This is a genomic window from Enterobacter sp. KB-280D8 (assembly GCF_041399405.1).
Classification (GTDB): domain Bacteria; phylum Pseudomonadota; class Gammaproteobacteria; order Enterobacterales; family Enterobacteriaceae; genus Enterobacter; species Enterobacter cloacae_N.
Genome location: NZ_JBGKEC010000003.1, coordinates 1 through 458,777 on the forward strand (window position 1 = coordinate 1; position 458,777 = coordinate 458,777).

Here is a 458,777-nt window from a genome sequence, read left to right on the forward strand (position 1 = left end):
CGACATCTTGCGAAAATGGCCTCTAATTAAATCAAAGACCTGCGCACATGATGATGATGACCCTGGATCCGAAAAACTAGCCGTTTCCCGCGAGCGCGCCGCCCCGTGGCAGACGCCTCCTTCGGGAGGACCCATAAGATAATACAGACCCGACCACCGTTTTGAATTCACTGCTAAACGACTCTAGTCGACTCTAGTTTGATTTGAGTATGCAATGCGCATAAAAAAGCCCCGCATAAGCGAGGCTGGAATCATACAGGTGAGATTAAGACTGGATATTCCAAATCATTGCATTACCGTTATGATTTTCAATGATTTTTGCCAGTGGTGCTCCACCAAAAGAATGCATATAGCTGTGATGTATAGTCAAAACCAAATCTTGAAGCACTTGATCACTTTCAAGTTCGGTAACATTCAACCCAATTTTCTGCGCCTTATCAAAATGAATATGACGCGAGTGGGTATAGGTTGTGTGATGGTTGTTTAACTCTGAACAAACATGTGTTGCTTTTGATTCTGCCTCAGGATCACCATCAAACATGCCTGTCATAAGCCAATGCTTAACAATCTCATTTGCCCATTTGATTGCTTTCTCACACTCGCCGATGATCGTCGGGTTTAGCTTTTGAAGAATGAACTGCCACATCTGAACAGCTGCGGGATTTTGGAAAATTTCCGTCTGCGCACGATTCCATTCTTCAATGATGGCATGGGTAGAGAAACCGTTGAACTGAGGATCAATTGGGCCAATGTTGGACTGTTTACCCATGATGATTTCATTGGCACAACATGCAAGCATAGTTCCGCAGGACATTGAAATCATAGGAACAATTGCTCTGATGTTAGTTCCAAACTTCGACCTTAAGTAATGCCCGATTGATTCCAAAGCGGCAATATCACCACCTGGAGTATGAAGTATCAAATCCAACCCTTTTGATACATCTAAACCATTGATGGCTGTCATCAACCCGTTCTTATCATCATCAGTCATTTGAGTAAGATGGCGTACTTCTGCACCACCATGCTGTAACCACCCTGAGTAATATGTGATTACATTTCTTCCAGTATGATTCGAAAGTTGAGATAAGTATTTACGGCGAACCTCATCCATAGGACTTTTATGGGCGAGAGCCGTTATCTCGCCCAGTACGTCGCTCCAATTAGGCATAAATTAGTACGTGTAAAGTTGATGACTTGGAGTTTGGTTTTGCTTCGATTGTGTAGCGGTACCTTGTGAGTACCAAACACCTGTGTTTCCACTCGTACTAGTTTGCTGTGCCATTACGCGAGAAGCGAAGTTGTTAACAGTTTCACCATTCAACATTTCTGCCGGCTTGATATTGTAAACATCGTAGAACTCAGCTGGGGTCATAATGATAGCTCCTTTTATAGCGCTACATATAGTGCCTGTGCCAAGTGTGACATACTATATGTGCCATTGTTGTCATATTTAAATGTGCAAAAAGCCTCAAAAGAGGCTTGAAAAAGATGCAAAAATACTATCTATGACGTGACTATAGCTACTTACCCACAGTTTATACAAGCCAAAAATGCTAAATTCAGATAATCCTATTCGCTGAAAAACTACACAAAAGCTACGTTCATCTTGTCATTAGATAACGTCAGTAACTTTCCCTGGATCTAAGCCTTTGGTGAAAAAGCTAATTGCATGATTAAGCGCTGTAATGGAGCAGTTGAGATTGTTGAATGAGAATCACGCTAACAATGTCATCGGACATTATTCATTTTCGTAACTTCTCAATCTCTCGTATACCCGACAATTTAATGTTGCCCTGCTCAATAACAGCCAGCAGCGGCTTAATCCACAAAACAGCCTGGCAGTATGTCATTGAGCTGGCGGCAGCGGCACGATCATCGGCTGCGTCAGGTCTGTTGGTATCGATGTGCATGGCGCTGGCACGTAAACGGTGCGCGTATTCGAGCAGCCCACCAGCAATGTCAGCAGGAACAGGCAGATCACAGGTTTTTTCACGGCGGAGAATCTCCCGGTATTCGATTACGGTTTCTTCGGTGCTGCTGTTAATCAGGGAGTTAAGCCTGTTGGCATGTTCGGCAACCTGATTGAACCGATTGAAGTTGAGTGCTTGTGAGACGATCACCTGCCCCTGCAAAGAGTTGTCACTTCGCAGGACGTCGTTTTCGCTCTGAAGGCTGCTGGCGTCTGAGCAACTCTTAACGAGAGCGACTGACAGGCCAGCTATAACGAGTACGCCGATAAGACCCGGATTTATTTTCATTGGTCCAGCCCCCAGCAGGCCAGCGCACTTTCCTGATCGCGCCGCTCGACCTGCCCGTAACAGCCATTCTTCTGGCCTTTAGTCAGGCGGCAATCACGTCCGCCGTCCTTAATCCACCAGCGGATTGCCTCGCATGCACCGATGCGGTCACCTGCGTTGATGCGCTTATAGAAGGTCGATGGGAAGCATTTACCGGGGCCGATGTTATACGGGCAGAAGGATGCGATACCCACCTTCTGTGCCTCTGTCAGAGGCACTTTGATATTGCGATCAACCCAGGCTAATGCCTTATCGCGTTCAATAGCGTTAACCTTCCAGCATTGTTCCTCAGTAGCCGTCATGCCTTTAACAACACGTCTGCCATCGATAACGGTCACGCCGTGACATAAAGACCAGACCCCACCCGGATCAACAACGGCCACCAGCGCATTGCCTTCTTTCTCGCTGATGAATTGGTCGAAAATGAGTGGAGCAGATGCCCCTGACGCGATTAGCGCCAGCACTGCTGCGCTGAGCTTTGCTTTGTTCGACATCATTCACCCCGCGCAGCTTTGCGGCGATCCGCTTTGATTTGAAAGTACAGACTCGTTAACCACGTCAGCAAACCAAACATGAGGCTACCGAGCACACCAATGGCCGCCCATTGAGATGGGGAGACTTTATCGAGGAGCTGAAGCAACCAGTATCCGGTCCCCCCTCCCGATGCGCCGTATGCAATACCCGTCGTGATTTTTTCCATTCGATACATGCTCTCACCTCGCTACGTTGCGGGTGTCCAGTTGAGGTAATAAAAAGGGCCGCGATAGCGACCCAAGCTTTTATTCCCCTGCCAGCTGCCTTACCTCACTTACCGTCTGGTTGAAACGTTCCTCTTCCAGTTCCACGCCGATAGCCTGGCGGCCCAGTTCAATGGCTGCTTTAACAGTTGATCCCGAGCCCATAAAGAAATCAGCTACCACATCGCCGGGCCTACTGCTGGCGTTGATGATTTGCCGCAACATATCAGCGGGCTTTTCGCACGGGTGTTTGCCTGGATAGAACTGGACGGGTTTATGTGTCCAGACGTCTGTATAGGGCACGGCTACTGTCACAGAGAAATGCCGCCGAAGAGATTTGTACTCTTCCAGCAGATCAAGGTATTTCCGGTTCAACGAATGCCATGTGGCCACCAGCTGGTGATGCGGTGCTTTGAGTTCAGAGGCGCGGTGCTTCTCAATGGCGATCTGAGTGAACAATTCCTGCAGCTTTTCGTAATCCTGCTCGTTCGGTAGTTGCCACTGACTGGCACCGAACCAGTGAGACGCCATATTTTTCTTTCCGGTGGCATCAGCTATTTGCCTGGACGTGACCCCCAGTTCGGCTCGTGCATCCCGAAAGTAGGTGATTAACGGACCCATGACGTGCTGTTTGACCTCGTTGCTTTTCTCAGCAAATCCGTCGCTTTTCGGCTTATATGGCCCCTGATAATGCTCAGCGAAAAGGATGCGTTCCGTCGCGGGGAAGTAAGAGCGCAGGCTTTCTTTATTACACCCGTTCCAGCGCCCTGATGGCTTCGCCCAGATAATGTGGTTCATGACGTTGAAGCGTTCACGCATCATGATCTCAATATCGGATGCGAGTCGGTGACCTGAAAACAAATACAGGCTGCCGGCAGGCTTAAGCACTCGCCAGAACTGGGCAAGACACATATCAAGCCAGCGAAGATAGTCGGCGTCACCGTTCCACTGATTATCCCAGCCGTTCGGCTTCACCTTAAAATAAGGCGGATCCGTAACAATAAGGTCGATGGTGTTATCTGGGAGGGTTGCGAGGTATTGCAGGCAGTCAGCGTTGATAAGCTCAACACTGTTTATATTTACAGTATTTTTCATAGATCCGTAAGCGTAACTCTGATAGGCTCACTATGCTTTTGCGCTAAAGCAGTGGGCCTTGGTTAGCTTGTGACCTGAAAGCATGAGCTAATGGCTGGTTGGGTGCTACAACACCCACCAGCCGCCCATTTTCACAGCAGAAACCCCCAATCACTGGGGCGCGAGATCCGGAAGGCCGCTTGTAAGCACCCTGTAGAAACGAAAAAACCCCGCCGTGGCGAGGTTTTCAAAATTTGTATGGAGTTAACTACTTGTTAACGTTAAACGCTAGCAAGAGATATTAGCAATATGCAAGCTTTCTGCCATCATCTGGTGTCAGTTTGATAACAACTCCAGGATTCTTACGTTCTAACATCTGAGTTTGGCTCCAAGTAATACCAAAAGATTCCATTGGAGAGGCGTTACCAGCAAAGAGTTCGGCAACGACTTTAGCTGCTTCGATCTCGATCTGCTCATGATGTTTCATTGAAGTCCCCTTAATGCAGCACTAGGCTGTGATTGCTTCTTTTGAAGCATGTAGCTAACTAAGTTAGTTACTTTAAAACGTGTAAAGTAAAGCGTAGTACATTTTGATGTGCTTTGCGTTGGCTCAGATTGCATCAACTAGATGTGGTTTTCAATACTTTTATGATAAACCGAGTCAATTTAAGAACACTACTCACATTACGTACTCTGTAAAGTGTTCCTAAGAACCATCGCACACCCACCTCGTTCATAATCTGCAATGTACTCAAAACCACTTTCAGTATAGTACCTCATTGCACCATCAACTGGACTGACTAGAGCTATGGTATCAATAGTTTCGCCTTGATGATTGAGGAATTGTGCGTAAGCAGCAAAACAATCCAAAACGATACCAAGCATTTGATGATCTAAATCTTCATGCGCATCGTTACGCTTTTCCATCCAGCAAACATGTACTGCGTTTTTCGGTTTGTAGTAGCATCCAAATGCAAATCCAATTGGCTCACCACGATAGTACACAACAAGCTTAATCGGGTGTTCTTCCATCATATCGATAAACACTCGCGATTTTAGCCCCGGATCCCAACGCAATTTGTTGTTGGTTTTGAGGAATTCCATATCTTTCAGGATCAGCTCATCTGCATATACGAGTTCCAGCGACTTATGCGGAAAGCGTCCTTTCAAGTGTTCTGCAACATTTTTAAATACTGCTGTTTGGAAGGCTTGGAACATCATGTCGATCCAGACGAGACGAAAACCTAAATGTTACCTATTTGGCAACTAGTATTTCAATGCCATATGAAGAAAATCCGAAAAAAACCCGCAGACTGGCGGGTTTATATACGTTTGGCAACTTATCAAATTAGCTTCAAATATCGCTCATTTTGTTGCATTTTGCAAGCCTAATTGAGGTAGTTAGTGAAAGTTACTTCACATTTCCGCCACTTTCAGTTCTTGGAACTCTTCGTACCGTGACAAAATTTCGCTTAGTGCCTGACTGTCCATTTCAGCAAACAACGCTTTAAAGGCCGCCCAGTGCCCTGAATACACTCTGAGCCAGGTGGAACGCTCAACGCTGACCATGCGCGCCAGAGCTGCACCAGCATACTCCTGATAGGTATCGTTATTACGAGAGGCAGCAACTTCTTGCGCCGCCAGCCAGACAAGCCCTATCAGTTTCTTAGTGACGCGGTCCTGGATTTTTTTGCTGCTATGCTGACGCTGAAACTCTTCCCACACGTGCTGGCACATTAAAGTCTGGTACCGGAAAGTAAGGTCATAGCCATAGCAGTACCGCACCCAAGCCTGCAAATGCTCACCCAGACCATTGACCGAACGACGCCATGCTGAACAAGCGAACTCCGTATCTTTAATAGGCGGTAAAGGTAGACGACGGCTCCTTGTCTCAAGAACATAAAGTGGAGTGGCCAGCGTTTTTACAACCTTAGACCCACAGCCTTCCCCACCCTCCATGACGATTTCAGGATGGTGCCGGGGGTATTTGTTCTTATCTGCTGGTGGATGCTCACTGAACGCCTGCAGCTGTCCTTTTGTCGATCCTGATAAATCCGCCAGCGCGCGGCGCAGTTCAATCCTCGTAAATTCCAGTTCTTGTAAATTCATTATGATCAGCGCTCCATACAATTACGCTTTTGTTATTACGCCGATCGCCAGCGCTTGATTCATAAACCGGAATAGCAGCTCCAGCTGGGTACCGTGTTTTTTCTCGAACGCTGCAACATCAGCATGTAAATTGTCGTGACACTCTCTGCACAGAGGGATCACGAACAAATCGTGGGCTTTAGTGGCGGTACCGCCCATGCCGTGACCAATGACATGGTGTGGATCATCCGCTGGCCGCCGGCAACCTTCACAGGGCTGGGTTTTAACCCACCGGGTATAGTCTTCATTCACCCACCTGCGGTGTTTTGGGCGCAACATGAATGATTCAGGGGATTCAGGATCTGCATGCAGAGCCAGAACCTTTGGCTGGTCATAGGCCACTTCCTGATTTGCTCCATGCTTTAATTTCACAGCCGTGACTGCAGGGGTGGCCTTCTTCTGCAAAATGCTTTTTGCAGGGGGCATCGGCACAATGTCACTTTCTCGATATACGGATAAAAACGGCTCATCCGGTAAGCGAAGCGCATGCTGGGCCATCCTTTCCGTGATTGCATCAGCAATGCCTGAATAAACGGCCCACCAGCACAATTCACCGAGGGATAGTTCACGCTCGTTGTTGTAGCCAAGCGAAGACAGGATGGAACTGATCAGCCAGTTAATGAGATTACGCCGGGCCAGTTCTGCCAGCGCCGCAGTGGTTTGCTCGCGCAGCTTGTTATCGCAATGCCAACAGAGCAACATTGATCCAGGGGGATGTCTCATCGTTACCAGCTCATGATGGTGATAATCAGTGTGCGGGTACTGGCATTTCTTCACGTTACGCTCTAACCAGTATTCCAACGCGGTCAAACCGCCTGCTGCACGGATAACTCTCTCGTCGGTGAAGAATTCCTCGACCGACTTATCTTCTGCCAGCGGCTGCCTGGCATCAGGGACGAGCCCCGACGGAAGCCCAGCCATACTTTTTGGCTGAGGCTCCACCAGCACACGCCCCTGTTGAAACAAAGACATCAGTTCGCTACCCGGCTTTAAAACCACAAGCCCCAGGCGCGGTACAGTCTCGGCTGTAAACAGTCCTCTCACGCGGCATGCCCCTTAGCGATGTGTGCCGTCCACAGACCGCCGATCCACTCGATGCCTTTGGGTGTAAAGCGTGCCTGGCTAAAGGCGTAGTTTGTTTCGCTCGAAGTGCCTGTTTTCACTTCAAACCGCCCGGCAGCAATGTGCTGGTGCCGCGGTGTCAGCACTCCACTGAGCCGGTACAAAATACCGCTCTCAATGAGGAACAAGCGGAAATCGGTCTCTTTGGCCTGCAACAGCTTTGCCACCTGGCGGAAAGACATTGAGCCTTTAGCAGTACAATACCGATCGACAAACTCAACTTTCGGCGCGGCAGCGGCTAACTGCTGGCTGAGTTGTTCTTTCTGCTCGGCCAGATCCGCGGCGAGACGTAATGCCTCCGGCAATGTTTGCGGGACACTTACGGCCTGACTGTTCTCCAGCTCTTGCCAGCGATCGACAACAGCGGCGGTAAATTCTGGCGACAGCCTGGCGACGATCACCAGAGAATCACGTTTGTTGAACCAATACTCCTCGTAGGTTTGCCCGTTTTGCGGGTGTGTGTAGGGGGTGTGCGCCAACGGCGCGGTTAAAATACCAGCAGATGCAAGGCGCTCAGCTGAGCGCTTCACATCACCATGTTTGCTCTGCACCAGCCTGGCAATTTCACGGCTGGACATTGTCACAACACCCTTTGCGGTTAACTGATTCATGCTATTTCTCCATATCAGGCGGCTGCACCCGCCGGTTCGTAAATGCTGATCGTTATTTCAACCTTTCCTTTCGGCACCACTGGCCCCCACTCCACCAGCATGCGCTTTACCTGGCTGTCGTCCTCCCACACGCCAGCATGTGTCAGCGCGTCAAACAGCGCTTTGTTGTAATTATCCAGATCCCGACGGCGCATATCCGGAGGGAACAGGGTGATTTCTACCGCGGCTGATGCGGTAGTTGGTTTCGGTAAACGGCGCAGCTGCTCAATGATTGCGGCGCATGCTGCACTTTGATATTTGCGGCCTTCAGCACTGATTAAGTGGCGACCGGCCAGCGGCCCCTTATTAGGGGCACGCCAGTAGGTGTTAACACTCGGAGGAAAAGGAAGCACCAGTTTCACGCCACCTCCTGCTGGTTGTCAGAACAGAACTCAGGAAGATTTGCCTCAACCAGCGCGCGGGCGAACGGCGGTGGAACTGCATTACCGCAGCGGGCTACCTGCTTGTCTTTGGCGTAACGGTTACCGCGGTAGTCCTGATCGATAACGTAGCCATCAGGGAAGCCCTGCGCCTTATAAAGCTCATGCGGTTGCAGCATGCGCATTCCGATATCGACGATCTGGTACTTAACCCCCTCGATCGTCACCAGCCATTCATCCTCGCTTTCACCGCAGTAGGTTTCGAGGAATGTCCGGACCTCGCCAACGTGCTGGCCACCAGCGGTAATCGTCGGCATAGGAGTATCCATCGTCTGACCGTCGCGGCAGGTTCCGCGCAGCTTCACCAGGTGCGACGCAACTACCGCATGGTGATCAACAGTGGTAACGGAATGCGCGGGTTCATCCAGACCAACACCTGGGCCCGTGTAATTCCCACCATAGTGCTTCGCCAGAAACGCACTCACCGTTGCAAACTTATTACCACCAGCAGTGACCGTGCCGAGCGGGTTATTCAGTTGAAGAACACGCGGTTCTTGCCCTGGGCGTTCGCCGTACCCCATCTGGATCAGTGTTGGAGTTACCAGCTGCGACTTACCGCCACCACCTGCAGTAATCGTCGCGCTCGGTTCGTCAGCCCTGTGCCCAACACTGGCACCAAACTGGCGGGCGATGACCGGCGCAACCACGCACGCGCGGGACTGCTTGAGGATTGTATGAGCGGGTTTATCCAGCGGGCGCGGCTTTGCCTGGTACTCACTGCCGCCATTGCCAGCCAGGAACGGTGTCAGGGCGGCCTCAACTACGCCAAGCGCATGCCCATTCCCGCCCGGGCGCGCCGACGTACCAGCGGTGACAGTTGGAACCGGCTCGGTCACTGGCTGCCCGGTGGCCCCGGTGCGGAATTTAGTAAGATGCGGTACCGCCAGCGCGTAGCCATGCTTTTTAGTGATGGTCTGCAATGGCTCTAACAACGATTGCCCGCGGAAACAGTCATAACCTCCTTTCGTCGTGGTGTGGTTACACTTCACGATGAAAGGTGATGCGCTTTCGATAACAAAGCGCTGGATGCCGCGCGCGATACGTTTGAGCGTATTTTCCGCCAGCGGCTTTTTGCGGTCGAAGATGGAACGGGCCGGGATGTTCCAGTCAATGCACTCCGCCGCGGTACGCCATGGCGCCAGCTTGCCGCTTTGTACTTCCAGTGATTTTGGATCCCCATGAGTCGCCTCAGGCCAATGAATCTTTCGGCCGTCACAGCGCATGACCATGAAGAAACGCTTTCTGATCGTCGGCGCGCCGTAGTCACAAGCGCGCAGCTCACGATAATCGACCTCATAGCCAAGCCCGGCGATCAGCTGTTGCGCCTGCTGGCCGTGCGGCTCAATGGCAAGAAATTCACAAACCTCAGCCAGTGCTGGGTGATTCCCCGCGATACCAGTCGACAGCATGCCGACAAATGCCTCGAATGTTTCACCAGCACGCTCAGGATCCGGGCGTAATTCTTCATCCAGCAGCGGGCCCCATGTCTTAAATTCTTCGACGTTCTCCAGCATCATGACTCGGGGACGTACTGCCAGCGCCCAGCGCAGGACAATCCACGCCAGCCCGCGAATCTCTTTCTTAACTGGCTTAGCGCCCTTCGCTTTGGAAAAGTGGCGGCAGTCAGGGCTAAACCAGGCCAGGCCGACAGGTTTACCGCTGGTGGCTGCGATGGGGTCAACGTCAAACACCGACTCGCAATAATGCAGCGTGTCCGGGTGATTCGTCTTATGCATCGCAATAGCGTTTTCGTCGTGGTTGATAGCGATATCCACGCTACGCCCGATTGCCAGTTCAATGCCGGTACTCGCGCCGCCACCACCGGCAAAGTTATCAACGATAATTTCACGCATTGACGGCCCCCTGCATGCTGTTAACCAGACCACCAGCCACGCTAATTATTTCACTGGTAGGCACGCGCTCCAGCCAGAGTTGGTTGATGTTGGCCTTCAACTTGTTCTGTTGGCTCACCCCCAGAGAATCCGCCCCCTCGACCTGGTTGAATACCAGACCAACTTCCAGCGGCCAGATGCGTGACTCTGCATCAGGCGTTGCAATGGGAGCAGGCATTACTTTTTCCGGCACCGACGGAAGGGCCATTTTTGCCGCGGCAAATTGAGCCAATGACAATGCTGCACGCCCTTTTTCTTCCAGTTCGGTGCGATTGATATAGCTGAAGCTTTCACCACGCCAGGTTTTGTCGAAGACAGCGATTGCCCCGGCAAAAAATGCGCTGGTGGGTTGCTGCTTCTCGTCAGCGGGAACAAACCAAACAGGAAGATCGAACCCAATACGGCCACGAATAAACATGATGTGATCGGCATCTTCCGGCCACCATGTTTCACTTGTGGCTGACTTCACGAGGTATATGTAACGACCACCTTTATCACGCATCGCCATTGTGTGATTCATGATGTGGGTCATGCCAGTGATGGCCTGCTTTTCATGGTACTGAGAACGGCTGTATGGAGGGTTAGCAAACGCGGCGCCACCGAGCTCTGCCAGACGTTCTGACCAGTCCTGCGTCAGCGCGTTATCTTCGGCGGTATACCATGCAGGGCATTTAGCATTGCTATCATCTGCAAACAGATCCAGAACCATCGGGCCAAATATCGAATTAATGCCCCAAAACAGAAGATCTGGAGTGCGCCACTGATCACCAACCTCTTTCAATTCATGCGCTGGTTTTGAACGGAGTTCAGCCAGTGCGCGGCAGTATTTATTTTCCGTCATCCTCTGAACCCCTTTGGAATCTTGGTATCAACCGGGCCGAACTTCATCGGATCGTGTTTCTTTTCACCCCAGCTTTCACGCGGTGGACGCCCCTTCTTGTCCCAACGGATCCCGCTTTGCAGATAACCCTCAAACTTTTTCGGGCCAAATAGCGTTTCAGGGCGCATGTACTGGTACTGCACGTCATTGCCGTTCCAGTGCTCATGCTTAAGATCGATCACCAGCTGTAAGTCGCTAACGGTGTAACCTTCACGCAAACGAGCACGGATGTTTTCCAGAGAAGTTTTTGATTTTTGGTATCGTGAGCCGCTAACCAGGTTCAGATGATTTAGAACCAGGATGGCGTTATCGGTGATCATCACTTCAGGGTCTGGTTGCGGCGCAACCGGACAAGAAGGTTTTTTAACTGATGGATCAGTAGTTGTATTTACTGACGGATCCCCCCCAGATTCTGACGGGTGAAAACCGCCTTTTTCATCGTTTTTTGATGCCTCAGATTTTGACGCGTCGGTTTTTGAGGCATCAGATTTTGATGCGTCAGAATCTGACAGGTGAGAAAAGGCAGCAGCCTGCAATTTCGCAACATTGAGCTGGTAAACGTTCGATGCATTGCGGTTGCCTTTACGGCGCTGCTGGCGGGTTAACCACCCGTCTTTTTCCAGTTGAGATATGGCTGTGCGTACAGTGCTCTCACCGGCACCAATCTGGCGGGCGATGGTAGCGATGGAAGGCCAGCTAACCCCTTCATCACTGCTGAAGTCTGCCAGACGCGCCATGATGGCAACGCTGGACAGCTTCATGCCAGAAGCGGCACAAGCGTCCCAAACGTAACCCGTTAATTTAGTGCTCATGGTCGTCCTTTAACTCTGTAAACTTGCGCTTGAATTGTTCGAGCGGGCTGAAACATTCGTGGTTATAACCATCCCGCAGGTAGATAACTCGTTGAGTCTCTGGCTCCCACCTGATAACCCGAACGGGGATCCCTCTGTGGTCTTTGAACCTTCGGTTAACTTCGCGCATAAGCGTTTCGCCTTCCTGTAGTAAACCCCCACAATTGCGACCGCCCGACTGTGGTTACATGGCACCCAGCGGTTTGCTATTCTGCGTTCATACCGAAACAACGGAGCGCCCGGTACCGGGATCATCCTGAGTTGCGGCAAACGGTTAAAAGCCGTTAAACTGGTCATGCGGATTACTTCTCCATACAAGATTTGTCTGCCACGACGCCCGGAGCTGCACACTCGCGGGCGTCACTCTTTTCCGGCGCACAAAACACACGGAAAAGCAGCGTCAAATGTTCCTGCCACTTAGCCATCACCTGATAGCTGTTCTCTTCGATCTGGGCGCGTTCCTGAGCATCAATAACGCCGTCAGCGGTAGCTTTACGAACGTACTGTGAATGCCTGCCGATCCACTCAACTGACTCCATGAGACGCTGGTTGATATCGCCGTTCTCAATCTCTTCAACATCAGCCAATGGCACAAAAACACCGTTCGAGTGACGCGCAATAGCGTTCGCTATGTGGTTTGAACCACCAGCACGTTGAAGCACCATCGCCCAACCGAGCGGGAAGATCTGATCGCCATCGGTACGCAGCCGGTTAAACAGCGCGTTCTCGGTCACACCCAACCACTCAGCAGCTTCTGAATATCCGCCAGGCAGCTCGGTGATAGTTTTTTTGATTGCGGCCACCAGCCAGGCTGGCTGCTTATCTACTTTCCATTCAGGTTCTATACCCACGGCTAGGTCCTCCCTTCTGTGGTTATTTCTGATCGTTAGGCGATGTATTCTTGCCATAACGTTCTGGGTTGAATTCCAGTTCACCAGCAGTTCGATACGCAGCTTCAGCAGCTCGTCCTTTAGGGATTAAGCGTCCGGGGCGATTACGCCACTGGTAAACGGCCTCACTGGTGATGCCAAAAAATTCGGCAACTTTCTCAGTGCTGCCGAAATGTTGTTCAATCTCGTCGGTTGTCATGAAGCCCCCTTAGCTAAGTTTGGTTAGATATTAATAACCAATCTAACTTTGGTCAATAAAAACTAAGATTACTTAGTCTTTTTTAAATTTGGTGCTTTCATGGAAACGGTTGGTCAGCGCATTAAAGCCCTACGCAGGGTTACAAAAACCTCTCAAAAAGAACTGGGTAAGTTCTGTGGGGTTAGTGACGTAGCGGTGGGTTATTGGGAAAAGGATGTGAATATCCCAAACGGAGAATCGCTGGTTAAGCTGGCTAAATTCTTCAATACATCAATAGATTACATTCTTTACGGCACTGAATTTGAAGGTACCCTCATAACTAAAATGAGGCGTGTGCCCGTGATTTCCTGGGTTCAAGCTGGGCAGTTTACGGAATGTAAGGCCGCTGAGTTATTCAGTGATGTTGATAAATGGGTTGAAACATCACTACGCATTGGGGATAGCTCGTTCGCTTTAGAGGTCAAAGGGGATTCAATGACCAATCCAAATGGCCTCCCAACAATCCCTGAAGGGGCAACCGTTATTGTTGATCCAGATGCCGAACCCCTTCATGGCAAGATTGTTGTTGCGCGTATTGATGGCACTAACGAAGCGACTGTTAAAAAACTGGTCATTGATGGCCCACAAAAATTTTTAGTCCCACTAAATCCTCGCTATCCCAACATCCCGATCAATGGTAACTGCCTCATTATTGGCGTAGTTAAAGGCGTTCAGTACGAACTCTAACCCCTTCCCGCTCTTCCTCTAAGCATCAAGCTAAGTTTAGTTTGATGTTTTCACTTGACCAACAAACTAAGTTAAGTTAGATTTTTTTTGTCGGCACCAAACCACCGCGCCTGATGTGGTTAAAAGCAGGCCAAAGCAATAAGACGTGTTCCCTGTTCTGGCTGCTCACTTTCCCCTTGAGGGTGACAGCCAGCTTTTTAAGGGCACAACGTGAAAGCGCACTCCTTCTCTCTTTCACTGCGGGGGCAGGTTTGTTACCGAAGTAGTGCGCTTCCAGTTGTGGTAATGCGGCTCTGCGCACGTGACGAGGCCAACAAGTTTTAATTTCAACTTTTGAAATGAATACGTTTCCTGAGGTGTAGCGTCGCCGGTTCTGGCCGGTCCGGCAGGTGGAGGCACCACCGCCACAACAAAATCATTGCTGTGTGTAGTCTTTGCCCATCACATCGGTGGGCACCTTTTTTACACAAGAGACAAGGGCATCACCGGGCGACGGGCTCATTCCCCAATCCACCCGGGCGCTATGGAAATGGACCTCCTACCCATAGCCGAAGCGCAGGTGCCCTTTTCTGTTGTGTATGGAGAAGTTCCACTGGCGGTGGCAGCCGCCTCACAGAGGGTTAAACCATGAGTAATGACCGCATGACCGTAGTGCCCGATTTCCTGGGCGAACTGGATGCCGGCGTGTTCATGAACAAGATCGCGGCAGCTTTAAACACTACCGCGCTTGGCGTTCTGAACAACGGAACCAAAGGCAAAGTAGTCCTCACCTTTGATATTGAGCGTATGGGTAACTCCGTCGAAGAGAAGCGCGTCAAGATCAAGCACAAGCTGAACTACGTCACCCCAACCCCGCGCGGTAAAGCCTCCGAAGAAGACACCACCGAAACACCAATGTGGGTTAACAAAGGCGGCAAGCTGACCATCCTGCAGGAAGATCAGGGGCAGCTGTTCGGGATCAATGGCGGTGTTGACGGAAAGCTTAAAGCGGCACAGTGATCCGCAGCAGACAAATCACTGACATCCGATTGACCACATATTAAGGAAATTTTATGTCCCAGATTTTAGACGGCAATGCCCTGCAGCAGGTGAAAGACCTGGTTCTTACCGGTTACCACCTGGATGCAGCAAAAGCTACGGCATGCCCGACTGCACTGCTTCCTGAAGGTGTTAACGTTGAAAGCCTCGAGCGTTTCGAACTGGAGCGTTTTCGCTTCCGTGGCGCCATGACCACAACCAGTATTCCTGATTTTGTGCGTTACGCAGCAGGCTACGCCAACGAAGCCGAACCAGCGCGCTGCTTTATCGATGCTGACAACATGACCGCACGCTCTGTCTTCAACATCGGTACGTTGGCTAACCCTGGCCATGCTGACAACGTCGCCTCTATCACCCTCAAAAAGACAGCACCATTCCGAGCCTTGCTTCAGGTAAACGGCAATCGTCTGGGCCAGAAAGAAATTGCTGAATGGCTGGAGGACTGGGCCGACTTTCTGACCGCATTTGATGCCGACGGGAATGTGTTGTCCATCGCGCAGGCAGCTGGTGCCGTTCGTCGCATCAATATCAAACAAGTCTCAGAAGCAGCTCATGAAGACGAAGATTTTGGCGGCAGAAAGTCCCTGATGCAGAGTATTGAAGCCAGCAGTAAAGACGTCATGCCTGTAGCCTTTGAGTTCAAATGCGTCCCATATGAAGGCCTGGACGAACGCCGCTTTAGCCTGCGCAACAGCCTGCTTAAAAGCGGGGAACCGGTTTTTGTACTCCGCATCGTTCAACTGGAAGCCCAGGAAGAAGCTATCGCCAACGAGTTCCGTGACCTGCTGATCGAGAAGTTCACCGACAAGCCGGTTGAAACCTTTATCGGTAACTTTAAAGCGTAATTTCTCTGCATTAAATCCCCGGCGCAGCGGGGATTTATTGAAGCGTAATTCCCTTTATTAATCGCCAATGGCGAGGGATTCGTACAACCCAAAACTGGCGCAGGTGCAGCTGCCAAATATGGAGAAGAAAATACGATGAGTTATATCCAGACACTTTCAGGTAAGAAATTCGATTACCTCAATTCAACCACTGACGACGTAGAGATCGAGGATATTGCGACCGCACTTTCCCACATCTGCCGCTTCAGTGGTCATCTGCCGGAATTTTACAGCGTGGCCCAGCACTCGGTACTGTGCAGCCAAATTGTGCCGCCAGAGTTTGCCTTTGAAGCCCTGATGCATGACGCTGCTGAAGCCTTTTGCCAGGACATCCCTGCCCCCCTGAAAGCATTGCTTCCAGATTACCGTCGCATTGAAGAGCGGGTAGAACAGCTGATCCGGGCCAAATTCAGCATCACCCCTGATATGTCAGCGGTAGTGAAATACGCCGATCTGGTGATGCTTGCCACGGAACGCCGCGATCTGGATATCGACGACGGCTCACTCTGGCCTTGCCTCGAAGGTATTCCGGCCAGCGACATTATCCAGATCGTTCCTCTTCGCCCTGGCCAGGCATATGGCTTGTTCATTAACCGTTTCAATGAGCTTACGGAATCACGCGCATGCCTCGCATGAAGATAAAAGAACTGGTAGCCGCAGCCCATGCTGCGGCGGGGAAACTGCCACCAGCAGAAGCCTCTCTGATGCGTGAGGTAGCCACTCGCCTGGACGTTACATTTGCCGCCTTGACGGAATCGATGGACCAGCGAATGAGCCTTGACGCCGAAATTAACCATCTTCGTCAGGAGTCCGTCCAATGACCACAAACAAATATGCGACTCTGCGCGGCACAATCGCCAGAGCCAAACGCCACGACTGTCAGAAAGTCGTGATGCGTGTGACGTTAGCAGAAGAACTTCTCGGGCAGTTGTCAAAAGCAGAGGAGCGGATCGCGGAGCTGGAAGCAATATTGGCATGTGATAGGTGCGGGACAATTTGTTCTCGTCCTGACGGGGCTCATTATTGCCACCTTAGCGACAACACCGACTCGCGCTACAGCCCCCCAGTGAATCAAAAGCCAAGAATTAACAATGGAGAAAGCAATTGAACGACTTAATGATTGACCTCGAATCGATGGGAAAAAAGCCAAACGCGCCGATCGTGTCAATTGGCGCCGTCTTTTTTAACCCTCATACAGGTGAACTTGGCCAAGAATTCTATACGGCCGTCTCGCTTGAAAGCGCAATGGATCAGGGTGCGGTACCGGACGGAGATACTATTCTTTGGTGGCTCAAACAAAGCTCGGAAGCGCGCTCAGCTATTTGTGTTGATGATGCGCTGCCTATCACTAATGCACTGTCGGAACTGAGCCATTTCATTCACCGGCACGCAGATAATCCAAAATACATGAAGGTCTGGGGTAACGGTGCCACCTTTGACAATGTGATTCTGCGGGGAGCTTACGAACGCGCCGGCCGCATTTGCCCTTGGGCCTTTTGGAACGATCACGATGTGCGCACTATTGTTACGCTCGGTCGCAGTGTCGGTTTCGATCCGAAGCGTGACATGCCTTTTATTGGCGATGTGCACAATGCCCTAGCTGATGCGCGACACCAGGCAAAATATGTGTCAGCAATTTGGCAGAAACTGATCCCTACCACCAGCGACAAATATTAATTACTCGGGTGCAGCCGGGTTAATGGAGAAGTATATGCTGAGCCTCGATTGTGTTCCCATCTCAACTTATTGCAAAGAGACTGGCGAAACCCCAGATGCGATCAATAAGCGTGTACAGCGCGGCGTTTGGCGTGAAGGGGTGCAGGTGCTTAAGGTTGAAGGCGTTAAGGAGAGATGGATAGATCTTAGTGAGGTTGCAAAATGGGCACGAAAGAATCGCCTAAACTCCCACGCGGTGTAACCATCAGGAAGCACAGCAGTGGGGAAACCATCAATATAACGTTCACATACAAGGGAGTGAAATGCAGAGAACCCCTTTCAAATCTAGAAGTGAACAACAAAAACCTTAAATATGCCGAGCGTACGCTCGGCGAAATCCACAACAAAATCGAGCGTGGAACATTTATCTACGCTGAGTATTTCCCTCGTTCGGTGAGGTTAAAAATTTTCGGTAATGCTGCGACCGGGAAAACAGTGAAAATGTATCTCGATGAATACTTGAAGATCTGCGAAACGAGGAATCTTTCCCCCTCCACCATTGGCGGGTATAAAAAATGCCGTAGCGCGCTGTCTGAACTTCACATTTTCCCTGCCAGTGAGTTAACGCCAGCAGCATTAAAAACATGGATACAGAATCAGAAAACAACATTGAAGACGATACGTAACCAGTTATCGTTTCTACGCTCCTCACTTGATGAAGCTGTTACTGATGGGGTGTTGCAAATCAACCCAGTTTCACTGGTCACGGCATCACGGTACCAAAGCAATAAGAGCGATGCAGAAAGTCGCTACATTGTCGATCCGCTATCACCAGCTGAGGTGAGCGCGCTGTTAACATCAACAGGCAATAAACAGTGGGAGAATCTATTCAGGTTTGCAATCCAGACAGGGTTGCGTAGTTCCGAACTGTGTGCGCTCCGCTGGAGAGATATTGATTTTGTTGGGAAGACAGCGCATGTACAGAGCGCCAGCGTGTCAGGCGTGACGAAGGGGACCAAAACAAAGGCTGGAACGCGCAAGGTAGAATTAACTGATGAGGCGATGATCGCCCTCAACGATCAAAAGCCCTTCAGCTTCATGAAGGACGGTTGTGTCTTTGAGGATCCGAAGACAAATAAACCATGGGCAAGCGCGGATGCCATCAGGAAAAAAGCTTGGGTGCCAACGCTAAGGAAAGCCGGTATCAGGTATCGCAACCCCTATCAAACCCGGCACACTTTCGCTACACGGCTGATCAGTCGTGGTGTAAACCTTTTCTGGTTAGCGGCTCAGATGGGTCACAAAGGCCCAGAAATGCTATTCCGTCACTACGGACGTTATCTCAAGGAATACGACAATAACACAACAAATATTCAATTGAAAAAAGGTTGATCTTGGCAAATAATCCCTTCTTTTTAGAAAAGAAGGGATATCAAAATGGCAGATCCAGCTTGGGTGGGAGTAGGAGGGCTTGTTGCTAGCACATTATCCGCCTTCGCAGCTTATTTAGCGATACGACAAAATATTATCCAACGGAGAATAGCAAATAAGGTTCAAATAACATTAAAAGGTGTCGAGGTTAACCTAGCGAGAAGAAACATAAAAAAATTTATTGACCTTACAAATGATAGTAGTGAGTTCACCATGAATCCACCACTCATTAACATTGGGTTAGGGCCAGCGTTAAAATTTGAATACTCTTGGAACTTTGATTACTTCAAACATTTTAAGAAGATCGGATTGGAATTCGTAAGTGATGAAATAAACTTGAGCACAAAAAAGTATTTAGACTATATCCATTCAAATAGCTACGCATTTCAATATTCAAAGGAAATTAACTCAGAACTCATACATTTGTTAGGAAATGGTAAAACTGCTTGGTTTAGCCATGCCAATAAATATAAAGATGTAGATTACATTTTGCCATGGTCAGTTAGCAGCAAAGAGACATATTTAACATTACCAAATATAATCCCAATGCTTTTGGCATATTATCTTTCGGAGCACTCAAAGTCTCCGATTGGAATGTACTTACCCATTGTGGGCCCCACTTTAACATTAAGTTATGAAGATATCACTGGTGTAAAAAGAAAGGAGGTGTTTACCTCCAGTTTTGTATGTACCAGAACTAGCCAAAAAAACGATACTATTGAAGCCGGATTCAGGTTAACTTTTTCACCAAGTCTCAGTAGAACAGCGCAACGAATTCAAAGAGTACGTAAAAGCTACGCAGAATTCATGGATGAACATGATCACAATAAAAACAAGTAGTTAGGAAACTTTTGACGCGGGTTCAACTCCCGCCAGCTCCACCATTTGCTCTTCCGGATACGTCCGGGAAAATCCTGAAAGCCCGTATGGCACAAGCCATGCGGGCTTTTTTTGTGTCTGTCGTTGTCCGAGAACATCCGGCTAAATCCAGATAAAATTGGTACACGTTTAGGTACACGCTATACTGTGGTCCATTAAACGTGTACCAATTATGGAAGGGATCCAGACATGGCGCGCATTACACGCCCCCTAACTAATAACGAAATCCTCAAAGCGAAACCCCGCGAAAAAGACTTCACACTGCATGATGGTGATGGCCTGTTCTTACTCGTCAAAACCTCCGGTAAAAAACTTTGGCGCTTCCGTTATCAACGACCGGGAAGCAGCAGCCGCACAAATCTGAGTCTCGGCTCATACCCTGCCCTTACACTCGCAGCAGCTCGTCAGATACGCGACCAGCACTTAACCACACTCGCGCAAGGCATGGATCCACTACAGCAACAGGAACAAGCTTCAGAACAACGCCAGATTGAGTTAGATAGCATTTTTTCAACCGTGGCTGCTAACTGGTTCCAGATAAAAAGCAGAAGTGTCACAGAGGATTATGCAAAGGATATTTGGCGTTCTTTGGATAAGGACGTGCTCCCGGCAATCGGTGCGATACCCGTACAGGAGATAAAGGCCAGAACAATTGTTGAAGCACTTGAGCCAATCAAAGCACGAGGGGCACTGGAGACAGTTCGCCGCCTGGTACAACGTATTAACGAAATCATGATTTACGCAGTCAACACTGGCCTGATAGATGCGAATCCGGCATCTGGGGTTGGAAGGGCATTTGAGAAACCCAAAAAGCAAAACATGCCGACGCTTCGGCCAGAAGAATTGCCGAAACTTATGCGCTCTTTAGTGATGTCGAATCTCTCTGTTTCGACTCGTTGTCTTATTGAATGGCAGCTCTTGACCCTCGTTCGTCCATCGGAAGCATCTGGCGCTCGATGGACAGAGATCGATCTCGATGCAAAGCTCTGGGTAATTCCTGCAGAGCGGATGAAGGCTAAGCGTGAGCACATTGTTCCTTTATCACCACAAGCATTAGAAATTTTGGATGTGATGAGCCCTATTAGCGCACATCGGGAACATGTTTTCCCAAGCAGGAATAACCCAAAGCAACCAATGAATAGCCAAACTGCAAATGCTGCTCTGAAAAGAATTGGATTTGGTAATCAGTTAGTTGCCCATGGATTACGTTCAATTGCTAGTACCGCAATGAACGAAGCAGGGTTGTATTCAGATGTGATTGAAGCAGCCCTAGCACATAGCGACAAAAATGAAGTCCGAAGAGCATATAATCGTTCAACCTACTTGAAACATCGTGTAAAACTTATGGATTGGTGGGGTAGTTTTGTACAAACCCATAAATAATTGAACAATAATTTCCCAAGGAATATATATGAATAATGATATTAAGCAAGCGTTGTTAGAAGGAAGAATTATGCTTCTTTTAGGAGCAGGTTCCTCGTTCGGCTCATTAACACAAGCGAGTAAACAAGTTCCTCTCGGCGAAGAACTAGCAAAAATATTAGCAGAGCAAGCGCAACTCCCATATTCAGGAGAAACATTATCTCGAGTATACTCTGCTTGCAGGCCGATTTTAGGAGAGAGAATACATACCATTTTAGATAACTACTTTAGGAATTGCACCCCATCTAAAGAATATAACACCCTATCAAAATTTGTTTTTGCAAGAATTTACACCCTTAATATCGATGATGCTTTTGAAAAAGCCCTAGAACGAAATTCAAAGCAGCATTTGTACATAAGGTCTCGTGATGAAAAAGTATCTCCACCCGATCAATTGTTTCAGAAACTAGACTATATAAAATTAAATGGTGATGTAAAAAAACCTAATGAAGGATATATTTTTTCACCACAAGAGTACGGAGCTGCATCAGCAAAGCCACCATTATGGTATAAAGAGTTAGGTAGTGACTTCTTCAATTATAAATTTTTATTTATCGGTTCTAAATTAGACGAACCCCTTTTCTACCATCAAATCGAACGATATAGAGGAGCTACAAAGAGCGAAGAACAAAGAAGCTACGTAATCACGCCTTCCGCTTCCCCGATTGATATTGCAAGTTTAAAATCATCCAATATAGAACATATTTCAGCCACTTTTTCAGATTTTGTTTCCTGGCTTGAAAGTGAGCTCCCCACCCCTTTAACGCCGATGCAAACTCTAAAACGAAGCAGGCCGGAATACAATGTTTCGGCAGATGATGACGAAGAAAAATATATGCGCATTTTCAAGGAAGTAATACCTGTAAATCGCGCCTGCCTTCAAATCATGAATGAAAGAGACAGTGGAAACCCCATAAGAAACTTCTTTAAAGGTTTCAAACCAACGTGGAAAGACATTATTGACAAAGTACCAGCCGAACTTGAAAACACCAGAATTATTTACGAGGAAATATATTCATTACTTAAAGATCAAGAGTGTTCAAACATCAATCTTTACTGTATTTTTGGTTCCGCTGGCTCAGGAAAAACCACTATAGCAAAACAAATTGCACTCAAAATATCCGAGCATAACACCCCTGTTTATTATGTAGAAAACATCAATGCCAACTTAAAGGATTTAATTAAAGAACTAGAAAAAAAAAGCTCCCAAAAATACTTGGTATTTATTGAAAGAATAGCAGACTCAGCTCAGATTATTGGTGAGATACTTACTGAACAAAAACTAATGAAAGGTATTTTTGTTGGCACAGAGAGCAAGCAAATTTGGTCATATAGAGCCAAAGAATATTTTGAATCTTCACGATATAAAACAAAAGACATATCTTTAATAAACAGAAGCGATGCAAGAAAAATACTAACCAAAATAAAATTGTATGGTAACTGGACTCGATTAGAAAGAATGACTCCTAGTGAAAGAATTAAGGAATTAGTTACCAACTCAAGGAAGCAGTTGCTTATAGGTCTAATGGAAACAACATTGGGCGAAGGTTTTTATCAAATCATTAGAAGAGATTTTCAAAATATCCCTACAGAATCACATAAAGCCTTGCTTGCATTAAGCGGCATTGCTAGTTACCAAAGAACAAACGCACACGAGACAACGCTAACTAGAGCGCTTCAGCATCTAAACCTAAATGCAAATGTAAGCGAACTTGTTAGGCAAATGGATGGCATCTTATTTTATAAAAATGGAAATATAGAAACTAGGCATTATGCATATATTGAAAAAATATTCGATCAATTTCTCGACACCCAATATATCCATGATATTCTTGAAGCATACATAACGTCCTTTACAGTGTATGAATACCCAATAGTTAAACATGTTGTAAAATCTGAAGCTGCCATTTACAAATCATTAGTGAACTCCAAGAACTTAAGAAAACTATTAAAAGGAGATAAAGAAAAAACGTTATCGTTATATAATAAATTTGAAAAAGATCTCGAAAACGAAGGGTTATACTTGATGCAATATGGAATCGCACTTCGAGATTTCGGGATGTATCCAGAAGCCTATGATAAATTAAAAACAGCAAATGAAGCTTACCCTAACTCACCTCAAATTGAACATGCTTTTGCGCAACTAAAAATAATCATTGCATTACAGAGCGAGAGTAGTACTGAAGCATTTAGACTATTTGGGGAGGCTGAGGAAATTTTATCTCGACTAGATGGAGGTAAAGTTAAGGTTATCGATGGATATCCATTAGTTGCTCTTTCAGAAGGACACATAGCCATTGCTAGGAAGTTTTTAAGTGAAGCCGAAGCTCAAAAGCTCGCGGCTTATTACCATGATAAAATAAAAAAAATGTACAACAATGATTATTCAGGTGATACTCGCATCGAAGAAACAAGTGAAATGTTATTCAAATACGCTACAACAGGTATCTTAACCAAAGGTTTAGAAGTACAAATAGCCGAAAGAGAATTTAAATAAGCCCTCCCCCCCCCTTCCCCATTGGGAGAAGGGGGGGAGTATTGAAATAATTTTATTATCGTGCCTGTTTCGGTGCTGAACGTTCTCCCCATCACACCAGCCAGCTTCATGGGCGGTTTACATATAGGTGTATGGGGGGCAGGTTTATGCTTCCTCGAATGAATAAGGTGAATGATTAGCAGGAACTGTAGTGCATCAAAAGTCATCCCTCGGTATCTAAAATTACCGATTTCCTTCACCTCAGATGGGTTTTCTCCCCCCCTCACCAGAACGCGAAAATAAATAAACACTTTACCGCTTGCGCGCAATGCTCTCCCCGCCCCGCCTGCCTGCTTAAGGGGGCGCTTTTAATGCAGGTGCATGATTGGTCTCAGGGCACGCCAGTGCTGGCGCTGGCGGGGGATTCAGTGTCGGTAAAACGCATGCAAAACCATGCACCTTATGCATGCATGGCTTTTTTACGGAAAAATGGCGGGATTTTCGAGGATTTTTGAAAGGACTACTGCGCAGCCAGTTCTGCTGTTTGTAGCCCGGAACTTTACGTCTTTACTGATGCCCTCGATTGCACGGGATAGTCAACACTTAAACAGGCCTGCGAATGTTAAGCTCATATACAACACAGGGAACATCGTAATGCTGCTCAATTGCTTTGAAAGTCATACCTAACCTCTGCATCACACGCTGCGAGGGGATATTTTCAGGATCGGCAACCGCAACCAGATAAGTTGCGCCTATCCGTTCCACCGCGTAATCAATGATCGCTTTGGCTGCCTCTGTTGCGTAGCCTTTGCCATTGTGTTCCGGGACGAGACGCCAGCCAATCTCTAATGGTGCGCCATCCACATTTGCCAGGTGCTGGAGGCAAGCAGCGCCAACGATCGCGCCAGAGGTCTTCTCTTTGATTGCCCACCATGAGAAATTGTACTTATCCCAACGAGCCTGGACTCTTCTGATACCTTCCCAGGTTTCTTCAGGCGTTTTTACGATACCCCCGGTAATATAACGCATCACACCGGAATCACTATCCATTACCCTTAAGCCTTCATAATGAGAGTCATTATAGGGTTCAAGCTTTAAACGGGGCGTTTCTAACTCCATCTGCGATTCCTTTTACTTGAAGGTATTACATTCGAAGAACTTATCCCAATAACTCAACATAACACAATGTAAGAAACGTCTGCTTAAGGCACTCCGCCGAAATTTTCCTTTTCCCGAACATCGGAGCCTGGCTTTAGCATCGATTACAGTAACTAAACCGAGATGTCCATAACGGGATTTTGAGATTGGCTGCAACAGTAATGATGCTTTTGCTCCGGCCGCGTAAGCGACCGGAAATATGGATTTAACCTCTCTCAGAATACGCGTTCAGCATGGCAAGAACCGCCCAACGCGCCTCATCGTCTGCAATATTTTCTGGCAGAACATCAGCTCGAAGATTGATATAAGCGTCAACAGCCTTCCTGATAGCCATACTGACGGAGTTACGATCGTGCGTCGCCAGCGTGGAAGTCAGCAGGCCATCAGTATCTATGCCGTGGAATTCAATACGGCGAACCCCACGTTGCGGAAGATTTGCGCGACGGTACAGCATAGGTCCCAACACCTGCTCCCGGAAGAATGACAGCATACCAATCGCTTCGAAGAGCTCGCCCCTTCCCAGTTTAACCACTGCATAATGAAGCCAGATCCAGGCTCGGGACTCAAACCACTCCGGTGCCATGTCAGGCCAGTGAGCACTAAACTTTGCCAGCTGTCGCTCCAGAGCAGTGTTATCACGGGTAAATAACACTGCTGGCTCCTCAACACGTTGAGTGAGCATTTCCAGAGTGACAAATTTCAGATCGACGTGAAGGAGTTCGGGGCCATACAGGCATATAAGCAGGCGAGGCTCTCCGACATGTTCCCCGGTGAAAGCATGGAGCAGATGGCCTAATGTTCCGGCAAGCAACCGACGCTGTGCCATAACTTCGTCATAGTAGAGAGGTTCCACGACAACGACAAAATCGAGATCGGAGTATTTATCAAACCCGCCATGAACAATCGAACCGCCAGCGAGAAGGGAGTGAATACGCGAATCAGCCTGAAATTTAAGCTTGAGTTGCTCTGCAAAACTTCTGTGTAAATCGGGTAACGTACTAGGCATACTTTTTCCTGTTCACAAAAAATACAAAGCATTACAGAATATCGTGCTGTTCATATACAGGCCAGATATTTTCAATGTGGGCTCCCACAGCGGCTTAACAAGGCAGTACCGTAACGTATGGCTGCGTTGAATTATGCAGAGGACTACACCTTCTCAAGGGAATGCGCTCCATCCCTTTGACCAATATCAACGACGCCTCCCCCTCCCCTTATGCAGAATAAAAAAACACCACCCAGCGCTACGGATTAGCCGCCCCAACCCGGAAGGAACCCCACAATGTACAGACCCATAACCGTCATTCTCTTCATTCTCCTGACCCTCGCCGCCCTTGCTGAAATAGGCTTTTTATCCTTTGGATAATCCTCAGGCGAACTCACCCTCATTAAGGCACATTGATCTCATTACAGTTTTTTCCTAAAGCCACCCCGCTTCGTCTGTGCCATGCTGAATCACGCTCATAACCGATAACGTTAAATGAGGATATTATGAAAAAAACAATTATCGCATTATCTGCCGTTCTGCTGGCTTCCCCAGTTTTTGCTGCGACCACACATGCAACTGACGATACCGTCGCTGCGGCGAACGCAAACGCCAACGAAGCGAAGCAAAAGCTGCACGAAGCGCAGAACAAAGGTGAAGAGCTGAAGCTGAAACAGCAGCATGCTGCGGAAGGTAAGAGCGAAAGCTTTGGCAGCAAAGTCAGCGAAGATTCCCAGAAAGCCTGGCATAAAACCAAAGAAGGCACCGAGAAAGGGTGGGATGCCACTAAAGAAGGCGCTGAGAAAGGCTGGAACAAAACCAAAGAAGGTGCCAGCGAGCTGGAAAAGAAAGTCACTGAGTAATCGACACACTCATCTCAGGGCCGCGTTAGCGGCCTTTTTATTGCTTCGAACAGAGAGTATTAATGCAAACGTCCGACTGCCCATCCCCGTGTCCATATTTTTTCGACATCAGTATCAGGCTAATGAATGAACCGCATTGAAAATAAAGCAGGTTATTATATTTTCGCTCGCAGTAGCAGAATTCCCACACCCTATAAGAATATATTTTAAATTCTAATTAATATAATATATCCTACATCAAAAATGTTACCCTAACTTAAACACAAATTAAGCAAATTTAAATAATAACATTTTCAATTACATTCAAAAACGTCACTACCAATTATTGAATTACACCTAAAGCACAAATAAAACACACAAACTAAAAATAAAAAAACCAATAAAAACAATCCAATAAGAAAATAAACACATAATCCACATCAATTAATTAATGCCCTCTTTACGACTTACCCCTTTATTTACGAAAGCTTAATTTGCACATTCACCGTTTTCTGGCTATATCATTTTTATATCCTCAAAACCAATTCCTCTATTAATTACAGGGTTTTATAAGGCGAAAATACGCATAGCAAACATTCTGTCTGATAAGTAATTACATTCGCTCTGATGTTGCCACTCTGAATCCTGGCGGGCATCGTTCGCTCTAAAAAAGACGGTGAGTGCTGTTTAATAAACAGTAACTCCGCCGGGGGCGCCCTTTACCTTCTCCAGAGATGGCTCGTCTTGCTCGTCGTTCACGATAACTCTGCTGGAGTAATACCTAAATGAGCCAAATCTCTGTTATATCAAAACTCACTGGCGTGGAAACGACTACGGAAGGCACACAGGTTACGCTGAGCCATTCCTCTATCGTTGAGCTTCATGTAGAGCGAGCCGATGTCTCCCACTTCGCGCGAAGTGGTAACGATCTGGTGGTGACCCTGCACTCAGGGGAAGTGATCACCCTTAAAAACTTCTACGTCACCGACGCGCAAGGCGTGAGCCAGCTGGTGCTCCAGGAGAGTGACGGTGCGCTATGGTGGATTGAAGATCCAACCGGAGCCGCCACGTACGAATCCATCGCCTCTACGGACGCGTTGCTGGCCGCATCCGGAAGCGATGCCGGTGGAGCCGCCATCTGGCCATGGGCACTGGGCGGCATTGTTGCAGCTGGCGGTATCGCGGCGGCAGCAAGCACCGGCGGTGGCGGAGGGGGAGACGACGACGATGGAGGTAACAGCAGCCCTACCCCCGGCTCGCCGGTCGATCCAACCAACCCGGATACAACACCGCCGAACGCGCCATCCAGCCTTCAGTTCTCGTCGGACGGTAAAAGCGTCACCGGTACCGCCGAGCCCGGCAGTACTATCACGCTGAAAGACGCGAACGGCAACGTCATTGGCACCGGGCAAACCGGCAGTGACGGCAACTTTACCGTGTCTCTCGGCACTCCGCTGACCAACGGCGAACAGGTGACCGCCACCGCGACGGATGCAGCCGGAAATACCAGCCAGGGCACAACGATTACGGCGCCGGATCTCACCGCACCCGATGCCCCGACCATCGGCAGCGTGACGGATGATGTCGCCCCACTAACGGGGTCGGTCACAAACGGCGGCAGCACCAACGATCCACGCCCGCAGCTCAGCGGCACCGCGGAGGCGGGCTCCACCGTGACCATCTATGACGGCGGAGTCGCGATTGGCACGGCGCTCGTCGCCAGCAACGGCACCTGGACATTTACCCCGTCAGCTGACCTGACTGAAAGCACCCACCAGATTACCGTGCGGGCAACCGACGCCGCCGGCAACCTCGGACCGGCCTCACCGGTATTTACCCTCACCGTTGATTTTACCCCGCCGACCACGCCTACCGCGATTGTGCTGACCGACGACACGGGTGCGATCAGAGGAACCATAACCGCTGGCACGCCTACCGACGCTTCAAAGCCGATCCTGGCGGGAACGGGCGAGCCCGGTGGAACAATCACTATCTACGATAACGGTGTGGCGATTGGAACCACGACGGTACTGCCGAACGGCACCTGGAGCGTCACGCCGAGCGGCCCGCTCCCGGACGGAACGCACACGATAACCGTCGTTGAAACCGATGCAGCCGGAAACCAGAGTGCGGCCTCGGAGCCTATCATCTTCACCGTGGACACCACGCCGCCGCTGGCCCCCGGTGACCTCGTCGTTTCGAATGATGGCGGCACCATCACCGGCACCGCGGAACCTGGCAGCACGGTAACCATCCGTGAAGGCGACGCTATCCTTGGCACCCCGGTGGCCGACAGCGAGGGCAACTTTAGCCTGACGCTGACCCCGCCTAAGCTCAACGGCGAAATCCTGACCGCAGACGCCACCGACGCTGCGGGCAACACGGGGCCAGCAACCTCCGCAGCGGCGCCGGATGTCACCCCACCGCAGGCGCCGGTTATCGTGTCGGTAATTGACGACGTACTGAACACAACCGGACCCGTGGAGCAGAATGGGCTGACCAACGACCGGGCGCCGACCCTGAACGGCACGGGCGAACCCGGTTCGACCATCACGATTTTCAACGGCAGCGATATCATCGGCACGGTGGACGTCCCCTCATCCGGCCTGTGGAGCTTTACGCCGCCCTCACCGCTGGCCGATGGTACGTACGTACTGACGGCAACCGCAACAGATGCCGCCGGTAACCCGAGCGGACAATCGAACGCGTGGACCATTATCGTCGACGGGACTGCGCCAGCCGCTCCGGTCATTACGCAGGTGGTTGACGATGTTCCCGAACGTACCGGCTCGCTCGACCTCAATGAGACCACCAATGATTCAACCCCGACGCTCAGCGGTACCGCCGCAGCAAATGCCACGGTGACCATTCGTGTGGACGGGGTTGATATTGGTACGACCGTCGCCGATGGCCTCGGCGCGTGGAGCTTTACTCCGGACATCCCCATCGCCGAGGGTCCCCATACCCTGACCGCCGTCGCGACCGACGCGGCAGGCAACATTAGCGATGTTTCCAACAGCTGGGGCATCACCATTGACAGCGTGGCCCCGGATGCGCCGGTCATTACCCAGGTAGTGGATGATGTGCCAGAGCGCCTCGGCGCGCTCAATCCTGGCGACAGCACCAACGACACCACGCCGACGATCAACGGCACCGCTGAGCCGGGCTCAACCGTCACCATTCGCCAGGACGGCGTCGATCTCATCACAGTCCCGGTCGACAGCAACGGCTCGTGGTCCTTTACCCCCGCCACGCCGCTTGGCAACGGCACGTATACCTTTACCGCCGTCACCACCGACGGAGCGGGTAATACCAGCCCGGCGTCAGGCGGCTTTACCCTGACCGTCGATACCACGCCGCCAGCGGCGGCTACTATCGCCACCGTTACCGATGACGTCGGCGGTGTTAACGGGCCGCTCACCAGCGGCGACACCACCGACGACACCCAGCCGCAGCTGCAGGGCACCGCGCCGGCAGATACGGTAATCACCGTCTATGACGGCACCACCCTGCTCGGCACCGCGACCCTCGACGGCAGCGGCGGCTGGAGCTTTATCCCCGTTATCCCGCTTACCGACGGCCCGCACACGCTGACGGTGCATGCCACGGATGCCGCGGGCAATACCACCATCTCAACGCCGTTTGAACTGACGGTGGATACCGTCGCGCCTGCCACGCCGAATATCCCGGCAATCACCGTCAATCCTGACGGCACAGAAACGCCGCTGAACCCGGGAGAAACCACCCGCGACACCACGCCGACCCTGAGCGGTTCCGGCAACCCGGGCGATACCGTGACGATCTACAACGGCGGCGTTAAGCTTGATGATGTGCTCGTGGACGGCACCGGCAACTGGACCTGGACGCCAGCCACCCCGCTGCCTAACGGCACCTATGACATTACCCTGACCGTCACCAACATGGACGGCACGGGCAACGAAAGCGCCCCGTCCCAGCCGGTCACCATCACCATTGACACCGATGCGCCAGTCGCACCTGCAGCACCGGTGATTACCGACAGCGTCAGCCAGATAACCGGCCCCGTTCCCGATGGTGGAACCACCAACGATCCGCGTCCGGTCCTCAGCGGCACCGGTACGGCGAACGATGTTATTAACATTACTGACACCGTCAACGGCACTCCGACCGTCGTGGGCACCGTCACGGTAGACAGCAACGGCAACTGGAGCTGGCGTCCTGACAGTAATATTGGGGAAGGTACCCACGTCTACACCGCCACCGCCACCGATGAGGCGGGCAACGTCTCTGACGCTTCGCCGGCGATTACGATTAACGTGGATACCGTTGCACCGGATGTCCCGGTATTTGACGCCGTCGGGGGCCAGCCGAATGGTGGCATTATCACCGATGCGACGCCAACCGTCGGAGGAACCGGCACGACTGGCGACACGGTCATCGTCTACAACAACGGCGTTGAGTTGGGCCGTGTCGAGGTCGTTAACGGAGAATGGAGCTTTGTGCTGCCAACACAAGCGGATGGCCTGCTGAACATCACCGTTGCGGGCGTAGACGCGGCGGGTAACGTCAGCGCGCCGAGCCCGGTCATTAGCGTCACGCTCGATACCGTTGCGCCTGAGATCCCCGTCATTAGCGCCGTCGATAACAGCCTGCTGTCCAACAACGTGCTTTATACGAACGACGGCACGCCGACCCTTACCGGCACCGGTGAACCGGGCACCACAGTTATCGTCTCCGTAGACGGCACGCCATCTGCCGTGCCGGTTACCGTGCAGCCGGATGGCACCTGGAGCTGGACTGCTGACGCGACGCTGGCGGAGGGTCCGCATACCTTCACCGTCTCCTCCAGCGATCCGGCGGGTAACCTCTCAGGCAGTTCAGCGCCGCTGAGCGTGACGGTCGATACCGTCGCCCCGGCCGATCCCGGCAACATGAGCCTGCCTGAGACAGGCACACCGCTGACCGGTACCGGCGAAGAGGGAAGTACCATTACCGTTAAGGACAGTGGTGGCACGATCATTGGTACCGGCGTTGTCGGCAGCGACGGCAGCTTCTCCATTGCGCTGAGCCCGGCGCAGCTGGATCCAACCACGCTGACCGTGACCGCCACGGACGCCGCAGGCAATCCAAGCGCCGATGTGCCTTTTATCGTCACCGACTCGCAGCTTGAGCTGCCGCAGGTGCCCGTCATCACGGCAATCGTCGATGACGTGGACCCGGTCACCGGCGATGTGAAAGGCAAAACCACCAACGACACCACGCCTACGCTTACCGGTACGGCCGAAGCGGGCAGCGTGATTACCATCTACCAGGACGGTAGCACGACGCCATTGACAACGGTGACCGCCGACGGCAGCGGCAACTGGAGCTATACGCCAGCCGCGCTTGGCGAAGGGCTGCACACCTTCGAGGTGACCGCGACCCTCAACGGTGCCACCAGCGGCCGCTCTCCGGCGGCCAGCGTGACCATCGATCTTACCGCCCCGGGTACGCCAACCATTGGCTCGGTCATTGACGACGTGGGTCCTGTCACCGGTCCGCTGACCAACGGCCAGACCACCAACGACAGCCAGCCGACCCTCACCGGCACCGGCGCGGTGGGTGATACCATCTCCATCTACAACAACGGCGTGCTGCTGGACAGCGTGGTGGTCGGTAATACCGGCACCTGGAGCTACACCACGCCCGCTCTGCCAGAAGGCAGTAATGTTCTGACCATCCGCGAGACCGATCCGGCGGGAAATCAGAGCGGTCCTTCGGCGGACTTCACCCTCGTGGTGGATACCCTTTCCACTACGCCGGTCATCACCAGCGTAACGGATAATGTGGGCAATGATGCCACCCCGATAGTCAGCGGCAGCGAAACGAACGACGCCACGCCAACTCTTACAGGGACCGCGGACGCGAACAGCGTGGTGACCATTTTCGATGGCGCTACCCAGATTGGCGTGGTTACGGCGGATGGCACCGGCGCGTGGAGCTTTACGCCAGAGACCGCACTCGTCGAAGGCTCGCACAGCTTCACCGTCCTGGCGACCGACCCGCAGGGCAACGTCAGCGAAGCCTCAGCCCCATGGAGCGTGGTGGTTGACCTCACGGCGCCGACGGTTCCAACGCTGGATACGGTGAGTGATAACGTCCCTGGCGGCGTCACGGGCAACCTCACCAGCGGGCAGGCAACCAACGACAACACCCCAACGATTAGCGGCACCGGACAGGCAGGCAGCACTATCCACATCCTGAATAACGGTACGCAGATTGGTACGGCGACCGTCGACGGAACCGGTAACTGGTCCTTCACCCCGACCGCGCCGCTGGACGACGGCAGCTACTCCCTGCGCGCGTACGCAACGGATGCCGCGGGCAACGCCTCGGCTAACTCGTCGGTCTTCGCCTTCACCGTCGATACCGCAGGCCCCGGTGTGCCGCTGGTGACCAGCGTGATTGACGATGTCGCACCGACCACGGGAACGCTCACGTCGGGTAACAGCACCAACGACGCGCGTCCGACCTTCAACGGCACGGCCGACGTAGGTTCTACAGTGCACGTGATTGTTGATGGCAACGAAATTGGCACCGCCGTGGTCAATGCCCAGGGCAGCTGGACCTTCACACCGGGTACCGATCTGCCCGACGGACCGCATGCCATCACCTTCAATGCCACCGACGCGGCGGGCAACGCGGGTACGGCAACGGCACCGTTTAACCTGACGGTGGATACGGGCGTGCCGTCTGCGCCGGTCATTTCAGCCGCAGCAGATAACGTGGGCAGTATTCAAACCCCGCTTACTTCCGGGCAGAGCACCGACGACACCACGCCAACGCTGAGCGGCACCGCGACGGCCAACGCCACGGTCACTGTCTATGAAAACGGTCAGCCGGTCGGCACCGCACTGGCAGACGGTACCGGCGCATGGAGCTTTACGCCGTCCGCACCGCTGGCCGCTGGCAGCCACACCTGGACCGCCACGGTGACCGATGCCGCCGGGAACGTTAGCCCCGCCTCGCCGGGCTTCACGCTGGTTGTCGATACCACGGTACCCACCGCGCCGGTTATCGGCCAGGCGATTGACGATGTGGGGACCATTACCGGTCCAATCACATCCGGGCAGACGACCGACGACACCGTACCGCGGCTGGTTGGTACCAGCGAACCATTTGCCACCGTGAATATCTATGAGGGAACCACGCTGGTCGGAACGGGCACCGCAGACGGCAGCGGCAGCTGGAGTATCTTACTCAATACCACGCTGACAGAAGGTGCGCACAGCTTCACCGCGCAGGCCACGGATGCCGCAGGCAACACCAGCGCGTCGTCAGCCAGCTTCAGCCTGACGATTGATACCACGCCGCCAGCGCTGCCGGTGCTCACCAGCATCCTCGATGATGTCGGCAATGCGGCAACGCCGATAGCAGACGGTGGAACAACCAACGACGCGCAGCCAACCCTCAGCGGTACGGCAGAAGCGGGTTCTACGGTGAAAATCTTCGATAACGGCGTGCAGATTGGCAGCGTAACGGCCACCGGCGGGGCATGGAGCTTTACGCCTTCCCCGGCGCTGGGCAACGGCTCGCATAATTTGACCTTTACCACCACCGATGCCGCAGGCAACGCCAGCGCGCCAACCGCCGGGTATACCATTAACGTTGATACCCTTGCTCCGGCCGCGCCGGTCATTAGCTCGGTAGTTGATGATGTGGGCAGCGTCATCGGACCGGTAACCGGCACCACTCCGACCAACGATACGCGCCCAACGCTGAGCGGGACTGCCGAAGCGAACGCGACGGTGCGGATCTACGATGGCATCACGCTGGTGGGCACCGTCACCGCCGATACCAACGGCAACTGGACGCTGCCAGAAACCACCACGCTGACGCAAGGCACCCATAACTTCACCGCCACGGCCACCGATGCCGCAGGCAATACCAGCCCGGCATCGGCCGTGACGACGGTGATCGTCGATCTTACCGCCCCAACGGCCCCGACAGGGACCTTTAACGCCGACGGTAGCGTATTAACCGGGAATGCTGAAGCAGGCAGTACCGTCACGATCCGTCTCCCGGACGGTTCAACGGTAACGACCACAGCGGGCAGCAACGGCACGTACAGCTACACCTTCGTTAACAAGCAGACAGAAGGCCAGACGCTGCAAATCACCGCCACCGACGCGGCGGGCAACGTCTCGCAGCCCGGCTCGGCGCTCGCGCCGGTGGTGCCGCTCTCCGCCAGCAATAACGTCGAAGAGCTGGAGCTCAGCACCACGGCCACCGTCACCAACAGCCAGTACAGCGACTACGGCTTCCTGCTGGTTGGCGCCGTGGGCAACGTCCTGACGCTGCTCGGTAATGACTCCGCTCAGGTGAACTTCACCGTGGGCAGCGGCGGCAGCGCGGACATCGTCGTGAACGCCAACGCCACGGGGGCCGTGCTCTCTCTGCTCAACACCCTTGAGCTGGTGGTACAGCGCTTTGACACCGTTAACAACACCTGGACTACCGTAGTCGATACCGGACAGCCGCAGTTTGCCGACCTGCTGACCCTGGGGGCCACAGGCGTTTCGCTGAACCTGACCGGGCTGGCGGACGGCAACTACCGCGTGCTGAGCTATAACACCAACCTGCTGGCAACCGGCTCCTACACCAGCCTTGACGTGGCGGTGAAAGAGACCGGGCCGGGCACCGTTACGGGCGATACCAGCCTCGGCGGTAACGTGATCACCGACGTTGACCCAACCGCAGGCAGCGACAACGCTCCGGCAGGGGCAACGGTCACGGCCGTCACTAACGCCCAGGGTGTCACCACCAGCGTCACTGCCGACGGCACGGTGATCCAGGGTCAGTACGGTACGCTGACCATTAACCGCGACGGCAGTTACACCTACGATCTGACCAACACCAGCGCATCGGTGATTGGCCGGACGGAGAGCTTCAGCTACACCATCACCCATAACGGCGTCAGCGCGTCGGCGAACCTGGTGCTGTCGCTGGGCAGCGGTACCGCCACCAGCGGTATTGTCGCGGTTGACGATACGAACTCGCTGACCTTCGATACCACCGTCAACGCGATTGACAACGGTACGTCGTCCCAGGGCGGCTTTACCCTGGTGGGGATCAATCTCGGCAACACGCTGGGGCTGAACCTGCTGGACGATATGACCAACCCCATCATCTATAACGTGGAGGAAGGCACTACCCGCACCATGACCATCCAGGCTTCCGTTGGCGGCGTGGCCCTGGCATCGGTGTTCGACCTGTACATCTACAAGTTCAACAACGCGACGCAGACCTTTGAGCAGATGCGCGTTGAACCAGGCTGGCTGCGCGCGCCGCTGCTGGGCGGCACCTCGCCTCAGCTGACGCTGCAGCTGCCGGCCGGTGAGTACCTGTTCCTGCTGAATACGGCTGCGGGGATCACCGCCCTGACGGCCTACACGCTGGACGTGCTGCAGGATCATGTCTACAGCGTGGCGAGCGTCAGCGCGAGCACTACCGGGGACGTTCTGTCGGATGATATTGCGCCAGTCGGCACGCTGGTGACGGAGGTTAACGGCGTAGCGGTGAACAGCAGCGGTCTGACGAACATTACCGGCGAGTACGGTACGCTGAGCATCAACGCGGCCGGGGAGTACACATACACCCTGAATAGCGGCGTCGGCGTTGACCACATCAGCACCCCGGATACCTTCGTCTACACCATTACCGCGCCGGACGGCACGAAAGACACGGCTTCGCTCAACATCACCCCAACCGCGCAGCCGATGGATGCGGTGAATGATGTCAGCACCGCGATGGACGTGACGTCGGTACACCATACCGCCGCGTACTCGGATACAACCGTCGGGTCGGCGAGCTGGAACGCCGCGCTGCTCACTTCAACCCAGGGCTCCGGCTCAGGCACCTTCGTGGTGGATGCCAATACCGCGCTGCACAACGTGGTGCTGTCGTTTAACGTCGCCTCGTTGCTGACGCTGACAGGGTTGACGGTTGACTGGACGCTGACCAACGGCGCCACCACCGTCAGAACCGGCTCGTTCAACGGCGGGCTGCTGCTGGGCGGCACGGCAACGGTCAACCTGACGGGTCTCGACCTGGAGGCGGGGACCTACACCCTGAGCTATACCGGCAGAATGGGGCCGCTGGGAGTAGGAAATATCACCATCACCCCAAACGTCACCGGCACCAGCTACTCGCTGTCGCAGTTCGACGCCACGGGCACCCACACCGTTGACGGCAATATTTTCGACGGCACCGGTTCCGCAGGGACGATGGACCAGCTGCACTCGGTGGATACCCGCGTGAGCATTACCGGCTACGACGGCGTTACCACTACGCTGGATCCCTACACCGGCAGCACGCTGTCGAGCATCACGGGTCACTACGGCACGCTGGCGATTGCCGCAGACGGCAGTTACACCTATACGCTCAACCCGGGGATATCGCTCTCTACCATTACCACGAAGGAGGTCTTTAACTACACCCTGACCGATGCCAACGGCACCACGGACACCGCGTCACTGACCATCGACATGGCGCCGAAATTTATCAGTTCGGAGCATAACGATGTGATTAGCGGTACGGCCTACGGCGACACGCTGATTTATCAGGTGCTGAACAGCACGGCGGGCAACGCGACGGGGGGCAACATCACCAGCGCCGGCGGCGACCACTGGACGAACTTCTCCCTGGCACAGGGAGACAAGATCGACATTGGCGACCTGCTGGTGGGCTGGGACGGTAATACCGCCTCGCTGGGGAGTTATATCAATGTCACGCAAAGCGGTAGCAACACTGTGATCTCCATCGACCGTGACGGCGCAGGGAGCACCTACACTAATACTGCACTCGTTACGCTTGATAACGTCCAGACCACGTACGACGAGCTTGTGAACCAGCAACACATCATTACCTGATAGCACCTGCACGAGATGACCCGGGCGCGCACAGCGCCCGGGCATAAATAATAAAGCTGTACTTTTTTATTAGGGACAAGACATGGGAATAAAGATGCCTTACTGGTGGCTCTCGTGCTGCCTGATATCTGTACCCGCCATCGCGGCAAACCCGGCGGCAACCATCAATACCGGACAACTCCGCGAAACGCAGGAACTCCCCTCACTGAATGGCCGCGTCGCCCCGGTGGCAGGCAAAGCCGCTCCCGGTTCACTACAGCTTGGCGAAGCCGTTAATCGCGCCGTCACCTGGCATCCGGCAATCGCTGAAGCCGTGGGCAAACTTTACGAGCAGAACGAAGAGGTCGACGTCGCCAAATCGAAATACTATCCGCAGATTAACGCCGGCATGGACAACGGGTATTCCCACGACGGCGATCAGAACGGCTTTACGCCGTCGCTGGTGCTCTCTCTTTCGCAAATGCTCTACGACTTCGGCAAAGTGGCCAGCCAGGTGCGGGCCGAAAACGCCGGAGTCGCCCAGCAGCAGGCCAACGTGCTGGTCAGCATCGACACCATCGCTCACGATACCGCCATCGCCATGGTGCAGGTGCAAACTCTGCAGCAGATGGTCGACACCGCCAAAGAGCAGCTCGACGCCCTCTCCTCAATCGGCAAGCTGACCCGCCTGCGTAACGACGAAGGGGCCACCTCGCTCTCTGACGTGGTGCAGACCGACGCGCGCATTGAAGGGGCACGCGCCCAGCTGATGCAGTATCAGGCCAGCCTCGACAGCGCCCGCGCCACGCTGATGAGCTTTCTCGGCTGGAACAGCCTGAACGATATCAGCAATGATTTTCCACAGAAGCTGGCCCGCAGCTGCGATATCGCCGAGCCGGACGATCGCCTGGTGCCTGCGGTCCTCGCCGCCTGGGCACAGGCGAACGTCGCGCAGGCTAACCTCGACTACGCCGACGCGCAGATGACGCCAACCGTCTCGCTGGAGCCGGAGGTTCGTCATTACCTGAACGATCGCTACGCGGGTAACGAAACGCGGGATCGCACCCAGTATTCCGCCTGGGTGAAAGTCCAGATGCCGCTCTATCAGGGCGGCGGGCTCACCGCCCGACGTAACGCCGCCGGACACGCGGTGGAGGCGGCGCAGTCGACCATTCAGCGTACGCGCCTCGATGTGCGCCAGAAGCTGCTGGAGGCCCGCAGTCAGGTGATGAGCCTGCAAAGCACGCTGCAAATTCAGGGCCGCCAGGAGGCGCTCAGCGCCCGCACCCGCGAGCTCTATCAGCAACAGTATCTCGATCTCGGCTCGCGCCCCCTGCTGGACGTGCTTAACGCCGAGCAGGAGGTCTATCAGGCACGCTTTACCCAGCAGCAGACCCTCGGTCAGCTGCACCAGCTGCAGCTCAACTGCCTCTATAACACCGGGCAACTGCGTCATGCGTTCGATCTTGATAACCGCACCATCCAGACCGTGGAGATCCAGCCATGAAGCAACGCGACATCCCTCAGGGGGAAACGATGACGGATGAGGCGCTGGCGCAGTGGGCGCAGGCGTTTGGCTTTGTTGCCACGCGCTACCGCGTCGCCTGTTCGCCCGGCGCGCTGATCGCAGGCGCACCGTGGCTGAAAGGCAAACCGATGGTGCCCGCGCTGACTCAGCTTGCCCGTGAAGCCGGGCTAACGTTCCAGCTGCTAACGGCCGATCAGCAGTCGATCAACAGCTGGCGTCTGCCGGTGGTGGTGGCGCTGAGCGACGGAAAAATCGGCGTGATCGAGAATTTCGACGGTGAGGACACGCTTGAGGTCAGCTTTTTCGACGACAAGACGTACACCAACCGCCTGTCGATGAGCGCGATGTTACCCGCCATCCGCCACGTTATCGCCCTGCGTCCGCTGGCGGCGCTGAAGGACAGCCGCGTGGACGCCTACATCTCAAAATACCGCCCGGACTGGCTCTACCGGCTGGTGATGCGCGACCTGCGCCCCTACAGTTGGGTGATGCTGGCGGCGCTGTTCATCAACGTGCTCTCCCTCTCCGGCATTGTCTTTTCCATGCAGGTGTATGACCGGGTGATCCCCGCCCAGTCCTACCCGACGCTCTACGTGCTGACCATCGGAGTGCTGATCGCCACCCTGTTTGGCTTTGTGCTGCGCGTCGCGCGCGGGCACATTATGGATCTGCTGGGCAAGCGATCGGATCTGCGCGTCTCGGATCGCGTGTTTGGTCACGCCCTGCGGCTGCGCCACAGCGCCATTCCGCGCTCCACCGGCAGCTTTATCTCCCAGCTGCGCGAGCTGGAGCAGATCCGCGAGATGGTCACCTCCTCCACCATCTCGACGATTGTCGATCTGCCCTTCTTCTTCCTGTTTGTGGTAGTGCTGGCGATCATCGCGCCGCAGCTGGCGTGGATCGCCCCGGTGGCGGCTGTGATCATGGTCCTGCCCGGCCTGCTGCTGCAAAAGAAGCTGGCGGAGCTGGCGAAGCAGTCGGCCCATGAATCGACCCTGCGCAACGCGGTGCTGGTGGAGAGCGTGCAGGGGCTGGAGGACATCAAGCTGATGCAGGCGGAGAACCGCTTTTTGCAGCAGTGGAACAGCTATATCCAGATTACCGCGGAATCCGGGCTGCGCACCCGCGAGCTGACGCAGAACCTGATCAGCTGGGGAATGACCGTCCAGAGCCTGGTCTACGCCGCCGTGATCGTGGTCGGCGCGCCGATGGTGATCGACGGCACCTTAACCACCGGTTCGGTGGTGGCCGCCTCAATGCTGGCCTCGCGGATGATCGCGCCGATGGCGACGCTGTGTGGGGTGCTGGCACGCTGGCAGCAGGTAAAGGCCGCCAAAGAGGGGCTGGACAGCATTATGCAGCTGCCGACCGAGAACCAGCGCGAAGAGACGCCGATCCGCCAGGACGTGCTGCGCGGACACTATCTCTTCGAGCAGGCGCAGTTCCGCTACCACCCGGAAGATCCGCGCATGGCGCTGCGCATTAACCGCCTGGAGATCAGGCCGGGCGAGAAAGTCGCGATCCTCGGGCGCAACGGCGCGGGCAAATCCACCCTGCTGCAGGCGATGGCGGGCGGAATGGATCTGGCGGGCGGCGAACTGCGGCTCGACAACCTCAGCCTGCCGCATCTCGACGTGGCGGACGTGCGGCGCAACGTCGGCTTTATGACCCAGAACGCGCGGCTGTTTTACGGCACCCTGCGCGAGAACATCACCCTCGGCATGCCGCGCGCCACCGACGAAGAGATTTTCGAGGTGCTGGAGATGTGCGGTGCGGCCAGCTTTGTGCTGAAGCTGCCGAAGGGGCTGGACTACCCGATTATGGAGAACGGCGTGGGGCTGTCCGGCGGGCAGCGGCAGTCGATTCTGCTGGCGCGGATGCTGCTGCGCGATCCGAATATCGTGCTGATGGACGAGCCGACCGCCTCCCTTGATGAGCACACCGAGCGGGAATTTATCCAGCGCCTGGGAGCATGGCTCGGCAACCGGACGCTGGTCGTCGCCACCCACCGCGTGCCGGTGCTGGAGCTGGTGGAGCGCGTGGTCGTGCTGAAAGATGGGATGCTGGTCATGGACGCGCCAAAGGCACAGGCGCTGAATAACAGCCGCATGCAGCAACAGCAGCAGGCAGCAACCGGACGGGAGTGGAAAAATGAAAATCAGTCAGCGTGACGTGGCCGCGATGGACGATCTGGACAATGCGCTCGACTCCGAAAGCGGCTATTCCGGCGCGCGGCGGATCGTGATCTTCTCGCTGCTGATGTTTGTGGCGCTGGGCGTCTGGGCGTGGTTTGGGATGCTGGATGAAGTCTCAACGGGAACCGGAAAAGTGATCCCCAGCTCGCGCGAGCAGGTGTTGCAGTCGCTGGATGGGGGGATCCTCACCGAGCTGAACGTTCACGAGGGCGATCAGGTGCAGGCCGGACAGGTGCTGGCGCGGCTGGATCCGACGCGTTCCGAATCGAACGTCGGCGAAAGCGCGGCGCGCTACCGTGCGTCGCTGGCCTCCAGCGCCCGTCTGTACGCCGAGGTAAACGATCTGCCGCTGAAGTTCCCGCCTTCGCTGGAGAAATGGACCGAACTGACCGCCGCCGAAACGCGGCTCTACAACTCGCGCCGCGCGCAGCTGGAGGACACGCAGCGTGAACTGCGTTCAGCGTTAGATCTCGCAAACAAAGAGCTGGCGATCACCCAGCGGCTGGTAAAAACCGGCGCCGCCAGCCACGTGGAAGTGCTGCGCCTGCAGCGGCAGAAAAGCGACCTGGAGCTGAAGCTCACCGACGTGCGTTCCCAGTATTACGTTCAGGCGCGCGAGGCGTTATCCAAGGCCAACGCGGAGGTGGATATGGTCTCGGCGATCCTGAAAGGCCGCGAGGATTCCGTCACCCGCCTGACGGTAAAATCCCCGGTGCGCGGGATCGTGAAAAACATTAAAGTCACCACCATCGGCGGGGTGATCCCGCCCAACGGCGAGCTGATGGAGATTGTGCCGGTAGACGATCACCTGCTGATTGAAACCCGGCTCTCGCCGCGCGATATCGCCTTTATCCACCCGAACCAGGAAGCGCTGGTGAAGATCACCGCCTACGATTACGCCATCTACGGCGGGCTGCACGGGGTGGTGGAGACCATTTCGCCGGACACCATCCAGGACGAGGCCAAGCCGGAGGTGTTCTATTACCGCGTATTTATCCGCACCAGCCAGGATTACCTGGTGAATAAGGCGGGTAGGCACTTCTCAATCGTGCCGGGGATGATTGCGACGGTGGACATTAAGACCGGGGAGAAAACGGTGCTGGATTATCTGATCAAGCCGTTTAATCGGGCGAAAGAGGCGCTGAGGGAGCGGTGATGAAACGCCTTACATCATTTTCTGAAGCCGCCTCGCAGGATTCAACTTCTTCTGGGTAGCCTGCTTTTTATTAGGGTTAATCGGGCGTATGTTCCTTCCACGCCAGCAAAATCTGGCGTCGGGATTGGCATCCCGGTTAAACTTAATGGCGGCGTGAGCTCTTGTTGCGCCGTGCGTCTGGCTACATTTCAATGGTGGGCTGGACGGGGGCGTCGCAAGACGCGCCGGTGTCCATTAAGGCCGGTAATGCCAACTCCGTTCAGTCCTGCCACCCGGGAAATTGGCATTTCTCTGGCAGGGTCTTAATCACTTAATGGAAACTGTCATATGACCACCAGTAACGCACTTTTCACGACCCCCTTCGGCCACAATACCGACTTCACTGAACTTGCCGACAACTGCCAACGCTATTGCGAAGCATTGGTGGAAGAGACCGATCCTGCAAGAAAAATAGCGCTCTGCGGTCGTCTTGCATCGACCCTCGCCCTGCTTCGCCCGATGCTGCTGGAGCCGCTCCCTGAGCACTTACAGGAACGTCTTACCGTCAATGTGTTCCCCGAATGTGGACCTGCATTCAACGCTGAATCCGATCAGCTCTGTCGCTACTGCGAGGAAATTACGCAACTGTTGATGGGGGGCACGCTCGCCCCTGAATCCGCTCGTGTGATGGGAGATTTACTCTTTGAACTGACGGGATATTTTGCTGACCAGCTAAAAGCCCCGCGCTGGCTGAGAACAGAGGCTGGCGTCGCGTTGCTGGGTTGACATGGTTTTCTCCCTCTCCCTGTGGGAGAGGGTCGGGGTGAGGGCATCAAACCGCACTCATTTTATATTTATAAACAGGACGTTAATTATGAATAACCAGGAAAAACTACGCATCTCAACCACACCAGGCGAAGTATTGAATTCTGGCTGAATCTGCAGCAAAACGCAGAAAACCAAGGAGCGAGAATCAAGCACCTCTAACATAATCATCCCCCCAATCTGCTAAAGTAGCCCAAACTCATTTTTCAGGAAGAAATCATGCGCCAACGAACCATTGTCTGCCCCATCATCCAGAACGACGGTGCCTATCTGCTGTGCAAAATGGCCAACGATCGCGGCGTGTTCCCCGGCCAGTGGGCTCTCTCCGGCGGCGGAATGGAGCCGGGCGAAACCATGGAACAGGCGTTGCGCCGTGAGATCCGCGAAGAGCTGGGCGAAGCGCTGGAGATCGCTTCGATCACGCCATGGGCTTTTCGCGATGACATCAGAGTGAAAACCTACGCCGATGGCACCACTGAGGAGATTTACATGATCTATTTGATCTTCGACTGCATCAGTGCCAACCGGGCAGTCACGTTTAATGAAGAGTTTCAGGAGATCGCCTGGGTTAATCCGGAATCGTTAAAAGAGCTTGATCTCAACGAAGCCACGCGCATTACCTTCGCCCAAAAGGGCCTTCTTTAATTGCCCACTGCCCCGGCGTTTTACCGGTCCATGCTCTGAAAACCTCAATAAATGCGCTGACGCTGCTGTAGCCGCATGACAGCGCAATCCATCCCACCGGCTTCCCCGCCGCCAGCCACTCCATTGCCTGCATGACGCGCGCCAGCTGCCGCCAGTTGACAAAGTTCATTCCCGTCTGGGCGCTAAACCGACGGTTAAACGTACGTACGCTCATCCCGGCATGGCTGGCATGACTCTCGACCGTCTGATTATCATCGACAAACTGCAGCAAGCGGCTGACCACGTTCTTCAGACGCGGATCCGTCGGCACGGGCAGAGAAAAGTGAACCTGGGGCGTCATGGCAAGCTCATCCAGCAGTAAAGTCAGCTTTCGCGGATCGTACTCGCTCCCTGCACCACATACACGGGAAAACAGTGCATGGGTGAGATCGTCCGGCTCGAACAGCGCGGGAGCATCGGGAAGCATTGCACAGCAAGCAGGGTCAAGATAGATAGCGCAGCCTTCAATCGCGCTTTCAGAGAAGGCGGCGTGCTGTTGGCCCGGCGGGATCCAGCCGATATGTTGTGCCGGCACGACCGAGCGCGCCTGCTGCGTCTCAATGACCAGCAGCCCCGTTGCAATGCGCCACAACTGGCCGGAGCCATGGCTGTGCCACGGCGTTCGGTACCCGCCGGGATGAAGGAGCGCTTCAATACTGATCATACCATTTTGACCGAAAATCGTTATTCATCGACGTATTACAGAAACTGCGTCTTCAGCTGTCAAGGATAATGTTGATTCAACCACTTAAGGAGCCTGCATGAGCATTATCACATCCCTGGTAGCCCACCCTGACAACACCGCGCAGCGCAAGGAAATGGCTAGCCTGTTAACCAACTTATTCAAAGGCGATGTCGATCCGGCAGAGCTTTTTACGCCCGATTACCAGCAATTTACGGATGGTCACGCGCTTGATTATCAGGGTTTTGTGCAGCACCTGAACCACGTTCGATCGCAGATCCGCGAGATAGCATTCAGGGTAGAGGAGTTCGCCTGTCACGATGGTCTTTTGGCAGACCGGCACTGGGTTACCGTGACGTATCCGGATGGTCGGCAGGCAGAGATTGAGGTGTATATGTTTGCCGCACTGCGAGAAGGAAAAATTTGTCGTATCCATGAGGTCACGCTGGTGATTGGCGCAGAGGCATCAGACCGCGCACTCGCCCACGCCACGCAATAAGCTCACCCTAAACGCGAACGGCGCATAACAGCCTCTGCCGTTATGCGCCTCCTCTTACAGCGAGATCTTCAGGCGTCGAACCGCTTCTTTCAGCTGCTCATCCGTTGGGGTGACGAATGACATACGCAGCGTTGTCTGGTCCGGTTCGTTGCAGTAGAAGAACTCACCCGGTACAAAAACCACACCGTTGCTCAAGGTTTTTTCCAGCCATTTCGTCGTATTCATGCCGTTGTTCATTTTCGCCCACAGGAACATGCCGCCTTTAGGCTTGTGGAACGACATCACATCGCCCAGCTCGGCTTCCAGTTCCGTTGCAAACGTCTGGTATTTCTGGCGATAGGCCTCGCGGATCATTTTAATCTGGTTCGCCAGACGCCCGGTTTTCAGGTACTCGTAGGTCATCAGCTGCGACAGCGTGCTGGTGTGCAGATCGGTGGTTTGCTTCAGGTTCACCACCGCGCGCTTCAGCCACTCCGGTACCAGCACCCAGCCCACGCGGGTGCCCGGCGCGAGGATTTTGGAGAAGGTAGAGGTGTACACCACGTTATCTTCATTGCCGATATCTTTCGCATGGGCAATCAGCGGGCGGAAAACGTCGTCGGTGTAATTAATTTCGCTGTACGGATCGTCTTCGATAATCACGAAATCATAGCGCTTCGAGAGTTCCACCAGCTGTTTGCGACGCGCTTCAGAAAGCGTTACGCCTCCAGGGTTACCAAAAGTTGGAACGATATAAACCGCCTTGATGGTTTTCTTTGCCACCAGTGCTTCAAGCTCATCGACCTTCATGCCGTCGCCGTCGGTACCGACGGATTCAAAACTGGCCTGCGCCAGGCCAAAGACCTGCAGCGCGGCGAGATAGGTTGGACGTTCAACGACAACCGTATCGCCAGGATTGATCAATGCACGCGCCAGCACGTCCAGAGATTGTTGAGAGCCGGAAGTAATGACCACGTCATCGGCCTTACAGGCGATGCCGCGCCCTTCGCAGATGCGTTTAATTTCTTCGCGCAGCCCCGGTACGCCTTCCGTCAGGCCATACTGGAACGCCTCGCCAAAATTCTGCGACAACACGGCATCGGCGGCGATTTTAAGCCCTTCGCGATCGAAGAGGTCCGGGTTGGGAATACCGCCGCCCAGCGAAATCACGCCCGCCATTTTGCTATGTTTTAATAATTCACGGATGGCGGATGATTGCAGGCCCTGCGCGCTGCTGGCGAGTTTGTTTGCAGACATTCTTTGATCACCTTCTTTTTTTATATTGTGCCCAATCTTAGCAGAATATGAGCAATAAATTCCGTTAGCTTAGGGAGGGGGCGTAAATCCTGACGCCACAGTAAATGCACCGGCCTCGGCGCGGGCGTGAACGGCTCCAGCACCCGTATCAGCCTGCCGCTTGCCAGCTCTTCCGCCACCAGCACCTCCGGTTGCAGCAGCAGCCCCGCCCCGGCTCGCGCCGCCATGCGTAACCCGTAGCCGTCGTTACACCGTAAGACGGCATCCCGCTTCCAGCGCACCTCCCCTTCCACGCCCGGCAGCCGCCACTCGTTGCGCGCGGTCCACACCGTGTGCGACAGACAAAGATGATCCACCAGATCGGCAGGCGTCTGCGGCGTGCCGTGATGCGCTAAATAGTCCGGCGCGGCACAGATCACCATGTTGTAGGGGCACAGGTATTTCGCCACCAGATCGTCATTGCGGATGTCGCCAATGCGGATGGCCAGATCGCCCCCCTCCTCTACCAGATCGACCATTCGATTGGTGAGATCCAGTTCGATGCGCACCTCCGGGTAGCGCTGCAAAAATGTGGCGGTCAAAGGCGCGACAACGCAGCCGCCAAACGACGTGGGTGCCGTGACGCGCAGGGTTCCGGCGGGTGTGGCGCGCAGCCGCTCAACCGCGCTTTCGGCAATCGAGACCTGCTCCAGCACCCGCCTGGCCTCTTCGAAATAAACGCGTCCGGCGTCGGTCAGACTCTGGCGACGGGTATTGCGCTCCAGCAGCCGCGTACCAAGCTGCGATTCCAGCAGCGCAATATACTTTCCCACCATGACCGCCGACATCTCCAGCCGGGACGCCGCGCCGGTAAAACTGCCGCTTTCCACTACCGCAATGAACGTCTCCATCCCGCGAAGCTTATCCATATTCCGAACCTCTGGTTAGTAATCATCTAACTTTAGCCCAGTTTATCTGACTTTTTATTTATTAAAGAATGAAGGCTCACAACATAAGGAGTCTGCTATGAAAATCGTCATTATTGGTGCCAGCGGTACTGTCGGGCGTGCCGTAACCGAAGAATTAAGCCGTCGTCACGAGGTCATCCGCGTCGGTCGCACGCAGGGCGACTATCAGGTGGATATCACCTCGCAGGCGAGCGTCCAGGCACTGTTTGAGAAAATCGGCCCGGTGGATGCGATTGTCTCCGCCAGCGGTGGTCTCTACTTCGGCCCCCTCGCGACCATGAAAGACAGCGACTTCAACCAGGGCCTGCAGGATAAGCTACTGGGGCAGGTGCGTCTGGCGCTGACCGGCCAGCATTATTTGAACGAAGGCGGCTCGATTACGCTGATAAGCGGGATTGTGGCGCACGAGCCGATTGCGCAGGGCGTGAATGCCACCACGGTGAACGCGGCGCTGGAAGGGTTTGTCCGCGCCGCAGCCTGCGAACTGCCGCGCGGGATCCGCATCAACCTGATTAGCCCAACGGTACTGACGGAGTCAGCCGAAGCGTATGACGGGTTCTTCCCCGGCTTTGAAAGCGTTCCCGCCGCGACCGTGGCGCAGGCCTACCGCCGCAGCGTGGAAGGGGTGCAGAGCGGGCGGGTGTATAAAGTCGGTTATTGATCCTTACGGGCGGCGATCAGCACCAGCATCGGGCGCTCCGCCTCTTCGGCCAATGCAGGCCAGGCGTCAATCTGCGCCTGCGTTGGCCCCCACTCATTAACTTCGCTTATCGTTAACCCCGCTTTGATCAGTGCGTTAAGCGTGGTGCCCAGCGTGCGGTGGTATTTAATCACCCCGTCCGCCAGCCAGTTGCTGACGCGCTGGCTCTCGTCCTGATAGCGGTTCACCCCCCAGAACCGCTCGCCGCGGTCGTCGGTCAGCCAGCCCTGACGGGTAGCGCAGGTGTATATCGGGTGCTCCATCGAAAAGACCAGGCTACCGCCGGGTTTGAGCGCGCGCTGAACGTTGGCGAATAGCGTGTCCAGCTCCGGCAGGTAGTGCAGCGCCAGCGAGCTGTAGACCAGATCGAGGCTATTCGCTTTCAGCGACAGAGATTCCAGATCGCTACGCTGATAGTGAATCCGGTTGTCATCAGTCAGTTCAGCCGCGCGGGCGAGCATTTTTTCTGAAATATCAACACCCGTGACGTCAGACGCGCCCAGCTCGCGTGCTGCGCGACAGAACCATCCGTAGCCGCAGCCGAGATCGACAACCGATTTACCGGTTAAATCTGGCAGCATTGCCTTGAGCGCGGGCCACTCCGGCGCGCCGTCCAGGCCCTGAACCGAGCGCGGAAGCTGGGCATAGCCTTCAAAAAATGCCGGGTTGTCGTAGATGTTTTGTGCCATGGCAGATCCCTCTTTAAGAATGTGACTCCCAGTATAAAGCTTTGCCTGCGGCCTGATGCCCTCACCCCAACCCTCTCCCACAGGGAGAGGGAGAAATGCACGTCAACCCACCGTGCCCCAGACCAGATCCCCCTTGTGGAACGTCGCGGTGCGCGGCGAAATGCGCGCCACCGCTTCAGCGGAGCAGGAGGCATCCACCAGCACAAAGCTGGCGTCGTCCTGCGATTTTGGCCACACCCGTTCGCCTTTGTCGTTCAGCGGCAGCACGTCGCCGGTGGCGATACCGAGCGCGCGGGAGAGCGTCTGCTCGTTCGGGCGAATGTAGAGCTGGGCGTAGAGATTCGCCTTCTCCAGCATGTCACCCAGGCCGTACGGCGACCAGTGGTCGATTACGCTGTCGGTGCCCGTCATCACGAACACACCCTTGTCGCGCAGCTGCTTCAGCGGCATGTGCAGGGTGCCAATCGGCACGGTGGAGGCGATGGTCACCTGCTGCGCTGCCATGCGGGTGGCAATCTCATCCACCTGCTGCTCGTTGAGCATCGCCAGCGCGAAGGCGTGGCTGATGGTCAGCTTGCCCTTCAGCTCCGGCGTTTTCTCCACGGTTTCCACCATATAGTTCACCGCCGCCACGCCCGCCGGGCTGGTTTCATGCAGGTGAATATCCACCCCTTTGTCGTAGTCCAGCGCAATCTGGAACATCAGATCGAGGGATTTCTCCATGGCACCGTCAACGTTCGTCGGGTCCAGCCCACCCACGTAGTGCGCCCCGGCCTGCATCGCCTCGCGCATCAGTTTTTCAGAGTTGGAGAGCAGCAGGCCGTGCTGCGGGAAGGCGACGATTTCGCAGTCAAAGCCGGGTTTACGGCGCGATAAGACCGCCTGTAAATTTTCCAGATTTTTCAGGCCGGAGACCGGCTCAATGTTGCAGTGACTGCGGGCGATAGTGGAGCCTTTCGACTGGATAAGGTCGATAAGCGCCTCCGCGCGTTCCTGGGTATAGGGCTGCAGTTCCGGCAGCAGCTTTTGCTCAAGGCGGATCATGTCCTGAATCGTGGTGCCTGCAGGGCGGTTCAGGGAGCGCCACGGGCCGCCGTAGAAGGTTTTATCCAGGTGAATGTGCATGTCGCGCATTGCCGGAAGCATCAGCTTTTTACCCGCATCGTAGCGCGGCAGGGTCGCGTCGGCGTGGCTGCCGTTGTCGCGCAGGGCGACAATCTTCCCGTCTTTGATCTCCAGCGTTTTCAGCTCGGTGCGGGTGCTCGTCGCCACGCTGCCGTCGAAATTAAACCCGGCTTCGAGCAGCACGTTGTCCAGATAGTAATGCTTCGCGGTGATGTTCATCGGCTTGCCCGTCTCGCAGGTTGGTTTTGCAGAGTCGGCAGCATACGCGACGGAGCCGGTTGCGCCAAACAGCGCGCAGGCGGTGACCATTTTGCCGCTCTGGCTGATAAACTCGCGGCGGCTTTTGTTTTCACTCATCTTATCTTCCTTCATTAACGATATGGGTGCCGGTTTCTCCGCGAAGCGCCGCGGGCAGGCGGTCCGGCGAGGTGATGATCACCCGCCTGCCGCCGTGGCTTAAAAATTCCAGCGAGGCGACGATTTTGGGTAGCATGCTGCCCGCCGGGAAGTGGCCTTCTTCCATATAACGCGTCATCTGCTCCACGTTTACAGCGTCCAGCGCCTGCTGGTTCGGCTTGCCGAAGTTGACGCACACTTTCTCGACGCCGGTGGTGATCACCAGCACGTCGGCGCGGATCTCGCGGGCCAGCAGCGCGGTGGAGAGATCTTTATCAATCACCGCGTCGACGCTCTGATAATCGCCCTGCTCACTGCGAACAACGGGGATCCCCCCGCCGCCAGCGCCGATCACCACAAAGCCTTTTTGCGTCAGCGTCTTGATAGCGTCGGCCTCAACAATGCGCAGCGGCTGTGGAGAGGCCACCACGCGACGATAGCCCCGGCCCGAATCCTCAACAAAGTGCCATTCCGGGTGCGCCTGCTGCAGCTCGTCGCGCTGCGCCTCGCTGAAGAACGCGCCGATCGGTTTCGTCGGGTGCGTAAAGCCGGGATCGTTTTTATCCACCTCCACCTGGGTGACGACCGTGACCGCCTTTTGCTCCCCGCGCGCGGCCAGGCGGTTGTTAAGCGCCTGCTGGATCAGGTATCCAATGCCGCCCTGGGTGTCCGCTACGCAGTTTGCCAGCGGCGTCAGGGGAAGCCCCTCCCGCTCGTGGGCAATCTCAGCGCGGCGCAGATCCAGCCCCACCTGGGGGCCGTTACCGTGGGTAAGCACGATGTCATAGTCGGAGGCCAGCATTTCGAGCACGGAGTCTGCCACCGCTTTAACCGCCTGCGCCTGATGTTCAACCGACTGGCTGGCGTTGTCTTTGATAATGCTGTTGCCGCCAATGGCGACGACCATAAGCTCTTTCATTTTGTTTCCTTTAGAAGGTGCGTTCTGGTGCCCTCACCCCGGCCCTCTCCCACAGGGAGAGGGGGATTAACAGAGATATCCAGCACATGCTTCACCACAAACATGCCGCCCATCATCAGGTAGGCCGTGACGAACATCAGCGAACTGCCTTCGGCAAAGCCCACGACCGGAGCGTGGATCACCCCGAACAGCGCCAGCAACGCCCCACCCGCCGCAGCCACGGCACCGCGCAGCGGTTTGTTAATGATGGCGAAAATGGCGATACAGCCCCACAGCATGCTGGCGAGCGGCGCGCCGTTGCCGAGATGCACCAGGCCCTCGTAGTAAATCCCCTTGCTGTGCAGCACATCGGTGCCGATTTTCGCCGCGCTGGTGCCTGCCGCACCCATCACGCTGTTCATCATGGTCAGCGCCCAGTTGGCGATCCACGGGAACAGACAGATAAAGATCACCGGCACCTCCACTTTGGGCGTTTCCCTCACCACCTGGTTGGCGGTGACGACGCCGATAAACACCAGAATCGGCACGATGGCGGTCATCGGAATGATGGCGAGCATAAACGCCCCCAGTCCGAACAGAGGTACGATGAACATGGTCACCCCGGAGGCGAGCGTGTAGCCGATGCTGGCGCCCATCGCTTTCCAGCCAGGGTGGCCGACATAGACCGTCACCGGGAACGGGTTGCCCATCAGGCAGCCGAGCATCGACGCCAGGCCGTTCGCCAGCATCACCTTGCGGGTAGGGTATTCATCCCCCGCCGCATGGGCGCTTTCGATGTTCTCCAGGTCAAAGATATAGTTCGCCAGCCCCAGCGGCACGGCGGATGCAAGATACGGCAGCGCGTGCGGCAGCCCCTGCATAAAGCTGTCCACGTGCACCTCCGGCGGGTTAAAGCCGAAGGAGGACATGGACGCTTTGATCGCTTCCGGGCTTTGCAGGCCGGAGATCCACGCTAATGCCGTACCGGCAATCAGCAACAGCAGACCTGTCGGGATTTTGGCGAAAATCGGCTTTTTACCGAACCAGTTGATGAAGATCAGCAGCAGAACGATGAACGACACGGTAGGCGCTTCGAACGCCTGCAGCATCGGGTTCATCGCCAGCAGCAGCAGTCCCAGTCCGGACAGGCACGACAGCAGCACGGTGCGCGGGATCATCTTGCGGATGGTCTCCCCAAGGAACGAGCCGCCCGCGAGGATCATCGCTTCCACGAAGCACCACACCAGGCCGATCTGGATTGCGAAATCTGCATCGCCCGTTTGCTGATAAACCGGCATCAGTACGAGGAAGGTGACGGTAAAAATCGACGGCGCGCTCGGGCCAGACGGCAGCGCTGTGACGTCCGTACGCCCGGTGGCGCGCGCCATCTGCAGGCCAAACCAGGCGTAGCAAATACTCGCCACCAGCACCGCCAGCCCGAAGGCCGGCGCGATGCGTCCATAAACAATCTCCTTCGGGATGCCGACGACAAAAATGAGCAACCCCATCATGGTCAGCAAATTGGTCAGGTTGTTGGTCATCAACCCGAAATAAGCCGCCCAGTCACCTCTTTTCCACTCCAGTTTCATGTTTTTCATGGATGCTTGCCTTATAAAAAGTAGCGATCGCGGAAGGTCAACAGCGCCTTTTCAAAACAGCTAAACGGCGGGTGAACGATGCCCGCCCCAATCATGCCGATGCCCGCGTCCTTATGGGCAATGGCGGTATTAATGACCGGCAAAATGCCGCTGCCCGCGACTCTGGTGATGTCGATGGCGGTCGGGATACCCATAAACGAGAGCAGCGGAATGGTGACGTTCGGGTTTTCGCCGAGGGTGATCTCGCGCATCTGGCGGGAGAAGTCGATGGCTTCCTCCACCGTGCCGCCCACCAGCGCAACGATGGCCGGGGCCGTCGCCATCGCAAAGCCGCCGATGCCGTAGGTTTCGGTGATGGCGCTGTCGCCGATGTCCAGCCCGGAGTCTTCCGGCTTATAGCCCGCAAACATCGGGCCAATCACCTGCTGCGCCGGGCCGGTGAACCACTGCCCCGGCAGGCCGGAGACGCGCAGGCCGAACTCGTAGCCGTTGCGCGCCATGGTGGTGACGACGGTGCTGTACTCAATGCCGTGGGCGGCGTCCAGCGCGGCTTTACACATCGCCATCCACGTTGGGCCGGAGAAGTAGTCGCTGCTGGCGACAAACTCGAACACCTCGCGCTGCTGCTCCACCGGATAGCCCGCCTGAATCAGCCCCGGGGTCAGCGCCTGGATCAGCAGCGTAGTGCCCGCGTTGTTGCGGTTGTGGCACTCGTCGCCCATATGCAGCGCCTGGGCCAGCATCAGGCGCAGGTCGATTTCGCCGACGATCTTCATCGCGTCGCGCAGCATCGGGCCGAGCACGTCGCGCATCCAGTTCAGACGGTCAATCACGCTCTGGTCGTTGGCGCCCATGCGCAGGATCTTCGCCATCTGCTCGCTGAGGTTGGTGAACGCGCGGTTGCCGTAGGTTTTGTTCTCAACGATGTGCATAAACATTGATGCGGAGGTGACGCCCGCCATCGAGCCCACGCAGTCGTGCTCGTGGCACGGCGAGAAGGTGATGTCGCCTGAAGCGGCGAGCCTTGCGGCATCCTCCAGATCCGTCGCCAGCCCTTCAAACACCAGCGCCCCGGTGACTGCGCCCTTCATCGCCCCGCACATGTTTTCCCATGCGACAGGCGGACCGGCGTGCAGAATGGTGGTGCGGGTCATGCCCGGCACAACGTTAATGGCCTGCCCGAAACCCACCAGCACCGGATGGGACTGAATAATGCGCTCAAGAGCGATTTTATTCGCGGCGGCGATCTTCTCCGCCAGCGGTTTTTCCGCCAGCTGGTCGAGCGCCTCCACCACCTGCATATTGCCCTGCCCCGGCGGCGTCCAGTCCAGTTGAGCGACGGGGACGTGCTGTTTTTTGAGATCGTTGCTGAACATCGCAATGCCGACGTTGATGACGTTCAGCGGCTGGTTGAATAAGGTCGTCATTATGCTTTCTCCCCTTTGCAGACAAATTCGCGAGCCAATAATCCGGTATTGGTGCTGCTGCTGGCCCAGATGACGCCTGCATCGGTCAGCAGCTGGCACTGCTGCGCCAGCGACTGCGGATCCTGGTCGGTGCCGAGCACGTAGCCGAGGATCTCCAGCGGACGGTTATCGGCCTTCGCGATCGACTGCGCCTCCTTGATGGCGTCGATCATCACGCCGACCGGATCCTCGTGCGCGCCAAAGCCGAGCACGAAGTCCATTACGATGACGCCCACCTCCGGATCGCGCGCCTCCTGCAGCAGGCGGCTGATGCGGTTGGTCGGGTCGATCATCGGGTGCGGCTTGCCGTTGGTGAAATCGTCGTCGCCAAAGTCGAGGAAGGTGTGGGCCTGGCTGACGCTGATGTCTTTCAGGCGCTTAGCCGGATCCGGCTGGATGTTGCTATAAACGTCGTCGAATTTCGCAAGCGCCGCAAACATCGCCTCATCGCACAGGGTGCCGCCGCAGAACAGGCCGCGAATGTATTTCTGCTGCGGGGTCAGACGGGCGCGCACCTCTTCAATCAGCGGCCAGTTGAGCGGGTGTAAATCCAGGGACTCTTTTTTAATGCCGGTGAGCAGTACCGCCTTCAGCGCCGCCTCTTTGGTGCCGCGGGCAAACTGCAGGCCGTCTTCATCGGCGGGCGGTTCGCTGCGGCCAAGGAAGCACACGATGACAGGCTTGCGGCATGCCCGCGCGCGCGCCAGCACTTTCTCCGCCACCGCAGGTGCGGGCGGCTTGGAGATGAGCGCAATGACCCGGGTGCCCTCGTCGGCTTCGAGCATGTCGATGGCGTCGAGCATCATCAGGCCGCCGATTTTCTCGCTGAGATCGCGCCCGCCGGTGCCGATCAGCTGCGACACGCCGCCGCCGAATTCATGAATGCGCACACTCAGCTCCTGGCTACCGGTACCGGAGGCACCGACGATGCCAATCGGCCCGCGGCGTACCGCGTTGGCGAAGCACAGCCCCGCGCCGTTGATAATGGCGGTGCCGCAGTCCGGCCCCATCATCAGCAGCCCTTTCTGATGCGCCAGCTGCTTCAGCGCCAGCTCGTCGTCGAGGGATACGTTATCGGAAAAGAGCATGACGTTAAGATCGTTTTCCAGCGCCTGGCGCGCTTCGCGGGCGGCGAAGGTGCCGTTAACGGAAATCACCGCAAGGTTGCTGTCCGGGCGATGGGTTTTGGCGCTGGCAATCGTCGCGTAGCGTGCTTCATGGGTGCCTCCGCTCTCTTTACGCGTGAATAACGCCTCAATAGCGGCCAGGGTTTCATCATTCGCCGCGGCGCCTTTAATCACGATCATCAGGTCGCCGTTTTTGGCGTCGGCTAATTCCGGCGTTAACAGCCCGAGGTTTTTTAATACGCCTTTGTTCATTTCCGTCGCCATGGCCACAAACGCCTGCTCGACGCCCGGTAATTTATTGGCGTTGGTGGAAACGGACATCAGTGAAACCGAATCAAAATACGTGTTCTTTTTTATAACGATTTTGGTTGGCATTGTTTTCTCCTGAATACGGATAAAAGGGGGCCGCCGTCGTGCAGAATGCACGTCGGTAAAAATGCTTTTTTGAATTAACGGCCAGCCTGAAGTGGCCGGCCGAATGCGTTATGCGCCTGCCGCCAGCAGCAGGTCGGCTATTGCATCAAAGCCTTTTTCCCGCGCCAGTTCGAGCGGGGTTTTGCCGTATTTATCGGTCATGTGCGGGTTCGCGCCGTGATCCAGCAGCAGCTTCACAATCTCCTGCTGCTTTGCGCCGCCGTCGTTCAACACAATGGCTTCCAGCAGCGGCGTCCAGCCGACAAAATTGGTGTGGTTGACGTTAATATCGGTTTTTGCCAGCAGCTCGCGCACGATTTCAACGTGGCCTTTTTCACTGGCAGGGGTAATGCCCACGCCGCCGAAGCGCGTCAGGCGGTCAAGATCCGGATTCGCCGGAAGGACAATGCGCAGCAGGGTTAAATCATTGGTCAGGCAGCTTATCAGGAAGGGGTTAAAACAGGTCTGATCCTGTTTATCAATATCCGCGCCGGCAGCAATTAAATATTCCACACAGGCGTAATGCTTTTTCAGGCTGGCAATAATAATAGCGGTTCTTTTCTGGCGGTTGGTGGCGTTAATATCCACGCCGTTATCCAGGCAGGCTTTTAGCGCGTCGATGTTGCCCTCTTCTGCCGCCAGCAGAAATTCCGTAACGAGTGCGTTTGCAGACATATTCAGTCTCCCAATGTTTCACTTTTGATGACCTGAGAATAGCAACAGCCTGGTCACAAAAGAATCCGCTTAAAAATGATTTATCGACACGCAATTCATTATTGAGTTAAATTCAACAGTCAGGCTAAAACGTGCGTCTGTGCAACCTTTTTCTTATGGCTTACCGCTTTTTATCGCCTCAGACAGCATTATCCTTATGGCTGTAAAAGCCTTGCATGACGCGGCTCCGCATAAATAGTCAGAACTGTGACCCACTTCAAATGTGATGTAACGGCGCTGTTAAAATATGTTCAAAACTGATGGCTGAGGATGCTGTGATATGAATTCCATCTTTACCGAAGAGAATCTGCTGGCCTTCACCACCGCGGCACGCTTCGGCAGCTTCAGCAAAGCCGCCGCCGAGCTGGGCGTGACGACCTCCGCCATCAGCTACACCATCAAACGCATGGAGACCGGGCTGGACGTGGTGCTGTTTGTGCGCAATACGCGCAGCATCGAGCTGACCGAATCCGGGTTTTACTTTTACCGTAAGGCCACTGACCTGCTGAACGATTTTCACGCCATCAAGCGCGGGATAGATACCATCTCTCAGGGCATTGAGGCGCGGGTGCGTATCTGCATTAATCAGCTCTTGTATACGCCGCGCCATACCGCGCAGCTGCTGCAGGTGCTGAAAAAGCAGTTTCCCACCTGTCAGATCACCGTCACCACCGAGGTGTACAACGGCGTCTGGGATTCCATCATCAACAACCAGGCCAACATCGCCATCGGCGCACCGGACACCCTGCTGGACGGAGGCGGGATTGATTACACCGAAATTGGCGCCATCCGCTGGGTGTTTGCCATCGCGCCGGAACATCCCCTCGCCTTTGTTCCCGAACCAATAGCGGAGAGCCAGCTGCGTCTGTATCCCAACATCATGGTGGAAGATACCGCGCATACCATCAACAAAAAGGTCGGCTGGCTGCTGCACGGCCAGGAGGCGATTCTGGTGCCGGATTTCAACACCAAGTGCCAGTGTCAGATTCTGGGGGAAGGGATTGGCTTTTTGCCGGAATACATGGCAAGAGAGGCGGTGGAAGATGGGCTGCTCATCACGCGGCGCATTAATAACCCGCGTCAGGATTCGCGCATGCTGCTCGCCACGCAGCATGCAGCGACCGGCCAGGTGACGCGCTGGATCAAACAGCAGTTTGGCCCGGAGGGCGTATTGACCGGCATCTACAGTGACTTACTGTGGCGCACTTAGTTTTTCGTTTGTACCCAAAACGCGTGGATAAGACCCGGGAAGTAGCCCAGAAGGGTCAGAAGGATGTTCAGAATAAACGCCCAGCCCAGTCCCTTGCCAAGCAGCACGCCCAGCGGCGGGAGAATAATCGTAAAAACAACGCGCCAAAAACCCATAATCACTCCGTGCAAGCTAACCAATTGAAAATTAAAAAGAGACACTCTCTAAGCATAGCCAGTTTACGGGTTACCGCCATTCGTCTCTCGCGCTTTTACCTGCCTTTACCCTCTTTACACTGGCTTAAGCCCTTCCTTAAATGTTCTACTACTCAGAAATTGACCGTAAGGAAACACCATGTCTCTTTCTCTTATTTCGCCTCAGCAGGCAAACGCGCTTGTTAAAGAAGGCGCAAAACTGGTTGATATTCGCGATCCCGACGAGTATGCCCGCGAGCATATTCTGGCAGCGCACTCCATACCGCTGGATTCTTTACCCGGCGGGCTTAATGCATCCCCTGGTGAAACGGTGATTTTTCACTGTCAGTCCGGGGCACGGACATCAAACAATGCTGCGCGACTTGCGCAGGCAGCGTCTCCGGCTCAGGCCTTCGTGGTTGAGGGGGGCATTCAGGGCTGGAAGCAGGCCGGGCTGCTGACCGTTGAAGATAAATCCCAGCCGCTTCCGCTGATGCGGCAGGTACAAATTGCCGCCGGACTGCTGATCCTCTGCGGCGTGGTGCTGGGCTATAGCGTCTCCAGCGGCTTTTTCCTGCTGAGCGGTTTTGTCGGCGCCGGGCTGCTTTTCGCCGGTGTGACGGGCTTTTGCGGCATGGCGCGGCTGCTGAAGATAATGCCGTGGAACCGTCGTACCCCATAAGCAGTAATCAATGAATTACGCTGTACCCGGTGCCGGACGTGGACTAAGGTGAAGATCGCTAAAACGATGAGGAGGTTATATGTTTTCTGTCGGTGATTATGTGCAACCGCTTAAAGGCGGCCCGAAACTGAAGGTGCTCGAAGTGAACGGTGAAAGCGTTGTAGCGGTACAGGCCAGCAATGAACAAGGTGAAAAATATACGCTGAAAGCGGCCGAGCTGGCGCCGTATACCGAGGAAGGTGATTTCGGCGTCTGCTGAACAGACAACCGGGCGGCATGTTCCGCCCGGTCCACGTATTAGATCAGAAAATCATCCAGTGATTTACCCTCTGCCAGCGCGCTGGCAATAGGCTTCGGCGTGCGGCCCTGGCCGGTCCACGTTTTCTCTTCACCGTTCTGGTCAATAAAGCGATATTTCGCTTCACGCGGTTTACGCTTTTTAGCCGGTTTACCCGCCTGCGCCAGTTCTGAACCCAGCAGATCGGAGGGGGAAATACCATCGGCTTTCATCAGCTCAAGCAGGGCATTAATTTTTTCCTGCTGCTCGGCACGCTGCTGCTCTAATTCTGCCAGCTCGCTGCGTTTCTCTTCAGTAACGACCCTGACCTTTTCCAGCATTTCCTCAAGAACGTCCAGGGATAATTCACGCGCCATCGCGCGCAGGGTTCGGATATTATTAAGATTCTGTAACGTCAAAGACATATTATTTGAAAACCTTTTCTTTGGGGTAAATAGATAAATCGCCGACAGAATAATTCATTTGAGTTGAAATATCTACCCAAAGGACCGTATGGGCATAATTGTAAATATAACTAAATCACGCTGTTAATATTAGAACAGGATGCAGTCAGGGCAGAGGCGAATCTAATCACTGCATCCATATAAATGGTCAACTTTAATCCGAATCACAGCATATTGCGCCGCTACCATAACGGTGATGTTCACCCGCGCCAGAAGTAAAGCTAACTCATTGATTGAATTATAAAAATTATCAAACGAGATAGATTATAACGAACAGAGTAAAAATCACACAATTTTAGAGAATTTTGTGGACAAAAGGTGATTAAATAAAAATTAATCACTAGTTGTTAGTTCAAAGTCAGAGATATACTCTATACACCTCAAGCAAACCAACCTAAAGCACTAACCGCTGCAGGAAAATCGTTTCCACCATGTTCTTCTCAAGGAGTTCAGACATGTTCTCGCCGCAATCTCGCCTGCGCCACGCGGTGGCGGATACTTTCGCGATGGTTGTTTACTGTTCCGTCGTGAACATGCTGATCGAAATATTCCTCTCCGGAATGACCTTCGAGCAGTCACTTTCTTCTCGCCTGGTGGCGATCCCGGTCAATATTATTATCGCATGGCCTTACGGGCTATACCGCGATGCCGTCATGCGCTTCTCGCGTCGTATCAGCCCGGCGGGCTGGATGAAAAACCTTGCCGACGTACTGGCGTACGTCACGTTCCAGTCTCCGGTCTACGTGGCTATTTTGCTGACGGTGGGCGCGGACTGGCACCAGATCGCCGCAGCGGTCAGTTCGAATATCGTGGTATCAATGCTGATGGGTGCGGTATACGGCTATTTTCTCGACTACTGCCGCCGTCTGTTCAAAGTCAGCCAGTACAGCCAGGTAAAAGCGTAATGTGAAGCGACTGGCGAATGCCAGTCGCAGATTTACTGTACGTCGCCAAACAGTCCCTTAAGAAACCGCTCCAGCGCCATACGCGAGCTGAAACCGTGCGGAATACCATAATGCTCATGCCGTTCACCGCCTAAATAGAGCGGAAATTGCTGATAATGATCGCAGGTTTTAATATCCGAGGCAGGTTCAGCAAATGACAGACTTCTGTCTTTCAGCGTCGGGTGAATAATGAGTGCGGTACGTCCCATCCTGGCTTCACGATTAACATACACATAATTCTCGCCTCGGCGATATCCATACGCTTTTGGCGTCACCTCATCCATGGTGAATCCCTCTTTTTCAAGAACGCGTGCCACCTCGTCAGGTCGTAAATACATATCTTTTCCTCGTTATCTTTTCCTGCCCGGCAACCTTACAGTATTCAGCATTAGCAGGGCTTTCAGAATAGTCCATAAACTGCCGGATAACGCGTGATGCGCTTCAGATATTAAATTTCTGAACTAAACTCATCAGGAACACAAAATTACGGAGGATCGTATGTTTAACAGACCGAACCGAAACGATATTAACGACGACGCTCAGGATATTCGTAATGATGTCAGCCAATTAGCGGACACGCTGGAAGAGGTGCTGAAGTCCTGGGGTACTGACGCGAAGGACGAAGCGGATGCCGCAAAACGTAAGGCTCAGTCTCTGCTCCGTGAAACCCGCGCCCGCATGAACGGACGTTCACGCGCCACACAGGCGGCCTGCGATATGGCAAGCTGCGCTACGACCTTCGTACGTGAAAAACCACTTTGTACGCTGGGAACCGTCGCGGCGGTCGGCATCTTTGTCGGTGCCCTGCTCAGCCTGCGTAAGTAAGTCTGACTTATCCGCCCCGGTAGCCTGTGGTGCCGGGGCTTTTCCTTGACTTCACACCCGAAAAACCCGTACAGCCAGCCCTGCCCCGCTGTGCTCATCATCAGGGCAACATCAATCTGAATTTCCCATATCTTGTATGGTTGAATCTTATCTCAACTACATCTAGTATTCCCTTTAGAAAGACACACACTACCTGACGCGTTAACTCGCGCCCTTTTCTCATTCTAAATGGAAATGCGAATCATGAGCATTATTATTTACACTCGTAATGACTGTGTTCAGTGCCACGCCACCAAACGGGCGATGGAGAGCCGCGGCGTGGCGTTTGAGATGGTTAATATCGACCAGCAGCCCGAGGCCGCCGATACCCTGCGCGCGCAGGGATTTCGTCAGCTTCCGGTGGTGGTTGCCGGTGACACCAGCTGGTCTGGCTTTCGCCCGGACATGATTAACCGCCTGAGCGCTCAGGCCACGCGTGCATGAGCAGGCTGGTCTACTTTTCCAGCAGCTCGGAAAACACGCTCCGCTTTATTGAGCGCCTTGGGCTGCCTGCGGTGCGTATTCCGCTCAACGAGCGGGAGCGTATTCAGGTAGACGAACCTTACATTCTGGTGGTGCCCAGCTATGGCGGGGGCGGTACGGCGGGAGCTGTGCCTCGCCAGGTGATCCGCTTTCTGAACGATCCTCATAACCGGGAGCTGATTCGGGGCGTGATCGCGGCAGGCAATCGTAATTTCGGCGATGCGTATGGCCGCGCCGGGGATGTCATCTCTCAAAAATGCGGCGTGCCGTATCTCTATCGTTTCGAGCTGATGGGGACACAGCAGGACGTAGAAAACGTGCGTAAAGGAGTGAACGAATTTTGGCAACGACAACCGCAGAACGGGTAATTCAGGCAACGCCGGACTACCACGCATTAAACGCTATGCTTAACCTCTATGACCGGGAGGGGCGCATTCAGTTTGGCAAAGATCGCGAGGCGGTAGAAGCCTTTTTCGCCGCCCACGTCCGTCCGAACAGCGTCGCTTTTGGCAGCCAGCAGGAACGTCTCGACTATCTGGTTAACGAAGGTTATTACGAGGAGCGCGTGCTGGCCCGCTATAACCGCGCTTTCGTGGTGAAGCTGTTTGAGCGCGCCCATGCCAGCGGTTTTCGTTTCCAGACCTTCCTCGGCGCGTGGAAGTATTACACCAGCTACACCCTGAAAACCTTCGACGGCAAACGCTACCTGGAAAGCTTTGAAGATCGCACCGTGATGGTGGCGCTGACGCTGGCCCAGGGCGACGAAGCGCTGGCCGAAAGGCTGATGGAGGAGATCCTCTCCGGCCGCTTCCAGCCCGCCACGCCGACGTTTCTCAACTGCGGTAAAGCCCAGCGCGGCGAGCTGGTCTCCTGCTTCCTCCTGCGCATCGAGGACAATATGGAGTCGATTGGTCGCGCGGTGAACTCGGCGCTGCAGCTTTCCAAACGCGGCGGCGGCGTGGCGTTTCTGCTCTCGAACCTGCGTGAAGCGGGTGCGCCGATCAAGCGCATCGAAAACCAGTCCTCCGGGGTAATCCCGGTGATGAAGATGCTGGAAGACGCGTTCTCCTATGCCAACCAGCTTGGCGCGCGTCAGGGCGCGGGGGCGGTTTACCTGCATGCGCATCACCCGGACATTCTGCGTTTTCTCGATACCAAACGCGAAAACGCCGACGAAAAAATCCGCATCAAAACCCTGTCGCTCGGCGTGGTGATCCCGGATATTACTTTTAAACTGGCTAAAGAGAATGCCGAGATGGCGCTCTTCTCGCCCTATGATATTGAGCGTATTTACGGCAAAGCGTTTGGCGACGTGGCCATCAGCGAGCTGTACGACGAGCTGGTGGCCGACGAGCGCATTCGTAAAAAATACATCAACGCCCGCGATTTCTTCCAGACGCTGGCCGAAATTCAGTTTGAGTCCGGTTATCCGTACATCATGTTCGAGGACACGGTGAACCGTGCCAACCCGATCGCCGGGCGTATCAACATGAGCAACCTGTGCTCGGAGATCTTGCAGGTCAACAGCGCGTCAGCCTACGACGAGAACCTGGACTATGCGGAAATCGGCAAAGATATCTCCTGCAACCTCGGGTCGCTCAATATTGCTCACACCATGGATTCGCCGGATTTTGGCCGCACGGTGGAGACCGCCATTCGCGGGCTGACGGCGGTCTCAGACATGAGCCACATTCGCAGCGTGCCCTCCATCGAGGCGGGTAACGCCGCATCGCATGCCATTGGCCTGGGGCAGATGAACCTGCACGGTTATCTGGCGCGGGAAGGTATCGCCTACGGCAGTCCGGAAGGGCTGGATTTCACCAACCTCTATTTCTACACCGTCACCTGGCACGCGCTGCACACCTCGATGATGCTGGCGCGCGAGCGCAGCCAGCGGTTCGCAGGCTTTGAGCAGTCGCGCTATGCCAGCGGGGCGTATTTCAGCCAGTATCTGGAAGGCGACTGGCAGCCAAAAACCGAAAAAGTGCGCGAACTGTTCGCCCGCGCGGGGATTACCCTGCCGACGCGAGAGATGTGGCAGCAGCTGCGTGACGACGTGATGCGCTACGGCATCTACAACCAGAACCTGCAGGCCGTGCCGCCAACCGGTTCGATTTCCTACATCAACCACGCCACGTCGAGCATTCACCCGATCGTGTCGAAAATTGAAATTCGTAAGGAAGGCAAAACCGGGCGCGTTTACTACCCCGCCCCGTTTATGACCAACGAGAACCTGGCGCTTTACCAGGATGCGTATGAGATCGGCCCGGAAAAAATCATCGATACCTACGCCGAAGCGACAAAGCACGTGGATCAGGGGCTGTCGCTGACGCTCTTCTTCCCGGACACCGCCACCACGCGGGATATCAACAGAGCGCAGATCTACGCCTGGAAGAAAGGCATCAAAACGCTCTACTACATTCGCCTGCGCCAGCTTGCGCTGGAAGGTACCGAAATCGAAGGCTGCGTGTCCTGCGCGCTGTAAGGAGAAAGGATGAAACTGTCACGCGTGAGTGCCGTTAACTGGAATAAAATCCAGGATGATAAAGACCTGGAGGTGTGGAACCGCCTGACCAGCAACTTCTGGCTGCCGGAAAAGGTGCCGCTCTCAAACGATATTCCGGCCTGGCAGACGCTGAGCCACGCCGAGCAGCAGCTGACGATCCGCGTCTTTACCGGCCTGACGCTGCTGGACACCATCCAGAATACTGTGGGTGCCCCCGCATTGATGAGCGACGCGCTGACGCCGCACGAAGAGGCGGTGATGTCGAACATCAGCTTTATGGAAGCGGTACATGCCCGCTCCTACAGCTCGATTTTCTCCACGCTGTGCCAGACCAAAGACGTGGACGCGGCCTACGCCTGGAGTGAAGAGAGCGAGTCGTTGCAGCGAAAGGCGGAGCTGGTGCTGAAATATTACCGCGCCGACGAGCCGCTGAAGAAGAAGATCGCCAGCGTGTTCCTGGAATCCTTCCTCTTCTATTCCGGCTTCTGGCTGCCCATGTACTGGTCGAGCCGGGGCAAGCTCACCAACACCGCCGATTTGATTCGGCTCATCATTCGTGACGAGGCGGTTCACGGGTATTACATCGGCTATAAATACCAGAAAGGGCTGGAGAAAGTCAGTCCGGAGAAACGCGAGGAGCTCAAAGGTTTTGCGCTCGATTTGCTGATGGATCTGTACGACAACGAACTGAGCTATACCGAAGAATTGTACGCCGGAACGGGCTGGGAAGAGGACGTAAAAGCGTTTCTCTGCTACAACGCGAACAAAGCGCTGATGAACCTTGGTTACGACGCGCTGTTCCCGCCGGAGATGGCGGAGGTGAACCCGGCGATCCTGGCGGCGCTGTCGCCGAATGCCGATGAAAACCACGATTTCTTCTCGGGATCCGGCTCATCGTATGTGATGGGCAAGGCGGTGGAAACCGAGGATGAAGACTGGGATTTTTAATGAACGCTAACGTTCGTTAATTTAATATAAACCCAACAATTCTCTCTCTAATATTTACAAAACATCTAAACTGTAATTTCCCCGTCATATTCGCCTGAATCACACCGATTCAGGCGAAATTTCCTGATGCCGCAGCAAAAAAATGAGAAAAATTCAAACCGCCCTCAGCCCTTTATTCATGGGAAATTCAGCCGCTTCGCTTACCTGAAAATTCACGTCATAAGCAAACCCAGGGTTGTCTCAGATTCTGAGTATGTTAGGGTTATGCCCGTTAACAATTTACCATGGTAATCATATCGACATAAACAAATAACAGGACACTCTCTATTGCATGGCAATTAAATTAGAAGTGAAAAATCTTAATAAAGTATTTGGCGAGCACCCGCAGCGCGCATTCAAATATATTGAGAAAGGCCTTTCGAAAGAGCAAATTCTGGAAAAAACCGGGCTATCGCTTGGCGTTAAAGACGCCAGTCTGGCCATTGAAGAAGGCGAGATTTTTGTCATCATGGGGTTATCCGGTTCGGGTAAATCCACTATGGTTCGCCTTCTCAATCGCCTGATTGAACCCACCCGCGGGCAGGTGCTGATTGACGGCGTGGATATCGCCAGAATATCAGACGCCGAGCTTCGCGAGGTGCGCAGAAAGAAGATCGCAATGGTGTTTCAGTCATTCGCGCTGATGCCGCACATGACGGTGCTGGATAATACCGCCTTTGGCATGGAATTAGCCGGCACGCCCGCTCAGGAACGTCAGGAAAAAGCCCTTGATGCCCTGCGTCAGGTGGGGCTTGAGAATTATGCTCACGCGTATCCGGATGAACTTTCCGGCGGTATGCGTCAGCGCGTGGGATTAGCCCGCGCGTTGGCCATTAATCCAGACATATTATTAATGGATGAAGCCTTCTCAGCCCTCGATCCGTTAATTCGCACCGAGATGCAGGATGAGCTGGTAAAATTACAGGCCAGACATCAGCGAACTATTGTCTTTATTTCCCACGATTTAGACGAAGCCATGCGTATTGGCGACCGAATTGCCATTATGCAAAACGGAGAGGTGGTGCAGGTCGGCACGCCGGATGAAATTCTGAATAATCCGGCGAATGATTACGTGCGAACCTTCTTCCGCGGCGTGGATATTAGCCAGGTATTTAGCGCTAAAGATATTGCGCGCCGAACGCCGAACGGCATTATCCGTAAAACGCCAGGCTTCGGCCCGCGCTCCGCCCTTAAGCTGCTGCAGGACGAAGACCGTGAATACGGGTATCTGGTTGAACGCGGCAATAAATTTGTCGGCATTGTCTCCATCGACTCTCTGAAAACCGCGCTTAGCGAAAATCAGGGGATCGATGCGGCGTTAATTGACGCTCCGCTTGCCGTGGACGCCGAAACGCCGCTCAGCGAGTTGCTCTCTCACGTGGGCCAGGCGCCGTGCGCCGTGCCGGTCGTGGGTGAGGAACAACAGTACGTCGGCATCATCTCCAAACGGATGCTGCTGCAGGCTTTAGATCGCGAGGGGGCAAACAATGACCGATCAAACTAACCCGTGGGGCACCACAGAGGCAGCGGACAGCGCTGCGCAATCCGCCGACGCATGGGGCTCCACGCCTGCACCTGCCGACGGTGGCGGCGCGGCGGACTGGCTGAACAGCGCGCCCGCGCCTGCGCCAGAACACTTCAACATCATGGATCCGTTCCATAAAACCCTGATCCCGCTGGACAGCTGGGTTACGGAGGGGATCGACTGGGTGGTCACGCACTTCCGTCCGGTGTTCCAGGGGATCCGCGTCCCGGTGGACTACATCCTGAACGGCTTCCAGCAGCTGATGCTGGGCATGCCTGCGCCGGTGGCCATTATCCTGTTCTCCCTGATTGCCTGGCAGTTCGGCAGCGCGGGGATGGGCATCGCCACGCTGATTTCGCTGATTGCCATTGGCGCGATTGGCGCGTGGTCGCAGGCAATGATCACGCTGGCGCTGGTGCTGACCGCCCTGCTCTTCTGCATCGTCATCGGGCTACCGATGGGGATCTGGCTGGCGCGCAGCCCGCGGGCCGCGAAGATTATTCGTCCGCTGCTGGATGCAATGCAGACCACGCCGGCCTTCGTCTATCTGGTGCCTATCGTGATGCTGTTCGGCATCGGTAACGTGCCGGGCGTGGTGGTGACCATTATCTTCGCCCTGCCGCCGATTATTCGTCTGACCATCCTGGGGATTAACCAGGTACCTGCGGATCTGATTGAGGCCTCGCGCTCGTTTGGTGCCAGCCCGCGCCAGATGCTGTTTAAGGTTCAGCTCCCGCTGGCGATGCCGACCATCATGGCAGGCGTTAACCAGACGCTGATGCTGGCCCTGTCGATGGTGGTGATCGCCTCGATGATCGCCGTTGGCGGACTGGGCCAGATGGTGCTGCGCGGCATTGGCCGTCTCGACATGGGGCTGGCCACCGTTGGCGGCGTCGGGATTGTGATCCTCGCCATTATTCTCGATCGCCTGACTCAGGCCGTCGGTCGTGATTCACGCAGTCGCGGCAACCGTCGCTGGTATACCACCGGCCCCGTCGGGTTACTGACCCGCCCATTTACAAAATAAGGAACAACGATGCGACAGAGCGTACTTTTTGCTACAGCGTTTGCCACCCTTGTCTCCACCAGCGCGTTTGCGGCTGACCTGCCGGGTAAAGGCATTACCGTGCAGCCGGTGCAGAGCACCATTTCGGAAGAGAGCTTCCAGACCCTGATCGTCAGCCGCGCGCTGGAGAAGCTGGGCTATACGGTCAACACGCCGAGCGAAGTGGATTACAACGTGGGCTACACCTCGATTGCCTCCGGTGACGCCACCTTTACCGCGGTGAACTGGCAGCCGCTGCACGACGACATGTATGCTGCCGCCGGTGGCGACAAGAAATTCTATCGCGAAGGGACCTTCGTGACGGGTGCGGCGCAGGGTTATCTGATCGACAAGAAAACCGCCGATAAGTATCACATCACCAATATTGAACAGCTGAAAGATCCGAAGATCGCCAGACTGTTCGACACCAACGGTGACGGCAAGGCCGACATGATGGGTTGCTCGCCGGGCTGGGGCTGTGAGGCGGTGATTAACCACCAGAACAAAGCGTTCGATCTGGCGAAAACCGTCGACGTGAGCCACGGCAACTATTCAGCGATGATGGCCGACACCATTGCCCGCTTTAAAGAGGGGAAACCGGTGATCTACTACACCTGGACACCGTACTGGGTGAGCGACGTGCTGAAGCCGGGTAAAGACGTGGTGTGGCTGCAGGTACCGTTCTCCTCCCTGCCGGGCGAGCAGAAAGATATCGACACCAAACTGCCGAACGGCATGAACTACGGCTTCCCGGTGAACACCATGCATATCGTGGCTAATAAAGCCTGGGCGGAGAAAAACCCGGCGGCGGCGAAGCTGTTCTCGGTGATGAAGCTGCCGCTGGCGGACATCAACGCCCAGAATGCGATGATGCACGCGGGCAAATCCTCTGAGGCGGATGTGAAAGGCCACGTGGACGGCTGGATCAAAGCTCACCAGCAGCAGTTTGACGGCTGGGTGAAAGAGGCGCTTGAAGCGCAGAAGTAAAAACAACACCCCTCACCCTAACCCTCTCCCCGAAGGGGAGAGGGGACTTTATACACCCTCTCCCCATCGGGGAGAGGGCCGGGGTGAGGGGCTCAAACCGCACCCAACCCAAACCGCACAAACACACACATAACAATCCCCCAACATTCACAATCATTGGTTATTATAGTTTCCGGAAAAATAATCACTTAACTAATGATTTCTGAAACCCATGACAAAAACATCTCAGGGGCTTAGTCCCGCACTCATCCTTTTAATGTCCGTGGCAACGGGTCTGGCAGTCGCCAGCAACTATTACGCGCAGCCTCTGCTCGATACTATCGCCCGCGCGTTTGACCTTTCCGCCAGCTCGGCAGGCTTTATCGTCACCGCCGCACAGCTTGGCTACGCCGCCGGGCTGCTGTTCCTGGTGCCGCTCGGTGATATGTTTGAACGCCGGATGCTGATTGTTTCGATGACGCTTCTGGCAGCAGGCGGCATGTTGATCACCGCCAGCAGCCAGTCGCTGACGATGATGATCGTCGGCACCGCGCTAACGGGACTGTTTTCCGTCGTCGCGCAAATTCTGGTGCCCCTCGCGGCAACCCTCGCCTCCCCGGAAAAACGCGGCAAGGTAGTGGGCACTATCATGAGCGGCCTGCTGCTCGGGATCCTGCTGGCGCGTACCGTTGCCGGGCTGCTGGCAAGCCTCGGCGGCTGGCGCACCGTTTACTGGGTGGCGAGCGTATTGATGGTGGTGATGGCGCTGGCGCTGTGGCGCGGGCTACCGAAGGTGAAGCAGGAGAACCACCTGAATTACCCGCAGCTTCTGGCCTCCGTGTTTAGCCTGTTCACGCAGGATAAACTGCTGCGCACCCGCGCTCTGCTGGGGTGTCTAACCTTCGCTAACTTCAGCATTCTCTGGACGTCGATGGCATTTCTGCTCGCCGCACCGCCGTTTAACTATTCAGAAGGGGTGATTGGTCTGTTCGGCCTGGCCGGTGCCGCCGGTGCATTGGGCGCGCGCCCGGCAGGCGGGCTGGCCGACAAAGGCAAATCGCATATCACCACGACCGCCGGACTGGTTTTGCTCCTGCTCTCCTGGGCGGCTATCTGGTATGGACACGTCTCGGTGCTGGCGCTGATCGTCGGTATTCTGGTGCTGGATCTCACCGTACAGGGTGTGCATATCACCAACCAGACCGTGATTTACCGCGTGAAGCCCGAGGCGCGTAACCGCCTCACGGCCGGATACATGACCAGCTACTTCATTGGTGGGGCAGCAGGTTCGTTAATTTCAGCGTCGGCATGGCAGCACGCCGGCTGGTCAGGTGTGTGCGGAATTGGCGCAATCGTCGCCGCGCTTAACCTTGTTGTGTGGTGGCGCGGCTACCATCGTCAGGAAGCAATTCACTAAGTTTTACATTGCTTTGGGCCTCTTAGGGTGTAAAGGGGCCCGGCAGTCTGTTAATGTAAACGTAATCATTTATCCCAGAAATTTTAATGTGGGTGACATATCTACAATTGGCATGAATAGTTCAGACCCCCGTCCTCACATCCTCTCTTCAGCGGGTTCATACCCTACGCTTTCTGTGCTCACCGGGTCACGGACTTACCCGGCGCTTTCTGATGGTGGCATTCATTTGGCGGATATAACCGCACAAATAATCCATTTACATTATTTGTCACCATCGTTACTATATCGGCTGTAATTAATGAGGTTATGCCCAAAATGGATAGTTCGTTTACGCCCATTGAACAAATGCTTAAATTCCGCGCCAGTCGTCATGAGGACTTCCCGTATCAGGAGATCCTGCTGACCCGCCTGTGCATGCACATGCAGGGTAAACTGCTGGAAAATCGTAATAAAATGCTGAAAGCTCAAGGGATTAACGAGACGTTGTTTATGGCGTTGATTACGCTGGAGTCTCAGGAAAACCACAGTATTCAGCCTTCTGAGCTGAGCTGCGCGCTGGGATCGTCCCGTACCAATGCGACCCGTATTGCTGATGAGCTGGAAAAGCGCGGCTGGATTGAGCGCCGTGAAAGCGATAACGATCGCCGCTGCCTGCATCTGCAATTGACCGATAAAGGTCACCAGTTCCTGCGTGAGGTGCTGCCACCTCAGCACAATTGCCTGCACAAACTCTGGTCTGCCCTCAGCACCGCCGAGCGCGACCAGCTTGAGCACATCACTCGCAAGCTGCTCACCCGTCTGGACCAGATGGATGAAGAAGGCGCAGTTCTTGAGGCGCTGCGCTAACGCGACGACACGCTCAACAATCCAGATTTATAAAAGAAAACCGACAGGCCAGCACGTCACACTGCTGGCCTTTCTGACAACAGGTCGGCTCAGCCGATGTGAAAATAAGAAGATCGTGGAGAACAACAATGAGCGCAAATGCGGAGAGCACTACCCCGCAGCAACCGGCCAACAAGAAAGGCAAACGTAAAAGTGCCCTTCTTCTGTTGACCTTGCTCTTTATTATTATTGCCGTGGCATATGGGATCTATTGGTTTTTAGTATTGCGTCATGCAGAAGAGACTGACGACGCATACGTGGCAGGGAACCAGGTACAGATTATGGCGCAGGTGTCGGGCAGCGTGACGAAAGTCTGGGCTGACAATACCGACTTTGTGCAAAAAGGCGATGTGTTGGTGACCCTCGATCCAACCGATGCCCAGCAGGCCTTTGAGAAAGCCCAGACCGCGCTGGCCTCCAGCGTCCGTCAGACCCGCCAGCTGATGATCAACAGTAAGCAGCTGCAGGCCAACATCGACGTGCAGAAAACCGCGCTGGCGCAGGCGCAGAGCGACCTGAACCGCCGCGTTCCGCTCGGCACCGCCAACCTGATTGGCCGTGAAGAGCTGCAGCACGCGCGCGACGCGGTTGCCAGCGCTCAGGCACAGCTTGACGTGGCCATTCAGCAGTACAACGCCAACCAGGCGATGGTGCTCGGCACCAGCCTGGAAAACCAGCCCGCCGTGCAGCAGGCAGCGACCGAAGTGCGCAACGCGTGGCTTGCCCTGCAGCGTACTAAAATCGTCAGCCCGATGACCGGTTACGTCTCCCGCCGTTCCGTCCAGCCAGGAGCGCAGATTAGCCCAACCACGCCGCTGATGGCGGTCGTGCCGGCGGACAACCTGTGGGTAGACGCTAACTTTAAAGAGACGCAGCTTGCCCATATGCGTATCGGCCAGACCGCGACGGTCGTCAGCGACATCTACGGCGATGACGTGAAGTACACCGGGAAAGTGGTTGGCCTGGATATGGGGACCGGCAGCGCCTTCTCCCTGCTGCCTGCGCAGAACGCCACCGGTAACTGGATCAAAGTGGTTCAGCGTCTGCCCGTGCGTATCGAACTGGATGCCAAACAGCTGGCGGATCACCCGCTGCGTATCGGCCTCTCAACGCTTGTGACGGTCGATACCGCCAACCGCGACGGTCAAATCCTCGCAAGCCAGGTGCGAAGCACGCCGGCTTATGAAAGTAACGCCCGTGAAATTAGCCTCGATCCGGTCAACAAGCTGATCGATGACATCGTGAAGGCAAACGCCGGTTAATCCGAAGGTGAGCGTTATGCAACAGCAAAAGCCGCAAAAACCGCTGGAAGGCGCGCAGCTGGTCATTATGACCATCGCGCTGTCGCTGGCGACATTCATGCAGGTGCTGGACTCCACCATCGCAAACGTGGCGATCCCAACGATCGCCGGTAACCTTGGCTCGTCGCTGAGCCAGGGGACCTGGGTCATTACCTCGTTTGGGGTGGCAAACGCCATCTCCATTCCGATCACCGGCTGGCTGGCGAAGCGCGTCGGTGAGGTGAAGCTGTTCCTCTGGTCGACAATCCTGTTCGTGCTGGCCTCCTGGGCGTGCGGCATGTCCAGCAGCCTGACGATGCTGATCTTCTTCCGCGTCATTCAGGGGATTGTCGCCGGGCCGCTGATCCCGCTGTCCCAGAGTTTGCTGCTGAACAACTATCCGCCTGCCAAACGCTCCATCGCGCTGGCGCTGTGGTCGATGACCGTGATTGTCGCGCCGATTTGCGGGCCTATCCTCGGCGGCTATATCAGCGATAACTACCACTGGGGCTGGATCTTCTTCATCAACGTGCCCATCGGTGCGCTGGTGGTGCTGATGACGCTGCAGTCTCTGCGCGGTCGCGAAACGCGGACCGAACAGCGGCGCATTGACGGCATCGGGCTGGCGCTGCTGGTTGTCGGCATCGGTAGCCTGCAGATCATGCTCGACCGCGGTAAAGAGCTGGACTGGTTTGCCTCTACGGAAATCATCGTGCTGACGGTGGTCGCCGTGGTCGCCATTAGCTTCCTGATTGTCTGGGAGCTGACGGACGATAACCCGATAGTCGATCTCTCGCTCTTCAAATCGCGAAACTTCACCATCGGCTGTCTGTGTATCAGCCTCGCCTATATGCTCTACTTCGGCGCGATTGTTCTGCTGCCGCAGCTACTGCAGGAGGTGTACGGTTATACCGCGACCTGGGCGGGGCTGGCGTCTGCACCTGTCGGGTTAATACCGGTTCTGCTGTCGCCGATTATTGGCCGCTTTGCCCATAAGCTCGATATGCGCAGGCTGGTGACGTTCAGCTTCATTATGTACGCCGTGTGCTTCTACTGGCGCGCGTATACGTTCGAACCGGGAATGGACTTTGGCGCTTCCGCGTGGCCGCAGTTCATTCAGGGCTTTGCCGTGGCGTGCTTCTTTATGCCGCTGACCACCATTACGCTCTCCGGCTTGCCGCCCGAGCGCATGGCGGCGGCATCGAGCCTGTCGAACTTCACCCGTACGCTGGCGGGCTCTATCGGGACGTCGATCACCACCACGCTGTGGACCAACCGTGAATCGATGCACCATGCCCAGCTGACCGAAGCGGTGAACCCGTTCAACCCTAACGCTCAGCAGATGTACAGCCAGCTAGAGGGGATGGGGATGACGGAGCAGCAGGCCTCCGGCTGGATTGCCCAGCAGATCACTAACCAGGGGCTGATTATCTCGGCGAACGAGATTTTCTGGATATCGGCGGGGATCTTCATCGTCCTGCTGGGGCTGGTGTGGTTTGCTAAACCGCCGTTTGGCGCCGGTAGCGGCGGCGGTGGCGCGCACTAATTCGCGTTGTCCAGAACGCGACAGCGATTGTCAGTTTCGATAAAGCAGCGCTCCTGAAATCAATTCACGATAGTGAAAAGACAACAGGAGCGCATCATGCTGAACACACCCGCCGACAAATACCAACCCTATCCCACCGTTTCATTGCCCGACCGTCGCTGGCCGGAGCAACGCATCACTCGCGCGCCGCGCTGGCTCTCGACCGACTTACGCGACGGCAACCAGGCGCTTGCCGAGCCGATGGACAGCGCGCGCAAGCTGCAGTTCTGGGACCTGCTGCTGGGCTGCGGGTTTAAAGAAATAGAGGTGGCCTTCCCGTCCGCCTCGCAGACCGACTTCAACTTTGTGCGCCAGCTGATCGAAGAGAACCGCATCCCGGATGACGTCACGATTCAGGTGTTAACTCAGGCGCGGGAAGATCTCATTCATCGCACTTTCGAATCCCTGCGTGGCGCGAAGCAGGCGACCATCCACCTGTATAACGCCACCGCCCCGCTGTTCCGCCGCCTGGTATTCGGCATGGAGAAAGCGCAGATCGTCGAGCTGGCCACGCGCGCCACGCGCCTTATCCGCCAGCTGTGCGAAGAGAACCCGGATACCTGCTGGCAGTACGAGTACTCCCCGGAAACCTTCTGCTTTACCGAGCCGGAGTTTGCGCTGGAGATTTGTGAAGCCGTGGCGGAGATCTGGCAGCCGTGCGATGCACGTCCGATGATTATCAACTTACCCGCCACCGTCGAGGTCAGCACGCCAAACGTCTATGCCGACCAAATTGAGTATTTCTGTCGCCACTTCAGCCGCCGCCGCGACGTCTGCATTAGCGTGCATCCGCATAACGACCGAGGTACCGGCGTTGCCAGCGCCGAGCTGGCCGTAATGGCGGGCGCGGACCGCGTGGAGGGCTGCCTGTTCGGCAACGGTGAACGCACGGGTAACGTCTGTCTGGTGACGCTGGCGATGAACCTCTACAGCCAGGGCATTAGCCCGAATCTGGATTTCAGCGACATGAACCGGGTGGTGGAAACCGTGGAAACCTGCAATCAGCTGCCGGTGCACCCGCGCCATCCGTGGGCAGGACGGCTGGCCTATACTGCTTTCTCCGGCTCGCACCAGGATGCCATCAAGAAAGGCTTTGATGCCCGCAGGCCTGGCGATCGCTGGGAGATGCCCTATCTGCCCGTCGATCCACAGGATATCGGCTGCACCTACGAAGCGGTGATCCGCGTGAACAGCCAGTCAGGAAAAAGCGGCAGCGCGTGGCTTATCGAGCAAAATCATGGGCTGAAACTGCCCCGCGCCCTGCAGCAGGATTTCAGCCAGCACGTGCAGCAGGAAACCGACCGCCACGGAAAAGAGATGACGCAGAACGCGCTTTGGCAGCTGTTCCGCACCCGCTACGGGCTGGTGACCACGCCGCAGTTTGCGCTGCAATCCTACCGCAGTGACGGCCAGCAGGATGGCCAGCTGCGGCTGACGGCAAGCGTCGTCACGCAGAGGGGAACCCGTCAGCTGGAGGGTCAGGGTAACGGGCTGCTCTCCGCTGCCGCTCAGGGTTTAAGCCGCTGGGTCAACGCGCCGTTTGTGATTAAGGATTATCACGAGCATACGCTGGGTGAACGCAGCGACAGCCGCTCGGTGGCCTATATTCGCTGCCTGTTCCAGGACGGCACCAGCAGCTGGGGCGTGGGCATTGACAGCGACGTGGCGCGCGCGTCGCTTCAGGCTCTGTTTAACGCGGTTAGTCGTTCTTAAAGTAATCGCTGGGTGAAAGGCCCATCACCCGGCGGAACATTGCCGTAAAGGCGCTGTGGCTGCCGTACCCCAGATCCAGCGCCACGCGTAATACCGGCTGGCCCTGCGCCAGCCGCACTAAGGCTTCCAGCAGACGCGCCCTTCTCAACCACTCGCCGTAGCTTAATCCCGTCTGCTGCTGAAAATGGCGGTTCAGGGTACGCTCGCTCATGCCGAGCAGGCTCGCGCTCTGTTGACCGCTCCAGCTTTCACCTGGTGACTGACGGACCTGCCGACACAGCTGGCGTAACGCCTCACTTTCCGGCTCCGGCAGGTGAAACGGCAGCACCGGCATAGTGCGAATTTCATCCAGAATGAGCTCATAGACGCGCTCATCCCGGCTTCCCGGTGAGTACGATTCAGGTAAAGTAAGGGAGACGAGGATAAGCTCGCGCAACAGCGGCGCGATCTGCACGATCTGGCAGGTGGCCGGGAGATCGGCCCGCGCCAGCGGATCGACAAACAGCGTTCGCGCTGCAACGTTGCCGGTGATGCGAAGCGAGTGCTGTGTTCCCGCCGGTAGCCAGACGCCGCGCCCGGGAGGAACAACCCAACAACCTGATGCCGTATCGACCCGCACGACGCCCGTCAGGCTGTGCAGCAGCTGTGCGCAGTCGTGCTCGTGCCACGGCTCGCTGTCGCCATGAACGTAATCATGGGCAAACGGAACGAGGGGACGATGGGTAAAGGAGAACGTAGAGGTTGTGGTCATGGGGTTAAACCACCCTCACCCTACCCTCTCCCGGTGGGAGAGGGAAAAGGTGCACTAGATGTGCAGCTCCTGCAGTTTTTCTTTTGGCAGGGCCAGCTCTTCGTTGCTGTTCACGCGAACGTCACGCTCGATGATGTGACGGGCGATGTCCTGCGCTTCTTCCAGAGAGTGCATCTGGTAAGTTCCGCACTGGTAAACGTTCAGCTCAGGGATCTGGTTCTGCTCTTTCACCTTCAGCACGTCTTCCATGGCCGCTTTCCACGCATTGGCGACGCGTTTCTCTTCCGGCTGACCAATCAGGCTCATGTAAAAGCCGGTACGGCAGCCCATCGGAGAAATGTCGATGATCTCAACGCCGTTGCCGTTCAGGTGGTCACGCATGAAACCGGCGAACAGGTGTTCCAGAGTGTGAATGCCTTTCTCCGGCATCACTTCTTTATTCGGCACGCAGAAGCGCAGATCGAAGACGGTGATCGTGTCGCCGTGCGGGGTATGCATGGTCTTCGCCACGCGGACTGCAGGTGCTTCCATACGGGTATGGTCGACAGTAAAGCTATCTAATAACGGCATACGTCACCTCCGATAGTGATTTTTTTTAAAATAAACTGAACTCTTCTACAGAACGCGCGTCTGAGTATATGAAAGACGCGCATTTGTTATCATCATCCCTGAATTCAGAGATGTATATTTTGGCCACAGCGATGTGGCCTTTTTCTTTTCTGCTTAAGCCTGCTTCGCCAGAAACGCCTCAAACGACTCGGTATCCGCCGCTTCAACCTCTTTCTGACGCACAACGGACGCCTCGCGCTCCGCGACAAAATCCGCTTCGCTCAGCACTTCTAACGGCTCCTGCATCAGCATCTCACGGTACTCCGCTGAGAGTGAACGCCCCGTGCCGCCAATGCCCTGATCAATCATAGAACGCAGAATGCGCGCAGAGAACGTCAGTTCCGGATTATCAAAACTTTCCACCAGCTGGTCGCAGATCTGTTGATAAGCGTCGCCGCCATCGATGCTGTCCATTGTCCGGGCAACACGCTTCAGGTCGTGGAACAGATCTTTACCCACCTTAGCCAGCGGGAACTGCGCCGTTTCGCAGCCAATGCCTAACGTCAGGCCAGGCTTGCGCCCTTCCAGAATCACGCGGTTCCAGTTCGTGCGCGTACAAAGCAATTCGTCTGAACTCATTTCCGGCGCATCCGCCAGCGCGCACCAGACCATAAACAGATCCAGGAAGCGAACCTGCTGCTCGTCAACGCCAATCGGTGAGAACGGGTTGATGTCCAGCGAGCGCACTTCAATGTATTCAATGCCGCCGCGCTGCAGCGCATCCGACGGCGTTTCTCCGCTGCGCGTCACGCGCTTCGGACGAATTGGCGCATACAGTTCGTTTTCAATCTGCAATACGTTACTGTTGATTTGCAGGCGCTTTCCGTCTTTTTCGAGGCCGATTTTCGCGTACTCTTCCGACGGGGTTTTGATCGCCCGCTTCAATCCTGCCACATATTCGTGCAATTCGTTAAACGTAATACCGAGATTGCTTTGCGATTTATTGGTATAGCCCAGATCGCTCATGCGCAGAGAAGTCGCGTACGGGAGATAGTACATTCCGCACTCCGTCTTTTCGAACGGCAGCGTGGTCGGTTTCCCCTGCAGGAACGATGAGCAAATGGCGGGCGACGCGCCAAACAGATACGGAATCACCCAGCCGAAACGGTAATAGTTGCGGATCAGACGGAAATAACCGGCGGAGATCGCTTCTTTATCCGTTTCTCCCCCCTTCGCCTGCCAGAACGCCATCGGCAAAGAGAAATTGTAGTGCACGCCAGAGATAGTCTGCATGAGTGCGCCGTAGCGATTTTTCAGACCTTCGCGATAGAGCGTTTTCAGCCGGCCAATGTTTGACGTGCCGTACTGCGCCAGCTCAATCTCCTGGCCCTGCTCGATATAGCACGGCATGCTGAGCGGCCACATGCGCTCATCGCCAAGATTGCGCGCGGTGTAGCGATGGATATCGCGCAGGATCGTCAGCATATGATCGATATCGCCGTCCACCGGCGTAATGAACTCCAGCAGCGCTTCAGCGAAATCGGTTGTGATCCATTTATGTGTCAGCGCCGAGCCTAACGCCTTCGGGTGACCCGTCGTCGCTAAGCTACCGTCCGCGTTAACGCGCAGCGTTTCACGCTCAAGACCACGCTGAATACCCTTCAGAGCCTGAGGGTGGTTTTCCAGCCAGGCCAGCGCCTGAGATACGTCCGGGATCAATTTGACCTCCCGCCTGTCAAAGTAATGTTACTCAGCATAATTGTAATGGTTGACGATTGAAGGTCGCGTATTCATTCCACCAATTAGTGCCACCACGTCATACCCTGTAGTGTTGCCCACGCCACGAGAACATAGCGCAACGCCTTGCCAAGGCACAAAAAAAAGAGCACTGGTCCCCAGGAGATGCGCATCCATCCCGCCAGCAGACACAGTAAATCGCCTATTACAGGCATCCAGCTTAATAACAGCGTGGCAGCGCCATAGCGTTTTAGCCAGCCGACTGCCTTTTCCTGCCAGCGCGACTTTTCGCGCAGCGGAAAGAAACGCCCAAGAATAACGTTAGTCAGCCCTCCAAGGCTATTACCCATTGTTGCTATTAATACAAGCAGCCAGGGCTGACTGACGCCGGACAACAGCATCGCCACCAGCACCACTTCCGAATTTCCCGGTAACAGCGTGGCGCTTAGAAAACTGCTGGCGAATAATGAGGCAAGTGACAGCGCGTCACTCACAGCAAGCGCACATCCACCGCATCCATTCCGGCATCACGCGCGGCCTGAATACCGAAATCGGCATCTTCAAACACGACGCATTTTGCCGCCGGTACGCCCATTAATTCTGCGCAGAGCAGAAAGGTGTCCGGTGCGGGCTTGTGATTTTTAACATGATCGGCGGCAACCACGGCAGAAAAATAGTGGCGCAGGCCAAGATGGTTGAGCAACGCTTCTGCTATCGCGCTCTCGCTGCCCGTACCGACAGACATCGGGCGACGCCCGTGCCACTCTTTTACCACATCAATCAGTGGCAGAGGGCGTACGGTATCTAAAAGCATGGCTTTTACCGCATCGGTTTTTTCACGCGCGAGAAGGTGTGGGTCGAGATCGGCCTGATTCAGTTCAATCACGGCCTGCGCAATACGCCAGGTAGGGGATCCGTTGAGGGCAATCATCGCCTGAAGGTCGAAACGCATGCCGTAGCGGCCAAGGACCTCGGTCCAGGCTTGACGATGCGTGGGTTCGGTATCCAGGATGGTGCCATCCATGTCGAAGATCAAACCGTCATACTGTGCGTACATCGTGCTCTCGCTAAACGATTAACAAAGCATTACTTTATCGTAAAAGGTGGTTTTTGTCGCTGATTGCGAAATGATAACAACGAGAGTGATTAAGAACTAAACATCGAAGGGAAAGGCAGAAGAGATGGTGCATCCGGGAGGATTACTCGGCTGCGCCTCGCCCTGCGGGCCGTTGCTGAAGCAACGTTATCCTCCCTGGTGCTCGCGATTAACTCGCAGACCTTGAAAAAACAGCATTGCTGTTATCCAGGAGAATATGGTGCATCCGGGAGGATTCGAACCTCCGACCGCTCGGTTCGTAGCCGAGTACTCTATCCAGCTGAGCTACGGATGCATCGGGAAATGCTTTTAGAAACAGTAAATGGTGCATCCGGGAGGATTACTCGGCTGCGCCTCGCCCTGCAGGCCGTTGCTGAAGCAACGTTATCCTCCCTGGTACTCGCGATTAACTCGCAGACCTTGAAACAACAGCGTGGCTATTATCTCGGAGAATATGGTGCATCCGGGAGGATTCGAACCTCCGACCGCTCGGTTCGTAGCCGAGTACTCTATCCAGCTGAGCTACGGATGCATCAGGGTACTGCTTTCAGAAATAGTAAATGGTGCATCCGGGAGGATTCGAACCTCCGACCGCTCGGTTCGTAGCCGAGTACTCTATCCAGCTGAGCTACGGATGCATCGGGATTTACTACTGTACTGCTCGATATTCATATCACTTCTAAAGCAATATGAAGTAATAGATGGTGCATCCGGGAGGATTCGAACCTCCGACCGCTCGGTTCGTAGCCGAGTACTCTATCCAGCTGAGCTACGGATGCAAAATGGCGGTGAGGCGGGGATTCGAACCCCGGATGCAGCTTTTGACCGCATACTCCCTTAGCAGGGGAGCGCCTTCAGCCTCTCGGCCACCTCACCACACAACGCCTCTTTCGAGTGCTTCGAGTTACTCGTTAAGAGCTTCTCGTCGCTGCGTGGCGCATATATTACTTTCTGGGACTTATAAGTCAAACAATTTTCCAAAAGCTTTTATCGTTTGCACAAATCACACGCAATTCGCATGTAAAAGCCGCAAAGAGGGTGTTTTATAAGCGGATTTTGCAGGCAACGCCACAGAAAACATCTGACGTAATGGCGGTGTTGAGACGAGTTAAGGGCAACGTAGTGGTTAAAAAGAGAGCGATTGAAATTAAACGGTAACTTTAAGCAGGAAAAATAGCGGGAGGGTTGCGTCTCGCCCGACAGCGAGACGCGACAATATCAGTAACTGGACTGCTGGGATTTTTCAGCCTGGATACGCTGGTAGATCTCTTCACGGTGGACAGATACTTCTTTAGGAGCGTTAACACCAATACGTACCTGGTTACCCTTTACCCCTAAAACTGTCACGGTGACCTCATCCCCAATCATGAGGGTCTCACCAACTCGACGAGTCAGAATCAGCATTCTTTGCTCCTTGAAAGATTAAAAGAGTCGGGTCTCTTGTATCCCGGCATTATCCATCATATAACGCCAAAAAGTAAGCGATGACAAACACGTAAAGTGTAAGCAGTCACGGCATCACATTCTGTTAAACGTAAGTTTAGCCGATATACACAAACTCAACCTGACTTTATCGTTATCGATAGCACAGTGAACAAGACGCCATAACGTTACCGCTATGGCGTCTGATTGTGCTTTGTAGTTATTACAATTTCGCGCTCACCCAGCTTTCAACGCTGGCTAATGCTGCAGGAAGTGCCGCCGCATCCGTACCACCGGCTTGCGCCATGTCCGGACGACCGCCACCCTTACCGCCCACCTGCTGGGCGACCATACCAATCAGTTCCCCTGCTTTAACGCGGTCGGTCACATCCTTAGAGACGCCCGCAATCAGAGAAACCTTACCTTCTGCCACCGTCGCCAGCACGATAACCGTTGAACCAAGCTGGTTCTTCAGATCGTCGACCATAGTACGCAGCATCTTAGGCTCCACGCCCGCCAGATCGCTGACCAGCAGTTTGACGCCCTTAATGTCTACCGCTTTGCTGGAGAGGTTTGCACTCTCCTGCGCCGCAGCCTGTTCTTTCAGCTGCTGAAGTTCTTTTTCCAGCTGACGGGTACGATCCAGCGCAACGCGCACTTTCTCGCTCAGGTTCTGGCTATCGCCTTTCAGCAGCTGCGCGATGTCGTGCAGCTGATCGCTCTGCGCATGCAGGCTGGCGATTGCGCCTTCACCGGTTACCGCTTCAATACGACGCACACCTGCCGCCGTACCGGATTCGGAAACAATGCGGAACAGGCCGATGTCACCGGTGCGCGAGGCGTGAGTACCGCCGCACAGCTCGGTAGAGAAGTCACCCATGCTCAGCACGCGAACGCGCTCGTCATATTTCTCGCCAAACAGCGCCATCGCACCTTTTTTCTTCGCGTCCTCAAGATCCATGATGTGGGTCTCGATTGGCAGGTTACGACGGATCTGCGCGTTCACCAGGTCTTCCACCGCGCGGATTTCAGACGGTTTCATCGCTTCAAAATGCGAGAAGTCGAAACGCAGCACCTTGTCGTTAACCAGAGAACCTTTCTGTGCAACGTGGGTGCCCAGCACGTCGCGCAGAGCAGCGTGCATCAGGTGGGTTGCAGAGTGGTTCAGGCGAATACGCGCGCGGCGTGCTTCATCAACGTTAGCCTGTACGCCCTCGCCCACTTTCAGAGAACCGGAAACCAGTTTGCCCTGGTGACCAATCGCCTGACCGTATTTCTGGGTGTCGCTTACGCTGAAGCTAAAGCCGTTGCCTTTCAGTTCGCCTTTATCGCCAACCTGGCCACCGGATTCCGCATAGAACGGGGTTTTGTCCAGAATGACGACGGCTTCCTGGCCCGCGCTGATGCTGTCTACGGCTTTACCGTCAACAAACAGGGCGGTCACTTTGCCGGTCAGTTCCAGCGCTTCATAACCTTTAAATTCCGACGCGCTATCAACGCGGATCATCGCGTTGTAGTCTGCACCGAAACCGCTGGATTCACGCGCACGGCGACGCTGCTCTTCCATCGCGGCTTCAAAGCCTGCTTCATCAACCTTGATGTTGCGCTCGCGGCAAACGTCCGCCGTCAGGTCAACCGGGAAGCCGTAGGTATCGTACAGGCGGAAAGCGGTTTCGCCGTCCAGCGTGTCGCCCTTAAGCTTCGCCAGCTCTTCGTCCAGCAGCGCCAGGCCGCGCTCCAGCGTACGGGCAAACTGCTCTTCTTCGGTTTTCAGAACCTGCTCAACCTGCGCCTGCTGGCGTTTCAGCTCGTCACCGGCTGAACCCATCACGCCAATCAGCGGCCCAACGAGTTTGTAGAAGAAGGTGTCCTTCGCGCCCAGCATGTTGCCGTGACGGATCGCACGACGAATGATGCGACGCAGCACGTAGCCACGGTTTTCATTCGACGGAATAACGCCGTCAGCAATCAGGAACGCACAGGAACGAATATGGTCTGCGATAACGCGCAGCGATTTGTTGTTCAGATCGGTCGCGCCGGTCACTTCTGCAACGGCTTTGATCAGGGTGCTGAACAGGTCAATCTCGTAGTTGGAGTTAACGTGCTGCAGAACCGCGGCGATACGCTCCAGGCCCATACCGGTATCAACGGACGGCTTCGGCAGCGGCTCCATGGTGCCGTCAGCCTGACGGTTGAACTGCATGAAGACGATGTTCCAGATCTCAATATAGCGATCGCCGTCTTCTTCCGGGCTACCTGGAGGGCCGCCCCAGATGTGGTCGCCATGATCGTAGAAGATCTCGGTGCACGGACCGCAAGGACCGGTATCACCCATCTGCCAGAAGTTATCAGACGCATATGGCGCGCCTTTGTTATCACCGATGCGAATAATACGCTCGCGCGGGATACCGACCTCTTTTTCCCAGATTTCGAACGCTTCGTCATCGGTTTCATAGACGGTAACCCACAGACGCTCTTTCGGCAGGTTGAACCAGTTTTCACCGGTTAACAGTTCCCACGCATATTGAATGGCATCGTGTTTGAAGTAGTCGCCGAAGCTGAAGTTACCCAGCATTTCGAAGAAGGTGTGGTGACGCGCGGTGTAACCGACGTTTTCCAGGTCGTTGTGTTTACCGCCCGCACGCACGCAACGCTGTGAGGTTGTAGCGCGGGAATAATTACGCTTGTCGAGACCAAGGAACACATCCTTGAACTGGTTCATCCCGGCGTTGGTAAACAGCAGAGTCGGATCGTTGTTCGGTACCAGGGAGCTGCTGGCAACAACCTGGTGTCCCTTACTATGGAAAAAATCGAGAAACGCCTGACGGATCTCAGCGGTGCTCTTGCTCATAATTATCCTGAAATCAAGCTAACGAAATGTCGTAGCCAGCCTGTATCGGTAAACCGTTGGACAGACCAGCTACTGGAAAAAGTGGGAATAAGATAAGTTTTCTTTAGTGGGAAGTAAAATCCCGCATGCGTTCAATCGGCAAAATTACGCCAGATATCCTGAATATCTTCCATCAGAAAGCCGCGGTAGAGCAAAAAGCGCTGGATTTTGACTTTTTCTGAAAATTCACGCGGCAGCGGTTCGCCGTATTTACGAATAGCCTGCTCTTTTGCCAGCTCGCACCAGTCGGTGTCGCTTTCGCGCATCGCTTTTTCGATGGACTCCCTGGCTACCCCTTTCTGGTTCAGCTCCTGCCGGATGCGCGCGGGCCCATACCCTTTACGGCCGCGGCTGGCGAGAAAGCGCGAGGCAAAGCGGTCATCGTCCAGGTAATGATGCTCATAGCACCAGGCCACCACGCGGTCGTAGTCTTCCGCAGTGGCATCAATCTCTTCCGGCCCGTTTTTGCTCATGACGGGCGCTGACAGCTTCCGCCGCAGCTCCTGCTCACTGTGGTCGCGCACGGCGAGAATGCGTACCGCACGGTCCAGCAAGCGCGCGTAGGCGGGTCGGCGTGATGTCGGTTCACTCATAAAAAACCTGCAGATTCAGAAATGCAAAAAGGGCCGCGTCAGCAGCCCTTCATCTTTATACGAGAGACTTAAAAGTCTTCGTTGGTTTCTTCAGCATCCGCAGCATCCACCACGAAATCAGGTTTGGAGTCCTGGTTGTTCAACAGAAGCTCACGCACCTTCTTCTCAATCTCTTTCGCCGCAGCCGGGTTCTCTTTCAGCCAGGAGATAGCATTCGCTTTACCCTGACCAATCTTGTCACCGTTGTAGCTGTACCAGGCGCCCGCTTTTTCAATCAGCTTCTCTTTCACGCCCAGGTCAACCAGCTCGCCGAGGAAGTTGATACCTTCGCCGTAGAGGATCTGGAACTCAGCCTGTTTGAACGGTGCGGCGATTTTGTTCTTCACAACCTTCACGCGGGTTTCGCTACCCACCACGTTCTCGCCCTCTTTCACCGCGCCGATACGGCGGATATCCAGACGGACAGAGGCGTAGAATTTCAGCGCGTTACCACCGGTGGTGGTTTCCGGGTTACCGAACATCACACCAATTTTCATACGGATCTGGTTGATGAAGATCAGCAGCGTATTGGACTGCTTCAGGTTACCGGCCAGCTTACGCATCGCCTGGCTCATCATACGTGCCGCGAGGCCCATGTGAGAGTCACCGATTTCACCTTCGATTTCCGCTTTTGGCGTCAGCGCCGCAACGGAGTCGACGATGATCACATCAACCGCACCAGAGCGCGCCAGCGCGTCACAAATTTCCAGCGCCTGCTCGCCGGTATCCGGCTGGGAACACAGCAGGTTGTCGATATCAACGCCCAGCTTACGGGCATAGACCGGGTCCAGCGCGTGCTCGGCATCGATAAACGCACAGGTTTTACCTTCACGCTGCGCCGCTGCAACAACCTGCAGGGTCAGAGTCGTTTTACCTGAGGATTCCGGACCGTAGATTTCTACGATACGCCCCATCGGCAAACCGCCCGCGCCCAGTGCGATATCCAGAGAAAGCGAACCGGTGGAGATAGTTTCCACATCCATGGAACGGTCTTCACCCAGGCGCATGATGGAGCCTTTACCGAATTGCTTTTCGATCTGGCCCAGTGCTGCCGCCAACGCTTTCTGTTTGTTTTCGTCGATAGCCATTATTACTCCTGTCATGCCGGGAGAAGCAACTGCGCTTCACCATGGACTTCTGTTCTGTTGGTGCAATTATACTGTATAGTCATACAGTATCAAGTGTTTTGTAGAAATTGTTGCCAGAGCGTTTTTAACGCATACACGGTTGCCTGACGACGCACGCTTTCACGATCGCCGCTGAAGCACTCCCGGCGGGTGATCCCTTCCCCTTTGGACGTGGCAAACCCGAACCAGACGGTGCCGACAGGCTTCACGTCGCTGCCGCCGTCGGGCCCCGCGATACCGCTGATGGAAACGGCGTAATCTGCCCGCGCCTCTTTCAGCGCGCCAATGGCCATTTCAATGACAACCGGTTCACTGACCGCGCCATGCTGTTCCAGCGTGGCTTCGCGCACGCCAATCATCTGCGCCTTAGCTTCGTTACTGTAGGTCACAAAGCCGCGTTCAAACCAGGCGGAACTGCCGGCGATATCGGTAATCGCTTTCGCCACCCAGCCGCCGGTGCAGGATTCTGCGGTGGTAATTGTCGCGCCACGCTGCTTCAGTGCAAGGCCAACGATCTCGCTAAGCTGCATCAATTCATGGTCAGTCATTCTTGCTCCAGGCTTGAGAAAAACGTGCAGCACAAGATAGCACTTTCTCGTCAGATATGGGGATGCGCTTCAGGTTTTACGAGGGGGCTTCAGAAAAAAGCCGGTGCGGGCGCACCGGCTACAGAAATGTTATTTCATGCTGTTCGCAATCGTATCGACATTATGACGAAACGCCTTAACGTAGGAGTCTGCCACCCCACCCTTGGCCGACAGCGCTTCCGGGTAAAGTTCGCCGCCCGGCTGTGCGCCCGTCGCCGACGCAATCTGCTTCACCAGACGCGGATCGAGCTGGTTTTCCATAAACCACGTTTTCACGCCGTCGGCTTTAATCTGATTGATAATCTCCGCAACCTGCGCCGCGCTGGCCTCGCTCTCGGAAGAGAGTCCTTGAGGTGCCATGAAGGTTACGCCGTAAGCGCGGCCAAAATAGCCGAACGCGTCATGGCTGGTCAGCACTTTACGCTTTTCCTGCGGGATCTGGCTAAAGCGTGTTTTAGCCCAGCCGTCCAGCTGAGTCAGTTGCGCAATGTACGGCTTCCCTGAAGCCTCCAGCGCCGCTTTGCCTTCCGGATCGGCTTTCACCAGCCCGTTCAGAATATTTTGTGCATACAGCGCACCGTTCGCCGCGCTGTTCCAGGCGTGCGGATCGGTCACGGTCTTTCCATCTTCCTCAAGCGTGTGGGTTTTCACTCCGGTTGAGGCGACGACCAGCTGCCCTTTGAACCCGGAGGCTTTAACCAGACGGTCGAGCCAGCCTTCCAGCCCCAGGCCGTTGACCACTACTACGTCAGCCTTGCTCAGCGCCGCGCTGTCTTTTGGTGACGGTTCAAAGGTATGCGGATCGCCGTCCGGCCCGACCAGCGTCGTCACGTTCACGCGATCTCCCCCCACCTCCTGCGTGATATCCCCCAGTATCGAAAAGCTGGTGACCACATTCAGCGTTTTCGCCATTACGCTATGCGACATCATCCCCAGCGCAAGCGCCATGATTAATCCTGTACGTTTCATCGTTTCCCCTTACGTTAAAAAAGCGCCCGCAGACTGCCAGCAAGCCTGCTTTGCGTGCCAAATAAAATGGAAATAAAGAACAGCGCGCTGGCAGTCAGCACAATGGACGGCCCCGCGGGCAAACTTGCCGCCCAGGAGAGGCTCAGCCCCAGCCACGCGCAGAAAATACCGCTGATACCGGCCATCAGGAGTAATCCGGGTAAGGTGCGTACCCAACAGCGCGCCGCCACCGCCGGGAGCATCATCAGCCCGACGGCCATCAGCGTGCCAAGCACCTGAAAACCGGCCACCAGGTTAAGCACCAGCAGCGCCAGAAACAGGCCGTGCAACAGCCCGGGCAGCCAGCGGGTATTCACCTGCAGCCAGGCGGTATCAAACGCCTCCGTCACCAGCCCGCGGTAAAAAAGGGCCAGCGTGATAAGGGTGAAGATGCACACGCCGGTCACAAACAGCGCGGCGTCATTGTCCACGGCGAGGATGGAGCCAAACAGCAGATGCAGCAGATCGACATTCGAGCCGCGCAGCGAAACGAGCGTGACGCCCAGCGCCAGTGAACCCAGGTAAAATCCGGCAAAGCTGGCATCTTCTTTCAGCGGCGTGCGGCGGCTGACCAGCCCGGCCACCAGCGCAACGGCAATTCCGGCGATAAACCCGCCGACGGTCATCGCCATTAGTGACATCCCGCTGAGCAAATACCCCACGGCGACGCCGGGCAAAATGGCGTGAGAAAGCGCATCGCCCATCAGGCTCATCCGACGCAGTTGAAGAAACACGCCGAGCGCGGTGGTACTGATAGAAAGCGCCAGGCAAACCACCAGCGCGCGACGCATAAAGCCGTACTCAATAAACGGCTGGAAGAATGTGTGCCAGATCATGCCACCCTCACCCGCTCGGTTTTCCACTGGGGAATATCAGCATCCAGCCGCAGCGTCTGCGGGAAGTGGCGCGCCACGCGCTCGCTGTCGTGCAGCACCGCGAGCAGGGTTTGCCCCTGCATATACATCTCCAGCATCAGATCCATCAGCACGTTGCAGGTTGCTTCATCGACCCCGGTAAAAGGCTCGTCCAGCATTACCAGCGGCGCCTGCTGCACTAATACGCGGGCAAACAGCATGCGCTGAAACTGGCCGCCGGAGAGTTCATCGATAGTGGATAACGCCATTGACTCCAGCCCCACGCGCTCAAGTGCGCCACTAATACGCAGGCGCGCTTCACGACGAAAACCGGCAAAAAGCGAAATTCCGGGCCAGCAGCCCATGCTTACTACGTCCTGCACGGTCAGCGGAAACTGCGCCTCCAGCGCGTGACGCTGTGCCAGCCAGCCGATTACCGGTCGTCTACCCTGCCAGCGAAATCTGCCGCTGACGGGCGGAATAAATCCGGCGAGCGTTTTCAGCAGCGTGGATTTCCCGCAGCCGTTAGCGCCGATAATGGCGGTCATGCTGCCGCGTTCAATCACACCCGAAAGCGGACGCGTGACGGGCTGGCGGTCATAGCCCGCAACCAGTTCGTTCATCACAATCATGGCAGCGCCACCGCCCAGCGCACGGCCAGGCCGAGCAACACAATAAGTCCCAGCGCCAGCAAAAGCCGAACCGGCGCAGAAAGAGAAAAAAGGGAGGTTGACATCTCGACACCCAATTAAATGTTATAACATAACAATAATGAAAGACGGCAGAGATGTAAACGGCGGGTTTGAAACGGGAGTGTGGCGAAATGTTTCTGCAGGAAATAGGGGCACGCGGGTGCCCTCACCACAGCCCTCTCCCTCAAGGGAGAGAGGGAATAAAGCGACTTACTGACTAAACGGTGACGCCGCAGGAACGCGCGCCTGAGACACCGCCAGCCCCAGCTGCCACACCGCCATTGCATAGTGGGTGCTGTGGTTATAGCGGGTGATGGTGTAGAAGTTCGGCATACCGTACCAGTACTGGTACCCGGTTCCCACATCCAGACGCAGCAGGCTCACCTGGTCAACGTTGCCCAGCGGCTGGGTTGGCGTTAAGCCTGCCGCCGTTAGCTGCGCTACGCTGTATTTTGTTTTAAAGCCATTTTCCAGACCAAACGCCTCGCCGTTCGCCTGCACGGCCACCTGGCCGCCCGGCGTCCAGCCGTGCGCTTTGAAGTAGTTCGCCACGCTGCCGATGGCATCCACCGGATCCCACAGGTTAATGTGGCCGTCTCCGTTAAAGTCGACGGCATACTGCTTATAGGAGGACGGCATAAACTGGCCGTAGCCCATCGCGCCGGCAAACGACCCTTTCAAATCGAGCGGATCGTCCTGCTCGTTGCGCGCCATCAGCAGGAAGGTTTCCAGCTCGGAAGAGAAGTATTCGGCGCGGCGCGGGTAGTTAAAGGAGAGCGTCGCCAGCGCGTCAAGGATGCGGGTTTTGCCCATCACGCGGCCCCAGCGGGTCTCCACGCCGATAATCCCGACGATGATTTCCGGCGGCACGCCGTAGACCTGCCACGCGCGGTTGAGCGCATCTTCATACTGGTTCCAGAATGCCACGCCGTTTTGCACGTTGTCCGGGGTAATAAACTGTTTGCGGTAGCGCAGCCATGCGCCATTTGGCCCGCTCGGCACCTGGGCGGACGGTGCCTGCCTGTCCATCAGGCGCAGCACGTAGTCCAGACGCTTGGCCTGAGACAAAATTTCATGCAACTGCTGGCGGTCGAAACCGTGTTTGCTCACCATTTTATCGATGAACTGCTCGGCCGCCGGGTTATTCGCGAAGTCGCCTCCCATCTGCATCATATTGTGCTGCGGCTCCAGCAGGAATCCCCCGGAAGGCGCGCCCGCCGTTTGCTGAACGGCTTCGGTCTTAGGTTTGCTGCTACAGGCAGACAGCAGGATAAGCGCAGGCAACAGCGCTGCATAACGACGCTTGAACATGAGACATCCATTTAACGGGTTCGATAAGAACCCAGTATGGTAAAGCATCCGCAACACCTCAAGGAAGCGGTACGCACCTCTCCCACGCAAATCCGCGCTTTTTTCCACCGAAAATCATTCACCCCATCAATTAACTTTCAAAATAATCCATTTTTCTTTCATTGTGAGATCTAATTAACACTTTAAAATCTTTCAAAGTGATTATTATTAGCCACAGTAATACAAAACAAAAAAGCCCCACAGGAGAGAAGAATGATAGAGACCATCACCCACGGCGCCGAGTGGTTCATCGGGCTGTTTCAGAAAGGCGGAGAAGTGTTCACCGGCATGGTGACCGGGATCCTGCCTCTGCTGATCAGCCTGCTGGTGATCATGAACGCGCTGATCAACTTTATCGGCCAGCAGCGCATTGAACGCTTTGCCCAGCGCTGCGCCGGTAATCCGCTGTCCCGTTACCTGGTATTGCCATTCATCGGTACCTTTGTTTTCTGCAACCCAATGACCTTGAGCCTCGGCCGCTTTATGCCAGAGAAGTACAAGCCGAGCTACTACGCCGCAGCCTCCTACAGCTGCCACTCGATGAACGGCCTGTTCCCGCACATTAACCCCGGCGAGCTGTTTGTCTATCTCGGGATCGCCAGCGGTCTCACCACCCTTGGCCTTCCGCTTGGACCGCTGGCGGTGAGCTACCTGCTGGTCGGCCTGGTCACCAACTTCTTCCGCGGCTGGGTGACCGACCTCACCACCGCCATTTTCGAGAAAAAAATGGGCATCCAGCTTGAACAGAAGGTCCATCTTTCAGGAGCCACAGCATGAACCGGATCCGCATTGAGAAAGGTACGGGCGGCTGGGGCGGCCCGCTGGAGTTCGACGCTACCGAAGGCAAAAAGATCGTCTACATCACCGCAGGGACGCGCCCGGCAATCGTCGACAGGCTGCGCGAGCTGACCGGCTGGGAAGCGGTCGACGGCTTCAAGGAAGGCGAACCGCCGGAAGCGGACATCGGCGTGGCGGTGATTGACTGCGGCGGCACGCTGCGCTGCGGTATCTATCCGAAGCGCCGCATTCCGACGGTGAATATTCACTCCACCGGAAAATCCGGCCCGCTGGCACAGTACATCCTTGAGGACATTTATGTCTCAGGCGTAAAGGAGGACAACATCACTGTGGTGAATGGCAGTCCTGCGCCGCAAAAAGCGGCCCCGCGGGAGTACGACACCAGCAAGAAAATCACCGAGCAGAGCGACGGCCTGCTGGCAAAGGTCGGGATGGGGATGGGCTCCGCCGTGGCGGTGCTGTTCCAGTCCGGGCGCGACACCATCGACACGGTACTGAAAACGATTCTGCCGTTTATGGCGTTCGTCTCGGCGCTGATCGGCATCATCATGGCGTCCGGCCTGGGCGACTGGATTGCCCACGGCCTCGCCCCGCTCGCCAGCCACCCGCTTGGGCTGGTGACGCTGGCACTGATCTGCTCCTTCCCGCTGCTGTCGCCGTTCCTCGGCCCGGGCGCGGTGATTGCCCAGGTCATCGGCGTGCTGATTGGCGTACAGATTGGTCTGGGGAACATCCCTCCGCACCTCGCCCTGCCCGCTCTGTTTGCCATTAACGCCCAGGCGGCGTGCGACTTTATCCCCGTTGGGCTGTCGCTGGCCGAAGCGCGCCAGGACACCGTGCGCGTGGGTGTGCCGTCCGTGCTGGTCAGCCGCTTCCTGACGGGCGCGCCGACGGTGCTGATTGCCTGGTTTGTCTCCGGCTTTATTTATCAATAAGAGGTTCCTGCGATGACCGTCATTTACCAGACCACCATTACCCGCATCGGCCAGAGCGCAGCGGACGCGCTGAGCGACCAGATGCTAATCACCTTCCGCGAAGGCGCGCCTGCGGATATCGAAGAGTTTTGCTTTATCCACTGCCACGGCGAGCTGAAGGGCGAGCTGAAGGCAGGAAGCCAGCTGGAGCTGGGCGAGGCGCGCTATGCCGTGACCGCCGTCGGCGACGTGGCCGAGCAAAACCTGCGCGAGCTGGGCCACATCACCCTGCGTTTCGACGGCCAGCCGCAGGCCGAGTATCCCGGCACGGTGCACGTAGCGGGCCCGGTTCCGCAGGCTGTCACCCCAGGCTGCACGTTAAAATTTGTTGCGTAATTAAGGAGAATCACATGAGTCAGGTTGCCGTTGTCATTGGTGGAGGACAAACCTTAGGCGAGTTCCTCTGCCGTGGGCTTGCCGCAGAGGGTTACCGCGTGGCGGTAGTGGACATTCAGAGTGAAAAAGCCGCCCGCGTGGCGGACGCCATCAACACCGAATTTGGCGAAGGGGTGGCATACGGCTTTGGTGCCGACGCCACCAGCGAGCAGAGCGTGATGGCGCTGGCCCGCGGCGTGGACGAGATTTTTGGGCGCACCGACCTGCTGGTCTACAGCGCGGGGATTGCGAAAGCGGCCTTTATCAGCGATTTCGAACTGGGGGATTTTGACCGTTCGCTGCAGGTGAATCTGGTGGGCTATTTCCTCTGCGCCCGCGAGTTTTCCCGTCTGATGATCCGCGACGGCATTCAGGGGCGCATCATTCAGATCAACTCCAAATCCGGGAAAGTGGGCAGCAAGCACAACTCCGGCTACAGCGCGGCGAAGTTTGGCGGCGTGGGGCTGACGCAGTCTCTGGCGCTGGATTTGGCCGAGTATGGCATTACCGTTCACTCGCTGATGCTGGGGAACCTGCTGAAATCGCCGATGTTCCAGTCCCTGCTGCCGCAGTATGCCACCAAGCTCGGCATCAAAGCTGAGGAAGTGGAGCAGTACTACATCGATAAAGTGCCGCTGAAGCGCGGGTGCGATTATCAGGACGTGCTGAATATGCTGCTGTTTTACGCCAGCCCGAAAGCCTCGTACTGCACCGGGCAGTCGATTAACGTGACCGGTGGGCAGGTGATGTTCTGAGTTCATTCCCCGGTGGCGCTGCGCTTACCGGGGCTACAATCCCCGTAGGCCGGGTAAGGCGCAGCCGCCACCCGGCAATTAAGGAGCCGATATGGTCACCGCACTCATTACCGTCGCCGCCCTCGCCTGGATCTGCCAGATGGCGTTTGGCGGCTGGCAAATCCATCAATTTAACCGCGCGTTTGACGCCCTGTGCCAGAAAGGCCGCGTCGGCGTCGGGCGTTCCGGTGGACGTTTCAAGCCGCGGGTCGTCGTCGCTGTTGCGCTGGATGAAAACAATAAGGTGTGCGATTCCCTGATCATGCGCGGCATGACGGTCTTTGCCCGACCGGCCAAAATCCAGGCAATCAACGGCATTTTGCTGCAGGAATTACGGCCTGATGTGATCTTTCCCCATGATCCACTCTGTCAGAATGCACTATCATTAGCGCTTAATCTGAAACATGGATAATTTCGTTGTGAAAGCTATAGACTTGCGAAATTATCATTTCGCAACCTAAGGAACGAAGCGCCTATGAAACCTCGTCAGCGGCAGGCGGCCATTCTTGAGCATCTGCAAAAGCAGGGAAAATGCTCGGTAGAGGACCTCGCCCACTACTTTGACACCACCGGCACGACGATACGCAAGGACCTGGTATTGCTCGAAAACTCTGGCGCCGTCATTCGAACCTACGGCGGCGTGGTGCTTAATAAAGACGAAGCCGACCCGCCTATCGATCACAAAACGCTGATCAATACCCACCAGAAAGCGCTGATTGCCGAAGCCGCCGTAAAATTTATCCACGATGGCGATTCCATCATCCTCGACGCCGGCAGCACCGTCCTGCAGATGATCCCCCTGCTCAGCCGCTTTAACAACATCACGGTGATGACCAACAGCCTGCACATCGTTAACGCCCTGTCGGAGTTCGACAGCGAGCAGACCATCCTGATGCCCGGCGGTACCTTCCGCAAAAAATCGGCATCGTTTCACGGTCAGCTGGCAGAGAACGCCTTCGACCACTTCAGCTTCGATAAACTGTTTATGGGCACCGACGGCATCGACCTGAACGCGGGCGTCACGACGTTTAACGAGGTCTTCAGCGTCAGCAAAGCGATGTGCAACGCCGCGCGGGAAGTGATTTTGATGGCAGACTCGTCGAAGTTTGGCCGCAAAAGCCCCAACATTGTCTGTAGCCTTGAAAGCGTTGATAAGCTGATTACCGACGCGGGTATCGATCCGGCGTTCAAAAAAGCGCTGGAAGAAAAAGGCATCGACGTGATCGTAACCGGAGAGAGAGATGAGTGATTTTCTGTTAGAAACGGGCCGCCAGACGCTAATGCTGGAGCTGCAGGAAGCCAGCCGCCTGCCGGAACGTCTGGGCGAGGATTTCGTCCGCGCCGCCAACACCATTATCCACTGCGAAGGCAAAGTGATCGTGGCGGGCATCGGTAAATCCGGCCATATCGGCAAAAAGATTGCCGCGACGCTCGCCAGCACCGGCACCCCGGCGTTCTTCGTGCATCCGGCAGAGGCGCTGCACGGCGATCTGGGGATGATTGAGAGCCGCGACGTGATGCTGTTTATCTCCTACTCCGGCTCGGCCAAGGAGCTGGATCTCATCATCCCTCGCCTGCAGGAAAAATCGGTCGCCCTGCTGGCGATGACCGGGAAACCCCGCTCGCCGCTGGCGCTGGCCGCCAAGGCGACGCTGGACATTTCCGTTGAGCGTGAAGCCTGTCCGATGCACCTTGCCCCGACCTCCAGCACCGTTAACACCCTGATGATGGGCGACGCGCTGGCGATGGCGGTGATGCAGGCGCGCGGCTTTAACGAAGAAGATTTTGCCCGCTCGCATCCGGCAGGCGCGCTCGGCGCTCGCCTGCTCAATAAAGTTCACCACCTGATGCGCACCGACGATGCCATTCCGCAGGTCAAACTCGATACCAGCGTGATGGACGCGATGCTGGAACTCAGCCGCACCGGGTTGGGGCTGGTGGCGGTGTGCGATGACAGCGGCAACGTGAAGGGCGTGTTCACCGACGGCGACCTGCGCCGCTGGCTGGTGGGCGGCGGCAGGCTGGAAACGAACGTGTCGGACGCCATGACCAAAGGCGGGCTAACGCTGAACGCCGACAGCCGCGCCATTGAAGCCAAAGAGGTGCTGATGAAGCGCAAAATCACCGCCGCACCGGTGGTGGACGAGCACGGCAGGCTGTGCGGCGCCATCAACCTGCAGGACTTCTACCAGGCCGGGATAATCTAACCCTTCAGCCCGAGACGCTTCGCCAGCCGGTGCAGGTTGGCGACGTCCATCTCCAGCGCACGGGCGCACGCCGCCCAGCTGCGGTTGTTCTGCTCCAGCGCGCGGGTAATCATCTGACGCTGAAATGCTTCCGTCGCCTCGCGCAGGTTCTCGTTCACGCTCTCAGGCGTTGCAGGCTTCACGGACGGCGTATTTTCATCCTGCAGCGCAAAATGGCGCGCATGAATAACCACTTCATCCCCCGAGCGCGTCGCCCGCGCCAGCACTACCGCGCGGTGAATCGCATGCTCCAGCTCGCGCACGTTGCCCGGCCAGCCGTAGCTCAGCAGATGCGATCTCGCCCCCGGACTCAGCACCACGCGGGAAAGCCCCATCCTGAGGCGGCACTGCTCGCAGAAAAAGCCCGCCAGCAGCACCACGTCGTCCCCGCGCTCGCGCAGCGGCGGCACGGACAGCGGGAACACGCTCAGGCGGTGGAACAGGTCGGCGCGGAAATTACCCGCCAGCACCGCTTCACGCAGATCCCGGTTAGTCGCTGCCAACACGCGCACGTCCACTCTGTGACTGCGGTCATCCCCCACGCGCTGGATGTCGCCGTACTGCAATACGCGCAGCAGCTTGGCCTGCAGCGACAGGGAGAGCTCGCCGATTTCATCCAGAAACAGCGTGCCGTTATCGGCCATTTCGAACTTGCCGCTGCGGTTGCTGATCGCCCCGGTAAACGCCCCTTTGACGTGACCAAACAGCTCGCTCTCCGCCACGCTTTCCGGCAGCGCGGCGCAGTTGAGGTACACCAGCGGGTTGGCCGCCCGCGGCGAGGCTTCGTGAATGGCTTTCGCCACCAGCTCCTTACCGGTGCCGGTCTCCCCGAAGATCAGCACGTTCAGATCGGACGCGGCGACAATCTCAATCTCTTTTTTGAGCTGCGCCATGCCGGGCGAAAGACCGATCATCTCCGTGTGCGTGACCTGCTCAAACGCCGCCGGGCTGCCGGGAAGAATATTCTGGCTCTCCAGCTGCTCTATCAACAGCGCATTATTCAGCGCCCCGGCGGCCAGCGCCGCAATCAGGCGCAGCGCTTCGTCGCTGAAGGTGTCGAACTGGTCCGGCGACATGCCGTCGAGCGTCAGCGCGCCAATCAGGTTTTGCCCGGCAAACAGCGGCAGGCCGATACAGGCGTGCACCTTCAGGCTCTCCTGTCCGGGGATCAGGCCGTCGTACGGGTCGGGCAGATCGCTGTCCGCCGGGAAACGCACCACGTCACCCGCGCGGGCGATGGTCTCCAGCCGCGGATGGCCTTCAAGGGTAAAGCGCCGTCCGAGCACGTCCTGCGCCAGCCCGTCGATAGCCAGCGGAATAAACTGTCTTCCCTCGTAGCGCAGCAGCGCCGAGGCGTCACACGCCAGCACCTGGCGCAGCGTGGAGATCAGCCGTTGAAAACGGTCCTGATGGCCGATACCGGTTTGCAGTTCAATGGCAATCTTCGCCAGCACATCTACAGAAAAGCTCATGTCAGCCTCACAGTCATTTTGACAATACATAGTGTCATATTGACAGCTTTCTTGATAGTCATAATGACTATCCTTTACGGACAATACATTTATAAACCCAATATTATCAATCAATTAAATAGTTGGCACGCACCTTGATATAGGTACAGCATCTTATTTGAAACGCTGTATTACGCTGAGGTTGCTATGTCTATTCTGGTTAAAAATAACATTCATTGGGTGGGTCAACGTGACTGGGAAGTGCGCGATTTCCACGGGACGGAATACAAAACGCTGCGCGGCAGCAGCTACAACAGCTATCTCATTCGCGAAGGTAAAAACGTGCTGATCGATACCGTCGATCACAAGTTCAGCCGCGAGTTCGTGCAGAACCTGCGCAGCGAAATCGATCTGAACGCCATCGACTACATCATCATCAACCATGCGGAAGAGGATCACGCCGGGGCCCTGACCGAACTGATGTCCTGCATCCCGGACACCCCAATCTACTGCACCACCAACGCCATCGACTCGATCAACGGCCACCATCACCATCCGGAGTGGAACTTCCACACCGTGAAAACCGGCGACGCGCTGGATATCGGCAACGGCAAGCAGCTGATCTTTGTGGAAACCCCGATGCTGCACTGGCCGGACAGCATGATGACCTACATGACCGGCGACGCGGTGCTGTTCAGCAACGACGCCTTCGGCCAGCACTACTGCGACGAGCGCCTGTTCAACGACGAAGTGGACCAAACCGAGCTGTTCGAACAGTGCCAGCGTTACTACGCCAACATCCTGACCCCGTTCAGCCGCCTGGTGACGCCGAAAATCACCGAGATCCTCGGCTTCAACCTGCCGGTGGAGATGATTGCCACCTCCCACGGCGTGGTGTGGCGTGAAAACCCAACCCAGATTGTGGAGCTATACCTGAAATGGGCGGCGGATTATCAGGAAGACCGCATTACGATTTTCTACGACACCATGTCCAACAACACCCGCATGATGGCGGACGCCATTGCCCAGGGCATCAACGAAGTGGACCCGAACGTGGCGGTGAAAATCTTCAACGTGGCGCGCAGCGATAAGAACGAGGTATTGACCAACGTCTTCCGCTCTAAGGGCGTGCTGGTGGGCACCTCCACCATGAATAACGTGATGATGCCGAAAATTGCCGGCCTGGTGGAAGAGATGACCGGTCTGCGCTTTCGCAACAAACGCGCCAGCGCCTTTGGTTCACACGGCTGGAGCGGCGGCGCGGTAGACCGTCTCTCCACCCGTTTACAGGATGCCGGTTTTGAGATGTCCCTGAGCCTGAAGGCAAAATGGCGTCCTGATCTCGACGCGCTGGAAATCTGCCGCCAGCACGGTCGCGACATTGCCCGTCAGTGGGCGCTCGCACCGCTTCCTGATGCCGATGCAACACCCGCCGAACAGCCGCAAACCTGTGACGTTGCCGCCAGCGCCGATCTCGGCCCACGCATGCAGTGCAGCGTCTGCCAGTGGGTTTACGATCCTGAGCTGGGCGAGCCGCTACAGGATGTCTCCCCGGGCACGCCGTGGAGCGAGGTGCCGGACAACTTCCTCTGCCCGGAATGTTCCCTCGGCAAAGACGTCTTTGACGAACTGGCAGCGGAGGCAAAATGAGCAACGGCATCGTTATCATCGGCTCGGGCTTTGCCGCCCGCCAGCTGGTGAAAAATATCCGCAAGCAGGACGCTCACGTGCCGCTGACGGTGATTGCCGCTGACAGCATGGACGAGTACAACAAGCCTGATTTAAGCCACGTCATCAGCCAGAATCAGCGCGCCGAAGACCTCACCCGCCAGACGGCGGGGGAGTTCGCGGAGCAGTTTAACCTGCGTCTGTTTCCGTACACCTGGGTCACCGACATCGACGCCGACGCCCACGTGGTGAAAGCGAAAGAGAAAACCTGGCAGTACGACAGGCTGGTGCTGGCGACCGGGGCATCAGCCTTTGTGCCGCCGGTTGAGGGCCGCGAGCTGATGATTACCCTCAACAGCCAGCAGGAGTACCAGGCCAGCGAAACCCTGCTCCGCGATGCGCAACGGGTGATGATTGTCGGCGGCGGGCTGATCGGCACCGAGCTGGCGATGGATTTCTGCCGCGCGGGGAAATCCGTCACCATGGTTGACCACGCGGCCAGTATTCTGTCGGCGCTGATGCCCGCAGAAGTAAGCAGTCGCTTACAGCATCGTCTGACCGATATGGGCGTCCATCTGCTGCTGAAATCGCAGCTGCAGAGCCTGAGCAAAACCGAAGGCGGTATTCGCGCCACGCTCGACCGCAGCCGCAGCGTAGAAGTGGATGCGGTGGTTGCCGCGACAGGGCTGCGCCCGGAAACCGCGCTGGCGCATCGCGCAGGGGCTGAGATAAACCGCGGCGTGAAGGTAGACTGCTACCTGCAAACCACGCGGCCGGACATTTATGCCCTGGGCGACTGTGCGGAAATTAACGGTGAAGTGCTGCCCTTTTTGCAGCCGATTCAGTTAAGCGCAATGTGTCTGGCGAAAAATCTGCTCGGCGGAAGCGCGCCGCTGAAATTGCCCGCCATGCTGGTAAAAGTAAAAACGCCGGAATTACCGCTGCATCTCGCAGGTGAAACGCAGCGTCAGGATCTGAACTGGCAAATTACCCTCGAACCGCAGGGAATGGTCGCGCGAGGTGCGGACAGCGAGGGTCAGATACGCGCCTTTGTCGTCAGTGAAGAGCGGATGAAGGAGGCGTTCACACTGCTAAAATCGCTACCTGCTTAACCCTCGCAATGCCTGCTGGCGCTCCGCTTACCCGGCCTACTCAACCCCAAAACGGTAAACCTTGTAGGCCCGCGCAAGCGTAGCGCCGCCGGGCAAAAACAGGGCTGGGTTGTTCAGGAACGCACCACCAGCGCGTCGTAGCCGCGCCAGCGGTAGTTGACCATGGAGATCAGCCAGCAGGCGACAAACAGCCCGACCACCACAAACCCGGCGTTGCCCAGGTTGTCGTTTACCGCGCCGATCAGATCCCAGACGCCGCCGCTGAGGGCAAATTTGTCCATCAGCAGGCCCAGCGCTTCCAGCCCGCCGATAAACAGCGCCACCACCACGGAGGTGCCGGTGATGGTCATGTTGTAGTAGAGCTTGCGCTGCGGTTTATCAAACGCCCAGCCATAAGCGCCGACCATCAGCAGATTATCGAGAGTATCCACCAGCGCCATGCCGCTGGCGAAGAGCGCCGGGAAGATCATGATTGACCATACCGACATGCCGCTAGAGGCGCTGGCGGCAGAGATCCCCAGCACGCCGATCTCGGTGGCCGTGTCAAAGCCAAGGCCAAACAGGAAACCGACCAGGTACATCTGCCAGCTTTTATTCACCAGGCGGAAGGTTTTGCCAAACAGCCAGTTCATGACGCCGCCCTGGGCAGGCAGCGTGATGTCTCCCTGCACCGGCTGGCCTTTTTTCAGCGCCTGAAAACTGCGCCATACCCCGCGAAGGATCACCATATTCACCAGCGCCATCGCCAGCAGGAAGGTGGCGGACACCGCGGTGCCAATCAGGCTCCCGGTCTCGTGGAACCATGCCATGTTTTTCTGAAACGCCGTGGCGGTGGCGGCGATGGCGATGGAGGCCAGCACCACAATGGTGGAGTGACCCAGCGAGAACCACGCCCCCACCCCGGACGGACGCTTGCCCTGCTGCATCATCTTACGCGTCACGGTATCAATGGCCGCGATGTGGTCGGCGTCCACGGCGTGACGCAGCCCGTAGCACCACGCCAGCAGGCTGGCCGCCATCAGCGCCGTGCTGCCGCTGAAGGTGTGCCATGCCCATCCCCAGGCCAGCAGGTTTGCCATTACCAGAGCCAGCAGCAGAAGCGCGGCGCGAGGTTCGTTGCGTAACAGTCGTAACATTTTAAATCCTTTTTGAACATGACCGGGCAGCGGCGACCACCGCCTGCCCGAAGGAGATCGCTCCGTCACCTGCGGGCAGGCGCGAAGGAAAAAGAAGCGTAAAGTCAGAAAGATAGTGACGCAGGCGCGCGCGCAGCAGACGGTTGTGCAACACGCCGCCGCTGAGGCAGATTGTCGACAGCGACAGGCGTCGGGCATGGCACGCGGCGAGCTGCGCCAGCCCTTTTGCCAGCGCGTCGTGAAAGGCCCACGCGCGCTCGCGGGGCTCCGCCTGCCAGCTCAGCCACTGCCGCCAGAACAGCGCGAGGTTATCCACTTCCAGCGTCACCGGATGATCAACCCCCGCGCACTGCGATGCCAGCGCCTCCAGCCGACAGGCCGCTTCGCCTTCGTAGCGCTGCGCGTCGATGCCCAGCGCGCAGGCGACGGCGTCAAACAGACGACCGCAGGAAGACGCCCGCGGCGCGTTGATGCCGCGCGACACAGCCGTTGCCAGCAGTGGCCAGTTTTGACGCTGGACTGTCCGCGTTTCCGGGTACTGTTGCCAGTCCGGGACAAACGCCAGACAGTGGGCAAGCAAATTTCGCCACGGCTGCGTCGCCGCCAGATCGCCCCCCGGCAGCGCAACGGCAGGCAGGCCGCCGAGCCGTTCGCAGTCGAGATAGTTGACCCGCAGGCACTCGCCGCCCCACAGCGCGCCATTCTCACCCATGCCGATCCCGTCCAGCGTCAGGGCGATAACGTCTCCGCCGTCGAGCGGCCAGCCGTTCTCCGCCAGACACGCCGCCGCATGGGCGTGATGATGCAGCACGGTTTCGACGGGCAGCGCCTGCTCCTGCGCCCACCGTCGGGCGCGGTACGCCGGATGGGCATCGCACACCGCGCGCTCCGGCTGAAAGGCATAGATGTCCTGCATCGTCGAGAGCGCGCTGTGCCACTGCGCCTCGACGCCCTCGTCGCTGAGATCGCCAAAGTGCTGACTCAGTACCGCCTGGTTCCCGCGCACCAGGCAGAAGGTGTTTTTCATCTCTGCACCGGTGCACAGCATGGCGGGGATATCCTCAAAACCCGCGGGCAACGTGACGGCGTCCGGCACAAAGCCGCGCGCGCGACGCAGGATAGCGCCATCCCGATCCATCACCGAATCATCCATGCGTTGAAGGATGTCGCGGTTATGCAGCAGGAAGCCGTCCGCGATGCCGCTGAGTTCCTCCAGCGCCTGCTGGTTAGTGACGGCAGGCGGTCTGCCGCTGAGGTTGCCGGAGGTCATCACCAGCGGGCGCCGGCACTCCATCATCAGAAGATGCTGGAGCGGGTTCGCGGGCAGCATCACGCCAACGCAGTCGAGCCCCGGTGCAATTTCCTCGGGAAACGCGGGAAGCGAGGCTTTTGGCGTGAGCACAATCGGTGCGGCGGGCAAGCGTAGCAGCGCCTGTATCGTCTCAGGCAGGTCGTTCGCATCCGGGATCATCACCGCCAGCGGCTTCGTCGGGCGCTGCTTGCGCATCCGCAGTTTCAGTATCGCCTGCGGATCCAGCGCGTCGCAGACGAGGTGGAAACCGCCCAGCCCTTTAACCGCGACAATGCCGCCGCCTTTCAGCATCGCCACCGCCGCGCGTAAAGCCGATTCGCGGGCAGCAACGGCATCTCCGGCCTGCCATTCCAGCTGCGGCCCGCAGTCCGGGCAGGCCACCGGCTGGGCGTGGAAACGCCGGTCAGCCGGGTTGCGGTACTCGGTTTCGCACGGCGCGCACAGCGGAAATGCGGCCATCGACGTGGCCGGACGGTCGTAGGGCATCGCGCGGATAATAGTAAACCGCGGCCCGCAGTGGGTGCAGTTGATAAACGGGTAACGGTAGCGGCGCTCGCCAGGGTCGCGCATTTCAGCCAGACACGCCGGACAGGTGGCGGCATCCGGCACGATTTGCGTGTCCATCACTCCGCGCTCGCTCTGGCGGATGGTAAATTCCGTCGGCACGCCAGACCAGCTGTAGGGCTGCGTATCAACCTCGTCGATACGCGCCAGCGGTGGGCAGTCCTGGCGCAGCCTCGCGGTAAAGTCCCCCCCATTACCCGCGAGGCGCACCAGAACACCCTCTCCGTCGTTGCAGACATCGCCCACAAGCTTCAGCCGGTGCGCCAGCTGCCAGACGAAGGGCCGAAACCCCACGCCCTGCACCTTGCCCCGCACCCGAAGCTGTACGCCGTTAACGCTCATTGCGGCTTAAAACCGCAGCGATGACGATGTGTCGAACGCCGCGCGACGGCGCTTTTCGGCGCTCATCTGCTCAAGCTTATCGCGATCCACGCAGACCAGCGCGTGCGTCGGGCAGGCTTCCATACAGGCCGGGCCGGCTTCACGGTGATAGCAAAGGTCGCATTTATTGGCTTCGGCCTTCTCTGCCCGCACGCTCAGCCCCATACCGCTGTTGCGCACCACCGGACGAACCACCACCTCCATCGCGCCATACGGGCAGGCGACAACGCAGGTTTTGCAGCCGATACAGCGCTCCTGCATCACGTGCACAAAGCCCTTCTCGCGCTTAATCGCCCCGTTCGGGCAGACGTTGGCGCACGGTGCGTCTTCGCACTGGCGACAGATGGCGGCGGTGGAAATATTCACGCCTTTAATGACGTGGATGCGCGGCAGGAAGGTATCAGGAGTGAGAGAGGCGCAGTCCTGCTCCGCCTGATGGGAAACCACGCACGCCACTTCACAGGTACGGCAACCAATGCACTTACTGGCATCGGCCATAATAAAACGGTTCATCTGCTTCTCCGGCATAACTGTTATGCGCGAAGCTATTCATAAACCGTGCCAACATTTAACTTATTGATTTTAAGATAAATGTAAAACAAATTTTCTGTCATCGTCATTAGTGACGATGACAGATGTCGACGTCAGCGGTACGGGCCATCAATGACGGAGTCGCGCAGGACAAGCTCGCCGGAGAAGGTTTGCTGATATTTAAACTCCCCGCCGTCGAGCATGAAGATCAGGCGGCTGATGGTCTCCTGAATCATCTCCGTCACCGGAATACGCACGCTGGAGAGCGATGGCACGATATAGGGCGCGATGGCCACGTCGTCAAAACCGATGACGGATACCGCGTCCGGCGTAGCGACGCCGCTGTCGTGCAGCTGCTTGATGGCGCCGATCGCCATATCGTCATTGCTCGCCACCAGCGCGGTAAAGCGTTCCCCGCGAGCAAGCAGTTCAGAAACCGCCGCCGCGCCGCTGGTGGGGTTCCACTTCCCCTGCGCAATCAGCCCCTCGCGCAGCGGAATAGCGTGCTGCGCCAGCGCATCCCTGTAACCGGAAAGACGCTCGACCCCGGTGGGGGAATCCATCGAGCCGGTGATAAACGCAATCTCCCGGTGCCCTTTTGCAATCAGCTGCGACACCGCGTCCTGACACGAGGCTTTATGATCGGACCAGACGCTGTGGCTGCTGTTTTTCCGCAGGCGGCGGTTGAGCACCATAATCGGCTGCTCGCACTTCTCAACGAGCTCGTCCAGCTCTTCCACGTTCAGAAAACGCGGATAGATAATCACCGCATCGCAGCGCATATCCAGCAGATACTGGATCGCCTCGCGCTCTTCTTCGGCGCTGTGCTTGCCGTCGGCGAGGATCAGCTGCCGCCCTTTTTCTTCCGTCATCCGCGCGGCGTGAAACAGCAGTTCGCTAAAGTAGACGCCGTGATAAAGGGTGTTCGTCACCACCAGCCCCAGGGTCTGGGTGCGTTTGGTCGCCAGGTTGCGCGCCAGCAAATTCGGGCGATAGCCGCTCTCTTCAATGGCCTGAAACACCCGGTCTTTGGTCTCCTGGCTAACGTAGCCGTTGCCCGACAACACCCGGGAAACCGTCGCTTTCGAAACGCCTGCCCGCTTCGCCACTTCCAGCATCGTGGTCATACTGTTCTTCCATCCGAAACTCATGCGGGCAGTGTACTGCACCGCGGAAAAATTGTCGCAGCGGCAACATCACGCTTTCGGCATCTCATTGCGATCTGAATCACGAAAAAGAAAAATGTTCAAAAAGCGATCTTGTTTCATCAAAAGAAACTCATGATGATTATGTGGAACCGGTTTCCTACATTTCACACAACGATAACAGGATCACATCCGATGGCCAAAAATTACGCTGCGCTGGCGAACGACGTTATCAGCGCGCTGGGCGGCAAAGAGAACATCGTCGCCGTCACCCACTGCATGACGCGACTGCGTTTCGTTCTGAAAGACGAAACCCTCACCGACGTTGCGCGCCTGAAAAGCATCAGCGGCGTGCTCGGCGTGGTACGCAATGACAACCAGTGTCAGGTCATTATTGGCAACACCGTTTCACAGGCGTATCGCGAAGTGGTGAGTCTGTTGCCAACCAGCCTGCAGCCTGCCGTACCGGAAGGTCCGCAGAAACTGACCTTACGCCGCATTGGTGCCGGGATCCTCGACGCACTGATCGGCACCATGTCCCCGCTGATCCCGGCGATCATCGGCGGTTCGATGGTCAAGCTGCTGGCGATGATCCTTGAGATGACCGGCGTGCTGCCAAAAGGCGCGCCGACGCTCACCATTCTGACCGTCATCGGCGACGGCGCGTTCTTCTTCCTGCCGCTGATGGTAGCGGCCTCGGCGGCGGTGAAGTTCAAAACCAATATGTCGCTGGCGATCGCCATCGCGGGCGTGCTGGTGCACCCGAGCTTTATCGAGCTGATGGCGAAAGCCGCGCAGGGCGAACACGTTGAGTTCGCCTTTATTCCGGTGACAGCGGTGAAATACACCTACACCGTCATCCCGGCACTGGTGATGACCTGGTGCCTGTCGTATATCGAACGCTGGGTAGATCGCATTACCCCGGCGGTAACCAAAAACTTCCTGAAGCCGATGCTGATCGTGCTGATTGCCGCCCCGCTCGCCATCGTGCTGATTGGCCCGCTCGGGATCTGGATCGGTAGCGCCATCTCCGCGCTGGTCTACACCATTCACGGCTATCTGGGCTGGCTCTCCGTCGCTATCATGGGCGCGCTCTGGCCGCTGCTGGTGATGACCGGGATGCACCGCGTGTTTACGCCGACCATCATTCAGACCATCGCCGAAACGGGCAAGGAAGGGATGGTCATGCCGTCGGAAATCGGCGCTAACCTGTCGCTCGGCGGCTCGTCGCTGGCGGTGGCCTGGAAAACCAAAAACCCGGAGCTGCGCCAGACGGCGCTGGCGGCAGCGGCCTCCGCCATTATGGCGGGGATCTCTGAACCGGCGCTGTACGGCGTGGCGGTGCGTCTGAAACGTCCGCTGATTGCGAGCCTGATCAGCGGCTTTATCTGCGGGGCGGTCGCCGGCATGGCCGGTCTCGCCAGCCACTCGATGGCGGCGCCGGGGCTGTTCACCAGCGTGCAGTTCTTCGACCCGTCTAACCCGATGACCATCGTCTGGGTGTTTGGCGTCATGGGGCTGGCGGTGGTGCTGTCGTTTGTTCTGACCCTGCTTTTAGGGTTTGAGGATATCCCGGTCGAAGACGAAGCTGAAAAAGCGCGCGCCCTGCAGACCGCACCGGTTCAGAACAACGCAGCAAAAGCATAAATTGAAAGCGAGGTAAGAATGTCTGTTTTTCCACAAGGATTTTTATGGGGCGGCGCGCTTGCCGCCAACCAGAGTGAAGGTGCTTACCGTGAGGGCGGCAAAGGACTGACAACGGTCGATATGATCCCCCACGGCGCGCATCGTCTGGCGGTGAAGATCGGTCAGGAAAAGCGTTTTTCGCTGCGTGACGACGAATTCTACCCGAGCCACGAGGCGATTGATTTTTACCATCGCTATAAAGAAGACATCGCCCTGATGGCGGAGATGGGCTTTACGGTGTTCCGCACCTCGATTGCCTGGAGCCGCCTCTACCCGAACGGCGACGAGCCGCTGCCGAACAAAGAGGGTATTGCCTTCTACCGCGCGGTGTTCGAGGAGTGCAAAAAGTACAACATTGAGCCGCTGGTCACCCTGTGCCACTTCGACGTGCCGATGCACCTGGTGACGGAGTACGGCTCGTGGCGCAACCGTAAGATGGTCGATTTCTTCGCCCGCTACGCCCGCACCTGCTTTGAAGAATTTAACGGGCTGGTGAAATACTGGCTGACCTTCAACGAAATCAACATCATGCTGCACAGCCCGTTCTCTGGCGCGGGGCTGGTGTTTGAGGAAGGTGAAAACGAAGACCAGGTGAAATACCAGGCCGCGCACCATGAGCTGGTGGCAAGCGCGCTGGCGACCAAAATAGCCCACGAGGTGAACCCGGAAAACCAGGTCGGCTGCATGCTGGCGGGCGGGAACTTCTACCCCTACTCCTGCAAGCCGGAAGACGTGTGGATGGCGCTGGAGAAAGACCGCGAGAACCTGTTCTTTATCGACGTGCAGGCGCGCGGCAGCTATCCGGCCTATTCTGCCCGCGTGTTCCGCGAGAAAGGCGTGGTGATTGTGAAAGATCCCGGCGACGATCTACTTCTGAAAAACACCGTCGATTTTGTCTCATTCAGCTACTACGCCTCGCGCTGCGCGTCGGCGGACATGAACGCGGGCAACACCAGCGCGGCGAACATCGTGAAGTCCCTGCGCAACCCGCATATTCAGGTGAGTGAATGGGGCTGGGGCATCGACCCGCTCGGCCTGCGCATTACCATGAACATGATGTACGACCGCTACCAGAAGCCGCTGTTCCTGGTTGAAAACGGCCTCGGGGCGAAGGACGTCATTGATGAAAACGGCGAGATCAACGACGACTACCGCATCAGCTATCTGCGCGAGCATATCCGCGCGATGGGCGACGCGATTGAGGACGGCGTGCCGCTGATGGGCTACACCACCTGGGGCTGCATCGACCTGGTGTCTGCCTCAACGGGCGAGATGAGCAAGCGCTACGGGTTTGTGTACGTTGACCGCGATGACGCCGGGAACGGCACGCTGGATCGCAAGCGCAAGAAATCGTTCTGGTGGTATAAGAAGGTGATTGCGAGTAACGGGGGGGATCTGGAGTAGACTGTCCTTACCCCTCACCCTAACCCTCTCCCCATAGGGGAGAGGGGACAAAACACACCCTCTCCCCTATGGGGAGAGGGCCGGGGTGAGGGGTTCAAATCCACCCTTTCCAGCCCACCCGGCAAGCCGTGAATAGACCACTTCCACCGCCTCTTTCACCGGCGGCGTCATCGGGTAATAAAATCCGACAATGTCCGGCTGGATCCCCAAAAACAGCACCTCGCCCACGTCGTCTTTAATCTGATCGACCAGGTAGTTCAGCGGCATATTGTGCGTCGTCATCATAAACATCTCGGCGATGTCGTCCGGGTCAATCAGGCGGATCTCGCCGGGGTTGAGCCCCATATCGGTGGCATCGACGATTAACAGTCTCTCCGGACGCAGCTCGCGTATGGCGACCACGTCATTTTCCGGCGCGCTGCCGCCGTCAATCACTACCCAGCTGCCCTGCGGGTTCGCGGCGCACATTTCTGCCAGCAGCGGACCCGCGCCGTCGTCGCCCATCATACTGTTGCCGACACACAGTAAAACGTCAGTCACGTAATCTCCTCACCATCAGGTAGATGGCGCTCTCCTGATGAATATCGTGCAGCATGCCGAGCAACGTGGTGCTCCACGCCTGCTGCGCCGGGGTTTGCCTGCAGAGCGCCGCGTCAAAGGCGTTGGCGAGCATCGCAATGTGGTTGGCGTCGATGACTATCTCGCCGTACTTCGGCACGCCCTCCATCTTGCGACGCGCCGTACTGCCCTCCTCCAGCGTGGCGATCCACGCCAGGTACTCGGGCCACGGGCAGCTCAGCGCCGCCTCCAGGCAGTCAATCACCCCGAGGTGATGCCCAATCGCCAGGCTGTAATAGACCACCTGCTGCGCCGCATCCGGCGTGGCATCGTTCTCATCAATAAACTTACGGCTCAGCTGGCTGAACACCACCGTTTCACTCATCGGATACGCGCCTCATCCACGATGCTGTTCAGATTCGCCACAATCTCATTAAGACGCGGATCGTTCTCGGCCTCCAGCCAGCGCGCCACCTGATGGTCGCCCTGGCTCAGCAGGCGCAGATAATCGTCGGCAATCTGACGCCCGTAGCGGTAGCCCGCCAGCCTGCGCGCCGTGCGGTCAACCTTCACCCGCAGCGGCTGCACCATGTCCGGGTGCAGAATGGCGGCAGGCTGGTTGTCCAGCTCGCCCGGCTCGCGGGCGTGGATTTTCTGCTCCAGCAGGCCGAGCGCCATGGCAAAGCCGTACAGCGTCGCGGCGGGCGTCGGCGGGCAGCCTGGAATGTAGACGTCCACCGGCACGATTTTATCTGTGCCGCCCCAGACGCAGTAAAGGTCGTGGAAGATGCCCCCGCTGTTGCCGCAGGCGCCGTACGAGATGCAGATTTTCGGGTCCGGTGCGGACTGCCAGGCGCGCAGCGCGGGCGAGCGCATCGCGCGGGTGACGGCGCCGGTAAACAGCAGGATGTCCGCATGACGCGGGGACGGCACGACTTTGATACCGAAGCGCTCGGCGTCAAACAGCGGCGACAGGGTAGCGAAGATCTCGATCTCGCAGCCGTTGCAGCCGCCGCAGTCCACGCGGTAAACGTAGGCCGAGCGTTTGATTTTTTTCAGCAGCGACGCCTTCATGCTGGCGATGGATTCGTCCACCGTCATCGGCACCGGAAGGCCGTTAGCGTCGCGCGGGCCCAGTAGGTTTTCCATCAGCTGGCCTCTCTCATGTGGCGGGTGATATCAATGCGGTCGGACGGCAGCAGACACTTCTGACGCTTGCACGCCGGGCAGGTTTCGAAGCTTTCACGGTGATGCTCCGCGCGGGCGTCGCCGTTGTGCTGCAGCAGCGCGATGGCGTAGTCGATCTCTTTTTGCACGGCGAACGGGCGCTGGCAGACGCGGCAGTTGCACAGGTCAAAGCGCGACTGCTGCAGAAAATCCTCTTTCTTCCACACCGCCAGCTCGTATTCCTGCGACAGGCGAATGGCGACCGTCGGGCAGACCTCCTCGCAGCGGCCGCAGAAAATGCAGCGCCCGAGGTTGAACTGCCAGGCCAGCTCGCCGGTTTTGAGATCCGTTTCCACCGTTAAGGCGTTCGACGGGCAGGCGTTGACGCAGGCCGCGCAGCCGATGCACTGCTGCGGATTGTGCTCCGGCTTGCCGCGAAAGTTTTTGTCCACCGGCATCGGCTCCAGCGGATAGCTGCTGGTCTGCACGCCGGTTTTGATGACTTTTTTGATAAAGGTAAACATGGCGAGTCCTTATTTCAGCGGCGAGTTCTTACGCTCGATGCTGTAGCGCTCAAGCTCTTTGTACGGCACCACCTGGCTTTTCTTCTTACGCACGTCCACGACGGTCATGCGGTCGGTGCAGGAGTAGCACGGGTCGAGGCTGCCGATGATCAGCGGCGCATCGGAAACCGTGTTGCCGCGCAGCATATAGCGCAGGGTTGGCCAGTTGGCGTAGGTGGCCGCGCGGCAGCGCCAGCGGTACAGCTTCTGGTTGTCGCCGGTCATGCTCCAGTGAATGTCGTCCCCGCGCGGTGCTTCGGCAAAGCCAAGGGCGAAGCGATTCGGGATGTAGGTGAAGCCCTCCACCATCAGCGGGCCGCCCGGCAGGTTATCGAGGCCGAAGTCGATCATATTCAGAGCAGTGAACACCTCGTTGATGCGCACCTTAAGGCGCGAGATGACGTCGCAGCCCTGCTCGCTGTGCACGGTCATCGGCAGCAGGCCGTAGCCGACAAACGGGTGATCGGCGCGGGTGTCGCGGGCATGGCCGCTGGCGCGTACCATCGGGCCTACGTTACTGAAGTCGCGGGCGATTTCCGGGTCAAGGCGGCCGATGCCGACGGTGCGCTGCTCGATGTTTGGCGTGCTGAGCAGCATATCCACCAGCTCCTGCACATCGCGGCGCATCTGCTGGGCCAGCTGGCGGGTCTGGATCATATCGTCCTTCAGCAGGTCGCGGCGGATCCCGCCGATCAGGTTCAGACCGTAGGTTTTACGCGCCCCGGTGAGGATCTCCGCCATCTTCATCGACGCCTCGCGCACGCGGAAGAACTGCATAAACCCGGAGTCAAAGCCAACGAAGTGGCAGGCCAGGCCGAGGTTAAGCAGGTGCGAGTGCAGGCGTTCCACCTCCAGCAGAATGGCGCGGATCATCTGCGCGCGTTCCGGCACCACGATCCCCATGCCGTTTTCCACCGATGTGGTATAGGCAGTGCTGTGGGCAAAGCCGCAGATGCCGCACACGCGGTCAGAGAGGAACGTCACTTCGTTATAGCCCATGCGGGTTTCCGCCAGCTTTTCCATGCCGCGATGGACGTAGAACAGGCGGTAGTCGGCGTCGATGATGTTCTCGCCGTCGACGAACAGGCGGAAGTGGCCCGGTTCGTCGGAGGTGACGTGCAGCGGGCCGATCGGCACCACGTTGTTCTTCTTGCTGCCGAGCTCGTTGATGAACTCGTAGGTTTCGCTGTCGGTGGTCGGCGCCGGGCGCTGGCGGTAGTCCATGCTGTCTTTGCGCAGCGGGTAGAGTTCGTCCGGCCAGTCGTCCGGCAGCACCAGGCGGCGCTCGTCCGGCAGGCCGACCGGCACCAGGCCGTACATGTCGCGCACCTCGCGTTCGCCCCAGACGGCGGCAGGCACGCGCGGCGTGACGGACGGGTATTCCGGCTTATTCGGGTCGACTTCAACGCGCACGGTGATCCAGCACTTCTCGCCCTGCTCCATCGACATCACGTAGTACACCGCGTAGTTGCCGCACAGCTGGCGTTCGTCGTTACCGAACAGCACCGACAGCCAGCCGCCCTGACGGTAGTAAAGAAACTCCACCACTTCCGGCAGGTAGTTCACCTTCACGGTGACGGTTACCTGGTCTTTGGTTTGCCAGGACTCCTCCAGCACCACGCCGGGGAAAGCCTGATGCAACGCGGCGAGATACTGCTGACCTTTCTTTTCTTCAGACATAAAAATTCTCTTTAATCACGCCACCAGCAAGGAGACGAACGCTAAAAATGCAAAACCAAAACCGGCCCAGGTGATGCGTGACGTTTCGACAAAACGCAGGCGCGCCATGCTGTTTTCAAACAGGGCAATCACCAGCACGCCGACCAGCAGCTTGAGGGCGGCAATCACGACGGCCAGCACCAGACCACCCACGGTGAAGTGCGTCATTTGTCCCCACGGGAAGAAGACGCCGACAAACATCTGCAGCACCACCAGTTGCTTGAGGCTGATGCCCCACTTCAGCACCGCGAAGCCATAGCCGCTATACTCGGTAAGCGGACCTTCCTGCAGCTCCTGCTCGGCTTCCGCCAGATCGAATGGCAGTTTGCCCATCTCAATAAACGTGGCGAACGCGCAGGCACAGAGCGCCAGCACCAGCGGAATGGAGCGGGCCACCGGCCAGTGATAAACGGTGTCGGTGATAAAGCTGATATGGGTGGAACCGGCCACCTGCGCGGCGACCCACAGCCCCAGCAGCAGGATCGGCTCCACCAGCACGCCGAGCATCGCCTCGCGGCTGGCGCCAATGCCGGTAAACGGGCTTCCGGTGTCCAGGCCCGCAATCGCAAAGAAGAAACGGGCAATGGCGAAGAGGTAAATCAGCGTGATTAGATCGCCGAGCGCCGGCAGCGGCGACGCCACCGTCACCACCGGCAGAGCGGTGGCGATGGTCAGCATCACGCCAACCATCACGAACGGCGTCAGGCGGAAGACCCAGCCTGCGGCGTCCGGGGCCACGCTCTGACGAGAAAGCAGCTTGAAGAGATCGCGGTACTCCTGGAGCACCCCAGGCCCTCGGCGGTTGTGCATTCGGGCGCGCGCCACGCGCGTGATGCCCGACAGCAGCGGCGCGGCGGCGAACAGCACCAGCGCCTGAAGAATTGCCAGTAACAGACTCATGTCAGGCTCCTCGTGAAATCACAATAACCACCAGCACCGCCAGCTCGATGACCGCCAGACGGCGGAACAGCGCGGGTGCGGCAGCGCTCTGCCAGCCCGGTACCCAGCCCACCGGGTTCAGCCAGCGGCGCAGCTTCAGCACGGCGGCGAAGTTTTCCTTCACCGGCATGGCGAAACCGTGGGCGGTGATGACCATCGACTGCTCGTGTTCGTAGCCGCAGGCCCACGCCGCGCCGCGCGAGCGGGAGGCGAGTCGGTCGCGTTTAAAGAACAGCATCAGCACGAATGGCAGCAGCGGTGCGGCAACCAGCAGCAGCGCCATCATCGGCTGGGATACAACGGTATGCGCCGTGGTCAGCGGCAGCGGAACGGCGTTGCGCAGCAGCGGCAGTAGCCACGGCGCGGCAACCCCGCCCGCAATGCAGCACAGCGCCAGCGCAACCACGCTGGCACACATCAGTACCGGTGCGCAGCAGGCGTTTTCCGCTTCGCGGGTGCGCGGCGCGCCGAGGAAGGTCACGCCGTAAACCTTCGCCATGCACATCACCGCCAGCGCCCCGGTAATCGCCAGCCCGACCGCCAGTAGCGGGCCTAACAGGCGCGCAATAAAGAGATCGCTCTGACCGAGCGCGAAGAAGGACTGGTAGATCACCCACTCCCCGGCAAAGCCGTTCAGCGGCGGCAGCGCAGCCATCGCCATCAGCCCCACCAGCATGGCGAGTGAAATGACGGGCATCTTTTTGCCAATGCCGCCGAGCTTTTCGATATCCCGATGGCCGGTGCGGAACCAGACGCTACCCGCCCCGAGGAAGAGGGTGCTTTTAAACAGGCTGTGGTTGACGAGGTGATACAGGCCTCCGATAAACCCGGCAGCAATCAGCGCCGGCTGGTTAAGCGCCAGCCCGGCGACGCCCGCGCCCATACCGAGCAGGATGATGCCGATGTTTTCAAGGGTGTGGTACGCCAGCAGGCGCTGAATGTTGTGCTCCATCAGGGCGTACAACCCGCCAACGAACGCGGTGACCATGCCCGCAATCAGCAGCACCACGCCCCACCACAGCGGCGGCTGACCGCCGGTCAGCGTGAGGGTCAGAATACCGAACAGCCCCACCTTCATCACCACGGAGGAGAACAGCGCGGCAGCCGGCGCAGGGGCATTCGCATGCGCCTGCGGCACCCAGCCGTGCAGCGGGATAATCCCGGCCAACAGGCCAAAGCCGACTACGCCAAGCAGCCAGACGTCGTTGCCCAGCGTCTGGCCGTTAAGCGCGGAAAAGTCCAGGGTGCCGAAACGCTGCCACACCAACCAGCAGGCCAGCGCCAGCAGCAGCGTCCCGAGGCGACCGAGCGCAAACCACAGCTTGCCGGAGGCGCTGCAGCCCGTCAGGAACACGCCGCACAGGGCCATGATCTCCGCCATCACCACCAGCGCGCCGAGGTTGCTGGCGATAACCGTGCAGACCGCCGTGGCCATCAGCAGGTTCACCAGCAGGCCGTTGGCTTTGACCTGCTGATGACGGTGCCAGTCAATATTGAACAGGCTGATAAACAGCCCGCACAGGCCAAAGGTCACCAGCCAGATGGCGTTTAGCGGTGTAATCGCCACGGTGTGGCGAATCAGCGGCATAAGTGTTTCCACGGATTGCCCGCCGAGCAGAACCACGCCGCCAGCGGCCAGCGTCATCAGGCTGCCGACCGCCCCGCCGATACCGGCTATCCAGCCGCTCAGGGTTTTATGGAAAGAGAACACCAGCGCCAGCACGGCGGCAGCGGCAAAGTACGCCACGGCGCTGTTAATCATAAATATCGCGTTCATTTCGCCCCCTCGTTAAGCGACTGCAGAAGCGAAAGATCTCCGACGTCGGTATTAATGGTCAGCTCGCGCTTGCGCCTGCTGGTGCGGGCGATGTCGCGGATGTTGACCAGGATCAGCGCTTTGGTCGGGCAGGTCCGCACGCAGGCCGGGCCCTGTTCGTCAAAGCTGCACAGGTCGCACTTCACGGCGATAGCGCGGATGCCGGGCACCCAGTCCAGCAGCGTGCTCACCTTCGCCGGAGCGGGTGGCGCAGGCAGCGCTTTCGGGGTATTGGCGTTCGCCGGGATATGGAGCGGGCGGCTGCCGGAGAATTCAATGGCGCCGAACGGGCAGGCGATGCCGCACAGCTTGCAGCTGACGCACAGGCTTTCGTTCAGCTGGACCGCGCCATCGACGCGGGTGATGGCGTTAACCGGGCACACGCCCGCACACGGGGCATCTTCACAGTGGTGGCAGAGCTGCGGGGCAGACTCTTTTTCATTACGCATGACGCGCAGGCGCGGCATGGACTGCAGCCCGTGCAGGCGGTGCATTTCCGAGCACGCCGCCTCACAGGTTCGACAGCCAATACAGACCGTCGAGTCAGCAATTACAAAACGGTTCACCGGGCAATCCTCAGGTGATGGTCATTTTTGACGACGAAAAACTGTCTCATCGACACTTTTCGACACACGGTTATCAGGCAGGGTTAGCGGGAATCTTTCCCGCGACCAGCTGTTTCAGGTCGACCGGCAAGTCGTGTTCAACCGCGGCGTAGAGACCGTTGTAAACCGGCGCGATTTTCTCCAGATAGTGCTCAAGCACCTGCTGGCGATCGCGGTTGCTGACGTAGCCGTCGACCATGCCGTCGGCCATCAGCTGGGCCTGCGCAATACACTGTTTTTCACCCTCTTTGTTCTCGACGTAGTACTCGATGGTGTGGCTGTTAAAGCTGTCTGCCAGGGTGACAAAAACCGTGAAATGGCCGAAGAGGACAAATCGCATATCGCCCTGCGCCGCGCAGCTCATCGCGTGATGCAGACGCGCTTTTGACAGGGTGATCCCCTGAACCAGAGAGTTGCAGTAGAGGTGCCACTGATCCTGAAGCTGCTGGTGGCGCTGCGCGATGTAATCCGCTTTTTCGCTGATTTCCCAAATAGTCATAAAAGGTATCCGGTTAATGGAGATAGCGGCTGTTAAGCAGATTCCGTGCCAGTTTTTAATTAATTGATTCATATTGCTTTTATCAAAAAAGTCACTGTCAACGCTGCGATGTCGACGTGTCATTTCGACAGCGTTGACATCGTCACGCCTTAACGCAAATCAAGCTGGCACCGTTATTGCATTCAATGGCGCAATTCATTGAGGAGGCGTCATGCACGAAATCACCCTCTGCCAGCGGGCTCTGGAACTTATCGAACAGCAGGCAGTGCAAAACCGCGCGAAACGCGTCACCGGCGTCTGGCTGAAGATCGGGGCATTTTCCTGCGTCGAGACCAGCGCCCTGACCTTCTGCTTTGAGCTGGTGTGCCGCGGCACGCTGGCGGAAGGCTGCGCGCTGCATATTGAAGAGCAGCAGGCGGAGTGCTGGTGCGAGCAGTGCCAGCAGTACGTCACCCTGCTGTCATCGAAGGTTCAGCGCTGCCCGCAGTGCCAGAGCGCCGGGCTGCGCATCGTGGCGGATGACGGCATGCAGATCCAACGTCTCGAAATCGAGAAGGAGTAAAGTATGTGTAGTACCTGCGGTTGCGCCGAAGGCAACCTGTATATAGAAGGGGATGAACACCGCCCCCACTCCGCGTTTCGCTCTGCGCCCTTTTCCCCCGCCCCGCGTCCTGCGGCGGCCCTGACCGGCATAACCTTTGCACCGCAACGCTCCGGCGCGGGTGACCTGCATTACGGCCACGGCGAAGCGGGCACCCACGCGCCGGGCATGAGCCAGCGCCAGATGCTGGAGGTGGAGCTCGACGTGCTGGATAAAAATAACCAGATCGCCGCCCGCAACCGCGCGCGCTTTGCCGCGCGCAGGCAGTTGGTGCTGAACCTGGTCTCCAGCCCCGGTTCCGGAAAAACCACCCTGCTTACCGAAACCCTGAAGTGTCTGAATGAACGCGTCTCTTGCGCGGTGATCGAAGGCGACCAGCAAACCGTTAACGATGCGGCGCGCATTCGTGAAACCGGCACGCCCGCGATCCAGGTCAACACCGGTAAAGGCTGCCACCTGGACGCGCAGATGATTGCCGACGCCGCGCCGCGCCTGCCGCTGGCAGATAACGGAATCCTGTTTATTGAAAACGTCGGCAACCTGGTGTGCCCGGCGAGCTTCGATCTGGGTGAACGACACAAGGTGGCGGTGCTTTCGGTGACCGAAGGCGAAGACAAGCCGCTGAAATACCCCCACATGTTCGCCGCCGCCTCCCTCATGCTGCTGAACAAAGTCGACCTGCTGCCGTACCTGAATTTTGACGTTGATAAGTGCATGGCGTATGCCCGCGAGGTGAACCCGGACATTCACATCCTGCTGGTTTCCGCCACGCGCGGCGACGGGATGGACGCCTGGCTGGACTGGCTGGAGAGCGAACGATGTGCATAGGCGTACCGGGACAAATTCACGCCATCGACGGCAATCAGGCCAAAGTCGAGGTTTGCGGCATCCTGCGCGACGTCGACCTGACGCTGGTGGGCAGCACCGATGAGACGGGCGCGTCGCGCCTCGGCCAGTGGGTGCTGGTCCACGTAGGCTTTGCGATGAGCGTGATTAACGAAGCAGAAGCCCGCGACACGCTCGACGCGCTGCAAAACATGTTCGACGTGGAACCGGACGTCGGCGCGCTGCTGTACGGCGAGGAAAGGTAATCATGCGTTACGTTGATGAATACCGCGCGCCGGAACAGGTGATGCAGCTTATCGGGCATCTGAAAACGCGCGCGGCGCTGCTGGACTACACGAAAGAAAAGCCGCTGCGGATCATGGAGGTGTGCGGCGGACATACGCACGCCATCTTCAAATTTGGCCTCGACCAGCTGCTGCCGGAGAACATCGAGTTTATTCACGGCCCCGGCTGCCCGGTGTGCGTGCTGCCGATGGGGCGCATCGACAGCTGCATTGAAATTGCCGGCCAGCCCGACGTTACTTTCTGCACCTTTGGCGACGCGATGCGCGTGCCGGGGAAAAACGGCTCGCTGCTGCAGGCGAAAGCGCGCGGGGCGGACGTGCGGATCGTTTACTCACCGATGGATGCCCTGACGCTGGCGATGGATAACCCTGAGCGCAAGGTCGTCTTTTTCGGGCTGGGTTTTGAGACCACCATGCCCGCTACGGCCATCACGCTGCAGCAGGCGAAAGCGCGCGGTGTTGGTAACTTTTTCTTTTTCTGCCAGCACATTACGCTCATTCCCACGCTGCGCAGCCTGCTGGAAGAGCCGGACAACGGCATCGACGCGTTTCTGGCACCGGGCCACGTCAGCATGGTGATTGGCACAGACGCCTACGGTTTTATCGCTGAACAGTACAATCGTCCGTTAGTGGTCGCTGGTTTCGAACCGCTTGATCTACTGCAAGGTGTGACCATGCTGGTTGAGCAGAAAATAGCGGCCCTGAGCGCGGTGGAAAATCAGTATCGCCGCGTGGTGCCCGATGCGGGAAATGAACGGGCGCAGCAGGCGATAGCCGACGTGTTTAGCGTTGAGGGCGACAGCGAGTGGCGCGGGCTGGGGCTGATTGCCGAATCCGGCGTGCGCCTGACGCCTGCCTATCGCGCATTCGATGCCGAAGCGCACTTCCACCCACAGCCACAGCAGGTGTGCGACGATCCCCGCGCCCGCTGCGGCGAGGTGCTTACCGGCAAATGCAAACCTCATCACTGTCCGTTATTTGGCAACACCTGTAACCCGCAAACCGCGTTTGGCGCGCTGATGGTCTCCTCCGAAGGAGCCTGCGCCGCGTGGTATCAGTATCGCAACCAGGAGTGTGAAGCATGAACACGGTGGAAATGGCGCACGGAAGTGGTGGACAGGCGATGCAGCAGCTGATTAACCGGCTGTTCATGGAAGCCTTCAATAACCCCTGGCTTGCCGAGCAGGAGGATCAGGCGCGCATTGACCTCGCGACCCTCACCGCCCACGGTGACCGGCTGGCGTTCTCTACCGACAGCTACGTGATTGACCCACTGTTCTTCCCGGGCGGCGATATCGGCAAGCTCGCCGTCTGCGGCACCGCCAACGACGTAGCCGTCAGCGGCGCCATTCCGCGCTACCTCTCCTGCGGGTTTATTCTTGAAGAAGGGTTACCGATGGAGACGCTCACGGCGGTGGTGAACAGCATGGCGCACACCGCGCGCGAGGCGGGGATCGCTATCGTCACCGGGGACACCAAAGTGGTCCAGCGCGGTGCGGCCGATAAGCTCTTCATCAACACCGCCGGCATGGGGGCGATCCCCGCAGACGTTCACTGGGGCGCGCAGCGGCTTAGCGTCGGCGACGTGCTGATCGTGACCGGCACGCTGGGCTGCCACGGGGCGACTATCCTTAACCTGCGCGAAGGATTAGGTCTGGACGGCGAGCTTCGCAGCGACTGCGCGGTACTCACCCCGCTGATTCAGACGCTGCGCGCCATTCCCGGCGTGAAGGCCTTGCGCGATGCCACCCGTGGAGGGGTGAATGCCGTCGTCCACGAGTTCGCCGCAAGCTGCGGGTGCGGAATTGAACTCACCGAGCGCAGCCTGCCGGTTAAGCCTGCCGTACGCGGGCTGTGCGAGCTATTGGGGCTCGACCCGCTAAATTTTGCTAACGAAGGCAAGCTGGCGATCGGCGTGGAGCGCCAGGCTGCTGAGGCGGTGCTTGAGCAGCTACGTGCGCATCCCTTAGGGAAAGACGCGGCCATCATCGGCGACGTGGTTGAGCGCAAAGGGGTGCGCCTGGCCGGGCTTTATGGCGTGAAGCGCACGCTGGACCTGCCGCACGCTGAGCCGCTACCCCGAATTTGCTAGAGCCGCGCCATAAGCGGTCAGCACTGAATCTCTCTTTTTTGCCAGTTTCTATTGGAAAGCAATAATGCCGTATACACCGATGAGCGATCTTGGACAGCAGGGCCTGTTTGACATTACGCGCACACTTTTACAACAGCCCGATCTCGGCGCGCTGAGCGATGCCCTGACGCGGCTGGTCAGGCAATCAGCGCTGGCGGACAGCGCGGCGATTGTGCTCTGGCATAGCGGAACGCACCGCGCGAGCTACTACTCAACGCGCGATAATGGCAAAGCGTTTGAGTACGAGGACGAGACGTATCTGGCGCATGGCCCGGTGCGCCGTATTCTCTCCCGGCCTGAAGTGCTGCACTGCAATTTTGAAGAGTTTCGGATGGCGTGGCCGCGGCTGGCAGAGAGCAATCTTTATCAGCCTTTCGGTCATTACGGCATGTTGCCGCTGGCGGCGGAGGGCCATATTTTTGGCGGCTGCGAGTTTATCCGCAATACCGACCAGCCCTGGAGCGAGGCGGAGTACGAGCGTCTGCATACCTTTACCCAGATCGTGGCCGTCGTCGCGGAGCAGATCCAAAGCCGCGTCACCAATAACGTGGATTACGACCTGCTGAGCCGCGAGCGCGACAACTTTCGTATTCTGGTCGCCATCACCAACGCCGTGCTGTCGCGTCTCGATATGGATGAGCTGGTCAGCGAAGTCTCGAAGGAGATCCACCACTATTTCAAAATCGACGCTATCAGCATCGCGCTGCGCGGGAACCGCAAAGGCAAGCTGAACATCTATTCCACCCACTACCTCGATGAGGCTAACCCGGCGCACGAGCAGAGCGAGGTGGACGAAGCGGGCACCCTTTCTGAGCGGGTGTTTAAAAGCAAGGAGATCCTGCTCCTTAACCTTAGCGAACAGGACCCGGTGGCGCCGTACGAGCGGATGCTGTTTAACACCTGGGGCAACAAAATTCAGACTCTGTGCCTGCTGCCGCTGATGTCCGGCAGCACCATGCTTGGGGTGCTCAAACTGGCGCAGTGCGATGAGGCCGTGTTTACCACCGCCAACCTGAAGCTGCTGCGCCAGATCGCCGAGCGTATTTCTATCGCGCTGGATAACGCCCTCGCCTATCAGGAGATCCACCGCCTGAAAGAGCGGCTGGTGGACGAGAATCTGGCCCTGACCGAGCAGCTCAACAACGTGGACAGCGAGTTTGGCGAAATCATCGGGCGCAGCGACGCCATGTACAGCGTCCTCAAGCAGGTGGAAATGGTGGCACAGAGCGACAGCACGGTGCTGATCCTCGGCGAAACCGGTACCGGTAAAGAGCTGATTGCCCGCGCCATCCATAACCTGAGCAACCGCAACAGCCGACGCATGGTGAAGATGAACTGCGCGGCGATGCCAGCGGGTCTGCTGGAAAGCGACCTCTTCGGCCACGAGCGCGGCGCGTTTACCGGGGCCAGCAGCCAGCGCCTGGGGCGTTTCGAGCTGGCGGATAAAAGCTCGCTTTTCCTCGACGAAGTGGGCGATATGCCGCTGGAGCTACAGCCCAAGCTGCTGCGCGTTTTGCAGGAGCAGGAGTTTGAGCGTCTCGGCAGCAACAAGCTTATCCAGACCGATGTGCGCCTGATTGCCGCCACCAACCGCGATCTGAAAAAAATGGTCGCCGACCGCGAATTCAGAAGCGACCTTTACTATCGCCTGAACGTCTTTCCGATCTGCCTGCCGCCGCTGCGCGAACGCCCGGAAGATATCCCCCTTCTGGTCAAGGCCTTTACCGCGAAAATCGCGCGCCGGATGGGGCGAAACATCGACAGCATTCCCGCCGAGACGCTGCGCACCCTCTCATCGATGGAGTGGCCGGGCAACGTGCGTGAACTGGAAAACGTCATTGAGCGCGCGGTGCTGCTGACGCGCGGGAACGTGCTGCAGCTCTCCCTGCCTGAGATTGCCCTTCCTGACGTGACCGTACCCGCCGCCGAGGTAGCGAAAGAGGGAGAAGATGAATATCAGCTCATTCTGCGCGTGCTGAAAGAGACCAACGGCGTGGTGGCCGGGCCGAAAGGGGCGGCCCAGCGGCTGGGGTTAAAACGCACCACCCTGCTGTCGCGCATGAAGCGTCTCGGGATTGATAAAGAGAGTCTCATTTAAGGCTTTATTCCGGCGGTGTTTTTCTGACACCGCCTTTTGTTACCCTGCGCAATTGTCCCTCATTGACACAAAATCGTTTCCTCTGTATAAAATTCCGCCTTAATAATGCGTTTCATTTGCATCAAAAATAATTTTAATGAAGGGTAGCATTTCATGAAGAAGGTCATCTGCGCGTTAGGCCTGGCGATTGCGTCGGTCAGTTCTGCTCTGGCAACCACATATCCTCTGACGATTGAAAACTGTGGCTACAAAGAGACATTCGCTAAAGCGCCGGAACGCGTTGTGGCCCTGGGCCAGAACACCGTGGAAATTTTGCTCCTGCTGGGCCTTGAAGATAAGGTGAAGGCCAGCGCCTTCTGGCCGACAAAAGTGCTGCCGCAGCTGGCGGAACAGAATGCCAAAATCAAAACCCTGACGGTTGAAATTCCTACCCTTGAATCCATCCTTTCGCAAAATCCCGATTTTGTTCCTGCCCAGTTGCCACTGCTGCTCGGGCCGGAAAGTAAGGTCGCAAAACGTGAAGATCTGGCCACCGTCGGTGTGAACAGCTATTTATCACCAGGCATGTGCGCCACCAAAAAGGCCGCAGGCGATATGTACGGCAGCCGCCAGAAGCTATGGGATATGACCTATCTCTATAAAGAGATTGAGGATTTCGCCAAAATCTTTAACGTTGAAGATCGCGGCCAGGCCGTCATTGCCGATTTCAAAAAACGCGAGGCCGACCTGCGTCAGGAATTTGGTAAAAACAAAAAAGATCTCTCGTTTGTCTTCTGGTTCTCAAGCGCCTCGCCTTCGGCGGATGCCTATGTCGGCGGGAAAAACAGCGCCTCCGGTTTTATTGCCAACGTGCTGGGCGGCCATAACGCCATTACTGCTGAGACCGAATGGCCAACCGTCGGCTGGGAAAGCATTATTGCCGCTAATCCGGATGTGATTGTGGTCTCCAGCCTGGACCGCAACCGCTGGGCGCTGGATAACGCGGAAGAGAAAATCAAATTCCTGAAAAGCGATCCCGCCGTCAGCCAGCTGGACGCCGTGAAGAAAGGCCATATCGTGGTGATGGACGGTCAGGCGATGAACCCGACGATTCGTACGATTTACGGTGCTGAACAGGTGGGCGAACAGCTCAGAAAGCTGGGGCTGAACTGATGACAGTTGCCGTACTTCAGGCCCGCCAGGGCCTGATCCTGACCACTTCTGCTCTTCTTGCTGTTATCCTGCTGTTTCTGGTGATTGCCCTTGGCGTCAGCGTCGGCGAGCTGTCGATTCCGCTGTCCAATGTCTTTTATGCTATCGGTAATAAGCTGGGGCTGACCGACGTTCCGCTCAACCGCATCTATGAGAGTGTTATCTGGGACTTCCGCCTGAGCCGCGCGCTGGTGGCGGCGTGCTGCGGGGCCGGTTTAGCCATCTGCGGCGCCGTGCTGCAAAGCCTGCTGAAAAACGCGCTGGCAGAACCTTACGTGCTCGGCGTGTCGGCGGGTGCTTCAACCGGGGCGGTGTCGGTCGTCGTTCTGGGCATCGGCACCGGCGCGGTATCGCTCTCTGCGGGCGCGTTTGCCGGGGCGTTCGCCGCCTTTGCGTTTGTCGCATTTCTGACGAACGGCGCGCGCGGGGGGAATGAACGTACCATTCTGGCAGGGGTTGCGGCCTCTCAGCTGTTCAACGCCATTACCGCCTATACCATCAGCACCTCCGCCAGCGCCCAGCAGGCGCGCGACGTGATGTTCTGGCTACTGGGCAGCTTTAGCGGCGTGCGATGGCCGGAATTCCAGCTGGCGCTGGTTGTCGTGCTGGCGGGCCTTGCCGTCTGCCTCTACTATTCCCGGGCGCTGGACGCCTTTACCTTTGGTGATGACGCCGCGGCCTCTTTAGGTATTGCCGTCCCGTGGGTTCGCCTGACGCTCTTTACCACTACCGCGCTAATTACCGCGACGATTGTCAGCATGGCGGGTTCAATCGGCTTTGTGGGGCTGGTGGTACCGCACGTTATGCGTTTCCTGTTCGGGCCGCTGCACCGCACGCTGCTGATTGCCAGCGCGCTGGCCGGGGCGATCCTGATGGTGCTGGCCGACATCGCCTCGCGGATGCTGATTGCGCCGCAAAGCCTCCCCGTCGGCGTAGTCACCGCGCTGGTGGGCGTGCCTTTCTTTGCCGTGATTATCTACCGTTCAAGGAATAAGTGATGAGTATCTGCGCTGAAAATATTACCTGGAAGGTCGGCAAAAAAGTTATCGTCAATGACGTCTCGCTGAAGGTTTCCCGGGGCGAAACCGTGGGTCTCCTTGGCCCTAACGGCTGCGGCAAATCGTCTCTTTTGCGTATCCTGGCTGGCCTGCGTCGCCCGGATGCGGGCAGCGTGACCCTGGACGGGCAGGACATTTCCCGCATCGCCAAAAAGCAGCTTGCCCGCCGGGTGGCGTTCGTTGAGCAGCACGGGATGACCGACGCCAATATGCGCGTGCGCGACGTGGTGAAACTCGGGCGTATTCCGCACCACTCCGCTTTTTCGAACTGGAGCGCGCAAGATGACGACACCGTCACCGCGGCTCTGCAGCGTGTCGATATGCTGGACCGCAGCGAGCAGGGCTGGCTGAGCCTCTCCGGCGGCGAGCGCCAGCGCGTACATATTGCCCGCGCGCTGGCCCAGACCCCAACGGAAATCCTGCTGGATGAACCGACCAACCACCTGGACATCCATCATCAGATGCAGCTGATGCAGCTGATCAGCGAATTATCTGTTACCAGCATTGTCGCCATCCACGATCTCAACCACGCCTCAATGTTCTGCGACTCGCTGATTGTGATGCAGAAAGGGCAAATTGTGGCGACCGGAACACCGCAGGACATTTTATCCGAGTCGTTGCTCTGGGAGGTCTTCAGAGTCAAAACCAAAATTGAGATCTCGCCGTTCCATGGCAAAAAGCACATCCACTTTATCGTGTAGGGACGAGTGATCGACAATGTCCCTTCGCCCCGCCACCACGCTCTGGCCGCCCGTTTTACTGGGTAGTCAGTTTGTTTTTAACATTGGGTTTTACGCCGTCGTTCCCTTCCTGGCGATATTTCTGCGCGACGACATGCTGCTCTCCGGCGGGCTTATCGGGCTGATCCTGGGCCTGCGCACGTTCTCGCAACAGGGGATGTTTATCGTTGGCGGGGCACTCTCGGACCGGTTTGGCGCGAAAGGGGTTATCCTCAGCGGCTGTATAGTTCGTGTTTCGGGCTATCTGCTACTGGCCTTCGGGGGATCGCTGTGGCCGATAATTCTGGGCGCGTGTCTGACGGGCGTCGGTGGCGCGTTATTTTCTCCCTCAATTGAGGCTCTGCTGGCAAAAGCGGGCACACACAGTGAGGCGAAAGGCAAACGAAGCCGCGCGGAGTGGTTTGCGCTCTTTGCCGTCTGCGGAGAGCTCGGCGCGGTACTAGGCCCGGTTGCTGGCGCCCTGCTAACGGGGCTTGGCTTCCGCCAGGTGGCGCTGGCGGGTGCAGGCGTCTTTATCATTGCGTTACTGGTGCTTTACTTCTGTCTGCCTGCTGCTGGACACCGTTCACAGAAGATTAAAATAGTGCCCTGGTGGACGACGTTCCGCCAGCCGCGCTTTGTCGCCTTTATCATTGCGTACAGCTCCTGGCTGTTAAGCTACAACCAGCTCTATCTGGCGCTGCCGGTAGAGATCCAGCGCTCCGGCGGTAACGAGAAAGATCTCGGCCCGCTTTTTATGCTGGCCTCCGTTCTGATCATTACCTTACAGCTGCCGCTGGCGCGTTTCGCCCGTCGCGTGGGCGCGGTGAACATTCTGCCGGTGGGCTTTTTGCTGCTTTCCGCCGCCTTCGCGAGCGTGGCAATGTTCGCGGCAACAGTACCGCCTGAAGGCTGGCTGCGGCTTCTGCCCTCGGTCTCGTTTGTCACGCTGCTGACGCTGGGACAGATGCTGCTGGTGCCGTCGGCAAAAGATCTCATTCCGCGGTTCGCCGAGGAATCAACGCTGGGCGCGCACTACGGCGCACTCTCCACCGCCGGAGGCATTGCGGTACTGGCCGGAAACCTGTTGTTTGGCAGCCTGCTGGATCGCGCGCTGGTGCCTTCAACGCAGGCAATGTATCCCTGGCTGCTGCTGGCGCTCTTTCCACTCTGCAGCGCGCTGGCCATGAATGTGATTTGCCGCCCGCTACGAAGCTGAACGGCTTATTTTTTCGGACGATACTTTTCCGGCAGTTCCGGCACCGGACGACGGTCATCCATCAGATGACGGACGGTCAGAATGGGGTGTCGCCATAACATACGCGGGCCTGCCCAGCGCATAATCTGCTTCATCTCTTCACGTCTGGCAGGCTGGTAGCAGTGCACCGGGCATTGTTTACAGGCGGGCTTTTCTTCACCAAAAACACACTTATCCAGGCGCTTATCGGCATACGCGTTGAGCGCCCGATAATGCCCCGCTTCCTGAGAAGCCTGTGGACACTGCTTTTCGTACAACGCGATCATTTTCGCGATGGTCTCTTTTTCACGTGATATGCGTTTACCGGTCATAGCGACTTACCGAACAATAAGATGCATCAATAGTACACTTTTACACGCTGAATTTCAGGTGTTGCATTCCGTTTTCTGAAGCCTGATTCCACTATTACCCCTGCGCCCGCTAAAAATCACTGGTATTTTATACAGGCATCAGGAATGACCGTTGTCCGTATAGTCTGGAGACCCTATGAAAGAGATCGCGATCGGCAAACCCTACCGCCATTTAAAAGTGGGATATTTCAGAAAACGTCACGAGGATCGAAAAACGAAGATTCCAAAGCGGTACAGCGTGCATGCGGCGCTGAGCTTAAAAGGCGACTGGCTTGAAAAAGCGGGCTTTACCACCAACTCCCGGGTCAGGGTGGGCGTAGAGCATGGAAAAATTGTCATCGAATTAATGTCGGAAGGCACCTCGTAAAGCTGCCACATTTTTCTGCGCCGGACCTTTTTTTCATGCGACAATAGAAGGAACAAACGGCCACTGAGCCGCTCAAAACGTTTTATTTTCAAAGAAATGGACATCATAACTCCATGAGCACAATCGACAATTTCGACGCACATACGCCAATGATGCAGCAGTATCTGAAGCTGAAGGCACAGCATCCGGAAATCCTGCTGTTTTACCGTATGGGCGATTTTTACGAGCTGTTTTATGACGATGCTAAGCGTGCATCGCAGCTGCTCGACATCTCGCTGACCAAACGTGGCGCATCGGCAGGCGAGCCCATTCCGATGGCCGGCATCCCGCACCATGCGGTTGAAAACTATCTGGCCAAGCTGGTGAATCAGGGCGAGTCCGTCGCTATTTGCGAGCAGATCGGCGACCCGGCAACCTCGAAAGGCCCGGTTGAGCGCAAAGTCGTACGCATCGTCACGCCAGGCACCATCAGTGATGAAGCCCTGCTTCAGGAGCGCCAGGATAACCTGCTGGCAGCGCTGTGGCAGGATGGCAAAGGGTTTGGCTATGCCACGCTGGACATCAGCTCCGGGCGTTTTCGCCTGAGTGAGCCGGCCGATCGTGAAACGATGGCTGCCGAACTGCAGCGCACCAACCCGGCAGAGCTGCTCTACGCCGAAGACTTCGCCGAAATGGCGCTGATTGAAGGCCGTCGCGGATTGCGCCGCCGCCCGCTGTGGGAATTCGAAATTGATACCGCCCGCCAGCAGCTGAACCTGCAGTTTGGCACCCGCGATCTGATTGGCTTTGGCGTGGAAAACGCTCCGCGCGGGCTGTGTGCCGCAGGTTGCCTCCTGCAGTACGTGAAAGACACCCAGCGCACCGCCCTGCCGCATATCCGTTCTATCACCATGGAGCGCCAGCAGGACAGCATCATCATGGATGCCGCCACGCGCCGTAACCTTGAGATCACCCAGAACCTGGCGGGTGGCGTTGAAAACACGCTCGCGTCGGTGCTCGACAGCACGGTGACGCCAATGGGCAGCCGCATGCTGAAACGCTGGCTGCATATGCCGATTCGCGATACCGATACGCTGGTTTGCCGCCAGCAGACGATTGCTGCGTTGCAGGATCGCTATACCGAACTGCAGCCTGTCCTGCGTCAGGTAGGCGATCTGGAACGTATTCTTGCCCGTCTGGCATTGCGCACCGCGCGCCCGCGCGACCTCGCGCGGATGCGGCATGCTTTCCAGCAGCTGCCGGAGCTGCGTGCTCAGCTGAGCGACGTTGACAGCGCGCCGGTACAGAAACTCCGTGCAACCATGGGCGAATTTACCGAGCTTCGCGAACTGCTGGAGCTCGCCATTATCGATGCGCCTCCGGTTCTGGTGCGCGATGGCGGCGTGATTGCTCCAGGCTACAACGAAGAGCTGGACGAATGGCGCGCGCTGGCCGACGGCGCGACGGACTATCTCGATAAGCTGGAAATCCGCGAACGCGAGCGTCTTGGGCTCGACACACTGAAAGTGGGATATAACGCGGTACACGGTTACTACATTCAGATCAGCCGCGGGCAAAGCCACCTGGCGCCGATTCACTACGTCCGTCGCCAGACGTTGAAAAACGCCGAACGCTACATCATTCCCGAGCTGAAAGAGTACGAGGACAAAGTGCTCACCTCGAAAGGTAAAGCCCTGGCGCTGGAAAAACAGCTGTATGACGAGCTGTTTGACATGCTGATGCCGCACCTGGCCGACCTGCAGCTGAGCGCCAGCGCGCTGGCGGAGCTGGACGTGCTGGTGAACCTGGCAGAACGCGCGGAAACGCTGAACTATACCTGCCCAACCTTTACCTACAAGCCTGGCATTCGCATCACTGAAGGCCGTCACCCGGTAGTTGAGCAGGTGCTGAACGAACCGTTCATTGCCAACCCGCTGAGCCTGTCGCCACAAAGAAGAATGCTGATCATTACCGGCCCGAACATGGGCGGTAAAAGTACCTACATGCGCCAGACGGCGCTGATTGCTTTGCTCGCGTATATCGGCAGCTACGTCCCGGCGCAAAAAGTGGAGATTGGCCCCATCGACCGTATCTTCACCCGCGTTGGGGCAGCGGACGATCTGGCGAGCGGTCGCTCAACCTTTATGGTCGAGATGACCGAAACGGCTAACATTCTGCATAACGCGACGGAGCACAGCCTGGTGCTGATGGATGAGGTAGGACGCGGAACCTCAACCTATGACGGCCTGTCGCTGGCCTGGGCCTGTGCTGAAAGCCTCGCAAATAAAATCAAGGCCATGACGCTGTTCGCCACCCACTACTTCGAACTGACGCAGCTGCCGGAGAAAATGGAAGGCGTGGCTAACGTTCATCTTGATGCACTTGAGCACGGCGACACCATCGCCTTTATGCACACGGTGCAGGATGGCGCGGCGAGCAAGAGCTATGGCCTTGCCGTCGCGGCGCTGGCAGGGGTACCAAAAGAGGTGATCAAGCGCGCTCGCCAGAAGCTGCGTGAGCTGGAAAGCCTGTCGCCGAATGCGGCAGCGACGCAGATCGATGGCACCCAGATGTCGCTGTTGGCGCCAGCGGAAGAAACGTCGCCTGCAGTGGAAGCGCTGGAGAACCTCGACCCGGATTCACTGACGCCGCGTCAGGCGCTGGAGTGGATTTATCGGTTGAAGAGTCTGGTTTAGTTTTCTGCGGTCTGTTTTGTCGGGTGGCGGCTTCGCCTTACCCGACCTACAAAACCCGTAGGCCCGGTAAGCGCAGCGCCACCGGGCTTTTTTTACAACAGCGGCGGGATCGTCGGCACCTGCGGTGCTTCATCAATATCCTTCTGCGTCATGCGGAACGCTTCCGGGTAATGCTCGCGGCTGGTACGACGCAGCGGTTCGGTATCGCGCCAGGTATAAAGACAATGCTGGCACTGGTAAACGGTCCAGACCCCTTTCACCGGTGACGTCGCCATCACTTCAATATGCTCATCGGCACAACGTGGACAAATCATCTTTTCCTCCTTATTGGCGTGCTGCCAGCATCGCGGTCAGTTTTTCAGCCCAGGCTTTAGTTTCAGGCAGATCCTGTACCGGCTGGCTGTAGTGGCCACGGGTGTCCGGTGCAACAGGCGTGGTGGCATCAATAATCAGTTTGTCGGTAATGCCCGCCGGGCTGGAGCCTGGGTCGAGTTCAAGCACCGACATGTTCGGCAGCTGCACCAGATCCCCTGCCGGATTGACCTTCGATGAGAGCGCCCACATCACCTGCGGGAGGTTGAACGGATCGACATCCTCATCCACCATAATCACCATCTTCACGTAGCCCAGACCGTGCGGCGTGGTCATGGCGCGTAAACCGACCGCGCGGGCAAAACCACCGTAGCGTTTTTTGGTGGAGATAATTGCCAGCAGACCGTGGGTGTACATCGCGTTCACCGCCTGCACTTCCGGGAATTCCGCCTTCAGCTGCTGATAAAGCGGCACGCAGGTGGCTGGTCCCATCAGATAGTCAATCTCGGTCCACGGCATGCCGAGGTAAAGGGATTCGAAGATCGGTTTGGTGCGGTAAGAAACTTTGTCGATACGGACCACCGTCATATTACGGCCACCGGAATAGTGTCCGGTAAACTCGCCGAACGGCCCTTCGATTTCACGTTTGCGGCCTTCAATCACCCCTTCCAGGATCACTTCAGACCCCCACGGCACGTCGAAGCCGGTCAGCGGCGCGGTGGCAATCGGGTACGGGCTTTCGCGCAGCGCGCCGGCCATTTCATACTCAGACTGATCGTATTTCAGCGGCGTGGCGCCCATCAGGGTGATGATCGGGTCGTTGCCGAGAGTAATCGCGATCGGCAGATCTTGCCCGCGCTCTTCCGCTTTGTGCAGATGGAGGGCGATATCATGCATCGGTACCGGCTGCAGGCCGAGCTTGCGCTTGCCCTTGACCTCCATGCGGTAGATCCCGACGTTCTGCTTGCCGAAATGGTCCGGGTCGAGCGGATCGCGCGAGACAACGCACGCTTTATCGAGATAAAAACCGCCGTCACCGTCGTTCAGGCGAAACAGCGGCAGGATATCGAACAGGTTAATGTCTTCACCGTCGACGGTATTTTGCGCCCAGGCCGGGTTAGCACGGCGCTCCGGCGTAACGGGGAATTTGTCCCAGCGGCGAATAAACTCGTCGATCTGTTTTTTTACCGGGGTATTCGCTGGCAGCCCCATTGATATGGCGTGGTTCTGCCACGAGCCGATGGTGTTCATCACCACGCGGGCATCGGTAAAGCCACGAATATTGTCGAACCACAGCGCGGGCGCGCCGTCGCCAATACGGCCTGTGGCGTTGGCTGCCGCCGCCAGATCCGGCTCCGCATTCACCTCTTCCTCAATTTTCAGCAGTTGCCCTTGCTCATCGAGCGCCTGCAGGAAGCTTCTCAAATCATCAAATGCCATCTTTGTTCTCCTGTGAAAAATGTTTCGCCTCCCGCAACCCGTTCCATCGGCGCGCCTTTTTGTGCTCCAGACCAAACTGGTCGAGCACACGGGTCACGATATGCTGGGTGATGTCATCGGCGGTTTGCGGATGGTTGTAATACGCAGGCATGGGCGGCACCATCGCCACGCCCATGCGGGAAAGCGCCAGCATGTTCTCCAGATGAATGGTGCTGAGCGGCGTTTCGCGGGGAACGAGCACCAGCTTACGCCCCTCTTTCAGCACCACATCTGCCGCACGGCCCACCAGCCCTTCGGCGTAGCCCGCGCGGATCCCCGCCAGCGTTTTCATGCTGCAGGGAATGACGATCATGCCGTCGGTGCGAAACGAGCCGGAGGAGATGGTGGCGGCCTGGTCAGCCGGGCTGTGAACAACGTCAGCCAACGCAGCAACGTCCTGCACGCTGTAAGGCGTTTCCAGCTCAATGGTTGTTTTTGCCCACTTCGACATGACCAGATGGGTCTCCACCTCCGGCATTTCCCTCAGCGCCTGCAGCAGCGCCACGCCCAGCGGAGCCCCCGTTGCTCCTGTCATTCCCACGATCAATCTCATTCATCACCTCAATCAATTTGTTCGTATGCGAACATTGTAGATAAACTACTCCCGGATCGCTCTACTGACAAGATTGTTCGCACACGATCACACTAAATGCTAAAAAATCCCGCGTTATCATCCCGGGCTTTAGCGGCTATCATAGGGGGTGATTTTTTCTGTCGGAGTGTTCATGGAACTAAGACAAGAGGCGTTCCACCTGTTACGTCAGCTTTTTCAACAGCATACCGCTAAGTGGCAACATGCCCTGCCGGAACTGACCAAGCCGCAGTATGCGGTTATGCGCTCCATTGCCGAGCACCCGGGCATTGAGCAGGTGGCATTGACCGAAGTGGCGGTCAGCACGAAGGCGACTCTGGCGGAGATGCTCAGCCGAATGGAGGCGCGCGGGCTGGTCAAACGCGAGCACGATCCCGCAGATAAGCGCCGCCGGTTTGTCTTCCTGACGCCGGAAGGCGAAGCCCTGCTTGCAAACTGCCAGCCGGTCGGCAACGAGGTGGATGAGGCGTTTTTAGGGCGTCTTAATAAGGCCGAACGGGAGCAGTTCTCTGCGCTCATCAAAAAGATGATGCACGATTAATTGACGCTGGTGCGCATAAAATCGATAAAGGTGCGCACTTTCGCGGGCACATGCCGGGCATCGGGATAAACCGCGTAGATGCCCTGCCGCGTAAAGGTATAGCCCGGTAAAACCGGGACCAGTTTTCCCGCATCAAGCGCATCGCGCACCAGCCATTCAGGCAGTAACGCCACGCCACTTCCCGCGAGCGCAAAGGCCATAAGCGCCTGAGCACTGTCGGCAAACAGGCGCGGCGCTTTTTTTATCTCCAGCATTTCAGGCGTACCGCTGGCATCTTTCACCTGCCAGCGCAGCGGCGAAGCTAAGCGCTCGTGAATAATCCAGTCGGCGTGCGCCAGCTGCTCAAGCGATTCAACCGGATGATTAACCCGCCACTCGGGCGTCGCGACGGGCAGGATAGAAAAATGTGAAATCAATGCGGCGTGGTAGCGTGAATCGGTAAGCGTTCCCAACCGGATAGCCACGTCAAAGCGCTCTGAGATAAGGTCAGCATGGAGTGAAGACGAAACATGACGCACGCGAAGCTCCGGGTGCATCTGGCTGAACCTGGCCAGCAACGGTACCACGACCCGTGAACCGTACTCAGGCGTGGTGGTGATCCGCAATTCACCCGTGAGTCCCGCATGATTCGCGCGAACATCATCCTGCAGCCGTTCTGCGTCCTTCAAAAGCGCCACGCTGCGCTGATGAAAAAGCGCTCCCGCCTCGGTTAACGTCAGGCGGCGGGTGGAGCGCAGCAGCAGCGTAACCCCCAGCTCGGCTTCGAGCTGGCGAATATTGAAGCTGACCACGGCTTTTGTCAGCCCCAGCGCATCGGCTGCGGCAGTAAAGCTGCCGGTATCGGCCACCGCAACAAACATCTGCGTCCGCTGTAGGTTAATCATCCTCACGCCTTTTACTGTCAAAATTTTTTTGACAGTATATCGCGCTTTGTCAGGTTTATCCGTACTTCCGGGGCCGATACGATACGCCTCCTCACGGGAGGATCCACCATGACGTATCGCAGTAAAGTCGCCGCCGTCTATCTGCTGGGCTTTTTTCTTGATTTGATCAACATGTTTATTGCCAGCGTCGCCTTTCCGGCGATGGCGCATGCCCTTAACGCCACGCCTTCAGCGCTTGCCTGGGTGAGTAACGGGTACATTGCCGGCCTGACGCTGGCGATCCCGTTCAGCAGCATGCTCACGCGCCGCGTCGGACCAAAGCGCGTCATCCTGCTCTCGCTTTTTCTGTTCAGCGCGGCTTCTGCTGCGGCAGGCTTGTCTGCAACGCTGGAAAGTCTGATTGCCTGGCGCGTGCTGCAGGGCGTGGGCGGAGGCTTACTCATCCCCGTCGGACAGGCGCTGACCTGGCAACAGTTTCAGCCTCACGAGCGTGCCAGACTCTCCTCGGCGGTGATGCTGGTGGCGCTGCTTGCTCCCGCCTGTTCCCCTGCGCTCGGAGGCGTGCTGGTAGAGGCAGTGAGCTGGCGCTGGATATTTTTCGCCACGCTCCCGGTGGCCATCGTGACCTTTGTGCTGGCCTGCCTGTGGCTTAAACACGAAATACCCGCGATGAAAGCGGCCAGACTGCTCAACCTGCGGTTGCTCGCGGACCCGCTTTTGCGTTTTTCCATGCTTGTCTATTTATGCGTGCCCGGCATGTTTATTGGGGTGAACGTTACGGGCATGTTTTATCTTCAGCACGAGGCGAACATGAGCCCAGCCGCAGCGGGAATGCTCATGCTGCCCTGGTCCGTGGCATCGTTTATCGCCATCACGGCGACGGGACGCTATTTTAACCGTATCGGCCCCCAGCCGCTGATTGTCATCGGCTGCCTGCTGCAGGCGACGGGTATCCTGCTTTTGATTCACGTCAGCCCGGCTACGCTGCTTCCTGTCGTTGCGTTTACACTGATGGGCGCGGGGGGAAGCCTGTGCAGCAGTACAGCTCAGAGCAGCGCTTTTCTGACGATGCGCCGGGAAGAGATGCCGGATGCCAGCGCGCTGTGGAATCTCAATCGTCAGTTGAGCTTTTTTGCCGGCGCCCTCCTGCTGGCAGAGGCCCTGAGTCTGGCGCAGAGTTATCTGGCACCGCTCGCCGCCTGGCACGGGATGTTTATTTTTGCCGCAGGCATGACCTTGCTGCCTGTACTGTACGTTTTTCGTCTTAACAATACGCTGCTGCTGACCCAGCTGCGACAGGAGAATTTATGACGCCTTTCGAACACGAGATTATCGACCTCCACATTGCGCTTGAAGACTGGTTAGGCAAAGGTGAAGGCGATTCCGACGCCCTGCTCGCCCGCTTTCGTCCAGATTTTCTGATGATCCCGCCGGGCGGCGTCCATGTCGACTATGACGGCCTTGTGGGCTTTCTGCACAGTCAGCGCGGAAGCCGTCCCGGACTGAAGATCGTTATTGATGAATTAACGACGCGACAGGCGTGGCCCCACGGCGCGGTGCTGCACTACCGGGAGACGCAAACCCGGCCAGACCTGCCCGTCAACGTGCGCTGGTCGACCGCGCTGCTCAGTCAGGAAGGCGACAAAATAACGTGGCGTCTGCTGCACGAAACGGCGGCACAGCCGTAACACAAAAGAAAAAGGCCCGTCTCACGACGGGCCTTTTTTGACGAAAGGTTGCTTATTCGCGGAACAGCGCTTCGATATTCAGACCTTGCCCCTGCAGGATTTCACGCAGGCGGCGCAGACCTTCTACCTGAATCTGACGAACACGTTCACGGGTCAGGCCAATTTCGCGGCCGACGTCTTCCAGTGTCGCAGCTTCATACCCCAGTAAACCGAAACGACGTGCCAGCACTTCACGCTGTTTGGCGTTCAGTTCGAACAGCCATTTGACGATGCTCTGCTTCATGTCATCGTCCTGCGTGGTGTCTTCCGGACCGTTGTCTTTTTCATCGGCCAGGATGTCCAGCAGCGCTTTTTCGGAGTCGCCACCCAGAGGGGTGTCAACGGAGGTAATGCGCTCGTTGAGACGCAGCATACGGCTTACGTCATCAACTGGTTTGTCGAGTTGTTCGGCAATTTCTTCTGCGCTTGGCTCGTGGTCCAGTTTATGGGACAACTCGCGCGCGGTACGCAGATAGACGTTCAACTCTTTGACGATGTGGATCGGCAGACGGATCGTACGGGTCTGGTTCATAATAGCCCGTTCAATAGTCTGACGAATCCACCAGGTCGCGTAGGTTGAGAAACGGAACCCGCGTTCCGGGTCAAACTTCTCAACTGCGCGGATGAGACCTAAGTTGCCCTCTTCAATCAGATCCAGCAGAGCCAGACCACGATTGCCGTAACGGCGGGCAATTTTCACGACCAGTCGCAGGTTACTTTCAATCATGCGACGACGCGAGGCAACATCACCACGCAAAGCACGACGTGCGAAATAGACTTCTTCTTCGGCCGTTAGCAGTGGGGAGTAACCAATCTCCCCAAGGTAAAGCTGAGTCGCGTCCAGTACACGCTGTGTGGCGCCCTGCGATAACAGCTCTTCTTCAGCCAAATCGTTATCACTGGGTTCCTCTTCTACTAAGGCTTTTTCGTCAAAAGCCTCTGCTCCGTTCTCATCAAATTCCGCGTCTTCATTTAAATCATGAACTTTCAGCGTATTCTGACTCATAAGGTGGCTCCTACCCGTGATCCCTGAACGAGACACCCTGGCTGGCATGCCCCGTCAATTTATCGCTGCGGCAAATACTGCAGCGGGTTTACGGATTTCCCCTTGTAACGAATTTCAAAATGCAAGCGTGTAGAACTGGTTCCGGTGCTACCCATGGTAGCGATTTTTTGCCCCGCCTTAACTTCTTGTTGTTCCCGGACCAGCATTGTGTCGTTATGGGCGTAGGCACTCAGGTAATCATCATTATGTTTGATGATAATAAGATTACCGTAACCGCGCAGAGCGTTACCGGCATACACAACGCGTCCGTCTGCGGTCGCGATGATAGCCTGTCCTTTACTGCCTGCGATATCGATCCCTTTGTTTCCACCCTCAGAGGTTGCGAAGTTCTCGATAATCTTGCCGTCGGTTGGCCAGCGCCATGCGGTGATGGACGAACTGGCATTCTGACTGCTTGCAGTCGGTTCAGTAGAGCTAACCACAGGTGCCGTGGTCGGTGCTGTGACAACAGTCGCAGTCCCTTTATTATTCGGCAACATTTTGTTAGCAGTCTGATCACCTGAATCCTCAGAATACGTAATTACAGGTTGTGAAGCAACCACCGTGGTGGATTTTTGTGCAGGCTTAACGCTGTTATTTTGAGCCGTCACATCGGCCGCTGAAACCGTATTGCCAGGCGTCAGAGGCGTACCCGTTGCGTTGCCCACCTGGAGCGTTTGGCCAACTTCCAGAGCATACGGGGCCTGGACGTTATTGCGCTGCGCGAGGTCACGGAAATCGTTCCCGGTGATCCAGGCAATATAGAACAGCGTATCGCCGCGCTTCACGGTATAGGTGCTGCCGCCGGTATAGCTGCCTTTCGGAATGTTCCCATACTGGCGGTTATAGACTATGCGGCCATTTTGGGTCTGAACAGGCTGTTCAACTGGCTGAATCTGCGTTGGCTGTGTAACAGGATGTTGCACAGGCTGAATTTGTGGTGTTTGCTGCGGCGCAGCAGTGCCCATTTTAGGCGGAGGCGTGATCAACATTCCGCTGGACGTGTTACCAGAGCCGCTGTTTCCCCCGACGGAACTGACGGGCGCAGGCGCGTTATTAGAACTTGTACAGCCTGCCAGCCAGAGCGAAACCAGTGATAATGCCGCAACACGGCTGATGGTGAATTTAGGGCTTCCCGCGCTCATTTATCCCCCAGGAATGTGTTAACTACCAGTGACTTAAAATTTACCGTGATGACACGAATCTTTCGCGCCACACCATACGCTGAATTTGCCTTAATAACCCTGGATAAATCTGAGTCTCAGGCCAACTCCCCCTTTACCAGAGGCACAAAGCGCACGGCTTCCACGGTGTCGATAATAAACTCGCCGCCGCGCCGACGAACGCGCTTCAACAGCTGCTGCTCGTCCCCGACGGGCAGAACAAGAATGCCCCCCTCATCCAGCTGCGACAAGAGCGCAGCGGGAATTTCAGGCGGAGCCGCCGTCACGATGATAGCGTCAAACGGGGCGCGAGCCTGCCAACCCTGCCATCCATCACCGTGTCGTGTCGAAACATTATGTAAATCAAGTTGTTTCAGGCGACGACGCGCCTGCCATTGCAAACCTTTGATCCGCTCTACGGAACAGACATGGTGTACCAGATGCGCCAGGATGGCGGTCTGATACCCCGACCCGGTGCCAATCTCCAGCACGCGTGAGTCGGGCGTGAGCTCCAGCAGCTCCGTCATCCGCGCCACCATATAAGGCTGCGAAATCGTCTGGCCTTGCCCGATGGGCAGCGCCACGTTTTCCCACGCTTTGTGTTCAAACGCCTCGTCTACAAATTTCTCACGCGGGACCTGAGCGAGCGCCTCAAGCACGTGCTCGTCGCGGATCCCCTGTGCGCGAAGTTGTTCCAGAAGAGTTTGTACACGTTTGCTTACCATTGCGCGTTCACTCCTGCGCGATCCAGCCAGCCCGACACCACATCATGCGCGCTATACGCGGTTAAATCTACGTGCAGCGGGGTAACCGAGACGTAGCCTTCATCCACGGCGGCAAAATCGGTGTCCGGACCCGCATCGCACTTATCGCCAGGAGGCCCTATCCAGTAAAGCGTGTTGCCGCGAGGATCCTGCTGCGGGATCACCTGATCGGCCGGGTGTCGGCTTCCGCATCGCGTAACGCGAATGCCTTTAATTTCATTGAGAGGAAGATCCGGCACGTTGATGTTGAGAATACGTCCGGTACGCAGCGGTTCGCGGCCGAGCGCCCGCAGGATCGAGCAGGTCACTGCGGCGGCGGTATCGTAGTGCGTGTGGCCGTTTAACGAGACCGCCAGCGCCGGGAACCCCAGATGGCGCCCCTCCATTGCCGCCGCTACCGTTCCGGAGTAAATCACGTCATCGCCAAGGTTCGGCCCGGCGTTGATGCCGGAGACGACGATATCCGGACGCGGCCGCATCAGCGCGTTCACGCCCAGAAAGACGCAGTCGGTTGGCGTGCCCATCTGCACGGCAATATCGCCATTTTCAAAGGTAAAGGTGCGAAGCGACGACTCCAGCGTCAGCGAGTTAGACGCTCCACTGCGGTTACGATCGGGAGCCACAACCTGCACATCCGCAAATTCACGGAGGTGCTTCGCCAGGGTCTGAATGCCCGGCGCGTGGATCCCGTCATCGTTACTCAGCAATATTCGCATAATCACCCGAGGTGTTGATAAGTTCCCTGACAACACTGGTGGCAAAGCTACCTGCCGGCAGCCAGAAGCGTAACTCGACGGTTACGTCATCCCACCAGTTCCAGCTTAACTGCTGCGGATAGAGCAGCATCGCGCGGCGTGCTGCTTCGACTTTTTCCCGCACCAGCAAGGATTGTAATTCTGGCGCATCCGCCACCGCCGACTGCTCTGCGCTCAGCGCATCGCCCTGGGGGCCCCAGTCGCCTGAGCCCGGCAAAGCTGCGGTAATCATCAGCGCTTTGGCATCCACGCGCGCCTGGACATCGGCCATTTCTTCGGCCGTTGCAACAAACCAGCTTCCGCGTCCCGCTAATTGTAGCGCATCGCCAACAACAACTTGATTCGCGTCCGGTTTTTTCAGCCTTTCGCTCACAATCTGATTAAACAACGCGCTGCGGGCCGCCGACAACCAAAAACTGCGTTTATTCCTGTCGCGCACCGGTGCATCGCTTTGCGCCCAGCGCAGCGCGCCCTGCAGGTTGCTGCCGCCAATGCCAAAGCGCTGCGCGCCAAAGTAGTTCGGTACGCCGCGGTCATTAATGGCATTCAGGCGTTTTTCAACGTCTTCACGGTCAGACACTTCGCGCAGCACCAGCGTAAACGCGTTGCCTTTCAACGCTCCCAGGCGCAGCTTGCGCTTGTGGCGGGCGTACTCCAGCACCTTACAGCCTTCAAGCTCAAATTTGCTTAAATCAGGCATCGTATTGCCGGGAACGCGCGCGCAGAGCCACTGCTCGGTGACGGCATGTTTATCTTTCTGCCCGGCAAAGCTCACTTCGCGGGCATGAATTTTGAGGAATTTTGCCAGCGCGTCGGCCACAAAGCGGGTATTGCAGCCATTTTTCAGAATACGCACCAGGATATGTTCGCCTTCGCCATCCGGCTCAAAGCCCAGATCCTCCACCACGAGGAAATCCTCCGGGCTGGCTTTCAGCACACCGTTCCCCTGCGGCTTACCGTGCAGGTACGTCAGGTTATCGAAGTCCGTCATTTTGTTGCCTTCACCAGCAGCGCCACGGCTTCACAGGCGATCCCTTCGCCACGACCGGTAAAGCCCAGTTTCTCCGTGGTGGTAGCTTTGACGTTGACGTCGTCCATATGGCAGCCCAGATCTTCGGCGATGAACACGCGCATCTGCGGAATGTGCGGCAGCATTTTCGGGGCCTGGGCAATAATCGTCACGTCGACGTTGCCGAGGGTGTAACCCTTGGCCTGAATGCGGCGCCACGCTTCGCGCAATAGTTCGCGGCTGTCTGCTCCTTTAAAGGCCGGATCGGTGTCCGGGAACAGCTTGCCGATATCGCCGAGCGCGGCAGCGCCGAGCAGCGCGTCGGTCAGCGCATGCAGCGCCACGTCGCCATCAGAATGCGCCAGCAGCCCTTTTTCGTAAGGAATACGTACGCCGCCAATGATAATTGGGCCAACGCCTCCAAAGGCGTGTACATCAAAACCGTGTCCAATTCGCATTATGCCTTCTCCTGATGGGTCGAACGGGTAAGATAAAATTCCGCGAGCTGTAAATCTTCCGGGCGCGTCACTTTTATATTATCAGCGCGTCCTTCAACAAGCGTTGGGTGAAAACCGCAATACTCCAGCGCGGAGGCTTCGTCCGTGATGGTCGCACCTTCGTTAAGCGCACGCGTTAAGCAGTCGTGGAGCAGTTCGCGGGGGAAAAATTGCGGCGTCAGCGCGTGCCATAAGTCGACGCGCTCAACGGTGTGGGCGATTGCATGCATGCCCGGCTCGGCGCGCTTCATGGTGTCGCGCACCGGCGCGGCCAGAATGCCGCCCACTTTGCTGGTTTCGCTCAGCGCCAGCAGGCGTGCCAGATCGTCCTGATGGAGACACGGACGCGCCGCGTCATGCACCAGTACCCACTGCGCGTTTCCGGCAGCCTGAATGCCTGCCAGCACGGAATCGGCGCGCTCGGCACCGCCATCGACAACGGTAATCTGTGGGTGGTTTGCCAGCGGCAGCTGCGCAAAACGCGCATCGCCGGAACTGATGGCGATGACCACGTGCGTCACCCGCGGGTGCGCCAGCAGCGCCGCCACGGCGTGCTCGAGGATCGTTTTATCGCCAATTGAGAGGTACTGCTTGGGACATTCTGTCTGCATGCGCCGGCCAAAACCTGCGGCCGGCACCACGGCACATACGTCCGAAAAAGTTGCTGCCATGTCGTAATCCTGGGCCTGATTATCGATTGTTTTGTGCTGAGCCCTGATTGCGTTTAGACGCATCCGGAACCAGACGATAAAAGGTTTCGCCCGGCTTAGTCATACTGAGTTCATTGCGCGCGCGTTCCTCAATCGCCTCTTGTCCGCCATTGAGGTCATCAATTTCAGCAAAGAGTTGATCGTTACGCGCCTTAAGTTTGGCGTTTGTTGCCTGCTGAGCCGCGACGTCATCGCTCACCCGGCTGTAGTCGTGCAGTCCGTTTTTACCGAACCACAGCGAATATTGCAGCCAGATTAGCAAAGCCAGCAACAGCAGCGTTAGTTTACCCATCCTGCCCCCTGAAAAAACGGCATCATCATCCCATAACTTTCCGTTCGACTCTACTGCGGGGTTTTAATTATGTCGCAAGTTAGCCCATCAGCCATAAAAACAGCAGACCAAAGATGACGACAACGGTGGCAATCGTGATAACCGCACTATACAGGAGCTTGCCGTTGAAAAGGGAGTGCAGCGCAACCCCAACAACGACCGCAACGGGCATCAGCGCCAGGAAGAAGGGCCAGGTGTAGAGAAAAAAGAAAAGGGTGTTACCCCCGTAGATCAAAAACGGGATACCCAGCGCCAGTAACCACGACGCAAAGCCGACTATCGCCCCAGGGAAGGACCAGGTCGTCTCGTCATCGGTGGTTAACGGTTCCGACCCGGTGGTGATAATGTAGTTTTCACTGTTGCGCATAGCTAATCCTGTGACCGTGACTCATCGTTCGGGAAGACAGCTCCCGAACGATACCGCCTCAGGATCTGATAATATCGTCCCGTCTGAGCAGGTCTAATAATTGGCTTACTAAATTTGTTACCAATTGTTGACCCTTCAGATGAATCTCAGGCGATTCAGGCGCTTCGTAAACCGAGTCAATTCCGGTGAAGTTTCGCAGCTCGCCGGCACGCGCTTTTTTATACAGCCCTTTCGGATCGCGCGCTTCACAGATCTCCAGCGGCGTATCGACAAACACTTCAATAAAGCGATCCTGGCCCACGCGCTCGCGCACCATCTGGCGTTCGGCGCGGTGCGGTGAGATAAACGCCGTCAGCACCACCAGCCCGGCGTCCGCCATCAGGCTGGCAACCTCCCCCACCCGGCGAATGTTCTCTTTACGGTCGTCGTCGCTGAACCCCAAATCGCTGCACAGGCCGTGACGCACGTTGTCGCCATCCAGCAGGTAGGTACTCACTCCCTGCTGATGCAGCGCCTCTTCCAGCGCGCCCGCTACCGTGGATTTACCGGAGCCAGACAGCCCGGTAAACCACAGCACAACCCCACGGTGGCCGTGGAGCTGTTCGCGCTGGGCGACGGTGACCGGATGAGGATGCCAGACGACGTTCTCATCATGGGCGGCCATTACTTACCTCCCAGCAGATCGCGGGCGCCCCAGTGTGGGAAGTGCTTACGTACCAGCGCGTTAAGTTCCAGTTCGAAGGCGCTGAATTCAGAGGCCGCGGTCGCCTGCTCGTTTGGCTCACGCACCATCCCCGCGCCGACGGTAACGTTCGTCAGACGGTCGATAAAGATCAGCCCGCCGGTTACCGGGTTCTGCTGATACGGATCCAGCACCAGCGGCTCGTCGAAGGTCAGATCCACCAGGCCAATACCGTTCAGCGGCAGCTCGCTCACGTCACGGTGGGTCAGGTTGTTGATGTCCACCTGGAACTGAATGCCGTCCACGCGGGCGCGGGTTTTCTTGCCCGCAATTTTGATGTCGTAGCTCAGGCCTGCTGTCAGCGGCTGTTCGGCCATCCACACCACGTCCACGGACGCACCCTGCACCGCCGCCAGCATCTCCTGCGCGTCGACCAGCAGGTCGCCGCGGCTGATGTCAATTTCGTCTTTCAGCACCAGCGTGACCGCTTCCCCTGCCCCGGCTTCCTGCAGGTCACCGTCGAACGTCACGATGCGAGCGATTGCCGACTCCACGCCGGATGGCAGCACCTTGACGCGCTGCCCCACCTTCACGGCGCCGGAGGCGATAGTGCCTGAGAAGCCGCGGAAATCGAGGTTAGGACGGTTAACGTACTGCACCGGGAAGCGCATCGGCTGGGTGTCGACCACGCGCTGGATCTCAACGGTCTCCAGCACTTCCAGCAGCGTCGGGCCGCTGTACCACGGCATGTTCGCGCTCTGTGAGGCGACGTTATCGCCTTCCAGCGCCGAAAGCGGCACAAAGCGAATATCCAGGTTGCCCGGCAGCTGTTCGGCAAAGGTCAGGTAGCTCTGGCGGATCTCCTCGAATTTCTCTTCGCTGAAGTTCACCAGATCCATCTTGTTGACCGCCACCACCAGATGTTTGATCCCCAGCAGCGTCGAGATAAAGCTGTGGCGGCGGGTCTGATCCAGCACGCCTTTACGCGCGTCCATCAGCAGAATCGCCAGATCGCAGGTAGAGGCGCCGGTCGCCATGTTACGGGTGTACTGCTCGTGCCCTGGCGTGTCGGCAATAATAAATTTGCGCTTTTCGGTCGAGAAGTAGCGGTAGGCCACGTCAATGGTGATGCCCTGCTCGCGCTCCGCCTGCAGGCCGTCCACCAGCAGCGCCAGGTCGAGTTTTTCGCCCTGGGTACCGTGACGCTTGCTGTCGTTATGCAGGGAAGAGAGCTGATCTTCATAAATCTGGCGCGTATCGTGCAGCAGGCGGCCAATCAGGGTACTTTTCCCGTCATCCACGCTGCCGCAGGTCAGAAAACGCAGCAGGCTTTTGTGCTGTTGCGCGTGCAGATACGCTTCGACGCCGCCTTCGTTGGCAATTTGTTGAGCAATAGTGGTGTTCATGGCGGCTCCTTAGAAATAACCCTGACGTTTCTTCAGCTCCATGGAGCCGGCCTGGTCGCGGTCAATCACGCGCCCCTGTCGCTCGCTGGTGGTGGACACCAGCATCTCTTCGATGATCTCCGGCAGCGTCTGCGCGTTGGATTCCACCGCGCCGGTCAGCGGCCAGCAGCCGAGGGTACGGAAACGCACCATCTGTTTTTTGATCACTTCACCCGGCTGCAGGTCGATGCGATCGTCGTCGATCATCATCAGCATGCCGTCGCGCTCCAGCACCGGGCGCTCGGCGGCCAGATAAAGTGGCACGATCTCAATATTTTCCAGATAGATGTACTGCCAGATATCCAGCTCGGTCCAGTTGGAGAGCGGGAAGACGCGAATGCTTTCGCCCTTGTTGATCTGGCCGTTGTAGTTGTGCCACAGCTCCGGGCGCTGGTTTTTCGGGTCCCAGCGGTGGAAGCGATCGCGGAAGGAGTAGATACGCTCTTTGGCGCGGGATTTCTCTTCATCACGGCGCGCGCCGCCGAAAGCCGCGTCGAAACCGTATTTGTTCAGCGCCTGCTTCAGCCCTTCGGTTTTCATGATATCGGTGTGCTTGGCGCTACCGTGCACGAACGGGTTAATGCCCATCGCCACCCCTTCCGGATTTTTATGCACCAGCAGCTCGCAGCCGTAGGCTTTCGCGGTACGGTCGCGGAATTCATACATTTCGCGGAATTTCCAGCCGGTATCCACGTGCAGCAGCGGGAACGGCAGCGTGCCCGGATAAAACGCTTTACGCGCCAGATGCAGCATGACGCTGGAATCTTTACCGATGGAGTACATCATCACCGGGTTAGAAAACTCGGCGGCCACTTCGCGGATAATATGGATACTTTCCGCTTCAAGCTGCCGCAGGTGAGTAAGTCGTTTTTGGTCCATAACCGTTCCTTAAGCCAAATTTACAACAGAAGAACCAAAGCCTTCTGCATCGGTTGTGTGTTGGAACCAGGCGAGCGTGCTGTGCAGCTGCACCACTTCACCTACCACGATCAGGGCAGGCATCGGGGCATCTTTCGCCAGGGTTGCAAGGTCTTGTAATGTGCCGATAGCGACATGCTGATCGACGCGCGTACCGCGAGAGATCACGGCTACCGGCGTCGTCGCCTCGCGACCGTGCTGAATAAGCTGCTCGCTGATGTCTGCGGCCTTCATCGTGCCCATGTATATCGCCAGCGTCTGGCGGCTCTGGGCGAGATGCGACCAGTCGAACGGCGTGCTGTCGGCCTTGTAGTGGCCGGTAACAAAGGTGACGCTTTGTGCGTAATCGCGATGGGTCAGCGGAATACCGGCGTAGGCCGTAACGGCTGACGCCGCCGTGATGCCGGGCACCACCTGGAACGGCACGCCCGCTTCGGCTGCCGCCTGCAGCTCTTCGCCGCCGCGACCGAAAATAAACGGGTCGCCCCCTTTCAGGCGCACCACGGTTTTGCCCGCTTTCGCGGCGGCAATCAGCATCTGGTTGGTATCGTGCTGCGGCACGGAGTGCTCGCCCGCCCGCTTGCCGACGCAGATTTGCTCTGCGTCGCGCCGGATCAGCTCGCGCACGCCGTCGGTGACCAGATGGTCGTAAAACACCACGTCCGCGTCCTGCAAAACCTGCAGGCCGCGCAGTGTTAGCAGCCCGGCATCGCCCGGCCCGGCCCCCACCAGAACGATCTCCCCGCCCGTACTGCCGGGGTTATCCAGTTCGTCTTCGAGAATTTTCTGCGCCGCCGTTTCATTTCCCGCCTGCATCAGGCTGGCAAAGCGGCCGCGAAACACGCGCTCCCAGAAGCGACGGCGTTCCGTCACGCTGGTCAGACGGTTTTTTAAATGGTTGCGCCAGTAGCTGGCTTTCTCCGCCATGCGTCCGAGGCTGGTCGGCAGCAGCGCTTCGATTTTTTCCCGCAGCACGCGCGCCAGCACCGGCGCGGTGCCGCCGGAGGAGATCGCCACCAGCAGCGGCGAACGGTCAACAATCGACGGGAAGATAAACGAGCATAAAGGCTGGTCGTCCACCACGTTCACCAGACGGTGACGGGCCTGGGCGGCTTCAGAGACACGCCGGTTCAGTTCCCGATTTTCAGTTGCCGCAATCACCAGCACCACGCTGTCGAGTTGTGACTCGTCGAAATCCGCCTCTTCAACGACACGCACCTGTGCCCCTGCACGCTGCAGAAACGCGATTTTGCGATCGGCAATTTCACCCGTGCCGACAACCAGTACCGGTCGGTCTTTTAAGGCGGCAAAAAGGGGCAGATAGTCCACAGGCAACAACTCACTAACAACGAGGAATAGAGGGACTATAGGGGGCGGCTTAGATCGAATGAAATTACGAATTGGAATGAGTAGTTACTCAATGGAATAACGACGTGAAAAAGCAAATACCAAAAAGTGCTTAACTCGCGACATTTCGGGCATTTAAGAGCAATTCAAATTGTGTATGGACGATCACAGTTTCATACTATGCACGTTATTATTTTGCTCTGTTTTTAAGGACTCACTATGTTTTCCGCAACGCGCCACCGTATTGCTGCCCTGGCGCTCGGCGTTTGCTTTATCCTTCCGGCTCAGGCAAAAAATCAACCTTATGGTGAAATCGCCACTATGCAGGCGCGGCATATTGCGACGGTTTTCCCTGGCCGCATGACCGGTTCACCCGCGGAGATGCTCTCCGCCGACTATATTCGCCAGCAGTTTGCACAGATGGGCTACCAGAGTGATATTCGCTCGTTTCACAGCCGCTACATCTATACCTCACGCAATAAAACGCAGAACTGGCATAACGTGACCGGCAGTACGGTGATTGCAGCGCACGAAGGAAAGGCGGCTGAGCAGATCATTATCATGGCTCACCTGGATACCTACGCGCCAATGAGCGACGCCGATATTGATAATAACCTTGGGGGACTGACGCTGCAGGGCATGGACGACAACGCAGCGGGTCTCGGCGTGATGCTTGAACTGGCTGAACGCCTTAAGAATATCCCGACGAAATACGGTATTCGCTTTGTGGCGACCAGCGGCGAAGAAGAAGGGAAGCTCGGCGCTGAGAATCTCCTTAAACGGATGAGCGCCGAGGAGAAGAAAAATACGCTGCTGGTGATTAACCTCGATAACCTGATCGTGGGCGATAAGCTCTATTTTAATAGCGGACAGAGCACGCCGAGCAGCGTGCGTAAACTCACCCGCGACCGCGCGCTGGCGCTTGCCCGTACGCATGGCGTCTATGCCGCGACAAACCCAGGCGGTAACCCGGATTATCCAAAAGGCACTGGCTGTTGTAATGACGGAGAAGTGTTTGATAAGGCAGGCATTCCGGTGCTGTACGTCGAGGCGACGAACTGGGCGCTGGGCAAAAAAGATGGCTACCAGCAGCGCGCTAAATCGAAAGCGTTCCCGGACGGGACCAGCTGGCATAATGTGCAACTGGATAACCAGCAGCACATAGACAGTGCCCTGCCGCAGCGGATTGAACACCGCAGCCGCGACGTGGTGAAGGTGATGCTGCCGCTGGTGAAGGAGCTGGCGAAAGCGGGGAAAGCCTAGCGCGTTATTTTCCCCCCTCACCCTAACCCTCTCCCCATAGGGGAGAGGGGATCGCACGGAGCCGTCTTTTCCCCCTCGCCCCTTTGGGGAGAGGGCAGGGGTGAGGGGTGAGGGGTAGTATCTTTACCCTTCGTGCAGCCCGCACTCGCGCTTCAGCCCGAAGAATCGCGTCTCTTCTTCCGCCATTCCCGGTTCCCATTTGCGCGTGGTGTGGGTGTCGCCCACCGACAGGTAGCCCTGGTCCCACAGCGGATGGTACTTCAGCCCGTGTTTTTGCAGATACTGATACACCGTCCGGTTATCCCAGTCGATAATCGGCAGCACTTTGAACACGCCGCGTTGAACCGCCAGCACCGGTAGCGTGGCGCGGCTTCCCGACTGCTCGCGGCGCAGGCCGGCAAACCAGGTCTGCGCGTTTAGCTCTTTCAGCGCCCGGTTCATCGGCTCAACTTTGTTGATCTCATTGTATTTTTCAATGCCCTCAACGCCCTGCTCCCACAGTTTGCCGTAGCGCGCCTCCTGCCAGGCCGCGCTTTCCGTGGCGCGGTAGACTTTGAGGTTCAGCCTGAGCTTGTCCGTCAGCTCGTCAATAAACTGATAGGTTTCCGGGAACAGGTAGCCGGTATCGGTGAGGATCACCGGAATGTCCGGACGGATCTGATTCACCAGATGCAGGCTGACTGCCGCCTGAATACCAAAGCTCGACGAGAGCACATAGTCTCCCGGCAGGTTTTCCAGCGCCCACGCCACGCGCCCTTCGGCATCCAGCGTTTCAAGGTGGGCGTTAGTTTCTGAAAGCTGAAGAATGCGTTCGACTTTTGGCAGTTCATTCAGGGCATTTAGATCGAGTACGGACATAATTACCTCTCGTGGTTACTCCCAGAAATCCCTTGCGGGATCGAGCACCGGGCGAATGATGCCCGCACGCACCGTAAAGTCGCCGAAGCCTTCACCCGCTTCGCGCTCTTTCGCCCAGCGCCCGACAAGCTCGTCGATGGAATCAAGAATTTCCGTCTCGGTGATGTTCTCGCGGAACATGCGCGGAATGCGCGTGCCGATACGGTTACCGCCCAGGTGCAGGTTATAGCGGCCCGGCGCTTTGCCTACCAGCCCCAGTTCGGCCAGCATCGCTCGACCGCAGCCGTTCGGGCAGCCCGTCACGCGCATAACAATATGCTCGTCCGGAATACCGTGTTTTTCCAGAATCGCTTCCACTTTATCGGTGAATGACGGCAGGAAACGTTCCGCTTCGGCCATCGCCAGCGGGCAGGTCGGGAACGACACGCAGGCCATCGAGTTTTCACGCTGCGGTTTGACCGCATCCATCAACCCGTGATCGCGCGCCAGCTTCTCGATCTTCGCCTTCTGGCTCTCCGGCACGCCGGCAACGATCAGGTTCTGGTTAGCGGTAATGCGGAACTCGCCTTTGTGGATCTTCGCAATTTCCAGCAGACCGGTTTTCAGCGGACGGCCCGGATAATCCAGAATACGGCCGTTTTCAATAAACAGCGTCAGGTGCCATTTATTGTCGATCCCTTTCACCCAGCCGATGCGATCGCCGCGACCGGTGAATTCGTAAGGGCGGATCGGCTCAAATTTTATCCCCGCGCGACGCTCCACTTCCTCTTTGAACGTCTCCACGCCCACGCGCTCCAGGGTGTATTTGGTTTTCGCGTTTTTACGATCGGTACGGTTGCCCCAGTCGCGCTGGGTGGTCACCACCGCTTCTGCCACGGCCAGCGTGTGCTCCAGCGGCAGGAAACCGAACTCGCTTGCGGTGCGGGCGTAGGTTTTCTTGTTACCGTGCTCAATAGACAGGCCGCCGCCCACCAGCAGGTTAAAGCCAATCAGCTTGCCGTTTTCGGCAATCGCCACGAAGTTCATGTCGTTGGCGTGCAGATCGATATCGTTCTGCGGAGGGATCACCACGGTAGTTTTAAACTTACGCGGCAGGTAGGTCTGACCGAGGATCGGTTCTTCGTCGGTGGTGGCGACTTTCTCCTGATCGAGCCAGATCTCCGCGTAGGCGCGGGTGCGCGGCAGGAGGTGCTCGGAGATCTTCTTCGCCCACTCATACGCTTCGGCGTGCAGCTCGGACTCGTACGGGTTCGAGGTGCAGAGCACGTTACGGTTCATGTCGTTGGCGGTCGCCAGCGCGTCCAGCCCGACGGAGTGGAGCATCTGGTGAACCGGCTTGACGTTCTTCTTCAGAATGCCGTGGAACTGGAAGGTCTGACGGTTGGTCAGGCGGATGCTGCCATAAATTGTATTTTCACCGGCAAACTTGTCGATCGCCTGCCACTGTTTGGTGGTGATCACCCCGCCCGGCAGGCGGCAGCGCAGCAGCATGGCGTGGCGAGGCTCCAGCTTCTGTTCAGCGCGCTCGGCGCGGATATCGCGGTCGTCCTGCTGATACATGCCGTGGAAGCGGATCAACAGGAAGTTGTCGCCTTTGAAGCCGCCGGTGAGACCGTCATTCAGATCTTCAGCAATGGTGCCGCGCAGATAGTTGCTTTCCAGCTTCATGCGCTCGGCGTCTGTCAGTTTACCTTCGACCACCAGTGGCCCTGGATGTTTTTCGCTCATTAGTAGACATCTCGCTGATAACGGCGCTCAACGCGCAGCTCACTTAAAAATTCATCCGCCGCTTCGGCATCCATACCGCCGAACTCGGCAATCACTTCCAGCAGTACCTGCTCAACGTCTTTCGCCATGCGATTGGCGTCGCCGCAGACATAAATGTGGGCACCGTCATTGATCCAGCGCCACAGCTCTGCGCCCTGTTCGCGCAGTTTGTCTTGTACGTATATTTTTTCTTTCTGGTCGCGGGACCAGGCCAGGTCAATGCGGGTCAGTACGCCTTCTTTGACGTAGCGCTGCCACTCAACCTGGTAGAGGAAATCTTCGGTAAAGTGCGGGTTGCCGAAGAACAGCCAGTTTTTGCCCGGCGCTTCGTCTGCAGCACGCTGCTGCATGAAGGCGCGGAACGGCGCAATGCCGGTGCCCGGTCCAATCATGATGACCGGGGTCTCAGGGTTCGCCGGCAGGCGGAAGTTGTCGTTGTGCTCGATAAAGACGCGCACTTCGCCCTCTTCTTCCACGCGATCGGCCAGGAAGCTCGACGCGCCACCCGCGCGAGCGCGGCCTTCGATGTCGTATCGCACCACGCCGACGGTAACGTGAACTTCGCTTTCCACTTCCGCCTGGGAAGAGGCAATGGAGTACAGGCGCGGGGTCAGCGGACGCAGCAGGCCGATCAGCGCGTCGGCATCCAGCTGTGCCGGAGAGAAACGCACCATATCGACAATCGGCGTCGTAGCGGCGTAATGCTGCAGCTTCGCCTTATCGCCCACCAGCGGCAGCAGCGATTCGCTGCGCGTTAAGGTGGCGTAATTTTCAACGATATTCGGGGTGTTTACCGTCAGCTCGAAATGCCACTGCAGCGCCTCGGAGAGCGGCAGCGTTTTGCCCTCCACGGTGACAGGCTCATCACCCTTCAGCCACAGCAGCTCGACCAGCTCTTTCACCAGCGCCGGATCGTTCTGATACCAGACGCCCAGCGCATCCCCAGGCTGATAGCGCAGGCCGGAGTCGCCAAGATCGATTTCAATATGGCGCACGTCTTTTTCCGAGTCGCGACCGGTAATTTTCTGGTTCACCGACAGGCTCGCCGTCAGCGGCGCCTCTTTGGTGTAGGGGCTGGTGTGGATCTCATTGACGGTGCCCGCAGCGGTTACGGCAGCCTGCGCCGGGGTCTCTTTCGGGACGCGGGCTTTCAGCACCTCAACGATGCGCGCGCGCCATTCGGCGGCGGCCGTCTGGTATTCCACATCCGCGTCCACGCGGTCCAGCAGGCGCTCCGCGCCCAGCTCCGCCAGCTTGCTGTCGAAGTCTTTACCGGACTGGCAGAAGAATTCATAGGAGGTATCGCCCAGGCCAAATACGGCAAACGCCGTGCCATCCAGCTTCGGCGCTTTTTTCGAGAACAGGAACTTATGCAGCGCCACCGCTTCTTCAGCAGGTTCACCTTCACCCTGCGTAGAAGCCACCACCACCAGCAGTTTTTCTGACGCGATTTGCTTGAATTTATAATCCCCGGCGTTGACCAGGTTCACGTTCAGTTTGGCGGCCAGCAGGTCGTCACGCAGCGCTTCGGCCACGCGGCGTGCGTTGCCCGTTTGCGAGGCGCTGATCAGCGTAATGGCCGGAATTTCCACGGCCGTTGCCGGTGCGCCCGCCACAGCGCCAGGCTGCTGGTTGAGCATTCCCCAGAAATAACCGGAGACCCAGGCAAGCTGAGTGGGAGAAAAATCAGAGGTGGCAGCCTGAAGGCGCGCCAGTTGCTCCGGGTTCAGGGGAAGCAAGTTTGAAGGTGGGGCCTGTGTTGTCATGCGTCGTTATGTTCCAGTAGCCAAGCGGACTTTAAGCGAATAAATCCAAACTGAAGATAAGGTTAACGGCGTGGATAATAACAATTAAAGAAGGGATGGAAATAATAAATAACCAAATGGACTAACCTGTTTTAGTTATCGTTCTTAACGATAAAAACGATTAAATAACCTATTGAAATGCAATAATAAAAATAGATAAAGCCCCTGAATGTGAGGCAGGTGTCGTTCAGAGCCGTTTTAGTTAATGCTAAAAATTGTGCTTTCCGGTACTATGCGGCGGTTTTTTCCGCATTACTGAGAGCGATCATGTCCACCACACTGTTTAAAGATTTCACCTTCGAAGCCGCCCACCACCTTCCGCATGTGCCTGAAGGGCATAAATGCGGCCGCCTGCACGGGCATTCGTTCATGGTGCGTCTTGAGATCACCGGTGAAGTTGATCCGCATACCGGTTGGATCATGGACTTTGCCGAGCTGAAAGCCGCGTTTAAGCCGACCTACGATCGTCTGGATCACTACTACCTGAATGAAATTCCGGGTCTTGAAAACCCAACCAGCGAAGTGCTGGCAAAATGGATTTGGGATCAGATGAAGCCGCTGGTACCGCTGCTGAGCGCGGTGATGATCAAAGAGACCTGCACGGCAGGCTGCGTGTATCGCGGAGAGTAAAAAAAAGCCCGGCAAACCGGGCTTTTTTTTAGGCAATATTCAGGTACTTGTGCGTCTGCATCGACAGGCGCCAGTTGCGCGCAATGCAGGTTTCAATGCACAGGCGCGTCGCATCCTCTTTCTGGCTGATCGGCTGCAGGGCAATCACCCGCTGCTTCTCATCCGTCAGCGTTGCCAGCAGTTCATCCAGCGCTTCGATATCACGCACGCGCCCTACCGGGTGCTTGATTTCATCCGCGCGCTCCAGCGCCTGAGACAGCACGTCATATCCGCCGCGCATATTCACTTTTGGCGATACCGTCACCCAGGTGGTGTGCGAGCAGCGCACTTCATGGGTGCCGCTGGTCTCGATCTGGCAGCTGTAGCCGTTCTTTTCGAGCAGCTCGGTCAGCGGCGTCAGATCGTGGATGCAGGGTTCACCGCCGGTGATCACGACGTGGCGCGCCGTCCAGCCCTGACGACCAATAATGGCCAGCAGATCCTCTGGACTGCCCGCGCCCCACTTATCGCTCTCTTTTGTTTTCGCCAGAATGCTAAACAGCGACACTTCCCGATCTGCGAGCTTATCCCACGTATGTTTGGTATCACACCAGGCACAGCCAACCGGGCATCCCTGTAAACGAATGAAAATAGCGGGAACGCCGGTAAAGTAACCCTCGCCTTGCAGGGTCTGGAACATCTCGTTAATCGGGTACTGCATAGTCATCTCAGTAAAGGGGATAAACGATAAGTATCGCAGATCCCCGCCGGATGGTCATGCTCCATCGGTGCTTTGCGCGCTAATCGCCGCCATAAAGCGCGCGGTGATTTGCTGTGGACGGGTAATCGCCCCGCCGACAACGACCGTATGCGCACCCAGCGCCAGGCATCTGGCCGCGCGTTCAGGCGTATCCACATTGCCTTCGGCAATCACCGGAACCGTCACGACAGCCAGCACGGCCTTCAGGAACGCGCAGTCGTTCTCCGGAAGCGAATGGCCCGCCGTTTCCGCCGTATAGCCATAAAGCGTGGTGCCGACGCAGTCAAAGCCAAGCGCCTGCGCCGTCACGGCCTCGTCTACCGTGGAAATATCCGCCATCAGCAGTACCGAGGGATAAAGCGAGCGGATGCGCGTGACCAGCGTTTCCAGGGATTCCCCACCGGGACGCTCCCGCGCCGTCGCATCAAGCGCAATGATTTCCGGAGAGACGGCCATGAGCTCATCCACCTCTTTCATCGTGGCGGTGATGAACACCTCACTATCTGAATAATCCCGTTTGATGATGCCGATAACCGGTAAGGACACCTGCTGCTTAATGGCTTCGATATCCACCACGCTGTTGGCGCGAATGGCGGCGGCCCCGCCTTGTGCCGCCGCCAGCGCCATCCGCGACATGATAAACGGGCTGTGCAGCGGTTCATTTTCCAGCGCCTGACAGGAGACGACCAGTTTTCCCTTCAGGTTATCCAGTACAGTTTTCATTACGATAAGATCTCTTCCACTTCGTTTTTGATAATCGTGACGTGCGGGCCATAAATGACCTGCACGCCGTTACCGCGCACGATGACGCCGCGCGCGCCGGTGGCTTTCAGCGCCGCGTCATTCACTTTGCTGCCGTCTTTCACCGTGACGCGAAGACGCGTGGCGCAGCAGTCCACCTCTTCGAGATTGTCTTTTCCGCCTAACCCGGCGATCACCGCAACGGCGCGCTCGCTCTGCGATAAGGCCACTTCATTGGCCATCGCCTCCCTTTCCCGACCCGGCGTGGCAAAATCAAAGCGGTTAATCAGATAGCGGAAAGTGAAGTAGTAGAGGAAGAACCAGGGCACGCCGACCAGCGGAACGAACATCCAGTTGGTTTTGGCCTCCCCCTGCAGGATGCCGAACAGCACGAAGTCGATAAAACCGCCGGAGAAGGTTTGCCCGATGGTGATGTGCAGCATGTGTGCGAGCATGAACGCCAGCCCGTCAAACAGCGCGTGAATGACGTAGAGCACCGGGGCAATAAACAGGAAGGAGAACTCGATGGGCTCGGTTATTCCCGTCAGAAACGAGGTTAACGCCGCGGAGAGCAGCAGCCCGGCAACGCGCTTTTTATTCTCCGGTTTAGCCGTGTGGTACATCGCCAGACAGGCGCCGAGCAGGCCAAACATCATCGTAATAAAGCGCCCGGACATGAAGCGTGACGTGCCTTCGTAAAACTGACGCGTCGTGGGATCGGCCAGCTGGGCGAAGAAGATCCGCTGCGTGCCCTCCACCAGGTGACCGTTGACAATCTCGCTGCCGCCGAGCGCGGTGGTCCAGAACGGCAGATAGAAGATGTGGTGCAGACCAAACGGGCCCAGCATGCGTAAAATGAAGCCGTACAGCAGGGTGCCCAGATAACCGGTGGCATCCACCAGCCCACCCAGACCAAAAATCAGCTTCTGGAAGTGCGGCCAGACCACGGTCATGAGCGCACCGACGAGTATCGCCGCCAGCGAGCTGATAATAGGGACAAAGCGCGAGCCGCCAAAAAAGCCCAGGAACTGCGGAAGCGCTATCTTGTTAAAACGGTGGTGCAGCGCGCAGGTCACGAGACCAATCACCACGCCGCCAAACACGCCGGTTTCCAGCGTCTGAATGCCCAGCGTCATGCCCTGCCCGACGGCACCGGGGTTTTCGTGCGCCAGTTTGCCGGTGAGGATCAGCAGCGCGTTGATGGTGGCATTCATCACCAGAAACGCGAGTAGCGCCGCCAGCCCCGCCGTGCCCTTATCGCTTTTTGCCAGACCGACGGCCACCCCAACGGCAAACAGCACCGAGAGGTTCGCAAACACAATTGAACCGGCACTGCTCATGATGGTGAAAATGGCCTGAAGCCAGCTCACATCTAAAAATGGATAGGCCGCCAGCGTATTGGGGTTCGATAACGCCCCGCCGATACCGAGCAGCAGACCCGCCGCGGGCAACACGGCGATAGGCAACATAAAGGATTTGCCAAAGCGCTGCGCTTTTTCAAACCATCCCCCCGACGAAGCGCCACTGAATATTTGCATCATTTTTTCATCCCCCCGTTAAAAGATGAAAATTTTTATCACATTAATATTTAATAATGAAAATTATCATCAAAAACCAGGAGGCCGATCATACTTTTTTAAAATGACTGGCATCTTTCCCCCGCTTTCCGCCACACTAGTCGCAGTGAAACACATTAAGGACGTGGCATGTCGGACCATGAAAATCTGCTGCTGAAGCTCCGCCAGGAAGCTTCCGGGTACAGCCCAACGCAGCAAAAACTCGGCGAGTTTGTCCTGAGCGACCCTGCCCGGGTGCTCTACCTGACCATCACCGAGCTGGCGCGCGAGAGCCACACCAGCGAGGCCAGCGTGACGCGTCTTTGCCGGACGCTGGGCTGCAAGGGGTATAACGAATTTAAAATGGCGCTGGCGCTGGATATTCAGCAGGGCCAGCCCGCGCATCAGGCGGGGGATGAGATTGACAGCGTGGTGGATGAGTCGGTTCAGGCTCTGCAGGATACCGCGAGACTCCTCGACCGCTCGCTACTTGAAAAGGCCGCACTGGCGCTGCACCAGGCGCAATCCGTGCAGATTTATGGCGTCGCGGCCAGCGCGATCCTCGGGGAGTACCTGCATTACAAGCTATTAAGGCTGGGTAAACCTGCACAGCTGTTTAGCGATATGCACCGCGCAGCCATGAATGCGACAACGCTTTCGGCAGAGACGCTGGTGGTGGCGATCTCCAGTTCCGGTTCAACGCGAGATTTGCTTCACGTGGTGAAACTTGCCCGCAAGCGAGGCGTGAAAGTTCTTGCGCTCAGCAACACGCCCCGCAGCCCGCTGGCGTCTCTTAGCGATATGCAGCTGGTGGCCGCCAAGCCAGAAGGCCCCCTTAGCGCAGGTGCGCTCAATGCCAAGGTTGGGGTGATGCTGCTGATCGAATTGCTGACGACATCCATGATTGCGCTGGATGGTCATTACGCTGACGTTAGCCAGCAAACGGCCAGCGCCACGCTTCCTCTTCTGCTCTGAAAACCATTCGCAGGCTTAATAAATAGCCTGCGTTTTATTTTTCCGAATTTCACTTAAGCAAGGCTCAATTCATTTATTTGATAAACGTTTGGTGTAACAAAATATTTTATTTATTACATTTTGAATTACACTCATCGCGCCACCACCCTCGATAAAATCAATTTAAAATCATATGGTTGAAATATAAATATTAATAAATTGAATTTTTCCGCTCTCCGCACTGTCCAATATTTTCCCCTGATTTCCTTTCCTTAAAATAAGCTTAAGACGCTCTCGATTCCTGCGTTTTATTATTTAAATGCCGTTTACTTTTGCGCGCCTACAATCCGCCTCATCAATCATAATGAGACGGTATTAATGAAGATGTTATTGATTACAGGCGTGACCGGTTTTCTGGGCGGGGCAGTACTTGAAAAAATCCTGACCAGCGATCAATCCGTAAAACTCCTTTTGCTTGCCCGCGCCGACGATCCGCAGAGCGGGCTGGCGCGCGTGCAGGAGAACATGCGTAAGTTTAACGTTCCTGAGAAGAAGCTGGCCTCCCTGAGCGTGGATAATATCCTTATTGGTGACCTCAGCCACCCGGAAGCCTTTCTGAACGATCCCCGACTGGACCAGGTTACGCATGTCGTTAACTGTGCGGCAGTTGCGTCATTTGGGAATAACCCGCTGATCTGGAAGGTGAACGTCGAAGGTACCCTTGCGCTGGCGCGCCGCATGGAGCAGGTCGCAGGGCTGCAGCGTTTCCTGCACGTAGGCACCGCAATGTCATGCACGCCGGAGCAGGATTCGCTGGTCGCCGAAAGTGCGGAATTCAGAGAAAATGCTGAGCACCTGGTGGAATACACGTATTCGAAGTCAACCATCGAACAGCTGATGCGCCAGAAGTGCCCGAATCTGCCGCTGCTCATCGCTCGTCCGTCCATCGTCGTCGGCCATACCCGCCACGGCTGCACGCCGTCGAGCAGCATCTTCTGGGTCTTTAGCATGGGCCTGATGCTGCAGAAGTTTATGTGCTCGATGGAAGACCGGATCGACGTTGTCCCGGTGGATTATTGCGCCGACGCGATGTTAATGCTGCTCAACAGCAACGCGCGTCCGGGAGAAGTGGTACACATTTCTGCCGGGGAAGAGAATAGCGTTCGCTTTGCGGATATCGATCGGGCGATGGCGCAGGCACTGGAGAAAGCGCCTGTTGGCGATAAGTACGCGCAGGTCAGCTACGAAACGCTGGTCAAAATGCGCCGTGAGCTGAAAACAATTTTTGGCCCATGCAACGAACGTCTGATGCTGAGAGCCATGCGTTTATACGGTGCCTTTGCGACGCTGAACGTGCGCTTCAGCAACGATAAACTGCTCAGCATGGGGATGCCAAAGCCACCCCGGTTTACGGATTATATTGCCCGCTGCGTGCAAACCACCCGGGGGCTAACCATTCCGGAGCAGATGGCGGTCGATTTTAAATAGCCAAAAAAAATGCCAGTCATTCGACTGGCATTTTCATTTTAAGGCTTAAGCAATTATGCCTGGCCTTTGATCTCTTTACGACCGTTGTAAGGCGCTTTTTCACCCAGCGCTTCTTCGATACGAATCAGCTGGTTGTATTTAGCAACACGGTCAGAACGGCTCATAGAACCGGTTTTGATCTGGCCAGCAGCGGTACCCACAGCCAGGTCAGCAATGGTCGCGTCTTCAGTTTCGCCAGAACGGTGAGAGATAACAGCGGTGTAGCCAGCGTCTTTCGCCATTTTGATCGCAGCCAGCGTTTCGGTCAGAGAACCGATCTGGTTGAATTTGATCAGGATGGAGTTAACGATGCCTTTCTCGATGCCTTCTTTCAGGATCTTGGTGTTGGTTACGAACAGATCGTCACCAACCAGCTGGATTTTGTCGCCCAGTACTTTGGTCTGGTATGCGAAACCATCCCAGTCAGACTCGTCCAGACCGTCTTCGATAGAAACGATTGGGTACTGTTTGGTCAGGTCTTCCAGGAAGTGAGTGAACTCTTCGGAGGTGAACGCTTTGTTGCCTTCGCCAGCCAGAACGTATTTACCGTCTTTGTAGAATTCAGATGCTGCACAGTCCATCGCCAGGGTAATGTCTTTGCCCAACTCGTAGCCTGCTGCTTTAACCGCTTCAGCGATGACAGCCAGTGCTTCTGCGTTAGAACCCAGGTTTGGCGCGTAGCCACCTTCGTCACCAACAGCAGTGTTCATACCTTTAGCTTTCAGAACTTTCGCCAGGTTGTGGAACACTTCAGAACCCATACGAACCGCTTCTTTCAGGGTTTTCGCGCCAACTGGCTGAATCATGAATTCCTGAATATCAACGTTGTTGTCTGCGTGCTCACCACCGTTGATGATGTTCATCATTGGTACAGGCATAGAGTATTTGCCTGGGGTGCCGTTCAGTTCAGCGATGTGCTCGAACAGTGGCATACCTTTAGCAGCGGCTGCTGCTTTGGCGTTCGCCAGGGAAACGGCCAGGATTGCGTTCGCACCAAAGTTAGATTTGTTTTCAGTACCGTCCAGATCGATCATGATCTTGTCGATGCCAGCCTGATCTTTGGCATCTTTGCCAACGATAGCCTGAGCAATAGGACCGTTAACAGCGCCAACCGCTTTCAGTACGCCTTTGCCCATGAAACGGGATTTGTCGCCATCACGCAGTTCCAGCGCTTCGCGGGAACCTGTAGAAGCACCTGATGGAGCAGCTGCCATACCGACGAAACCACCTTCCAGATGAACTTCGGCTTCAACGGTCGGGTTACCACGGGAGTCGATGATTTCACGACCGATGACTTTAACGATTTTGGACATTAGATTTTCCTCAGTACAAGTTAAACTAAAACTCCAGACAAACAACGCGTACCGTTGGTACGCGTTGCCGTTCTAACTTTTTTTACTTCGCCTGACGCTTCTGGTACTCGTTGGCGGCTTTCACGAAGCCTGCAAACAGCGGATGTCCATCACGCGGCGTTGAAGTAAATTCCGGGTGGAACTGGCAGGCGACAAACCACGGATGGTTTGGCACCTCGATGATCTCGACTAACTGATCATCCCCGGAGCGACCCGCAACACGCAGGCCCGCGGCTTCAATTTGTTTCAACAACATGTTGTTGACTTCATAGCGGTGACGATGGCGCTCGGTGATGACCGGCTCGCCGTACAGCTTGCGAACCACGCTATCGTCGGACAGCTGGCAGGCCTGTGCACCAAGACGCATAGTGCCACCCAGATCGCTCTTCTCGGTACGGACTTCAACGTTACCGTCTTCGTCACGCCATTCCGTAATCAGCGCCACTACAGGGTACTTACAGTCTGGCACAAATTCCGTAGAGTTCGCGTTTTCCATTCCCGCTACGTTGCGCGCAAATTCGATCAGCGCAACCTGCATACCCAGGCAGATGCCGAGGTATGGAATATTGTTTTCACGCGCATAGCGTGCAGTGGCGATCTTGCCTTCAACACCACGGTAGCCGAAGCCGCCAGGGATGAGGATAGCATCCAGATCTTTCAGAATTTCAACGCCACGTGTTTCAACATCCTGCGAATCAATCAGCTTGATGTTCACGGAGACGCGGTTCTTCAGACCACCGTGTTTCAGCGCTTCGATTACGGACTTATAGGCGTCCGGCAGTTCGATGTACTTGCCGACCATACCGATAGTCACTTCGCCCGCCGGGTTAGCTTCTTCGTAAATAACCTGTTCCCATTCAGACAGGTTAGCTTCCGGACAGTTCAAGCTGAATCGTTTACAAATATAATCGTCCAGACCCTGTGATTTCAACAGGCCCGGGATTTTATAAATGGAATCGACATCTTTCATTGAAATAACGGCTTTTTCAGGCACGTTACAGAACAATGCAATTTTCGCACGTTCGTTCGCCGGGATTGCGCGATCGGAACGGCAAACCAGGATGTCAGGCTGAATACCGATGGAGAGCAGCTCTTTAACGGAGTGCTGAGTCGGTTTGGTTTTCACTTCACCTGCTGCCGCCATGTAAGGCACCAGCGTCAGGTGCATGAACAGCGCGTGTTCACGACCAATGTCTACCGCCAGCTGACGAATCGCTTCGAGGAATGGCAGGGATTCGATATCACCCACGGTGCCGCCGATTTCAACCAGCACAACGTCATGCCCTTCGCCACCGGCAAGGACACGCTCTTTGATTGCGTTAGTGATGTGTGGGATAACCTGCACGGTCGCGCCCAGGTAGTCACCGCGGCGCTCTTTACGCAGAACGTCAGAGTAGATGCGGCCAGTCGTAAAGTTGTTACGACGGGTCATTTTGGTACGAATGAAACGCTCGTAGTGGCCAAGATCCAGATCGGTTTCAGCGCCGTCTTCAGTAACGAACACTTCCCCGTGTTGGGTTGGGCTCATGGTGCCAGGATCGACGTTGATGTACGGATCCAGTTTCATCATGGTCACATTGAGGCCACGGGCTTCAAGAATGGCTGCGAGGGAGGCTGCGGCAATGCCTTTACCCAGAGAGGATACGACCCCGCCGGTCACAAAAATATAGTTCGTTGTCATGCTGAACCTGAGAAGTTAGGGTGAAACGATGGAATAACCAGGACGGGAAAGTAGTATACCCGAACACGGCGAGCGCCACAAACTTTCATTCTCCGTCTCCATTCCAGGCCATGACAAACATAAGGAGTGAGAAAATAGCCCCTTTTGGGTAAATGTTTTTGACGCAAATCAAGCGCTTGTCATTTAAAAAATCACACAAATTGCGCTTGATCGCAAAATTCCGTTAGAGATCAGATTCCTGGCGTTTTACTTCCTGCCAGACTTCTTCCATAGCGTCGAGGTCAATTCCGGTCATTTCCAGGCCGCGCGAGGCCACAATCCGCTCTACTTCACGAAAGCGTCGTTCGAATTTTAGGTTGGCTTTTTGCAGGGCGGTTTCCGCTTTTACCCCTAAATGGCGAGAAAGGTTGACTGTCGCGAACAGCAGGTCGCCCATCTCTTCCTCCAGCTTTGCTTCATCCACCACCGCCTGCTGCGCTTCGTGCATCACTTCGTCGATCTCTTCATGCACTTTACCCAGCACCGGTCCCAGTGAATCCCAGTCAAAACCCACGGCCGAGCAGCGTTTCTGAATTTTGTGGGCGCGCATCAGCGCGGGCAGGCTCAGCGGGATGTCGTCCAGCGCAGAGTGCTGGGACTTTTCAGCGCGCTCGGCGCTTTTTATCTGCTCCCAGCGGGCCAGCACCTCTGCGCTGTTTCCTGCGGTGGCATCGCCAAAGATATGCGGGTGGCGGCGCTCCAGCTTGTCGCTGATAGCGGCGCAGATATCCTCAAAGTTAAAGCGCCCTTCCTCCTGCGCCATCTGGGCGTAGAAGACCACCTGGAACAGCAGGTCGCCGAGTTCACCGCGCAGGTCATCAAAGTCCTCGCGGGAAATGGCGTCCAGCACCTCATAGGTCTCTTCGAGGGTATAGGGCGCGATGGTGGCGAAAGTCTGCTCTTTGTCCCATGGACAGCCGTTTTCCGGGTCGCGCAGGCGTTTCATGATGCCAAGCAGGCGGTCGATTTGAGTCATGATTATGTCCTGATAAAAAAATGCCGGGTGGCGGCTTACGCCTTACCCGGCCTACAAAAGAGGGAAATCTTAACCGCCGTGCAGACGACGCGCGTCAATCACATCCGGCACCTGGTTCAGCTTGCCCAGCACGCGGCCGAGCACCTGCAGGTTGTAGATTTCGATGGTCATATCGATGGTGGCAAGCTGCTCGCGAGTATCGCTGCGGCTGGCAACGCCCAGCACGTTGACCTTCTCGTTGGCGAGAATGGTGGTGATATCGCGCAGCAGGCCGCTGCGGTCGTTGGCGGTAACGCGCACCACCAGCGAGTAACCGGCGGAGTAGCTCTCACCCCAGACCGCCTCCACGATGCGCTCCGGCGCATGGGACTGCAGCTCCGCAAGCTGGTCGCAGTCGGAGCGGTGGATAGAGATCCCGCGCCCCTGAGTGATAAAGCCGACGATGTCGTCACCCGGAATCGGCTGGCAGCAGCGGGCGATGTGGTGCATCAGGTTGCCCACGCCCTCAACCACCACGCGGCCGTTGTCTTTGCTGCGCTGCTGCGGGGCATAGGTTTTCTGCTGCAGCTGCTTCAGCGCCGCCGCGTCCTGTTCCTCCGCGCTAGGCTTGTTGAACTGCGCCTGCAGGAAGTTGACCATCTGATTAAGACGGATATCACCGCCGCCAATCGCCGCCAGCAGCTCGTCCAGCTCGTTGAAGTTGTAGCGCGGCAGCAGGAACTTTTCCGCCTCTTTCAGGCTGATCCCGATATGCTCCAGCTCGTCGTCGAGGATCTGGCGACCGGCAAGAATGTTTTTGTCACGATCCTGCTTGCGGAACCAGGCGTGGATTTTAGAGCGCCCGCGGCTGGTAGTGACGTAGCCCAGGTTCGGGTTAAGCCAGTCGCGGCTCGGGTTAGGCTGCTTCTGGGTGATGATTTCAATCTGGTCGCCCATCTGCAGCTGGTAGGTAAACGGTACGATACGTCCGCCGATCTTCGCCCCGATGCAGCGGTGCCCCACGTCGCTGTGGATATGGTAAGCAAAATCGAGCGGCGTAGAGCCGGCCGGCAGGTCGACAACGTCCCCTTTCGGGGTAAAGACGTAGACGCGGTCATCAAAGACCTGGCTACGCACCTCATCGAGCATCTCGCCGGAGTCGGCCATCTCTTCTTGCCACGCAATCAGCTTGCGCAGCCAGGCAATGCGGTCTTCATGGCCAGAACGCGCTCCGCCCGAGGTACCTTCTTTATATTTCCAGTGCGCGGCAACGCCCAGCTCGGCGTCTTCATGCATCTGTTTGGTGCGGATCTGAATCTCGACCGTTTTGCCGCCGGGGCCAAGCACCACGGTATGAATGGACTGATAGCCGTTTGGTTTGGGGTTCGCGACGTAGTCATCGAACTCATCCGGCAGATGGCGGAAGTGAGTATGTACTATACCCAGCGCGGCGTAGCAGTCCTGCAGACGCTCCGCCACGATACGCACGGCGCGCACGTCAAACAGCTCGTCAAAGGCGAGGTGTTTCTTCTGCATTTTGCGCCAGATGCTGTAGATATGCTTAGGTCGACCGTAAACTTCGGCACGCACATTCTCTTCTTTCATCGCCTGGCGCAGGCCGCCGACAAATTCCTCGATATAGTGCTCGCGGTCGATACGGCGCTCGTGCAGAAGTTTAGCAATGCGCTTATATTCTGCCGGATGCAGGTAGCGGAAGCAGTAATCTTCCAGCTCCCATTTCAGCTGACCAATCCCTAAGCGGTTCGCCAGCGGGGCATAAATGTTCGTACACTCTTTTGCGGCCAGCACGCGCTCGTCTTCCGGCGCATCTTTGACCTCGCGCAGGTGGGCAATACGCTCGGCCAGCTTGATGACCACGCAGCGGAAATCATCCACCATGGCAAGCAGCATCCGGCGGACGTTATCAACCTGCTCAGAGGAGACGGAGTCGGTATGCGCGGCTTTAAGCTGGCGGATAGCCGCCATATCGCGCACGCCGTGGATCAGCGCAACGACGGATTTCCCGACGCTGTCGCGCAGCACGTCTTCGCTGACCACGTCCGCATCCGCGAGAGGGAACAGCAGTGCGGCCTGCAGGGTTTCGATGTCCATGTTCAGCATGGACAAGATTTCCACCATCTCCACGCCGCGCCATAAGAGAAGATCGGCATCCGGGTGTCCCTGCGTGGTGCGTAGACAGTAGGCCCAGGTTTCGGTTAAGCGTTCACACGACTGCTGGCTGGAAATTCCCAGACTTGCGATCCATTTTTGTGGGTCAAACTCCCCAGCTTTATTGAGATGTGCACTTCTTACCGCAACCATTGTCCTCTCCTTTAGGGACCAGGGCCTGTCGAAGTCGACAAGCCAAACAAATTAGATGTGCTCGAACAACACCATCGATTCCAGATGTCCAGTGTGCGGGAACATGTCCAGCATTGCCAGACGCTGAATCTGGTAACCCGCGCTGAGTAACGCCTCACTGTCCCGGGCAAGCGTTGCCGGGTTACAGGAAACATAGACCACACGCTTCGGCGCGAGTTTAATAATATGTGCCATCACGCCCGGGGCACCGGCACGTGCCGGGTCGAGCAGGATTTTGTCAAAGCCCTGCTGTGCCCACGGCTGTTGGGTGACATCGTCCTCAAGATTTTGATGAAAGAATGTCACATTTTGCAAGCCGTTCTGCCGCGCGTTCTCCTGCCCTTTCGCCACCAGCGCCTCAACGCCTTCCACGCCGACGACGCTTGCCGCTCTGCGCGCCAACGGCAGAGTAAAGTTACCCATGCCGCAGAACAGATCGAGCACCCGGTCAGTGGGCTGTACGTCAAGCCATGCCAGGGCGTTCGCCACCATCTGCTGGTTTACGCCGTCGTTGACCTGAATGAAATCCCGCGGGCTGAACGTTAAGCGTAGCCCGTCTGACGCATACCAGGGAGCTTCACCTGTTACCTGTTCAAGTATCTCGCTTTGCGGCGCGAGGAAAAGCGCAAGCTCATGAGAATGCGAAAAGCGTTCCAGTTTTTCGCGATCTTTTTTCGACAGTGCCGCGGTGTGGCGCAGCACCATCAGCGGGCCATTGTTCGCCAGCACCAGTTCAACGTGGCCCAGTGAACGCACCCCGTCGAGCGATGCAAGACAGCGGTGCACGTCAGGAAGCAATGCCTCAAGATGGGGCGCCAGAATGGGGCACTGCTTCACGTCAACGATATCGCTGGAGGCCGCTTTGCGAAAACCCATCTCCAGCCGCGCCGTTTTAGGCTGATAGCTCAGGCTAAGACGCGCGCGGCGGCGATAGCCCCAGGGCTCATCGGCGATAATTTCGTTAACGTCGTGCTTCAGCAGACGCGCCAGGGCCTGGCTTTTACTTTTTTGCTGTAATTCTGTGCTCGCATGCTGTTGCTGGCAGCCGCCGCACACGCCAAAATGGGGGCAGCGGGGCGCCACGCGCTGCGGGCTATCGTTGAGGCGACGCTTCACCTGTCCGCGTGCGTACTGGCGTTTATCTTCCGTCAGCGTAATTTCTGCTCGTTCTGTTGGCAGCAAACCTGTTATAAACAGAGTCTTACCGTTGTGACGAGCCACTCCCTGACCAAACGGATCAAGATCCGTGGCTTCAACAGTAATGATTTGACGCGTCGTCACGCGTCGCTTTGCAGAGTAGAATTGCGCCATCGCCGAGATTTTTCTCACATAAACATAATTATTTTAATTGTCCCATAACGGAACGCCATGACCAACTACAGCCTGCGCGCGCGCATGATGATTTTGATCCTCGCCCCCACCGTTCTCATCGGTTTGCTGCTGAGTATCTTCTTTGTCGTGCACCGCTATAACGATTTGCAGCGACAGCTGGAGGATGCAGGCGCCAGCATTATCGAACCGCTCGCCGTCTCAAGCGAGTACGGGATGAACCTGCAAAACCGCGAATCCATTGGTCAGTTAATCAGTGTGCTCCACCGGCGCCACTCGGACATTGTTCGCGCCATTTCCGTCTACGACGAACATAACCGCCTGTTTGTCACCTCGAATTTTCATCTCGATCCGGCAACGCTGAAGATCCCGGACGGTACGCCCTTCCCGCGCCATCTCACCGTGTTGCGCCGTGGCGATATCATGATTCTGCGCACGCCGATCGTGTCGGAAAGCTATTCCCCCGATGAGTCTGCGCAATCCGATGCTAAATCCAGCAATAACATGCTGGGATATGTAGCGCTGGAGCTGGATCTGAAGTCGGTACGGCTGCAGCAGTACAAAGAAATTTTTATCTCTGGCGTGATGATGCTGTTCTGCATTGGTATTGCGCTGATCTTCGGCTGGCGTCTGATGCGCGACGTAACAGGCCCCATCCGTAATATGGTTAACACCGTTGACCGCATCCGCCGGGGACAGCTCGACAGCCGCGTGGAAGGATTTATGCTGGGCGAGCTGGATATGCTGAAAAACGGCATTAACTCGATGGCGATGTCGCTGGCGGCCTATCATGAAGAGATGCAGCATAACGTTGACCAGGCGACCTCTGACCTGCGCGAAACGCTGGAGCAGATGGAGATCCAGAACGTTGAGCTGGATCTGGCGAAAAAGCGCGCTCAGGAAGCGGCGCGTATTAAGTCTGAGTTCCTGGCCAATATGTCGCACGAGCTGCGCACGCCGCTCAATGGCGTGATCGGCTTTACCCGCCTGACGCTAAAAAGCGAGCTTAATCCGACTCAGCGCGATCACCTGCACACCATTGAACGTTCGGCCAATAACCTGCTGGCGATCATTAACGACGTGCTGGACTTCTCCAAGCTGGAGGCGGGCAAACTGATTCTGGAAAGTATCCCGTTCCCGCTGCGTAGTACGCTCGATGAAGTGGTGACGCTGCTCGCGCACTCCTCGCACGACAAGGGCCTTGAGCTAACGCTCAATATTAAAAACGACGTGCCGGACAACGTCATTGGCGATCCGCTGCGCCTGCAGCAGGTCATTACCAATCTTGTCGGGAATGCCATTAAATTCACCGAAAGCGGCAACATCGACATCCTGGTAGAAAAACGCGCGATCAGTAATAACAAGGTACAGATTGAGGTTCAAATCCGCGATACCGGCATCGGCATTCCGGAGCGGGATCAGTCGCGTCTGTTCCAGGCCTTCCGCCAGGCAGATGCCAGCATTTCCCGCCGCCATGGCGGTACCGGGCTTGGGCTGGTGATCACGCAGAGGCTGGTGAACGAGATGGGCGGAGATATCTCTTTCCATAGCCAGCCAAACCGCGGCTCAACCTTCTGGTTCCACATTAACCTGGACCTCAATCCAAACGTGCTGACCGACGGCCCGGTGACGGACTGTCTGAAAGGGAAGCGTCTGGCCTACGTCGAGCCTAACGCGGCGGCGGCGCAGTGCGCGCTGGATATCTTAAGCACCACGCCGCTGGAGGTGGTTTACAGTCCAACCTTCTCAGCCCTTGCCGTTGATCATTACGACATTCTGCTGATGGGGATCCCGGTGACTTTCACCGGCGAGCTGACCATGCAGCAGGAGCGGCTGGCGAAAGCCGCGTCGATGACAGACTATCTGCTGCTGGCACTGCCCTGCCACGCCCAGATAAATGCGGAAGAGTTGAAAAACGACGGGGCGGCCGCATGCCTGCTTAAGCCGCTCACCGCGACTCGCCTGCTGCCCGCGCTCACGGAGTATTGCCGTCTTAGCCAGCACGCTCTGCCGTTGATTAACGATGAGCAAAAACTGCCCATGAGCGTGATGGCGGTGGATGATAATCCGGCAAACCTGAAGCTAATTGGCGTATTGCTGGAAGACCAGGTTCAGCACGTTGAGCTGTGTACCAGCGGCGCGCAGGCGGTTGAACTGGCTAAACAGATGCAGTTCGATTTGATTCTGATGGATATTCAGATGCCGGGCATGGATGGCATTCGGGCCTGTGAGCTGATCCACCAGCTCCCGCACCAGCAGCAAACGCCAGTGATTGCGGTCACCGCGCATGCGATGGCCGGTCAGAAAGAGAAGCTGCTGAGTGCCGGGATGAATGATTACCTGGCGAAACCTATCGACGAAGAGAAGCTTCATAACCTGCTGTTACGCTATAAGCCGGGTCATATTGGCGGGACGTACACGGTTTCCAGCGAACCGGTTGAAATCAGCGTCAACCAGAACGCGACCTTTGACTGGCAGCTTGCCCTGCGCCAGGCAGCAGGGAAACCCGATTTAGCGCGAGAGATGCTGCAAATGCTGGTCGCGTTTCTGCCGGAGATTCGGAACAAGGTTGAAGAACAGCTGGTGGGCGAGAACCCGGAAGAACTGCTGGAAGCGATCCACAAGCTGCACGGCAGCTGCGGCTACAGCGGCGTACCGCGACTGAAAAACCTCTGCCAGTTGCTGGAGCAGCAGCTGCGCGCGGGTACGCCGGAATCGGAGCTTGAACCGGAGTTCCTGGAGCTGCTGGATGAAATGGATAACGTGACGCGGGAAGCGATGAAGGTATTGGGGAGCTGAGGCGGGTGCGGTCTGATTTTCCCCTCACCCCGGCCCTCTCCCCAAAGGGCCGAGGGTCTATAACGTCCCCTCTCCCCTTTGGGGAGAGGGTTAGGGTGAGAGGGTGAACTACATCCCCTGCCCCACTTTCAGCACCGCCGCGATATTCCTTGCGGCCATCTGTACATTCGCGCTGGCATTTTCCAGCGCGTCCTCCAGCGAGCAGATGGTATAGAGCACGCTAAACACCGCGTCTAAGCCGTGATCGTGTACCACGCCAACGTCCGCCGTCAGGCTGCCCGCAATGCCGATAACGGGCTTATTAAAGCGTTTCGCCACTTTCGCCACCCCCACCGGCACCTTGCCGTGGATCGTCTGGCTGTCGATGCGGCCTTCCCCGGTGATCACCAGATCCGCATCGGCCACCTGGTCGGCCAGGTGTAGCGCATCGGTTACAATCTCAATGCCCTGGCGCAACTGTGCGCCACAAAAAGCGTACAGCGCCGCGCCCATGCCACCCGCCGCGCCGCCACCGGCAAGGTTGAGCACATCAATATCCAGGTCCCGGGCAATAACTCTCGCATAGTGCGCAAGCGCGTTGTCCAGGGTGACGATCATCTCGGGCGTGGCGCCCTTTTGCGGGCCAAACACTGCTGACGCGCCATCCTTACCGGTGAGCGGATTCGTCACATCGCAGGCGACTTCTATCCGGCACTCCGCCAGACGCTTGTCGAGGCCGCTCAGGTCAATACGCGCGAGTCTACCCAGCTCGCACCCGCCCTGCCCCAGCGGCTGTTCATTATCGTCCAGCAGCTTCGCCCCCAGCGCCTGCACCATCCCGGCGCCGCCGTCATTGGTGGCGCTGCCGCCGATACCGATGATGATATGCTTAACGCCCGCATCCAGCGCGTGGCGGATAAGTTCACCCGTACCCCAGGAGGTCGTTTTCAGAGGGTCACGCAGTGAAGGTACCACCAGTTCCAGACCGCTTGCCGCCGCCATTTCAATAAAGGCGCTCTGCTCGTCACCGGATATCCCATAAAACCCTTCCACTCGCTCGCCCAGCGGACCGGTCACCGGAACGTGCACAATGCGTCCCTGCGTTGCTGCGATCATCGCCTCAACTGTGCCTTCACCGCCGTCAGCGACCGGCAGTTTGACGTAAACCGCCTCAGGGAAAATCTCGCGAAAACCGCGCTCGATTGCTGTCGCAACCTCAAGCGCACTCAAACTTTCCTTATACGAGTCCGGTGCGATAACAATTTTCATAAGCCATCCTTACGCATAGTCGTTACGTTAAGCATACACCACGTAGAGAACCGCCCATGGGAGCGGTCCCAATGCGTTTATCGTACCATGCACGGACGTTTATTGTCGAATGTCCAGTCAGGGATCAGGTACTGCATCGCCATCGCGTCGTCGCGCGCGCCCAGACCATGTTTTTGATACAGCTCGTGAGCTTTCATCACCTGGTCCATATCCAGCTCCACGCCAAGACCTGGAGTTGACGGTACCTGCACCATGCCACCTTTAATCTCAAACGGCTCTTTGGTCAGGCGCTGGTTACCCTCCTGCCAGATCCAGTGCGTGTCAATCGCGGTAATGGTGCCCGGCGCGGCGGCAGCAACGTGGGTGAACATCGCCAGCGACACGTCAAAGTGATTGTTGGAGTGTGAACCCCAGGTCAGGCCAAACTCATGGCACATCTGCGCTACGCGAACCGAGCCCTGCATCGTCCAGAAGTGCGGGTCTGCCAGCGGGATATCCACCGATTGCAGAGAGAGCGTATGCCCCATCTGACGCCAGTCGGTGGCGATCATATTGGTCGCAGTCGGCAGCCCCGTGGCGCGACGGAATTCCGCCATGACTTCGCGGCCCGAGAAGCCTTGCTCAGCCCCGCACGGATCTTCCGCATACGCCAGCACGCCTTTCAGCTGTTTGCCAATATTGATCGCTTCATCAAGCGACCACGCACCGTTCGGATCGAGCGTCACGCGCGCCTGCGGGAAACGTTTTGCCAGCGCGGTAATGGCTTCCGCCTCCTCTTCCCCGGCCAGCACGCCGCCTTTCAGTTTGAAATCATTAAAACCATATTTTTCATACGCAGCTTCCGCAAGGCGCACTACCGCATCCGGGGTCATCGCTTCTTCGTGACGTACGCGGTACCAGTCGCATCGTTCGTCCGGCTGGCTCTGGTACGGCAGCGGCGTCAGCTTGCGGTCGCCGACAAAGAAGAGATAGCCGAGCATCTCCACTTCACTGCGCTGCTGGCCCTCGCCCAGCAGCGAGGCAACGTTAACGCCCAGGTGCTGGCCCAGCAGATCCAGCATCGCGGCTTCAATGCCGGTCACCACATGGATAGTGGTGCGCAAATCGAAGGTTTGCAGGCCGCGGCCACCGGCATCGCGATCGGCAAAGGTGTTGCGCACGGTGTTGAGGACATTTTTGTACTCACCCAGCGTTTTTCCCACCACCAGCGGAATGGCATCTTCCAGCGTTTTACGGATCTTCTCCCCGCCCGGAATTTCACCCACGCCAGTATGGCCGGCATTGTCCTTGATAATGACAATATTGCGGGTAAAAAACGGCGCATGCGCCCCGCTCAGGTTCATCAACATGCTGTCATGACCCGCGACCGGAATGATTTGCATGGAAGTGACGACAGGGGTAGTAAAAGTACTCATCGTGTAATCCTTTTATCAGTGACGTCCAAAAACAGGGCGCTTACGGTCAAATGTCCAGCCGGGAATAAGATACTGCATCGGACCCGCGTCGTTACGCGCGCCGCCCGGTAGCTTTTTATACGCCTCGTGGGCTTTATGGACCCGATCCCAGTCAAGCTCCACGCCCAGTCCGGGCGCATCGGGTACAGCAATTTTACCGTTTTTGATTTCCAGCGGATTTTTCGTCAGGCGGGCTTCGCCTTCCTGCCAAATCCAGTGGGTATCGATGGCTGTCGGGTTCCCCGGCGCCGCCGCGCCAACGTGGGTAAACATCGCCAGCGAAATATCAAAGTGATTGTTCGAGTGGCAACCCCAGGTCAGACCCCAGTCGTCGCACAGCTGCGCCACGCGCACCGCTCCTGAAAGCGTCCAGAAGTGCGGGTCCGCCAGCGGGATGTCGACGGCGTTCAGCATTACCGCATGGCCCATTTCGCGCCAGTTGGTGGCGATCATATTGGTCGCGACCGGCAGGCCGGTGGCACGACGAAACTCAGCCATCACCTCGCGGCCAGAAAAGCCCTGCTCAGCGCCGCACGGGTCTTCAGCGTAGGTCAGGACCTCCCTCAGCCCTTTGCACAGGCTAATCGCTTCATCCAGCAGCCATGCGCCGTTCGGGTCAACGGTGATGCGCGCCGCCGGGAAGCGTTTTTTCAGCGCCCGTGCCGTTTCAATCTCCTGTTCGCCGGGCAGTACGCCGCCCTTCAGCTTGAAATCCTTAAAACCGTAGCGATCCTGCGCCGCCTCGGCGAGGCGGACCACCGCCTCGCTGGAGAGCGCTTCCTGGTGGCGCAGCTGATACCAGTCGTGGTCGCCCGGTGAGCGGGCCAGATAGGGGAGATCGGTTTTATTGCGATCGCCAACGTAGAACAGATAGCCTAGCACGGTGACCGCATCACGCTGTTTGCCCGGCCCCAGCAGCTCGCAGACCGGAACGTTAAGGGCTTTACCGAGTAAATCCAGCAGCGCCGCTTCCAGGGCGGCCACCGCATTGACGCGCAGCTCGAACGTCCATGCGCCCTTGCCAAAGGTATCAAAGTCCGCCGACTGGTTACCCTTATGCACTCGCTGAACCACCTTGTTCAGGCGGGCGACCTCCTGGCCCACCACCTGCGGAATGGCATCGACCAACGTCTGGTAAATCACCTCTCCGCCAGGGGCCTCGCCCACGCCGGTATTCCCTGCGCTGTCTTTTAGCACGACGATATTCCGGGTAAACCAGGCGTTGTGCGCGCCACCAATATTGAGCAGCATGCTGTCCTGACCGGCCACCGGTATGACCTTCATTTCGGTCACGGTTGGGCTCGATTGCGTTGTCATCAGCCGCGCTCCCCAACAGGTTTAAGTTCGACGCGTTTGATATCGCCTACCAGCACGAGGTAGCTCAGAACCGCCACCAGAGCATGCACGCCGACGTAGATCAGCGCGCCGTTGAAAGACCCCGTGGTGCCGACGATGTAGCCGATAGCGATTGGCGTGACAATCCCGGAAACGTTGCCGAACATATTGAACAGGCCGCCGCTCAGGCCGCTAATCTCTTTTGGCGCAGTATCCGCCATCACCGCCCAGCCCAGCGCGCCAATGCCTTTGCCGAAGAAGGCCATCGCCATAAAGCCGATAATCATCCACTCGGCGCTGACGTAGTTACAGAACACCATGGTCATGGAGAGCAGCATGCCGAGCACGATCGGCGTTTTCCGCGCGATATTCAGCGACCCCGTACGGCGCATCAGCCAGTCGGAAATTACCCCGCCAAGCACGCCGCCGATGAAGCCGCAGATTGCCGGGACCGAGGCGACAAACCCCGCCTTCAGGATCGACATGCCGCGCGCCTGCACCAGGTAAACCGGGAACCAGGTGATAAAGAAGTAGGTTAAGGCGTTGATACAGTACTGGCCGAGATAGATACCAATCATCATGCGCGAGCCGACGAGCTGTTTGATCTGCGCCCATTTCTGGCTGAACGGGACTTTTGCTTTCTCGGATTTCTGATCCATATTGATCAGCGCCCCGCCCTCGGCAATGTACTCCAGCTCTTTTTTGTTCACGCCAGGATGCTGGTTGGGTTCGTGGATCACTTTCAGCCAGATAAAGCTGATGACGATCCCAAGCCCGCCCATGAAGAAGAAAACGTGCGACCAGCCCACCTCATGCGTCAACCAGCCCATAATGGGCGCAAAGATCACCGTCGCGAAATACTGGGCGGAGTTAAAAATTGCCACCGCCGTTCCCCTCTCCTGCGCCGGGAACCAGGCCGCGACAATGCGGCTGTTGCCCGGGAAGGAAGGTGCTTCCGCCAGGCCCACCAGGAAGCGCAGCGTAAAGAGCGCCACGATAATGCCGAAGCCGCTGAAGATATCGACGAAACCCTGCAAAAGGGTAAAAGCAGACCAGATAAAAATGGACCAGAAATAGACGCGTTTAGAGCCAAAGCGGTCCAGCAGCCAGCCGCCAGGAATTTGGCCGATTACGTAGGCCCATGAGAATGCAGAGAAAACGTAACCCATGCCCACCGGATCAAGGCCGATGTCTTTTGCCATTTCCGAGCCGGCAATCGACAGCGTGGCGCGGTCACCATAGTTAAAGGACGTGACGATAAACAGCATCACCACTATCCAGTAGCGGGCATTGGTGCGCTTTTCAGCGCTGCTCGCTGCGTGGCTTAATGTACTCATTGTTGCACTCCTGAAACATAGCTTTCGCCTGTTCATTCTGTACAGCACCGGTAGGGTAATCAGAATGAGATTAGTTTTGTCGTTTTAGTTCGGCCTGAAGCCGTTTTATCGTGACCGGAAAAGTATATGAAGGAGTGACGCGTCCTCTCACCGTGCAAAAACACAGTATTAAAGGGCATGAGAGAGGTTGTTTATGGCATAAGCCCAGGTGAGTGGAAGGTGGTTCACGGAATTGTCGTTTGGTGTGGAGTGTATTGCCGGGTGGCGGCTACGCCTTACCCGGCTTACGAAACTATTTAAGGAGCGTTGCCCAGTGTTCAACCCACGGGTTCGACACGCTTTCGGGTTCAGGATGCTCACCGGCATCGATCAGCAGCATCTCGCCGACGCGCTTAGCGCTCTGTTCCTGAAGAAGCGCATCGAACTGCTTACCGCCGCCGCAGAAGTTGGCGTAGGAGCTATCACCCAGGGCAATGATGCCGTAGTGAACGTCAGGCTGGTAGCCAAGCTGGTCTTTAATACCCTGGAAAAGCGGCACGATGCTGTCCGGCAGATCGCCCTGCCCGGTGGTGGAGGTCACCACCAGAATGTATTTATCTTTATACTTTTCCCAGTCCGCCAGCTCTGGATCTTCATAGACTGTGGCTTTATGGCCCCGGCTTGTCAAAATCGCCTCAGCCTCTTCCGCTACCAGCAGCGAGTTGCCGTACATCGTGCCGACAAAAATGCCTACTTCAGCCATGCTTTGCTCCCATGATTATTGCGCTTACCGTTCATCCTGAACGTTGCCTGATACAAACTCAACCCTTTCATTTTCGGGGAGTTGCCCCCGCCAGCCAAACTGTGACAGCGCCTGCATCCAGACGTCGTCCAGCCCCGCACGGATGATCAATGGTTCGCCGGTAAACGGGTGAGTCAGGCTAAGCTCGCTGGCGTGCAGCATTAAACGATTACAGCCAAAATGCTCTGCCGCGCTGCGGTTCTGGCGCAGATCGCCGTGCTTGCTATCGCCAATTATCGGGTGGCGCAGGTGCGCAAGGTGGCGACGAAGCTGGTGCTTGCGTCCGGTTTTGGGCAAAAGCTCAACCAGGCTGTAGCGTGTGGTGGGAAACTTGCTTGTTGCCACCGGCATTTCCGCGATCGCCATGCCGCGATAATCCGTCACTGCAGGCTGCGGACCTTTGTCATCCCGGGAAAATTTATCGGCGATTTTGTCCAGCTCCTCCACCAGCGGATAGTCGAGCGTGGCGGATTCGGTCAGCCAGCCACGGACGATCGCATGGTAGCGCTTCTGGATCTGATGCTGCTCGAACTGCTGTGCCAACAGGCGGCCCGCCTCGCTGGAAAGCCCCATCAGCAGCACGCCGGAAGTGGGCCTGTCGAGACGATGGGCGGTAAAAACATGCTGACCAATCTGGTCGCGCACGGTCTGCATCACCACCACTTTCTCGTCGCGATCGAGCCAGCTGCGGTGCACCAGCCAGCCAGACGGTTTGTTCACCGCTACCAGCCATTCATCCTGATAGAGGATTTCCAGCGTCATGCCTCATCACCGGCAAACAGGGCGTCCAGTTTTTCCAGCTCAATCAGCATGACAGCCCGAGCAGGGTGCGTCGCCTCAAGCGCCATTTCATAATAGGGAGAAACAGCAAACGCCTGCGGCAGCGGGTGGCCGCCTTCCAGCAGCGCGTGCATTCTCGGAATTAATACCCACTGGAGCCACTCGAACGGGGCCAGCGTATCCAGGCAGAATGGCTGGGTACTGGCGAACGCTTCCGGCTGCGGCGCAGTCTCCTGCCACAGCTGATGTTGGCGCAAAAGGGCTTCGATGGCGTGCAATTGAGCACGAACGCTATCGTGTTGCGTCATAGTAACCTCAACTGAAAAAGTGAACGGCGCGCAGCATAGCATTGCGGAAGACAGAAATAAAAAAGGGAGCACTGTAAAAACAGTGCTCCCGGTTCGTTTCGCAGCATTCCAGCTACAATTCGTGCTCCCTGCTCTTCCGTGACAACTTTTCCTGATGCCCGAAGGCCTGGTCATCCTTATACCTTTCGCATCCTGCCCGCATCTTCCCGACGCGCTTGTTTCATCCTGAAACGTCCTGGCCTTCCTGACCCACCGACCATCCTGTTCGGTTCTCGTTCTCCTTCCTGGAGGTGTCCCTTACGCGTCCTGCGTTATCCCTTTGCTTCATACTGAAGCCTTCCTGCAGCGCCATCCTGACGTGTCCTGAGTAAGAAACGCCATCATCCTGATGTTCGTTTCTCGTGTCGGCGTCCTGTCGACGGAGATAGAATCCGCTATTCCGCTTCGTCTTACAACCCACCCTTGCAGCACTGTAAGACGTAAGAAATCCCTAAAAAAGATGCGATGAACAACTAATTCTTTGAAAAACAGAGTGATATTATTCTGAATTAAATAAGGCAATACTGAACGATCCAGCGATCTCTCACAAACCTTGTAAGAGATCTCTCACACGCGCCGTAGCATCATGGATTACAGAAGTGGCTCAAGCTGGGTAAGGAAATCCGCAAGAGAGGGGGCGAGAGTTTCGCGATTGCGGGTACCGATGGTCTCTTTAATCACTTCCCCGGACAGGTTGCAGACGGATATCACATCCAGTTCGCTGTCCAGCGTGGCAATAAAGAGCGTCGGAGAAAGCTTAAGGCGTTTTTGCGTGACCAGATGACCAATCAGGTTTTCCTGAACACGCTGCAGATCGTCTTCGCTCCAGGTCTGCAACAGCGTCACCGTCAAATCACCAAAGCGCGCGGGCATATCCCCTGCAAACTGCGTGGCATAAAACGCATGAACCGCTGGTTGTACCACAAGGTCCATAGCCCGTTCAACCGCATTTACATTTTGCTCAGCGGTATTGGGCTTCGGCTGCCAGATCACGTTGTCATCCTGCGAAGAGATAATGCACGGCGACGGCACGCCATATAAATCAGCGCTTTGCGGCCATGTTCCGTGCTTTTCATGCCATGCATCGCAATAGCGGGTCGTGAAGGTAGTAAGGGCATTTGCGGTTTCGATGTCCACCGATTTCTCTCTTCTTGTAAGACAGGATAAACTCTGCCCATAAGTGTACCTGTAAAGTGGCTATGAAACATGTCTTACGAAAATCATCAGGCGTTAACCGGCTTAACGCTGGGTAAATCGACCGATTACCGCGATACCTACGATGCAGGCCTGCTGCAGGGTGTGCCGCGCAGCCTGAACCGCGATCCCCTTGGACTGCATGCGGACGCATTGCCGTTTGTCGGCGGCGATATCTGGACGCTGTACGAACTCTCGTGGCTTAACGCGCGCGGTCTGCCTCAGGTGGCGGTCGGCCACGTTGAGCTGGATTACGCCAGCCAGAACCTGGTGGAATCCAAAAGCTTTAAGCTCTATCTCAACAGCTTTAACCAGACCAAATTTAACAGCTGGGATGATGTTCAGCAGACGCTGGAACGCGATTTAACCGCCTGCGCACAGGGAAAGGTGAGCGTGTCACTGTACCGCCTGCACGAGCTGGAGGGGCAGCCGATTGCCCACTTCCACGGGACCTGCATCGACGAGCAGGACATCGAGGTGGAGAATTATGATTTCAGCGCCGATTACCTCGAAAACGCGGCGAGCGGAAAAGTGGTTGAAGAGACGCTGGTCAGCCATCTGCTGAAGTCTAACTGCCTGATTACCCACCAGCCGGACTGGGGCTCGGTGCAGATCCAGTACCGCGGGCCGAAAATTGACCGGGAAAAGCTGCTGCGCTATCTGGTGTCGTTCCGCAATCACAACGAATTCCACGAGCAGTGCGTGGAGCGCATTTTTAACGATATTCAGCGTTTCTGCCAGCCGGAAAAGCTGAGCGTCTACGCGCGCTATACCCGCCGTGGCGGGCTGGACATTAACCCGTGGCGCACCAACACCGATTTTGTGCCGGCAACGGGTCGGCTGGTACGTCAATAATATAAATATTTTCACAATATGCGGGCGGTATTCCGCCGAAGTGTTGTGAAACGTCACGCGCCAGGGCTATTGTAATCAAAGGGAATGACGATAATCGTCCCATAAGGAGCTCACTTGATTACACATATTAGCCCGCTTGGCTCAATGGATATGTTGTCGCAGCTGGAAGTGGACATGCTTAAACGCACGGCCAGCAGCGATCTTTATCAACTGTTTCGTAACTGTTCACTTGCCGTACTGAACTCCGGAAGCCTGACAGATAACAGTAAAGAACTGCTGTCCCGCTTCGAAAGCTTTGATATTAACGTGCTGCGCCGCGAGCGCGGCGTGAAGCTTGAAGTCATCAACCCGCCGGAAGAGGCCTTTGTCGACGGGCGTATCATTCGTTCCCTTCAGGCTAACCTGTTTGCGGTGCTGCGCGATATCCTGTTTGTTAACGGGCAGATCCACAACGCAGGCCGCTTCCAGCATCTCGACCTGGAAAGCTCGGTCCATATCACCAACCTGGTGTTCTCTATTCTGCGCAACGCCCGCGCCCTGCACGTTGGCGAAGCACCGAACATGGTCGTCTGCTGGGGCGGCCACTCGATTAACGAAACCGAATATCTCTATGCCCGCCGGGTCGGAACGCAGCTTGGCCTGCGCGAGCTGAATATCTGTACCGGCTGTGGTCCGGGTGCGATGGAAGCACCAATGAAAGGTGCAGCGGTGGGTCATGCGCAGCAGCGTTACAAAGAAGGACGGTTTATCGGCATGACTGAGCCGTCAATCATTGCCGCCGAGCCGCCGAACCCGCTGGTCAATGAGCTGATTATCATGCCGGATATCGAGAAGCGCCTTGAGGCGTTTGTCCGTATCGCTCACGGGATTATCATCTTCCCGGGCGGCGTGGGAACGGCGGAAGAGCTGCTCTATCTGCTGGGGATTCTGATGAACCCGGCCAACAAAGATCAGGTTCTGCCGCTGATCCTGACCGGGCCAAAAGAGAGCGCCGACTACTTCCGCGTGCTGGACGAGTTTATCGTGCATACGCTGGGCGAAGCCGCGCGTCGCCACTATCGCATCATCATTGATGACGCGGCGGAAGTGGCGCGTCAGATGAAAAAAGCGATGCCGCTGGTGAAAGAGAATCGTCGTGATACCGGTGATGCGTACAGCTTTAACTGGTCAATCCGTATTGCACCAGACCTTCAGATCCCGTTCGAGCCTACCCATGAAAATATGGCGAACCTGAAACTCTATCCGGACCAGCCGGTGGAAGTGCTGGCCGCCGACCTGCGTCGCGCCTTCTCCGGGATTGTGGCGGGGAACGTGAAGGAGATGGGCATCCGCGCGATTGAGCAGTATGGTCCGTACAAGATCCACGGCGACCCGGAGATGATGCGCCGTATGGATGACATGCTGCAGGGCTTTGTGGCTCAACACCGTATGAAGTTGCCGGGTTCAGCCTACATTCCGTGCTACGAAATCTGCACGTAACGCTCAGCGTCTTCTTCGTAAAGCCGGGGCCCCCTGTAGCGGGTCCCGGCTTTTTTTATTACCGAATCAATTCATAGGTTTCACGTATAGCTTTAACAAACTTACGGTGAACGCAAACGATTACCTTCATTTAACAACCGTAATTTATCAGCCTTAATCCAAATTACCTGCCAGAAAATCCTATAAAGACATTTCTTTACAGCGAAAGACACCTATCTCGCGGGCCGCTCTTTTAGCTTACATGTCGTTGGTGGTAGCCTTCGCGCGCGTAAATTCTCTTTGATGTTTTTTTAACAGATAAATGGTCTAAAGATGCCCACATCATAAGTGGATTATTGCATTTGGGATCGCGATCACTGATAGATTCATAACGAGAATGTATCTTTCCGCCCGCCAATAGTTACGGGCGAAAATTATTAAAAAACCGTCACTGAACGAATTTCATATTACCGTCAGGCACTTTTTCATCGGATTTGACTAAAAACCTGACAATTTGCTTCCTCCAGGAGATACAGATGGAAACCACTCAAACCAGCACCGTTGCTTCGATTGAATCCCGAAGTGGTTGGCGCAAAACGGATACCATGTGGATGCTTGGCCTTTACGGCACGGCAATCGGCGCTGGTGTACTGTTCCTTCCTATCAACGCAGGCGTCGGCGGTCTGATTCCGCTGATCATTATGGCCATCATCGCCTTCCCGATGACCTACTTCGCACACCGCGGTCTGACCCGCTTCGTGCTGTCCGGTAAAAACCCGGGCGAAGACATCACCGAAGTGGTTGAAGAACACTTTGGCGTTGGCGCAGGTAAACTGATTACGCTGCTCTACTTCTTCGCGATTTACCCAATCCTGCTGGTTTACAGCGTGGCGATCACCAACACCGTTGAAAGCTTCATGACGCACCAGCTGCACATGACGCCGCCACCGCGCGCGATTCTGTCTCTGATCCTGATCGTGGGTATGATGACCATCGTGCGCTTCGGCGAGCAGATGATTGTTAAGGCCATGAGCGTGCTGGTCTTCCCGTTTGTGGCTGCGCTGATGCTGCTGGCCTGCTACCTGATCCCACAGTGGAACGGTGCAGCGCTGGAAACCCTGTCCCTGAGCAGCGCGTCTGCGACCGGTAACGGCCTGCTGATGACCCTGTGGCTGGCGATCCCGGTAATGGTCTTCTCCTTCAACCACTCCCCAATCATCTCCTCTTTCGCCGTGGCGAAACGCGAAGAGTACGGTAATGGTGCAGAGAAGAAGTGCTCCAGCATCCTGGCCCGCGCTCACGTGATGATGGTGCTGACCGTTATGTTCTTCGTCTTCAGCTGCGTACTGAGCCTCTCCCCGGCGGACTTGGCGGCAGCGAAAGAGCAGAACATCTCTATTCTGTCTTACCTGGCAAACCACTTTAACGCACCGCTGATTGCGTGGATGGCACCGATCATCGCGATGATCGCCATCACCAAATCCTTCCTGGGCCACTACCTGGGCGCACGTGAAGGCTTCAACGGTATGGTGATTAAATCTCTGCGCGGTAAAGGCAAGAGCATTGAAATCAACAAGCTGAACAAAATCACTGCACTGTTCATGCTGCTCACCACCTGGGCGGTAGCAACGCTGAACCCAAGCATCCTGGGCATGATTGAAACCCTGGGTGGCCCGGTTATCGCGATGATTCTGTTCCTGATGCCGATGTACGCGATTCAGAAAGTGCCTGCCATGCGCAAGTACAGCGGCCAGGTCAGCAACGTGTTTGTGGTTATCATGGGCCTTATCGCTATCTCTGCGATCTTCTACTCCCTGTACACCATGTTCTGATGAACGCCCGCGCCGCCTTCGGGCGGCGCACTCCTCCCCCTCTGACTGAAAGCAATGGACGCATCATGATTAGCGTATTCGATATTTTCAAAATCGGTATTGGTCCTTCCAGCTCTCACACCGTCGGACCAATGAAAGCCGGTAAGCAGTTCACGGATGACTTGATTGCACGCGGCATTCTGCACGACATCACCCGCGTGGTTGTCGATGTGTACGGCTCGCTTTCCCTGACCGGGAAAGGCCACCATACCGATATCGCCATTATCATGGGCCTGGCGGGAAATCTGCCGGATACCGTTGATATTGACGCGATCCCTGGCTTCATCCAGGACGTGAACACCCACGGTCGTTTGCTGCTGGCAAACGGTGAGCATGAGGTTGAATTCCCGGTTGACCACTGCATGAATTTCCATGCGGACAACCTGTCGCTGCACGAAAACGGCATGCGCATTACCGCGCTGGCCGGCGACAAAGCGGTTTACAGCCAGACGTATTACTCTATCGGCGGTGGCTTTATCGTCGACGAAGACCACTTTGGTCAAACCAGTACCTCTTCTGTTGAGGTGCCGTATCCGTACAAAACCGCGGCGGACCTCCAGCGCCACTGCCAGGAGACGGGTCTTTCCCTCTCCGGTCTGATGATGAAAAACGAGCTGGCCCTTCACAGCAAAGAGGAGCTGGAACAGCACTTCGCTAGCGTCTGGGAAGTGATGCGCGGCGGCATTGAGCGCGGGATCACCACCGAAGGCGTTCTGCCGGGCAAGCTTCGCGTACCGCGTCGTGCGGCGGCGCTGCGCCGTATGCTGGTGAGCACCGACAAAACGACAACGGACCCGATGGCCGTCGTCGACTGGATCAACATGTTCGCGCTGGCGGTGAACGAAGAGAACGCCGCAGGGGGCCGCGTGGTCACTGCGCCAACCAACGGTGCCTGCGGTATCGTTCCGGCCGTGCTGGCGTACTACGATAAGTTTATCCGTGAAGTGAACGCCAACTCGCTGGCGCGCTACCTGCTGGTCGCCAGCGCGATTGGTTCGCTGTATAAAATGAACGCCTCCATTTCCGGTGCGGAAGTCGGCTGTCAGGGTGAAGTCGGCGTGGCGTGCTCCATGGCGGCGGCAGGTCTGGCGGAGCTGTTGGGCGCAAGCCCGGCGCAGGTGTGCATCGCTGCGGAAATCGGCATGGAACATAACCTGGGGCTAACCTGCGATCCGGTTGCCGGACAGGTACAGGTGCCGTGCATCGAGCGAAACGCGATCGCCTCCGTCAAGGCGGTGAACGCGGCGCGTATGGCGCTGCGCCGCACCAGCGAACCGCGCGTATGTCTCGATAAAGTTATCGAAACCATGTACGAAACCGGTAAAGATATGAATGCCAAATACCGCGAAACCTCTCGCGGCGGCCTGGCGATGAAGATCGTGACCTGCGATTAAGCCTCTCCGGAAGCCTCGTTTTGCGAGGCTTCTTCCTGTTTTTCCTCACGCTATTCGTTTCATCCTGCCGACAGTGATACCCTTTACCCATTAGATTTAAGGGAGAATATCTGTGGCTGTTCATTTGCTTATCGTCGACGCGCTCAATCTGATTCGCCGGATCCATGCGGTACAAGGCACGCCCTGCAAGGACACCTGCCTGCACGCGCTGGAGCAGCTCATTCGCCACAGCGAACCGACGCATGTCGTGGCCGTGTTTGATGACGAAGCGCGCAACAGCGGCTGGCGACATCAGCGCCTGCCCGACTACAAGGCCGGACGCGCGCCGATGCCGGACGATCTGCATGCCGAAATGCCCGCCTTGCGTGCCGCCTTTGAGCAGCGCGGCGTCCCCTGCTGGGGCGCACACGGCAATGAAGCTGACGACCTGGCCGCGACGCTTGCGGTAAAGGTGGCCAGCGCAGGACACCAGGCGACGATCGTTTCAACCGACAAAGGCTACTGCCAGCTCCTTTCACCCACGATCCGCATTCGCGATTATTTCCAGAAACGCTGGCTCGATGCCCCCTTCATTGCCAGCGAGTTTGGCGTTTCGCCAGAGCAATTGCCTGACTACTGGGGGCTGGCGGGGATAAGCAGCTCAAAGGTGCCGGGGGTTGCAGGCATAGGGCCGAAGAGCGCCGCCCAGTTGCTGACGGACTTTCAGAGTCTGGAAGGAATTTACTCTCGTCTGGATGACGTGCCGGAAAAATGGCGCAAGAAGCTGGAAGCGCATAAAGAGATGGCGTTTATCTGCCGGGATGTAGCGACGTTACGAACGGATTTACAGCTGGACGGGAATTTGCAGCAGTTAAGGTTAGAGCGGTAATAGCCGCCCCCCCTCACCCCGGCCCTCTCCCCAAAGGGGCGAGGGTGAAAAGACAGCACCGAGCAATCCCCTCTCCCCTCCGGGGAGAGGGTTAGGGTGAGGGGAAACATTGAATTATCGCTCGTCGCGACGTCCGCCTACAGCCGCCCACCAGCGACGAATGTGTACCGTCACCTCTTCACGGTCGTGGTACAACTGACGCGCCTGGATCTCCACGTTAATACCGTGCTCATCCAGCTGTGCCTGAATATAGGCCAGGTTCTGGGATACCTCCTCGTAGCGCTTTTTCATCGGCAGCTTGAGGTTGAAAATGGTCTCACGGCACCAGCCGTTCACCAGCCAGGAGGCCATCAGCGCGGCCACTTTCGCCGGCTTCTCCACCATGTCGCACACCATCCACGAGATGTTGTTGCGGGTTGGGCGATAGCGGAAACCGTCCTCACGCAGCCAGGTGACCTGTCCGGTATCCATCAGGCTTTGCGCCATTGGGCCGTTATCCACAGACGACACCCACATGTTGCGTTTCACCAGCTGATAGGTCCAGCCGCCCGGGCACGCGCCAAGGTCGACGGCATACATGCCGTTAGCCAGACGCTCGTCCCACTCATCTGCCGGGATAAAGACGTGAAACGCCTCTTCCAGCTTCAGGGTTGAACGGCTCGGCGCATCTGCCGGGAACTTCAGACGCGGGATGCCCATAAAGAATGGCGAATTGTTATTGGTGTACGAATAGCCCGCATAGCAGCAGCCCGGTGCGATAAAGAAGATATGCACCACCGGACGCTTCGGCGTTTCGTAGTTCGTCAGTATGCCCGCGTCACGCAGCGCAGCGCGCAGCGGCACGGTGAACTTACGGCAAAACTTCATCAGCTCTTTGCTTTCGTTGGTATCGGCAACCTCAACGCGCAGGTCGCCGCCCTTCTCCACCACGCCCTGCAGCATGCCCACAATCGGCGTGATGCGATCTTCCGGCGGAAGGTCTTTCAGCAGCTCACCCGCGACGAACATCTGGCGGGCGAAGATCAGCGAGCTGAACGGCAGCTCCCGCGCCAGCTTGTCGGCGTCTTCAGGCTGATAACATTCGAATACCACATAACCCGCATTCTCTTTGACGCGGGCAAAACCGAAGACTTCACGCTTCGCCGCTTTATCGGTAATTTCCGCGGCGCACTCTTTCTCAAACCCCGGGCGACAATATAAAACAACCTTATTCATGAACAACGCCCTTGCGTTTCAGACGGATAGCTCCGATAAACATTAATACCCATCCCGCCAGGAAGCTGACGCCGCCGACAGGTGTAACAAACGCCCAGAGGCGCAAATGCGAGAGTGCCAGGCAGTAAAGGCTGCCGCTGAACAGCACGGTACCCAGCGCCATAAATACGCTACTCCAGTAAAACCAGATGCTGATCCGGCGCTGCATCGCCACCGCCAGCCCAAAAATAGCCAGCGTATGGAACGCCTGGTATTCAAGGCCGGTCTGGATCCAGCCCATCTCGACGGCGCCCAAAGACTTGCTCAATACGTGCGCCCCAAAGGCGCCCAGTGCAACAAAAATAAAGCCACTCACCGCGGCAAAAATCAGCATGAATCGGCTGGTCATGTTTAAGTCCTGAATTGATGCGTGCCCGGCACACAAACGTTATTGTTCATACCTGAAGCGGAATTTTTCTTGCTCGCTTGCCGCTTTCGCCAGTATCCACTGCCGGAAGGCGGCTATTTTACCCAGTTCTGCCTGACTGTCATGACAAACCAGATAAAACGCATTCTTACTGACCAGTACATCATTAAAAGGGCAAACCAGACGGCCTGCCTCAATTTCGGACTGCGCCATGACGTTATTCGCCAACGCCACGCCCTGTCCGTGAATGGCAGCCTGTAGCACCATCGCACTGTGGCTAAAAATGGGGCCCTGCTGCACGTTTATATGACTAAGACCTAATTGACGGGTATAAGTTTGCCAGTCGCGGCGAGAGGCATCATGTAAAAGCGTATGCTGCGCAAGGTCAGCGGGTGTTTTCAGCGCCTTGTCGCCCGTTAAAAGCAGAGGCGAACAGACCGGCAGCAGATATTCTGCGTATAATTTCTCTACACGCAAGCCCGGCCAGTTACCGCGACCATAAAAAATGGCGACATCCACATCATCGGCCAGCTTGTCTTCCTGACGATCCACCGCCTGGATTCGAACGTCGATCCCCGGATAAGCTGAGTTAAAGCTTGAGAGCCTTGGCACCAGCCACTGAATGGCAAAACTGGGCAATAAACTAACAGTCAGGGCACCTTTTGCACTGCGGGCCTGCAGCTTACGTGTGGCTTCCGTTAGCTGGGAAAAAATCTCTTTTATATCCTGAAAATAGCTCTGCCCCTCTTCGGTCAACAGCAATGAACGATTGCGTCGGCGGAACAGCTTAAGGCCCAGGAAATCCTCCAGAGACTTGATTTGGTGACTTACTGCGGCCTGTGTCACAAAAAGCTCATCTGCCGCACGGGTGAAGCTCAGGTGACGTGCTGCTGCATCAAAAACCCGTAATGCGTTAAGGGGTGGCAATCGCTTTGACATGGTTATCTGGCTTAGATGTTAACGGAATTTAACAAACAGGAAACAACGTTTAACCTATTAGTTTTTTTTATCTGAGCCATTATAATTTGTCCGTTGAGGAACTACCAGCAAATACCTATAGTGGCGGCACTTCCTGAGCCGGAACGAAGAGCTTTTTTCGGAATGCGTGTTCTGAAGGGCTTTTGGCTTACGGTTGTGATGTTGTGTTGTTGTGTTTGCAATTGGTCTGCGATTCAGACCACGGTAGCAACGCTACCAATTTTTCACTTCCTGTACATTTACCCTGTCTGTCCATAGTGATTAATGTAGCACCGCCAATTTGCGGTGCTTTTTTTTCGCCTGCGATCGGTGGTTAGTGCTCGATCTCTTTCATCTCTTTCACGTCCGTGCGGTTGATCTGCTGCTTGTTCCCGTTAGCATCTTTATACGAAATCATCCCGGTATCGTTATCAGTAGTCGGTTTCCCTTCCGAAACGATAGAACGACCATCGTTGGTGTGCATCACGTAATTGTTACCGGAACAGGCGCTCAGGGCAAAAGTAAACGCACAGGCAGAAATGATGGCAGCTGTCTTATTCATGATTATTCTCCTTTAGCAATTAATGCTATTCAAACCTCGATTTATAACAGGCTAAAACATCCGCCTAACACTATTTAGCATAACCTGCTTTTTTGAGGTCGTAAGGATAAGCAGACAATTCTGATAGATATCAACCTCCTTGCTCTGCCGCTGAAATTGCGCGACGATCTCTCTATCGACACGAGGAATTCCATGAACGCTTTCAGTCCTGCGCAGTTTCGCGCACAGTTTCCGGCGCTGGCCGATGCCGGTATTTACCTTGATAGCGCCGCCACGGCCCTGAAGCCTCAGGCGGTGATCGAGGCCACGCAGCAGTTCTATAGCCTGAGCGCCGGCAACGTACATCGCAGCCAGTTTGCCGAAGCGCAGCGACTGACCGCGCGCTACGAAGCCGCACGGGACCAGGTCGCTCGCCTGCTCAATGCCGAAAGCGGGAAAAATATCGTCTGGACGCGCGGCACGACCGAAGCCATCAATATGGTGGCCCAGTGCTATGCCCGCCCGCTGCTTCAGTCGGGCGATGAGATCATCGTCAGCGAGGCGGAACACCACGCTAACCTGGTGCCGTGGCTGATGGTGGCGGAGCAAACGGGGGCGCGCGTTGTAAAGCTCCCGTTGGGTGCAGACTTGCTGCCAGAGGTGGCCCGTCTCCCCGAGCTGATTACCCCCCGCAGCCGTATCCTGGCGCTGGGGCAGATGTCCAACGTTACCGGTGGCTGTCCGGATCTGGCTCGCGCCATTGAGATTGCCCATGCCAGCGGCGTGGTGGTGATGGTCGACGGCGCTCAGGGCGTGGTCCATTTCCCTGCTGATGTGCAGGCGCTGGATATCGACTTCTATGCCTTCTCAGGACATAAGCTCTACGGGCCAACCGGGATTGGCGCGCTGTACGGTAAGCCGGAACTGCTGGCAAAAATGACGCCGTGGCTCGGTGGCGGCAAAATGATTACCGAAGTGTCGTTCGATGGCTTCAAAACGCAGGATGTCCCCTATCGTCTGGAAGCCGGTACGCCGAACGTGGCGGGCGTCATTGGCTTAAGCGCGGCGCTGGAGTGGCTGGCTGAAACAGACATTGTACAGGCTGAAAGCTGGAGCCGGGGCCTTGCCACTCTTGCCGAAGAAGAGTTGAAAAAACGCCCGGGTTTCCGCTCGTTCCGCGTTCAGGACTCCAGCCTGCTCGCCTTTGATTTTGCTGGCGTGCATCATAGCGACATGGTGACGCTGCTGGCCGGGTACGGCATTGCCCTGCGCGCCGGACAACACTGCGCCCAGCCGCTGCTGGCGGCGCTCGGTGTTACCGGTACGCTGCGCGCCTCGTTTGCGCCATATAACACTCAAAGCGATGTCGACGCGCTGGTTGCCGCCGTTGACCGCGCCCTTGAAATACTGGTGGATTAATGACTAGCGCTGCTTTAGCCGGACATCCGTTTGGCACGGTCATCACAGAAGAGACCTTAAAACAGACCTTCGCCCCGCTCCAGCAGTGGGAAGATAAATATCGACAGCTGATCCTGCTGGGTAAACAGCTCCCTGCCCTTTCAGACGATCTCAAAGCGCAGGCGAAAGAGATCGCAGGCTGTGAAAACCGCGTCTGGCTGGGCGTGAGCGTATCCGGTGAGAAGCTGCATTTCTTTGGCGACAGCGAAGGACGCATCGTACGCGGGCTGCTGGCGGTCTTGTTAACCGCCATAGAGGGGAAAAGCGCGGCGGAATTGTTAACGCATTCACCGCTGGCGCTGTTCGACGAGCTGGGGCTGCGCGCGCAGCTGAGCGCCTCGCGCGGTCAGGGTCTAATCGCGCTCAGCGATGCAGTGCTGGACGCAGCCCGTCAGGCTCAGGCCTGACGTTCCGCCTTCGCCATCATCTTCTTCAGTGCGTGAGAGACCGCCACAAAGCCAAAGGAGGCGGTTACCATGGTGGCCGCCCCAAAGCCTGAAGCGCAGTCCATGCGTTTTGGCCCTTCCGCCGTGCTTTTCATCGCACAGACTGAACCATCCGCCTGCGGGTAGACCAGCGCTTCGGTGGAGAATACGCAGTCGACGCCCAGCTTGCCCTTGCTGTTCTTCACCACGTTGAAGTCGCTCTTCAGGCGTTCACGCAGCTTGGCTGCCAGCGGATCCTGAATAGTTTTCGCCAGGTCGGCCACCTGAATCTGCGTGGGATCGATTTGCCCACCCGCGCCGCCCGTCGTGACCAGCGGCACCTTGTAACGACGGCAGTAAGCGATCAGCGCTGCTTTTGGCCGCACGCTGTCGATAGCGTCAATCACGTAGCTGTAGCCTTTGCTCATATACTCCGCGACGTTATCTGCCGTCACAAAGTCGTCAATCACCGTCACGCGGCACTCCGGGTTGATCAAACGGATGCGCTCCGCCATCACCTCGGACTTCGCCAGGCCGACGTTATCGCGCAGGGCGTGGATTTGGCGGTTAGTGTTGGTCACACAAACGTCATCCATATCAATCAGCGTGATCGCGCCAATCCCGGTTCTCGCCAGCGCTTCCGCCGCCCAGGAACCGACACCGCCAATACCCACAACGCAGACGTGCGCATCCGCAAACAGCTGCAGGGCTTTTTCACCATAGAGACGTGCCGTGCCGCCAAAACGCTGGCGCCAGGCATCGCTGATTACCACAGACATAAAACCTCAGATGTAAAAAGGGTGAGGTTATCCTCACCCTGAACAATAATCCGTATTGCGCTCAGAATACCACAATCAGCCGCTGAATACGTTTCCGGTGCCCGGCGCCGCCTTCAGCACCCATACGCGTCCGTAGTGGTTATACCAGCCCGCGCGATGGCCTGCGTCAGGGCCAATGCCCTGATAGATATCAAAGTGCTGGCCCTTAATCGCTCCGCCCACATCCAGGGCTACCATCAGACGCAGCTCATACTTGCCGTTGAACTTGCCGTTGTTGTCGAGCAGAGGGACTTCCGCCAGCAGCGTGGTACCCGCAGGAATGATAGAACGATCCGATGCCACCGAGGCACGGCCAATCAGCGGTACCGCGCTGGCGCCTTTCACCGGGGCAAAGTTTTGCGGTTTAAAGAAGACGAACGACGGGTTCTGCTCAAGAAGCTCACGCACCTCGGCTTCACTGTGCTTTTCGCCCCACTCGCGGATCGCCTGCATCGACATATCTTCTTTCTTCACTTCGCCGCGGTCGATGAGGACCTTACCGATGCTGCGGTAGGCATGGCCATTTTTCCCGGCATAGCTGAAAAAGTTGAGCGGCGAACCGTCGCCAAAATCAATGTAGCCGCTGCCCTGCACGTCCATGATGAAGTTATCCATCAGGGAGTTACTGTAGGCCAGGACGTAGTTTTCACTCAGCGCACCGGCGTAGATTTCGGCGCGGGACGGCAGACGGCCGCGTTTTGGCGGCATACGGTAGATAGGGTACTGGAACTCGCCCTGGCGCGTGTGTCGCGCCTGAATCACGGGCGTGTAGTAGCCAGTGAACTGGACGTTGCCGTAGTTATCCGCCCCTTCCATCTGCCAGGCATCAATACCAAACTGGCGCATGTTGCGCGTATCGCCGCCCGCCTTCAGCCAGTCCTGTACCGCGCTATAAACATTGTTCTGTGAGCTATACAGACGCGGCGACGCGTTGCGGATCTGGTAGACCTGCTCGGAGAAATCACCGGCGTTGATCGGCGCGCCAACGGCGTCAGGCTGATTAACTAAAGAGAAAGGCTGGGATAACTTCCCGTCTTTATACTGCTGACCGCGATCGGTCGGTTTGGAAGAACAGGCCGCAAGAATCGCTACCATTGCGCCCGCCATTAGATACTTCGCCCAACGTCCTTTCATTATATCTCGTCTTTAAGTTGCCCATTTCCGCGTGATGAAGATAACAAACCGACAAAGCGAATGAAATGCGATCGCATGCCCTTTGGCAAATTCTGAGCAAAAAATAGTCCAAATGACGCAATGCCGTTCAATTTACATACAAAGTTAATGATTTATGTGAAAAAGGGGTTGCATCACAAACCTATCCGAGTATAGTGCGCTTCCACGGACGCGGGGTGGAGCAGCCTGGTAGCTCGTCGGGCTCATAACCCGAAGGTCGTCGGTTCAAATCCGGCCCCCGCAACCAATTAAAATTTGATGAAGTATAAGCAGTACGGTGACGCGGGGTGGAGCAGCCTGGTAGCTCGTCGGGCTCATAACCCGAAGGTCGTCGGTTCAAATCCGGCCCCCGCAACCAATCAAATTTTAGAAAAGATAAGAAGTACGGTGCCGCGGGGTGGAGCAGCCTGGTAGCTCGTCGGGCTCATAACCCGAAGGTCGTCGGTTCAAATCCGGCCCCCGCAACCAACACTTCTGAAAACAATAAACACCCTTAAGGGTGTTTTTTTGTTTCTGCCGTTTGTGACTTTGCCGGGCGTTTGCCCGGCTAAAAGATCTATCCGCGTCGCGCCAGCGTCGCCCCGTCTGAGAAATACGCCCGTATCCCTGCCAGAATCGACTCCGCCACCTCCTGCTGGAACTTTGCTGTCTTGAGCTTACGCTCCTCCTCGACGTTACTGATAAACGCGGTTTCCACCAGAATGGACGGGATATCCGGTGCCTTCAGCACCGCGAACCCGGCCTGCTCAACGCTGTTTTTGTGCAGCTTATTGATATTCCCCAGCTTGCCCAGCACCGCTTTACCAAACTTCAGGCTGTCGTTAATGGTCAGGGACTGCACCATGTCGAACATGGTGTGGTCGACGTAGCGGTCGCCGCTTTTGCTCACGCCACCGATCAGGTCCGAGGCGTTCTGGGTATCCGCAAGATATCTTGCTGCGGTACTGGTCGCGCCTTTAGTTGAGAGCGCAAACACCGACGAGCCGCTCGGCTGGCGGCTGGTAAAGGCGTCCGCATGGATCGAGACGAACAAATCGGCCCGCTGCTTCTGCGCTTTCGCCACCCTAACCTTCAGCGGAATAAAGACATCCTCATTGCGCGTCATGTAGGCGCGCATATTGCCCTCTTTATCAATTAACGCCTTCAGCCGACGGGCAATTTGCAGCACCACGTCTTTTTCACGCGTATGGTATTTCCCCACCGCACCGGAGTCTTCGCCGCCGTGGCCGGGATCGAGCATGATCACAATCGGACGATCACGCCCTGCTTTCCCCGGCTGCGGGCCGCTTTGGGCAGGGGGGACCTGACGCTGAAGATCGCCTTTGTTGTAGTCCTCCAGCAGGGCGAGAAGCGGATCCTGAATATCCGTCGCATTCGCCGGGTAGAGATCCATCACCAGGCGCTCTTTAAACGTCGCAACGGGCGCCAGGGCAAACAGCTGCGGCTTAACGTTCTGCTTCAGTTCAAACACCATGCGCACGGTTTGCGGATCAAACTGCCCGACGCGCGCCGATTTAATAAACGGATCGTCACCGCGGATCTGCGCCGCCATGCCTTTCAGCACGGAGTTGAGGTTAACGCCTTCGAGATCCACCACCACACGTTCCGGGTTGCTGAGGGCAAATTGCTTATATTTCAGCACGCGATTGGATTCAACCGTCACGCGCGTATAGGTCGACGACGGCCAGACGCGCACCGCAACCACCTGACTCGTGGCGGCAAGACCGACCTGGCTGACGCTAAGCAACCACATTGCCCCGGCCCCTTTTAATAAACGGCGGCGGCTTATTGCTGAATTGGATCCCGACATGCTTCTCCCGAGCAAGAAAACAAACTGATATACAAAAGTGCAGATTGACCGAAAACTTTAACGAATGACGCATAAACTGTCATCTATAAAAGGGTAAACAATCATACGCTAACGCACGGATTACTTATTAATTTTTGTTGGTCGCAGAAAATTTGCACTTGCACCCGCGACCACAATCGAATAAAAATACAGAAATTACGAATAAACATTCATTAAGGGTTGTGCCATGGTGAAGGAACGTAGAACCGAACTGGTCCAGGGATTCCGCCATTCTGTTCCCTATATCAACGCCCATCGGGGAAAAACGTTTGTCATCATGCTTGGCGGCGAAGCCATTGAGCATGAAAATTTTTCCAGCATCGTCAATGACATCGGCCTGCTGCACAGCCTCGGGATCCGCCTGGTGGTGGTCTATGGCGCGCGCCCGCAGATCGATGCCAACCTGGCTGCTCACCACCACGAGCCGATTTACCACAAACACACCCGCGTCACGGATGCTAAAACCCTTGAGCTGGTGAAACAGGCGGCGGGGCTGCTGCAGCTTGATATCACCGCTCGCCTGTCGATGAGCCTGAACAACACGCCGCTACAGGGCGCGCATATCAACGTCGTGAGCGGCAACTTCATCATCGCTCAGCCGCTCGGCGTGGACGATGGCGTGGATTACTGCCACAGCGGCCGTATTCGTCGTATTGATGAAGAGGCCATTCACCGTCAGCTGGACAGTGGTGCCATCGTGCTGATGGGGCCGGTGGCCGTTTCCGTAACTGGCGAAAGCTTTAACCTGACGTCCGAAGAGATTGCCACCCAGCTGGCGATCAAGCTGAAGGCGGAAAAAATGATTGGGTTTTGCTCTTCCCAGGGCGTCGTAAACGATGAAGGGGTGATTGTGCCGGAACTCTTCCCTAACGAAGCCCAGGCCCGCGTGGAAGCGCTGGAAGCCGAAGGGGATTACCACTCCGGCACCGTCCGCTTCCTCCGTGGCGCCGTGAAGGCCTGCCGCAGCGGCGTGCGCCGTAGCCACCTGATCAGCTATCAGGAAGACGGCGCCCTGCTGCAGGAGCTGTTCTCCCGCGACGGTATTGGCACCCAGATTGTAATGGAGAGTGCGGAGCAAATTCGCCGCGCCACCATCAACGATATCGGCGGCATTCTGGAGCTGATCCGCCCGCTGGAACAGCAGGGTATCCTGGTTCGTCGCTCCCGTGAGCAGCTGGAGATGGAGATCGACAAATTCACTATTATCCAGCGCGATAACCTGACCATCGCCTGCGCCGCGCTCTACCCGTTCCCGGAAGAGAAGATCGGAGAAATGGCCTGCGTGGCGGTGCACCCGGATTACCGCAGCTCTTCACGCGGTGAAATGCTGCTTGAGCGCGTGGCGGCACAGGCGCGTCAGATGGGGCTGAGCAAGCTGTTCGTCCTGACGACGCGCAGCATTCACTGGTTCCAGGAGCGCGGGTTCACGCCGGTGGATATTGATTCCCTGCCGGAAACGAAGAAAGAGATGTACAACTATCAGCGCCGTTCAAAAGTGCTGATGGCTGACCTGGGATGATACGACGCCCTCACCGTCCGGCGAGGGCTTTCGTTCAGAGGGACTCAAATATCGCGCTCAGCCCACTTCGGCGTTCCGTCCGGGTAGCGATCGCCTGCACCAGCACCCGTTCATCGGTATACAGCGACAGACGCTGACGCGCGCGCGTAATGGCGGTATAGATCAGCTCGCGGGTAACGACGGGGGAAAGCTGTGTGGGCAGGATCAGCGCCGCATGGTTAAACTCGGAGCCCTGGGATTTATGCACCGTCATCGCCCAGGCGGTTTCATGCTCGGGCAAGCGGCTCGGCTGGAAGGACTTCACGCTACCGTCCGGCATCTGGAACCAGACGCGGAGCCCCTGTCCGCGATCGAGCGCAATCCCGATATCCCCGTTAAACAATCCCAGCGCGCTGTCGTTGCGGGAGATCATCACCGGCCGGCCTTCATACCAGCGCGAATGTGGGGTACGGCTGATTTTACGCTTTTGCGCCAGCAGCTGTTCCAGCCTGTCGTTCAGGCCGCTGACGCCAAAGGGCCCTTCTCTGAGCGCGCAGAGCAGCTGGTATTCGCCAAACGCAGCAATAACCTGCTCCGGCGTGCTTTGCTGCTGTACGCCCGTCAGAAAACGTTGGTACCCCAGAAGAGCGTCATCCAGCATCGCCTGATACTCTTCCCCGGTTTGCAGCGATTTTTTCTCAATATCGGTGAAGGTGCCGTCAAATACCGCACAGGTCGTGTGCCGGTCGCCCCGGTTCACCGCCGCTGCAAGCTGGCCAATGCCGGAGTCGCTGCCAAAACGGTAGCTTTTTTGCAGCAGGCACAGGCTGTCGCGCAGCGCTCCCGCAAGTACATGATTTTCAGCCACGAGCGAGCATCCGGTCAGGCGCGCTAGCTCCTCAGCGCGTTCTGCGGTATACCCGAGGCTGGCATAGGTGCAGATATCGCCCAGCACGGCCCCGGCCTCCACGGAGGCAAGCTGATCGCGGTCTCCGAGGAAAATGACGCGCGCGTGCGGCGGCAAAGCGTCAATCAACCGCGACATCATTGTCAGGTCAATCATCGATGCTTCATCCACCACCAGCACGTCCAGGTGCAGTGGGTTACCGGCATGGTAGCGCAGACGCTGGCTACCCGGCTGAGCGCCAAGTAAACGGTGCAGCGTGCTGGCTTCGTTAGGGAAAAGCGCAAGCTGATCCCCGGTAAGCGGCAGTTTTTGCAGCGCCCCGCCTAACGACTCCGTCAGACGTGCAGCCGCTTTACCGGTGGGTGCCGCCAGGCGAATACGACACTTTTTCTCACCCGATAACTGAATCAGCGCGGCAAGCAGCTTTGCCACGGTGGTCGTCTTCCCGGTGCCCGGGCCGCCCGAAATCACTGATATCCGCCGCGTTAACGCCACCGCTGCCGCCACTTTCTGCCAGTCTGTCTCGTCGTCAGAGATAAACAGCGTATCCAGCGTTTGCCGGAGCTGTGCTTCATCACAGGGAAGCGGGGCGTTGGTCTCGCTGAAAAAGCGCGCTACCGTCAGTTCGTTACGCCACAGCCGGTTAAGATACAAACGCTCGCCGACAAGGATCATTGGCGTCCCGGTATCGGCTCCGCTCACGGCAGGCGAGCCGAGTAATATCGCCTGCCAGTCCACCGCATTACCCAGCAGCGCGAAACACGCCTGTATAGCCGGGGGCATTTTTTCATCCACCACCAGACGCGACAGTGGAAGACACACATGTCCCTCCCCCGCGTCTTTACTCAGGATCGCGGCGGCGAGCATAACGGCAGGCTCCTCGTCCGCCACCATCATGGCAAACTGCACGTCCAGGTGGCGAAGTGTTCGTTGTTCAACTGCTTCCAGCAGTAGCGCCTGCATCGTCATGCCACCTCCTCCGTGCTTGCAGCAAACAGGTTATCCATCTTTTCAATCAACTCCGCAGCCGGACGGGTGCTGAAGATACCCGAACGCGGGTCGTTCGCATCCACGCCGCGCAGGAACAGGTAAATGACGCCGCCGAAATGGTCTTCGTAACGATAATCGGCCATGCGATGGCGCAGGTAGCGGTGCAGCGCGAGGGTGTAGAGCTGGTACTGCAGATCGTAGCGATGCATTTGCATCGCTGAGGCCATCGCCTGCTGGGTATAGGCTTCGCTGTTTTCACCCAGCCAGTTCGATTTGTAATCCAGCAGGTAGTAGCGCCCTTCGTGGCGGAAAACCAGGTCGATAAAGCCTTTCAGCATCCCCTGCACCTGGCGGAAGTTGAGAGGCGGGCACCCGGCGGATAACGGATCGTGCTCGCGGATCAACGCATCAAGCGCCTCGGCCCTGAGCGGGCTGGCGATGGGGAGATAAAACTCCATCTCCACCTGCTTATCTTTGGCGGTCAGTTGGCTCAGCGAGATCCCCTGCGCCGTGAGCGGCGCGTGCAGAATAGCGCGGATCCATTCAGTGAGAACCGGCAGCCACTGCGCGTCGTAGCCGCCGCTCTGCAGCATCTTCTGCACCCACTCTTCAGAGACCGGCTGGGTAAAATCCAGCTCTTCAAAGAGGCTGTGCAAAAACGTACCCGGTGAGGCGCCGCGCGGGAACTGGTGCGGCGTGAGCACCGGCTCGACGGGCACGCTACCGGCCCCAGCGGCATCCACGTCCAGTTTTGGCATCAGATCCTGCGCGATACTCTGCCCGTGCTGCTGTAAACCGGAGTAACTGGTGACGCGCCAGTCGTCAGCAATGGTGCGCGTCACCTCGCGGGCATGCAGCGCTGACTCTCCCTGCTCCAGCGTCTGCCAGCGACTGCTGTCGGGCTGGGATGGAATATGCAGGGCAACATGCTCTGAGCAAAGTGATTCGATGCACTGGCGCAGACCGGCAGCATCTTTGGGTTCGCCGCGCTGTATAAGCCGCCCCAGCGCGCTCAGATGAAAATCACTCTCGCCGCTCTTTTCGCCACGGCGACGGAACAGTGGCGCGACGCCCAGGGAACAGTGCCAGACCGAACGGGTCAGCGCCACATAGAGCAGGCGCAGGTCTTCCGCGAGACGCTCGGCTTCGGCCAGCTCAACGCTGGACTCCGCGTTGCTGAGATCGAGTACCGCTTCGAACGACTCGCGATCGTGGTAAAAGGCCTGGTCCTGCACGCGATAATTGGCGATAAACGGCAGCCAGACCAGCGGATACTCCAGCCCTTTCGACTTGTGAATGGTGACGATCTGCACCAGATGTTTATCGCTCTCGAGGCGCATCTGCTGGCTTGAGGAGTTGCTGTTCGGGTCGGCAATCTGCTGGGCCAGCCAGCGCACCAGGGCATGCTCGCTCTCCAGCTGCGTACCCGCTTCCTGGAGCAGCTCGCTGATATGCAAAATATCGGTTAGACGGCGCTCGCCGCCCGCTGTCGCCAGCATATTCTCCGCAATGTGACGCTGTGCCATAAGCTCACGCACCATCGCCATCACGCCACGTTTCTGCCATTTTTCACGGTAGCGAACAAACTCGTCTACCACGGCATCCCACGCGGCTTCGTCATTGTTGAGCGCATCAATGTCACGCGCGTTCAGCCCGAGCATCGCGCTCGCTAAGGCGCTGCGCAGCGTGCTTTCCCGCTCCGGGGCCAGGACGGCCTGAAGCAGCCACAGCATCTCCAGGGCTTCCAGCGTTTCAAAGACGCTGTCGCGGTTGGAGAGGTAGACGGAGGGAATATTCAGTAGCGTCAGGGCGTCGCGGATGAGCGCGGCCTCCTGACGGCTGCGCACCAGCACCGTGATATCGGATGCCTTTACCGGGGCTGGTTTATCCTCCTTCCACAGCAGCGCATCACCGCGCGCGCCTGCGCTGAGCCAGTCACGGATTTGCGCGGCACAATGCTGGGCCATAGCATTTTGATAGTCCGCGACGCCCCAGCTTTCCCCATCCAGCAGCCAGAAGTTCATGGCGGGCTGAGTTTCGCCGTTAAACTCGAAGCGCAGGGTGGTATTTTTCGGGGCAAATTTGACCGGCTGGAAAGGGATCTCCCGGAACATAAATGCCGTATCCATGCGGCTGAACAGCGCATTGACGCTTTCCACCATGCCGGGCGAAGAGCGCCAGTTGGTGTCGAGCGTGTAGTGCGCATCAACCTCGCTGCGGGCTTTCATATAGGTAAAAATATCCGCACCGCGAAAGGCGTAAATGGCCTGTTTCGGATCGCCGATTAACAACAGCGCGGTGCCGGGCTGCTGACGCCAGATACGGCGGAAAATGCGGTACTGCTGGGGGTCGGTATCCTGAAATTCGTCGATCATCGCCACCGGAAAGCGGGTGCGAATCGCGGCGGCAAGCGCTTCGCCATTTTCACTGCACAGCGCCGCATCAAGTCGGCTCAGCATATCGTCGAACCCCAGCTCGCCACGGCGGCGCTTTTCGCGCGCGACGGCGTCGCGAATCTCCGTCATGGCACGGACGATCATCAGATCGTTGAGCGTCAGGGGTTCCGCCAGCAGGGTTTCAATCGCCACAAACAGGGGATGTTCAGGCACGATGCCGTCGGCTTTGGTCCGCTCAACCAGGAAACGCCGGGAGAATTTCTCCAGCGCATCCGGGAGCTGGTAACCGCGCGTCTCTTCCTGCGCCCACGCGCTGATCTTCTCGATCCATTTGCCCTGATTGCCGCGATTGAACTTACGTCGGTCGATCCCGGAATTCTCGATGATCGCGTCAATCTCGCCGACTGACTCAATCCATTTTTGCTTGATGTCGGCAATTTTCGCGATGATTTTTTCATGGCGGGAAGCCAGGGTTTCATCCGCTGGCGGCGGAGATTTGATGACCGGCGCTTCCCCCTGAAGGTAACGATCGATGGCGCGCAGCAGCGCTTCAGGCCCCTTCCACAACGCATGTACCGCTTCGGCAATATCTCGCTGTAACGGATAGCAGTGGCGACGCCAGAAATCCGCGCAGGCCTGATAGCGAAGCACGGATTCATCTTCAATGAGCTGTTGTTCAAACAGCATGCCGGATTCAAACGCGTTCAGGCTCAGCATACGCTGGCAAAAACCGTGAATGGTGAAGACGGACGCTTCGTCCATCTGCCGTTCTGCGAGGAGCAGCCACTGGGCTGCCTGTTGCTTATCGGCAATCTCTTCCAGAAGGCTTGCGTAGAGAGGGTTATCCGTGCTCTGGCGCAGACAGGCGATGCGCAGTTCGTGGATGTTGGTCCGAATACGACCGCGCAACTCAGCGGTGGCGGCCTCGGTGAAGGTGACCACCAGCAGCTCTTCCACGCTCAAAGGCCGTGGAAAAGCGGCGTTGCCGCCAAGCCCTAACAGCAGGCGCAGATAGAGCGCGGCGATGGTGAACGTTTTTCCGGTTCCCGCTGAGGCTTCAATCAATCGTTCACCCTGCAGAGGTAAACGTAAGGGATCAAGGGACTCAGCGGTGTCGGTCATTCTTTCTTACTCCAGGGCATAGATTGCTGCAGCGCGCTGACGCTCTTCCAGACTACCCAGCCTTTCGGGTTCACGTACTCCGTTTTCCCGTTCTGGCTACCGGAAACCTGGGACAGAATGGTGATCCCCTGCGGCTTAATGACCGCCTGATGGAAGAAGTCGGCAACCTTCTGCGGCGTCAGCTGTTTTATCTCGGCCACTACTTTATCACGCGAATCAAATTTCAGATTACCGCGATCGAAATCTTTGCTCAGCTGCGAGGCCTCTTCGCCCAGCGTCTGCGGCGGCTGCATCACCTGCGCGATGACGGCCTGCTGGATCTGGGCAAACTCTTCCGGCTTCATGGCGCGCAGTTTTGCTTCCACCTGCGGGAAGAACGCCTGATAGCGCTGCCAGAGATAGGCCGGTTGTTTGTCGCTGCTTTGCAGCAGGAAGCCCAGCCCCCACTGACGGCCTACGTTCATCGAGAAGGCAAACACCGCGTAGCCAAGCTGCTCTTCTGTGCGCAGCTGGTTATAGAACCACGGTTGAACAATTTGTCCCAGAACGGCGCTTTGCGCAGAGCTGGAAAATTCATCATAGCCCGTTGGCACAAACACCGCGGCCAGCGCGGAATCGGTGCTACTCCCCGCTTTTTCAAAAATCACATTCTGTTTTTTCTCAACCAGCACGTCCTGGTTGCGGCACCACTCGTCGCCTTTCGAACCGAGCTGCGTGCGAACATTCTCTGCCAGCGTTTTAGCCCGATCTTCGCTCATGTTGCCGACGATAAGAAATTCCGGACGCGTGTTAGTTTTCAGCGCGTCACGGTAAGCCAGCACCTCTTTTAATGAGATTGATGGCAGCAATGCACGGCGTTCTTCACGCTGGAAATAAGGTATTTGCGACAGCATCTGCGCAGGCATAAGCGCCTGATCGTAAGCTTTGCCCTTCTCTGCTGAATCCATCATCTGCGCATACCAGGATTTAGCCTGCTCAAGCTGCTCTTCCGTTGGCGTGTAGCTAAAGTAGCCCTCCAGCAGCGCCTTGAAAAGCTGAGGCAAACGCTGGGTATAGCCATTTGCATTGAGCATCAAACCGTTGTTGGCGTTGGTGGAGAAGCTGATCCCGCCCACGGCCGCCTGGTTGCTGAGCTGATCGAGCGCGATACCGGCCAGATAGTCATTGAGCGCGAACATCACCTGATTTTTGGCGCTGTTCATCGCTTTAGGATTACGCAGGACCACGCTGACATCGGCCTTTGGCTCGCTCGCGAAATAACGGCTTGGGGTATACACCACGCGCAGCGTCGGCTCATCAATAATAAGCTCCGGGTGCGGATAATCCTTAGTCGTTTTGATCAGCGAGAAATCATCCGGGATATAGGGGTTCAGCTCCGGCAGCTTCAACGCAATCTCACCGGCCTTCTTCTGCCAGTCGGCGAAGGTCTGGTCGCTGATTTTGTCTACCTGATAAGGAGCATCAACAAAGTACGCCGTCTTGTTATGCGGTTCGTTCGGGCTGATGTACCAGATGCGGGCATTCTGCGGCGTCATCATCGCCAGGCGCGCTTTAACCGCCTCGGCATCATAACGATCGGCAATATTGACCGCGTCAAGCGTGTGCGCCACCGGTACACGGATCATGGTATCTGCCAGCCACTCCACGTAATCCATATCGCGGGTAATGGACGGGTAACGGAAATCGAGATCCAACACGTGCGCCAGTTCATCAAAGTAGCGTTTATCGACGCCTTTCTCGCGCAGTAAAGAGAGGTAGCTAAAGATAGCCGCAACCACTTCATCACGGTTGGCCTGCCCTTTGTCGGTCAGGGTGGCGGAGATCGCCAGCACGCCGCTGTTGCCGTTTACCACGGGATCGGAATCGGCGCGGATCCCTTCCACCAGTCCCTGTTTTTGCAGCCAGTCAGATAAGGTTCCCGGGCTGCGGTTACCAATCAGGTAGGTCACCAGCTCGTCGGTTTTGCTGCGGAACTGGGCGGTGTTGTTATCAATCCGGAACTCAACGCGCAGCACTTTGCGGGGCATGGCAGGGACGTAGTGGATGATGATCCCTTTTTGCGCGTCCGTGACAACCGGTACGTCTATCTTCGGCAGGCCGATATTTTTATTCGGCACCCGGCCAAACGTTTGTGCCGCCAGGCCAGCAAGCTCCGGCAACGGTTTGTTGCTGTAAATAACCGCCTTCATCAGGTTGGCAGAGTAGTATTTGTCGCGAAACGCATGGAGGGCGTCAATGACCGGGCTTCCCGGTTTATCGCTCAGCGTCTCCAGGTTACCGCCCGAGAAACGTGACCCAGGATGCGCCGGGTTGATCGTTTCGGCGCTGACCTGCGCCATGCGCATACCGTCCCGGGTACGGGCCATGGTCAGCTCCGCATTGACGGCGTTGCGCTCGCGGTCGGCGTATTTTTTATCCAGCAGCGGCGCGGCGATAGCATCGGCAAGGCGATCAACCGCCCCTGCCAGCGCGTCATTTTCGACTTCGAGATAAAAGGCCGTGCGGTACGGTGCCGTACTGGCGTTGTGGCTGCCGCCGTGCATTTTCAAAAACTCGGACAGGCTATCCGGCTGCGGATATTTTTTAGAGCCCATCAGCGTCATGTGTTCGAGGTAATGCGCCAGCCCCGGATGCGCCTCAGGATCTTCCAGCGATCCAACAGGCACCACTAACGCCGAGAGGGATTTCACCGCCTGCGGATCGGAAACCAGCAGCACGGTCATACCGTTATCAAGGCGAATAGCCTGATACTGACGGGTATCTTTTTCGCTCTTACGGATAGTTTCCTGGACGGGTTGCCAACCGGAGTCTGCCTGAGTGACGGGCGCCCAAAGGGCGACAAACAAAACAAATGCTTTGAACAAGGTGCTGCCTGGCATTACGACCTCTTTATCACGGCTATCCCGTCATACTTCAAGTTGCATGTGCGTCGGCTGCATGCGTTCACCCCAGTCACTTACCCATGTAAGCTCCCTGGGATTCACGCCCTTGCCGCCTTCCTGCAACTCGAATTACTTAGGGCAAACATCATTAACAAACTGCGTGCTGGACACGCCAACATCTCTTTATTTGGGTACATCAGTCCGTGATAAGAAGTGCATCATAAATGAACACCCCATACTGCGCAATTTTTATACAGCACTCAGGACTGATTAAATTTAAACAACGGTAACAGGTAGCGTTGCGCCTCTTCCGTAATAGCCTCGAAGTATTCTGGCTCAAGCGTTCGCCATAAACGTTGATACCAGACATCCTCACCTTCACCGCGCACCATCATGTTTCCTTCATAGGCCTGCATAAATTTACTGCGCGCTTTCTGCAGCGAAGCCTCGTCCGTTAACATCGCATCATTCTGCGCGTCATAACAGGCTTTTATCCACGCACCGCCACTTTCGGGCAGTAGCAGGAGAGGTTTGTTCATTCCCTGAAGATAGCCCTCGATGTACAAAGACAGATAGCGTAACGCCTGTTCTGCCTCCATTGGTGGGAAGCGCCACTCGCCGTCTTTGCGCACGAAGATCCGGCTTTCGCCTTTATTGCCACCCGCACTGTAGACAAGATGTTCCAGCCAGAGTTGCAATCCTTGTGAAACGCTGAGCAAAGAAGGCCGCCAGCGCAGTAGCCCATCGGGCTGAACCTGGGTTAGCCAGCCCGTGAGCTGTACGCCATTGCTGTGGAGATCGATTTCGATGCTTTGTCCGGGCTGGCGGTGCTCCCTTACGCGCTCAGCCAGAGCGGTCATCTCCTGGCACTGCGCCTCCCAGACAATTTCCCCAAACGCCCCGTAGGGCAGTTGCCCAGCAGCGCGGTAGCGGCGGTAAAGTTTGTCAGCATCTTCCTCTTCAACCAGCGCATTCAGCAGTTGGAGGTTTAACTGATAGCGCTCCAGCCCTTCCAGGGTAAAGGGTTCTGCATCCGGAATTTCACTCTCTTCAGAACGGAAATTGACCTGTAGTCGCTGCTGGAAGAAGGCGCGCACCGGGTGCGCCCAAAACCGCTGAAGCTGTTCGAAAGTCAGGGTGCTAATGGGCAGCGGATCAAGCGGCTGAATGAAATCCGTATGGGCTCGTCCCTCTTTTTTCGCTGCCGGCAGCCATTCGCGGGCATAGCTCTGCTGTTCGCTGACAATATAGTTTACCGGGTCAAACGGCATGCGGCTGTGGATACACGTAATGTGCGCCTTCACCCGCTGCTCGCTTTCATCGCAGTTAAGCGCGTCATCGCCAGCCAGATAGTGGCTCTGGCCAATATAGTCCACCAGTTCCTGCACCAGAACTGAGGGGAAGCGCTCGCTGTTGTCCTGAATGGAGCGGCCGATATAGCTGATATAGAGCTTACTTTGAGCAGAGATAAGCGCTTCAAGGAAGAGATAGCGGTCATCATCGCGACGGCTACGGTCACCCCGCTTTGGATCTGCGCTCATCAAATCGAACCCCAGCGGTGCCAGGGCACGAGGATAAACACCGTCGTTCATGCCGAGCAGACAGACCACCTTAAAGGGAATTGAGCGCATTGGCATCAGGGTACAGATATTGATGGGGCCTGCCAGGAAACGCTGGCTGATTCGCTCCTGGTCAAGGCGCTGCGTCAACTCATCTCTCAGCAGCGACAAAGGAATCGCCTCGTGATAGTGGGAATTCACGCCCTCGTCGACGATAGCCTGCCACTGCGTTTCAATGAGCGCCATCGCCGCTTCGGTGTCACTGTCTGGCAGGAAGAAATCATTAAGTAACGCCCTGCAAACCGGGAGCCACGCTTCAAGCGGACGCGGCTGCATTAGCTCACGGCGCCAGCGGTTTAGCTGCATCAGGAGAGAAGCTAAATGCCCTACCAGTTCAGCAATCAAACCGCTGGACTCATCGTAAGGCAGCACTTCGTTCCACTCGCCCTGGCTGCTCTCCATGGCGTAGCCCAGCAGCATACGCGTCAGGCCAAACCGCCAGGTATGCTGCCCGGTTGGGGGAAGCTCGAACTCCTGGACGTTATCGTCATCGATCCCCCAGCGAACGCCTGATTCGTTTACCCACTGGCGAAGGTAGCGCAGCCCTTCTTCATTGATGTTGAAGCGCGCGGCCAGCACGGGAACATCCAGTAATGCCAGAACATCTTCGGAGATAAAGCGGCTATCCGGCAGTGAAAGCAGGGTAACAAATGCCTGCAATGCCGGGTGAGACTGGCGGGCACGACGGTCAGAGATAGCATAAGGCAGGTACCGCTCCCCGGTCGCACTGCCGAAAACGGCCTGAATAAAGGGACTGTAGCTGTCGATATCCGCCACCATTACCACGATATCGCGCGGGGTGAGTTCAGGGTCGTCCTGCAGCATCGCCAGCAGCTGGTCGTGAAGTACTTCGACCTCACGCTGGGGGCTATGGCAAACATGGAACGTGATACTGCGATCCTCAGCATCCAGCTTCCGCTTGCTGTCGCTGCGCTCAAACTCTTTCGCCGTCACGCCCATAACGGCACGGTTTTCCAGATCCAGAATATCTAATTGAATATTATGCAGCAGGCTATCCGGCGCGATCTCGACAAAGGCGTCAACGTCACCCTCGCCTGATGACGTAATATCGGAGAGCATATGAATGTAATCACGCCCCAGCTTCCCCCATGAGGCAAGCAGTGGATTGGGCAGGTTCTGGATACCGTCTTCATCAAAAAGCTGCCCGGCAGTCGAACCGTCTTTAAACAGCGGGACGGATCGTTCTTCAAAAAGGCGCTTTCGTTGGCGAGTTACCAGCCGCGCAAGCCAACGTTCGTCGAGGATATCCCCCCAATACTGCCGGCAAGGGTTGGTGAACAAAATATGAATATCAATATGTTTACCCAGCGCATACAAGGCCTTCAGATAAACTGGCGGTAATGCGGATATCCCACAGATAAAAACGCGTGACGGCAGTCGGGCTGGACGCTCCGACGCATTCTCGAGTATTGAGATAAACCGATCGTACAGGTTGGCACGGTGCCACTTAGGCTGCCCAAGCTTCTCCGTATGCTCTACCAGCGCTTTCCACAGCGGTGCCTGCCATATTTGCGCCTCCGGTAGTCCTTCAACCAGTTCGCCCGCTTCCCAGCGAATTAACCAGTCAGAACGGTAAACAAGGTATTGGTCGTAGAGATCGGCGGTGCGGGACGCCAGCTGGAACAGCTTGCGCTTATCGGTATCGTCATTGAGGTAGTGGCGCAGCATTGCGAATTCATCGTGTTGCAGCATTTCCGGCAGTAGCGCCATCAGTTTCCAGTTCATGCCCTGCTTGTTGAAGGCGCTCTGTTCGGGAATGTCTGGCAACACGCGCACGAACATATCCCAGATAAAGCTCGCGGGCAGCGGGAAATCAATGTTCGCGGCAATGCCAAACTTACGGGAAAGCGACATTTGCAGCCACTGTGCCATACCGGTGCTCTGCACCAGCACCATTTCTGGCTCAAAAGGATCGTCAAGCCGCTCGCGCTCAACGATAAATTCCATCAGCGCTTCCAGCACATCCAGACGATTTGAGTGGTAGACCCTTAACATAGACGCTCCCGACTACTGGCTAACCGGGCAATGCAGACGCGTTATCTCACCGCGTCGCCCCAGAGGAGAAATAAGTGTAACCGTGATGCTGACACATCCTGCGTGCGTTGTCTGCACCCGACTGGCCTGCCAGCCTGCGGGCAGAACATTTGTCGAGAGCTGTGCCTGATTCCATGCATGGTGCCAGAGCTGGCGATACTGGTTAAACAGGTTAAACCGCGCCGCCAGCGCCCGATGATAGCCGGCCAGTGCCGTGACGATGATGACCAGCAGCATCATCGCCAGCAGAACCTCAACCATGCTAAATCCTTTCTCTTTTTTTATGGCAGTTGGCATAGCGAACGCTCCTCTAGCGGACAAAAATCACTCCAGCCGTGAGGCGAAAAGCGAATTTTACCGTCGACGATCTCTCCTGAACGCCAGAGCAGCAGGTCGTTGACTCCGGCAATCAGTAAAACAGTGGTTTCACTCAGTTGCCGCAAACACACTCGCCACGCGGGTGCCTTTTTACATTGAACGTCAGGGTCGGGTGACCAGTTCTGAACGCGTCCCCACTCAAGCGCTGACTGGACAGAAGCCTGCTGCTGTAGCGAACGGCTTTCACCGCCAACGAGCGCACTAAACGTGGTGAGCTGCTGGTTTAGGCCAGTGAGGATCAGGGTACCGAGCACCAGCAAAAGCAGGACCAGCCCCAGAGAAGACATACCGCGTTGACGGTTCACAGGTTGTACCCCGTGACCGTATACAACGCCTGATAAGGCTCCCCCTGCTCGCCTTTGCGAAGGGCGGACAGTTCGATATTCAGCTCCGGCGCAAACCCGGCGCGTGTAACTTTCCTCACCACAAAGTGTGCAATCGCAAGCCTGTCCGGGTCCGTGAGCTTTTCCCATCCCTTACCTTCACACGAGGTTGCTCCACGCAGGGTTTCCAGCGCGCCCGATTCCAGACGAAAACCGGTGCTGTCGTTTTCTGATGCACTGCGATCCCAGCGGCCGTTACTGTTGGCATCCCACCGCACAATGACGCAACTGCCCTGCCTTGCGATCGTCAGCCCTTGCCCCTGACAGTTCCCCGCACAGTAACCCGCACGCTGAAGCTGTTTGCCGAAAGCAAACAGGCGCTGCCAGACCTCTTCTTCCAGCTCTCTCTGGCCGGATTGCAGTAATACCGCCCGCTGCAATCCGGGTAAAAAGCGCGATGCGCCAATCAACAACAGGCTACTGATGGCCGTGGCAATCAGAACTTCAGTCAGCGAAAAACCGCGCTGTCTCATCGACATGAACCTCCCTGTGAGACCTTACACATTCTGATGCGCCCTCCGTCTGAGACTATGATCAGCCATTCTCCGGCACGGCTTTGAACCCTTATCCGCCCTGCCCATGCCGTATCCCTTAACCCATAGAACCCTAATGACGGCGTGACTTCGCTCACCGCGACCTCTGGCCAGAGTGGAATCAGAACAAAGGGGCTTCCCTTCTCACAGCCTTGTACGGCTGAGCTCACGAGGCACTCCTTTTCGCCCACCCGCTGAAGGCGAATTTGATGGTCGCGGTTGTGCCGGTTGGCGTCGTTGCGCAGAAAGACCAGATAGTCGCGCACCTGGTCGGCGGTTTGCCACAACCGCTGCTGCCGCTGCCAGCTGTCCCAGCCGTACAGACCTGAGGCGCTGAGTATGACAACCAGCGAGACAGCCACCAGCGTTTCGATAAGCGTAAAGCCGTTCTCTTTTTTCATGCGGGAAGTGTGGCGATTCGACGAGGGCGTGGCGAGCGGTGAATAAGGGTTTTACGAGGCGTTATCCGAAGAATTGAGCGTGTTGCAGCGTGTTGCACGCTTTCTTGATAACGCCTCGTAAAACGGGATGAAGACGAAAAAAAACCGGCGCTAAACAGCACCGGTTGTGTCACGCTTTATCGCATCAGATAGCGACGGGCGCTTTGATGCCTGGATGCGGGTCGTAGCCCTCAATCTCAAAATCATCAAAGCGGTAGTCGAAGATTGATGCCGGTTTGCGTTTGATAATCAGCTTCGGCAGCGCACGCGGTTCGCGGGTGAGCTGAAGATGCGTCTGTTCCATATGATTGCTGTAGAGATGGGTGTCCCCACCTGTCCAGACGAAATCACCCACTTCAAGGTCACACTGCTGCGCCATCATGTGGACTAACAGCGCATAGCTGGCAATGTTAAACGGCAGGCCCAGGAACACGTCACAGGAGCGCTGGTAGAGCTGGCAGGAGAGCTTACCGTCGGCCACATAGAACTGGAAGAACGCGTGGCACGGTGCCAGCGCCATTTTATCCAGCTCACCCACGTTCCAGGCAGAAACGATGATTCGGCGCGAGTCCGGATCGTTTTTCAGCTGGTTCATGACGGTTGTGATCTGGTCAATATGGCGGCCATCAGGCGTTGGCCATGCGCGCCACTGCTTGCCGTATACCGGGCCCAGGTTGCCGTTTTCATCTGCCCATTCGTCCCAGATGGAGACGTTATTTTCGTGCAGATACGCAACGTTGGTATCGCCTTGCAGGAACCAGAGCAGTTCATGAATGATAGAGCGCAGGTGGCAGCGCTTTGTCGTCACCAGAGGGAAGCCTTCTTGCAGATTGAAGCGCATCTGGTGGCCAAAAATGGAGAGCGTACCGGTACCGGTACGGTCGTTTTTCGGCGTGCCCTCATCGAGCACTTTTTTCATCAATTCAAGATACTGTTTCATGATTCCTCAGGAAAGTTGTTGCTGTGGACGACGACGATACGCCCAAATCATCATAATGGCACCCGCTACGATCATCGGAATGGAGAGGATCTGCCCCATGCTGATGTACTGTACCCATTCGCCGGTAAACTGGGCGTCGGGCTGGCGGAAGAATTCGACGATGATGCGGAACGCGCCATAGCCAATCAGGAACAGCCCGGAAACAGCCCCCATCGGGCGCGGCTTGCGAATAAACAGGTTCAGAATGATAAACAGCACCACGCCTTCCAGCGCCAGTTCGTACAGCTGGGACATATGACGCGGCAGCACGCCGTAGGTATCGAAAATGGACTGCCACTCCGGGTGCGATGGCAGCAGCGCGATATCTTCCGCGCGGGAGCCCGGGAAGAGCATCGTGTACGGCACGCTTGGGTCAACGCGGCCCCACAGCTCACCGTTGATAAAGTTGCCCAGACGACCAGCCCCGAGACCAAACGGGATCAGCGGTGCGATAAAATCTGACACCTGGAAAAAGTTGCGCTTGGTGCGTTTGGCAAAAATCACCATCACCAGGATCACCCCAATCAGGCCGCCGTGGAAAGACATGCCGCCGTCCCAGACGCGGAAAAGATAGAGGGGATCGTTCAGGAATACCGGGAAGTTATAGAACAGAACATACCCAATACGGCCACCGAGGAACACGCCGAGGAAGCCTGCGTATAGCAGGTTTTCAACTTCATTTTTGGTCCAGCCGCTGCCAGGACGGCTGGCGCGACGGCCCGCGAGCCACATGGCAAAAACGAAGCCCACCAGGTACATCAGACCGTACCAGTGAAGCGAAACAGGTCCTACTGAGAAAATGACCGGATCAAACTCCGGAAAATGCAGATAACCACTGTTCATCTGTCACCACAAGATGTTGTTATTCCGCTGAAAGTGGACAGCGGTAGAAATGCGATTCTGCCTTAAGCAGAGGCTCCAAAGTTGCGAATCATAGCATAAGGCTGGCGCGGAGGATGCGCCAGAGATGTAAAAGATGTGTATAGGGTTTTGTGCACGCTGGTCCCCTCACCCTGGCCCTCTCCCCAAAGGGGCGAGGGGATTGTTCACTGCTCGCATTAATTTGTGGGGATCCCTCAGCCCTGTGAGAGAGGGGAAGGCTTTAGCGACCACCGCGAATCAGCCCGCCCATACCGCGTCGTTCCATAAATGCCGCCACCTGGTGACGAACCTCAGCCGCCAGCTGAGCGTCAAGGCTGCGCTCAGCCAGCTCACGGGCATCATTGATGTCTATATGACGCAACAAATACTTCACGCGCGCTACGGCACGGCCGTTCATCGACAGATGGCGGTATCCCAGACCAATCAGGATCGCGACGCACATCGAGTCTCCGGCCATTTCACCGCACAGGCGTAGATCAATACCGTACTGTTCAGCCTCACGGGCAATCATCGCCAGCGCGCGAATGATTGCCGGATGCAGGCTATCGTAGATACTGGCGACGCGGGTGTTGTTCCGGTCGACGGCCAGAATATATTGCGTCAGGTCGTTGGTACCGACAGAGATAAAATCAACGCGGTTTGCCAGCTGCGGCAGCATGAAGACCATAGACGGCACTTCGAGCATGACGCCGATCCGTGGTTTCGGGATCGCATAGCCAATCATCTCTTCCACTTCACGACCAGCACGTTCGATCAGGCGCCGCGCTTCGTCGATCTCATCAATGCTGGTGACCATCGGCAGTAAGATGCTGAGATTGCCCGTCGCAGCATTAGCGCGCAGCATGGCGCGCACCTGGATCAGGAAGATCTCCGGCTGATCGAGCGTAATGCGGATCCCGCGCCAGCCAAGACACGGGTTCTCTTCGCTGATCGGCATATACGGCAGCTGTTTATCCGCCCCGACATCCAGGGTACGCAGGGTGACAGGCTTGTCGTTGAACATTTGCAACATTCCCTGATACTGCGCCACCTGCTCCTCTTCGGAGGGGAAACCGCTCTGCAGCATAAACGGGATTTCAGTACGGTACAGGCCAATACCGTCGATGCGGCTGCCCAGCTTCTCTTCGTGCTCAGGGCTTAAACCGGCGTTGAGCATGACTTTGATCCGCTCACCGCTCTTCAGCTGTGCGGGAAGGTTAACGTCATCTTCCGCCAGCTTGCTTAATTCATTCTCTTCGCTGATGAGACGCTGATATTCCTGGAGCAGAACGGGTTCAGGATCGACCAGCAGTTCACCGCGGTAACCATCCACCACCAGCGTGCGTCGATGCAGTACCGACGGCTGGATATCCGCCCCCATAACGGTAGGAATACCGAGCGCGCGCACCATAATGGCGGCGTGGGAGTTAGCGGCACCGTCGCGCACCACGACACCGGCCAGCCGGTCCTGCGGCAGTTCAGCCAGCGTCGTTGCCGAGAGTTCATCGGCCACCAGCACAAACCGTTTTGGCCAGGCGTTTGGCCCCTGAATGGTGTCATCAAGATGGAACAGCAGACGTTGCCCCAGCGCACGGAGATCGCCGGCACGCTCCTTCAGGTAACCGTCTGTTAATGCTGCAAACTGCTCAGCAAATTTTTCGATGACCTTTTTAACGGCCCATTCTGCTACCGAACCTTTATCCACTTCCGCAAAAAGCTCACGGCGCAGCCGCGCGTCGGAAAGCAGGTGCGAATAAAGGTCGAAGATAGCCGCCGTCTCTTTTTGCGCACCCGCCGCAAAGCGTTTGCTGTAGCGGCGAAATTCATTTGCCGCCTCTTCCAGCGCGGCGGTAAGACGCTCGCGCTCCAGCGCTTCATCGAGCGTAGAGGCTTCGTAAACCTGCTCCATTAACGGCAGCGTGGCGTCCATCCAGCCTTCAGCAATCGCTACCCCTGGCGATGCCGGAAGGGCACGAATGCGCGTATGGCGATACTGACCGAAGAGCGCTGCAAGCTGAGACTGTGAGAGGATCGCCGCCATCTGTGTCGCCAGCGTGACGAGGAAGGACTCTTCGCTTTCATCGTACTGACGCAGCTCCCGCTGCTGGACGACCAGCACGCCCAAAAGTTGACGACGCTGGATAATCGGCACGCCAAGGAACGCGCGGAAACGCTCTTCTTTTACGGAAGGGATGTATTTAAAGCTGGGGTGTTTTTGCGCGTCGGCAAGGTTGATAGGTTCAGCCAGCCGCCCAACCAGGCCGACGATACCTTCATCAAATGCGAGCGTTACGGTGCGTCCCCGTGGCTTTTTCAAACCACGGGTCGCCATCAGGTAATAGCAGCGCCGATCGTGGTCGGCCAGATACACCGAACAGACTTCGGTCTCCATCGCAAGACAGATGTCAGTGACCAGAATATTCAGCGCCTCGTTGAGACGCGGAGCACTGGCCACCTTCTCGACTATTTCTCGCAAGCGGGTGAGCATGATTTGCGTAGCTTAACCTCTTTTACGTCGCCAGGCAGGTGCGCTCTGCGGCTTAGGCGGGATCTCCTGAAGCTGCATAACCACACTTGCAAACTCTTTCATCACCCTACGGTAAACATCGCGCTTAAATGACACGACCTGACGAACAGGATACCAATAGCTCACCCAGCGCCAGCCATCGAACTCCGGCGTACTGCTGGTTTGCATATTGATGTCTGAATCGTTGCCCACCAACTGCAGAAGAAACCACTTCTGTTTCTGGCCGATACAAACCGGCTTTGTGTCCCAACGCACCAAACGTTTCGGTAACTTGTAACGCAACCAGTTGCGGGTCGAAGCGAGGATGCGAACATCTTTTCGGCTTAAACCGACCTCTTCAAAAAGCTCCCGGTACATCGCTTGTTCTGGGGACTCTCCCGGATTGATCCCGCCTTGCGGGAACTGCCAGGAGTGCTGACCATATCGACGGGCCCACATTACCTGGCCCTGACGATTACAAATTACTATTCCTACGTTCGGGCGGTAGCCATCGTCATCAATCACCGGACTACCCCAAACTAAACCTTATATATGAATGATTGTTTCACACTACAGTGAGGCGGTAAACCACTCTCTTACAGGCCTGCAACCTAATAACATTTGAATAACTCACAAATAAGTGCAGAGTTATAAACAGATATACGGTAACGAGGACAATTTTATTCACCTTTTCTGTGGATATAGTTGTGAAGAAGTGTCTGATTACCGATGAACAACCTTAAACAACCTCTCCCGCCCTCTTTCACACCGTCAATATAAAATCATATTTTTCATACGATTAACTTAATACCAGTAAATAAAACGCAGAATAGCGTGACGATCGTCACAGCAGGGATCGTTGTACTGATGAAAGATCGAACAGCGTCGGTTTTATCCACAGATTGTGCCAATAAGTTAGGCACAATTTGTCTGAAATTTGGATTTTCATCGCACGTCAAGGCTGTAAATTGAAACAGTAGTCAGGGTTATGCCCAGTTATCCCACTTTTCTGTGGATAACATGGTGTAAGATCCTGTTTATTGTCAGTGACCAGATTTGAACAACCCGTTTTACGTCTCAGATGAAACCGTTAAAACCTCATAAAAAAACCTATAAATCATAGACATGGAATATTGGGACAGAAAAAGATAAACTCTATCCACAGGGGACAATTTCTTCGTTTATTTTTTAATCAAAAGGTTACCTTCATGCATTCGCTTACCCCCTTGCTCTCACCGCCGTCCAGCGAAGGCGAGCTGCTAGAGCAGGCACAGCGCCTGGCAGGCTTCTCGCTTGGCGAACTGGCGGCTATGGCAGGGCTTCAGATCCCGAAGGATCTTAAACGGGATAAAGGCTGGATCGGCATGCTGCTGGAGCTGTGGCTGGGTGCCAGCGCCGGAAGCAAACCTGAGCAAGATTTTGCCGCCCTTGGCGTCGAGTTAAAAACCATCCCCATCGACAGCTGGGGTCGCCCCCTGGAGACAACCTTTGTCTGCGTTGCGCCCTTAACCGGCAATACCGGCGTGACGTGGGAAACCAGCCACGTGCGTCATAAGCTGAAACGCGTGCTTTGGGTACCGGTTGAAGGTGAACGGCAGATCCCGCTGGCCGAACGTCGCGTTGGCGCACCGCTGCTCTGGAGTCCGGATGAAGAGGAGGAGCATCAGCTGCGCCTGGACTGGGAAGAGCTGATGGACATGATTGTGCTCGGGCAGGTCGAGCGAATTACCGCCCGACACGGAGAAGTGTTACAGCTGCGCCCGAAAGCGGCAAACAGCAAAGCGCTTACCGAGGCGATCGGCGCGATGGGCGAACCCATACTGACGCTGCCGCGCGGTTTTTATCTTAAAAAGAATTTCACCGGCGCGCTGCTTGCTCGTCATTTCTTACTTAAAACATAGTTTTTTACTTATTTTGCGAGCTCACAAACATAATCACCTGGTTTTTAAGATTTTACCGCTTCACCCTGTTGCCATAACGGGTTAATACTACACTATGATTTGATACGAGCCAGATGAGGACGATAACGATGAAAAAATGGGCGGTGTTAATTTCAGCAGTCGGGTTGGCGTTTGCCGTATCGGGCTGCAGCAGCGATTACGTCATGGCAACGAAAGATGGCCGGATGATCCTGACCGACGGCAAACCCGAAGTCGACGACGATACCGGTCTGGTCAGCTACCACGACCAGGCAGGCAATAAAATGCAGATCAATCGCGACGAAGTCTCGCAAATTATTGAGCGATAACGGTCGGAGGTCAGTAGCTTACTGGCCTTTTTGATTTTTTTCTTCCCCTTTTGCTTCCCCTCTGCCATGTTTATATTCCTTTGTCGGGAGGTTCCTGACGCGGTCTACATGTCTATTGAAGGAAGCCGGCTATGCATTATCACCGTATCCCCCACAGCGCTCTGGAGATAAGTCAACTGGGGTTGGGCACGATGACATTTGGTGAACAAAACAGCGAAGCCGATGCCCATGCACAACTCGATTATGCCGTCAGTCAGGGGATTAACCTGATTGATGTTGCAGAGATGTACCCTGTGCCACCACGCCCTGAAACACAGGGACTTACCGAAACCTACGTCGGTAACTGGCTGGCAAAACGCGGTAACCGTGAAAAGCTGGTCATCGCCTCGAAAGTCAGTGGCCCCGCGCGAAACAACGATGCCGGGATCCGCCCAAATCAGATCCTCGATCGCAAAAATATCCGCGCCGCGCTGGACGCGAGCCTGAAGCGTCTGCAAACCGACTATCTCGACCTGTACCAGGTCCACTGGCCCCAGCGCCCAACCAACTGCTTTGGCAAGCTCGGCTACAGCTGGAACGAGAGCGCCCCCGCCGTTACCCTGCTGGAAACGCTGGAAGCGCTGACGGAGTGCCAGCGTGCGGGAAAAATCCGCTACATTGGCGTGTCCAACGAAACGGCCTTTGGGGTCATGCGTTACCTGCACCTGGCGGATAAACACGATCTGCCGCGCATCGTCACCATCCAGAACCCGTACAGCCTGCTTAACCGCAGCTACGAAGTGGGGCTGGCCGAAGTGACGCAATATGAGGAAGTGGAACTGCTCGCTTATTCATGCCTGGGTTTTGGCACCCTGACGGGGAAATACCTCAACGGTGCGAAACCGGCCGGGGCGCGCAATACACTCTTTAGCCGCTTTACCCGCTACAGCGGCGAACAAACGCAAAAAGCCGTTGCAGCCTATGTGGATATCGCGAAGCGCCACGGCCTCGATCCGGCGCAGATGGCGCTGGCCTTTGTGCGCCGTCAGCCGTTTGTTGCCAGCACCCTGCTGGGCGCGACCACGATGGAACAGCTGAAAACCAATATTGAGAGTTTCCATCTGAACCTGAGTGAAGAGGTGTTGGCGGAGATTGAAGCGGTGCATCAGGTATACACATACCCGGCACCGTAATAAAAGCAAAACGGCAACGCACGTTGCCGTTTTTAGGGTTTGCCCCCTCTCCCGGTGGGAGAGGGCCGGGGTGAGGGCATCAGGCCGCACTTATCAGCGCCGACGCTGCCAGAGCCACAATCCCGCAATCGCCGCCGCGAAGAGTCCACCAAATCCGACGCCAATCGCCACCACCGGTACCCCCACTTTCACCGCCAGCGAATAGAGTCCCAGCATTAACAGCATTGCCAGGTTTTCACCGAGGTTTTGTACCGCAATGGCATTCCCCGCCCCGACGGTCTGCTTGCCGCGCTCCTGGAGTAACGCATTCAACGGCACCACGAAGAAACCGCCCAGAATGCCAATCAGGATCAGCAGGGCATAAGCGGGCAGCAACGCATGCTGAAGCGAGAAAATAAGCACCACGACGCCAATCAGGATCCCCGCCGGCATGCAGCGTGCTACCGTTTCGAGCGTTACCAGCTTCGCTGCAGCGCCTGCGCCAGCCACGATGCCGATCGCTACCATCGCATTAAGATAGGTCGGCGTCGCATTGTCAGTAATTCCCAGCGCCACCGGTACCCACAGGACCAGCAGGAAGCGCAGCGTGACGCCCGCCCCCCAGAACATACTGGTTCCCATCAGGGAGAAACGCGTTTCCCCGTTACGCCACAGCACGCGGCACGCGTTGAAGAAACTGCCGGTCATCGGTTTGAAGCGCCAGGATTGCCCCGGGCGAGCGACCGGCAGCTTCGGAATAAACAGGTTAGCCACGACCGCCCCGCCATACACCGCCGCGCATACCACCAGAGCCGCCAGGACATGCCAGTCGGCCAGTACGCCGCCTGCGACGGAGCCGAGCAGGATAGCGGCAATGGTTGACGACTCCATCAGACCGTTGGCTTTGACCAGCTTATCGCCCGTGGTCAGCTCGCCAAGAATGCCATACTTCGCCGGAGAGTAGGCGGCAGCGCCGATGCCCACAAGCGTATAGCCAATAAACGGATTGAAGCCAAAGCAAATGCTGGCGGCACCCAGCAGCTTGAGACCGTTGGCAAACATCATCACCCGGCCCTTCGGGAAACTGTCCGCCACCTGCCCCACAAACGGGGCAAAGATAATGTAAGCGCCCACAAACACCATCTGCAGGATCGGCTGACTCCAGTCGGGGTAAAACTCGGCTTTCAGCAGGGCCAGCGTGGCGAACAACAGCGCGTTATCGCCGAACGCAGAGAGAAACTGCGCGGCAATGACCGCCATCATGCCTTTTGAACGCAGTGAGGTGTTAGTGTGTACTGACTCACGCATTTTGCTGTTCCGCCTCTTCAACCATGCCTTTCAGGGTCACGAAATCGGGTTTGCCACTACCCAGCACCGGAAGCTGCTTCAGGTAGCGAATATCGCGCGGCACCGCCAGCTCAGGAATGCCATGCTCACGCGCATAGCTCAGTAGCCTGTCGCGCTTAAGCTCGCCGTCGGTGGTAAACAGCACCAGCGCCTCGCCTTTGCTGGCATCACTCTTCACCACCGTCGCATGCATTTTATCGGCGGAGACAGCCGTCGCCAGTTGTTCAACCATTTCCAGAGAGACCATTTCACCGGCGATTTTGGCGAAGCGTTTTGCGCGTCCCTGAATCTGCACAAAACCTTGCTCATCGAAACGCACGATATCACCGGTGTCGTACCAGCCGGTTTCAACCTCGCCGTTGACGTTTTCCGCCGTCGGCGCTTCCAGCTGGCCTGGGTTTTCTACGCGCAGGTAACCGTTCATCACGTTTGGCCCTTTCAGCTGCAGGCGGCCACCCTCCTCAATGCCCGGCACGGCCAGCAGACGCGCATCCATCCCCGGCAGAATTCGGCCCACCGTACCCGGTTTCGCCGCCATGGGTACGTTGATGGAGACCACGGGCGCGCACTCGGTAACGCCATAGCCCTCAAGAATGCGCAGGCCAAACTTGTCCTGCCAGATCTGACGCGTGCTCTCCTGCAGCTTTTCCGCACCAGCCACGACATACCGCACGCGGAAGAAATCATACGGATTGGCGAAACGGGCATAGTTACCCAGGAAGGTTGAGGTTCCGAACAGGACGGTGCAGTTACGGTCATACACCAGCTCCGGCACAATGCGGTAATGCAGCGGGCTGGGATAGAGGAACACTTCCGCACCGGTCAGCAGCGGCGTAAAAAGTCCCACCGTCAGGCCAAAGGAGTGGAACAGCGGCAGCGCCGACATAAAGCGGTCACTGGCAGTAAAGTCGGCAATGCTTTTGATCTGCTCAACGTTCGCCAGAATACTCTTGTGGCTGTGAACAACGCCTTTCGGGTTGCCCTCCGAACCCGACGTGAAGAGGATAATCGCATCATCTTCCGGCTGCTGTTTGACCTGCGCCAGACGCGGCATCAGCAGGTGTGCAAAAATCCACAGCTTGTCGCCGGTGGTCACGTCCGCTTTCAGATCTTCCAGAAAGACCCAGCGCACCTGGGTCAGCTGTTCTGGCAGATGCCAGAGCTTGCCTTTGTCCAGGAACTGTCGGGAGGTAAAGACGGTATTTATCTGGGCGGCGGTAATGGCGCTGGTCAGCCCTTTCACCCCCGCCGTGTAGTTCATCATCGCCGGTATACGTCCACGGGAAACCGCGCCAAAAATCACCGCCGCGCTGATGCCCGCGTTTGGCAGCATCAGGCCGATCTTTTCGCCCTTCTTGCTGTACTTCTCCAGAATGCGGCCCACAAACAGCGTTTTGGTCAGCAGCTTGCGATAGGTATCCGGGGTAAAGTTGATGTCTTCGATGCAGTTTTTCTTTGCGCCATAGCGGTACTGCGCGGAAAGCAGGGATTCGTACAGCGTTTCGCGCGGGCGCACGGCCATGCGCGCTTCCATCATAATCTGGTGCAGCATTTCCCCGGCGATTTTACGGCGATCGCGGGCACGCGGCGCGTCGGGCATCGGGAGCGACGTTGGCGGCAGAATATGCAGAGTGATTTTGGGGAACAGACGCTGCTTCACCAGCCCCTTCAGGCGGCTGAAGTGGGTCAACTCTGCACCTTCGATACGCAGCGGCACCACGGTCGCTTTTGACTTCGCCGCGACAAAACCCGCGCCGTCGTAGATTTTCATCAGCGAACCGGTCACTGAAATGCGCCCTTCCGGGAAAATAACCACCGGACGCCCCTGCTCTACCAGACGTACCAGATGTTTAATCATCATCGGCTTTGTCGGGTCGAGCGGCACAAAATCAATCAGCGGGGTGAGCCAGCGCATGTACCACTGTTGGCTGATGGAGGTGTACACCGCAAACACCGGCCGCACGGGCAGAAATAGCGCCAGCAGAATGCCGTCTATGAAGGAAACATGATTGGGTGTGATGAGAACGCGCTCGCCGCGAAGCGCCTGGGCGTCGCCAGTGACGCGGATGCGAAAAAGAATACGGAACAGTGTACGGAAAAACCCAAATAGCATCTCAACTCCCTTTGCCAGACAGTGTGGTGGGGTGACGGTAAATGGTGGCAGATTACACGAGAAGTGATACAGGAGCGACAGCAAAAGTGGGGGCGAAAAAAAACCTGCGCATCCGCGCAGGTTGGTGCAAGTGATGAGTACGAAATCGTACTAAGAATTCTCACCAATCAATACCTCTGGGATCTTGATTGTGGCTGTTGACCCTGCGCTTCGCCAGCAGTAAAACGCAAGGGAATGAGCCGAAATGCAACCAGGTGTGAATATTCTCTGTTGCTGTTACAGGTTGAACTGTCAGGCAAAAAAAAACCTGCGTAAGAACGCAGGCTGGTGTAAGTCGTGTTAATCAACCGGGGTTGATTCCACCTATCAATACCTCTGGGACCTCAACTCTACCAACCTCTTTAACGTCATCGCCACCGGCCAATCGCAACAGCCTGAGGCAAAGTGTAACTAAAGGTTCAGATTGACATTCTTCTGACATGACCAGGCGTGTAACGATTACACTATCAGGGTGGGTCTGCGTCACGTTTGTGGCGCGAGGAAATCGGCTTCCCTTGAATGCGCGTCACTTTTCCGCAACACTATTTAGTGTGTAAACGCTTACCCCAAATAAGAAGGTTATAAATGGCGACAATAAAGGATGTGGCTCGTCTGGCAGGTGTGTCGGTAGCCACCGTCTCCCGCGTGATTAATGATTCACCCAAAGCCAGTGACGCATCACGCCAGGCGGTACAAAGCGCCATGGAAACCCTGAATTACCATCCAAATGCCAACGCCCGCGCGCTCGCCCAGCAGTCAACGGATACCATTGGGCTGGTGGTGGGCGACGTTTCCGACCCCTTTTTCGGGGCCATGGTTAAAGCGGTTGAACAGGTCTCTTATCAGACGGGTAATTTTTTACTGATCGGCAATGGCTATCACAATGAACAAAAAGAACGCCAGGCTATTGAGCAGCTGATCCGCCACCGCTGCGCGGCGCTGGTTGTTCACGCCAAAATGCTCCCGGATGCCGAACTGATTCACCTGATGAAGCAGATGCCCGGAATGGTGATCATCAACCGTATTATCCCCGGCTTTGAAAAACGCTGTGTGGCCCTCGACGACCGCTACGGCGCCTGGCTTGCAACTCGTCATCTGATTCAACAGGGTCACACCCGGATTGGCTATCTCTGTTCCAATCACCCCATTTCTGATGCGGAAGACCGCCTGCAGGGCTACTACGACGCCCTGCGCGAAAATGGTCTGCCGTGTAATGACCGTCTGGTGGCCTACGGAGAGCCGGATGAAAGCGGCGGCGAACAGGCCATGACGGAGCTGCTGGGTCGTGGACGAAATTTCACCGCGGTTGCCAGCTATAACGATTCGATGGCCGCCGGGGCAATGGGTGTCATGAATGACAACGGGATTGAGGTGCCGACGGAGATCTCACTGATTGGCTTTGACGATGTCCTGGTCTCCCGGTACGTGCGCCCGCGCCTGACCACCGTCCGTTACCCAATCATCACGATGGCCACCCAGGCCGCAGAGCTGGCGCTGGCGCTGGCCGAGCAACGCCAGCCGCCGGAGATTACCCATCTCTTCAGCCCAACGTTAGTGCGCCGTCACTCCGTTGCAGCGCCTGCTGACGCGCAGAGCGAATAACGATACAGGTGTACCGTTTTATCCGGATACTCCAGCCCATCGCCAATATACTGCCAGCCGTAACGTTCATAGAAGTCGCGGCAGGCAGACCAGAGATGGAGTTCCTCGTACCCGGCCCGTGCGGCGAAGCGAATAACGTGCTGCTGTAACTTTCCTGCCAGCCCCTTGCCGCGCGCCGCGTCGTCAACGTAGAGCGCCGCCAGCCACGGAAAAAGATCCTGACGGGTAATCAAATCGCAGCGCCAGAGTCCCACCGTGCCGAGAAGCCGTTCATCTTCTACGGCGATAAAGGTCAGCGGCAGGACATCCGGCGTCTGGCTGTGCACAACGATGCTGTGGAAAAATTCCCGTGAAAGCCCCTCGCCAAAAGCCTGCCATAGCCAGTCGGTAACCTGCTCCGCATAGTGCGGTGCCTCGTAAAGCGGGAGGATGACGGACTTTTTCACGTTTCACCTGCGTTTTTAATGAATATGCTGGCCTGACGCCTCCAGCCCGGTTTGGCGAGTATTTTACCAGAGTCAGACTATTTAGTTTTACTTCTGGCAGGCCAGGCGAATCGTGACCAAAAAGCGTGATCGTGGCAGTAGTTTTGCGCTTCCCGCATCGCTTATACGCTGTCAGGTCTGTGTTAAACTGCAGACCATTACGTGGAAGCAGGAATGTAGAATGGCAACAATGCTGGATGTCTCACTGCGCGCGGGCGTGTCGAAGGCTACCGTCTCGCGCGTGCTGAACGGCACAGGTCAGGTTAAAGAGAGTACGCGTCAGCAGGTCTTTGCTGCGATGGAAGAGCTGGGCTACCGCCCAAACTTTCTCGCGCGTTCGCTGGCTAACCAGACCAGCAACAGCATTGGTCTGGTCGTCTCTACCTTCGACGGCTTTTACTTTGGTCGTCTTTTGCAGCAGGCGTCGCGGCAGACCGAAACCCACGGGAAACAACTGATCGTCACCGACGGTCACGACGCGCCAGAGCAGGAAGAACAGGCGGTGCAGATGCTGGCCGACCGCCAGTGCGATGCCATCGTGCTTTACACGCGCTATATGAGCGAAAAGGCGATCATCAAGCTGATTAATACCGTGCAAACGCCTCTGGTGGTCATCAACCGTGAAGTCAGCCAGGCACCGGAGCGCTGCGTATTCTTCGAACAGCAGGATGCCGCGTTTAAGGCGGTGGATTACCTGATCAATCAGGGCCACCGGGAGATCGCCTGCATTACCGTCCCGATCCACACCCCCACGGGTAAAGCGCGGCTAATGGGCTACCGTAAGGCGCTGGAAAAGCACGGCATTCGTCTGGACGAGCGTCGAATAAAGTACGGTGATGCGGGAATGACGCGGGGCTATGAGCTGTGTAAGGAGCTGATTGCTGAAGGGGTATCGTTCAGCGCGCTGTTTGCCTGTAACGATGATATGGCGCTGGGCGCGTCCAAAGCGCTGCATCAGGCAGGGCTTAAGATCCCGCAGGATATCTCCCTGTTCGGCTTTGACGATGCCCCAAGCGCGAAGTGGCTGGAGCCTGCGCTCTCATCGGTTTATCTTCCGATAGATAACATGATCGTCACGGCTATCGATCAGGCGATCCGGCTGGCGAAGAACCAGCCGGTCGATGCGATCCCGCCGTTTACCGGCACGCTGGTATTACGCGATTCGGTCACAACGGGGCCGTACTTTCATCAAACGAGTTCCAGCGCCAGCAGTTCCTGAATGGTCTGACGACGACGGATCAGCCGCGCCTTGCCGTTATCAAACAGCACTTCCGGCAGCAGCGGACGGCTGTTGTAGTTCGAGGACATAGACGCCCCGTACGCGCCGGTATCGTGCAGCACCAGGTAATCGCCAGGCGCTACCTCCGGCAGCGCACGGGTTTCCACTTTGCCGCCTTCCTGCTGGGTAAATACGTCACCGGATTCACACAGCGGGCCTGCGACCACCGTCTCGCGGCGCGGCGCGTGCGTTAAATCGCGGCCATCGGCGGCAAGGGCGGTAATGTGATGGTAGCTGCCGTACATGGACGGACGCATCAGGTCGTTAAAGCCCGCGTCAATCAGCACGAAGTGGCGGGAGCCCATCTCTTTGACGCTGCGCACCTGCGCCACCAGCACGCCGGCTTCGGCCACCAGGAAACGACCCGGCTCAATTTCCAGCTTCACGGCATGACCAAGATGCGCGGCGATTTGATCGCGCGCGGCGCTCCACAGGCCGTAATAGTGATCGGTGTCGATCGCCTCTTCCCCTTCGCGATAAGGAATGGAAAGACCGCCACCGGCAGAGATCGCCTCCAGGTCCTGGCCGAAGTCGACAACCTGGCGCACCATTGCCCCGCATACCTGCTCCAGGTGCCCGTAATCGACGCCGGAGCCAATATGCATATGAATGCCAACCAGCTTCATGTTGTAGCGCTGCAGCACCTCAAGGGCGGCAGGCATATCGGCATACCAGATCCCGTGCTTGCTGTTTTCGCCCCCGGTGTTGGTTTTTTGGCTGTGCCCATGACCGAAGCCCGGGTTCACCCGCAGCCAGACGCGATGACCAGGCGAAACCTGCCCAAGCTGCTCCAGCATATCCACAGAACCGGCATTCACCGGCACCTGCAGTTCATGCACGCGCGCAAGCGTGGCGTCGTCGATCACATCCGCGGTAAAGACGATCGCATCAGGATCGGTTTTCGGATCGAACCCGGCCGCCAGCGCACGCTCGATTTCACCCAGCGACACGGAGTCAACCTTCACGCCCTGCTCGCGCATCAGGCGCAGAATGTGAATATTGGAGCAGGCCTTCTGGGCAAAACGCACCACGTCAAACTGATGCAGGGCGGCGATCTTCTCGCGAACGATCTGCGCGTCATAGACCCATACCGGGCAGCCAAACTCGGCGGGCAGGCGCAGCAGGTTTTCAGCGTTCAAATCGGTATCCGTCTGGTTGAGCGGGCGTGGCATGGTCTTCTCCGGGTCAATTCATTTTTTATGATTACGCCACAGTGGAAGCCGAATAAAAAATATCGTTTTATCGCGAGTCTATGCAAAAATGATATGGACAGTTCTTTGCTTTCAGGTGCCCTATGCCCGCCGTCAATTTACGCCACATCGAGATTTTTCACGCCGTGATGACCGCCGGCAATCTCACCGAAGCCGCACAGATGCTGCATACCTCCCAGCCGACGGTCAGCCGCGAGCTGGCGCGCTTCGAGAAAGTGCTGGGGCTGAAGCTGTTCGAACGCGCCCGGGGAAGGCTTCACCCGACGGTGCAGGGGTTGCGCCTGTTTGAGGAAGTGCAGCGCTCATGGTACGGGCTGGACAGAATCGTCAGCGCGGCGGAAAGCCTGCGCGAGTTTCGTCAGGGCGAGCTGTCGATTGTCTGCCTGCCTGTCTTCTCTCAGTCCTTCTTACCGACGCTGCTCCAGCCTTTTCTGGCCCGCTATCCCGAGGTCAATCTCACCATCGTGCCGCAGGAGTCGCCTCTGCTTGAAGAGTGGCTGTCTGCACAGCGGCACGATCTCGGGTTAACAGAGACCTTCTCGACACCCGCAGGCACGGCGCGCACGGAACTGCTCGCGCTGGATGAAGTGTGCGTTCTGCCCGCCGGGCATCGGCTTGCTCACAAAGCGGTGCTGACGCCTGCGGATTTTCACGGTGAGAACTACATTAGCCTGTCGCAAACCGACAGCTACCGGCAGCTGCTGGATACGCTTTTTGCTGAGCATCAGGTGAAGCGGCGGATGGTGGTAGAAACGCACAGCGCGGCCTCAATATGCGCGATGGTTCGTGCGGGCGTCGGCGTCGCGGTCGTCAATCCGCTTACGGCGCTGGACTATGCCGGGAGCGGGATCGTCATCCGCCGTTTTAGCGTTTCCGTCCCGTTCACCGTAAGCCTTATCCGCCCGTTGCACCGTCCGGCTTCCGCGCTGGTGGACGCATTCACCGAACACTTAGTTGAGCATGCGCGTCAGGCGGCGCTTCGCTTGCCTGACCTGCAAAACCCGTTATGACAGCATAAATTCCACGGCATCTGCCGCGTGAATAGCCGCGGTATCAAACACCGGGATGGGGCTCCGTTCGGCAGGCACCAGTAAACCGATCTCCGTGCAGCCGAAAATCACCCCTTCAGCCCCCTGTTGCGCCAGTTTCTCTATTACGCTCACGTAATACGCACGGGAGGTTTCGCTGAAGGTTCCGAGGCAGAGCTCGTCGAAGATAATCTGATTAATGCGCGCCCGGTCCTCCTCATCCGGGATCAGGCTTTCTATCCCAAACTCGCTGTGCAAGCGCCCGCGATAGAAATCCTGCTCCATGGTGTAACGTGTGCCCAGCAAGGCCACGCGCGACATTCCCGAGGCGCGAATTGCGCGTCCGGTGGCATCCGCGATGTGCAGGAACGGCAGCGAACAGCGCGCTTCAATGTGCGAGGCCACTTTGTGCATCGTGTTGGTACACAGCAGAATGCCCTGCGCCCCCGCGCGCTCCAGCCCCAGCGCGGCATCGGCCAGGATCTCTCCCGCTTTATCCCATTCGCCGCTCGACTGACAGGCTTCGATTTCATGAAAATCAACGCTGTGCAGCAGCAGGCTCGCGGAGTGCAGGCCGCCCAGACGCTGCTTTACGCCTTCGTTAATCAGGCGGTAATAAGGGATAGTCGATTCCCAGCTCATCCCACCTAACAGGCCAATCGTTTTCATCATCCCTCCTTATCTGTTTAAGCCAGTGAAGCAAACTTGTGATCCTGTTTCCAGTTCTTTATTACGTCGTTTTCATTTTAAGCTGGTCGATATAAATTAAATAAAACACCGTTTTATTATAAAGGGCAAAACCATGTTTATGTTTCACAAAGAGACCGCGTCTGAAGATTTAGGGAACGGCGTTACGCGTCGTGTGCTGGCCCACGGCGGAAGGATGATGGCGGTTGAAGTGCATTTTGAGCAGGGTGCAATTGGTCCACTGCATAACCACCCGCACGAACAGTTAACCTATGTTCTCTCCGGCGAGTTTGAATTTACGATTGGTGAAGAGAAGCATGTCGTGACGGCGGGAGATACGCTCTACAAAAAACCGCATGTGATGCACGGCTGCCTCTGCCTCAGGGCCGGCACGCTGCTGGACACCTTTACGCCTGTCCGCGAGGATTTTCTGAAATAAAAAAAGGCGCTGTTTCAGCGCCTTTCCTGTATGCAGAATTTATTCCGTTACCGGCTCTGGCGATGGGTTTCGGCTGAGCATGGCCTCACGCAGTAACACGCTGCCGCAGGCAAACAGAGCGCCAAGGATCGCCGCCAGAATGACAATCATCCCTTTGCCCGGGCCGTCTTTTTTCACCGGCATCGATGGCGAAAGCTGATACCTGAATGGCTCAAGCTTAACGTCTGCAAAGGAGAGTTTTTTCAGCTGCGCCAGGTAATATTCCCGGTTCTGGAAATCCGCGTTCAGCTCCGTCACGTCCTTGAGATTTTTTTCAATCTTTAGCTTTTGCGCGATACCGTCAGCCCCGAGCGCAACGGAGTAGTCCGGATCGTCTTTTACCGCCTGTCCGTTGCTGTACACGGGCTTCTTAATGCCCGCGGCATTCGCCACTTCCAGCGAATAATTCAGCCGCTGCAGGTTGGTGTTGTGCACATTTGTCAGACGAACGCGGTCGAGCGCCAGCTGCTGTTCTACCTCGTTCGTTTTGAGGGCGATCTGGTTGCGGATATTTTGCACCGTCTCTTTCTCTACAATTGCCGAGATATAGTCGATATACCCCTCCAGGACGGATTGGGCATCGGCTGCGGTCGGCGCGGTGAAGCTCAATGTCCAGGAGACGAAAGGCGCTTTATCCGCGTCTTTTCCCTGAACATCATTCACCGCTTTCATTCTGTCTGCGATATTAACAACCGCACGGTGCAGTTCAAGCGGGTCCACTTCCGTATTCTTAAGCTGCGCCATCACGTAAGGGGAAGAGGTCATATACTCTTCGAGCAATGACTGCGACTGGAATTTTTTAATAAACAGGTCAAAGACTTCCTGACGGGTGACCGGCACCTTCACGTCAAGAACCTGCAGCGCAACCATCATCTGGCGCAGCGGGTTCCACTGTGTCTGTTCCGCCGGAGTGATCACCGCTTTACTGGTCCATTTTTGCGGCAGTAGAAGCGCAATTGCCAGACCTGCCAGCGCGAAAACAAAGATAATGGTGGCAATACGTTTTTTCGCGGTAATCAGAACATCTAACAGACCCAGAAGATCGATCTCTTTTGAACTGACTGCTGGGGGGGCATATGAGGGAAAATCGAGGTCCGTGTTTTTTTTGAAATCCATTGCTGACATAGCCGTTCTTCTGTTTCGGGTGCAGTAAATTCCTGCCGGATGAGTTCAGTTGCCCGATAATACAAGAAACTAAGAATAATCTGAATGCGAGAATGGACTATCTGAGAGATTGCTATCAAAGTTGGTAGTTATTAAGCATCACGCTAACAAAACGCCGGGTGGCGCTGCGCTTACCCGGCATTACCCCTTACACGCCGATATTTCGCAGTTTCTCCCCGCTCATCAGCTTGCGTTCAATATGCTCCAGCGTCACGCCTTTGGTTTCTGGAATTAGCCAGAATGTGACGCCAATAAATGCCACGTTCAGCACCGTGTAGAGCCAGAAGGTTCCCGCCGCGCCAATCGCATCCAGCAGCGTCAGGAAGGTCGCGCCGATGATCATGTTCGATACCCAGTTGGTGGTGGTGGAACAGGTGATACCAAAATCGCGACATTTCAGCGGCTGAATTTCAGAGCACAGGATCCACACCACCGGCGCGGCGCTCATCGCGTAGCCAGCGATGCACATCATGGTCATGCCCACGGAGAGCCATGAGAGGCCACTGGACGCCGTGCCGTTATCAAACTGCATCAGGCAGTAGCCGAGGATCAGCGTACCGAGCGCCATCACGCTGAAGCCAATTTTCAGCGCTGGCTTACGTCCGGCTTTATCGACGGTGAACACCGCAATAAAGGTGGCGAACATAAAGGTGAGCCCCACCACCAGCGTGGCGATCATCTGCTGTTCTGTGGTGGTAAAGCCGGCCATTTTGAAGATGCGCGGCGCGTAGTACATGATGATGTTCATCCCGGTGAACTGCTGCATCGCCTGGAGCAACATGCCAAGAAATACCGCGCGGCGCACGTTGCGGTTAGCCTTGAACAATGACCAGCCGCCCTGCTTCAGCTTCAGGCTTTCGCGGATCTCGTTCAGCTCTTCACGCGCTTTCTCAGACGTGTCGCGCAGCATACGCAGCACCTCTTCCGCCTCCACGTGACGCCCTTTTTGCGCCAGCCAGCGCGGGCTGTTCGGCAGGAAAATCACTAATACAATCAACACAACCGCAGGCAGCGCCAGCACACCGAGCATCGCCCGCCAGTTACCGCTGTAGCTGAAGTACGTATCGGACAGGAACGCCAGCACGATGCCCAGCGTCACCATCAGCTGGTACATGCTGATCATCTTGCCGCGCACGTTCTCGCTCGCCATTTCGGAGAGATACAGCGGTGCGGTGTAGGAGGCGATCCCCACCGCCACGCCCAGCAGCACGCGGGAGAGCAGCAGCACTTCAACGTTGGTGGCAAACGCCGAACCAATGGACCCGGCAACAAACAGGACCGCCCCGACCATCAGGCTGTATTTGCGCCCGAGGCGGAACGAAAGCCAGCCGTTAAACAGCGCGCCGATGGCCGCGCCGAGCATCATGCTGCTCACCACCCACTCCTGCAGGCGGTTACTCAGCGTAAAGTGATCGGTAATAAACGGCAGCGCACCGGCGATAACGCCGATATCCAGGCCAAACAGTAAACCGGCCACGGCTGCCGCAATGGAGACAAACTGGTTCATGCGGCGGGTATCGCGCAGCGCAGCGGGCATCAGGGTAGAGTCATTTATAGATGTCATATTTTTCCTGCCTCAACAGCAAAATTCGTTAAGTGAAATTACGAGATAGCGGGGAAAAGTGTCAGGCCGGAATTCGTGAAGATATGGATTATTTCGCTATGGCATAGCGATCTGTGATGGACATTACAATTTCAACTAATGCTGGATAATCACCTTATTTTACTAATACCTTAATTTTTCAGTAATAAAAGTGTGATGGCGGTCATCTATGATTTTTCAGTATGGATTTTTCGTGTTTATCAATATGGACTTTGGAAAATTTTAAGCAAAAAAAACCTCCGCCGAAGAGCAGAGGTATTTGTCATTAGTGGGTCTATCGCGCCAGCCAGCCGCCATCAACCGCGACGGTATAACCATTGATATAGTCCGATGCAGGGGAAGCCAGGAACACAACCGGCCCCATCAGATCGCTCGGAAGCCCCCAGCGGCCAGCCGGAATACGCTCAAGGATGGCCGCACTGCGCTCTTCGTCCGCCCGCAGCTGCTGGGTATTGTTAGTGGCCATATAGCCCGGCGCAATCGCGTTGACGTTGATGTTGTGCTGCGCCCATTCGTTCGCCAGCAGGCGGGTCACGCCCATCACCGCGCTTTTTGACGCGGTGTAAGACGGCACGCGGATGCCGCCCTGGAAGGAGAGCATCGAGGCGATATTAATGATTTTGCCGCCTTTCCCCTGGGCGATGAAGTGCTTCGCCGCCGCCTGAGACATAAAGAACACGCTCTTGATGTTCAGGTTCATGACGTCGTCCCAGTCGGTCTCGCTGAAGTTAATCGCGTCTTCACGGCGGATCAGCCCCGCGTTGTTGACCAGAATGTCGATATGGCCAAACTCCGCCACGGCGCGATCCAGCAGGTCCGGAATGGCGTCGATTTTACGCAGGTCGGCGGTCAGGCTGAGAAAACGACGGCCCAGCGCGGTCACGCGTTCAATCGTTTCCGTGGGCTCAACAATGTTAATCCCGACGATGTCGCAGCCCGCTTCCGCCAGGCCTAACGCCATCCCCTGGCCCAGCCCGGTGTCACAACCGGAAACCACAGCCACTTTACCCTGCAGAGAGAATGCATCCAGAATCATGTTTGTTCCTTACTCTTTCAGCGCCTGTCACCAACAGGCAGATTGATACTTAGCTGCCCGCGACTAGCGCAGATCCTTAACAGCGACGTGGTCCATGTCATCGAAGACCTGGTTTTCTCCAACCATACCCCAGATGAAGGTATAGGCTTTTGTCCCCACGCCGGAGTGAATAGACCAGCTGGGTGAAATGACCGCCTGCTCGTTATGCATGACGATATGGCGCGTCTCCTGCGGCTGTCCCATCATGTGGAACACGCAGGCATCGTCGTCCATGTTGAAGTAGAAGTAGACTTCCATGCGGCGCTCATGGGTATGGCACGGCATAGTGTTCCACAAGTTGCCCGGAGCCAGTTCAGTCAGCCCCATGCTGAGCTGGCAGGTTTCCAGCACATCCGGAACGAAGTATTTATTGATGGTACGGCGGTTGCTGGTGAGGTTATCGCCCAGCGTCACGGGCGCAACGTCCGCTGGCGTCACTTTTTTGGCTGGATAAGCGGTGTGCGCGGGGGCGCAGTTGTAGTAAAACTTTGCGGGCTTAGTGCCGTCGATGCTGGCAAAAACCACCTCTTTCGCCCCTTTGCCGACGTACAGCCCGTCGCGGTGGCCAATCTCGTAGCACTGGCCGTCCACGGTAATCGTGCCCGGCCCGCCGATATTAATCACGCCCAGTTCACGACGCTCCAGGAAGTAGCTGACGCCCAGCTGCTTGCCCACTTCGCCGCCCACTGAGACGGTTTTCGCCACCGGCATAATGCCGCCCACAATAATGCGGTCGATGTGGCTATAGACCATGGTGTACGTGTCGGCTTCGAACACCTGCTCAATTAAAAACTCGCTGCGCAGCCCCTGAGTATCCAGCGTTTTGGCGTGCGCGCTGTGAATGCTTTGTCTGACGTCCACGGTAACCTCCAGATGTGGTCATTCCCGAAAGAAGAAAATAAACGAAACAGCGTTCCGTTTTTCATTATGAGCACATACTAGCGGCAGAAAATAGGCTTTTCAACCCAACTTAAAACAACGTTTCATTTTTTATTTTATTTATAGCGGAAATGACGTTCGGATCACGATAAATACGCCAGGCAAAAACAGCGCCATAAAAAAACCTCCCGAAGGAGGTTTTTTTAATGAGGTAAGATTAGCGCTCGATGGCCAGCGCCACCCCTTGTCCGCCGCCTATACAGAGAGTAGCAATCCCTTTGCGGGCGTTTCGCTTTTTCATTTCGTGGACCAGGGAGACCAGGATTCGGCAACCGGACGCACCGATGGGATGCCCCAGCGCAATGGCCCCGCCGTTCACGTTGACCCGCAGCGGATCCCACTCCAGCATTTTGCCGACCGAGATCGCCTGCGCGGCAAAGGCTTCGTTCACTTCAATCAGATCCACATCAGAAAGCTGCCACCCTGCGCGATCCAGGCAGCGGCGGGTAGCGTAGACCGGCGCGATCCCCATTAACGCAGGATCCACGCCCACGCTGGCAAATGCCTTAATGCGGGCCAGCACGGGGAGATCGAGTTCAAGGGCTTTGCTTTCACTCATCATCATGACGGCCGCGGCGCCGTCGTTAATGGAAGAGGCATTTCCCGCCGTGACCGAGCCCTGGGTCTCAAACGCGGGATTCAGTCTTGCCAGGCCTTCAGCACTGGCATCGGTGCGCGGCTGTTCATCGGTATCTATAACGATAACCTCACCGTTCTGACGCTGCGTGCTGACCGGGACAATCTCGTCGCGAAAACGACCGGAATCAATCGCGGCACGCGCTTTTTGCTGCGAACTTAGCGCATAGGCGTCCTGCAGTTCGCGGCTGATGCCGTACTCGCGCGCCAGATTTTCTGCCGTCACGCCCATATGATAGTCGTTGAACGCATCCCACAGCCCGTCATGCACGAGGCTGTCGAGCAGCTGGCTGTTGCCCAGTTGCGCGCCGGTACGGCTGTCGGTCAGAACGTGCGGCGCGCGGCTCATGTTCTCTTGTCCGCCAGCAATAACCACATCCGCTTCACCGCACTGAATGGCCTGGGTGGCGAGATGCAGCGCTTTTAATCCTGAACCACAGACGTCGTTAATGGTGATGGCGGATACGGTATTGGGCAACCCGCCCTTCAGCGCCGCCTGGCGCGCAGGGTTCTGCCCGGCTCCGGCCGTGAGAACCTGCCCCAGGATCACTTCATCAACTTCATGTGCGGCGATCCCGCTACGTTCCACCAGCGCTTTAACTACCACGCTGCCCAGGTCAACCGCCGAGTGACGCGCAAGCGCTCCCTGAAAACAGCCGATAGCCGTACGCAACGCACCCACTATTACGACATCTTTCATCACGACCTCTGTGTTAAATGACATGACGATAGTAGAGGATTGTTACTGGCAATTATCTTAATTGTTTAAAAATAGTGAGTTTAATCACAAGGATTAGCGCGCATCCTGCAGATACTGCCGCAGCCAGCTTCCGGCAACGCCGGGCGGGGATCGTTTATTCCACAGCAAATCGATGCCGATCGCCCTTGGCCAGCCGGGAACATTGAGCTGTACCAGCGATTTCGCCGCGGCGAATTCATCCACCAGCGCGCACGGCAGCACGCACCAGCCGAAACCCTGGACGGCCATACTCAGCAGTAACAGGTAGTTCGGCGCTGACCAGACGGGCCCCCGAGCAATCTCAGCCTCGCGCTCAAGGTAGGTGCTGAGCCTCAGCTCCCGCCAGCCGTGCAGCTCGTCGCTCTGTACCTCGTGTTGCCCGGCGAGCGGATGCGTGGTCGCGACATATATCGCCATTCGGGTCTGCACCGGCAGCCGGGTGGCGCCAATATCCGTAGGATAACAGTCTCGCGCTTCCGTCAGACCCACCTGCGCGCGCTCCTTTTGCAGCAGATCGATCACGTCTTCTTCCTCGCCAATCAGACATTCGAATTCCGTATGGGGAAAGCGGGCGTCAAACTGCTTCATCAGATCTTCCAGCACGTCCGGGTTGAGGGTATCGGAAAGGACAAACGTCAAACGCGCTTCGGTTCGTGCCGTTAACGACACCGCCAGCTCATCAAGCCGCGTGCTGGCGGCGAGGATGGCCTGCACGTAGCCCAGCACCTGTTCCCCCTGGACCGTTAGCACCGGCTGCCGCGCCGAGCGGTCAAACAGTTCGAAACCCAGATCGGCCTCAAGATTGGCAATGGAGGTGCTGATCGTCGACTGGCTTTTACGCAGCCGGCGCGCGGCAGCAGAGAAAGAGCCTGCCGCAACGGTCTCAACAAACGCGGTAAGGGCTTCAGGTGAATAGCGCATAACCTATCTACTTTATCGATGGATACCATCTTTAATATATCAGCTTTAGCGATAAAAATAGGCTGCATCAACGCCCATACCGGCGAATTAATGAGGTCTACACTATGCAACACCAGGATGTACTCCAACGTAAGCTGCCGGAGCGGATCTTCCACGCTGTCTGTTTCGAAGGGATTGCCACGGCAATTCTCGCCCCGACGGCGGCGTGGCTGATGCAGCGCTCCGTGGTGGAGATGGGCGGGTTAACCATTATCCTGGCTACCACCGCCATGCTCTGGAACATTATCTATAACTTCGGCTTCGACCGTTTCTGGCCTGTCCAGCGCGTAAAACGTACGGCAAAAGTGCGTGCGCTGCACGCGCTGGGGTTCGAATGTGGGTTTATTGTGATTGGCGTGTCGATTGTCGCCGCCGTGCTGGGCGTGACCTTGCTTCAGGCATTTACGCTGGAAATAGGTTTCTTCCTGTTCTTCCTGCCGTACACCATGTTCTATAACTGGGCATACGATAACCTGCGCGAGAAATTTCTTAAGCGCCGCCAGCAACGACGCGCTCTGGCAGGCTAAACTCACGCTGGCCGGACGCCCGTTCCGGCCAAACTCCGTCGAAGCAACTGCGCTCTTCAGGCATAACTATGGTAAATTGCACGCCATTCTGATGGTTTGTTAGTTGAAACGTTGCTCTAATGTCGAAAATTTGGTCAAAAGATGAGACTCTCTGGAGTTTCGCTCTCTATGGCACGGCCGTGGGCGCAGGAACGCTGTTCTTGCCCATTCAGCTGGGCTCCGCAGGCGCTATTGTCCTGTTTATCACCGCCCTTGTGGCCTATCCGTTAACCTACTGGCCGCACCGGGCGCTGACGCAATTTATTCTCTCTTCAAAAACAAAAGGTAATGAAGGGATCACCGGCGCCGTCTCCCACTACTATGGTAAGAAGATTGGCAACCTGATCACCACGCTCTATTTCATCGCCTTCTTTGTGGTGGTGCAGATATATGCGGTGGCCATCACCAACTCGTTAACCGAACAGCTGGCGAAACACCTGACGGTAGATATCGTCGTTCGCGTGCTGGTCAGCCTGGGCGTGGTGCTGGTTCTGAATCTGATCTTCCTGATGGGACGGCATATCACAATAAAAGTGATGGGCTTCCTGGTGTTTCCGCTGATTGCCTATTTCCTGTTTGTCTCGCTCTACCTGATCGGCAGCTGGCAACCCTCGCTGCTGACCAGCCAGATGGCCGTCGATCGCCATACGCTGCACCAGGTTTGGATTTCGATTCCGGTGATGGTGTTTGCGTTCAGCCATACTCCGATTATCTCTACATTTGCCGTTGACCGTCGCGAGAAATTTGCCGACGGCGCCATGGATAAATGCAGGAAAATCATGAAGGTGGCGTACCTGATCATCTGCCTGAGCGTGCTGTTCTTTGTCTTCAGCTGCCTGCTCTCTATTCCACCGTCGTATATTGTAGCCGCCAAAGAGCAAGGGGTAACGATCCTGTCCGCGCTGTCGATGATGCCTTCTTCACCGGCGTGGCTGGGTATTTCCGGCATTGTGGTGGCGATTGTTGCGATGTCGAAATCGTTCCTCGGCACCTATTTTGGGGTGATTGAAGGGGCGACGGAGATCGTGAAGTCGTCGCTAAATCAGATCGGCGTAAAAAAAAGCCGCGCCTTCAACCGCGCGCTTTCCATTATGGGGGTGTCGTTAATCACCTTTGCCGTCTGCTGCATTAACCCGAACGCCATTTCGATGATTTACGCCATCAGCGGTCCACTTATCGCCATGATTTTGTTTATCATGCCGACGTTGTCGACGTATCTGATCCCCTCCCTGAAACAATACCGTTCCATTGGCAGCCTGCTGACACTGATCGTCGGCGTGCTATGCGTGTCGGTGATGTTTGTGGGCTAAACATACTCATGCCCGACATTCTGTCGGGCATGCCTCTCAGTCTCGCCCTGCTGACTCCAGCGGAAAAGGTCTGTCCTGCACTACCGTTTTCATGACAAGCGTAGAGCGAAGGTGCTGCACGCCAGGCATGGCGGAGAGTTTCTCGTCATAGAGTTTCTGAAAGGCCGACAGGTCGCGGGTCACAACGTGCATCAGATAATCCGGATCGCCAAACAGACGCTGTGCCAGCACGATCTGTGGGATCTCTTCTACCGCCTCTTCAAACGCGCTTACCGCCTTTCGGTCACCCTCTTTTAGCGTCGCAAACACTATCGCCAGAAAGTTAAAGCCCATTTTGGCGGGGTCAAGGCTGGCACGGTATCCCGTTATGGCCCCGCTTTGCTCCAGCGCCCGGACGCGACGATGGCACGGTGAAAGGCTCAGATTCACCCGTTCAGCCAGCTCGGTAAGGGATAAGCGGCCATCGGACTGCAGCTCCGCAAGAATTTTTCGATCGATGCTATCCATGTGGAAGATTTTCTCATTTTGACGGTGTTATGAGCATAACATTGAAAGCCTATTTCGCAGGGTTAGCGATATTCTTTTTCTCAACTTTGACGCACTGCAGGAGTCTTCAGGACGATGGAAATGAGTATTGTGGCCGGCTTTTGGGTGGTTTCGTTTCTGCTCATCATGACGCCTGGCGCCGACTGGGCCTACGCCATTAGCGCCGGGATTAACGGGCGGCGCGTGGTGCCGGCGGTGATGGGGTTGATGTCCGGGCATCTGTTAGCCACGCTGATCGTGGTGGCTGGCGTAGGCGTACTGATTGCCCAACATCCGCTGGCGCTAACCGGGCTGACCATTGCGGGGGCCGTGTATCTCCTGTGGCTTGGCATTACGCTATTACGTCACCCCGCCGCGCCGGAAAAGGCCACCCACCACGCGGGAAACTGGAAACAGTGGGCGGTGAAAGGGCTCTGCATTAGCGGCCTTAACCCGAAAGTTTTTTTGCTTTTTCTGGCGCTGCTTCCGCAGTTTACAGACCCTGCAGGAAGCTGGTCGATAGCGATGCAGATGTCCGCGCTTGGCGTGATGCACCTGATCACCTGCACGCTGGTCTATCTGCTGGTGGGGTATGGTTCGAGAGCGGTGCTGGCGACCCGGCCACAGGCGGCGCGTCTGGTGAGCATGGCATCGGGCGGGATAATGGTGATGATCGCGTTGATATTGCTGTTTGAACAGATGAGATAAAAAAACACCGGCCATCGCCGGTGTGTTTTACGCCCGAATATCGTCATATTCCCGCGTGTTATCAAATTCATGCTTCGCAAACGGGCACAGCGGGATAATTTTGCGGTTCTCACCGCGCATCTTCTCAACCACTGTCGCCACCAGCTGCTTGCCCACACCCTGCCCCTTCAGGCTCGGATCGACATCGGTATGCTCAATAATGCTCAGGTGCTCGCCGGTCGGCACGAAGACAATCTCAGCGACCTGATTGCCGTTCGCATCGTTCACGTAAAACTTGTTGTGGCCTTCCAGAATATCCATGGTTCCTCGCTTATTTTTGGCGGTACTTCAGCGCACCGCTCGGGCAGGTATCAATCACGCGTACAACCGTTTCCACGTCCACTTCATCAGGAACAATCCACGGCTTACGCTTCAGATTAAACAGCTTTGCGCTCCCACGCACGCAGTTACCGGAGTGTTTGCAGATCCCGGTGTTGAAGTAAACGTCTATTTTCTCGCCGGTATAGGCCCGGTAGCCTGCATCCAGTAGTTCTTTATCCATGACATTGCCTCTGTAATTATTCTCGTGCTGAATGAAGCATAGCCTTATGGGATCCCGATAGCTATCACGCTAAAAACGAAAAGCCAGCTCGCAACACTTTTCGCCGGATTGCGCCCCCCTGCGTACATCGGTGGGTGCGCATACTGGCTGTTTTACGCATTAAGCGTGATCCGACATTCTGTTACTGAGTATCCCCGGTGAGATGTTTAAAATTAAACAAGTTTAATCTGAAGATGAGCCTGTCGTTTACGATAATGTCCGCTCTGCTTATTTAACATGAGTTACCCATGAAGACACGGCCATTATTACTGACTCTGCTCAGCCTCAATTTATTAACCGCCTGCAGCGCTTCTGAGCCAGATAAGGTTGAACAAATACACCATCTGCAGGTCCCGCTAGTTTTACCGGGAGAAAAACCGCCTGCCGTTCCGACATCACATATAGCTGCACTTTATGAAGAAAATAAAATACAGATAAATAAAATAGCAACACAGCTGAAATCACAGTATTTACAGCACGCCACCGCAAAGGATATTTTCACCGAAGATAGCCCCGTTCAGCCGGTCTACGCCTCGCTGACAAAACTGGAACAGCTGGAAATGATTAATCAGCAATACCTGAAAGATAAAAATATTACCGGTCTGCAAAAGATTAAACTTGCCCTTCAGCCTTTAGTCACTTAAATACCAAAAAGCCCAACTGCTGAGCAGCTGGGCTTTTTTAATTGAGAGGCTAACAACGATTAATCGTGCTGTCCGAATCGCCATGTCAGGCCTGCCGTTACGGAGCTTACGTCGCTGCTGACGCCAATCTGGTTGGCGTTACCCACATTGCTTACCCATTGATATTCCAGGCGGCCAGCCAAATTTTTGTTGAACGCATACTCCGTCCCCACTGCGGCAAGCGGGCGAATGCCTGTATCAAAACGATTGTGACCACTTACATCAGATTCTGCGCGATACGCCATCGCCCCGGCACGCCCATAGATATCCCAGCTGTCGGTCACGGCATAGCTTGCTTTTAAGGACATCTGCAGCCCCTGGCTTTTCATTTGTGCGCCCGCACTATGGTTACCTTTCATCTGCATATTTCCTAAATAATCATAACCACCTTCTACTGCGAGCCAGGGTGTCATCTGATAGCCAGAGTAAACCCCACCGCCGACGTTATCATGATCGATATTATACTGGCTTGAGCCATTGTTATTATCGCTCGCTTTAGAACCTGTGCTGGCGTCAAAATAGTGTGACCAGCCAAATTTAGCCCCGCTATACCATGTACCTGTATCCGCAGCTGCAAATGCAGCCGTTGCAGTGAACGCGTTAGCAATAATTAATGCAAAAAGTGTCTTCTTCATACGAATCCCGTTTACTCTGCTAAATATTATCAGTGAGCAAACGATATAGACAAACGAGAACAACGTGAAATGCTTTTCTGTTTAATTTTAAATTTTAGAACGACTCAGGTAAATTTCCCACTTCCAGTAAATAACCGCCGCGCTTAAACGCAATATATTGACCTTGCTTAAGCGCCGATAATACGTTGAGAATGCTGCTGCGTGAAAGAAGCGTACGATCCTGAATATATTCCAGAATGCTCGTCCGCATACGCGCCTCTTCGGGAAGTAATATCATCTCCTGCAGATAGCTACGAATCACGGAATAGGTACGTTGCTGCACGACCTGCGCATCACGATAAATCAGATACGCCGTATGATACGACAGTAAGGCCGCAACGTCTTCCCAGACGCCCTTTTCACGAAATAGCGCAGCTGCTTCATCTGCATCAGCACGTAAAATTATAGACTCTCTTTCTGCACGTAAAATATGCCCTTGTGTCGGCTGGATCATCTCGGCAATGCCGAACAGATGAGGCTCGAAAACGGTCACTAAGAGCAGTCCATCAGAGGCCCGCAGCAGCGAAAGCTCCCCGTCCTGAAAAAGGTACATCTGCTGGTGGCCTTTGTGTTTCCAGGTGATCCGCTTGCGCGGCGCGAGCTTCACTTTTTCTGCCACTGGCTCAAGGATCGCCGTCAAACGTTCAATGGATTGTTCAGGCCGAACAGGAGGTAAAATATTCATAACACAGCCTTTTAGCGTTGGGTAATGGCCAGTATAGACTACAACAGTCATTGATCAGACAAGTATGAGGGGGAAGTGATATCAGATAGAAAAACATGAGTAAAAAGAAACTCTGTTTATTTTTGAATTTTCCATCAAGAACGTCGGTAATAGGTAACTGATATTTGTTGGTGCTTGCTCTAATACCTATGAAAACACTGGGGAGAAAAGACTATTAAAACCTGAACAATCTTTTCTTCTTACACATCACTTCATTAAGATTATTCCTAATAAAACAACAAATATTTGTTGTTTTTTAAATAATTACGAAATATCAAGCCGAAACAGGCCGTTCCAGCTTTTGAATTGTATATACAGCCTGACTATTCTCTTTCGAGCCGAAAACAATCCGGAAATCAATATGTGTTAAGTGTAATACATATAGATTCATTTATTCGCTTTATCAGGCTGTTAGCCGATGTGAGTCATTAAAAAACTCATTTCGCAAGGACTATCTTTCAATGGCGAAATTGTACGCCACTCTCACAGGAGTCAGACATGAGCGCAAATTTAATCTGGTCAGGAAAAGTTGATGCAAAAAGTGCCGAAGGGATAAATACAGGCCTTTCCCTCAAACGAGGGGAGATCATTACGATTCTGGCCGATGGCTGGGCCAAAAATGGTAGCGAAACTTTTGCTCTGACCGCGCCACAGGGACGTATTCCCAGAGAGGGCGAACCGCTAACGATACGCAATCCTTCACTTCTGGCACGGATTGGGAGTGAAATATATCCGGTTGGCAACCATAAATATCGCTGGTCAATTCCTGCTGAAGGTATTCTGACGCTGATTTATGCCGATGGTAAAGACCAGTACAAAGACAACTCGGGCGAATTCAGCGTTGAAGTGTATCGCGAGGCGGATATTACAGCGACGACAGCACCGTTTGAAGATTTAACCAACTTTGAACGTGATAACTGGAATAGCTGGCAGGCGGGACCTGCCGGGCACGATCTTTACCTGGTTGACGCCAGCGCCCGCGCCGTCGAGTTTATTACCAGGCCCAATAAAAATCATGCCGGAGAGATCCTCAAAAAGACGCTGACAGGTCTGACTGCCGGGCATGAATATACCTGGACGCTGAAAGCTGCGCGCATAATCGGAAAATATGAAGCGCCAAAAATTTCTCTCCGTGCGGATGGCAAAGACATCTCCGCACCGCTGGAGCTGAAGCAGGCGAATGAATGGGTAACCCTGAGCGGAAAATTCAAAGCCACGGGCAGTCAGGCTGAACTCGCGGTAGTCAGCCATGTTACAGCAAGTATGGGGAATGATTTCAGAATTAAGGAGCTAAAAATTAAGGGATAATCTACAGGAGTGTCGGTCTGCTATTCGGCATGAATGCTGGATGGCAGTTCGATGTTCAAAACAGGATTAAAAAATTGTGTAGCGCACATGATCAACATATGCGCTACACCAACAGGCAATAAACACACGGCATTACTCTTTATTATGTTGTATACCCTCTCAGTATCGGCTGTGATTAGAAACAAGACGCGTCTCGATTAACGCCACCCTGAAACACAGCACGCTTTCGGTTAGGGTATCTGAGCGGAAGTAACACACTAACTTCATGCCTAATAAACACCAGTGGGGTAATATCGGTTCTGAATACACATTCAGGGCTGCATATTCACGTAATCAAAAAGAACATGGTGCCTGCAAAAGCGCACCATGAAAGAGCCATAATCTGCAATTAGCAAAGCACATCCTTGTTTAATTAAAAGGCAACGTAATTGTACTGCCGGTATATCGCTAAACGATACAAGACCTGTCTGGTTAATTCAGGGGGCAGCAGATCATACCTCTTATTGGTAAACGTCGTTCAATTGTTGAACGATAACAGACAACGTATGTTAAGTAAGTTGTTGATAGCGAAACACATTTAAGCCAATTTTGGGTGGTGTTTTGCAACAAGGGGAGAGATATGGAGCGGGCGAAGGGAATCGAACCCTCGTATAGAGCTTGGGAAGCTCTCGTTCTACCATTGAACTACGCCCGCTTTGAGGTGCGTAAGGCATTATAGACCTTACGCCTTTTCATACAAGCCTCTTCACCACTAAGTGGCGATTAAATAATCACTTAGCACTTCGGTTTGCTGCCGGGCGCAGGAAGATAACGCTGCGGATCGATGGCCGTCGCTTTATAGCGAATCTGGAAATGCAGCTTCACCGAGTCCGTTCCCGTGCTGCCCATCGTGGCAATCTTTTGCCCCGCCTTCACGTTCTGCCCGTTGTTGACCAGCATCGTTTCGTTATGCGCATAGGCCGTGATGTAGTCTTCGCCGTGCTTAATCATGATCAGGTTACCGTAGCCGCGCAGCTGGTTACCGACGTAAACCACCTTCCCTGCCCCGGAGGCATAAACCGGCGTACCGCGCGCAGCGGCGATATCAATACCCTTGTTACCACCTTCAGAGAGTGAGTAAGGAGCAACAACTTTACCGCTGGCAGGCCAAATCCAGCAGCGCTGTCCAACCGGCGGCCATGACGATTGCGGTACCTGATAGGACGGCGTCACTTTGGCGGTTTTGCCTTTCGATGAAGATTTTTTGCCCGAGGACGAACTACCGTTCACCTTCAGCTTTTGTCCCACTTCGATGGTGTACGGCGGAGAGATGTTATTCAGGCGCGCCAGATCCTTCACGCTGGTCCCCGTTGCGCGCGAAATCCGGTACAGCGTATCCCCGCGCTTAACGGTATAAACCGAACCGGAATAGCTACCCATATCCGATGATTTGCTCCCTGAACAGCCTGCCAGGAATAGCGTCAGCGTCAGGCAAAAGATGGCGATGATGGGGTTTCTCGTCAGGCTTCCTGCAAACAAAACAGATCCTCGGTCAGCGTGAATGGCGCACTATGATACCAGCCCGGAGAGATATGGGTCAGCCCTTTTCCGCTCCAGGAGACAAACCGTTCGTATAAGAATGCCGTATAATGTTCCCTGCTGATGGTGCAAAACCATCCGCATCGTTGGCACTGGAGCATGAATGAGTATTCAAGAACACGTTATTTTGGTAAATGACCAGGGAATGGTGATTGGCACTCAGGAGAAGTACGCCGCGCATACTGCCCAAACCCCTCTGCACCTGGCGTTCTCATCCTGGCTCTTTAACGCCGAAGGCGAATGTCTGGTCACACGACGCGCGTTAAGCAAAAAAGCCTGGCCGGGCGTCTGGACGAACTCCGTCTGCGGGCACCCTCAATCCGGTGAAAAGACGGAAGAGGCGATTATCCGCCGCTGCCGCTATGAAGTCGGTGCTGAAATCACCGCGATTACGCCTGTCGCCTCCGAGTTTCGCTACCGTGAAACCGATCCTTCCGGCATCGTGGAAAACGAAATTTGCCCGGTCTTCGCGGCACGCGTTACCAGCGAACTGTGTATTAATCACGATGAAGTAATGGAATTTGAATGGGTCAGGCTGGAGTCGTTATTCCGCGCGCTGGACGCCGCGCCCTGGAGCTTTAGCCCGTGGATGGTGCTGGAAGCAACCACCGCACGAGAGGCGCTGAGAGCGTTCGCGGCGCAATAAAAAAGCCCCTTTCGGGGCTTTTTCACATCTTAACGCCTTATTTCACCGGACGCATCGCCGGGAACAGGATAACGTCACGGATGGTGTGGCTGTTGGTGAACAGCATAACCATACGGTCGATACCAATACCCAGACCTGCAGTTGGTGGCAGGCCGTGCTCCAGTGCGGTCACGTAGTCTTCATCGAAGAACATCGCTTCGTCGTCGCCTGCCGCTTTCGCGTCAACCTGATCCTGGAAGCGCTGCGCCTGGTCTTCTGCATCGTTCAGCTCGCTAAAGCCGTTGCCGATTTCACGGCCGCCGATGAAGAATTCAAAGCGGTCAGTGATCTCCGGGTTCTCGTCATTACGACGTGCCAGAGGAGAAACTTCAGCCGGGTATTCAGTAATGAAGGTCGGCTGAATCAGGTGTGCTTCCGCCACTTCTTCGAAGATTTCGGTCACGATACGGCCCAGACCCCAGCTCTTCTCCACTTTAATACCGATGCTTTCAGCGATTGCTTTCGCAGAGTCGAAGTTATCCAGATCCGCCATGTTGGTTTCCGGACGGTATTTCTTGATCGCTTCGCGCATGGTCAGTTTTTCGAACGGCTTGCCGAAGTCGAACACTTCTTCACCGTAAGGGACCTGCGTGGTGCCCAGAATGTCCTGCGCCAGGGTACGGAACAGGGATTCGGTCAGCTCGATCAGATCTTTGTAGTCCGCATACGCCATATAGAGTTCCATCATGGTGAACTCTGGATTATGACGAACGGAGATACCTTCGTTACGGAAGTTACGGTTGATTTCGAACACGCGGTCGAAACCACCGACCACCAGACGCTTCAGGTACAGTTCCGGCGCGATACGCAGGTACATGTCCAGGTCCAGGGCGTTGTGATGGGTGATGAACGGACGCGCAGACGCGCCGCCTGGGATCACCTGCATCATCGGGGTTTCCACTTCCATAAAGTCGCGGTTCACCATGAACTGGCGGATACCGGCCATGATCTGGGAGCGAATTTTGAAGGTCTTACGGGATTCATCGTTAGAGATGAGATCCAGATAACGCTGACGGTAGCGCGCTTCCTGATCCTGCAGGCCGTGGAACTTGTCCGGCAGCGGGCGCAGGGCTTTGGTCAGCAGACGCAGCTCGGTGCAGTGGATAGACAGTTCACCAGTTTTGGTTTTGAACAGCTTACCTTTCGCGCCCAGGATATCGCCCAGGTCCCACTTCTTGAACTGCTCGTTGTAGATGCCTTCCGGCAGGTCGTCACGGGAAACGTACAGCTGAATACGGCCGCCAACGTCCTGCAAGGTCACGAAAGAGGCTTTACCCATGATACGACGGGTCATCATGCGGCCTGCAACGGCCACTTCAACGTTCAGCGCTTCCAGCTCTTCGTTCTCTTTACCGTCGAAGTCAGCGTGCAGTTGGTCTGAGGTGTGGTCACGACGAAAATCGTTCGGGAACGGCACGCCCTGCTCGCGCAGCGCTGCCAGCTTCTCGCGGCGGGTTTTCAGTTCGTTGTTAAGATCGACTACCGCGTCAGCGCCCTGTGCTTGTTGTTCAGACATGTTGGTTCCTCATAACCCTGCTTTCAAACTTGCTTCGATAAATTGGTCCAGGCTGCCGTCCAGCACCGCCTGCGTGTTGCGGGTTTCAACCCCGGTACGCAGGTCTTTGATGCGGGAGTCATCAAGGACGTAAGAACGGATCTGGCTGCCCCAACCGATGTCGGACTTGTTATCTTCCATCGCCTGTTTCTCAGCATTTTTCTTCTGCATCTCCAGCTCATAAAGCTTCGCTTTCATCTGCTTCATGGCCTGGTCTTTGTTCTTATGCTGGGAACGGTCGTTCTGGCACTGTGTTACCAGCCCGGTTGGAATGTGGGTAATACGCACCGCAGATTCCGTACGGTTAACGTGCTGACCACCCGCGCCGGAAGCACGGTAAACGTCAATACGCAGGTCCGCCGGGTTAATTTCGATATCGATATCTTCGTCAACTTCCGGGTAAACAAACGCGGAGCTGAAGGAGGTATGACGACGGCCACCGGAGTCAAACGGACTCTTACGCACCAGGCGATGAACGCCGGTTTCGGTACGCAGCCAGCCGTAGGCGTAATCGCCAATGATCTTGATGGTGACGGATTTAATACCGGCCACTTCACCTTCAGACTCTTCGATAATTTCGGTTTTGAAGCCGCGCGCCTCTGCCCAACGCAGGTACATACGCGTCAGCATGCTGGCCCAGTCCTGTGCTTCGGTACCGCCAGACCCTGCCTGAATATCGAGATAGCAGTCAGCGCTGTCGTATTCGCCGGAGAACATGCGACGGAATTCCAGCTGCGCCAGCTTCTCTTCCAGTACGTCGAGTTCTGCCACGGCTTCGTTAAAGGTCTCTTCGTCGTCGGCTTCGACGGCCAGCTCCAGCAAACCGGAAACGTCTTCCAGCCCCTGGGCCATTTGATCCAGCGTATCTACGATAGCTTCGAGAGAGGAACGCTCTTTCCCCAGCGCCTGTGCGCGTTCAGGTTCGTTCCAGACGTCCGGCTGCTCCAGCTCGGCGTTTACTTCTTCAAGACGCTCTTTCTTGGCATCGTAGTCAAAGATACCCCCTAAGAACGTCGGAGCGCTCCGTGAGGTCCTGAATACGGTTTTTTACCGGATTAATTTCAAACATGGTCTGTTTTCTTTTATGGACTTGTCAAAATGCGGTGATAAGAGCGGGATTGTACCGAATCCACGCCCTTTTTTATAGAGATTACTGCCGCTAAATTGGCCAGATATTGTCGATGATGATCTGAAGGGTGCGGTTACCGCGAAACTCGTTGATATCCAGTTTGTACGCCAGTTCGACCTCGCGCACGCCGTTGTCCGGCCAGATAGATGTGTCAACGTTGAAAGCAATGCCGTCCAGCAGCGGTCCGCCGCCCACGGGCTCGACCATCACCTTCAGGTGACGTTCGCCGACGATACGCTGCTGCAGCAGGCGGAATCGCCCGTCGAACAGCGGTTCCGGGAACATCTGCCCCCATGGACCGGCATCGCGAAGCATCTGCGCCACGTCCATCGTCATTTCGGAGACAGACAGCTCACCGTCAGAGACCACCTCTCCCTGCAGCAGCGCCGGGTCAATCCACTCGGTGACCAGCTCGCCAAACAGGCGCTGGAACTCGTCGAATTTCGCCTCATCCAGAGACAAGCCAGCCGCCATCGCGTGGCCGCCGAACTTGATCATCAGACCCGGGTACAGCGTATCCAGACGCTCAAGCGCATCGCGCATGTGCAGCCCCTGAATCGAACGGCCAGAGCCTTTCAACGTGCCGTCGCCCGCGGGTGCAAACGCAATCACCGGGCGGTGGAAGCGCTCTTTAATGCGCGACGCCAGAATGCCAACCACGCCCTGATGCCACTCAGGATGGTACATCGCCAGCCCGCCCGGCAGCGTATCGCCGCTGCGTTCGAGCTTTTCGCACAGGGTCAGCGCTTCGGCCTGCATCCCCTGCTCAATCTCTTTACGGGTCTGGTTCAGGGCGTCCAGCTCGTTGGCCAGTACGCGCGCTTCACCTATGTTGTCGCACAGCAGCAGCGCCACGCCGACCGACATATCGTCCAGCCTGCCGGCAGCATTCAGACGCGGCCCGAGGGCAAAGCCCAGGTCGCTTGCCGCCAGCTTGAGCGGATCGCGGTTGGCAATCTCCAGCAGCGCCTTAATTCCGGGGCGGCACTTGCCCGCACGAATGCGGCTTAAGCCCTGCCAGGTCAAAATGCGGTTATTGGCATCAAGAGGCACCACGTCCGCGACGGTGCCCAGCGCCACCAGGTCAAGGTATTCGGCCAGGTTTGGTATGGCAATACCGCGGGATTCGAACCAGCCCTTATCACGCAGCAGGGTCCGTAACGCCAGCATCAGATAAAACGCCACCCCCACGCCGGCGAGAGATTTCGATGGAAAATCGCAGTCGCGCAGGTTGGGGTTAATAATCGCTTCCGCTGCGGGGAGCGTATCGCCGGGCAGGTGGTGATCGGTGACCAGCACCGGGATCCCCAAAGCGTGAGCATGATCGACGCCCGCATGGGAGGAGATCCCGTTGTCTACGGTCATGATCATCTGCGCACCGCGGGCGTGGGCCTGATCGACAACTTCCGGGCTGAGGCCATAGCCGTCTTCAAAGCGGTTCGGCACCAGATACGTGACGTTATCGCAGCCCAGCGCGCGCAGGCTGAGCACGCTCAGCGCGGTGCTGGTTGCGCCGTCGGCGTCGAAATCCCCGACCACTACAATGCGCGTTCCCTCGCGAAGCGCGTTGTAGAGCATTTCGGTAGCTTTCTCGATACCGTTCAGCTGCTGCCATGGCAACATCCCTTTCACGCTGCGCTCAAGATCCTCAGCGCGACGCACGCCGCGGCTGGCGTAAAGGCGCTTCAGCAGCGCCGGGAGATCGTCCGGCAAATCAACGGGTTCAACCGCCTCGCGGCGGCGCAATTTGATGGGGGCTTTCACGCGAATTATTTACCACCAAACTGTTTCTGGTGCGCGTCGAGGAACTCTTTCATCTCTTTTGGTCCCTGATAACCCGGAACAACATAGCCGTTACTCAGGACAATCGCTGGCGTACCGCTCACGCCAAACTGCACGCCCAGCGCGTAGTGGTTAGCAATGTCGATGTCGCAGGAGGCAGGCTTAATGCCTTTGCCGTTCATTGCGTCATCAAACGCTTTGTTGCGGTCTTTCGCACACCAGATCGCCTTCATGTCCTGTTCAGGCTGGCTCTGCACGCCCGCGCGCGGGAAGGCCAGATAGCGCACGGTAATGCCCAGCGCGTTGTAGTCTTTCATCTGTTCATGCAGCTTGTGGCAGTAGCCGCAGGTGATGTCGGTGAAGACGGTAATCACGTGTTTTTCCTGCGCCGCTTTATAGACGATCATCTCTTTTTCGAGTGCATTAAGGTTTTTCATCAGCAGCTGGTTGGTGACGTTCACCGGCTGCGCGCCGCTCACGTCGTACAGCGGCCCCTGAATGAAGTGTTTGCCGTCTTCGGTGACGTACAGCACGCCGCTGTTGGTCAGTACCGTTTTCATGCCGGCAACCGGCGCAGGCTGGATGTCGCTGCTGGTGACGCCAAGCTTAGCCAGAGACTGTTTGATAGCGGCGTCGTCCGCATGGGCGAAGCCGGTAAATGAGGCTGCCAGCAGGGTGAGCAGCGCGAAAGACTTTTTCATATGTGATCCTGTTACAATTTGTCGGCACTCACGCACGAGGGTGGTGCTGTTGGTGTAGCTGCCGCAGGCGTTCCGTCGCGACATGGGTGTAAATTTGCGTCGTTGAAAGATCGCTGTGTCCCAGCAGCATCTGCACCACGCGTAAATCTGCGCCGTGGTTTAACAAATGCGTCGCGAAGGCGTGACGCAATACGTGCGGCGAGAGCTTTTCACTGTCGATACCCGCCAGTGTGGCGTAATGCTTGATGCGATGCCAGAACGTTTGCCGCGTCATCTGCTGCGCGCGCTGGCTCGGAAACAGGACGTCGATAGACACGCCATTAAGCAACCACGGACGGCCATGCTCAAGGTACGTCTCCAGCCAGTAAACCGCCTCTTCACCCAGCGGCACCAGCCTCTCCTTGTTTCCTTTACCGATGACGCGCACCACGCCCTGACGCAGGCTGATGTCGCTCATCGTCAGGCCAACCAGTTCCGAAACGCGCAAGCCGGTAGCATACAATAACTCAAGCATGGCTTTATCGCGTAACTCCAGCGGCAGGTCAACAGCAGGTGACTGTAATAATCTCTCAACTTGTGCTTCGCTGAGATCTTTCGGCAGCCGCTGCGGGAGTTTCGGGGACGCCAACAGCGCGCTGGGATCGTCCCCGCGAATCTTCTCGCGGTAGAGATGCTGGAAAAGCCGACGCATTGCGCTGAGCAAGCGTGCAGAGCTGGTGGCTTTGTAACCCCCTTCTACACGTTCAGCGAGCAGCGCCTGCAGGTCGTCGCTTTGCGCGCTTGCAAGCGATAGCTCCCGACGAGCCAGCCACTCCACCAGCATGGAGAGATCGCGCCGGTAGGCACTGAGGGTATTCTCAGCCAGATTTTTCTCCAGCCACAGCGCGTCGAGAAACTGTTCAACGAGTGTGAGATCCTTTTCCACATCAGCCCCTTTGATTTTGCAGTCAGGCCATTATGCCTGATTGCGACCGGTTTCTGGTACACTACGCGCAATGTCAAAGCATGAATTGAGATAGTTACGCGATGAATATTGGTCTGTTCTATGGTTCCAGCACCTGCTACACCGAGATGGCGGCAGAGAAAATTCGCGACATCATTGGCCCGGAACTGGTGACGTTGCATAACCTGAAAGATGACGCGGTCGCGCTGATGGAACAGTACGATGTGCTGATCCTCGGCATCCCAACCTGGGATTTTGGGGAGATACAGGAAGACTGGGAAGCCATCTGGGATCAGCTCGATTCAGTCAATTTCGACGGTAAAATTATTGCGATGTACGGCATGGGTGACCAGTTGGGCTACGGCGAATGGTTCCTGGACGCACTCGGCATGCTGCACGACAAGCTGGCACCAAAAGGGGCGACGTTTATCGGCTACTGGCCAACCGAAGGGTATGAATTCACCAGTAAAAAACCGATTATTGCCGACGGCGAGCTGTTTGTTGGGCTCGCGCTGGATGAAACCAATCAGTACGATCTCAGCGACGAGCGCCTGCAGACCTGGTGCGAGCAGATCCTCGGCGAAATGGCAGAAAAATTTAGCTAACGCCCCCTACTCCTGCGTCGGCTGTTGCAGCAACATCCGGCGCAGATCCCGCCATTCTGACGCGTCCATGCTGTCAGCCGCCAGCCACAGGTGCTGGCAACGTCCGCCATCAACCTTGCGTAACCGTAACATCATCCCGGAGTTGAGCATCCAGGGCATACCAAGAATATCCCACTCTTTTCCCTGCCAGCGCAGGCGGGAGTCCATCAGTAACTTGATTTCACCCTGGCGCGCATTAATGCGACGCTGGCTGCGTACGCTGTCAAAAACGACAAACGACAGCAACAGCAGCCACAGCGGCGTATAGCTCAGGGGCCACGGCATCAGCAACACGATGGCCGCAACCAGGCCGTGGAGCAATAAAGACATCCACTGCGAGCGCCACGAGACGCGAAGATCAGATTGCCACAGGACCACGTTCCCGATTCCGTGTTTGAATTAATTGCACCATCCGTTGCAACTCGGTGTCGGCGGGTTTGCCGTGGTTCATCAGCCAGTTGAATAAATCCGGATCGTCAGACTCAAGCAACCGAACAAACAGACGCTTATCATCATCGCTTAAGCTGTCGTACTCATATTCGAAGAAAGGCATGATGGAAATATCAAGTTCACGCATGCCGCGACGGCATGCCCAGTGAATACGGGCCTTGTTGTTAATATCCATGTTCAGTTTCCTGCATTACGTTTGGCACAGTCGGTACCCCGTTCTCTGTTCTTAATTTCTTTACGGGGACACCAGCTAGTGTAACGTGTTTTTGACCGTTTCATTACTGGAATATTGCGATCGAGGAGCTGGCTTCCAGAATATTCCCTACAAAGACAGCGGATTACACTATTTTGCTTAGCGCTACGCATAACCGGTTTATGGCACAAATGGTCTGCTGAAAGCGCTTGCAATGCCTGCAGGCTCTTTTACCATTAGGCATTATCAAAGCGTTAAGCAATTCAGGATATCGTTATGGCATTTACACCATTTTCTCCTCGCCAGCCCGCCGCCTCTGCGCGTCTGCCGCTGACGCTTATTTCTCTTGATGACTGGGCGCTGGCTACCCTCTCCGGCGCTGACGCCGAAAAATACCTGCAGGGTCAGGTCACCGCGGATGTCGCGCAGATGACTGAACACCAGCATCTGCTGGCCGCGCACTGCGATCCTAAAGGCAAAATGTGGAGCAACCTGCGTCTGTTCCGCCGTCAGGATGGGTTTGCCTTTATCGAACGCCGCAGCCTGCGTGATGCGCAGCTCAAAGAGCTGAAAAAATACGCAGTCTTTTCCAAAGTCACCATCGCCCCGGACGACGAACATGTTCTGCTGGGCGTGGCGGGCTTCCAGGCGCGTGCAGCGCTGAAAAACCTGTTTGCTGAACTGCCGGATGCAGAAAAACAGGTGGTCAGCGAGGGCGCGACCTCCATTCTGTGGTTTGAACACCCGGCAGAGCGCTTCCTGTTAGTCACGGATGCCGCAACCGCCGAACGCGTGACCGATGCGCTGCGCGGCGAAGCGCAGCTCAACAACAGCCAGCAGTGGCTGGCGCTGAACATCGAAGCGGGTCTGCCGGTAATTGACGCAGCCAACAGCGCGCAGTTTATTCCTCAGGCAACTAACCTGCAGGCGCTGGGGGGCATCAGCTTTAAAAAAGGCTGCTACACCGGTCAGGAGATGGTGGCACGTGCAAAATTCCGTGGGGCAAACAAACGCGCGCTGTGGACACTGGTGGGCCATGCCAGCCGCGTACCGGAAGCGGGTGAAGACTTAGAACTGAAGATGGGCGATAACTGGCGCCGTACAGGCACCGTGTTAGCTGCCGTACAGCTGGAGGATGGCCGTCTTTTGGTTCAAGCCGTCATGAACAACGACATGGAAGCCGACAGCGTGTTCCGCGTGCGCGACGACGCCAATACGTTGAGTATTGAGCCGCTGCCGTATTCACTGGAAGAGTAATCGTCGACAGGTGTACTCCCTCTCCCTGTGGGAGAGGGCCGGGGTGAGGGCCACCGCCCGCACGGTGGAAAAAACTACACCTGCCCCACGTACAAATAAATCGCCAAAAAGTGGCATACGCTGCCGCCCAGAACAAAACCGTGCCAGATAGCATGATTGTACGGGATGCGCTTGCAGACGTAGAAAATAACGCCCAGCGAGTACACCACGCCACCCACGGCCAGCAGCGTTACCCCGCCGACCGCCAGCTTAATCGCCAGCTGATACACTACAATCAGTGACAGCCAGCCCATCGTCAGATAGGTGACAAGCGACAACACCTTAAACCGGTGCGCAATCGTCAGCTTAAACAGGATCCCCAGCAGTGCCAGGCTCCAGATAACTATCATCAGGCCGCGCGACAGCGGTGAGTTTAGCCCCACCAGCAGGAAAGGCGTATAGGTACCCGCAATCAGAAGATAGATAGCGCAGTGGTCAAATTTCTTGAGCCATATTTTGGCCCGTTGATGCGGAATCGCGTGATAGAGTGTCGACGCCAGGAACAGCAGGATCATGCTTCCGCCATACAGGCTATAGCTGGTAATCGCCATCACGCTGGCATTGGTATCTACCGCCTGTACCAGCAATAACACTAAACCGACAATCCCAAACACCAAGCCAATGCCGTGGCTGATGCTGTTGGCTACTTCCTCAGCCAGCGAATATCCCTGTGCGATTAATGGTCTGCTCGCCATACAAAACTCCGGGAAAACTAAAGATGATTATTCATCGCATGACTATGCTAACTGAGAATGATTCCAGTGAACACCTGTTAGCTAAAATAATTTTAACGTAAATTTTTATAATAAAAATCAAAAACATAAACAAACAATTCACCTGACATTTGTTCACATAAAAATTTAAGCGTTACTAATCAATGGCATAAAATTGGCCCGTGCCGTCTGGCTGCATGTTATGATGGATAAATGAGGTCTGAATGAGAGTTTTGCCACAGTGAGTATGTTCACCCACTCCGCCATTGCCAGTCTCAATAACCTGGAGATGATGGTCTACAACTATGTCATCAAAAATCGAGACAAAGTGATGTATATGACCATCCGCGAGTTGGCGGATGCGGCCGGCGTCTCAACCACCACCATCCTGCGCTTTTGCCGCAAGCTCAACTGCGAAGGATATTCGGAATTTCGCGTGCGCTTTAAGCTCTATCTTGAGCAGAATGAGCCCCAGCAGGCGAATTTCGGTGCCAGCGAAATTATCAGCTTCTTTAAAAGCGTGAATAATGAAGAGTTCGACGCGTTATTAGATGACGCGGTAAATATCATTCTCTCTTCAGAGCGCATTATTTTTGTCGGGGCGGGCACGTCAGGCTCACTGGCGAAATATGGCGCACGTTTCTTTTCGAATATTGGTAAATTCAGTAATCATATTGATGACCCTTATTTCCCGGTCACCAATGATATGGCGAAAAATGCGCTGGCCATTGTGCTCTCCGTCTCGGGCGAAACCGAGGAGATACTGCGCTTCGCCAGCCAGTTCAGCCTGCATCACTGTAAGGTGCTCTCCATCACCAGCCATGAGCACTCTCGCCTGGCAAAACTGGCGGACTTTAATCTCTCCTGGCACGTTCCCCAGACGCGAATTGGCGGCGTCTACGATATCACCACGCAAATCCCCGTCATCTATATTCTGGAATCCCTCGGACGCAAGCTGGCGAAGAAACTGACGGAATAAAACACCCTGTTTTTTTGATGTGACAAATCACAATTTCCGCAAATTGTTATATCGTGACATTCAATTTCGCTTTGCTAGACTCAATGCCAATAAGCCATTTATTGAGAATAGCAGCGATGAAAAAATTAACCTTACCAAAAGATTTTTTATGGGGCGGCGCGGTCGCCGCTCACCAGGTTGAAGGCGGCTGGAACAAAGGCGGCAAAGGGCCAAGCATTTGCGACGTCTTGACCGGCGGCGCACACGGCGTGCCGCGCGAAATCACGCAGGAGGTGGTGCCGGGTAAATATTACCCCAATCATGAGGCCATCGATTTCCACGGCCACTATAAAGAAGACATCAAGCTGTTTGCCGAGATGGGCTTCAAGTGCTTCCGTACCTCTATTGCCTGGACACGCATATTCCCGAAAGGTGACGAAACGCAGCCAAACGAGGAAGGGCTAAAATTCTACGACGACATGTTCGATGAGCTGCTGAAGTACAACATCGAACCGGTGATCACCCTCTCCCACTTCGAAATGCCGCTGCACCTGGTGCAGGAGTACGGTAGCTGGACCAACCGTAAAGTGGTCGATTTCTTTGTGCGCTTCGCGGAAGTGGTCTTCGAGCGCTACAAAAACAAGGTCAAATACTGGATGACCTTCAACGAAATCAATAACCAGCGTAACTGGCGCGCGCCGCTGTTCGGTTACTGCTGCTCGGGCGTGGTCTATACCGAACATGACAATCCGGAAGAGACCATGTACCAGGTCCTGCACCACCAGTTTGTGGCCAGCGCCCTGGCGGTGAAAGCCGCGCGCCGCATCAACCCGGAAATGAAAGTCGGCTGCATGCTGGCCATGGTGGCGCTCTATCCATTCTCCTGCAAACCGGAAGACGTGATGTTCGCCCAGGAATCAATGCGCGAGCGCTATGTCTTTACCGACGTCCAGCTGCGTGGTTACTACCCGTCCTACGTGTTGAACGAGTGGGAGCGCCGCGGCTTCTCCATCAAAATGGAGGCAGGCGACGAGCAGATCCTGCGTGAAGGTACCTGCGACTACTTAGGTTTCAGCTACTACATGACCAACGCGGTGAAGGCGGAAGGCGGTACCGGTGACGCCATCTCCGGCTTTGAAGGCAGCGTGCCGAACCCGCACGTGAAGGCGTCCGACTGGGGCTGGCAGATTGACCCGGTGGGCCTGCGTTATTCCCTGTGCGAACTGTACGAGCGTTATCAGAAGCCGCTGTTTATCGTGGAAAACGGCTTCGGCGCCTATGACAAAGTGGAAGAAGACGGCAGCATCAACGATGACTATCGTATCGACTACCTGCGTGCACACGTGGAAGAGATGATCAAAGCCGTCACGCACGATGGCGTGGATCTGATGGGCTATACCCCGTGGGGCTGCATCGACTGCGTATCGTTCACCACCGGCCAGTACAGCAAGCGCTACGGCTTTATCTACGTGAACAAGCACGACGACGGAACGGGCGACATGTCGCGCTCCCGTAAGAAGAGCTTTAACTGGTATAAGGAAGTGATTGCCAGCAACGGCGAAAAACTTTAACGCAGTGATCCCCTCTCCCCTTTGGGGAGAGGGTTAGGGTGAGGGATTTATTTCCCACCCGCTAACTCGATAAAACTACCCGTTACGTACGACGCCTTCTCGCTCAGCAGCCAGACAATCGCCTGGGCCACCTCTTCCGGCTGGCCACCGCGCTGCATCGGCAGCAGCGATTTCACCCGATCCACCCGCCCCGGCTCCCCGCCGGATGCGTGAATATCAGTATAGATAAGCCCGGGCCGCACGCAATTCACGCGGATACCCTGTGCCGCCACCTCCAGCGATAGCCCGGTTGTCAGCGAATCCACCGCCCCCTTGGACGCGGCATAATCCACATATTCACCCGGCGCGCCCAGACGCGATGCCGCGGAAGAGACGTTCACTATCGCCCCACCCTTGCCGCCATGTTTGAAGGACATGCGTTTTACCGCTTCCCGACAGCAGAGAAAGTAGCCCGTGACGTTGGTCGCAAGGACGCGGTTAATGCGCTCAGCGGAGAGATTCTCGATAGTGGATTGCTCAAACAGAATGCCCGCATTATTGACCAGCGCACGAAGCGGCTCGCCTTCACGATCGAGGCTGTCAAACATCGCCAGCACCTGAGCTTCGTCGCTGATGTCCGCACGCACGGCAAACGCTTTACCGCCCGCCTCAACGATCTGGTTGATCACGTCCGTCGCGGCTTTAATGTTGTGGTGATAGTTTACCGCCACGGTGTAGCCTTCACGTGCCAGCTGCAGCGCGGTGGCTTTCCCAATGCCCCGGCTCGCGCCGGTGACCAGTGCAATTGCCATTCACAACCTCCAGATAAAAAAAAGCCGGGTGGCGCTTACGCTTACCCGGCCTACAGTATGGCAAATAATTACTGATATTCGCTCATCGGTACGCAGGAGCAGAACAGGTTACGGTCGCCGTAGACATCATCAAGACGCTTCACGGTCGGCCAGTATTTGTTCGCCACGCCTGCCGGGAAGACCGCCAGCTCGCGGGAGTAACCGTGGTTCCACTCTGCCACCATCTCGTGCTGAGTGTGCGGGGCGTTAACCAGCGGGTTATCTTCCAGCGTCCATTCGCCGTCCTGCACGCGGTCGATCTCCATGCGGATGGCCAGCATCGCGTCGATAAAGCGATCCAGCTCGGCTTTGCTTTCAGACTCGGTCGGCTCCACCATCAGCGTCCCCGCAACCGGGAACGACATGGTTGGCGCGTGGAAGCCGTAGTCGATCAGACGCTTGGCGATATCCAGCTCGCTAATACCGGTCTGCTCTTTCAGCGGACGAATATCGAGGATGCACTCGTGCGCCACGCGACCGTCGCGGCCTGTGTAGAGCACCGGGAAGGCGGACTTCAGGCGAGTCGCAATGTAGTTAGCGTTCAGGATCGCCACCTGGCTCGCCTGCTTCAGCCCTTCCGCGCCCATCATGCGGATGTACATCCAGCTGATTGGAAGGATAGAGGCGCTACCGAACGGTGCCGCAGAGACCGCGCCCTGACGGGTTAGCATTCCTTCAATCTGCACCACGCTGTGGCCCGGCACAAACGGTGCCAGGTGCGCTTTCACGCCGATTGGGCCCATGCCCGGGCCGCCACCGCCGTGCGGGATGCAGAAGGTTTTGTGCAGGTTCAGGTGCGACACGTCCGCGCCAATAAAGCCCGGAGAGGTAATGCCCACCTGAGCGTTCATGTTTGCGCCGTCGAGGTAAACCTGACCGCCAAACTGGTGCACCACTTCGCACACTTCACGGATGGTCTCTTCGTATACGCCGTGGGTGGAAGGGTAGGTCACCATGATGCAGGAGAGCTTGTCGCCCGCCTGTTCGGCTTTCGCACGCAGGTCTGCCAGATCGATGTTGCCGTTCTTATCGCACGCCACGACCACCACTTCCATGCCCGCCATCTGGGCAGAGGCCGGGTTGGTGCCGTGAGCAGAGCTTGGGATCAGGCAGATATCGCGGTGTCCTTCGTTGCGGCTTTCATGATAGTGACGAATCGCCAGCAGGCCCGCGTATTCGCCCTGCGCGCCGGAGTTCGGCTGCATGCAGAGCGCGTCATAACCGGTCAGCTTCACCAGCCAGTCGGAAAGCTGGTTGATCATCATATGATAACCTTCCGCCTGCTCTGGCGGGCAGAACGGGTGTAGTTCGGAGAACTCAGGCCAGGTGATAGGGATCATCTCTGCCGCGGCGTTCAGCTTCATGGTGCAGGAGCCCAGCGGGATCATCGCCTGGTTCAGCGCCAGATCCTTGCGCTCCAGAGAGTGCATATAGCGCATCATCTCGGTTTCGCTGTGGTAGCGGTTGAACACCGGATGGGTCAGGATCGCGTCAACACGCAGCATGCTTTCCTGAATGGAGCGGCTGTCGAGCGCGACCTCTTTGTCGAGCGCATCAACGTCCAGACCGTGCGCGTCACCCAGCAACACGCTGAACAGGTTCAGAATATCGTCACGGGTGGTACTTTCATCCAGCGTAATGCCGACCGCGTTGTGGATGTCGCTGCGCAGGTTGATCTCTGCCGCATTCGCGCGCGCCAGCACCGCCGCTTTGTCCGCTACTTCCACACACAGAGTGTCGAAGTAGTGAGCGTGGCGCAGCTTAAGGCCTTTCTGCTGCAGACCACAGGCCAGAATATCGGCCAGGCGGTGAATGCGGCTGGCAATTCGCTTCAGGCCAGCCGGGCCGTGGAACACGGCGTACAGGCTGGCGATATTTGCAAGCAGCACCTGGGAGGTACAGATGTTGGAGTTCGCTTTCTCGCGGCGGATATGCTGCTCGCGAGTCTGCATCGCCATGCGCAGGGCGGTGTTACCGGCAGCATCTTTTGAGACGCCGATAATGCGGCCAGGCATGGAGCGTTTGAATTCATCTTTCGCGCCGAAGAACGCCGCGTGCGGGCCGCCGTAGCCCATCGGCACGCCAAAGCGTTGCGCAGAGCCGAAGACAATATCCGCGCCCTGTTTGCCCGGCGCCGTCAGCAGCACCAGCGCCATAAAATCGGCGGCAACGCTGACAACCACTTTGCGGGACTTCAGCTCGGCAATCAGCGTGCCGTAGTCGTGTACTTCACCCGTCGTACCTACCTGCTGCAGCAGTACGCCGAAGACGTCCTGGTGATCCAGCACTTTGTCAGCGTCGTCGACGATCACGTCAAAGCCGAAGGTTTCCGCACGGGTGCGCACAACGTCCAGCGTCTGAGGATGCACGTCCGCCGCCACGAAGAAGCGGTTAGCATTTTTCAGCTTGCTGACGCGTTTTGCCATCGCCATTGCTTCGGCGGCAGCGGTGGCTTCATCCAGCAGCGAGGCGGAGGCAATATCCATACCGGTCAGATCCAACGTCACCTGCTGGAAGTTCAGCAGCGCTTCCAGACGGCCCTGGGAGACTTCTGGCTGATACGGGGTGTAAGCGGTGTACCAGCCCGGGTTTTCCAGCATGTTGCGCAGGATAACCGGCGGCAACTGCACGTTGGTGTAGCCCATGCCAATGTAAGACTTATAGCGCTTGTTCAGGCCTGCGATAGCCTTCAGCTCCGCCAGCGCGGCGAATTCCGTGGTGGCTTCCCCCACCTGAGGCGGCGTGGCAAGCTGGATGTCTTTTGGCACAATCTGGCCGATCAGTGCGTTTAATGAATCCGCGCCAACTGTCTTCAGCATCTCCTGCTGTTGCTGAGCATCCGGCCCAATGTGACGTTCAATGAAGGCGCCACGGTTTTCAAGCTGGCTTAAAGTCTGTGTCATGAGCGATGGTTCCTGAAACGTGCAGTGAATTTAAGTTCCCTCTCCCTCTGGGAGAGGGTTAGGGTGAGGGGAAGACTGGCACCCTCACCCCTGCCCTCTCCCAGAGGGAGAGGGGGATAAACAATTACTCGTCTTCTAACAATGCTTCGTACGCGGTCGCATCCAGCAGCGCGGCAACCTGAGATTCGTCGCTGGCTTTGATCTTGAAGATCCAGCCGCCTTCATACGGCTCGCTGTTCACCAGCTCTGGCGAATCACTCAGCGCGTCGTTGACGGCAACGATTTCGCCGCTCACAGGAGCGTAGATGTCAGATGCCGCTTTTACGGACTCCGCCACGGCGCAGTCGTCGCCCGCGCTAACGGTCGTGCCCACGTCAGGCAGGTCAACAAACACCATGTCGCCCAGCAGCTCTTGCGCGTGCTCGGTGATCCCTACGGTGTAAGTGCCGTCCGCCTCTTTGCGCAGCCACTCGTGTTCTTTGCTGTATTTCAGTTCTGCTGGCACATTGCTCATTGAAGTTCTCCTGATAAAAATGATTAGGCGACCGGCTTACCGGCGCGAACAAAAATCGGTTTGGTCACGTGGACCGGCATTTCGCGGTTGCGGATCTGTACCACCGCCGTGTCGCCAATGCCCGCCGGCACGCGTGCCAGTGCAATACTGTAGCCCAGCGTCGGGGAGAAGGTGCCGCTGGTGATCACGCCTTCGAGATGATTGCCGTCGGCATCGGTGAAGCGCACCGGCAGTTCGCCGCGCAGCACGCCTTTTTCCTTCATCACCAGCCCCACCAGCTGTTCGGTACCCTTCTCGCGCTGCATCTCCAGCGCTTCACGGCCAATAAAGTCACGGTCAGCCGGTTCCCATGCGATGGTCCAGCCCATGTTGGCGGCCAGCGGAGAGACGCCTTCGTCCATCTCCTGGCCGTAGAGGTTCATACCCGCTTCAAGACGCAGGGTATCGCGCGCGCCCAGGCCCGCTGGCTTCACGCCCGCTTCCACCAGCGCACGCCAGAAATCAGCGGCCTTCTCGTTTGGCATCGCAATTTCGTAGCCCGCTTCACCGGTGTAGCCGGTAGTGGCGATAAACAGATCCCCCGCCTGCACGCCGAAGAAAGGCTTCATGCCCTCTGTGGCTTTGCGCTGCTCGTCGTTAAACAGAGAGGCGGCTTTCGCCTGCGCGTTTGGCCCCTGCACGGCGATCAGCGACAGATCGTCACGGACGGTGATGTCGATGGCATAAGGTTCAGCGTGTTGGGTGATCCAGGAGAGGTCTTTTTCGCGGGTGGCGGAGTTTACAACGAGGCGGAAGAAATCTTCAGTGAAGTAATAGACGATGAGGTCATCAATCACGCCGCCCGAAGCATTCAGCATGCCGGTATAGAGCGCTTTACCCGGCGTCTTCAGCTTAGCGACGTCGTTTGCCAGCAGATAACGCAAAAACTCCCGGGTGCGGCTACCGCGCAGGTCGACAATCGTCATATGGGACACGTCGAACATACCGGCATCGGTGCGCACCGCGTGGTGCTCATCAATCTGCGACCCGTAGTGCAGCGGCATCATCCAGCCGTGGAAGTCCACCATGCGGGCGCCGCATAACACGTGCTGTTCGTACAAAGGAGTCTGTTGAGCCATCTTGTCCTCGTTGAAAAATTCACCGTGAAACCCGGTATCGGCCTCGTTCCCGAATGCCGACGCAAACGTTCTCTTTTACCTGAACTTACCACCGAAACCGGCGGTTAACCATAAGGTAAAACGGGTCATCACATTAGCTTATGACCAAAAAACGCTGAAAAGCCTACAGAGTTATTCACTGGAAAAATGCGATTAACCCCGCACAAAATTAACAATGATCTAACAGGATTTAGCACATGGTGATATTTCGTGCGGAAAAACGGGCCGAATTTCCGTAACAAGAAAAACACGACATTAGATTATCTAATGCGAAAAATGACGTGAAATTAGAATATTTCAAACGAGGGGATTTCCCCGGCGCAGAGGCCGGGAAATTATAGTGTGACGGGGGTCAATATTATTTAAGCCAGTCCGGCAGGTCGTTAAGACCCATCGCCTGACGAAGAAGTTGCGGTTTGACGCCAGGAAGGGTATCTGCGAGTTTAAGACCGATATCGCGCAGCAGTTTCTTCGCCGGATTTGCCCCGGCAAACAGCTCGCGGAAGCCCTGCATCCCTGCCAGCATCATCGCCGCACTGTGCTTGCGGCTACGCTCGTAGCGACGCAGGTAGAGATGCTGACCGATATCTTTGCCTTCACGATGCAGGCGGCGCAGTTCCTCAACCAGCTCCGCTGCGTCCATAAAGCCGAGGTTGACGCCCTGCCCGGCCAGCGGATGAATGGTATGAGCGGCATCGCCCACCAGCGCCAGACGATGCGCGGCAAACTGGCGCGCGTAGCGGCCGGTTAACGGTAACACCTGACGCTCGCTTTCAAGCGTGCACAGGCCAAGGCGGTTATCAAACGCCACGCACAGCGCCTGGTTAAAGGCCTCGGGCGTCGCCTCCTGCATCTGCTGCGCTTTTTCCGGCACTAAGGACCAGACAATCGAGCACAGGTGCGGATCGGCAAGCGGCAGGAAGGCCAGAATACCGTCGTTGTGGAAAATCTGCCGGGCCACGCCGCCGTGCGGCTCTTCGGTACGGATTGTTGCCACCATCGCATGATGGCGGTAATCCCAGTACGTCAGCGGGATATCGGCTTTATTACGCAGCCAGGAGTTTGCGCCGTCGGCACCGACCACCAGACGCGCGGTCAGCATGTCGCCGCTTTGCAGGGTGATAAACGCCTCGTTTTCGCCCCACGCAACCTGCTGGATCTGCGCAGGCGCGACCAGCGTCACGTCGCTGCACAGCTCTGCTTTCTGCCACAGCGCGTGATGGATCACCCCATTCTCAATGATATGGCCCAGATGGCTATAGCCCATACTTTCATCATCGAAGGCAATATGGCCAAAGCTGTCTTTGTCCCACACTTCCATGCCGTGATAGGAGCTGGCGCGCTGGGCGACGATATCTGACCAGACGCCGAGACGCGTCAGCAGCTTTTCGCTGGCCGCGTTAATCGCCGAGACGCGGAGTTCTGGCGGGGCATCAGGTGCGACGGGCTGAGGCGGCTTTTGCTCCAGCACCGCCACGCGCAGTCCGCTGCCCTGCAATCCACAGGCCAGCGCCAGCCCAACCATTCCGCCGCCAACGATGGCAACATCAACATTTTGCACGGTGATAACTCCTTAACGCGCAACCCAACCCAGGGTCCGCTGCGCCAGCACGTCACGTGCCGGAATGAACAGTTCCATCGCCATCAGCCCGAGGTTGCGGCCAGCAACCAGCGGCGCCCAGCGATTGGCAAAGAGATGGACTAAACCATCGGTGACGCCAATTGTCGCCTCTTTATCGGCCTGGCGTCGCGTCTGGTAATGGCTTAGCACCGGGTAAGCGCCACAGTCTTTTTGTTCGCTCCATGCCTGCGAAAGCGTTTCGGCAAGGCTCATCACATCCCGCAGGCCGAGGTTAAAGCCCTGGCCGGCGATGGGGTGGAGGGTTTGCGCCGCATTGCCGACCAGCGCCACGCGGTGAGAAACAGACTGTGATGCCGTGGTTAACGACAGCGGATAGACCGCACGTTTCCCGGCATGGGTAATACGCCCCAGCCGCCAGCCAAAGGCTTTCTGCAGCTCGGTACAAAAGCGTTCGTCGGACCAGGCCTTAACCTCTTCGGCTTTATCCTGCGGGTGGCACCAGACCAGCGAGCAGCGCCCGTCCGTCATCGGCAGCATCGCCAGCGGACCGTGCCGGGTGAAGCGTTCAAATGCCCGGCCGTTGTGTTCTGCTGCGGTCGAGACGTTCGCGATGACCGCGACCTGCCCGTAAGGCTGCTGTCGCCACTCTACGCCGCACTGGGTACCGAGCGCCGAGCGCGACCCGTCCGCCGCAACCAAAAGCTGTCCATCGAGCACAATGCCATTATCCAGCGTTACGCTGACCGCCTCTTCACTGCGGGTGAAGCTGGCAACGCGTGCCGGGCAGTGCAGCGTAACGCCCGGCGCGTCCTGCAACAGGCGGAACAGGCGCAGGCCAATATCGTGCAGTTCAACGACCTGACCCAGCGCGTCAATACGGTAATCGTGGGCATCCAGCGTCACAAACCCGGCATGGCCGCGATCGCTCACGTGCACGGTATTAATGGCGGTGGCGCAGTCGGCGATGGCCTGCCAGATGCCAATCCGGGACAGCTGCTGGCAGGTGCCCTGCGCCAGGGCAATGGCGCGGGAATCAAAACCGGGGTGATTCTTCGTTTGTGGGGCGACCGCCTCGACAAGATGCACCGGATGTTGCCCCTTCGTTAAGTGCGAGACAGCCAAGGCCAGCGTGGCGCCCGTCATGCCGCCGCCAACGATAATCACGCTCATACGCGCGCCGCTGCCATCAGCGCCTCGATATCGTCCGCTTTTTTCACCACGCTCGCGGTCAGGTTTTCGTTGCCGGTTTCGGTGATGACGATGTCGTCTTCAATACGAATGCCGATTCCGCGGTATTCCTCTGGCACGTCGGCATCCGGCGCGATGTACAGACCCGGCTCGACGGTCAGCACCATGCCCGGCTCCAGCACGCGTGAACGTTCAGGGCCGTATGCGCCCACGTCGTGCACGTCCAGCCCCAGCCAGTGGCTCAGGCCGTGCATAAAATAGGGACGATGGGCATTCTCGGTAATCAGGGTGTCCACGTCGCCTTTCAGAATGCCGAGCTTCACCAGCCCGGTCACCATGATGCGCACGACTTCGCCGGTCACCTCCTGAATAGAGGTGCCTGGCCGATACAGCTTGAGCGCCGTCTCAAGTGACTCGAGAACGATGTCATAAATTGCCCGCTGCGCCGGTGAAAATTTACCGTTCACCGGGAAAGTACGGGTGATGTCGCCCGCATAGCCCTGATATTCGCAACCGGCGTCAATCAAAACCAGATCGCCGTCGCGCAGCGCGCTTTCGTTTTCGGTGTAGTGCAGAATGCAGCCGTTTTCCCCGCCGCCAACGATGGTGTTGTAGGACGGGAAGCGCGCACCGTGACGGTTAAATTCGTGATGTATTTCGCCTTCCAGCTGATATTCGAACATCCCGGGACGGCATTTTTCCATCGCGCGGGTGTGCGCCAGCGCGCTGATTTCGCCCGCACGGCGCATCACGTTCAGTTCTTCTTCAGATTTGAACAGGCGCATCTCGTGCACTACCGGACGCCAGTCCGTGAGGGTGGCGGGCGCGTACAGGTTCTGGCGCGAGCCTTTGCGCAGCTTATCCAGCGCGGTGAAAACAATCTCATCGGCGTAAGCATATTCGCCCTGCGCGTGGTAGAGCACGTCGAGGCCGTTTAGCAGCTGATAGAGCTGCTGGTTGATTTCGCTAAACGCCAGCGCACGGTCAACGCCCAGCTTTTCCGGTGCGGCCTCTTGCCCTAAGCGGCGGCCAAACCAGATTTCAGCGGTTAAGTCTCGTACGCGGTTGAAAATCACGCTGTGGTTATGGGTGTCATTGCTCTTAATCAGCACCAGCACCGCTTCCGGTTCGTTAAAGCCGGTGAAGTACCAAAAATCGCTGCTCTGGCGATAGGGGTATTCGCTGTCGGCGCTGCGCGTCACCTCTGGCGCGGCAAAAATCAGCGCCGCGCTGCCCGGCTGCATGTTTGCCAGCAGCGCCTGACGACGGCGCAAATACTCTTGTTGCGAGATAACCATGACACCCTCCTGTGCGTTATTTTTCTTAATGTAAGGTTGGCTTGCGAACTTCCGGCGCGGTCGGCTGCGAGCGCGTAAAGTTGTCGTGGCACAGCAACGCCGCCACGCGCACGTACTCGATAATTTCTTCGAGAGACATCTCCAGCTCTTCCTGGTCTTCCTCTTCATCGTAGCCGAGCTGGGCAATGTTACGCAGATCGTCGATCGCTTCACCCGCTTCGCCGGTGACTTTATCAAGCTTAGGCTGCGTCACGCCCAGCCCCAGCAGATAGTGGTTTACCCAACCTGCGAGCGCATCGGCACGATCGAAGACGCTGACATCGTCACCTTCAGGCAGATAAAGCTGAAAAAGGAAGCCATCGTCTTCCAGCGAATCGCTGGTGGCCGCGTGCATTTTTCGCAGCGCTTCCGCCAATTCGTGGCCAAAAGCCAGCCCTTCGTTCGTGAGGTCGTGGATCAGCGGCTGCCATGAGCTGTCGCTGTTTCCGCCGCACAGTATGCCGCTGATCAGACCGTGCATTTCGGCAGGGGTAAGACCGACTCCCTGCTGGTTCAGTAACTGGTTTAAATCCTTGTAACCAGGCATTTCGTTCTGTATAGACATACGCATTCGTCATCAAAGGGAGGATATTCATGGTATGCTACCACTTTGGACCCTGGTGATACCAGAAAAGGGCTTGTATCTTCACATCAGGGTAGCTATAGTGTCGCCCCTTCGCAGCCCCCGGGGCAGTAAGCGAAGGCAGCGCAGTCAATCAGCAGGAAGGTGGCATGTCTGCACAACCCGTCGATCTCCAGATTTTTGGCCGTTCACTGCGAGTGAATTGTCCGCCTGAACAAAGGGATGCTTTGAATCAGGCTGCGGACGATTTGAATCAGCGGTTGCAAGATCTAAAAGAACGCACTAGAGTCACAAATACTGAGCAGCTGGTTTTCATCGCCGCGTTGAACATCAGCTATGAACTGACTCAGGAAAAAGCGAAGACCCGCGACTACGCGGCTAGCATGGAGCAGCGCATTAAAATGCTCCAGCAGACCATTGAACAGGCGTTGCTTGATCAAGGTCGCAATCCCGAAAGACCGGGACCAAAGTTTGAATAACACTTCTCAGTTGACTATGGTAGAGTAACTGTGAAGACAAAATTTCTCTGAGATGTTCGCAAGCGGGCCAGTCCCCTGAGCCGATATTTCATACCACAAGAATGTGGCGCTCCATGGTTGGTGAGCATGCTCGGTTCGTCCGAGAAGCCTTAAAACTATGACGACACATTCACCTTGAACCAAGGGTTCAAGGGTTACAGCCTGCGGCGGCATCTCGGAGATTCCCTCTTTCTTCTTCTACCCACTACCATGACTCAATTCCCTGAAGTTTCTGCCTCACGCCAGGATATCCGTCAGCTTATTCGCCAGCGTCGTCGCGCGCTTACGTCCGAGCAACAAGCACACTTTGCGCAGCAGGCCGCAGCCCGCATGATGGCGTATCCGCCAGTGGTAATGGCGAACACGGTCGCTCTGTTTCTGTCGTTTGATGGCGAGCTGGATACCCAGCCGCTTATCGACCAGCTCTGGCGCGCCGGAAAGAAGGTTTATCTGCCGGTACTGCATCCGTTTAGCCAAGGTAATTTGCTGTTTCTACACTACCACCCGCACAGCGAGCTGGTGGTAAATCGTCTGAAAATTACCGAACCGAAACTCGACGTGCGCGACGTATTACCGCTGTCCGAGCTGGACGTGCTGATTACCCCGCTGGTGGCGTTTGATGAACAGGGCCAGCGTTTAGGCATGGGCGGCGGTTTCTATGACAGAACGCTGCAAAACTGGCAGGAGTACGGGCTACAGCCGGTGGGTTATGCGCATGATTGCCAGGCTGTAGAGGCCCTGCCGGTGGAGAAATGGGATGTGCCGTTACCGGCTGTGGTGACGCCCAGTAAAATCTGGGTCTGGTAGAACAAAGCCGGGTGGCGGCTATGCCTTACCCGGCCTACATAAATCCTCGGGCATTGTAGGTCGGGTAAGCGTAAGCGCCACCCGACACCACAAACCACACTATCAGTAAAGCAAGCGCGCGCGAATCGTCCCCGGAATAGCCTTCATGCTCTGCAGCGCTTTCTCGGCAACGTCTTCATCGGCTTCAATATCGATAACCACATAACCCATCTGCGAGTTGGTTTGCAGATATTGCGCGGCGATGTTGACGCCCTGCTCGGCAAAGATCTGGTTGATGGCGGTCAGCACGCCAGGACGGTTTTCGTGGATGTGCAGCAGACGGCGACCGCCGTGCAGCGGCAGAGACACCTCCGGGAAGTTCACCGCAGAGAGCGTTGAACCGTTGTCGGAATATTTGCTCAGCTTGCCCGCCACTTCCAGACCGATATTCTCCTGCGCTTCCTGAGTAGAACCGCCGATGTGTGGCGTCAGGATCACGTTGTCGAACTCGCACAGCGGAGAGTTAAACGGATCGCTGTTGGTCGCAGGCTCCGTCGGGAACACGTCGATGGCCGCCCCCGCCAGATGCTTACGCTTCAGCGCATCGCACAGCGCAGGGATATCGACCACCGTACCGCGCGCGGCGTTGATCAGCAGAGAGCCCGGCTTCATCAGCGCCAGCTCTTCCGCACCCATCATGTTTTTGGTGGAGGCGTTTTCCGGCACGTGCAGGCTGACTACGTCGCTCATGTTCAGCAGGTCAGATAGATGCTGCACCTGCGTCGCGTTACCCAGCGGCAGCTTGCTTTCGATATCGTAGAAGTAGACGTGCATCCCCAGCGACTCCGCCAGGATACCCAGCTGAGTACCGATGTGGCCGTAGCCGATGATACCCAGCTTTTTACCACGGGCTTCGTATGAGCCCGCAGCCAGTTTGTTCCACACGCCGCGGTGCGCTTTGGCGTTAGCTTCCGGAATACCGCGCAGCAGCAGCAGCAGTTCGCCAATCACCAGTTCCGCCACGGAACGGGTGTTCGAGAACGGCGCGTTAAAGACCGGGATACCGCGTTTTGCGGCAGCGTTCAGGTCGACCTGGTTGGTGCCGATGCAGAAACAGCCAATGGCAACCAGCTTTTCCGCCGCGGCAATCACGTCTTCAGTCAGGTGGGTACGGGATCGCAGGCCAATGAAGTGGGCATCACGGATGGCGGCTTTCAGCTCTTCCGTGTCCAGCGCGCCTTTGTGAAATTCGATATTGGTGTAACCCGCCGCACGAAGGCTATCAAGCGCTTTCTGATGCACGCCCTCGACCAGCAGGAATTTAATCTTGTCTTTCTCCAGTGATACCTTTGCCATTTCCCCGACCCTGTTTTTATCTGAACTGATGTTGTGCTGGATTGAAATCCGCTGTAGCCAACATATCAAAAAAAACTATTGCAGCAATATGAACGTTTGCGTCGGCACTCTGAAGAAAAGTCATACAGGGCAAAATGACAGAGTAAAATGCTGAGGAAATTTACAAACGTGGCAGGATCGGCAAAAGAGGCGGAAAAGCGTGACACAAGTCACCAAATTTAGCTTTTCAAAAATTTTTTAGCGGGGGGAGCACTCCCCCCGTCAGATCATTTTACGATGGTTTTGACGCCGTCGGCCGTACCTATCAGTGCCACGTCCGCGCCGCGGTTGGCAAATAACCCTACGGTAACAACGCCTGGAATGCCGTTGATGGCGTTTTCCAGGGCAATCGCGTCGAGAATTTCCAGGCCGTGAACGTCGAGGATGACGTTACCGTTGTCGGTGACCACGCCCTGACGGTATTCCGGACGGCCACCCAGCTTCACCAGCTGACGGGCAACCGCACTGCGCGCCATCGGGATCACTTCGACCGGCAGCGGAAAATTACCCAGAATGTCGACCTGCTTGGAGGCATCCGCGATGCAGATGAACTTGTCCGCAACCGAGGCGATGATCTTTTCACGGGTCAGCGCCGCGCCGCCGCCTTTGATCATCTGCATATGGCCGTTGATTTCATCCGCACCATCAACGTAAATGCCCAGACGATCCACTTCGTTGAGATCGAAAACGGTAATGCCGAGGCTTTTCAGCTTTTCCGTGGACGCATCGGAGCTGGAAACCGCGCCCTCGATCTGCCCCTTCATCGTGCCCAGTGCATCGATAAAGTGCGCCGCCGTTGACCCCGTACCAACACCGACAATGGTCCCTGGCTGTACGTACTGGAGAGCGGCCCATCCTACTGCTTTTTTCAGTTCATCCTGCGTCATGATCGTTTTGCCTGTGGTGAGAAAACTCAGGGCGCATTATAGAACACGTCGAATGGATTTCGTCTGCCAGGAAGGGAAAATTGTGTCATAGTGCAGATTAAGCAAAATTAAGGAGCCAGCCAGAGCAATGAAACGTCCGGACTACAGAACACTACAGGCACTTGATGCAGTTATTCGTGAACGTGGCTTTGAGCGCGCAGCGCAAAAGCTGTGTATCACCCAGTCCGCCGTATCACAGCGTATCAAACAGCTTGAAAACATGTTCGGGCAGCCGCTGCTGGTGCGTACCGTGCCGCCGCGCCCAACGGAGCAAGGGCAAAAACTTCTCGCCCTGCTGCGTCAGGTTGAGCTGCTGGAAGACGAATGGCTGGGTGACGAACAAACGGGCTCCACGCCGCTGCTGCTCTCGCTGGCGGTCAACGCCGACAGTCTGGCAACCTGGCTGCTGCCTGCCCTTGCGCCGGTCCTGGCCGACTCCCCTATCCGCCTGAATCTCCAGGTTGAAGATGAAACCCGCACCCAGGAGCGCCTGCGTCGCGGTGAAGTGGTGGGGGCAGTCAGTATTCAGCCGCAGGCGCTGCCAAGCTGTCTTGTCGATCAGCTGGGCGCGCTGGACTACCTGTTCGTGGGTTCAAAAGCCTTTGCGGAGCGCTACTTCCCGAACGGCGTCACCCGCGCAGCGCTGCTGAAAGCGCCGGCCGTGGCGTTCGACCATCTGGACGATATGCACCAGGCATTTTTGCAGCAAAACTTTGACCTGCCGCCGGGCAGCGTACCGTGCCATATCGTCAACTCGTCCGAAGCCTTTGTGCAGCTTGCGCGTCAGGGCACGACCTGCTGCATGATCCCGCACCTGCAGATTGAGAAAGAGTTGAAAAGCGGTGAGCTGATTGACCTAACGCCGGGGCTGTATCAGCGCCGGATGCTCTACTGGCACCGTTTTGCGCCGGAAAGCCGCATGATGCGCAACGTTACTGACGCGCTGCTGGCGTTTGGGCATAAGGTGTTGAGACAGGATTAATCGCTTAAATTCCCTCTCCCTGTGGGAGAGGGTTAGGGTGAGGGCAAACTACTGCGCCTTAGCCGCCTCAGTTTGCTGAGTTTGAGTTGGCTCCAGCTGGAACACCACATCCACCTGATCGTCGAACTGAATGGTTGGCTGCTCATAGGTTTCCTGAGCAGAAACCGGCGCAGCGTCAGCCTTCATCATCCGCACCATCGGGCTTGGCTGGTAGTTAGAGACGTGGTAACGCACGCTGTATACCGGGCCGAGCTTGCTCTTAAAGCCGGACGCCAGCTGCTCTGCCTGATGGATTGCATCATTAATCGCGGCTTTACGCGCTTCGTCTTTGTATTTCTCCGGTTGCGCAACGCCCAGCGACACCGAACGGATTTCGTTCAGGCCAGCCTTCAGCGCGCCGTCCAGCAGTGAATTCAGCTTGTCCAGCTGACGCACGGTCACTTCAACAGCACGCACGGCGCGGTAGCCTTTCAGGATGCTTTTGCCGTTCTGGTAGTCGTAATCAGGTTGAGTACGCAGGTTCGCGGAGTTGATATCTTTTTTACCTACACCGTTCTGCTCGAGGAAAGAGAGATATTGCGCAACACGATCGTCCGCCTGCTTCTTGGCGGAGGCCGCATCTTTCGCAGCGACATTGACCTCAATTGCCAGGGTTGCAATATCCGGTACCGCGTCCACGCTTGCGGTGCCTGACGTGACGATGTGCGGGCCATCCGGCAATTCACTTGCCTGCACCGACACCGCACCGAAACTCACTAATGCCGCCAGGGCCATCACTTTAAACTTCACTGTCATTCCTCCATGTTGCGAAGAGTGCCCCAACAACAGGGCGCATGCCAGCAAGCTTAGCGGGTCTTGTTCAGTTGTCCATAAGACAACGCTTAGTTGAGCAATCCCTGTACATGATGAATGCCCTCCTTCGCCAGCTGGAAAGCGATAAACCACATCACCAGACCGACCAGCGTGTTAATGATGCGCTGCGCTTTGGCAGTCCGCAGCCGCGGAGCTAGCCACGCAGCCAGGATCGCAAGACCGAAGAACCAGAGGAAAGAGGCGCTGACCGTACCGAGCGCAAACCAGCGTTTGGGCTCAACGTCCAGCTGCCCACCCAGGCTACCCAGCACCACGAACGTATCAAGGTAAACGTGCGGGTTAAGCCAGGTGACCGCCAGCATGGTGACAATGATCTTCCAGCGCCCCTGCTTCATCACTTCGGCGCTCGCCAGCTCAAGATTGCTGCTCATGGCGGTTTTCAGGGCGCCGAATCCGTACCACAGCAGAAACGCCACGCCGCCCCAGGTTACCAGCGCCAGCAGCCAGGGGGACTGCATCAGCAGCGCGCTGCCGCCGAAAATCCCGGCGCAAATCAGCAGCAGATCGCTCACCGCGCAAAGCAGGGCAATCATCAGATGATACTGGCGGCGGATGCCCTGATTCATGACGAACGCATTTTGCGGACCGAGAGGGAGGATCATGGCCGCACCTAAGGCAAGCCCTTGAAAGTAATAGGATAACATGACGCAATTCTCACAGTGTTGTTCTGGAAGCCGACTATACTGCGCGAATCACATTAGAGGAAATTGATAATATTAATTGGGGATTAGCGGCGCTTATAAAAATAAAGCCCGGTGTCACTAGCGCTTACCGGGCCTACGGGTGAAGTTATTCCGCTTCTTTAACTTTTTTGACGTTTACGTCCATCTGCGGGTACGGGAAGCTGATGCCGTTGGCATCGAAGTCGCGCTTAATGCGCTCCAGCACGTCCCAGTAAACATTTTGCAGATCGCTGCTTTTGCTCCAGATACGCACCACGAAGTTAATCGATGACGCGCCCAGTTCGTTCAGGCGAACCGTCTGCTCTTTGTCTTTCAGAATGCGGTCGTCAGAAGCGATGATGTTCGCGATCAGCGACTTCACCTGATCGATATCTGAATCATACGCCACGCTGATGATGAGCTCGTTACGACGCACCGGCTCGCGGGAAAAGTTAATGATATTGCCCGCGATGATTTTCCCGTTCGGCACCACCACGATACGGCCGTCGACGGTACGCAGGGTGGTAGAGAAAATCTGCACCTGCAGCACGGTGCCGGCAATGCCGCCCAGATCAACGTATTCGCCGGAGCGGAACGGACGGAAGGTCACCAGCAGCACGCCTGCCGCCAGGTTTGAAAGCGAGCCCTGCAGCGCCAGACCAATAGCCAGACCGGCGGCACCGAGAACGGCAATAACGGAGGCGGTCTGCACGCCCACACGGCCCAGCGCCGCAATCAGCGTAAAGGCGATAATGCCGTAGCGCACCAGTGCGGAGAGGAAGTCAGCCACCGTGGCGTCAATGTGACGGGCCAGCATTACGCGGTTAACCGCGTTCGATACGATACGCGCCACGATCATCCCGACGATAATGATCGCAATTGCCGCAACGATGTTCACGGCATAGCTCAGCAGCAGCGCCTGGTTGCGCACCAGCCAGTTACCGGCGTGATTGATGCTGTCTACAACATCGAGTTGTTCCATTTATTCTTCCTTTTGTTAAACCAAAACACTAAATCCATCCCCCATGGAGACAGGCAGGTCAGTAAAGGGTAAACAAAAAGCGCATGTTTTGCCAAACAGATCACAAAATCAGATGTTGCAGCATGTTGAAAATGCATAAAAAAAGGCCCGCATTTGCGGGCCTTCCGATGCTGTTAGCAGCTCAAATTACAGAACGTCGATCGCGTTCAGTTCTTTGAAAGCCTGCTCCAGACGAGTCACCATGGACGTCTGCGCTGCGCGCAGCCATACGCGTGGATCGTAGTATTTCTTGTTCGGCTGGTCTTCGCCTTTCGGGTTGCCCAGCTGGCCCTGCAGGTAAGCTTCGTTGGTTTTGTAGTACTGCAGGATACCGTCCCATGTTGCCCACTGGGTGTCGGTATCGATGTTCATTTTCACTACGCCGTAGCTTACGGAGTCTTTGATTTCCTGAGCAGAAGAACCGGAACCGCCGTGGAAGACGAAGTTCAGGCTGTTGTGCGGCAGGTTGTGTTTTTTGGAAACGTATTCCTGAGAATCACGCAGGATGGTTGGAGTCAGAACCACGTTACCTGGTTTGTAAACGCCATGGACGTTGCCGAAGGACGCTGCGATGGTGAAGCGTGGGCTGATTTTGCTCAGCTCGGTGTAAGCGTAATCAACGTCTTCTGGCTGGGTGTACAGTGCAGAAGCGTCCATGTGGCTGTTGTCCACGCCGTCTTCTTCACCGCCGGTGCAACCCAGTTCAATTTCCAGGGTCATGTCCATTTTGGCCATGCGCGCCAGGTATTTAGAGCAGATTTCGATGTTTTCGTGCAGTGACTCTTCAGACAGGTCGATCATGTGAGAAGAGAACAGTGGCTTACCGGTTGCCGCGAAGTGTTTTTCACCCGCGTCCAGCAGACCGTCGATCCACGGCAGCAGTTTCTTCGCGCAGTGGTCAGTGTGCAGGATAACCGGAACACCGTAGTGCTCAGCCATCTGGTGTACGTGATGTGCACCGGAGATAGCGCCCAGGATTGCAGCACCCTGAGGAATGTCAGTTTTCACGCCTTTACCTGCGATGAACGCAGCGCCACCATTAGAGAACTGAACGATAACTGGCGCTTTAACTTTAGCAGCAGTTTCCAGTACGGCGTTGATGGAGTCGGTACCTACGCAGTTAACTGCTGGCAGAGCGAAGTTGTTTTCTTTAGCTACCTGGAACACTTTCTGTACGTCATCACCAGTGATAACGCCAGGTTTTACGAAATCAAAAATTTTAGACATGTTGCTTAGTCCTGTATCTTCGGCCGTTAGAAAAGGTGCGAGCTCTTAGAAGCGCGCTGAAAATTGGGCAGGTTTCCCTGCCCTTGAATGGCTTACTTCTTAGCGCGCTCTTCGAGCATTGCTACTGCTGGCAGTACTTTGCCTTCCACGAATTCGAGGAATGCGCCGCCACCAGTGGAGATGTAGGAGATTTTGTCAGCGATACCGAACAGGTCGATTGCTGCCAGGGTGTCACCACCGCCTGCGATAGAGAACGCTTCGCTGTCTGCGATAGCGTTAGCAACGATTTCGGTACCTTTGCGGAAGTTCGGGAATTCGAACACGCCAACAGGACCGTTCCACAGGATAGTTTTTGCGTTTTTAAGGATTTCAGCCAGTTTCTGTGCAGAAACGTCGCCCAGGTCCAGAATCTGCTCTTCATCTTTGATGTCGTTTACAGATTTCAGGGTCGCGGTAGCGGTTTCGGAGAACTCGGTCGCCACACGAACGTCAGTTGGAACCGGGATATCACAGGTACCCAGCAGGCGTTTGGCTTCGTCAACCAGGTCTGCTTCGTACAGGGATTTACCCACGTTGTGGCCCTGAGCAGCAACGAAGGTGTTCGCAATACCACCGCCGACGATCAGCTGGTCAGCGATTTTAGAAAGGGAATCCAGAACGGTCAGTTTGGTAGAAACTTTAGAACCACCAACGATAGCCACCATTGGACGAGCAGGCTCTTTCAGCGCTTTACCCAGCGCTTCCAGTTCATCGGCCAGCAGAGGACCGGCGCACGCTACGTCTGCGAATTTACCGATACCGTGGGTAGACGCCTGCGCACGGTGAGCTGTACCGAACGCATCCATCACGAATACGTCGCACAGTGCAGCATATTTTTTGGACAGGGTTTCGTCGTCTTTCTTCTCGCCTTTGTTGAAGCGAACGTTTTCCAGAACCACCAGTTCACCGGCAGCCACTTCAACGCCGTCCAGATAATCTTTCACCAGGCGAACTGGGTTGGACAGTTTGTCTTTCAGGTAATTAACGACTGGCAGCAGAGAGAACTCTTCGTTGTACTCGCCTTCGGTTGGACGGCCCAGGTGGGAGGTGACCATCACTTTAGCGCCCTGCTTCAGAGCCAGCTCGATGGTTGGCAGAGATGCACGGATACGCGCGTCGCTGGTCACTTTGCCATCTTTAACCGGTACGTTCAGATCGGCACGGATGAAAACGCGTTTACCAGCCAGATCCAGATCGGTCATCTTAATTACAGACATGGTGAATCCTCTCGTTGATTCTTAAAGTTTTGCAGACGCACGATGCGTCTTACCTGAAACCTTGAGCGGCCATTGCTAACGTGGTGTCGAGCATCCGGTTAGCAAAGCCCCATTCGTTATCACACCAGACCAGCGTCTTGATAAGGTGTGCGCCACTGACTCGCGTCTGCGTGCCATCGACGATGGCGCTGTGCGGGTCGTGGTTAAAATCTACTGAGACCAACGGTAATTCCGTATAGTCAACTATACCATGAAATGCTCCCTGTGCCGCTTTTTGCAGCAACAGGTTGACTTCACAGGCTTTTACCGGTTTTTTCACCGTCACGCTGAGGTCAATTGCCGTCACGTTAATTGTCGGGACACGCACGGCAATCGCTTCAAAACGGTCATTAAACTGCGGGAAAATTCGGGTGATCCCTGCCGCCAGCTTTGTGTCCACCGGAATGATTGACTGGCTCGCCGCGCGCGTGCGTCGTAAATCCGGATGGTAAGCGTCGATAACCTGCTGATCGTGCATGGCGGAGTGAATCGTGGTCACGGTGCCGGATTCAATGCCGTACGCATCGTCTAACAGTTTGATGACCGGAATAATGCAGTTGGTGGTGCAGGAGGCGTTGGAAACGATGAGGTGTTCAGCCTTCAGCTCATGCTGGTTGACGCCAAACACGACGGTCGCGTCGAGATCGTTACTACCGGGATGAGAAAACAGGACTTTTTTTGCGCCAGCGGCCAGATGCGCTTCGCCGTGTTCGCGGTTACCGTAAACACCGGTGCAGTCGAGCACCACATCCACGCCCAGTTCCCGCCAGGGTAGTCCTGCAATACTGCTCTCATGCAGTACGCGAATCGCGTCGTCACCGACAAACAGCTGCTCTCTTTCCTGGCGAACATCCCAGGCAAAGCGGCCGTGGCTGGTGTCATATTTCAACAAATGCGCCATGCCCGCAGCATCCGCCAGTTCGTTGATTGCCACCACGGTGATTTCCGCACGACGCCCGGATTCATATAAAGCACGAACCACGTTGCGCCCGATGCGACCGAAGCCATTAATCGCTACGCGTACGGTCATAGATCTCCTGCAAAGCTATCCCTGAGTTTGAGGTGGCTGAAAGAGTAATCCAGCTACGCCCGAAGGGGAATCCTTGCTATCACAAACTGCGATTGATTGGTCAATTGTCGAACATTTAATCGACTGAAACGCTTCAGCAAGAATAAGCGAATCGAGGAATAAAAGGAATGTCTGTCCAGATGAATAAGCGCGCTATATGACTTGCGTCACATTTTTGGTGGAATAATTTACGCCGAGGTAAAAGCAAAACGGTAACCGAAAGGTTACCGTTTTTAGTGTTTGCACCCTCTCCCGTGGGAGAGGGCCGGGGTGAGGGCATCAGCCCGCACCGTACAAGCGATTACAGCAGCTCTTTCGCTTTAGCGACAACGTTCTCAACGGTGAAGCCGAACTCTTCGAACAGCTGTTCTGCCGGAGCAGACTCACCGAAGGTGGTCATACCGACGATAGCGCCGTTCAGGCCCACGTATTTGAACCAGTAGTCAGCGATACCCGCTTCCACTGCCACACGCGCGGAAACCGCTTTAGGCAGAACGGATTCACGGTAAGTGGCATCCTGCTTGTCGAACGCGTCGGTAGACGGCATGGAGACCACGCGCGCTTTCACACCTTCGGCAGTCAGTTTTTCCCACGCTGCAACAGCCAGTTCAACTTCAGAACCGGTGGCAATGAAGATCAGCTGTGGCTGGCCCGCGCAATCTTTCAGCACGTAACCACCGCGCGCGATGTTCGCCAGCTGCTCTGGCGTGCGTTCCTGCTGCGCCAGGTTCTGACGGGAGAGGATCAGCGCGGTTGGACCGTCCTGACGCTCAACGCCGTATTTCCACGCCACCGCGGATTCAACCTGGTCACATGGACGCCATGTGCTCATGTTCGGGGTCACGCGCAGAGAAGCCACCTGCTCTACCGGCTGGTGAGTTGGGCCATCTTCGCCCAGACCGATGGAGTCGTGGGTGTAGACCATCACCTGACGCTGTTTCATCAGCGCGGCCATACGCACGGCGTTACGTGCATATTCAACGAACATCAGGAAGGTAGAGGTGTACGGCAGGAAACCACCGTGCAGGGAGATACCGTTCGCGATAGCGGTCATACCGAATTCACGTACACCGTAATGGATGTAGTTACCGGCAGTATCTTCGTTGATTGGCTTAGAACCAGACCACAGGGTCAGGTTAGATGGCGCCAGGTCAGCGGAGCCACCGAGGAATTCAGGCAGCAGAGGACCGAACGCTTCAATCGCATTCTGAGACGCTTTACGGCTCGCGATTTTAGACGGATTCGCCTGCAGCTTAGCGATGAATTCGTTGGCTTTCGCGTCGAAGTCAGACGGCATATCGCCTTTCATACGACGGGTGAATTCAGCCGCTTCCTGTGGGAACGATTTCGCATAGGCAGCGAACTTCTCGTTCCAGGCCGCTTCTTTCGCCTGGCCCACTTCTTTTGCATCCCACTGGGCATAGATCTCAGACGGGATTTCGAATGCAGGGTATTTCCAGCCCAGCGCTTCACGGGTCAGTGCGATTTCCGCGTCACCCAGCGGTGCGCCGTGGGAGTCATGGGTGCCCGCTTTGTTCGGAGAACCGAAGCCGATGATGGTTTTGCACATCAGCAGGGACGGTTTGTCGGTCACTGTGCGCGCTTCTTCTACTGCACGTTTAATCGAGTCAGCATCGTGGCCATCAACGCCACGCACAACGTGCCAGCCGTAAGCTTCGAAACGTGCTGCAGTGTCGTCAGTGAACCAGCCTTCAACGTGACCGTCGATGGAGATGCCGTTGTCGTCATAGAACGCAACCAGTTTACCCAGCTTCAGGGTACCGGCCAGGGAGCACACTTCGTGAGAAATGCCTTCCATCATGCAGCCGTCGCCCAGGAACGCGTAGGTGAAGTGGTCCACGATGTCATGACCAGGACGGTTGAACTGCGCCGCCAGGGTCTTCTCAGCAATCGCCATACCCACAGCGTTAGCAATACCCTGACCCAGCGGGCCGGTGGTGGTTTCTACACCAGCGGTGTAGCCCACTTCCGGGTGACCTGGAGTTTTGGAGTGCAGCTGACGGAAGTTTTTCAGCTCTTCGATAGGCAGATCGTAGCCGGTGAGGTGCAGCAGGCTGTAGATCAGCATAGAGCCGTGGCCGTTAGACAGCACGAAACGGTCGCGGTCAGCCCATGCCGGGTTCTGCGGGTTGTGGTTAAGGAAATCACGCCACAGGACTTCGGCGATATCAGCCATACCCATAGGGGCACCCGGGTGGCCGGACTTGGCTTTCTGTACTGCGTCCATGCTCAGCGCACGAATAGCATTAGCAAGCTCTTTACGTGAGGACATTTTAACTCCAGATCGGACTGTTAAAGGCCATGCCCTTGACGACAGCGCGTTTTGGGCTACGCCGGAAAAAAGTGCCAACAATGTAACCCAAGCCGCAGGGCATGTACATGGACCATTCTTTTGCAGCTTAAGAAATCTCTGGATCATGCTCGCATGTTGCGCAATCTGCTCGCCCGCGCCTGTAGATATTCCTTATACTTATCCCGCCCCGGCTTCGTTGCTGGTGCACTTTTCGGATTTTATTCAGATTAACGAGTACGGAAGCAACTTCATGAAAATGCGTGCAATAGTGCTGGCCCTGGGTACAACGCTCATGCTGAGCGGCTGTCAGAATATGGACTCTAACGGTCTGATGACCTCAGGTGCAGAAGCCTTTCAGGCCTACTCCCTGAGTGACGCGCAGGTTAAAGCGCTGAGCGATCAGGCCTGTAAAGATATGGACGGAAAAGCCACGCTTGCGCCGGCTGACAGTACCTACACACAGCGTCTGAATAAGATTGCTTCCGCGCTCGGCGATAACATCAACGGCCAGCCGGTGAACTACAAGGTTTACATGGCGAAAGACGTGAACGCCTTCGCGATGGCGAACGGCTGCATCCGCGTCTACAGCGGCCTGATGGACATGATGACCGACAACGAAGTCGAAGCGGTGATCGGCCACGAAATGGGCCACGTTGCGCTCGGCCACGTCAAGAAAGGGATGCAGGTTGCCTTAGGCACCAATGCCATCCGCGCGGCGGCGGCCTCTGCGGGCGGTATCGTTGGCAGCCTGTCCCAGTCGCAGCTTGGTGACGTAGGCGAAAAGCTGGTTAACTCCCAGTTCTCACAGCGTCAGGAGTCCGAAGCGGATGACTACTCCTACGATCTGTTGCGCAAACGCGGGATTAATCCATCTGGTTTAGCCACCAGCTTCGAAAAGCTGGCCAAGCTGGAAGCGGGTCGCCAGAGCTCCATGTTTGACGATCACCCGGCCTCAGAAGCGCGCGCGCAGCATATTCGCGACCGTATGGCCGCTGACGGAATTAAATAATATTGAAAGGAGGCAATTTTGCCTCCTTTTTATTTCGCATGAATTACTAACTAAAGCGCACGTATCGGTAACACCTCTGAAAGCCCCGTCAAATCTGCCCTTTCCTGCTGAAACGTCTGGTCACATATTTATTGCAATCGTTAACCTTTCCGGTAATTATCAAGCGCGCAGTAATTCAATTTAATATATTAAGACAGAGACGTTCCCTCCGTGAAAAAAGAATTATCGTTAATTGCTTTAAGTTTATTCGCCGCATTACCTGCCGCTGCAAGCCAGCAATCTGACAGCATGGGTTTTATCGACGACAGCCATTTAGACCTGTTTTTACGCAATGCGTATATCAGCCGTGATTACCATCAGGGCCAGCAGGATAAAGCCGAATGGGGTCAGGGTATCATCGCCACCTTTGAATCCGGATATACCGAAGGGCTGGTGGGCTTTGGCGTGGACGGCATCGCACAGTACGGCGTGCGCCTGGATGGCGGTCGCGGCAAGAGCGGCGCAGGCGGTATCGACTTCTTTAAACAGGAAGACGATGGGAGGGCCAAATCCGATCTAGCGAAATTTGGCGCAACCGCCAAAATGCGCATCTCAAATACCGTGCTGAGCTACGGTAACCAGCGCCCTGAACTACCTATCGTTAACGCCGATAACTCCCGCCTGCTGTTTGAAAGCTACACCGGTGCCATGCTGACCTCGAAAGAGATCGATGGGCTGGAAGTGAACGCCGGTTATTTCACCGACGAGCAGCGTAAAAGCGACGACCGCCACGACAGCGGCCTGAAAAGCCTGACCTTCGGGGGCGCAAGCTACCAGTTCAACGACCAGTTCAGCGGTGCGCTGTACGCCTCTCATAACGAAGAGGTGATGAACAAACAGTATCTGGGCCTGAATTTCAAACAGCCATTCAGCACCGGGCAGCAGCTGGTACTCGACTTTAACGGCTATAACTCGCGTCTTGATCAGGGTTACGCTGACAGCCTCGACACCGGCCGCAGCAACACCATCTGGAGCCTGGCGGCGAGCTACATCTGGGATATTCATACGTTCAAAGTGGCGTACCAGCAGAGCAGCGGCAGCACCGGCTACAACTACGGCGGCTATCGCGACAAGGGCGGCGTGGGTGACGGTGGCAATACCATCTGGCTGGCGAACTCCTACTGGTCTGATTTCAACGGTGAAGACGAGCGCTCATGGCAAGCGTCGTACGGCCTGGACTTTGGCGGCCTTGGCCTGCCGGGCCTGAGCTGGACCACCGCCTACGTGCGCGGCGATAACATCAAAACTTCTGAAACCAGCAACGGCAAAGAGCACGAGTGGTTTAACCAGATCCAGTACAAGGTGCAGGACGGCCCGGCGAAAGACCTGACGCTGCGCCTGCGCTACTCCGTACTGCGCGTCTCCAGCAACGCCAGCGAGTACAACGTGGGCGGGGATGAGATCCGCGCCTACGTGGAATACCCGTTTAACGTGTTCTGATTTACCCCCTAACCCTCTCCCCTTGGGGAGAGGGCTGGGATGAGGGGAAATCTCGCATATCAGTAAAGCGTCTTCTGCGGCGGCCCGGCAAACTTCAGCGCGCCAATCTGTCCCATCCGCACTTCCACCACCGACGGCCCCGGCATCGCAAGCGCCTCCGTCATTACCGCATCAAAATCCTCTGCCCGCTCAACGCTCCACGCCTGCAAGCCAATTGCCTGTGCCAGCAGGGTAAAGTTCGGCGTATGCAGTTCGTTATAATACTGACGCCCGCCGAAATACTTATCCTGGATGCCGCGCATCACGCCGTAGCCGCCGTCGTTCATGATCAGCAGCATCACGTTGGCTTTCTCCTGCGCCAGCGTCGCCAGCTCGCCTAAATTCAGGCTCAGGCCACCGTCGCCCACCAGCCCCACCACCTTACGTTGCGGGTTAGCAATCGCGGTACCGATGGCCATCGGTAGTCCCATACCAATTGCGCCAGCCAGCGAGTGGATATTCATCAGCGGACCGTTAGCGCGGAACAGACGACTGCCCCACAGGCTGCCGGAAACGGTGATATCGCGCACCAGCAGGCCGTCCTGCGGCAGGGCTTTCTCAATGGCGTCGTTAAGCTTCGCGTAGGCGCCGCACTGTTCGCGCAGCCCCTGCTCTGCTTTGGCAACCGCCTGCTGCACCTGCGTATCCCACTGCGCGTCGCCCCACTCCCGGCCCTGGGCTTTGTCGGCCAGCGCGCGAAGCAGCGTGGAGCAGTCGGCTATCAGCGTGTTATCCATCAGGTAATTGCGGCTCGCTGCCGCCGGATCGATATCAATCTGCACGCGCGGAGAGGGCAGCGCCAGCGTCCAGGAGCGGGTTTCGTTGCTGCGCAGGCGTGAACCGGCGATCAGCGTAAAGTCACACTGCGCGATAATCGCCTCCACCGACGGAGAATTATGGAACGCCCGCAGGCTGGCGCGATGGCTGTCCGGCAGCACGCCGCGCGCGTGGGTGCTGGAAATCACCGTCACGCCCGCATCCGCCAGCGTTTTCACGGCTTCAGCGCTTCCCAGCGCCCCGCCGCCCAGCCACAGCAGCGGCCGTTTCGCCTGCCTGAGCTGTGCCCACAATGCATCGACCGACGCGGGCTCCACGGCTGCAACCGAAGCCGGTTTCACCGGTGCGGTCACCAGCGACATTGGAATTTGGGCCCCCTGAATATCAATCGGGATCTCCACTGAAACCGGCCCGCACGGCGGCGTCTGCGCCTCCTGAATCGCTTTATGCAGAATCGCTATCGCCTGGTTGGCGTTGCTGATGCGGTAGGCCCGCTTTGAGCTGGCCTTCAGGAAGGTCAGCTGGTCGCGGGTTTCGTGGATAAACCCGGTGTCGGCATCCAGCCACGCTTTCTCCACCTGTCCGGTTAAATGCAGCAGCGGCGTGCAGGCGTTCATGGCTTCTACCAGCGCGCCGACCGCGTTGCCTGCCCCGGCGCCGGTGCTGGTCAGCGCCACGCCGAGGCCGGAAAAACGCCCGTGGGCGTCGGCCATGGTGACGGATCCCGCCTCGCCGCGCGCTGGCACGAAGCGAATGTTGCCACGCTGCCCCACCGCGTCCGCGATCGGCAGGTTGTGAATGGAGATGACGCCGTAGATGGCCTCAACCTGATACTGCTCCAGCGTTCTGGCGATGGCGACGCCGACGGTTATCATTTCACTCATTGCTCACCCTTTCTCAGTCGCACCAGTGGTTGACGCTATTACCCGTCGCCAGATAAATGCTCTTTTGCTGCATCCAGGCTTTAAGGCCCTGAATGCCCTTTTCGCGGCCCAGACCGCTCTCTTTGAAGCCCCCGAACGGGGTCGAAATCGCAAAAACTTTGTAGGTATTGATCCACACGGTGCCCGCTTCCAGCTGTTCGCTTAACCGCAGGGCGCGCCCGGTATCGCGGGTCCAGATCCCCGCAGCCAGGCCATAAACCGAGTCGTTCGCCTCGCGGATAAGCGTGGCTTCATCGCGAAACGGCATTGCCACCAGCACCGGGCCGAAGATCTCTTCCTGGCAAGCGCGGGCGCTATTCGTCAACCCTTCGATAATGGTCGGCAGGAAGAAGCTGCCGTTTGCCAGGTCAGGATCCGCCGGGATCTCCCCGCCGCACAGCACGCGGCCCCCCTCGCGCTTAGCCAGCTCGACGTATTCCTGCACGCTCTGGCGATGTTTCTCATTGATCAGCGGCCCAACGTGGACGCCGTCGGTGAAGGGGTGCCCCACGCGCAGCCCGCGAGTTAATTCCAGTAGCCGCGCCATCAGCGGCGCGTAGATGCTTTCGTGAATAAACAGGCGCGACCCGGCGATGCACGCCTGCCCTGCCGAGCTGAAAATGCCGTAGCAGATCCCGCGCGCGGCCTGCTCAACGTCGGCATCCTCCAGCACGATGGTCGGGGATTTTCCACCCAGCTCCAGCGAGGCCGGGATCAGCTTTTCCGCCGCCACGTGCGCCAGATGACGGCCCGTAGTGGTGCCGCCGGTAAACGAAATTTTCCGCACCTTTGGATGACGCGCCAGCGCATCGCCAATCACCGAGCCTTTTCCTGGCAGGACGCTCAACAGCCCGGCGGGCAGCCCGGCCTGTTCAAAAATCCGCGCCAACTCCAGCGCCATCAGCGGCGTGGCTTCGGCGGGCTTGAGGATCGCTGCGTTACCCGCGGCAATCGCCGGCGCGATCTTCTGCATCTCGCTGGCAATCGGCGAATTCCACGGCGTGATGGCGGCCACCACGCCAAGCGGCTCGTAGCGGCTCAGGGTCAGCAAATCCGGCTGGCGCGGCGTCGGAAGCTCGCCTTCCAGCAGCTCGCAGGCGGCGGCAAAGTAGCGCGCCGTTCCCGCCGCGCTCATCACCAGCCCGCGCGCTTCCGCCAGCGGCTTGCCGTTATCGCGGCTCTGCATCTGCGCCAGCGCATCCACGCGGGATTCAATCAGATCGGCGACCTTGTGCAGGATCTTCGCACGCATATGCGGCAGACTGTTGCGCCACGCGGGATCGCGCCACGCCCGCTCGCCGGCCTCTATCGCCTCCACGAGATCGTCGGGGCTTGCGGCATTCAGCGTCGCATTGATCGACCCGTCAGCCGGGAAATGGCTCTGCATCGGGTTACCGCCGCCGCGTCGCCACTGGCCGCCGATAAAAATCTTCAGATCATCCATCGTCGCTCCTCAGCTCAGGGACAGCTCGCGGCAGGCGCGAACCGCGCTCAGTGCCGCAAGGGTGGAGGTTTTGGGATTGGACGCCAGCGGCAGCCCGCTCAGCTCCAGATGGAACTCGCCGAACAATCCTTCGACGTGCAGCGTGTGGGTATTACGCTTCGTTGCCGGGTCGACCATGAGCTGCACGCGGGTGTCGTCCATCCCCACGCCGCCGAGCGCCACGGTTGCCGCCACGTTGGCGTTCGCCGGGAACAGGCGAGCCGCCTCGCGGGCGCTGCCTTCAAAGAAGACCTTCGCCTCTGAGACCGCGTTAAGATCGATAAGCTGCTCGGCGTAACTGCCGCGCCAGCTGGCCGGGCTTTTGCGCGACTGATAGGTGACGCGCTCAAGCCCGCCCTCTTTCGCCGCCGCCAGCCCGTCAATACCGGCAACCGCGCCGGAGAGCAGCGTCAGCCTGCCGCCCGCCGCGTGCAGGCGCTGCTCCAGCACGCTGTCCGCCAGCGCACCGGTGGAGATCACCGCCAGATGCCAGCCGCGACTTAAAATCGCTTCGCCATACTGCGCCACCGCCTGCTGGCTGGCACACTCCAGCACCAGGTCGGGCGTTTCCGCGCAGTCCACCGGCGAGGTCAGCGCCGTTACCGCATCACCAAACTGCGCGCGAATGGCAGCGTGGTGGGCTTCACGCGCCACGATCCAGCCGATAGCCACACCGGTGGGCAGACGCTCAATTACCGCCTGCGCCATGGCGCCAAACCCAATTAACATTACCTTTTTCATGATGCGTCCTTACAGATGGCGGCAGAAGCCGCCGGAAACGTCCAGCGCGGCACCGGTAGTAAACGAAGCCAGCGGCGAAGCGAGAAACAGCAGCGCTTGCGCGGGCTCGTGCGGCTTGCCGAGGCGCGCCATCGGAATGCCGCGCTTGCGCGCGATATCCGCCGTCCAGGCAGGCCAGCTCTGGCTTTTATCCGCCCGGTTTTCGAAGCGGCGCTGCCACTGCCCGGATTCCACCATGCCAAGCAAAATGGAGTTGACGCGAATGCCTTTGCCCACCAGCTCTTTTGAGAGAGTGAGCGTCATGTTCAGCAGCGCGGCGCGGGCGGCGGAAGTGGCAATCATGTGCTCCTCCGGCTGCAACGCCAGCAGGGAATTGACGCAGGTGATCGAGGCGATGTCGGACCGCTCCAGCAGAGGCTGAAACGCCTGAACCGGGTTGATCACCCCGAACAGCTTCAGTTCGGCCTCGTGCAGCCACGCCTCACGCGGGGTGTCGTGGAAATGCGCCACGTAGCCCTGCCCGGCGTTGTTGATCAGCATATCCGCCGCGCCAAATTGGGCCTGAACGGCATCCGCGAAAGCCTGCACCTCGTCAGCGTTCAGCACGTCGCAGCGGTAAGAGAAAATCTCCCCGTCGGGATAGTCGTTTTGCAGCGTCGCGTGGGCGCTGGCGAGCCGGTCCGGGTCGCGGCCGCAGAAGGCCACTTTTGCTCCCTCGCCCAGCAGCAGGCGCAGCGTTTCAAAGCCAATGCCGGAAGAACCGCCGGTGACTACCGCTACGCGGCCGTCAATGTGTGCATTCATCGCGCACCTCTTCGTTAATGCGTAAAAGCTGTTGGTTAAAAAACGCGTCGTTATCGAGATAGCTGGCGTGCCCGGCTTGCGGTATGGCGGTAAACGGCATGCGGTAGCGCAGCGCCAGCCCCTGTACCAGCTCGGGCTGCGTGATGGCGTCCTGCTCGCCGCACCAGACTTCAAACGTGCCGGAGTGCCGCTTGAGCCAGGTATGAATGTCGTCGTGCGCCAGCATCCACGCGGCGGCAAGGTAGCCTTCCGGACGCAGCGCGCGCATGCCCGCCGCGACGGTGGCGATATCGTCCGCGCGCGCGCCGGGGCGCAGCAGCTTCGTGGCGCGGGTCTGCGCGAGGATTTCACCGCCGAGCGCCATCTGCTGCTCGCGGCTGCGCCAGACCTGCTCCCGCTGCTCCGGGACAGCATTGCCGTAGCCCTGCGCGGCGTCCGCCAGCACCAGTTGCAGCACGCGCTGCGGATACTTCGCCGCAAAGGCGCTGGCGACCAGCGCGCCGAGTGAATGGCCCACCAGCACCGTCTGCCAGACGCCCGCGCGGTCGAGCATCGCCGCCAGCGCGTCGGCGTAATCCCCCGCGTTCGCACGCTCAACCGCCAGCATCGGGCTTTCGCCATAGCCGGGCATGTCCCACGCCAACACGCGAAAGCCTTCCAGCGTCATCTGCTTGTGCCAGGAGGCCGCGCCGGAGCTGATGCCGTGCAGCAGCATCAGCGGAATGCCGCTTCCCTGTTCACGAAACCCCGTCATCATGCCCCCTTAGTTCCGCTTCACTTTTGAGAGCGGATGGTCGGCCGGATAGGTCGGGATTTCCGGCTTGTTGGTTCCCAGCATGACGCACATCAGCGCCTCTTCTTCCCCGTGGTTAAACAGCCCGCGATAGATCCCCGGCGGGACGGAAATCAAATCGCGCTCGCGCAGCACGGTTTCGGTGTAGTTGTCGCCGTCCTGGATCATCAGCGTGATCTGCCCTTTAAGCATGAAGAACACCTCTTCCACGTCGTCGTGCAGGTGCAGCGGCCCCTCGCACTTCGACGGCAGCACCATGGTGGAGAAGGTAAAGTGATCCGCCTGCACGGTGTTGGTGTCGTTCGCCACGCCCGTTGCGCCGGTGCCGATGTAGCGCATCTGCGCCCGGCGGTACTTCGGGTCAAAATCGGCCTGGAACTTCAGCGCGTTCCAGTCGTACTTGCGGCCTTCGAAGCGCGCGATGCGCGACTCGACCCACTCTTCCATCGTCAGGTGGTCAGGCTTGATGCCAGATGTCTTGGTTACGGTTGAATCAGTCATGACACTCTCCTCAGTAACGTCTCAGCAGCGGCAGTAACAGGACGCAGCCCACCGCCGCCATCACCGCCAGAAAAATCAGCCCGGAATCCATGCTGTGGGTGAAGGCGATAAGCGCGCCCATCACCGCCGGCGACAGTGCGCCCGCAAAGTTTCCCAGCCCGTTGAAAATGCCGCCCGCCGTGGCGCTCACCCGCGGATGGGTGGCCTTCGCCAGCAGGGCGAAAATGTTGGGTGCACCGGTGCCCCACATGAAGGTGCTGAAGCTCATCGCCGCGATGATGGTCAGCGGGGTGTCAAGGTGCATCACCGCCGCCAGGCCTACCGCCGCTCCCGCCATCGAGATAAAGCAGGCCGCCGCGCGCTTATCGACCCGGTCCGAAAGCCACGCGCCAATCACCTCGCCCGCCAGCATGGCGATGAACGGCATCGACGACAGCCAGCCCGCGTGCTCCAGGTGAATGCCTTTCCCCTTAATCAGGTAGCCCGGCAGCCAGCCGTTGATGCCCCACAGGTAGGTCAGGAAGGCGATGTTAAAGATGCAGATGATCCAGAAGTGCGGGCTGACAAACAGCTCGCGGCGCGCGGCGCGGCGCTCGTCCTGCGACGCCTGCGAGGTGCCGGGTTTTGCTTCCAGACGGATCCCGCGCAGACCTACGCGCACGAAAATCAGCACCGGCACGGTGAGCATCGCCATCACGAAGAACGTGCTCTGCCAGCCGAAGGTGTTCAGTAGCCAGAGGGAGAGCGGGAAACCGATTGCCGCGCCCACCGGCGTGCCGAGCAGCCACAGCATGGTGGCGCGCGCCTGCAGATGCTGCGGGAAGTTGTGGCGCACGATGGCGAAGGCCAGCGGGAACAGCGGCCCTTCCGCCACGCCCAGCAGAATGCGCAGAACGATCATCAGCGTGTAGTTATGGGTAAAGCCCATCGCCACCATCAGCACGCACCACACCACCATCATTCCGGTGAGCAGGCGCAGCGGCGCGATCTTGTCGCCTAAGCCGCTTAAAAATACCGACGAAAAGCCGTAGCTGAGCAGAAAGGCGCTCATCAGAATGCCGAGGCGCGTGGTGTCGAAATCGATGCCCATCGCCTGCTGGAAATGGCCGTCGGAAAACAGCGCCGCGATGCTGATTTTGTCGAAAAACGCCAGCAGCACGCAGGCCAGCAGCGACAGCGGGATGGCCCAGCGCACCGTTTTTTCAGGCGTGCGGGTCCCCTCACCGCTTGCCTCAACGGGCGCGGTGTTGGTCTCTAATGTGGTCATGTCTCCCCCTACGGGTGCGGGTTAGCTATCGCAGTGACATCAGTGAAAAGGTCGGGTCGCCGAGCGGCACGTCGGACAGATCCCGCCCCGCCGCCATCCAGCGCTTCGCCAGCTTGACGGTGCGCGCGTCGTTGAACGCTACCAGCTGCGTCAGCCGCCCGCTCTCGTCCAGCGAGAAGTAAAGCGAATCTTCGCGCGCTACCGTTGTGCTCCCCGCCTGCGGAATGCCGAGGATCTGAATGTTGTGCTGGTATTGATCCGACCACAGCCACGGCGCGTCGTCATAGCCCGGCGCATCGGGGTTGAGCATTGCTCTCGCCGTCGCCACCGCCTGGTTCTGGGCAAAGGCCCAGGACTGGATGCACAGGCCGAAGCGATGGTGCTGAGCCACATCGCCCGCAGCGTAGATGAACGGATCCGACGTTCGCCCCTGGGCATCGACGACGATCCCTCGTTCGATGCGCAGCCCCGCATCGCGCGCCAGCTCCAGATTAAGATCGACGCCAATCCCCACCACCACCGCGTCAAAGGTTTCGCGCCGGCCATCGCAGTGGATAACCGGCAGGCCGCTATCGTCCTCCAGCTCCAGCGCGCCGCAGCCGGTACGTATCTCGACACCCTGCCCGCGATGGAGGGCTTCCAGGCGCTGCGACACCTCGCCGCTCACCGAGCGCATGCAGAGCGCGGGCTGCTGTTCGAACAGGGTGACCGCCACGCCGCTTTTGCGCGCGGACGCGGCAATTTCCAGGCCGATCCAGCCGCCGCCGACAATCGCCAGAGTTTGACTTTCCGCCAGACGCCCCTTCAGGCGCTGCGCGTCCTGCCAGTGGCGCAGGGTGTAGACCTGCGGATGGGAAGCCCACGCCTCATCCGGCAGGCGCGCCCGCCCTCCGGTGGCAATCAAAAGAATGTTGTAACTAAGATACTCGCCGTTGCTTAACCGCACCGTTTTCGCCGCTCGGTCGATCTGCTCCGCACGCAGCGGGCGGAACCAGGTCAGGTTCAGCGCCTGCTGCACCTCGTCGGTAAACAGGCGCGGGAGCGCCGCGTCCGGCTCCAGCAGAGACGCCTTCGACAGCGGCGGCCGTTCGTAGAAATCCCATTCCTCTTCTGCCACCACGCAAATCTCGCCGTCGAAGCCCTCGTCGCGCAGGGTTTTCGCCGCCCAGCCGCCCGCCTGGCCGCCGCCAATAATGACAATGCGCGACGTCATACCGCCTCCGGCTTTTTCTGCTGGCGGCGCGTGTCGTGGTCAATCCCGCCTTCCACCGCCCATTCGGTAAAGGAGACCAGCGAGTGCTCCAGCTCGCGCGGCTGCCAGTTTTCGGTCAGGTAGTCGTCGTTGGTGTAATACTCAAACGCGCCGCCGGTCGGGCTGTTGACGTACCAGAAATAGGCCGACGACACCGGATGGCGGCCCGGCCCGATAAAGGTGCTCCAGTCGTGTTTATTCATCGCAATCCCGCCGCCGATCACCTCATGAATATCACGTACCGTGAAGGCCACGTGGTTGAGACCGCGCCTGCGGTTCGGCAGTTGCAGCAGGAACAGGTTGTGATGGCCGCCGCGCGCGCCGCAGCGCAGGAACACGGCCCGGTTGATGTAGCGGTCAGAGACCTGGAAGCCGAGCACCTCGCGGTAGAATTTTTCCACCGCCGCCAGCTCTTCCACGAAGAACACCACGTGCCCAACGTTGATGGGCTGGGCGCGATCGTAAACCGGGCTCGGGGTGTCGATGCGGCGGACGTCGCCCCACTGGTTAATCGGCTCGACGTTCAGCTCTACCTCGGTCTGCTGGCTGACCTGCACGCGCAGGGTCATACCGTTCGGGTCGAGGCACTCCAGCGCGTCGCCCACCTCGCGAAAGCCGGGCTGCTGCGCCAGCTTCGGGCGCAGCGCGTCAAGATCTGACTGACTCTCAACCGCCCAGGTCATGCGGCGCAGAGTGTTGCCCGTCTCAAACGCTGGCGGCAGGTCTGGGCTGTCGATCGGGTTAAGCTCCACGCGTGCGCCGCTCAGGGTAGTAAAACGCTGGCCGCTGGCATCGCCCGTCAGGCCAAAATCACGCATAAATTTGGCGCAGTGCGTCAGGTCCTCCACGCCAAATTCCAGCTTTTCAATTCCGGTTACACTCATCGTTCGTTGCCTCATCTGGCCCAAATTGGGCGTAAACCATGCCCGACGCAGTCAAGCACCTGGCGTTAACTCACTGATTTAACTGGCCTGTGACAGATACCCTAAGAAGCCAGAAATTCTATCCGCCGCGAGGCGAACCTCGTTTTGCAGGCGTTCGCGGTCGGTCTGCGGGATCTCCTCCGACGGCACCAGAATGCTGACCACCGCCGCCACGCGTCCGCTTCGGTCATACACCGGGTAGACGATGGAGGAGATGCCGTGGCGGAAGAAGGATTCACCGATCACGTACCCACGGGCTTTATCCTGCTGCACCATCTGCCAGAGAGCTTCGCGGTCGTGAAGCTGCCCCGGCGTGTTGCCCGGCAGACGCTCGTGCGGGAACAACTGTTCAAAATCGGCACGGGATACATCGGTCAGCAGCATGCGCCCGAGCGAGGTGCAGTGCACCGGCAGACGGGTGCCAATGCTGACCTGATTGATGCGTGACCCGGCGGCGCTGACGCGGGCGACGTAGATAATGTCGCGCCCGTCGCGGATCGCCAGATGGCTGCTGCACTGGCTGACGTCGCGCAGCTGCTCGATCACCGGCTGGCCGACCTGCGCCACGTCCAGCGAAGCGATGTACTCAAAGCCCAGGCGCAGCACGTTCATGCCGAGCGAAAAGGTATTGGTGCGCGCGTTGCGCTCCAGAAAACCCATGTACTCCAGGGTCTGCACTACCCGGTAGGCGGTGGCCTTCGGCATATCCACCAGCCGGTGCAGTTCGGCAAAGGTCAGTTCGCGATGCTGCTCGCCGAAGGCCAATAGCAGCTGCAAGCCGCGCTCCAGCCCCGGCACCAGATACTTCACTTCCCGATCGTTTGCCATCATCGCCATACCTCAGTTAAAGACAAAGCCGCCGTTGACCGGGATCAGCTGCCCGGTGACAAACCGCGACAGATCGCTTAACAGCCAGACCACGCTGCCGGTCACATCTTCCGGCTGCTGCGCGCCCGCGAGTGCACGTCCGTTTTCGTAGAGCTGATGCCGCTCGACGGGCACATATTCGGTTGCCTCGACGCGGGTCAGCCCCGGCGCGATAGCGTTGATACGAATGCGCTTTTCGCCCAGCTCGCGCGCCATCGAGCGGGTCATGGCAATCACCGCCCCCTTACTGGCGACGTAGGCCATCAGGCGCGGGGCGCCCCACAGCGCGGTATCGGACGCCACGTTCACCATTGCCGCCCCTTCGCGCAGCAGCGGCACGGCGGCGCGCGTCACCAGCCAGGTGCCTTTGACGTTCACGCTCATCACGCGGTCCCACAGGTCCGGGTCGTAATCAAGCATGTTTTTACCGCCCACGCCGGTCGCCATCGCCGCGTTGTTCACCAGACCATCAATCTGACGGCGATCGCCAATGACGCTGAACACCTGCTCAATAGAATGCGGATCGGCCAGATCGATGACGTGCGACTCGATCGCATAGCCCTGTTCGCGGAGTGTATGCGCGCTCTCGGCCAGTTCGCCTTTGAGGATGTCGCACATCACCACCGACGCGCCCTGCTCCGCGCAGGCTCTGGCAAAGTGGTAGCCCAGCCCGCGCGCGGCGCCGGTCACGACGATGCGCTTTCCCCCCAGCAGTCCGTTCATCAGGCGGCTCCCTGCTGTTCTTCGCGCATTGCCAGCTGCTCTTTCGCGGCTTTTTGCATCATGCGGCGCAGGCGCGAAAGGCCGACGTCGTGCTGATAAAGGTACTCATGGTCGCGGGCGTTTGGCGCCAGGCTTTCCAGCACCACGCGGTCCTGCTCCAGCACTTCCCAGTGCAGCTTTTCCAGACGGTTGCGGTACATAAAGCGCCACATGTCGCGCTGCCAGCCCTGCACGCGGCGAATACGCCAGAAGAAGACACGGCAGTTGTCGTTATCCTCCGGCACCACCATGCCGACGATAAAGAAGTGGCCGCCCGGTCCGAAGCGCTTCTTATAAGGAATAGAGAGGCGCATCCAGCAGGTGCCGCTGTTGCCCAGCTCTACCCAGTCGAAGTTGACGCCGCTCTGCCCTTTCTTCTCAAAAATGAAGCCGGTTTTGGTCGGCTGGAGCACCATGTCGGCCTTGCGATCCCCTTCAGCCATCGAGTGCGACGACGAATGCAGATAGGTGCCGTGCATCGGGTCCATCACGTTTTCCAGCGCGTACTGGTAGTTGCATTTCCACGCGGCGGTGCAGAGGAAGTTGCTGAAGCTTTCCGTATCGGCAAGTTCATCCGGGAAGGTCAGCTCGTCCGGCTGCTGGTCAGCGGTGACGCCAAACCACAGGAAGATGGCGCCGTGCGCCTCCTGCACGTTATAGCTGCGCACGCACTGCTGACCGACCAGCGGACATTTATCCACGGCGGGCACGTCTTTCACCTCGCCGTTGCCCGCCACTTCCACGCCGTGATACCAGCAGGCGATGCGGTCACCGAGATTCCAGCCCATCGACAGGCGCGCGCCGCGGTGCGGACAGCGGTCTTCCAGCGCCTGGACCTGGCCGTCCTTGTTACGCCAGACCACAATCTGCTCGCCCAGGCGGGTAATCCCCACCGGCGCGGACTGCACTTCCCAGCTCGACAGCACCGGATACCAGAGGCCGCGCAGGCCTTTATCGAGATAATGTTGTACGGTCGTCGTCATCGCGTTGTCCTCAGTAGCCGTTAACCTGTAAGAATGCCTGGAAACTGGCGTTGCTCCACGGCTCGCCCTGCTGGTCGTGCATGCGCACCGCGTTCAGGCCTTTCACCAGCTCCGGTAAGGTTTCAACACCCTGCTCAAAGAGCTCTTCCAGCGTTGCAATGAGGTTCACCTCCCAGTTTTCCGGCTCGCGGCTGCGGGTTTGCCAGATGAGATTCTGGTAATCGCCTGGCTTATGAATGGCGCCGTTACCGCCTTCTGCAGGCGGGGTAAACTGGCGGCTTTCCGGCAGCGCCGGGTTGTAGTTCAGGGTGTTGCTCATGCCACGGTCTCCTCGACGAAGGTAATCTGGATTTGGTTTTCATAGACCCGAACCGGGTAGCGGTTAAGGTTGCGACCGCCGGGGCCGTGCAGGCACTGGCCGGTTTTAACGTCGAAGACCGCCTCGTGCAGCGGGCATTCCACCTTTCCATCTTCGACGAAGCCCTGGCTCAGGAGGGCATAAGCGTGCGGACATACGTCTTCCAGCGCGTAATACTCGCCGTCAATCAAATAAACGCCGATCTCTTTACCGTCGACGCTACCGCTAAAAGGGAAATCTTCCTGTACTTGTTCTGCGTCACATACGCCTATCCAGCTCATCACGATCCTCCAGGCTTTTGTTTCATATATGAAACTCTGTTTCTTATTTAATACGGTCAATATAAAAGCGATGAATGTTTCGTCAAGCGCCAATGTGAAGAATTTGTTAATCAAACAGCAATTAATTAACTAAGTGTGCAAAGGATCACGAAAAAATGCAGCGATATGAAATTTTCATTATTGCGGCGTGATAAATACGATTTATTAATGCCCTCAACATTTCAATAAAAGATATTGACTTCTTTTCTTTTTGTTCCTTAAAAATAAAGCAGCGTCACATCCTTGGTGTTTCACCTGTGAAACTAAATTTTAATTTACCCTTAATAAACAATTAGTTTCACCAGTGAATCATTTTAGTTCCGTGACAATCACTTTGATAAAAATATAAATAAATGAAAACGTAAGGCGGGCATGATGACGGCAAGATGGCAAGGTACAATTGCACTGTTATTACTGATTATTATTTCCTACGTCGACCGGGTTAATATTTCGGTAATGATTTTAAACCCGGAATTTGCCGAACATTTTCAGCTAAATGAAAACAGAATGTTACAAGGCATGCTAATGACCTGCTTTCTGCTGGGTTATGGTTTTTCGGCTTTATTATTAACACCGGTTATTGAAAGCAAACTTCATTATCGGCAGGGGTTATTAGGCAGTATTGTGATTTGGGCCGCGGTCTGTGCGTTCTCTCCCCTGCTCGGCTCGCTGATGGGGATGCTTATCGCCCGCGTGATTTTGGGCATTGCCGAAGGACCGCTCTTTTCGCTGAAGACGCGTTTTATTAGCGATAACTTTGGCGCGGAAGAGATTGGCAAACCCAACGCCGTGACCGCGCTGGGCGTCTCGCTCGGGCTGGCCGTGGGCTTTCCGCTGGTCACCTGGCTGATCGCGCATCTGGGCTGGGCCGGGTCATTTTATGCGCTCGCGGTGATGAATCTGGTGCTGGGTGGCGGGCTTATCTGGCGCTTTCTGCCTGCGCCACGCAGTCCGGGGAAGATGAAAAAACCGGGGTTTATGAAGACGTTTACCCTGGCCTGGCAAACGCCACTGCTGGGCTGGATCCTGCTGGTTGAAATCGCCACGCTGAGCTATCTGTGGGGAAGCAGCGCGTGGCTGCCCGCATGGCTGCGTGACGAGCATCACTTCTCGCTGCATGCCACCGGCATGCTTGCGGCGATCCCCTTCCTGCTGAGCCTGGGCTCTAAGTTTCTGGGCGGCGTGCTGCTCGACAAAATGCGCCCGGAAAAGGCGCCGGTGCTGTTTGTGGTGGGCGGAACGCTTACGGCGCTGTCCGTGGTCGGGCTGATGCTCAGCCATCAGCCCGCATGGCTGGCGCTGTTTATGCTGTCCGCCAATGTGTTCTGGGGACTTCAGGGGGCCGCCATTCCTGCGGTGATCCAACATCACGCCGCGCGGGACGCCGTGGGCAGTGCGTACGGCATTATCAATGGGATAGGCAATATCTTCGCGGCGTTTATTCCGCTGCTGATGGGGATGGTGATGAAATCGGTGGGGTCGGTCAGTTCTGGTTTTTCGGTGCTGGTCGTCTCGCAGGTCATTACCCTGCTCGCAGGAGGAATGCTGCTGCTGCGCATGCGTCGCGCAGCAGCAGTGAGCGCGTAAGGCTTATTCGCCTTTTTTCGCCGCCTGGATGTAAAGCATTTCCAGCGCCAGGGTCGCCGCGGCCAGCGCGGTGATCTCGGACTGGTCGTAGGCCGGTGCCACTTCCACCACGTCCATACCGACGATGTTCAGATCCTTCAGGCCGCGCACCAGCTTGATCGCGCGGTCTGACGTCAGGCCGCCGATGACCGGCGTACCGGTGCCAGGTGCAAACGCCGGATCCAGACAGTCGATATCGAAAGTCAGGTAAACAGGCATGTCGCCGACGATCTGCTTCACCTGCGCCAGAATATCGTCCACGCCGCGATCGTTAACCTGGCCCGCGTCCAGCACGGTGAAGCCGTTGTCTTTGTCAAACTCGGTGCGGATGCCGATCTGCACCGAGTGGTTTGGGTCGATCAGACCTTCGTTCGGCGCGGTGAAGAACATGGTGCCGTGGTCGAACTCGCAGCCGTTCGCGTAGGTGTCGGTATGCGCATCAAAATGCACCAGCGCCATTTTACCGAAGTGCTTCGCGTGGGCGCGCAGCAGCGGCAGGGTCACGAAGTGGTCACCGCCAAAGGAGAGCATGCGCTTGCCGGCGGCCAGCAGTTTTTCAGCATGGGCCTGCAGCTTTTCGCTCATTTCACGCGCGTCGCCAAAGGCGTACACCAGGTCACCGCAGTCCACCACGTTCAGGCGCTCGCGCATGTCGAAGTTCCACGGGAAGCGGTTGTGCTCCCAGGCCAGGTTAGTGGAAACCTGACGGATCGCCGCCGGGCCGTGACGACCACCCGCGCGGCCAGAGGTCGCCATATCGAACGGTACGCCGGTGATTACCCAGTCAGCGTCACTGTCGTACGGCTGGAAGTTCATCGGAAGACGTAAAAAACCAAACGCGTTAGATACCAGAGAGTTATCGTACTGATGACCTAAAGTGCTCATGTCCTGACCTCGTTTAAAGTCGATGCGTTAAAAACAGATGAAAAAAAATCCCCTCCGCGTCGTTAAACCCGACGAGGAAGGGATTGATTCGTAAATCGCTTATTGGGACGAATTATCGCCGGTAATGCATACGGGTTCAAGTGAGTATAGGGCATAGTGCGGTCTTTGCCCCTCACCCTAACCCTCTCCCCAAAGGGGAGAGGGAAATTGAACACCCTCTCCCCTTTGGGGAGAGGGCTGGGGTGAGGGGAAAGGCGGATGCCTTACTCGTCTTCCAAATACGTGTACCCGTACAGACCTGCTTCAAATTCCTCCAGGAACTGCTGCTGGAGCGCGTCGTCCAGACCAGTGTTTTTCACCTGATCGCGGAACTGGGTAAGCAGGGTTTTCGGATCCAGCTGAACGTATTCAAGCATGTCCGCTACGGTATCCCCTTCGTCGGACAGCTCAACTTCCACGCTGCCGTCAGGGAATACGAACACGTCAACCGCTTCGGTATCGCCGAACAGGTTGTGCATGTTGCCGAGGATCTCCTGATACGCCCCGACCATAAAGAAGCCCAGCATCGGCGGGTTCTCCGGGTCGTACTCCGGCATTGGCATCGTCGTTGCGATACCGTCGCCGTCAACGTAGTGGTCGATAGCGCCGTCGGAGTCACAGGTGATGTCCAGCAGCACGGCACGACGTTCCGGCGCGTGGTTCAGCCCTTCCAGCGGCAGAACCGGGAACAGCTGGTCGATACCCCAGGCATCCGGCATCGACTGGAACAGGGAGAAGTTGACGTAAATCTTATCCGCCATACGCTCCTGCAGCTCGTCGATAATCGGACGGTGCGCGCGGTTGCTCGGATCGAGCTGTTTCTGCACCTCATGGCACATGTTCAGGTAGAGTTGCTCCGCCCACGCGCGCTCCTGCAGGCTGAAGGTGCCTGAAGAATAACCCACGTGAATATCATGCAGATCCATCTGGCTGTCATGCAGCCATTCGCGCAGGGAACGGCGCGTGCCCGGCTCATGCATCTCCTGCCAGGTTTCCCACATGCTTTGCAGGGAACGAGGGGCATCATCCTGCGGAGGCGTCGCTTCGGTGATTTCGCTGCGCTCAACGCCAATGATGTTAGACACCAGCACCGTATGGTGGGCGGTGACCGCGCGGCCAGATTCGGTGATCACCGTCGGGTGCGGCAGGCCGTGCTCTTCACAGGCATCGCCAATCGCCCAGATGATGTTGTTGGCATATTCGTTCAGGCCGTAGTTCACCGAGCAGTCAGACTGCGAGCGGGTCCCTTCGTAATCCACGCCCAGGCCGCCGCCCACGTCGAAGCACTGAATATTTACGCCAAGCTTGTGCAGCTCAACGTAGAAACGGGCCGATTCACGCACGCCGGTGGCGATGTCGCGAATATTGGCCATCTGCGAGCCGAGGTGGAAGTGCAGCAGTTGAATGCTGTCCAGACGACCGCGCTCGCGCAGAATTTCCACCAGCTGCAGCACCTGGTTCGCCGCCAGGCCGAACTTGGATTTTTCACCGCCGGAGGACTGCCATTTACCGGAACCCTGCGACGCCAGACGCGCACGCACGCCAAGGCGCGGGATGACGTTCAGACGTTCGGCCTCTTCCAGCACGATGGCAATTTCGGTCATCTTTTCGATAACCAGATAGACCTTATGGCCCATCTTCTCGCCAATCAGCGCCAGACGAATGTATTCACGGTCTTTATAGCCGTTACAGACGATCACCGAACGGGTCATGCCCGCATGCGCCAGCACAGCCATCAGTTCCGCTTTGGAGCCGGCTTCCAGCCCCAGCGGTTCGCCGGAGTGGATCAGGGATTCAATCACGCGACGGTGCTGGTTTACCTTGATCGGATACACCAGGAAGTAGTCGCCTTTATAGCCGTAGGATTCACGCGCGCGCTTGAACGCGGCGTTAATGGAACGCAGGCGATGTTGCAGGATCTGCGGGAAGCAGAACAGTGCAGGCAAACGCTGGCCCTGTGCTTCGCGGGCTTTCACCAGTTTGGCGAGGTCCACGCGCGCTTCAGGGACGTCCGGATCAGGGCAGACGCTGATGTGGCCCAGTTCATTGACGTCGTAGTAGTTATTGCCCCACCAGGCAATATTGTAAGTGCGCAGCATCTTGCTGGCTTCCTGGGAGCTCATCGCAACCTCCTGCATAGAACGTAGTACACCCTGTTCGCCCGCTGACGAAGGCGAAAAAGAAGACATGTCGTCAGACATAGCGAACCTCAACTCTTTGTATTAAGTGTAAAACAGTTGACTACTATCGCAGCGTTGTACGGCGATAACAACCCATAAACGGCTCCGTTTCCCAGCAGAGTATGCTGAAAACCAGACCGTGCGACCGGTTTCTTATTCATATCATTGTAAAACACGTATCCGAACTCTGTATGACAAGGTTCGGCGAAACCACGAGAAAACTCTTGTATTAACAAGAGCGCCCTTGTTCAGTTTTCACAAAGCGTGACCGGCCCTGGAATCCTGAGAAGCGCCGAGATGGGTATAACATCGGCAGGTTTGCAGACTAGAAATGCGGGTTGCGGGAATCAATTGCGCGCCAGAACGGCAGCGCTGAATTAGCGGAAAACGATGGTTCATTATCTCGTATCACCTCCACGGCCGCCTCTGCTGAAACGGACCCCAAGCCAAAGCTAAAAGTTCACTGCTTAACCCGGCTGGAAGTGGCGACACGATGAGGTCATCGAGCGCTTTTTTTGTATGAGCCGCGCGCCGCGTTTTATACCGAGAAGGGGGCTAAAAAGCAAAACAAAAATGCGCGGGTTGCCAGCGCCGTCAGGAAAAATTTCCAGCAGACATTTCAACGCAGTGAGAGATGAATCAAAAAAAACTGGAAATCGGGCGAAGAAGTGACCTAAAATAGCCATCCAGATGTTAATCCATCTATACTGATTAACACTCATACTGCCAGTGTCAAAAACCTGCAGGCCTTGGTAGAATTATCTCCTTTGGCTATTCCACACAGCAGCTTGAGCTAACCAAATTCCTCTTAGGTGAAATAAAACATGGCAAAACACCTGTTTACGTCCGAGTCCGTATCAGAAGGACATCCTGATAAAATTGCTGACCAAATCTCCGATGCGGTGCTGGATGCGATCCTGGCGCAGGATCCTAAAGCGCGCGTAGCGTGCGAAACCTATGTCAAAACCGGCATGGTTCTGGTTGGCGGTGAGATCACCACCAGCGCATGGGTTGATATCGAAGAGATCACCCGTAACACGGTGCGTGAGATCGGCTATGTGCATTCTGATATGGGCTTTGATGCCAACTCCTGCGCGGTACTGAGCGCCATTGGCAAACAGTCTCCAGACATCAACCAGGGCGTTGACCGTGCCGATCCGCTGGAACAGGGCGCGGGCGACCAGGGCCTGATGTTCGGTTATGCAACCAACGAAACCGACGTGCTGATGCCGGCGCCTGTGACCTACGCACACCGTCTGGTGCAGCGTCAGGCTGAAGTGCGTAAAAACGGCACCCTGCCGTGGCTGCGCCCGGATGCGAAAAGCCAGGTGACCTTCCAGTACGACGACGGCAAAATTGTTGGCATCGATGCGGTGGTACTGTCTACTCAGCATGCCGAAGATATCGATCAGAAATCCCTGCAGGAAGCAGTGATGGAAGAGATCATTAAGCCGGTTCTGCCGACCGAATGGCTGAGCTGCGCGACCAAATTCTTCATCAACCCAACCGGACGCTTCGTTATCGGCGGCCCAATGGGCGACTGCGGCCTGACCGGTCGTAAAATCATCGTTGATACCTACGGCGGCATGGCGCGTCACGGCGGTGGTGCGTTCTCCGGTAAAGACCCGTCTAAAGTTGACCGTTCTGCGGCGTACGCAGCACGTTATGTGGCGAAAAACATCGTTGCTGCCGGCCTGGCCGACCGCTGTGAGATCCAGGTTTCCTACGCCATCGGCGTGGCTGAGCCAACCTCCATCATGGTTGAAACTTTTGGTACCGAGAAAGTGCCTTCAGAACAGCTGACCCTGCTGGTGCGCGAGTTCTTCGACCTGCGTCCATACGGCCTGATTCAGATGCTGGATCTGCTGCACCCAATCTATCAGGAAACCGCGGCATACGGTCACTTTGGTCGTGAACATTTCCCATGGGAAAAAACCGACAAAGCCGCTCTGCTGCGTGAAGCTGCCGGTCTGAAATAATCGACTGACGCGCGCTTTAGACAGGCCAGCCTTTGTGCTGGCCTTTTTTATATCGGGTGCCTGCCAAAAGCCGCACGACTGGAACCGATTACACCTCACCGAATATATCCTGCTTTCAGAATATTCTCTTTGCATGATCGCCTTTCTTCTGCTGTTACATTTCCTTTCAGTTAAGTCTGAAATGTATTCTTTCGCGATGCATATCACCTCATTTACCTCTATATTTTCAAAGCTTTAATTTTATTTACGGTTACAGGTTAGTGTAACCGATTACACCAATGTGATTAATCTCACATCTTTTTATGGGTCGCTCACCTACCCTAAACATCAATAAAACTGATAACCCAACTGGAGGGCATAATGCCTGACAATAAAAAACAGGGGCGTACGTCCAACAAGGCGATGACATTCTTCGTCTGCTTCCTCGCCGCCCTGGCAGGATTACTCTTTGGCCTGGATATCGGCGTCATTGCCGGCGCTCTTCCCTTCATCGCAGACGAATTCCAGATTAACGCGCATACCCAGGAATGGGTGGTCAGCTCCATGATGTTCGGTGCGGCCGTTGGGGCCGTCGGCAGCGGCTGGCTCTCCTTCAAGCTCGGACGTAAAAAGAGCCTCATGATCGGTGCGATCCTCTTCGTCGCCGGTTCCCTCTTCTCTGCAGCCGCCCCTAACGTTGAAGTGCTTATCCTTTCCCGTGTGCTGCTGGGCCTGGCCGTGGGCGTAGCGTCATACACCGCCCCGCTCTACCTCTCTGAAATTGCGCCGGAGAAAATCCGCGGCAGCATGATTTCCATGTACCAGCTGATGATCACCATCGGTATTCTTGGTGCTTACCTGTCCGATACCGCGTTCAGCTACAGCGGCGCATGGCGCTGGATGCTCGGCGTGATCATCATTCCGGCCATTCTGCTGCTGATTGGCGTCTTCTTCCTGCCGGACAGTCCGCGCTGGTTTGCCGCCAAACGCCGCTTCGTCGATGCCGAACGCGTGCTGCTTCGCCTGCGCGATACCAGCGCTGAAGCGAAAAACGAGCTGGAAGAGATCCGCGAAAGCCTGAAGGTAAAACAGTCCGGCTGGGCGCTGTTTAAAGAGAACAGCAACTTCCGCCGTGCGGTGTTCCTCGGCGTGCTGCTGCAGGTGATGCAGCAGTTCACCGGGATGAACGTCATCATGTACTACGCGCCAAAAATCTTTGAGCTGGCGGGCTACACCAACACCACCGAGCAGATGTGGGGCACCGTTATTGTCGGCCTGACCAACGTGCTGGCGACCTTTATCGCCATCGGCCTGGTGGATCGCTGGGGGCGTAAGCCTACTCTGACGCTGGGCTTCCTGGTCATGGCGATCGGCATGGGCGTGCTGGGCACCATGATGCATGTGGGCATTCACTCTCCAACCGCCCAGTACTTCGCGGTAGGGATGCTGCTGATGTTTATCGTCGGGTTTGCGATGAGCGCCGGCCCGCTGATTTGGGTGCTGTGCTCGGAGATCCAGCCGCTGAAAGGGCGTGACTTTGGTATCACCTGCTCTACCGCGACCAACTGGATTGCCAATATGATCGTCGGCGCGACGTTCCTGACCATGCTCAACACCCTGGGCAATGCGAACACCTTCTGGGTCTACGCCGGTCTGAATATCTTCTTTATTGTTCTGACTATCTGGCTGGTTCCAGAAACTAAGCACGTTTCACTGGAACACATTGAACGTAACCTGATGAAAGGTCGTCCGCTGCGCGAAATCGGCGCACACGACTGATCCTCATTGCGGGAGGCGCCTCTTGCGCCTCCCCGCTTCCCGCTTTATGCTCTGCCCCTATGAAAGCTCCCCGTCTCCCCATCGCCATTCAGCAAGCCGTTATGCGCAGCCTGCGGGAAAAACTCGCTCAGGCGAATCTGAAGCTCGGCCGCAACTATCCTGAACCGAAGCTGGTCTATCAGCAGCGTGGTACCGCGGCAGGCACCGCCTGGCTGGAATCATACGAGATCCGCCTTAACCCGGTGCTGATGATGGAGAACCAGCAGGCGTTTATTGAAGAAGTGGTACCGCACGAGCTGGCGCACCTTCTGGTGTGGAAGCACTTTGGCCGCGTCGCGCCCCACGGAAAAGAGTGGAAGTGGATGATGGAGGCGGTGCTTGGGGTTCCGGCGCGCCGCACCCATCAGTTCGAGCTGGAATCAGTGCGCCGCAATACCTTCCCCTACCGCTGCCAGTGCCAGCAGCACCAGCTTACCGTCCGCCGCCATAATCGCGTGGTGCGCGGTGAAGCGACCTACCGCTGCGTCAAATGCGGCGAACCGCTGGTCGCGGAGTAATCGCCTGAACTTTCAGGAACTTTCCTGATCTGACTGATTGCATACGGGAACAACATTCGTTACGTTGCGGGCTCGTTTTGACACGGAGTGTAAGATGTCCCGTAATTTCTCTCTTGCGGTCGCTTTTCTGACGACGGCGCTTTCCGGCCAGGCAATGGCCGACGGTATCAACAGTTTTTCCCAGGCCAAGGCAGCAGGCGTGAAGGTGAACGCCGATGTGCCGGGCGATTTCTACTGCGGCTGCAAAATTAACTGGCAGGGCAAAAAAGGGGTCGTTGACCTTGAGTCATGCGGCTATAAGGTGCGTAAAAACGAAAACCGCGCCAGCCGCATCGAATGGGAGCATGTCGTTCCGGCCTGGCAGTTTGGCCACCAGCGCCAGTGCTGGCAGGACGGCGGACGTAAAAACTGCGCCAAAGATCCGGTATATCGCCAGATGGAAAGCGATATGCATAACCTGCAACCTGCGGTTGGTGAAGTGAACGGCGACCGCGGTAACTTTATGTACAGCCAGTGGAACGGTGGCGAAGGCCAGTACGGCCAGTGCGGCATGAAGGTGGATTTTAAAGAGAAAGTCGCCGAGCCCCCTGCCCGCGCGCGCGGCAGCATCGCCCGCACCTACTTCTATATGCGTGACCGTTATGACCTCAACCTCTCCCGCCAGCAGACGCAGTTGTTCAATGCCTGGGACAAGCAGTATCCGGTGACGGAATGGGAATGCCAGCGCGACGAACGCATTGCCAGAGTCCAGGGGAATCATAACCCGTACGTCCAGCGGGCTTGCCAGGCGCAAAAGAGCTAACCTACACTACGGCAATTCGCTTATATCGCATGACATATGGAATTTTTGACTATGCGCATTCCCCGCATTTACCACCCTGAACTGATTACCGCAGGCCGCGAAATCGCCCTGTCTGATGACGCCGCTAACCACGTTGGCCGCGTGCTGCGCATGGGGGCAGGCCAGGCAATACAGCTGTTCGATGGCTCTAATCAGGTTTTCGACGCGGAAATCACGCGGGCGGATAAAAAAAGCGTGCATGTAAATGTCTTGCGCGGTGAAGTGGACGACCGTGAATCGCCGCTGCACATCCACCTTGGGCAGGTGATGTCGCGCGGGGAAAAGATGGAGTTCACCATTCAAAAATCCATTGAGCTGGGCGTAAGCCTCATTACGCCACTTTTTTCCGAGCGCTGTGGCGTTAAACTGGATGCTGAACGTCTGAATAAAAAGATCCAGCAGTGGCAGAAAATTGCCATTGCGGCCTGCGAACAGAGCGGCCGCAACCGAATCCCGGAGATCCGCCCGGCAATGGATCTGGAGGACTGGTGTGCAGAAGAAGAGAGCGGGCTGAAGCTCAATCTTCATCCGCGCGCCAGCGCCAGCATCAATACGCTGCCGCTGCCCGTCGAGCGCGTTCGGCTGCTGATTGGCCCCGAAGGTGGCCTGTCGGCGGACGAAATTGCGATGACGGCGCGCTACCAGTTTACTGATATTCTGTTGGGACCTCGCGTTCTGCGCACTGAGACAACGGCACTCACGGCCATCACCGCGCTACAGGTGCGGTTTGGCGACCTGGGTTGAAGTATTAACGGAGAAGAACATGATAAAGCTCGGCATCGTGATGGATCCCATCGCAAACATTAACATCAAAAAAGATTCCAGCTTCGCTATGCTGCTGGAAGCGCAGCGTCGCGGCTATGAGCTCCACTATATGGAGATGAACGATCTTTACCTGATCAACGGTGAAGCCCGCGCGCGCACCCGCATCGTTAACGTCGAGCAGGACTACGACAAATGGTACGAGTTTGGCACCGAGCAGGACATTGCCCTGGCCGACCTCAACGTGATCCTGATGCGTAAAGATCCGCCGTTCGATACCGAATATATCTACTCCACCTACATCCTTGAGCGTGCCGAAGAGAAAGGGACGCTTATCGTCAACAAGCCGCAGAGCCTGCGCGACTGCAACGAGAAGCTCTACACCGCCTGGTTCTCTGACCTGACGCCGGAAACGCTGGTGACCCGCAGCAAAGCGCAGCTGAAAGAGTTCTGGCAGAAGCACGGCGACATCATCATGAAGCCGCTGGACGGCATGGGCGGCGCATCTATCTTCCGCGTGAAGGAAGGCGATCCGAACATCGGCGTGATTGCCGAAACGCTGACCGAACTGGGTACCCGTTACTGCATGGCGCAGAACTATCTGCCTGCCATTAAAGATGGCGACAAACGCGTGCTGGTTGTAGACGGCGAGCCGGTGCCTTACTGCCTCGCGCGTATTCCGCAGGGTGGCGAAACCCGCGGTAACCTGGCGGCCGGTGGTCGTGGTGAACCCCGTCCGCTGACCGAAAGCGACTGGGAAATTGCCCGCCGCGTCGGCCCTACGCTGAAAGCCAAAGGCCTGATCTTCGTTGGCCTGGATATCATCGGCGATCGCCTGACTGAAGTGAACGTCACCAGCCCAACCTGCATTCGCGAAATCGAAGCGGAGTTCCCGATCTCGATCACCGGAATGCTGATGGACGCGATCGAAAAACGTTTACAGAAATAATCTGTGACAGCGCCCGGGTTTATCCCCATACTGGGCGCTGTCGCTTTTTAAACCAGGAAACAGTACCTCTGACAATGAATTTACAGCATCACTTTCTTATTGCCATGCCTGCTCTCCAGGATCCGATTTTTCGCCGCGCCGTGGTTTATATTTGTGAATACAATGAAGACGGCGCAATGGGCATTATCATCAATAAGCCGCTGGAAAACCTGCAGGTTGAAGGGATTCTGGACAAGCTGAAAATCTCGGCTGAAGAGCGCCTGCCGGAAATTCGGCTTGATAAACCGGTGATGCTGGGTGGACCTCTTGCAGAAGATCGCGGCTTTATTCTGCATACCCCGCCGGTTTTCTCGTCCAGCATTCGCATCTCCGACAACACCGTGATCACGACCTCGCGCGACGTACTTGAGACGCTGGGTACCGCAGAGCAGCCTTCTGAGGTGCTGGTGGCGCTGGGCTATTCGTCGTGGGAAAAAGGCCAGCTTGAGCAAGAGATCCTCGATAACGCCTGGCTTACCGCACCTGCGGACATGAATATTCTGTTTAAAACCCCGATAGCCGATCGCTGGCGTGACGCGGCAAAGCTGATTGGCATTGATATTCTGACCATGCCAGGCGTAGCGGGGCACGCCTGATGAGCGGAACACTTCTGGCCTTCGATTTTGGCACCAAAAGCATTGGCGTTGCCGTGGGTCAGCGCATCACCGGTACCGCGCGTCCGCTCACGGCCCTGAAGGCCAACGACGGCACGCCAGACTGGAATCTTATCGAACGTCTGCTCAAAGAGTGGCAGCCGGATGACGTTATCGTTGGGCTGCCGCTGAACATGGACGGCACGGAACAACCGCTGACCGCCCGGGCGCGTAAGTTCGCCAATAAAATCCATGGCCGCTTTGGCGTCTCGGTGAAGCTTCACGACGAGCGTCTCAGCACCGTCGAAGCGCGTGCAGGCCTGTTTGAGCACGGTGGCTTCCGGGCGCTCAACAAGGGCAGCGTAGACTCCGCTTCAGCCGTCATCATCCTCGAAAGCTATTTCGAACAGGGCTTTTAAACGAAGGGGGCTACAGCCGCCCCTGTGCCCGTCTCTCCGCCAGGCTCTGGTCAAAGTTCTGCATTCCTGCCTGCTGGCCGGTTTGAATAATGCCGGGCAGCTGCCACGTTTTTCCTTCACGAATAAGATTCGCCGCCGCTGCGGTGTTCACCAGCAGTTCATACAACGCGACGCGCCCGCCCTGCAGATCGGGAAGCAGCTTTTGCGCCAGCACCGCCCGCAGGCTGCCGGCCAGCTGGTTACGCACCGGATCTTTCTCCTGCGCCGGGAACGTATCGACCAGCCGTTCAATTGCCTGCGATGCCCCGCGAGTGTGGAGCGTCGCCAGCACCAGATGCCCGGTCTCCGCCGCCGTCAGCGCCAGGCGGATTGTTTCGCTGTCGCGCAGCTCACCCAGTAAAATAACGTCCGGGTCCTCGCGTAATGCACTGCGCAGCGCCTCCACAAATGATGGACTGTGCTGGCCTATCTCCCGCTGCTGAATCAGGCAACGTTCACTCTGGTACATAAACTCCACCGGATCTTCGAGCGTGAGGATGTGGCCGTCAGTATGGCGGTTGAGAAAATCGACCATTGCGGCCAGCGTGGTGGATTTGCCGCTGCCGGTCGCTCCCGTTACCAGAACCAACCCGTTGTCGCTGGACAAGAGTTCGGGAATGGCCCGCGGCACACCCAGCGAGGAAAGCTGCGGACAGGTGCGCGGCAACAGCCGCAGAGTGACGGATATCCCCTTCATCTGCTTAAACGCGCTCCCGCGCAGACGCTGGTCTTCCGCCACCGTCACGGCAAAATCGACCTGCCCGTTTGCCCACCAGGTTCCCTGCTGCTCGTCGTTGAGCCACGCTTTCAACAACGCCCCGACATCAGGCGGCGGAAACGGCGCCGGTTCAAGGCGGCCTAATCTGCGCCAGCGGGGTGGCAAATCACTGCACAGGTGTAGATCGGAGACGTTATGCTTTACACTAAGGGCCACAATTTCTTCCACATCCATAGACTACTCCTCGGAAAATGAACGACATTGCGCATAACCTGGCACAGGTTCGGGACAAAATCTCAGCCGCAGCAACGCGTTGCGGCCGTGCTTCAGAAGAAATTACGCTACTTGCAGTCAGCAAAACAAAGCCTGCGAGCGCCATCGCAGAAGCCATTGCGGCAGGCCAGCGGGCGTTTGGCGAAAACTACGTGCAGGAAGGCGTGGATAAAATTCGCTACTTCCAGGAGCAGGGTACTTCTGATCTGCAGTGGCACTTTATTGGCCCACTGCAGTCGAACAAGAGCCGTCTGGTGGCAGAGCACTTCGACTGGTGCCATACCGTTGACCGTCTGCGTATTGCCACACGCCTGAGCGACCAGCGCCCGGCAGAGATGCCTGCGCTTAACGTGCTGATTCAGATCAACATCAGTGATGAAAACAGCAAGTCCGGCATCGCCCTGAGCGAGCTGGATGCGCTGGCCGCAGAGGTGGCCGCCCTGCCTCGCTTAACCCTGCGCGGGCTGATGGCAATTCCGGCGCCTGAGTCAAGTTATGAAAGGCAGTTTGCCGTGGCACAGCAAATGGCTGTAGCATTTGAGGCGCTTAAAGCGCGCTATGAAACGGTAGACACGCTTTCACTGGGCATGTCGGATGATATGGAAGCCGCCATCGCGGCAGGCAGCACTATGGTGCGCATCGGCACAGCCGTTTTCGGTGCGCGCGACTACACCAAATAATAAGGAAACCTGAGGAACGCCATGAAGACGTTGACTTTCCTGCTCTCAACGGTCATTGAGCTGTATACGATGGCGCTTTTGCTACGCGTCTGGATGCAGTGGGCCCGCTGTGACTTTTACAATCCGTTCTCCCAGTTTGTCGTGAAAATTACGCAACCTGTCGTCGGACCGCTGCGCCGTATTATCCCGGCAATGGGGCCCATCGATAGCGCTTCGCTGCTGGTGGCGTTTATTCTGAGCGTGATCAAAGCCATCGTGCTGTTTATGGTCATCACCTTCCAGCCGATTATCTGGATTGCCGCCGTCCTGATTCTGATCAAAACCGTCGGTCTGCTGATCTTCTGGGTGCTGTTGGTTATGGCGATCATGAGCTGGGTGAGCCAAGGCCGTAGCCCTGTAGAGTACGCCTTGATTCAGCTGGCCGAGCCGCTGCTGCGTCCGATCCGCAACCTGCTTCCGTCTATGGGCGGCATCGACTTCTCCCCGATGATTCTGGTTCTGCTGCTCTATGTGATCAACATGGGGATCGCCGAGCTGCTTCAGTCTACGGGCGACATGCTGCTGCCGGGGCTGTGGATGGCGCTATGAGTGCAGTAAGCACCTGCGCTGACGGGCTGGTTTTGCGGCTGTATATTCAGCCGAAAGCCAGCCGTGACAGTATTGTCGGGCTGCATGGCGACGAGTTAAAGGTCGCCATCACCGCCCCGCCGGTTGACGGCCAGGCGAACGCGCATCTGACCAAATATCTGGCAAAACAGTTTCGCGTCGCCAAAAGCCAGGTCATCATTGAAAAAGGTGAACTTGGGCGACATAAACAGGTAAAAATCCTTAATCCGCAATCTATCCCGACGGAAGTCGCGGCTCTGACAGAACAGGACTAAACCATGCAGAAAGTTGTTCTCGCGACCGGTAATGCCGGTAAAGTGCGCGAGCTGGCCTCGCTATTAAATGATTTTGGGCTGGACGTAGTGGCTCAGACCGAGCTGGGCGTGGAGTCCGCCGAAGAGACGGGGCTGGCGTTTATCGAAAACGCGATCCTGAAAGCGCGCCATGCCGCACAGGTCACCGGCCTGCCCGCGATTGCCGACGACTCCGGTCTGGCCGTGGATTTCCTCGGCGGCGCGCCGGGAATTTACTCCGCACGCTATTCCGGCGTGGACGCCACCGACCAGCAGAATCTGGAAAAGCTGCTTGTCGCCCTGAAAGACGTACCGGACGAACAGCGCACCGCGCAGTTCCACTGCGTACTGGTCTATATGCGCCACGCGGAAGACCCGACGCCTATTGTCTGCCACGGCAGCTGGCCGGGCGTGATTACCCGTGAAGCGGCTGGCAACGGCGGCTTTGGCTACGACCCGATTTTCTTTGTCCCGACCGAGGGAAAAACCGCCGCGGAACTGACCCGCGAAGAGAAAAGCGCGATATCCCACCGTGGACGCGCGCTGAAACTGTTACTGGAAGCACTGCGTAATGGCTAATTTGCCGCCTCTGAGTCTTTATATTCACATCCCGTGGTGCGTGCAGAAATGCCCGTATTGCGATTTCAACTCGCACGCGCTGAAGGGCGAAGTGCCGCACGATGATTACGTTGCGCATCTGCTGGCCGATCTGGACGCCGATGTACCTTACGCACAGGGACGTGAAGTTAAGACCATTTTCATTGGTGGCGGTACGCCGAGCCTGCTGTCAGGCCCGGCGATGCAGACGCTGCTGGACGGCGTGCGTGCGCGCCTGAACCTGGCGGCGGATGCGGAAATTACGATGGAAGCCAACCCCGGCACCGTTGAAGCCGACCGTTTTGTCGACTATCAGCGTGCGGGCGTGAACCGCATCTCCATCGGCGTGCAGAGCTTTAGCGAACCAAAGCTAAAACGTCTGGGGCGCATTCACGGCCCGGAAGAGGCCAAGCGCGCGGCAAACCTGGCGACCGGGCTTAATCTTCGAAGTTTTAACCTCGATTTGATGCATGGCCTGCCGGATCAGTCGCTGGAAGAGGCGCTGGACGACCTGCGCCAGGCAATTGAACTGAACCCGCCGCACCTGTCGTGGTACCAGCTCACCATCGAGCCTAACACCCTGTTTGGCTCGCGCCCGCCGGTGCTGCCGGACGACGACGCGCTGTGGGATATCTTCGAGCAGGGTCACAGGCTTCTGACCGCTGCGGGCTATCAGCAGTACGAAACGTCCGCGTACGCGAAGCCGGGCTACCAGTGCCAGCACAACCTGAACTACTGGCGCTTCGGCGACTATCTGGGGATTGGCTGCGGCGCGCACGGCAAGGTGACCTTCCCGGACGGACGTATTCTGCGCACGGCTAAAACCCGCCACCCGCGCGGGTATATGGAAGGCCGCTACCTGGAGCGTCAGCACGACGTCGAAGCGGCGGATAAGCCGTTTGAGTTCTTTATGAACCGCTTCCGCCTGCTGGAAGCCGCCCCGCGCGCGGAGTTTGCGCTGTACACCGGGCTACCGGAGTCGGTGATCCGCCCGCAGATCGACGAGGCGCTGGCGCAGGGGTATCTCACCGAGAGCGAGGAATACTGGCAGATCACCGAACACGGCAAACTGTTCTTAAACTCCCTTCTTGAGCTGTTCCTCACCGAAGATTCCTGAAGGCTGATTCAGGATTTTGCATCCCGTTCTGCCGGCTGAGGGAAAGGCTGGCAGAGTGTGGGGATGGAAATTACTCGTTCTTATGCAAAACAGCTCAGACGTGAGCTGACAAAAGAAGAAAGGCGGCTTTGGTATCTACTGCGCAGCCGCCGTTTCGAAAATTATAAATTTCGTCGACAGCATCCGGTAGGTAATTACATTCTGGATTTCGCCTGCTGCGCGGCTCGTCTGGCTGTTGAGCTGGATGGCGGGCAACATGATGAGAATCAGGAATACGATCGTCAAAGGACGCTCTGGCTAAATCGAAAGGGCTGGTACGTCATTCGTTTCTGGAACAACGAACTCTGGGATAACGAAGAGGCGGTGTTAGAAAAGATCCTTGAAACACTGCAAATGCTGCAACCCTCACCCCGGCCCTCTCCCTGAAAGGGAGAGGGAGCAAACCATCCCCTCGCCCCTTTGGGGAGAGGGTTAGGGTGAGGGGTGAAGTAAATTACTTCAGCGTCCCCACCAGCGCCTTCCGGCTGTCTTCCAGCGACACCACACGTTTACACACGTCTTTGCCGAACTGCTGGAAATCATTTTCCTGGTTCTTCCACTCGTTCTGAATCGAGGTCTGCAAGCCGCCCAGGCTGCCCAGCACGCCCTGCAGCGGGTTACCGCCGCCTTTCAGCACCGCTTTCGCCCCCATCTCATTGATGCTGTCCTGCAGGATGCCGCCCATGGCCTGATTCACCAGCTGCTGCCCGTCAGCACGGACCTGATCGATCGCCTTATAGTGGAACGTCAGGCCGTCGGAGCGCGTCTCGATAATGCGGTTCATCTGTTCTTTAAGCTGCTTGTCCAGCTTCGTCAGGCGGGTGCGCATGTTGCTGCTCTCCCCCACCTCTTTGGTGATGATCTTATCCAGCGCGACGCGGCTTTTCTCAACGCGCGTCAGCGCGCCTTCATTAATCCACGGCAGCGCGGTACGCAAATCGGCCTGGTAGTCTTTCGCCTGCTCGCGCTGTGCGGCAGTCAGGGTGTACTGTTTGCCGTTAAAGGTGACGTTCCCTTCCGGCGTAATCACCAGGTTGCCGTTTTCGCCTTTGACCTGCACGGTTTGCGGGCTTAACACCACGTCATCACGCGGGGTGACGCTACATTGATAATCCGCATGGGCGGTGAATCCGGTTGCCATCAAAGCAACAGCCAGCAACGTTTTGCGCATCTTAAACACTCCCTCAGACAAAATGGGCCAGCTAATGCTGGCCCCTTACTGCTTTATTAGTCCCACCAAACGTCGAAAAGTTCGCTGACGCGAACATCTTCCAGCTTGTGGTCCTCAAGCCATTTACGTACCAGCGCCTGATGTTCTTCGGTGCATTTACCCACTTCCTGGGTGCAGATCAGACCTTCCCAGGCCAGATAGCCGCTACCGTCGAAGGCCAGTTTGTTTGGCTCGATCACCTCGTTGATGAACGCATCCACGTCCTGATCGATCTGCTCAACGCTGGTGCCTTCCGGGAAACGCCACGCAACGGAGAAGCCCACTTCCTGGAATTCTTCGATGTGCATCTTTTTACGCAGACGACGGCTACGATTCTTTGCCATTATTTCACCCTCTCGAACATTAAGTCCCATACACCGTGACCAAGACGATGGCCACGCTGTTCAAATTTCGTTACCGGACGCGAGTCCGGACGCGGTACATAGTCGCTGCTCACAGACTGGTTTTTATACCCATCCAGCGATGACATCACTTCCAGCATATGTTCCGCATAAGGTTCCCAGTCGGTCGCCATATGGAAGACACCGCCCAGTTTGAGCTTGCTTTTTACCAGCTCAGCAAACGGTGCCTGAACGATACGGCGTTTATTATGACGTGCTTTGTGCCACGGGTCAGGGAAAAAGAGCTGAACCATGGTTAAAGAATTGTCAGGAATCATTTTATGCAGCACTTCCACCGCGTCGTGACACATGACGCGCAGGTTCTCAACGCCCTCTTCATGGGCGGTTGCGAGACAGGCGCCCACGCCCGGGGAGTGCACCTCAATACCGAGGAAGTTCTGCTCAGGACGCGCCTTCGCCATGGTCACCAGCGAGGCGCCCATCCCAAAGCCGATCTCCAGCGTGACGGGCGCGTCGCGACCAAACAGCTCGGCAAAGTCCAGAGGCTGCTCGCTGAACTCAACGCCCATCACCGGCCAGTAGTTATCCAGCGCATGTTGCTGCCCTTTTGTCAGGCGGCCCTGACGGCGGACAAAGCTGCGAATACGGCGCAGCGGGCGACCGTTTTCATCAAATTCCGGTGAAATGACGTCGTTTTTCATAAAAGAGTTGTCTGCTTGTGAGAATGTTCGGGAAACGGGCATTATCCAAAGTTAAGGCTTCTATGCAAGCATGGGAAAGATCCGGTTTACAGCAGATTGACGCTGTGCTGCAATCTGCGTCCCTGATTATGCGAATCGATGACCATGCAAGCCTCTCAATTTTCAGCCCAGGTGCTGGACTGGTACGACAAATACGGGCGTAAAACCCTGCCCTGGCAAATTGAAAAAACGCCGTACAAAGTATGGCTCTCCGAGGTGATGTTGCAACAAACGCAGGTCGCCACAGTGATCCCTTACTTCGAGCGTTTTATGGCGCGCTTCCCGACGGTGACCGATCTGGCCAACGCCCCGCTGGACGAGGTGCTGCACCTGTGGACCGGTCTTGGCTACTACGCCCGGGCGCGTAACCTGCACAAGGCCGCACAGCAGGTCGCGACGCGCCACAACGGCAAATTCCCGGAAACCTTCGACGAGGTGGCGGACTTACCCGGCGTCGGGCGTTCAACCGCGGGCGCCATTCTCTCCCTGTCTTTAGGCAAGCATTTCCCGATCCTCGACGGCAACGTGAAGCGCGTGCTGGCCCGCTTTTATGCCGTCGACGGCTGGCCGGGTAAGAAGGACGTTGAGAAACGTCTTTGGGAAATAAGTGAAACGGTCACCCCGGCCAACGGCGTCGAGCGTTTCAACCAGGCGATGATGGATCTCGGCGCAATGGTCTGCACGCGTTCAAAACCTAAGTGTGAACTCTGCCCGGTAAACAACCTCTGCGTGGCCTACGCCAACCATTCATGGGCGCAGTATCCGGGTAAGAAACCCAAACAGACGCTGCCGGAGCGCACGGGCTATATGCTGCTGATGCAGCACGGCGACGACGTGTTCCTTGCCCAGCGTCCGCCGAGCGGTCTGTGGGGTGGTCTATACTGCTTCCCACAGTTTGAAAATGAAGACTTGCTGCGTGAGTGGCTTCAAAAGCGCAGGATTGCTGCCGATAACCTGACGCAGCTGACCGCGTTTCGCCATACCTTCAGCCATTTCCATCTGGATATTGTCCCGATGTGGCTTCCCGTGTCCTCATTCACCTCGTGCATGGATGAAGGCACCGCTCTCTGGTATAACTTAGCGCAACCGCCATCAGTCGGGCTGGCGGCTCCCGTAGAGCGCCTGTTACAGCAATTACGTGCCGGTGCAATGGTTTAGCATCGACAAGAAAAAGAGGAATGAGTATGGCCAGAACGATTTTTTGTACTTTCCTGCAGCGCGACGCTGAAGGCCAGGATTTCCAGCTTTATCCGGGGGATCTGGGCAAGCGCATCTATAACGAGATCTCCAAAGAAGCCTGGGGACAGTGGCAGAAAAAGCAGACCATGCTGATCAACGAGAAAAAGCTCAGCATGATGAACCCGGAGCACCGCAAGCTGCTGGAGCAGGAGATGGTGAGCTTCCTGTTCGAAGGTAAAGACGTGCACATCGAAGGCTATACGCCGCCGGAAAAATAACAGCGTGCGGGTGAACCCCGCCGTTAAAGCAAACACAACACGCACTCCCGGAATGATGAAAAAACTTTTAGCGCTAGCCCTTGTTGCGCCGTTGCTGGTCTCGTGTTCGTCCAAAAAAGGCGATGATTACAACGAAGCCTGGGTCAAGGACACCAACGGTTTTGACATTTTGATGGGGCAGTTTGCCCACAACATCGAGAATATATGGGGATTTAACGAAGTTCTTATTGCCGGACCGAAGGACTACGTTAAGTACACCGACGCCTATCTGACCCGTAGCCACATCAACTTTGATGAGGGTACGATCACCATTGAAACCATCGCAGGCACTGACCCTGCGGCACGGCTGCGTCAGGCGATCGTCAAAACCCTGTTGATGGGTGACGATCCGGGATCTATCGATCTCTACTCCGATGCCGACGACATCACCATCTCAAAAGAGCCGTTCCTGTACGGTCAGGTAGTTGACCAGACCGGACAGCCGATCCGCTGGGAAGGCCGCGCCACGAAATTTGCCGACTACCTGCTGCAGACGCGCCTGAAGAGCCGCTCTAACGGCCTGAAGATCATCTACAGCGTCACCATCAACCTTGTCCCGAACCACCTCGACAAGCGTGCGCACAAGTACCTTGGCATGGTGCGTCAGGCATCGCGTAAGTACGGCGTGGATGAGTCGCTGATCCTGGCGATTATGCAGACCGAATCCTCGTTTAACCCGTACGCGGTGAGCCGTTCGGACGCGCTGGGGCTGATGCAGGTTGTGCAGCACAGCGCCGGTAAAGACGTCTTCCGCTCGCAGGGGAAATCCGGCACGCCGAGCCGCAGCTACCTGTTCGACCCGCAGAGCAACATTGATACCGGGACCGCCTACCTGGCGATGCTGAACAACGTTTACCTGGGCGGCATCGATAACCCGACGTCGCGTCGCTACGCGGTGATTACAGCCTACAACGGCGGCGCGGGCAGCGTGCTGCGCGTCTTCTCGAACGACAAAGTGCAGGCCGCAAACATCATTAACAGCATGGCACCGGGGGATGTCTACTCAACCCTCACCACTCGCCACCCGTCTGCGGAATCCCGCCGCTATCTGTATAAGGTGAATACGGCGCAGAAGAACTATCGTCGCCGCTGATCGGCACACCTTCTCCCACAGGGAGAAGGTGTTCTGTTTCCCCTCTCCCTGTGGGAGAGGGTCAGGGTGAGGGCATCAGGCCGCACCCATCCCCCACCCATACGAAAACGTTATTTGCATCACAATCCAAACTGCAAATTAATGTGGATTGCATTTTTTTGCGGGAGATAACAAAACATATCGTTGCCAACTGATAGAATTGCATCAAATAACAACCCTGAATGTTCCAAAAACAACATATCTCCCGCTCACTTGTGAGGAAAGTAACATGAACCTTAAGCTGCAGCTTAAAATATTGTCGTTTCTGCAGTTCTGCCTGTGGGGTAGCTGGCTGACTACACTCGGCTCCTATATGTTTGTGACGCTCAAGTTCGACGGTGCGTCAATCGGTGCCGTATACAGCTCGCTGGGTATTGCGGCTGTCTTTATGCCAACGCTGCTCGGTATCGTGGCGGATAAATGGTTAAGCGCGAAGTGGCTGTACATGCTTTGCCATCTGGTGGGTGCGGGGACGCTGTTTATGGCGGCCGAAGTGACCACGCCGGGGGCGATGTTTATGGTGATCCTGCTTAACTCGCTGGCCTATATGCCAACGCTTGGGTTGATCAACACCATCTCCTACTACCGCCTGAAATCTGCCGGCCTGGATATCGTCACCGATTTCCCGCCTATCCGCATCTGGGGCACCATCGGCTTTATCATGGCGATGTGGGGCGTGAGCTTCGCGGGCTTTGAACTGAGCCATATGCAGCTCTACATCGGTGCAGCGCTCTCCGTGCTGCTGGCGATCTTCACCCTGACGCTGCCAACCATTCCGGTTTCTAACCAGCAAAAAAACCAGAGCTGGAGCACCATGCTTGGCCTGGACGCGTTCGCGCTGTTCAAAAACAAACGCATGGCGATCTTCTTTATCTTCTCCATGCTGCTGGGTGCAGAGCTGCAAATCACCAACATGTTCGGCAACACCTTCCTGCACAGCTTCGATAACGATCCTCTGTTTGCCGGGAGCTTTATCGTCGAGCACGCGTCGGTAATGATGTCCATCTCGCAGATCTCCGAGACGCTGTTTATTCTGACCATCCCGTTCTTCCTGAGCCGCTACGGCATCAAAAACGTCATGCTGATCAGTATCGCTGCGTGGATGCTGCGCTTCGGCCTGTTCGCCTACGGCGACCCGAGCGCGTTCGGTACCATGCTGCTGGTGCTGTCGATGATTGTTTACGGATGCGCCTTCGACTTCTTCAACATCTCCGGTTCGGTGTTTGTGGAAAAAGAGGTGAAGCCTGAAATCCGCGCCAGCGCGCAGGGCATGTTCCTGATGATGACCAACGGCTTCGGCTGTATTCTGGGCGGCGTAGTGAGCGGTAAAGTGGTGGAGATGTACACCACCAACGGCATCACCGACTGGCAGCCTGTGTGGCTGATCTTCGCCGCGTACTCGCTGGTACTGTTCTTCGCGTTCATCGCGCTGTTCAAGTACAAGCACGTACGTGAACCGCACGGTGCGCAGCCTATTGCGCATTGATCCTTGATGTCTTTTGCCCGGTGGCGGCTTCGCCTTACCGGGCCTACAAAAGCACGGAGAGTAGGCCGGGTGAGCATTAGCGCCACCCGGCTATTTTATTGCAGACAACACCCACCCCACCGACAGCAAATCCGCGCTGCCGCCCGGGCTCAGATTGCGTTCAATCAATGCCTTATCCATCTTAAGCAACGCCTCGCGATCCCAGCCGTTTGCCAGCAGTTCCCGCGCATAGCCCTGAACGTAGCGCAGCCCCTCAATGCCGCCGCGCGAAACGAGGTTGCTGTCCTGATTTATCGCCATCAGGCGTAACAGCAGGGCGTGAAGCGACTGTCCGTTCCACTGCGCCAGCGCCCTACGCGCCGTTGCAAAGCCGCTTTCGGCCTCACCGCGCGCGCCGGTTAAGCCGTACTGCTGAAACTGCCGCTCGCCCGCCGTCGCCCGTCCGCTGCGCGCGGCCAGCTCCCGCGACACCAGCCCACGGCAGATGTTACTTACCTCACAGCAGAGGCTGTTTGCCGAGATATTTTTCACACGTCCGGCGGCGAAGCATACTAAACCCAGGGCAAAAATCCCGCCCTTGTGGGTGTTCACTCCGTTCGTCGCAGCATACATCGCCTGCTCGCAGGCCATCCCCATCGGGCGGAGGATCCGTAGCTGCTCGCCAGCAGATTTATCCGCATGCGAGTTGCCCAGCTCGGCAAAGCGCGAAAACCACGGCGCAATCGCCGCAATGCTGCGGACGAACAGCGCGTGGTCCATATCGCGATGGGAGCCGTTATTGAGCTTGTCCACCAGCCCCGGCTTGGGCGTTAGCTCCAGCTCCTGCCACAGCGCCGCTTCGGCAAGCGCGGGCACGTCAGCCGGGCGCGGTTTAGTCGCGAGCAAACCAGTCATCTATCATCTTCTCCACGCGGGAAACCACCTGCTCAACGGGGTGATTGCGCGAACGAGAGCAGGCGTGGGCGGGCTCGTCGCAGATGAGGCAGCGCCTGAGATTTGCCCCCAGCGACTGACGCCCGACGTGGCCGTGCTGAGGACAGATTACGTCCAGATCCCACAGCCTGCCGAGCGGGTGCATCTGCTCCAGCTCCGCACAGTGCGCTTTGATTTCCGTCGCCGGATGGGCCACGCACCAGATGGCCTCAGGCCCGGTCGGGAGCCACAGTACCTGGCGGTCCAGCACCTGCCAGCGGTTTTCCCACAGCAGCTGGTCGCACATCTGCAGCGCCACGCCCATGGTATTGCGATAGCGCAGGCTGTCTTTGATTTCCCCCGGCGTGACCAGCGTGAGGGAAATCACCGGCTGTTGATAGTGCGTGAGCCAGTCAGCCTGACGGGCTGCGCGGCGCTCTTTCGCCGCCAGCAGTTCCTCCAGGCTGACACCCGTCCGCACGGGTGTCGCAATGGTCATATTCACTCCTTTACCTGTCGAACAGTGTCGATCACGCTGCCGTCGCGGTAGCGGATCACCCCGACGATTTTGTCGGTAAACTCAATCGGTTTCGGTACGCCGGTCAGGGAAATCGCCCGCTCGTAGAGCGCGCTGATGTCCACAACCTTCAGCCCGGCGTCCAGCAGCCGCTCGCGGATCTCCGGGCGCGCCGGGTTGACCGCAATACCGTGATCGGTGACCAGCACGTCGATGCTCTCACCCGGCGTGAGGCGCGTGGTGACCCGCTTCACGACCGTCGGAATGCGGCTGCGCAGCAGCGGCGCGACGACGATGGTCAGGTTCGCCGCGGCGGCCACGTCGCAGTGCCCGCCGGACGCGCCGCGCATCACGCCGTCGGAGCCGGTGATGACGTTAACGTTGAAATCGACGTCAATTTCGAGGGCGCTGAGGATCACTACGTCGAGCTGGTCGCAGCTTGCCGCCTTGCTGCCGGGGTTGGCGTAGACGTTGGTGGAGATCTCCACGTGGTTCGGGTTACGCGCCAGCGAGACCGCCGCCTGGCCGTCAAAGCACTGTGTGTCGAGCAGCTTTTCAATGAGCCCCTTCTCGTGCAGATCCACCAGGCTGCCGGTGATGCCGCCGAGTGCAAAGCGCGCCTTCACGCCGCTGCGCTCCATCTTCTCTTCCATAAAGCGCGTGCAGGCGGTCGCCGCCGCGCCGGAGCCGGTCTGCATCGAGAAGCCCGGTTTGAAGTAGCCGGAGTGTTCAATCACGTCCGCCGCATAGCGGGCGATCATCAGCTCGCGCGGGTTGCTGGTGACGCGCGCCGCGCCGACGCTGATTTTCGCCGGGTCGCCCACGCTTTCAACCTGCACGATGTAGTCCACCTGGTCCTGCACCAGGCTGGCAGGCATATTCGGGAACGGCACCAGTTCTTCGGTGAGCAGTACCACCCTGCGGGCAAAGTGCGCGTCCACCATCGCGTAGCCCAGGGACCCGCAGCATGATTTACCGTGCGTGCCGTTGGCGTTGCCAAACTCATCGCTGCACGGGACGCCGAGAAATGCCACGTCGATATTCAGTTCGCCGTCCTGGAGCAGCTTCACGCGCCCGCCGTGGGAGTGAATCTGCACCGGCTCGTCCATCAGCCCGTGGGAGATGGCGTCCGCCAGCCTGCCGCGCATGCCTGAGGTGTAAATTCGGGTGATGACGCCGCTTTCGATATGTTCGATCAGCGCGTCGTTGCAGGTCATCAGGGAGCTGGAGGCCAGCGTCAGGTTTTTAAAGCCCATTCGCGCCAGCAGCGCCACGACGGTGTTGATCACCCGGTCGCCTTCGCGAAACGCGTGATGGAAGGAGATGGTCATCCCGTCCTGCAGGCCGCAGCGCTTAACGGCCTCTTCAACAGAGGCGCAGAGCTTGCGGCTGTGTTTCGCGTCGCTGTCCGCCAGCCAGGGAGTAGCGCTGTGGGCGGTATCAAAGGGTTTTAAGTCCCGCAAATGGGGGAAATTCACGTGGAGAAGTTCTGTCTGATTCATTTTCTCATCCTTACCGACGCACGCCGGAGGCCGCCGCGCGCTCCAGCACCACCTGCGCGTGGTTAATAATTGGTGCATCCACCATTTTGCCGTTGAGCGACACCACGCCCAGACCGTTACGCTCGCCCTCTTCTGCCGCCTCAATCACCCTTCTGGCGTGATCCACCTCTTCCTGAGTCGGGGCATAGGCGTTGTGCAGCAGATCAATCTGGCGCGGATTAATCAGCGATTTGCCGTTAAAGCCCATCTTGCGGATCAGATCGACCTCGCGCAGGAACCCGGCCTCGTCGTTAACGTCTGACCACACCACGTCGAAGGCGTCGATGCCCGCGGCGCGGGCGGCGTGCAGCACGGCGCAGCGGGCGTAGAACAGCTCGGTGCCGTCGCCTCGCTCGGTCTGCATGTCCATCACGTAGTCAAAGGCGGCCAGCGCGATGCCGATTAAGCGCGGAGAGCTACGAGCAATCGCCACGGCGTTGATGACGCCAACGGCCGATTCAATCGCCGCCATCACGCGGGTGGAGCCGACCTCGCGGCCGCAATCCCGCTCAATGCACTCAAGATGGCCTTCCAGCTCGTAGATATCGTCCGGCGTGTCGGTTTTCGGCAGGCGGATCACGTCCACGCCCGCGCGCACGGCGGCCTCCAGATCCAGCAGGCCAAACGGCGTGCTGAGCGGGTTAATGCGCACCACGGTTTCGATATCCTGATACATCGGGTGCTGCAGGGCGTGGAACACCAGCATGCGCGCGGTGTCCTTCTCGCGCAGGGCCACGGCGTCCTCAAGGTCAAACATGATGGAGTCGGGGCGGTAGATAAAGGCGGTGGAGAGCATGGCGGCGTTGGCGCCCGGCAGGAACAGCATGCTGCGGCGGAGTTTGCTCATTTCAGCGCCCCCCAGTTGATGCCCTGTTCATCGGCGGCACGCATCAGCGCGCTTTGCAGGCGGGCGCGGATCACACAGTCCAGCGCCCCTTTGTCTTCAATAATGATGAGTCCCTGGCGCACGTTCATGGCGCGCAACGTGTCGTTGACCACCTGGCGAATCTGCTCGCCAAACTGCTTAATCACTTCACTGTGGATGACTATCTCCAGCTCGCCGTGAGCGGGAGCGATTTTCACCATCAGGTCGCTGGACTCCTGCGTTCCGGCCAGCGCCTCCCTTACAATTTTCATGATAAATTCCTGGTAGTTAAGCGACTTCCGCACTCGCACGGTAATGCGTTTCGAGATGCGCGAAGGTGGAGTCCGGGACAATCTCCCGGATCCGGGAAAACTGCTGTGTCTTCAGTAAGCGGCGCACTTCAGACGCTGATATGGCGTTGCCGGTGGCCTTGATGCGCGGCATTTCCACCACGTCGATATGCGAGGCCAGCAGGTCGTGCAGCGTCTGGTTGTACTGGCGGGTGATATCGCAGAACGGCTCCGAGCCGATGAAGCGGTGCGTGATGCCGAGCGCCGGGGCGATGAAGTCCCGGAAGATCAGCACGTCGATCTCGCTCCACGCCTGCTGCACTTTGCCGGTCTCCTTCAGGAAGTAGGCCGGGAAGGTGGCTCGGGAGATGATGTACTGCGAGCCTTCATGGACCACCACGTTCGGCAGATGCGCCACGCCCTCCCGCACCATCTCAAGACGGGCGCTAAACGGAAAGAACGAGGCGTCTTCACGCACCACGAACAGATGCAGGGCATCGCACTGCCCCGCCGCCTGCTCCACCAGATGGCGGTGGCCGAGGGTGAACGGATTGGCGTTCATTACTATCGCGCCAATGTTCTCCCCGCACCTGCGCTTCGCACGCAGGGAACGGCAGTAGCGTTCGATCCCCTGCGGGGTGTTCTCCATCAGCACCGCGTTGTTCCCGCTTTGGGCAATCGGCCAGAAGCCGCTGCGGGCAAAGCGCTCCCGGTTGCACGGACGGGTGCAGAGGAAGAGGTGGAAATGGCCGCGCTCCAGCGCCGCATTTTCCACCTCTGCCAGCAGCCGCGCGCTGAGGTTCTCGCCGCGAAGCTGCTCGTTGACCGCCACGCATTTGATGACGTTGGCGGCAAGCCCTGCGCAACCCACCAGCTGCGCGCCGGACCAGGCTTCGACGAACAGCGTGATGTCGTTGTCCAGGCCAAGGCCGCTGTCTGCCAGCAGGTAGCGGATCTGGCTTAAGCGTTCCGGGTGTTTCGCCACAACGGTGTGGCGAAAATCGATGGGTCGCGAGTGCATGCTGCCGCCTTAATTAATGTGCTGCCGCAAGCCCGACGGCTGGCGCTTCCACAATCACGTTGCTCAGATGACCGATATGCTCGATCTCCACCTCAATGCGATCGCCCTCTTTCATAAACAGCGGCGGGTTACGCTTTTTACCCACGCCGCCAGGGGAGCCGGTGATGATCACATCGCCCGGGCTTAAGCGGGTAAAGGTGCTGATGTACTCGATCAGCTCTGCCACCTTGTGGATCATGCTGCTGGTGTTGTCCTCCTGCACCATGCGGCCGTTCAGCCAGGTGCGAATTGCAAGACTGTGCGGATCCGGGATCTCGTCCGCCGTCGCCATCCACGGGCCAAACGCGCCGGTCTGACGCCAGTTTTTACCGGCGGTAAACCAGGTGTGCTGCCAGTCGCGGGCGGAGCCGTCCATGTAACAGCTGTAGCCCGCCACGTGGCGCAGGGCGTCGTCGCGGCTGATGTTCTCCCCGCCTTTGCCGATGATCACCGCCAGCTCGCCTTCGTAGTCGAATTCGCTGGAATGGCGCGGCTTCAGCACCGGCTCGTTGTGGCCGGTCTGTGAATCCGGGAAGCGGACAAACAGCGTCGGGGCCGGGTTATGCTGGTCAAACTCCTTGCGCTTGTCGGCGTAGTTCATGCCCACGCAGAGGATCTTTTCCGGCTGCACAATCACCGGTAAGAAGGTGATGGCGCTCAGCGGCACGTCCACCACATCGTTCAGGTAACGGGTGGCCTGCGCCAGCCCGTTGCCCTGCAGCAGCGCCTTGAGGTCGCTGTAGCGGTCGCCCAGACGGCGGCCCAAATCAATCACGCCGTCGGCCTGGACGATGCCGTAGCTGCGTTTTCCCTGGTATAAAAAGCTTGCGAGTTTCATTGTTCTTTCCTGAAAACTTAAACGAGGAAGTTGCCCAGAATCAGCAGTGAGATAGAGACGTTAATCGCCCCGCCGATACGGGTAGCAATCTGGGCGAAGGGCATCAGGCTCATGCGGTTGCCTGCGGTCAGGATCGCCACGTCGCCGGTACCGCCCTGGCCGCTCTGGCAGCAGGAGACGATGGCGACATCAATCGGGTGCATACCAATCTTTTTGCCGACGAAGAAGCCGGTCGCCACCAGCGCGGAGACGGTGCTGACGATCACCAGCAGGTTGCTGACGGTGAACGCCGCCACCAGCTCATGCCACGGGGTGATGGCCACGCCGACGGCGAAGAGGATTGGGTAGGTCACCGAGGTCTGGAAGAATTTGTACACCACCTGAGAGCCTTCCAGCAGGCGCGGAGAGGCGCCGTTGCAGAGCTTCACCAGTACCGCCATAAACAGCATGCCGACCGGGGCTGGCAGGCCAATCAGCTTGTGGCCGAGCATGCCCAGCATGTACAGCAGCACCGCCAGCAGCGCGCCGGAGGCGATGGTGGTGACGTCCGCTTTGCCGGAAAACGCAGGCTGAGAGACGGTGGCATCGGCATTCGCGCGGTTAGGCATCAGCTGGCCTTCGCCGGTCAGGTGCGGGTAGCGCTTACCGAGCTGGTTCAGGCAGCCGGAGATAATGATTGCCGTCAGACCGCCGAGCATGACCATCGGCAGCACGCGGCCGAGCGCCACGCCCTGGTCCATGTGCAGCAGGGTGGCGTAGCCGATGGAGAGCGGAATTGCCCCTTCCCCGACGCCGCCCGCCATGATCGGCAGAATGATAAAGAAGAAAATCTGGAACGGCTCAAGGCCCAGCGCCAGACCCACGCCCATCCCCACCAGCATGCCGACGATCTCGCCACACAGCATCGGGAAGAAGATGCGCAGGAAGCCCTGAATCAGCACCGTGCGGTTCATGCTCATGATGCTGCCAACGATAATGCAGCAAATGTACAGATAGAGAATGTTGGTGGATTTGTAGAACTTGGTGGTGGACTCGACCACCACGTCCGGCAGCAGGCCGTAATAGACCAGCGCGGAAGGGATAAAGGTCGCGCAAATCGCCGCCGCGCCGAGCTTGCCGACAATCGGCAGGCGTTTGCCAAACTCGCCGCAGGCGAAGCCGAAGAAGGCCAGCGTTGCCACCATCACCACGATATCGCTCGGCAGTTTTCCGCCCAGGCAGTCGATCGCAATCAGCGCGCCCGCCAGAACGAACAGTGGCAGAGGAATAATCCCAATTTTCCAGGTATCCATAATATGCCACCAGCGCTCCTTGAGCGAAGGCCGCTGAATTTCAATCGGGTCGTGGGTAACAGAGAAGGAATCGTCAGTTGTGCTCATAATAAGCCCCTTAGTTATTTTGTCCGTTCAGCTTAGAGTCACAAAGGCTTACTTTATGTGAGGGATGGCATATTAAAAGCGAAGTTTTAATGGCAGCTATGGTTTTAATGGTTTCTTTTATTTAATGTGATTTATGCCTTATTTATTAGCGTGGTTTTTATGGTTTCTTTTCTGAATTGAACAAGCAAATAACATTTAACTTAGCGGCATGAAGTACATAAGCCTTCAGGATAAATCATTTACAGCCCCTGCTGTGCAAGGGATCACAAGTTTCCCGTAAAGCGGGCATCCGCATGAAAAAAGATGATATATTGACGATCTTTGCCGCCACCTTGCGTGATAGTTATGAAAGTCTCTTTCCAGATTAAGCTGTTTATTTCGCTGGTTGCCTTTTTCTCAGTGCTTTTTGCGCTGCTGGGCGGATATTATTATGCCGATGTAGGAAAGCAGCTTTATCAGGAAATGAGTGCGCGCGCTAAAATACAGGCAGAAGAGATTGCACTTATTCCGTCATTGCGCAATGAAGTTGAACAAAAAGATATCAACGCTATCCATGATTTTATGCAGAAAATTGCTGCCCACAGCGACGCCAGCTTTATTGTCATTGGCGATAATACGGGACGGCATCTTTTTCATTCCGTTTTTGCCGACAGGGTGGGCACGACGCTGGTTGGCGGCGACAATGAAGCCGTGCTGCAGGGGAAGAGCACGACAACCATTCGTAAAGGCGGGCTGGGCATTTCGTTGCGCAGTAAAGCCCCCATCTTCAACGACGCCGGGCAGGTGGTTGGCATTGTCTCGGTAGGCTATCTCACCAGCTACCTGGATACCATTACCGTCAGTAAAGTGGTCAATATCCTCATTGCTGCCGTGCTGCTGCTGATCGCTCTCTTTATCTTCTCCTGGTTCTTTACCCGCAGCATTAAGAAGCAGATCTTCTCCCTGGAGCCGCGCGAGATCGGTCTGCTGGTGCGCCAGCAGAAGGCGCTGATGGAATCCATCTACGAAGGCGTGATCGCTATTGATAACGAACGGCGGATAGAGGTGATCAACCAGGCGGCGCGCAAGCTGCTGGGCCTGAGCCAGCCGGCGCGCGAGCTGCGCGGGCAGCTGATAAGCCAGGTGATCGATCCGGTCCCGTTCTTCGACACGCAGACGATGCTGGCGAAAGATACCCATGACGAGATTTGCCGCTTTAACGATCTCACGGTCATTGCCAGCCGGGTACACATCATGCTTGAGGGATCGCTGCAGGGCTGGGTGATCACCTTCCGCGATCGCAACGAGATCGACTCGCTAAGCGCCCAGCTCAGCCAGGTGAAACGCTACGTCGATAACCTGCGCATCATGCGTCATGAGCAGTTAAACCGGATGACCACCCTGTCCGGCCTGCTGCATATGGGCCGCTATGAAGAGGCGATTGGCTACATTCAGGCGCAGTCGGAGCATGCTCAGGAGCTGCTGGACTTTATCTCTTCGCGCTTCAGCTCCCCCACCCTGTGCGGCCTGCTGCTGGGCAAAGCCGCCCGCGCGCGGGAGAAAGGCGTCGAGCTGAGTTTCGACCCGGCCTGTCGGCTGGACAAACCGTTCCTGCCGCTGGGGGAACAAGAGCTGATTTCGATTATTGGCAACCTGCTGGATAACGCCATCGAAGCGACGCAGCGGTCGCCGCTTCCCCATGCACCGGTGGAGGTACTGATAAAACTCAGCGAACAAGAGCTGATTATTGAAGTCGCCGACCAGGGCGTTGGCATTACACCGGCGATCCGTGACCGAATCTTTGAACGCGGCATCACCACCAAAACGCGCGGCGATCACGGGATTGGCCTGTATCTGATCGAAAGCTACGTGACGCAGGCTGGCGGCACAATAGAAGTTGCCGATAACACGCCGCACGGTGCCATTTTCTCACTGTTTATCCCGGCCATGGGAACCGCCCGGCAACTGGAAGATACCGACTATGCAACATGAACTTATCGACGTACTGATTGTTGAAGACGAGAACGAACTGGCACAGCTGCACGCGGAGCTGATAAGCAAACATCCGCGCCTGAGGCTGGTCGGGATTGCCTCGTCGCTGGCCGATGCGCAGGTTCAGCTTGAGAGTAAACAGCCGCAGTTGATGCTGCTTGATAACTATCTGCCGGACGGCAAAGGCATCACCCTTATCAGCAACCCGATGCTGGCCCGCGCCAACTGCTCGGTGATTTTCATCACCGCCGCCAGCGATATGGACACCTGCAGCCAGGCGATTCGCAACGGCGCGTTCGACTATATCCTCAAGCCGGTCTCCTGGAAGCGGCTCAGCCAGTCGCTGGAGCGGTTTGTGCAGTTTGCCGAACAGCAGCGGGTCTGGAAGATTGTCGACCAGCAAAACGTGGATTCGCTCTATCAGCTACAGGCGAAAAACTACCGTCTGGACAACGGCAGCAAAGGCATTGAGGAAAATACGCTGGCGCGGGTGCAGGCGCTGTTTAACGACAAGGCTACCCACTGCTTTTCGGTAGATGAAGTGGTGAGCGAAACGGGGTTAAGTAAAACCACGACCCGACGCTATCTGGAACACTGCGTGGAGGCGGGTTTTCTGACGGTGGAGATGCTGTACGGCAAGATTGGGCACCCGAGGAGGATGTACAAGCGTAGTGCGGTTTGATGAAACCCAACCCCTCAACCCGACCCTCTCCCCAGAGGGGAGAGGGTGAAAAGACGGCTCCGTGCCATCCCCTCTCCCCTTTGGGGAGAGGGTTAGGGTGAGGGAGCCTACTTCAATACATACCCATACAGCCGCTTGATCCCGTCGGCATCCTTCTCGCTGTACACGCCCTGCAATTCCGGCGAGAAGCCCGGCAGCAGGTTGATGCCCTCCTCCAGCGCCAGGAAGTAACGCTGTACCGCTCCGCCCCAGACCTCACCCGGCACCACGCACAGTACGCCTGGCGGATAGGGCAGCGCCCCTTCAGCAGCAATGCGCCCTGCGGCATCCCGAATGCGAACCAGCTCCACCTCGCCGCGAATATAGGCCCGGTTTGCATCCTGCGGGTTCATTACCACCTCAGGCAGGCTCTCCTTGCGGAACATCGCCTTCTGCAGATCTTTCACGTCAAAGCTGACGTAGAGATCGTGCATCTCCTGGCACAGCTGGCGAAGGGTGTAATCCCGGTAGCGAACCGGGTATTTCTGGAAGATCGTCGGCAGCACGTCCGCCAGCGGCGTGTCGTCTTCAATATGCTGTTCAAACTGGCCCAGCATCGCCACCAGCTGCGCCAGCTTCTCGCTGCTTTCGGCAGGCGTCAGCAGGAACAGGATCGAGTTGAGGTCGCACTTCTCCGGCACGATGCCGTTTTCGCGCAGGTAGTGCGCCAGAATCGTCGCCGGGATCCCGAAATCAGTGTACTCCCCGGTTTCAGCATCAATGCCCGGCGTGGTCAGCAGCAGTTTGCAAGGGTCGACAAAGTACTGCTCGCGGGCATAGCCCTCAAACCCGTGCCATTTGGCCCCCGGCTCGAAGCTGAAGAAGCGAAGCTCGCTGGCGATAGCGTGAGTCGGATGATCCTGCCACGGCCGCCCCGCCACCACCGGCGGGATAAACGGTTTGATCATATGACAGTTGGCAATGATCGCCTTGCGCGCCTCAATGCCCAGCTCGACGCACTCCGCCCACAGCCTGCGTCCACTCTCCCCTTCGTGGATTTTGGCGTTCACGTCGAGCGCAGCGAACAGCGGATAAAACGGGCTGGTGGAGGCATGCAGCATAAAGGCATTGTTCAGCCGCTTGTGCGGGCAGAAGCGCGCCTGGCCGCGAATGTGGTTATCCTTTTTATGGATCTGTGACGTTTGCGAGAACCCGGCCTGCTGTTTGTGCACCGACTGGGTCACGAAAATGCCCGGATCGTTCTCGTTCAGCTCCAGCAAGAGCGGGGACGTTTCCGCCATCATCGGAATAAACTGCTCGTAACCCACCCAGGCGGAATCAAAGAGAATGTAGTCACACAGATGGCCGATCTTGTCGATCACCTGACGAGCGTTGTAGATCGTCCCATCGTAGGTGCCAAGCTGAATGATCGCCAGGCGGAATGGACGCGCCTCGTCGGCCTTCTCCGGCGCAGCCTCGCGGATCAGGTCCCGAAGATACGCGTCATCAAAGCAGTGCTCGTCAATCCCGCCGATAAAGCCAAACGGATTGCGTGCCGCTTCCAGATAAACCGGCGTCGCGCCCGCCTGAATCAGCGCGCCGTGGTGGTTAGACTTATGGTTATTGCGGTCGAACAGCACCAGGTCGCCGCGGGTCAGCAGTGCGTTGGTCACCACCTTGTTGGCCGCCGACGTGCCGTTTAGCACAAAGTAGGTTTTGTCCGCGTTGAACACTTTCGCCGCGAACTTTTGCGCGTGCTTGGCGGAGCCTTCGTGGATCAGCAGATCGCCCAGCTTCACATCGGCGTTGCACATGTCGGCACGAAACACGTTCTCACCGAAGAAATCATAGAACTGTCGCCCTGCCGGGTGTTTTTTGAAAAATGCCCCGTGCTGGTGGCCCGGACAGGCGAAGGTGCTGTTGCCCATCTCAACATACTGGCTCAGGGTGTCAAAAAAGGGCGGCAGCAGATCCTCTTCGTAACGGCAGGCAGCACTCTCCAGTTCCAGGAACTCCTGAGCTTTACCCGAGATGATCGCGGTGGCGCCGTCAGGTACGTCCGTTGGCTCCTGCGAAAAAATAAACACCGGTAAATGAAAGCCCGTGCGTTTCAGCAGTGCAAGAATGCCGCTGCGACTCTCAGCTGAAGTAATGACGACGGCCGCCACATCGGTAAAATCGGTGCTGTCCAGCGTCACCTTTTCACGGTGCGTAGAGACGGCGGAGACCAGCTCGCGGCTGACGGCAATTTTCATGGTTTTCATAGGCGCAGTTACCCTCACCGGGCGGTGAGACAGGGAGGAGAAAATTCGCGCAATAATGTCACCTTTTATTTTGAGGTGCAAGAAGGAATCAGTATGCACGAAACCACCCAAAGCTAAGGCCCGCGCAGCCCTGACGTGTCATAATAATGCAATATCAATGAGTAAATAACAGGAGTTAACCGTGGTTATCGGGCCATTTATTAACGCCGGAGCCGTATTGCTGGGCGGCGTATTGGGCGCAGTGTTGAGTCAGCGGCTGCCGGAGCGTATCCGCTCATCCATGCCCTCGATATTCGGCCTGGCGTCCTTAGGCATCGGCATCCTTTTAGTGATCAAATGTGCCAACCTGCCCGTCATGGTGCTGGCCACCCTGCTCGGCGCGCTGATTGGCGAGTTTTGCTATCTGGAAAAAGGCATCAATAATGCGGTAGGCAAAGCCAAAAACCTGATAGCCCGACCGGGCAAGGCGAAGCACGGCACGCACGAGTCGTTTATTCAGAACTACGTCGCCATCATCATTCTGTTTTGTGCCAGCGGCACCGGGATTTTCGGTTCGATGCAGGAAGGGATGACGGGCGACCCAAGCATATTGATTGCGAAGGCGTTTCTCGATTTCTTCACCGCCACTATTTTTGCCACCACGCTCGGCATTGCCGTGGCGGCGATTTGCGTTCCTATGCTGCTGATCCAGCTGGCGCTTGCCACCTGCGCCACCTTGATTCTCCCGCTGACCACGCCAGCGATGATGGCGGACTTTACCGCCGTCGGCGGTCTGCTGCTGCTGGCAACCGGGCTGCGCATCTGCGGGATCAAGATGTTTGCGGTGGTGAATATGCTGCCCGCCCTGCTGCTCGCCATGCCGCTTTCCGCGCTTTGGACGCACTTTTTCGCTTGAGAGTACGGCGAAATGGCGAGAGATTGCGCAGTCTGTAACGAAAACAACATTTTTCGTTGACGGCAACGGGCAGATCGGGTTTAATGCGCCCCGTTGCCCGGATAGCTCAGTCGGTAGAGCAGGGGATTGAAAATCCCCGTGTCCTTGGTTCGATTCCGAGTCCGGGCACCACTTATTAAAAGAACCCGCCCAAAAGGCGGGTTTTTGCTTTTTGGCTAATTCAGCAACTTGATACGCCCCTGTTTCCGTCCTTAGCTCACAAGGTACCTTGAGGGTGTCGGTGTAATATCCTGCCCGTTTATACAGCAAATCAGTGTTGACTCTATCTGCTTCAAGTGCCAACAGGTTTATCGCTGGATGCATGCCCCCCCTTTTTTACATCAGCTGTTTTTATTAGCTTGAAAGCCAAACAGGCAATGAGCCAATACGGATCCAATGTAAAGCAGATAGTCGGTTACATTGACTGAATCAGCCTGAGGGAGAATTCAAACTGGAATCTCTCAATAAGCCAGACAGCAGCGTGATAAATATGCATTCTCAGGTCGAGGATGATGACGAACTAGCAACTTTCAGCTTCGTTAATGGGTTGACGGTTGACTACAGCACCAGCCATAAGCCATTAAGAGAAAGCGTAGCCCGAAAAAATCCTAAGCCAGCGCGATGGGTCAAACCGGGAGAAATCGTCACCGTTCAAAACGTCGTTATTAATCACGGTAATTTATATTTCGGCGGGTAGTTAAAAACAAATTCATCAGGTGAATATGGCTATTTTTATAACGATGGCTCCGACGCCTTGCTGGTTAATGAGCCTTTCCCCATAGAACCTATTTCACGACATTATTATGATGAATTGCTGGGATACTGGCCCAGCTTTGCTACACTCTCCCCTCGTTGCCGTGGTGCCTATCTTGACTGGCTGGCAAGCGACCGAAACAATACATGGCCAACAACAAAATATTCTAACCTGAAGTTTTCAACATAACCATTTTCAAGATTTCTCCTTGCATTTTCTGCTGCCTAAGTGCTTGATGTTTTTCCAAAACCAACAAATAGTCACGAAAATGACAATGTATCTTACCTCTTAATAATTCAGGTAAGAATTTTAACTGCTCATCAGGAAACATCACTGGAGAGGATTTTTTTATTACCGTATCTGGCGAAGGTAATAACATAAAATGATAACCTTCATTCATTGCAATGCTGACTCCCTTCGGGTCAAAATCGCCAAAATAGATCGCAGCTTTCCCTGTTTTCAACCAGCAATGCTTCAACGCAACAGCCCCCTTACTATATGCCCTATCGCCACGGTAAATAATCAGAGGAGAAAGAAAATCGCATTGGGAATAATCAAAAAGCGCCAGTTGGTAGAAACAATCCTGATTCTCAACCACGATAAGAACATCAAACTGCATCAGCGTAATCTTACGCCAATCCATATCGACAGCCTCAATAGTCATCCCCAACTCATTGACCAAGGGCTGATTAAGACGGAGCAGCACACGATGCTGCTGTGGGCGAACTCCCGCCGTTTTAATCTCCTGATCACTTAACTGTGCGCTCTCAATGCGGCTCTTTAAACTAAGATCGTCACGAAAGTTCGCCTGTTTAAGACGTTGCTGGGTATCTGAAATCTTATTCAGCAATGCCACTGTAAAAAGGAACTCAGGCAGTAACAAACTGTTTGCTGGGATCAAATCCAGCTCAGTACACCAACGCAAAACCTGAGTCACGATTTTACCGCTAGTATTTTTCTTCTCGCTATATTTCGCTTTCAGGCGATGATCAAGTTTTTTAAGCCAGACGAGTGCGTTATACGACAACGATTCAGCTTCGGTCATTTTCCCCTCACGCCAATACTTACATCCGATATAATACGCAGATCATTTACCGGGCTGGCCTGGCGCTCATCACAACGCTGCCAGAAACGCGGTTTATCCGCTAGCGGCAATGAATGATATTCCGTAATGACCTGATAAAGCCATATTTCGCTGTCCCAGCTTAGATGATTTTCCGCCAGATAATGCAGTGCGCTAACTGGCCCAGATTGTCCGGCAGCAAAAACATAAAAATCCTCAACGTCCATTTTAAGCGCAACCTGACGAGCAGCGACCTCCTCATCAACGGGAGGCATTACTGAACCCGCACTTTTTGGTACGGGTGGGGGCATAACCGATGCACGAGGCAGAGCGAGCAATATCTCCGCCATAGCTTGTCGATCCACAGGCCTGTCGAGCGAAATGGAAGCTTGCAGTGAAAGTGATGTCGCAATGTTGAATATATTCGGCACTTCCCGGCGTTCAGGATAGCTAGCCGGTTGATATTGAGGATGCTGACGCAAAAAAGCAGCCATATTCGTCACTAACAGTGTACGTGACTGCTGTTGGCGAAATTTAGCCATCAGATCCACCAGACGCTGCTGAACGGCCAGTAGTGAACTATGGTGAAGACTGACGCGCAATTGTAACTGGCTCACTAATAATTTACGAAGTGAACTATTATTTTCAGCAAACTCGATCAATTCAGGGAAAGCGATTAAAGCCAGTCCATCAAGCAGCCGGCGAACCTGATTTTGCGCCCGCGCATTCTCATTAATTTTTTCATTCAACGTGCTGACGAAACCGAAATCGTTATTCAGACGATGCCAGAGGCTATCAATAGCCTCTTCAAATTGCCCGCTAAGATCGTGAATGAGCTCAGTCAGTCTCTGCATTTGTCGTTCAGCAATACTGTAATCGCCTTTATAATAAGCATCGCGCCAAGCCTGCACCTTATTGCGGATCTGCTCCAGTTTTTCTGCCACATCCGCATTAATTTGCCGTCGGCTCTCATCAGCAACCATGCTGGCGATGAGATCGCTTACCAGCGGGCGTAGCCTCAGCGGCTGTTGTTCATCAGGGCGATATACAATACGCGCTGCAATCAGCTTTTTTAATGTCTGGTCGCTAAAAGCCGTTTCATCAATAAACCCATCGACATAACCCTTCATCAAAGCGTGATGGTGTTTTCCCAACAACGCCAGCCGTTCAGCACCGTTTTTAAACAGGCCGGATAGCGGAGAAATTTCCTGCGCCATTATAAAAGCTCCTGCTGAACAGGCGGTTTGTCTTCAACTGGTAAATGCTCTTCATCACGGATAAAGCGGATCACGTCAATCAAATAATCAATTTTTCCCGTAGCAATAAATATCTGCTGCTCGGCGTTGGGTTGTCTGACATAGCCATGCTCTTTCAAACGCCGGAAAATTTGTTTGAGCTGAAGATCAATGGAATCACTCTTACAATTGAAAAAACGATCGCTGGAAAGCTGATTCAGACGCTGTTGCAGGCTCTGATTATCCTCTACACGCGTCATGATTTCCGACAACCTGATATAGTCACCAGCGGTCAGTGTACTCTCCCGCCCTTGCGTCTCCTGTATGAGCTGTAACCATTCAAGCAGAGGCAGCAGAGAAGAGATGATGTCCTTAAACTGATTCATCAGTTGGCTGCGGGTATCGCGATTCATCTCACAAAAGCCCGCATAATAGACAGTTTTAGTTTCATTACTGACAATTCTGTAGTTTAGAGGGCGCAAATAGCTATCCATCGCTTGCCGGGTAATCTCATCCTGTAAGTGACGATAAGAATCCGGGTCGTTGATACGGCAAATAAATTCCCCTGTCAGTAGCCTTTTGATTAAAAGTCCATGTTCCAGCATTACATTGCCTCCTGTTCCATCTGCGCCAGTCGGACAGAAAGGCGGCTCACTTTCGGCTGGATCCTTTTCAGCCTGCGCTGAGTCGGCTCAAGCTGGTCGACATCGAGCAAATAACGATGCTTAAACAGCATTAACACATCAGACTCCGCATTCGGAAAAGCGCCTACAATCACAATATTATTATGGCTACAGGCAATAAATAATTTCTCCACATTGTGGTAAGCCAGCGTCCCGATTTCATCAATAGGCCAGTGAATAACGGCGTCTGATTTGCCTCTTAACAAACGCGTGAACGCCAAAAGATATTTGCACAAGATCAGATAGGCCATACCGTGGCTTGATGCTTCCAGTAGCTGGCGATCGTTTTTGATAACAATATCTTCCCCACCTTCATTCAGGTGAAGTTCGAGATTTAATAACGATTCCATTGTAAAACGCTCATCGGCATGCAGCAGTTCAACTACATCCATAAGGGCATTCAAATAGCTTTCGGGAGGTAGTTGCTGACCAGACGAGCGCCAGTCACTATAGTTTTTAGCAAAGCGCTTTAATGGTTTCCAGAAGCGTAACTGGTCGATGGTCGATAAAATACGAACTTCTGATTTATTGATACCCTCCAGTTGCAAATCGTCGGTAACTGCATCGCTCAAACGCCGACTTTGGTGCGAGATCCGGCGATTGATATCACTGAAAACATCAAAGAATTTTTTCAGATCGCCACCGATATTCTCCCCCATTTCCAGCAATTGCTGCTGTTTATCTTTAAGAAGCTGTAGTAGTTTCTCAAGTATTGGCAATTGCTGCCGGGTCCTTGAAGGATCGGGTAATTTATCTATCTCAGAATCCAACAATTCAAAGAAAGTGGGGTCAGCGTCCTGATTAAAGCGCGACTTAAACTCATTCAGTTTGCTCTCCAGAGTACAGGTCAAACTGGCGTGTTGCTCCAACATATCGCTGGTACGCGACATCCGTTCATTAATATCAGCAGCTGCGTCAATATGAGTCGGAATCATTTCGGCCAAAGGCAAAGGTGATAATCGTTCCAGTAATATTTTTAACTGACCGACAAACTCACTGGCCTGTCGTATCTGCATCTCATACTCTTTTTTCTCATTATTAAGCCTGTCTTTTTTATTCTGATAATCTGCCTGTAATTGCTGTTTTTTCTGCAACAGTTCACGATTTAGTTGAGAGAGTGCACTTTCTTTATTCTGTTGTTCCTGGCGCAACGTCCCGTAGTCAACTTTGATAAAACGCAGCCATTCGGTTAACTCATCACGACGAGACTCAACTTCCTGAATATCTTTTTTAAGCGTTTCAATACGCTGCCGTAGTACATTGACTTCGCGGGGATCGATTCCCTTCTTCGCTAAATTATCGTCCATCGCCTGCTGGAAGATCTTAATCTGCTCCTCCATATCGGCGTATTTTTTATTTATCTGGCTAGACAGTTCCTCAATCTTCTCGTCAATAAGCTGCTGCTCACTTTGCAGGTCAATATTTAATTGCAAGGTTTGCGTATTATATTCTTCCGTCAACGCACCAATATCTTGTTCTTTCTGCTGCGTTAATTCGGAATGTGCTTTGTCTAAAGCCCTTAAACGGACGCGTTTTTCCTGCCGACGTTGTTGCTCCAGCGCATCATGCTTTGCGATTAAACGCGATCGGGCATCGCGAGCATAGCCAACTTCCTGGCTTTGACGCTGATGTTGCCTTTCATACTCTTCCACTTGTGATTTCAAACAGTTAACGTTCTGATGATGCTCCTGAAAAATGGCTTCGGACATGTTCTTCACTTCTTCAGCACGGGATCTGGTTTGCTCCGCCTTATCAAGGCTGTGTCGAATTGAAGCCTCATCTTGCGCAAAATCCTGCATATCCAACACGCTTAAATCCAGTTGCAGGCCGTACAGTGATTCCGACAGCTCGCCTGTTTCTGGTAGCAAATCTTTGCGTTCCAGCAGATTTTCATTCAGAACCTTACCCAGATTCTGTTCCCAGCCCTCATAATGTAAACGCAGAAAGTGACGTAAAGTACCCTGTTCAGGATCCAACTGACGATGCAGCCGCTGCAGTCGTTCTTCAGTCTGATGTAAGTTAGCACGGGCGTTGTGAAGCTGTTGCTCTACACTATCTTGCTTTATACGGGCCTCAGACAGCGTTGTCAGTGCATTTTGTCGCTGCTCAGCCAGTTGCAATAATCGCTCCTGAGCTTGCTCAATGCGTAGCTCAGCAAACTGGCGCTCTTCATGCTCTTGAGCTGTTAACTGGGAATGTTTAAGCTCAATGCTAACAGCCATTCGATCGCCTGAAATATTCTTCAGTTGTTCACCGTAGTGATTTTCCTGCTGTTGTTTTCGCTCTTCGAAGCGCTGCCAAAGTATCTCTTTCTGGCTGTCAGATTTATTCCTGACCGCCTCTTTTTCCCGCTGGCAGTCCTGAATTTTTTGTTGGGTCAGACGTTCCTGGCGGTAAACACTGTCTTTTAGTTTTGCTTTGTGCTGTTCAAATTCTCGGGAAAGTTCACCAACCTGCTCCTGCATAAGCCGGAATTGTTCGCTTTGCACTGAAAGCGCCTCGCGCCATTGAGGTAACTCTTCCATGTGCGTCTGTAACAGGCGTATCTCTTTGCGTTCATAACAGTCGTATTGATTCTGGATATGATCCAGCCATGCCTGAATCGTTTTCAGGTCGCTTTGCGTTTCGCTTAACCTATCATTCAGTGCATTACGCTGTTGATTAAAGCTATCCTCTAATTGAACGAGCTCCCCACGACGCTGGTGAAGCAACTGCTCTGCATCCGCGCGTTTCTGCTTCTGAATTTGTTCATCGTTTCTTAACAAGGGGTGGAGCGCGGCTAGCTGTGCCTCTGTATCATCCAGCTTGAGTCCCAGGCGCTGTATGAACTCAAACTCCTGTTGTAATTTATCGTAGCGCAGCGACTGGCGCATTTTTTGGATCCATTCCCGCGCAAAGCCGCTTTTTACTTTTGTTTGCGGGAGCGTCACGCCATCATCGGCAAAAATCGCCGCCAGCATGGTTTTGAGCGTTTCCATCTTGCCTTCACCGGCATGAACCGCGCTTACTAATTTCTCAATATGCCTGAGCTTGTGGCTACCGCTCACCAGACTAAACGATACAGCCAGGCGGCGTAGTCTCATTGCCTCCGTCGAATTACCGCGTAATGAGGCGACATCATTCTGAATGATACTACGGTACTCCGTCGTTGAACCTATTTTAGCTGAAACTGAGACGTCATCCCGGCAGCGCATCTGGGCAGACCATTCGTTATAACTCATCCCTTTCGCGCCATCTTCGGTATAACGAAGGAAAAAGTCTGGATGATAAGGTGCGCTAACAAAACGATATTCCACGCCCCCCTCACCTTTACCCGTAAGAACAACCAGGCAATTTTCACCCGTTTCTCGCTGGTATTCATAAATAATATAGCTATTGCTGAAAGGGAGATAAAACTCGTCGAACTTCTTCCGCGTTCTCGGCACCACTTTATTGGGCTGTTCACCATAGAAAACCGGGACAAGGCGTTGCAGAGTTGTTTTCCCGGAAGCATTAGTTCCACAAATATTGGTATGCTGCTCCAGTTGAATTTCAACAACACCAGGCAGGTGAGTGTGTATAAGAATGATGCGAAGCAGTTGTGGCATAATACCTCCCTGAACATAAAATAACCTCAGGATAGTACACCTAAAACCCTTTTTAAACATTGGGTTATTTCACAATTAGATCAGAAATCAGGCGATGTAAAAGTCTTTTCGAAAAAAAAAGGGAATTTACCAAAGGTTCGAGCCGAAATATTTTCTTGATTACTAATCCATCATTATGATTTAAAAGAAAAAATGAGGGTCAATCTCCTGGCCTTTACAATAAAAGGCAGAAGAATTTATCAAATAGATCAAATTGGTAAGTAATTGAAAATACCGAGTCAGGCACCAAATTCATATCAACGGACCTCCACGGAGGTCCGTTTTTGCATTCTTAGCCCGCCAAAATCATCGCCTCTACACACCCTTAACGACACCCGGACCACTGCGTCAGCAGAGCATACAATTTAGCCGGCTCCAGAGGCTTACGAAGCACCAGGTACCCTTCCTGCTCCGCCGCCAGCAGAACCGGCGAGTTAAATTCGCCGCTAACCATCGCGCCGCTCATGTCCGGCAGACGTTCAAAAAGCGCTTTCAGGATGTCGAAGCCGCTTTCGCCGGATCGCAGACGCTGATCGCACAGCACGGCGAACGGCGTGAAGCCGTCGTCGATTATGGCGAACGCTTCTTCAGCGGAGGCCGCACAGCGCACGTTGATCCCCCAGATGCGCATCAGACTCTCCCAGGCAGACGTCACCAGCGGGTCGTCATCGACGACCAGGCAGGAACCGCGTAGCGGCGCATAGCGTACCGGCACGGCGGTGCTGTCATCGGCGGGCGGGATGTCCGGCGCGATCTCTTCTCCAGCATATTGAGTGAAGCGCATCCAGAAGCGTGAGCCTTTACCTTCAATAGATTGCATCCCGTACTTTACCTTCATCAGTTTTGCACAGCGGGCAACCACGGCCAGACCCAGCCCGTGTCCGGCGCTGTCGATCTTCCAGGCCAGCTCGGGGCGGTAGTAGGGAGAGAAGATTTTACCTTTCTCGTCATCGGCGATACCGACCCCCGTGTCCCACACCTCCACCAGACACTCGTCACCGCGCGGTCGGATGGCGACCAGCACGCCGCCCTGCTGCGTGTAGCGAAGGGCGTTTTGAATCAGGTTAATCAGCGATTGTCGCACCAGCAGCGGATCGCCCATCACGTAGATGCGGCGTTTGGGCCGACGGGTGGACAGCCTGAGTGCGCGGCTGTTGGCCTCTTCGCGAAACAGCGTGATCACCGAGTCGAGCAGAGCGCCGATGTCTACTCTGGAAGGTGCAGTGAGCACGTTCCCGGATTCAATCTTGCTGAGGTCGAGCAGAGAATTGAACATCAAATGCACCGAGCGAACGCTCTGCTGCAGGTCAAGCAGTTGGGGCGTCAGGCTGTCGTCGCGGTTTCGGTGGATAATCGCTTCGATCAGAAAGCCCATGGCATGTACCGGCTGACGCAGATCGTGGCTGGCGGTCGTCAGGAACTGATTCTTATCCAGCAGCGCCTGCTCCGCTTCCTCTTTAGCCTGACGAAACTGTTCTGCCAGGCGTGAGCTTTTTTCCTCAAGCAGCGCTTGCTGAATGAAGAACGCGTGCGACGTTAACGCATGGCGGTAAATGGCGAAGCCGTAAAGCAGGTTCAGCATCAGCACAATGAACATCAGATCGTCCAGCCGCCAGATAATGCCGAGGTTCAGTACCCCCCAGGAGGCGAAGAAAAAGCACGTAAAGGTGCTGATGACCGGCGTCAAATGCGTCGCATTGGCGGCGACGATGGCGGCAATACTGATATTAAGGAGCAGGAAAAAGTCAAAGTTCTGCGTCTGCGGCGTAATTAAATAGAGAGATGAAATCCCCAGCCCGTGAATAAAAGCAATCTTATTTATGCGCGGAAGCCAGCGGCGCAGGACGTCCGCTTCATCATGCTCTTTCACTTCGCGCCGGTAGCGTCGGTGCAATATTCGGATTGCCACGGCACATAGCAGGTAAATAATTATCCAGGTAATGGTTGGGGCAAGTTCATCGCCCAGCAAATTAATCCAGATGGCGAAAGGAATACCGACAAATGGCACCGCGCTGAAGCTGAACACCAGCCGCATAAAGGTGTTGTTTAGTAAACGGATCTGCGCGGGAGGAGAGATGCCATCGTTCTGTAAGCTCTGGAAAAACCTCATTCTGATGATTCCCGCTTACCATGCAGAAGCGTGATGGCTTCGACCCGACTGTTAACACCTATTTTTTTCAATATATTGCTGATGTGTTCTTTTACCGTGGGCTCAGAAATTGAAAGCTGCGCGGCGATTCGCTTATTCGGCAGGCCGCGCATAATCATATTTAACACGTCTATTTGTCGCGGCGTTAAGTTAAATTTACTTAACTTCTCATTATTCGATTCAACGGAATATTCATTTCGCTCAGGAAACCAGGTCAAATTATCTGTAAGTGCAAAAACGGCCCGTGAGAACATTTCAGGCGGTTCACTTTTCAATACGAAACCGTGCCCCCCGGCGGCGTGAACTTTCTGCCAGATGTCATTATTGTCATCCCCGCTGACCACCAGAAGCCGTACCTGTGGGTAAAGTTGTTTAACTTCTTTGAGTAATTTCAACGCAGTTCCGGACGAGAGCCAAAAATCGATTACCAGCAAACGTGGCGGGCCATTATCCCTAATTTGACGGTAGCAATCCTCCTCATTCGTCACCACGTACGCCTGCTTAAATTGGCAATGTGTAATCAGAAAATTGGCGATGCCGCTTGCTACCAATGGATGGTCATCAACGACCAACGCATAATTGTGCCCCAAAGGATCCTCCTTTTACCTTCGCATATCTGAGTGTACGGATGATTTATTATCTACCCACCCTACTTTAGGAGGGTTTTATCGATTAGGAAAGGGAAATATATTATTCGCTGATTTGGGTAATTCAAAACATAAATACAATCAGTGAAATTAACTGATTGGATATAAAGGATAATTTATGAAAAAACCACTAATCTTTTTAAGCGTTACGTTGATGCTAGCCGGTTGTTCCACGCTTAAAACCGATCAGGCTATTCCACTCCTGCAGGCGGAGACCGCTAAAATGCTGGGGCTGGGCTCATCGGATGAAATAACCGTGACCAATGTTAATGGCGCCCAGCCGGATGCACTGGGAGGACAGAAACTGTCTTATCGCGCGACGACGGAGAAAGGGCGTATTTTCGATTGCTCATCGATGATGATGCCGGGGATTTTAGGATCAGCACCGACGCTGAGCGCGCCAACCTGTACACCTGTTGTCACACATAAATAATTAACGGCAAATCAAAAGGCGTACATAAATAACGCCTTTTACATTCTCTGACATATCTGAGTTTTCATATAAAAACGATTTTCCAGACATCACGCTAATGAGTACGGAGATAGCCCGTGAATAACTCTACATCGCATTCTTTAGCGGTTAAGACGCCGCTTTCCAGACTTTACCTCGCTCTATTTTCCGCGCCGCTGCTACTGCTTTCATCTGCCGATTTCGCGCGCGCAGCCGATGCATTTTTTGATGGCGACTCGCGTATTACCGAAACGCTGGGTTACACCGGCGATGTTTACGTTGGACGTAATCAACCCGGAAACCTGCTGATCGATAACGGCAAAATCACCGCCTATAACATCAACATCAGCCGGCTGTTCGACGGCCAAATTTATGAAAGCGTGGTCACGGTCCGTGGGCCAAACGCCGAGCTTAACGCGGTGAACGATCAGTATGTCCTGCGCGGCGACCTGAATCTTGGCCTCGGTACCCTGCGAGTCGAAGAGGGCGCGTTGGCCAGCGCAAAAGAGATCGTCGTCGGCACCACCCGAGGCTACGACAGCCACCTTATCGCCACGGGTGCCGGCTCTCGTGTGACCAGTAATTTTCTTAGCATAGGCACCGATCTGGGCGCACGCTCCACGCTGGCGATTGAGGACGGCGCGGCGCTCAGTACCGCCTACGATGCACGCATCGGCAACGGTACCGGGCCGGGTGAAACCGACACGCTGAGCCCGAAAGCCACCGTCACGGGGAGCGGCTCACAGTGGAATGTTGGCCGTACGTTAACGCTTTATGGCGACCTGGACGTGCTGAACGGCGGTGCGGTTAACGTTGGCAGCGTGCAGGTGGCGGGCGTCTCCGGGGCAGGTAAAACCGCCGAGCTGGTTATTGCGGGCAAAGACTCGCGCTTTACCAGCGGCAGCAGCGTGAGCGTGGGCGATTACGGCAATGGCGTGCTGTCTGTGATTGACGGCGGTTCATTTTCCGCTGGCAGCAATGCGCTGATCGTGGGGACTTCGGGTTCCGGTTCGAATCGGGGTGCACTCATCATCGGCAGCCGCGGCAACATGGACACCGGCACCGGTTTAACTGAGCCAACGCTTGGCACAGCGGGCGGCGCAGGTACTCTCGATGCGAATACGGCAATCAGCCTGCGCGGCGGGCTGTTCGGCAGCTATGTCTACTTCAACCATACCGACGGAAATTACGTCTTCAGCAACAAGATGAGCGGCGAAGGTGAGGTAATCAATACCTCCGGGCAGACAACGCTGAACGGCGATCTTTCAGCCCTTCAGGCGAACGTGACCGCACGCGGTGGCAAAGTCATTATTGCCAGCAACATCAACACCCAGCCAGAAGACGATATTTTTGATATTCAGACCCTTAGCGCCGAGAACGGCGGGACGCTGATCCTCAACGCGACGGCGGGAACCGACGTCAGCAACGGGCTGGGCTACAGCAGCGCCGCGTCAATCAAGGCCGGCGGTACGCTGGGGGGGAACGGCACGCTGGGCCAGACCGAGATCCTTTCCGGCGGGCATATTTCACCAGGGGATGGCGATATCGGCACGCTGACGCTGAAGCGTTATCTGAATTTTGTGGGTGAGTCTTTCTATGACGTCGATATCGCCGGTGATGGCCGCAGCGACCAGTTGCTGGTAGCGGGCAAAACGACCATCAGCGATCGGGCTCAGGTCCAGGTCACCGCGCTGGATCCGCAAACCAGCTACATAACGGGCCAAAGCTATCGCATTTTAACCTCCGACGGGGGAATTGACGGTCAGTTCGCGGGGGCGATTTCCAAATCCGCCTTCCTGGACGTCGCGCTGAACCAGAGCACCAACGCCGTCGATCTGACCATCGCACAGAAAGAGACCGGCGGCGAGAATCCTGGAGGCGAAAACCCGGGAGGTGAAAATCCAGGAGGAGGAAACCCAGGCGGTGAGAATCCTGGCGGTGAGAACCCGGGGGGAGAAAACCCTGGCGGTGAGAATCCGGGCAGCGGCAAGCCGGGGATTTTCCAGACCGTCGCCAATAGCAGCAACCAGTGGAATACCGCCGGCGCGCTCTCCACGCTGACGCAAAGCGGCCCGTCGCTGGCGCTGTACAACTCGCTGCTGGTGCTGAGCGCGCCGGAAGCGCGCGAGGCGTTCAACCAGCTGTCCGGTGAAGTTTATCCGTCAGTACAGTCCAACCTGATCGCCGGCAGCACGCAGGTGTTTAACGTGTTAAACCAGCGTATGCAGCGCGCGTTTGATAACGACAGTCTGCCGATACCACCGTTAGCGATGTCGCTGGTGCAGCAGCCGGAGCCGCAAAACAATGGCGTCTGGGGCCAGACCTTCAGCTCCTGGAGCCGAAACAGCGGTGACGGTAACGTGGGCAAGCTGGACGGCAATACCACCGGCTTTCTGCTTGGGGCCGATCGCAAGCTCGCGGACCATAACGTGCGTGTCGGCGGCTACTTCGGCTACAGCCGCGGTGATTACGACGTCGACAGCCGTCGCTCCTCAACGGATACCGACAACTACCACCTTGGCCTGTATGCAGCCGGTCAACAGGATGCGTTCTCCCTTCGCGGCGCGCTGGGCTACACCTGGCACAAGATCGAAGGCGAGCGCAATGTTGATTTCAGCGGCTTCTCGGATCGGCTGAAGTCGGACTACGACGCCAACTCGCTGCTGGCGTTCACCGAAGCGGGCTACCGTTTCGGCCAGCCTGATATGAATATCGAGCCGTTCGTCAATTTATCGTACATTCGGCTGCATACCGACAGCTTCAGGGAAGACGGCGGTGCCGCCGCGCTGAGCGTGCGTAACGAAACGATGAACACCTTCTATTCCACCCTCGGGGTGCGCGGTGTGACCGAGTTGCCGAAGAACGTTAACCTCTACGGTTCGTTGGGCTGGCAGCACGCCTATGGCGATAAGAATACCTCTTCGCGCATGGCGTTTGCGGGCAGCGACGCGTTCATTACTCAGGGTCAGGCCGTGGATGAGGACGTGATGGTGGGTGATATCGGCGTGAGCGTACAGCTGTCTCGTGCTGCGACGCTGGATGTGGGTTATCAGGGGCAATATGGTGCGGATACCCGCGTCAACTCGGTTAACGCTAATCTGCGCTGGTCGTTCTGACCTATCTGCATTTAAAAAACCCGCCCTCGTGGCGGGTTTTTGCTTTTGGCTTCTGACAATGTCAGGGATCGTTCCCAACCGCGTCCAGCAGTTTATTTTTAAAGATAAATAAACACGCCTCGTTGAAGTTCTCCGCCCCCAGGCGCTCCGACAGCGCCGTTCGTTTGCGGTAAAGGCTTTTAACCGACGTGTTCAGCTCATCGGCAATCGCCTCCATCGACATCCCTGCCCTCAGCAACCGCAGCATGATTGCTTCGTGCGTGCTAAGCCGCAAGTTAAGCAGCCATTTGGTGGACAGGCGCCTGCCCTTCATATTGAGCACCAGGTTAAATAACGACGCCATATCCGGCGCTGTAAGCGACGTGTTCATAAACAACTTCATACTGAGTAGATTCTCCTCGCGATGTCGCATATCCAGCATAACGCAGCAGATCGTTTTTTTTGTTCTGGCCGGATGGCGTATCAGGTAGTCATATAAGCGGAGCGGAGAACGACTATCAATCAACACAGAATATTCATCTGCACCGTTATCAAATATGTTTCTGTCAATCGAATCGAGCAGGATAATATCCGGGAAAAATAGCCTCATCCCCCTGACAAGATAGCGATCCTGAGTCACTAACACTATTGAAGTTGCCACTAACCATCCCTTTTAGATTAAAGCAAGAACGCGCCTTCAGAAAGAAGGCCGCCTTCGTTTTATAGCGCTGTAATATTAACGACAATATGTATTCTGGCGTTGAACATCCCTCAATACAGACATTGATGAGCAAGACTTCCTGTAGACTTTCATTCAATGGCTGGCATTAATTATAAATAAAAAACAACCTCAGAAAAGACACTTCTCTGAACATTAAGAATTTTTGTCATGAAACTTCCCAAACATGCACCAGAAAGTACTTTAAATGCTACAATCAAACCGCATTTAAAATATAAAAAAGCCAACCACTCAAAAAATAAAAATCAATAATATCAATTAGTTGTAATTATAAGCTCAATTCTCAATAATCACCAAAAGCATCTCATTCCAGAATTATCCCAAAACTTCCCATCAGCTTTTCACCATATTTATCCGGCAACATATCAGGTGTACATTACCTTCCACTCAGCTCACAAAGAGGAGGAACCATAATTACCTTTAAGTAAGTACCCCGTAACGTTAATGCATTCAGATTTAATGTTCTCATTTATGGCCTTTAACGAAGAGTTAAAAGGCGGCCGTGTTATGCAATGGATTCATGATAAACAAATGGCAAATAGATATGGAAAGATCGCTTCGCTTCAATACGTTATTCTTTTATCGCGTCCCAGGATTATTGTTTCTGCTATTTCTGTTTCCTGTTCTCGGTCAGGCAACGGAATCCGTTTATGAGCAACAGATTCAACAGGCGCGTAACGGTAATTACGCGCCGTTTCTCAATTACCTTCAGCGTTATCAGCAACAGCATGCTCTGACGCCTGAGCAAGTCGCGGACTGGTTACAGGTGGCTGCATGGGCTGGTCGCGATGACGAGGTGATTCAGGTCTGGCGGCGTTACGGCATTTATATGCCGCTGCCCGCTCGCGGCGTTGCTGCCGTCGCGCAATCCAGGCGAAATCAAAAAGCATGGCAGCCGGCTCTCGCGCTCTGGAAAGAGGCGCGTAGCCTTGCGCCGGATAATGACGATTATCGTATCGGCTATATTAAAACCCTGGCCGATGCCCGCATGGATACGCTCGCTCTGCATGAAGCCCGTCAGCTGGTGACGGAGGATCCCTCTCCGGCGCATCTTCAGACGCTCTCGTACGTCTGGTTACGCCAGGGAAAAAGCTGGGATCGGCTTTTAGCGGACACGCGCGCGCTGGCCCTCGCGCCGGAGAATAAAGCGCTCCTCAGCGAGCTGATTGATGCGCTAACGGATAGCCGGGTGAGTACCCCCGCGCTGATGCTGTCGCAAAGGGTAACGCTGCCCCCCGCGCAGCGACGCCGTCTTGAGCTTAATGCCGCCGCCGAATGGGTTCGGCTGGCCGATGTTCCTGGCAGAACGGAAAAGGAGCGTCTGCAGCTGGCGCAAACGGCACTGAATCGTTACGACGCCCTGCTCTCCCGCTGGCAAAACGAACCTCAGGCAGCGGAAGACGTCATCCTCGCCCGTATCGACAGGCTTGGCGCGCTGTACGCGCATGGCGATTACCCGCAGGTCATCCGTGAATATCAGGCGCTGAGGGACGCGCAGCATCCCGTGCCGGGCTGGGCCATCGGCTGGGTGATCTCCGCGTATCTGCAGGAGAAAAACGCGGCTGCCGCCTTCGCGCTTCTGCAACGCTATCCGCAATACGCCGCCGATCCGCAGGATGAGGAGCATGCGCTTTTCTACGCCTGGCTGGATACCGGGCAGTATCAGGCCGCCCACCGCTACGTTGAGCGCCAGACCCGCAACGTTCCGTGGACCCGCTACGATTTTGGGTCCCCTGTCCCTCAGCCGAACGATCGGTGGCTTACCGGGCAGTCGCTCAAATTTAACTATTTGCTCTCGACTAACGCCCTTCCGGAAGCCGAAAAGCTGGCACACCGTCTGGCGACAACGGCGCCGGGCAATCAGGGGTTGCAGATTGACTATGCCACCCTGCTTCAGGCACGGGGCTTGCCGCGCGCGGCCGAGAAAACGTTGAAAAGGGCGGAGGCGCTGGAGCCATCAAATCTGGAGCTAGAGCAGCAGCAGGCTTACGTCGCCATGGATCTGCAGGAGTGGCGACAGATGGATTTACTGGCCGACGATGTGCTTGCCCGCGCCCCCGTCGATCGCAGCGCCAGGCGTCTGGACAGACTCCGAACGGTCCACCACATGTCCGAGCTGCGCCTCAACGCGAGCAAGGGTTTGCACTCCGATAACCCCATCAGCGGGACGCACGACCTGAACCTGGACGCCACGCTCTATGGCCCCCCCGTGGCGGATAGCTGGCGGCTGTTTGCCGGCACCCGCTATGCGCAGGGGAATTTCGATGAAGGCAAAGGCACCAGCCATCACTTCCTGGGTGGCGTCGAGTGGCGTCCTCGCGACCTTCAGCTCGAAGCCGAGCTCTCCAGCAACCGCTATCACGGGGCAAACAAGCCAGGCGCTCGCCTCTCAGCAACGTACTTTCTCGATGATAACTGGCAGGTCAGCGGCAGCCTTGAACGCTTATCCCGCACCACGCCCCTGCGGGCCTTACGCAACGGGATTAGCGCCAACCGGGGTGAAGGCGGGGTGCGTTGGTATCAAAACGAGCGCCGTGAGTATCAGTTCAGCGCCGCCGTCAGCCGCTTCTCCGATCATAACCGCCGGCAGGAATACACCCTTGCGGGTAAGGAGCGTCTCTGGCAGACCCCGACCCTGACGCTGGATCTCGAACCGGGGATCGCCGCCAGTAAAAACAGCCTGCGGGACACGCTCTATTACAACCCGGCGCGGGATCTGTCCGTGACGGCTGCCCTGGCCGTTGACCATGAAATGTACCGCCATTACGACACCCTCTGGAGCCAGCAGTTCGTGGCGGGAGGCGGCAGCTACTGGCAGAAAAATCAGTCCGCTGGCGCCATCGCCCTGCTGGGTTACGGACAACGCGTTCAGTGGAACAACGTTATTGATACCGGCGTGATGCTGAACTGGGACAAGCGCCCTTACGACGGCAAACGCGAGAGCAACCTCTCCGTCACGCTTGATGCGACTTTACGCTTTTAAGGATGAATATGCTGAACACACGATTTTCCGCGAGCCTGATACTCATCGGCTGGCTCTGCCTCAGCGCGAGCGTCTGCGCGCAGGCGATTTCGTTCGTTGCGCCCAAAGCGCGGCCGCAGCCGGAGGCGAGCAAACCCTGGCCGCAGAACCAGTTTCTGGTGCTGGCCTACCACGACGTCGAAGACGATGCCGCCGATCAGCGCTACCTCTCCGTGCGCACCAGCGCGTTAAACGAGCAGATAAGCTGGCTTCTGCACAACGGCTATCACGCCATCAGCGTGCAGGACATTCTGGACGCGCATGACGGAAAAAAAACGCTGCCGCCAAAAGCCGTTCTGCTCAGCTTTGACGATGGCTACAGCAGCTTCTACACCCGCGTATGGCCACTGCTCAAGGCCTGGAACGTTCCTGCGCTTTGGGCGCCGGTGGGCAGTTGGGTGGATACGCCAGCAAACCAGAAGGTGAACTTTGGCGGCCTGATGACGCCCCGCGATCGCTTCGCGACCTGGGACATGGTGCGCGAGCTCAGCCAGTCCCCGCTGATTGAAATCGGATCGCATACCTGGGCCTCGCATTACGGCATCGTCGCCAACCCGCAGGGCAGCCGTGAACCGGCTATCGCCAACCGCTTTTATGACAAAGCCACGGGCCGCTATGAAACCGACCAGCAGTTCAACCAGCGGATCGGCGATGATGTCCGCAAGGTGACGGAGAAAATCACGCAGGTGACGGGCAAGGCGCCGCGCGCCTGGGTCTGGCCTTACGGCGCCGCAAACGGTACGTCGCTCGCCATCGCCAGACAGCAGGGTTATCAGCTGGCCTTTACCCTTGAGGACGGGCTGGGGAATGTGCAGGAGCTGGGCAACATCCCCCGCCTGCTGATCGCCGGGAATCCCTCGCTCAAGGCGTTTGCCAGTACGGTCAGCCAGGTTCAGGAGCGCGATCCCGTGCGCGTCATGCACGTCGATCTCGATTACGTTTACGATCCCGATCCGGCCCAGCAGACCCAAAACATCAACAGGCTGATCCAGCGGGTCTACGACATGAAAATCAGCCACGTTTTCCTGCAGGCGTTTGCCGACCCGCAAGGCGACGGCAGGATCAGGGCGCTCTATTTCCCCAACCGCCGGCTTCCGGTCCGGGCCGACCTCTTTAACTTTGTCGCCTGGCAGCTGCAAACCCGCGCGGGCGTGAAGGTCTTCGCGTGGATGCCGGTGCTCTCGTTCGATCTCGATCCTTCCCTGCCACGCGTGCAGCGTCAGGACGATCGAACCGGTCAGCTGCGCGAGGCCAATGAGCCCTATATCCGGCTTTCCCCGTGGGACCCGCAGGTTCGCCAGCAGGTGACGGAGATCTATGAGGATCTGGCCCGCCATGCCAGCTTCAACGGGGTCCTGTTCCATGACGATGCGGTGCTGACAGACGTTGACGTTGACGCTGCCGGGCAGGACACGACGCGTCAGAAAAGCCGGAGGCTTATCGGGTTTACTCGCGCCCTGGGCCAGGCGGTGAAGCATATCCGCGGCCCGCAGATAAAAACCGCGCGCAATATGTTCGTCTTACCCATTCTGCAGCCCGAAAGCGAAGCGTGGTTTGGGCAGAATCTCGATGATTTTCTGGCGGCCTATGACTGGACGGTACCGATGGCCATGCCGCTGATGGAGTCCGTTTCGGCGAACGAGAGCAATGCCTGGCTGACGCGTTTGATCAAAGCCGTCGCAACGCGGCCCGGCGCGCTGGATAAAACCATCTTCGAACTGCAGGCCAGAGACTGGGAGCAGAAACCGCAGCGCGCCGTTTCCGACAGCCAGCTTGCGGCGTGGATGCGCGTCCTCCAGCTTAACGGCATCAAAAACTACGGCTACTACCCTGACGATTTCATCAATAACCAGCCTGATATCTCACGCATCAGGCCCGTATTTTCTTCCTACTGGTACCCTGACAATGACTGATCGCATAATCGCCTTCTCTATTTTATGTCTGGTATTCGGGTTGCCGTTAGGCGTGGCAGCCCTCTTTACCGGCGAGCTGATTCTGGATTTTGTCTTCTTCTGGCCGCTGTTTATGTCCGTGCTCTGGGTCACCGGCGGGCTCTATTTCTGGTTTCAGCTTGAACGCCGCTGGTCGTGGAATAAAGACACGCCCGCCCCGGTACTTGCCGGCGAGCCGCTCATCTCCATTCTTATCCCCTGCTTCAACGAGGGACGAAATGCCCGGGAGACCATCAGCGCCGCGCTGGATCAGCGGTATGAAAATATCGAAGTTATCGCCATCAACGACGGCTCCTCTGACAACACGGCGGAGGTATTGCAGCAGCTTGCGCTGGAGCAGCCGCGCCTGCGGGTGATCAACCTCGCGGAGAACCAGGGAAAAGCCGTGGCGCTCAAAGCCGGGGCGGCGGCGGCCCGGGGCGATCTGCTGGTCTGCATTGACGGCGACGCCCTGCTCGACCGCGACACCGCAGCTTATCTGGTAGCGCCGCTGATTCAGTATCCCCACGTTGGGGCGGTTACCGGGAACCCGCGAATTCGCACGCGCTCCACGCTGATTGGCCGCATTCAGGTAGGCGAGTTTTCGTCCATCATTGGGCTCATCAAGCGGACGCAGCGGATCTATGGCCGGGTCTTTACCGTCTCCGGCGTCATCGCCGCCTTTCGCCGTCAGGCGCTGGCGGACGTCGGGTACTGGAGCCCGGACATGATCACCGAAGACATCGACATTAGCTGGAAGCTCCAGCTGCGCCACTGGGATATCTTTTTCGAGCCGCGGGCGCTGTGCTGGATCCTGATGCCGGAGACGCTCAAGGGCCTGTGGAAGCAGCGTCTGCGCTGGGCCCAGGGCGGCGCGGAGGTGTTTCTGGTCAACTTGCGCAAGATGGTGCGCTGGGAACATCACCGCATGTGGCCTCTGTTTCTGGAGTACGCGCTGTCAACGCTGTGGGCCTTCGCGTATGCGATAACGGTGCTGCTGTTCGTCATCAGCCACGTCGCGCCCATTCCCGCCAGGCTGACCGTTGAAACCCTGTTTCCCCCGGCGTTTACCGGGCTGCTGCTGGGCGTGATGTGCCTGCTGCAGTTCCTGGTCAGCTTGTACATCGAGCGGCGCTATGAGCGCAAGGTGGCAAGCTCGCTTTTCTGGGTGATTTGGTTCCCGATGGTCTACTGGATGATTGGCCTGTTCACCACCCTCGTCGCATTTCCAAAAGTCATGCTTAAACGTCAGCGTGCCCGCGCGCGCTGGATCAGTCCGGACCGGGGAAAAGGGAGCCTTCAATGAACGAAAATACCTTAATTTTGACTGAACATCGCTTGCTGCCACGTCTTTTTGATGCCGCGTTAACCGCGATGGCGTGGGGCGGATTTCTGTTTTTCCTGTATGCCAGGCTGTGGATGCAGTTAACCGAGGAGAGCGACCACCGGTGGAGCGTGATTATTGCCTCCTTTAATACGGTGTTGATCTATTTGCTGTTCGCCGCGCTCAACGGCTGGCTGCTGATTTTGTGGTATCAGTACAACCGCCGCCGCACGCACGCAAGGCGCCGCCAGCCGGGCTATTTTCGCCAGGAGGAGCTGGCCCGCAGCTTTAATGTCTCACCGCAGATCATCTCCGAGATGAGCCAGTACAACCTGCTGACGGTTTATCATGACCAGATTGGACGCATCATCGATCTGAAGATCAGCGAGCAGCTGGAAGAGGAAGAGCAGTAACGAAAAGCCCCCGCAGGATGCCCTGCGGGCTGAGGGATCCACAGTAATTTTTAAGCAGAAGCAATAACCTTGTTTCAGAACGGCTTTAGGCTTTCAGCGATGCCCTGGTCCGGCTGTAAATCGCTGAGGCGTTTGCCTTCCGGCCGGGGCGAGGCGCATGGATGCGCCGAGAGGGCGGGCTTTACAGGGACGTTACCTCCGCCCGTCCCCGATAAGCCGGAAGGAATAAGCCGAGGGCACCGCGAAGCGGCGATTTACCGCCGGGAGCCCGGGTCGCCAGGGTGGTGGCGACTGAGCCACCCTGGCACGTTCACAGGTATTGTCGTTAAAGAGTAGCAAGGAACATACAGTGAACGGAATGACCACCAGAGCCGTATGTTCCCCCTCACCCCAGCCCTCTCCCTCAAGGGAGAGGGGGTCGTCTGTGCAGACATTATGTTGTAGGGAACCCTCAACCCTGCGGGGGGATTTTTATAGCGAGTCTTTAACCACAATCAGCGGCTCAATATCGCTCTCTTTTTTCACCACCAGCGAATCGTCGCCGCGCAGGCAGGTCCCGCCGTAGTTTCCGCCCACGGTAAAAGTGCAGACCTGAATGTACTTGCCGTCGACGTTCGGCAGACACCACAGCTGCTGGTAGATGTTTTTACGGTCAACAAACTTGCCGCTGGATTTATCCAGCAGCTCGTCCTGGGCGCTGATGAGATCGATATTGCTGCCGCAGCGGCCGGCAATCGGCTTAACGGCGTATCCGGTCTGCTTCAGCAGGTCGTTAACCTCAAAATTGGTATCGAGCAGGTAGCGGTGGTTCGGGAACAGCTGCCACAGGACCGGGAGAATCGCCTTGTTTCCGGGAATAACGGTCCACAGCGGTTCGAAGACCAGCACTTCCGGACGCAGCAGAACATCAATCAGGCGCACTTCGCCCTCAGGATGTCCGGTGCGGATCGGCACGGCGGCATATTCGGTTTCGCTCACCTCGCGGATCTGCTCTATCGCCGTTTCCCACGCCCAGGTTTTCCACACGCAGTTGACGTGGCGACCTTCGTCGTCAATTAGCTGCCCGGCGGCATCCCAGCTCAGCGCGCCCAGCCCGTGCAGGATCTTGGTCTCGAACCCGGCCTGTATCAGCGAACGCTGAATAAAGAGCGCGTGATAGTCCTCTTCCACATCGTTGTCCTGCATGATGTGGACGAACGGCCGCGCGTGGCTGTGCTTCCATGCGCCGGTCAGCTCTTCCAGCAGCCCTTCTGCCGGGTTATGCCCGTTGCCGCGATAGCCGTTTTTCACCCACTCTTCAAGAATGAGCCCGCCTTCAGTGTGACAGGACGCGGAGTCGGCGTTGTATTCGTAAACCTTAATGCCGCGCTCATCCATACAGAAATCCATACGACCGGTGATCATATGGTGGCGACGCCACTGCCAGGAGAGGCGCAGGCGCGGCCAGAGGATTTTCGGGATGTCGAACAGCGCCAGCAGGCTGTCGTCTTTCAGCACTTTGTCGGTGGCGTGCAGGTACATCAGATGCAGTTCGTTGGTGGCCTTGATCAGCTCCTGCTCGGCGCTTTCGGTGATGGTGAAATACTGGCAGGGATCTTTGTTGATCACATGACCGTTCGCGCGGATATACGCCTGCTGAAGCGCATCGTCCTCGTTGAGCCATTTCCCGTCGAACTGACGTTTGTTTTTCAGCCGCGCGCCGCGGATTTTCAGCAGTTCGCCGTCAGGTTCAGGCTGGGGAATGCTGTGCTCCGTGTCATCCGTCTGGATCATCCAGCCGAGAATTTCGGTATCGCTGAAGGTGTCATGGAGGGTGTAGCAGCCGTTTTCCACGGTCATGCGCAGCTCCCGCGTCCACTGCTGCCCGAGCGGCAGTGGGGAGTGAATCACGTTCTGCTCCGCAATACGCACCTTATCGTCCAGAAGCTGGGTAATCACCGCCACGTGGCCGGTCTCGTGAAACTCTCCGCCCTTTTGCCAGATCAGCAGCGCGCCCGCGCGCGGCGCGCGTTTTGAGCCATTGGCAAAAGCCTGAAGGGGCAGAATGTTATCGTTCACCACCTGGCGTAAAAAGCGCAGGGAGAAGATCTCCCACGCCATGCCGACGTCGGTAAACACAAAGCCATAGTTGAGAAACAGGAAACGGCGGGCAAACTCAACGCATTGCCACTTGTGGCCCATGTATTCGTTGCCGATATAGCTGCGAAAATCCGCGTCTTCGGGGTATTTACGCGGATCCAGACTGCCGTAATTTGAAGAGTAAATCGCCACGCCACCGGGCGCATAGCCTAACAATGTCCCAAATGGCGCATCACTGCTTAACGTTCCTTTACGCATGTATCCAACCTAAAACAGGCAGGCGGCAATTTTTTAAGGGTTGTCGTCGTCTGCACGTTGTAATTAACCTGACAGAGGAGGATTTATCATACACCTACACTGACCGTTGCGCTCACATCGTTAAACGGTCGCTTCATCTCCTGCTAAACTCCCTCAACACATCACTCAAAAGGCAGGCCAACATGTCAGACAACACGTATCAGCCACCCAAAGTGTGGGAATGGAAAAAGAACGGCGGCGGCGCATTCGCCAACATTAACCGCCCAATTTCCGGTGCAACGCATGAGAAAGATCTGCCCGTGGGCTCCCACCCGCTGCAGCTTTACTCTCTCGGGACACCGAACGGCCAGAAGGTGACGATCATGCTCGAAGAGCTGCTGGCGCTGGGCGTGACGGGCGCGGAGTATGACGCGTGGTTGATCCGCATCGGCGAGGGCGATCAGTTCTCCAGCGGGTTTGTAGAGGTGAACCCGAACTCGAAAATTCCGGCGCTGCGTGACCACTCCACGACCCCGCCAACACGTGTCTTTGAATCCGGCAATATTCTGCTTTATCTGGCAGAGAAATTTGGTCACTTCCTGCCGAAAGACCCGGCGGGACGCACCGAAACCCTGAACTGGCTCTTCTGGCTGCAGGGTGCGGCGCCGTTCCTCGGCGGCGGCTTTGGCCACTTCTACAACTATGCGCCGGTAAAAATCGAGTACGCAATTGACCGCTTCACCATGGAAGCCAAGCGCCTGTTCGACGTGCTGGATAAACAGCTGGCGCGCGGTCGCTACGTTGCGGGTGAGGAGTACACCATCGCGGATATGGCGATCTGGCCGTGGTTCGGCTGCGTGGCGCTGGGCAGTGTCTATAACGCCGCCGAGTTCCTGGACGCCGAAAAGTATACCAACGTCCAGCGCTGGGCGAAGGACGTGGCGAACCGCCATGCGGTTAAGCGCGGTCGCATCGTTAACCGCACCAGCGGCGAGCTGAACGAGCAGCTCCACGAACGCCACGCGGCGAGCGACTTCGAAACCAATACGGAAGACAAGCGTCAGGCGTAACGTTCCGCCGGGCGGAGCCCCGCCCGGCAACCGGGATCCTTACCCAGGGCATGATTCGCCTAAAGGTTGAGTCGGTATTGCTGGCACTATCTGGGCGTTTTTCTCCCCTCAGCGCGAGAAACGACGTATCAACCGACAGCAGTCACAAAGGATCTGTTATGAAACTTATTAAAACAACGCTGGTTATCAGCGCCCTCATGTTTTCCACCTCTGGAATGGCCATCGACAAAACCGCTGCCGGCGCGGTAGCAGGCGCTGCCATTGGCGCAGCCACGGGCAAAGATCTGAAATCGACCGTGGGCGGTGCCGTGGTGGGCGCAGGTACGGGGGCGATGTTCAAAAAAGGCGAAAAAGGCAAAGACGCACGTAAGGGCGGTGCCGTGGGTGCCGTCGTTGGCGCGGGTGCGGCTGCGGTGACGGGCAATAGCGTGCTGAAAGGTGCGGCCGTTGGTGCGGGCACGGGCGCGCTGATTGGTGAAGCGACGCACTGATAGGGTGTTCTACCTTGTGAACCGATATGAATAATAAACCCAGCGATTGCACTGGGTTTTTTGTGTTGTCTGAATCAGATACGCGCACGTTCGAACAACCGACGCGCGGCTGGCGTTAACCCTGTCATATGAATGCAGGCGTGCACCATGCCCGGCAGCCGTTCGCAGCGTACTGGTACCCCCGCCTCGTCAAGCCGCCGCGCATACGCTTCAGCCTCATCGCGCAGGGGATCGTATTCACAGCTCAGGATGGTTGCCGGCGGTAACCCCCTCAGCGAGGCCATATGCAACGGTTCGGCACAGGGATGACGACGGTCTCCCAGATAGTGTTCCCAGCAAAACGCCATCGCATCACGCGTTAAAAAATAACCTTCAGCAAATTCACAATAGCTTTCGGTCGACATCTCGCGACTTAACGCCGGGTAGAGCAGCAACTGATGCTCTATATGAGGTCCGCCGCGATCCCGGGCCAGCAGCGTTGCCGCGGCAGCAAGATTACCGCCTGCACTGTCACCGCCCACCGCCAGACGGGTTGCATCTATCCCCAGAGCCGCGGCCTGTTCACTGGCCCAGCACAGTGCCTGATAAACATCTTCTAACGGCCTTGGGAAGGGGAACTCCGGCGCCAGACGGTAATCCACGGAGAGTATTTTCCGGCCAGTAGCATTAGCCAGTGCCTGACAGGGCCGATCGTACAGCGACAGCGACCCCAGACACCATCCGCCGCCGTGAGCAAACAGCATTGCAGGCTGCGCGATATCTGCGTTTGAGGCAGCAGGCGTATAGGCGCGAAGGCCGATAGCGTAGCCATCATCGGCGATAACAACGTAATGTTGAATGGCGTCACCGGTTTCCTCCTCGCCCTGTAGCCGCAACAAACCCGCGTCGGTGGCGGCACGCAAGTCGGCTAACGACGCTGGCTGTGGCGCGCCCGATGATGCAGCCAGAAAGTCAGCAATGTGTTTATCAAGCGGCACGATCGGTGTCCTCTGAGAGAAAGGGTACAATCAGCCCAATAAACGCCTCATAGCACTCTTCGGTAATAAAATGCCCGCAGTCAGCCACCGTCTCGCCCCGTAGATCCAGGGCATTACCCTGCAGGGTTGTCAGCGGCGCATCACGCGTCGCATGTTCCGCTCCCACCGTCAGTACCGGCATGGTTAAAGGCGTTTGCGCGCGGAGCTGGTTTTGCCTGATGGTTTCCGGGATCGCACGATAATAGTCAAAGCCTGCACGCAGTCCTCCCGGTGTCGAATAGGCGTCGATATACACCTGAGCAGCCACCCGATCGCGGCGATGTGCCCAGCGGTCGAAAATAAAGCTGAGATAGTGTGATTCACGCCCGCAGGTCAGGGTTTCGGGTAAATCCGCCAGTTGATTAAACATGAAGTGCCAAAGAAAAATGTTCTCTTCCGGTGCGACGAAAATCGGCGGCGGAGGAGCCAGTCCTGGGATAACCGCTTCGGTCAGCACAAGACGCTCCACCGCATCAGGAAAATCGCTTGCCATGGCGTAACCAACCCACATGCCAATATCGTGGCCCACTATGCGGTACTGTGAATGCCCCAGTTGCGCCATCAGTGTATGCAGGATGGCGCCAACGCGTCCGGTGTCATAGCCGTCGCGCGGTTTATCGGAATCCCCGATGCCGGGTGGATCAACCGCTATCGCCTGAAACCCCGCCTGCGCCAGCGCCTGCATGACGTAGCGCCACGTATACCAGGTTTGAGGCCAACCGGGTATCAGCAGGACCGGATGACCTTTGCCCGCTACGACGCAATGAATACGTTGTCCATCCACTTTCGTATAGACATGTTCTGCCCTGAGATCCTGGTTCAGGATCCCATCATATTGTTGTTCCATAAGAATTCCCTGTGATGTGACGTTTTAGCGAATGCCGAGTAATGCGTTGATTTGCTGAGCATTGACCGGCGCACCGGCGAAGTCATCGAAGACTTTATCGGTGATGTGAATAATGTGGTCGCGGATGAACGCTGCCCCTTCTCTGGCACCGTCCTGCGGGTTTTTCAGACAGCATTCCCACTCCAGGGTTGCCCAGCCAGCATAATCGTATTGGGTCAGCTTCGAGAAAATAGCCCCGAAATCAACCTGACCGTCACCCAGTGAGCGAAAACGCCCTGCGCGTTCGAGCCATGACTGATACCCACCATAAATCCCCTGACGACCGGTTGGATTAAATTCAGCATCTTTGACGTGAAACATGCTGATAACGTCCTTATATATATCAATAAATTCCAGATAGTTAAGCTGCTGAAGCACCATGTGGCTCGGGTCAAAAAGTATCCGGCAGCGTGGATGCGCCTTCACCCGCTGATAAAACATTTCAAACGTCACGCCATCGTGCAGATCTTCACTCGGATGAATTTCATAGCACAGGTTAATGCCATGTTCGTCGCAGGCGTTGAGCACCGGCATCCAGCGTCTGGCCAGCTCGTCAAAAGCGGTTTCAATTAACCCTTCCGGACGCTGCGGGAATGGGAACAGATAAGGCCATGCCAGCGAGCCTGAGAATGTCCCCAGATCGCTGAGGCCAAGCCGGGCGGAAGCCTTCACCGCCATCAGCAGCTGTTGCCGTGCCCACTCGCCGCGTGCTTGCGGGTTGCCGTGTATTTCCGGCGGCGCGAAGCTGTCGCACAGGCTGTCATACGCCGGATGGACCGCCATTAGCTGGCCAAAGATATGGCTGGTCAGCTCACTCACGACCAGGCCATGTTCCGCCAGCATGCCGGTAAGATCGTCACAATAGGTCTGGCTTTCCGCCGCCGTCGAAACGTCGAACAGCCGACGGTCCCAGGCCGGGATTTGTAATGCCTTAAAACCGGTTTCCGCGGCCCACTGGGCTATTGTCGGTAAACTGTCAAACGGGGCAACCTCGTCACTGAACTGTGCGAGATGAAGAGAGGGTCCTTTAAGGGTTTTCATCGTAAACTCCTATTGTTTGTCGATTGACAAACAATAGGAGTAAAATCAGTTAACCGCAAGCAAAACTTATAAATTCATTGGTAATCCCAACGAATTAAGCGATCCTGTTTGCAGTGAACAGAAGACAAACCGGAGCAACAAAATGGCAGGAAGACCGCGCCAGTTCGATCGCGACCAGGCGCTTATCAAAGCGCGTAACCTGTTCTGGCGACAAGGGTACGAAGGGACCTCAATGTCAGATTTGGTGGCTGAGCTGGGCATCGCTTCGGCGCGCATTTACAAGGCGTTCGGTTCAAAAGAACAGCTCTTTCGGGAAGCGATTGCTCATTATGAAAACGAAGAAGGCAGCTTCGCGGATCGCGCATTAACCACCGAGGGTGATGTACGGCAGGCAATCAAAACGCTGCTGAGTGATGCCATTACGCTTTATAGCCAACCTGGCAAGCCGCATGGGTGCATGGTGGTTGCTACAGCCGCTAGCGTCAGTGCGGAAAATGACGGCATTAAATCCTGGCTGGCTGAGCATCGCCTGCAGCGCACGCAGCAGATCATTGACCGGCTGCGGCTGGCGGTGCAAAACGGTGAATTGCCCGAAACGACCGATCCTGACAGTCTGGGAGACTTTTTTGCCGTCTTTTTACATGGCTTATCCGTTCAGGCTCGTGACGGCGTGCCGTCATCACGATTGCTGGCGTCCGCTGAGCAGGCGATGAGCATCCTGCCGCCCAAAGAGTGAGATCCAACAGACGAAAAAGCAGAAAGGCCGCACGGAGCGGCCTTAGCAGAAGGCTCACGCCGTCAGGCGGAACTTTTGCACCGAGCGCTGAAGCTCTTCGGTCTGGCGCTCAAGCGCCGCCGCTGCCGCAGAAACCTCTTCAACCAGCGAGGCGTTCTGCTGAGTGACGCCGTCCATCTGGGTAATGGCAATCCCGACCTGCGAAATGCCCTTGCTTTGCTCCTCAGAAGCCGATGCGATTTGCTTCATAATGGTCGTCACTTCCGTCACGTCGCGCAAAATCGCATCCATAGTGGTGCCCGTGTCGCCCACCAGCTGCGCTCCCTGCTCGACGCGGGTAACGGAATCAGCGATCAGCCCCTCAATTTCTTTTGCCGCGTTGGCGCTGCGGCTTGCCAGGTTACGGACTTCACCCGCCACCACGGCGAAACCACGCCCCTGCTCGCCCGCGCGTGCCGCTTCTACGGCCGCATTGAGCGCCAGAATATTGGTCTGGAAGGCGATGCTGTTGATCACGTTGGTGATTTCAGCAATTTTCTTCGAGCTTTCCGAAATACCGCTCATGGTGGTGACTACCTCTTCCACCAGCGAGCCGCCGCGGCTGGCGGTGGTTGAGGCCACATCGGCAAGCTGGCTGGCCTGACGCGCGCTTTCCGCGTTCAGTTTCACGGTAGCGGTGAGCTGTTCCATGCTGGCAGCCGTCTCTTCCAGCGCGGCAGCCTGCTCTTCGGTGCGGGAAGAGAGGTCGTTGTTGCCGCTGGAAATTTCCGTCGCGCCGCGCCAGATATTTTCACTGCCGGAGCGGATGGTGCTGACAGCTTCACGCAGGCTGTCCTGCATAGCGCTCAACAGCGGTACCAGCTGTCCCACACAGTTGCGGCCGAAAGGCTCAATGGGCTGGCTGAGATCGCCCTGGGCAATCTGGCGGAACTGCTGGCGAATACGCTCCAGCGGTTTGACCAGCATCGCCACCAGGTAGCGGTCGGTAAAAAGCAGGATCAGCAGGCCGATAATGGTGGCGACAATAATGACCGTGCGGGTCATGCTGGTCAGGCCGTCGACCACCACGCGGGTGCTGTCGAGCGTCTTCGCCGCGGCATTGTTGAACTCCTCGGCGGCCGCACCGAACGCACGGCTCAGCGGCGGAGTGACGTTGTTGGCCTGCTGGCGGTAGCCGTCCAGGGTCGCCTGCTTCGCCTGCTCCATTTGCGGCGTCACGCCCTGCTCAAGCAGCGCCTGCCAGGCGCCGATCACCCGGGATGAGATCTGCTCATCCATCGGGCCTGGTGAGATCGCCTTCATCTCGACCAGTTTTTTACCCATGTTGTCCAGCGCCTGTTGGGCAGAGGACAAATCCGGCGTGCCGCCAGCGGCTTTGACCTCCATGGCGCGGCTCAGACGGGTGACAAAGCGGAAATACTGATCGTTGCCCTGGCTAAGCACCATCATCTGTTTGACCAGTTGGCGATCGACTTCATTACCATCTGATACCCGTGAAAGGGACCAGGTGCTGTACAGCCCGACGCCCGCCCACATTAAACAAAAGATTCCGAGGATCGTCAGCATGACGAAACGGATCGTGAAATTACGAAGCATATTCATAAGTCTTCCTTGCCGTGAGGGTGAATTCGCCCAGAGGCGAGTGCTACTCTCGTTATCGGCAGGGTGCAGGGAAATTATAACGTTTTGTGATTATTTTTAGTTAGCGTGGCTTCACAGGTAACGCAGTCATGGTTAAGCATTACCTTTCAACATCACAGGGTTTGGGCATGTCGTCGCTTCTCTGCTTAATTTATGATTTGATAAACACAGAATAAAAACGCTGTTTCGAAAATCCATTAAATAAGAAAGGAGACATCATGTCCTGGTACCCTGACGCTACCCGCTACGAGAATATGCAGTACCGCTATTGCGGCAAGAGCGGCCTGCGCCTGCCTGCGCTGTCGCTGGGTCTGTGGCATAGCTTCGGCCACATCCAGCCCCTTGATTCCCAGCGCGCGCTGCTGCGTAAAGCCTTCGACCTCGGTATTACCCATTTCGATCTTGCCAACAACTACGGCCCGCCAGCGGGTAGCGCGGAAGAGAACTTTGGCCGCCTGCTGCGTGAGGACTTTGCCGCGTACCGCGACGAGCTGATTATCTCCACCAAAGCCGGCTACGACATGTGGCCGGGGCCGTATGGTTCGGGGGGATCACGTAAATATCTGCTCGCCAGTCTCGACCAGAGCCTGAAACGCATGGGCGTTGAGTATGTGGATATTTTCTACTCCCACCGCGTGGATGAAAATACGCCGATGGAAGAGACAGCCTCCGCGCTGGCTCACGCGGTTCAGAGTGGAAAAGCGCTATACGCGGGCATTTCCTCCTACTCTACCGAGCGCACACAAAAAATGGCCGCGCTGCTTCACGAGTGGAAGATCCCGCTGCTGATCCACCAGCCGTCCTATAACCTGCTTAACCGCTGGGTCGATAAGACCGGCTTGCTGGATGCGCTGGAAGCAAATGGCACGGGGTGTATCGCCTTTACCCCGCTGGCGCAGGGTCTGCTGACCGGAAAATACCTGAACGGTATTCCTGAAGGTTCTCGCATGCAGCGCGAAGGGAACAAAGTGCGCGGCCTGACGCAGAAAATGTTGACCGAAGCTAACCTGAAAAGTCTTCGTCTGCTTAATGAGATGGCGCAGGCGCGCGGGCAGACGATGGCGCAGATGGCGCTAAGCTGGTTGTTGAAAGATGAACGCGTGACGTCAGTGCTGATAGGTGCGAGCCGTCCGGAACAGCTGGAGGAGAACGTTCAGGCGCTGGAAAATCTGCGCTTTACTGATGACGAACTCAAGCGGATTGACCAGCACGTTGCGGATGGGGAGTTGAATTTGTGGCAGGCGTCGTCGGATAAATAGTGCAGTACGATGCTTTCGCCCCTCACCCTAACCCTCTCCCCAGAGGGGAGAGGGAACTTGAATACCCTCTCCCCTCTGGGGAGAGGGCAGGGTGAGGGGTAAGGTGTCTCTACTTCTTACTGATCTTATCGAGATACCCCATCACAAACGCCGACAGCACAAACGTCAGGTGGATAATCACATACCACATCAGCTTATTATCCGGCACGTTTTTCGCGTCCATAAACACGCGTAACAGGTGGATAGAGGAGATCGCCACTATAGATGCCGCAACTTTATTCTTCAGCGATGATGCGTCCATTTTTCCAAGCCAACTGAGCTTTTCTTTATGCTCGGCGATATCAAGCTGAGAGACGAAGTTCTCATAACCGGAGAACATCACCATCACCAGTAAGCCGCCCACCAGTGTCATATCCACCAGTGACAACAGAACCAGAATCAAATCTGCTTCCGCCACGGAGAAAATGTTAGGCAAGACGTGGAAAATCTCCTGGAAGAACTTGATCGTCAGGGCGACCAGCGCCAGGGAAAGACCGAAATAGACGGGTGCGAGCAGCCAGCGAGAGGCATACATTGCGTTTTCAAAGAAGCGTTCCATAAAATCCTGTCTGCAAACGAAACCAGCGCTCAGTATATCTCAACGGCGCTGACTGTTTGCAAGAACTAACCCGCACGTCACTCAGACGTTGTCCGGGTTGACCTCCGGACGCGCATACTCCGGCCAGACCAGCGCCACAAGCTCGGGGTAGGCTTCCAGACTGAACTCGCGAAAACACTGGCGCAAATTTAATACGTCCAGATCGGAACAGGAAACCTTCTCACCGTTAAGACAGCGCTTTTTAATATTGTCATAATATTTATAAACCGCCGAATTGAGGTCGCTACAGCGACGCTGAGCCTCAAACAGACCGGGGGTATCATTAATTTCCGACATTTTCATACGTTTAATTGTCGCGTGTAAGAAGTCGATATATTCATGATTCACCCGCCAGTACCAGACAGGCGTAACGGAGTTCATCAGAACAGAGAAATGGTCTTCTCCTTCCTCTTTTGTCATCAGCTCAGGCTGTGGCGGTTCACTGGTGTCTTTCGACACTTTCGTTTTATTGAACTCCTGCATCAATAAAAGCACACCAGCGGTCAGTAATAGTAATGTGATGACCGTAAAAAAAATGCTGTTCATGGGTTGGCTCCATTTTTTTTGATTTTAAAATTGCCTCATGATATTGTCAACGAATCTCACGCCTTTACCAACCCCACCCTGTTGAAAATAAAGGAAATTAAAATGCTGCCCGACTATCTCGTCCCGGCTAAGTACCACATTGCGCCTGTGGAACAGCAACCGATGGAAGAAGAAAAAAAGGCCAGTTTAACTCAGGGGAAAAGAAAGCTCTCTGATTTCGAGCCAGATATATTAATTGGCGTTTCCCGCACTGGCAAATCCCGTAATATGTTGCTGGAAGAGCATGATCGCCATATAAAAGACCGCTTATTTCGCGCTATAAAAATTGAAGCCTTCGTCCACCTGCTGAATGACCTGCAGGCCGAAGGTGAAATAGATGCCCAGAAACTAAGTCAAATAATGGCTGAAAAAACAAAAGAAATAAACGAGGCCGGCAATGAAATTTGGCTTAATCTAATTACACGAGAAAAAAACAACCCTATTTTTTATACCCTGGGGGAAGATTAACGTGAAAGAAGTTAAAGACAATGACGTTTATTTGACTTTAGATGATAAAAAAAGTGATGAATTTATCTTAAAGCAAAATATCGAGGCGCTGAGAAATGCAAAAAATGCCGAGATGACGCGTATTACACAAGACATGGTATCGATCCCGGCAACGCTGGTGCGTCTGAAATGGCAGAATCGCCGCGAGATTTATCCGTTACAGGTCAAAGAAGAAATTTACGGTGCCGTGATGAACGCCATCATCGAACAGCAACCAGAATTGAAAGAGAAACTGCTGGGACGTCTTGAGGCCAACTATCAGTATCTGCTTGCCAGAGAAGTTGCCACCCTGCGCCTGACGCGCAAACTGTCAGCCGGTGAATACCGTACGTCAAACGTCACCTGCGTTGCGCTCGATGAGGATGCGCTTGCAACCTCCTCTACCGCACCGACGGACGACAAAAACGCATAAACCGACAGGCATAAAAAAAGCCGGCTTTCGCCAGCTTCTGTATCACTTCGAGGCCGCTTTCTCTTCCCCGACCAGCCCAATCTTCAGATAACCCGCCTGATGCAGCGTGTCCATTACCTTCATCATGGTTTCGTAGTCGACGGTTTTGTCCGCCCGGAAGAAGACGGTGGTGTCTTTCTTGCCGCCGGTAAGCCGATCCAGCGCCGGAATAACGGAAGCATCCGTTACCGGGTCGTTACCCAGGAACATGGATTTATCCGCTTTCACCGACAGATAGATAGGCTTTTCCGGACGCGGCTGCGGCTGGCTGGAGGAGGCAGGCAGATTCACCTTCACGTCGACCGTCGCCAGCGGCGCAGCCACCATGAAGATAATCAGCAGCACCAGCATGACGTCGATAAACGGCGTCACGTTGATTTCGTGCATTTCGCCGTTATCGTCCAGATTTTCGTTGAGACGCATCGCCATACTATTAACCTACGCGCAGTTTAGACGCCGCATGGACCGGCTTCACGGCGCTGGCATTCAGGTCGAGATCGCGGCTTTGCAGCAGCAGAACCTGGGCGGCAACGTCTCCGAGAGTCGCTTTGTAGCTGCCAATCATACGCGCGAAGATGTTGTAGATAACCACCGCAGGGATAGCGGCAACCAGACCGATTGCCGTCGCCAGCAGCGCTTCCGCGATACCCGGCGCAACCACCGCGAGGTTGGTGGTTTGGGTCTGCGCAATACCGATAAAGCTGTTCATGATGCCCCAGACCGTACCGAACAGACCAATGAACGGCGAAATCGCGCCGATGGTCGCCAGATAACCATTGCCGCGTCCCATGTGTCGACCAACGGCCGCAACACGACGCTCCAGACGGAAACCGGTACGCTCTTTAATGCCTTCGTTATCTTCACTGCCGGCGGAGAGTTCCAGCTCGTTCTGAGCTTCATTCACTAACAGGGTGGTCAGGCTTTTCGCGTGGAAGGATGAGGTCATCTCAGAAGCCTGATCCAGAGAGCGGGCTTCTGCCAGCTGCTGCTGTTCCCGCTTGAGGCGACGCTTCTGCGAAAGCAGCTCGGCGCTTTTGCTGAAGAAGATAGCCCAGGTGACAACGGACGCCAGAATCAGGCCGATCATCACAATCTTAACCACGATGTCAGCATGATGATACATGCCCCAAACGGAGAGATCCGTCTGCATCAAATTATTACCCACTCTGTATCTCCAGGACGCAAATCACAAAATCTGAACGTAATAATATCAAAAAGTCGTCGAATTGATAGTCGTTCTCATTAGTATTTACATGGTGCCTTAATTTTCGCTCACTTTCCTTGCGCTTACGCAGTAAAAATTTCTTATGCGCTTTTTTGCTAATATTTTCTGCTTATTCGATAAGCATGCGGGTGCAGTTTTTTACAATCGTGGTAGTCTGGACGTCCAGACGTATAAAAACAGGGTTTGCAAATATGACGAAGAAGCATCTTGATACCACGCTGGTACAGGCTGGACGCAGCAAAAAATATACTCAGGGTTCGGTTAACAGCGTGATTCAACGCGCCTCTTCCCTGGTGTTTGACACCGTTGAGGAGAAAAAAATCGCCACGCGCAACCGCGCGAAAGGTGGGTTGTTCTATGGTCGTCGCGGCACCCTAACCCACTTTTCTCTGCAGGAGACGATGTGCGAGCTGGAAGGCGGCGTGGGCTGCGCGCTGTTCCCGTGCGGGGCGGCGGCGGTTGCCAACACCATTCTGGCGTTTGTGGAACAGGGCGACCATATCCTGATGACCAACACGGCCTATGAACCCAGCCAGGATTTCTGCACCAAAATCCTCAGCAAGCTCGGCGTAACGACCGGCTGGTTTGACCCGCTGATTGGTGAAGGCATTGCTGAACTTATCCAGCCAAACACGCGCATTGTGTTCCTGGAATCTCCCGGCTCTATCACCATGGAAGTGCACGACGTGCCGGCTATCGTTAAGGCCGTACGCAGCAAAGCGCCAGAGGCGATTATCATGATCGACAACACCTGGGCGGCGGGCGTACTGTTTAAGGCGCTGGAATTCGACATTGATATCTCGATTCAGGCGGCAACGAAATACCTGATTGGCCACTCTGACGGGATGATTGGCACCGCGGTATCCAACGCGCGCTGCTGGGACCAGCTGCGTGAAAATGCCTACCTGATGGGCCAGATGGTGGATGCAGACACGGCATACATGACCAGCCGTGGTATCCGCACGCTGGGGGTTCGCCTGCGTCAGCATCATGAAAGTAGTCTGAAAATCGCTGAGTGGCTGGCGCAGCATCCGCAGGTTGAGCGCGTGAACCATCCGGCACTGCCGGGCAGTAAGGGCCATGAGTTCTGGCAGCGTGACTTTACGGGCAGCAGCGGGCTGTTCTCGTTTGTGCTTAAAAAACGGCTCAATAATGACGAGCTGGCGAGCTATCTGGATAATTTTACCCTCTTCAGCATGGCCTACTCCTGGGGCGGTTTTGAATCCCTGATCCTGCCGAATCAGCCGGAGCAGATCGCGGCCCTGCGCCCCGGCGGTGAAGTGGACTTCAGCGGCACCCTCATTAGATTGCATATCGGTTTAGAAAACGTGGACGATTTAATTGCGGATTTATCTGCAGGGTTTGAACGTATCGTGTAGAGTGCGGGCTGAAAATGTACTCTCCGGACGCTTTTGTGAACACTGCAAGCAGAAAAGTCTGCATGAGTTGCGCCTGCGATCAATCCCGGCAGGTAAAATTGGGAGTACAATAGCGTTATCTCTGCTGTTCCACAGGAAAGTCCATGGCTGTTATTCAAGATATTATCGCGGCGCTCTGGCAACATGATTTTGCCGCCCTGGCGGATCCTCACGTCATAGGCGTCGTCTATTTTGTGATGTTCGCAACGCTGTTTCTGGAAAATGGATTACTGCCAGCCTCGTTTTTACCCGGTGACAGTTTGCTTTTACTTGCCGGGGCCTTGATTGGCAAAGGCGTCATGGACTTTACGCCCACGATGGTTATCCTCACCTCCGCCGCGAGCTTGGGCTGCTGGCTGAGCTATCTGCAGGGCCGCTGGCTTGGAAACACGCGCGTGGTAAAAAGCTGGCTGGCGCAGTTGCCCCATAAATACCATCAGCGTGCGACCTGTATGTTTGACCGACACGGCCTGCTGGCACTGCTGGCCGGGCGTTTTCTGGCGTTTGTTCGCACTCTTCTGCCCACCATGGCGGGTATTTCCGGGCTGTCTAACCGCCGGTTTCAGTTATTCAACTGGCTGAGCGGCCTGCTGTGGGTCGGTGTCGTAACCACGTTCGGCTATGCGCTGAACATGATCCCGTTTGTGAAACATCACGAAGATCAGGTAATGACCTTCCTGATGATCCTGCCGATTTTCCTGCTGGTGGCAGGGCTGGTAGGGACGATTGCGGTGGTGATCAAGAAAAAGTATTGCAGTGCCTGATCCCCTCACCCTGACCCTCTCCCCATTGGGGAGAGGGAAAAAAGCCTAAGCTCCCTGCATGGTTCGGATGCGTGATGCATCTTCTCCCGGCGTGACGCCGAAATAGCGCTTAAACTCCCGACTGAACTGCGACGCGCTTTCGTAACCCACCCGCATTGCCGCCGCGCTGGCCTTCATGCCGTCGTGGATCATCAGCATGCGCGCCTTATGCAGCCGGTAGGTTTTGAGGTACTGCAGCGGCGAGGTGCTGGTCACCGATTTAAAATTATGGTGAAACGCCGAGACGCTCATGTTCGCTTCCGCGGCCAGTTGGTCAACGCTGAGGTTTTCCGTGTACTGACTCTCAATACGTTTGAGCACGCGGCTGATCAGGCTGAAGTGGGTCTGTCGGCTCACCAGGGCGAGTAACGCCCCGCCGCCCGGGCCCAGCAGCACGTGGTAAAGAATTTCGCGAACGATCTGCTTGCCGAGAATACGCGCGTCCAGCGGCCTCTCCATGACGTCCAGCAGGCGCTCAATGGCGCAGAGGATCTCTTCCGACAGCGTCGCCGAGTTAATCCCGCTGGAGGCCATCGACGGCTGGAAGAGCTCGTCTTCGCCAATCTCCATCAGCAACTCCTGCAGCTGAAGAATATCAACGTTGACGCGAATACCCGCCAGCGGGACGGCCTCTGTCGCGAAGGTTTCACATTCGAAGGGTAAAGGTACCGTCAGGAGCAGATATTCATTGGTGTCGTAGCGGAACACGCGCTCGTTGATATAGCCAATTTTATGGCCCGAGAAGAGAAAAACGATGCCCGGCTGGTACATCACCGGCGTGCGCGTCCCGGGTTGCGTGCCGTAGAGCAGGCGAATGTCCGGCAGCAGGTCGCTGACGTTATTTTCTTTATCTATCAGTCTTTTAATCTGCTCCGTGAGCTGGTGGCAGATCGCTTCGCGGTTCATTTTACGTTACTCCGGGTACGGTTTCCGACCCTCACAGTCTGCGCATTTTTCCGAAGTTTCTCCAGCGCTCTGTAGAAATGGGCAAGACATCGGCAGGAATGTGCATTGAGGGCCTGGTCCCGGACGGCCACAATGAGCAGCATCAGGTAGCCATCAGCGCCACCACGGTTTTCACCCACTAAAGGGAACGAGCAATGAACAACTTTAATCTTCATACCCCAACCCGCATTCTGTTTGGTAAAGACGCTATCGCCGATCTGCGCGCGCAGATCCCTGCTGACGCCCGCGTGCTGATCACCTACGGCGGCGGCAGCGTGAAAAAAACCGGCGTGCTGGATCAGGTTTATAGCGCGCTGGACGGTCTGGACGTGCGTGAGTTCGGCGGCATCGAGCCAAACCCGTCTTACGAAACGCTGATGAACGCGGTGAAAATCGCCCGCGAAGAAAATATCACCTTCCTGCTGGCGGTCGGCGGCGGCTCCGTGCTGGACGGCACTAAGTTCATCGCGGCGGCAGCGCACTACGCTGACGGCGTTGACCCGTGGCACATCCTGGAAACCCGCGGCAGCGACATCAAAAGCGCGATCCCGATGGGCTCCGTGCTAACCCTCCCGGCCACCGGCTCTGAATCCAACAAGGGCGCGGTGATCTCCCGCAAAACCACCGGCGACAAGCAGGCCTTTATGAACGAACACGTTCAGCCTGTCTTCGCTATTCTGGATCCGGTGTACACCTACACCCTGCCTGCGCGTCAGGTGGCGAACGGCGTGGTCGATGCCTTTGTTCACACCGTGGAGCAGTACGTGACCTACCCGGTGAATGCCAAAATTCAGGATCGCTTCGCGGAAGGCATTCTGCTGACGCTGATTGAAGAGGGCCCGAAAGCGCTGAAAGAGCCGGAGAACTATGACGTTCGCGCCAACGTCATGTGGGCCGCAACGCAGGCGCTGAACGGCCTGATCGGCGCTGGCGTGCCGCAGGACTGGGCGACCCACATGCTCGGCCATGAGCTGACGGCGATGCACGGTCTGGACCACGCTCAGACGCTGGCCGTTGTGCTGCCCGCGCTGTGGAACGAAAAACGCGACACCAAGCGCGCCAAACTGCTGCAGTACGCCGAGCGCGTGTGGAACATCACCGAGGGTTCTGACGATGCGCGTATTGATGCTGCCATTGAAGCGACCCGCAGCTTCTTTGAAAGCCTGGGCGTGCCAACGCGTCTGTCCGGCTACGGCCTGGACGGCAGCTCCATCCCTGCCCTGCTGGCAAAACTCGAAGAGCACGGCATGACCCAGCTCGGCGAGCACGGGGACATTACGCTGGACGTGAGCCGTCGTATCTACGAAGCGGCACGCTAAGCGTTTTTGTCCTCCCGACTTTCGTTTTTTGACATTTCGTCCAGACTTAATGCACACCCCATCGTCGGAGTCCCCCTCCGACGATGCGCACCTGAAGGAGGAAAAATGGCAAACCAAACCGTAATCAAGCTGCAGGACGGCAACGTGATGCCCCAGCTGGGGCTAGGTGTATGGAAAGCCGGTAACGACGAGGTCGTCTCCGCCATTCATAAAGCACTGGAAGTCGGCTATCGGTCGATTGATACCGCCGCCGCGTACAAAAACGAGGACGGCGTGGGTACCGCGCTGGCCAGCGCCGGCGTACCCCGCGATGAGCTATTTATCACCACTAAACTGTGGAACGACGATCAAAAGCGCCCCCGTGAAGCGTTGCAGGAGAGCCTGGAGAAACTCCAGCTCGATTTCGTCGATCTGTACCTGATGCACTGGCCAGTTCCGGCCATCGACCATTACGTTGACGCCTGGAAAGGGATGATTGAACTGCAGAAAGAGGGGCTGGTGAAAAGCATCGGCGTCTGTAACTTCCAGGTACATCACCTGCAGCGTCTGATTGATGAAACGGGCGTCGCACCGGTGATTAACCAGATCGAGCTGCACCCGCTACTGCAGCAGCGTCAGCTTCATGCCTGGAACGCCACCCATAAGATCCAAACCGAATCCTGGAGCCCGCTGGCGCAGGGTGGTGAAGGCGTGTTCGATCAGAAAATTATCCGCGACCTGGCGGATAAATACGGTAAAACCCCGGCGCAAATCGTCATTCGCTGGCATCTGGACAACGGCCTGGTGGTCATTCCGAAATCGGTCACGCCGTCACGTATCGCCGAGAACTTTGACGTCTGGGATTTCCGGCTGGACAAAGACGAGCTGGGTGAAATTGCGAAGCTGGATAAGGGCAAGCGTTTAGGGCCCGATCCGGATCAGTTTGGCGGTTAAGTGCAGAAAAAAGCCGGGTGGCGGCTTTGCCTTACCCGGCCTACGCTCTGGCCTGTAGGCCCGGTAAGCGCAGCGCCACCGGGCTTTGTTACAGGTTTATCCGATCTTACGTTTTCCCGCTTTTTTAGTCCCCGCACCACCGTTCGAACGCTGATGCACAATCGGCGTGTGCTTGGTCAGCGCCGGGCGCGTATTGCGGTTCTGGCGACGCGCTTCGCGCATCTCATCCAGCGTCGGGGCCGGAACCAGGCAGTCGCGGCGCGAGCCAATCAGATGTTTTTTACCCATTTCTTCCAGCGCCTGGCGGATCAGCGGCCAGTTTTTCGGATCGTGATAGCGCAGCAGCGCCTTGTGCAGACGGCGCTGTTTATCCCCTTTCGGTACCACCACCTCTTCACTCTTGTAGCCAATCTTACTCAGCGGGTTCTTGCCGGTGTAATACATGGTCGTCGAGTTGGCGAGCGGTGACGGATAGAAGTTCTGCACCTGATCCAGACGGAAGCGACGCTGCTTCAGCCACAGCGCCAGGTTGACCATGTCTTCATCGCGCGTGCCCGGGTGCGCGGAGATGAAGTACGGGATCAGATACTGCTCTTTGCCCGCCTGTTTCGAGTAGGTGTCGAACAGCTGCTTAAAGCGATCGTAGCTGCCCATGCCCGGCTTCATCATCTTCGACAGCGGGCCTTCTTCGGTGTGCTCCGGCGCAATCTTCAGATAGCCGCCGACGTGGTGCGTCGCCAGCTCTTTGATGTAGCGCGGATCTTCCACGGCGATGTCGTAACGTACTCCGGAGGCGATGAGGATCTTCTTGATACCCTTCAGGTCACGCGCGCGGCGGTAGAGGTTGATCGTCGGCTCGTGGTTGGTGTCCATGTGCTCGCAAATGCTCGGGTAGACGCAGGAGAGACGACGGCAGGTCTGCTCCGCGCGCGGCGATTTGCAGCGCAGCATATACATGTTCGCGGTTGGGCCGCCGAGATCGGAGATCACCCCGGTAAAGCCCGGCACCGAGTCGCGAATGGCTTCGATCTCATTGATGATCGAATCTTCAGAACGGCTCTGGATAATGCGCCCCTCGTGCTCGGTAATTGAGCAGAAGGAACAGCCGCCGAAGCAGCCGCGCATGATGTTGATCGAGAAGCGGATCATCTCATACGCCGGGATACGGGCGTTGCCGTACGCCGGGTGCGGCACGCGCTTGTAAGGCAGCGCAAAGACGCTGTCCATCTCTTCGGTGGAGAGCGGGATCGCCGGCGGGTTGATCCAGATAAAGCGCTCGCCGTGCTTCTGCATCAACGCGCGGGCGCAGCCCGGGTTGGTTTCGTGGTGCAGAATACGGGACGCGTGCGCGTAGAGCACCTTGTCGGCTTTTACCTTCTCGTAGGACGGCAGCAGCACATAGGTCTTTTCCCACGGCTTCGGACGCGGCGGCTGCACAACGATAGCCTTCGCTTCCGCTTTCTTCGGCTCAACCGGCTTGTTATCCGCACACGGCAGATCTTCACCATACGGGTGCGGGATCGGATCGATTTTGCCCGGCATATCGATGATACGGGAATCTACCCCGCTCCAGCCCGGCAGCGCCTCTTTCACCATGATCGCGGTGTTGCGCACGTCACGGATGCTGCTCACCGGCTCGCCCTGCGACAGACGGTGCGCAACTTCCACCAGCGGACGCTCGCCGTTACCGTAAATCAGCATGTCGGCCTTGGAGTCCACCAGCACCGAGCGGCGAACCGTATCCGACCAGTAGTCATAGTGCGCGGTGCGGCGCAGGCTCGCCTCGATGCCGCCCAGGATCACCGGCACGTCTTTCCAGGCTTCTTTGCAGCGCTGGGTATAGACCAGGGTCGCGCGATCCGGGCGTTTACCCGCCACGTTATCCGGCGTGTAGGCGTCGTCATGGCGCAGCTTGCGGTCGGCGGTATAGCGGTTGATCATCGAGTCCATGTTGCCGGCGGTGACACCGAAGAACAGGTTGGGTTTACCCAGACGCATAAAGTCGTCTTTGCTGTTCCAGTCGGGCTGGGAGATGATCCCCACGCGGAAGCCCTGCGCTTCGAGCATACGGCCACAGATGGCCATGCCGAAGCTCGGATGGTCAACGTAGGCATCGCCCGTGACCAGAATGATGTCGCAGCTGTCCCAGCCCAGCTGGTCCATCTCTTCCCGGGACATCGGCAGGAACGGCGCCGGTCCAAAGCAGCCCGCCCAGTACTGGGGCCAGGAGAAGAGGTCACGATCCGGCTGGATCAGGGAGATTGCGCTCATAATGCTTCCGAAGAAAAAATAGACAAAAGGAGCGGGATTATACGCTGTTCATCCGTCAGATTTGAAGAAAAGGATGCAGGAAGCAGGCAGATATTCGTGGAAGTCGTTAAAATACAGCGCCCTGTTAATTTTGCATCATAATTACCCCTGACTCTCCCGGTCTTCAGCCGCCGGGAGGAATTCTGGCGTGGAGTTGCTTTGTGAAGTTCAACGATTCGTTACATGTGTCTCAGCTGCGGGTTGTGCTCCACCTCTGCGGTTTTTTGGTTCTGCTGTACAGCCTGTCGATGCTGCCGCCGATGGTCATCGCCCTGCTCAATAAAGAGCGGACCTACTTTGCGTTCCTGACCACCTTTTTGACCTTTTTCAGCCTCGGAGGGTTAACCTGGCGGGCAACCCGCCACGCCGGCATACAGCTGCGCACCCGCGACGGTTTCGTGATCATCGTGCTGTTCTGGCTGCTGTTTTCACTGATAAGCGCCATGCCGCTATGGATGGATGATGGCCTGCACCTCTCCTTTGCGGACGCGCTCTTCGAAGGGGTTTCCGGGATCACCACCACCGGGGCGACGGTGATCGGGGACGTCAGCGCCCTGCCGAAGTCTTACCTTTATTATCGCGCTCAGCTCAATTTCATTGGCGGATTAGGCGTCATCGTGCTGGCCGTCGCGGTTCTGCCGCTGCTGGGCATTGGTGGCATGAAGCTCTATCAGTCAGAGATGCCGGGTCCGTTCAAGGAGGAGCGCCTGACGCCCCGCCTTGCCGATACCGCACGTACCCTGTGGGTGACCTACTTCGCGCTGGGCGTGGCCTGCACCCTGGCCTACTGGCTGGCGGGGATGTCCTTTTTTGACGCCCTCTGTCACGGGCTTTCGACGGTGTCACTGGGCGGGTTCTCCACCCGCAGCGAGAGCATCGGTTTTTATGACAGCCACGCGATTGAGCTGGTTGCCGGGGCGTTTTCACTGCTCTCCGCGTTTAACTTCACCCTCTGGTACGTCGCCATTGTCCGACGCACCCTGAAGCCGATTCGCCGCAGCCCTGAGGTGAGATTCTTTCTGAGCGCCGCCGCGGTGATTATCGTCATCACCGCCTGGCAGGTCTGGCACGCGGGAATGTACAACCCTGTCGATAGCCTGGTGCACGCCTTCTTCCTGGCCAGTTCGATGATGACCGATAACGGCCTTTCGACAGCTGACTATGCCCAATGGCCCGCCCACACCATCTTCCTGCTGTTGAGCGCCAGCTTTTTTGGCGGCTGCGTAGGCTCAACCTGCGGCGGGATCAAAGCCCTGCGTTTTCTCATTATGTTCAAGCAGAGTATTCAGGAGATGAACCAGCTGGCCCATCCGCGCGCGCTGCTGAGCATAAAGGTGGGCAAAAGCGTGGTGAATGAACGTGTCCTGCGCTCGGTATGGAGCTTCTTTTTTCTCTACGTGATGATCACGGGCTTTTTTGTCTGGGCGCTTAATCTGATGGGCTACGACCTGTTTACGTCATTCGCCACGGTTGCCGCCTGTATCAACAACATGGGACTGGGATTTGGCGAGACGGCGTCAACGTTCGGCACGTTAACAGAGGGAGCGAAACTGCTGATGTGCGCGGCGATGATCTTAGGGCGTCTGGAAATTTACCCGGTGCTGATTCTGTTCTCGCGCTTTTTCTGGCGGGCTTAAAACATTCCCGGCGAACCGGGAATGTCAGGGGGTTAAGGCGCGGGGTTAATCAGCATCTGCCCCACGGAGCCCCTGTCCATCATCTCCAGCGTCTGGCTGTGGAACAGGAACGGGAAGTGCGGCCAGGAAGGCTGGCCGTAGTAGACGAGCAGTTCAACCTGGCCGTCCACCCAGACGGTATCTTTCCATCCACGGTCTTCCGGGAACGGCATCGCACCGTTAACGTTGCGGATCAGGAAGCTTACCCCTTCAATATGGAACGACTGCGGCATATCTGAACGCACCGTCCAGCGCTCCCAGGTGCCCTGCTGGGCGGTGATATCAATACGGTTCACATCCCATAGCGCGCCGTTAATGCCTGGATCGTCGCCCAGGCTGATATCACGGCTGCGCACCGGCGAACCGCTCACGATCTCCTGCGGCAGCAGACGCATCGGCAGGCTGTCGGTGACCAACGGCAGCAGGCCGGTTGGGCGCAGGGTTAACACCAGCGTGGAGACCAGAATGCTCGACGGCTCAAAGAACCCGCGAATACGATCAACAATGCTCGCGGCTTCACCACAGGTGACGGAGACTTCATCCCCGTTGGTCATATCCACCAGAATTTCACGACGCTCTCCCGGCGCCAGCGCCAGCTGTTTTACGGAGACGGGCGCGGGTAAAAAGCCCTGGTCGCCGGAGATGACGTGCAGCGGGCGGCCATCGCTCATCTGCAGCTGATAACGGCGCGAGTTAGAGGCGTTGAGCAGACGCAGGCGCACCCAGCCACGGGACACTTCCACGTACGGGCTCTGCGCGCCGTTAACCAGCAGCGTATCGCCGACGAAGCCACCGCTGCCCGGCTCGCTGTACTCCGGCGTACCGAAGTTATCCAGACGTTTGTCCTGAATGATGACCGGGAAATCATCCACGCCGTAGTGGTTCGGGATCGGCAGCGATTTGCTCATCTCATCTTCCACCAGCCACATGCCGGCCAGGCCGTTATAGACCTGCTGCGCCGTACGGTTAGGGGTATTGGCGTGATACCACAGGGTTGCCGCGCTCTGGCGGATCGGCAGGACGGGCGCCCAGTCGGCGTTGGGGGACATCATTCGCGCCGCGCCGCCAATCAGCGGGCCAGGAACCTGTAAGCCGCTGATGGTCATGGCGACGTTTTCAGCCGTACGGTTGCTGTAAATGAGCTTAACGTCATCGCCGTTCCACACGCGGACGGTCGGCCCGAGGTAGCGCCCGTTAATGCCCCACACCGGCGCGCGCGTGCCCTGGGTGAACGACCAGTGGCTGCGCTGAAGCGTGAGGAAAAGCGGCTGCCCGCGACGGGATTCAATCAACGGCGGAATGGGTAGCGGCTGTTGCTGCCCGGCGGCGCTGGCTGTCAGCGGCATCGCACCCGCACAAAGGGCAATCCCCGAAGCCTGAATAAACTGACGCCGACTGAGTGACATATAAGCTCCATCTGAAACGACTAACAACGCGGGAATTCGTTTTCCCTTTAACGCCGGATTAAACCTTACCGGCGGCTTCTCTTTCTGCGACTTCTTTGTCCAGCAGCGCAATATGCTGAGCCATCAGCTCGCGGCAGTGGGCTGCCAGCTCGCGCACCTGGTCTTTACCATACTTACTGGTATCGACGGGTGGCAGCATTTCGACAATCACCAGACCATTATTCAGGCGGTTAAGATTAATCTTATTAGAAGTATTGGAAACGCACACGGGAATAATTGGAACACCTGCCGCAATTGCGGCATGAAACGCGCCGGTTTTAAACGGCAGCAGACCGCGACCGCGGCTGCGCGTTCCTTCCGGGAACATCCAGATGGATATTTTGCGCTTTTTAAAATGGTTCACCACTTCCGCAATGGTGCCGTGCGCTTTTGCGCGGTTATTACGGTCGATCAGCAGGTTACCGGTCAGCCAGTACAGCTGGCCAAAAAACGGGATCCACAGCAGGCTTTTTTTCCCCACCGTTACGGTCGGCGGCAGAACAATATTGGAGGCCGTCACCATATCGTAGTTGTTCTGATGGTTAGCGATATAGATGGCGTTACCGAAATTCTCCGCCCCTTCAGGCAGGCGTTTTTCAACCTTCAGGCCAAACAGCGGCGCAAGGCGGCCGAACATATGGCCAAAGGTGGCAACATGCTTAGGATTACGCGGGCTGAACAGGCAGTAAATAGAGCCGAAAATACAGACCAGAATGCAGTAGATAACGGTAAGAATAAGACGAACAATATATAGCATAGCGACCTCTGAAGCCCTGACAGCTGACAATTATACTTCACCTGTGGCCAGGTAAGGACTTTATTACGAGCGCGTATTGTTAATCGCAACGCACGAATTAACAACGATTTTACGGGAAATTTTATTGAAATACCCCCTCCGGACAGAGGGGGTGTCACGGCATTACTCTTCGCTGTCGCCCACGCTGCTGCGCGCAGGGGAATCAATCTCCACGCGGTCGATACGCTGCAGGCCGCGCATCAGCGAACCGCGACGGCCGCGCTCGCCCACCACTTTCTGCAGCTCTTCCGGACGAAGCTTGATTTTACGCTTGCCGACGTGAATGGTCAGCGTGCTTTGCGGCGGCAGAAGGAAGAGATGCGCCAGGCCATCTTCACCTTTCGCGGCTTCCGCAGACGGTATGTTGATGATCTTGTTGCCCTTACCTTTCGACAGCTCCGGCAGGTCGCTGACCGGGAACATCAGCATGCGTCCGGCAGAGGTGATCGCCAGCAGCATGTCGCTCTCGTTCTCGATCACCAGCGGCGGCATCACGTGAGCGTTGTCCGGCAGGCTGATCAGCGCTTTACCGGCGCGGTTACGCGACACCAGGTCGTTAAAGGTACAGATAAAGCCATAGCCCGCATCGGACGCCAGCAGCAGCTTCTGGTCATCGGCCTCCATCAGCATGTGGTCAACCGTTGCACCCGGCGGCAGCGTCAGCTTGCCGGTCAGCGGTTCGCCCTGGCCGCGCGCGGAAGGCAGCGTGATCGGGTCAATGGCGTAGCTGCGGCCCGTGGAGTCGATAAACGCCACCGGCTGGTTGCTCTTACCTTTCACCGCCGCTTTAAAGCTGTCGCCCGCTTTGTAGCTCAGACCCGGCGCGTCGATATCGTGGCCTTTGGCGCTGCGCACCCAGCCGCTCTGCGACAGGACAATGGTCACCGGCTCGGACGGCTGCATGTCGTGCTCGTTCATCGCCTTCGCTTCTTCGCGCTCGTGCAGCGGAGAACGACGGTCATCGCCGAAGGCATCGGCATCCGCCTGCAGCTCTTTCTTCAGCAGGTTATTCATTTTGCGTTCTGACGCGAGGATCGCCTGCAGCTGATCGCGCTCTTTTTCCAGCTCGTTCTGCTCGCCGCGGATCTTCATCTCTTCCAGCTTAGCGAGATGGCGCAGCTTCAGTTCGAGGATCGCTTCGGCCTGGGTTTCGCTGATACCGAAGCGCGACATCAGGGCCGGCTTCGGCTCGTCCTCGGTACGGATGATCTCGATCACCTCGTCGATATTGAGGAACGCCACCAGCAAACCTTCGAGGATGTGCAGGCGCTTAAGCACCTTCTCCAGACGATGGTTCAGACGACGGCGCACCGTATCGCGGCGGAACGTCAGCCATTCGGAGAGGATCTCCAGCAGATTTTTCACCGCCGGGCGTCCGTCAAGGCCGATCATGTTCAGGTTGATGCGGTAGCTTTTTTCCAGATCGGTGGTGGCGAACAGGTGGTTCATCACCTGCTCCATGTCCACGCGGTTGGAGCGCGGCACGATCACCAGACGGGTAGGGTTCTCGTGGTCGGACTCGTCGCGCAGGTCGTCCACCATCGGCAGCTTTTTATTGCGCATCTGGGAAGCGATCTGCTCCAGCACTTTCGCGCCGGAAACCTGGTGCGGCAGCGCGGTGATCACCACGGCGCCGTCCTCTTTATTCCACACCGCGCGCATGCGCACGGAGCCGCGACCGTTCTGGTAGATTTTGCGGATTTCCGCGCGCGAGGTGATGATCTCGGCTTCGGTCGGGTAGTCCGGCCCCTGGACGATATCCAGCAGATCGTCCAGCGAGGTTTTTGGCTGCTCAATCAGAGTGATGGCGGCTTTCGCCACTTCACGCAGGTTGTGCGGCGGAATGTCCGTCGCCATGCCGACCGCGATACCGGTGGTGCCGTTCAGCAGGATGTTCGGCAGACGCGCAGGCAGCATTTTCGGCTCCTGCATCGTACCGTCGAAGTTTGGCACCCAGTCAACGGTTCCCTGACCCAGCTCGCCCAGCAGCACTTCGGCATATTTGGACAGGCGGGATTCGGTATAACGCATTGCCGCGAAGGATTTCGGATCGTCCGGCGCACCCCAGTTCCCCTGCCCGTCCACCAGCGGGTAGCGGTAAGAGAACGGCTGCGCCATCAGCACCATCGCTTCATAACAGGCGCTGTCGCCGTGCGGATGGTATTTACCCAGTACGTCACCGACGGTACGGGCGGATTTCTTGAACTTGGCGGTGGCGTTCAGCCCCAGCTCGGACATCGCGTAGACGATGCGGCGCTGAACGGGCTTCAGGCCATCCCCGATAAACGGTAACGCCCTGTCCATGATGACGTACATGGAGTAGTTCAGGTAGGCGTTTTCCGTGAATTCATGTAGCGCGAGGCGCTCTGCCATATCGCTCATTACGTGTGATTCCTCAACTCAGAAACCGAAGGGTTTCAGGCAATATTGCCGCAGATACTACCTCATCTGATGAATTGAGTCACAAAGAAAAAGGGCCGCATAAGCGGCCCTTTTCGGGTTATTTGTTCAGCTTGATGACCTGCTTCACGTCGATTTCAAATTCGTTCCAGTCTTTGTCGACTTTACCCTGCAGTTCGACTTTATCCTGCGGGGTCACGGTCACGCCGTTCCAGCGCTTGTGGTCAATCTCAACTACGACCGTGCCGGATTCATCGCGGAAGGTGTAGCGGTCATCGGACAGGCGCTCGGTAATGTTCCCGCGCAGCTTGACCCAGGCGTCGTCCTTCAGATCTTTGACTTTAGCCGCGGTGGTGAGGTTGGCGTTGTTATCGACAAAACCGCCCTGCTGGGTTTGCGTCTGGGTCTGTGTAGCGGATGGGCCAGTGAAACCGCCCTGAGCAGCAAAGACCGGCGCGGTGGTCATCATCATGATGGCAGCAATTGCAGCGAATTTTTTCATCGTAATCTCTCCCTTTAATGTCGTTTCACAATCCATTAAACAGGGTAAACCTTAACAACTTCTTAAGGGGAAAATTTATTTATTTTTACTGTACAGCAGGCGCTTGCAGAGGGTTTACTGACGGCATCAAGGAGGGAACATGCGCATTTTACTGGTAGAAGACGACAGGTTAATCGGTGATGGCATCAAAGCGGGCTTAAGCAAACTGGGCTTTAGCGTGGACTGGTTTACCGACGGGAAAACCGGACAGGCCGCGCTCGCCTCTGCGCCCTATGATGCCGTCGTGCTTGACCTGACCCTGCCGGAACTGGACGGTCTGGACATCCTGCGCGCCTGGCGTGAAAGCGGGCGCAGCGAGCCGGTACTGATCCTGACGGCGCGGGATGCGCTGAACCAGCGCGTCGAGGGGCTGCGCCTCGGGGCGGACGATTATCTCTGTAAGCCGTTCGCACTGATCGAGGTGGCTGCCCGCCTGGAAGCGCTGGTGCGCCGCAGCCACGGCCAGACGCGCAGCGAGTTGCGCCACGGCAAGGTGACGCTCGACCCGGCAAGCCTCATCGCGACGCTGGATGGCGAAACGCTGACGCTTAAACCGAAAGAGTTCGCCCTGCTGGAGCTGTTAATGCGTAACGCGGGCCGGGTGCTGCCGCGCAAGCTCATCGAGGAAAAGCTTTATACCTGGGACGATGACGTCTCCAGCAACGCCGTGGAAGTCCATGTTCATCATTTACGCCGCAAGCTCGGGAGCGAGTTTATCCGCACCGTGCACGGCATCGGCTATACCCTGGGTGACGCATGAAGCTGAGCCTGAAGCTGCGCCTGACGCTTCTCTTTTTAGCGCTGTCTCTGACGGCCTGGTTTGCCGCCAGCCTGGTGGCGTGGCAGCAGACTACCCACAAGCTCGATAAGCTGTTCGATACGCAGCAGATGCTGTTTGCCAAACGGCTGCTGACGATGGATCTTGACGAGATCCGCGCGCCGGAGCGCATGCGCGAGGTGCCGAAAAAGGCCAAACACGGGCATCTGGACGATGACGCGCTGGCCTTCGCTATTTACGCTTCAGATGGCACGATGATCCTTAACGACGGCGAAAACGGGCGCGATATTCCGTATCACTATCGTCGCGACGGCTTTGATGACGGACGGCTTCAGGATGACAACGACGAATGGCGCTTTTTATGGCTGACGTCGCCAGACGGAAAATACCGCGTGGTGGTCGGCCAGGAGTGGGAGTATCGGCAGGATATGGCGCTGGACGTGGTCAGCTCTCAGCTGACGCCGTGGCTGGTGGCGCTGCCGGTGATGCTGCTGTTGCTTATTGTCCTGCTGAGCCGGGAGCTAAAGCCCCTGAAAAAGCTGGCCCAGACCCTGCGTTCCCGCTCGCCGGACGCCACCGACGCCCTGCCCACTCAGGACGTGCCTGCGGAGGTGCGCCCCCTGCTCGACTCGCTGAACCATCTTTTTGCGCGTACCCAGGAGATGATGGCCCGCGAGCGCCGCTTCACCTCCGACGCCGCCCACGAGCTGCGCAGCCCGCTGGCCGCGCTGAAGGTGCAAACCGACGTGGCACAGCTTTCTCAGGACGATCCGCAGGCGCAGGAAAAAGCGCTGGCACAGCTGCACGCGGGTATCGACCGCGCCTCCCGGCTGGTGGATCAGCTCCTTACCCTGTCGCGCCTGGACTCGCTGGATAGCCTGGACGGCGTAGAACAGATAGCGATGGCCGACCTGCTGCAGTCTGCGGTGATGGATATCTACCCTTCGGCGCAGCAGGCGGGTATTGATATTCGTCTGAACATCAACGCGCCGGAGGTGACTCGCACCGGCCAGCAGCTGCTTCTGAGCCTGCTGGCGCGTAACCTGCTGGACAACGCTACCCGTTACAGCCCGCGCGGCAGCGTGGTAGACGTGACGCTGAACACCCGTAGCTTCACCGTGCGCGACAACGGCCCGGGCATTTCACCCGATGCGCTGGCGCGTCTCGGCGAGCGGTTTTATCGTCCGCCGGGTCAGGACGCAACGGGCAGCGGGCTGGGATTATCCATTGTGAAACGCATTGCCGCGCTGCACGGCATGCGCGTCTCGCTGGGCAATGCGCCTGAAGGCGGCTTTGACGTGAAGGTCAGCTGGTAAGGGATTATTGCACTACGCGCAAAAGACTTTGCACATTTTGCTCATTTTTCCGCTCCGCCCTCGCGCGTAGAATACCGGACATACTCTCAGCATCGAGGACAAAAAATGAGCAATATTCTGATTATCAACGGCGCAAAAGAATTTGCGCACTCTAAAGGCCAGCTTAATGACACCCTGACCGAGGTCGCGGACGGTTTCCTGCGCGACGCCGGGCATGATGTTAAGGTCGTACGCGCGGACAGCAGCTATGACGTGAAGGCCGAAGTGCAGAACTTCCTGTGGGCCGACGTGGTGATCTGGCAGATGCCGGGCTGGTGGATGGGCGCACCGTGGACCGTGAAAAAGTACATGGACGACGTATTCACCGAAGGTCACGGTTCGCTGTATGCCAGCGACGGCCGCACCCGTTCAGACGCGTCTAAAAAATACGGCTCCGGCGGCCTGATTCAGGGAAAAAAATATATGCTCTCCCTCACCTGGAACGCTCCTCTGGAAGCCTTCACCGAAAAAGATCAGTTCTTCGAGGGCGTGGGCGTCGACGGCGCGTACCTGCCGTTCCACAAGGCGAATCAGTTCCTGGGCATGGATCCGCTGCCGACCTTTATCGTTAACGACGTGATTAAAATGCCGGACGTCCCGAGCTATATCGCAGAATATCGCAAGCATCTCGCGAAAATTTTTGCTTAACTGGTAGCCTGGAATTAAAGGAGTAGTAACCATGCTTACAGTAATCGCAGAAATCCGTACTCGTCCAGGTCAACATCACCGCCAGGCGGTGCTGGATCAGTTCGCGAAAATCATCCCAACCGTACTGAAAGAAGAAGGCTGCCACGGCTACGCGCCGATGGTGGACGCCGCTACCGACGCGAGCTTCCAGTCCACCGCGCCAGACTCCATTATCATGGTTGAGCAGTGGGAAACCGTCGCGCACCTTGAAGCGCACCTGCAGACCGCGCACATGAAAGCCTGGAGCGATGCGGTGAAGGGTGACGTGCTGGAGACCCACATCCGTATTCTGGAGCAAGGGGTTTAAAACCTGCCTTCCCTCTCCTTCCGGGGAGGGAAATCTCTCTGACCTGCTATGCTTATTCTGACTTCATGATTAACAGGAGGATGGAATGGGTCTTTTTAACTTCGTAAAAGAAGCAGGCGAAAAGCTATGGGATAACCTGACCGACCATAAAGGTCAGAGCGACAAAATCACCGAGCACCTCAAGAAACTCAACATTCCCGGTTCAGACAAAGTTCAGGTTAACGTTACCGACGGCAAAGCCAGCGTGACGGGCGACGGGCTGACCCAGGAGCAGAAGGAAAAAATCCAGGTTGCCGTCGGGAACATCGCGGGCGTCAGCGAGGTGGAGAACAACATCACCACGACCGATGCCAAAGATGAAGCCACCTACTACACGGTGAAATCCGGCGATACCCTGAGCGCTATCTCCAAAACCGTGTACGGCGATGCTAACCAGTACAACAAGATTTTTGAGGCTAACCGCCCGATGCTCTCCAGCCCGGATAAAATCTATCCTGGCCAGACGCTGCGTATTCCTAAAGCGTGATCAGCAAGCCGGGGAAATCAGCTGCTTTTCTTCCCCGGTTTTAACCCACGATGTAACTCGTTGATGCGCTTCATCGACTTGATGGTGCGCTGCGGCTCGGTGGAGGCCACGGATAAAATAATCATCTCCAGACACAGCAGCACCGTGCCGTGGAGCGGGATTTTACCTTTCTCGCCGCCGCGTGGGACGTGGATCACCACGCTGGCCTCTTTGCTGAATCGCGAGTCGATGGCATTGGTCAGCAAAATCGTGGGAATACCCAGCCGTTTTGCTTCGCGCAGCGTGGTTTGCCCTTCCCGGTGCGCGGATTTTTGCGCCATCATGATCAGCACATCCCCGCGCTGGAGCCCGATCAGCTGCTCGGCCAGCCCTATTCCGGTACGGTTAAGCGGCGTGGCGGGTAGCCCCATCCGGCTAAAGAGTCTGGCGGTGTATTCGGCCAAAATCCCGGACGCGCCAATCCCAAATATGGCAACCTGCCTCGCCTGCGCCAGCAGCGAGACCGCCTGCGCCATCGCGAAGCGGTTATGGGGTTCAGACAACACTTCACAGGTATGCTGATGCCCCTCCAGCACGAAATCAATGCTCGCATTGACGTCGCTGGTCAGCGTATTTACCGTGGTGGAGATCTTTTCGCTGGAGGTCACGACCGGGCCAAACCACTGCTCCAGCGTCTGCTTCAGATCGCGCAGCCCGGCAAAACCCAGCGCCTGGATGGCGCGAACGACGGTGGCATCCGACGTTTTCAGCAGCGTCGCGATCTCCATTGCCGTCTGTTCCATCACCGCTTCCCGATTTTCATTGATATAGCGCGCCACCTGCAGCAGCCGAGGCGTGAGCTGGTGCGATCGCAAGCGGAGGCGGTCCCCGAAGAGATCAACTTTACGGCTCATCGTGACGCCTCCGGCAGCGGACGTCCGGCAATATGCGACTGCACCTGCGCGGCCATCAGCCCTAACGAGGCGAACGAGTTCGAGATGGCCTCTTCACGCGAGATCAGCACGTAATGTCCGGTCCGACAGGCATTCAGGAACTGGCACCAGCCCGGCATCACTGCATCCATCGCTGCCAGCTCATCCTGCGGTTTGCCGCCCGTATCCCCGCGCCAGGTGGCGAAAACGAAATCGGCATCCAGTTCCGGCAGCCGCTCGGCGCTGACGTCAATGCGCCCCCCTTCCGGGATGGACTCAATCAGCGGCGGGAAGGTGAACCCGGCATCACGCAGCACGCGCCCCAGCGAGTGGTAGCTGTGCATGGCGTTGATTTTCCCCTGATTGGCCTGAATCACCGACACGCTCACCTTGCGGGTATCAATCGTCGCCTTCAGCGCCTTAATTTGCTCCTGATAGCGCCGCTCCAGAATCCTGAGCCGCGCCTGCGTTCCGGTCAGCTGCGCCAGCTTGCGGTAGATCTCCGGCGCGCCGCCGTCGAGATGATCGATGCTCACCGTCGGGGCAATTTTCTCCAGCTGTTCCACCGGGGTGTTGCGCGTCGGTTCGGTAACGATCAGGTCCGGTTTTGCGGCGGCAATGGCTTCGATATCGATATCCGCAGTGCCGATAAACTTGATGTCGGAATTATCGAAGTCGACGCCGGTCAACATGCCGCTGGAACGCAAGAAGTGGCTGCCATCCGGCCGGGTGCGGCCATGGCTCGCCACCGGCGGTACGCCAAGCTCAATTAACGGAATGGTAATGTCCAGGTCGTGTAACGAGACGATCCGTTTCGGATGCACCGGCACCACCACCTTACGGTTCAGATCGTCAGTAAACGTCTGCGTCGGCTCGGCCGCGCTCGCCGCAAACCCCACCAGCAACAGCATCGAAAACAGTATGCGCATGTTAACCCTCTAAAATCTGTCCCGACGCTGCCAGAGCAGCAGCAGGAAAAATGGTCCGCCAATCAGTGAAATCACAATTCCCGCCGGCAGCTGCAGCGGGAGGAATGCCAGCCGCCCGACGTTATCCGCCAGCAGCACCAGCAGCGCCCCCAGCACGGCACTACCCGTCAGGAGCGCCGTTTGCCCGCCGCGGAGCAGCAGGCGCGCCATATGCGGCGCAATCAGCCCGACAAAACCAATGCTCCCCACGCAGGAGACGCAGGCCGCCGTCAGCACTACCGGAGCGAGAACCCTTAGAAGCGCCAGCCGCTGCGCGCGCACGCCAAGGCCCGCGGCGGCGTGGTTGCCGAGCAGCGCCACGTCGGCAGCGCGGGCGGTAAGCAGCAGCAGCGCAAACGCCGGAAGCGTCCAGACAGCGGCAATGCAAACCAGCGTCCAGTTTGCGGCGTGCAGGCTGCCCGCCAGCCACAGCATTGCCGTCTGCACGTCGCGCACGTCCGCCGTGGTCATAAAAACGCCCATTACGGCGGCAAAGACCCACGACACGCCGATGCCGATCAGGATGAATCGCGGACGTGAGATATCGCGCGCCAGGGCCATCACCAGCAGCGCGGTGAGCAGCCCCCCGGCCATGCCGACCAGCGGCCGCCAGGCCAGGCCCAGCGCCGGGAACTGAAATATCAGCAGCAGTACCGCCGCGCTACAGCCCTCTTTCACCCCGATAAGCCCCGGATCGGCCAGGCCATTTCGGGTAATAGACTGCATTGCCGCCCCCGCCATACCGAGCATCCCACCGCACAGCGCCGCCATAAGCAGGCGCGGCAGGCGGATATCCATCACGATATAGCGCGCCTCCGCCGTCAGGCTTTCTGGATAAAACAGCGCACGCCCGATGGCGGAAGTCGGGATGGGCAGAGAACCATGCGTCAGGCCAAAACCTACCAGCAAGCAGGCTGCCAGCGTCAGCACGGCCAGATACGCCAACGCCTTTGGACGGACCAACGCCGAGAAGGCGCCAACCCGAAGCGCACGCAGTCCGGCACGGTTCATTTGAACATCCTCGAGGCCATGAAGATAAAGACGGGGGCGCCAACCAGCGCGGTCATGATGCCGGTTGCCAGCTCCCAGGGCGAAAACAGCGTGCGGGCAGCGATATCCGCCAGCAGCAGAACCAGCGCCCCGCACAGGGCGGACAGCGGCACCATCACGCGCAGATCGACCGACACCAGACGGCGGACGAGCTGCGGCACCACGAGCCCGATAAAGCCGATCGGCCCGGCAATGGAGACTGCCGCACCGCAGAGCAGCGCGATGGCCAGCAGAGCGAACAGCCGGGTTTTCAGCAGCGATACGCCAAGCCCCTGCGCCATTCTGTCGCCCAGCGCCAGCATGTTGAGCGAGGGCGACAGCCAGAGCGCCAGCGCAAAGCCCACGCCAGCCACCCACAGGGCAGCGGCAATCGTTTCACCGCTGACCCCCGCCAAATCCCCCGCCAGCCAGGTGCGCATGGCGAGCAGCGTCTGTTCATCCAGGATGAGCACCGTGGCGGTAATTGACGAGACAAATGCCGACATCGCCACGCCGCACAGCGTGACTTTCATCGGCGTAAGCCCGGTGCGTCCGGACGAGGAGAACGTGAGCACCAGCAGAAACAGCGCCGCGGCTCCGGCGGCGGCAATCAGCGGGCGCCCAAACGGCAGCGTCATCCCCAGCGCGCTCGTCAGCACCACAGCCAGTGCTGCCCCGGCGTTGAGCCCCAGAATATGCGGTTCGCCGAGCGGGTTGCGGATCGTGGATTGCAGCAGCACGCCCGCCACGCCGAGCGCGGCGCCCGTCACCATCGCGGCGCAGAGGCGCAGCAGTCTGAGTTTGATAATGACGTTATGGTCGAAGTTACGCGGATCGAAGTGGAAGAGTGCTTCCACTACCGTTTGCGGGGCGATAAGGCGGGCGCCGATCCCCAGATGGGCAATCGCGCCCGTTGCCAGCAGCACGGCGAAAATCAGGAAAGCCAGAGAGGTGCGCATCATGGCTGTTTTGCGACCTGGCGAAACGGCATAAAGAACGGTTTACCGGTCAGCGGATTGATGGACATATGTACGTCGACATCAAACACCGCTTTAATAAGCTCAGGCGTGCAGGCGTCTCCCTCATGCAGTACGCCCTCAACTTTTCCCTGGCGTAAAAAGACCAGCGAATCGCCGTAGTTTACGGCGAAGTTAAGATCGTGCAGTACCACCACCACGGTACGTCCATGCTCGCGCGTCAGCGTATGCAGCAGTTCGAGGATCTCCACCTGATAGCGGAGATCGAGGAACGTGGTGGGTTCATCCAGCAGGATATACGGCGTTTGCTGCGCCAGCGCCATGGCGATCCAGCAGCGCTGACGCTGGCCGCCGGACAGGCTTTCCACGGGCATGTGGGCAAACTCTGCCGTACCGGTCAGGCGCAGGGCCTCTTCCACAGCCTGCTCGTCCTCGTCGCTCCACTGGCGCATAACGTTCTGCCAGGGAAAACGCCCGCGCGAGACCAGCTCAAAGACGGTTAACCCTTCCGGCAGCAGCGGAGACTGCGGCAGGATGCCAAGCTGGCGGGCGACGGCTTTCGTCGGCTGCGCGTGGATCGCCTTGCCGTCGAGAACCGCCGCGCCGCCAAGCGGCTGGAGCAAACGCGCGATGGTACTCAGCAGCGTGGATTTTCCGCAGCCGTTCGCCCCCACCAGAACGGTGATTTTCTGCTGGGGGATCGCAAGGGAAATATCATCAACGATGATTTTTTTCTGATAACCGGCGGAAAGATTCTCCAGAACCAGCCCCGGTTTTGTCGTGTTGTGAGCCACGTGCATGCCAACGTAATAAAAAAGGGAAACAAATATAAATAAAAATCATTCTCTTTTGAGAGTTTGAGGCCGCGCCATGTAGTAGTCAAGAGAAGAAACACCCTGAATAAACCAGGGGTAAGGGAGCGTTACTACACTGACAGGTAAAACATTAAGTGCCTAATTTTCAATAAGTTAATTGGTTATTACTGCGCTTTTCCGTTACGTTTCATAGATGTAGCCGATTTTTATCTTTTTTCATTTACTACTACATTTCCGCATGATTGAATGATTCTCAATTACATGTTCGATGCCGGTTCTGGCTAACGAGCAGACCATAAAGGGCAATGACTCACACGTTCTTCCGTGAATATGCTTCACGGATATTTTGGGATAACAGATGTAATGGCTACGTTCACACCTTCACTCTCTGGGGTAAAAGGGCGCGCGCTCTTTTCACTGCTGTTTATGGCGCCGCTGGTGCAGGCAGCAGACACCACGGCTAAAGACGGCGAAACGCTTACCGTCACCGCCGATCCAAATACTACGGCGGAGGCCACCAACGGCTACCAGCCGCTGAACACCTCCACCGCCACGCTGACCAACATGCCGATGCTGGATATCCCGCAGGTGGTGAATACCGTCAGCGATAAGGTGCTGGCGGATCAGCACGCCACCACGCTGGATGAAGCGCTCTATAACGTCAGCAACGTGGTGCAGACCAACACCCTGGGCGGTACGCAGGATGCCTTTGTACGCCGCGGGTTTGGCGCAAACCGCGACGGCTCGATCATGACTAACGGCCTGCGCACCGTCCTGCCGCGCAGCTTTAACGCCGCAACCGAACGCGTGGAGGTGCTCAAAGGCCCGGCCTCGACGCTTTACGGCATTCTCGATCCGGGCGGCCTGATTAACGTCGTCACGAAGCGCCCGGAGAAGACCTTCGGCGGCTCGATTTCTGCCACCTCTTCCAGCTTTGGCGGCGGCACCGGACAGGTCGATGTTACCGGCCCGATTGAGGGCACGCGCCTGGCGTATCGCCTCACGGGCGAGTATCAGGACGAGGACTACTGGCGCAACTTCGGCAACGAACGCAGCACGTTTATCGCCCCGTCGCTGACCTGGTTCGGCGACGATGCCACCGTGACCGTGCTCTATTCGCATCGCGACTATAAGACGCCGTTCGATCGCGGAACGATTTTCGATCTCAACACCAAACAGCCAGTGAATGTCGATCGCAAAACCCGCTTTGACGAGCCGTTTAACGTGACCGACGGGCAGTCCGATCTCGCTCAGCTTAACGCGGAGTATCGCCTCAACAGCCAGTGGACCGCGAAGTTCGACTACAGCTACAGCCAGGATAAATATAGCGACAACCAGGCCCGCGTTATGGCCTACGATTCAAAAACCGGCACCCTGACCCGCCGGGTGGATGCGACCCAGGGCTCGACCCAGCGCATGCACAGCACCCGTGCGGATCTGCAGGGCAACGTGGATATCGCGGGCTTTTATAATGAGATCCTTACCGGCGTGTCGTATGAAAATTACGATCTGCTGCGCACGGACATGATGCGCTGTAAGAACGTCAAAGGTTTCAATATCTATAATCCGGTTTATGGCAAACTCGACGAGTGTACAACCGTCTCCGCCGCTGACAGCGACCAGACGCTCAAGCAGGAGAGCTACTCGGCCTACGCTCAGGATGCCCTGTACCTGACGGATAAATGGATCGCCGTCGCCGGGCTACGCTACCAGTATTACACCCAGTACGCGGGCAAAGGCCGTCCGTTTAACGTCAATACCGACAGCCGCGACGAGCAGTGGACGCCAAAGCTGGGGCTGGTTTACAAACTGACGCCAGCAGTCTCGCTGTTTGCCAACTACTCGCAGACGTTTATGCCGCAGTCGTCCATTGCGAGCTACATTGGCGACCTGCCGCCGGAAACGTCGAATGCGTATGAAGTGGGCGCAAAGTTTGACCTGTTCGACGGTGTTACCGCCAACATTGCGCTGTTTGACATTCACAAGCGCAACGTGCTGTACACTGAAAGCATTGGGGGCGAAACCATCGCCAAAACCGCGGGCCGCGTGCGCTCTCAGGGCGTGGAGGTGGATCTTGCGGGGTCGCTGACGGAGAACACCAACATTATCGCCAGTTACGGCTATACCGACGCGAAAGTGCTGGAGGACCCGGATTACGCGGATAAACCGCTGCCGAACGTGCCGCGCCACACCGGCTCCCTGTTCCTGACCTACGATATTCACAATGCGTTTGCCGGGAATACCCTGACGCTCGGCGGCGGCGGGCACGGCGTAAGCCGTCGCTCGGCAACCAACGGTGCGGATTATTATCTGCCGGGCTATTTCGTAGCGGATGCGTTTGCGGCGTATAAGATGAAGCTGCAGTATCCGGTGACGCTGCAGGTGAACGTGAAGAACCTGTTTGATAAGACCTACTACACGTCGTCCATTGCGACCAACAACCTGGGCAACCAGATTGGCGATCCGCGCGAGGTGCAGTTTACGGTGAAGATGGAGTTTTGACGTAAAAAAGCCCGGTGGCGCTAGCGCTTACCGGGCCTACGATCCATTCCCTCTCCCTGGGGGAGAGGGTTAGGGTGAGGGCATCAGGCCTCGATATCCGCCATATCGCCTTTCTCCTGCAGCCAGTTACGTCGGTCTTCCGAACGTTTTTTGGCAAGGAGCATATCCATCACGGCGTTGGTTTGCTGTTCGTCTTCGTCGCTGATCGTCAGCTGCACCAGGCGGCGCGTGTTCGGATCCAGCGTCGTTTCGCGCAGCTGCATCGGGTTCATTTCGCCCAGCCCTTTAAAGCGCTGCACGTTTGGTTTGCCCTTCTTACGCTTAAGCTGCTCCAGCACGCCCGCCTTCTCTTCTTCCGTCAGCGCGTAGTAAACCTCTTTGCCAAGGTCGATACGGTACAGCGGCGGCAGCGCAACGTGGACGTGGCCGTTTTTCACCAGCGTGCGGAAGTGCTTCACGAACAGCGCGCACAGCAGCGTGGCGATATGCAGACCATCGGAGTCCGCATCCGCGAGGATACAGATCTTGCCGTAGCGCAGCTGGCTCAGATCCTCGCTGTCCGGATCGATACCGATCGCAACGGAGATATCATGCACTTCCTGCGAGGCCAGCACTTCGTCTGAAGAGACTTCCCAGGTGTTCAGGATCTTACCCTTGAGTGGCATGATCGCCTGATATTCACGATCGCGCGCCTGCTTTGCCGACCCGCCCGCCGAGTCCCCTTCCACGAGGAACAGCTCGGTACGGTTGAGATCCTGTGCGGTACAGTCGGCCAGCTTGCCCGGCAGCGCAGGGCCGCTGGTCAGCTTTTTACGCACCACTTTTTTGGCGGCGCGCAGACGACGCTGGGCACTGGAGATGGCCATTTCAGCCAGCATCTCAGCCGCCTGAACGTTCTGGTTCAGCCACAGGGTAAACGCATCTTTCACCACGCCGGAGACGAACGCCGCGCACTGACGTGAGGAGAGACGCTCTTTAGTCTGACCGGCAAACTGCGGATCCTGCATTTTCACGGAGAGCACGTAGGCGCAGCGATCCCAGATATCTTCCGCCGACAGCTTCACGCCGCGCGGCAGAATGTTGCGGTATTCGCAGAACTCGCGCATCGCGTCCAGCAGACCCTGACGCAGGCCGTTGACGTGCGTACCGCCGAGCATGGTCGGGATCAGGTTGACGTAGCTCTCAGTCAGCAGCTCGCCGCCTTCCGGGAGCCACAGCAGCGCCCAGTCCACGGCTTCGGTATCGCCGCTAAAGTTACCGACGAACGGTTTTTCCGGCAGCGTCGGCAGGCCGTTTACCGCTTCGCACAGGTAGTCGTTCAGACCATCGGCGTAGCACCAGGTCTGCTCGGTGTTGTTGACGTGGTCTTTAAAGGTGATTTCCACGCCCGGACAGAGCACTGCTTTGGCTTTCAGCAGGTGCGTCAGGCGAGAAACGGAAAAACGTGGGCTGTCGAAGAAGCTTCCGTCAGGCCAGAAGTGGACGCTGGTACCGGTGTTGCGTTTACCGCACGTGCCGACGACCTGCAGATCCTGCACCTTTTCACCGTTTTCAAACGCGATGTTGTACACCTGACCGTCGCGGCGGACGTTGACTTCCACGCGTTTGGACAGGGCGTTCACCACGGAAATCCCCACGCCGTGCAGGCCGCCAGAGAACTGATAGTTTTTGTTGGAGAACTTACCGCCCGCGTGCAAACGGCAGAGGATCAGCTCAACGGCGGGCACGCCCTCTTCCGGGTGGATATCCACCGGCATGCCGCGACCGTCGTCGATAACTTCCAGCGACTGATCGGCATGCAGGATGACGTCAACGCGTTTGGCATGGCCCGCCAGCGCTTCGTCCACACTGTTATCAATAACTTCCTGGCCCAGATGGTTTGGGCGCGTCGTATCGGTGTACATCCCCGGGCGGCGGCGAACCGGCTCAAGCCCGGTGAGGACCTCAATGGCATCAGCGTTATAGGTTTGCGTCATGATTTAAACTAGCAATTCGCATTGATTGTCAGTGGCTGTGCAGTCCAAGAAAATCGACAATCTGGGTGAAATGATTCTCAAAGCCCGTGAAAGCATGGTTTCCGCCCTCTTCTATAGTCTGGCGGCAGGAGGCGTAGTATGCCACTGCCTGGCGGTAATCCAGCACTTCATCACCCGTCTGCTGCAGCAGCCAGATGAGATCCGGCGCTTCAAGCGGGTCGACCTGCATAACTTTGAGATCGTAAATATGGCGTGACTCTAGCACATATTGCTGCCCGGTGTAGGGGTTCTCGTTTTCACCAAGAAAGTCCCTCAGCAACTCAAACGGCCGAACCGCCGGATTAACCACAACGGCCGGCAGCATAAAGCATTGTGAGAGCCAGGTGGCATAGTATCCGCCCAGCGATGAGCCGACCACGCCAAACGATTCACCGCCGTGTTCAAGCACGATCGATTCGAGCATTTCCGCCGCCTCTGCCGGGTATGGTGGCAGCTGCGGGATGATCATCTCAACATGGGGGTGATGTTCGCTCAGCCACTGGCGAAACTGCGTCGCTTTTGCGGAGCGCGGCGAGCTGTTGAATCCGTGCAGATAAAGGAGCGTAGACATCAGTAGCCTTCTGAAGCGGTATCCGGTCGGAACTCTGCTCCCGCCAGGCGGCAGACTTCCGTGGTCAGCGTGCCGTCGGCATGCAGTTCCAGCCAGCGCCAGCCCGGCGCGATGGTATCCAGCGTAAAGTTGGCGCAGTGCGGCTTAAACTGCACGCAGGTCGACGGCGTCGCCAGCATGCGGCGTCCGTTCCAGTCGAGATCCTGTTCCTGATGAATGTGCCCGCACAGCAGATTTTTCACCCGTGGGAATTTCGCCAGCACGCTATCCAGCGCCGCGGAGTTGCGCAGGCTGTGTTGATCCAGCCAGCTGCAGCCCGCCGGTAGCGGATGATGATGAAGTAACAGCAGGGTGTGACGTTCAGGCTCAGCAGCCAGTTTGGTCTCAAGCCAGTCGAGCTGAAACTCGCTTAACTCACCGTGCGGGACGCCAAACACCTGGCTGTCCAGCAGCAGGATCTGCCACTGTTCACCCGCAAAAACACATTTCGCCGGAGAAATTCCCGCATCCTGAAGGGCGCTGTACATCGCGGGCTGGAAGTCATGGTTTCCGGGCAGCCAGACGCAGGGCACGCTAAAGCTCGCGATGCCTTCAGCAAAATGCTGGTAGGCCGCGGAGGATTGGTCCTGCGCCAGATCACCCGTTGCGACAATCAGGTCGCAGTCGCGATGTTCAGCGTGAATGGCGCTCAGTACCGCCTGATAACTCTCCCAGGTATTAACCCCAAGCAAAGTTTCATGCTTTTCGGCAAAAAGGTGGGTATCGGTGATTTGTAATATCCTGACTGGCGCCCCACCAGCAACAGTCAGGTTCAACAGGCTTTCCAAATGGTGTCCTTAGGTAGGTTTATGACGCTAACAAACCGGAATCGCCATTGCTCCATGTGCTAAACAATATCTTAGCCAGTCGGCTAAAAACTGGTTAATTTGATGCTTTTCGTCGCGTTGATGCAACTTTTTATTCGGATAATCATACCGCGCCTTGAAGCGAAAGATCTGCTGACTTGAACACACTTCAGCGACCATCGCGTCGTGATAGAGACGCACCGTCATAGACGGCAGGCTCCAGTAGCTGATGCTGGGTGCCGTTTGCTCAATGTCCACCAGCGTAGTGTAGCGCGTTGATTCTGTTATCGTTAACCGATACTGCGCGTTGCTCACCTGATAGCTTACCGTTTCGCCGGGTGCGTCGTTTCTCGGCAGCAGGCGGCGCAGCTGGGCGAAATTGGTTTCGCACAGGCGCATCATTTCTGGGAAGTCAGGCGTATAGCGCTTCATTTTTTCCACTCGTTTCGTAATGTCTGATAATGCAGCTGCAGCCATTGCAGGGCGATGACAGACGCTGCGTTGTCGATTAAACCCTCTTCTACCCACTGATAAGCCTGCTCCCGGCTCACCACATGAACCCGAATATCTTCGTTTTCATCAGCCAGGCCGTGAATACCTTCTGCGGTCGTGGCGTCCACTTCGCCCACCATAATGGACAAGCGCTCGCTGGTGCCCCCCGGGCTTGCCAGATAACTCAACACCGGTTTTGTGCGGCCAACCACCAGCCCGGCCTCTTCCAGCGCCTCGCGACGGGCGACGTCTTCAACTGACTCGCCCTCTTCGATCATCCCGGCCACCATCTCCAGCAGCCACGGGCTTTCGCTGGTGTCATACGCGGCAATGCGGATCTGCTCCACCAGCACGACTTCGTCACGCACTGGGTCAAAGGGTAGCAAGACAGCCGCATGCCCGCGCTCAAAAATTTCACGTCTGATTTCGCCGCTCATTTCGCCGTTAAACAGGCGATGCCTGAAACGGTAAAGATCCATCGAAAAAAAACCGCTATAAAGCGTTTCTCGTGCAATAATTTCTACATCGTTTTTGGCGAATGTCACGGGCAACTTTTCTGGTTTTTGCATGAGTCGAGTCCTGGTAGCAATGGTGATGAAATTGTGAATTTCAAGGCTGTTTGGCTGCCGTTTGTAAGGCTATATGGTAGATTGGTGCAAATTACCGCCAGATGGCACGTAACGCCAACCTTTTGGTGTGGATGATTCTGTTAGAATCGGCAATTATTTTTTAATTAGATCAGCGCTAATACTGCTTCACAACAAGGAATGCAAATGAAGAAATTGCTCCCCATCCTTATCGGCCTGAGCCTGACGGGCTTCAGTGCAATGAGCCAGGCGGAAAACCTGTTACAGGTCTACCAGCAGGCACGTCTGGGCAACCCTGATTTACGTAAATCAGCGGCCGATCGTGATGCTGCGTTTGAAAAGATTAACGAAGCGCGTAGCCCACTGCTGCCGCAGTTAGGTTTAGGTGCAGATTATACCTACAGCAACGGTTTCCGCGACGCTAACGGCGTTAACTCCAATGCTACCAGCGCCTCACTGCAATTAACACAGACGCTGTTTGATATGTCCAAATGGCGCGCCCTGACCCTGCAGGAAAAGAGCGCGGGCATCCAGGATGTGACCTATCAGACCGACCAGCAGACGCTGATCCTGAACACTGCAACCGCGTACTTCAACGTGCTGAGCGCCATTGACGCGCTCTCCTACACCGAAGCGCAGAAACAGGCGATCTACCGCCAGTTAGATCAAACCACTCAGCGCTTCAACGTGGGTCTGGTAGCGATCACCGACGTGCAGAACGCCCGTTCACAGTATGACACCGTGCTGGCTAACGAAGTGACCGCGCGTAACAACCTCGACAACGCGCTGGAATCCCTGCGTCAGGTGACCGGAAATTACTACCCTGAGCTGGCGTCCCTGAACGTGGACAGCTTCAAAACGGATAAGCCGCAGGCCGTTAACGCCCTGCTGAAAGAGGCGGAAAACCGCAACCTGACGTTGCTGCAGGCGCGCCTGAGCCAGGACCTGGCCCGCGAGCAAATTCGTCAGGCGCAGGATGGCCATCTGCCAACTCTGAGCCTGAGCGCGTCGACCGGCGTCTCTGATACCACCTATAGCGGCTCTAAGACCAACTCTGCTCAGTATGACGACAGCAATATGGGTCAGAACAAAGTGGGCCTGAGCTTCTCCCTGCCGCTGTATCAGGGCGGGATGGTTAATTCCCAGGTGAAACAGGCGCAGTACAACTTTGTTGGCGCGAGCGAGCAGCTGGAAAGCGCGCACCGCAACGTGGTGCAGACCGTTCGCTCTTCCTTCAACAACGTCAACGCCTCCATCAGCAGCATCAACGCCTATAAACAGGCCGTGGTGTCTGCACAGAGCTCCCTGGACGCGATGGAAGCCGGTTACTCCGTGGGTACCCGCACCATCGTTGACGTGCTCGACGCGACCACCACGCTGTACAACGCGAAGCAGCAACTCTCAAGCGCGCGTTACCAGTACCTGATTAACCAGCTGAACATCAAGCAGGCGCTCGGTACGCTGAACGAGCAGGATCTGCAGATGCTGAACAGCGCGCTGGGCAAACCGGTCTCCACCTCTCCGGACAGCGTTGCGCCGGAGAACCCGGAGCAGGTTGCCGCCGTTGATAACTTCAACGCTAACGGCAGCGAGCCTGCTGCGCAGCCAGCGGCAGCGCGTACTACTACTACGTCCGCCAGCAAAGGCTCTAACCCGTTCCGTAACTAAAGTTGTTATCACGCCCTCTCCCACCGGGAGAGGGCGCATCTGCATCCCCTCGAACGTAAGCCAACGTAAAGATCCCCCTGATTCCGCCTCTCTTCGCTTCATTTTCAACCACTCATCCACTATCCTGAGCGTTATTACCACTGGGTCCTGGAAGACAAACATGAAACGGACAAAAACGATCAATCACGCGTCGTTCCGCAAAAGCTGGAACGCACGTCACCTCACCCCTGTTGCGCTGGCAGTAACCGCTGTCTTTATGCTGGCAGGCTGTGAGAAAAACGACGAAACGGTATCGCTGTATCAAAACGCGGACGACTGCTCTGCCGCAACCGGCCAGGCAGCAGAATGTAAAACCGCCTACACCAACGCGCTGAAAGAAGCGGAACGCACCGCGCCAAAATACGCCTCACGCGAAGACTGCGTGGCGGAATTTGGTGAAGGTCAGTGTCAGCAGACGCCGGCTCAGGCAGGTACTGCGCCGGAAAATCAGGCGCAGGCGCAGTCCAGCGGCAGCTTCTGGATGCCACTAATGGCAGGCTACATGATGGGCCGCCTGATGGGTGGCGGTGCAGGCTATCAGCAGCAACCGCTGTTTAGCTCGAAAAACCCGGCCAGCCCGGCTTATGGTCAATATACCGATGCCAGTGGCAAAGGCTACGGCGCAGCGACGCCGGGCCGCACCGTGACCGTTCCGAAAACCGCGATGGCGCCGAAGCCTGCAACCACCAGCACCATCACCCGCGGTGGGTTCGGTGAGTCTGTGGCGAAACAGACCAGCATGCAGCGTAGTGCAACAGGCACTTCTACTCGCTCAATGGGCGGCTGATCATGGAACGAGTCGGTATTACCGAGCGCCCGGACTGGCGCGAAAAAGCCACCGAATACGGTTTTAACTTTCACACCATGTACGGGGAGCCGTACTGGTGTGAAGATGCTTACTACAAACTGACGCTCGACCAGGTGGAAAAACTGGAAGAGGTGACGGCCGAGCTGCACCAGATGTGCCTGAAGGTTGTGGAAAAAGTCATCGACAGCGACGCGCTGATGACCAAATTCCGTATTCCGAAGCACACCTGGAGTTTCGTCCGGCAGTCGTGGAAAACGAATCAGCCCTCGCTTTACTCTCGCCTCGATCTGGCGTGGGACGGCGTGGGTGAACCGAAGCTGTTAGAAAACAACGCAGATACGCCAACCTCCCTTTATGAAGCGGCGTTCTTCCAGTGGATTTGGCTGGAAGATCAGATAAACGCCGGAAACCTGCCGGAAGGCAGCGACCAGTTCAACAGCCTGCAGGAAAAGCTGATTGAGCGTTTTGCCGAGCTGCGGGAGCAGTTTGGCTTCAACCTGCTGCATCTTGCCTGCTGCCGCGACACGGAAGAAGACCGTGGTACGGTTCAGTATCTGCAGGACTGCGCTGCTGAAGCTGAAGTGGCGACCGAGTTCCTCTATATCGAGGATATCGGCCTGGGGGAAAAAGGTCAGTTTACGGATATGCAGGATCAGGTGATCAGCAACCTGTTCAAGCTCTATCCGTGGGAATACATGCTGCGCGAAATGTTCTCCACCAAGCTGGAAGACGCGGGCGTGCGCTGGCTGGAACCGGCATGGAAGAGCATTATCTCTAATAAAGCCCTGCTGCCGATGCTGTGGGAGATGTTCCCGAACCATCCTAACCTGCTGCCAGCGTATTTTGCGGAAGATGATTTCCCGCCGATGGAAAAATACGTCGTTAAACCGATTTTTTCCCGCGAAGGGGCGAACGTCTCAATTATCGAAAACGGTAAAACGCTGGAAGCGGTTGAAGGACCGTACGGCGAAGAAGGAATGATCGTCCAGGAATTCTGGCAACTGCCGAAGTTTGGCGACAGCTATACGCTGATTGGCAGCTGGCTCATCAACGATCGGCCCGCCGGGATTAGCATTCGCGAAGACCGCGCGCTGATCACGCAGGATTTGTCACGGTTCTATCCGCATATCTTTGTGGAGTAAGACTGCGGCCTTGTGCCCTCACCCCAGCCCTCTCCCACTGGGAGAGGGTGCAAACACTAAAAACGGCAACCTGAGGTTGCCGTTTTGCTTTTATTATCCCACCTGCACCGACAGCATACTCAAACTGCCCATCTCAATGCCGTCAACCGGAATAGTAACCGGCTCCTGACCGTCCCATGCGCCCAAAACATAAAGCAGCGGCAGGAAGTGTTCCGGCGTCGGGTTAGAAAGCGAACCGCCTTCGTGATCCAGATAGTTCACCAGCGGATGCTCCTCAACCGGGCCTTGCCAGGTCAGATTCGCTTTGACGTAGTCGTTAAAAGCGGCCGCCCACGGGTAAGGCGTATTCTCACCGTGCCAGCGCGCCGTGCGCAGGTTATGCACCACGTTGCCGCTTGCCACCAGCATGATGCCTTCATCACGCAGGTTCGTCAGCTTGCGGCCCATCTCCAGATGCCAGGCTGCCGGTTTAGTGCTATCGATGCTCAACTGCACCATCGGGATATCCGCATCGGGGTACATTTTTATCAGCACGCCCCACGAGCCGTGGTCAAAGCCCCAGGCTTCTTTATCCAGCGCGACCGGGACAGGAGCCAGCAAATCCACCAGCTTTTGCGCCAGCTCAGGCGATCCTGGAGCCGGATAATGCGTATCGTACAGCGCCTGCGGGAAGCCGCCGAAATCATGAATGGTCTTTGGTGCTTTCATGGCGGTCACGCCAGTGCCACGGGTGAACCAGTGCGCAGACACCACCACAATCGCCTTCGGTCGCGGCAGCGTCTCGCCCAGATGACGCCAGGTACGGGTATAGACGTTGTCTTCCAGAACGTTCATTGGGCTACCGTGGCCTAAAAACAGGGCCGGCATACGGGAAGAAGACATGGTGGTATCCTTAGAGAAGATGTCAATTTGATGGTTCTACATTACGCGCATTCAGATAAAGATGAACGCAGATAACCATGAAGATCATCATCAGGAAATTTGAATGTTTTCACGTTTAATTAAGGCATTCTCATTAGACTTTACTGTCAGGATGTGACATAAAGATAAAACTAAAATCTTTACCAGTAATTGGTATCAATTATTGTCAATTTTTACCGGCTAAAAAATATGTCAAAAAAAGTAACATTATTATCGCAGACCCGTGCCTAAATAATGAGAATCAGCCTACACTTACATTCATCAGATGCTATATATCAAGATGTACTTAAAATAAGTTTAAGCTATAGTAATCGCATTCTCTCTCCGTCCTCCCGTATACTTAATTTGCATCCTGAAATTAATATTCAGAGTATGAATTCATTTGAAAAAGGATATTTTCATGTATATGGGTAAAAAAGTACTGTTAGCGGTTGCGATGGCTGCCATTGTATCGGGTTCTGCCTTCGCGGAAGAACAGGGTTCAGGCAAAATTAAATTTAAAGGCGTGGTTATTGATGCACCATGCAGCATTGCACCGGACAGCGTTGACAAAGAAGTTGACCTGGGTGAAGTGACCACTGCCGTTATTAATGCCAACAAAAAGTCTACTGCTGTTCCGGTTGATATTAACCTGGAAAACTGCCAGCTTGACGATCCTGCTGATGAGACCGACACGCCAATTACCAAAGTCGATGTCACCTTCACCAGCGCAGCAACAGACGCGACTGACACCAGTCTCATGACCAACACCTATGCCAGCGGCGCACAGAACGTGGGCGTTCGTTTGCTGGATAACGCCGAATCCAACATCACGCTGGGCGCGGCTAATGAAGTTGATCTGCTGGCAGGCTCCACTACTCAAACGCTGCACTTTAAAGCGTTAATGGAAGTGCCTGCAGGTAAAACCGCGACTGCCGGCCAGGTAGAAGCCACCGCCAACTATGTGCTGATGTACAAATAATACTACGCGACAAAACAGACCGACTGGCTTAATGCGTCAGTCGGTCCGCAACATTATTTTGAGTAACAGGATGATGACATATAAATTACAAAAAACAATCATCATTGCGTCCCTGTTAATGACGAAATTCACCTACGCCACTGAATTTAATATCAATGCCATTGATAAAGACCAGCGAGGCAGCGTCGATCTTTCTCTTTTTAAAGATGAAATAGCCGTCATACCCGGAAGCTATTTTGTTACCGTTTCTATTAATGACGTTCCACTGGCGAACGGATGGCAGCTTAACTGGAAAGCGTTTAATGATTCAGTACAGGTATGTATTCCGTCTGAACTGGCTGATACCTTTGCACTAAAAGATGATATTCGTAACGCTTTACCCGAAAAAGACGGATGCATTGATTTCACCTCCCGGCCCGATATTACCTTTACGTTTGAGCAAACAACCCAAACGTTAAAAGTTACCGTTCCGCAGGCATGGCTGCAGTATCGTGCCGCTGACTGGATGCCTCCCTCCACATGGGACAACGGCGTGCCGGGCGTATTGCTGGATTACAACCTGTTCGCCAGCCATTACCAGCCCAATAACGGATCGGCCTCGGATAACGCCAACACCTACGGGACCGCCGGTGCCAATATGGGGCCATGGCGGTTGCGCAGCGATTATCAGTACTCACAAACGCATACTGACGCCGGCTCTGAACATGACGGACGTTTTTCCCGTGTTTACATGTTCCGCCCCTTGCCTTCACTCGGGGCGAAGTTGACCCTTGGCGAAACGGATTTTCAGTCTGCCATTTTTGATGCGTTTACCTATACCGGCGCCTCCCTGATCAGCGATGAACGCATGCTACCATGGTCCCTGCGGGGTTACGCGCCACAAATTACCGGGATTGCGCAAACCAACGCGACGGTCACGGTCAGCCTGGCCGATCGCGTGATCTATCAAAGTAAAGTTCCGCCGGGACCGTTTGTTATTCAGGATCTTAACCAGTCGGTACAGGGCACACTGGACGTCAAGGTGACAGAAGAGGATGGGCGCGTCAGCACCTTCCAGGTCTCGGCAGAATCGGTGCCGTTTTTAACGCGTAAAGGTCAGGTTCGCTATAAGCTGGCGGCCGGAAAAGCGCGAAAAGACGCGTCTCATGACGTTGAAGATAACGCCTTTATGAGCGGTGAATTCTCCTGGGGTATGCTGTCACAAACCTCCCTTTATGGCGGTTCGCTCGCCGATGGCGATCGTTACCGGTCCGTTGCCGCCGGGATCGGACAAAATATGGAGTACCTGGGCGCCCTCTCTTTTGACGTGACGCAGGCGACCAGCCGGTTGCCCAATCAGAATAGCCAGACAGGTTACAGCTACCGCTTTAACTACAGTAAACGTTTCGATACCACCGGCAGCCAGCTTACGCTCGCCAGCTATCGCTACTCAGACCCGCAGTTTCTCAGCTACGCCCGTTTTCTGGATGATGACAATAACGACCGCCAGTCAGAAAAACAGACGCTCAGCGTGACGGCAAGCCAGTACATTTCAGCGCTATCGCTCAACCTCTATGTCAACATGCTGCGTCAAACCTGGTGGAATGACACCCCCTCCACAACGGGCAGCGTGACAGCAGGCTATAACTTTGACATTGGTCGCTGGAAAAACCTGGGCGTCACCGTGTCGTGGAGTAAAACGCACTATGAAGACGAAGACGACGATACGCAGTTCTACCTCTCACTGAGCGTACCGCTCGACCCCGATCATCGTCTGAATTACGACCTGCGTAACGGCGACAGTCTGAGTCAGAACGTTTCGTGGTATGACACATCAGACCGCAACAATACCTGGGGTATTTCCGCAGGTACCGAGAGCGAGAAATCAGATGCCGGCGCGCAGGTGAGCGGTAACTATCAACATTATTCTCCATATGGCGACCTGAATCTCTCCGGGAGTTATAAGGCTAATGAATACAACTCCCTGAGTGCCAGCTGGAATGGCTCCTTCACCTCAACGGCCAAAGGCGCTGCGCTGCATCGTCGCAGCTACGGTAACGAGCCGCGTGTGATGGTCAGTACCGACGGCGTAGGCAACATCCCGCTGAACATGTCGCGGGATGAAACCAACCGCTTTGGCATTGGCGTTTTACCGTCCATTTCCAGCTATTCGCCCTCCAGCGTGCAGGTCAATATGAACAATCTGCCCGACGGCGTAGACGTGGACACCCGCGTTGTGACTTCAACCTGGACAGAGGGCGCCATCGGGTACCGTCAAATTGCAACCCGCGCAGGCAACGATATTACAGGCATCTTACGTACGCCGTCCGGCACGCCGCCGCTGGGGGCGATTGTTCGCCTGCTGGATAACGATCGACAGATTGGAATGGTCGCGGATGATGGCCACGTCTGGCTGGGCGCCGTAGAGCCAGAACAGCAGTTCCGCGTAACGTGGGGGGACAATCAGCAGTGTCGCTTCGCGTTACCTTCACAACTCGAAAACAGTATGCAGTTGATACTGCCATGTCAGTAAGAAATCATGATGAAATTCACCCTACTTAAAAACCTGTGCCTGATGCTTATCGGCACCGCATTTGCCAGCCACGCAGCCGTTAACCTGGACCGCACGCGCATTGTCTTCCCGGAAAGCGACAAGGCCAGCAGCCTGAAGATAGAAAACCAGAGCAAAGCGCTGCCCTATCTGGCGCTCTCCTGGATTGAAGATGAGAAAGGCCGCAAGGAGGATACGCACTTCATGGCGCTGCCTCCGATTCAACGCATTGAAGCGGGCTCCGCGTCGCAGGTCAGGATCGTTAAGCAAGCGGCCACCGGCCAGTTACCAAAAGACAGGGAATCCCTGTTCTATTTCAACCTGCGCGAAGTGCCGCCAAAAAGCACCAGCGCCAGCGAAGAGCGCAGCGTCATGCAGGTGGCGATGCAGAGCAGGATCAAACTGTTCTGGCGTCCTAAAGCAATTACCAAAAAGCCCGGCGAGCAGGCAGAAATGCGGATGGAAATTTCAGCCACCGCGAAAGGGCTGACTATACATAACCCGACGCCGTACTACATCACCCTGGCCTGGCTCAGTAAGAATGCCAAAACCATGCTGCCGGGCTTTGACAGCCTGATGCTTGCACCCTTCGCAACGGCAACAACCTCTACCGGTGACTACCACGGTAATTATTACAGCATCGGCTATATCGACGATTACGGTGCGTTGAAAAAAGTCGACGTGCAGTGCGCGGGTACAGCGCACTGCAAACTAACCGAACGGAAGATCGAAAAAGATGCGAAATCTCGCTAATGTCCTGTTTATTTTGCTGGTTTCTGCACTGCCGTTAAAAGAGGCGCTGGCGCTGGACTGCTATCTGGGCGGCTCCGGCGGTCCCGTTGAGGAGACCAAAACCATCTCGCCGTTCGCCATTCCCAGCAATGCGCAGGTGGGCGAAAAAATTTGGGAATCAGATGACATCAAAATTCCGGTGACGTGCAACCACAACGTTGTCGGCGGTTTTGAACAAGAAGATATCTTCGCCTGGGTAAACCCTTATCCTGCCGCATCGGATCCCTATTATGAACTGGGCGTGACCTATGAAGGGATGGATTACGATGCAACAGGCCAGCCTAACGGCGTCGATACCCGCCAGTGTCTGGACAACCAAAACATCACGATTTATACCCCGGCGCAGATCCGGCAGATGGGCTGGGAAAACCTGATCTGCTCCGGTAATCCGGACGATATCCATACCTCGCGCACCTTTGTTGCTCGCCTGCGCTTATACGTCAAAATCAAAGCGATGCCGCCCCACGGCTACGTCAGCTCCCTGGGCGATTACATCGTTGTCCAGTTTGACGGAAAAGGCGGCGTGAACCAGATGTCGGACGCGAAAAACCTCAAATATCACATCAACGGTCTGCAAAACATTACCGTGCTGGATTGTGGGGCGACGTTCAGTATTTTCCCGGAGAATCAGGAGATCGATTTTGGCACCTTCAGCGCGCGCGATATTGTGAATCAGCAGACGCGTAGACGAACCTTTTCGGTGAAGACGACGAAGGTGCAGGATGCACAATGTTCAGATGGGTTCAAAATGGATTCGTCGTTCTATACTACGGAATCGCTCACCGCTGAGGACACGGCATTACTTATTGGGAATGGCTTGCAGTTGAGAATACTCAACGGAACTCAGCCCTACACCTTTAACCACTATGAAGAATATGCCGATTTTACGGGCAGCACGCTGCACTATCAGCAGGATTACACCGCAGAGCTGTCACCCGTAGAAGGAAAAGCTATCCAGTCCGGTCCTTTCGAAACCGTGGTGTTATTCAAAATTAACTACCACTAGCAACAAAAAAGCCGGGTTTCCCCGGCTTTTTCACATCAGCAACTTCAGCTGGCTTTGCGCTCGTGCGCCTGGCGGTACTCCACCAGATCTTCAATCGTCACCACCGGCATGTTGTGCAGACGCGCAAAGGTGATGCACTCCGGCGCGCGCGCCATGGTGCCGTCATCATTAGTGAGTTCGCACAGCACGCCAGCCGGTTTGAAGCCAGCCAGCGTCACCAGATCGATGGTCGCTTCGGTGTGGCCACCACGGGTCAGCACGCCGCCCGGCTGCGCACGCAGCGGGAAGACGTGGCCTGGACGGTGGAGATCGGATGGTTTTGCGTCATCGGCAATCGCTGCACGCACGGTCGTCAGACGGTCAGCCGCCGACACACCGGTAGTCACGCCATGGGCCGCTTCAATGGTCACGGTAAAGCCGGTCCCGAAGGCGCTGGTGTTGTTTTCAACCATCATCGGCAGATCGAGCTGCTGGCGGCGGTCTTCGGTAATACACAGGCATACGATGCCGCTGCCGTGACGGATGGTCAGCGCCATCTGCTCAACGGTCATGTTTTCGGCGGCAAAAATCATGTCGCCTTCGTTTTCACGGTTTTCATCGTCAAGCACCATCACACCGCGGCCTTCGCGCAGTGCATCCAGTGCATGTTCAACACGTTGAATTGAAGTGCCAAAAGAGGAAAGTAGCGTCTGATTCATGGTAAAAAAACCTCATTAACTTTATGGTTACCAGAATCAGGGCAGTCTTAGGAGCGCCGTACAAGCGGCAAAAAAATAACGTGAGCGGGCCATGCCCGACTGGATCGTTACTCTCTCCCATCCGGACTCTAACCGTCGGCCCCGGAATTACACCGGATCTGCTGACCTTTGAGAATTCACTCAAAGCGCTCGCGGGCTTTCAGCATGACGCTGATTTACCGCCGGTGGGGAATTTCGCCCCGCCCTGAGAATAAGCGAGATAACTATAACGCTATTGATTAACCTGGGCAATGCATAAGCTTCAAACAAATCTGCTTTATCCTGGGTCATGACGCGCTACAATGTTCATCAACACCGACTTATCAAGGGAAGCCATTATGATTGACCCGAAAAAAATTGAGCAGATCGCGCGTCAGGTTCATGAGTCCATGCCGAAAGGCATTCGTGAATTTGGTGATGACGTAGAAAAGAAAATCCGCCAGACGCTGCAGGCGCAGCTGGTTCGCCTTGATTTAGTCAGCCGCGAAGAGTTTGACGTGCAGACCCAGGTTCTGCTGCGCACCCGCGAGAAGCTGGCGCTGCTGGAACAGCGTCTGAGCGAGCTGGAAAACCGTAATGCACCGGAAGAAGTGAAGCCAGCACCGGCTATTCCACCGGTGGACGACCAGGGATAAGTGCGGCCTAATGCCCTCACCCCAGCCCTCTCCCACAGGGAGAGGGTGAAAAACGAACGGGCCAACAGGCCCGTTTTTTACTGACTGTCTTTCTGGATCTTCTTGATGATGTTGGTGGTTGAGCACCCGTCCTCAAAGTTGAGCACCATCACTTCACCGCCGTTGGCCCAGACCTCTTCGCTGCCCGCGATTTGCTCCGGTTTGTAATCCCCGCCTTTTACCAGCAGGTCCGGCAGAATGCCGGCAATCAGGCGCTGCGGCGTGTCTTCTTCAAACGACACCACCCAGTCCACCGCTTCCAGCGCACCGAGCACGATCATACGCTGCTCCAGTGGGTTCACCGGACGCGTTTCGCCCTTCAGGCGCTTCGTCGACGCATCGCTGTTGACCGCCACAATCAGGCGGTCGCCCAGCTTGCGCGCGTTCGCCAGATACGACACGTGGCCCGCGTGCAGAATGTCAAACACGCCGTTGGTCATCACCACTTTTTCACCACGCTTGCGCGCGGCGGCAACGGCCACCTTCAGCTCGTCTTCGGTCATGACGCCAAAACCGGTGTCGGCGCGGCCGCGCACCGCGTTTTCCAGTTCGATTGGCGAAACAGTTGAGGTACCCAGTTTCCCCACCACCACGCCCGCCGCGGCGTTAGCGAAGTAGCATGCCTCTTCCAGGGAGTTACCCGCTGCCAGCGTCGCCGCCAGCACGCCGATCACCGTATCGCCGGCACCGGTCACGTCGTACACTTCCTGCGCCTGGGTTGGCATATGCAGCGGCGCCTTGCCCGGCTGCAGCAGCGTCATCCCCTGCTCGGAGCGGGTCACCAGCAGCGCAGAGAGCTCGAAGTCAGCAATGATCTTCATGCCGCGCTCAACCAGTTCGTCTTCCGATTTACACTTGCCCGCCACCGCTTCAAACTCGGAGAGGTTTGGCGTCAGCAGCGTCGCGCCACGATAGCGCTCAAAATCGGTGCCTTTCGGGTCGATCAGCACCGGTACGCTGGCTTTGCGCGCCAGCTGAATCATCGTCTGCACGCTCGCCAGCGCGCCTTTGGCGTAGTCGGACAGCACCAGCGCGCCGATATTACCCAGCGCCTGGTTGATACGCTCGTGCAGCGGTTCAGGATCGACGCCTTCAAAGCCTTCTTCAAAATCGAGTCGGATCAGCTGCTGGTTGCGCGACAGCACGCGCAGTTTCGTAATCGTTGGGTGGGTCGGAACAGAAACGAAGTCGCACTTCACGTTCACGTCCGCCAGCGACTTGCTCAGCGCGCGCGCCGCATCGTCGATGCCGGTCAGGCCCACCAGACGCGAGTGCGCGCCCAGAGAGGCAATGTTCATCGCCACGTTTGCCGCGCCGCCGGGACGTTCTTCAATGGTGTCGACCTTAACCACCGGCACCGGTGCTTCCGGGGATATGCGGCTGGTAGGCCCATACCAGTAGCGATCCAGCATCACATCCCCAACAACCATTACTCCAGCACGTTCAAACTCTGGCAGTGTTACTTTCATTCCTGACTCCAGAAAGATTCACAATTTGCGCGCGATAATATCACACTTGATTTGTTACGCACGGTTCCACCAGCCACTTCTTCCAGCTGGCCGTTACCTGAGCACGTTCATGAACAAAACAGTCCAGCGCCACGTGCCCCGGCTGCTCCTGCAATGCCAGGTGATGAAGTTCATCGCGCAGCGTGGTGTAAGCGCGGGTTAAGGCCTGGGCCTCCTGCTCGTCCATGATGTCGTTTTGCGCCAGCAGCTCCAGAATGCGCACATTATCGGACCAGCGCGTCAGCTTCGGCTTGTCGTGGGCGTGCAGCAGCACCAGATACTGGGTGATGAATTCAATATCGGTAATCCCGCCCTCGTCGGCTTTAATATCAAAGCGATCGCGGTGTTTATTCCCGAGGTGCGCGCGCATTTTCTCGCGCATTTCGCGCACTTCCGTTTGCAGCGTGCTGCCATAACGCATGGTAGTCATAACCTCCTTGCGGATGACGTCAAACTGCGTTTTGAGCTGCGGATCGCCATAGACCACGCGAGCGCGCACCAGCGCCTGATGCTCCCACGTCCAGGCTTCATTCTTCTGATAATCGGCAAACGCGTCCGTTGAGGTCACCAGCATACCCGCCGCGCCGGACGGGCGCAGGCGCGCATCCACTTCATACAGAATCCCCGACGAGGTGCGGGTGCTGAACAGGTGCATGATGCGCTGGGCCAGGCGCAGATAGAACTGACGCCCGTCAATCTCGCGCTCGCCGTCGGTCATCACGTCCGCCGGGCAGTCGTGCAGGAAAATTAAATCCAGATCGGAGCTATAGCCCAGCTCCCAGCCGCCCAGCTTGCCGTAACCAACCACCGCAAACCCTCGCCCCTCACGGTCAGCAAGGTGTTTCGGCTGGCCGTAGCGCGCCACCATCTGCACCCACGCCTGATGGACAACCGCATCAATAATCGCTTCCGCCAGCCAGGTTAAGTGATCGCTCACTTTCATCACCGGCAGCGTACCGGCGATGTCCGCCGCTGCGACGCGCAGCATCTGGGCCTGCTTAAACTGACGCAGCGCCTCCAGCTGTTGCTCTTCGTCCTCTTCCGGCACGCGCAGCAGATACTGGCGCAGCTCGTCCCGGTAGGCGTCCGTCGCCGTTGGCTGATACAGCGTGTTCGGGTCGAGCAGTTCATCCAGCAACAGCGGGTAGCGCGCCAGCTTGTTGGCCACCATCGGCGACGCGGCGCAGAGGGAAATCAGGTGCTTCAGCGCCCCCGGAAACTCGCTCAGCAGCTCAAGATAGGTGGTGCGCGTGATAATCCCGCTCAGCAGCGGCATCATGCGCGACAGCGGCACCGGCGCGTCCTCACGCGAGCAGACCTCGCTCAGCAGGTGCGGCATCAGATGATCCAGCACCTGACGACCGCGCGGGCCGATGGCGCGCTTGTTCAGCTCCAGACGGAAATCAGCAATTAAGGCCACCACGCGATGGCGGGCATCGTCGCTTAAGTGCGCCAGCACCGGCGTGGTGTCATCTTCCTGAAGCGCGTCCTGCCACAGTTCGCGCCAGTGCTCGGAGAGCGCATCGTCCGGCGATTCACTTTCGTCGTCGCCGATCAGATCGTTAAAGATGCGGCGCACGCCTGCCATATGGGCATCCAGCCGTTCGGTCAACGTTGACCAGTCGTCCACGCGCATGCCCCAGGCCAGACGCGCCCGGTTAAGGTCATCGCCCGGCAGGGTCTGGGTCTGTTCGTCGTTGATGCTCTGCAGCAGGTTTTCCAGACGGCGCAGGAACAGATAGGCCTCGCGCAGGGTTTGCGCGTCGCCGTCCGGCAGCAGGTGCAGCTGCTCAATGGCGCTCAGCGTCGGCAGCAGCGAGCGGGACTGCAGCGACGGCTCGCGCCCGCCGCGGATCAGCTGGAAAACCTGAACGATAAATTCGATTTCGCGGATGCCGCCCGCGCCAAGCTTGATATTGTCCTTCAGCCCACGGCGGCGCACCTCGCGGGCGATCATCCCTTTCATATTTCGCAGGGACTGGATCACGCTGAAGTCGATGTAGCGGCGGAACACAAACGGGCGCAGCATGGCGCGCAGCTCGTTGGCGTAAGCGTCGTCGCTGTCGCCCATGATCCGCGCTTTGACCATCGCGTAACGTTCCCAGTCGCGTCCTTGCTCCTGGTAATAATCTTCCAGCGCGGCGAAGCTCAGCACCAGCGGACCGCTGTCGCCAAACGGGCGCAGGCGCATGTCCACACGGTAGACGAAGCCGTCCTGCGTCGGCTGGTCCAGCGCTTTAATCAGACGCTGGCCAAGGCGGGTAAAGAACTGGGCGTTGTCCAGCTCGCGACGCCCGCCGCGCGTGGAGCCGTTCTCCGGCCAGGCAAAGATCAGATCGATGTCGGAGGAGAAGTTCAGCTCGCAGCCACCCAGCTTGCCCATTCCCAGAATTAACAGCGGTTGCGGAACCCCTTCTTCGCTGCACGGCGTGCCCCACTCTTTACAGCAGACAGCATAGAGCCAGTCCCGCGCGGCGACGATCAGCGTCTGCGCCAGCTCGCTCAGCTGCTGCAAGGTGCTCTCTTCGCTCACCAGCTCCAGCGCCTGCGCCCAGGCAATGCGCACCATTACCCGGCGGCGGAACTGACGCAGAACGCGCATCAGCGTGGCCTCATCCGTTACATCTGCCAGCGCGGTGTGCAGCCAGCTGGCATAATGCCGCCACTCGTCAGCCTGCGGCGGCGCGCTTTCCAGCTCCGCCAGCCATTCCGGGTTAGCGCTGACGCTTTCCTGCACAAAATCACTGAACGTGAGCACGCTTTTCGCCTGCTCGCTTAACGATGACGCGGGTAACGACTCGGGCAGACGTTCGCAAACGGTCTGCCAGTGCTGCTGTAACTGCGAAGAAAGCGGCATATCAGGGGTTCCTTGCCAGAATTAACGTTTTCCGCTGTGCAGCCAGTACGGATCCTGCGAAATGGCCTCGTTGCGGAAATGCTCGATCTCAATCTGCTGACGGGTCTCAATGGCATGCTTAAGCCCCTGCCAGTTCTCCAGCCAGGCCTGCGCCTTCACGCCCTCATACGCACCGGACAGCAGCAACATACTGTCGATGTTACGCGCCAGACGGGGAAGCTGATCGCCGTACTGGTCGCCCAGCGGGTGTGCGAAGGTGGTTCTCAACTCGGCGGCGTGGCGGGAAAGATGGATATCCGCGAAGCGTTTGAAGTTATCCGCGATTTTGGTCTGCGCTTTTGCATCCAGGAAGGTGCGCCAGCCGCGCGTCACCAGAAATTCGGTCAACGCCAGTTTTGCCGCGGCATTTTGCGGGCTGTAAAGCGCGGTTTGCGCCGATACGTCGGAAAGCAGCAGCGTCTCGGTTTGGGTCAGCAGATCGCGTAAGTGAGCGCTTGCTTTACGCGGTACGATACCGCCAAACAGCGTCAGGGTATGACGCACCAGGCCAATAGCGGCCAGCACCTGTTTTTTGGCATTTTTCACGTTACGCGCCCACAGCTCCTCGTGGTACTGCCACTGAGAAAGCGCCAGCTCCAGCGCCGCTTCCATGCCCTGTTCAATGCTGGCTTTCGGCACGACGCGCAGAATAGGGGTCTCTCGCAGCACGCGTGGCGCATTTCCGGCAGCCAGGTGGTAGCCGCGCGCCGCTTTGCTCAGGCTGCCCTGACGTAACCCCGGCTGACTTACCAGCTTACGCGCCAGCTTCAGCACATCGCTCGCCTCCCCTTCAAGAAGTTCCAGCTCCAGCTCACAGATCGGTTCCAGGCTCTCACCCGCCTTCACCTCGCCTAAATCCAGCGCGATCTCAATGCGGCTCTTGCCTTCCGTCACCAGCCATTTCTCGCGAGCGAAATCGGTGCTGAACAGCGGCTGCACCTGTGTTGCCAGCGTGGCGGGCAGTTCGCCTTCCGGCCAGACTTCCGCCGGGAAACGTTCCAGCTCAAGTTCTGGCTTACTGATGTCGATATTATATTCCGGGCGCTGATGCAAACCGCCGACCACGCGGCCGGCGATTTTCATCGTCATCTCGTAGCGCCCGTGTGCGCCGCGGATGCGCAGCCCCATATCGTGGTTGCGCAGCCAGTTGTCCGGCGTTTCGTAGTAGATGTTGAGCAACTGTACGGGTTCATGGTGCTCGCCGGAGAGCGTATTCAGATGCTGACGGAGCGCGTCAACGCTGTCTTTTTCGACGATAAATTTTAATTCGATTTCCTGAGCCATAGCCTTGTACTTTTGCGGGCGTCACAGACGCGTCAATGAGGGCGAACTTCCTCGCCATTTATTTGTCAGTACATAGTATTTTGCGCCAAATTGCCATGCAATGAGCAATTTGTCGGGCGTAAATGTGTAGAGTCGTGACACAGATGATTCTGATTGCTGACGAATGCTTTGCGTAGAGACACTGTTGCCACTACTATCGTTCCACTATTTATGAAAATAACGACTAATGATGCTTAAATTACGCCTGATTGGACTTACTTTACTCGCTTTTAGCGCCGCAACCGCAGTGCACGCTGAAGAGAAGCGTTACGTTTCTGACGAACTGAACACCTGGGTACGCAGTGGCCCCGGAGATAATTATCGCCTCGTGGGTACGGTGAATGCCGGCGAGGAAGTCACCCTGTTACAGACCAACGCGGAGACCAATTACGGTCAGGTTCGCGACAGTTCCGGCCGTACCTCCTGGATCCCGATGAAAGAGCTGAGCACCGTGCCAAGCCTGCGCACCCGCGTGCCGGACCTGGAAAACCAGGTGAAGACGCTGACCGACAAGCTGAACAACATCGACGGGACCTGGAACCAACGCACCGCCGAAATGCAGCAGAAAGTGGCGCAGAGCGACGGCGTGATCAACGGTCTTAAAGAAGAGAATCAAAAGCTCAAAAACGAGCTGATCGTCGCGCAGAAAAAAGTGAACGCCGCGAACCTGCAGCTTGATGACAAACAGCGCACCATTATCATGCAGTGGTTTATGTATGGCGGCGGCGTGTTGGGCGTAGGCCTGGTGCTGGGCCTGGTCCTGCCGCATCTGATCCCAAGCCGCAAGCGTAAAGACCGCTGGATGAACTAATTCGTCTTCTCTGCCAGACTTACGTATTATCTTGCGAAAAGAGAAAACGGGAGTGTTGGGCGTGAAGAGTTATCTGGTCGGTGGTGCGGTACGTGATGCGTTGTTAGGTCTGCCGGTCAAAGATAAAGACTGGGTGGTGGTGGGCGCCACTCCGGAAGAGATGCTCGACGCGGGCTACCAGCAGGTAGGCCGCGATTTTCCCGTGTTTCTGCACCCGAAAAGCCGGGAAGAGTACGCCCTGGCGCGTACCGAGCGGAAATCCGGTTCCGGCTATACGGGCTTCACCTGCTACGCCGCGCCGGATGTGACGCTCGAGCAGGATTTGCTTCGCCGCGATCTCACCATTAACGCCCTGGCCCAGGACGAAAACGGCCATATCATTGACGCCTACGGCGGGCAGGATGACCTGCGCGACCGTCTTTTGCGTCACGTCTCCCCGGCATTTTCTGAAGATCCGCTCCGCGTTCTGCGCGTGGCGCGTTTTGCCGCGCGTTACGCCCATCTGAGCTTCCGTATTGCCGATGAGACGATGGCGTTGATGACGGCCATGACCGAGGCGGGAGAACTGGAACACCTGACGCCGGAGCGCGTCTGGAAAGAGACGGAAAATGCCCTCACCACCCGCAACCCGCAGGTCTTTTTCCAGGTCCTGCGCGACTGCGGCGCGCTGAAGGTGCTGTTCCCGGAAATCGACGCGCTGTTTGGCGTCCCCGCGCCGGCGAAATGGCACCCGGAAATTGATACCGGCGTGCACACGCTGATGACCCTGAGCATGGCAGCCATGCTCAGCCCTGACGTGGACGTGCGCTTTTCCACCCTGTGCCACGATCTCGGCAAAGGCTTAACGCCGAAAGAGTTCTGGCCACGCCACCACGGGCACGGCCCGGCAGGGGTGAAGCTGGTCGAGGGACTATGCCTGCGCCTGCGCGTGCCGAACGAGATCCGTGACCTGGCGAAACTGGTGGCCGAGTTCCATGACCTGATCCACACCTTCCCGATCCTGAAGCCCGCCACCATCGTGAAGCTGTTCGATAATATCGACGCCTGGCGCAAGCCGCAGCGCGTCGAGCAGATTGCGCTGACCAGTGAAGCCGACGTTCGCGGCCGTACCGGGTTTGAAGCGTCCGATTACCCGCAGGGGCGTTTGCTGCGCGAAGCGTGGGAAGTCGCAAAAGCGGTGCCAACGAAAGATGTGGTTGAGGCAGGGTTTAAAGGCCCAGAGATTCGCGAGGAGCTGACGAAACGCCGGATTGATGCAGTAGCGGCGTGGAAGGAAAAACGTTGCCCTCAGCCGAAAGAGTGAGGGCAACCCGTCATCAGAAGAAGACCACGTACACCGCAGCAGCGACGATAAAGCGGTAGATCGCGAACGGAATGAACGAGATACGCTTAATCAGCTGCAGGAAGGTTTTGATGGCAATCAGCGCCACGATAAACGCGGTGATGAAGCCGACGGCGAACATCGGAATGTCGCCAGCCGTCAGGAAGTGATAGCTTTTATAGACATCAAGCACGGTGGCGCCCATCATCATCGGCACCGCCAGCAGGAACGAAAACTCGGAAGCCGCGTAACGGCTTACGCCCATCAGCATCCCGCCTGAAATGGTCGCACCTGAACGGGAGAAGCCCGGCCAGAGCGCCAGACACTGGAAGCAGCCAATCATAAACGCCTGGCGATAGGTCATATCGTCCAGACCTTCCGCACGCGGGGTTTTTGGCTTCAGCACTTCCGCGGCAATCAGCAGGAAGCCGCCCACCACCAGCGCGTACATGACGTTAATCGGGTTAAACAGCGATTTAATGGTGTCGTGGAATACCAGCCCCAGCACCACCGCCGGGACCATCCCGAGCAGGATATGAATCAGCGTCAGGCGGCCTTTGCCCTCACCTTCGCGCTGCGGCAGCCGGCCAAAATGAATGCCGATCAGGCCAAACAGACGGCGCCAGAACATCACCACCACCGCCAGAATCGAGCCCAGCTGAATCACCACCTCAAACGTCTTTGCGGTATCGCCTTCAAAGCCCAGCAGATGGCCAACGATAATCATATGGCCCGTACTGGAAACCGGCAAAAACTCCGTCAATCCTTCGACCACACCCAGTATTGCCGCCACCAGCAGCGAGTGCATATCGCTCATCTATAAACCCCTAAAAAAAGATATAAAAAACGGTGTCCACGCGGACAACCGTGAAAGATACAGCCTTAAGACCGATATAACCTAAAATGGTTTAGCAATTATGACGTTAAATCTTCCCTTTCAGATTTGTGCCACGCTCGATAATCACGCCCACATTGGCCGCGCGCGCGACCGCACCCGGCTTGCTCAGCTTGATGCGTACCCACGGTGAGTTGAATTTGGTCAGCAGCAGTTCCGCCACCTCCTCCGCCACGCGTTCCACCAGCGCAAAACGTTGTCCTTCCACGTGGCCGATGACCGCTTCGCTGATGTCGGCATAGCTCAGACAGTCATTCACGTCATCGCTTTTTGCCGATTTGCGGTTATCCCATCCCATTTCGATATCGAACACCAGTTTCTGCTCGATGGTCTGTTCCCAGTCGTAAACACCAATTGTGGTGATTACCGAAAGTTGCTCTATAAATACAATATCCATCACGACCTGCCTGCTTTTTGGCTAAACCGGATACCACTTCCGGCGAATTATGCGTATTATCCACAGATGCTGAGAATACAGATACATTTTCAAAACGGAACAGCGTTATGAGTGCAATCGCGCCTGGAATGATCCTCCTCGCCTATCTTTGCGGCTCAATCTCCAGCGCCATTCTGGTCTGCCGCATTGCCGGGTTACCTGACCCGCGTGAAAGTGGTTCCGGGAATCCGGGAGCAACCAACGTGCTTCGAATTGGCGGCAAGGGAGCAGCCGTAGCGGTTTTGATTTTTGATGTTCTGAAAGGGATGCTACCCGTCTGGGGCGCCTATGCGCTGGGCGTTACGCCGTTCTGGCTCGGTCTTATCGCCATCGCCGCCTGCGTCGGCCATATCTGGCCCGTTTTCTTTGGTTTTAAAGGCGGAAAAGGCGTTGCGACGGCCTTCGGTGCGATTGCACCTATCGGCTGGGATCTCACCGGCGTAATGGCCGGGACGTGGCTGCTCACCATTCTTCTGAGCGGCTACTCGTCGCTGGGCGCTATCGTCAGCGCGCTGATCGCTCCGTTCTATGTCTGGTGGTTCAAACCCCAGTTCACCTTCCCGGTGTCAATGCTCTCCTGCCTGATCCTGCTGCGCCATCACGACAATATTCAGCGCCTGTGGCGTCGTCAGGAAACCAAGATCTGGACTAAGCTCAAGCGCAAGAAGAAAGACGCTAAATAAAGCGTTCGTTATGCCTTATAACCAAATGTGATTTTGGTCACCTTCTGCCTGTGGTAACTGTTAGAGACACAACACAACCACACAAAAAGAAAAATGGCAGAAATCACAGATACAACTCCCCTTTCAACGGCAGGAAGCGCCCCGGATGGCGACATCCAGTGGGTGCGCAGCGCATCGGACGTTTCACGTCTGGTTAACGACGGTTCTCAGGGCCGGGCCAACGCCCGTATCGTGGTGGGTATCGCGCTGGGCGGTATTTTTCTCGACGCCTACGATCTCGGCGCGCTGGCGTTTGGCATCAAGGACATTACCCGCGAATTCAATTTAACTCCCGCAGGCACCGGCATGGTAGCGTCGGCCATTACCTTTGGCGCTATCGTTGGGGCGCTGCTCGGCGGTTACCTCACGGATAAAATCGGGCGCTACCGCGTTTTTATGGCTGATATGGTGTTCTTCGTAGTGGCAGCCATCGCCTGCGCGCTGGCCCCGAACGAATATGTGCTCGCGGGCGCCCGCTTCGTGATGGGGCTCGGCGTGGGGATCGATCTTCCCGTGGCGATGGCGTTCCTGAGTGAGTTCGCCAGGCTGAAAGGCCCGGGAAATAAGGCCTCCAGCGTCGCGATGTGGTGCCCCACCTGGTATGCCGCCATCAGCGTCTCCTACCTGCTGGTGCTGTTCTTCTACGCCGCACTGCCGGAAAGCCACAGCGACTGGCTGTGGCGTTTGATTCTCGGCTTTGGCGCGGTGCCCGCGCTGGTGATTATCGCCATCCGCAGCCGCTATATGAGCGAATCTCCGGTCTGGGCGGCGAATCAGGGCAACCTGAAGGAGGCGGCGTCGATTTTACGCCAGTCCTATAACATCAATGCCCACGTGCCGCAGGATGCGCTCAGCCAGCCTGCACCTGTGGTGAATAAAGCGAAATGGTCGAACTATCTGAACCTGTTCCGCGGCATCTACTTACGCCGCACGACGCTCGCCACGCTGCTTTCCGTCGTCTCGTCATTTGCCTATAACGCCGTGGCGTTTGGCCTGCCGGTGATCATCTCCAGCTTCTTTGTGCAGTCGATGCTCACCACCATTCTCATTTCACTGGTGCTTAACCTGCTGTTTGCCTTCGTCGGCGGACTGCTGGCGGTACGCTACGTGCCGCGCTTCGGCGCCTGGCGGATGTCGCTTGCGGGTTATGCCTGCCAGCTTGTCGCATTGCTTGGCCTGGCGCTGATTGGCCGCCCTGAAGGCGCTTCTGAAGGGGTGCTTGCCGTCGCGATGCTGGCGCTGTTCCTGTTCGGTCAGGGATTTGGCCCGGGCGCGCATACCATGACGTTCGCCTCGCTGAGCTACCCGACCTCGCTGCGCGGCGTGGGCGTAGGCCTCAACCAAACGCTGATGCGCAGCAGCTCCACGCTGTCGCTGTTCCTGTTCCCGCAGCTGGTTGCGTCTCTCGACACTGCCGTGTTCTGGGTGATTGCGCTGGCGCCGTTTATCGGCCTGGCGTCGCTGCTGGCGATCCGCTGGGAGCCGTCCGGCTATGACGTGGATGCGGAGGACTACCGGTAACGACACATCGCTTCGGTGGGTTCACCCCCACCGAAGGGTTTTTACAAATCGTCGAGCAGCGTCCGGGAGAGTTTTTTTAGCATTTCAAGCTCATCATCACTCATCCGCATGCTGCAGCGAATCTGGTCCGGCAGCGCCATCACCCGTTTTTTCAGTTCTTTCGCCTTATCGGTCAGTACGACACTTTTCATCCTTTCATCCCCCACAACCGCGATACGGTTGAGGAATCCTTTTGCCTCAAGCTTCTGAACCAGCGGGGTCAATGTGCCTGAATCAAAATAGGTCTTATCGCTGAGATCGCGAAGCGGGATGTTGTCTTTCTCATAAAGCGCCATCAAAACAACAAATTGCGGATAGGTCAGATCCATCTCCTGCAGCAGGGGGCGATACTGGCGCACGAAGGCATTGGTAACCGAGTACAGCGAGAAACACAGCAAATCATCTAATATTTTGTTTTCTTTCATTTTTCTATCAACCTGAATCTGTTGTCTAAAAAAAATTATAAATAATGTTTGACCAAAAGTATCTTGTGCGCAAGTATTACACCAACAACTAAATAGCGCACTACTTACATATCCAATCAAATACGTTAAAAGAGGTACCACCATGAAAACATTAACCGCCATTCTCGTCTCTTCCGTCTTCGCGTCAGCAGCGGCATCCGCCCAAACCATCAATACTCCGGCCCCGACCGCAGGCGTACAGGCGTTTCTTAATGTCCTGAACTCTGGCAAAGGGAAACCGATGGAACAGATGACCCCGCAGGAGGCCCGCCAGGTACTGATCGGCGCACAACAAGGTGCCAAACTGCCGCCCGCTCAGGTTTCTGAGAAAACGATCCAGGTAAATGGCCAGGCCATAAAACTGAAAATAGTGAAACCTGAAAACGCCAGCGGCGCGCTCCCCGTCTTTATGTTCTTCCACGGTGGCGGTTGGGTGCTGGGTGATTACCCAACCCACGAACGCTTGATCCGCGATCTGGTTCGCGCATCAGGCGCCGCTGCGGTTTACGTCGATTACACCCCGTCACCTGAAGCCCATTTCCCGGTAGCAATCAATCAGGCCTATGAGGCGACAAAATGGGTAGCCGAGCACGGCCAGGAAATCGGCGTGGACGGTAGCCGTCTGGGTCTGGTGGGTAACAGCGTGGGCGGCAACATGGTGGCTTCCGTGGCGCTGCAGGCCAAACAGTTCAATGGGCCAAAGATTCGCTACAACGTCATGCTCTGGCCGGTTACCGATGCGAACTTTGATACTGCCTCGTATAACCAGTTCGAAAATGGCTATTTCCTGTCAAAAAACATGATGAAATGGTTCTGGGATAACTACACCACCAGCGCTGCCGATCGCAACAATATCCTTGCCTCTCCGCTTCGCGCCACGAGTGCACAGTTGAAAGGCTTCCCGGAAACGCTGATTCAGACAGCTGAGCTGGACGTTCTGCGGGATGAAGGTGAAGCATTCGGGCGTAAACTGGATGCAGCTGGCGTCCCGGTGACCGTCACGCGCTATAACGGCATGATCCACGACTACGGCCTGCTTAACCCGCTGAGCCAGGAGCCGACGGTTAAAGTCGCCCTTGAGCAGGCAGGTGCAGCATTGCATGAACACCTGAAATAGGATCGTCATGCTTCACGCTGAGCACGGCCCCGGGCCGTGCTTTTTTATTTCCTCTATCCATAAGCGACTCATATGACAGCCTTCATTTCCGCCAGGGCATACTGAAACGACCCCGATGGTGAGCAGATGGATGCAGCATGTTAGCAGCTCAGGTCACTGATAATACGTATAAAGGCTGGCAGGCGTCGCTTGCCCTGCAGTTTTGTCACGCCCCTGAGAAAACCCTCCTGCACTCCGCTCACCACGTCGGGCCGCTTACGGTTCAGCGGCCGTTTTACCCTGAAGGGGAAACGTGCCACCTTTACCTGCTGCACCCTCCCGGCGGCGTCGTGGGGGGCGATACGCTGGACATTTCCGTTCGGCTCGATGCCAAAAGCCACGCGCTTATCACCATGCCCGGCGCCAGCAAGTTCTACCGCAGCCGCGGCCCGCAGGCGCGTCTGAGCCAGCACTTTTACCTTGATAACGACGCCACGCTGGAGTGGCTGCCGCAGGACACCATTATCTTCCCCGGCGCGAACGCCGCGCTGCGCTCCGTTTTTCACCTGAAGGCCTCCAGCACGCTGCTGGCGTGGGAGCTGTACTGTCTGGGTCGCCCGGTTATCGGTGAGACCTTCAGCCACGGCACGATGGAGAGCCGCCTTGAAATCTGGGTCGACGGCGAGCCGCGCCTGATTGAGCGCCAGCATCTTAGCAACGGCGATCTCACGCCCGTCGGCGGGCATCCGTGGATCGGCACGCTGCTGTTCTATCCGGCCCGGGAAGAACATCTCGACACGGTGCGCGCGCTGCTCGCCCCGCTGGAAAATTATGCCGGGGCGACGCTTACCGATGACCTGCTGTCGGTGCGTTTTCTCTCCCACGACAACCTGATTTGCCAGCGGGTGATGCGCGACATCTGGCAATCGCTTCGCCCGCTTCTCACAACCAAAACCGCCTGTTCGCCGCGCATCTGGCAGACATAAGAGAAACGTTATGGAACTGACTCCCAGAGAAAAAGACAAGCTGTTGCTGTTCACCGCCGCGCTGGTTGCCGAACGCCGCCTCGCGCGCGGGGTAAAGCTCAACTACCCGGAATCGGTCGCGCTGATCAGCGCCTTCATTATGGAAGGCGCCCGCGATGGCGAAACCGTCGCCTCGCTGATGGAGGCGGGCCGCCACGTCCTGAGGCGCGATCAGGTGATGGAGGGCGTCCCGGAAATGATCCCGGATATTCAGGTGGAAGCCACCTTCCCGGACGGTTCCAAGCTCGTCACCGTCCACAACCCGATCGTCTAAGGAGCGCGTGATGATCCCAGGTGAATATCAGATCCAGCCCGGCACTATTGCGATCAATGTCGGGCGAGAAACCCAAAGCGTGATTGTCGAAAACCACGGCGACAGGCCGATCCAGGTCGGCTCGCACTACCACTTTTACGAGGTCAACCCGGCGCTGAAGTTTGACCGGGAAACCACCAAAGGCTATCGGCTGAACATCCCGGCGGGTACTGCCGTGCGCTTCGAACCCGGCCAGAAGCGGGAAGTGACGCTGGTTCAGGTGACGGGCGCGCAGCGCATTTTTGGCTTTCGCGGCGAGGTGATGGGCGAGGTGAAACATGGCTGACATTTCACGCCAGGCCTATGCCGACATGTTCGGCCCCACCACCGGCGATAAGGTCCGGCTTGCAGACAGCGAGCTGTGGATCGAAGTGGAGGACGATTTCACGGTCTACGGCGAAGAGGTCAAGTTCGGCGGCGGGAAGGTGATCCGCGACGGCATGGGCCAGGGACAGATGACCGCGGACGGCTGCGTGGATCTGGTTCTCACCAATGCGCTGATCGTCGATCACTGGGGGATCGTGAAGGCCGATATCGGCGTGAAAAACGGAAGGATCTTTGCCGTCGGTAAAGCCGGGAACCCGGACATTCAGCCTGGCGTGACGATCCCGATTGGCGCGGCAACGGAAGTGATTGCCGCCGAGGGGAAGATCGTCACCGCCGGGGGGATCGACACCCACATCCACTGGATCTGCCCGCAGCAGGCGGAAGAGGCGCTGGTCTCCGGCGTCACCACCATGATCGGCGGCGGCACCGGACCGGCGGCGGGCACCAACGCCACCACCTGCACGCCGGGGCCATGGTATATCGCCCGCATGCTGCAGGCTGCCGATACGCTGCCGGTGAATATCGGCCTGCTCGGCAAAGGTAACGGCTCCAACCCGGATGCCCTGCGCGAGCAGATCGCCGCGGGCGCCATCGGGCTGAAGATCCACGAAGACTGGGGCGCGACGCCTGCGGCGATCAACTGCTCGCTGGAAGTCGCGGAAGAAATGGATATTCAGGTGGCGCTGCACAGCGACACGCTGAACGAGTCCGGGTTTGTCGAAGACACGCTGGCAGCTATCGCCGGGCGCACCATCCACACCTTCCACACCGAAGGCGCGGGCGGCGGCCACGCGCCGGATATTATCACCGCCTGCGCGCACCCGAATATTCTGCCCTCTTCCACCAACCCGACCCTGCCCTACACGGTGAACACCATCGACGAGCATCTCGACATGCTGATGGTCTGCCATCACCTCGATCCGGATATCGCCGAGGACGTGGCGTTTGCCGAATCGCGCATTCGCCGGGAAACCATCGCCGCGGAAGACGTGCTGCACGACATCGGCGCGTTCTCGCTCACCTCGTCAGATTCACAGGCCATGGGCCGCGTCGGGGAAGTGATTATCCGCACCTGGCAGGTGGCCCACCGCATGAAGGTCCAGCGCGGCGCGCTGCCGGAAGAGACGGGCGAGAACGATAACTTCCGCGTGAAGCGCTATGTCGCCAAGTACACCATTAACCCGGCGCTCACCCACGGCATCGCCCACGAAGTCGGTTCGATTGAGGCGGGCAAGCTTGCGGATCTGGTGGTCTGGTCTCCGGCGTTCTTCGGCGTCAAGCCCGCCACCATCGTCAAGGGCGGGATGATAGCCTGTGCGCCAATGGGTGATATCAACGCCTCGATCCCTACGCCGCAGCCGGTGCATTACCGTCCGATGTTTGGATCGCTGGGCGCCGCGCGCCACGCCACACGGCTGACGTTTATCTCGCAAGCCGCCAGTGCGAACGGCATCCCGCAGCAGCTCAACCTACAGAGCGCCACCGCGGTGGTGAAAGGCTGCCGGACGGTGAAAAAAGCGGACATGATCCACAACGGTTTACAGCCGAACATCACCGTCGACTCACAAACCTATGAGGTGCGCGTCGACGGCGAACTGATAACCAGCGAACCGGCCGACGTTCTGCCGATGGCGCAACGCTATTTCCTGTTTTGAGGAGTAATGATGATCTATTTAACCCAACGTCTGGACCATGCGCACCCGATCACCGCCAGCGTCACGCTGCCGATTGACGTGCGGGTGAAAAGCCGCGCCCGCGTATCGCTGAACGACGGGCGCGAAGCCGGGCTGATGCTGCCGCGCGGCCTGCTGCTGCGCGGGGGCGACCTGCTGACCACCGACGACGGCAGTGAGGTGATCGAAGTGATCGCAGCGGCTGAGTCCGTCTCCGTGGTGCGCTGCACCGACCCGTTCCTGCTGGCCCGCGCCTGCTACCACCTGGGCAACCGCCACGTGCCGCTGCAGGTCACGCCCGGCGAGCTTCGCTATCACCACGACCACGTTCTCGACAACATGCTGCGCCAGTTCGGGCTGGACGTAACCTACGCCAGCCTGCCATTTGAACCGGAAGCGGGCGCGTACGCCAGCGATGCCCACAGCCACAGCCATTCTCACGCTCATTCACATTAAGGACTCCTCATGCGCAAGTATTTACCGCTGTTTCTGCTGGCCGTTTCCGTACCGGCGCTCGCCCATCCCGGCCACGGTGCCGACAGCTTTCAGGCCGGCTTTCTCCACCCGCTAACCGGGCTCGATCACCTGCTGATGTTAGCAGGCGCCGGCGTGCTCTCGGCGCTGAGCGGCCGCAAGCTCCTGCTGCCGTTTGCCACCCTCGGCATGATGCTCGTTGGTGCCATTGCGGGCAGCCTGCTCGGCGGCTTTAGCGGCATGGAGATGCTGATTATCGCCTCGCTGGCGGTCTGCGGCGTGATGATGTTTAAAACTGAAAACCGTCTGCTGCTGGCGGTGCCTGCCCTGGCGATGTTCCACGGCTGGGCGCACGGCGTGGAGATGTCCGGCCACAACTTCTGGCTCTTCACCAGCGGCTTTATGTTCGCCAGTGCCACGATGCTGTGCGCCAGTTTCGCCGCAGGGCTGCTGCTTCGCCGTCACGACGGCCTGCGTAAAACCTTCGGCGGCGGGCTGATCGTCTCCGCCCTGCTGGCGCTGATGAGCTGATGGAGCACGCCCGCCAGAGGCTGCGCCTGATGCAGCTCTCCAGCAGCAGCCTGCCGGTCGGGTCGTTTACCTGGTCACAGGGGCTGGAGTGGGCCGTTGAGGCGGGCTGGGTAACCGACGCCGGGGCCTTTAAACGCTGGCAAATTCAGCAGATGGATCAGAGCTTTTTCTGCGTCGATCTGCCGCTGTTTATCCGTCTTTATCAGGCCTGTGAGCGTAGCGATCTTACAAGTGCAAAACGCTGGACGGCATACCTGCTCGCCTGCCGGGAAACGCGCGAGCTGCGCGAAGAGGAGCGCAACCGCGGGGCGGCCTTTACCCGTCTGGTTAAAAGCTGGGAGCCGGACTGCCCGGCAGAGTGGCTGTCGCTGTTTGCGCAGAGCCAGCTCTGCGGCATGGCGTGGCTTGGCGTTCGCTGGGGCATTGGCGCGCATGAGCTGGCGCTGAGCCTCGGCTACAGCTGGATAGAGAGCGCGGTGATGGCGGGCGTCAAGCTGGTGCCGTTTGGGCAACAGGCCGCGCAGCAGCTGATTATCGAGCTGAGCGACCACTACGCCGCTGGTTTTGAACAGGCATTTTTACGTCGCGACGACGCGCTGGGGGCAGCAACGCCGCTCTCCGCCATCGCCTCCGCGCGCCACGAAACCCAATATTCACGACTATTCCGTTCCTGAGGAGTCAACATGGCTGATTACAAACATCCCCTGCGCGTGGGCGTGGGTGGCCCGGTAGGGTCGGGAAAAACCGCGCTGCTGGAAGCGCTCTGCAAGGCAATGCGCGACACGTATCACCTGGCGGTGGTGACCAACGATATCTACACCAAAGAGGATCAGCGCATCCTCACCGAGGCGGGCGCGCTGGAGCCGGAGCGCATCGTGGGCGTAGAGACGGGCGGCTGTCCGCATACTGCCATCCGCGAAGATGCCTCAATGAACCTGGCGGCGGTGGAAGCGTTGAGCGAGAAGTTCGGCAATTTGGATCTGATCTTCGTTGAAAGCGGCGGCGATAACCTGAGCGCCACCTTCAGCCCGGAGCTGGCGGATCTGACCATCTATGTGATCGACGTTGCCGAAGGGGAAAAAATTCCGCGCAAGGGCGGACCGGGGATCACCAAATCCGACTTTTTGGTGATAAACAAAACCGACCTCGCGCCGTACGTGGGGGCGTCGCTGGAGGTGATGGAGCGCGATACTAACCGCATGCGCGGCGAGCGTCCCTGGACGTTTACCAATCTTAAAGCGGGAGACGGTTTAGCGACGATTATTGCGTTTCTGGAAGAGAAAGGGATGCTGCGGATGTAGTTGTAAATTTCCCTCTCCCCTGTGGGGAGAGGGTCAGGGGGATTACGCCTCCGGCAGTTCCGCCAGCGGCCAGCGCGGACGCACGGACACGCTCAGGTCGGACGTTGCACCCGCATTCAGGCGCACCATTCCGGCGTAAGCGATCATCGCGCCGTTATCGGTACAGAATTCCGGACGCGCGTAGAACACTTCCCCGCGGCGCTTTTGCATCATCTCGGCGAGCTTCGCGCGCAGCGTGCGGTTAGCGCTGACGCCGCCCGCCATCACCAGACGCTTAAAGCCGGTCTGATCCAGCGCGCGCTTGCACTTGATCATCAGCGTGTCCACCACCGCATCTTCAAACGCGCGGGCGATATCGGCGCGGGTCTGCTCGCTGTCGTCGTTATTACGGATGGTATTCGCCGCGAAGGTTTTCAGCCCGGAGAAGCTGAAATCCAGCCCCGGACGGTCGGTCATCGGACGCGGGAAGACAAAGCGCCCTTCCGTTCCCTGTGACGCCATTTTCGAGAGCATCGGGCCGCCCGGGTAATCGAGACCCAGCAGCTTGGCGGTTTTGTCGAAGGCTTCACCGGCGGCATCGTCGATCGACTCGCCCAGCAGCTCGTACTTGCCAATGCCCGTTACGCTAATCAATTGGGTATGCCCACCCGAGACCAGCAGCGCCACAAACGGGAATTCAGGCGGATTTTCTTCCAGCATAGGTGCCAGAAGGTGCCCTTCCATATGGTGAACCGGAATGGCCGGAACATCCCACGCGAAGGCCAGCGACCGGCCAACCGTCGCGCCAACCAGCAGCGCACCGACCAGGCCCGGCCCCGCGGTATAGGCCACGGCGTCAATATCGGTTGAGCTTAATCCGGCCTCTTTCAGCGCCGCCTGAATCAGGGGAACCGTTTTACGCACGTGGTCACGAGAGGCCAGTTCCGGCACGACGCCGCCGTAGTCAGCGTGCAATTTCACCTGACTATACAGCTGGTTGGCCAGAAGCCCTTTTTCGTCGTCGTAAATGGCGATGCCGGTTTCATCGCAGGATGTTTCAATACCCAGTACACGCATGACTTGTTTTACCTCGTTTCAATACCGCGCAGTGTAGAGCCTGGGCGGGTTGATGTAAAACTTTGTTCGCCCCAGGAGGAAGGCTCGTGTATACTCCTCACCCTTATTAAAGTCCCTTTCAAAATCGCATCGGTGCTTTACAAAGCAGCAGCATTTGCAGTAAAATTCCGCACCATTTTGAAATAAGCTGGCGTTGATGCCAGCGGCAAACCGAATTTATTAAAGGTGAGAGTTACATGCCGGTAATTAAAGTACGTGAAAACGAGCCGTTCGACGTAGCACTGCGTCGCTTCAAACGTTCATGCGAGAAAGCAGGTGTTCTGGCTGAAGTTCGTCGTCGTGAGTTTTATGAAAAACCAACGACCGAACGTAAGCGCGCTAAAGCTTCCGCTGTGAAACGTCACGCGAAGAAACTGGCTCGCGAAAACGCACGCCGTACTCGTCTGTACTAATCTCTTGAGGGTCAACACCCTCAATTGACAGACAGAGTAGTAGTCGTAAGGCCGTGCTTCCGGAAGGAATGCGCGGCTTGTTTTCGTTTATAAGTCGCTTAAATTTTTGGGGCATATGGCCGGAAGAATCCCACGCGTTTTCATCAATGACCTGCTCGCCAGAACCGACATCGTCGATCTCATCGACGCGCGGGTAAAGCTGAAAAAGCAGGGCAAGAACTACCATGCGTGCTGTCCGTTCCATAACGAAAAAACCCCCTCCTTCACCGTAAACGGTGAAAAGCAGTTTTACCATTGCTTCGGCTGTGGCGCACACGGTAATGCCGTCGATTTTTTGATGAACTACGACAAGCTCGAGTTCGTTGAAACCGTCGAAGAGCTGGCGGCGATGCATAACCTTGAAGTGCCGTATGAAGCAGGCAGTGGGCCAAGTCAGATCGAGCGCCATCAACGGCAAACGCTGTATCAACTGATGGATGGCCTGAATTCGTTTTACCAACAGTCTCTTAAGCACTCTGCGGCTGAGCCTGCGCGTCAGTATCTGAACAAGCGCGGACTGAGCGACGATGTGATTGCGCGTTTCGCTATTGGTTACGCCCCGCCCGGCTGGGACAACGTGTTAAAGCGTTTTGGCGGCAATAGCGAAGATCGTAAATCTCTCATCGACGCAGGCATGCTGGTCACCAACGATCAGGGACGAAGCTACGACCGCTTCCGTGAACGGGTGATGTTCCCGATCCGCGACAAGCGTGGCCGGGTGATTGGTTTTGGTGGTCGCGTGCTGGGTGATGCCCTGCCGAAATACCTCAACTCTCCGGAAACCGATATTTTCCATAAGGGCCGTCAGCTTTACGGTCTTTATGAGGCGCAGCAGGATAACGCGGAACCTCAGCGTCTTCTGGTCGTCGAAGGCTATATGGACGTCGTTGCGCTGGCGCAGTACGACATCAACTACGCGGTTGCGTCGCTAGGTACGTCCACCACCGCCGATCATATTCAACTGCTGTTCAGGGTGACCAACAACGTCATCTGCTGTTACGACGGTGACCGCGCTGGACGCGACGCCGCCTGGCGAGCGCTGGAAACCGCGCTGCCGTATATGACCGACGGGCGTCAGCTACGCTTTATGTTCCTGCCCGACGGTGAAGACCCGGATACGCTGGTGCGTAAAGAGGGCAAAGCGGCGTTTGAAGCGCGGATGGAGCAGGCTCAGCCGCTCTCCACGTTTTTGTTTAACAGCCTGATGCCGCAGGTTGATTTGAGTACCCCTGACGGGCGCGCGCAGCTCAGTACGCTGGCGCTGCCGTTAATCAGCCAGGTGCCCGGCGAAACGCTGCGCATCTATCTGCGTCAGGAGTTAGGCAACAAGCTCGGCATTCTGGATGACAGCCAGCTTGAACGTTTAATGCCTAAACAGGCTGAAAACGGCACGGTTCGCCCCGCGCCTCAGCTAAAACGCACAACCATGCGTATACTGATAGGGTTGCTGGTACAAAACCCCGAGCTCGCGCCGCAGGTGCCGTCGCTGGCGGGTTTGAACCACGAAAAATTGCCCGGGCTTGGCTTATTTTCAGAACTGGTCAACACGTGTTTGTCTCAGCCAGGTCTGACCACCGGACAACTTTTAGAACATTATCGCGGCACAAAAGAGGCCGCTACCCTTGAAAAATTGTCGATGTGGGACGATATAGCTGATAAGGACATTGCAGAAAAAACGTTCACCGACTCGCTCAACCATATGTTTGATTCGATGCTTGAGCTGCGCCAGGAAGAGTTGATAGCTCGCGAGCGCACGCACGGCTTAAGCAGCGAAGAACGCCGGGAGCTCTGGATGATTAACCAGGAACTGGCGAAGAAATAAGTCAAAGACAACAGTATTTAACGGCTTAAGTGCCGAATATCGATCGGGAAGCCCCCGGCAGCCGCACTGAGAGGCAGCGGCAAAAATATAAGTACGCCCTCGCTTTAAAGGTTGGCAGCCCCATCGCCGACACCAATCAAACGAATTAAGTGTGGATACCGTCTTATGGAGCAAAACCCGCAGTCACAGCTGAAACTTCTTGTCCAACGCGGTAAGGAGCAAGGCTATCTGACCTATGCCGAGGTCAATGACCATCTGCCGGAAGATATCGTCGATTCAGACCAGATCGAAGACATCATCCAAATGATCAATGACATGGGCATTCAGGTGATGGAAGAAGCACCGGATGCCGATGATCTGTTGCTGGCTGAAACCTCCAACAACACTGACGAAGATGCGGAAGAAGCTGCTGCACAGGTACTGTCCAGCGTGGAATCTGAAATCGGGCGTACCACTGACCCGGTCCGCATGTACATGCGCGAAATGGGTACCGTTGAACTGTTGACCCGCGAAGGCGAAATTGACATCGCAAAACGCATCGAAGACGGGATCAACCAGGTACAGTGTTCTGTTGCCGAATACCCGGAAGCGATCACCTATCTGCTGGAGCAGTACGATCGCGTTGAAGCGGAAGAAGCGCGCCTGTCTGACCTGATCACCGGTTTTGTCGACCCGAACGCTGAAGAAGATATGGCGCCTACCGCCACTCATGTCGGTTCTGAACTGTCTCAGGAAGAGATGGATGACGACGAAGACGAAGATGAGGAAGAAGACGACGACAGCGCGGACGATGACAACAGCATCGACCCGGAACTGGCGCGTGAGAAGTTTGCCGAGCTGCGCACCCAGTACGAAGTGACGCGTGACACCATCAAAGCGAAAGGCCGCAGCCATGCCGCCGCTCAGGAAGAGATCCTGAAGCTGTCTGAAGTATTCAAACAGTTCCGCCTGGTGCCAAAACAGTTCGACTACCTGGTTAACAGCATGCGCGTGATGATGGATCGCGTACGTACCCAGGAACGCATCATCATGAAGCTGTGCGTTGAGCAGTGCAAAATGCCGAAGAAGAACTTCATCACCCTCTTCACCGGCAACGAAACCAGCGAAACCTGGTTCAACGCGGCTATCGCGATGAACAAGCCGTGGTCTGAAAAACTGCACGACGTGAAGGACGATGTTTATCGTGGTCTGCAGAAGCTGCAGCAGATTGAAGAAGAGACCGGCTTGACCATCGAGCAGGTTAAAGACATCAACCGTCGCATGTCCATCGGTGAAGCGAAAGCCCGCCGGGCCAAGAAAGAGATGGTTGAGGCGAACTTACGTCTGGTTATCTCTATCGCCAAGAAATATACCAACCGCGGTCTGCAGTTCCTGGATCTGATTCAGGAAGGCAACATCGGTCTGATGAAAGCGGTAGATAAGTTTGAATACCGTCGTGGTTACAAGTTCTCTACTTACGCGACATGGTGGATCCGTCAGGCGATTACCCGCTCTATCGCAGACCAGGCGCGCACCATCCGTATTCCGGTGCATATGATTGAGACCATCAACAAGCTCAACCGTATCTCCCGTCAGATGCTGCAGGAGATGGGCCGCGAGCCGACGCCGGAAGAGCTGGCCGAGCGCATGCTGATGCCGGAAGACAAGATCCGTAAAGTGCTGAAGATCGCCAAAGAGCCAATCTCCATGGAAACGCCAATCGGTGACGATGAAGATTCGCATCTGGGTGATTTCATCGAGGATACCACCCTCGAGCTGCCGCTGGACTCTGCGACCACCGAGAGCCTGCGTGCCGCGACGCACGACGTTCTGGCTGGCCTGACCGCCCGTGAAGCAAAAGTTCTGCGTATGCGTTTCGGCATCGACATGAATACCGACCACACGCTGGAAGAAGTAGGTAAACAGTTCGACGTTACCCGCGAACGTATCCGTCAGATCGAAGCGAAGGCGCTGCGTAAGCTGCGTCATCCAAGCCGCTCTGAAGTGCTGCGTAGCTTCCTTGACGACTAATCTGTCCTGACAGTGAAAAAGCTCCCAATCGGGAGCTTTTTTTTGTTTATTCCCTCTCCCCGTGGGCTGAGGGATCCCCACAAAATAATGCCTGCACAGACGACCCCCTCTCCCTTGAGGGAGAGGGCTGGGGTGAGGGGGAACATACGGCTCTGGTGGTCATTCCGTTCACTTCATGTTCCTTGCTACTCTGTAACGGCATGGCCTGTGAACGTGCCATGGCGGCTCAATCGCCGCCGCCCTGGCAACCCGGGCTCCCGGCGGTAAATCGCCGCTTCGCGGTTCCCTCAGCTTATTCCTTCAGGCTATCGGGTCGGGCATGAGCCTGCATCCCTGCAGGCCACGCCCTCTCGGCGCATCCATGCGCCTCGCCCCGGCCTTACGGAAACGCCTCGGCGATTTACAGCCGGACCAGGGCATCGCTGTAAGCCATTAATTCTTCTGAAGCAATATTTATCGCTTCCGGTTAAAAAATTACTGGGGATTCCTCAGCACCGTGGGAGAGGGCCAGGGTGAGGGTATCAGGCCGCAGAGGAGCTAAAGCCCCCGCACCATCAGTGCCTCATCCAGTTCCCGATACGCCTCCACCAGCTTATCCAGCGTCGCCCTGTTGAGCCCGCTCGGGTTCGGCAGCACCCACACCTGCGTAACGCCAATCATGATGCTCTGCTTGCCCCACTTCGTTCCACGCTGGCTAAACGCCTGCTCGTAGGCCTGCTTGCCGAGGATCGCCAGCGCGGCCGGCTGGTAGTCTTCAATCTTCTTCACCAGCTCTCGCCCGCCGCTGCGCAGCTCATGCAGGTTTACCTCGCTCGCCTGTACCGTCGGCCGCTCGACCAGCATGGTAATGCCGCAGCGTGTATCCAGCAGGTGCTGCTCCTCTTCGGGCTTGAGTAATCTGTCGGTAAACCCGGCCTGGTAGATCACCTTCCAGAAGCGATTTCCCGGATGGGCAAAGTGAAAACCGGTGTGCGCAGAGGACTTTCCTGGGTTGATACCGCAAAACACGACCCGCAGGCCAGGTGCAAGAATATCGTTGATCATCTTTACTCCCACTGATACATCGTTATGGAAGTATAAAGGATTGATTATGCGTTGTTTATAAAAACAGCAAGCAGGAGTGAATGGCTGGATTGCTGCGGGGAGTTACTTTATAATTCACCGCCACGGCCCCTTAGCTCAGTGGTTAGAGCAGGCGACTCATAATCGCTTGGTCGCTGGTTCAAGTCCAGCAGGGGCCACCAAATTTTAGCAGTATATACAAACATTTAGGCCACTCTCTCGAGTGGCCTTTTTGTTATCCACTTTTTGAGTGGCGATAAAATGGCGGTAAATAACTCATGGAATTTGTCTCTGGGCTTCTATCAACAGTCAATAGCTGGCTTACTCATAGTGGAGTTATCCCTGCATCCGCGTTCATTACCATCATGATTTTTTTGATAAAGGAGCACTTGGAATCTCGGAGAAAGAAAAAAAGCAAAGAAAACGAAATTTCTGCACTTAAAAAAATCTTTGCTCGCGAATGCGAACTAAATTGGTATCTGAGCTCTCAGATAGAACGACTGTGCAGGACGTTCAAGCCCTATGAAGATGATGCTGAAAACTGTCCCTATGAACTATCAATCTTGACTACACCTTCAGGTAAAACGACTTATGAAATTACTGGAGATGAACAGGGAATGGAGGGGGGAGCTTTGCCTCAAGCACACGCAGATGTTTTTAAAAAATTCATGTACGACGTCGTGAAACATGATGCTGAGTTTTATGAGCATCTTGAGTCTGCATATGAAGCAGCCCTAGAGCTTAGGCATCTGAGAGATTCTATTGTTGATATTCATCATACTGGTGAGAGGATCCACGTCGACAATTTGATGCTGGGGTTTTCTGGCTATGCGCTAATTGAACTTAAATCCATCAATATCGACATAAAAGCTCTATATAAATTCTGTACCGGAAAAAGCGTAATCATCGGAAGATTAAGGTAAGAACCCGCATTTAGCGGGATACTTTAGGGCCACCAGACACCGCAAGGGCTGACGAGAAATCGTCGGCCCTTTTCTTTTTCCGGGGATACTTTCAAGCGGTAGCCATAGTGATTGATGGTTAATTTATGACCGCTCTTCGGCGCCATGTTATTTGTGAACAAAGACATTCCAGATGGTATGACGATTTATACTGAAAAAACGTTAAAAATAATTCCTGCTAAATCCCCTACGGCTTGACTGTGCACTTCAACTTTTCTGTACTTACCTCGCCGGGTGAAGATTTCGAGTCCCGCATGAGCCGAGTTGTAAAAACCCACAAAAAAGCCAACCCCGCACTACCGCGGCGTTGGCCCTGTTTTAAAGACAGTAAAAACTTACAACAGGTTAAAAGACATAACGCATACCAAGGGTAAATTCATTAGAGACAATATGCGCTTTCATCTGTTCGTCTTTTAAGCCACGCGCGTTAGTAAAGTTGTTATACCCACTTTCGATCTTACCCATATCGATATAACGGTAGCCCAGATCAACATACAGACGCTCAACCGGCATGTAGCTTACGCCCGCCCCTAACGCATAAGTCAGATTGCTTTGTGTTGTCGAGGCATATTCACGTCCGGCGTTACCCTGCCAGCCGCCCGCTTTGATTTTACTCACGCCAAGCCCAGCAGTACCGTAAACAGACACACCGTAGCCCAATTCATAATCGCGATAGACATTCAGCATCAGACGTTCAGTTTCAGTCTGCAGGTGATTAAAGCTATTAGCGAATATGCTGGAGCCGCTGGTGTACTCCGTCTTTTGTTTGAAGGTATATTCACCCTCTGTACGCCAGCCGTTGCCAAACTGATAGCCCGCAGCAATCGCCGCGCCGCCAAAGTGCTCTTTCTCTTTACCGCCCACAAACTGCCCTACCCCAGGACGTGCGCTGGTATCCATCTCCTTTGCACGTTGTTCAACCTGGAGATATTTTGCGGAACCGTAATACCCTTCTTCCGTATTTGCCGCCAGAACGGTAGCCGGGATCATCGCGATCGGCAGGGCGACTACAATAGCTTTCATCTTCATCTACACTCCGTTGAAAAATTATTCCGCACGGCGAACGGTCGTCCGTCGATGTCAGGAAAAACAGTCAGTGAGAGGGATAATAAGCAGCCCGGCATAAGCAAACTATTCGTGTGATTACGCGTTTTACCAGGTAATTTTACGTAGGGATTGGTCTTGTTTTTTGATCTTTTCAACGACATTTCAATCGCTTACAGATTGTGGGAAACGCAGCAGCACAACCGCCCCCTCCGTCGGCACAGATTCCATTTCCGTCACCTCCAGCGTCGCGTTTTCCGGCATGCTGAGGCTATCGACCGTAATGCGGTTGACTCGCCATGGCGTCAGGTAACTGACCAACAGCTCACCCTTTGCATTCGTCGTTGAACCAAACTGGTTATAAAAGCCTACGCCCGGAGAGTCTGGCACCTCCACCAGCGCCACGGTGCTACCGAGCTGCTGCCCCAGCGTTACGCCTCCACTGTGGAACAACAGGCTGCCGCTGGCATCCGCATGATAATCGCGCCGGGTTCCTCCCCGCACCGTACTGAGGTTGACTTCCCCGGCATTGTATTGATAGCCCATGTTCGCCGACAGCGTGTCATTGCCATGCACGGTGTGCATGGCCTGCAGATCGTAACGCAGGCTGTAATCATTGAGCGCGGAACCGTAGACATTGATGCCGTGACTGTCTTCACCCCGGCTTGCCAGTTCGGTGACATAGCCGATATTACTTGTTGTTCCCCACAGGGAAACAGGCACGCTGACAGTGATCCCCACCGTGGTCTCATCTGGATTATTGCCATAGCGGTCATAGCCCCCGTACAGGCTCAGATCAATGTCGTGTACGGTAGTATTCAGACTCAGCGTGGCTCCCTGATTAGCGGAATCAGAGTCGCGCGATCTCAACCAGCGCCAGGACAGAATCAGGCTGGAGTCCTCACTGATGTTCTGATTAAGCTCCAGTTGTCCACGAAGTACGCGCTGGGTGATACCATCATCCCAGCCGTAGCCAGATTGTGCTGACTGCGCGATCTTCTCCTCGAATGACCGATAATGCTCTGCGCGCGGATACCACTGCAACTGCGCATTGAGGCTGGTTTCAGTGGTAAAAAATGCTTTCGCGTAACGCAAACGCCATACCTTACCGCGAAGCGTCTCTTCATTTAGCGTGTATCGTGCCGAGCTGATATCCCCCGAAAATGCGCCCCACCGACCTAAATTCCCGCCAAAACCTGCGACATAACTGAAGTAGTCATCTCCTTGCTGCAGCCCCGAAAACACCGTCACCTGCGGTGCGATCCCCCACGAAACCGTGCTTTGCCAGAAACGATCTTTATCCCTTTCAATACCGTGAAAAGGCTTATAACGTCCCGTGGCCAGCTCATAGCTGAACAACCCCTGATGCACCAGATTAGGCATGCTGGAATAGGGCAGCAGACGAGTACGCTCCGTACCATCACTCTCCTGAATGGTCATTTCCAGATTGCCATCCGGATTTGGTGGATAAAAATCCCGAATGGTAAACGGTCCAGGCGGAACGTGAATACGGTACACGCGCACCCCGTTCTGGTGAATTGTCACCTCCGCTTCCGTGCGGGCATAGCCGTTAATCCAGGGCGAATACGGTCGCCAGCTATCGGGGAACATCGCCTCATCGCTGGCAAGCGTCGCACCGCGAAAAGCGAAACTGTCGAACAGGTTTGAAGAGGTATTACTGTCGCCAAAAGTCAGACGCGAACGCAGCGGCGTAATGCTGCGCCAGAGTGACATAGCATTGCTGTACGAGCCGTGCTGCCCGTCTCTTTCACGCCAGAAGGTGTTTTGATAACGCAGTCGCCATGGGCCGATGTTGAGACCATTATCCAGCGCCAGCGTGGCATCGGTTCCGGAATGTTCCCAGCTGTACTGCGCCTGACGGCTATCCGCATCCAGACGATAGTTAACAAACAGCGCATTGATACCATCGTCCCAGCGACTGGTGCTGACACCGTTCTGCTGCGGGTTTATCGTCTCGTCGGGGAACAACAGCGTGAGCAACTGTGCATCCGGGCGATACCAGTATTTGAGGTTAAATGCCTCAGCAGACTGGGGCGTCAGGCAGCCTTTTGCATCCCATTCCAGACGTGCAATCACTGCATTCCGCACGCCCCACTCCTCCATCAGCGGCTGGCTAAGGCAAGGTCCGGAGGCTGAGACATCGAATGAGATCGACCCTTTATAGACGTTATTGAGGATAATCCACGTCTTTTTAATGGCCGCGTGGCTCTCTGCTGCCGGGAAAAGCAGCATAAATAACAAAATACGAAATAATGTCATAGCAGCAGGCAATGCAAAAAAGGTGAAGAGGCAAATGCCTCTTCACCTGATTTACATAAAAAGATTATTTTTGCAGGGATGCACGAGCTGCACTCAGCTCCTGCTGGATACCGCTCAGCTCGTTCTGTTTTTCTGACAGTTTACGCTGGTACTTAGCAATCTTCTTGTTGTCACCTTTGGCTTTTGCTTCACGCAGATCGGCCTGAATCTCGGCGATATCGTCACGTTTCTCAGCCAGTTTTTTCTCCAGCTTCTTCACTTCTTTCTGCGCGTCAGCCTGAACGCTTGCCGGGGTGCAGTGTGCTTTGACTTCAGCCAGCGCTTTTTTCAGGCCGTTAACTTTATAGGTATTGCCGTACTGCTGGGCAATACGGATCTCTTTTTCCAGCGCGGCAGCTTTCGCGGTGCAGCTTTCAGCAGCCTGAGCTGAAGTGAACATACCAACAGATGCGATAACAGCCAGTGCAGATGCTAATTTTTTCATTGGGATATCTCCTTTATTTATGAATTTCCTCGAACAAAAGAGTATCCCAGTGGCAGGTAGGCTTACGCTGTACGCCCGTCCTCATTCTGCTGTAGGACGGTCTTCCTCGGTTGTACTCCCGTATCTCGCCAGTGCTGTAACGCTGCACGCAGGTTGAGAATATGCTCCTCAAGCTGGCGAACACCATCACTGTCGACGACCCGCTCCTGCTCAAGGCAAAGCGCTTCCAGCGCCTGTTCCCCGAGCAACTGGATACCGCCCCGCAGCCGATGCAGAGATTCCGCCAATGGCGTATCGGGATCGTTTCTCCAGCGAGCAATATCGCACAGTGTCTCATCGATCACCGCGATCTGGAGTTCCAGAAACGACACCAGATGCTTATCATCGAGCAGCGCTGCGAGCAGCGTCAGTGTGGGATACAAAGCAGGAGATTTACCAGCCGGTCGCAGCGGTAACAGCAGCTCTTCCAGCGCCGCCAGCGTGACCGGCTTAAAGATACAATTACTCATGCCCGCCTCTCGCGCCGCATCCCGGGCAGACTCTCGTGCATCGGCGGTCATCCCAAGTACGATGACATCCGGATAACGCTCATTAATGATGCGTGACAATTCATAACCACTCATCCCTGGCATGTTGCAGTCGCTGATAACGGCATCCGGTTGTAGGGTTGTCAGGTTGTCGAGCAGCGCGTGTGGGCTGTCATAAGGGCTAACCTGATGCCCAAGCCATTCAAGCTGCTGGGTGAGCAGCATCAGTCCAACCGGGTTGTCATCCACCACCATAATGGTCAGCGCGGCGCGTTTGCCTGGTGGTGAAGAAGCATCAACCTCTCTCTGCGGCAACGGATCCATCATCGGCACTTTAAGCGTCACCGTCACCGTAGTGCCTTCCCCTGGTGCGCTGTGTAAATCCAGGCTTCCTCCCATCATATCGGCGAGCTGCCGGCAAATATAAAGCCCCAGCCCGCTCCCCTGCGCCAAATTGCGGCTCGGTCCCTGACTAAAAGGCTGAAAAAGACGCTGCCGGGTCGTTTCATCAATCCCCTCGCCCGTATCCTCTATCGTTAGCGCCAACAGCATAAACTTGCCGTCCTGCCATTGCGGCTGCGCACGTAACGTTACCTGACCGCTGTCGGTAAATTTGATGGCATTGCCCAGCAGGTTGATGACGATCTGACGAAAGCGCACCACATCCATCAGGACATCGCCTTTCAGCTCCGTGTCCATCTCAAGTACAAACCTCAGCGATTTTTGCGCCGCCAGCTCCTCAAACAGCAGTGCGCTGCTTTCTATCAGGGTTCGCAGCGAGGCTCGTTCCGGGCGTAACACCAGACGGCCAAACTCGATGCGCTCCACATCAAGGATGTTGCCGATGAGCAGTAGCAATGACTGCGATGCATCCCAGGCAACCCGTATCGATTGTCGATTTTTCAGGGTATCGTCAGGACGCTTCATGACCAACTCCAGCATGCCGATGATGATGCTAACTGGCGTGCGAATTTCGTGACTCATGGTCGCCAGGAAGGTGCTTTTCCCGCGCCGCAAGCGCTCGGCACGGTGTTTGGCCTCACGCAGCTTCTGGATTAGGCGCAGGATGCGCGCCCGCCGGATGCGTCGCCTCTTATAAATCCACCATGCCACCAGTGCCAGCAGCGCCCCCCCTGTAACCAATAACACCGCCAGCCACGCTTTTGACAGTGCCGACGTTGACACGGAGGCAAACATATTTCCCGCATTGCCGCCGCGCGTCAGGGCATGAAGATCTTCCGGCGGGATATTGATCAGCGCCTTATTGAGGATGGTAATCAGCGGCCAGGCCTGCCGCGATGTGCCAAAGGCAAAACGTAGCGGTTCGGTATCAATGCTGGCTAAAATTTTCAGCGAGGCAAACTCGTTACGGGTGAGTTGAGTATTGGCAACGATCAGCGGCACAACCATCAGGTCGTTTTCATGACGCACCACGCTGGCTAAACCGTGCCACCACGTATCAACTTTCGCCGTCTGACCACTGTTTTGTCGACCCAGCCAGCTATCCGGTGCTTCTCCACGCAGGCTCACCACTCTGGGCTGCCGCGTCTCTTTCCCTTGCTGCTTGCGCCCCACCATCACCCAGGAGTTATACAGCCAGGTTCGGGTCGTGAGCAGATCCGCTTGCCAGATCCCTTCCTGAGTCACGCCGGCAATCAGATCCGCCTCACCGCGGTTAACCGCCCTGAAGGCAGCATCCTGGCTGGAATAGCGGAGGATCTCAAAGGTGAATCCGGTGCGAAGACGAAGTGCGGTCAGCAGATCGGCAAGAATGCCTCGCAGCTCGCCGCGCTCGTTGAAAAAGGCAACAGGGGCATTATCCTGCGCCACCGCAACGCGTATCCGGGAATGTTCTTTGATCCATTTATGTTCAAGCGAAGTGTAGCGCGGCGGCTCCTCGCTCAGCGAGAGCGGGATCCCCCCGCTCCAGCGGCGGTGGATCTCGACGCTTGCATTCTCCGGCAGCGCCGTGAGCATCTTGTCCAGAATCGCGATCCAGACCGCCATTTTTGGCATAGCGGCGAAGGAAAATCCTGACGCATTGAACGTGCTCGCCACCGACCGAATGCTGACATTGCTTAAGTTAGACTGACTGGCCAGATAGCGTGCGCTGATCGCATCGCTGAAGAACAGATCGATTTTGCGAAAGGCCAGCGCCTCCAGAGCGTGCCGCGAGGAGGAGAAGTTCACAATGCTGGCCCCAGGATAGCGTGCCAGCACATCGCGACTGTTGTAGACAGGCGACACGGCGATACGTTTGACCACATCATCTGGCGAGGCATCCGTATTGACCACCTCCACCGGGATGTTGTCACTGTATGGCACACTCAGCAGTAGCCCCTGCTTTTGCTGGCTCGCTCCCGCCTGGGGAATAAAATCAGCCTTTCCCGCCCGAAGTGCGGACAGCGCCTCATCGTAGCTGAGGTAACGAACGACCTCGATATCTACACCCAAATTTTCCGCCACCAGCCCGGTAAAATCCGCATTAATACCGCCGTAGTCATTAAGCCCGGTCGTGATGTCATAAGGCGGCATCATCGGCCCCCAGACCGCCATGCGGATTTTGCGATGTTCGCGCACCCAGCGCCATTCGCTGCTGCTGAGCCCGGGTTCAATGACCTCTTCATGGCTGCGCGCCAGCAAGCGAAGGGATTCCTCCTGTGGCGCGGCAGACGCAGCAAATGTGAGGCAAAAAAGCAGGATAAAGGAAACAATATTCACGTGTCTGGCTCTGATGGGGAAATAAGATCGAACAGCTGTTCAAACTGTTCAACGCCGCTTTTCTTCATCATCCGCGCCTTATAGGTGCTGATAGTTTTATTACTGAGCGCCAGCCTGTCAGCCACCTCCTTGTTACTCTCGCCCTGTTTCAGATAGTTCAGCACGGCGAGTTCCCGGTCGGAAAAACGGGCCAGGAGCGTTTGGGCTTCATGTTTTTCTACCGACTTTTCAGCCATGCTGGCAAACATCCCTTCAGGAAAACAGTAATAACCATCGAGCAGCAACTGGCAAACAGGTTCAATACGTTCCAGCGCCAGGCTTTTATTAATAAAGCCGCTCGCGCCGGCCTGTAAGGTACGTGGCGCATAAACTGCCGCAGGCTGGTTGGTGTACACCAACACCCGGAGCGCCGGAAAGTGGTGCCTGATGCGCGGGAGAAGATCCAACCCGTCAGCATTTTTGAGTTCAAGGTCAAGGATCAACAGTGACGGAAGTTCACGGTGCAGCAGCGCCAGCAGGTTCTCACCGGAGGAAGTCGTCACGGTAAAAGCCGGATTTTTGTCCAGTAACACCTTGAGTGCAAAGCAGATTGCCGGATGGTCATCCACAAGCAAAATTTTCGTCATTATGTTTATTTCTTACCTAAGGGGTTAACCATATCATTATGCGGGGTACACCATAGCCGATCGCCCAGGGAATCGAGACAAGGCTTGTCTGTTTTCAGAAAATTTTTGTCTGCACAAAGAAATATCTGAGCAGAAGCTCGGACAGTGGTGACAATGCTGGAACTGGAACTGGAACTGGAACCGGAATTAATCAAAACCATCCTGCTTTTTTGCTTCCTGCTCACTCCCCCACCTCACAAACTGCGAATCTAAAGAAATCCCCCATCGCGCCGATCATCATCCGTGTGTATTATTTCCTGTAGCTTTTACAACAACTACCCTTAACTCAAATACTTAAGCGCCAAAGCGAAAGGCATCATGAGCACACCGATCAAACGGCTAGAAATCATTAAAAATGCCATTGAACTGGAAGATGACGACATCATCCAGAGCCAGCTGACACGCCTGAAAAATGAAGCGTTTGACGATGGGCTACAGGCAATCGTCGTGATGCTTGAGCAAAAGAACTACACCGCGGCGATGGCGGCCATTACCGCCTGGCTGCAGGGCCAGCGCGCCGTGACCCAATGGCGCGATCCGCAGGTGGCCGCCAGCAAGCTGGAGCTGAAGGCGCTGGAAGAGCGACTGCGCGATCTGATTGACCGCCGCAACGCACGCGTACAGCAGCTTGATGAGTTCAACGATCTCTATTTCTCACGTCTGGGCCCGCTGATGCAGCAGATCCTCGCCCTGCGTAAAACCCTGGCGGAGCTGAACCTGCGTCGTCAGCAGGCGGAGGCGCGTCGTCGCGAGGAAGATTACCGTCGCAGCCAGCGCTATATGGCGCAGGCGGTAGAGGTGCTGGCTACGCTCACCCAGCGCTGGCGCGATCTTCCGGCCGACTCCGTGCAGGCCGCTGAGGCGCGCAAGCATCTTGAGCAGCAAAGTAATCTGATTGCCAACCTGCTGGCCGAAGCGCTCGAACTGGAGAGCGGCTTAACGCGCGAAGAGGAGCCTGCCCGGCAGGCCCGCGACGAGGCCAACGAAGAGTACGAGAAGTATCGCGAACAACATCACGATGCCGAAGTGCGTCTGCGTAAGGGGAAAGATCTCTCGGAAGAGGATCGGAACGAGCTCAAGCGCCTCTGGCGGCAGGCGAGCAAGCTCTGCCATCCGGATTTAGTCGCAGACGATCTAAAAGAGGAAGCCAACGCGATGATGGTGCAGCTCAACCAGGCGAAGCAGCGCGGCGACGTAAAAGCCATTCGCTCGCTGGTGGCCCGCCTGCAGCAGGGCTTCGAACCATTGATGGCAAGCGACAGGCTGAACGATCTGGAACGTATCCGTAAAAAAATGGCGCAGGTCCGCGAGCAAATAGACACCTTAGTGCACGAGCTGGCGGAGCTGGAAAAAGAGGAGTCCTGGCTGCTGGTCTCGTCGCTGAGCAATATGGAAGCGTACTTCGCTCAGCAAGAGAAAGCGCTGCACGAGGTCCGCGCCTCGCTCGTACATCAGGTGAACGAAGCGCAGCTGGATTCGGCAGCCTGATTATTTAGCGTGCCAGTATGCGCTGGCACGCACCAGCTGCTGGTCAATCGAGTCGGTTTCAAACTGGCGGCTCAGGCTTTTCACCACCTTCCCTTCCCCGGTCAGCCAGATAAAGTAATCCTCAGCCGGAACGGTCAGCGCCGCCAGATGGTCCGCTACCGCCTGCACGTTGTGGCCCACCACCCATTTGATATTGAATTCGCTCAGGTGCGCCAGATAGCCTTTGTAAGATTCGTCCCCGACCGTCACTACCGCTTGAACCTCCGGGTGAACCGGCAGTTTAACAATGCTCTCTAAGCGCCGACGCAGCGCGGGCATGCCGGACTCGTCGCACACGTACAGCTGCCAGGCGTAATCCTCCGGCACCACCAGAGAACCGCGCGGGCCGCCGATGGTCAGCCTGTCGCCCGCTTTCGCCTCGACCGCCCAGCGGCTGGCAACCCCGCCGTCATGAATGAAGAAATCGAGCAACAGCTCATGATTTGCCTCATCGTACAGCGGCGTATAGTCGCGCGCCTGCGGACGCACGCCGTCGCCCCAGTCGATGCCTTCATCGGTGACCACCGGCGGAACAAACGTGGTGCCAGGTGCCGGGAAAAAGACTTTGGTGTGGTCGTCGAAACCGCGGGAGCTAAAGCCCTCCAGCGCCTCGCCGCCTAAAACAATGCGCTGAAAGCCTGCGCTGATGCGCTCAACGCGGCGCACCGTCAGCTCGCGAAAGCGCAGGTCATTACGCACGCGCTGTGGGTAACGGGTAGATGCCATTTTTAGCCTCTTGTCTTGTGAATACGATATATCGAAACTGATTTTTAAATGATAATGATTACTAATCAGTAAAAATGCAAGATCTTTTAGATTGCATCTGAATATATCTTAGATATAGTTTAGATATATCAAATTAAAGAGACTACTATGCGACACGAACACGATGGCGGCGGACGCCGACCGCGCTTTTTCGGCCACGGCGACCTGCGGCTGGTGATCCTGGACATCCTGACCCGCAGCGCGAGCCACGGCTATGAGCTGATCAAAGAGATCGAGAATCTGACGCAGGGGAACTACACTCCGAGCCCTGGGGTGATCTATCCAACCCTGGATTATCTTCAGGATCAGACCTTTATCACCATCACGGAAGAAGAAAGCGGTCGTAAGAAGATTGCGATTACCGCTGAAGGACAACGCTGGCTGGACGAAAACCGGGAACAGCTGGAACAGATCCAGGTGCGTATTAAAGCGCGCAGCGTCGGCTTTCAGCTGCGCAAAAACCCGCAGATGAAGCGGGCGCTGGATAACTTTAAAGCGGTGTTAGATCTGAAGGTAAATCAGGGAGAGCTCAGCGACGCGCAGCTCAAGCAGATTATCGGCGTAATCGACCGCGCGGCGCTGGAGATCTCCCAGCTGGATTAAGCCGGCGCGTGCTCGCTCACGCGGAAGACGCGTACCAGCTCTTTCAGGTGCATCGCCTGCTCGTTAAGGGATGCCGCCGCCGCGACGGACTCCTCCACCAGCGCAGAGTTCTGCTGGGTGGTGGCATCAATCAGGCCAATCGCGCTGTTGATCTGCGAGATCCCTTCCGTCTGCTCGTGGCTGGCCTGGCGGATCTCGCGCAGGATCACGTCCATCTCCTCCACGTTGCCGACCATCCCGTTGATCAGAGCGCTCGCTTTTTCCACCAGGTTCATCCCGTCCTGGGTCTGGCTGGTGGAGCTCTCGATCAGCTCGCGGATTTCACTGGCTGACGACGCGCTCTTCTGGGCAAGCTGGCGCACCTCGCCGGCCACCACCGCAAAACCGCGGCCGTGCTCGCCGGCACGCGCCGCTTCCACCGCCGCGTTCAGCGCCAGAATGTTGGTCTGGAAGGCAATGGCGTCGATCAGGTCGATAATGTCGGACATCCGGTTCGACGTCTCGTTAATCAGGCGCATTTTGCTGGTCACCTGCTTCATCATCTCCCCGTTGTTTTTGACCACCGTGGCGGCATCTGCCGAGAGGTTGGTCGCTTCGCCGGTGTGCGAGGCGGTGTTTTTCACCGTCGCGGTGATCTGCTCCATCGAGGCGGCGGTCTGTTCAACGGAGCTGGCCTGCTCTTCGGTGCGCGCGGCCAGATCCTGGTTCCCGGCGACAATCTGCGCGGCCGCGCTGGAGATATTCTCCGAACCGGTTTGCACCTGCTGCACAATGTCCAGCAGGCGGTTTTTCATCTCCATCAGCGCGTGCAGCAACAGGCCCGTTTCGTCCTTGCCGTGCGGCGTGATGCTGCCCGTCAGGTCGCCCTCTGAAATGGCATTGGCAAACTTCACCGCCTCGCCGAGCGGACGAGTAATAGCGCGCACGATAAACCAGCCAATCAGGCTGCCCGCCGCAACGCTAAACAGGGTGATCAGGATCAGCAGTAGCCGGTTGGATTTAAAGTCACCTTCCACCTGCTTCCCTGCGCTCTGCATCTCATGGTTCTGAATCGCAATCAGCTCCTGCACTTTGGCTTTATAGGCCTGCTGCACGGTGAGGGTGCGGGTCATCATCTCCTGGATTGCAGCCGCGCGATCGTTGTTCTGCACCGCCTGCAAAATGCGATAGCGCGAGTCCAGATACTGCTGACGAACGTCGCGGATCTCGGCAAGGACCTGCTGTGATTTCGGATCCTGCAACACGCTGTTTAGCTCACCCAGAATCAACGTAATATGTTCGCTGATCGTTTTAAGATGCTGCTGCGACTGCGCCGTGTACGTTCCCTTATCATCCAGTAACATGAGCTGCTGAGTGCTAATAAATTCCTGGAAGTTGTCGATTAACTGGTTCGCTTTTACCGTGGTCGGATAATCATGGGTAATGATGGATTGCATCCCGTTGTTAGCCCGGTTCAGACTCAGTAAGGACATACTGGCGCTAACTACCATCAGGACAATAAAGAATCCAAACGCCAGAAATAATTTCGTGCCGATCTTTACGTCATGTAAGAACATATTTTCTCCATCGATGTGATTATTTCTCAGACGATCGCTGTTATCGGTAACGAATCCGCTAACTTTATGACTTTGATCGTTTTTTTATTTCATAACCATCACAATGGATAGGTAGAGGCTATTAATACAGCCTCATCGATCGTTACCAGACCACCAGAACAGGGTTTTACAAAATAGCATCACGGAAAACTGACTTAGGCAGGAATAAATAACTGAGGCACTTTCTTTAGTTATTTAATATCTGATTAACAATAAAACATATTAATAGTCACAAGCAGAAATAAAAAAGCCGTTTATTCCTTACGGTATAAACGGCTTTTCCGGAACACTACTGGCTCAATGGAGCACCGTTACCGCATCCTTAAGACGCCCGGCGCGGTGTTTCACCATGGCAGAAATGTGCGCGCTCTCCTCGACAAGGTCGGCATTTTTCTGCGTGATGCTGTCCAGCTCCGCCACCGCACGGGTTAATTCTGACAGTCCGGTGGCCTGTTCGGACGTCGAGTGGCTGATCTGCGCGATAAGCTGCGTCACGTTTTTCACCTGCTCGACAATGTCATCCATCGTGCGGCCTGCGGCGTGCACCTGCTCAGAGCCGGACTGCACCCTGCTGGCGCTGGCATCAATCAGCTTACGGATATCGTTAGCCGCATTAGCGCTGCGGCTGGCGAGATGGCGGACTTCCCCCGCGACTACGGCAAAGCCTTTTCCCTGCTCGCCGGCCCTTGCCGCTTCAACGGCCGCGTTCAGCGCCAGGATATTGGTCTGGAAAGCGATATCGTTAATCAGGGTGGTAATCGAGCCAATTCGCTGCGTGCTGTCGGCGATGTCGTCCATGGTTTTGACGACGGTCTGCATCGCGTTTCCGCCCTCCGTCGCCGCGCTGCTCGCAGCCACGGAGAGTTTATCCACCTCAGCGGCGGTTTCAGAGTTGCTCTGAACGGAAGCGGCCATCTGGTTCATCGTTGCGACGGTCTGCTGCACGTTCGCCACGGTCTGACGCGTACGATCGTTCAGCGCTTCATTCCCCTGCGCCAGCCTGTCGCTGCCGTCACGGACGCTCATCACCTGGCTTGAGACGTCATTGATGAGCCAGCGGCACATCAGCCCCAGCTGTCCTACCGCGCGCAAGGTCAGCCCCAGCTCGTCGCTGCGGTTCAGATGCTGCACGCTGTTACGCTCGCCGGTCGCCACCTTCAGCGCCTGACGCGCCACGTTCTCGATCGGGCGGACAATCTGCTGCTCAAACAGCAGCGTACCCAGCAGCATTACCACGGCAGCCGCTGCGAGCGGTGCCCAGCCTGCGGAGGCTGACAGCAGGGTAGCGGCAAGCGCGGCAAAGAGTACCGCCATCACGCTGCGTACCCGCCAGCGCAGCGGCATTGCAGGAAGTTTACCCCGCCAGCCCTTACGCACCACCAGCCCTTTGTGAATACGTTTTTTACAGCTCCCGTTATTCAGCGCCCGGTAGAGCGGCTCCACGGCGGCAATCTCTTCCTCCGTGGCTTTGGTGCGGATCGACATATAGCCCGTCACCTGCCCGCGGCGTACCATCGGCACCGCATTCGCACGCACCCAGTAGTGGTCACCGTTTTTGCGTCGGTTTTTGACAATCCCGCTCCACGGCTCGCCCTGCTGCAGCGTGTACCACATATCGGCAAACGCGGCTTTTGGCATATCGGGGTGGCGCACCATATTGTGCGGCTGGCCCGTCAGCTCATCAAGCTGGTAGCCGCTCACCTGCACAAAGGTGTCGTTGGCGTGGGTAATGTAGCTGTGGACGTCTGTGGTAGACATTAAGGTGGTGTCATCGTCCAGAGGATAATTATTCTGGGTGACAAAGGAGGGAGAAGACATGATGGGCATTCCTTGCAGGTTATTCGAATGTTAATTTTGTGGTTTATTGTTTTTTCGGCGGTAAACAATTTATCTTTAGTTGTTAAAGTTGATGGAGATCGCAGATTTCACTTAAACCGCACTTTTTGTGAGATTTTATAATTCATTGATTTCAAATACTTTCACAAAGAAATTACCTACAAAATATGACCTGTTAACGCCCACTTAAGCCGCAAGCAATGCACTCCTTTAGTGCAATTGCCCTTTTCTGCCCCTCACAACGTATGTTGCCGTGTTCCGCGAAATCCCGTTTCGGTTGTATTGGCATGATTAAATATTGTGCAACAATATTTTAACCTGGCGTTTATCCCGATTTTCGTTAAGTCATCTGAAGTGGCGTAATCCCTGCAATACTTAAACCAGTATCATGTGATACGCGATCCCCGGGAGCACATTTTGAACAGGTTACCTTCCAGCGCCTCGGCTCTTGCCTGTACCGCGCACGCACTGAATCTCATTGAGAAGCGAACGCTCGATCATGAGGAGATGAAACAACTTAACCGAGAGGTCATCGATTACTTTAAAGAGCACGTCAATCCTGGTTTTCTGGAGTATCGCAAATCTGTTACCGCCGGCGGGGATTACGGAGCCGTAGAGTGGCAAGCGGGAAGTCTTAATACGCTTGTCGACACCCAGGGACAGGAGTTCATAGATTGCCTGGGTGGTTTCGGTATCTTCAACGTGGGGCACCGTAATCCAGTAGTGGTTTCCGCCGTACAGAATCAACTTGCGAAACAACCTCTCCATAGCCAGGAACTGCTCGACCCGCTTCGCGCCATGCTCGCGAAAACGCTGGCGGCCTTAACCCCCGGCAAACTGAAGTACAGCTTCTTCAGCAACAGCGGCACGGAATCGGTCGAAGCGGCGATTAAGCTCGCCAAAGCGTATCAGTCGCCGCGCGGGAAATTCACCTTTATCGCCACCAGCGGCGCGTTCCACGGTAAATCCCTGGGCGCACTGTCGGCGACCGCGAAATCCACCTTCCGCAAGCCGTTTATGCCGCTGCTGCCGGGCTTTCGCCACGTGCCGTTTGGCGACATCAACGCCATGCGCACCGTGCTGAGCGAATGCCGTAAAACCGGCGATGACGTGGCGGCGGTGATCCTGGAGCCGATTCAGGGTGAAGGGGGTGTGATCCTCCCTCCGCAGGGCTATCTGCCCGCCGTGCGTCAGCTGTGCGATGAGTTTGGCGCGCTGCTGATCCTCGACGAAGTGCAGACCGGGATGGGACGCACCGGCAGGATGTTTGCCTGCGAGCATGAAAACGTTCAGCCGGACATTCTGTGTCTGGCGAAAGCGCTCGGCGGCGGCGTGATGCCAATAGGAGCAACGGTTGCAACGGAAGAGGTGTTCTCGGTGCTGTTCGACAATCCGTTCCTGCATACCACCACCTTTGGCGGCAACCCGCTGGCCTGCGCGGCGGCGCTGGCCACCATCAACGTGCTTCTTGAGCAAAACCTGCCCGCGCAGGCGGAGCAGAAAGGCGACATGCTGCTGGACGGCTTCCGCCAGCTGGGGCGTGAGTACCCGGACCTGGTGCAGGAGGCACGCGGCAAAGGAATGCTGATGGCGATTGAGTTTGTCGACAACGAAATCGGCTACAGCTTCGCGAGCGAGATGTTCCGCCAGCGGGTGCTGGTGGCCGGCACGCTCAACAACTCGAAAACCATCCGCATTGAACCACCGCTGACGCTGACCATTGAGCAGTGTGAGCAGGTGCTGAAAGCGGCGCGTAAAGCGCTGGCAGCGCTGCGGGTGAGCGTGGAAGAGGCGTAAAAAATGCCGGGCCTACGTTTTGTTTTCTGTAGGCCCGGCTTTTTTAACGGTGGAACTCCGCCACCGTCATGGTAAAGCGCAGCACGTTTTTTCCCTCATTGGCATAGCCGTGCGCGGCTTCGGTTTTCGCCACCGCCGATGCGCCTGCATTAACCTGCGTCACCGTCTCGTCCACCGTCAGTGTCAACACGCCTTCGTTCACGTGCAACAGCTCAAAGGTTCCCGACGGATGCCCTGTCGAGGTGAAATACTCCCCCGGATGCATCTCCCACTGCCATAACTCAATCATATCCGGGCCCGCAGTGCCTGCCAGCAGCCTGGCGTAACCGCCCTGTTCGCCCTGCCACAGCACCGGAATCGCCGCTTCTTCGATAACGTGCACCAGCGGCTCGCTGGAGACGTTGACGATATCCGCCACGGAGATGCCGAGCGCGGCGGCCAGCTTGCACAGGATGGCGATGCTAGGGTTGGCTGCGCCCTTTTCGATCTCCACCAGCATCCCTTTGCTGACGCTGGCCCGGCGGGACAGCTCGTCCAGCGACAGCTTTTTCTCTTTCCGCCAGTTGCGGATGCGGTTCGCCACGGCCAGGCTTACCTGGGCAACATCGGCACCCTGCGCAGTCATTATATTGACTTTATCAGTCATTGGTCACTACCATGGTATAAAACAGTCAATACAGGATTATTTATGTCTCTCGTTACGCCGTCAATAGACTCACGTCTTGCCGGGATTGCCCCGGGCTTTCGGGCACTGAGCATTCTGGTTGAAGCTGCGCCGATTATCCACCCGGAGGTTGCGCCCGCCGCGCTGGCGCAGGCCTGCCGGCAGGTGTTGAATGATGATGTTCCATGGGCTGATGCACACCTTTCAGGCTGGGATGAGGTGTTCAAAGCCTTCGGTGCGAAGCCGAAACGCACGCCCTGTTCGGCCTCTGCCCTGCGCAAGCGGGTACTGAAAGACGGTTCGCTGCCGTCGCTGGATCCGGTCGTGGATATCTATAACGCGGTGAGCATTCGCTATGCCATTCCGGTGGGTGGGGAAAATCTCGCGGCGTACTCGGGTGCGCCCCGTCTGACGCTGGCCGACGGCAGCGAGCCGTTTGATACCTTCAAAGAGGGACTGCCGGTGGTGGAACATCCGGAACCGGGTGAGGTTATCTGGCGCGACGACCTCGGCGTCACCTGCCGCCGCTGGAACTGGCGCCAGGGGATACGGACGCGTCTGGACAGTCAGGCGCAATCCATGTGGTTTATTCTTGAAAGCCTGCCGTCGATGCCGCTTGCGGCACTGGAAGAGGCAGGAGAGGAGCTGGTCAACAACCTGCAGCAGCTGATGCCGGGAGCCACGGCTCAGGTCCAGCTGCTGACGCTGTAAGAGGACAACAAGGTGTTTCACGGATTAAGCGCGTTTCCGTTAACGCCCCTGAAAAATGGGATGTTTGACGAGCAGTCCTTCATCAATCTTCTGCGCCCCGTGGTCGACGCAGGCGTGGATTCACTGGGCATTTTAGGCTCAACGGGAAGTTATGCCTATCTGACCATTGAAGAGCGCGGCCGAATCACGCGCTGCGCGGTGGAGCATGCTGATGACGTTCCGGTCATCGTCAGCATCGGCGCACTTAGGCTGGACGATATTCTGCGTCTGGCTGACGACGCGCAAGCGGCAGGTGCATCTGGCGTGCTGATGGCACCCGTGTCGTACCAGCGATTAACGGAAGATGAAGCGTTTAATCTCTATGAAGCGGTGACTCGCCAGCTCTCCGTACCGCTGTGTATTTACGATAATCCCGCCACGACCGGTTTTGCGTTTAGCGATGAATTGTTATTTGCTACCGCGGCCCTGCCGAATGTGGGATCCATTAAGCTTGGCCGCGTGCCGGAGGAGCTGTCGCAGGTACGCGCTCGTCTCCCTGATACCGTCACGCTGGGCATTGCCGGCGACTGGCGGGCAGCATCTGCCCTGCAGGCCGGGTTTGACGTCTGGTATTCGGTCATCGGCGGGTTGTTTCCGCAAACAGCGCTGGCGATTGCCCGTTCGAAAGAGGCGGCGCAATCCGAGCGGCTGGAGCCGCTGTGGGAATTGTTCCGTCGTTACGGCAGCTTACGGGTGGTGGCAGCAGCGGCAGAAATGCTCGGGAAAGCGAAAACGCCCGCGCTACCCTTCCCGCTTCAGGCTATTCAGGGTGAGCCGCGCGAAGCGCTTGCTGCGATACTTGCGGATCTGGTGCTGGCCTGAATAACACCGGGTGGCGCTTGCGCTTACCCGGCATGACCGCTACTCCGGCAACAGCCCCACAAAACTGCGTTTTTTGCGCGGCTCCGACATCAGCTCCTCAAGCTTATCCACGCACGCCAGATAGTGCGGCGTTTGCTTGTGCGCCAGCACCGCCTCTTCGTCTTTATAGGCTTCGTAAATAAAGAACCGGGTTTTCACCCTTGGATCCTGCAAGACGTCAAAGCGCAGGTTCCCCGGCTCCCTGATTGCCCCCTCGTGGTTGGCGCGAAACACTTCCAGAAACTCGTCCACGCGCTCGGGTTTGATGTTGATCTCCACTAACGTCACGTTCATTTCGCTTCTCCCTGTTTCTCTTCCTGCCAGAACTGGAACGCGTCACGGGCGTTCCAGTTCTCGTGAACCACTTTCTTCACCGCCTTCAGCATGGCGAGCGGCGCGCTGGACTGGAAGATATTGCGCCCCATGTCCACGCCGGACGCGCCCTGGTCGATAGCGCGCCAGCACATCTCCAGCGCCTCGTGCTCCGGCAGCTTTTTGCCCCCGGCGATGACGATCGGCACCGGGCAGCTGGCGGTCACTTTTTCAAAGCCCTCGTCCACGTAGTAGGTTTTGACGAACTGTGCCCCCATTTCGGCCGCAATGCGGCTGGCGAGCGAGAAATAGCGCGCGTCACGCGCCATCTCTTTGCCCACGCCCGTCACCGCCAGCGTAGGCATGCCGTAGCGCGTGCCCGCATCGACAAGCTTGATGATGTTGTTGATCGACTGGTGCTCAAACGGGCTTCCGATGTACACCTGCGCCGCCACCGCGCAGACGTTCAGGCGCAGCGCGTCCTCCATCGCCACCGCCACGCACTCGTTCGACAGCTCGCCCAGAATCGAATTACCCCCGGAGGCGCGCAGCACCACCGGTTTGTTCGTCGCGGCGGGCACCTGGCTTCTCAGGATTCCGCGGGTGCACATCAGCACGTCGGTTTCACCAAACAGCGGCGCGATAGAGAGGTCGATGCGCTCAAGGCCGGTGGTCGGCCCCTGAAAATAGCCGTGGTCAAAGGCCAGCATCACCGTGCGGTTGCTTTGCGGGTTGAAGATGCGTGAAAGCCGGGACTGCATGCCCCAGTCCAGCGAGCCGCAGCCTTTCAGCGTGAACGGTACATTCTGCTGCGGCGTGCCGATGCCAAAATCCTTGCCGTCTTTGATGTCGTCTAAATCAGCCATTTGCTCCCCCGTCAGAAATCGTATTTATTGATGTTCTCTTTGGTGAACACCACGCGCTCCGGCAGCAGCACGATGCCGTTGCCCTTCGCCTCATACTGGTAGCCCTGTACGCTGTTCGGCTCGACCTTCAGCGCGCCGATATCTTTTACGTCCACGCTGTCGCCGACGTTAAGATCGCCTTTTTTCAGCAGGCGATCGGCGACATTGACCGCAATTTTGCCCTGTTGTACCACGTCCCACAGGCCGAAGGCCTTCACCGTGCCGCGCTCAACGTACGGACGCATCACGTTCGGCGTGCTGAAGCCGACAATCGCCACCCCTTCGCGCTTCAGGTTTTCCGCCGCCTGTGCCGCTGCCGGCAGCGCGTTGGCGTCCGGGGCAATGATCGCATCCAGATCCGGATACGCTTTTAAGATCCCTTCGGCGGTTTGCAGGGATTTGGTGGCGTCGTTATAGCCAAACTGGGTGGTGACGATCTGCCACTGCGGGTGATCTTTCTCGATTTTGGCTTTCGCCTCTTTCACCCACTGGTTCTGGTCGGTAACGGTGGGGCTTGAGTAGAAGAACGCCACTTTAGCGTTCGGTTTAGTGACCTGCTTGCCCGCCATCTCCACCAGCAGGCCGCCAAGCTGCTCCGGCGTCCCCTGGTTGATGTAGATGCTGCGGCACTCCGGCTTAGTGTCGGAATCCCAGGTCAGGACCTTGACGCCGCGCTGCATCGCGCGCTTCAGCGCCGGGCAGAGGCCGTCCGGCGACACGGCGGAGACGATAATGGCGTTATAGCCCTGGTTGACGAAGTTATTGATGAGCTGCACCTGGCCGGAGACGCTCGGCTCGGTTGGGCCGTCGTAGGTCACGTCCACGCCGAGGTCTTTCCCCGCCTCTTTTGCGCCGTTACCGCCGCTGGTGAAGAAGCCCACGCCTACCAGCTTCGGGATAAAGGCAATGCGGTCCGCCGCCTGCGCCGAGGCGAAGCTGAGGGCCATTGCCAGGACAAACAGTTTTGTTTTCATCTTACGCTCCGGATAGTTTTCTGAAGAGAGAACGCACCCACTCGCGGTGCAGACTCAGCGAACGTCCCATCACCACCACAACCAGCAGCGCCCCTGACAGCGCGCTCGACACCTGGTTTGGGATGCCGACCATCTGTAAACCCTGCTGCAGGTAGCCCACCAGCAGCGCCGCCAGCGCCGTACCGACAACCGAACCTGAACCGCCGTAAATATTGGCCCCGCCGAGCACGGCGGCGGTCAGCGCGGGCATGAGCAAATCGCGCCCCAGATCCGAACGCGCGGAGCCGAAATAGGAGACCATCACCAGCGCGGCAATCGCCGAGGCCACGCCCACCAGACCGTACAGCGCGTAGGGCATGCCGTTCACCGACAGCGCCGCATAGCGCGCCGCGCGCGGGTTCTGACCGATTAAAAACAGATGTCGGCCAAAGCGCCCCCGGTGGGTAATCAGCCAGAAGAAGGCGGTAATCACCGCGAACAGCACCAGCGGGATCGGCAGACCCAGCACCGTGAGGTTAGCGAACGCCGTGAAGCTGTCCGGGAAGCCGCCGATGCCCTCATAGCCCGTCGCCCCCGCCATGCCGGAGAGCAGCAGCGCGCCGCCGCCGTAGAGGTAGAGCGTGCCGAGGGTGATAACCAGCGGGCTGATGCCGGTGTAGTGAATAAGCGCGGCATTAAATAATCCGCACAGCAGGCCGAGCAGCAGCGTCAGCGGAACAGCGACCGCCATCGGCCACCCCGCCTGCATCATCACGCCCAGCGCGATGGCGCACAGGCCGATGGTCGAGCCGAGGGAGATGTCGATCCCGCCGCTGATGATCACAAGCGTGAGCGGCAGCGCCACGATGCCGATGCAGATAAAGTCGCTGGTGCTGAACAGCAGCATGTTGACGTCGAGCATGCGCGGGTTGATGGCGCCAAAGAGCAGGATCTCCAGCACCAGTAAAATCAGCAGCGCGCTTTCCCAGTTAAGCCTCATTTACGCCACCTCTTTTTTGCGTTTGGAAAACGGGGTGACATGCTTTCCCCCTTTGTTACCCGGCTGGAAGCGACCGTACTTCAGCGCCCGCTGATGACGCGCCAGCGCCTGGCGCAGGCGCCCGTCGAGCACCAGCACGCCCAGCAGCACCAGCCCGGCGATAAAGTCGTTCCACCACGCCGGGAGCCTGAACAGCACCAGCACGGTGTCGATTTGGGTCAGGAAGAAGGCCCCGAGCAGCGCGCCAACCAGCGTGCCCGTGCCGCCCAGCAGCGAAATGCCGCCGAGCACGCAGGCGGCGATGGCCTTCATCTCCAGCCCGCTGCCGGTCTGGTTGGGTACAAAGCCAATCTGCGCGGCAAAGACGATCCCGGCGCATGCCGCCAGCATGCCGTTCAGGGTAAAGGCGATCATGCGGGTGCGGTTCACCGCCACGCCCAGTTGGCGCGCGGCGGCGAGGTTATCCCCCACCGCGTAAAAATCACGCCCGAACGCGGTACGCGACAGCGTCCACGCGCCCGCGGCCGCGACGATCAATACCAGCATGCCGAGCGGCGAAATGCCGATGGCGGCTGGCTCAGAGAGGGATTTCAGCCCCGGCGGCAGCCCTTCAATCCACTTTCCGCCCGTCCAGAGCAGCATCGCCCCGCGGTACAGCCCCAGCGTGCCGAGGGTGGCGACAATCGCCGGGATGCGCAGCCCCACCACCAGAAACCCGTTGAACGCCCCGGCCAGCGCCCCAATAGACAGCGCGAAAAGAATGGAAACCGGCAGGCTGTAGCCGCTATTAAGCGCCACGCCGACGGCAATGGCGGACAGCCCGACGATGGAGCCGACGGACACGTCGATATTGCGGGTCAGCATCACCAGCGCGGCACCGATGGCCAGCAGGATCAGGATCTGCGAGCTGGCGAAGATCATCCCCAGCGTCTGTAAACTCAGGTAGGACGGGTTCAGCGCCACCAGCACGGCGAACAGCGCCAGAATGGCGAGAAACGCGCTCAGCTCGCGGTTTTTCAGTAAGGTCTTCATGATTGCCCTCCAAACGCCAGCGCCATCATCTTGTCGAGGCTGACTGCGTGGCGCGGCAGCTCGCCGCTGAGTACCCCCTGATGCATCACCAGCACGCGATCCGCGAGGCCCGGAAACTCGTCGAGATCGCTTGAGATCATCAGCACCGCCACGTTCTGCGCCGCCACGCTTTTAATGAGCTGATAGATGTCGGCGCGCGCCGAGACGTCCACGCCGCGCGTCGGTTCATCGACGATCAGCAGTAAAGGGTTGGCCTCCAGGCAGCGCGCCAGCAGTACCTTCTGCTGGTTGCCGCCAGAGAGCGTGCGCACGGTTTGATCCGCATGGTTGAGCTTGATCCCCAGCGCCCGGTGGTAGCGCTCCACCACCGCCGACTCCCGCTTGCGCTGCTGCCAGAGAGACGGCTCGTTCAGCGCCACCGTGTTCCAGCGGATCGGCGCGTCGAGGAACAGGCCGGACACCTGCCTGTCTTCCGGCAGGTAGACCAGCCCTTTTTCCAGGCGTGAACTTACCGGCTCGCCTGTAATGTCCTGATTCTCCAGCCAGACGCGGCCCCCGCGCACGGGCCGCAGGCCGTAGAGCGTTTCCGCAAACTCGGTGCGCCCGGATCCCACCAGCCCGGCCAGGCCGACGATCTCCCCGGCGTAGATCTCAAGGCTGAGATCGATAAACCCTTCTCCGGTAAGATCCTCCACCCGCAGTACCGGGAAATCCTGCGGCTGGGTGCGGCGGTTGCCCGGCAGTGCCAGCCACAGTTTTTGCGTATCGCTGAGAGATTTCTCCCGGCTGACCGGCGTCATGGCGGCGATCAGGGCGCCATCGTCAAACTGCGCGGTTTCGCCGCTCAGCACCACCGCACCGTCGCGCATCACCGAGACGTGGCTCGAAAGCATGCGAATTTCCGGCAGCTTGTGCGAGATAAAGACGATCCCGACGCCAAGATCCTGTAGGGCGCGGATCTGGCGAAACAGCCGTTCGGTTTCGCCGGGTGTGAGGGAGGCCGTAGGTTCGTCGAGGATCAGGATCCTCGCGTTGCGCATCAGCCCGCGCAGGATCTCCACCATCTGCTGATCCGCCACCTCCAGGGTGCTGGCGGCGGTGTCGAGGTTAAGCTGGCACTGCAGCTGCTGGAGCTTCTCCGCCAGCCGCTTTTCCAGATCGCGCTCACGCGGCAGGCGGAACAGGATGTTTTCCCGCACCGTCAGGTTGGGGAACAGCAGCGGCTCCTGCGGCACCAGATAAATGCCTAACCTGTGCGCCTGCACGGGCGTGAGCCGCGCATATGACTGCCCCTCGACAGAAAGTTCACCGCTGTCCGGCGTTTCGACCCCGGCGATGATCTTCATCAGCGTCGATTTTCCCGCGCCGTTTCCGCCCATCAGCGCGTGTACCTGCCCCTCAAGCAGCGTGAAATCAATACCTTTTAGAACCGGCACGCCTGAGAACTGCTTGCTGATATTCCGCGCGTCGAGAAGTGAGGTCATCATCGCTCCGTTATTGAACAAATGATTTTTAGATTTAATAATGTTCAAAAGCGTAGACGGTGAACTATATTTACAACCGTGCAGGGATCACAGTTTTATCGATTGAGATACAGATAAACCAGAAACGATCGAAATGATCCGTTTTGTCGCGTGGCTCACACTTTCCCTCCGCGCCATCACGAACATATGATCTAAATTTTTATAAGAGTTCAACTATGAGCGATAAACGCACTGCGGAAGAAGGACGGTTTGCCGGGCTGGCGCTGGCGGAAGAGGAGCTGGTTGCGCGCGTGGCCTGGTGCTACTACCACGACGGATTAACCCAGAACGACATCGGCGAGCGGCTCGGGCTGCCGCGTTTGAAGATATCCCGCCTGCTGGAGAAGGGACGGCAGTCCGGGGTGATCCGCGTGCAGATCAACTCCCGCTACGAGGGCTGCCTGGCGCTGGAAACCGAGCTACAGCAGCGCTTTGGCCTGAAGCTGGTGCGCGTGATGCCCGCGTTAAATACGCCGCCGATGAACGTGCGGCTGGGCATAGGCGCGGCGCAGTCCTTGATGGGCGTGCTGGAGCCCGGCCAGCTGCTGGCGGTGGGGTTTGGTGAAACCACCATGAGCAGCCTGCAGCACCTGAGCGGCTTTATCAGCTCGCAGCAGATCCGCCTGGTGACGCTCTCCGGCGGCGTCGGGCCGTATATGACCGGCATCGGCCAGCTGGACGCGGCCTGCAGCGTCAGCATGATCCCCGCCCCGCTTCGCGTGTCATCCGCCGAGGTGGCCGGGATCTTAAAACGCGAGACCAGCGTGCGGGACGTGATCCTCGCCGCCACCGCCGCCGACGTGGCGGTGGTCGGCATTGGTTCGGTGAACCAGCGCCGTGACGCCACCATACTGCGATCCGGCTATATCAGCGAAGGTGAACAGCTGATGTATGCCCGCAAAGGCGCGGTCGGCGACATTCTCGGCTATTTCCTCAATGCCGAGGGAGAATGCGTTGAGGAGCTGGAGATCCATAAAGAATTACTGGGCGTCACGCTCGATGAACTGGCGCAGCTGCCCACCATCGTTGGCGTGGCCGGAGGGGAAGAGAAAGCCGATGCGATTTATGCCGCACTGAAGGGCCGCCGTATCAATGGCCTGGTGACGGAGGAGACGACAGCCCGCGCGGTGCTGGCCCTGACGTAACGGGGTTGCCCTGCGCTAACAACGAGGCAAGCTCATGAGTTACCTTTTAGCGTTAGATGCAGGGACAGGCAGCGTTCGCGCCGTGATTTTCGATTTACAGGGCAACCAGATTGCCGTCGGCCAGGCCGAGTGGAAGCACCTGAGCGTGGAGAACGTCCCGGGGTCGATGGAGTTCGACCTCGAAACCAACTGGCAGCTGGCCTGCCGGTGCATTCATCAGGCGCTGGAGCGTGCGCGCCTGAGCGCGGCGGACATTCAGTCCGTCGCCTGCTGCTCGATGCGCGAAGGGATCGTGCTGTACGACCGCAACGGCGAGGCCATCTGGGCCTGCGCCAACGTCGACGCCCGCGCCAGCCGCGAGGTGGCCGAACTCAAAGAGATCCACGATTACCGTTTTGAATCCGAAGTGTATGACGTCTCAGGGCAAACGCTGGCGCTGAGCGCCATGCCGCGCCTGCTGTGGCTGGCGCACCACCGTCCGGATATTTATCGCAAGGCCGCGACTATCACCATGATCAGCGACTGGCTGGCGGCGAAGCTCTCCGGCGAGCTGGCGGTCGACCCGTCTAACGCGGGCACGACGGGCATGCTGGATCTCTTCTCCCGCGACTGGCGCCCGGCGCTGCTCGACATGGCCGGGCTGCGCGCCGATATCCTCTCCCCGGTGAAAGAGACCGGCACCGTACTGGGCGCTGTCACCAGAGAGGCCGCGCTGCAGAGCGGCCTGCGCGAGGGCACCCCGGTGGTGATGGGCGGCGGCGACGTGCAGCTGGGCTGTCTGGGGCTGGGCGTGGTCCGCGCCGGGCAAACCGCGGTGCTGGGCGGCACCTTCTGGCAGCAGGTCGTAAACCTGCCGCAGGTGCGCACCGACCCCGAGATGAACATCCGCGTGAACCCGCACGTGATTCCCGGCATGGCGCAGGCGGAGTCGATCAGCTTCTTTACCGGGCTGACCATGCGCTGGTTCCGCGACGCCTTCTGCGCCGAGGAGAAGCTGATTGCCGAGCGGATGGGGATGGACACCTATTCCCTGCTGGAGGAGATGGCGAGCCGCGTACCGGCGGGCTCCCACGGGGTGATGCCGATCTTCTCCGACGCGATGCATTTCAAGCAGTGGTACCACGCCGCGCCGTCGTTTATTAACCTCTCCATCGACCCGGAAAAGTGCAACAAAGCGACGCTGTTCCGCGCCCTGGAGGAGAACGCGGCGATCGTCTCGGCCTGCAACCTGGCGCAGATCTCTCGCTTCTCCGGCGTGACATTTGAGAGCCTGGTGTTTGCAGGCGGCGGTTCCAAAGGCGCCCTGTGGAGCCAGATCTTAAGCGACGTCACCGGGCTGCCGGTGCGCGTGCCGGAAGTGAAAGAGGCAACGGCGCTCGGCTGCGCGATAGCGGCAGGAGCTGGCGCGGGGCTGTTTGCGGATATGGCCTCGACGGGCGAACGGCTGGTGAAGTGGAGCCGCGAGTTCACGCCGAACCCGCAGCACCGCGAGCTGTACGACGGCATGATGCAGAAATGGCAGGCGGTGTACGCGGACCAGCTTGGGCTGGTGGACAGCGGGCTGACGACGTCGATGTGGCAGGCTCCGGGGCTGGTGCGGACATCCCCCTCACCCCGCCCCTCTCCCTGAGGGAGAGGGAGATTACGTCCCCTCTCCCCGTGGGAGAGGGTTAGGGTGAGGGCATCAGGCCACACCAATATTTGAATCCCATCACAATCACCGCATTCCCCTTTTCCCTTTTACTCCCCGCTGGCTAAATTAGTAACTCATCCGACCACATAACAATAATTTTACACTGGAAGAGACTATGAGCCGCTACCCGTCGTTATTCGCCCCTCTCGATCTGGGGTTCACCACACTCAAAAACCGCGTGTTGATGGGGTCGATGCACACCGGGCTGGAGGAGCATCCGGACGGGGCCGAGCGTCTGGCAGCCTTCTATGCCGAGCGCGCCCGCCACGGGGTGGCGCTGATTGTCACCGGCGGCGTGGCCCCTGCGCCTTCCGGCGTGGGCATGGAGGGCGGCGCGGTCCTGAACGATGCGTCACAGCTGCCGCACCACCGCATTGTGACCGACGCGGTACACCGCGAGGGCGGTAAAATCGCCCTGCAAATCCTGCACACCGGACGCTACAGCTATCAGCCGAACCTGGTCGCGCCGTCGGCTCTTCAGGCACCGATTAACCGTTTTAAACCTCACGCCCTGACCCACGATGAGATCCTGGCATTGATCGACGACTTCGCCCGCTGCGCGGCGCTGGCGCGCGAGGCGGGCTACGACGGCGTTGAGGTGATGGGTTCAGAAGGCTACCTGATCAACGAGTTCCTCGCCGCCCGCACCAACCAGCGCGACGACGAATGGGGCGGCGACTATGCCCGCCGGATGCGCTTTGCCGTGGAGGTGGTGCGCACGGTGCGCGAACGCGCGGGCGCGGACTTTATTATCATCTTCCGCCTGTCGATGCTCGACCTGGTAGAGGGCGGCGGCACGTTCGACGAAACCGTGCAGCTGGCGCAGGCGATTGAAGCAGCAGGTGCCACGATTATCAACACAGGCATTGGCTGGCACGAGGCGCGCATCCCGACCATCGCCACGCCGGTGCCGCGTGCGGCGTTCAGCTGGGTGACGCGGAAGCTGAAAGGCAAAGTGTCCGTTCCGCTGGTCACCACTAACCGCATTAACGACCCGCAGGTGGCTGAGGATGTGATTTCACGCGGCGACGCCGATATGGTGTCGATGGCGCGGCCGTTCCTCGCGGATGCCGAACTGCTGTCTAAAGCGCAAAGCGGCCGGGCGGATGAGATCAACACCTGCATCGGCTGTAACCAGGCCTGTCTGGATCAGATCTTCGTCGGAAAGGTCACCTCCTGTCTGGTTAACCCGCGCGCCTGTCATGAAACCAAAATGCCGGTGGTTCCGGCGGTCAATAAAAAACGCCTGGCCGTTGTGGGCGCTGGCCCCGCAGGGCTGGCG

At 56.6% G+C, this 458,777-nt stretch carries 424 protein-coding genes, 11 tRNA genes, 1 other RNA gene, 2 pseudogenes and 1 riboswitch (1 of these 439 running past the window's edge); of the genes and pseudogenes, 186 read left to right on the plus strand and 252 right to left on the minus strand.

Annotated features, from left to right (window positions below; genetic code table 11):
- Positions 1–265: 265 nt before the first annotated feature.
- The 17 genes from AB8818_RS10000 to AB8818_RS10080 all read right to left on the minus strand — a co-directional run bounded on the left by AB8818_RS10000 (position 266) and on the right by AB8818_RS10080 (position 13,180).
- The gene (locus AB8818_RS10000) at positions 266–1,111 is read right to left on the minus strand and encodes a S49 family peptidase (RefSeq protein WP_238140090.1); all 846 of its coding nucleotides are present in this window, start codon (positions 1,109–1,111) and stop codon (positions 266–268) included.
- Between the two features lie 631 nt (positions 1,112–1,742).
- Positions 1,743–2,258 carry a hypothetical protein gene (locus AB8818_RS10005; RefSeq protein ID WP_371199870.1) on the minus strand — a complete coding sequence of 172 codons (516 nt, stop codon included), beginning with the start codon at positions 2,256–2,258 and terminating at the stop codon, positions 1,743–1,745.
- A complete protein-coding gene (locus AB8818_RS10010; protein WP_371199901.1) occupies positions 2,255–2,791 on the minus strand; it encodes a lysozyme in 537 nt (178 codons plus the stop codon). The genes AB8818_RS10005 and AB8818_RS10010 overlap by 4 nt, the downstream gene beginning before the upstream one ends.
- Complete coding sequence (locus AB8818_RS10015; RefSeq protein ID WP_000286102.1) at positions 2,791–3,006, minus strand: class II holin family protein; 216 nt, start codon at positions 3,004–3,006, stop codon at positions 2,791–2,793. Before AB8818_RS10015 ends, AB8818_RS10010 begins: the two co-directional genes overlap by 1 nt.
- A gap of 70 nt (positions 3,007–3,076) precedes the next feature.
- Positions 3,077–4,129: a site-specific DNA-methyltransferase gene (locus AB8818_RS10020; RefSeq protein ID WP_371199871.1), complete on the minus strand. Its 1,053-nt coding sequence runs from the start codon at positions 4,127–4,129 to the stop codon at positions 3,077–3,079.
- Between the two features lie 280 nt (positions 4,130–4,409).
- Positions 4,410–4,595: a hypothetical protein gene (locus AB8818_RS10025; protein WP_150391014.1), complete on the minus strand. Its 186-nt coding sequence runs from the start codon at positions 4,593–4,595 to the stop codon at positions 4,410–4,412.
- Positions 4,596–4,792: 197 nt separating this feature from the next.
- Positions 4,793–5,329: a hypothetical protein gene (locus tag AB8818_RS10030; RefSeq protein WP_228099901.1), complete on the minus strand. Its 537-nt coding sequence runs from the start codon at positions 5,327–5,329 to the stop codon at positions 4,793–4,795.
- A 195-nt stretch (positions 5,330–5,524) separates the two neighbouring features.
- The gene (locus tag AB8818_RS10035) at positions 5,525–6,217 is read right to left on the minus strand and encodes a bacteriophage antitermination protein Q (protein WP_371199872.1); all 693 of its coding nucleotides are present in this window, start codon (positions 6,215–6,217) and stop codon (positions 5,525–5,527) included.
- Between the two features lie 21 nt (positions 6,218–6,238).
- The gene (locus AB8818_RS10040) at positions 6,239–7,300 is read right to left on the minus strand and encodes a DUF968 domain-containing protein (RefSeq protein ID WP_371199873.1); all 1,062 of its coding nucleotides are present in this window, start codon (positions 7,298–7,300) and stop codon (positions 6,239–6,241) included.
- Entirely contained in the window at positions 7,297–7,989 is a 693-nt protein-coding gene (locus AB8818_RS10045; protein WP_193067136.1) for a phage antirepressor KilAC domain-containing protein, read from the minus strand. The genes AB8818_RS10040 and AB8818_RS10045 overlap by 4 nt, the downstream gene beginning before the upstream one ends.
- Before the next feature lie 14 nt (positions 7,990–8,003).
- Positions 8,004–8,390 (minus strand): RusA family crossover junction endodeoxyribonuclease, encoded by a 387-nt coding sequence (locus tag AB8818_RS10050; RefSeq protein WP_032623266.1) that lies wholly within the window; start codon positions 8,388–8,390, stop codon positions 8,004–8,006.
- The gene (locus tag AB8818_RS10055; protein WP_371199874.1) at positions 8,387–10,321 is read right to left on the minus strand and encodes a DNA cytosine methyltransferase; all 1,935 of its coding nucleotides are present in this window, start codon (positions 10,319–10,321) and stop codon (positions 8,387–8,389) included. Before AB8818_RS10055 ends, AB8818_RS10050 begins: the two co-directional genes overlap by 4 nt.
- Positions 10,314–11,201: a phage N-6-adenine-methyltransferase gene (locus tag AB8818_RS10060; protein WP_193067134.1), complete on the minus strand. Its 888-nt coding sequence runs from the start codon at positions 11,199–11,201 to the stop codon at positions 10,314–10,316. The genes AB8818_RS10055 and AB8818_RS10060 overlap by 8 nt, the downstream gene beginning before the upstream one ends.
- Positions 11,198–12,052, minus strand: a complete 855-nt coding sequence (locus AB8818_RS10065; RefSeq protein WP_371199875.1) for a conserved phage C-terminal domain-containing protein — start codon at positions 12,050–12,052, stop codon at positions 11,198–11,200. Before AB8818_RS10065 ends, AB8818_RS10060 begins: the two co-directional genes overlap by 4 nt.
- The gene (locus tag AB8818_RS10070) at positions 12,042–12,221 is read right to left on the minus strand and encodes a DUF4222 domain-containing protein (protein ID WP_020690687.1); all 180 of its coding nucleotides are present in this window, start codon (positions 12,219–12,221) and stop codon (positions 12,042–12,044) included. Before AB8818_RS10070 ends, AB8818_RS10065 begins: the two co-directional genes overlap by 11 nt.
- Before the next feature lie 172 nt (positions 12,222–12,393).
- Positions 12,394–12,942, minus strand: coding sequence for a YmfL family putative regulatory protein (locus tag AB8818_RS10075; RefSeq protein ID WP_023294083.1), 549 nt, complete (start codon positions 12,940–12,942; stop codon positions 12,394–12,396).
- A gap of 22 nt (positions 12,943–12,964) precedes the next feature.
- Positions 12,965–13,180 carry a Cro/CI family transcriptional regulator gene (locus AB8818_RS10080; protein ID WP_001515606.1) on the minus strand — a complete coding sequence of 72 codons (216 nt, stop codon included), beginning with the start codon at positions 13,178–13,180 and terminating at the stop codon, positions 12,965–12,967.
- A gap of 99 nt (positions 13,181–13,279) precedes the next feature.
- Here AB8818_RS10080 and AB8818_RS10085 point away from each other — a divergent pair, with 99 nt between their 5' ends.
- The 13 genes from AB8818_RS10085 to AB8818_RS10145 all read left to right on the plus strand — a co-directional run bounded on the left by AB8818_RS10085 (position 13,280) and on the right by AB8818_RS10145 (position 24,207).
- Positions 13,280–13,906: a LexA family transcriptional regulator gene (locus AB8818_RS10085; protein WP_139507284.1), complete on the plus strand. Its 627-nt coding sequence runs from the start codon at positions 13,280–13,282 to the stop codon at positions 13,904–13,906.
- A gap of 627 nt (positions 13,907–14,533) precedes the next feature.
- Entirely contained in the window at positions 14,534–14,905 is a 372-nt protein-coding gene (locus AB8818_RS10090) for a hypothetical protein (protein ID WP_016247397.1), read from the plus strand.
- Between the two features lie 53 nt (positions 14,906–14,958).
- On the plus strand, positions 14,959–15,789 hold the full coding sequence (locus tag AB8818_RS10095; RefSeq protein ID WP_371199876.1) for a YfdQ family protein: 831 nt from the start codon (positions 14,959–14,961) through the stop codon (positions 15,787–15,789).
- A gap of 135 nt (positions 15,790–15,924) precedes the next feature.
- Positions 15,925–16,464 (plus strand): HD family hydrolase, encoded by a 540-nt coding sequence (locus AB8818_RS10100; RefSeq protein WP_371199877.1) that lies wholly within the window; start codon positions 15,925–15,927, stop codon positions 16,462–16,464.
- Positions 16,452–16,649 (plus strand): hypothetical protein, encoded by a 198-nt coding sequence (locus AB8818_RS10105; RefSeq protein WP_016247400.1) that lies wholly within the window; start codon positions 16,452–16,454, stop codon positions 16,647–16,649. The genes AB8818_RS10100 and AB8818_RS10105 overlap by 13 nt, the downstream gene beginning before the upstream one ends.
- Positions 16,646–16,936 (plus strand): hypothetical protein, encoded by a 291-nt coding sequence (locus tag AB8818_RS10110; RefSeq protein ID WP_270655339.1) that lies wholly within the window; start codon positions 16,646–16,648, stop codon positions 16,934–16,936. Before AB8818_RS10105 ends, AB8818_RS10110 begins: the two co-directional genes overlap by 4 nt.
- Entirely contained in the window at positions 16,933–17,505 is a 573-nt protein-coding gene (locus AB8818_RS10115; RefSeq protein WP_371199878.1) for a 3'-5' exonuclease, read from the plus strand. Before AB8818_RS10110 ends, AB8818_RS10115 begins: the two co-directional genes overlap by 4 nt.
- Positions 17,506–17,539: 34 nt before the next feature.
- On the plus strand, positions 17,540–17,746 hold the full coding sequence (locus AB8818_RS10120; RefSeq protein ID WP_237736241.1) for an excisionase: 207 nt from the start codon (positions 17,540–17,542) through the stop codon (positions 17,744–17,746).
- A complete protein-coding gene (locus AB8818_RS10125) occupies positions 17,707–18,876 on the plus strand; it encodes a site-specific integrase (RefSeq protein WP_262788557.1) in 1,170 nt (389 codons plus the stop codon). Before AB8818_RS10120 ends, AB8818_RS10125 begins: the two co-directional genes overlap by 40 nt.
- Before the next feature lie 45 nt (positions 18,877–18,921).
- Positions 18,922–19,755: a hypothetical protein gene (locus tag AB8818_RS10130; protein WP_220710503.1), complete on the plus strand. Its 834-nt coding sequence runs from the start codon at positions 18,922–18,924 to the stop codon at positions 19,753–19,755.
- 228 nt (positions 19,756–19,983) lie between these two features.
- Positions 19,984–21,177 carry an integrase domain-containing protein gene (locus tag AB8818_RS10135; RefSeq protein ID WP_192984442.1) on the plus strand — a complete coding sequence of 398 codons (1,194 nt, stop codon included), beginning with the start codon at positions 19,984–19,986 and terminating at the stop codon, positions 21,175–21,177.
- A gap of 28 nt (positions 21,178–21,205) precedes the next feature.
- The gene (locus tag AB8818_RS10140) at positions 21,206–23,713 is read left to right on the plus strand and encodes an SIR2 family protein (protein ID WP_371199880.1); all 2,508 of its coding nucleotides are present in this window, start codon (positions 21,206–21,208) and stop codon (positions 23,711–23,713) included.
- 350 nt (positions 23,714–24,063) lie between these two features.
- Entirely contained in the window at positions 24,064–24,207 is a 144-nt protein-coding gene (locus AB8818_RS10145; RefSeq protein ID WP_192984437.1) for an acetyl xylan esterase, read from the plus strand.
- Between the two features lie 88 nt (positions 24,208–24,295).
- Here the strand turns inward: AB8818_RS10145 and AB8818_RS10150 are convergent, their stop codons facing one another.
- Both AB8818_RS10150 and AB8818_RS10155 read right to left on the minus strand, forming a co-directional pair.
- On the minus strand, positions 24,296–24,811 hold the full coding sequence (locus AB8818_RS10150; RefSeq protein WP_116343801.1) for a GNAT family N-acetyltransferase: 516 nt from the start codon (positions 24,809–24,811) through the stop codon (positions 24,296–24,298).
- A gap of 244 nt (positions 24,812–25,055) precedes the next feature.
- Positions 25,056–25,856 (minus strand): nucleotidyltransferase domain-containing protein, encoded by an 801-nt coding sequence (locus AB8818_RS10155; RefSeq protein ID WP_192984434.1) that lies wholly within the window; start codon positions 25,854–25,856, stop codon positions 25,056–25,058.
- A 485-nt stretch (positions 25,857–26,341) separates the two neighbouring features.
- On the opposite strand from AB8818_RS10155, the gene AB8818_RS10160 reads away from it, so the two are divergent.
- The 7 genes from AB8818_RS10160 (at position 26,342) to nudI (ending at position 43,873) form a co-directional block, all read left to right on the plus strand.
- A complete protein-coding gene (locus AB8818_RS10160; RefSeq protein ID WP_047364364.1) occupies positions 26,342–26,698 on the plus strand; it encodes a hypothetical protein in 357 nt (118 codons plus the stop codon).
- 764 nt (positions 26,699–27,462) lie between these two features.
- Complete coding sequence (locus AB8818_RS10165) at positions 27,463–37,566, plus strand: BapA/Bap/LapF family large adhesin (RefSeq protein ID WP_192984431.1); 10,104 nt, start codon at positions 27,463–27,465, stop codon at positions 37,564–37,566.
- Positions 37,567–37,648: 82 nt separating this feature from the next.
- Positions 37,649–39,052, plus strand: a complete 1,404-nt coding sequence (locus AB8818_RS10170) for a TolC family outer membrane protein (protein ID WP_126326363.1) — start codon at positions 37,649–37,651, stop codon at positions 39,050–39,052.
- Positions 39,049–41,244, plus strand: coding sequence for a type I secretion system permease/ATPase (locus AB8818_RS10175; RefSeq protein ID WP_116343805.1), 2,196 nt, complete (start codon positions 39,049–39,051; stop codon positions 41,242–41,244). The genes AB8818_RS10170 and AB8818_RS10175 overlap by 4 nt, the downstream gene beginning before the upstream one ends.
- A gap of 10 nt (positions 41,245–41,254) precedes the next feature.
- Entirely contained in the window at positions 41,255–42,424 is a 1,170-nt protein-coding gene (locus AB8818_RS10180; protein ID WP_116343831.1) for an HlyD family efflux transporter periplasmic adaptor subunit, read from the plus strand.
- Between the two features lie 327 nt (positions 42,425–42,751).
- The gene (locus AB8818_RS10185) at positions 42,752–43,189 is read left to right on the plus strand and encodes a hypothetical protein (RefSeq protein WP_192984428.1); all 438 of its coding nucleotides are present in this window, start codon (positions 42,752–42,754) and stop codon (positions 43,187–43,189) included.
- A 258-nt stretch (positions 43,190–43,447) separates the two neighbouring features.
- Positions 43,448–43,873 carry a nucleoside triphosphatase NudI gene (nudI, locus tag AB8818_RS10190; RefSeq protein WP_116343807.1) on the plus strand — a complete coding sequence of 142 codons (426 nt, stop codon included), beginning with the start codon at positions 43,448–43,450 and terminating at the stop codon, positions 43,871–43,873.
- Here nudI and AB8818_RS10195 read toward each other — a convergent pair.
- Positions 43,845–44,576 carry a helix-turn-helix domain-containing protein gene (locus tag AB8818_RS10195; protein ID WP_192984425.1) on the minus strand — a complete coding sequence of 244 codons (732 nt, stop codon included), beginning with the start codon at positions 44,574–44,576 and terminating at the stop codon, positions 43,845–43,847. The two genes, nudI and AB8818_RS10195, sit on opposite strands and share 29 nt — an antisense overlap.
- 97 nt (positions 44,577–44,673) lie before the next feature.
- Here AB8818_RS10195 and AB8818_RS10200 point away from each other — a divergent pair, with 97 nt between their 5' ends.
- Positions 44,674–45,093 carry a nuclear transport factor 2 family protein gene (locus AB8818_RS10200; RefSeq protein WP_116343809.1) on the plus strand — a complete coding sequence of 140 codons (420 nt, stop codon included), beginning with the start codon at positions 44,674–44,676 and terminating at the stop codon, positions 45,091–45,093.
- Positions 45,094–45,147: 54 nt separating this feature from the next.
- Here the strand turns inward: AB8818_RS10200 and AB8818_RS10205 are convergent, their stop codons facing one another.
- Together AB8818_RS10205 and AB8818_RS10210 are read right to left on the minus strand one after the other, a co-directional pair.
- Entirely contained in the window at positions 45,148–46,329 is a 1,182-nt protein-coding gene (locus AB8818_RS10205; protein WP_116343810.1) for a PLP-dependent aminotransferase family protein, read from the minus strand.
- A gap of 20 nt (positions 46,330–46,349) precedes the next feature.
- Positions 46,350–47,237, minus strand: coding sequence for a LysR family transcriptional regulator (locus tag AB8818_RS10210; protein ID WP_192984422.1), 888 nt, complete (start codon positions 47,235–47,237; stop codon positions 46,350–46,352).
- 97 nt (positions 47,238–47,334) lie between these two features.
- Here AB8818_RS10210 and AB8818_RS10215 point away from each other — a divergent pair, with 97 nt between their 5' ends.
- On the plus strand, positions 47,335–47,937 hold the full coding sequence (locus AB8818_RS10215; RefSeq protein ID WP_163330128.1) for a short chain dehydrogenase: 603 nt from the start codon (positions 47,335–47,337) through the stop codon (positions 47,935–47,937).
- Here AB8818_RS10215 and AB8818_RS10220 read toward each other — a convergent pair.
- The 7 genes from AB8818_RS10220 to AB8818_RS10250 all read right to left on the minus strand — a co-directional run bounded on the left by AB8818_RS10220 (position 47,931) and on the right by AB8818_RS10250 (position 56,364).
- The gene (locus AB8818_RS10220; protein WP_192984418.1) at positions 47,931–48,665 is read right to left on the minus strand and encodes a bifunctional 2-polyprenyl-6-hydroxyphenol methylase/3-demethylubiquinol 3-O-methyltransferase UbiG; all 735 of its coding nucleotides are present in this window, start codon (positions 48,663–48,665) and stop codon (positions 47,931–47,933) included. The genes AB8818_RS10215 and AB8818_RS10220 overlap by 7 nt on opposite strands.
- A 102-nt stretch (positions 48,666–48,767) precedes the next feature.
- Entirely contained in the window at positions 48,768–50,147 is a 1,380-nt protein-coding gene (locus AB8818_RS10225) for an amidohydrolase family protein (protein WP_192984416.1), read from the minus strand.
- A gap of 1 nt (position 50,148) precedes the next feature.
- Complete coding sequence (locus AB8818_RS10230) at positions 50,149–51,105, minus strand: carbamate kinase family protein (protein WP_192984413.1); 957 nt, start codon at positions 51,103–51,105, stop codon at positions 50,149–50,151.
- The gene (locus AB8818_RS10235) at positions 51,102–52,682 is read right to left on the minus strand and encodes a xanthine permease (RefSeq protein ID WP_116343816.1); all 1,581 of its coding nucleotides are present in this window, start codon (positions 52,680–52,682) and stop codon (positions 51,102–51,104) included. Before AB8818_RS10235 ends, AB8818_RS10230 begins: the two co-directional genes overlap by 4 nt.
- An 11-nt stretch (positions 52,683–52,693) precedes the next feature.
- On the minus strand, positions 52,694–54,109 hold the full coding sequence (locus AB8818_RS10240) for a DUF1116 domain-containing protein (protein ID WP_192984410.1): 1,416 nt from the start codon (positions 54,107–54,109) through the stop codon (positions 52,694–52,696).
- Positions 54,109–55,650 (minus strand): acyl-CoA synthetase FdrA, encoded by a 1,542-nt coding sequence (gene fdrA / locus AB8818_RS10245; RefSeq protein ID WP_192984407.1) that lies wholly within the window; start codon positions 55,648–55,650, stop codon positions 54,109–54,111. Before fdrA ends, AB8818_RS10240 begins: the two co-directional genes overlap by 1 nt.
- A 108-nt stretch (positions 55,651–55,758) precedes the next feature.
- The gene (locus AB8818_RS10250; protein WP_166712155.1) at positions 55,759–56,364 is read right to left on the minus strand and encodes an ankyrin repeat domain-containing protein; all 606 of its coding nucleotides are present in this window, start codon (positions 56,362–56,364) and stop codon (positions 55,759–55,761) included.
- 319 nt (positions 56,365–56,683) lie between these two features.
- Between AB8818_RS10250 and AB8818_RS10255 the strand changes: the two genes are divergently transcribed.
- Entirely contained in the window at positions 56,684–57,613 is a 930-nt protein-coding gene (locus AB8818_RS10255; RefSeq protein ID WP_192984404.1) for a LysR substrate-binding domain-containing protein, read from the plus strand.
- On the opposite strand, the gene AB8818_RS10260 is transcribed toward AB8818_RS10255, so the two are convergent.
- The gene (locus tag AB8818_RS10260) at positions 57,610–57,768 is read right to left on the minus strand and encodes a YqaE/Pmp3 family membrane protein (RefSeq protein ID WP_116343819.1); all 159 of its coding nucleotides are present in this window, start codon (positions 57,766–57,768) and stop codon (positions 57,610–57,612) included. The two genes, AB8818_RS10255 and AB8818_RS10260, sit on opposite strands and share 4 nt — an antisense overlap.
- Positions 57,769–57,946: 178 nt before the next feature.
- Here AB8818_RS10260 and AB8818_RS10265 point away from each other — a divergent pair, with 178 nt between their 5' ends.
- Positions 57,947–58,468 (plus strand): rhodanese family protein, encoded by a 522-nt coding sequence (locus AB8818_RS10265; RefSeq protein WP_192984401.1) that lies wholly within the window; start codon positions 57,947–57,949, stop codon positions 58,466–58,468.
- 79 nt (positions 58,469–58,547) lie between these two features.
- A complete protein-coding gene (locus AB8818_RS10270) occupies positions 58,548–58,727 on the plus strand; it encodes a hypothetical protein (protein WP_116343821.1) in 180 nt (59 codons plus the stop codon).
- A 38-nt stretch (positions 58,728–58,765) separates the two neighbouring features.
- On the opposite strand, the gene stpA is transcribed toward AB8818_RS10270, so the two are convergent.
- Complete coding sequence (stpA, locus tag AB8818_RS10275; protein WP_116343822.1) at positions 58,766–59,170, minus strand: DNA-binding protein StpA; 405 nt, start codon at positions 59,168–59,170, stop codon at positions 58,766–58,768.
- 494 nt (positions 59,171–59,664) lie between these two features.
- On the opposite strand from stpA, the gene alaE reads away from it, so the two are divergent.
- Complete coding sequence (gene alaE, locus AB8818_RS10280) at positions 59,665–60,114, plus strand: L-alanine exporter AlaE (protein WP_116343823.1); 450 nt, start codon at positions 59,665–59,667, stop codon at positions 60,112–60,114.
- Positions 60,115–60,146: 32 nt separating this feature from the next.
- Here the strand turns inward: alaE and AB8818_RS10285 are convergent, their stop codons facing one another.
- Complete coding sequence (locus tag AB8818_RS10285; RefSeq protein WP_023308923.1) at positions 60,147–60,491, minus strand: DUF2002 family protein; 345 nt, start codon at positions 60,489–60,491, stop codon at positions 60,147–60,149.
- 160 nt (positions 60,492–60,651) lie between these two features.
- Here AB8818_RS10285 and AB8818_RS10290 point away from each other — a divergent pair, with 160 nt between their 5' ends.
- The 13 genes from AB8818_RS10290 (at position 60,652) to leuA (ending at position 75,409) form a co-directional block, all read left to right on the plus strand.
- Positions 60,652–60,978 carry a DUF883 domain-containing protein gene (locus AB8818_RS10290; protein ID WP_032642961.1) on the plus strand — a complete coding sequence of 109 codons (327 nt, stop codon included), beginning with the start codon at positions 60,652–60,654 and terminating at the stop codon, positions 60,976–60,978.
- A gap of 243 nt (positions 60,979–61,221) precedes the next feature.
- Positions 61,222–61,461, plus strand: a complete 240-nt coding sequence (gene nrdH / locus AB8818_RS10295) for a glutaredoxin-like protein NrdH (RefSeq protein ID WP_116343824.1) — start codon at positions 61,222–61,224, stop codon at positions 61,459–61,461.
- Positions 61,458–61,868 (plus strand): class Ib ribonucleoside-diphosphate reductase assembly flavoprotein NrdI, encoded by a 411-nt coding sequence (gene nrdI / locus AB8818_RS10300; RefSeq protein ID WP_192984398.1) that lies wholly within the window; start codon positions 61,458–61,460, stop codon positions 61,866–61,868. Before nrdH ends, nrdI begins: the two co-directional genes overlap by 4 nt.
- On the plus strand, positions 61,841–63,985 hold the full coding sequence (gene nrdE / locus AB8818_RS10305; RefSeq protein WP_192984395.1) for a class 1b ribonucleoside-diphosphate reductase subunit alpha: 2,145 nt from the start codon (positions 61,841–61,843) through the stop codon (positions 63,983–63,985). Before nrdI ends, nrdE begins: the two co-directional genes overlap by 28 nt.
- A 9-nt stretch (positions 63,986–63,994) precedes the next feature.
- Positions 63,995–64,954, plus strand: a complete 960-nt coding sequence (nrdF, locus tag AB8818_RS10310) for a class 1b ribonucleoside-diphosphate reductase subunit beta (RefSeq protein ID WP_163330121.1) — start codon at positions 63,995–63,997, stop codon at positions 64,952–64,954.
- Between the two features lie 331 nt (positions 64,955–65,285).
- A complete protein-coding gene (proV, locus tag AB8818_RS10315) occupies positions 65,286–66,497 on the plus strand; it encodes a glycine betaine/L-proline ABC transporter ATP-binding protein ProV (RefSeq protein ID WP_192984391.1) in 1,212 nt (403 codons plus the stop codon).
- A complete protein-coding gene (gene proW / locus AB8818_RS10320; RefSeq protein ID WP_119916181.1) occupies positions 66,481–67,545 on the plus strand; it encodes a glycine betaine/L-proline ABC transporter permease ProW in 1,065 nt (354 codons plus the stop codon). The genes proV and proW overlap by 17 nt, the downstream gene beginning before the upstream one ends.
- Before the next feature lie 9 nt (positions 67,546–67,554).
- Positions 67,555–68,550: a glycine betaine/L-proline ABC transporter substrate-binding protein ProX gene (gene proX, locus AB8818_RS10325; protein ID WP_139784221.1), complete on the plus strand. Its 996-nt coding sequence runs from the start codon at positions 67,555–67,557 to the stop codon at positions 68,548–68,550.
- Between the two features lie 211 nt (positions 68,551–68,761).
- Positions 68,762–69,946, plus strand: coding sequence for an MFS transporter (locus AB8818_RS10330; RefSeq protein WP_192984389.1), 1,185 nt, complete (start codon positions 68,762–68,764; stop codon positions 69,944–69,946).
- A gap of 315 nt (positions 69,947–70,261) precedes the next feature.
- Entirely contained in the window at positions 70,262–70,792 is a 531-nt protein-coding gene (gene mprA, locus AB8818_RS10335; protein ID WP_061099626.1) for a transcriptional repressor MprA, read from the plus strand.
- A 128-nt stretch (positions 70,793–70,920) separates the two neighbouring features.
- Positions 70,921–72,093, plus strand: a complete 1,173-nt coding sequence (gene emrA, locus AB8818_RS10340) for a multidrug efflux MFS transporter periplasmic adaptor subunit EmrA (protein WP_061097297.1) — start codon at positions 70,921–70,923, stop codon at positions 72,091–72,093.
- A 16-nt stretch (positions 72,094–72,109) separates the two neighbouring features.
- On the plus strand, positions 72,110–73,657 hold the full coding sequence (gene emrB, locus AB8818_RS10345; protein WP_163330118.1) for a multidrug efflux MFS transporter permease subunit EmrB: 1,548 nt from the start codon (positions 72,110–72,112) through the stop codon (positions 73,655–73,657).
- 96 nt (positions 73,658–73,753) lie between these two features.
- Complete coding sequence (gene leuA, locus AB8818_RS10350) at positions 73,754–75,409, plus strand: 2-isopropylmalate synthase (protein ID WP_192984386.1); 1,656 nt, start codon at positions 73,754–73,756, stop codon at positions 75,407–75,409.
- Here leuA and AB8818_RS10355 read toward each other — a convergent pair.
- The 19 genes from AB8818_RS10355 to mltB all read right to left on the minus strand — a co-directional run bounded on the left by AB8818_RS10355 (position 75,396) and on the right by mltB (position 90,065).
- Positions 75,396–76,160, minus strand: a complete 765-nt coding sequence (locus AB8818_RS10355) for a helix-turn-helix domain-containing protein (RefSeq protein WP_163330116.1) — start codon at positions 76,158–76,160, stop codon at positions 75,396–75,398. The two genes, leuA and AB8818_RS10355, sit on opposite strands and share 14 nt — an antisense overlap.
- A gap of 54 nt (positions 76,161–76,214) precedes the next feature.
- A complete protein-coding gene (gene luxS / locus AB8818_RS10360; protein WP_192984383.1) occupies positions 76,215–76,730 on the minus strand; it encodes an S-ribosylhomocysteine lyase in 516 nt (171 codons plus the stop codon).
- A gap of 153 nt (positions 76,731–76,883) precedes the next feature.
- A complete protein-coding gene (gshA, locus tag AB8818_RS10365; RefSeq protein WP_192984380.1) occupies positions 76,884–78,428 on the minus strand; it encodes a glutamate--cysteine ligase in 1,545 nt (514 codons plus the stop codon).
- An 83-nt stretch (positions 78,429–78,511) separates the two neighbouring features.
- Complete coding sequence (locus tag AB8818_RS10370; protein WP_008499541.1) at positions 78,512–78,940, minus strand: YqaA family protein; 429 nt, start codon at positions 78,938–78,940, stop codon at positions 78,512–78,514.
- Positions 78,937–79,503, minus strand: a complete 567-nt coding sequence (gene yqaB / locus AB8818_RS10375; RefSeq protein WP_116343828.1) for a fructose-1-phosphate/6-phosphogluconate phosphatase — start codon at positions 79,501–79,503, stop codon at positions 78,937–78,939. The genes AB8818_RS10370 and yqaB overlap by 4 nt, the downstream gene beginning before the upstream one ends.
- A gap of 257 nt (positions 79,504–79,760) precedes the next feature.
- A tRNA-Arg gene (locus AB8818_RS10380) sits at positions 79,761–79,837 on the minus strand.
- 160 nt (positions 79,838–79,997) lie between these two features.
- Positions 79,998–80,074: transfer RNA gene (locus AB8818_RS10385), tRNA-Arg, on the minus strand.
- Between the two features lie 29 nt (positions 80,075–80,103).
- A tRNA-Arg gene (locus AB8818_RS10390) sits at positions 80,104–80,180 on the minus strand.
- A 64-nt stretch (positions 80,181–80,244) separates the two neighbouring features.
- Positions 80,245–80,321: transfer RNA gene (locus AB8818_RS10395), tRNA-Arg, on the minus strand.
- 4 nt (positions 80,322–80,325) lie between these two features.
- A tRNA-Ser gene (locus tag AB8818_RS10400) sits at positions 80,326–80,418 on the minus strand.
- A 342-nt stretch (positions 80,419–80,760) separates the two neighbouring features.
- On the minus strand, positions 80,761–80,946 hold the full coding sequence (gene csrA / locus AB8818_RS10405; RefSeq protein WP_000906486.1) for a carbon storage regulator CsrA: 186 nt from the start codon (positions 80,944–80,946) through the stop codon (positions 80,761–80,763).
- A gap of 241 nt (positions 80,947–81,187) precedes the next feature.
- Complete coding sequence (alaS, locus tag AB8818_RS10410) at positions 81,188–83,815, minus strand: alanine--tRNA ligase (protein ID WP_116344148.1); 2,628 nt, start codon at positions 83,813–83,815, stop codon at positions 81,188–81,190.
- 131 nt (positions 83,816–83,946) lie between these two features.
- Positions 83,947–84,447 (minus strand): recombination regulator RecX, encoded by a 501-nt coding sequence (gene recX, locus AB8818_RS10415; protein ID WP_028014188.1) that lies wholly within the window; start codon positions 84,445–84,447, stop codon positions 83,947–83,949.
- Positions 84,448–84,515: 68 nt separating this feature from the next.
- Positions 84,516–85,574, minus strand: a complete 1,059-nt coding sequence (gene recA / locus AB8818_RS10420) for a recombinase RecA (protein ID WP_028014189.1) — start codon at positions 85,572–85,574, stop codon at positions 84,516–84,518.
- An 89-nt stretch (positions 85,575–85,663) separates the two neighbouring features.
- Positions 85,664–86,161 (minus strand): nicotinamide-nucleotide amidase, encoded by a 498-nt coding sequence (pncC, locus tag AB8818_RS10425; protein WP_061097290.1) that lies wholly within the window; start codon positions 86,159–86,161, stop codon positions 85,664–85,666.
- A 129-nt stretch (positions 86,162–86,290) separates the two neighbouring features.
- Complete coding sequence (locus tag AB8818_RS10430) at positions 86,291–87,169, minus strand: metal ABC transporter substrate-binding protein (RefSeq protein WP_166712183.1); 879 nt, start codon at positions 87,167–87,169, stop codon at positions 86,291–86,293.
- 14 nt (positions 87,170–87,183) lie between these two features.
- A complete protein-coding gene (locus AB8818_RS10435) occupies positions 87,184–88,044 on the minus strand; it encodes a metal ABC transporter permease (protein WP_166712185.1) in 861 nt (286 codons plus the stop codon).
- Positions 88,041–88,694, minus strand: a complete 654-nt coding sequence (locus AB8818_RS10440) for a metal ABC transporter ATP-binding protein (protein WP_116344152.1) — start codon at positions 88,692–88,694, stop codon at positions 88,041–88,043. The genes AB8818_RS10435 and AB8818_RS10440 overlap by 4 nt, the downstream gene beginning before the upstream one ends.
- Before the next feature lie 270 nt (positions 88,695–88,964).
- Positions 88,965–90,065, minus strand: a complete 1,101-nt coding sequence (mltB, locus tag AB8818_RS10445; RefSeq protein ID WP_168733281.1) for a lytic murein transglycosylase B — start codon at positions 90,063–90,065, stop codon at positions 88,965–88,967.
- Between the two features lie 252 nt (positions 90,066–90,317).
- Between mltB and srlA the strand changes: the two genes are divergently transcribed.
- The 7 genes from srlA (at position 90,318) to gutQ (ending at position 95,252) form a co-directional block, all read left to right on the plus strand.
- The gene (srlA, locus tag AB8818_RS10450) at positions 90,318–90,881 is read left to right on the plus strand and encodes a PTS glucitol/sorbitol transporter subunit IIC (RefSeq protein WP_023333189.1); all 564 of its coding nucleotides are present in this window, start codon (positions 90,318–90,320) and stop codon (positions 90,879–90,881) included.
- Positions 90,878–91,837 carry a PTS glucitol/sorbitol transporter subunit IIB gene (locus AB8818_RS10455; RefSeq protein ID WP_192984377.1) on the plus strand — a complete coding sequence of 320 codons (960 nt, stop codon included), beginning with the start codon at positions 90,878–90,880 and terminating at the stop codon, positions 91,835–91,837. The genes srlA and AB8818_RS10455 overlap by 4 nt, the downstream gene beginning before the upstream one ends.
- 12 nt (positions 91,838–91,849) lie before the next feature.
- On the plus strand, positions 91,850–92,212 hold the full coding sequence (gene srlB, locus AB8818_RS10460) for a PTS glucitol/sorbitol transporter subunit IIA (protein ID WP_023308951.1): 363 nt from the start codon (positions 91,850–91,852) through the stop codon (positions 92,210–92,212).
- Positions 92,213–92,226: 14 nt separating this feature from the next.
- The gene (srlD, locus tag AB8818_RS10465) at positions 92,227–93,006 is read left to right on the plus strand and encodes a sorbitol-6-phosphate dehydrogenase (protein WP_116343428.1); all 780 of its coding nucleotides are present in this window, start codon (positions 92,227–92,229) and stop codon (positions 93,004–93,006) included.
- Positions 93,007–93,097: 91 nt separating this feature from the next.
- Positions 93,098–93,457 carry a transcriptional regulator GutM gene (gene gutM, locus AB8818_RS10470; protein WP_166712195.1) on the plus strand — a complete coding sequence of 120 codons (360 nt, stop codon included), beginning with the start codon at positions 93,098–93,100 and terminating at the stop codon, positions 93,455–93,457.
- 63 nt (positions 93,458–93,520) lie between these two features.
- A complete protein-coding gene (locus AB8818_RS10475) occupies positions 93,521–94,294 on the plus strand; it encodes a DNA-binding transcriptional repressor (protein WP_032640855.1) in 774 nt (257 codons plus the stop codon).
- Complete coding sequence (gene gutQ, locus AB8818_RS10480; protein WP_116343430.1) at positions 94,287–95,252, plus strand: arabinose-5-phosphate isomerase GutQ; 966 nt, start codon at positions 94,287–94,289, stop codon at positions 95,250–95,252. Before AB8818_RS10475 ends, gutQ begins: the two co-directional genes overlap by 8 nt.
- Here the strand turns inward: gutQ and norR are convergent.
- Positions 95,249–96,763 carry a nitric oxide reductase transcriptional regulator NorR gene (gene norR / locus AB8818_RS10485; RefSeq protein ID WP_192984374.1) on the minus strand — a complete coding sequence of 505 codons (1,515 nt, stop codon included), beginning with the start codon at positions 96,761–96,763 and terminating at the stop codon, positions 95,249–95,251. The two genes, gutQ and norR, sit on opposite strands and share 4 nt — an antisense overlap.
- A 186-nt stretch (positions 96,764–96,949) precedes the next feature.
- Here norR and norV point away from each other — a divergent pair, with 186 nt between their 5' ends.
- Positions 96,950–98,392, plus strand: a complete 1,443-nt coding sequence (gene norV, locus AB8818_RS10490; RefSeq protein WP_192984370.1) for an anaerobic nitric oxide reductase flavorubredoxin — start codon at positions 96,950–96,952, stop codon at positions 98,390–98,392.
- Complete coding sequence (norW, locus tag AB8818_RS10495; RefSeq protein ID WP_192984367.1) at positions 98,389–99,522, plus strand: NADH:flavorubredoxin reductase NorW; 1,134 nt, start codon at positions 98,389–98,391, stop codon at positions 99,520–99,522. Before norV ends, norW begins: the two co-directional genes overlap by 4 nt.
- Positions 99,523–99,635: 113 nt before the next feature.
- Here the strand turns inward: norW and AB8818_RS10500 are convergent, their stop codons facing one another.
- The 4 genes from AB8818_RS10500 to AB8818_RS10515 form a co-directional block, all read right to left on the minus strand.
- Positions 99,636–100,658 (minus strand): HoxN/HupN/NixA family nickel/cobalt transporter, encoded by a 1,023-nt coding sequence (locus AB8818_RS10500; RefSeq protein ID WP_116343433.1) that lies wholly within the window; start codon positions 100,656–100,658, stop codon positions 99,636–99,638.
- Between the two features lies 1 nt (position 100,659).
- Positions 100,660–102,876, minus strand: coding sequence for a carbamoyltransferase HypF (gene hypF / locus AB8818_RS10505; protein ID WP_192984364.1), 2,217 nt, complete (start codon positions 102,874–102,876; stop codon positions 100,660–100,662).
- A 6-nt stretch (positions 102,877–102,882) separates the two neighbouring features.
- On the minus strand, positions 102,883–103,428 hold the full coding sequence (gene hydN, locus AB8818_RS10510; RefSeq protein ID WP_192984361.1) for an electron transport protein HydN: 546 nt from the start codon (positions 103,426–103,428) through the stop codon (positions 102,883–102,885).
- Positions 103,429–103,559: 131 nt separating this feature from the next.
- On the minus strand, positions 103,560–104,573 hold the full coding sequence (locus AB8818_RS10515; protein WP_116343435.1) for a LacI family DNA-binding transcriptional regulator: 1,014 nt from the start codon (positions 104,571–104,573) through the stop codon (positions 103,560–103,562).
- A gap of 213 nt (positions 104,574–104,786) precedes the next feature.
- Between AB8818_RS10515 and ascF the strand changes: the two genes are divergently transcribed.
- Together ascF and AB8818_RS10525 are read left to right on the plus strand one after the other, a co-directional pair.
- On the plus strand, positions 104,787–106,238 hold the full coding sequence (ascF, locus tag AB8818_RS10520; RefSeq protein ID WP_116343436.1) for a PTS cellobiose/arbutin/salicin transporter subunit IIBC: 1,452 nt from the start codon (positions 104,787–104,789) through the stop codon (positions 106,236–106,238).
- A gap of 18 nt (positions 106,239–106,256) precedes the next feature.
- Positions 106,257–107,681, plus strand: coding sequence for a 6-phospho-beta-glucosidase (locus tag AB8818_RS10525; RefSeq protein ID WP_192984358.1), 1,425 nt, complete (start codon positions 106,257–106,259; stop codon positions 107,679–107,681).
- Between the two features lie 66 nt (positions 107,682–107,747).
- Here the strand turns inward: AB8818_RS10525 and hycI are convergent, their stop codons facing one another.
- The 9 genes from hycI to hycA all read right to left on the minus strand — a co-directional run bounded on the left by hycI (position 107,748) and on the right by hycA (position 115,547).
- On the minus strand, positions 107,748–108,221 hold the full coding sequence (hycI, locus tag AB8818_RS10530; protein ID WP_116343438.1) for a hydrogenase maturation peptidase HycI: 474 nt from the start codon (positions 108,219–108,221) through the stop codon (positions 107,748–107,750).
- On the minus strand, positions 108,214–108,624 hold the full coding sequence (locus tag AB8818_RS10535) for a formate hydrogenlyase maturation HycH family protein (protein WP_116343439.1): 411 nt from the start codon (positions 108,622–108,624) through the stop codon (positions 108,214–108,216). The genes hycI and AB8818_RS10535 overlap by 8 nt, the downstream gene beginning before the upstream one ends.
- Positions 108,621–109,388 (minus strand): NADH-quinone oxidoreductase subunit B family protein, encoded by a 768-nt coding sequence (locus AB8818_RS10540; protein WP_116343440.1) that lies wholly within the window; start codon positions 109,386–109,388, stop codon positions 108,621–108,623. The genes AB8818_RS10535 and AB8818_RS10540 overlap by 4 nt, the downstream gene beginning before the upstream one ends.
- Complete coding sequence (locus tag AB8818_RS10545) at positions 109,388–109,930, minus strand: formate hydrogenlyase complex iron-sulfur subunit (RefSeq protein WP_116343441.1); 543 nt, start codon at positions 109,928–109,930, stop codon at positions 109,388–109,390. Before AB8818_RS10545 ends, AB8818_RS10540 begins: the two co-directional genes overlap by 1 nt.
- Before the next feature lie 9 nt (positions 109,931–109,939).
- Positions 109,940–111,649: a formate hydrogenlyase subunit HycE gene (hycE, locus tag AB8818_RS10550; RefSeq protein WP_116343442.1), complete on the minus strand. Its 1,710-nt coding sequence runs from the start codon at positions 111,647–111,649 to the stop codon at positions 109,940–109,942.
- 15 nt (positions 111,650–111,664) lie between these two features.
- Complete coding sequence (locus AB8818_RS10555) at positions 111,665–112,588, minus strand: respiratory chain complex I subunit 1 family protein (protein WP_192984355.1); 924 nt, start codon at positions 112,586–112,588, stop codon at positions 111,665–111,667.
- A gap of 1 nt (position 112,589) precedes the next feature.
- Complete coding sequence (gene hycC, locus AB8818_RS10560; protein WP_192984352.1) at positions 112,590–114,404, minus strand: formate hydrogenlyase subunit 3; 1,815 nt, start codon at positions 114,402–114,404, stop codon at positions 112,590–112,592.
- The gene (locus AB8818_RS10565; protein ID WP_192984349.1) at positions 114,401–115,009 is read right to left on the minus strand and encodes a 4Fe-4S dicluster domain-containing protein; all 609 of its coding nucleotides are present in this window, start codon (positions 115,007–115,009) and stop codon (positions 114,401–114,403) included. Before AB8818_RS10565 ends, hycC begins: the two co-directional genes overlap by 4 nt.
- 73 nt (positions 115,010–115,082) lie before the next feature.
- Positions 115,083–115,547, minus strand: coding sequence for a formate hydrogenlyase regulator HycA (hycA, locus tag AB8818_RS10570; RefSeq protein WP_116343501.1), 465 nt, complete (start codon positions 115,545–115,547; stop codon positions 115,083–115,085).
- A gap of 211 nt (positions 115,548–115,758) precedes the next feature.
- Between hycA and hypA the strand changes: the two genes are divergently transcribed.
- From hypA to AB8818_RS10620, 10 genes are all read left to right on the plus strand, one after another.
- On the plus strand, positions 115,759–116,109 hold the full coding sequence (gene hypA, locus AB8818_RS10575) for a hydrogenase maturation nickel metallochaperone HypA (RefSeq protein ID WP_163330101.1): 351 nt from the start codon (positions 115,759–115,761) through the stop codon (positions 116,107–116,109).
- 3 nt (positions 116,110–116,112) lie between these two features.
- Entirely contained in the window at positions 116,113–116,976 is an 864-nt protein-coding gene (gene hypB / locus AB8818_RS10580) for a hydrogenase nickel incorporation protein HypB (protein ID WP_163330100.1), read from the plus strand.
- On the plus strand, positions 116,967–117,239 hold the full coding sequence (locus AB8818_RS10585; protein WP_063622353.1) for a HypC/HybG/HupF family hydrogenase formation chaperone: 273 nt from the start codon (positions 116,967–116,969) through the stop codon (positions 117,237–117,239). Before hypB ends, AB8818_RS10585 begins: the two co-directional genes overlap by 10 nt.
- 2 nt (positions 117,240–117,241) lie before the next feature.
- The gene (hypD, locus tag AB8818_RS10590) at positions 117,242–118,363 is read left to right on the plus strand and encodes a hydrogenase formation protein HypD (RefSeq protein WP_163330099.1); all 1,122 of its coding nucleotides are present in this window, start codon (positions 117,242–117,244) and stop codon (positions 118,361–118,363) included.
- Positions 118,360–119,370, plus strand: a complete 1,011-nt coding sequence (gene hypE, locus AB8818_RS10595) for a hydrogenase expression/formation protein HypE (protein WP_163330098.1) — start codon at positions 118,360–118,362, stop codon at positions 119,368–119,370. Before hypD ends, hypE begins: the two co-directional genes overlap by 4 nt.
- Positions 119,371–119,434: 64 nt before the next feature.
- Complete coding sequence (gene flhA, locus AB8818_RS10600) at positions 119,435–121,507, plus strand: formate hydrogenlyase transcriptional activator FlhA (protein WP_166712227.1); 2,073 nt, start codon at positions 119,435–119,437, stop codon at positions 121,505–121,507.
- 153 nt (positions 121,508–121,660) lie between these two features.
- The gene (locus tag AB8818_RS10605) at positions 121,661–122,659 is read left to right on the plus strand and encodes an ABC transporter substrate-binding protein (RefSeq protein ID WP_233003253.1); all 999 of its coding nucleotides are present in this window, start codon (positions 121,661–121,663) and stop codon (positions 122,657–122,659) included.
- On the plus strand, positions 122,659–123,696 hold the full coding sequence (locus tag AB8818_RS10610) for an iron ABC transporter permease (protein WP_163330096.1): 1,038 nt from the start codon (positions 122,659–122,661) through the stop codon (positions 123,694–123,696). The genes AB8818_RS10605 and AB8818_RS10610 overlap by 1 nt, the downstream gene beginning before the upstream one ends.
- Positions 123,696–124,457 carry an ABC transporter ATP-binding protein gene (locus tag AB8818_RS10615; RefSeq protein ID WP_371199881.1) on the plus strand — a complete coding sequence of 254 codons (762 nt, stop codon included), beginning with the start codon at positions 123,696–123,698 and terminating at the stop codon, positions 124,455–124,457. Before AB8818_RS10610 ends, AB8818_RS10615 begins: the two co-directional genes overlap by 1 nt.
- 16 nt (positions 124,458–124,473) lie before the next feature.
- Entirely contained in the window at positions 124,474–125,694 is a 1,221-nt protein-coding gene (locus tag AB8818_RS10620; protein WP_371199882.1) for an MDR family MFS transporter, read from the plus strand.
- A gap of 5 nt (positions 125,695–125,699) precedes the next feature.
- On the opposite strand, the gene AB8818_RS10625 is transcribed toward AB8818_RS10620, so the two are convergent.
- Positions 125,700–126,044, minus strand: a complete 345-nt coding sequence (locus tag AB8818_RS10625; RefSeq protein ID WP_116343456.1) for a nitrous oxide-stimulated promoter family protein — start codon at positions 126,042–126,044, stop codon at positions 125,700–125,702.
- Positions 126,045–126,219: 175 nt separating this feature from the next.
- Here AB8818_RS10625 and AB8818_RS10630 point away from each other — a divergent pair, with 175 nt between their 5' ends.
- Positions 126,220–126,450, plus strand: a complete 231-nt coding sequence (locus tag AB8818_RS10630) for a SymE family type I addiction module toxin (RefSeq protein ID WP_116343457.1) — start codon at positions 126,220–126,222, stop codon at positions 126,448–126,450.
- Positions 126,451–126,563: 113 nt separating this feature from the next.
- Positions 126,564–129,125 (plus strand): DNA mismatch repair protein MutS, encoded by a 2,562-nt coding sequence (gene mutS, locus AB8818_RS10635; protein ID WP_371199884.1) that lies wholly within the window; start codon positions 126,564–126,566, stop codon positions 129,123–129,125.
- 92 nt (positions 129,126–129,217) lie between these two features.
- Here mutS and AB8818_RS10640 read toward each other — a convergent pair whose 3' ends face one another.
- From AB8818_RS10640 to AB8818_RS10650, 3 genes are read right to left on the minus strand one after another with little or no spacing between them, the layout of a single operon-like run.
- Positions 129,218–129,439: a non-oxidative hydroxyarylic acid decarboxylases subunit D gene (locus AB8818_RS10640; protein WP_003862116.1), complete on the minus strand. Its 222-nt coding sequence runs from the start codon at positions 129,437–129,439 to the stop codon at positions 129,218–129,220.
- 10 nt (positions 129,440–129,449) lie between these two features.
- Positions 129,450–130,877, minus strand: coding sequence for a non-oxidative hydroxyarylic acid decarboxylases subunit C (locus tag AB8818_RS10645; RefSeq protein WP_041908445.1), 1,428 nt, complete (start codon positions 130,875–130,877; stop codon positions 129,450–129,452).
- Positions 130,867–131,469, minus strand: a complete 603-nt coding sequence (locus tag AB8818_RS10650) for a non-oxidative hydroxyarylic acid decarboxylases subunit B (protein ID WP_116343462.1) — start codon at positions 131,467–131,469, stop codon at positions 130,867–130,869. Before AB8818_RS10650 ends, AB8818_RS10645 begins: the two co-directional genes overlap by 11 nt.
- 172 nt (positions 131,470–131,641) lie before the next feature.
- Here AB8818_RS10650 and AB8818_RS10655 point away from each other — a divergent pair, with 172 nt between their 5' ends.
- The gene (locus AB8818_RS10655; RefSeq protein ID WP_163330091.1) at positions 131,642–132,049 is read left to right on the plus strand and encodes a MarR family winged helix-turn-helix transcriptional regulator; all 408 of its coding nucleotides are present in this window, start codon (positions 131,642–131,644) and stop codon (positions 132,047–132,049) included.
- Here the strand turns inward: AB8818_RS10655 and AB8818_RS10660 are convergent.
- Positions 132,046–132,933: a LysR family transcriptional regulator gene (locus AB8818_RS10660; protein ID WP_192982529.1), complete on the minus strand. Its 888-nt coding sequence runs from the start codon at positions 132,931–132,933 to the stop codon at positions 132,046–132,048. The two genes, AB8818_RS10655 and AB8818_RS10660, sit on opposite strands and share 4 nt — an antisense overlap.
- 108 nt (positions 132,934–133,041) lie before the next feature.
- On the opposite strand from AB8818_RS10660, the gene AB8818_RS10665 reads away from it, so the two are divergent.
- A complete protein-coding gene (locus AB8818_RS10665) occupies positions 133,042–134,244 on the plus strand; it encodes an MFS transporter (protein ID WP_192982532.1) in 1,203 nt (400 codons plus the stop codon).
- The gene (locus AB8818_RS10670) at positions 134,241–134,621 is read left to right on the plus strand and encodes a DUF4440 domain-containing protein (protein ID WP_192982535.1); all 381 of its coding nucleotides are present in this window, start codon (positions 134,241–134,243) and stop codon (positions 134,619–134,621) included. The genes AB8818_RS10665 and AB8818_RS10670 overlap by 4 nt, the downstream gene beginning before the upstream one ends.
- Positions 134,622–134,673: 52 nt before the next feature.
- Here AB8818_RS10670 and rpoS read toward each other — a convergent pair whose 3' ends face one another.
- The 13 genes from rpoS to cysG form a co-directional block, all read right to left on the minus strand.
- Entirely contained in the window at positions 134,674–135,666 is a 993-nt protein-coding gene (gene rpoS, locus AB8818_RS10675) for an RNA polymerase sigma factor RpoS (RefSeq protein ID WP_013098493.1), read from the minus strand.
- A gap of 59 nt (positions 135,667–135,725) precedes the next feature.
- On the minus strand, positions 135,726–136,850 hold the full coding sequence (gene nlpD / locus AB8818_RS10680) for a murein hydrolase activator NlpD (protein WP_041908436.1): 1,125 nt from the start codon (positions 136,848–136,850) through the stop codon (positions 135,726–135,728).
- 116 nt (positions 136,851–136,966) lie between these two features.
- A complete protein-coding gene (locus tag AB8818_RS10685) occupies positions 136,967–137,593 on the minus strand; it encodes a protein-L-isoaspartate(D-aspartate) O-methyltransferase (protein ID WP_000253882.1) in 627 nt (208 codons plus the stop codon).
- Positions 137,587–138,348 (minus strand): 5'/3'-nucleotidase SurE, encoded by a 762-nt coding sequence (gene surE, locus AB8818_RS10690; RefSeq protein ID WP_028014238.1) that lies wholly within the window; start codon positions 138,346–138,348, stop codon positions 137,587–137,589. Before surE ends, AB8818_RS10685 begins: the two co-directional genes overlap by 7 nt.
- Positions 138,329–139,378, minus strand: coding sequence for a tRNA pseudouridine(13) synthase TruD (gene truD, locus AB8818_RS10695; protein ID WP_192982538.1), 1,050 nt, complete (start codon positions 139,376–139,378; stop codon positions 138,329–138,331). The genes surE and truD overlap by 20 nt, the downstream gene beginning before the upstream one ends.
- Positions 139,375–139,854 (minus strand): 2-C-methyl-D-erythritol 2,4-cyclodiphosphate synthase, encoded by a 480-nt coding sequence (gene ispF / locus AB8818_RS10700; protein ID WP_116343469.1) that lies wholly within the window; start codon positions 139,852–139,854, stop codon positions 139,375–139,377. The genes truD and ispF overlap by 4 nt, the downstream gene beginning before the upstream one ends.
- Positions 139,854–140,564, minus strand: a complete 711-nt coding sequence (gene ispD, locus AB8818_RS10705; RefSeq protein ID WP_116343470.1) for a 2-C-methyl-D-erythritol 4-phosphate cytidylyltransferase — start codon at positions 140,562–140,564, stop codon at positions 139,854–139,856. Before ispD ends, ispF begins: the two co-directional genes overlap by 1 nt.
- Positions 140,565–140,583: 19 nt before the next feature.
- Positions 140,584–140,895 (minus strand): cell division protein FtsB, encoded by a 312-nt coding sequence (gene ftsB / locus AB8818_RS10710; RefSeq protein ID WP_008499609.1) that lies wholly within the window; start codon positions 140,893–140,895, stop codon positions 140,584–140,586.
- A gap of 79 nt (positions 140,896–140,974) precedes the next feature.
- Positions 140,975–141,301 (minus strand): DUF3561 family protein, encoded by a 327-nt coding sequence (locus AB8818_RS10715; protein WP_192982541.1) that lies wholly within the window; start codon positions 141,299–141,301, stop codon positions 140,975–140,977.
- A gap of 58 nt (positions 141,302–141,359) precedes the next feature.
- Positions 141,360–141,965: an adenylyl-sulfate kinase gene (gene cysC, locus AB8818_RS10720; RefSeq protein WP_080330141.1), complete on the minus strand. Its 606-nt coding sequence runs from the start codon at positions 141,963–141,965 to the stop codon at positions 141,360–141,362.
- Positions 141,965–143,389 (minus strand): sulfate adenylyltransferase subunit CysN, encoded by a 1,425-nt coding sequence (gene cysN / locus AB8818_RS10725; protein WP_192982543.1) that lies wholly within the window; start codon positions 143,387–143,389, stop codon positions 141,965–141,967. Before cysN ends, cysC begins: the two co-directional genes overlap by 1 nt.
- A gap of 9 nt (positions 143,390–143,398) precedes the next feature.
- A complete protein-coding gene (gene cysD / locus AB8818_RS10730; protein ID WP_008499613.1) occupies positions 143,399–144,307 on the minus strand; it encodes a sulfate adenylyltransferase subunit CysD in 909 nt (302 codons plus the stop codon).
- Positions 144,308–144,316: 9 nt separating this feature from the next.
- Positions 144,317–145,666 (minus strand): siroheme synthase CysG, encoded by a 1,350-nt coding sequence (gene cysG / locus AB8818_RS10735; RefSeq protein WP_192982835.1) that lies wholly within the window; start codon positions 145,664–145,666, stop codon positions 144,317–144,319.
- A 246-nt stretch (positions 145,667–145,912) separates the two neighbouring features.
- Here cysG and AB8818_RS10740 point away from each other — a divergent pair, with 246 nt between their 5' ends.
- Positions 145,913–146,956 carry an aminopeptidase gene (locus AB8818_RS10740; protein ID WP_116343473.1) on the plus strand — a complete coding sequence of 348 codons (1,044 nt, stop codon included), beginning with the start codon at positions 145,913–145,915 and terminating at the stop codon, positions 146,954–146,956.
- A 123-nt stretch (positions 146,957–147,079) separates the two neighbouring features.
- Here the strand turns inward: AB8818_RS10740 and cysH are convergent, their stop codons facing one another.
- From cysH to cysJ, 3 genes are read right to left on the minus strand one after another with little or no spacing between them, the layout of a single operon-like run.
- Complete coding sequence (gene cysH / locus AB8818_RS10745) at positions 147,080–147,814, minus strand: phosphoadenosine phosphosulfate reductase (protein ID WP_116343474.1); 735 nt, start codon at positions 147,812–147,814, stop codon at positions 147,080–147,082.
- Positions 147,815–147,829: 15 nt separating this feature from the next.
- The gene (gene cysI / locus AB8818_RS10750) at positions 147,830–149,542 is read right to left on the minus strand and encodes an assimilatory sulfite reductase (NADPH) hemoprotein subunit (protein WP_116343475.1); all 1,713 of its coding nucleotides are present in this window, start codon (positions 149,540–149,542) and stop codon (positions 147,830–147,832) included.
- Positions 149,542–151,347 (minus strand): NADPH-dependent assimilatory sulfite reductase flavoprotein subunit, encoded by a 1,806-nt coding sequence (cysJ, locus tag AB8818_RS10755; protein ID WP_192982548.1) that lies wholly within the window; start codon positions 151,345–151,347, stop codon positions 149,542–149,544. The genes cysI and cysJ overlap by 1 nt, the downstream gene beginning before the upstream one ends.
- A 306-nt stretch (positions 151,348–151,653) precedes the next feature.
- Here cysJ and queD point away from each other — a divergent pair, with 306 nt between their 5' ends.
- On the plus strand, positions 151,654–152,016 hold the full coding sequence (gene queD / locus AB8818_RS10760; RefSeq protein WP_014885039.1) for a 6-carboxytetrahydropterin synthase QueD: 363 nt from the start codon (positions 151,654–151,656) through the stop codon (positions 152,014–152,016).
- A 28-nt stretch (positions 152,017–152,044) separates the two neighbouring features.
- Here the strand turns inward: queD and queE are convergent, their stop codons facing one another.
- From queE to AB8818_RS10775, 3 genes are read right to left on the minus strand one after another with little or no spacing between them, the layout of a single operon-like run.
- Entirely contained in the window at positions 152,045–152,716 is a 672-nt protein-coding gene (queE, locus tag AB8818_RS10765; protein WP_116343477.1) for a 7-carboxy-7-deazaguanine synthase QueE, read from the minus strand.
- 54 nt (positions 152,717–152,770) lie between these two features.
- Positions 152,771–153,478, minus strand: coding sequence for an N-acetylmannosamine-6-phosphate 2-epimerase (locus tag AB8818_RS10770; RefSeq protein WP_192982550.1), 708 nt, complete (start codon positions 153,476–153,478; stop codon positions 152,771–152,773).
- Complete coding sequence (locus AB8818_RS10775; protein ID WP_166712240.1) at positions 153,478–155,037, minus strand: PTS transporter subunit EIIC; 1,560 nt, start codon at positions 155,035–155,037, stop codon at positions 153,478–153,480. Before AB8818_RS10775 ends, AB8818_RS10770 begins: the two co-directional genes overlap by 1 nt.
- A gap of 165 nt (positions 155,038–155,202) precedes the next feature.
- Here AB8818_RS10775 and AB8818_RS10780 point away from each other — a divergent pair, with 165 nt between their 5' ends.
- Entirely contained in the window at positions 155,203–156,027 is an 825-nt protein-coding gene (locus tag AB8818_RS10780) for a MurR/RpiR family transcriptional regulator (protein WP_192982552.1), read from the plus strand.
- A 357-nt stretch (positions 156,028–156,384) separates the two neighbouring features.
- Positions 156,385–157,494 carry an SDR family oxidoreductase gene (locus AB8818_RS10785; RefSeq protein WP_116343481.1) on the plus strand — a complete coding sequence of 370 codons (1,110 nt, stop codon included), beginning with the start codon at positions 156,385–156,387 and terminating at the stop codon, positions 157,492–157,494.
- A gap of 53 nt (positions 157,495–157,547) precedes the next feature.
- On the opposite strand, the gene eno is transcribed toward AB8818_RS10785, so the two are convergent.
- From eno to rlmD, 5 genes are all read right to left on the minus strand, one after another.
- On the minus strand, positions 157,548–158,846 hold the full coding sequence (gene eno, locus AB8818_RS10790) for a phosphopyruvate hydratase (RefSeq protein WP_006811784.1): 1,299 nt from the start codon (positions 158,844–158,846) through the stop codon (positions 157,548–157,550).
- A gap of 82 nt (positions 158,847–158,928) precedes the next feature.
- Positions 158,929–160,566: a glutamine hydrolyzing CTP synthase gene (gene pyrG, locus AB8818_RS10795; protein ID WP_116343482.1), complete on the minus strand. Its 1,638-nt coding sequence runs from the start codon at positions 160,564–160,566 to the stop codon at positions 158,929–158,931.
- A gap of 223 nt (positions 160,567–160,789) precedes the next feature.
- Entirely contained in the window at positions 160,790–161,581 is a 792-nt protein-coding gene (gene mazG, locus AB8818_RS10800) for a nucleoside triphosphate pyrophosphohydrolase (RefSeq protein ID WP_116343483.1), read from the minus strand.
- Between the two features lie 69 nt (positions 161,582–161,650).
- Entirely contained in the window at positions 161,651–163,882 is a 2,232-nt protein-coding gene (gene relA, locus AB8818_RS10805; protein WP_008499628.1) for a GTP diphosphokinase, read from the minus strand.
- 51 nt (positions 163,883–163,933) lie between these two features.
- Positions 163,934–165,232, minus strand: a complete 1,299-nt coding sequence (rlmD, locus tag AB8818_RS10810; protein WP_192982554.1) for a 23S rRNA (uracil(1939)-C(5))-methyltransferase RlmD — start codon at positions 165,230–165,232, stop codon at positions 163,934–163,936.
- A gap of 57 nt (positions 165,233–165,289) precedes the next feature.
- Between rlmD and barA the strand changes: the two genes are divergently transcribed.
- Positions 165,290–168,049, plus strand: a complete 2,760-nt coding sequence (gene barA, locus AB8818_RS10815; protein WP_116343486.1) for a two-component sensor histidine kinase BarA — start codon at positions 165,290–165,292, stop codon at positions 168,047–168,049.
- 108 nt (positions 168,050–168,157) lie between these two features.
- Here barA and AB8818_RS10820 read toward each other — a convergent pair whose 3' ends face one another.
- The 8 genes from AB8818_RS10820 to syd all read right to left on the minus strand — a co-directional run bounded on the left by AB8818_RS10820 (position 168,158) and on the right by syd (position 176,468).
- Entirely contained in the window at positions 168,158–169,297 is a 1,140-nt protein-coding gene (locus tag AB8818_RS10820) for a glycerate kinase (RefSeq protein WP_163330078.1), read from the minus strand.
- A 77-nt stretch (positions 169,298–169,374) separates the two neighbouring features.
- Positions 169,375–170,712 carry a glucarate dehydratase gene (gene gudD / locus AB8818_RS10825; protein WP_192982556.1) on the minus strand — a complete coding sequence of 446 codons (1,338 nt, stop codon included), beginning with the start codon at positions 170,710–170,712 and terminating at the stop codon, positions 169,375–169,377.
- A gap of 15 nt (positions 170,713–170,727) precedes the next feature.
- On the minus strand, positions 170,728–172,068 hold the full coding sequence (locus AB8818_RS10830; RefSeq protein ID WP_163330076.1) for an enolase C-terminal domain-like protein: 1,341 nt from the start codon (positions 172,066–172,068) through the stop codon (positions 170,728–170,730).
- Entirely contained in the window at positions 172,068–173,423 is a 1,356-nt protein-coding gene (gudP, locus tag AB8818_RS10835; protein WP_116343490.1) for a galactarate/glucarate/glycerate transporter GudP, read from the minus strand. Before gudP ends, AB8818_RS10830 begins: the two co-directional genes overlap by 1 nt.
- 292 nt (positions 173,424–173,715) lie before the next feature.
- Positions 173,716–174,165, minus strand: coding sequence for a flavodoxin (locus AB8818_RS10840; RefSeq protein WP_116343491.1), 450 nt, complete (start codon positions 174,163–174,165; stop codon positions 173,716–173,718).
- 24 nt (positions 174,166–174,189) lie between these two features.
- Positions 174,190–174,966: a tRNA pseudouridine(65) synthase TruC gene (gene truC / locus AB8818_RS10845; protein WP_116343492.1), complete on the minus strand. Its 777-nt coding sequence runs from the start codon at positions 174,964–174,966 to the stop codon at positions 174,190–174,192.
- A complete protein-coding gene (locus AB8818_RS10850) occupies positions 174,963–175,292 on the minus strand; it encodes a YqcC family protein (RefSeq protein ID WP_116343493.1) in 330 nt (109 codons plus the stop codon). Before AB8818_RS10850 ends, truC begins: the two co-directional genes overlap by 4 nt.
- A 630-nt stretch (positions 175,293–175,922) precedes the next feature.
- Positions 175,923–176,468: a SecY-interacting protein gene (syd, locus tag AB8818_RS10855; RefSeq protein WP_116343494.1), complete on the minus strand. Its 546-nt coding sequence runs from the start codon at positions 176,466–176,468 to the stop codon at positions 175,923–175,925.
- A 69-nt stretch (positions 176,469–176,537) separates the two neighbouring features.
- On the opposite strand from syd, the gene queF reads away from it, so the two are divergent.
- The 5 genes from queF to xni all read left to right on the plus strand — a co-directional run bounded on the left by queF (position 176,538) and on the right by xni (position 182,971).
- Positions 176,538–177,380: an NADPH-dependent 7-cyano-7-deazaguanine reductase QueF gene (queF, locus tag AB8818_RS10860; RefSeq protein WP_116343495.1), complete on the plus strand. Its 843-nt coding sequence runs from the start codon at positions 176,538–176,540 to the stop codon at positions 177,378–177,380.
- 114 nt (positions 177,381–177,494) lie between these two features.
- Positions 177,495–178,859 carry a nucleotide 5'-monophosphate nucleosidase PpnN gene (gene ppnN / locus AB8818_RS10865; protein WP_023309027.1) on the plus strand — a complete coding sequence of 455 codons (1,365 nt, stop codon included), beginning with the start codon at positions 177,495–177,497 and terminating at the stop codon, positions 178,857–178,859.
- Between the two features lie 515 nt (positions 178,860–179,374).
- Positions 179,375–180,670, plus strand: coding sequence for an HAAAP family serine/threonine permease (locus AB8818_RS10870; RefSeq protein ID WP_028014268.1), 1,296 nt, complete (start codon positions 179,375–179,377; stop codon positions 180,668–180,670).
- 65 nt (positions 180,671–180,735) lie between these two features.
- Positions 180,736–182,103 carry an L-serine ammonia-lyase II gene (sdaB, locus tag AB8818_RS10875; RefSeq protein WP_080330114.1) on the plus strand — a complete coding sequence of 456 codons (1,368 nt, stop codon included), beginning with the start codon at positions 180,736–180,738 and terminating at the stop codon, positions 182,101–182,103.
- Between the two features lie 112 nt (positions 182,104–182,215).
- Positions 182,216–182,971 carry a flap endonuclease Xni gene (xni, locus tag AB8818_RS10880; RefSeq protein WP_116343497.1) on the plus strand — a complete coding sequence of 252 codons (756 nt, stop codon included), beginning with the start codon at positions 182,216–182,218 and terminating at the stop codon, positions 182,969–182,971.
- A 114-nt stretch (positions 182,972–183,085) separates the two neighbouring features.
- On the opposite strand, the gene rlmM is transcribed toward xni, so the two are convergent.
- The 4 genes from rlmM to AB8818_RS10900 all read right to left on the minus strand — a co-directional run bounded on the left by rlmM (position 183,086) and on the right by AB8818_RS10900 (position 186,111).
- Positions 183,086–184,186: a 23S rRNA (cytidine(2498)-2'-O)-methyltransferase RlmM gene (rlmM, locus tag AB8818_RS10885; RefSeq protein WP_028014271.1), complete on the minus strand. Its 1,101-nt coding sequence runs from the start codon at positions 184,184–184,186 to the stop codon at positions 183,086–183,088.
- Positions 184,179–184,574, minus strand: a complete 396-nt coding sequence (locus AB8818_RS10890) for a DUF423 domain-containing protein (RefSeq protein WP_028014272.1) — start codon at positions 184,572–184,574, stop codon at positions 184,179–184,181. Before AB8818_RS10890 ends, rlmM begins: the two co-directional genes overlap by 8 nt.
- A 39-nt stretch (positions 184,575–184,613) precedes the next feature.
- Positions 184,614–185,531: a glycine cleavage system transcriptional regulator GcvA gene (gcvA, locus tag AB8818_RS10895; protein ID WP_014885066.1), complete on the minus strand. Its 918-nt coding sequence runs from the start codon at positions 185,529–185,531 to the stop codon at positions 184,614–184,616.
- Positions 185,532–185,883: 352 nt separating this feature from the next.
- Complete coding sequence (locus tag AB8818_RS10900; RefSeq protein ID WP_008499648.1) at positions 185,884–186,111, minus strand: YgdI/YgdR family lipoprotein; 228 nt, start codon at positions 186,109–186,111, stop codon at positions 185,884–185,886.
- 192 nt (positions 186,112–186,303) lie between these two features.
- Here AB8818_RS10900 and csdA point away from each other — a divergent pair, with 192 nt between their 5' ends.
- Both csdA and csdE read left to right on the plus strand, forming a co-directional pair.
- Positions 186,304–187,509 (plus strand): cysteine desulfurase CsdA, encoded by a 1,206-nt coding sequence (gene csdA, locus AB8818_RS10905; RefSeq protein WP_166712252.1) that lies wholly within the window; start codon positions 186,304–186,306, stop codon positions 187,507–187,509.
- Positions 187,509–187,955 (plus strand): cysteine desulfurase sulfur acceptor subunit CsdE, encoded by a 447-nt coding sequence (csdE, locus tag AB8818_RS10910; protein WP_047364461.1) that lies wholly within the window; start codon positions 187,509–187,511, stop codon positions 187,953–187,955. Before csdA ends, csdE begins: the two co-directional genes overlap by 1 nt.
- On the opposite strand, the gene tcdA is transcribed toward csdE, so the two are convergent.
- Entirely contained in the window at positions 187,946–188,752 is an 807-nt protein-coding gene (gene tcdA, locus AB8818_RS10915) for a tRNA cyclic N6-threonylcarbamoyladenosine(37) synthase TcdA (protein WP_006811804.1), read from the minus strand. The two genes, csdE and tcdA, sit on opposite strands and share 10 nt — an antisense overlap.
- Before the next feature lie 75 nt (positions 188,753–188,827).
- Positions 188,828–189,925 (minus strand): murein transglycosylase A, encoded by a 1,098-nt coding sequence (mltA, locus tag AB8818_RS10920; protein ID WP_116343499.1) that lies wholly within the window; start codon positions 189,923–189,925, stop codon positions 188,828–188,830.
- 209 nt (positions 189,926–190,134) lie between these two features.
- Between mltA and AB8818_RS10925 the strand changes: the two genes are divergently transcribed.
- From AB8818_RS10925 to AB8818_RS10935, 3 genes are all read left to right on the plus strand, one after another.
- Positions 190,135–190,211 (plus strand) — tRNA-Met (locus AB8818_RS10925).
- A gap of 34 nt (positions 190,212–190,245) precedes the next feature.
- A tRNA-Met gene (locus tag AB8818_RS10930) sits at positions 190,246–190,322 on the plus strand.
- Between the two features lie 33 nt (positions 190,323–190,355).
- Positions 190,356–190,432 (plus strand) — tRNA-Met (locus AB8818_RS10935).
- 88 nt (positions 190,433–190,520) lie between these two features.
- Here the strand turns inward: AB8818_RS10935 and amiC are convergent.
- Positions 190,521–191,774 carry an N-acetylmuramoyl-L-alanine amidase AmiC gene (gene amiC, locus AB8818_RS10940; protein WP_014885071.1) on the minus strand — a complete coding sequence of 418 codons (1,254 nt, stop codon included), beginning with the start codon at positions 191,772–191,774 and terminating at the stop codon, positions 190,521–190,523.
- A 226-nt stretch (positions 191,775–192,000) separates the two neighbouring features.
- On the opposite strand from amiC, the gene argA reads away from it, so the two are divergent.
- Positions 192,001–193,332 carry an amino-acid N-acetyltransferase gene (gene argA / locus AB8818_RS10945; RefSeq protein WP_014885072.1) on the plus strand — a complete coding sequence of 444 codons (1,332 nt, stop codon included), beginning with the start codon at positions 192,001–192,003 and terminating at the stop codon, positions 193,330–193,332.
- 34 nt (positions 193,333–193,366) lie between these two features.
- Here the strand turns inward: argA and recD are convergent, their stop codons facing one another.
- From recD to rppH, 12 genes are all read right to left on the minus strand, one after another.
- A complete protein-coding gene (gene recD, locus AB8818_RS10950; RefSeq protein ID WP_192982559.1) occupies positions 193,367–195,187 on the minus strand; it encodes an exodeoxyribonuclease V subunit alpha in 1,821 nt (606 codons plus the stop codon).
- The gene (recB, locus tag AB8818_RS10955; RefSeq protein WP_192982561.1) at positions 195,184–198,726 is read right to left on the minus strand and encodes an exodeoxyribonuclease V subunit beta; all 3,543 of its coding nucleotides are present in this window, start codon (positions 198,724–198,726) and stop codon (positions 195,184–195,186) included. The genes recD and recB overlap by 4 nt, the downstream gene beginning before the upstream one ends.
- The gene (ptrA, locus tag AB8818_RS10960) at positions 198,723–201,605 is read right to left on the minus strand and encodes a pitrilysin (RefSeq protein WP_116341814.1); all 2,883 of its coding nucleotides are present in this window, start codon (positions 201,603–201,605) and stop codon (positions 198,723–198,725) included. The genes recB and ptrA overlap by 4 nt, the downstream gene beginning before the upstream one ends.
- A gap of 263 nt (positions 201,606–201,868) precedes the next feature.
- Positions 201,869–205,243 (minus strand): exodeoxyribonuclease V subunit gamma, encoded by a 3,375-nt coding sequence (gene recC, locus AB8818_RS10965; RefSeq protein WP_192982563.1) that lies wholly within the window; start codon positions 205,241–205,243, stop codon positions 201,869–201,871.
- A 12-nt stretch (positions 205,244–205,255) separates the two neighbouring features.
- Positions 205,256–205,579, minus strand: a complete 324-nt coding sequence (locus AB8818_RS10970; RefSeq protein ID WP_163331126.1) for a prepilin-type N-terminal cleavage/methylation domain-containing protein — start codon at positions 205,577–205,579, stop codon at positions 205,256–205,258.
- Positions 205,564–205,965 (minus strand): DUF2509 family protein, encoded by a 402-nt coding sequence (locus tag AB8818_RS10975; RefSeq protein WP_192982567.1) that lies wholly within the window; start codon positions 205,963–205,965, stop codon positions 205,564–205,566. The genes AB8818_RS10970 and AB8818_RS10975 overlap by 16 nt, the downstream gene beginning before the upstream one ends.
- A complete protein-coding gene (locus tag AB8818_RS10980) occupies positions 205,962–206,522 on the minus strand; it encodes a prepilin peptidase-dependent protein (RefSeq protein WP_192982570.1) in 561 nt (186 codons plus the stop codon). Before AB8818_RS10980 ends, AB8818_RS10975 begins: the two co-directional genes overlap by 4 nt.
- Positions 206,513–206,950 (minus strand): prepilin peptidase-dependent protein, encoded by a 438-nt coding sequence (locus tag AB8818_RS10985; protein WP_239508660.1) that lies wholly within the window; start codon positions 206,948–206,950, stop codon positions 206,513–206,515. Before AB8818_RS10985 ends, AB8818_RS10980 begins: the two co-directional genes overlap by 10 nt.
- A gap of 211 nt (positions 206,951–207,161) precedes the next feature.
- On the minus strand, positions 207,162–207,956 hold the full coding sequence (gene thyA, locus AB8818_RS10990; RefSeq protein ID WP_014885081.1) for a thymidylate synthase: 795 nt from the start codon (positions 207,954–207,956) through the stop codon (positions 207,162–207,164).
- A 6-nt stretch (positions 207,957–207,962) separates the two neighbouring features.
- Positions 207,963–208,838 (minus strand): prolipoprotein diacylglyceryl transferase, encoded by an 876-nt coding sequence (gene lgt, locus AB8818_RS10995; protein ID WP_116341828.1) that lies wholly within the window; start codon positions 208,836–208,838, stop codon positions 207,963–207,965.
- A 259-nt stretch (positions 208,839–209,097) separates the two neighbouring features.
- Positions 209,098–211,344: a phosphoenolpyruvate--protein phosphotransferase gene (gene ptsP, locus AB8818_RS11000; protein ID WP_116341830.1), complete on the minus strand. Its 2,247-nt coding sequence runs from the start codon at positions 211,342–211,344 to the stop codon at positions 209,098–209,100.
- Between the two features lie 12 nt (positions 211,345–211,356).
- Entirely contained in the window at positions 211,357–211,887 is a 531-nt protein-coding gene (gene rppH / locus AB8818_RS11005; RefSeq protein ID WP_013098553.1) for an RNA pyrophosphohydrolase, read from the minus strand.
- 442 nt (positions 211,888–212,329) lie between these two features.
- Between rppH and AB8818_RS11010 the strand changes: the two are divergent.
- The 4 genes and pseudogenes from AB8818_RS11010 to AB8818_RS11025 all read left to right on the plus strand — a co-directional run bounded on the left by AB8818_RS11010 (position 212,330) and on the right by AB8818_RS11025 (position 214,782).
- A pseudogene (locus tag AB8818_RS11010) lies at positions 212,330–212,485 on the plus strand (hypothetical protein).
- Between the two features lie 85 nt (positions 212,486–212,570).
- On the plus strand, positions 212,571–213,263 hold the full coding sequence (gene mutH / locus AB8818_RS11015; RefSeq protein WP_192982573.1) for a DNA mismatch repair endonuclease MutH: 693 nt from the start codon (positions 212,571–212,573) through the stop codon (positions 213,261–213,263).
- A gap of 128 nt (positions 213,264–213,391) precedes the next feature.
- Entirely contained in the window at positions 213,392–213,610 is a 219-nt protein-coding gene (locus AB8818_RS11020) for a YgdI/YgdR family lipoprotein (RefSeq protein WP_014885085.1), read from the plus strand.
- Positions 213,611–213,741: 131 nt separating this feature from the next.
- Entirely contained in the window at positions 213,742–214,782 is a 1,041-nt protein-coding gene (locus tag AB8818_RS11025) for an NADP(H)-dependent aldo-keto reductase (protein WP_028014287.1), read from the plus strand.
- Between the two features lie 93 nt (positions 214,783–214,875).
- On the opposite strand, the gene lplT is transcribed toward AB8818_RS11025, so the two are convergent.
- On the minus strand, positions 214,876–216,069 hold the full coding sequence (gene lplT, locus AB8818_RS11030; RefSeq protein WP_192982576.1) for a lysophospholipid transporter LplT: 1,194 nt from the start codon (positions 216,067–216,069) through the stop codon (positions 214,876–214,878).
- The gene (gene aas / locus AB8818_RS11035) at positions 216,062–218,221 is read right to left on the minus strand and encodes a bifunctional acyl-ACP--phospholipid O-acyltransferase/long-chain-fatty-acid--ACP ligase (RefSeq protein WP_192982579.1); all 2,160 of its coding nucleotides are present in this window, start codon (positions 218,219–218,221) and stop codon (positions 216,062–216,064) included. Before aas ends, lplT begins: the two co-directional genes overlap by 8 nt.
- Positions 218,222–218,845: 624 nt before the next feature.
- On the opposite strand from aas, the gene galR reads away from it, so the two are divergent.
- On the plus strand, positions 218,846–219,862 hold the full coding sequence (galR, locus tag AB8818_RS11040) for an HTH-type transcriptional regulator GalR (protein ID WP_116341842.1): 1,017 nt from the start codon (positions 218,846–218,848) through the stop codon (positions 219,860–219,862).
- Here the strand turns inward: galR and AB8818_RS11045 are convergent.
- Positions 219,823–220,308 carry a GNAT family N-acetyltransferase gene (locus tag AB8818_RS11045; protein ID WP_192982582.1) on the minus strand — a complete coding sequence of 162 codons (486 nt, stop codon included), beginning with the start codon at positions 220,306–220,308 and terminating at the stop codon, positions 219,823–219,825. The genes galR and AB8818_RS11045 overlap by 40 nt on opposite strands.
- 220 nt (positions 220,309–220,528) lie before the next feature.
- Between AB8818_RS11045 and AB8818_RS11050 the strand changes: the two genes are divergently transcribed.
- Positions 220,529–221,566 carry a LacI family DNA-binding transcriptional regulator gene (locus AB8818_RS11050; protein ID WP_061097196.1) on the plus strand — a complete coding sequence of 346 codons (1,038 nt, stop codon included), beginning with the start codon at positions 220,529–220,531 and terminating at the stop codon, positions 221,564–221,566.
- Here AB8818_RS11050 and lysA read toward each other — a convergent pair.
- Positions 221,536–222,798 carry a diaminopimelate decarboxylase gene (gene lysA / locus AB8818_RS11055; protein WP_116341846.1) on the minus strand — a complete coding sequence of 421 codons (1,263 nt, stop codon included), beginning with the start codon at positions 222,796–222,798 and terminating at the stop codon, positions 221,536–221,538. The genes AB8818_RS11050 and lysA overlap by 31 nt on opposite strands.
- 122 nt (positions 222,799–222,920) lie before the next feature.
- Between lysA and AB8818_RS11060 the strand changes: the two genes are divergently transcribed.
- Entirely contained in the window at positions 222,921–223,847 is a 927-nt protein-coding gene (locus AB8818_RS11060; RefSeq protein ID WP_116341848.1) for a LysR family transcriptional regulator, read from the plus strand.
- On the opposite strand, the gene AB8818_RS11065 is transcribed toward AB8818_RS11060, so the two are convergent.
- Positions 223,842–224,534 (minus strand): aspartate/glutamate racemase, encoded by a 693-nt coding sequence (locus AB8818_RS11065; protein WP_116341851.1) that lies wholly within the window; start codon positions 224,532–224,534, stop codon positions 223,842–223,844. The two genes, AB8818_RS11060 and AB8818_RS11065, sit on opposite strands and share 6 nt — an antisense overlap.
- 133 nt (positions 224,535–224,667) lie before the next feature.
- Here AB8818_RS11065 and AB8818_RS11070 point away from each other — a divergent pair, with 133 nt between their 5' ends.
- Positions 224,668–224,991 (plus strand): cupin domain-containing protein, encoded by a 324-nt coding sequence (locus AB8818_RS11070; RefSeq protein WP_163329624.1) that lies wholly within the window; start codon positions 224,668–224,670, stop codon positions 224,989–224,991.
- 39 nt (positions 224,992–225,030) lie between these two features.
- On the opposite strand, the gene wzz(fepE) is transcribed toward AB8818_RS11070, so the two are convergent.
- From wzz(fepE) to AB8818_RS11100, 6 genes are all read right to left on the minus strand, one after another.
- Positions 225,031–226,155: an LPS O-antigen length regulator Wzz(fepE) gene (gene wzz(fepE) / locus AB8818_RS11075; protein WP_192982585.1), complete on the minus strand. Its 1,125-nt coding sequence runs from the start codon at positions 226,153–226,155 to the stop codon at positions 225,031–225,033.
- Between the two features lie 187 nt (positions 226,156–226,342).
- Positions 226,343–227,758 carry a sugar porter family MFS transporter gene (locus tag AB8818_RS11080; protein WP_028014298.1) on the minus strand — a complete coding sequence of 472 codons (1,416 nt, stop codon included), beginning with the start codon at positions 227,756–227,758 and terminating at the stop codon, positions 226,343–226,345.
- 313 nt (positions 227,759–228,071) lie between these two features.
- Positions 228,072–228,833, minus strand: a complete 762-nt coding sequence (gene kduD, locus AB8818_RS11085; RefSeq protein ID WP_116341857.1) for a 2-dehydro-3-deoxy-D-gluconate 5-dehydrogenase KduD — start codon at positions 228,831–228,833, stop codon at positions 228,072–228,074.
- 63 nt (positions 228,834–228,896) lie between these two features.
- Entirely contained in the window at positions 228,897–229,733 is an 837-nt protein-coding gene (gene kduI / locus AB8818_RS11090) for a 5-dehydro-4-deoxy-D-glucuronate isomerase (RefSeq protein WP_163329626.1), read from the minus strand.
- A gap of 235 nt (positions 229,734–229,968) precedes the next feature.
- Positions 229,969–231,147: an acetyl-CoA C-acetyltransferase gene (locus AB8818_RS11095; RefSeq protein WP_116341861.1), complete on the minus strand. Its 1,179-nt coding sequence runs from the start codon at positions 231,145–231,147 to the stop codon at positions 229,969–229,971.
- A 93-nt stretch (positions 231,148–231,240) separates the two neighbouring features.
- The gene (locus AB8818_RS11100) at positions 231,241–232,107 is read right to left on the minus strand and encodes a LysR family transcriptional regulator (protein ID WP_192982587.1); all 867 of its coding nucleotides are present in this window, start codon (positions 232,105–232,107) and stop codon (positions 231,241–231,243) included.
- 104 nt (positions 232,108–232,211) lie between these two features.
- Here AB8818_RS11100 and AB8818_RS11105 point away from each other — a divergent pair, with 104 nt between their 5' ends.
- A complete protein-coding gene (locus tag AB8818_RS11105; RefSeq protein WP_116341865.1) occupies positions 232,212–232,673 on the plus strand; it encodes a multidrug/biocide efflux PACE transporter in 462 nt (153 codons plus the stop codon).
- A 119-nt stretch (positions 232,674–232,792) separates the two neighbouring features.
- Positions 232,793–234,022: an amino acid permease gene (locus tag AB8818_RS11110; protein ID WP_192982590.1), complete on the plus strand. Its 1,230-nt coding sequence runs from the start codon at positions 232,793–232,795 to the stop codon at positions 234,020–234,022.
- 36 nt (positions 234,023–234,058) lie between these two features.
- Here the strand turns inward: AB8818_RS11110 and AB8818_RS11115 are convergent, their stop codons facing one another.
- On the minus strand, positions 234,059–234,529 hold the full coding sequence (locus tag AB8818_RS11115; protein WP_061097185.1) for an Lrp/AsnC family transcriptional regulator: 471 nt from the start codon (positions 234,527–234,529) through the stop codon (positions 234,059–234,061).
- A gap of 114 nt (positions 234,530–234,643) precedes the next feature.
- On the opposite strand from AB8818_RS11115, the gene AB8818_RS11120 reads away from it, so the two are divergent.
- On the plus strand, positions 234,644–235,255 hold the full coding sequence (locus tag AB8818_RS11120) for a LysE family translocator (protein ID WP_192982593.1): 612 nt from the start codon (positions 234,644–234,646) through the stop codon (positions 235,253–235,255).
- Between the two features lie 27 nt (positions 235,256–235,282).
- Here AB8818_RS11120 and AB8818_RS11125 read toward each other — a convergent pair whose 3' ends face one another.
- Both AB8818_RS11125 and yjdI read right to left on the minus strand, forming a co-directional pair.
- The gene (locus AB8818_RS11125) at positions 235,283–235,555 is read right to left on the minus strand and encodes a GNAT family N-acetyltransferase (protein ID WP_192982595.1); all 273 of its coding nucleotides are present in this window, start codon (positions 235,553–235,555) and stop codon (positions 235,283–235,285) included.
- Positions 235,556–235,565: 10 nt separating this feature from the next.
- Entirely contained in the window at positions 235,566–235,796 is a 231-nt protein-coding gene (gene yjdI / locus AB8818_RS11130) for a 4Fe-4S mono-cluster protein YjdI (protein ID WP_032660181.1), read from the minus strand.
- Between the two features lie 287 nt (positions 235,797–236,083).
- Between yjdI and AB8818_RS11135 the strand changes: the two genes are divergently transcribed.
- Positions 236,084–236,479 (plus strand): hypothetical protein, encoded by a 396-nt coding sequence (locus AB8818_RS11135; protein ID WP_192982598.1) that lies wholly within the window; start codon positions 236,084–236,086, stop codon positions 236,477–236,479.
- Between the two features lie 59 nt (positions 236,480–236,538).
- Here the strand turns inward: AB8818_RS11135 and AB8818_RS11140 are convergent, their stop codons facing one another.
- Positions 236,539–237,153: an outer membrane beta-barrel protein gene (locus tag AB8818_RS11140; protein WP_192982601.1), complete on the minus strand. Its 615-nt coding sequence runs from the start codon at positions 237,151–237,153 to the stop codon at positions 236,539–236,541.
- Positions 237,154–237,247: 94 nt separating this feature from the next.
- Positions 237,248–237,877 (minus strand): helix-turn-helix domain-containing protein, encoded by a 630-nt coding sequence (locus tag AB8818_RS11145; protein WP_163329632.1) that lies wholly within the window; start codon positions 237,875–237,877, stop codon positions 237,248–237,250.
- A 537-nt stretch (positions 237,878–238,414) separates the two neighbouring features.
- Here AB8818_RS11145 and AB8818_RS11150 point away from each other — a divergent pair.
- Positions 238,415–239,224, plus strand: coding sequence for a LecA/PA-IL family lectin (locus AB8818_RS11150; protein ID WP_116341879.1), 810 nt, complete (start codon positions 238,415–238,417; stop codon positions 239,222–239,224).
- A 620-nt stretch (positions 239,225–239,844) separates the two neighbouring features.
- On the opposite strand, the gene AB8818_RS11155 is transcribed toward AB8818_RS11150, so the two are convergent.
- Both AB8818_RS11155 and actS read right to left on the minus strand, forming a co-directional pair.
- Positions 239,845–239,918: transfer RNA gene (locus AB8818_RS11155), tRNA-Gly, on the minus strand.
- Positions 239,919–239,998: 80 nt separating this feature from the next.
- Positions 239,999–240,742 carry an amidase activator ActS gene (actS, locus tag AB8818_RS11160; protein ID WP_116341885.1) on the minus strand — a complete coding sequence of 248 codons (744 nt, stop codon included), beginning with the start codon at positions 240,740–240,742 and terminating at the stop codon, positions 239,999–240,001.
- Positions 240,743–240,905: 163 nt separating this feature from the next.
- Here actS and idi point away from each other — a divergent pair, with 163 nt between their 5' ends.
- Positions 240,906–241,448: an isopentenyl-diphosphate Delta-isomerase gene (idi, locus tag AB8818_RS11165; protein ID WP_116341887.1), complete on the plus strand. Its 543-nt coding sequence runs from the start codon at positions 240,906–240,908 to the stop codon at positions 241,446–241,448.
- Between the two features lie 37 nt (positions 241,449–241,485).
- On the opposite strand, the gene lysS is transcribed toward idi, so the two are convergent.
- From lysS to xerD, 5 genes are all read right to left on the minus strand, one after another.
- Positions 241,486–243,003, minus strand: coding sequence for a lysine--tRNA ligase (gene lysS, locus AB8818_RS11170; RefSeq protein WP_061097156.1), 1,518 nt, complete (start codon positions 243,001–243,003; stop codon positions 241,486–241,488).
- Positions 243,004–243,012: 9 nt separating this feature from the next.
- Positions 243,013–244,111 (minus strand): peptide chain release factor 2 gene (prfB, locus tag AB8818_RS11175; RefSeq protein ID WP_096059326.1). Its coding sequence is split into 2 segments (ribosomal slippage): positions 243,013–244,035 and positions 244,037–244,111, totalling 1,098 coding nucleotides; the frame shifts between segments, so codons are not numbered across the junction.
- Between the two features lie 90 nt (positions 244,112–244,201).
- Positions 244,202–245,935 carry a single-stranded-DNA-specific exonuclease RecJ gene (gene recJ, locus AB8818_RS11180; protein WP_116341889.1) on the minus strand — a complete coding sequence of 578 codons (1,734 nt, stop codon included), beginning with the start codon at positions 245,933–245,935 and terminating at the stop codon, positions 244,202–244,204.
- A 5-nt stretch (positions 245,936–245,940) separates the two neighbouring features.
- On the minus strand, positions 245,941–246,654 hold the full coding sequence (gene dsbC / locus AB8818_RS11185) for a bifunctional protein-disulfide isomerase/oxidoreductase DsbC (RefSeq protein WP_116341891.1): 714 nt from the start codon (positions 246,652–246,654) through the stop codon (positions 245,941–245,943).
- A 28-nt stretch (positions 246,655–246,682) separates the two neighbouring features.
- Positions 246,683–247,579, minus strand: a complete 897-nt coding sequence (gene xerD, locus AB8818_RS11190; RefSeq protein ID WP_116341893.1) for a site-specific tyrosine recombinase XerD — start codon at positions 247,577–247,579, stop codon at positions 246,683–246,685.
- 101 nt (positions 247,580–247,680) lie between these two features.
- On the opposite strand from xerD, the gene fldB reads away from it, so the two are divergent.
- Positions 247,681–248,202, plus strand: coding sequence for a flavodoxin FldB (fldB, locus tag AB8818_RS11195; protein WP_116341895.1), 522 nt, complete (start codon positions 247,681–247,683; stop codon positions 248,200–248,202).
- Between the two features lie 6 nt (positions 248,203–248,208).
- On the opposite strand, the gene AB8818_RS11200 is transcribed toward fldB, so the two are convergent.
- A complete protein-coding gene (locus tag AB8818_RS11200) occupies positions 248,209–248,619 on the minus strand; it encodes a protein YgfX (RefSeq protein WP_116341897.1) in 411 nt (136 codons plus the stop codon).
- Positions 248,600–248,866: an FAD assembly factor SdhE gene (sdhE, locus tag AB8818_RS11205; RefSeq protein WP_010435322.1), complete on the minus strand. Its 267-nt coding sequence runs from the start codon at positions 248,864–248,866 to the stop codon at positions 248,600–248,602. The genes AB8818_RS11200 and sdhE overlap by 20 nt, the downstream gene beginning before the upstream one ends.
- A gap of 294 nt (positions 248,867–249,160) precedes the next feature.
- Between sdhE and ygfZ the strand changes: the two genes are divergently transcribed.
- Positions 249,161–250,141, plus strand: coding sequence for a tRNA-modifying protein YgfZ (gene ygfZ, locus AB8818_RS11210; RefSeq protein ID WP_192982604.1), 981 nt, complete (start codon positions 249,161–249,163; stop codon positions 250,139–250,141).
- 74 nt (positions 250,142–250,215) lie between these two features.
- Here ygfZ and AB8818_RS11215 read toward each other — a convergent pair whose 3' ends face one another.
- Positions 250,216–250,875: a hemolysin III family protein gene (locus AB8818_RS11215; RefSeq protein ID WP_192982607.1), complete on the minus strand. Its 660-nt coding sequence runs from the start codon at positions 250,873–250,875 to the stop codon at positions 250,216–250,218.
- A 265-nt stretch (positions 250,876–251,140) separates the two neighbouring features.
- Between AB8818_RS11215 and AB8818_RS11220 the strand changes: the two genes are divergently transcribed.
- Complete coding sequence (locus AB8818_RS11220; RefSeq protein WP_192982836.1) at positions 251,141–251,872, plus strand: MurR/RpiR family transcriptional regulator; 732 nt, start codon at positions 251,141–251,143, stop codon at positions 251,870–251,872.
- A 116-nt stretch (positions 251,873–251,988) separates the two neighbouring features.
- Positions 251,989–253,422, plus strand: coding sequence for a 6-phospho-beta-glucosidase BglA (bglA, locus tag AB8818_RS11225; RefSeq protein WP_033146593.1), 1,434 nt, complete (start codon positions 251,989–251,991; stop codon positions 253,420–253,422).
- Positions 253,423–253,469: 47 nt separating this feature from the next.
- Here the strand turns inward: bglA and AB8818_RS11230 are convergent, their stop codons facing one another.
- From AB8818_RS11230 to AB8818_RS11265, 8 genes are all read right to left on the minus strand, one after another.
- Positions 253,470–254,213, minus strand: coding sequence for an SDR family oxidoreductase (locus AB8818_RS11230; RefSeq protein WP_047650195.1), 744 nt, complete (start codon positions 254,211–254,213; stop codon positions 253,470–253,472).
- Between the two features lie 68 nt (positions 254,214–254,281).
- On the minus strand, positions 254,282–257,155 hold the full coding sequence (gene gcvP, locus AB8818_RS11235; protein WP_163329634.1) for an aminomethyl-transferring glycine dehydrogenase: 2,874 nt from the start codon (positions 257,153–257,155) through the stop codon (positions 254,282–254,284).
- A gap of 124 nt (positions 257,156–257,279) precedes the next feature.
- A complete protein-coding gene (gene gcvH / locus AB8818_RS11240) occupies positions 257,280–257,669 on the minus strand; it encodes a glycine cleavage system protein GcvH (RefSeq protein ID WP_008499718.1) in 390 nt (129 codons plus the stop codon).
- Positions 257,670–257,692: 23 nt separating this feature from the next.
- Positions 257,693–258,787, minus strand: a complete 1,095-nt coding sequence (gene gcvT, locus AB8818_RS11245; protein ID WP_116341905.1) for a glycine cleavage system aminomethyltransferase GcvT — start codon at positions 258,785–258,787, stop codon at positions 257,693–257,695.
- Positions 258,788–259,184: 397 nt separating this feature from the next.
- Positions 259,185–260,387, minus strand: a complete 1,203-nt coding sequence (gene ubiI, locus AB8818_RS11250; RefSeq protein WP_192982610.1) for an FAD-dependent 2-octaprenylphenol hydroxylase — start codon at positions 260,385–260,387, stop codon at positions 259,185–259,187.
- 12 nt (positions 260,388–260,399) lie between these two features.
- The gene (gene ubiH / locus AB8818_RS11255) at positions 260,400–261,578 is read right to left on the minus strand and encodes a 2-octaprenyl-6-methoxyphenyl hydroxylase (protein WP_192982611.1); all 1,179 of its coding nucleotides are present in this window, start codon (positions 261,576–261,578) and stop codon (positions 260,400–260,402) included.
- Positions 261,575–262,888 (minus strand): Xaa-Pro aminopeptidase, encoded by a 1,314-nt coding sequence (gene pepP, locus AB8818_RS11260; protein ID WP_192982839.1) that lies wholly within the window; start codon positions 262,886–262,888, stop codon positions 261,575–261,577. The genes ubiH and pepP overlap by 4 nt, the downstream gene beginning before the upstream one ends.
- 31 nt (positions 262,889–262,919) lie before the next feature.
- Positions 262,920–263,498 carry a YecA family protein gene (locus tag AB8818_RS11265; RefSeq protein ID WP_028014333.1) on the minus strand — a complete coding sequence of 193 codons (579 nt, stop codon included), beginning with the start codon at positions 263,496–263,498 and terminating at the stop codon, positions 262,920–262,922.
- Between the two features lie 167 nt (positions 263,499–263,665).
- Here AB8818_RS11265 and zapA point away from each other — a divergent pair, with 167 nt between their 5' ends.
- The 3 genes from zapA to AB8818_RS11280 all read left to right on the plus strand — a co-directional run bounded on the left by zapA (position 263,666) and on the right by AB8818_RS11280 (position 264,841).
- Entirely contained in the window at positions 263,666–263,995 is a 330-nt protein-coding gene (gene zapA, locus AB8818_RS11270; protein WP_006811891.1) for a cell division protein ZapA, read from the plus strand.
- 41 nt (positions 263,996–264,036) lie between these two features.
- A non-coding RNA gene (ssrS, locus tag AB8818_RS11275) (6S RNA) lies at positions 264,037–264,220 on the plus strand.
- A 24-nt stretch (positions 264,221–264,244) separates the two neighbouring features.
- Positions 264,245–264,841, plus strand: a complete 597-nt coding sequence (locus AB8818_RS11280) for a 5-formyltetrahydrofolate cyclo-ligase (RefSeq protein ID WP_116341911.1) — start codon at positions 264,245–264,247, stop codon at positions 264,839–264,841.
- A gap of 102 nt (positions 264,842–264,943) precedes the next feature.
- Here AB8818_RS11280 and serA read toward each other — a convergent pair whose 3' ends face one another.
- Both serA and rpiA read right to left on the minus strand, forming a co-directional pair.
- Complete coding sequence (serA, locus tag AB8818_RS11285; protein ID WP_116341913.1) at positions 264,944–266,176, minus strand: phosphoglycerate dehydrogenase; 1,233 nt, start codon at positions 266,174–266,176, stop codon at positions 264,944–264,946.
- A gap of 266 nt (positions 266,177–266,442) precedes the next feature.
- The gene (gene rpiA, locus AB8818_RS11290; RefSeq protein WP_003860091.1) at positions 266,443–267,102 is read right to left on the minus strand and encodes a ribose-5-phosphate isomerase RpiA; all 660 of its coding nucleotides are present in this window, start codon (positions 267,100–267,102) and stop codon (positions 266,443–266,445) included.
- Positions 267,103–267,229: 127 nt separating this feature from the next.
- Between rpiA and argP the strand changes: the two genes are divergently transcribed.
- On the plus strand, positions 267,230–268,123 hold the full coding sequence (gene argP, locus AB8818_RS11295) for a DNA-binding transcriptional regulator ArgP (protein ID WP_003860089.1): 894 nt from the start codon (positions 267,230–267,232) through the stop codon (positions 268,121–268,123).
- 48 nt (positions 268,124–268,171) lie between these two features.
- On the opposite strand, the gene AB8818_RS11300 is transcribed toward argP, so the two are convergent.
- The 7 genes from AB8818_RS11300 to tkt form a co-directional block, all read right to left on the minus strand.
- Entirely contained in the window at positions 268,172–268,912 is a 741-nt protein-coding gene (locus tag AB8818_RS11300) for an oxidative stress defense protein (protein ID WP_116341915.1), read from the minus strand.
- A 92-nt stretch (positions 268,913–269,004) separates the two neighbouring features.
- A complete protein-coding gene (gene argO, locus AB8818_RS11305) occupies positions 269,005–269,640 on the minus strand; it encodes an arginine exporter ArgO (protein WP_006811896.1) in 636 nt (211 codons plus the stop codon).
- A gap of 145 nt (positions 269,641–269,785) precedes the next feature.
- Positions 269,786–270,640 carry a small-conductance mechanosensitive channel MscS gene (mscS, locus tag AB8818_RS11310; protein ID WP_116341917.1) on the minus strand — a complete coding sequence of 285 codons (855 nt, stop codon included), beginning with the start codon at positions 270,638–270,640 and terminating at the stop codon, positions 269,786–269,788.
- Between the two features lie 186 nt (positions 270,641–270,826).
- Positions 270,827–271,906, minus strand: coding sequence for a class II fructose-bisphosphate aldolase (fbaA, locus tag AB8818_RS11315; protein ID WP_061097137.1), 1,080 nt, complete (start codon positions 271,904–271,906; stop codon positions 270,827–270,829).
- Positions 271,907–271,998: 92 nt separating this feature from the next.
- Complete coding sequence (pgk, locus tag AB8818_RS11320) at positions 271,999–273,162, minus strand: phosphoglycerate kinase (protein WP_023309116.1); 1,164 nt, start codon at positions 273,160–273,162, stop codon at positions 271,999–272,001.
- 49 nt (positions 273,163–273,211) lie between these two features.
- Positions 273,212–274,231, minus strand: a complete 1,020-nt coding sequence (gene epd / locus AB8818_RS11325; protein WP_061097136.1) for an erythrose-4-phosphate dehydrogenase — start codon at positions 274,229–274,231, stop codon at positions 273,212–273,214.
- 340 nt (positions 274,232–274,571) lie between these two features.
- The gene (gene tkt, locus AB8818_RS11330; RefSeq protein WP_192982615.1) at positions 274,572–276,563 is read right to left on the minus strand and encodes a transketolase; all 1,992 of its coding nucleotides are present in this window, start codon (positions 276,561–276,563) and stop codon (positions 274,572–274,574) included.
- Positions 276,564–276,834: 271 nt separating this feature from the next.
- Between tkt and AB8818_RS11335 the strand changes: the two genes are divergently transcribed.
- Together AB8818_RS11335 and AB8818_RS11340 are read left to right on the plus strand one after the other, a co-directional pair.
- Positions 276,835–277,593 carry a M48 family metallopeptidase gene (locus AB8818_RS11335; protein ID WP_116342269.1) on the plus strand — a complete coding sequence of 253 codons (759 nt, stop codon included), beginning with the start codon at positions 276,835–276,837 and terminating at the stop codon, positions 277,591–277,593.
- A 210-nt stretch (positions 277,594–277,803) separates the two neighbouring features.
- Positions 277,804–279,072: an OprD family outer membrane porin gene (locus AB8818_RS11340; protein ID WP_116341921.1), complete on the plus strand. Its 1,269-nt coding sequence runs from the start codon at positions 277,804–277,806 to the stop codon at positions 279,070–279,072.
- A gap of 59 nt (positions 279,073–279,131) precedes the next feature.
- On the opposite strand, the gene AB8818_RS11345 is transcribed toward AB8818_RS11340, so the two are convergent.
- The 14 genes from AB8818_RS11345 to AB8818_RS11410 all read right to left on the minus strand — a co-directional run bounded on the left by AB8818_RS11345 (position 279,132) and on the right by AB8818_RS11410 (position 291,826).
- Positions 279,132–280,772 (minus strand): thiamine pyrophosphate-binding protein, encoded by a 1,641-nt coding sequence (locus AB8818_RS11345; RefSeq protein ID WP_192982617.1) that lies wholly within the window; start codon positions 280,770–280,772, stop codon positions 279,132–279,134.
- Positions 280,773–280,785: 13 nt separating this feature from the next.
- On the minus strand, positions 280,786–282,255 hold the full coding sequence (locus AB8818_RS11350) for an aldehyde dehydrogenase (protein WP_192982620.1): 1,470 nt from the start codon (positions 282,253–282,255) through the stop codon (positions 280,786–280,788).
- A 9-nt stretch (positions 282,256–282,264) separates the two neighbouring features.
- The gene (locus tag AB8818_RS11355; RefSeq protein WP_116341928.1) at positions 282,265–283,035 is read right to left on the minus strand and encodes an aspartate dehydrogenase; all 771 of its coding nucleotides are present in this window, start codon (positions 283,033–283,035) and stop codon (positions 282,265–282,267) included.
- A gap of 9 nt (positions 283,036–283,044) precedes the next feature.
- The gene (locus AB8818_RS11360; RefSeq protein ID WP_116341930.1) at positions 283,045–283,839 is read right to left on the minus strand and encodes an SDR family oxidoreductase; all 795 of its coding nucleotides are present in this window, start codon (positions 283,837–283,839) and stop codon (positions 283,045–283,047) included.
- The gene (locus AB8818_RS11365) at positions 283,823–284,593 is read right to left on the minus strand and encodes an alpha/beta fold hydrolase (RefSeq protein ID WP_192982843.1); all 771 of its coding nucleotides are present in this window, start codon (positions 284,591–284,593) and stop codon (positions 283,823–283,825) included. Before AB8818_RS11365 ends, AB8818_RS11360 begins: the two co-directional genes overlap by 17 nt.
- Before the next feature lie 9 nt (positions 284,594–284,602).
- Complete coding sequence (locus AB8818_RS11370; protein ID WP_116341934.1) at positions 284,603–285,133, minus strand: cupin domain-containing protein; 531 nt, start codon at positions 285,131–285,133, stop codon at positions 284,603–284,605.
- 10 nt (positions 285,134–285,143) lie between these two features.
- The gene (locus AB8818_RS11375) at positions 285,144–286,400 is read right to left on the minus strand and encodes an MFS transporter (protein ID WP_192982622.1); all 1,257 of its coding nucleotides are present in this window, start codon (positions 286,398–286,400) and stop codon (positions 285,144–285,146) included.
- Positions 286,401–286,425: 25 nt separating this feature from the next.
- Positions 286,426–287,613, minus strand: a complete 1,188-nt coding sequence (locus AB8818_RS11380; protein WP_192982624.1) for an NAD(P)/FAD-dependent oxidoreductase — start codon at positions 287,611–287,613, stop codon at positions 286,426–286,428.
- Positions 287,610–288,536, minus strand: a complete 927-nt coding sequence (locus AB8818_RS11385) for a VOC family protein (RefSeq protein WP_192982626.1) — start codon at positions 288,534–288,536, stop codon at positions 287,610–287,612. Before AB8818_RS11385 ends, AB8818_RS11380 begins: the two co-directional genes overlap by 4 nt.
- A gap of 78 nt (positions 288,537–288,614) precedes the next feature.
- Complete coding sequence (locus tag AB8818_RS11390; RefSeq protein WP_192982845.1) at positions 288,615–289,403, minus strand: IclR family transcriptional regulator; 789 nt, start codon at positions 289,401–289,403, stop codon at positions 288,615–288,617.
- A 12-nt stretch (positions 289,404–289,415) separates the two neighbouring features.
- On the minus strand, positions 289,416–290,165 hold the full coding sequence (locus tag AB8818_RS11395) for an SDR family oxidoreductase (RefSeq protein WP_192982628.1): 750 nt from the start codon (positions 290,163–290,165) through the stop codon (positions 289,416–289,418).
- Positions 290,165–291,187, minus strand: coding sequence for an aromatic ring-hydroxylating dioxygenase subunit alpha (locus tag AB8818_RS11400; protein ID WP_192982630.1), 1,023 nt, complete (start codon positions 291,185–291,187; stop codon positions 290,165–290,167). The genes AB8818_RS11395 and AB8818_RS11400 overlap by 1 nt, the downstream gene beginning before the upstream one ends.
- 10 nt (positions 291,188–291,197) lie before the next feature.
- Entirely contained in the window at positions 291,198–291,506 is a 309-nt protein-coding gene (locus AB8818_RS11405) for a recombinase-like helix-turn-helix domain-containing protein (protein ID WP_192982632.1), read from the minus strand.
- A complete protein-coding gene (locus AB8818_RS11410) occupies positions 291,503–291,826 on the minus strand; it encodes a non-heme iron oxygenase ferredoxin subunit (protein ID WP_116341948.1) in 324 nt (107 codons plus the stop codon). The genes AB8818_RS11405 and AB8818_RS11410 overlap by 4 nt, the downstream gene beginning before the upstream one ends.
- 414 nt (positions 291,827–292,240) lie before the next feature.
- Between AB8818_RS11410 and AB8818_RS11415 the strand changes: the two genes are divergently transcribed.
- Complete coding sequence (locus tag AB8818_RS11415; RefSeq protein WP_192982848.1) at positions 292,241–293,452, plus strand: MFS transporter; 1,212 nt, start codon at positions 292,241–292,243, stop codon at positions 293,450–293,452.
- 3 nt (positions 293,453–293,455) lie between these two features.
- Here the strand turns inward: AB8818_RS11415 and speB are convergent, their stop codons facing one another.
- From speB to AB8818_RS11435, 4 genes are all read right to left on the minus strand, one after another.
- Positions 293,456–294,376 (minus strand): agmatinase, encoded by a 921-nt coding sequence (gene speB, locus AB8818_RS11420; protein ID WP_008499737.1) that lies wholly within the window; start codon positions 294,374–294,376, stop codon positions 293,456–293,458.
- A gap of 263 nt (positions 294,377–294,639) precedes the next feature.
- Complete coding sequence (speA, locus tag AB8818_RS11425) at positions 294,640–296,616, minus strand: biosynthetic arginine decarboxylase (protein WP_116341952.1); 1,977 nt, start codon at positions 296,614–296,616, stop codon at positions 294,640–294,642.
- An 8-nt stretch (positions 296,617–296,624) separates the two neighbouring features.
- Entirely contained in the window at positions 296,625–296,756 is a 132-nt protein-coding gene (gene yqgB, locus AB8818_RS11430) for an acid stress response protein YqgB (RefSeq protein WP_127312443.1), read from the minus strand.
- A gap of 306 nt (positions 296,757–297,062) precedes the next feature.
- Positions 297,063–297,281, minus strand: a complete 219-nt coding sequence (locus AB8818_RS11435; protein WP_162874982.1) for a hypothetical protein — start codon at positions 297,279–297,281, stop codon at positions 297,063–297,065.
- Between the two features lie 138 nt (positions 297,282–297,419).
- Here AB8818_RS11435 and metK point away from each other — a divergent pair, with 138 nt between their 5' ends.
- The 8 genes from metK to ruvX all read left to right on the plus strand — a co-directional run bounded on the left by metK (position 297,420) and on the right by ruvX (position 304,492).
- Positions 297,420–298,574: a methionine adenosyltransferase gene (gene metK / locus AB8818_RS11440; protein ID WP_192982634.1), complete on the plus strand. Its 1,155-nt coding sequence runs from the start codon at positions 297,420–297,422 to the stop codon at positions 298,572–298,574.
- A 360-nt stretch (positions 298,575–298,934) separates the two neighbouring features.
- Positions 298,935–300,332: a galactose/proton symporter gene (gene galP / locus AB8818_RS11445; protein WP_045134809.1), complete on the plus strand. Its 1,398-nt coding sequence runs from the start codon at positions 298,935–298,937 to the stop codon at positions 300,330–300,332.
- Between the two features lie 59 nt (positions 300,333–300,391).
- The gene (locus AB8818_RS11450; protein WP_003860035.1) at positions 300,392–300,889 is read left to right on the plus strand and encodes a SprT family zinc-dependent metalloprotease; all 498 of its coding nucleotides are present in this window, start codon (positions 300,392–300,394) and stop codon (positions 300,887–300,889) included.
- A 94-nt stretch (positions 300,890–300,983) separates the two neighbouring features.
- A complete protein-coding gene (gene endA / locus AB8818_RS11455) occupies positions 300,984–301,691 on the plus strand; it encodes a deoxyribonuclease I (RefSeq protein WP_166712308.1) in 708 nt (235 codons plus the stop codon).
- Positions 301,692–301,742: 51 nt separating this feature from the next.
- The gene (rsmE, locus tag AB8818_RS11460; RefSeq protein ID WP_014833222.1) at positions 301,743–302,474 is read left to right on the plus strand and encodes a 16S rRNA (uracil(1498)-N(3))-methyltransferase; all 732 of its coding nucleotides are present in this window, start codon (positions 301,743–301,745) and stop codon (positions 302,472–302,474) included.
- A 19-nt stretch (positions 302,475–302,493) separates the two neighbouring features.
- The gene (gshB, locus tag AB8818_RS11465; protein WP_192982637.1) at positions 302,494–303,441 is read left to right on the plus strand and encodes a glutathione synthase; all 948 of its coding nucleotides are present in this window, start codon (positions 302,494–302,496) and stop codon (positions 303,439–303,441) included.
- Positions 303,442–303,515: 74 nt separating this feature from the next.
- Entirely contained in the window at positions 303,516–304,076 is a 561-nt protein-coding gene (locus AB8818_RS11470) for a YqgE/AlgH family protein (RefSeq protein WP_020883695.1), read from the plus strand.
- Positions 304,076–304,492: a Holliday junction resolvase RuvX gene (gene ruvX, locus AB8818_RS11475; RefSeq protein WP_021242076.1), complete on the plus strand. Its 417-nt coding sequence runs from the start codon at positions 304,076–304,078 to the stop codon at positions 304,490–304,492. Before AB8818_RS11470 ends, ruvX begins: the two co-directional genes overlap by 1 nt.
- A 10-nt stretch (positions 304,493–304,502) precedes the next feature.
- On the opposite strand, the gene AB8818_RS11480 is transcribed toward ruvX, so the two are convergent.
- Entirely contained in the window at positions 304,503–305,483 is a 981-nt protein-coding gene (locus tag AB8818_RS11480) for a type IV pilus twitching motility protein PilT (RefSeq protein WP_371199889.1), read from the minus strand.
- Positions 305,484–305,500: 17 nt separating this feature from the next.
- Between AB8818_RS11480 and AB8818_RS11485 the strand changes: the two genes are divergently transcribed.
- From AB8818_RS11485 to AB8818_RS11510, 6 genes are all read left to right on the plus strand, one after another.
- Positions 305,501–306,202 (plus strand): YggS family pyridoxal phosphate-dependent enzyme, encoded by a 702-nt coding sequence (locus AB8818_RS11485; protein ID WP_116341960.1) that lies wholly within the window; start codon positions 305,501–305,503, stop codon positions 306,200–306,202.
- A gap of 21 nt (positions 306,203–306,223) precedes the next feature.
- On the plus strand, positions 306,224–306,790 hold the full coding sequence (locus tag AB8818_RS11490) for a YggT family protein (protein WP_116341962.1): 567 nt from the start codon (positions 306,224–306,226) through the stop codon (positions 306,788–306,790).
- Positions 306,787–307,083, plus strand: coding sequence for a DUF167 family protein YggU (yggU, locus tag AB8818_RS11495; RefSeq protein ID WP_014885193.1), 297 nt, complete (start codon positions 306,787–306,789; stop codon positions 307,081–307,083). The genes AB8818_RS11490 and yggU overlap by 4 nt, the downstream gene beginning before the upstream one ends.
- A gap of 3 nt (positions 307,084–307,086) precedes the next feature.
- Positions 307,087–307,680 (plus strand): XTP/dITP diphosphatase, encoded by a 594-nt coding sequence (locus tag AB8818_RS11500; RefSeq protein WP_192982640.1) that lies wholly within the window; start codon positions 307,087–307,089, stop codon positions 307,678–307,680.
- Positions 307,673–308,815: a radical SAM family heme chaperone HemW gene (gene hemW / locus AB8818_RS11505; protein ID WP_116341966.1), complete on the plus strand. Its 1,143-nt coding sequence runs from the start codon at positions 307,673–307,675 to the stop codon at positions 308,813–308,815. Before AB8818_RS11500 ends, hemW begins: the two co-directional genes overlap by 8 nt.
- 63 nt (positions 308,816–308,878) lie before the next feature.
- Complete coding sequence (locus AB8818_RS11510) at positions 308,879–309,241, plus strand: endonuclease domain-containing protein (RefSeq protein WP_045308346.1); 363 nt, start codon at positions 308,879–308,881, stop codon at positions 309,239–309,241.
- A gap of 67 nt (positions 309,242–309,308) precedes the next feature.
- On the opposite strand, the gene AB8818_RS11515 is transcribed toward AB8818_RS11510, so the two are convergent.
- Genes AB8818_RS11515 through trmB form a run of 3 tightly spaced genes read right to left on the minus strand, consistent with a single transcriptional unit; the run spans position 309,309 to position 311,127 of the window.
- Positions 309,309–310,025 carry a DUF2884 domain-containing protein gene (locus tag AB8818_RS11515; protein WP_163329651.1) on the minus strand — a complete coding sequence of 239 codons (717 nt, stop codon included), beginning with the start codon at positions 310,023–310,025 and terminating at the stop codon, positions 309,309–309,311.
- A 56-nt stretch (positions 310,026–310,081) separates the two neighbouring features.
- Complete coding sequence (locus AB8818_RS11520) at positions 310,082–310,408, minus strand: YggL family protein (protein ID WP_003862421.1); 327 nt, start codon at positions 310,406–310,408, stop codon at positions 310,082–310,084.
- Positions 310,408–311,127, minus strand: a complete 720-nt coding sequence (trmB, locus tag AB8818_RS11525) for a tRNA (guanosine(46)-N7)-methyltransferase TrmB (protein ID WP_163329652.1) — start codon at positions 311,125–311,127, stop codon at positions 310,408–310,410. Before trmB ends, AB8818_RS11520 begins: the two co-directional genes overlap by 1 nt.
- A gap of 144 nt (positions 311,128–311,271) precedes the next feature.
- Between trmB and mutY the strand changes: the two genes are divergently transcribed.
- The 4 genes from mutY to AB8818_RS11545 all read left to right on the plus strand — a co-directional run bounded on the left by mutY (position 311,272) and on the right by AB8818_RS11545 (position 315,280).
- Entirely contained in the window at positions 311,272–312,324 is a 1,053-nt protein-coding gene (gene mutY / locus AB8818_RS11530) for an A/G-specific adenine glycosylase (RefSeq protein ID WP_371199890.1), read from the plus strand.
- Positions 312,325–312,350: 26 nt separating this feature from the next.
- Complete coding sequence (locus AB8818_RS11535; protein ID WP_023309138.1) at positions 312,351–312,623, plus strand: oxidative damage protection protein; 273 nt, start codon at positions 312,351–312,353, stop codon at positions 312,621–312,623.
- A gap of 55 nt (positions 312,624–312,678) precedes the next feature.
- Entirely contained in the window at positions 312,679–313,755 is a 1,077-nt protein-coding gene (mltC, locus tag AB8818_RS11540) for a membrane-bound lytic murein transglycosylase MltC (RefSeq protein ID WP_045260773.1), read from the plus strand.
- A gap of 268 nt (positions 313,756–314,023) precedes the next feature.
- Positions 314,024–315,280 carry a nucleoside permease gene (locus tag AB8818_RS11545; RefSeq protein ID WP_192982645.1) on the plus strand — a complete coding sequence of 419 codons (1,257 nt, stop codon included), beginning with the start codon at positions 314,024–314,026 and terminating at the stop codon, positions 315,278–315,280.
- Between the two features lie 90 nt (positions 315,281–315,370).
- On the opposite strand, the gene citG is transcribed toward AB8818_RS11545, so the two are convergent.
- Genes citG through AB8818_RS11585 form a run of 8 tightly spaced genes read right to left on the minus strand, consistent with a single transcriptional unit; the run spans position 315,371 to position 322,682 of the window.
- Positions 315,371–316,174: a triphosphoribosyl-dephospho-CoA synthase CitG gene (citG, locus tag AB8818_RS11550; protein ID WP_192982648.1), complete on the minus strand. Its 804-nt coding sequence runs from the start codon at positions 316,172–316,174 to the stop codon at positions 315,371–315,373.
- Positions 316,152–316,691, minus strand: coding sequence for a citrate lyase holo-[acyl-carrier protein] synthase (citX, locus tag AB8818_RS11555; protein WP_192982650.1), 540 nt, complete (start codon positions 316,689–316,691; stop codon positions 316,152–316,154). The genes citG and citX overlap by 23 nt, the downstream gene beginning before the upstream one ends.
- Positions 316,692–316,693: 2 nt before the next feature.
- Positions 316,694–318,211 carry a citrate lyase subunit alpha gene (citF, locus tag AB8818_RS11560; protein ID WP_192982653.1) on the minus strand — a complete coding sequence of 506 codons (1,518 nt, stop codon included), beginning with the start codon at positions 318,209–318,211 and terminating at the stop codon, positions 316,694–316,696.
- 10 nt (positions 318,212–318,221) lie between these two features.
- Positions 318,222–319,097: a citrate (pro-3S)-lyase subunit beta gene (gene citE / locus AB8818_RS11565; protein ID WP_192982656.1), complete on the minus strand. Its 876-nt coding sequence runs from the start codon at positions 319,095–319,097 to the stop codon at positions 318,222–318,224.
- A complete protein-coding gene (gene citD / locus AB8818_RS11570; RefSeq protein ID WP_159514873.1) occupies positions 319,094–319,387 on the minus strand; it encodes a citrate lyase acyl carrier protein in 294 nt (97 codons plus the stop codon). The genes citE and citD overlap by 4 nt, the downstream gene beginning before the upstream one ends.
- A 16-nt stretch (positions 319,388–319,403) precedes the next feature.
- The gene (gene citC, locus AB8818_RS11575; protein ID WP_192982658.1) at positions 319,404–320,426 is read right to left on the minus strand and encodes a [citrate (pro-3S)-lyase] ligase; all 1,023 of its coding nucleotides are present in this window, start codon (positions 320,424–320,426) and stop codon (positions 319,404–319,406) included.
- 13 nt (positions 320,427–320,439) lie between these two features.
- The gene (locus AB8818_RS11580; RefSeq protein WP_163329658.1) at positions 320,440–321,303 is read right to left on the minus strand and encodes a fumarylacetoacetate hydrolase family protein; all 864 of its coding nucleotides are present in this window, start codon (positions 321,301–321,303) and stop codon (positions 320,440–320,442) included.
- Between the two features lie 17 nt (positions 321,304–321,320).
- Positions 321,321–322,682, minus strand: a complete 1,362-nt coding sequence (locus AB8818_RS11585; RefSeq protein WP_023333366.1) for a 2-hydroxycarboxylate transporter family protein — start codon at positions 322,680–322,682, stop codon at positions 321,321–321,323.
- Between the two features lie 345 nt (positions 322,683–323,027).
- Here AB8818_RS11585 and AB8818_RS11590 point away from each other — a divergent pair, with 345 nt between their 5' ends.
- Positions 323,028–324,653, plus strand: coding sequence for a sensor histidine kinase (locus AB8818_RS11590; RefSeq protein WP_166712333.1), 1,626 nt, complete (start codon positions 323,028–323,030; stop codon positions 324,651–324,653).
- Positions 324,643–325,335 carry a response regulator gene (locus AB8818_RS11595; protein ID WP_163329660.1) on the plus strand — a complete coding sequence of 231 codons (693 nt, stop codon included), beginning with the start codon at positions 324,643–324,645 and terminating at the stop codon, positions 325,333–325,335. The genes AB8818_RS11590 and AB8818_RS11595 overlap by 11 nt, the downstream gene beginning before the upstream one ends.
- A gap of 107 nt (positions 325,336–325,442) precedes the next feature.
- Here AB8818_RS11595 and AB8818_RS11600 read toward each other — a convergent pair whose 3' ends face one another.
- Positions 325,443–327,578 (minus strand): ornithine decarboxylase, encoded by a 2,136-nt coding sequence (locus tag AB8818_RS11600; RefSeq protein ID WP_192982661.1) that lies wholly within the window; start codon positions 327,576–327,578, stop codon positions 325,443–325,445.
- A gap of 181 nt (positions 327,579–327,759) precedes the next feature.
- Between AB8818_RS11600 and AB8818_RS11605 the strand changes: the two genes are divergently transcribed.
- The 3 genes and pseudogenes from AB8818_RS11605 to AB8818_RS11615 form a co-directional block, all read left to right on the plus strand.
- Entirely contained in the window at positions 327,760–328,473 is a 714-nt protein-coding gene (locus tag AB8818_RS11605; RefSeq protein ID WP_116341998.1) for a DUF554 domain-containing protein, read from the plus strand.
- A 95-nt stretch (positions 328,474–328,568) separates the two neighbouring features.
- Positions 328,569–328,644: transfer RNA gene (locus AB8818_RS11610), tRNA-Phe, on the plus strand.
- A gap of 610 nt (positions 328,645–329,254) precedes the next feature.
- Positions 329,255–329,455: pseudogene (locus AB8818_RS11615) on the plus strand (TerB N-terminal domain-containing protein); the annotation flags it as partial.
- Here the strand turns inward: AB8818_RS11615 and AB8818_RS11620 are convergent.
- The 6 genes from AB8818_RS11620 to AB8818_RS11645 form a co-directional block, all read right to left on the minus strand.
- Entirely contained in the window at positions 329,433–330,311 is an 879-nt protein-coding gene (locus AB8818_RS11620; protein WP_192982663.1) for a Wadjet anti-phage system protein JetD domain-containing protein, read from the minus strand. The pseudogene AB8818_RS11615 and the gene AB8818_RS11620 sit on opposite strands and share 23 nt — an antisense overlap.
- Positions 330,308–331,546, minus strand: coding sequence for a hypothetical protein (locus tag AB8818_RS11625; RefSeq protein WP_192982666.1), 1,239 nt, complete (start codon positions 331,544–331,546; stop codon positions 330,308–330,310). The genes AB8818_RS11620 and AB8818_RS11625 overlap by 4 nt, the downstream gene beginning before the upstream one ends.
- A complete protein-coding gene (locus AB8818_RS11630) occupies positions 331,546–332,169 on the minus strand; it encodes a hypothetical protein (RefSeq protein WP_192982668.1) in 624 nt (207 codons plus the stop codon). The genes AB8818_RS11625 and AB8818_RS11630 overlap by 1 nt, the downstream gene beginning before the upstream one ends.
- Complete coding sequence (locus AB8818_RS11635) at positions 332,169–335,834, minus strand: ATP-binding protein (RefSeq protein ID WP_192982671.1); 3,666 nt, start codon at positions 335,832–335,834, stop codon at positions 332,169–332,171. Before AB8818_RS11635 ends, AB8818_RS11630 begins: the two co-directional genes overlap by 1 nt.
- 364 nt (positions 335,835–336,198) lie before the next feature.
- Complete coding sequence (locus AB8818_RS11640) at positions 336,199–337,983, minus strand: hybrid sensor histidine kinase/response regulator (protein WP_166712338.1); 1,785 nt, start codon at positions 337,981–337,983, stop codon at positions 336,199–336,201.
- Positions 337,980–338,612 carry a response regulator transcription factor gene (locus tag AB8818_RS11645; RefSeq protein WP_163329667.1) on the minus strand — a complete coding sequence of 211 codons (633 nt, stop codon included), beginning with the start codon at positions 338,610–338,612 and terminating at the stop codon, positions 337,980–337,982. The genes AB8818_RS11640 and AB8818_RS11645 overlap by 4 nt, the downstream gene beginning before the upstream one ends.
- Positions 338,613–338,787: 175 nt before the next feature.
- On the opposite strand from AB8818_RS11645, the gene AB8818_RS11650 reads away from it, so the two are divergent.
- Together AB8818_RS11650 and AB8818_RS11655 are read left to right on the plus strand one after the other, a co-directional pair.
- Complete coding sequence (locus tag AB8818_RS11650; protein WP_028014394.1) at positions 338,788–339,102, plus strand: lipoprotein; 315 nt, start codon at positions 338,788–338,790, stop codon at positions 339,100–339,102.
- Positions 339,103–339,218: 116 nt separating this feature from the next.
- Entirely contained in the window at positions 339,219–342,236 is a 3,018-nt protein-coding gene (locus AB8818_RS11655; RefSeq protein ID WP_192982674.1) for an autotransporter domain-containing protein, read from the plus strand.
- Between the two features lie 61 nt (positions 342,237–342,297).
- On the opposite strand, the gene AB8818_RS11660 is transcribed toward AB8818_RS11655, so the two are convergent.
- Positions 342,298–342,825 carry a helix-turn-helix domain-containing protein gene (locus tag AB8818_RS11660; RefSeq protein WP_116342006.1) on the minus strand — a complete coding sequence of 176 codons (528 nt, stop codon included), beginning with the start codon at positions 342,823–342,825 and terminating at the stop codon, positions 342,298–342,300.
- A 673-nt stretch (positions 342,826–343,498) separates the two neighbouring features.
- On the opposite strand from AB8818_RS11660, the gene pgaA reads away from it, so the two are divergent.
- The 4 genes from pgaA to pgaD are packed head-to-tail and all read left to right on the plus strand — an operon-like array spanning position 343,499 to position 349,644.
- Positions 343,499–345,937: a poly-beta-1,6 N-acetyl-D-glucosamine export porin PgaA gene (gene pgaA / locus AB8818_RS11665; protein ID WP_192982677.1), complete on the plus strand. Its 2,439-nt coding sequence runs from the start codon at positions 343,499–343,501 to the stop codon at positions 345,935–345,937.
- Between the two features lie 8 nt (positions 345,938–345,945).
- Positions 345,946–347,889, plus strand: a complete 1,944-nt coding sequence (pgaB, locus tag AB8818_RS11670; protein ID WP_192982680.1) for a poly-beta-1,6-N-acetyl-D-glucosamine N-deacetylase PgaB — start codon at positions 345,946–345,948, stop codon at positions 347,887–347,889.
- Positions 347,882–349,213: a poly-beta-1,6-N-acetyl-D-glucosamine synthase gene (pgaC, locus tag AB8818_RS11675; RefSeq protein ID WP_163329671.1), complete on the plus strand. Its 1,332-nt coding sequence runs from the start codon at positions 347,882–347,884 to the stop codon at positions 349,211–349,213. Before pgaB ends, pgaC begins: the two co-directional genes overlap by 8 nt.
- Entirely contained in the window at positions 349,210–349,644 is a 435-nt protein-coding gene (gene pgaD / locus AB8818_RS11680; protein WP_116342014.1) for a poly-beta-1,6-N-acetyl-D-glucosamine biosynthesis protein PgaD, read from the plus strand. The genes pgaC and pgaD overlap by 4 nt, the downstream gene beginning before the upstream one ends.
- Before the next feature lie 471 nt (positions 349,645–350,115).
- Here the strand turns inward: pgaD and gss are convergent, their stop codons facing one another.
- Positions 350,116–351,981, minus strand: a complete 1,866-nt coding sequence (gss, locus tag AB8818_RS11685; protein ID WP_192982681.1) for a bifunctional glutathionylspermidine amidase/synthase — start codon at positions 351,979–351,981, stop codon at positions 350,116–350,118.
- Positions 351,982–352,163: 182 nt separating this feature from the next.
- On the opposite strand from gss, the gene yghU reads away from it, so the two are divergent.
- Positions 352,164–353,030, plus strand: coding sequence for a glutathione-dependent disulfide-bond oxidoreductase (yghU, locus tag AB8818_RS11690; RefSeq protein ID WP_192982684.1), 867 nt, complete (start codon positions 352,164–352,166; stop codon positions 353,028–353,030).
- Positions 353,031–353,188: 158 nt separating this feature from the next.
- Positions 353,189–353,521, plus strand: a complete 333-nt coding sequence (locus AB8818_RS11695) for a YMGG-like glycine zipper-containing protein (RefSeq protein WP_116342019.1) — start codon at positions 353,189–353,191, stop codon at positions 353,519–353,521.
- Positions 353,522–353,595: 74 nt separating this feature from the next.
- Here the strand turns inward: AB8818_RS11695 and AB8818_RS11700 are convergent, their stop codons facing one another.
- Genes AB8818_RS11700 through AB8818_RS11710 form a run of 3 tightly spaced genes read right to left on the minus strand, consistent with a single transcriptional unit; the run spans position 353,596 to position 356,464 of the window.
- A complete protein-coding gene (locus AB8818_RS11700) occupies positions 353,596–354,498 on the minus strand; it encodes an alpha/beta hydrolase (RefSeq protein WP_192982686.1) in 903 nt (300 codons plus the stop codon).
- A complete protein-coding gene (locus AB8818_RS11705) occupies positions 354,488–355,384 on the minus strand; it encodes an alpha/beta fold hydrolase (RefSeq protein WP_163329675.1) in 897 nt (298 codons plus the stop codon). Before AB8818_RS11705 ends, AB8818_RS11700 begins: the two co-directional genes overlap by 11 nt.
- Positions 355,385–355,408: 24 nt before the next feature.
- On the minus strand, positions 355,409–356,464 hold the full coding sequence (locus AB8818_RS11710) for a sugar phosphate isomerase/epimerase (protein WP_192982688.1): 1,056 nt from the start codon (positions 356,462–356,464) through the stop codon (positions 355,409–355,411).
- Between the two features lie 142 nt (positions 356,465–356,606).
- Here AB8818_RS11710 and AB8818_RS11715 point away from each other — a divergent pair, with 142 nt between their 5' ends.
- Positions 356,607–357,200 carry a TetR/AcrR family transcriptional regulator gene (locus AB8818_RS11715; protein WP_116342028.1) on the plus strand — a complete coding sequence of 198 codons (594 nt, stop codon included), beginning with the start codon at positions 356,607–356,609 and terminating at the stop codon, positions 357,198–357,200.
- A 54-nt stretch (positions 357,201–357,254) separates the two neighbouring features.
- On the opposite strand, the gene AB8818_RS11720 is transcribed toward AB8818_RS11715, so the two are convergent.
- Positions 357,255–358,802 (minus strand): methyl-accepting chemotaxis protein, encoded by a 1,548-nt coding sequence (locus AB8818_RS11720; protein ID WP_163329677.1) that lies wholly within the window; start codon positions 358,800–358,802, stop codon positions 357,255–357,257.
- A 257-nt stretch (positions 358,803–359,059) separates the two neighbouring features.
- On the opposite strand from AB8818_RS11720, the gene AB8818_RS11725 reads away from it, so the two are divergent.
- The gene (locus AB8818_RS11725) at positions 359,060–360,100 is read left to right on the plus strand and encodes an aldo/keto reductase (protein ID WP_192982690.1); all 1,041 of its coding nucleotides are present in this window, start codon (positions 359,060–359,062) and stop codon (positions 360,098–360,100) included.
- Positions 360,101–360,209: 109 nt separating this feature from the next.
- Here AB8818_RS11725 and AB8818_RS11730 read toward each other — a convergent pair whose 3' ends face one another.
- Both AB8818_RS11730 and AB8818_RS11735 read right to left on the minus strand, forming a co-directional pair.
- Entirely contained in the window at positions 360,210–360,698 is a 489-nt protein-coding gene (locus tag AB8818_RS11730) for a TIGR00645 family protein (RefSeq protein WP_003862473.1), read from the minus strand.
- Positions 360,699–360,779: 81 nt separating this feature from the next.
- Complete coding sequence (locus AB8818_RS11735; RefSeq protein WP_116342034.1) at positions 360,780–361,283, minus strand: ESA_00282 family adhesion-associated protein; 504 nt, start codon at positions 361,281–361,283, stop codon at positions 360,780–360,782.
- Positions 361,284–361,385: 102 nt separating this feature from the next.
- On the opposite strand from AB8818_RS11735, the gene AB8818_RS11740 reads away from it, so the two are divergent.
- Together AB8818_RS11740 and AB8818_RS11745 are read left to right on the plus strand one after the other, a co-directional pair.
- Entirely contained in the window at positions 361,386–361,790 is a 405-nt protein-coding gene (locus AB8818_RS11740) for a hypothetical protein (RefSeq protein WP_192982692.1), read from the plus strand.
- Position 361,791: 1 nt separating this feature from the next.
- Positions 361,792–362,241 (plus strand): cytoplasmic protein, encoded by a 450-nt coding sequence (locus AB8818_RS11745; RefSeq protein ID WP_116342038.1) that lies wholly within the window; start codon positions 361,792–361,794, stop codon positions 362,239–362,241.
- Positions 362,242–362,283: 42 nt separating this feature from the next.
- Here AB8818_RS11745 and exbD read toward each other — a convergent pair whose 3' ends face one another.
- Positions 362,284–362,709 carry a TonB system transport protein ExbD gene (exbD, locus tag AB8818_RS11750; protein WP_116342040.1) on the minus strand — a complete coding sequence of 142 codons (426 nt, stop codon included), beginning with the start codon at positions 362,707–362,709 and terminating at the stop codon, positions 362,284–362,286.
- A gap of 4 nt (positions 362,710–362,713) precedes the next feature.
- Complete coding sequence (gene exbB / locus AB8818_RS11755; RefSeq protein ID WP_116342042.1) at positions 362,714–363,445, minus strand: tol-pal system-associated acyl-CoA thioesterase; 732 nt, start codon at positions 363,443–363,445, stop codon at positions 362,714–362,716.
- Positions 363,446–363,696: 251 nt separating this feature from the next.
- On the opposite strand from exbB, the gene metC reads away from it, so the two are divergent.
- On the plus strand, positions 363,697–364,884 hold the full coding sequence (gene metC, locus AB8818_RS11760) for a cystathionine beta-lyase (protein ID WP_192982694.1): 1,188 nt from the start codon (positions 363,697–363,699) through the stop codon (positions 364,882–364,884).
- Between the two features lie 143 nt (positions 364,885–365,027).
- The gene (gene yghB / locus AB8818_RS11765) at positions 365,028–365,687 is read left to right on the plus strand and encodes a DedA family general envelope maintenance protein YghB (protein ID WP_116342046.1); all 660 of its coding nucleotides are present in this window, start codon (positions 365,028–365,030) and stop codon (positions 365,685–365,687) included.
- A 45-nt stretch (positions 365,688–365,732) separates the two neighbouring features.
- Here the strand turns inward: yghB and AB8818_RS11770 are convergent, their stop codons facing one another.
- On the minus strand, positions 365,733–366,632 hold the full coding sequence (locus AB8818_RS11770; RefSeq protein ID WP_192982696.1) for an AraC family transcriptional regulator: 900 nt from the start codon (positions 366,630–366,632) through the stop codon (positions 365,733–365,735).
- Between the two features lie 194 nt (positions 366,633–366,826).
- Between AB8818_RS11770 and yqhD the strand changes: the two genes are divergently transcribed.
- The gene (gene yqhD / locus AB8818_RS11775) at positions 366,827–367,990 is read left to right on the plus strand and encodes an alcohol dehydrogenase (protein WP_192982698.1); all 1,164 of its coding nucleotides are present in this window, start codon (positions 366,827–366,829) and stop codon (positions 367,988–367,990) included.
- 105 nt (positions 367,991–368,095) lie between these two features.
- A complete protein-coding gene (gene dkgA, locus AB8818_RS11780; protein WP_021242117.1) occupies positions 368,096–368,923 on the plus strand; it encodes a 2,5-didehydrogluconate reductase DkgA in 828 nt (275 codons plus the stop codon).
- A gap of 96 nt (positions 368,924–369,019) precedes the next feature.
- On the opposite strand, the gene AB8818_RS11785 is transcribed toward dkgA, so the two are convergent.
- On the minus strand, positions 369,020–371,194 hold the full coding sequence (locus AB8818_RS11785; RefSeq protein ID WP_192982701.1) for a YgiQ family radical SAM protein: 2,175 nt from the start codon (positions 371,192–371,194) through the stop codon (positions 369,020–369,022).
- Between the two features lie 200 nt (positions 371,195–371,394).
- Between AB8818_RS11785 and AB8818_RS11790 the strand changes: the two genes are divergently transcribed.
- A complete protein-coding gene (locus AB8818_RS11790; protein ID WP_116342054.1) occupies positions 371,395–372,870 on the plus strand; it encodes a TrkH family potassium uptake protein in 1,476 nt (491 codons plus the stop codon).
- A 32-nt stretch (positions 372,871–372,902) separates the two neighbouring features.
- Here the strand turns inward: AB8818_RS11790 and ftsP are convergent, their stop codons facing one another.
- The 4 genes from ftsP to AB8818_RS11810 form a co-directional block, all read right to left on the minus strand.
- Complete coding sequence (gene ftsP / locus AB8818_RS11795) at positions 372,903–374,315, minus strand: cell division protein FtsP (RefSeq protein WP_116342056.1); 1,413 nt, start codon at positions 374,313–374,315, stop codon at positions 372,903–372,905.
- A gap of 58 nt (positions 374,316–374,373) precedes the next feature.
- Positions 374,374–375,111 carry a 1-acylglycerol-3-phosphate O-acyltransferase gene (gene plsC / locus AB8818_RS11800; RefSeq protein WP_061097059.1) on the minus strand — a complete coding sequence of 246 codons (738 nt, stop codon included), beginning with the start codon at positions 375,109–375,111 and terminating at the stop codon, positions 374,374–374,376.
- Positions 375,112–375,273: 162 nt separating this feature from the next.
- Positions 375,274–377,532 (minus strand): DNA topoisomerase IV subunit A, encoded by a 2,259-nt coding sequence (gene parC, locus AB8818_RS11805; RefSeq protein ID WP_163329685.1) that lies wholly within the window; start codon positions 377,530–377,532, stop codon positions 375,274–375,276.
- A 118-nt stretch (positions 377,533–377,650) separates the two neighbouring features.
- Positions 377,651–378,052, minus strand: a complete 402-nt coding sequence (locus tag AB8818_RS11810; protein ID WP_023309189.1) for a YgiW/YdeI family stress tolerance OB fold protein — start codon at positions 378,050–378,052, stop codon at positions 377,651–377,653.
- A gap of 139 nt (positions 378,053–378,191) precedes the next feature.
- Here AB8818_RS11810 and qseB point away from each other — a divergent pair, with 139 nt between their 5' ends.
- The 5 genes from qseB to lysM all read left to right on the plus strand — a co-directional run bounded on the left by qseB (position 378,192) and on the right by lysM (position 381,744).
- Positions 378,192–378,851, plus strand: a complete 660-nt coding sequence (gene qseB / locus AB8818_RS11815) for a quorum sensing response regulator transcription factor QseB (protein WP_192982704.1) — start codon at positions 378,192–378,194, stop codon at positions 378,849–378,851.
- Positions 378,848–380,185, plus strand: a complete 1,338-nt coding sequence (gene qseC / locus AB8818_RS11820) for a quorum sensing histidine kinase QseC (RefSeq protein WP_163329688.1) — start codon at positions 378,848–378,850, stop codon at positions 380,183–380,185. Before qseB ends, qseC begins: the two co-directional genes overlap by 4 nt.
- A gap of 105 nt (positions 380,186–380,290) precedes the next feature.
- Complete coding sequence (locus tag AB8818_RS11825; protein WP_061097054.1) at positions 380,291–380,872, plus strand: NAD(P)H-dependent oxidoreductase; 582 nt, start codon at positions 380,291–380,293, stop codon at positions 380,870–380,872.
- 31 nt (positions 380,873–380,903) lie between these two features.
- Positions 380,904–381,218 (plus strand): putative quinol monooxygenase, encoded by a 315-nt coding sequence (locus tag AB8818_RS11830; RefSeq protein WP_116342064.1) that lies wholly within the window; start codon positions 380,904–380,906, stop codon positions 381,216–381,218.
- Positions 381,219–381,303: 85 nt separating this feature from the next.
- The gene (gene lysM, locus AB8818_RS11835; protein ID WP_028014428.1) at positions 381,304–381,744 is read left to right on the plus strand and encodes a peptidoglycan-binding protein LysM; all 441 of its coding nucleotides are present in this window, start codon (positions 381,304–381,306) and stop codon (positions 381,742–381,744) included.
- A gap of 17 nt (positions 381,745–381,761) precedes the next feature.
- Here the strand turns inward: lysM and AB8818_RS11840 are convergent, their stop codons facing one another.
- The 5 genes from AB8818_RS11840 to AB8818_RS11860 are packed head-to-tail and all read right to left on the minus strand — an operon-like array spanning position 381,762 to position 386,423.
- Positions 381,762–382,637, minus strand: a complete 876-nt coding sequence (locus AB8818_RS11840) for a MurR/RpiR family transcriptional regulator (protein WP_192982706.1) — start codon at positions 382,635–382,637, stop codon at positions 381,762–381,764.
- Complete coding sequence (locus tag AB8818_RS11845; protein ID WP_163329690.1) at positions 382,634–383,584, minus strand: iron-siderophore ABC transporter substrate-binding protein; 951 nt, start codon at positions 383,582–383,584, stop codon at positions 382,634–382,636. Before AB8818_RS11845 ends, AB8818_RS11840 begins: the two co-directional genes overlap by 4 nt.
- 9 nt (positions 383,585–383,593) lie before the next feature.
- The gene (locus AB8818_RS11850; protein ID WP_192982709.1) at positions 383,594–384,634 is read right to left on the minus strand and encodes an iron ABC transporter permease; all 1,041 of its coding nucleotides are present in this window, start codon (positions 384,632–384,634) and stop codon (positions 383,594–383,596) included.
- Complete coding sequence (locus AB8818_RS11855; protein WP_163329692.1) at positions 384,631–385,614, minus strand: iron ABC transporter permease; 984 nt, start codon at positions 385,612–385,614, stop codon at positions 384,631–384,633. The genes AB8818_RS11850 and AB8818_RS11855 overlap by 4 nt, the downstream gene beginning before the upstream one ends.
- A complete protein-coding gene (locus AB8818_RS11860; RefSeq protein ID WP_116342275.1) occupies positions 385,611–386,423 on the minus strand; it encodes an ABC transporter ATP-binding protein in 813 nt (270 codons plus the stop codon). The genes AB8818_RS11855 and AB8818_RS11860 overlap by 4 nt, the downstream gene beginning before the upstream one ends.
- A 384-nt stretch (positions 386,424–386,807) precedes the next feature.
- Between AB8818_RS11860 and AB8818_RS11865 the strand changes: the two genes are divergently transcribed.
- Positions 386,808–388,946, plus strand: a complete 2,139-nt coding sequence (locus tag AB8818_RS11865) for a TonB-dependent siderophore receptor (protein WP_192982712.1) — start codon at positions 386,808–386,810, stop codon at positions 388,944–388,946.
- An 83-nt stretch (positions 388,947–389,029) separates the two neighbouring features.
- On the opposite strand, the gene parE is transcribed toward AB8818_RS11865, so the two are convergent.
- The 5 genes from parE to nudF are packed head-to-tail and all read right to left on the minus strand — an operon-like array spanning position 389,030 to position 393,438.
- Complete coding sequence (gene parE, locus AB8818_RS11870) at positions 389,030–390,922, minus strand: DNA topoisomerase IV subunit B (RefSeq protein WP_192982714.1); 1,893 nt, start codon at positions 390,920–390,922, stop codon at positions 389,030–389,032.
- A 28-nt stretch (positions 390,923–390,950) separates the two neighbouring features.
- A complete protein-coding gene (yqiA, locus tag AB8818_RS11875; RefSeq protein WP_023331317.1) occupies positions 390,951–391,532 on the minus strand; it encodes an esterase YqiA in 582 nt (193 codons plus the stop codon).
- Entirely contained in the window at positions 391,532–392,359 is an 828-nt protein-coding gene (gene cpdA / locus AB8818_RS11880; RefSeq protein WP_116342076.1) for a 3',5'-cyclic-AMP phosphodiesterase, read from the minus strand. The genes yqiA and cpdA overlap by 1 nt, the downstream gene beginning before the upstream one ends.
- A gap of 27 nt (positions 392,360–392,386) precedes the next feature.
- Positions 392,387–392,809, minus strand: coding sequence for a DUF1249 family protein (locus AB8818_RS11885; RefSeq protein WP_061097042.1), 423 nt, complete (start codon positions 392,807–392,809; stop codon positions 392,387–392,389).
- Complete coding sequence (nudF, locus tag AB8818_RS11890) at positions 392,806–393,438, minus strand: ADP-ribose diphosphatase (RefSeq protein ID WP_116342078.1); 633 nt, start codon at positions 393,436–393,438, stop codon at positions 392,806–392,808. Before nudF ends, AB8818_RS11885 begins: the two co-directional genes overlap by 4 nt.
- Before the next feature lie 204 nt (positions 393,439–393,642).
- Here nudF and tolC point away from each other — a divergent pair, with 204 nt between their 5' ends.
- The 3 genes from tolC (at position 393,643) to AB8818_RS11905 (ending at position 397,113) form a co-directional block, all read left to right on the plus strand.
- Positions 393,643–395,124, plus strand: a complete 1,482-nt coding sequence (gene tolC / locus AB8818_RS11895; RefSeq protein WP_116342080.1) for an outer membrane channel protein TolC — start codon at positions 393,643–393,645, stop codon at positions 395,122–395,124.
- 160 nt (positions 395,125–395,284) lie between these two features.
- The gene (locus AB8818_RS11900) at positions 395,285–395,950 is read left to right on the plus strand and encodes a DUF1190 family protein (RefSeq protein ID WP_028014445.1); all 666 of its coding nucleotides are present in this window, start codon (positions 395,285–395,287) and stop codon (positions 395,948–395,950) included.
- A 2-nt stretch (positions 395,951–395,952) separates the two neighbouring features.
- Positions 395,953–397,113 carry a glutathionylspermidine synthase family protein gene (locus AB8818_RS11905; RefSeq protein ID WP_192982719.1) on the plus strand — a complete coding sequence of 387 codons (1,161 nt, stop codon included), beginning with the start codon at positions 395,953–395,955 and terminating at the stop codon, positions 397,111–397,113.
- 93 nt (positions 397,114–397,206) lie between these two features.
- Here the strand turns inward: AB8818_RS11905 and ygiD are convergent, their stop codons facing one another.
- Positions 397,207–397,995, minus strand: coding sequence for a 4,5-DOPA dioxygenase extradiol (gene ygiD / locus AB8818_RS11910; RefSeq protein WP_116342086.1), 789 nt, complete (start codon positions 397,993–397,995; stop codon positions 397,207–397,209).
- Between the two features lie 439 nt (positions 397,996–398,434).
- Here ygiD and AB8818_RS11915 point away from each other — a divergent pair, with 439 nt between their 5' ends.
- The 4 genes from AB8818_RS11915 (at position 398,435) to AB8818_RS11930 (ending at position 403,323) form a co-directional block, all read left to right on the plus strand.
- Positions 398,435–398,995 carry a fimbrial protein gene (locus tag AB8818_RS11915; RefSeq protein WP_116342088.1) on the plus strand — a complete coding sequence of 187 codons (561 nt, stop codon included), beginning with the start codon at positions 398,435–398,437 and terminating at the stop codon, positions 398,993–398,995.
- Positions 398,996–399,068: 73 nt separating this feature from the next.
- Entirely contained in the window at positions 399,069–401,507 is a 2,439-nt protein-coding gene (locus tag AB8818_RS11920; RefSeq protein WP_192982851.1) for a fimbria/pilus outer membrane usher protein, read from the plus strand.
- Positions 401,508–401,516: 9 nt separating this feature from the next.
- Positions 401,517–402,278 (plus strand): molecular chaperone, encoded by a 762-nt coding sequence (locus tag AB8818_RS11925; RefSeq protein ID WP_116342092.1) that lies wholly within the window; start codon positions 401,517–401,519, stop codon positions 402,276–402,278.
- A complete protein-coding gene (locus tag AB8818_RS11930; protein WP_192982721.1) occupies positions 402,262–403,323 on the plus strand; it encodes a type 1 fimbrial protein in 1,062 nt (353 codons plus the stop codon). The genes AB8818_RS11925 and AB8818_RS11930 overlap by 17 nt, the downstream gene beginning before the upstream one ends.
- Before the next feature lie 44 nt (positions 403,324–403,367).
- Here AB8818_RS11930 and ribB read toward each other — a convergent pair whose 3' ends face one another.
- Positions 403,368–404,021: a 3,4-dihydroxy-2-butanone-4-phosphate synthase gene (gene ribB / locus AB8818_RS11935; RefSeq protein WP_116342096.1), complete on the minus strand. Its 654-nt coding sequence runs from the start codon at positions 404,019–404,021 to the stop codon at positions 403,368–403,370.
- 105 nt (positions 404,022–404,126) lie between these two features.
- Positions 404,127–404,277: riboswitch (FMN riboswitch) on the minus strand.
- 121 nt (positions 404,278–404,398) lie between these two features.
- Between ribB and ubiK the strand changes: the two genes are divergently transcribed.
- Positions 404,399–404,695: a ubiquinone biosynthesis accessory factor UbiK gene (gene ubiK / locus AB8818_RS11940; protein ID WP_192982724.1), complete on the plus strand. Its 297-nt coding sequence runs from the start codon at positions 404,399–404,401 to the stop codon at positions 404,693–404,695.
- A 77-nt stretch (positions 404,696–404,772) separates the two neighbouring features.
- Here ubiK and hldE read toward each other — a convergent pair whose 3' ends face one another.
- Genes hldE through AB8818_RS11955 form a run of 3 tightly spaced genes read right to left on the minus strand, consistent with a single transcriptional unit; the run spans position 404,773 to position 410,422 of the window.
- The gene (gene hldE, locus AB8818_RS11945; protein WP_116342100.1) at positions 404,773–406,203 is read right to left on the minus strand and encodes a bifunctional D-glycero-beta-D-manno-heptose-7-phosphate kinase/D-glycero-beta-D-manno-heptose 1-phosphate adenylyltransferase HldE; all 1,431 of its coding nucleotides are present in this window, start codon (positions 406,201–406,203) and stop codon (positions 404,773–404,775) included.
- 40 nt (positions 406,204–406,243) lie between these two features.
- The gene (glnE, locus tag AB8818_RS11950; protein ID WP_192982727.1) at positions 406,244–409,099 is read right to left on the minus strand and encodes a bifunctional [glutamate--ammonia ligase]-adenylyl-L-tyrosine phosphorylase/[glutamate--ammonia-ligase] adenylyltransferase; all 2,856 of its coding nucleotides are present in this window, start codon (positions 409,097–409,099) and stop codon (positions 406,244–406,246) included.
- Positions 409,100–409,120: 21 nt separating this feature from the next.
- Positions 409,121–410,422: an inorganic triphosphatase gene (locus tag AB8818_RS11955; protein WP_116342104.1), complete on the minus strand. Its 1,302-nt coding sequence runs from the start codon at positions 410,420–410,422 to the stop codon at positions 409,121–409,123.
- A 229-nt stretch (positions 410,423–410,651) separates the two neighbouring features.
- Here AB8818_RS11955 and AB8818_RS11960 point away from each other — a divergent pair, with 229 nt between their 5' ends.
- Positions 410,652–411,272 (plus strand): TIGR04211 family SH3 domain-containing protein, encoded by a 621-nt coding sequence (locus tag AB8818_RS11960; protein ID WP_028014457.1) that lies wholly within the window; start codon positions 410,652–410,654, stop codon positions 411,270–411,272.
- Between the two features lie 61 nt (positions 411,273–411,333).
- Entirely contained in the window at positions 411,334–412,575 is a 1,242-nt protein-coding gene (locus AB8818_RS11965; protein WP_116342106.1) for a multifunctional CCA addition/repair protein, read from the plus strand.
- Positions 412,576–412,588: 13 nt separating this feature from the next.
- On the opposite strand, the gene bacA is transcribed toward AB8818_RS11965, so the two are convergent.
- Both bacA and folB read right to left on the minus strand, forming a co-directional pair.
- A complete protein-coding gene (bacA, locus tag AB8818_RS11970) occupies positions 412,589–413,410 on the minus strand; it encodes an undecaprenyl-diphosphate phosphatase (RefSeq protein WP_163329704.1) in 822 nt (273 codons plus the stop codon).
- A 106-nt stretch (positions 413,411–413,516) separates the two neighbouring features.
- Positions 413,517–413,885: a bifunctional dihydroneopterin aldolase/7,8-dihydroneopterin epimerase gene (gene folB, locus AB8818_RS11975; RefSeq protein ID WP_116342110.1), complete on the minus strand. Its 369-nt coding sequence runs from the start codon at positions 413,883–413,885 to the stop codon at positions 413,517–413,519.
- A 107-nt stretch (positions 413,886–413,992) separates the two neighbouring features.
- Between folB and plsY the strand changes: the two genes are divergently transcribed.
- Both plsY and AB8818_RS11985 read left to right on the plus strand, forming a co-directional pair.
- Positions 413,993–414,607, plus strand: coding sequence for a glycerol-3-phosphate 1-O-acyltransferase PlsY (gene plsY / locus AB8818_RS11980; RefSeq protein WP_061097029.1), 615 nt, complete (start codon positions 413,993–413,995; stop codon positions 414,605–414,607).
- 93 nt (positions 414,608–414,700) lie between these two features.
- The gene (locus tag AB8818_RS11985; protein ID WP_192982730.1) at positions 414,701–416,167 is read left to right on the plus strand and encodes an MFS transporter; all 1,467 of its coding nucleotides are present in this window, start codon (positions 414,701–414,703) and stop codon (positions 416,165–416,167) included.
- A gap of 41 nt (positions 416,168–416,208) precedes the next feature.
- On the opposite strand, the gene AB8818_RS11990 is transcribed toward AB8818_RS11985, so the two are convergent.
- Positions 416,209–416,631: a MarR family winged helix-turn-helix transcriptional regulator gene (locus AB8818_RS11990; RefSeq protein WP_192982733.1), complete on the minus strand. Its 423-nt coding sequence runs from the start codon at positions 416,629–416,631 to the stop codon at positions 416,209–416,211.
- Between the two features lie 142 nt (positions 416,632–416,773).
- Between AB8818_RS11990 and AB8818_RS11995 the strand changes: the two genes are divergently transcribed.
- From AB8818_RS11995 to ureG, 9 genes are all read left to right on the plus strand, one after another.
- Complete coding sequence (locus tag AB8818_RS11995; protein ID WP_166712376.1) at positions 416,774–417,787, plus strand: alpha/beta hydrolase; 1,014 nt, start codon at positions 416,774–416,776, stop codon at positions 417,785–417,787.
- A gap of 137 nt (positions 417,788–417,924) precedes the next feature.
- Positions 417,925–418,752: an urease accessory protein UreD gene (locus tag AB8818_RS12000; protein WP_192982736.1), complete on the plus strand. Its 828-nt coding sequence runs from the start codon at positions 417,925–417,927 to the stop codon at positions 418,750–418,752.
- A 10-nt stretch (positions 418,753–418,762) separates the two neighbouring features.
- Complete coding sequence (locus AB8818_RS12005; RefSeq protein WP_006811999.1) at positions 418,763–419,065, plus strand: urease subunit gamma; 303 nt, start codon at positions 418,763–418,765, stop codon at positions 419,063–419,065.
- Positions 419,066–419,075: 10 nt separating this feature from the next.
- Positions 419,076–419,390 carry an urease subunit beta gene (locus AB8818_RS12010; RefSeq protein WP_192982739.1) on the plus strand — a complete coding sequence of 105 codons (315 nt, stop codon included), beginning with the start codon at positions 419,076–419,078 and terminating at the stop codon, positions 419,388–419,390.
- Positions 419,383–421,086: an urease subunit alpha gene (gene ureC / locus AB8818_RS12015; protein WP_166712382.1), complete on the plus strand. Its 1,704-nt coding sequence runs from the start codon at positions 419,383–419,385 to the stop codon at positions 421,084–421,086. The genes AB8818_RS12010 and ureC overlap by 8 nt, the downstream gene beginning before the upstream one ends.
- A gap of 9 nt (positions 421,087–421,095) precedes the next feature.
- Positions 421,096–421,560, plus strand: a complete 465-nt coding sequence (gene ureE / locus AB8818_RS12020) for an urease accessory protein UreE (protein WP_192982853.1) — start codon at positions 421,096–421,098, stop codon at positions 421,558–421,560.
- 9 nt (positions 421,561–421,569) lie between these two features.
- Positions 421,570–422,109 carry a HupE/UreJ family protein gene (locus tag AB8818_RS12025; RefSeq protein ID WP_192982741.1) on the plus strand — a complete coding sequence of 180 codons (540 nt, stop codon included), beginning with the start codon at positions 421,570–421,572 and terminating at the stop codon, positions 422,107–422,109.
- The gene (locus tag AB8818_RS12030; protein ID WP_192982744.1) at positions 422,109–422,783 is read left to right on the plus strand and encodes an urease accessory protein UreF; all 675 of its coding nucleotides are present in this window, start codon (positions 422,109–422,111) and stop codon (positions 422,781–422,783) included. Before AB8818_RS12025 ends, AB8818_RS12030 begins: the two co-directional genes overlap by 1 nt.
- A gap of 9 nt (positions 422,784–422,792) precedes the next feature.
- The gene (gene ureG, locus AB8818_RS12035; RefSeq protein ID WP_023298635.1) at positions 422,793–423,410 is read left to right on the plus strand and encodes an urease accessory protein UreG; all 618 of its coding nucleotides are present in this window, start codon (positions 422,793–422,795) and stop codon (positions 423,408–423,410) included.
- Positions 423,411–423,452: 42 nt separating this feature from the next.
- Here the strand turns inward: ureG and tsaD are convergent, their stop codons facing one another.
- Positions 423,453–424,466, minus strand: a complete 1,014-nt coding sequence (gene tsaD, locus AB8818_RS12040) for a tRNA (adenosine(37)-N6)-threonylcarbamoyltransferase complex transferase subunit TsaD (RefSeq protein WP_024906472.1) — start codon at positions 424,464–424,466, stop codon at positions 423,453–423,455.
- 236 nt (positions 424,467–424,702) lie between these two features.
- Between tsaD and rpsU the strand changes: the two genes are divergently transcribed.
- The 3 genes from rpsU to rpoD all read left to right on the plus strand — a co-directional run bounded on the left by rpsU (position 424,703) and on the right by rpoD (position 428,789).
- Positions 424,703–424,918 (plus strand): 30S ribosomal protein S21, encoded by a 216-nt coding sequence (rpsU, locus tag AB8818_RS12045; RefSeq protein WP_001144069.1) that lies wholly within the window; start codon positions 424,703–424,705, stop codon positions 424,916–424,918.
- A gap of 115 nt (positions 424,919–425,033) precedes the next feature.
- The gene (gene dnaG, locus AB8818_RS12050) at positions 425,034–426,779 is read left to right on the plus strand and encodes a DNA primase (protein ID WP_192982747.1); all 1,746 of its coding nucleotides are present in this window, start codon (positions 425,034–425,036) and stop codon (positions 426,777–426,779) included.
- A 165-nt stretch (positions 426,780–426,944) separates the two neighbouring features.
- A complete protein-coding gene (gene rpoD, locus AB8818_RS12055; RefSeq protein ID WP_028014473.1) occupies positions 426,945–428,789 on the plus strand; it encodes an RNA polymerase sigma factor RpoD in 1,845 nt (614 codons plus the stop codon).
- Between the two features lie 537 nt (positions 428,790–429,326).
- Here the strand turns inward: rpoD and mug are convergent.
- Positions 429,327–429,833 carry a G/U mismatch-specific DNA glycosylase gene (mug, locus tag AB8818_RS12060; protein ID WP_116342131.1) on the minus strand — a complete coding sequence of 169 codons (507 nt, stop codon included), beginning with the start codon at positions 429,831–429,833 and terminating at the stop codon, positions 429,327–429,329.
- A gap of 124 nt (positions 429,834–429,957) precedes the next feature.
- Here mug and AB8818_RS12065 point away from each other — a divergent pair.
- A tRNA-Ile gene (locus AB8818_RS12065) sits at positions 429,958–430,033 on the plus strand.
- 96 nt (positions 430,034–430,129) lie between these two features.
- A complete protein-coding gene (locus AB8818_RS12070; protein ID WP_163329712.1) occupies positions 430,130–430,774 on the plus strand; it encodes a hypothetical protein in 645 nt (214 codons plus the stop codon).
- A 384-nt stretch (positions 430,775–431,158) separates the two neighbouring features.
- On the opposite strand, the gene AB8818_RS12075 is transcribed toward AB8818_RS12070, so the two are convergent.
- From AB8818_RS12075 to AB8818_RS12095, 5 genes are all read right to left on the minus strand, one after another.
- Positions 431,159–431,842 carry an outer membrane protein gene (locus AB8818_RS12075; RefSeq protein WP_116342133.1) on the minus strand — a complete coding sequence of 228 codons (684 nt, stop codon included), beginning with the start codon at positions 431,840–431,842 and terminating at the stop codon, positions 431,159–431,161.
- A 180-nt stretch (positions 431,843–432,022) separates the two neighbouring features.
- Entirely contained in the window at positions 432,023–434,137 is a 2,115-nt protein-coding gene (locus AB8818_RS12080; RefSeq protein WP_226857633.1) for a fimbria/pilus outer membrane usher protein, read from the minus strand.
- Positions 434,138–434,201: 64 nt separating this feature from the next.
- On the minus strand, positions 434,202–434,621 hold the full coding sequence (locus AB8818_RS12085; protein ID WP_116342136.1) for a DUF1090 domain-containing protein: 420 nt from the start codon (positions 434,619–434,621) through the stop codon (positions 434,202–434,204).
- Between the two features lie 62 nt (positions 434,622–434,683).
- Positions 434,684–437,869, minus strand: a complete 3,186-nt coding sequence (locus AB8818_RS12090) for an ATP-binding protein (RefSeq protein WP_192983902.1) — start codon at positions 437,867–437,869, stop codon at positions 434,684–434,686.
- Positions 437,866–438,477 (minus strand): response regulator transcription factor, encoded by a 612-nt coding sequence (locus AB8818_RS12095; protein WP_239508634.1) that lies wholly within the window; start codon positions 438,475–438,477, stop codon positions 437,866–437,868. The genes AB8818_RS12090 and AB8818_RS12095 overlap by 4 nt, the downstream gene beginning before the upstream one ends.
- Positions 438,478–438,852: 375 nt before the next feature.
- Between AB8818_RS12095 and AB8818_RS12100 the strand changes: the two genes are divergently transcribed.
- Positions 438,853–440,022 (plus strand): DNA repair protein, encoded by a 1,170-nt coding sequence (locus AB8818_RS12100; RefSeq protein WP_192983900.1) that lies wholly within the window; start codon positions 438,853–438,855, stop codon positions 440,020–440,022.
- Here the strand turns inward: AB8818_RS12100 and AB8818_RS12105 are convergent, their stop codons facing one another.
- On the minus strand, positions 440,023–440,787 hold the full coding sequence (locus AB8818_RS12105; protein ID WP_116342144.1) for a siderophore-interacting protein: 765 nt from the start codon (positions 440,785–440,787) through the stop codon (positions 440,023–440,025).
- A 147-nt stretch (positions 440,788–440,934) separates the two neighbouring features.
- On the opposite strand from AB8818_RS12105, the gene AB8818_RS12110 reads away from it, so the two are divergent.
- Positions 440,935–441,429 (plus strand): PadR family transcriptional regulator, encoded by a 495-nt coding sequence (locus AB8818_RS12110; protein ID WP_116342146.1) that lies wholly within the window; start codon positions 440,935–440,937, stop codon positions 441,427–441,429.
- Here AB8818_RS12110 and AB8818_RS12115 read toward each other — a convergent pair.
- Both AB8818_RS12115 and AB8818_RS12120 read right to left on the minus strand, forming a co-directional pair.
- Positions 441,426–442,985, minus strand: a complete 1,560-nt coding sequence (locus AB8818_RS12115) for a methyl-accepting chemotaxis protein (protein ID WP_116342148.1) — start codon at positions 442,983–442,985, stop codon at positions 441,426–441,428. The two genes, AB8818_RS12110 and AB8818_RS12115, sit on opposite strands and share 4 nt — an antisense overlap.
- Positions 442,986–443,321: 336 nt before the next feature.
- Positions 443,322–444,842 carry a PAS domain-containing methyl-accepting chemotaxis protein gene (locus AB8818_RS12120; protein WP_116342150.1) on the minus strand — a complete coding sequence of 507 codons (1,521 nt, stop codon included), beginning with the start codon at positions 444,840–444,842 and terminating at the stop codon, positions 443,322–443,324.
- 435 nt (positions 444,843–445,277) lie between these two features.
- Here AB8818_RS12120 and ygjG point away from each other — a divergent pair, with 435 nt between their 5' ends.
- Positions 445,278–446,657 carry a putrescine aminotransferase gene (ygjG, locus tag AB8818_RS12125; protein ID WP_052682963.1) on the plus strand — a complete coding sequence of 460 codons (1,380 nt, stop codon included), beginning with the start codon at positions 445,278–445,280 and terminating at the stop codon, positions 446,655–446,657.
- A gap of 43 nt (positions 446,658–446,700) precedes the next feature.
- On the opposite strand, the gene AB8818_RS12130 is transcribed toward ygjG, so the two are convergent.
- Entirely contained in the window at positions 446,701–447,303 is a 603-nt protein-coding gene (locus AB8818_RS12130) for a helix-turn-helix domain-containing protein (RefSeq protein WP_116342152.1), read from the minus strand.
- Between the two features lie 42 nt (positions 447,304–447,345).
- Here AB8818_RS12130 and AB8818_RS12135 point away from each other — a divergent pair, with 42 nt between their 5' ends.
- Both AB8818_RS12135 and AB8818_RS12140 read left to right on the plus strand, forming a co-directional pair.
- On the plus strand, positions 447,346–448,032 hold the full coding sequence (locus tag AB8818_RS12135) for a B3/4 domain-containing protein (RefSeq protein WP_163329717.1): 687 nt from the start codon (positions 447,346–447,348) through the stop codon (positions 448,030–448,032).
- A gap of 12 nt (positions 448,033–448,044) precedes the next feature.
- Positions 448,045–448,893, plus strand: coding sequence for a dihydrodipicolinate synthase family protein (locus AB8818_RS12140; RefSeq protein ID WP_163329718.1), 849 nt, complete (start codon positions 448,045–448,047; stop codon positions 448,891–448,893).
- Between the two features lie 39 nt (positions 448,894–448,932).
- On the opposite strand, the gene lsrG is transcribed toward AB8818_RS12140, so the two are convergent.
- From lsrG to lsrA, 6 genes are read right to left on the minus strand one after another with little or no spacing between them, the layout of a single operon-like run.
- The gene (lsrG, locus tag AB8818_RS12145; RefSeq protein ID WP_044597614.1) at positions 448,933–449,226 is read right to left on the minus strand and encodes a (4S)-4-hydroxy-5-phosphonooxypentane-2,3-dione isomerase; all 294 of its coding nucleotides are present in this window, start codon (positions 449,224–449,226) and stop codon (positions 448,933–448,935) included.
- On the minus strand, positions 449,223–450,110 hold the full coding sequence (gene lsrF, locus AB8818_RS12150; RefSeq protein ID WP_192983898.1) for a 3-hydroxy-5-phosphonooxypentane-2,4-dione thiolase: 888 nt from the start codon (positions 450,108–450,110) through the stop codon (positions 449,223–449,225). Before lsrF ends, lsrG begins: the two co-directional genes overlap by 4 nt.
- A gap of 11 nt (positions 450,111–450,121) precedes the next feature.
- The gene (gene lsrB / locus AB8818_RS12155; RefSeq protein ID WP_116342159.1) at positions 450,122–451,123 is read right to left on the minus strand and encodes an autoinducer 2 ABC transporter substrate-binding protein LsrB; all 1,002 of its coding nucleotides are present in this window, start codon (positions 451,121–451,123) and stop codon (positions 450,122–450,124) included.
- A 1-nt stretch (position 451,124) separates the two neighbouring features.
- Entirely contained in the window at positions 451,125–452,102 is a 978-nt protein-coding gene (gene lsrD / locus AB8818_RS12160; RefSeq protein WP_116342161.1) for an autoinducer 2 ABC transporter permease LsrD, read from the minus strand.
- Positions 452,103–453,134, minus strand: a complete 1,032-nt coding sequence (gene lsrC, locus AB8818_RS12165; protein ID WP_163329721.1) for an autoinducer 2 ABC transporter permease LsrC — start codon at positions 453,132–453,134, stop codon at positions 452,103–452,105.
- Complete coding sequence (lsrA, locus tag AB8818_RS12170) at positions 453,131–454,618, minus strand: autoinducer 2 ABC transporter ATP-binding protein LsrA (protein ID WP_163329783.1); 1,488 nt, start codon at positions 454,616–454,618, stop codon at positions 453,131–453,133. The genes lsrC and lsrA overlap by 4 nt, the downstream gene beginning before the upstream one ends.
- Positions 454,619–454,833: 215 nt before the next feature.
- Between lsrA and lsrR the strand changes: the two genes are divergently transcribed.
- The 3 genes from lsrR to AB8818_RS12185 all read left to right on the plus strand — a co-directional run.
- Positions 454,834–455,802, plus strand: a complete 969-nt coding sequence (gene lsrR, locus AB8818_RS12175; protein WP_010435856.1) for a transcriptional regulator LsrR — start codon at positions 454,834–454,836, stop codon at positions 455,800–455,802.
- A gap of 34 nt (positions 455,803–455,836) precedes the next feature.
- Positions 455,837–457,432 (plus strand): autoinducer-2 kinase, encoded by a 1,596-nt coding sequence (lsrK, locus tag AB8818_RS12180; RefSeq protein WP_192983896.1) that lies wholly within the window; start codon positions 455,837–455,839, stop codon positions 457,430–457,432.
- A 178-nt stretch (positions 457,433–457,610) separates the two neighbouring features.
- Positions 457,611–458,777, plus strand: partial view of an NADPH-dependent 2,4-dienoyl-CoA reductase gene (locus tag AB8818_RS12185; protein ID WP_192983894.1) — the 5' portion only. The gene runs 855 nt beyond the window's last position; only the first 1,167 of its 2,022 coding nucleotides appear in the window; the start codon lies at positions 457,611–457,613; its stop codon lies beyond the right edge, outside the window.

Excerpts from the sequence above, each read along its gene's own strand:
- AB8818_RS12000 (WP_192982736.1), top strand. The coding sequence starts at position 417,925 with ATGTTAGCAGCTCAGGTCACTGATAATACGTATAAAGGCTGGCAGGCG.
- csdE (WP_047364461.1), top strand. The coding sequence starts at position 187,509 with ATGACTAGCGCTGCTTTAGCCGGACATCCGTTTGGCACGGTCATCACA.
- AB8818_RS10085 (WP_139507284.1), top strand. The coding sequence starts at position 13,280 with ATGGAAACGGTTGGTCAGCGCATTAAAGCCCTACGCAGGGTTACAAAA.
- fbaA (WP_061097137.1), bottom strand. The coding sequence starts at position 271,906 with ATGTCTAAAATTTTTGATTTCGTAAAACCTGGCGTTATCACTGGTGAT.
- AB8818_RS11620 (WP_192982663.1), bottom strand. The coding sequence starts at position 330,311 with ATGACCGAAGCTGAATCGTTGTCGTATAACGCACTCGTCTGGCTTAAA.
- AB8818_RS11730 (WP_003862473.1), bottom strand. The coding sequence starts at position 360,698 with ATGGAACGCTTCTTTGAAAACGCAATGTATGCCTCTCGCTGGCTGCTC.
- AB8818_RS10030 (WP_228099901.1), bottom strand. The coding sequence starts at position 5,329 with ATGATGTTCCAAGCCTTCCAAACAGCAGTATTTAAAAATGTTGCAGAA.
- AB8818_RS11710 (WP_192982688.1), bottom strand. The coding sequence starts at position 356,464 with ATGAAAACCCTTAAAGGACCCTCTCTTCATCTCGCACAGTTCAGTGAC.
- cysN (WP_192982543.1), bottom strand. The coding sequence starts at position 143,389 with ATGAACACCACTATTGCTCAACAAATTGCCAACGAAGGCGGCGTCGAA.
- AB8818_RS10585 (WP_063622353.1), top strand. The coding sequence starts at position 116,967 with ATGTGCATAGGCGTACCGGGACAAATTCACGCCATCGACGGCAATCAG.
- yjdI (WP_032660181.1), bottom strand. The coding sequence starts at position 235,796 with ATGGATAAAGAACTACTGGATGCAGGCTACCGGGCCTATACCGGCGAG.
- bglA (WP_033146593.1), top strand. The coding sequence starts at position 251,989 with ATGAAAAAATTAACCTTACCAAAAGATTTTTTATGGGGCGGCGCGGTC.
- alaS (WP_116344148.1), bottom strand. The coding sequence starts at position 83,815 with ATGAGCAAGAGCACCGCTGAGATCCGTCAGGCGTTTCTCGATTTTTTC.
- cysI (WP_116343475.1), bottom strand. The coding sequence starts at position 149,542 with ATGAGCGAAAAACATCCAGGGCCACTGGTGGTCGAAGGTAAACTGACA.
- lsrK (WP_192983896.1), top strand. The coding sequence starts at position 455,837 with ATGAGTTACCTTTTAGCGTTAGATGCAGGGACAGGCAGCGTTCGCGCC.
- recB (WP_192982561.1), bottom strand. The coding sequence starts at position 198,726 with ATGACCGACACCGCTGAGTCCCTTGATCCCTTACGTTTACCTCTGCAG.
- AB8818_RS10195 (WP_192984425.1), bottom strand. The coding sequence starts at position 44,576 with ATGATCAGTATTGAAGCGCTCCTTCATCCCGGCGGGTACCGAACGCCG.
- surE (WP_028014238.1), bottom strand. The coding sequence starts at position 138,348 with ATGCGAATATTGCTGAGTAACGATGACGGGATCCACGCGCCGGGCATT.
- nrdF (WP_163330121.1), top strand. The coding sequence starts at position 63,995 with ATGAAACTGTCACGCGTGAGTGCCGTTAACTGGAATAAAATCCAGGAT.
- fldB (WP_116341895.1), top strand. The coding sequence starts at position 247,681 with ATGAATATTGGTCTGTTCTATGGTTCCAGCACCTGCTACACCGAGATG.
- AB8818_RS11265 (WP_028014333.1), bottom strand. The coding sequence starts at position 263,498 with ATGTCTATACAGAACGAAATGCCTGGTTACAAGGATTTAAACCAGTTA.
- ispD (WP_116343470.1), bottom strand. The coding sequence starts at position 140,564 with ATGGCAGCAACTTTTTCGGACGTATGTGCCGTGGTGCCGGCCGCAGGT.
- AB8818_RS10665 (WP_192982532.1), top strand. The coding sequence starts at position 133,042 with ATGACGTATCGCAGTAAAGTCGCCGCCGTCTATCTGCTGGGCTTTTTT.
- AB8818_RS10535 (WP_116343439.1), bottom strand. The coding sequence starts at position 108,624 with ATGAGTGAAACGGTGGTGTTCAGCCAGCTGAGCCGTAAGTTTATTGAT.
- AB8818_RS10090 (WP_016247397.1), top strand. The coding sequence starts at position 14,534 with ATGAGTAATGACCGCATGACCGTAGTGCCCGATTTCCTGGGCGAACTG.
- AB8818_RS11410 (WP_116341948.1), bottom strand. The coding sequence starts at position 291,826 with ATGAGCTGGATAGGCGTATGTGACGCAGAACAAGTACAGGAAGATTTC.
- AB8818_RS10205 (WP_116343810.1), bottom strand. The coding sequence starts at position 46,329 with ATGTCTGCAAACAAACTCGCCAGCAGCGCGCAGGGCCTGCAATCATCC.
- zapA (WP_006811891.1), top strand. The coding sequence starts at position 263,666 with ATGTCTGCACAACCCGTCGATCTCCAGATTTTTGGCCGTTCACTGCGA.
- flhA (WP_166712227.1), top strand. The coding sequence starts at position 119,435 with ATGCCGTATACACCGATGAGCGATCTTGGACAGCAGGGCCTGTTTGAC.
- pgaB (WP_192982680.1), top strand. The coding sequence starts at position 345,946 with ATGCTGAACACACGATTTTCCGCGAGCCTGATACTCATCGGCTGGCTC.
- AB8818_RS10215 (WP_163330128.1), top strand. The coding sequence starts at position 47,335 with ATGAAAATCGTCATTATTGGTGCCAGCGGTACTGTCGGGCGTGCCGTA.
- AB8818_RS11405 (WP_192982632.1), bottom strand. The coding sequence starts at position 291,506 with ATGAGCAACACCCTGAACTACAACCCGGCGCTGCCGGAAAGCCGCCAG.
- AB8818_RS10060 (WP_193067134.1), bottom strand. The coding sequence starts at position 11,201 with ATGACGGAAAATAAATACTGCCGCGCACTGGCTGAACTCCGTTCAAAA.
- AB8818_RS12120 (WP_116342150.1), bottom strand. The coding sequence starts at position 444,842 with ATGTCTTCTCCCTCCTTTGTCACCCAGAATAATTATCCTCTGGACGAT.
- AB8818_RS10455 (WP_192984377.1), top strand. The coding sequence starts at position 90,878 with ATGAACCGGATCCGCATTGAGAAAGGTACGGGCGGCTGGGGCGGCCCG.
- idi (WP_116341887.1), top strand. The coding sequence starts at position 240,906 with ATGAGTATTCAAGAACACGTTATTTTGGTAAATGACCAGGGAATGGTG.
- AB8818_RS11365 (WP_192982843.1), bottom strand. The coding sequence starts at position 284,593 with ATGACGGGGTTTCGTGAACAGGGAAGCGGCATTCCGCTGATGCTGCTG.
- AB8818_RS10610 (WP_163330096.1), top strand. The coding sequence starts at position 122,659 with ATGACAGTTGCCGTACTTCAGGCCCGCCAGGGCCTGATCCTGACCACT.
- citE (WP_192982656.1), bottom strand. The coding sequence starts at position 319,097 with ATGAGCAAACTCCGCCGCAGCATGCTGTTCCTGCCGGGCGCCAACGCC.
- recD (WP_192982559.1), bottom strand. The coding sequence starts at position 195,187 with ATGACGATGCAGGCGCTACTGCTGGAAGCAGTTGAACAACGAACACTT.
- AB8818_RS11115 (WP_061097185.1), bottom strand. The coding sequence starts at position 234,529 with ATGGATAGCATCGATCGAAAAATTCTTGCGGAGCTGCAGTCCGATGGC.
- AB8818_RS10525 (WP_192984358.1), top strand. The coding sequence starts at position 106,257 with ATGTCTGTTTTTCCACAAGGATTTTTATGGGGCGGCGCGCTTGCCGCC.
- AB8818_RS11855 (WP_163329692.1), bottom strand. The coding sequence starts at position 385,614 with ATGATGCGCACCTCTCTGGCTTTCCTGATTTTCGCCGTGCTGCTGGCA.
- pncC (WP_061097290.1), bottom strand. The coding sequence starts at position 86,161 with ATGACTGACCATGAATTGATGCAGCTTAGCGAGATCGTTGGCCTTGCA.
- ubiH (WP_192982611.1), bottom strand. The coding sequence starts at position 261,578 with ATGAGCGTGATTATCGTTGGCGGCGGCATGACGGGCGCCACGCTGGCC.
- AB8818_RS10620 (WP_371199882.1), top strand. The coding sequence starts at position 124,474 with ATGTCCCTTCGCCCCGCCACCACGCTCTGGCCGCCCGTTTTACTGGGT.
- AB8818_RS11125 (WP_192982595.1), bottom strand. The coding sequence starts at position 235,555 with ATGGATATTCTGGAAGGCCACAACAAGTTTTACGTGAACGATGCGAAC.
- AB8818_RS11925 (WP_116342092.1), top strand. The coding sequence starts at position 401,517 with ATGAAATTCACCCTACTTAAAAACCTGTGCCTGATGCTTATCGGCACC.
- citC (WP_192982658.1), bottom strand. The coding sequence starts at position 320,426 with ATGCACTCGCGACCCATCGATTTTCGCCACACCGTTGTGGCGAAACAC.
- recX (WP_028014188.1), bottom strand. The coding sequence starts at position 84,447 with ATGAGTGAACCGACATCACGCCGACCCGCCTACGCGCGCTTGCTGGAC.
- mltA (WP_116343499.1), bottom strand. The coding sequence starts at position 189,925 with ATGAAAGGACGTTGGGCGAAGTATCTAATGGCGGGCGCAATGGTAGCG.
- barA (WP_116343486.1), top strand. The coding sequence starts at position 165,290 with ATGACCAACTACAGCCTGCGCGCGCGCATGATGATTTTGATCCTCGCC.
- galP (WP_045134809.1), top strand. The coding sequence starts at position 298,935 with ATGCCTGACAATAAAAAACAGGGGCGTACGTCCAACAAGGCGATGACA.
- cysJ (WP_192982548.1), bottom strand. The coding sequence starts at position 151,347 with ATGACAACACAGGCCCCACCTTCAAACTTGCTTCCCCTGAACCCGGAG.
- lsrD (WP_116342161.1), bottom strand. The coding sequence starts at position 452,102 with ATGAGGCTTAACTGGGAAAGCGCGCTGCTGATTTTACTGGTGCTGGAG.
- AB8818_RS11135 (WP_192982598.1), top strand. The coding sequence starts at position 236,084 with ATGAAGACACGGCCATTATTACTGACTCTGCTCAGCCTCAATTTATTA.
- exbD (WP_116342040.1), bottom strand. The coding sequence starts at position 362,709 with ATGGCGATGCGTCTCAACGAAAATCTGGACGATAACGGCGAAATGCAC.
- gutM (WP_166712195.1), top strand. The coding sequence starts at position 93,098 with ATGGTCACCGCACTCATTACCGTCGCCGCCCTCGCCTGGATCTGCCAG.
- AB8818_RS10020 (WP_371199871.1), bottom strand. The coding sequence starts at position 4,129 with ATGAAAAATACTGTAAATATAAACAGTGTTGAGCTTATCAACGCTGAC.
- AB8818_RS11825 (WP_061097054.1), top strand. The coding sequence starts at position 380,291 with ATGAGCAATATTCTGATTATCAACGGCGCAAAAGAATTTGCGCACTCT.
- epd (WP_061097136.1), bottom strand. The coding sequence starts at position 274,231 with ATGACCGTACGCGTAGCGATTAATGGCTTCGGTCGCATCGGGCGCAAC.
- AB8818_RS11920 (WP_192982851.1), top strand. The coding sequence starts at position 399,069 with ATGACATATAAATTACAAAAAACAATCATCATTGCGTCCCTGTTAATG.
- queD (WP_014885039.1), top strand. The coding sequence starts at position 151,654 with ATGTCCACCACACTGTTTAAAGATTTCACCTTCGAAGCCGCCCACCAC.
- lysM (WP_028014428.1), top strand. The coding sequence starts at position 381,304 with ATGGGTCTTTTTAACTTCGTAAAAGAAGCAGGCGAAAAGCTATGGGAT.
- AB8818_RS10000 (WP_238140090.1), bottom strand. The coding sequence starts at position 1,111 with ATGGATGAGGTTCGCCGTAAATACTTATCTCAACTTTCGAATCATACT.
- AB8818_RS11625 (WP_192982666.1), bottom strand. The coding sequence starts at position 331,546 with ATGGCGCAGGAAATTTCTCCGCTATCCGGCCTGTTTAAAAACGGTGCT.
- citX (WP_192982650.1), bottom strand. The coding sequence starts at position 316,691 with ATGACCATTGCGACACCCGTGCGGACGGGTGTCAGCCTGGAGGAACTG.
- AB8818_RS10355 (WP_163330116.1), bottom strand. The coding sequence starts at position 76,160 with ATGACCACAACCTCTACGTTCTCCTTTACCCATCGTCCCCTCGTTCCG.
- hycA (WP_116343501.1), bottom strand. The coding sequence starts at position 115,547 with ATGACTATTTGGGAAATCAGCGAAAAAGCGGATTACATCGCGCAGCGC.
- AB8818_RS10780 (WP_192982552.1), top strand. The coding sequence starts at position 155,203 with ATGTCGGACCATGAAAATCTGCTGCTGAAGCTCCGCCAGGAAGCTTCC.
- mprA (WP_061099626.1), top strand. The coding sequence starts at position 70,262 with ATGGATAGTTCGTTTACGCCCATTGAACAAATGCTTAAATTCCGCGCC.
- AB8818_RS11280 (WP_116341911.1), top strand. The coding sequence starts at position 264,245 with ATGACTCAATTCCCTGAAGTTTCTGCCTCACGCCAGGATATCCGTCAG.
- AB8818_RS11705 (WP_163329675.1), bottom strand. The coding sequence starts at position 355,384 with ATGGAACAACAATATGATGGGATCCTGAACCAGGATCTCAGGGCAGAA.
- AB8818_RS11630 (WP_192982668.1), bottom strand. The coding sequence starts at position 332,169 with ATGCTGGAACATGGACTTTTAATCAAAAGGCTACTGACAGGGGAATTT.
- AB8818_RS10035 (WP_371199872.1), bottom strand. The coding sequence starts at position 6,217 with ATGAATTTACAAGAACTGGAATTTACGAGGATTGAACTGCGCCGCGCG.
- norR (WP_192984374.1), bottom strand. The coding sequence starts at position 96,763 with ATGAGCTTTTCTGTAGATGTGCTGGCGAAGATTGCCATTGAACTGCAA.
- AB8818_RS11230 (WP_047650195.1), bottom strand. The coding sequence starts at position 254,213 with ATGGCAATTGCACTGGTCACCGGCGCGAGCCGGGGCATTGGGAAAGCC.
- dnaG (WP_192982747.1), top strand. The coding sequence starts at position 425,034 with ATGGCCGGAAGAATCCCACGCGTTTTCATCAATGACCTGCTCGCCAGA.
- pgk (WP_023309116.1), bottom strand. The coding sequence starts at position 273,162 with ATGTCTGTAATTAAGATGACCGATCTGGATCTGGCTGGTAAACGCGTT.
- citF (WP_192982653.1), bottom strand. The coding sequence starts at position 318,211 with ATGAATCAGACAGAACTTCTCCACGTGAATTTCCCCCATTTGCGGGAC.
- AB8818_RS10210 (WP_192984422.1), bottom strand. The coding sequence starts at position 47,237 with ATGGATAAGCTTCGCGGGATGGAGACGTTCATTGCGGTAGTGGAAAGC.
- AB8818_RS11095 (WP_116341861.1), bottom strand. The coding sequence starts at position 231,147 with ATGAAAGATGTCGTAATAGTGGGTGCGTTGCGTACGGCTATCGGCTGT.
- ureG (WP_023298635.1), top strand. The coding sequence starts at position 422,793 with ATGGCTGATTACAAACATCCCCTGCGCGTGGGCGTGGGTGGCCCGGTA.
- AB8818_RS11960 (WP_028014457.1), top strand. The coding sequence starts at position 410,652 with ATGCTTAAATTACGCCTGATTGGACTTACTTTACTCGCTTTTAGCGCC.
- AB8818_RS12115 (WP_116342148.1), bottom strand. The coding sequence starts at position 442,985 with ATGTTCTTACATGACGTAAAGATCGGCACGAAATTATTTCTGGCGTTT.
- ascF (WP_116343436.1), top strand. The coding sequence starts at position 104,787 with ATGGCCAAAAATTACGCTGCGCTGGCGAACGACGTTATCAGCGCGCTG.
- AB8818_RS11520 (WP_003862421.1), bottom strand. The coding sequence starts at position 310,408 with ATGGCAAAGAATCGTAGCCGTCGTCTGCGTAAAAAGATGCACATCGAA.
- AB8818_RS11485 (WP_116341960.1), top strand. The coding sequence starts at position 305,501 with ATGAACGACATTGCGCATAACCTGGCACAGGTTCGGGACAAAATCTCA.
- aas (WP_192982579.1), bottom strand. The coding sequence starts at position 218,221 with ATGCTATTTGGGTTTTTCCGTACACTGTTCCGTATTCTTTTTCGCATC.
- emrA (WP_061097297.1), top strand. The coding sequence starts at position 70,921 with ATGAGCGCAAATGCGGAGAGCACTACCCCGCAGCAACCGGCCAACAAG.
- argO (WP_006811896.1), bottom strand. The coding sequence starts at position 269,640 with ATGTTATCCTATTACTTTCAAGGGCTTGCCTTAGGTGCGGCCATGATC.
- AB8818_RS10175 (WP_116343805.1), top strand. The coding sequence starts at position 39,049 with ATGAAGCAACGCGACATCCCTCAGGGGGAAACGATGACGGATGAGGCG.
- AB8818_RS11850 (WP_192982709.1), bottom strand. The coding sequence starts at position 384,634 with ATGAACCGTGCCGGACTGCGTGCGCTTCGGGTTGGCGCCTTCTCGGCG.
- gcvA (WP_014885066.1), bottom strand. The coding sequence starts at position 185,531 with ATGTCAAAGCGATTGCCACCCCTTAACGCATTACGGGTTTTTGATGCA.
- AB8818_RS10870 (WP_028014268.1), top strand. The coding sequence starts at position 179,375 with ATGGAAACCACTCAAACCAGCACCGTTGCTTCGATTGAATCCCGAAGT.
- AB8818_RS11770 (WP_192982696.1), bottom strand. The coding sequence starts at position 366,632 with ATGAACCGCGAAGCGATCTGCCACCAGCTCACGGAGCAGATTAAAAGA.
- nlpD (WP_041908436.1), bottom strand. The coding sequence starts at position 136,850 with ATGAGCGCGGGAAGCCCTAAATTCACCATCAGCCGTGTTGCGGCATTA.
- AB8818_RS11600 (WP_192982661.1), bottom strand. The coding sequence starts at position 327,578 with ATGAAAACCATGAAAATTGCCGTCAGCCGCGAGCTGGTCTCCGCCGTC.
- lgt (WP_116341828.1), bottom strand. The coding sequence starts at position 208,838 with ATGAACAGTGGTTATCTGCATTTTCCGGAGTTTGATCCGGTCATTTTC.
- gcvP (WP_163329634.1), bottom strand. The coding sequence starts at position 257,155 with ATGACACAGACTTTAAGCCAGCTTGAAAACCGTGGCGCCTTCATTGAA.
- AB8818_RS11360 (WP_116341930.1), bottom strand. The coding sequence starts at position 283,839 with ATGAATGCACACATTGACGGCCGCGTAGCGGTAGTCACCGGCGGTTCT.
- AB8818_RS10605 (WP_233003253.1), top strand. The coding sequence starts at position 121,661 with ATGAAGAAGGTCATCTGCGCGTTAGGCCTGGCGATTGCGTCGGTCAGT.
- AB8818_RS11105 (WP_116341865.1), top strand. The coding sequence starts at position 232,212 with ATGCAACACCAGGATGTACTCCAACGTAAGCTGCCGGAGCGGATCTTC.
- argA (WP_014885072.1), top strand. The coding sequence starts at position 192,001 with ATGGTGAAGGAACGTAGAACCGAACTGGTCCAGGGATTCCGCCATTCT.
- sdhE (WP_010435322.1), bottom strand. The coding sequence starts at position 248,866 with ATGGATATTAACAACAAGGCCCGTATTCACTGGGCATGCCGTCGCGGC.
- galR (WP_116341842.1), top strand. The coding sequence starts at position 218,846 with ATGGCGACAATAAAGGATGTGGCTCGTCTGGCAGGTGTGTCGGTAGCC.
- stpA (WP_116343822.1), bottom strand. The coding sequence starts at position 59,170 with ATGTCTTTGACGTTACAGAATCTTAATAATATCCGAACCCTGCGCGCG.
- AB8818_RS11840 (WP_192982706.1), bottom strand. The coding sequence starts at position 382,637 with ATGAGCCGTAAAGTTGATCTCTTCGGGGACCGCCTCCGCTTGCGATCG.
- AB8818_RS10775 (WP_166712240.1), bottom strand. The coding sequence starts at position 155,037 with ATGATGCAAATATTCAGTGGCGCTTCGTCGGGGGGATGGTTTGAAAAA.
- AB8818_RS10475 (WP_032640855.1), top strand. The coding sequence starts at position 93,521 with ATGAAACCTCGTCAGCGGCAGGCGGCCATTCTTGAGCATCTGCAAAAG.
- AB8818_RS10630 (WP_116343457.1), top strand. The coding sequence starts at position 126,220 with ATGAAAGAGATCGCGATCGGCAAACCCTACCGCCATTTAAAAGTGGGA.
- AB8818_RS10555 (WP_192984355.1), bottom strand. The coding sequence starts at position 112,588 with ATGAGTCTGTTACTGGCAATTCTTCAGGCGCTGGTGCTGTTCGCCGCC.
- AB8818_RS12105 (WP_116342144.1), bottom strand. The coding sequence starts at position 440,787 with ATGGCATCTACCCGTTACCCACAGCGCGTGCGTAATGACCTGCGCTTT.
- AB8818_RS11120 (WP_192982593.1), top strand. The coding sequence starts at position 234,644 with ATGGAAATGAGTATTGTGGCCGGCTTTTGGGTGGTTTCGTTTCTGCTC.
- pgaA (WP_192982677.1), top strand. The coding sequence starts at position 343,499 with ATGGAAAGATCGCTTCGCTTCAATACGTTATTCTTTTATCGCGTCCCA.
- lsrC (WP_163329721.1), bottom strand. The coding sequence starts at position 453,134 with ATGAAGACCTTACTGAAAAACCGCGAGCTGAGCGCGTTTCTCGCCATT.
- qseC (WP_163329688.1), top strand. The coding sequence starts at position 378,848 with ATGAAGCTGAGCCTGAAGCTGCGCCTGACGCTTCTCTTTTTAGCGCTG.
- pgaC (WP_163329671.1), top strand. The coding sequence starts at position 347,882 with ATGACTGATCGCATAATCGCCTTCTCTATTTTATGTCTGGTATTCGGG.
- citD (WP_159514873.1), bottom strand. The coding sequence starts at position 319,387 with ATGAAAATTGTAAGGGAGGCGCTGGCCGGAACGCAGGAGTCCAGCGAC.
- AB8818_RS10285 (WP_023308923.1), bottom strand. The coding sequence starts at position 60,491 with ATGTATTTACGACCTGACGAGGTGGCACGCGTTCTTGAAAAAGAGGGA.
- AB8818_RS10440 (WP_116344152.1), bottom strand. The coding sequence starts at position 88,694 with ATGATTGTGATGAACGAACTGGTTGCGGGCTATGACCGCCAGCCCGTC.
- AB8818_RS11595 (WP_163329660.1), top strand. The coding sequence starts at position 324,643 with ATGCAACATGAACTTATCGACGTACTGATTGTTGAAGACGAGAACGAA.
- AB8818_RS12025 (WP_192982741.1), top strand. The coding sequence starts at position 421,570 with ATGCGCAAGTATTTACCGCTGTTTCTGCTGGCCGTTTCCGTACCGGCG.
- AB8818_RS12085 (WP_116342136.1), bottom strand. The coding sequence starts at position 434,621 with ATGAAAAAATTAGCATCTGCACTGGCTGTTATCGCATCTGTTGGTATG.
- AB8818_RS11470 (WP_020883695.1), top strand. The coding sequence starts at position 303,516 with ATGAATTTACAGCATCACTTTCTTATTGCCATGCCTGCTCTCCAGGAT.
- tcdA (WP_006811804.1), bottom strand. The coding sequence starts at position 188,752 with ATGTCTGTGGTAATCAGCGATGCCTGGCGCCAGCGTTTTGGCGGCACG.
- rpoD (WP_028014473.1), top strand. The coding sequence starts at position 426,945 with ATGGAGCAAAACCCGCAGTCACAGCTGAAACTTCTTGTCCAACGCGGT.
- AB8818_RS11865 (WP_192982712.1), top strand. The coding sequence starts at position 386,808 with ATGGCTACGTTCACACCTTCACTCTCTGGGGTAAAAGGGCGCGCGCTC.
- norV (WP_192984370.1), top strand. The coding sequence starts at position 96,950 with ATGTCTATTCTGGTTAAAAATAACATTCATTGGGTGGGTCAACGTGAC.
- eno (WP_006811784.1), bottom strand. The coding sequence starts at position 158,846 with ATGTCCAAAATCGTTAAAGTCATCGGTCGTGAAATCATCGACTCCCGT.
- AB8818_RS12005 (WP_006811999.1), top strand. The coding sequence starts at position 418,763 with ATGGAACTGACTCCCAGAGAAAAAGACAAGCTGTTGCTGTTCACCGCC.
- ruvX (WP_021242076.1), top strand. The coding sequence starts at position 304,076 with ATGAGCGGAACACTTCTGGCCTTCGATTTTGGCACCAAAAGCATTGGC.
- AB8818_RS10515 (WP_116343435.1), bottom strand. The coding sequence starts at position 104,573 with ATGACCACGATGCTGGAAGTGGCGAAGCGGGCAGGCGTTTCGAAAGCG.
- AB8818_RS10200 (WP_116343809.1), top strand. The coding sequence starts at position 44,674 with ATGAGCATTATCACATCCCTGGTAGCCCACCCTGACAACACCGCGCAG.
- AB8818_RS10095 (WP_371199876.1), top strand. The coding sequence starts at position 14,959 with ATGTCCCAGATTTTAGACGGCAATGCCCTGCAGCAGGTGAAAGACCTG.
- gudP (WP_116343490.1), bottom strand. The coding sequence starts at position 173,423 with ATGAGTACATTAAGCCACGCAGCGAGCAGCGCTGAAAAGCGCACCAAT.
- dsbC (WP_116341891.1), bottom strand. The coding sequence starts at position 246,654 with ATGAAAAAGTCTTTCGCGCTGCTCACCCTGCTGGCAGCCTCATTTACC.
- AB8818_RS11735 (WP_116342034.1), bottom strand. The coding sequence starts at position 361,283 with ATGAACAGCATTTTTTTTACGGTCATCACATTACTATTACTGACCGCT.
- srlB (WP_023308951.1), top strand. The coding sequence starts at position 91,850 with ATGACCGTCATTTACCAGACCACCATTACCCGCATCGGCCAGAGCGCA.
- AB8818_RS11535 (WP_023309138.1), top strand. The coding sequence starts at position 312,351 with ATGGCCAGAACGATTTTTTGTACTTTCCTGCAGCGCGACGCTGAAGGC.
- AB8818_RS11025 (WP_028014287.1), top strand. The coding sequence starts at position 213,742 with ATGCATTATCACCGTATCCCCCACAGCGCTCTGGAGATAAGTCAACTG.
- AB8818_RS11995 (WP_166712376.1), top strand. The coding sequence starts at position 416,774 with ATGAAAACATTAACCGCCATTCTCGTCTCTTCCGTCTTCGCGTCAGCA.
- AB8818_RS10130 (WP_220710503.1), top strand. The coding sequence starts at position 18,922 with ATGGCAGATCCAGCTTGGGTGGGAGTAGGAGGGCTTGTTGCTAGCACA.
- serA (WP_116341913.1), bottom strand. The coding sequence starts at position 266,176 with ATGGCAAAGGTATCACTGGAGAAAGACAAGATTAAATTCCTGCTGGTC.
- AB8818_RS11145 (WP_163329632.1), bottom strand. The coding sequence starts at position 237,877 with ATGAATATTTTACCTCCTGTTCGGCCTGAACAATCCATTGAACGTTTG.
- AB8818_RS10185 (WP_192984428.1), top strand. The coding sequence starts at position 42,752 with ATGACCACCAGTAACGCACTTTTCACGACCCCCTTCGGCCACAATACC.
- rlmM (WP_028014271.1), bottom strand. The coding sequence starts at position 184,186 with ATGAATAAGGTTGTTTTATATTGTCGCCCGGGGTTTGAGAAAGAGTGC.
- AB8818_RS10545 (WP_116343441.1), bottom strand. The coding sequence starts at position 109,930 with ATGTTTACCTTTATCAAAAAAGTCATCAAAACCGGCGTGCAGACCAGC.
- AB8818_RS10655 (WP_163330091.1), top strand. The coding sequence starts at position 131,642 with ATGGAACTAAGACAAGAGGCGTTCCACCTGTTACGTCAGCTTTTTCAA.
- AB8818_RS12130 (WP_116342152.1), bottom strand. The coding sequence starts at position 447,303 with ATGACTGATAAAGTCAATATAATGACTGCGCAGGGTGCCGATGTTGCC.
- AB8818_RS10065 (WP_371199875.1), bottom strand. The coding sequence starts at position 12,052 with ATGAGCACTAAATTAACGGGTTACGTTTGGGACGCTTGTGCCGCTTCT.
- AB8818_RS11395 (WP_192982628.1), bottom strand. The coding sequence starts at position 290,165 with ATGAACGGACTGCTGGGGGGAAAGCGCATCGTCGTGACCGGCGCCGCG.
- AB8818_RS10980 (WP_192982570.1), bottom strand. The coding sequence starts at position 206,522 with ATGTCGATGAGACAGCGCGGTTTTTCGCTGACTGAAGTTCTGATTGCC.
- AB8818_RS10165 (WP_192984431.1), top strand. The coding sequence starts at position 27,463 with ATGAGCCAAATCTCTGTTATATCAAAACTCACTGGCGTGGAAACGACT.
- AB8818_RS11510 (WP_045308346.1), top strand. The coding sequence starts at position 308,879 with ATGGAAATTACTCGTTCTTATGCAAAACAGCTCAGACGTGAGCTGACA.
- AB8818_RS10820 (WP_163330078.1), bottom strand. The coding sequence starts at position 169,297 with ATGAAAATTGTTATCGCACCGGACTCGTATAAGGAAAGTTTGAGTGCG.
- AB8818_RS11585 (WP_023333366.1), bottom strand. The coding sequence starts at position 322,682 with ATGAGCACAACTGACGATTCCTTCTCTGTTACCCACGACCCGATTGAA.
- AB8818_RS10740 (WP_116343473.1), top strand. The coding sequence starts at position 145,913 with ATGTTTTCCGCAACGCGCCACCGTATTGCTGCCCTGGCGCTCGGCGTT.
- mscS (WP_116341917.1), bottom strand. The coding sequence starts at position 270,640 with ATGGAACAACTCGATGTTGTAGACAGCATCAATCACGCCGGTAACTGG.
- AB8818_RS11635 (WP_192982671.1), bottom strand. The coding sequence starts at position 335,834 with ATGCCACAACTGCTTCGCATCATTCTTATACACACTCACCTGCCTGGT.
- AB8818_RS10540 (WP_116343440.1), bottom strand. The coding sequence starts at position 109,388 with ATGGAAAACCTACTGGGCCCGCGCGACGCTAACGGCCTTCCGGTGCCG.
- AB8818_RS10045 (WP_193067136.1), bottom strand. The coding sequence starts at position 7,989 with ATGAATCAGTTAACCGCAAAGGGTGTTGTGACAATGTCCAGCCGTGAA.
- mutH (WP_192982573.1), top strand. The coding sequence starts at position 212,571 with ATGCATTCGCTTACCCCCTTGCTCTCACCGCCGTCCAGCGAAGGCGAG.
- metC (WP_192982694.1), top strand. The coding sequence starts at position 363,697 with ATGACGAAGAAGCATCTTGATACCACGCTGGTACAGGCTGGACGCAGC.
- gcvT (WP_116341905.1), bottom strand. The coding sequence starts at position 258,787 with ATGGCTCAACAGACTCCTTTGTACGAACAGCACGTGTTATGCGGCGCC.
- AB8818_RS11515 (WP_163329651.1), bottom strand. The coding sequence starts at position 310,025 with ATGCGCAAAACGTTGCTGGCTGTTGCTTTGATGGCAACCGGATTCACC.
- lplT (WP_192982576.1), bottom strand. The coding sequence starts at position 216,069 with ATGCGTGAGTCAGTACACACTAACACCTCACTGCGTTCAAAAGGCATG.
- rpoS (WP_013098493.1), bottom strand. The coding sequence starts at position 135,666 with ATGAGTCAGAATACGCTGAAAGTTCATGATTTAAATGAAGACGCGGAA.
- AB8818_RS11335 (WP_116342269.1), top strand. The coding sequence starts at position 276,835 with ATGAAAATGCGTGCAATAGTGCTGGCCCTGGGTACAACGCTCATGCTG.
- AB8818_RS12100 (WP_192983900.1), top strand. The coding sequence starts at position 438,853 with ATGAGCACACCGATCAAACGGCTAGAAATCATTAAAAATGCCATTGAA.
- AB8818_RS10670 (WP_192982535.1), top strand. The coding sequence starts at position 134,241 with ATGACGCCTTTCGAACACGAGATTATCGACCTCCACATTGCGCTTGAA.
- AB8818_RS11715 (WP_116342028.1), top strand. The coding sequence starts at position 356,607 with ATGGCAGGAAGACCGCGCCAGTTCGATCGCGACCAGGCGCTTATCAAA.
- AB8818_RS11150 (WP_116341879.1), top strand. The coding sequence starts at position 238,415 with ATGAGCGCAAATTTAATCTGGTCAGGAAAAGTTGATGCAAAAAGTGCC.
- gshB (WP_192982637.1), top strand. The coding sequence starts at position 302,494 with ATGATAAAGCTCGGCATCGTGATGGATCCCATCGCAAACATTAACATC.
- AB8818_RS11500 (WP_192982640.1), top strand. The coding sequence starts at position 307,087 with ATGCAGAAAGTTGTTCTCGCGACCGGTAATGCCGGTAAAGTGCGCGAG.
- AB8818_RS11720 (WP_163329677.1), bottom strand. The coding sequence starts at position 358,802 with ATGAATATGCTTCGTAATTTCACGATCCGTTTCGTCATGCTGACGATC.
- recA (WP_028014189.1), bottom strand. The coding sequence starts at position 85,574 with ATGGCTATCGACGAAAACAAACAGAAAGCGTTGGCGGCAGCACTGGGC.
- nudF (WP_116342078.1), bottom strand. The coding sequence starts at position 393,438 with ATGCAAAAACCAGAAAAGTTGCCCGTGACATTCGCCAAAAACGATGTA.
- AB8818_RS11580 (WP_163329658.1), bottom strand. The coding sequence starts at position 321,303 with ATGAAACTCGCAAGCTTTTTATACCAGGGAAAACGCAGCTACGGCATC.
- AB8818_RS10970 (WP_163331126.1), bottom strand. The coding sequence starts at position 205,579 with ATGCCAACTGCCATAAAAAAAGAGAAAGGATTTAGCATGGTTGAGGTT.
- rpsU (WP_001144069.1), top strand. The coding sequence starts at position 424,703 with ATGCCGGTAATTAAAGTACGTGAAAACGAGCCGTTCGACGTAGCACTG.
- proW (WP_119916181.1), top strand. The coding sequence starts at position 66,481 with ATGACCGATCAAACTAACCCGTGGGGCACCACAGAGGCAGCGGACAGC.
- AB8818_RS10715 (WP_192982541.1), bottom strand. The coding sequence starts at position 141,301 with ATGCGCAACAGTGAAAACTACATTATCACCACCGGGTCGGAACCGTTA.
- AB8818_RS10430 (WP_166712183.1), bottom strand. The coding sequence starts at position 87,169 with ATGAAACGTACAGGATTAATCATGGCGCTTGCGCTGGGGATGATGTCG.
- mazG (WP_116343483.1), bottom strand. The coding sequence starts at position 161,581 with ATGACTCAAATCGACCGCCTGCTTGGCATCATGAAACGCCTGCGCGAC.
- AB8818_RS11740 (WP_192982692.1), top strand. The coding sequence starts at position 361,386 with ATGCTGCCCGACTATCTCGTCCCGGCTAAGTACCACATTGCGCCTGTG.
- AB8818_RS11375 (WP_192982622.1), bottom strand. The coding sequence starts at position 286,400 with ATGACCACATTAGAGACCAACACCGCGCCCGTTGAGGCAAGCGGTGAG.
- AB8818_RS11415 (WP_192982848.1), top strand. The coding sequence starts at position 292,241 with ATGACGGCAAGATGGCAAGGTACAATTGCACTGTTATTACTGATTATT.
- srlD (WP_116343428.1), top strand. The coding sequence starts at position 92,227 with ATGAGTCAGGTTGCCGTTGTCATTGGTGGAGGACAAACCTTAGGCGAG.
- yggU (WP_014885193.1), top strand. The coding sequence starts at position 306,787 with ATGAGTGCAGTAAGCACCTGCGCTGACGGGCTGGTTTTGCGGCTGTAT.
- AB8818_RS10615 (WP_371199881.1), top strand. The coding sequence starts at position 123,696 with ATGAGTATCTGCGCTGAAAATATTACCTGGAAGGTCGGCAAAAAAGTT.
- mltC (WP_045260773.1), top strand. The coding sequence starts at position 312,679 with ATGAAAAAACTTTTAGCGCTAGCCCTTGTTGCGCCGTTGCTGGTCTCG.
- AB8818_RS11990 (WP_192982733.1), bottom strand. The coding sequence starts at position 416,631 with ATGAAAGAAAACAAAATATTAGATGATTTGCTGTGTTTCTCGCTGTAC.
- AB8818_RS11915 (WP_116342088.1), top strand. The coding sequence starts at position 398,435 with ATGTATATGGGTAAAAAAGTACTGTTAGCGGTTGCGATGGCTGCCATT.
- AB8818_RS10270 (WP_116343821.1), top strand. The coding sequence starts at position 58,548 with ATGTTTTCTGTCGGTGATTATGTGCAACCGCTTAAAGGCGGCCCGAAA.
- AB8818_RS11985 (WP_192982730.1), top strand. The coding sequence starts at position 414,701 with ATGGCAGAAATCACAGATACAACTCCCCTTTCAACGGCAGGAAGCGCC.
- yqiA (WP_023331317.1), bottom strand. The coding sequence starts at position 391,532 with ATGTCTACGCTCCTTTATCTGCACGGATTCAACAGCTCGCCGCGCTCC.
- argP (WP_003860089.1), top strand. The coding sequence starts at position 267,230 with ATGAAACGTCCGGACTACAGAACACTACAGGCACTTGATGCAGTTATT.
- hydN (WP_192984361.1), bottom strand. The coding sequence starts at position 103,428 with ATGAACCGTTTTATTATGGCCGATGCCAGTAAGTGCATTGGTTGCCGT.
- hycC (WP_192984352.1), bottom strand. The coding sequence starts at position 114,404 with ATGAACGCGATATTTATGATTAACAGCGCCGTGGCGTACTTTGCCGCT.
- speB (WP_008499737.1), bottom strand. The coding sequence starts at position 294,376 with ATGAGCACTTTAGGTCATCAGTACGATAACTCTCTGGTATCTAACGCG.
- gutQ (WP_116343430.1), top strand. The coding sequence starts at position 94,287 with ATGAGTGATTTTCTGTTAGAAACGGGCCGCCAGACGCTAATGCTGGAG.
- alaE (WP_116343823.1), top strand. The coding sequence starts at position 59,665 with ATGTTCTCGCCGCAATCTCGCCTGCGCCACGCGGTGGCGGATACTTTC.
- glnE (WP_192982727.1), bottom strand. The coding sequence starts at position 409,099 with ATGCCGCTTTCTTCGCAGTTACAGCAGCACTGGCAGACCGTTTGCGAA.
- nrdI (WP_192984398.1), top strand. The coding sequence starts at position 61,458 with ATGAGCAGGCTGGTCTACTTTTCCAGCAGCTCGGAAAACACGCTCCGC.
- queF (WP_116343495.1), top strand. The coding sequence starts at position 176,538 with ATGTCTTACGAAAATCATCAGGCGTTAACCGGCTTAACGCTGGGTAAA.
- ygiD (WP_116342086.1), bottom strand. The coding sequence starts at position 397,995 with ATGTCTTCTTCCCGTATGCCGGCCCTGTTTTTAGGCCACGGTAGCCCA.
- gss (WP_192982681.1), bottom strand. The coding sequence starts at position 351,981 with ATGCGTAAAGGAACGTTAAGCAGTGATGCGCCATTTGGGACATTGTTA.
- yqgB (WP_127312443.1), bottom strand. The coding sequence starts at position 296,756 with ATGAATAAGAAACCGGTCGCACGGTCTGGTTTTCAGCATACTCTGCTG.
- AB8818_RS10220 (WP_192984418.1), bottom strand. The coding sequence starts at position 48,665 with ATGGCACAAAACATCTACGACAACCCGGCATTTTTTGAAGGCTATGCC.
- AB8818_RS11695 (WP_116342019.1), top strand. The coding sequence starts at position 353,189 with ATGAAACTTATTAAAACAACGCTGGTTATCAGCGCCCTCATGTTTTCC.
- AB8818_RS10330 (WP_192984389.1), top strand. The coding sequence starts at position 68,762 with ATGACAAAAACATCTCAGGGGCTTAGTCCCGCACTCATCCTTTTAATG.
- srlA (WP_023333189.1), top strand. The coding sequence starts at position 90,318 with ATGATAGAGACCATCACCCACGGCGCCGAGTGGTTCATCGGGCTGTTT.
- AB8818_RS11215 (WP_192982607.1), bottom strand. The coding sequence starts at position 250,875 with ATGGCGAGCAGACCATTAATCGCACAGGGATATTCGCTGGCTGAGGAA.
- AB8818_RS10155 (WP_192984434.1), bottom strand. The coding sequence starts at position 25,856 with ATGCCTAGTACGTTACCCGATTTACACAGAAGTTTTGCAGAGCAACTC.
- lsrG (WP_044597614.1), bottom strand. The coding sequence starts at position 449,226 with ATGAACGTGACGTTAGTGGAGATCAACATCAAACCCGAGCGCGTGGAC.
- AB8818_RS10660 (WP_192982529.1), bottom strand. The coding sequence starts at position 132,933 with ATGATTAACCTACAGCGGACGCAGATGTTTGTTGCGGTGGCCGATACC.
- AB8818_RS11885 (WP_061097042.1), bottom strand. The coding sequence starts at position 392,809 with ATGAAGCGCTATACGCCTGACTTCCCAGAAATGATGCGCCTGTGCGAA.
- ygfZ (WP_192982604.1), top strand. The coding sequence starts at position 249,161 with ATGGCATTTACACCATTTTCTCCTCGCCAGCCCGCCGCCTCTGCGCGT.
- AB8818_RS10110 (WP_270655339.1), top strand. The coding sequence starts at position 16,646 with ATGACCACAAACAAATATGCGACTCTGCGCGGCACAATCGCCAGAGCC.
- folB (WP_116342110.1), bottom strand. The coding sequence starts at position 413,885 with ATGGATATTGTATTTATAGAGCAACTTTCGGTAATCACCACAATTGGT.
- AB8818_RS11220 (WP_192982836.1), top strand. The coding sequence starts at position 251,141 with ATGTTCACCCACTCCGCCATTGCCAGTCTCAATAACCTGGAGATGATG.
- proV (WP_192984391.1), top strand. The coding sequence starts at position 65,286 with ATGGCAATTAAATTAGAAGTGAAAAATCTTAATAAAGTATTTGGCGAG.
- proX (WP_139784221.1), top strand. The coding sequence starts at position 67,555 with ATGCGACAGAGCGTACTTTTTGCTACAGCGTTTGCCACCCTTGTCTCC.
- AB8818_RS10900 (WP_008499648.1), bottom strand. The coding sequence starts at position 186,111 with ATGAATAAGACAGCTGCCATCATTTCTGCCTGTGCGTTTACTTTTGCC.
- AB8818_RS10230 (WP_192984413.1), bottom strand. The coding sequence starts at position 51,105 with ATGAAAGAGCTTATGGTCGTCGCCATTGGCGGCAACAGCATTATCAAA.
- tolC (WP_116342080.1), top strand. The coding sequence starts at position 393,643 with ATGAAGAAATTGCTCCCCATCCTTATCGGCCTGAGCCTGACGGGCTTC.
- AB8818_RS10170 (WP_126326363.1), top strand. The coding sequence starts at position 37,649 with ATGGGAATAAAGATGCCTTACTGGTGGCTCTCGTGCTGCCTGATATCT.
- AB8818_RS10685 (WP_000253882.1), bottom strand. The coding sequence starts at position 137,593 with ATGGTAAGCAAACGTGTACAAACTCTTCTGGAACAACTTCGCGCACAG.
- queE (WP_116343477.1), bottom strand. The coding sequence starts at position 152,716 with ATGCAGTACCCGATTAACGAGATGTTCCAGACCCTGCAAGGCGAGGGT.
- emrB (WP_163330118.1), top strand. The coding sequence starts at position 72,110 with ATGCAACAGCAAAAGCCGCAAAAACCGCTGGAAGGCGCGCAGCTGGTC.
- recC (WP_192982563.1), bottom strand. The coding sequence starts at position 205,243 with ATGTTAAGGGTCTACCACTCAAATCGTCTGGATGTGCTGGAAGCGCTG.
- hypF (WP_192984364.1), bottom strand. The coding sequence starts at position 102,876 with ATGAGCGTTAACGGCGTACAGCTTCGGGTGCGGGGCAAGGTGCAGGGC.
- luxS (WP_192984383.1), bottom strand. The coding sequence starts at position 76,730 with ATGCCGTTATTAGATAGCTTTACTGTCGACCATACCCGTATGGAAGCA.
- AB8818_RS11810 (WP_023309189.1), bottom strand. The coding sequence starts at position 378,052 with ATGAAAAAATTCGCTGCAATTGCTGCCATCATGATGATGACCACCGCG.
- lsrF (WP_192983898.1), bottom strand. The coding sequence starts at position 450,110 with ATGGCTGATTTAGACGACATCAAAGACGGCAAGGATTTTGGCATCGGC.
- cysC (WP_080330141.1), bottom strand. The coding sequence starts at position 141,965 with ATGGCCGCCCATGATGAGAACGTCGTCTGGCATCCTCATCCGGTCACC.
- AB8818_RS11100 (WP_192982587.1), bottom strand. The coding sequence starts at position 232,107 with ATGCGCTATTCACCTGAAGCCCTTACCGCGTTTGTTGAGACCGTTGCG.
- cysH (WP_116343474.1), bottom strand. The coding sequence starts at position 147,814 with ATGTCCGTACTCGATCTAAATGCCCTGAATGAACTGCCAAAAGTCGAA.
- lysA (WP_116341846.1), bottom strand. The coding sequence starts at position 222,798 with ATGCCACGCCCGCTCAACCAGACGGATACCGATTTGAACGCTGAAAAC.
- AB8818_RS10015 (WP_000286102.1), bottom strand. The coding sequence starts at position 3,006 with ATGTATCGAATGGAAAAAATCACGACGGGTATTGCATACGGCGCATCG.
- AB8818_RS10255 (WP_192984404.1), top strand. The coding sequence starts at position 56,684 with ATGAATTCCATCTTTACCGAAGAGAATCTGCTGGCCTTCACCACCGCG.
- rsmE (WP_014833222.1), top strand. The coding sequence starts at position 301,743 with ATGCGCATTCCCCGCATTTACCACCCTGAACTGATTACCGCAGGCCGC.
- leuA (WP_192984386.1), top strand. The coding sequence starts at position 73,754 with ATGCTGAACACACCCGCCGACAAATACCAACCCTATCCCACCGTTTCA.
- trmB (WP_163329652.1), bottom strand. The coding sequence starts at position 311,127 with ATGAAAAACGACGTCATTTCACCGGAATTTGATGAAAACGGTCGCCCG.
- yqhD (WP_192982698.1), top strand. The coding sequence starts at position 366,827 with ATGAACAACTTTAATCTTCATACCCCAACCCGCATTCTGTTTGGTAAA.
- AB8818_RS11400 (WP_192982630.1), bottom strand. The coding sequence starts at position 291,187 with ATGACGACGACCGTACAACATTATCTCGATAAAGGCCTGCGCGGCCTC.
- AB8818_RS11385 (WP_192982626.1), bottom strand. The coding sequence starts at position 288,536 with ATGAGTGTAACCGGAATTGAAAAGCTGGAATTTGGCGTGGAGGACCTG.
- AB8818_RS10785 (WP_116343481.1), top strand. The coding sequence starts at position 156,385 with ATGAAGATGTTATTGATTACAGGCGTGACCGGTTTTCTGGGCGGGGCA.
- hypE (WP_163330098.1), top strand. The coding sequence starts at position 118,360 with ATGAACACGGTGGAAATGGCGCACGGAAGTGGTGGACAGGCGATGCAG.
- rlmD (WP_192982554.1), bottom strand. The coding sequence starts at position 165,232 with ATGGCGCAATTCTACTCTGCAAAGCGACGCGTGACGACGCGTCAAATC.
- lsrB (WP_116342159.1), bottom strand. The coding sequence starts at position 451,123 with ATGAAAACAAAACTGTTTGTCCTGGCAATGGCCCTCAGCTTCGCCTCG.
- gcvH (WP_008499718.1), bottom strand. The coding sequence starts at position 257,669 with ATGAGCAATGTGCCAGCAGAACTGAAATACAGCAAAGAACACGAGTGG.
- kduD (WP_116341857.1), bottom strand. The coding sequence starts at position 228,833 with ATGATTCTGGATGCATTCTCTCTGCAGGGTAAAGTGGCTGTGGTTTCC.
- thyA (WP_014885081.1), bottom strand. The coding sequence starts at position 207,956 with ATGAAACAGTATCTTGAATTGATGAAAAAAGTGCTCGATGAGGGCACG.
- norW (WP_192984367.1), top strand. The coding sequence starts at position 98,389 with ATGAGCAACGGCATCGTTATCATCGGCTCGGGCTTTGCCGCCCGCCAG.
- AB8818_RS11380 (WP_192982624.1), bottom strand. The coding sequence starts at position 287,613 with ATGACGTCGCGCATTGTCATTATTGGCGGCGGCCAGGCGGGCGGCTGG.
- AB8818_RS10235 (WP_116343816.1), bottom strand. The coding sequence starts at position 52,682 with ATGAAAAACATGAAACTGGAGTGGAAAAGAGGTGACTGGGCGGCTTAT.
- AB8818_RS10150 (WP_116343801.1), bottom strand. The coding sequence starts at position 24,811 with ATGGAGTTAGAAACGCCCCGTTTAAAGCTTGAACCCTATAATGACTCT.
- cysD (WP_008499613.1), bottom strand. The coding sequence starts at position 144,307 with ATGGACCAAAAACGACTTACTCACCTGCGGCAGCTTGAAGCGGAAAGT.
- AB8818_RS10770 (WP_192982550.1), bottom strand. The coding sequence starts at position 153,478 with ATGAAAACTGTACTGGATAACCTGAAGGGAAAACTGGTCGTCTCCTGT.
- truD (WP_192982538.1), bottom strand. The coding sequence starts at position 139,378 with ATGACGGACTTCGATAACCTGACGTACCTGCACGGTAAGCCGCAGGGG.
- AB8818_RS10005 (WP_371199870.1), bottom strand. The coding sequence starts at position 2,258 with ATGAAAATAAATCCGGGTCTTATCGGCGTACTCGTTATAGCTGGCCTG.
- qseB (WP_192982704.1), top strand. The coding sequence starts at position 378,192 with ATGCGCATTTTACTGGTAGAAGACGACAGGTTAATCGGTGATGGCATC.
- hypA (WP_163330101.1), top strand. The coding sequence starts at position 115,759 with ATGCACGAAATCACCCTCTGCCAGCGGGCTCTGGAACTTATCGAACAG.
- ftsP (WP_116342056.1), bottom strand. The coding sequence starts at position 374,315 with ATGTCACTCAGTCGGCGTCAGTTTATTCAGGCTTCGGGGATTGCCCTT.
- lysS (WP_061097156.1), bottom strand. The coding sequence starts at position 243,003 with ATGTCTGAACAACAAGCACAGGGCGCTGACGCGGTAGTCGATCTTAAC.
- AB8818_RS10105 (WP_016247400.1), top strand. The coding sequence starts at position 16,452 with ATGCCTCGCATGAAGATAAAAGAACTGGTAGCCGCAGCCCATGCTGCG.
- AB8818_RS10645 (WP_041908445.1), bottom strand. The coding sequence starts at position 130,877 with ATGGCATTTGATGATTTGAGAAGCTTCCTGCAGGCGCTCGATGAGCAA.
- AB8818_RS10140 (WP_371199880.1), top strand. The coding sequence starts at position 21,206 with ATGAATAATGATATTAAGCAAGCGTTGTTAGAAGGAAGAATTATGCTT.
- AB8818_RS11785 (WP_192982701.1), bottom strand. The coding sequence starts at position 371,194 with ATGAGCGCAATCTCCCTGATCCAGCCGGATCGTGACCTCTTCTCCTGG.
- AB8818_RS10290 (WP_032642961.1), top strand. The coding sequence starts at position 60,652 with ATGTTTAACAGACCGAACCGAAACGATATTAACGACGACGCTCAGGAT.
- AB8818_RS10010 (WP_371199901.1), bottom strand. The coding sequence starts at position 2,791 with ATGTCGAACAAAGCAAAGCTCAGCGCAGCAGTGCTGGCGCTAATCGCG.
- AB8818_RS10135 (WP_192984442.1), top strand. The coding sequence starts at position 19,984 with ATGGCGCGCATTACACGCCCCCTAACTAATAACGAAATCCTCAAAGCG.
- mltB (WP_168733281.1), bottom strand. The coding sequence starts at position 90,065 with ATGTTCAAGCGTCGTTATGCAGCGCTGTTGCCTGCGCTTATCCTGCTG.
- hldE (WP_116342100.1), bottom strand. The coding sequence starts at position 406,203 with ATGAAAGTAACACTGCCAGAGTTTGAACGTGCTGGAGTAATGGTTGTT.
- speA (WP_116341952.1), bottom strand. The coding sequence starts at position 296,616 with ATGTCTGACGACATGTCTTCTTTTTCGCCTTCGTCAGCGGGCGAACAG.
- ribB (WP_116342096.1), bottom strand. The coding sequence starts at position 404,021 with ATGAATCAGACGCTACTTTCCTCTTTTGGCACTTCAATTCAACGTGTT.
- AB8818_RS10640 (WP_003862116.1), bottom strand. The coding sequence starts at position 129,439 with ATGATTTGTCCACGTTGTGCCGATGAGCATATTGAAGTGATGGCGACG.
- AB8818_RS11390 (WP_192982845.1), bottom strand. The coding sequence starts at position 289,403 with ATGGCAAACGATCGGGAAGTGAAGTATCTGGTGCCGGGGCTGGAGCGC.
- AB8818_RS11370 (WP_116341934.1), bottom strand. The coding sequence starts at position 285,133 with ATGACTGATTCAACCGTAACCAAGACATCTGGCATCAAGCCTGACCAC.
- AB8818_RS11650 (WP_028014394.1), top strand. The coding sequence starts at position 338,788 with ATGAAAAAACCACTAATCTTTTTAAGCGTTACGTTGATGCTAGCCGGT.
- pgaD (WP_116342014.1), top strand. The coding sequence starts at position 349,210 with ATGAACGAAAATACCTTAATTTTGACTGAACATCGCTTGCTGCCACGT.
- AB8818_RS11350 (WP_192982620.1), bottom strand. The coding sequence starts at position 282,255 with ATGGATGATCTGAAGATTTTTATCGGCGGCCAGTGGCGACGCGGCGGC.
- AB8818_RS11845 (WP_163329690.1), bottom strand. The coding sequence starts at position 383,584 with ATGCGCATACTGTTTTCGATGCTGTTGCTGGTGGGGTTTGCGGCGAGC.
- AB8818_RS10225 (WP_192984416.1), bottom strand. The coding sequence starts at position 50,147 with ATGAGTGAAAACAAAAGCCGCCGCGAGTTTATCAGCCAGAGCGGCAAA.
- mutY (WP_371199890.1), top strand. The coding sequence starts at position 311,272 with ATGCAAGCCTCTCAATTTTCAGCCCAGGTGCTGGACTGGTACGACAAA.
- AB8818_RS10120 (WP_237736241.1), top strand. The coding sequence starts at position 17,540 with ATGCTGAGCCTCGATTGTGTTCCCATCTCAACTTATTGCAAAGAGACT.
- ptsP (WP_116341830.1), bottom strand. The coding sequence starts at position 211,344 with ATGCTCACCCGCTTGCGAGAAATAGTCGAGAAGGTGGCCAGTGCTCCG.
- AB8818_RS11110 (WP_192982590.1), top strand. The coding sequence starts at position 232,793 with ATGTCGAAAATTTGGTCAAAAGATGAGACTCTCTGGAGTTTCGCTCTC.
- AB8818_RS11060 (WP_116341848.1), top strand. The coding sequence starts at position 222,921 with ATGCCCGCCGTCAATTTACGCCACATCGAGATTTTTCACGCCGTGATG.
- parC (WP_163329685.1), bottom strand. The coding sequence starts at position 377,532 with ATGAGCGATATGGCAGAGCGCCTCGCGCTACATGAATTCACGGAAAAC.
- AB8818_RS11450 (WP_003860035.1), top strand. The coding sequence starts at position 300,392 with ATGAAAGCTCCCCGTCTCCCCATCGCCATTCAGCAAGCCGTTATGCGC.
- AB8818_RS12070 (WP_163329712.1), top strand. The coding sequence starts at position 430,130 with ATGGAATTTGTCTCTGGGCTTCTATCAACAGTCAATAGCTGGCTTACT.
- AB8818_RS10125 (WP_262788557.1), top strand. The coding sequence starts at position 17,707 with ATGGGCACGAAAGAATCGCCTAAACTCCCACGCGGTGTAACCATCAGG.
- AB8818_RS10625 (WP_116343456.1), bottom strand. The coding sequence starts at position 126,044 with ATGACCGGTAAACGCATATCACGTGAAAAAGAGACCATCGCGAAAATG.
- yghB (WP_116342046.1), top strand. The coding sequence starts at position 365,028 with ATGGCTGTTATTCAAGATATTATCGCGGCGCTCTGGCAACATGATTTT.
- AB8818_RS10260 (WP_116343819.1), bottom strand. The coding sequence starts at position 57,768 with ATGGGTTTTTGGCGCGTTGTTTTTACGATTATTCTCCCGCCGCTGGGC.
- tkt (WP_192982615.1), bottom strand. The coding sequence starts at position 276,563 with ATGTCCTCACGTAAAGAGCTTGCTAATGCTATTCGTGCGCTGAGCATG.
- AB8818_RS11140 (WP_192982601.1), bottom strand. The coding sequence starts at position 237,153 with ATGAAGAAGACACTTTTTGCATTAATTATTGCTAACGCGTTCACTGCA.
- lsrR (WP_010435856.1), top strand. The coding sequence starts at position 454,834 with ATGAGCGATAAACGCACTGCGGAAGAAGGACGGTTTGCCGGGCTGGCG.
- AB8818_RS10250 (WP_166712155.1), bottom strand. The coding sequence starts at position 56,364 with ATGTCTGCAAACGCACTCGTTACGGAATTTCTGCTGGCGGCAGAAGAG.
- AB8818_RS10055 (WP_371199874.1), bottom strand. The coding sequence starts at position 10,321 with ATGCGTGAAATTATCGTTGATAACTTTGCCGGTGGTGGCGGCGCGAGT.
- relA (WP_008499628.1), bottom strand. The coding sequence starts at position 163,882 with ATGGTTGCGGTAAGAAGTGCACATCTCAATAAAGCTGGGGAGTTTGAC.
- lsrA (WP_163329783.1), bottom strand. The coding sequence starts at position 454,618 with ATGACCTCACTTCTCGACGCGCGGAATATCAGCAAGCAGTTCTCAGGC.
- AB8818_RS12010 (WP_192982739.1), top strand. The coding sequence starts at position 419,076 with ATGATCCCAGGTGAATATCAGATCCAGCCCGGCACTATTGCGATCAAT.
- AB8818_RS11080 (WP_028014298.1), bottom strand. The coding sequence starts at position 227,758 with ATGACATCTATAAATGACTCTACCCTGATGCCCGCTGCGCTGCGCGAT.
- AB8818_RS12110 (WP_116342146.1), top strand. The coding sequence starts at position 440,935 with ATGCGACACGAACACGATGGCGGCGGACGCCGACCGCGCTTTTTCGGC.
- AB8818_RS10080 (WP_001515606.1), bottom strand. The coding sequence starts at position 13,180 with ATGACAACCGACGAGATTGAACAACATTTCGGCAGCACTGAGAAAGTT.
- AB8818_RS10100 (WP_371199877.1), top strand. The coding sequence starts at position 15,925 with ATGAGTTATATCCAGACACTTTCAGGTAAGAAATTCGATTACCTCAAT.
- AB8818_RS11070 (WP_163329624.1), top strand. The coding sequence starts at position 224,668 with ATGTTTATGTTTCACAAAGAGACCGCGTCTGAAGATTTAGGGAACGGC.
- sdaB (WP_080330114.1), top strand. The coding sequence starts at position 180,736 with ATGATTAGCGTATTCGATATTTTCAAAATCGGTATTGGTCCTTCCAGC.
- ptrA (WP_116341814.1), bottom strand. The coding sequence starts at position 201,605 with ATGCCAGGCAGCACCTTGTTCAAAGCATTTGTTTTGTTTGTCGCCCTT.
- plsC (WP_061097059.1), bottom strand. The coding sequence starts at position 375,111 with ATGCTATATATTGTTCGTCTTATTCTTACCGTTATCTACTGCATTCTG.
- AB8818_RS11590 (WP_166712333.1), top strand. The coding sequence starts at position 323,028 with ATGAAAGTCTCTTTCCAGATTAAGCTGTTTATTTCGCTGGTTGCCTTT.
- AB8818_RS10850 (WP_116343493.1), bottom strand. The coding sequence starts at position 175,292 with ATGACGCAACACGATAGCGTTCGTGCTCAATTGCACGCCATCGAAGCC.
- rpiA (WP_003860091.1), bottom strand. The coding sequence starts at position 267,102 with ATGACGCAGGATGAACTGAAAAAAGCAGTAGGATGGGCCGCTCTCCAG.
- AB8818_RS11480 (WP_371199889.1), bottom strand. The coding sequence starts at position 305,483 with ATGGATGTGGAAGAAATTGTGGCCCTTAGTGTAAAGCATAACGTCTCC.
- plsY (WP_061097029.1), top strand. The coding sequence starts at position 413,993 with ATGAGTGCAATCGCGCCTGGAATGATCCTCCTCGCCTATCTTTGCGGC.
- amiC (WP_014885071.1), bottom strand. The coding sequence starts at position 191,774 with ATGTCGGGATCCAATTCAGCAATAAGCCGCCGCCGTTTATTAAAAGGG.
- AB8818_RS10830 (WP_163330076.1), bottom strand. The coding sequence starts at position 172,068 with ATGACAACGCAATCGAGCCCAACCGTGACCGAAATGAAGGTCATACCG.
- AB8818_RS11355 (WP_116341928.1), bottom strand. The coding sequence starts at position 283,035 with ATGAAAAAGGTAATGTTAATTGGGTTTGGCGCCATGGCGCAGGCGGTA.
- endA (WP_166712308.1), top strand. The coding sequence starts at position 300,984 with ATGTCCCGTAATTTCTCTCTTGCGGTCGCTTTTCTGACGACGGCGCTT.
- nudI (WP_116343807.1), top strand. The coding sequence starts at position 43,448 with ATGCGCCAACGAACCATTGTCTGCCCCATCATCCAGAACGACGGTGCC.
- AB8818_RS11065 (WP_116341851.1), bottom strand. The coding sequence starts at position 224,534 with ATGAAAACGATTGGCCTGTTAGGTGGGATGAGCTGGGAATCGACTATC.
- AB8818_RS11050 (WP_061097196.1), top strand. The coding sequence starts at position 220,529 with ATGGCAACAATGCTGGATGTCTCACTGCGCGCGGGCGTGTCGAAGGCT.
- AB8818_RS10500 (WP_116343433.1), bottom strand. The coding sequence starts at position 100,658 with ATGTTACGACTGTTACGCAACGAACCTCGCGCCGCGCTTCTGCTGCTG.
- metK (WP_192982634.1), top strand. The coding sequence starts at position 297,420 with ATGGCAAAACACCTGTTTACGTCCGAGTCCGTATCAGAAGGACATCCT.
- nrdH (WP_116343824.1), top strand. The coding sequence starts at position 61,222 with ATGAGCATTATTATTTACACTCGTAATGACTGTGTTCAGTGCCACGCC.
- ispF (WP_116343469.1), bottom strand. The coding sequence starts at position 139,854 with ATGCGAATTGGACACGGTTTTGATGTACACGCCTTTGGAGGCGTTGGC.
- bacA (WP_163329704.1), bottom strand. The coding sequence starts at position 413,410 with ATGAGCGATATGCACTCGCTGCTGGTGGCGGCAATACTGGGTGTGGTC.
- AB8818_RS11905 (WP_192982719.1), top strand. The coding sequence starts at position 395,953 with ATGGAACGAGTCGGTATTACCGAGCGCCCGGACTGGCGCGAAAAAGCC.
- fdrA (WP_192984407.1), bottom strand. The coding sequence starts at position 55,650 with ATGCCAACCAAAATCGTTATAAAAAAGAACACGTATTTTGATTCGGTT.
- AB8818_RS11930 (WP_192982721.1), top strand. The coding sequence starts at position 402,262 with ATGCGAAATCTCGCTAATGTCCTGTTTATTTTGCTGGTTTCTGCACTG.
- gudD (WP_192982556.1), bottom strand. The coding sequence starts at position 170,712 with ATGAGTACTTTTACTACCCCTGTCGTCACTTCCATGCAAATCATTCCG.
- AB8818_RS12075 (WP_116342133.1), bottom strand. The coding sequence starts at position 431,842 with ATGAAGATGAAAGCTATTGTAGTCGCCCTGCCGATCGCGATGATCCCG.
- csrA (WP_000906486.1), bottom strand. The coding sequence starts at position 80,946 with ATGCTGATTCTGACTCGTCGAGTTGGTGAGACCCTCATGATTGGGGAT.
- AB8818_RS11640 (WP_166712338.1), bottom strand. The coding sequence starts at position 337,983 with ATGAGGTTTTTCCAGAGCTTACAGAACGATGGCATCTCTCCTCCCGCG.
- citG (WP_192982648.1), bottom strand. The coding sequence starts at position 316,174 with ATGACTGGTTTGCTCGCGACTAAACCGCGCCCGGCTGACGTGCCCGCG.
- ftsB (WP_008499609.1), bottom strand. The coding sequence starts at position 140,895 with ATGGGTAAACTAACGCTGCTGTTGCTGGCTTTGCTAATCTGGCTGCAA.
- AB8818_RS10145 (WP_192984437.1), top strand. The coding sequence starts at position 24,064 with ATGCAGGTGCATGATTGGTCTCAGGGCACGCCAGTGCTGGCGCTGGCG.
- hycE (WP_116343442.1), bottom strand. The coding sequence starts at position 111,649 with ATGTCTGAAGAAAAGAAAGGTCAGCAGTATCTCGCCGCGTTGCATCAG.
- yghU (WP_192982684.1), top strand. The coding sequence starts at position 352,164 with ATGTCAGACAACACGTATCAGCCACCCAAAGTGTGGGAATGGAAAAAG.
- AB8818_RS11725 (WP_192982690.1), top strand. The coding sequence starts at position 359,060 with ATGTCCTGGTACCCTGACGCTACCCGCTACGAGAATATGCAGTACCGC.
- ureE (WP_192982853.1), top strand. The coding sequence starts at position 421,096 with ATGATCTATTTAACCCAACGTCTGGACCATGCGCACCCGATCACCGCC.
- dkgA (WP_021242117.1), top strand. The coding sequence starts at position 368,096 with ATGGCAAACCAAACCGTAATCAAGCTGCAGGACGGCAACGTGATGCCC.
- AB8818_RS10840 (WP_116343491.1), bottom strand. The coding sequence starts at position 174,165 with ATGGCTGAAGTAGGCATTTTTGTCGGCACGATGTACGGCAACTCGCTG.
- pyrG (WP_116343482.1), bottom strand. The coding sequence starts at position 160,566 with ATGACAACGAACTATATTTTTGTGACCGGCGGGGTCGTATCCTCTCTG.
- AB8818_RS11545 (WP_192982645.1), top strand. The coding sequence starts at position 314,024 with ATGAACCTTAAGCTGCAGCTTAAAATATTGTCGTTTCTGCAGTTCTGC.
- ureC (WP_166712382.1), top strand. The coding sequence starts at position 419,383 with ATGGCTGACATTTCACGCCAGGCCTATGCCGACATGTTCGGCCCCACC.
- AB8818_RS10180 (WP_116343831.1), top strand. The coding sequence starts at position 41,255 with ATGGACGATCTGGACAATGCGCTCGACTCCGAAAGCGGCTATTCCGGC.
- AB8818_RS11830 (WP_116342064.1), top strand. The coding sequence starts at position 380,904 with ATGCTTACAGTAATCGCAGAAATCCGTACTCGTCCAGGTCAACATCAC.
- truC (WP_116343492.1), bottom strand. The coding sequence starts at position 174,966 with ATGACGCTGGAAATCCTCTATCAGGATGAATGGCTGGTAGCGGTGAAC.
- hypB (WP_163330100.1), top strand. The coding sequence starts at position 116,113 with ATGTGTAGTACCTGCGGTTGCGCCGAAGGCAACCTGTATATAGAAGGG.
- AB8818_RS11955 (WP_116342104.1), bottom strand. The coding sequence starts at position 410,422 with ATGGCTCAGGAAATCGAATTAAAATTTATCGTCGAAAAAGACAGCGTT.
- hypD (WP_163330099.1), top strand. The coding sequence starts at position 117,242 with ATGCGTTACGTTGATGAATACCGCGCGCCGGAACAGGTGATGCAGCTT.
- AB8818_RS11345 (WP_192982617.1), bottom strand. The coding sequence starts at position 280,772 with ATGAGTGAAATGATAACCGTCGGCGTCGCCATCGCCAGAACGCTGGAG.
- yqaB (WP_116343828.1), bottom strand. The coding sequence starts at position 79,503 with ATGTACGCACAGTATGACGGTTTGATCTTCGACATGGATGGCACCATC.
- AB8818_RS11490 (WP_116341962.1), top strand. The coding sequence starts at position 306,224 with ATGAAGACGTTGACTTTCCTGCTCTCAACGGTCATTGAGCTGTATACG.
- AB8818_RS12135 (WP_163329717.1), top strand. The coding sequence starts at position 447,346 with ATGTCTCTCGTTACGCCGTCAATAGACTCACGTCTTGCCGGGATTGCC.
- ubiK (WP_192982724.1), top strand. The coding sequence starts at position 404,399 with ATGATTGACCCGAAAAAAATTGAGCAGATCGCGCGTCAGGTTCATGAG.
- AB8818_RS12080 (WP_226857633.1), bottom strand. The coding sequence starts at position 434,137 with ATGACATTATTTCGTATTTTGTTATTTATGCTGCTTTTCCCGGCAGCA.
- AB8818_RS10070 (WP_020690687.1), bottom strand. The coding sequence starts at position 12,221 with ATGCGCGAAGTTAACCGAAGGTTCAAAGACCACAGAGGGATCCCCGTT.
- AB8818_RS10435 (WP_166712185.1), bottom strand. The coding sequence starts at position 88,044 with ATGATCTGGCACACATTCTTCCAGCCGTTTATTGAGTACGGCTTTATG.
- AB8818_RS10025 (WP_150391014.1), bottom strand. The coding sequence starts at position 4,595 with ATGAAACATCATGAGCAGATCGAGATCGAAGCAGCTAAAGTCGTTGCC.
- mug (WP_116342131.1), bottom strand. The coding sequence starts at position 429,833 with ATGATCAACGATATTCTTGCACCTGGCCTGCGGGTCGTGTTTTGCGGT.
- mutS (WP_371199884.1), top strand. The coding sequence starts at position 126,564 with ATGAGCACAATCGACAATTTCGACGCACATACGCCAATGATGCAGCAG.
- AB8818_RS10160 (WP_047364364.1), top strand. The coding sequence starts at position 26,342 with ATGAAAAAAACAATTATCGCATTATCTGCCGTTCTGCTGGCTTCCCCA.
- hemW (WP_116341966.1), top strand. The coding sequence starts at position 307,673 with ATGGCTAATTTGCCGCCTCTGAGTCTTTATATTCACATCCCGTGGTGC.
- AB8818_RS11435 (WP_162874982.1), bottom strand. The coding sequence starts at position 297,281 with ATGGCTATTTTAGGTCACTTCTTCGCCCGATTTCCAGTTTTTTTTGAT.
- AB8818_RS12030 (WP_192982744.1), top strand. The coding sequence starts at position 422,109 with ATGGAGCACGCCCGCCAGAGGCTGCGCCTGATGCAGCTCTCCAGCAGC.
- AB8818_RS11020 (WP_014885085.1), top strand. The coding sequence starts at position 213,392 with ATGAAAAAATGGGCGGTGTTAATTTCAGCAGTCGGGTTGGCGTTTGCC.
- AB8818_RS10650 (WP_116343462.1), bottom strand. The coding sequence starts at position 131,469 with ATGAGATTGATCGTGGGAATGACAGGAGCAACGGGGGCTCCGCTGGGC.
- AB8818_RS11900 (WP_028014445.1), top strand. The coding sequence starts at position 395,285 with ATGAAACGGACAAAAACGATCAATCACGCGTCGTTCCGCAAAAGCTGG.
- csdA (WP_166712252.1), top strand. The coding sequence starts at position 186,304 with ATGAACGCTTTCAGTCCTGCGCAGTTTCGCGCACAGTTTCCGGCGCTG.
- AB8818_RS10240 (WP_192984410.1), bottom strand. The coding sequence starts at position 54,109 with ATGACGACCTTATTCAACCAGCCGCTGAACGTCATCAACGTCGGCATT.
- parE (WP_192982714.1), bottom strand. The coding sequence starts at position 390,922 with ATGACGCAAACCTATAACGCTGATGCCATTGAGGTCCTCACCGGGCTT.
- AB8818_RS11660 (WP_116342006.1), bottom strand. The coding sequence starts at position 342,825 with ATGAGGCTATTTTTCCCGGATATTATCCTGCTCGATTCGATTGACAGA.
- AB8818_RS10265 (WP_192984401.1), top strand. The coding sequence starts at position 57,947 with ATGTCTCTTTCTCTTATTTCGCCTCAGCAGGCAAACGCGCTTGTTAAA.
- tsaD (WP_024906472.1), bottom strand. The coding sequence starts at position 424,466 with ATGCGTGTACTGGGTATTGAAACATCCTGCGATGAAACCGGCATCGCC.
- AB8818_RS10890 (WP_028014272.1), bottom strand. The coding sequence starts at position 184,574 with ATGACCAGCCGATTCATGCTGATTTTTGCCGCGGTGAGTGGCTTTATT.